The organism is Caballeronia sp. LjRoot34 (assembly GCF_964253815.1).
GTDB lineage: Bacteria > Pseudomonadota > Gammaproteobacteria > Burkholderiales > Burkholderiaceae > Caballeronia.
Map to the genome: position 1 here is coordinate 3916566 of NZ_CAXUSB020000001.1, position 417172 is coordinate 4333737.

The window sequence follows — 417172 nt, forward strand, 5'->3', positions numbered from 1 at the left end:
GTCCTTCCGGCCAACATACGTGAACGTGCCGTCCTTCGCCATGTTCTGCAGGCGCTGGATGTGCGCGATCTGCAGCGGTTTGTTGAATTCGAGCACGGCGTTGGTGCCGTCGAAGCCATTATTCTCCGATGCGAACGGCAGGCCGTGCCACGCGCTGTAGTTCTCCAACTGAATCCAGCTCTGCCAGCCCGACGAATAACCGCACATGCCGGCCGCCTTCAGCTTTTTCGCATCGGCTTCGAGTTCGTCCCAGGTTTTCGGCGGATGGGTCGGATCGATACCGGCTTTCTTGAACATGTCCTTGTTGTAATAGAGGACGGGCGTCGAACTGTTGAACGGCATCGAGATCAGGTGGCCGGTCTTCGAGTCGCTGTAATAGCTTGCAATGGTCGGAACGAATGCCTTTTCGTCGAGCGGAACGCCGGCTTGCTTGAAGACATCGGAAACGGGAATGACCGCTTTCTTGGCCTGAATCATCGTAGCGGTACCGACTTCATACACTTGCAGGATGGCCGGCGCGTTGCCGCTGCGATACGCCGCAATACCCGCAGCCAGCGTCTGGTCGTAGCTGCCCTTGAAGACCGGCACGATCTTGTAATCGCTCTGCGACGCGTTGAAGTCGTTTGCGATGTCGTTCACGCGCTCGCCGAGCGCAGATTCCATGGCGTGCCAGAACTGGATTTCAGTGGCGGCCTGTGCCTGACTGGCGCCAAAGGCGAATATGGCGGCGATGGAAAAGGCGCCGACCAGCAACTTGCGACTACTCATGAGTAACCTCTCCTTGAACCCCGGTGGAGTTTTTTGGTTGGAACAAACGCGAATGCGCCTGGAACGCGGGATTCTAATTGTCGTCGATGACGAACAGACGTCCATATTCTTTTAATGCGTAACGATCCGTCATGCCCGCGATGTAATGCGCGATCAGGCGTGCCTGCGTGCCGCCCGAAGCAGTCTCGCTGCCGCGGGGGTCATTGGCGGACTCTTCCGCGATCGGCCCGCGCGCCTGATAGGCCGGCGGCAGCAGGCGCGGGTCGTCGTTGAACGCCTTGAACAGCCCGCTCACCACGCGCCCCGCTTTGTTAGCCATCCGCATCACCTGGTAATGGCGGTACAGATTCTTGTAAAGAAAGCGCTTGAGCTCGGTAGCCTGGGCGGCAACTGTCTCGCTGTGCGTGACCAGCGCCGGGGCGTCGCGCACGTCATCGACCGATTGCGGATTCAACCGCGCCAGGTTCTCGCTCGTCGACTCGATCAGATCCACGATCAACGCATTGATGATCCGGCGGATGGTCTCGTGAATCAGCCTTCGCCCTTCAATACCCGGATATTCGCCGCGCGCCGCTTCGTAGTGCGTCTGCCACAACGCGACATCGGCCAGTTGATCGAGCGTGATCAGGCCGGAGCGAAGCCCGTCGTCGACGTCATGATTGTTGTAGGCGATTTCGTCGGCTACGTTTGCGATCTGGGCTTCTATCGACGGCTGCTTGCGAGTCAAAAAGCGTTCACCCAACGCGCCGAGCTTCAGCGCATTTTCATGCGAGCAGTGTTTAAGAATGCCCTCGCGGGTTTCGAAGCAGAGATTCAGGCCGTCGAACGCGCCGTAGTGTTCTTCCAGTTCATCGACCACCACAAGGCTCTGGAGGTTGTGCTCGAAGCCGCCGTGGTCGCGCATGCATTCATTCAGTGCATCTTGTCCGGCATGGCCGAACGGCGTATGGCCAAGATCGTGCGCCAGCGAAATGGCTTCAACCAGGTCTTCGTTCACGCGCAGGTTACGCGCCACGGAACGGGCTATTTGCGCGACTTCCAGGCTGTGCGTCAGGCGTGTGCGAAACAGGTCGCCCTCGTGGTTCACGAAAACCTGCGTCTTGTATTCGAGGCGACGGAACGCCGTGGAGTGAACAATGCGATCGCGGTCGCGCTGGAACTCGGTACGTGCGACGGGCGGTTTTTCTTCGAAGCGGCGGCCACGCGACTCGGCCGAATGCGCGGCATACGGCGCGAGATGCGCCTCAAGCGCGAAGGACGTCGGCGTGATGCTGGAAAACTGGAATGTCTTGTCGCTCACCGGCTGCTCCGAATCATCGTTGCCTTGTTGTTTTTGCTTGGATCTTGGCTTGGTCGTATTTTCTGCGGCAACGGTTTTGCCTCAGCACAGCGTCAGGGAAAATCAGCGCGAAGGCCGAAACTTTCATCTCTCGCGGCTTGGCAGTTGCTCGGACTCACCATCATCTTCTTCATGGCGATGGCCGCGCCTCAAAACAGCGTCAACGAAGCCAGCGCGAACGGCCTCAACATCCGGAAGTAGTGCGGCTCACTTGTCGCCATGAGCGATGGTGTTCTTCGCGCCGTGGCCACGAACGACATTCAGCGCATTGGTGAACCCGGACGTCTCGCGACTGAGCTTCGTCGCAACAACCCACTGCTGAACGCAGCCGCTCAGACGCTGGCCGCAAGCGTTGCGCGCACTGCCTCGTCGGGTGCACCCGTGATCTTCGTATTACCGAAACGCTCGAGCAGGATGAATTTGATCTCACCTGCTTCGGCTTTCTTGTCGACCTTCATCAAGTCGATATACCGATCCGCGCCAAGCGCCGGCGCCTTGACCGGGAGCTTCGCCGCAGCGATCAACCGCGTGAGCCGCTCACGTGAAGTTTCGTCGAGCCGGCCAAGTCGCACCGACAGATCCGCTGCCATCACCATGCCGCAACCGACTGCCTCTCCATGCAGCCATTCGCCGTAACCAAGGCCAGCCTCAATTGCATGACCGAATGTGTGGCCGAAATTGAGAATGGCGCGCAAGCCGCCTTCGCGTTCGTCGGCAGCGACAACCGAGGCCTTCACCTCGCACGAGCGCTTCACCGCATGCGTAAGGGCGGCCGGATCGCACGCGTTCAACGCCCCGATGTTCGCCTCGATCCACTCGAAGAACTCGCTGTCCGCAATAGCGCCCGTCTTGATCACTTCCGCGATACCCGCGGCAAGTTCGCGCGCCGGCAGCGTCTGCAGCGCCCCTATGTCCGCGATGACCGCTTGCGGCTGATAAAACGCGCCGATCATGTTCTTGCCGAGCGGATGATTGATGCCGGTCTTCCCGCCTACCGACGAATCGACCTGCGCGAGCAGCGTGGTCGGCACCTGGATAAAAGGCACGCCGCGCATATAACTGGCCGCGGCAAAACCCGTCATGTCGCCGATCACCCCGCCGCCCAACGCAATCAGCGTGGTCTTGCGGTCGGCGCGTTCGGTCAGCAGCGCGCTGAAAATCTGGTTGAGCGTCTCGAGATTCTTGTGCGCCTCGCCATCGGGCAAAACGATGGTCGTGACTTTCTTGCCGAGCGGCGCGAGGGCAGCGCGGAGCGCGTCGCCGTAGAGAGGATCGACGGTCGTGTTGGTGACAATGGCGACCGACGAGCCCGCAATATGCGGTGCGTACAGGTCGGTCCGGCCAATCAGCCCGGCGCCAATATGGATGGGGTAGGCGCGATCGCCCAGTTCGACTTTGACGGTAATCATGGCGGACATTATGACGTAGCCGGCTTAGCGATGCCGGCCATCTCCAGTTGCATCAACACCATGTTGACGAGGTTGTTCACGGTCGGCCGGCCGGTTTCCACGATGAAATGCGCGCACTCCTGATACAGCGGATCACGCGCCTTGTAGAGCGCTTCCAGCTTGCCGCGCGGATCGTCGGTCTGCAGCAGCGGCCGGTTTTTATCGCGCCGCGTGCGCTGCCACAATTCATGCGGCGTGGCGCGCAGGTAGATCACCAGCCCGCGACTCTTCAGATGTTCCCGATTCTCCGCCCGGAGAATCGCGCCGCCGCCGGTTGCCAGCACAATATTCTCGCGCCGCGACAACTCGTCGATCACATCCGCTTCGCGCTGCCGGAAGCCATCCTCGCCCTCGACCTCCCAGATTACCGGGATGCGCGCGCCCGTACGCGCCTCGATTTCGTGGTCGGAATCGATGAATGAACGCTGTAACCGGCGCGCGACCGCCCGCCCCACGGTGGTCTTGCCTGCCCCCATGAGTCCGACAAAAAATACGTTTGCGTTCGCTTGCCCGGCTTCCAACTCGCTTCCTTGTGCATTGATTCCGGTCCCGATTCTGGTCCCGTTCGTGCGGGAGCTTAAGGGCAAAAGGGCCGGTTTGTCGAGTCGGAAAGGCTTGCCGACGGCCCTCACAGACGCGCCGGAACGATATGCGGGGTAATGAAAATGACCAGTTCGCTGCGTGAATTGCGGCGCGCGGTATGACGAAAAAGCCAGCCCAATACCGGGATTTTACCGAGCAGCGGGACCCTCGTGACGTCCTCGCGCTCATCGGAGGAATATATCCCGCCGATTGCCACCGTGCCGCCGTCCTCCACCTCCACGCGCGTCTGGACGTGCTTGGTGTTGATTGCCGGGCCGGCTGCCGTTTGCTCACCGACGCTGTCCTTCGATACATCGAGATCAAGGATCACGTGGCCATGCGGCGTAATTTGGGGCTCGACCTCCAGTTTCAGCGCGGCCCGGCGAAACTGGACGCCCGATACGCCATTGCCCACTTTCGCCTGATACGGCAACTCCGTGCCTTGCTCGACCACCGCCTTCACGCGATCCGCGGTGATCACGCGGGGACTCGACACAATCTCGCCGCGGCCTTCGTTTTCGAGCGCGCTCAACTCGACGTTCAGCAAACGCGTAGCCTGCGCGGCGAATAGCGTCAGGCCGGCGGTCGCGGCGTCAAACCCGCCAATCGGCCGCGCCGATAAATCGAACACTGCGCCGTCCGCACCCGCCACAAGACCGCGCGCGGTGGAGTCGCCAGTGGGTGTCATCGACAGTTTCACCCCGAGATTGCGCGAAAACCCGGTGTCGCCCTCCACAATGCGCGCCTCGATCATCACCTGGGGCGTCGGCTGGTCGATCCGCGCAATCAGCTCGGCGATCTGCGTGACACGGGCCTCAAGGTCAGTGACGAAAAGCAGGTTGGTGCGGGCATCGGCCATGACAGAACCGCGCTTCGATAACACCCGCTGGCTGCCCGAACCCGTCAGGAGCTTGCGAACGTCGTCGGCACGCGGATAGCGCAGAACGAAGGTGCGGCTGGCGAGCGGCTCGAGATCGGCTGCACGGGCGTGAGCTTCGTAGCGAAGGCGCTCGCGCGCCGCCAGTTCGCTAAGCGGCGCAACCCAGATGACCTCGCCGTGGCGCTCCATCGCGAGGCCGTGGACGTCGAGCAGCGTGTCGAACGCGCGCCGCCACGGCACGTCGACGAGATTCAGCGAGACCAGCCCGCGGATCTTCTCGCTCGCGACAATGTTGACGCCTGAAAACTTCGCGAAGGTTTGCAGCACGGCGCTCAAGTCGGCATTTTTCAGGTTCAGCGAGATCGGTTTGCCGTCATCAAGCGACGTGACGGCAGAGTCCACCGGCCCACGGCTCATGCGCTCAACGGGTGGCAATGGGGTCGGCGGCCCTTCTAGCGCGGGCGTGACATCAGGTGCGGCCACTGGAGCCGGAGTAGCGGGCGTTGTGGGTGGCGTCAGCCAGGCTGTGTCGTCATCGGGCGCCTGCGCAACGACTGCCGCAGGAACCTCAACCGCGAACTGGTCCGTGGGCAAGGTCTCGGGAAACGGCTCGGGCAGGGGTGGCAAAGGGGGCAGTGCGGCGTGGGCAGTGACAGTCCCCAGCAGCAAGACGGTCGCGATACCACGCGCGCAAATTCGCCACCGCAACGAGAACGAACCGACCACCGGCACCCCACGAGCAACCCGAAGCGCCACGCTCACCGAACGGCTTGACAACCGCAAAAGCCGCAGCGTCTTCATGGCCGGTCATCCGCGAAACCAATCGTGCGCACGACCCCGTCAGGACGACTGAGCTCGATCGAACGCGAACGGACATTGCCAAGCCGCTCGTCGCCAATCATCTGGCCCGGCAGAAATCCATCGACTCCCGCAGCCGTCTCTACCAATGCCATCCCGCGACGCCGAGCACGCAAAGTGCCGACAAGAAGCATCGCGCCTCCATCGCCCGCGCCTGCGCCGTTCTTCACACCAAACGGATCGATAGCAAACTCGTCCCAGCGTGACGGCTCCGGCCGCGTGATCGCCGGAAGATCCTCGAATACTCTGAGCGTAGCTTCCAGGGAAAGCGCGTTCGGCACTCGTTTCATTTGAACGTCTGCCGGTACGACGAGTCTTGGCAGCCCTTCCAGCGCGTCGAGAAACCGCCGGATCTCGCCGAACGAACCTTCGGCGCGAAGCTTCAGCGGCCGCTCGATCTCGATCCCGTCGCCCTTCTGCGCCGACGGTTCGATCATGCCGATCCGCAAGCCGCTCTGAGCGGCGAGCGCGGTCAGCTCGTGAAGTGCGTCGGCAACAGTCCAACGGACGAGCGGTGCACCATCGCCTGAACGCGCGCGCATCACGGGCAACTGCGCAGTTATTGCTTGTGCCCGGTCTAGGCGTTGCTGCGCTTCGTGCGACGCCAAACGGCTGGCTTCCGTGCCGCTGAGATCGGAGGACCGCCACAACGACACGCCAGCAGCAAATACCAGCAAGCCGATCACGACGCCCGTGAGCGCGATCCGATAACCGCTCCAGGCATCCAGAGGCTGTAGCAATTGAAACCCATGGGAAGATTTAGCGAGGCGGTTCATCGCGTGCTCCGGCTTGCTGCTTTCGGCTTCGACGACGCCTCTCGTCTAGCGGCCTTCAGCACCTTCGGCGCTGCGTCCCCGCTGGTGCTCTGCGTCCATCGCACGACCGCGATGAAATCGTAGGGGCTCGTCTTGCCCTGCGAATTCACCGCAGCGGGTTGCGCGACGGCTATTGCTGGAGGCCGCACAGCAACGACCCGCCGGCGCATTTCCACGATCTCCACGGCCCGTACGCCCGTCACTTTTTCAAGCGCTTTCAGCCACGCGGCGGCCGTGTGTGAATCCGGCGCGCTGGCGGCAAGCTCCACCTCGCTCACGCGCTGCGTCACCCGCTGCAAGCCGATATTCCCCTGCGATGTCCCCCGCGCGAGCGCATCGAGCAAGCCGAGAAACCGGGCGCGCGGTTCAGCTAACGGCACGGCGGCGCTCTGCGCCCTCCGCTCCAGCGCCTGGCGCTCGACCAGCCGCGCATGCTCAGCGATCGGCGCACCCAATTGCCGCAGCGCTACCTCGAGCGAGTCTCGTTTCTCTTCTATATGCACTCGCTCCAACGCATCCCAGCCCGCCACTGCGCCGACCGCGGCACACCCCGCCAGACCCGCGCCCGCGAGCAGCGCCAGCGCCCGGTTGCGGGCTCGACGACGCGCACCCGACCTGTACGGCAGCAGATTGAAGGCATGCAAACTGACGGTGCTCATGGCATTACCTCGCGCAGCGCAAGCCCCATTGCCACTGCAAACAGCGGCGAATGCGCGAGACGTTCATCCACCCTTTGCGCGCCATTGCAAAACGGCGCGCATTCAAACGGCATGACCGGGCAGCCGAACAATGCGGCCAGCATTGGCGTGGAAACGCCAGCGCGATTCAGCAGGTCGATATCTCCGCCGATATAAATCCAGTGCACCGGCAGGTCGTCGCCAACCAGATCGGTCAGCGCTTCAGTCGCGCTCGAATATTCTGGCGACGGGTAACGCACCTCGTTCTCCACGCCCTCCTCGCCGACAAGCCATGCATGCAGTCCCGCACTTTCCACCCAGCACGCGACATAACGTTCCAACGGATCAATCTCCATAGCAGCCGAATAACGCAACGCGCGCAGCGCCGCGCCCGGCTCACCATCGATTGCACTCAGCACGATGTTCGCGGCCGCCGCCGTCTCCACGCGCGACTCCACGTATTGCCGCCCGGTGGCAGCAATTGACACCTCAGCGTCGCCGTTCTCGAGCATCTGGATGGACCAGTCGACCGCGAGAGCGCCGCGCTCGATCCCCGCCACGCGCTCGGCTTCTGCCAGCACAGCCGGTTCAAGCAAGCCGCGTGGATCGCGCCCCGCCGACGCTGAAATTGAAACCTGGCTCGTCTGTGTAAGCCTCGCCAGCGATATGCGCGTAGTCAGTGTTGCCGACGCCGGCAACGCCATTGCACACCGCAGCGAACGTAGTGCGCCTCGCGCGGGCAGCCGCGAAAACGCTTCTCGCAACGCCGCCGTGATAGCTGTCCGGTCAATGAAATCCCCGCCTATCACCACGCCCGGTTCAAGCAGAACCTCCTCCAGCCGCTCGACGCAAACGGGCCGATTCGCATGCAAGCGCTTGCTGACTACAGCGAGTCTTAAAACCCCTTCGGTAATGTCGATACCCGCCGCGAACCGGCGCGTAACGGTCAGGACCGATCCGCGCAATAGTGTTTCCGTACCCATGCTTACCCTCTCTTTTTTCAGGCCGCGCACCGAACCGTTCGGGCGCCGGCAATGAAACGATTGTGGGCAGCGGGAGTGGTTGCCACCATTCGTCCAAGTGGCTAACGTAAAGGGATGAAGAGCTTAAAAAGCGCCGATGCCGGTGGGTACGAAACAAGCGTGAAAAAGTCTCAAAAGAAGCGATGCAAACGTTAGCAGTCTCAGTCCGTCAACGCTTATCGTGACGAAAGAGGGGTCGCCGCACCTTGCGCGCAACACCCCAAGTAAGCCAGACGAAAGCCGTAAAGTTGGGCAGCTATAATCGCGGGACCGTTTTTTGGTGGTGCCATGCAATCTCAGTCTCCGTCGTCCCCTCCGTCCCGTCATCCCGATTCCCCGAAGCGTGTTCGCCCGCTCTGGATCAGGCTTCTGCTCGGATTGTTAATTTGTATTGTCGGGTTGATCATCAGCGCTGGGCTCGTGCTCGGTTACGCGCTGGTGGTGGCCCAGCCCAACCTGCCGTCGCTCGAAGCGCTCACCGACTACCGCCCGAAAGTACCGCTGCGGGTCTACACGGCAGATCACGTGCTGATTGGCGAATTCGGCGAAGAACGGCGCAGCGTCGTGCGAATCCAGGACGTGCCGGATTACCTCAAGAAGGCGGTGCTCGCCATTGAAGACGCTCGTTTCTACGATCACGGCGGTGTCGACCTGACCGGTATCCTTCGCGCCGGCACGGTGGCGTTGACGAACGGCCACGCTTCCCAGGGCGCAAGCACGATCACGATGCAGGTCGCGCGAAATTTCTTCTTGTCGAGCGAAAAGACCTACACCCGCAAGATCTACGAGATGTTGCTCGCGTATAAGATCGAGCGCGCGTTGACGAAAGACCAGATTCTCGAGGTCTATATGAACCAGATTTATCTGGGACAGCGCGCCTATGGATTCGCGAGTGCCGCGCGGGTCTATTTCGGCAAGGACCTGAAGGACATCACGCTTGCCGAAGCCGCCATGCTCGCCGGCTTGCCAAAAGCGCCCTCCGCGTACAACCCGGTCGTCAATCCGAAACGCGCGAAAGTGCGCCAGCAGTACATCCTGGAACGGATGCTCGAACTGCACTACATCACGCAGCAGCAATATGAAGACGCGGCGAAACAACCGCTTGTGGTGAAGGGCGCCGGGCGCGAGTTCAGCGTGCACGCCGAGTATGTGGCGGAAATGGTGCGCCAGATGATGTACACGCAGTATCGCGAAGAGGCTTATACGCTGGGCCTGAACGTGGTGACGACCATCGATTCCGCCGATCAGGACGCAGCATATCGCGCCGTGCGCAAAGGTCTGATGGACTATGAACATCGGCACGGATATCGCGGGCCGGAAGCGTATATCGATCTGCCCACGGACCCCGACGATCGCGAGCAGGCTATCGACGACGCTCTGGTCGACCATCCCGACAACGGCGAGATCGTCGCAGCGGTCGTCACCGAGGCGAGCCCCAAGCAAGTGAAAGCGAGTTTTATCGATGGCAACGTGGCGGTCGTTGAAGGCAACGATCTGCGTTTTGTCGCGAGCGCACTCAGCACGCGGGCGCAGCCGAACCAGCGCATCCGGCCAGGCGCGATCGTGCGCCTGATGAAAAACGACGACGACACCTGGGTCATCACGCAACTGCCGCAAGTGGAAGGCGCGTTCGTTTCCATCGTGCCGCAGGATGGCGCGATCCGCGCGCTGGTGGGCGGTTTCGACTTCAACAAGAACAAGTTCAACCACGTCACTCAGGCGTGGCGCCAGCCAGGTTCGAGTTTCAAGCCGTTCATCTATTCGGCGTCACTGGAAAAGGGCTTGTCGCCGGCGACCATCATCAACGACGCGCCGCTCTACTTCAGCGCTGCTGAAACGGGCGGCCAGGCGTGGGAGCCAAAGAACTACGGCGGCGGTTTCGACGGCCCGATGCCCATGCGCACGGCGTTGATGAAATCGAAGAACCTGGTCTCCATCCGGATCCTGAACAATATCGGTCCGAAGTATGCGCAAGGCTATGTGACGAAGTTCGGTTTCGACGCCTCGCGTCAGCCCGCCTATCTGCCGATGGCGCTCGGTGCAGGCCAGGTCACGCCGCTGCAAATGGCGACGGGGTATTCGGTGTTCGCGAACGGCGGATACCGCGTGAATCCGTATCTGATCGCCGATATCACCGATCCGCGCGGCGCCGTGGTCTCGCATCCGCAGCCGCTGGTCGCCGCCGACACCGCGCCGCTCGCCATTACGCCGCGCAACGCCTACGTGATGAACAGCCTGCTTCAAAGCGTGGCGCAACGTGGTACGGGCGCGAGAACGAACCAGTTGAAGCGCACTGACCTTGCCGGCAAGACCGGCACGACGAACGACTCCCACGATGCGTGGTTCGCCGGTTATCAGCATTCGCTGGTGGCCATTGCGTGGATTGGGTACGACTCGCCGCGCAGTCTCGGCGACAAGGAAACAGGCGGCGGACTCGCACTGCCGGTATGGATGGACTACATGAGCCGGGCGTTGCGCGACGTGCCGGAATACAAATCGACCATGCCGCCCGATGTGGTCTCGCTAGGCGGCGAACTCTATTTCGACGACATGACGCCGGGTCACGGATTCGTGGCAACTATCGGTGTGAGTCAGGCCGTGCCGGAAGACGTCAGTGGCGGGGCCCCCTCTGCGCCTGCGCCGCAGGTCGGCGAGCAGGAAAAGCAGGACATCATGAATCTGTTCAAAGCACAGTAAGCAGCGTGATCGAACTCAAGCCCCGGCTAGTCCAGGGCCTGAGCGGCAAATCAAGCGGTAGATCAAGCTGCGGATCAAGCTGAAAAGCGGATCGGCTCGCCGGCTTGTTCGCTGGCGTACTGGCTGAGCGCTTCAAAAAACTCACTGCCGTCGCGCGTGTTGCGCCATGCGCCGTCCACATACTTATAGTGAAAACCGCCAGCCTTGGCCGCGAGCCAGAGCTCGTGCATCGGCGGCTGCAAATTCACGATCAGTTTCGTGCGGTTCTCGAATTCGAGCGTTAAAACATTACCGCTGCGCTCGAATTCGACATCGGCTTCGAGGCCGTCCACGTCCCGCTCGATGGCCGCCAGCGCAGCCTCGGCGAGGGTCAGGTATTCGTTGTCGGTCATGCTAAACTCCATCGATTAATTAGTCAGGGACAGTAATGCAAGTCGTCTTCCGGATGAGCGCGATTGTAGCGGCTTTGGCCATTTCCGCCGGCACGCTGCTCGCCGCCTGTGGCCAGCGTGGACCGCTCTATATGCCCGTCGCCCCGCCGATGCCAGTTCGTCCCTCAAGCCTTCCGCCGTTGCCGGCGAGCGTGCCGGCAGAAGCATCGTCCGCCTCGTCGGCTATGAGTACCGAGGACGTTCCGGACACATCCGGTACGGCGCTTTCGCTCTCCCCTGACGACAACCTGAAATCGTCCCCGTCGGCGTCGGCACCCAAAGCCGCTTCCTCCGGCGAATAATCGTGGCCATACCACGCTTGGGGCCAACCGGCCCGGCGCGTCAGCAGAACCAGAAAACCCATGACTCAATCCGCATTCTCGCGCGCCGACGGCGTGCTGCAGGTCGAAGGCGTTTCGGCCGCGTCGCTGGCCGATCAGTTCGGCACACCGCTCTACGTGTATTCGCGCAGTGCGTTGACCGATGCGTATAAAGCTTACGCCGATGCCTGCAGCGGCCGCCGCGCCACTATCCACGTGGCCGTGAAAGCCAACAGCAACCTCGCGGTGCTGAACGTTTTCGCGCGGCTCGGTGCGGGCTTCGACATCGTCTCGTCGGGTGAACTGGCGCGCGTGCTGGCTGCGGGCGGCAAGGCCGAAAACACCGTGTTCTCCGGCGTCGGCAAGACGGCGGCGGAAATGCGCGAAGCACTCGATGCCGGCGTGAAGTGCTTCAACGTCGAGTCCATCCCCGAACTGCACGCGCTGAACGCAGTGGCCAAGGCCGCGGGCAAACGAGCGCCGGTGTCGCTGCGCGTGAATCCTGACGTCGATGCCAAGACGCATCCGTACATTTCCACGGGCCTGAAGTCGAACAAGTTTGGCGTGGCTTTCGACGAGGCTCGCGCGACTTACGCGCAAGCCGAGGCCATGTCGAATCTCGACGTAATCGGGATCGATTGCCATATTGGTTCGCAGATCACGGAAGTCAGCCCGTATCTCGACGCCCTCGACAAATTGCTGGACCTCGTCGAGCAGATCGAAGCGGACGGCACGACCATTCATCACGTCGATGTCGGCGGTGGACTCGGCATTACGTACGACCATGAAACGCCGCCGGCTATCGGGGAATTCGTGCGTGCGGTGCTCGCGCGTATCGATGACCGCGGGCACGGTCATCGCGAAGTGTATTTCGAGCCGGGCCGTTCGCTGGTCGGCAATGCGGGCGTGTTGCTCACGCGCGTGGAATACCTGAAGCCGGGCGCGGAGAAAAATTTCGCCATCGTTGACGCCGGCATGAACGATCTCGCGCGTCCCGCGATGTATCAGGCATTTCATCGTATGGAAGCCGTGGAAAAGCGCGCGACGAAAGCGCAACTCTACGACGTGGTCGGTCCTGTTTGCGAAAGCGGCGACTGGCTTGGCAAGGATCGGGAACTCGCCATCGAACAAGGCGATCTGATCGCGATTTTCTCGGCCGGCGCTTACGGTTTCGTGATGAGCTCGAACTACAACACGCGCCCGCGCGCCGCCGAAGTCATGGTCGATCGCGAACGTGCCCGGCGAGTGCGTGAACGCGAAGAAGTGAAGCAGTTGTTCGCGGGCGAATCGATTTTCCCGGACTGACTTCCGTGGTCGGATCAGAGTCAAAAAGGGCGACGCTATTCATGCGTCGCCCTTTTTTCATGCGCGTCCTGATCAAAAAGCGGTTAACCCGCACGCGTCTTCATCATTCGCGACCGCAGCCAGACAAGCACGCGCCACGCCAACAACACCACCACGATCGCGCCGTAGATCTTCGGCAAGATGAGATCGTGCTTGCCCGCTTTCATCCACCAGAAGTGCAGGATCGCGAGCACGGCGATCGGATAGATCAACCTGTGCAGCGTTTGCCAGCGCCGACCGAGTTTTCTGAGCATCGCTTTCGGCGACGTCACGGCGAGCGGGATCAGCAGCACGAACGCCGAGAAACCAACCAGGATGAATGGCCGCTTGACGATGTCCTTGAGAATGGCGAAGACATCGAACCATTTGTCGAACCAGACGTACGTGGTGAAGTGCAGCGCGACATAGAAGAATGCAAATAGCCCGAGCATCCGCCGAAAACGCAGCAGCGCGTTCAGGCCGGTCAGCCGGCGAACCGGCGTGACGGCAAGCGTGATGCACAGGAACACGAGCGTCCACAAACCGGTCGAGCGGGTAATGAATTCGATCGGATTCGCGCCCAATCCGCCCGTGAAGCCCAGCAGCACAATACGCGCGAGCGGATACAAACCGCCAAGAAACACAGCTACTTTCGCCGGCACGATCCAGTTCGTGCCGCCTGCGGCAACGCGCGCTACTGGCTTTATTGCCGGCTTTGTTTTGACATCGGAAGCCACAGCCATCCTCGTCCCCTAAATCCTAAAAATTGGCCTTGAGATCCATGCCTCGATACAACGAGGCAACTTGATCGCCGTATCCATTGAACATCAGCGTCTTACGTTTCGGCGTGAAAAAACCGTCCTCGCCAATGCGCCGTTCCGTTGCCTGGCTCCAGCGCGGATGATCGACGTTCGGGTTCACGTTCGAATAAAACCCGTACTCGGCTGGCGCATATTCACTCCAGCTCGTCTTCGGCTGCTTCTCGATAAACCGGATCTTCACGATCGATTTCGCGCTCTTGAAGCCATATTTCCACGGCACCACCAAACGCACCGGCGCGCCGTTCTGATTCGGCAGCACTTCACCGTACAAACCGACAGTCAGCAGCGCGAGCGGATTCATCGCCTCGTCCATGCGCAAACCTTCGGAATACGGCCAGTCGAGAATGGGGTCGGACAGTCCCGGCATCTGCGACGGATCGGCGAGCGTGATGAATTGCACGTACTTCGCGTTGCCCGTCGGCTGCGCGCGCTTGATGATCTCGGACAGCGGAATACCGATCCACGGAATCACCATCGACCACCCTTCCACGCACCGCATTCTGTAAATGCGCTCCTCGAGCGGCGCGAGTTTCACGATTTCATCGATGTCATACACCTTCGCATTCTTGATCTCGCCTTCCACCGATATCTTCCACGGCCGTGGCCGCAGCGTATGCGCGTTTTGTGCCGGATCGGCCTTGTCCGTGCCGAATTCGTAGAAGTTGTTGTAGCTCGTGATGTCCTTGAACGGCGTCACCTTGTCCAGCGCGACGAACTTCGTGTTCGTGGTCGCGGCGAGCTTTTGCCCCTTTGCATCGGGCGATGTCATCGTGGCAAGCGCTTCGCCGTTCACACCGATGAGCCCCGTCGCGGCCAACGCCCCCGCAGCCCGCAATACGCGGCGGCGATTCTCGAAGAATGCGCGCGGCGTGATCTCGCTCCGGGCGATGTCGTTGCCGAAAAGCTGGCGTGTGTGTTTCATAACCATTCGATGCTCCTGAAATCCTGGTTGCAGCCCGTGTCGGTGTCGCCGCTGCTATACCTATATTCGTGGCAAACACCGAATCGGTTGCAGCTATTCCGCCCAGGCAATAAAAAAACCGCCAGCAAATCTTGCGTGGCGGTTTTTAGACGACGGTGTTTAGCGGCAGATGTTACAGCTTGCCGTAACTATGCAGGCCGGACAGGAACATATTGACGCCGAGGAACGCGAACGTGGTGACCAGCAAACCGGTCAATGCCCACCACGCGGCCACCGAGCCACGCAGCCCTTTCATCAGACGCATATGCAGCCACGCGGCGTAATTCAGCCACACGATCAACGCCCACGTTTCCTTCGGATCCCAGCTCCAGTAGCCACCCCACGCTTCGGCGGCCCACAGCGCACCGAGAATGGTCGCGATGGTGAAGAACGCGAAACCGACCGCGATCGACTTGTACATGACGTCGTCGAGCACTTCGAGCGACGGCAGGCGGTCCGCCAGAATGCCGCGTTCCTTGACCAGATAGGCTACCCCGACCATGGCCGCCAGCGCAAAACTGCCATAACCGATGAAATTCGCCGGTACGTGGATTTTCATCCACCAGCTTTGCAGCGCGGGCACAAGCGGCTGGATTTGCTGGGCGTCACGAGCAATGGAATACCACATCAGAAAGCCAACAGCCGCGCTGATCACCAGCAGCACGAAAGCGCCCATTGCACGCGTGTTGTAATGCTGCTCGTAGTACAAATAAAACAGCGATGTAATCAGGCAGAACAGCACGAAAACTTCATACAGGTTCGAAATGGGGATATGGCCCACGTCCGAACCGATCAGGTAAGACTCATACCAGCGCACCATCAGGCCGGTGAAGCCCATCAGCACTGCCGCCCAGGTCATCTTCGAGCCGATCGCGCCGCCCGTGGGCGATCGCGAGAGCAAGCCGATCCAGTAGAACACCGTGGCCAGCACAAGCAGCGCACTCATCCACAAAATGGCCGACTGACTGGACAAGAAATATTTGAGGAAGAAATTGGTGTCGGCGCGGGCGAGGTCCGCGTGATAAAGCTGCAAAGAAAATAGCGACATCACCGCGATACACGCAATCAGCAGGCGTACCGGCTTCCAGCGCCATCCGAGCACCACGAACACGGGCACGGCGCAACACAGCACCAGCTTGTCGTAGTAATTCATGAACGGGTGATACCGATACAGCGCGAAACCCGCGCCGGCGACCATCGCCAGGGCGAACAACCAGTCGGTCACACCGAGACGCTTGAGAAACGGACGTTCGTCGAAGAGGTCTGGGTCGACGGGCACCTTGCCCGCGCGCTGCTGCGCCAGAGTCGAAGTCGAGGAGGCTTGTGTGAGGTCCATGTTCTTACCGAGTTGAATCCTGCGAGCCGGAGGACTTGGTGTCCTCGAGCGTTTCCGGTGATGGCGCTACCGGCTGTGACTTGACGCCCAGCATGGCGCCGATCGCGTCGCGCGTTCGCGCGAATTCCTTTTCGAAATCGATCGTACGGCGCGCGGTGGACATTGCCATCAACACGCTCGTGCCGCCCGTTGATGTGTCTTTGAGCCAAAACCAGAGACGACGTTCACGCACGTAAAACATCGAGAAAATGCCGAACACGAGCAGAAGGCTGCCAAGATACACCACTTTTTTACCCGGCGCGCGCGTCAACTGGAACACGGAAGCCTGGATCTGCCTGAACGAATCGAGTTGCAGAAAAACCGGCGATCCGTACAGAAAGCTGTCCGAAAGAGCATTGATCGACGATTGCACGAATTGCGTGTTTTTTGCGTCCGGCGGAGCCTCAGGCAGGCCGTTCTGAGCGCGCGAAATCTGCCACAGATCCCAGGTCGCGCCTTCCAGCATGCGCAGCAACAAGCCTGCCGCCTTTTCCTGCTCACCCTTGGGCACCGATTTATCGATAAAACCCGCTATTGCCTGGAAACCGCCCAATGTGGCTCCCGGCTGCCCCGGAACCGCCGCGACGCCAGTTTCGTCCGCGCCGGCGAACAGGTTCAACACCCGCGACGCGCTTTCTTCCAGATGTTTCTGCAAATCCGCGTTTGCTTCCGGCACCGAGCGCTTCGCGAAACGACGCGCCGCTTCGTCGCGCATGGCGGGCGTTTCCAGCGCGGCACGCAGGTTCATCCATTGCTTGATCGAGCTTTGCTCGTCGGCGGGAATGCGCAAATAACGGAACGGATCGTTTGGGCTGAGGCGCATGCCGGCGAGGAACATCGGCTGGCCTTGCACGTCGACGGGCAGCATGTAGTTGTTGAACTCGCGCGCCTGGCCGTCCGTGCCCCGCACCTTGTATTGCACCGATGGCCCGACGTTACGCAGATCCGTCGGCTTCGACGTCTTCGCGCCGGAACCCAGCCGTTCATCGAAAGCCTGCTTCAACGTCTGCGTCTGGCCGACACCGCGGGTATCGATCGAACCGCTGCCGTCGGTGACGTTTTCCACGTTGATCGCGCGGAAATCGGTGAATTCCACGGTTTCACCCTGTCCGCCGATGATCTGCGGGTTCATCGGCGCCGTGCCGCCAATGGCGCCGTCGAACGGCGTGGTTTTCGCGCTGCCGCCGGACATGGGCCAGGCGGTCATGGAGAGTTTCGAACCGCCGTCCTGAAAGCTCGATTGATAGATCGAAATACCGTCGTAGGTGAACGGTTCATTCACTTCCACCCGTGCCGGGATGCGCTTGCCGGTCGCATGATCGATCACGACGATATCGCTCGCAAACAGCTTCGGCATGCCAGTCGAGTAATAATCGACGATAAATTTATTGAGCTGGATGGAGAACGGCAGATCCTGGATCAGCGAGCCGTCCTGCTGATTCAGGATGGCGGTTGCGACATGCTGCCCTTCCGGCACCCAGGCGTAACCGCGGAACGTGGGATTCGACGTCGGCAGCCGGTGATTCGGAGCAATGTCGTTGATGACTTCGTTCGATGCAATCGGCGTCTTGTTGAAGAGCAACATCTGCAGCTTGATCGGCAAATTGCTGTCCAGCAAGCCGCCAATGCAGATGATCACGAACGCCAGATGCGCCGAGATATACCCGAGCTTCGTCAGCGCGCCACGCTTGGCCGCGATCAGCGTCGCGCCGCTCTCTGTCTCGCGCGTGACGAACTTGTAGCCCATCTTGCCCGCGAGACGTTGCAGCTTGGCGGCGGTCTCGGCACGCGACTCGGGCACCAGCGGGAATTCGCCCTTGTGATGGAACGCGCGCAGACTGCCTTCGCGCACCCGATCCTTCCAGCTCTTCATGTCCGCGATCATCTTCGGGCCATTGCGGATCACGCACAGCGACACCGAGATCACCAGGAACGCCAGGATCAGCAAGAACCACCACGCGCTATACACGTTGTAGAGGCTCAGACCGCGGAAGATGTCGGCCCAGAACGGACCGAACTGATTGACGTAGTTCGGGTACGGATCTTCTTGCGTAAGAACCGTACCAATAATGCTTGCTATCGCGAGAATGACGAGCAGCGAAATAGCGAAGCGCATCGAACTAATGACTTCGATGGCCTGACGCACGCTGCTACGGCTCGACTTCGACTGCAATCCCGACGTGGTGACGCTCATTCAAACTCCGGCTGACCAGCAAAAAAGGGTGGAGACGCAAGCGGTCTTTGACCGGCGTCCCACCCTTTTTCTTATTTTGCGCGCCGGCCTCGTCGGACCGGCTTCGTAACACATTCGACTATGACTTCTCGACTATGACTCGCGCATGTGACGTCCGGGCGACGCTGCGCGCATCTTAATGCAGACCCGCGCTTGCTGCAGGCGGATCATTCGGACCATTACGGACCGTCAGTGACGGTCCGTAATGACAGTCAATGAAGGCCCGCAATGTAGTCTGCCACCGCCTTCACTTCCGCCTCATTCAAGCGCAGTGCGATGGTGTGCATTGGCTCACTGTTGTTGCGCGTACCCTGCGCAAACGCTGTGAGTTGCGCGGCCGTGTAGTCGGACCATTGTCCCGACAACCGCGGATACTGCACCGGCACGCCCATGCCGGTTGCACCATGACACGCGGCACACGCCGGGACGCCTCGGTCCGCAATGCCCCCGCGGTAGATCTTCTGCCCAACTGGCACGGTGTTCTTGTCACGCGCGTAACCCGGTTTGGCCTTCTGCGTCTCAAAATAAGCCGCCACGTTGACCATGTCCTGATCGTTCAATGCGCCCGCAATGCCCGCCATGATGGGGTTCTTGCGCGCCGGCTCTTTCGCGCCCGGCTGCGTCTTGTAATCCTTCAACTGCTTGACGATGTACTCGGCATGCTGGCCTGCGAGCTTCGGAAACGCGCCGCCGGCACTGTTGCCGTCTGCTCCGTGACACGCTGCGCAAACCTGGGTGGCAATTGCCTGGCCCCTTGTCACGTCAGGCTTGGCGGGTGTGACCGCGTCTGCCGCTTGCGCTGTGACTGTCCAGCCTACCAACCCCGCTCCTAATGCTGCTGCTAATTCCAGGACCATCAGAGTCTTGTACAGTCGGTTCATTCGAGTACCCTGTTTTTCGTCTTGTGAGAATGTGAGGTTCTGCAAAAAACGACGGTTACCGATGCACTGCAAGACACCCGACAGAGGACTCGATACGGGATAAAAAGTCACCCGGCGCGCGCCCTGAAATCTGTCTTCAAACCTGTCTCACTCCTTATCCCGCTTGGGTCTTGCGTGCCCTGGCTGGTCTTCGTACAACCGTCGTATTGTACAATAACTCGCTAAACGCAAAGACGCCAGTCGGGGCAAGCCCAGTATTCAGTGGCTCCTTACAGCTCGAGTTTCCACAGAATTTCACTTTCGGTCTTCCCATGTCGTCATTCCTGCTCCATCAAGCCCGTTTCTTTACAACGGTCAACCACCTGAAGGACCTGCCGCCGACGCCCCAGCCGGAGATCGCTTTCGCGGGCCGCTCGAATGCGGGCAAGTCGACGGCCATCAACCTGCTGTGCAACCAGAAGCGGCTGGCGTTCGCCAGCAAGACGCCCGGGCGCACACAGCACATCAACTACTTTGCAATCGGCCCGGCGGACCAGCCCAGGGCACATGTGGTCGATTTGCCGGGATATGGATACGCGGAAGTTTCAGGTAACGCCAAGCTGCATTGGCAGCAGTTGCTGTCCACGTATTTGCAGAGCCGCGCGCAGCTGGTTGGCATGATCCTGATGATGGATTCGCGTCGTCCGCTGACCGAACTCGACAAGATCATGCTCGAGTGGTTTGCGCCCACGGGAAAGCCAATTCACGCTTTACTGACCAAATGCGACAAATTGACGCGGCAGGAAAGCATCAATACTTTGCGCGCAACCAAGAAAGCATTCGAGGAGTACACGGCGGCCGGATATCGCGGCGAATTGACGCTGCAGCTTTTCTCGGCGCTCAAGCGCGTTGGGCTCGATGAAGCCCACGAGAAAATCGAAAGCTGGCTGATTCCGAAAGCAACCGAGGAAATCGCGCCGGAAGACGAAGCGCAGTGAAATAAGGTCAAGTGCCGCCTGGGGAGAGGCGTTGAGGCGAATGTGGAGATGATTCGTAGTCGGCCGGCATAAAAAAACCCGCCGCATGACGGCGGGTCAAACAGCCTGATCGAATCCTTTACGATCATCACAGGCACCCGCTCAGGGAGGAGAAGCGGGGAGCTCGGCGCCAGGCGCCTACCTCGATCGGTATGATATACCATTGTCTCGAAATGGTTCTGGAGGCGGTACTGCCCCATGCCTGTGGCGGTTGCGGCAGTTGAGCCTGCGGCCGTTCCCCTGATCGCGTTATCCATCATCCCTCAAGTCAAGTCATGAGCTTCTATCCGCATCATCGTCCGCGCCGCATGCGCCGTGACGACTTTTCGCGCCGCCTGATGCGCGAAAACCTGCTGACCACAAACGATCTGATCTATCCCGTTTTCATTGTCGAGGGATCGAACGTGCGTCAGGCCGTTACGCCCATGCCTGGCGTAGAGCGCACATCAGTTGATTTGCTCATGAAAGTGGCCGAGCAGTGCGTCGAACTGGGCGTGCCGGTCATCTCGCTGTTCCCGGCGATTGAACCCTCGCTGAAAACGCCGGATGGCCGCGAAGCGACAAACCCCGAAGGCCTGATTCCGCGTGCTGTGCGCGAGTTGAAGAAGCACTTTCCCGAACTGGGCGTACTCACTGACGTTGCGCTCGACCCGTACACCAGCCACGGACAGGACGGTGTCCTCGACGAACATGGCTACGTCATCAACGACGAAACCAGCGAAATTCTCGTCGAACAGGCACGTGCACAGGCCGAAGCGGGCGTGGATATCGTTGCGCCATCGGACATGATGGACGGACGGATTGGCGCAATTCGCGAAATGCTCGAGAGCGATGGACACATCCACACGAAGATCATGGCGTACGCTGCGAAGTACGCGTCGGCGTTCTACGGCCCGTTCCGCGATGCGGTCGGCTCGGCTGCGAACCTCGGCAAGAGCAACAAAATGACGTATCAAATGGACCCGTCGAATTCCGATGAAGCCCTGCGCGAAGTGCGGATGGATATCGAGGAAGGCGCGGACATGGTGATGGTCAAGCCGGGTATGCCGTATCTGGATATCGTGTATCGCGTGAAGGAGGAGTTTCGCTTTCCGACTTACGTGTACCAGGTAAGCGGCGAGTACGCGATGATCAAGGCCGCCGCACAAAACGGCTGGCTCGATCACGACAAGGCGGTCATGGAGTCGCTGCTCGCATTCAAGCGCGCGGGGGCCGATGGCGTGCTCACGTATTTCGCGCTGGATGCCGCACGGCTTTTGCGAGCGTCTTCGAAGTAACGGGATCGGCGAGTTGTAGGGTGTTGACGCGGTGGCGCGGTGGCTCGTGGCTTGGAGAGCGTCGTCGGCCGATTGCTTGGCGTCGTGGCGTTGTCAGGACCGCGCGATGGCTCGAATTGCTGATACTGGAGAAACACAACGCACGTCCGGATTCCGAACGCACGTCAATTTACTCGCGTCGAAAATCACGTCGTAGGAACGGAGAGCTTGTCCAGGCTCTTCAAGAACGTATCCGCCGACTCGTATCCAACGACCCGCACCACTTCGTTGCCTTGCGCGTCGAAGAAGATGATGCCCGGCGGCCCGAACAGTTTGAAGCGCTTGAGCAATGCCTGATCGTCGAGATTATTCGCCGTGACGTCTGCGCGCAGCAGGTTAAGTTGCGCCAGGCGCGCGCGTACTCGCGGGTCGCTGAACGTGAGATGTTCCATCTCTTTGCACGATACGCACCAGTCGGCATAGAAATCGAGCATGGCCGGGCGCCCGGCGGCCTTGAGCGCCAGATCCAGTTCCGCCGACGACCTGACCGGCGCGAAAGTCTCCCCTGGCGCTGATTGCTGTGCGGTGGCCTCGGTACCGGAACCTGTCCGCGCCGTAAATACAGCAAGTGGCCGAAGCGGATCCGTAGATCCCGCCGCGAGCCCGACGAGCAACGTAGCCCCCCAGATAGCGAGCGCGGCGCCGAATCCCCGACCTAGCTTGCGCCATATCGACACCACCGCAGCACCCGACGTAAATAGCCCCAGCGCGGCCGCCGCTATAAGCAGCCACAACGCTGCCAAAGCCATCTGCGCGACCGCACTCAGCACTGGCCACACGATCCACAATGCCGCCGCCAGCAACACGACGCCAAAGAACACCTTCACGCCGTCCATCCAGTTCCCTGCGCGCGGCAGCAGCGTGCCTGCGCCAAGCCCGATGATCAGCAGCGGCACGCCGAGCCCAACGCCCATGGAGAACAACGCAGCACCGCCGAGCAGCGCACTGCCCGTATGCGCGATGAATGCGAGCACGGCGAAGAGCGGCGCGGTCATGCACGCTCCGACCACGAGCGCCGACAACGCGCCCATTACGACAACAGCGACAACCTTCCCTCCCGATCGCTTCTGCGACGCCTGATTGACGCTGTTTTGCCAGCGCGCGGGCAATGCAATATCGACACCGGCAATCAGCGTGAGCGCGAATACCGCCAGCAGCACGCCGAACGCGCCGAGCACCCAGGGGTTCTGGAGCCACGCGCCAAGACTCTGCCCGATCATCGCGGCGAGCACGCCTAGCGCCGTGTAGACGAGCGCCATGCCAAGCACATACGCCGCCGATAACCCGAACCCTCGCGACCGAGTCACGCGAGCGCCCTCACCAATAATGATCGCCGAAAGAATGGGAATCATCGGGTAAGAGCAAGGCAGCAAGCTCAACACGACACCCGCCACGAAGTACAAGCCGATGATCGCGAAAAAGCCTCCGCTTTCGAGCAAGGATTGCGCGTAGTCAGCGTTGGTCGCGCGTTCGTACCAAGGCACTTCACTGGTGCTGGCCGATAGTGCCTGACCACTGACATTGGCGGCTTGCAGCGCGGCTCCGCTTACATGGTAAACGCGCTCCATCGGCGGATAACAAATGCCCTGGTCGGCACAACCCTGCGACGTGACGGCAACATCAAAGGGGCCGGAGGCCTGCTTCACCGGAATCCGGATCACAAGTTCGCCGCGATACGTTTCCACGTCCTTGTTGAACGTCTGATCGAAGTGAACCTTGCCTGCGGGTAATTGCGGTTCGCCAAGCGTCGCCGTGCCATTCTTCACCGCAAACGCAAAACGCTCACGGTACATGTAATACCCATCTGCGACCTTATATCGCACGTCGATCTCGCCCGGTTTCTCCGTGGCGCTGAATTTGAACGCGACCGCCGGGTCGAGAAAGTCGTCGGCGGCGTGGCCCGGCGAGATCGAGCAGAGCAACAGCACGAAGCACGACACCAGCATGAGCACTGCGTCGAGCGGCCGGCGCGCGGAGAAGGCAAAGGGCTTAAACATTAAGAGGACGTTGAGTTTCCGCGGTGATCCATTGCCCATAAGCAGCCGATGCATCCGCCTGCCACGAGACAATTTCAGGTGTTTCATAAGGATGATTCGCTTCGATAAAACGCGTCAGTTCGTCGCTGCGTGCGAGGCTCGTCTTGAACAGAAGCTGAAGCTCCTCGGCGGCCTCAACCTTACCGTTCCACCGATACCGCGACTTGACCATGCCGAACTCCGTCACACAGGCGGCAAGCCGTGTGTCTATCACTTGTTGCGCGAGCGCTGACGCCGCCTCGCTGTCGGGCAATGTCGTAAGAACGAGGACAACGGGCGTGTTCACGGAAAGCTCCGATACGATGGACATTCACGCAATCCTAGCACTGCCCGTCGACAACCCGCATTCAGCCAATTGGCCTATGACCCGCGGCGCAAGCGTTGGCTACCAGCAATTCAAACCCCGTGCACAATACAAAAAGGCCAAGCAAAAGCTTGGCCTTTTTCGATCAACAGCGTGCTAGCTTATTCAGCTTCTTGCACGTCGTCGCCGTCGGCGAGTTCCGGACGATCCATCAGCATGACCAGCGCCATCGGCGCGTTGTCACCATTACGGAAGCCGAACTTCAGGATGCTCAGATATCCACCCGGACGCTTTTCAAAGCGCGGGCCGAGCACTTCGAACAGCTTCGCGACGGAGTCACGATCGCGCAGGCGGTTGAACGCCAGACGACGATTTGCCAGCGACGGCTTCTTGCCGAGCGTGATCAGCGGTTCGACAACTTTACGGAGTTCTTTAGCTTTCGGCAGCGTCGTCTTGATGACTTCGTGCGCGATCAGCGAGTTCGACATATTACGGAGCATAGCCAGACGGTGGCTGCTCGTGCGGTTCAGTTTCCGCAAACCATGTTTATGGCGCATTTTGAATTTCCTAATTAAACAAGTTTAGATCCAGCTCTTCTATTGCGTCTCTTTTGAGCGCACGGGCCGGTCGTAGAAAAAGCAAGATGCGGATTTTAAAGGAAAATCCGCATCTTTGCCAGTCAAGCGTACTGCTTGAACCTTACTTGTCGAGACCAGCCGGCGGCCAGTTTTCGAGTTTCATACCCAACGTCAGACCACGCGAAGCCAGGACTTCCTTGATCTCGTTCAGCGATTTGCGACCGAGATTAGGCGTCTTGAGCAATTCGTTTTCCGTGCGTTGAATCAAATCGCCGATGTAATAGATGTTCTCGGCCTTCAGGCAGTTCGCGGAACGAACCGTCAGTTCGAGATCGTCCACCGGACGCAACAGGATCGGATCGATCTGCGGCGCGCGCGACGGTGCTTCTGCCGCTGCTTCCGTGCCTTCCAGTGCGGCAAATACCGACAACTGGTCGACCAGGATACGAGCCGATTGACGAATTGCTTCCTCGGGCGAAATCACGCCGTTGGTTTCAATGTTCATCACGAGCTTGTCGAGGTCGGTACGCTGCTCAACGCGAGCGCTTTCAACGGCGTAGCTCACGCGGAGCACCGGCGAGAACGACGCGTCAAGCACGATACGGCCAATGATCTTCGCCGAATCTTCGCCATAACGGCGCACATTGCCCGGCACATAACCGCGGCCTTTTTCGATCTTGATCTGAACGTCGAGCTTGCCGCCCTTCGACAGATGCGCAATCACGTGATCCGGATTGATAACTTCGCAATCGTGCGCGAGTTCGATATCGCCGGCCGTGACAACGCCTTCGCCTTCCTTGCGCAGCGTAACCGTGACTTCATCGCGGTTATGCAGCTTGAAAACGACGCCCTTCAAATTCAACAGCAGGTTGACCACATCTTCTTGCACGCCGTCGAGCGTAGAATATTCATGCACGACGCCAGCAATCGTCACTTCGGTCGGCGCATAACCAATCATCGACGACAACAGCACACGCCGAAGCGCGTTACCCAAGGTGTGACCATAACCGCGTTCGAACGGCTCCATGACCACTTTCGCGTGACTGTCGCCAAGCGATTCAACTGCAATAATCTTGGGCTTCAACAAACTGGTTTGCATAGGTTTTCCTTTTCAATACCCTCGGCTCGTTACGCCGATAAGGCTGACCGGTGACAACCCGAAAATAGACAGCCGAGGTAGCCCCTTGCCTTCGGCAATCAGGGCTCCCCGGCCGTTAATCCGATTTACCGCGAATACAATTCGACGATCAGGCTTTCGTTGATGTCGCCAGCGATATCGCTGCGTTCCGGCATCGACTTGAACGTGCCTTCGAACTTCTTGGCATCGACCGCAACCCAGCTCGGCATTCCGCCTTGCTCGGCCAGATTCAGCGCTTCCAGAATCCGCACTTGCTTCTTCGACTGTTCGCGAACAGCAACCACGTCACCAGCCTTGACTTGCATCGACGGGATGTTGTTCACAACGCCGTTCACCGTGATCGACTTGTGACCGACCAGTTGACGCGCTTCAGCACGCGTCGAGCCGAAGCCCATGCGATACACGACGTTGTCGAGACGCGACTCAAGCAATTGCAGCAGGTTTTCGCCCGTCGGGCCCTTGCGGCGATCGGCTTCAGCGAAGTAACGGCGGAACTGACGTTCGAGCACGCCGTAAATACGCTTCACTTTTTGCTTTTCGCGCAACTGCGTACCGTAGTCGGACGTACGAGCGCCAGACGTGCGGCCATGCTGACCCGGCTTGCTATCGAGCTTGCACTTGTCGGCGAGGGAGCGGCGTGCGCTCTTCAGGAAAAGATCAGTACCTTCACGGCGGGACAGCTTTGCTTTAGGACCGGTATAACGTGCCACTTTGCATCCTTAATAATTGATCACGCGAAGGTCGTTCGCGCTAGTTCGAACTCGATGGATCGAACGGTGGGCTTAGTCAGTATTCTTAACGCTGATTCCATAACGCAAGCAACCTGTCGACGCGCGAGCGTCAACAGGTCAAGGCGCTACGCGACGTCTTAGATCCGACGACGCTTCGGCGGACGGCAACCGTTATGCGGAACCGGTGTCACGTCGGAGATTGCGGTGATCTTGATGCCAAGACCATGCAGCGCACGCACCGCCGATTCACGGCCAGGACCGGGGCCCTTGATCCGCACTTCGAGGTTCTTCACGCCGTATTCCATCGCCACGCGACCAGCCGATTCAGCTGCAACCTGAGCAGCAAAGGGAGTCGATTTACGCGAACCCTTGAAGCCCTGGCCACCCGACGTTGCCCAGGCGAGTGCATTGCCTTGGCGATCGGTGATCGTGATGATGGTGTTGTTGAACGACGCGTGAACGTGAACTACGCCCTCGGCGACGTTCTTCTTTACCTTCTTGCGAACGCGTTGCGCCGCGGAGTTGTTCGAAGCCTTAGCCATTACGTTTTCCTGTAACTATCAATTCCGCTTACTTCTTCAGCGATTGCGCTGCACGACGCGGACCCTTACGGGTACGGGCATTCGTACGTGTGCGCTGACCACGCATGGGCAAGCCCTTGCGATGGCGCACGCCACGATAGCAGCCCAGGTCCATCAGGCGCTTGATGTTCATCGTCACTTCGCGACGCAGGTCGCCTTCGACGATGAACTTACCTACTTCTTCTCGCAGCTTTTCGAGGTCTGCGTCGTCGAGGTCTTTGACCTTCTTCGAAAATTCCACACCAGACGCTACGCAAATGTTGCGAGCGCGCGTGCGACCGATACCGAAAATTGCCGTGAGGCCGATTTCAGTATGCTGGTGATTCGGGATGTTAACCCCTGCGATACGAGCCATTGTTTTTCCTCAAACAAAAAGCGCAAGCAAAAGCGCGGCGTTCAGCCTTGACGCTGTTTGTGGCGCGGATCAGAGCTGCAAATCACGCGCACAACGCCCTTGCGCTTGATGATCTTGCAATTGCGGCAAATGCGCTTAACCGATGCCATCACTTTCATGATATTACCCTTTTTTCAAATCACTTCGCCCGGAACACGATCCGTGCACGAGACAGATCGTAAGGCGTCAATTCAACCGTTACCTTGTCGCCTGGAAGAATGCGGATGTAATGCATCCGCATCTTCCCGGATATGTGCCCAAGAACCACATGGCCATTTTCCAACCTAACCCGGAAAGTAGCATTGGGAAGGTTTTCAACCACCTCACCCTGCATCTGGATTACATCGTCTTTGGCCATAGTCCTTATTAGCGCATAGGGACGTTACTGCCTTTGAAGTTGGCCTTCTTGAGCAGCGATTCATACTGTTGCGACATAACGTAGGACTGCACCTGCGCCATGAAATCCATCGTGACCACGACAATGATCAGCAGCGACGTTCCACCGAAATAAAACGGTACGTTCCAACGCAGCACCAGAAATTCCGGCAGCAAGCAAACGAACACGATGTAGATCGCACCGGCCAGCGTCAAACGCGTGAGGATCCGATCAATATACCGAGCCGTCTGGTCACCAGGACGAATCCCGGGAACGAAGGCACCGCTTTTCTTCAGGTTGTCGGCCGTCTCTCTGCTGTTGAACACCAACGCGGTGTAGAAGAAGCAGAAGAAAACGATCGCCATTGCGTACAGCAACACATACACCGGTTGACCAGGCTTCAGAGCCTCAGCAACGCTATGCAGCGTGTTCGCAAACCAGCCGGTCCGCGTACCCGAACTAAACCAGTTCAGGATAGTTGCCGGGAACAGGATGATCGACGACGCAAAGATCGGCGGAATCACGCCCGACATATTCAACTTCAGCGGCAAATGCGACGACTGACCGCCATAAATCTTGTTTCCGACCTGACGCTTCGCGTAATTCACGAGGATCTTGCGCTGACCGCGTTCGATGAACACCACCACGAACGTGACCGCCGCAATCAGCACGACGACAATAATCGCCGAGATGATACTCATGGAACCGGTGCGAACCAGTTCGAAGAGACCACCGATCGCGTTCGGGAAACCCGCCGCGATACCGCCGAAAATGATGATCGAGATACCGTTACCCAGTCCGCGTTCCGTGATCTGCTCACCCAGCCACATCAGGAACATCGTGCCGGTCACCAGCGTCACGACTGTCGTCAACCGGAACACCATGCCTGGATCAATAACGAGCCCAGCCTGATTTTCCAGCGCCACCGCAATGCCGAATGCTTGAAACGTAGCCAGAACAACCGTGAAGTAACGCGTGTACTGCGTAATCTTCCGCTGCCCCGCCTGCCCTTCTTTCTTCAGCGCTTCCATTTGCGGCGAAACGATCGACAGCAGCTGCATGATGATCGACGCCGAGATGTACGGCATGATCCCAAGCGCGAAGATCGTGAACCTGGACAGTGCGCCACCCGAGAACATGTTGAACATGCCAAGAATGCCGCCTGACTGGCTCTGGAAAAGCTTCGCCAGCTGATCCGGGTCGATACCCGGTACCGGAATATGCGCACCGATACGGTAGACGATCAGCGCCAGCAGCAAGAACATTGCACGCCGACGCAGATCGCCGAACTTCGCAGCGCTTCGACCGGATTTTGCGAGACTCGGGCTATTAGCCAAGAACCTTCTCCGATGCTTTCGCTAACAACGACAACATGCGCTCGTTACTCAGCGAACGAGCCGCCAGCGGCTTCAATCGCAGCACGGGCACCCTTCGTAGCGATGAGGCCCTTGACCGTGATCTTGCGCGTCAGTTCGCCCGTCTTGATGATCCGTGCGCTCGTAATGAGCACACCAACCAGACCGGCTTGCTTCAAAGCCAGCAAATCGACTTCGTCGACCGGCAGCTTCTCGAGATCCGACAAACGCACTTCGCCCACGAACTCATGCGTCAGCGAGCTGAAACCACGCTTCGGCAGACGACGTTGCAAAGGCATCTGACCGCCTTCGAAGCCGACTTTATGAAAGCCGCCCGAACGCGATTTCTGACCTTTGTGACCGCGACCTGCAGTCTTGCCCAGGCCGGAACCGATACCGCGGCCAACGCGACGCTTTGCGTGCTTCGCGCCTTCTGCCGGCTTAAGGTTATTCAAATCCATATTCAACTCCTTGATCCCTGGTCAGCCGCTTAGCTGAGGACTTTGACAAGGTACGAGACCTTGTTGATCATCCCGCGCACTGCCGGCGTGTCCTGCAGTTCGCTAACCGAGTTGAGTCGGCGCAGGCCCAGACCACGCACCGTTGCACGGTGCGTTTCACGGGTCCCAATCAGGCTCTTCACGAGCTGAACCTTGACAGTTTTATCAGACATGGTGACCACCTGGCTTAGCCCAAAATATCTTCGACGGACTTGCCGCGCTTCGCCGCGATATCACCCGGCGTGGACTGCTTGCGCAGACCGTCGAGCGTTGCACGAACGAGGTTGTACGGATTCGTCGAACCGTGGCTCTTCGCCACAACGTTTTGAACGCCCATCACGTCGAACACTGCGCGCATTGGGCCGCCGGCGATAACACCCGTACCATCCTTGGCCGGAGCCAGAAGAACTGCGGATGCGCCATGCTTACCATGCACTTCGTGTTGCAGCGTACCGTTCTTCAACGGTACCTTGAACATGTTGCGGCGTGCTTGTTCCATTGCCTTTTGAACAGCAACCGGAACTTCCTTCGCTTTGCCCTTGCCCATGCCGATGCGGCCATCGCCATCGCCAACCACGGTCAGTGCGGCAAAACCGAGAATCCGGCCGCCCTTCACCACCTTGGTCACGCGATTGACCGCGATCATCTTTTCACGGAGGCCGTCGTCGCGTTCTTCAGCCTTCACATTCGCTTGCATCTTTGCCATGACGAATTCTTCCCTTAGAACTTGAGTCCGGCTTCGCGTGCCGCATCAGCCAGCGCTTTCACGCGGCCGTGGTAACGGAAACCTGAACGGTCGAAGGCGACGGATTCGACGCCGGCTGCCTTGGCTTTTTCAGCAATACGCTTACCGACAGCGATCGCAGCATTGACGTTGCCGCCCTTACCCGACTTGTCGGCCAGTTCGGCACGCACTTCAGCTTCGAGCGTCGACGCGCTAGCCAGCACCTTGGTGCCGCACGGCGAGAACACTTGCGCATAGATATGCGTGTTCGTGCGATGCACAGCCAGACGTGCGACCTGCAGCTCAGCGATCTTGACGCGCGTCTGTTTAGCGCGGCGCAGGCGAGATTGAGTCTTATCCATGATTGCGCACCCTTACTTCTTCTTCGTTTCTTTGAGGAGTACGACTTCGCCGAAGTAGCGCACGCCCTTGCCCTTGTAGGGCTCCGGCGGACGGTAACCGCGAACTTCCGCAGCGACCTGGCCAACTTTCTGCTTGTCGATCCCCTTGATCACGATTTCGGTTTGCGTCGGGGTTTCAACTTTGACGCCTTCCGGCATCGAGTGCACCACGGGGTGCGAGAAACCCAGCGACAGATTCAGCTTGTCGCCCTGCGCCTGCGCGCGATAACCAACGCCAACCAGCGTCAGCTTGCGCTCGAAACCCTTCGTAACGCCATTCACCATGTTCGCCACGAGGGCGCGCATCGTGCCCGACATCGCATTCGCTTCACGGCTTTCATCAGCCGGTGCGAAGTTGAGCGTGCCGTTGTCGTTTGCTACCGTAACAAGCGGGTTGGCCGCTTGCGTAATCGTACCCAGCGGGCCCTTGACGGTGATTACTTCGCCGCTAAAGGCCACTTCCGCGCCTTGCGGCAGCGTAATCGGGCTTTTACCTACTCGAGACATGTTTCTTCTCCTTTTCGGCTTAAGCGACGTAGCAGAGGACTTCGCCGCCGACGCCGGTCTGGCGCGCCTTGCGGTCGGTCATCACACCCTGGGGCGTCGACACGATTGCAACGCCAAGACCGTTCATGACAACCGGAATGTCGTTACGACCGCGATACACACGCAGACCAGGCTTCGAAACGCGTTCAATGCGCTCAATAACCGGACGGCCAGCGTAGTACTTCAACGCGATATTCAATTCCGACTTCGCACCTTCAGACTTCACTGCGAAATCGTCGATATAACCTTCGTCCTTCAAAACCTGCGCAATCGCAACCTTGACTTTCGACGAGGGCATTGTCACCGATACTTTCTCAACCATCTGCGCATTGCGGATGCGAGTCAGCATATCGGCGATAGGATCACTCATACTCATTTAGATATCTCCTATTACCAGCTCGCCTTGGTCAGGCCAGGGATTTCGCCGCGGAAAGCGATTTCGCGAATCTTGCTGCGTGCCAATCCGAATTTGCGGAACGTGCCACGCGGACGACCCGTGATCGCGCAGCGGTTACGCTTGCGAGTGGGGTTCGAGTTGCGGGGCAGTTGTTGCAGTTCGAGACGAGCGGCATAACGCTCTTCGTCCGACTTGCTCGCGTCATCAATGACCGCCTTCAGCGCCGTACGCTTGGGAGCGTACTTTGCAGCCAGGCGAGCACGCTTCTTTTCACGTTCGATCAGTGCCAGTTTAGCCACGGTAACCTCAGTTTCTGAACGGGAACTTGAAGCTGGCGAGCAGTGCCTTTGCTTCATCGTCAGTCTTCGCGGTCGTCGTGATGCTGATATTCAGCCCACGAAGCGCGTCGATCTTGTCGTAATCGATCTCGGGGAAAATGATCTGCTCTTTCACACCGATGTTGTAGTTGCCGCGACCGTCGAACGCACGACCCGATACACCGCGGAAGTCACGAACCCGGGGGAGCGCAACCGTCACGAAACGATCGAGAAATTCGTACATGGCCTGGCCGCGCAGCGTAACCATCGCGCCGATCGGGTAGCCCTGACGAATCTTGAAGCCAGCGATAGCCTTGCGTGCCTTCGTGATAACCGGCTTTTGGCCAGCAATCTTCGTCAGGTCGCCAACGGCGTTTTCGATGATCTTCTTGTCGGCGACGGCTTCACCAAGACCCATATTCAGGGTGATCTTGGTAATGCGCGGCACTTCCATTACGGACTTGTAGCCGAACTTCTCAACGAGGCCGGGTACAACTTTTTCTTTATAAAACTCATGCAGACGTGCCATTTTTTACTCCGCGTCAGACGCTAAGCGTGGCACCGGTCGACTTCAAGAAGCGTACCTTCTTGTCGTTCTCGACCTTGATGCCCACACGCGACGCCTTGCCATTCGCGTCGACCAATGCGACGTTCGAAATATGCAAGGGCATCGTCTTGGCTTCTACGCCGCCCGTCGTACCCTTCATCGGGTTTGGCTTCACATGCTTCTTGACGAGGTTGATACCCTCGACCGTCACACGTTCGTCCCCAACGGACAGCACGATACCGCGCTTGCCTTTGTCTTTGCCAGTGATGACGAGAACCTCGTCACCTTTGCGAATCTTGTTCATCGCGACTCCTTACAGCACTTCCGGCGCGAGCGAAACGATCTTCATAAATCGTTCACTACGCAATTCACGCGTAACCGGTCCGAAAATACGCGTACCGATAGGCTCGAGCTTGGCATTCAAAAGTACGGCGGCATTACCGTCGAACTTGATCAGCGAGCCGTCCTGGCGGCGCACGCCCTTGGCCGTACGAACGACCACAGCGTTGTAGATTTCGCCCTTCTTCACGCGTCCGCGCGGCGTTGCTTCTTTGACGGTCACCTTGATGATGTCGCCAATGCTAGCGTAACGACGCTTCGAGCCGCCGAGCACCTTGATGCACATCACTTCACGTGCACCTGTGTTGTCGGCAACTTCAAGCCGAGTTTCGGTCTGAATCATGGTTTATCTTTCCCAACTTAATCCAGTTACGCCACCATGGCTTAACCGGTCAGTCTTGGTCCCGTCAGCCTGGTGGCTGCTTGGGTTAGAACAGGCAGCGAGGGCAGACGAAACCCGCCATCGCAATCCGGTGAATCTGTCAGCACAAGCTTGGCGCCTGCACTGGCTTCCCCCACCAACTTCGCCCGCGATGGGGCTCCCACAAAGAGGGAAGACCGAAATTATAACGCATAATTTCGGTCTGGCAAGCGAAAGTTACTGCGATACTTCTTTTACCGCTTTTTGACGCTTAGATTACGCGAGCCGTCTCAAGCAACTTCGACACAACCCAGGCTTTCGTCTTCGAAATCGGACGGGTTTCCTGGATCTCGACGAGATCGCCTTCGTTGTACGTGTTCGCGTCGTCGTGAGCGTGGTACTTCTTCGACCGTACGACGTACTTGCCGTAGATCGGATGCTTTACGCGATGCTCAACCAGCACGGTGACCGTCTTTTCCATCTTGTTGCTGACGACCTTGCCGACCAGCGTCCGCTTGAGCGAGGTTTTTACGCTATCGTTCATTTCTGGTTCGCCTTCTCAGTCAGGACGGTCCGCACACGAGCGATGTCGCGACGAACCTTCTTCAATTGACTGTTGTTGGTCAATTGCTGGGTCGCGAGTTGCATGCGCAGGCCGAATTGCGCCTTCAGCAGGTCCGTCAGCTCTTGATTGAGCCCAGCCTGGTCTTTCTGGTGAAGTTCGGAAGCCTTCATCATTGCTCCTTAGGCGCCGAGCTGGCGTGAAACGAAGTACGTCTTCAGCGGCAGCTTAGCTGCAGCCAGACGGAACGCTTCACGTGCCAACTCTTCAGTAACACCGTCCATTTCATACAACATCTTGCCCGGTTGAATCTCTGCGACGTAGTACTCAGGGTTACCTTTACCGTTACCCATCCGTACTTCAGCCGGCTTTTGCGAGATCGGCTTGTCCGGGAAAATGCGGATCCAGATACGGCCGCCACGTTTAATGTGACGCGTCATTGCACGACGCGCCGCTTCGATTTGGCGCGCGGTCAAACGGCCGCGACCGATAGCTTTCAGACCATATTCACCGAACGACACTGCGTTGCCGCGCGTCGCCTTGCCGGTGTTACGACCCTTTTGCTCTTTGCGATACTTTCTGCGTTTCGGTTGCAGCATCGTTATTCTCCAGTCTTCCCGTCGCCGCCGGCACCGCCAGCACGACGGGGAGCGCCTGCACCACGGCGCGCACCTGCGTTTGCCGGACCACCACCTTCACCATCACGACGCGGACGGCGATCGCCACCCGGACGTGCGTTGCGGCGCGGACGCTTGTCTTCGGCTACTTCTTCGACTACCGGTGCATCATTGCGGCCCAGCGTGTCGCCCTTGTAGACCCACACTTTGACGCCGATGATGCCGTAGGTCGTCTTCGCTTCCGACGTTGCGTAGTCGATATCAGCACGCAGCGTGTGAAGCGGAACGCGACCTTCGCGATACCACTCCGTACGAGCGATTTCGATACCGTTCAACCGGCCAGCGCTCATGATCTTGATGCCTTGAGCACCCAGACGCATGGCGTTTTGCATCGCACGCTTCATCGCGCGGCGGAACATGATCCGGCGCTCGAGTTGCTGCGTGATCGAGTCGGCGATCAGTTGCGCATCGGTTTCCGGCTTACGGATTTCTTCGATGTTGACGTGGACCGGAACGCCCATGCGGCGTTGCAGTTCCGTCTTCAACAGTTCGATATCCTCGCCCTTCTTGCCGATCACTACGCCCGGACGCGAGCTGTAAATCGTGATACGTGCATTCTTCGCCGGACGCTCGATGACAACCCGACCTACCGAAGCGTTTTTCAGCTTCTTCTTCAGGTATTCACGAACGCCGATGTCTTCCTGCAGCATCGATGCGAAATTGGTGTTGTTCGCGTACCAACGCGACGCCCAATTTCGGCTGACAGCCAGACGGAAGCCTGTCGGATGAATTTTTTGTCCCATCGTATGGCTCCTTAATTCCCGACTGTCACAGTGATGTGACAGGATTGCTTCTCGATACGGTTACCACGGCCTTTTGCGCGCGCGGTGAATCGCTTCAGGGAAGCTGCCTTGTCGACCATGATGCTCGTTACTTTGAGCTCGTCGATGTCGGCGCCTTCGTTGTGTTCCGCATTCGCGATCGCTGACAGCACGACCTTCTTGACAATACCCGCCGCCTTCTTCGGCGAGAACGTAAGAACGTTCAACGCCTTGTCGACCGGCAAACCACGGATCTGGTCAGCCACAAGGCGCGTTTTCTGCGCCGAGATGCGGGCACCGCGATGAATAGCTTTTACTTCCATCTTGATAGCCCCTTATTTCTTGGCCTTCTTGTCGGCTGCATGACCCTTGAACGTACGGGTCAATGCGAACTCGCCAAGTTTGTGGCCGACCATGTTTTCCGAAACATAAACCGGGACGTGTTGACGGCCGTTATGTACGGCGATCGTCAGACCGATGAAGTCCGGCAGGATCGTCGAACGACGCGACCAGGTCTTGATCGGCTTCTTGTCACGCGCAGCTGCGGCAGCCTCAACCTTCTTCAGCAAATGAGCGTCGCAGAACGGACCTTTTTTAACAGAACGTGCCATTGCTTACTCCTTAGCGCTTGTGACGGCGCTGAACGATCATCGTCGTCGTGCGCTTGTTGCTGCGTGTACGATAACCCTTAGCCGGGGTTCCCCACGGGCTGACCGGATCGCGACCTGCTGCCGTCTTACCTTCACCACCACCGTGCGGGTGATCAACCGGGTTCATTGCAACGCCACGCACCGTCGGGCGGATGCCGCGCCAGCGGTTAGCACCAGCCTTACCGATTTGACGGAGGCTATGCTCTTCGTTGCCAACTTCACCAATCGTCGCGCGGCACTCAACGTGCACACGGCGAATTTCACCCGAACGCAGGCGAACCTGAGCGTACGTGCCTTCGCGAGCCAGCAGCATCGCGGACGTACCAGCCGAACGCGCCATTTGCGCACCCTTGCCCGGCAACATCTCGACGCAGTGAATCGTCGTACCGACCGGAATGTTGCGGATCGGCAAGGTGTTACCCGAGCGGATCGGCGCTTCCGAACCGGACATCAACGCTTGACCCACCGTCGCACCCTTCGGAGCGATGATGTACGTGCGCTCGCCGTCTGCGTACAGAACCAGCGCGATGTTCGCGCTACGGTTCGGATCGTACTCAAGACGTTCGATCTTTGCCGGAATGCCGTCCTTGATGCGACGGAAGTCGACGATACGATACTGTTGCTTGTGACCACCACCCTTGTGACGGACGGTGATACGACCGGAGTTATTCCGGCCGGCAGTCACGGACTGTGAGTCGAGCAGCGCTGCGTGCGGCTTGCCCTTGTACAGATCCTTGTTGACCACCTTGACCATCGCGCGGCGACCCGGCGAAGTCGGCTTAACTTTTACGATTGCCATGATTACTTGGCCTCCGCTTCAAAGTTGATTTCCTGGCCGGGCTTCAGGCAGACATACGCCTTCTTCACGTCTTTGCGCTTGCCCATGAAGCGGCCAAAGCGCTTGGCTTTACCCTTCGTGACCAGCACATTGACGGAATTGACTTCTACCTTGAACAGCAGCTCGACAGCAGCCTTGACTTCCTGCTTCGTGGCATCGGGCGCGACTTCGAACACAACTTGCTCGTTCTTGTCGGCCACCAGCGTCGCCTTTTCGGAGATCACCGGCGCGAGCAGGACCTGCATCAAACGATGATCGTTCTTGCGAATCTCGCTCATGACAGCAACTCCTCGATCTGGGCGACCGCAGCCTTCGTAATCACGATCTTCTTGAAGTAGATCAACGAGAGCGGGTCGGCGTAACGCGGCTCGACAACGGCCACGTGGGCCAGATTGCGCGACGCGAGGTACAGGTTTTCGTCGACCGTGTCAGTAATGACCAGGACGGACTCGAGACCCATTGCCTTGAATTTTTCGGCCAACAGCTTGGTCTTCGGCGCTTCAAGGGTCATCTCGTCGACGACCACGATGCGACCTTCACGAGCCAGCTGCGAATAGATCGAGCAGAGGCCTGCGCGATGCATCTTCTTGTTGACCTTGTGCGAAAAGTTTTCTTCCGGCGAATTCGGGAAGATACGGCCACCGCCGCGCCACAACGGGCTCGACGACATACCGGCACGAGCGCGGCCCGTACCCTTTTGACGCCACGGCTTCTTGGTCGTGTGCTTGACTTGCTCACGATCCTTCTGCGCGCGATTACCGCTACGTGCGTTGGCTTGATAGGCCGTGACGACCTGATGGATCAGGGCTTCGTTGTAATCGCGACCGAACACGACGTCCGATGCGTTCACACCCGTGCCTTCCTGACCATTGGCGCTCAGGAGCTTAAGTTCCATTATTTCGCTCCTTTCACAGCGCGTGCCTTGACAGCCGGCGTCACGAAGACCTTGCCGCCCTTAGCGCCAGGAACAGCGCCACGGACCAGCAACAGATGACGGTCAGTGTCGATACGAGCGATCACAAGGTTTTGCACCGTAACCGTTTCGTCGCCCATGTGACCCGTCATGCGCTTACCCGGGAAAACACGACCCGGATCCTGCGCCATACCGATCGAACCAGGGACGTTGTGCGAACGCGAGTTACCGTGCGATGCGCGACCCGAAGCGAAGTTGTGACGCTTGATGGTACCGGCGTAGCCCTTACCGATCGACACGCCTTGCACGTCGACTTTCTGGCCTACTTCGAAGATGTCCGTACCGATCACGGTACCGTTCGACAACTCGGCAGCCTTAGCGGAATCGATCTGGAATTCTTTGAGAACTTCACCAGCTTGTACGCCGGCTTTGGCAAGGTGACCTGCCAGCGGCTTCGTCACGCGCGATGCGCGGCGAGTGCCGAATGCAACTTGAACGGCGATGTAACCATCCGTTTCTACAGACTTGATCTGCGTCACTCGGTTGTCCGACACGTCCAATACGGTGACGGGAATCGAATCCCCTTCAGGCGTAAAGATACGGGTCATGCCAACCTTGCGACCTACGAGTCCAAGGCTCATCGTTTTCTCCATTCCCAACTGCGATTGGTCGGGGCTGATTTACAAAATGCCGGTCGCTCAGGTGAACAACTTCACGAGAATCGCACCGACTTTTTTGCGCAAATGCGCGAAAAGCCTTGGAGTATAACAAGGCTTTTCGTTTTCCGCAAGCAATCAAAGACTTAGCGCCACTCCTCGCGAGAGCGGCGCCGGGTGAAACTTATTGCAACTTGATTTCCACATCGACGCCAGCCGGCAAGTCGAGCTTCATCAACGCGTCAACGGTCTTGTCCGTCGGATCGACGATGTCCATCAGGCGCTGGTGGGTGCGGATTTCGAGCTGATCGCGCGACGTCTTGTTGACGTGCGGCGAACGCAGAATGTCAAAACGTTGGATACGGGTCGGCAGCGGCACCGGACCACGTACGATTGCGCCAGTCCGCTTAGCCGTATCGACAATTTCAGCTGCCGATTGATCGATCAGACGATAGTCGAAAGCCTTCAGGCGAATGCGGATTTTCTGGTTTGCCATGACAATTCCTTGAAAGAACGAGACGATGTTGCACCGTCGATTTGGTAAAAGAGCAAGGAGCCGAGCACGCGTAAGGCACGTGCGCCCGGCTCCGGGCACGACTACAAACTACAGCTTTTGAAGCAAGCTCAGGATTTTACGCGAGAACCTTGGCGACGACACCCGCGCCGACGGTACGACCGCCTTCACGGATAGCGAAGCGCAGACCTTCTTCCATCGCGATCGGAGCGATCAGCTTCACCGTGATCGACACGTTGTCGCCCGGCATGACCATTTCCTTGTCCTTCGGCAACTCGATCGAACCCGTTACGTCCGTGGTACGGAAGTAGAACTGCGGACGATAGTTGTTGAAGAACGGCGTGTGACGACCGCCTTCGTCCTTGCTCAACACATACACTTCTGCCGTGAAGTGCGTGTGCGGCGTGATCGAACCCGGCTTAGCCAACACCTGGCCACGTTCCACGTCTTCACGCTTCGTGCCGCGCAACAGAATACCCACGTTGTCGCCCGCTTGACCTTGGTCCAGCAGCTTGCGGAACATTTCCACGCCCGTGCACGTCGTCTTCACCGTCGGCTTGATGCCGATGATTTCGATTTCTTCGCCGACCTTAACCACACCGCGCTCGATACGACCCGTCACCACCGTGCCGCGACCCGAGATCGAGAACACGTCTTCCACCGGCATCAGGAACGAACCGTCGATGGCGCGCTCCGGCGTCGGGATGTACGTGTCCAGTGCATCGGCCAGGTTCATGATCGCCACTTCGCCCAGCTCGCCCGTGTCGCCTTCCAGCGCCAGTTTGGCCGAACCCTTGATGATCGGCGTCTCGTCGCCCGGGAAGTCATACTTCACCAGAAGCTCACGCACTTCCATTTCAACGAGTTCCAGCAACTCGGCGTCGTCCACCATGTCGCACTTGTTCAGGAACACGATGATGTACGGCACGCCAACCTGGCGAGCCAACAGAATGTGCTCACGCGTTTGCGGCATCGGGCCGTCTGCAGCCGAACACACCAGGATTGCGCCGTCCATCTGCGCTGCACCCGTAATCATGTTCTTCACATAGTCGGCGTGTCCCGGGCAGTCAACGTGCGCGTAGTGACGCGCTGCCGTTTCGTACTCGACGTGTGCCGTGTTGATCGTAATACCACGTGCCTTTTCTTCCGGCGCTGCATCGATCTGGTCATACGCCTTCGCTTCGCCGCCAAACTTCTTCGACAACACCGTCGCGATTGCTGCCGTCAGCGTGGTCTTGCCATGGTCGACGTGACCAATCGTGCCTACGTTGACGTGCGGCTTGGTCCGTTCGAATTTACCTTTTGCCATGATTACCTTCTTTCAAATTTGTTGATCGGTTAAAGACTTCTGGCTTACCGAATTACTTGGATTTCGCGTTGATGATCGCTTCTGCCACGTTTCGCGGAGCTTCAGAATAGTGCTTGAATTCCATCGTGTACGTAGCGCGACCTTGCGTCGCCGACCGCAGCGACGTTGAATACCCGAACATTTCCGACAGCGGGACTTCAGCGCGCACGATCTTGCCGCCGCCAACCATGTCTTCCATACCCTGGACGATACCGCGACGGCTCGACAAGTCGCCCATCACGTTGCCCATGTAGTCTTCCGGCGTTTCGACTTCCACAGCCATCATCGGTTCGAGAATAACCGGGCTTGCCTTGCGCATTGCGTCCTTGAACGCCATCGAACCGGCCATGCGGAATGCATTTTCGTTCGAGTCAACGTCGTGGTACGAACCGAACGTCAGGTGAACCTTGACGTCCACCACAGGGAAGCCTGCCAGCACGCCAGCCTTCAGCGTTTCAATAATGCCCTTGTCCACAGCCGGGATGTATTCGCGCGGAATCACGCCGCCCTTGATCTCGTCCAGGAACTCGTAGCCCTTGCCCTGCTCATTCGGCTCAAGCGTAATGACAACGTGGCCATACTGACCGCGTCCGCCCGACTGCTTGACGAACTTGCCGTCAACGTCTTCAGCCTTGCCGCGGATCGTTTCGCGATACGCAACTTGCGGCTTGCCAACGGTTGCTTCAACGCCGAATTCGCGCCGCATGCGGTCAACCAAAATTTCCAGGTGCAGCTCGCCCATTCCCGAAATGATGGTCTGGCCCGACTCTTCGTCGGTTTGAACGCGGAACGACGGATCTTCCTGAGCCAGACGATTGAGCGCAAGGCCCATCTTTTCCTGGTCAGGCTTCGTCTTGGGTTCCACAGCCTGCGAAATCACGGGCTCCGGGAAAATCATGCGTTCCAGGACGATGGGATGCAGCGGATCGCACAGCGTGTCGCCGGTGGTCACGTCTTTCAAACCAACCGCGGCAGCGATGTCACCTGCGTGCACTTCCTTGATTTCTTCGCGCTGGTTTGCGTGCATCAGCAGAATACGGCCAAGACGTTCCTTCTTGTCCTTGGTCGCGTTCAGCAGCGTGTCGCCCGACTTGGTCGTACCCGAATACACGCGGAAGAAGATCAACTGGCCGACAAACGGGTCGGTCATGATCTTGAACGCGAGTGCCGAGAACTTCTCGTCGTCAGCTGCACGACGCTCTTCACGCGCGCCGTCTTCCAGTTCGCCCAGAACCGGCGGAATGTCGATAGGCGAAGGCAAGAAGTCGAGCACGGCGTCCAGCATCCGTTGCACGCCCTTGTTCTTGAACGCGGTGCCGCACAACATTGGCTGGATTTCACAAGCAATCGTACGGTCGCGAAGACCCTTCACGATTTCCTCTTCGGACAACGCGCCCGTTTCGAGGTACTTGTTCATCATTTCTTCGTTGGCTTCGGCAGCAGCTTCGACCATCTTTTCACGCCACTCGTTGCACGTATCCAGCAATGCAGCCGGGATTTCTTCGTACTCGAACTTGATGCCCTGGGACGCTTCATCCCAAATGATCGCCTTCATCTTGATCAGGTCGACCACGCCCGTGAACGTGTCTTCTGCGCCGATTGGCACCACGACGGGTACCGGGTTCGCCTTCAGACGCAGCTTGAGCTGATCATAGACCTTGAAGAAGTTCGCGCCGGTACGGTCCATCTTGTTGATGAACGCGAGACGGGGAACCTTGTACTTGTTGGCCTGACGCCATACGGTTTCCGACTGGGGCTGAACGCCGCCCACAGCGCAATAAACCATGCACGCACCGTCGAGCACACGCATGGAACGTTCAACTTCAATGGTGAAGTCGACGTGTCCCGGGGTGTCGATGATGTTGATGCGGTGCTCGGGGCGGTCGCCAGCCATGCCTTTCCAGAAGGCCGTCGTTGCTGCCGACGTAATGGTGATGCCGCGCTCCTGCTCCTGCTCCATCCAGTCCATCGTTGCTGCGCCGTCGTGAACTTCACCGATTTTGTGGTTCACGCCCGTGTAAAACAGGATGCGCTCGGTCGTCGTCGTTTTGCCGGCGTCGATGTGAGCGCTAATACCGATATTTCGGTAGCGCTCGATAGGTGTCTTGCGAGCCACTTTGAATCCTTAATTGGGTCGACGTGACCGGCACATGCCGGTCGCGCCTTAACACAAACGGGCGAGGCGCTTTGTAAGCGCACCCGCCCGGAGGTTTTTCCGTTCGTCCCAGGTCGGGAGGCCTAAAAAGCAGCCTTAGAAGCGGAAGTGCGAGAACGCCTTATTGGCTTCTGCCATCCGGTGAACTTCGTCGCGCTTCTTCATCGCGCCGCCGCGGCCTTCCGCGGCTTCCGAAAGCTCACCTGCGAGACGCAGGGCCATCGACTTCTCGCTGCGCTTCTTCGCAGCTTCGCGCAACCAACGCATCGCCAATGCCATACGACGCGACGGACGCACTTCCACTGGAACTTGATAGTTCGCACCACCAACGCGACGGCTCTTCACTTCCACCACCGGCTTCACGTTGTTGAGCGCACCCGTGAACACCTCCAGCGGGTCCTTGCCACCCTTGGTCTGGATCTGTTCAAAAGCACCATAAACGATACGCTCGGCAACCGACTTCTTGCCCGACAGCATGATCACGTTCATGAACTTGGCTACATCTACGTTGCCGAATTTCGGATCCGGCAAAATGTCCCGTTTGGGGACTTCGCGACGACGCGGCATGTTTCTTCCTTTGATTTTCAGTTGGAGCCGCGCTTTTTTTCGCACGAACCCCGCGGTCACCAACAAACCCGATCCATCTAAACGCGCTTTTGAGTGCGCACTGTCCTGACTAACCAGCTTGGCCGGGTGACCACTTACTCGACAGCACCGGCACTTCCGGCACCACCGCTTGAACGCCCGTTAAGGGCAACCTGTACAACTTACCAGCCAAATATTTACTTGGCCTTGGCGCGCTTCGCACCGTACTTCGAGCGAGCTTGCTTACGATCCTTGACGCCCTGGGTATCCAGCGAGCCGCGAACCATGTGGTAACGCACACCCGGCAAGTCTTTCACCCGTCCGCCGCGAATCAGCACGACCGAGTGTTCCTGCAGGTTGTGGCCTTCACCACCGATGTACGAAATAACTTCGAAACCGTTCGTCAGACGAACTTTTGCAACTTTACGAAGTGCCGAGTTCGGCTTCTTCGGCGTCGTCGTGTACACGCGAGTGCACACTCCACGACGCTGGGGGCAGTCCTGCAAGGCCGGCGACTTGCTCTTCACTACTTCTGAAGCGCGGCCTTTGCGAACCAATTGATTGATGGTTGGCATTGTCTATTCCTAAATTGATCAAAATCGACGCCCCCGTTTCGGGCAAAGCAAAACGGATTGCGCATCGAGCATTCCGATTCTTGTTCGTGCGTGCGAGGAAAACCCTCTTAGCAGATCCAAGAACGAGAACCTAGCATCATAATCTGAAATTCCTAATACGGTCAACAGCTTGGGTACCGATCCAGGCAGATGAACAGCAAAAACTAGTTGGCGCCGACCACCTCGAGCAATTCGCTGCCGAAACGTTCGAGTTTGCGCGCGCCAATGCCCGGAATCTGGCTGAGATCCTCAATAGAATCCGGCTCATTACGCGCGATCTCTGCGAGCGTGGCGTCGTGGAAAATGACGTACGCCGGCACGCCGTCGCTTTTAGCCATGCTTGCACGCCACGCGCGCAGCCTTTCCCAGCGTGCTTTGATACGCGGCGACATGCCTGCCGTCGGATCGGCGCGTTCGCCTGTTCGGCTGGATGACTGCCGGCTCCGCGTCGGCTTGACGTACTTTCGAAGCGTCACGTTCTGCTCGCCTTTGAGCACCGCCTTGCTTGCCTCGGTGAGAATCAGTGCGCCGAAACCGTCGTGATCGACGGCCAGATAGCCGAACGCAACCAATTGACGAAACACCGCGCGCCATTCCTGCTCTGACAGCGCCGCGCCGAGTCCGAACGTGGATAGTTTTTCATGACCACGTTGAAGCAACTTCTCAGACCGGCTGCCGCGCAAGATATCGATCAGATGGCCAGCGCCGAAATGGAAACCACTGGCCTTATACGCCCGGTACACGCACGAAAGCGCCATCTGCGCCTCACGCGTGGCGTCCCACGATTCAGGCGGCTCGAGGCAGGTATCGCAATTGCCGCAGGGCTGACTCGCCTCGCCAAAGTAGCCAAGTAAACGCACCCGCCTGCATGAAGCCGCTTCGCAAAGCCCAAGCAGCGCGTCGAGCTTGCCACCCTGCACGCGTTTGTGGGTATCGTCCGCGTCCGATTCGTCGATCATCTTGCGCTGCTGCACCACGTCGCCGAGGCCGTACGCCATCCACGCGTTCGCCGGCATGCCGTCACGGCCCGCGCGCCCGGTTTCCTGGTAATAGCCTTCCACGCTCTTGGGTAAATCCAGATGCGCGACAAAGCGCACGTCTGGCTTGTCGATACCCATGCCGAAAGCAATCGTCGCGCACATCACGATGCCCTCTTCGCGTTTGAACATTTCCTGGTGCCGCTGACGCGTTTCGTACTCCATGCCGGCGTGATACGGCAGCGCGCGCACGCCTTGACTCTTGAGCCAGTCGGCGGTTTCCTCCACCTTGCGGCGCGACAGGCAATAGATCACGCCAGCGTCGGTGGTTTTGTCAGGGTTCGTATGCTCGGCGCGAATGAAATCGAGCAATTGAGCCCGCGCGTTATCCTTTTCGACGATCCGATATCGGATGTTCGGCCGGTCAAAGCTGGAGACGAAAATACGCGCGTTATCGAGCGCGAGGCGATGCACGATTTCATCGCGCGTAATGGCGTCGGCGGTTGCGGTAAGCGCGATCCGGGGAACCGACGGAAACCGCTCATGCAGCACCGACAACTGGATGTATTCAGGGCGGAAATCGTGCCCCCATTGCGACACGCAATGCGCTTCGTCGATGGCAAACAGGCCAATGCGTACGCTCTCGATCAACTCGAGGAAACGGGGTGTCATCAGGCGTTCCGGCGCGACATACAGCAGGTCGATTTCCCCGTTACGCAACGCGCGCTCGGTTGCAGCCGCTTCGGCGCCCGTGAGCGTCGAATTCAGGCATGCAGCACGCACGCCGACTTCGCTCAATGCAGCGACCTGATCCTGCATCAAGGCAATCAGCGGCGAGACGACAATGCCCGCACCGAAACCCGCTTCACGCCTCAATAAGGCAGGAATCTGATAACACAACGACTTCCCGCCGCCGGTTGGCATCAGCACAAGCGAGTCTCCGCCGGCAGCCACATGATCAACGATTTCGCCCTGCTGCCCCCGGAAAACGGGGTAGCCAAATACTTCCTTGAGAATTTCGAGCGAACGGGACATGGGGAAGACGGAGTGCGCCAGAGCGTGAGTGCCCCGATTTTACCAACGACACGGCCCCAAGGCGGCGGCATGACTCAACGTTAGCCAATTGATAGAGCAAAAAAAAGCCGCCCGGCATAAACCGGGCGGCTTCTTGTACAGGCAGATCAGTTGCTAAAGCCCGAACCTGTAAAAAGGCCCGAACTTCAGAACTTACTCCGCCGGATGCTGCTGTTCTGCAGGTGCGACAGGTGCGGCTTCGGGCGTGCCGAAATCGAACGATTCTTCCGCTGCAATCTGGTCGAAACGTTGACGATCCGACAACTCGCGGCTCTTGCGTGCCTTGTGGAACGCGAGACCTGTACCAGCCGGAATCAATCGGCCGACGATCACGTTTTCCTTCAGACCGCGCAAATCGTCCCGCTTGCCCATGATGGCCGCTTCGGTCAACACGCGCGTCGTTTCCTGGAACGAAGCTGCCGAGATGAACGAATCGGTCGAGAGCGATGCCTTCGTAATACCCAGCAGCACGTTCTCGTAGGTCGCGGGGATCTTGTCTTCCGCGGCCATCCGGTCGTTCTCGTCCAGCATGTCCGAACGCTCAACCTGTTCGCCCATGATGAAACGCGTATCGCCGTTGTCGACGATCTGCACGCGGCGCAACATCTGACGCACGATCACTTCAATGTGCTTGTCGTTGATCTTCACGCCTTGCAGACGGTACACGTCCTGCACTTCGTCCACGATGTAGCGAGCCAGCGCTTCGATACCCTGCAAACGCAGGATGTCGTGCGGGTCGGCCGGGCCATCGACAATCATTTCGCCCTTGTTGACGACCTGACCATCATGCACCAGCACCTGCTTTTCCTTCGTGATCAGGAACTCATGCTGTTCCCCTTCCACGTCGGTAATAACGAGACGCTGCTTGCCCTTCGTGTCCTTACCAAACGACGTCGTACCCGTGACTTCCGCCAAGATACCGGCGTCCTTCGGCGAGCGCGCTTCGAACAGTTCGGCCACACGCGGCAGACCACCGGTAATGTCACGCGTTTTCTGCGCTTCAACCGGGATACGTGCCAGCACTTCACCCACCTGCACTTGCTGACCGTCCTTCACGGTGATCAGTGCGCCGACCTGGAAGCCGATCTGCACCGAATGCTCAGTGTTCGGGATCTTGACTTCTTCGCCTTGCGGATCGAGCAGCTTCACTTGCGGACGAACGCTCTTCGCCGCTTGCGAACCACGACGCTTCACGTCGATCACGACGAGCGTTGAAAGCCCCGTCACATCGTCGATCTGCTTCGCAACCGTCACGCCTTCTTCGACGTTTTCGAACTTCACCGTACCGCCCCACTCGGTGATGATCGGACGCGTCAACGGATCCCATTGAGCCAGTTGCGCACCGGCCTTGATCTGCGCGCCGTCCAGTTGCAGCAACGTGGCGCCGTACGGGATTTTGTGACGTTCGCGCTCACGACCGAGGTCGTCGGCAATGATCGCCTCGCCCGAACGCGAGATGACGATCTGCTCGCCCTTCGCATTCGTGACGTAACGCATCGTTGCCGTGAAACGCACCGTGCCGTTCGACTTCGCTTCCACCGACGAAGCGATTGCCGCACGCGACGCCGCGCCACCGATGTGGAACGTACGCATGGTCAGCTGCGTGCCCGGCTCACCAATCGACTGAGCAGCGATAACACCCACCGCTTCGCCCACATTCACGCGCGAGCCACGACCCAGGTCGCGGCCATAGCACGAAGCGCACAGGCCGTAACGCGTTTCGCAGGTCAACGGCGTACGCACGCGCACTTCGTCGATACCCAGGCGTTCGATTTCATCGACCATGTCTTCGTCGAGCAACGTACCCGATTCGTACAGCGTTTCCTGCGATTCCGGATTGACGACGTCCGCCACCGTCACGCGGCCGAGAATCCGGTCACGCAAGGCTTCGACAACTTCACCGCCTTCAACCAACGCCTTCATTGCCACGCCGTTCGTCGTGCCGCAATCGTCTTCGACCACGACCAGATCCTGCGTCACGTCAACGAGACGACGCGTCAGGTAACCCGAGTTCGCCGTCTTCAACGCCGTATCGGCCAGGCCTTTACGTGCACCGTGCGTCGAGATGAAGTACTGCAACACGTTCAGGCCTTCACGGAAGTTCGCCGTGATAGGCGTCTCGATGATCGAGCCGTCCGGCTTCGCCATCAGGCCACGCATACCGGCCAGCTGACGAATCTGAACAGCGGATCCACGAGCGCCCGAGTCGGCCATCATGTAGATCGAGTTGAACGATTCCTGCTTCGTCTGATTACCGTCGCGGTCGACCACGGGTTCCGTAGCCAACTGCTCCATCATCGCCTTGCCGACCGCTTCCGACGTTGCCGACCAGATGTCGACCACGTTGTTGTAGCGCTCTTGCGAGGTGACGAGACCCGACATGTACTGGCGGTCGTATTCCTTCACCTTCTTGGCTGCATCGCCGACGATCTGTTCTTTCTGCGGCGGCACGAGCATGTCGTCGACGCAAATCGAAATACCGGCGCGCGTAGCCAGACGGAAACCCATCTGCATCAGCTGGTCGGCGAAGATCACCGTTTCGCGCAGACCGCACTTGCGGAATGCCGTGTTGATCAGGCGCGAAATTTCCTTCTTCTTCAGCGGACGGTTCAGCACCGAGAACGGCAGTCCTGGCGGCAGAATTTCCGACAGAATAGAACGACCAACGGTGGTTGCGTACAGCGTGATCTTCGGCACGAACTTCGGCGCGCCTTCGCTTTGATCCGGGTTGTGAATGTTTTCCGTAATCCGGACATTCACCCGCGACGCCAGCTCGACTTCCTTGTTTTCGTACGCACGAATCGCTTCCGACACGCCCGTGAACGTCATGCCTTCGCCCTTGCCGTTCACCGCTTCACGCGATGCGTAGTAAAGACCCAGCACAATATCCTGCGACGGCACGATCGACGGATCGCCGTTGGCCGGGAACAGGACGTTGTTCGACGCCAGCATCAGCGTGCGCGCTTCCATCTGCGCTTCCAGCGACAGCGGCACGTGAACGGCCATCTGGTCACCGTCGAAGTCGGCGTTGAACGCCGCGCAAACCAGCGGATGCAGCTGAATAGCCTTACCTTCGATCAGCACCGGCTCGAAAGCCTGAATGCCAAGACGGTGAAGCGTAGGCGCGCGGTTCAGCATCACCGGATGTTCGCGGATCACTTCTTCCAGAATGTCCCACACCACGGCTGTCTGGTTCTCGACTTCCTTCTTCGCGGCCTTGATGGTGGTAGCAACACCCATCACTTCCAGCTTGTTGAAGATGAAAGGCTTGAACAGTTCGAGCGCCATCAGCTTCGGCAGACCGCACTGATGCAGCTTGAGCGTCGGACCCACCACGATCACCGAACGACCCGAATAGTCAACGCGCTTACCGAGCAAGTTCTGACGGAAACGGCCGCCCTTACCCTTGATCATGTCAGCGAGCGACTTCAACGGACGCTTGTTCGCGCCGGTCATTGCCTTACCGCGACGACCGTTGTCGAGCAACGAATCGACGGCTTCCTGCAGCATCCGCTTTTCGTTACGGACGATGATTTCAGGCGCCTTCAACTCGAGCAGACGCTTCAACCGGTTGTTACGGTTGATCACGCGGCGATACAAGTCGTTCAGGTCGGACGTAGCGAAACGGCCACCATCCAGCGGCACGAGCGGACGCAGTTCCGGCGGCAGCACCGGCAGCACTTCCAGCACCATCCAGTCCGGCTTGATGCCCGAACGCTGGAATGCCTCGAGCACTTTCAGGCGCTTTGCATACTTCTTGATCTTCGCTTCCGAACCCGTGTTCTTGAGTTCGGTGCGCAGCACTTCGACCTGTTCGTCGATGTTGATCGCGCGCAGCAGTTCACGCACGCCTTCCGCGCCCATCTCGGCACGGAATTCGTCGCCGTATTCTTCGACCTTATTGTAGTAATCCTCTTCCGTCATGATCTGCCGCGCTTTCAGCGGAGTCATGCCCGGTTCGATCACCACGTACGCTTCGAAATACAGCACGCGTTCGATGTCGCGCAACGTCATGTCGAGCACCATGCCCAGACGCGACGGCAGCGACTTCAAAAACCAGATGTGCGCAACCGGCGAGGCCAGTTCAATGTGGCCCATCCGTTCGCGACGCACCTTGGCGAGCGTGACTTCAACTCCGCACTTTTCGCAGATCACGCCGCGGTGCTTCAGGCGCTTGTACTTGCCGCACAGGCACTCGTAGTCCTTGATCGGGCCAAAGATCTTGGCGCAAAACAGGCCATCGCGTTCCGGCTTGAACGTCCGGTAGTTGATGGTTTCAGGCTTCTTCACTTCGCCGAAGGACCACGACCGGATCTTGTCCGGCGAGGCCAGACCGATCTTGATCGCGTCAAAAACTTCAGGTTGTTGGACTTGCTTGAATAGATCGAGCAGAGCTTTCATTGCGTCTCTCCAGTAGTCCGATTAGTTCCGGTCCAGGTCGATGTCGATACCGAGCGACCGGATTTCCTTCACCAACACATTGAACGACTCAGGCATGCCGGCGTCGATCACGTGGTCACCCTTGACCAGGTTTTCATACACCTTGGTACGACCCGCCACGTCATCCGACTTAACAGTCAGCATTTCTTGCAGCACATACGAAGCGCCATATGCTTCGAGCGCCCACACTTCCATCTCACCGAAACGCTGGCCACCGAACTGCGCCTTACCACCCAGCGGCTGCTGCGTGACGAGCGAGTACGGTCCGGTCGAACGGGCGTGCATCTTGTCGTCGACCAAGTGATGCAGTTTCAGGTAATGCATGTAGCCCACCGTGACCGTCCGTTCGAACGGTTCACCCGTGCGGCCGTCGCTCAACTGCACCTGATTCTTCGACTTCGTCATGCCCAACTGCTTCGCGATGTCGTCCGGGAACGCCAGATCCAGCGCACGTTCCATTTCGCCTTCCGTCGCGCCGTCGAACACCGGCGTTGCAAAAGGAACACCTTCGCGCAGGTTCTTCGCCAGTTCGACGATTTCGTCGTCGGTGAAGTTTTCCAGCTCTTCCTTACGGCCCGACTCGTTGTAGATCTTGGTCAGGAAAGCACGCAGCTCTTCAATCTTGGTCTGACGCTGCAGCATTTCGCCGATACGCCATCCCAGACCCTTCGCGGCCCAGCCCAGATGCACTTCGAGAATCTGACCCACGTTCATCCGCGACGGCACGCCGAGCGGGTTCAACACGACGTCGGCCGGACGGCCATCGGCCATGTACGGCATGTCTTCGATCGGTACGATCTTCGACACAACACCCTTGTTACCGTGACGGCCGGCCATCTTGTCGCCCGGTTGCAGACGACGCTTAACAGCCAGGTACACCTTGACCATCTTCAGCACGCCCGGCGGCAGTTCGTCGCCTTGCGTCAACTTCTTGCGCTTTTCTTCGAACGCCAGATCGAACTGATGACGCTTTTGTTCGATCGAGTCCTTGATGGCTTCGAGCTGCGCCGCTGCTTCTTCGTCCGCGAGGCGGATGTCGAACCAGTGGTAGTGATCCAGATCTTCCAGGTACGGCAGGTCGATCTTCGTACCCTTCGCCAGCTTCTTCGGACCGCCGTTCGCGACCTTGCCGTTGAGCATACGGGCGAGACGCGAGAACGCGTCGCCTTCCACAATGCGCAACTGGTCGTTCAAGTCCAGACGATAACGCTTCAGTTCGTCATCAATAATCTGCTGTGCACGCTTGTCCCGCGTAATGCCTTCGCGCGTGAACACTTGCACGTCGATCACCGTACCGCTCATGCCTGACGGCACGCGCAGCGACGTATCCTTCACGTCCGACGCCTTCTCACCGAAAATTGCGCGCAGCAGCTTTTCTTCCGGCGTCAGCTGGGTTTCGCCCTTCGGCGTGACCTTGCCGACCAGCACATCGCCCGCTTCCACTTCCGCGCCGATGTACACAATGCCCGACTCATCGAGACGGCCGAGTTGCACTTCGGCCAGGTTCGAGATGTCGCGCGTGATTTCTTCCGGTCCGAGCTTCGTGTCACGAGCAACCACATTCAGTTCTTCGATGTGGATCGACGTGTAACGGTCTTCAGCAACGACCTTCTCCGAGATCAAGATCGAATCTTCGAAGTTGTAGCCGTTCCACGGCATGAACGCGACCAGCATGTTCTGGCCGAGCGCGAGCTCGCCCAGATCGGTCGATGCGCCGTCAGCCACGACGTCGCCACGGCCAACCTTGTCGCCAACCTTGACGATCGGACGCTGGTTGATGTTCGTGTTCTGGTTCGAACGCGTGTACTTGATCAGGTTGTAGATGTCGACACCGACTTCGCCGGCAACGGCTTCATCGTCGTTCACGCGAATCACGATACGGCCCGCGTCCACGTAATCGACGATACCGCCGCGTTCCGCCTGAACCGTCGTACCCGAGTCGACCGCCACCGTACGTTCAATACCCGTACCGACCACAGCCTTTTCAGGACGCAGGCAAGGAACTGCCTGGCGCTGCATGTTCGAGCCCATCAATGCGCGGTTCGCGTCATCGTGTTCAAGGAACGGAATCAGCGAAGCAGCCACGGACACGATCTGCGACGGCGCCACGTCCATGTACTGAATACGATCTGGCGTGACCATCAGCGTTTCGCCCGCTTCACGCGACGAAACCAGTTCATCGGTCAGCGTGCCGCCTTCGCCCAGCGACGCGTTCGCCTGAGCGATCACGTAGCGGCCTTCTTCAATCGCCGACAGATAGTCGATCTGATCCGTCACCTTGCTATCAACCACTTTCCGATACGGCGTCTCGAGGAAACCGTATTCGTTCAAGTGCGCGTACAGCGCCAGCGAGTTGATCAGCCCGATGTTCGGACCTTCCGGCGTTTCAATCGGGCACACACGGCCGTAGTGAGTCGGATGCACGTCGCGGACTTCAAAGCCTGCGCGTTCACGCGTCAAACCGCCCGGTCCAAGAGCCGATACACGGCGCTTGTGGGTGATTTCCGACAACGGATTCGTCTGGTCCATAAACTGCGACAACTGCGACGAACCGAAGAACTCACGAATAGCGGATGAAATCGGCTTCGAGTTGATCAGGTCGTGCGGCATCAGGTTTTCGCTTTCAGCCTGACCCAGACGTTCCTTCACAGCCCGTTCCACGCGCACGAGGCCCGCGCGGAACTGGTTCTCAGCCAACTCACCTACGCAACGCACACGGCGATTGCCCAGGTGATCGATGTCATCGACTTCGCCCTTGCCGTTACGCAGCTCGACCAAAATCTTGATGGTCGCGAGGATGTCGTCGTCTTCCAACGTCATCTTGCCGACGATCTCGTCGCGGCCCACGCGGCGATTGAACTTCATACGACCTACCTTCGACAGGTCGTATGCGTCTTCGCTGTAGAACAGGCGGTTGAACAGCGCTTCAACGGCTTCTTCCGTCGGCGGTTCGCCCGGACGCATCATGCGATAAATCGCGATACGTGCAGCCATGCGGTCAGCGGTTTCATCGATACGCAGCGTCGACGAAATGTACGGGCCTTGATCCAGATCGTTCGTGTAGAGCGTCTGGATGTCCTTGACCTTCGACTCGCGCAGCTTCTCGAGCACCATTTCGGTGATCTCGTCGTTGGCGTTCGCGATCACTTCGCCCGTTTCGCCATCGACCACATTCTTTGCCAGCACGCGGCCGAGCAAATAGTCTTCCGGTACCGAAATGAACTTCGTCTTCGCAGCTTCGAGGTCACGAATGTGCTTCGCGTTGATCCGCTTGTCCTTCTGAACGATGACGGCGCCTTCGCGATCCTGGATGTCAAAGCGCGCGACTTCACCGCGCAGACGCTCCGGCACGAATTCCATTTGCGCGCCTTCGCCCATCAAGGCGAAGTTATCGAAGACGAAGAAGTTCGCGAGGATCTGTTCCGGCGTCAGACCAATGGCCTTCAGCAGGATAGTCACAGGCATTTTCCGGCGACGGTCGACGCGGAAATACAGCACGTCCTTCGGATCGAATTCGAAGTCGAGCCATGAACCACGGTAAGGGATGATACGAGCCGAGAAAAGCAGCTTGCCCGAGCTGTGCGTCTTGCCCTTGTCGTGCTCGAAGAACACGCCAGGCGAACGGTGCAGCTGGGACACGATCACACGTTCCGTACCGTTGATGACGAACGAACCGGTCGGCGTCATGAGCGGCATTTCGCCCATGTAGACTTCCTGCTCCTTCACTTCCTTGACGACCGGCTTGCTCGGCGATTCCTTGTCGAGCAACACCAGACGCACCTTGGCGCGCAAGGCGGAACAGTACGTCAGGCCACGCTGCTGGCATTCCTTGATGTTGAACGCCGGCGGCGAGAGCATGTAGCTCACGAATTCGAGACGCGCAAAGCCGTTGTGCGAAACGATCGGGAAGACCGATGAAAAAGCTGCTTGCAGTCCTTCTGCCTTGCGCTGAGTCCCGATGGTCTCGGCTTGCAGAAATGTGCTGAATGATTCAAGCTGGGTTGCCAGCAAGAAGGGAACCTGGTGAACGATGGGGCGTTTCGCGAAACTCTTGCGAATACGCTTCTTCTCGGTGAAGGAATATTGCATACGATCTCCGAATCACGGCGGGCGTTGCCGAGGCGGGATACCTCGATGACACGACCCGGTGTTCACCGACTGAGACTCGTCATACGCCCAGGGAGGGGCGAACGAGCCTAGAAGCTTGGTGGTTGGCCGCTACCAACCGCTGGCTGACGGCAGCGGATGCCTATGTTTCCCGCTACCCGACCAAACTTGCCTTCTGCAGTCGCTTCAGAAGACAAAGAAAAGAATCGGCAAAATTGTCCAGCCGATGTTTTTCTTTGGCTTCTATGTGGTTCTTGTTGCCGAAACCGGCGACTCAAAACATTGTTCCCACAAAGCAGAAAAAGGCCGGCGGTCATAGACCGCCAGCCTTAGCAGAGCGCCGCGAAACTTACTTGATTTCAGCCTTCGCGCCTGCTTCTTCCAACTTCTTCTTCGCTTCTTCAGCAGCAGCCTTCGGTACCGATTCCTTAACAGGCTTCGGTGCACCGTCAACCAGGTCCTTCGCTTCCTTCAGGCCGAGACCCGTCAGTTCGCGAACAGCCTTAATCACCGACACCTTGTTTGCGCCGATTTCGACCAGGTTCACCGTGAACTCGGTCTGCTCTTCAACAACAGCAGCGGCACCAGCGGGGCCAGCAACTGCAACTGCTGCAGCCGACACGCCAAACTTCTCTTCGAACGCCTTGACCAGCTCGTTCAATTCCAGAACCGACATCGAGCTTACTGCTTCGAGGATGTCATCTTTTGCGATTGCCATTTGAAATACTCCTAAATTGAATTCGGATACAGCCAGCGATCTTGTAAGCCTAACCAGGCAACCAAGCGCAGTACGTTACGCAGCAACTTCCGGCTCAGCTTCAGCCGGAGCTTCAGCGCCGCCACCCTTTTGCGCGGCGAGCGCGGCCAGAGCGCGCGCGAAGCCGGCAACAGGAGCTTGCATGACGTACAACAACTTGGAGAGCAGTTCTTCGCGGCTCGGGATGTTGGCGAGTGCTTGCACAGCCGCCTTGTCCATCACGTTGCCTTCGTAGGAACCGGCCTTGATGATCAACTTGTCATTGGTTTTGCCGAAGTCGTTAACAACCTTGGCAGCAGCAATTGCATCTTCCGAGATGCCGTAGATCAAAGGACCAGTCATCTGCTCGGCCAGCGCAGCGAACGGCGTACCTTCCACGGCGCGACGCGCCAACGTGTTTTTCAACACGCGGAGATACACTTGTTGCTCGCGAGCCTTTGCGCGCAGCTTGGTCAGATCGCCAACCGCAATTCCACGATACTCAGCGAGCACCATCGTCTGAGCCTTCGCAACTTGCGCGGCGACTTCAGCGACAACTGCCTGCTTGTCTTCTTTGTTCAGTGGCACGGTTAAACCTCCAGATTCGATGCGCCAACTTAGCGCACCGCGTTCAACAACGGCGTCCGACCTGTCAGGAGTATTTCGACCGGCTAGTGCGCATCTCACGACACGCGACAACCGACTTCAACCACACCAAAACTGTTACGGGTTCGCCATCTGCGTTGGCTTGCATTAAGGTCACGCCCAACTGCTGCGCTTCCGCCAACGGTCTTTGACAACCGGTTGCTCGCCAACTTCAGCTTGCAACCGCCCAAAGCCCTTAACGCAGGTTCACGCGAGATCGCGTCAACCTGCGCATGATTCTTTACTGCGAGAGCGTCGAGTGATCTACGCGCACGCCGACACCCATGGTGCTCGACAATGCGATCTTACGCAGATACACGCCCTTGCTGGTCGCCGGCTTAGCCTTTTGAAGGGCTTCCACCAGTGCCGACAGATTCTTACGCAACGACGCCGGCTCAAACGAAGCACGGCCGATGGTTGCGTGGATGATCCCGCCCTTGTCGACGCGGAACTGCACCTGACCAGCCTTTGCGTTGCGAACAGCTTGAGCAACGTCAGCGGTTACCGTGCCAACCTTCGGATTCGGCATCAGGCCGCGCGGGCCGAGGATCTGACCAAGCGTACCGACAACGCGCATTGTGTCCGGCGAAGCGATCACAACGTCGAAGTTCAGGTTACCGGCCTTGACTTGTTCAGCCAGGTCTTCCATACCAACAATTTCTGCGCCGGCTGCACGAGCCTGCTCAGCCTTTTCGCCTTGCGCAAACACAGCAACGCGAACCGACTTGCCGGTACCTGCGGGCAACACGACCGAACCACGAACCACTTGGTCCGACTTCTTCGCGTCGATGCCGAGTTGCACAGCCACGTCGATCGATTCGTCGAACTTCGCGCTTGCGCATTCCTTGACCAGCGAAAGAGCGTCGTCAACGGGATACAACTTCATACGATCGACCTTGGAGGCGAACGCTTTAAGGCGCTTAGAAAGCTTAGCCATTTACAAGCCCTCCACGGTGATGCCCATCGAACGGGCGCTGCCCGCGATCGTACGAACTGCTGCGTCCAGATTCGCTGCCGTCAGGTCAGGCAACTTGGTCTTGGCGATTTCTTCAGCTTGAGCGCGCGTGATATTGCCGACCTTGTCAGCATTCGGCTTCGGCGAACCCTTCTGAATACCTGCTGCCTTCTTGATCAGAACGGTAGCCGGCGGCGTCTTCATGATGAACGTGAAGCTCTTGTCCGCGAATGCCGTAATAACCACCGGCACCGGCAGACCCGGCTCCATCGCTTGAGTCTGCGCGTTAAACGCCTTGCAGAACTCCATGATGTTCAGGCCGCGCTGGCCCAGTGCCGGACCAACCGGCGGTGACGGATTGGCTTTACCTGCAGGAATCTGCAGTTTGATAAAGCCGATGATTTTCTTTGCCATGTTGAAAACCTCTGCAGAACGCGTTAGCGTTCGGTGAGTGATAACGCGCGCTCGCCAAAAACGGCTACTGGCGCTCCTCAACAGCCATAACGCGGACTGTAAGCGCGAACCGCGCTACGAAGTTGACACTTCGAGCGCGGCAAAAAACGAATGCTTTTAAACCTTCTCGACTTGGCCGAATTCCAGTTCAACCGGGGTCGAGCGTCCAAAAATGGTGACCGATACACGAACGCGCGATTTCTCGTAGTTCACTTCCTCAACGTTGCCGTTGAAGTCGGTGAACGGACCGTCCTTGACCCGAACCATTTCGCCCACCTCGAAGAGCGTCTTCGGACGCGGTTTTTCCACGCCTTCTTGCATCTGCGACATGATCTTTTCCACTTCACGCGGAGAGATCGGGCTCGGACGATTACGCGCCCCGCCAACAAAACCCGTCACCTTGGCAGTATTTTTTACCAGGTGCCACGTTTCGTCCGTCATTTCCATTTCGACGAGCACATAGCCCGGAAAGAAACGACGTTCTGTTACAGACTTGTGGCCGCCCTTCACTTCCACGACTTCTTCGGTCGGGACGAGAATTTGACCAAACTGATCCTGCATGCCGGCACGGTCGATGCGCTCCTGAAGCGCACGTTGCACGCTCTTCTCCATACCGGAGTAGGCGTGCACGACATACCAACGTTTTCCGCTCGGTGATGCTGGTGCTTCGCTCATATCATCTCCAACCCAGAATTACCGAGAATATCACCCACTCGATCGACTTATCGCTAAGCCACAAGAAGATCGCCATGATCAGCACAAATGCGAAGACCACCAGCGTGGTTTGCGTGGCTTCCTTACGTGTCGGCCACACCACCTTGCGGACTTCTTTGTACGAATCTTTGGCAAAGGCGATAAAACCCTTTCCCGGTGCGGAGAGAAGACCGACCGCAACACCCGCGATCAAGCCGACAGCCAGCGCGGCGCCGCGAACGTACCACTCCTGGCCACTTAGCCAGAAGAAACCTACGAACCCGGCCAAGACCAACAATACGCCCGCGGTCAACATCAACTTGTCGCCGGAAGTATTTACAGTTTCGACGGAAGGATTCGCCATAACACCTTAAGCAGCGCCCGGAGACGCAAGATTGTGGCAGGGGCAGAGGGAATCGAACCCCCAACCTTCGGTTTTGGAGACCGACGCTCTGCCAGTTGAGCTATACCCCTAAACCATTTTGGGGTCGGCGATTTCGCCAACCCCGAAAACTACAGACTATCGAGCAATTTCTGGCTTTGCTCGATTTACGCGAGAACCTTGGCGACGACACCAGCGCCGACGGTACGACCGCCTTCACGGATAGCGAAGCGCAGACCTTCTTCCATCGCGATCGGAGCGATCAGCTTCACCGTGATCGACACGTTGTCGCCCGGCATGACCATTTCCTTGTCCTTCGGCAACTCGATCGAACCCGTTACGTCCGTGGTACGGAAGTAGAACTGCGGACGATAGTTGTTGAAGAACGGCGTGTGACGACCGCCTTCGTCCTTGCTCAACACATACACTTCAGCCGTGAAGTGCGTGTGCGGCGTGATCGAACCCGGCTTGGCCAACACCTGGCCACGTTCCACGTCTTCACGCTTCGTGCCGCGCAACAGAATACCCACGTTGTCGCCCGCTTGACCTTGGTCCAGGAGCTTGCGGAACATTTCCACGCCCGTGCACGTCGTCTTCACCGTCGGCTTGATGCCGATGATTTCGATTTCTTCGCCAACCTTAACCACACCGCGCTCGATACGGCCCGTCACCACCGTGCCGCGACCCGAGATCGAGAACACGTCTTCCACCGGCATCAGGAACGAACCGTCGATGGCGCGCTCCGGCGTCGGGATGTACGTGTCCAGTGCGTCGGCCAGGTTCATGATCGCCACTTCGCCCAGCTCGCCCGTGTCGCCTTCCAGCGCCAGTTTGGCCGAACCCTTGATGATCGGCGTCTCGTCGCCCGGGAAGTCATACTTCACCAGAAGCTCACGCACTTCCATTTCAACGAGTTCCAGCAACTCGGCGTCGTCCACCATGTCGCACTTGTTCAGGAACACGATGATGTACGGCACGCCAACCTGGCGAGCCAACAGAATGTGCTCACGCGTTTGCGGCATCGGACCGTCTGCAGCCGAACACACCAGGATCGCGCCGTCCATCTGCGCTGCACCCGTAATCATGTTCTTCACATAGTCGGCGTGTCCCGGGCAGTCAACGTGCGCGTAGTGACGCGCTGCCGTTTCGTACTCGACGTGTGCCGTGTTGATCGTAATACCACGTGCCTTTTCTTCCGGCGCTGCATCGATCTGGTCATACGCCTTCGCTTCGCCGCCAAACTTCTTCGACAACACCGTCGCGATTGCTGCCGTCAGCGTGGTCTTGCCATGGTCGACGTGACCAATCGTGCCTACGTTGACGTGCGGCTTGGTCCGTTCGAATTTACCTTTTGCCATTTTCGACTCCTAACAGGAATTTTTCCGTACCTTGCGCCGCGCGCAAACGTGTGGACTAGTGTTGCTGGTGCCCATGAGCAGGATCGAACTGCTGACCTCTCCCTTACCAAGGGAGTGCTCTACCACTGAGCCACATGGGCAGACCTTGATGCTGGAGCGGGTGAAGGGAATCGAACCCTCGTCATAAGCTTGGAAGGCTTCTGCTCTACCATTGAGCTACACCCGCTTGGGTCTAACGATTCCCGACGCTTGCTACATTATTCTGGTGGAGGAGGCTGGATTCGAACCAGCGTAGGCGTAAGCCAACAGATTTACAGTCTGCCCCCTTTAGCCACTCGGGCACCCCTCCGCAGAGAACTGACGATTATGGGGGAACATCGCTGCTGTGTCAAGCTTTCAGCGAGCCCACCGTAATCGATGCCTCTCACTTATAGGCGTTCAGAAACGCAAAAACCCCACCTTTGTGGGGTGGGGTTTTTGTTTAGCTGCACAGGTTACGAGCAACAGATGAGGAGCCTGACGATTACCTACTTTCACACGGGAATCCGCACTATCATTGGCGTGGAGTCGTTTCACGGTCCTGTTCGGGATGGGAAGGGGTGGTACCGACTCGCTATGGTCATCAGGCATAAAGGGGTGTTGTATCGCGGGTTAGGCGCTACAACCAATCTGGGGAAGAAGTAGTCGAGTTCACTCTTGCAGAGCGCCTCGTTGTTACTGGATTGTGTTTGTTACTAGGCACAACACTGATCTCAACCTTTGCGTTCGTCTGGCACTGGGCCATAGGAGACACACTTGTTATAGGATCAAGCCTTACGGGCAATTAGTATCAGTTAGCTTAATGCATTACTGCACTTCCACACCTGACCTATCAACGTCCTGGTCTAGAACGACCCTTCAAGGAGCTTAAAGCTCCAGGGATATCTCATCTCAAGGCGAGTTTCCCGCTTAGATGCTTTCAGCGGTTATCTCTTCCGAACATAGCTACCCGGCGATGCCACTGGCGTGACAACCGGTACACCAGAGGTTCGTCCACTCCGGTCCTCTCGTACTAGGAGCAGCCCCCTTCAAATATCCAACGCCCACGGCAGATAGGGACCAAACTGTCTCACGACGTTTTAAACCCAGCTCACGTACCTCTTTAAATGGCGAACAGCCATACCCTTGGGACCGGCTACAGCCCCAGGATGAGATGAGCCGACATCGAGGTGCCAAACACCGCCGTCGATATGAACTCTTGGGCGGTATCAGCCTGTTATCCCCAGAGTACCTTTTATCCGTTGAGCGATGGCCCTTCCATACAGAACCACCGGATCACTATGACCTGCTTTCGCACCTGCTCGACTTGTCGGTCTCGCAGTTAAGCACGCTTATGCCATTGCACTATCAGCACGATTTCCGACCGTACCTAGCGTACCTTCGTACTCCTCCGTTACACTTTGGGAGGAGACCGCCCCAGTCAAACTGCCTACCATGCACTGTCCCCGATCCGGATCACGGACCAAGGTTAGAACCTCAAACAAACCAGGGTGGTATTTCAAGGACGGCTCCACCGAAACTAGCGTTCCGGTTTCATAGCCTCCCACCTATCCTACACAGATCGGTTCAAAGTCCAATGCAAAGCTACAGTAAAGGTTCATGGGGTCTTTCCGTCTAGCCGCGGGGAGATTGCATCATCACAAACACTTCAACTTCGCTGAGTCTCGGGAGGAGACAGTGTGGCCATCGTTACGCCATTCGTGCAGGTCGGAACTTACCCGACAAGGAATTTCGCTACCTTAGGACCGTTATAGTTACGGCCGCCGTTTACCGGGACTTCAATCAAGAGCTTGCACCCCATCATTTAATCTTCCGGCACCGGGCAGGCGTCACACCCTATACGTCCACTTTCGTGTTTGCAGAGTGCTGTGTTTTTATTAAACAGTCGCAGCCACCAGTTTATTGCAACCCCTTCACCCTCCTGGCGCAGGCCAGTCAAGCTACAGGGGCGTACCTTATCCCGAAGTTACGGTACCAATTTGCCGAGTTCCTTCTCCCGAGTTCTCTCAAGCGCCTTAGAATACTCATCTCGCCCACCTGTGTCGGTTTGCGGTACGGTCTTGTTAAACTGAAGCTTAGAGGCTTTTCTTGGAACCACTTCCGATTGCTTCGCCACCTAAGCGGCTCGCCTCACACCCTTGAATTCCGCGCCCGGATTTGCCTAAGCGCCTTCTCCAATGCAAGGACCGGGACTTCCAACACCCGGACAACCTTCCGCGATCCGTCCCCCCATCGCATTTAACAATGGTGCAGGAATATTAACCTGCTTCCCATCAGCTACGCATTTCTGCCTCGCCTTAGGGGCCGACTCACCCTACGCCGATGAACGTTGCGTAGGAAACCTTGGGCTTACGGCGAGGGGGCTTTTCACCCCCTTTATCGCTACTCATGTCAGCATTCGCACTTCCGATACCTCCAGCACACTTTTCAATGCACCTTCACAGGCTTACGGAACGCTCTCCTACCATGCGGGATAAATCCCGCATCCGCAGCTTCGGTATATTGCTTAGCCCCGTTACATCTTCCGCGCAGGACGACTCGATCAGTGAGCTATTACGCTTTCTTTAAAAGATGGCTGCTTCTAAGCCAACTTCCTGACTGTTTTAGCCTTCCCACTTCGTTTCCCACTTAGCAATATTTGGGGACCTTAGCTGGCGGTCTGGGTTGTTTCCCTCTTGACACCGGACGTTAGCACCCGATGTCTGTCTCCCGTGATTGCACTCTTCGGTATTCGGAGTTTGCTATGGCGTAGTAATCCGCAATGGACCCCACAACCATGACAGTGCTCTACCCCCGAAGGTGATACACGAGGCACTACCTAAATAGTTTTCGGAGAGAACCAGCTATTTCCAAGTTTGTTTAGCCTTTCACCCCTATCCACAGCTCATCCCCTAATTTTTCAACATTAGTGGGTTCGGTCCTCCAGTACGTGTTACCGCACCTTCAACCTGGCCATGGATAGATCACTTGGTTTCGGGTCTACGCCCAGCAACTGAACGCCCTATTCGGACTCGCTTTCGCTACGGCTGCCTTAATCAGTTAACCTTGCTACTGAACGTAAGTCGCTGACCCATTATACAAAAGGTACGCCGTCACCCCTTGCGAGGCTCCGACTGTTTGTATGCATGCGGTTTCAGGATCTATTTCACTCCCCTCCCGGGGTTCTTTTCGCCTTTCCCTCACGGTACTGGTTCACTATCGGTCGATCACGAGTATTTAGCCTTGGAGGATGGTCCCCCCATCTTCAGACAGGATTTCACGTGTCCCGCCCTACTTGTCGTACACCTAGTTCCACACATCCGCTTTCGCCTACAGGACTATCACCTGCTATGGTCACACTTTCCAGAGTGTTCGGCTAACGGTCGTGCTAAAGAGTACAGGCTGATCCCATTTCGCTCGCCACTACTTTGGGAATCTCGGTTGATTTCTTTTCCTGCGGTTACTTAGATGTTTCAGTTCACCGCGTTCGCTTCACTAGACCTATGTATTCAGTCTAGGATGACCCAGAAGGGCCGGGTTTCCCCATTCGGACATCTACGGATCAAAGCTCGTTTGCCAGCTCCCCGTAGCTTTTCGCAGGCTACCGCGTCCTTCATCGCCTGTGATCGCCAAGGCATCCACCACATGCACTTGTTCGCTTGACCCTATAACGAGTGTGTCTCTCCAAACACTACCCAGGTTGCCCCGGACCGTGTTTTTCTTCACCCCGCTATAGGTTGAGTATTCGTGTTGCGCCGTATTCCAAAGCAATCTTTCGATCACCTTTTCATACATTGATACAATCACAACCCTGATTCACCTACTCACACACCCATCTCTAAGTGTACTTTCGTGAATCTCTTTACTACTTCTTCCAGATTGTTAAAGAACGACAGCACAACTTAAAGCGCTATGCTTTAAGTTGCTTACTGACTGGCTCAATCGCCAATGCGTAATCACTCTCTTTATAAAGAATGCTATGCGTTGGTGATTGGTGGAGGATGACGGGATCGAACCGACGACCCCCTGCTTGCAAAGCAGGTGCTCTCCCAGCTGAGCTAATCCCCCAAGTACCTTGATGCTTGAGGGTCTGCATTTACAAACGTAAATGGTGGGTCTGGTTGGATTCGAACCAACGACCCCCGCCTTATCAAGACGGTGCTCTAACCAACTGAGCTACAGACCCTTAGCCTGTCTTCTTACAGCCGATAAGCGTGAGCGCTTTAGCACTTCACTTTGAAACGTTGAGCTCGAGAAAGGAGGTGATCCAGCCGCACCTTCCGATACGGCTACCTTGTTACGACTTCACCCCAGTCATGAATCCTACCGTGGTGACCGTCCTCCTTGCGGTTAGACTAGCCACTTCTGGTAAAACCCACTCCCATGGTGTGACGGGCGGTGTGTACAAGACCCGGGAACGTATTCACCGCGGCATGCTGATCCGCGATTACTAGCGATTCCAGCTTCACGTAGTCGAGTTGCAGACTACGATCCGGACTACGATCGGTTTTCTGGGATTAGCTCCCCCTCACGGGTTGGCAGCCCTCTGTTCCGACCATTGTATGACGTGTGAAGCCCTACCCATAAGGGCCATGAGGACTTGACGTCATCCCCACCTTCCTCCGGTTTGTCACCGGCAGTCTCCTTAGAGTGCTCTTGCGTAGCAACTAAGGACAAGGGTTGCGCTCGTTGCGGGACTTAACCCAACATCTCACGACACGAGCTGACGACAGCCATGCAGCACCTGTGTATCGGTTCTCTTTCGAGCACCCCCACCTTTCAGCAGGGTTCCGACCATGTCAAGGGTAGGTAAGGTTTTTCGCGTTGCATCGAATTAATCCACATCATCCACCGCTTGTGCGGGTCCCCGTCAATTCCTTTGAGTTTTAATCTTGCGACCGTACTCCCCAGGCGGTCAACTTCACGCGTTAGCTACGTTACTAAGTCAATGAAGACCCAACAACTAGTTGACATCGTTTAGGGCGTGGACTACCAGGGTATCTAATCCTGTTTGCTCCCCACGCTTTCGTGCATGAGCGTCAGTATTGGCCCAGGGGGCTGCCTTCGCCATCGGTATTCCTCCACATCTCTACGCATTTCACTGCTACACGTGGAATTCTACCCCCCTCTGCCATACTCTAGCTCGCCAGTCACAAATGCAGTTCCCAGGTTAAGCCCGGGGATTTCACATCTGTCTTAACGAACCGCCTGCGCACGCTTTACGCCCAGTAATTCCGATTAACGCTCGCACCCTACGTATTACCGCGGCTGCTGGCACGTAGTTAGCCGGTGCTTATTCTTCCGGTACCGTCATCCTCCCGCCGTATTAGGGCAGAAGTTTTCTTTCCGGACAAAAGTGCTTTACAACCCGAAGGCCTTCTTCACACACGCGGCATTGCTGGATCAGGGTTTCCCCCATTGTCCAAAATTCCCCACTGCTGCCTCCCGTAGGAGTCTGGGCCGTGTCTCAGTCCCAGTGTGGCTGGTCGTCCTCTCAGACCAGCTACAGATCGTCGCCTTGGTAGGCCTTTACCCCACCAACTAGCTAATCTGCCATCGGCCGCCCCTATAGCGCGAGGTCTTTCGATCCCCCGCTTTCTTCCGTAGATCGTATGCGGTATTAATCCGGCTTTCGCCGGGCTATCCCCCACTACAGGACACGTTCCGATGTATTACTCACCCGTTCGCCACTCGCCACCAGGGTTACCCCCGTGCTGCCGTTCGACTTGCATGTGTAAGGCATGCCGCCAGCGTTCAATCTGAGCCAGGATCAAACTCTTCAGTTCAATGCCTGTTACTGTTTTCTATTCTTGCGAATAGGTCGCTCACTCAACGTACTGACAAGTTCCTCCCATCTTCCCTTTCGGAAAGACGCTCAAAACCTACCTTAATACTAGTGTGAGACTTGATACTTTCGCTTCACGGCAGCGTCTCCCGAGAAACCCCGGAAAACACCACCACGCTTCTCAGCAAAACACCAAGCGCCCACACTTATCGGCTGTTAGTTTTTAAAGAACATTCGCTCAAACCGCAGAATCCCAACCCTCAGAACCCACCGCTTTCGCGTCGCTGCTCGTGCAGCACAGAAACGAGATTATGTAGCATCTTTTTCTCCCTGTCAACAAGCTTGTGAGCGTTTTGCTTTCAAACTTACCGACTTTCGAGCCGCTTGTTTCTTTAGCGGTCCTCGTTGCGAAACGAGGAGGCGAATAATAGGTGATGGCGTCCACTAAGGCAAGAGCATCTTCAAACTATTTTCGGGAAAGCCCTAACAGCCGTTCAACGTCCCTTCGCCAGCCCCATTTCGTCGATGGGAACAGCGTCCGACATGGCCGTATAACCCGCGTCGCTGGGATGGATATGGTCGCCGCTATCGTAGCGCCGCTGAAGGCGCTCCGGATGGGCCGGGTCCCGTAGCGCCTGGTCGAAGTCGATCACACCGTCGAATGCATGGCTTGAGCGGATCGAATCGTTCACTGCCGTCCTGATCGCCTCACGTTCCGGCGGCAGCGAGGCCGGCGTCAGGGTTGCCCCATAGATCCGGACCCCGCGCTGGTGAGCCTGCGCAATCAGCCGCTGATACCCGCGCAACAGCGAATCGACGGTCACAGGCGTATGGGGATCGTCGCAATCCAGGCCGGCGTGCGGGGGCATCGCGGGGAAATTGATGTCGTTGATGCCGATCATCAGGATCACCGCGCGTACTCCGGGCTGGCGCAATGCGTCGCGGTCGAATCGGGTCAAAAGCGCATCGCCGTAACACGGCGATGCGCTCAGCAAGCGATTGCCGCTGATTCCCGCATTCACGACCGCGGTGCCGTCGATGCCCTTTTGTGTCAGCCGGCGCGCCAATGCGTCGGGCCAGCGACGGTTCGCGTTCGGCGTGGAGCGCATGCCGTCGGTGATGGAGTCTCCGATTGCTACCAGCGCCCGCGCCGGCGCTGCGTCGACGGAAACGCTCGTCAGCCATACGAATTGCGTGAAGCGGGTGCGGAACGCGGCGGCGTTTGTATCGGAGGAATGGTTGCCTGGCGTCGATACGTAATTCGTCTGGTTCGCCACCCTATGCCATGCGGCCATTTTTTGGCCCGCTCCCATATAAGTGCTGACGGCGAGCGGCTGGTGGGCGGAGACATCGAAGGCGATCGGGTCGCTGTCCATCTGGCCACCCGGCGCGATGGTCACGCCCTGCTTGCCGGCAAACGTCACAGGACGGCTAGTGCCCGCCCGGATCGCTGCCGCGCCGCCGGACACGGAGCGCGCTACTTGCACGCCTTCGATCACCAGCGGCGCAGTGCCATACACATTGCTAAAGCGCAGCCAAACGTGCCGGCCGTCGATGGCGGGATACACAATCTGCCGCACCGTCCGGCCGCCAATCTCAGGCGCGCGATACAGCGCCGGCAAATCCGCCCGCTGCGGAATTGCCTGTAACGCCGTGCCCCAGGCGCTGACCCAGTGTTCGGCCGGCGCGTCGTCGGCGAGAGCGCTGGTGGATGGCAACAGGGAAGCAAACAGCGTCGCGGCGGCAACGGCGGAAAGGGCGCGAAAGTTCATCGGGGAACGGGTGTTTTTGAGGGAAAAAACGATTGTGCCTGAACAGGCAAACCAGGCGCTTACAGTTCGGCGGATGCTCCATGGCTACTTATTGGCCACTCGACCTGGCTCGCGGCACACCCTTCGGGCACGGGTCGGGACGTTGCCCGCGGAGACGCCGACGTCCGATACCCGGTAATGCCACCGAACACACCCTTCGCCCACCCGCCGTGCCCGGCTTCCGGGCACGGCGCCAGGACGTTGCCCACAGACACGCCGACGTGCAATGCACCGCGATTCCAGCCAACAAACCCTTCATCTACCTGCGAAAGGCCGGTTTGCGGGCAATCGAAATCTCTTTGCCCGACTCCGAAGTCGTACCCATCCGACGTCTTTTGTCGTCGAAAATCGGACCATTTTGTGAAAAGCCCTCAGAATGTCGGCATTCCGCCTCGCGGTTCTCACTTTGTCCGGTACTTATTCAGCATGCATTCCAAAACTTCTCCCAGCACCAGCGCCGCACCCTCCCAGATCCAATGGGAGGAAAAAGGCGAGAACCGTTCGGCGCTCTGGCACTCGGAAAGCGGAATCGCGCCGCCCAAACGCGTGGTGATCGGCGATGACCAGATGACCGCCGATTCCGCCTATCGGCTGGCATGTGAAGGCACGGCCATTCTCTGGCGCGGCGATTTCCAAAACGCTCGCCAGTTGCTGCAGGCGGTTACACGGCGTATCGAAACGCGGCCGAAAAAGTCCGCCAAAGCGAAAGCGAAGGAACGCAGCGCCGCCCCCGATGCACCGCCGGCCGCGCCGCCCGCTCCCGCCGAGGCATTCAATTTGCATCGGCTCGCCCAGTCGCAGCGGGCGCGCACGCTCGGCATGCTGCTGTTGCCGCTGGATGCCGAATACGCCATTCCGCTACGGCGCGCGCCGGTTGTGAAGGAAGCGTGTGAAGAAGCGTATGGCGCGGCGACGGGTGAGTCGGTTGTGTCGCTGCGGGAGGTGCTCGGGCTGGTCGGCGCGCACGAGTGGCGCAAAAAGGGCGTGGACGTCGAGGCGCTCGGTGCGCGGATTCATCCTTACTATGGCGTGTTTTCGCCGGTGCGCGGCGAGTACATCAAGCTGGTGGCGGATCAGCCGCTGCCATCAAAGGAACTGGCTTTCGATATCGGCACCGGCACGGGCGTGCTCGCCGCTTTGCTGGCTCAGCGCGGCGTGAAGCGTGTGATTGCGACGGAGATCGATGCCCGGGCGCTGGCCTGCGCGCGCGAAAACATCGAATTATTGGGGTATGAACAGCAAGTGAAGGTGGTCGAGGCCGATCTGTTTCCGGAAGGCCGTGCGCCATTGATCGTCTGTAATCCGCCGTGGCTACCGGCCCGGCCGAGTTCGGCTATTGAACACGCAATCTACGATCCGGAAAGCCGCATGCTGCGCGGATTTCTCGATGGCCTCGCGGCCCATCTGACGCCGGGCGGCGAAGGCTGGCTGATTCTTTCCGATATAGCGGAACATCTTGGCTTGCGAACACGTGCGGAATTCCAGGAGTGGGTCGACCGCGCCGGGTTGAAGACGGACGGCCGGATGGATATTCGTCCGCAACACCCCCGCGCCGCCGATAAAACCGATCCGCTTTATCACGCGCGTTCGGCCGAGGTCACATCGTTGTGGCGTCTTGTGCCGGCTTGAGTTTCTTCTTCGGCGCCGGCGTTCAGGCGGGCTTGGCGCCCGTCTTCACATAAGCCAGCGCCGCTTCACCCGCTACCAAACCGCTCGCGAAACACGCCGTGAGCAGATAACCGCCCGTCGGCGCTTCCCAATCCAGCATCTCGCCCGCGCAGAAAACGCCGGGCAGCGCGTCGAGCATCAAGTGCGAATCGAGCGACTCGAACCTCACGCCGCCCGCACTGCTGATCGCTTCGGCGATTGGCCTTGGGCGCGTCACGGTCAGCGGCAACGCCTTGATACGTTGAGCGAGGCGCGTGGTATCGGAGAAATCTTCGCGGTTCAGAACCTCTCGCAGCAAACCCGCCTTTGCACCCGTCAGGTTCAGACGGCTCTGCAAATGGCTCGACATGGATCGAGCACCGCGTGGATGCGTCACTTCATCGTGAACACGCTGCGGCGTCAGAGCCGGCAAGAGATCAAGGAAAAACGTGGCATCGCCGGCGGCTAGACGATCGCGAATGCGCGCGGACATCGCGTAGATCAGACTGCCTTCAATACCTGTTGATGTCAGCAAGCACTCGCCCGCACGCCAGTCGATACCGCCCTCTCCCTCTTCCCGCGGCAAACCGATCGCCACGGCTTTCAGCGGCTCGCCTGCAAAACGGCTGCTGAAGTGCTCGCTCCAGTCGATATCGAAACCACAATTTGATGGCTTGAACGGAGACACGCCCACGTTGCGCGCTTCCAGGTTAGGAATCCACGTGGCGTCCGAGCCGAGTCGCGGCCAGCTCGCGCCGCCGAGTGCGAAGACGACAGCATCGGCTTCGACCGAGCGCTCGCCTTCAGGCGTGGCGAACCGCAGAATCCGCAGAGCGTCGTCGCCCCAGTCAAGCCACTTATGCCGCATATGGAACCGTACGCCCGACCCGCGTAGCCGGTGCAACCAGGCACGCAGCATCGGCGCGGCTTTCATGTCGGTAGGAAACACGCGGCCCGAGCTGCCGACGAACGTTTCCACGCCCAATCCGTGAACCCATGCGCGTAACGCGACGGCATCGAAACGGCGCAGCAGCGGTTCAATTTGCGTCCTGCGCTCGGTGTAACGCGAAAGGAATAGCTCGGCGGGTTCCGAATGCGTGAGATTCATACCGCCCTTGCCGGCCATCAGGAACTTGCGGCCGACCGACGGCATGGCGTCATAGAGATCCACTTCGATACCGCCCGCCGCCAGCGCTTCCGCGGCCATCAAGCCAGCAGGGCCGCCACCGATAACGGCAACGCGCGCGTGAGGAATTTCGGAGAAGGATGGTGACGGCATGCGGGTACACGATTGAAAGCGAAACAGCATTGTCGCATTCGGTGTCTGTGAACCGCGAACGGGGCCGGAACCGAACTGCGTTGACCTTGCCGCTCGCTGCATAATTCAGCGAGAACGATCAAAAAAGGAGATGTCGATGCAAATCGATTGGTCGAGGATCCGTTCCGGTGAGGCCGACACGCTGCATGACGTGGCAGTCGAGATATCTGGCTGGATGATTCCGCTCGAATTGTCATCTTGCGTCGATTACTTTCTGCTCGCGGCCGACGCTCCGTGCTGTTCGGGATGCACACCGGCCGATCCGCGATCGAGTATCGAAGTGATTGCCGCTTCGTTGATTCAGGTGCAGGACGGGCCGCTGACGATTCGCGGACGACTTCGCCGTTTGACCGACGATCCGGCGGGTTGGCGCTATCAACTCATCGATGCCTGCGTGACCAGCCAGAACAAGCCATTCAGCCGGCGTGCGTTCCTGGCATCGACGGCCGCGCTGGGTTTGGTGGCCTGCGCGCGTGGCCGCTTCGCCGGATATACCGACAATCCGGACGCGCAGGCTACCGCTCAAAGCTGGCGCTCGACCGGCGCGCTGACGATGGACATGCACAGCCACGCCGGCCGGGTGACTATCTCCCGCGATCCGTCGATTGGTGCCAACCGCCCTTTCGCTCCGCTCGCCGCACCCATGCGCAGCGGCGGCATGAACGTGGTCACGCTGGCGATCGTCACCGATACCGTGGTCACGCGGGTGTCCGCAGATCGCAAGCGCATCGAGGCGTATCGGCCGCCCGCGCCCGGCGAACTCTACGCGCTCAGTCAAACCGAGTTTGCACGGGTGCACGCGTTGATCGAGCGCGAGCAATTGAATGTGATTACCAGTAGCGCGTCACTGAAAGCCAATGCGAACGCCGGGCCGAGCGCGATCATCGCTTCGGAAGGGGGTGATTTCCTGGAGGGACAACTGGATCGCGTCGATGAGGCGTACACGCAGCACCAGTTGCGCCACCTGCAAGTGGTGCACTACCGAGTGAACGAACTCGGCGATATCCAGACTGAGGCGCCCCAGCACGGCGGTTTGACGGATTTCGGCGCGCAAGTGGTCAGGCGATGCAACGACCTTGGGATCGTTGTCGATGTCGCGCACGGCACGTTCGATCTCGTTAAACGGGCAGCGTCGGTGTCGTCGAAACCATTGGTGCTATCGCACACGGCGCTGTCCGCGCATCCCGGCGGCCGAAGCCGGCTCATCAGCCCCGACCACGCCCGCGCCGTCGCTGATACGGGCGGCGTAATCGGCATCTGGCCAAATTCCGGAACATTCCGGGATTTGCAGGCAATGGCGGAAGGCGTCAAGCGGATGGCCGATCTGGTCGGCGTCGACCACGTCGGCATGGGTACGGACATGCGGGGCTTTATTTCCCCGCCGGTTTTCACCCACTACGGCCAGTTGCCCGACTTTGCAAACCAGCTTCTTGCCGCGGGATTCTCGAACGAAGAGACGGGGAAGATTCTTGGGGAGAACTACAGGCGGGTATTTGAAGCGAGTGTGGGGTAGGCGGTCGAGGAATGGGTGAACGGAAAGGTGCCGTTCACCCTACGGGCTCGTCCAGACTCCACCGCCCGGCAATTACGACGCGGTCACGCTAGATGGAGGCTCGTGCTGTTTCTGCTTTGGGCGTGGGCAGTTCGCTCGATGTATCGAGACTGTCCAACCATTGATCCATCGCGTCCGTCGTCACCGTACGGCCCGCATCTCCATCCTCCAGGCCTTCACGTATCGCCTCCCCTTCGAGTTCATTGGCCCGCCTCTTTACCTCGTCGGCCAGATTAATCGCCGCCTGCACATCCACGGACTTCATCGCAATGGTCATAAGCGCCTCGTTGATAAAAATTTACTCAATCTATTAGTCTGAGCATTAAGCCCGTTCCAATACTGCCGCTTCAAAGTCATGCTATCAGGGCAAGAAACACCTTCCGCCCTCGTCTCCCCACGTCTATCTCAAAAAATAACTATTAACCGACCGGACGGTCGGCTTATAATTGCGGCACAGTGACTTCCTAGAGCGAGCGATCGTCATGTACACGCAATCCCTCGATATCCCCGGCAACGTGCAGTCCATCGATCCGGCGTCGACATCGCCGGAACTCAGCCGTTTTGACGCCGTGATGGCCGCCGACGGCAAGATCGAACCGCAGGACTGGATGCCCGATGCCTACCGCAAGACGCTGGTCCGCCAGATCTCTCAGCACGCGCATTCGGAAATTGTCGGCATGTTGCCCGAGGGCAACTGGATTTCCCGCGCGCCGAGCCTGAAGCGCAAGGCGATCCTGCTCGCGAAGGTGCAGGACGAAGGCGGCCACGGCCTCTATCTATATAGCGCAGCGGAAACCATGGGCGTGTCGCGAGACCAACTCGTCGATGCCCTGCACGCCGGCAAAGCCAAGTACTCGAGCATTTTCAATTACCCGACGCCCACGTGGGCGGATGTCGGCGTGATCGGCTGGCTGGTGGACGGCGCGGCGATCATGAACCAGATTCCGCTCTGCCGCTGCACGTATGGCCCCTATGCGCGCGCGATGATCCGCATCTGCAAGGAAGAGTCATTCCATCAACGACAAGGTTTCGACGCGCTGCTTTCCATGATGAAAGGCACCGACGCCCAAAAGGAAATGGTCCAGCAAGCGGTGGACCGCTGGTGGTGGCCAGTGCTGATGATGTTCGGCCCGAGCGACAAGGATTCCATCCATAGCGGCCAGTCGTTTAAATGGGGCATCAAGCGGATATCGAATGATGATTTGCGGCAGAAATTCGTCGACGCCACGGTCGAGCAAGCCAAGATTCTCGGCGTCACGCTGCCCGATCCCGACCTCAAATGGAACGAAGAACGGCAGGCGCACGACTACGGCGAGATCGACTGGGAAGAATTCTGGCGCGTCGTGAACGGTGACGGCCCCTGTAATAAGGAACGCCTCGCCACGCGAGTCAAAGCACACGACGACGGGCTCTGGGTTCGCGAAGCCGCGCTGGCCTACGCCGCGAAACAAGCTGCGAAGCAAGCCGCCCGCGCCCAAAAGCAAGCTGCATAAAGGAGCGACAAATGAATAACGAATGGCCGATCTGGGAAGTGTTCGTGCGCAGCAAGCAGGGTCTCGATCACAAGCATTGCGGCAGCCTGCACGCGCCGGACGCACCGGGCGCGCTGCGCATGGCACGCGATGTCTACACGCGTCGTCAGGAAGGCGTGAGCATTTGGGTGGTGCCATCGGCGGCAATAACGGCCTCCGATCCCGCCGATAAAGCCGAGTTCTTCGATCCCGCCGGCGACAAGATCTACCGTCACCCCACGTTCTTCGTGCTGCCCGACGAAATCAACCACATGTGAGCGAAGGGTCAAGCCCATGACAACGCCCCAACATCTGTCCTATATATTGCGTCTCGCCGATAACGCCCTGATCCTCGGCCAGCGCAACGGCGAATGGTGCGGACACGGCCCGGTGCTCGAGGAAGATATCGCGCTGGCCAATATCAGCCTCGACCTGATCGGCCAGGCGAGATTGCTGTACTCGCACGCGGCCACGCTCGATGCCGAGCTTTACGGCACGAAGAAAACCGAAGACGACTACGCGTATTTCCGCAACGAACGCGATTTCCGCAATTACACGCTGACCGAGTTGCCGCACGCAGGTCCGTTATCGGGCACGGCGCGCTCGGATCGCGACTACGCGGTGACGGTCGTGCGCAACTTTCTTTATTCGACGCTGATGGCGCATCTGTGGACAGCGCTCATGCAATCCACCGACGCGCAACTTGCGGCAATCGCGTCGAAGTCGATCAAGGAAACGCGTTATCACCTGAATCACGCGAGCGACTGGCTACTGCGTTTCGGCGATGGCACCGATGAATCGCATCGTCGGGCTCAAGCAGCGGTGGATTACCTGATGCCGTACACCCGCGAGTTCTTCAGTATCGATGACGTGGAAATAAGCATCGCCGATGCGGGTATCGGTCCGCTGACTACGGATCTGGAAACCGCGTGGCGTGAAGACGTGGATACAACGCTCGCTGAGGCCACGCTACAAAAACCCGCCGATGCCAAACACGTGGGCACCGGCAAGCTCGGCGAGCATTCCGAGCACATGGGTTTCCTGCTCGCAGAATTGCAGAGCCTCGCGCGGCAGCATCCCGGCGCGAGCTGGTGAACGCGATGATGATGACCGCTGCCGAAGCCTCGCTCGATCGCGTATGGGCAGTGCTCGACGCTGTGCCGGACCCGGAAATTCCGGTGGTCTCCATCCGTGAGCTAGGCATTCTCCGCGATATCCGCCGCGCCGCCGACGACACATTGGAAATCGTCATCACGCCCACGTATTCCGGCTGCCCGGCGATGTACCAGATCGCCGAAGACATTGGCGCAGCGTTGAACGAAGCGGGCTTTACGAAGCATCGCATCGACACAGTGCTGGCGCCGGCGTGGACCACCGACTGGATGACCGACGCAGCCCGCGACAAGCTCAGGCAATACGGCATCGCCCCGCCAATGGGCAATTGCGGTTCAAACGAACACGCGCCGCAAGAACGGCCAATCCGCTTCGTGCCGCGTGTCGTGGACCAACCCGCGTGCCCGCGCTGCGGCTCATCGCATACCGAACGCCTGGCCCAATTCGGCTCGACCGCGTGCAAGGCGCTGTATCGCTGCATGGATTGCCGCGAGCCGTTCGACTACTTCAAACCGTACTGAAAACGACCATGGCGACTCCGCAATTCCACTCACTGCGCATCCGCGACGTCCGTCCCGAAACCGCCGACGCCGTCACGGTTTCCTTCGATGTCCCCGAAACCCTGCGCGACGCATTCCGCTTCACGCAAGGCCAGTTCGTCACGTTGAAGACGCATATCGACGGTGAGGAAACGCGGCGCTCGTATTCAATTTGCGTCGGCGTGACGGATTACGACCGCGATGGCGAATTGCGTATCGGCATCAAGCGCGTGCGAGGTGGCCGCTTCTCGAATTTCGCCTTCGATACGCTGAAACCCGGCCATGAAATCGAAGTGATGACGCCCGATGGCCGCTTTTTCACCCACTTGAACGCCGATCACGTGAAGCATTACGTGGCCTTCTCGGGCGGCTCGGGTATCACGCCGGTGCTCGCGATCATCAAGACGACGCTGGAAACGGAGCCGACCAGCCGCTTCACGCTCATCTACGGCAACCGCAGCGTGGACGCGATCATGTTTGCCGAGGAACTGGAAGACCTGAAGAACCGCTTCATGAGCCGGTTTTCGCTGTATCACGTGCTATCGGACGATTTGCAGGACGTCGAATTGTTCAACGGCGTGCTGAACCAGGAAAAATGCGCGGCATTTCTGGAGACGCTCGTTCCAGCCAATGCAATCGACGAAGCCTTCATTTGCGGCCCCGGCCCGATGATGGACGCCGCCGAAGCCGCGCTGAAAAACGCGGGCGTGCCGCCCAGGCAGGTTCACGTCGAGCGATTCGGCACGCCGTTGCCGCAAGCAGGCGTGCCCGCAATCGAAATCACCGACGACACCCCCGCCGCGGATCTGGAACTCATTATCGATGGAAAAAAACGCAAGCTGCGCCTGCCGTATCGAGGCGTGAGCGTGCTCGACGTCGGGTTGAAAGCCGGGCTCGCGCTGCCCTATGCCTGCAAGGGAGGCGTGTGCTGCACGTGCCGCGCGAAGGTGCTGGAAGGCGAAGTGCGCATGGAGAAGAACTACACGCTGGAACAGCATGAGATTGACGCGGGTTTCGTGCTGACTTGCCAGTGCCACCCGGTTTCGGACCGCGTGGTTGTGAGCTATGACGAACGTTGAACGCCGGGTTGGCCGATCGCGCTGATTCGATTCGCTTACACTAGGGGTCGCCCGTTCCGAATGCGGTGTGCCGCGCCTCGTCGCCGCACTCGCCGCGCGCGGGCAGCCTACTTACGTTTGCGGTCACCGTTACTGATGAGCACGATCCACGTTACCAACGGCGATCACGCCGCCGAGATTCTTCGCGAAGCCTTGCAAACAGCGGCCCGCGATGAACGCGTCATCCCGCTGAAGGACGACCTGGCGGTCGGCCAGTTGAGGGGCATCGACGACAACCCGGAAGCCCGGGCTCTGTTCTGGCAGCAGGTGCTGAACGAACAGAAGTTCGACTTCATATCGAAGCTCAAGGAACAGGACGCCCTCCTGCGCGACCTCGCGCAGGACGACGGACAGGTCGTGATCTGGCACGGCCAGAGCGCCAGTGACCAGTTGACGCTGCGACGAGTGGCCTACACGCTGCGCAACGCGCCGCAGCGTTTGAATGAAGCCAAGCTAACCCATGAAGACCTGCCCTTCGTCACCGCTGGCGACGGCACGCAGCGGCGCCGTGGCCGTGAAGACGGCGCGACGGCAGTCGGCATGTTCACGGCGGCCGAGCTGGGCGCCAAGCTGCCGACGGCCGCGCCCATTTCGGTGTTGCGCATCAGCCGTCTTGCGCTGGAATGGCAGGAAGTGAAGCAGATCAATAGCGAGACTCGCCGATGGCGTGACAACACGTTCATTTCCGGCACCTATTCCGATGTCGATGAAACCATCCTCCAGATAGCCAGCGACGGCTGGCAGGAAGCGCGCCGGCTCGCCGGAGAGGTGATGGGCTCGAGCTTCGGCTTTCTGGTCAGCGATTCCATCGCGTTCTGGCGCTGTCGCGAACTCGTCGCGGTGGGCAAACTGGAGATTCGTGGCGATCTCGCCAAGATAGCCGAGGCCAAACTTCGTCGCGCGACGCATTAGAATCCCCGATCGATCCAGCAATTCTCCGAGACTCAATGGCCCGTACAAGAGCGCCCGACCACGACACCCAACGCGAGCAGATCCTCGAACTCGCCGCCGCCAAATTCGCGCAGACCAGCTACCCGAGCACGTCGATGGCCGATCTCGCTGCGGCCAGCGGCACCTCCAAAGCTCGGCTTTATCACTATTACGCGAGCAAGGAAGCCATTCTTTTCGACCTGCTCGACCGCTACACGAAGCGGTTGATGCTGATCATCGCGGAAGTGGAGGGAGCAAGCCAACGCCGCGGATTGACGGAGCGCGAGGCCTTCGCCGAGCTGATTCGCGCGTTTCTCGCCGAGTACGAAACGTCCCATAGCCGGCACGTTGCGTTGCTCAACGACGTCAAATATCTCGAAGACACGCAGCGTGAAGTCGTGCTGGAACGCCAACGCGGCATTGTCGCGGCGTTCGCCCGGCAACTTGCGCGCGCGTATCCGAAGCGCGCGACGAAAGAGAACCAGACCGCGCTCACCATGATGGTGTTCGGTATGATCAACTGGACCTTCACGTGGCTCAAACCCGATGGAAAGCTGGGTTATCGTGAGTTCGCGGAGCAGGTTGTGGGCGTGATCGAGCACGGGATGAACGGCGATAACTGAGTGAAATGGTGCGTTGCGCCATTTCACCGCCATAAGATGTCCGATCCACGCAATACCAGTTAAGTTACTGTTTATAAACGACTTTAATCCAACTTATTTGAAAGTTAGACGGGACGCTCCACAGTCTATTACGGGTTTTCCCTAGTGCTCCCGTCGGGGTTCGGCTAAAATCCGTTTTGCGACGCACCATGTCGCGCGACGAATCAAGGAGCCACCATCGTGAACATGCCTTTCTACCGCCACACTGCATCGATCTTCGCAGCAGCCGATCGTTCGCAAACGGCTGCCGGTCGTTCGCCCGTTCTCGTCCGTGAGTTGTCCTCGAGCGACCGCGAGCGTCTCCTCAAACACTTCCTCGCTCTCGACGAAGACGACCGCCTCCTGCGCTTTGGCCAGATCGTGCCGGATCGTGTGATCGAGAACTACGTCGCAAATATTGATTTTTCGTGCGATACGGTTTTTGGTGTCTTCGACGAACAGTTGAACGTGGTTGGCGTTGGTCATCTGGCCTATTTACCGGCCGAAGGCGACAAGCGCACGGCGGAGTTCGGCGTGTCGGTGCTGGAAAGTGCACGTGGCCGTGGAGTCGGTAGCCGCCTGTTTGAACGCGCCGCCATCCGCAGCCGCAACACGCATGTTTCAATGCTCTACATGCATTGTTTATCACGCAACTCGACCATGATGCACATTGCGAAGAAGTCGGGAATGAAGATCGAGTATGCGTATGGTGAAGCCGACGCTTACCTGTCGCTCACGCCTGCCGACCAAGGCAGCATTCTCACGGAGATGTTGCAGGAGCAGGCAGCGGTCTTCGATTACGCGGTCAAGCGCCAAGCGCGCCGGGCATCGCAAATGTTTCAGGCGTTCATGCCTACTGCCGACGCGGCCTGATATCAGGACCTCGAGTCCCGAGTCCCCAGGCAAATCAGCAAGCATGCGCAAAAGCACGAAAGGCGGCGAAAGCCGCCTTTTTTGCGTCTGGAGTTTTGGGATCGATCGTTTGGCCCGGAAACTTTATCGAAGCCTTTATCGAATCGGCAGCGCCGTCGTCTCCTTGAAGCGCTCCAGCGAGAAGCTGCTTTTAACGTCGATCACTGATGGATGGTGCAGCAACTCGTCCTGCATGAAGCGCGAAAAATGCTCCATGTCTTCCACCTGGACGCGCAGCAGATAGTCCATGTCGCCGGTCATCGCGTCGCAAGCCACGACTTCCGGCCACGCGCGCACGGCTTCGCGAAAGCGGTCGGCGTGCGTCGGCGGGTTTTTCATCCCCGCTGATATCGCCGTCCCGCCGCGCTTCTCCAGACGCACGTTCACGTACGCGAGCAATCCGAGTCCAAGCAGACGGGGCTCCAACAGCGCGACGTAACCGCGAATCACGCCCTCTTCCTCCAGCCGCCGGATTCGCCGCAAGCAGGGACTCGGTGAAAGGTTGACCTGATCGGCGATATCCTGGTTCGACAGCCGCCCATTCACCTGAAGAATGGCGAGAATTTTTCGATCGATGGCATCGAGTTCGACCTGAGCCATTTTCTGCCTCCGATAGCCGCATTGACGGCATAAACATGCGTTATCGTAGTTATATGCGATTTACTTCGCAAGTATCCACCGTGCTTCCGTCGATAAACTTTGTCTCAATAACCACCGGTTAATCATCGAATCACATCGAATCATCGTCACGGTTCAGGAGACAAAGCATGCAGGCAACGACTTGGGACAATCCCGTTGGCACGGATGGTTTTGAATTCATCGAATACACGGCGCCGGATCCCGTGGCGCTCGGGCAATTGTTCGAGCAAATGGGGTTCACCGCGATTGCCCGGCATCGTCACAAGAAGGTGACGTTGTATAGGCAAGGCGAGATCAACTTTCTGGTGAACGCCGAGCCTGATTCCTTCGCGCAGCGGTTCGCGCGCCTTCACGGTCCATCGATTTGCGCGATCGCCTTCCGTGTCGCCGATGCGGGCAAGGCGTACAAACGCGCGCTCGATCTCGGCGCGTGGGGCTTCGATAACAAGACCGGCCCGATGGAACTGAACATTCCGGCGATCAAGGGCATTGGCGATTCGCTGATTTACTTCGTGGACCGCTGGCGCGGCAAGAATGGTGCGCAGCAGGGCAGTATCGGCGACATCAGCATCTACGACGTCGATTTCGAACCCATTCCCGGCGCCGAGCAAAATCCGGTTGGTCACGGGCTGACGTACATCGACCATTTGACGCACAACGTTCATCGCGGACGGATGATCGAATGGGCCGAGTTCTACGAGCGTTTATTCAATTTCCGTGAGGCGCGTTACTTCGACATTGAAGGCAAAGTGACCGCGGTCAAGTCGAAAGCGATGAGTTCGCCGTGCGGCAAGATCCGCATCCCGATCAACGAGGAAGGCTCGGATACGTCGGGGCAGATCCAGGAATATCTCGACGCCTATCACGGCGAAGGCATCCAGCACATTGCGCTGGGCAGCGATGATATCTACAGCACCGTCGACAAGCTGCGCGGCGCGAAAATCTCGTTGCTCGACACCATCGACACGTATTACGAGCTCGTCGACCGGCGCGTGCCGAATCATGGCGAATCGGTAGCGGAATTGCGCAAACGCAAGATCCTGATCGATGGCGTGCGGGACGAAATCCTGCTGCAGATTTTCACGGAAAACCAGATCGGCCCGATCTTCTTCGAGATCATTCAGCGCAAGGGCAATCAGGGGTTCGGCGAAGGCAATTTCAAGGCGCTGTTCGAATCGATCGAACTCGACCAGATACGGCGTGGCGTAGTGAAGGACACAAGCGCCAGCTAAAACGTGCTGTGCAAATAAAAATGCCGGGGACCCAAAGATCCTCGGCATTTTTTCTGTTCATTGGCGATTGGGAACAGCGCGAGTAACCGCATTAGCGACGCGCGCGGGAGTCACGACGCGGGCTGATTCGAGTTCACCGGCCGTTCACGCCATCCAAACTTTCAAGCGTCAGCGTCGTCCTTGTTTTCCGCCGTCTGCTTGCTCGAAACCTGTTCAACCCGAACCTGTGACATTCGCGGAATGCCGGAGATCGTAGCCTCCGATCCAGCCGGGTTGCCAACGCGAACCGGCGCGTTCATCGCAAAAAATGCTGCGGAAACCATCAAAAAGCTCTGGATGTATCGTTGTTTCACTGCTTCCTCCTTCAACTGCGTGCATCGGTGTGTCCAGCAATCGCGCACATTCGTGTTCTTCCTGCCGGCAAAGCCGACACGAATGTGCATCGATCGCGGGTTTGAATGCTCTCGACGCGAGCGGTTCCCCGCCGCTCCCGAAATCCGGCCGTTTTTACACGTCGTAACACCTGTGCAATGTTGAAATTACTTTTCAGCGGGTTTTTACCAGTGCTGAAAAAAAATCAAAACGGGCACACTCAAAATCCCGGCCGACGCATCCACAAGACGCGAAGGCCCTAAAGTGCTTTGGCGATCCCAAACGTTGGCGGAGAGACCCCACAATGAATGCCCCCCTGGACGCGGAACAACAAGCTTCCCTAGAAGCCGCGCTAAATTCCGTCACGCTCGACGACAAATACACCCTGGAACGCGGTCGCGCGTACATGAGCGGCATACAGGCGCTGGTTCGGCTGCCGATGCTGCAACAACAACGCGATCATGCCGCGGGACTCAATACCGCCGGTTTCATTTCCGGCTATCGCGGTTCTCCGCTCGGCGCACTCGATCAACATCTGTGGAAAGCGAAGAAACACCTCGCTTCGCGTCAGGTCGTGTTCCAGCCCGGCGTGAATGAAGACCTCGCGGCGACCGCCGTGTGGGGCTCGCAACAGGTCAATCTTTATCCGAGCGCCAAATACGACGGCGTGTTCTCGATGTGGTACGGCAAAGGGCCGGGCGTCGACAGAACCGGCGATGTGTTCAAGCATGGCAATTCAGCGGGTTCATCGGCGCATGGCGGTGTGCTCGTGCTCGCCGGCGACGATCACGCCGCCAAATCGTCCACGCTTGCGCACCAGTCGGAACACATTTTCAAGGCGTGCGGGCTGCCGGTGCTGTTTCCATCGAATGTGCAGGAATATCTGGACTTCGGCCTGCATGGCTGGGCCATGAGCCGTTACTCCGGCCTCTGGGTCGCGATGAAATGCGTGACCGATGTGGTGGAATCGTCGGCTTCTGTCGATATCGATCCGCATCGTACGCAAATTGTCCTGCCAACCGATTTCGCGATGCCTGATGGCGGCCTCAACATCCGCTGGCCCGACCCGCCCTTGGTTCAGGAAGCACGGCTGCTCGACTACAAGTGGTACGCGGCCCTCGCCTACGTGCGTGCAAACAAGCTGGATCGGATCGAGATTGAATCGCCGCATGCGCGCTTCGGGATCATGACGGCGGGAAAGGCGTATCTCGATGTTCGTCAGGCTTTATCGGACCTCGGTCTCGACGATGAAACCTGCGCGCGCATCGGCATTCGTCTGTACAAGGTCGGTTGCGTGTGGCCGCTCGAAGCGCAGGGCGCGCATGCATTTGCACATGGGTTGCAGGAGATTCTGGTCGTCGAAGAAAAACGCCAGATCCTGGAGTACGCGATCAAGGAAGAGCTTTATAACTGGCCCGATGCACAACGCCCTCGCGTGTTCGGCAAGTTCGACGAGAAGGATGGCGCAGGCGGCGAATGGTCCGTGCCGATGGGCAACTGGCTGCTGCCGGCGCACTACGAGTTGTCGCCGGCGATTATCGCGAAGGCGATTGCCACGCGGCTCGACAAGTTCGATCTTCCCGCCGATGTCCGCGCGCGCATCGCGACGCGTATCGCGGTGATTGAAGCGAAGGAAAGAGCGCTGGCGCGGCCGCGCGTTGAAGCGGAGCGCAAGCCGTGGTTCTGCTCGGGCTGTCCGCACAATACATCGACGAATGTGCCTGAAGGTTCGCGCGCGCTTGCCGGTATCGGTTGCCATTACATGACCGTGTGGATGGACCGCAGCACGAGCACGTTCAGCCAGATGGGCGGTGAAGGCGTGGCGTGGATCGGCCAGGCGCCGTTCACCAACGACAAACACGTGTTCGCCAATCTCGGCGATGGCACGTATTTCCACTCCGGGCTGCTCGCGATCCGCGCAGCGATCGCGTCGAAGACGAACATCACGTACAAGATCCTCTACAACGACGCCGTGGCCATGACCGGTGGTCAGCCTGTAGACGGCGTACTCACCGTGCCGCAAATCACGCATCAGCTCGCGGCCGAAGGCGCGACGAAGATCGTGATCGTCACCGATGAACCCGAAAAATATCAGGCGAATGTGGGGCTGGCGCCGGGTATCGATGTATTTCATCGCGAGAAGCTCGATGAAGTCCAGCGTGCCCTGCGTGAAATTGCCGGCACAACGATCCTGATTTACGACCAGACCTGCGCAACCGAAAAGCGTCGGCGCAGGAAACGCGGCGCGTACCCCGATCCGGCGAAGCGCGTGGTCATCAACGAAGCCGTCTGCGAAGGTTGTGGCGATTGCTCGGTGAAATCGAATTGCCTGTCGGTCGAACCACTCGACACTGAATACGGCACGAAACGCCAGATCAACCAGTCGACCTGCAACAAGGACTACTCGTGCGTAAACGGGTTCTGCCCGAGCTTCGTCACGGTTGAAGGCGGACAACTTCGCAAGCCGAAGGTATCGAGTATTTCCGGCGATGCAATGCCGCCTGTTCCCACGCCCGAGCTACCGCTGATCGACCGGCCATACGGCATTTTGGTCACCGGCGTCGGCGGTACAGGCGTTGTGACGATCGGCGCTTTGCTCGGCATGGCGTCGCATCTGGAACAAAAAGGCGTAACCGTCCTCGATGTCACCGGCCTCGCGCAAAAAGGCGGCGCCGTGATGAGCCACGTGCAGATCGCCACGCATCCCGGCGATATCCACGCCACGCGCATCGCGATGGGCGAAGCAGATCTGGTGATTGGTTGCGATCCTATCGTGACAGCCAGCGACGAATGCGGCTCGCGGATGCAACCCGGCCACACGCGCGTGGTGGTGAACAGCGCTGAAACGCCGACGGCCGAGTTCATCAAGAACCCCAACTGGCGTTTTCCCGGCGCGAGCGCGGAAGCGGATATCCGCACAGCCGCTGGCGAACACGTTGCGCTCGTCGATGCAAATCGCTTCGCCGTCGCTCTACTCGGCGATGCCATCTACACCAATCCGTTCGTGCTGGGTTTTGCGTGGCAACGCGGCTGGGTGCCGTTACGACATGAATCGTTGGTTCGCGCGATTGAATTGAATGCAGTGCAGGTCGAAAAGAATCTCGCGGCGTTCGAATGGGGTCGCCACGCCGCTCACGATCTCGAGGGCGTCACGCGGCTTGTCGGCGCGCAAGGTCGTGGCGGGATATCGTCGGGATCGGAAGGCGGCAGCAAGATCATCTCGCTGCATACGCCGAAGGCGCTGGACACGCTGATTGAAAAGCGCATCACCTATCTCACCGACTACCAGAACGAAGCGTACGCCGCGCGTTACGCTCAGCTCGTGGCCGAAGTGCGTAAGGCGGAAGCCTTAATCGGTCTGGGCGATGGCCAGTACGCATTGACTGAAGCCGTTGCTAAAAATCTGCACAAGCTGATGGCGTACAAGGACGAGTATGAAGTCGCGCGTCTTTATGCCGATCCGGTGTTTGTCGAACGGTTGAAGGGCAGCTTCGAAGGTGACTGGAAAGTGAAATTCCACCTCGCGCCGCCCATGCTCTCAAAGAAGGACGCGCACGGGCATCTGATCAAGAAGCAGTACGGCCCGTGGGTCTTATCCGCCATGAAGGTTTTAGCGAAGATGAAGTTCCTGCGCGGTACATCGTTCGATATCTTCGGCAAGACCGAAGAACGGAAGATGGAACGGGCGCTGATTGCGGATTACGAGGCGCTGGTGAAGGAGTTGATCGGTGGATTGACAGCGGAGAAGTTGCCGCTGGCAATAGAACTCGCAAGCCTGCCGGATTCGATGCGCGGTTACGGTCACGTGAAAGATAACAACGTGAACGCAGCTCGTATCAAATGGAATGCGCTGCTCGCGCGGTGGCGTGCGCCGGCAGGTGGCGAAGCCCGACAAGTAGCATAGGTGTAGTGGTCAAGTTATTTCGGACAGACCGATAGGTTCTTTTACTGTCAGTTTTGCCTCATAGGCAGCGGGCGACAGATAACCCAAAGTCGAGTGCAAGCGCACGGCATTGTAGAAACTGACGATGTACTGGTTGATATCGCGCCGTGCCTCTTCGTGGTTGGCGTATCGGCGCTGCCAAACACGCTCCATCTTCAGGTTCAGGAAGAATCTCTCCATCACTGAATTGTCCCAGCAATTTCCCTTGCGGCTCATACTGCAAATCACATGATGCTGCTTAAGTAAGGCTTGGTATTCATCACTCGCGTATTGGCTACCCCGGTCGGAATGCAGTACCAGTCCCGGTGCTGGGCAGCGCTGCTGCAGCGCCATGTTCAAGGCCGATATCACTAGCCCGGCTGGCATAGTGGGCGCCATGGACCAGCCAACCACCTTGCGTGAGTACAGGTCCAGCACGACCGCCAGATACAGCCAGCCTTGGGCCGTACGGATATATGTGATATCCGAAACCCACGCGCGATTGGGCTCGGCCACGTCAAACTGACGGTCGAGCACATTCGCGGCCACAGGTAACGTATGTCTGCTGTCGGTGGTCGACACGAACTTGCGCTTCCAGCTCGTGCGCAGGCTCGCTTCGCGCATCAGCGTACGCACCCGATGGCGCCCGATACGTAGCCCTTGCTCACGCAGCGCATGCATCACGCGCCGGCTGCCGTAGCTCGCGCCGCTGGCGGCGAATACCGCCTTGACGTGAGTCTGTTCTTGCAGACGCTTTACGCTCGGCCTGGCACGCCGGTGCGCGTAGTAGCCAGAGCGGCTCACCTGCAAAACCCGACAGGCGTCACTGACCGATACGGCCTCCTGTTGCAAGTGGGCTACCACGCGGTAACTCACCTCAGTTCCCGTGCAAAGAAGGCCGATGCTTTTTTTAGCAGCGTATTGTCCTCGCGCAGTTGCCGGTTCTCCATCTCAAGCTGGCGAATACGCTGCTGCTCGGCCGTCAGTGGCTTGCCCACACCGGCCCCTCCGCTGGACTCGGCATCGTACTGCGCCACCCAGCGACGCACAGCTGTCTCACCAAGTTCCATCGACCGGCAAACCTCGCTCAGCGATAGCCCTTGGTCTCGTATCATCCTCACCACTTCCAGCTTGAAGCTGGCGTCAAATTGTCGGCGCCTTCTTGTCATCTAGCTCAATTCCTCATCGATTTCAGGATTGTCCTCCTATCGACTTGTCCGAGGAAATTAGACCACCACATAGGTTCTTAGCGGCCTCTTTCGAATTTCGAGTGGGTGTACTGCCGGGTCAAGCGCGGGCGCAAGCCCGGCGAAGCGAACGCTTGACGCGTGTAGGGGAAGTAAGCTGATGCAGGGCTGGTTGCGGCAGAATGCGGCAACCAGCCCTGCAAGACTAAGCGAACTATGACGAACCAAACTCAGCTGTTTGAAGCCGCCTTGGGAATCAAGGCACCGTGGTATGTGCAAGGTGTCGATTTCGGCACGGAGCTGACGATTGCCGTGGACTTTGTCGCGGGCAGCCGGTTTGCCTATCCCGGGGTACCGGGCGAACACCCGGTGCACGACACGGTCATCAAACGGCTGCGGCACCTTAACTTTTTCCAATTCGACTGTTATCTGGAGGTGCGCGTGCCGCGTGTACGCCTGCCGGACGGCACGGTGCGGCTCGTGGAGCCTGACTGGATGGGCAAGCTGGATGGCTTTACGCTGCTGTTTGAAGCGCTCGTGCTGACGCTGTGCCGGGAGATGACATTTGCGGCGGTGGCTCGTCTGGTGAACCTGTCGTGGCATCGCGTGAAGGCCATCTGTGATCGTTACGTGGATCTGGCCGTGGCCGCGACTGACTTGTCCGAGCTCGCCGCGGTGGCCATTGACGAAACCTCGTGCCGACGGGGCCACGACTATGTCTCGCTCGTCGCTGACATGGACGGCAGGCGCGTGGTCTTCGTCACGCCCGGCAAGGATGCAGGCGTCGTCGAACGCTTTGCCAATCACCTGGAGCAACACAACGCAACGCCTGCGCAGATCAAATCGGTCAGCATCGACATGTCGCCCGCCTTCATCAAGGGCGTGGACGAGCATCTGCCCGATGCGCGTGTGACGTTCGACAAGTTTCATGTGGTGGCGCACGCGTCCAAAGCACTCGATGGTGTGCGCCGCGAGCAGCAGAAGACCGATCCTGCACTGAAGGGCATGCGCTGGTCGCTGCTGAAAGATGCTGACAAGCTGAATCTCGCGCAGCTGACCGATCTCGAGGGGCTGATCAGCCAGTACACCACCAACCGTACCGCCCGTGCCTGGATGTACCGCGAGCAGCTGCGCGAGATTCTCGATCGCAAGCAGATCCATGTGCTCTCCAGGATGTTGCGCCGGTGGTGTACCGGCGTCATGCGTTCCAAGGTTGAACCGATGAAGGACGTCGCGCGATTGATTCGCCGACACTTCGACGGCATCGTCGCGTGGGCCCAGACGCGCCAGACCAACGGCTTCATTGAAGCGATCAACGGCCTGTTTCAAGCGGCCAAGCGCAAGGCGCGCGGATACGCCAGCTTCAAAACCATGCGAACCGTGCTGTTCCTCATCGCCGGCAAGCTCGACTTCTCGGCCTTCAATCCGCATGCCTCGTGAGCCGCATTACCCACTGCATTTTTGAAAGAGCCTCTTAGCGCAACTCACGCAAAAACAAAAACGCCCGATGTTGTCATCGGGCGTTTTGTCTTATCAGGCTGCAAGTCATGCAACCATTCGTCGTGCGCCATAGTATCGCGATGTCCAATAAGCACTTCTCATCGATTCAATACGAATGAACGCTCCCGTCTTCGGTGCGTGAATAAACTGATGCTCACCGACATAAATGCCAACGTGAGTCGCTTCACCTCGAGGCGTATTGAAAAATACGAGATCGCCAGGATGCAAATCCGTCTGCGCAATCGGCTTGCCTTTCCTGCTGATTTGCGCCGATAGCCGCGGCAACAATATACCTGCAGCCTTCTCGTAGACGTAACGCACGAAGCCACTGCAATCGAGCCCTTCCTCGGGCGTATTGCCGCCCCACAGGTAACGAATGCCGATCATCGTTTCCGCCTCTTCCAGAACGCCTGAAACCCTGTCCCTGTCCCCGTTACCAACCGCATTGCTGGCTAGTTCCTGAGTTTTCCGGGCCGCGTCCTGAAGCGAGACTGGATCATAATTCAGCACAGCGCCATCGAGTGAAGCAGGTTCGCCCGCTTCAATGGCGCCCGTCACTGTGTGTTTGCTGGCGTCCATGTCAGGCGTCTCTGCGTGTACCGATGCCGACGCGCTCGCGAACACAAATGCGCTGAACGCCGTTGCCAGCAGATTATTCAGCCGAGTTTGGAACGACAAAGTTCTGGTGCTTTCGCTCGTACCATGTCGCCGGGAATTGTGAGCGATATCCAGATTAAGTTCATCCCACATCATCGTAGCGCCCACATTCTTAAATCCGTCGGGCCAGCCGTCTTTAACGGACCTGCCAAAGGAATAGCCTTGTTTCGCTGAAACAATCTATAACCACCGACTTCTTTTTGACCAACGACATCACGCTTTACAGCGACTTCGCTCAGTATCGATTTATATTGCCTCTTCATAATTGATACGCATTCCTAATATATTGCTTGATTTTTTAAACTACAGCGGATTCAACATATTTTGGAAACCGCACCGAATTGTGGCTAATGCGCCGATCCGCAGAATACGGAGAAATGTGCGTCCAGCAGGGACTGGGCAATCAATATCTGACCGATAGCGGAACTGAAGGCGAGACACGTGGACGCTGGCATGTCTCGCTTTGTCACAATCTCACTTCAGAGGCTATTTTATTGGGACTTCATGGGAATACTGATAGGCGCGCTCCTAAATCAAATAGTGTCGTCGAATACGATCTATTGAACTTCGGCCCTGGGGTGGCGTCCGCGGCCTGGATGAGCACGCACGCCCGCGTCACTATTCGGCGTGACCGATATTGATCGTTTCTGAAATGCTTTATGCAAGTAAAAAAGGCGATCCGAACATCCGGATCGCCTTTCATTGTTGCCCTACAACCAGCTCAAACTCAGAACTCGTAGCCCACCTGAGCCCGCGCGCCTGTATCGCCATGAGGCGTTACCGACAACGCGCCGTTGATCAACCACGCGCCATCACGCGACCGATACGTTGCGCCCGCACCCACTGCGCCATAGCCCTTGTAGTTAGCCACACCCACGGCTACCACGGTCTTGCCCGGCTCGCGCGGCGAAAGGCTAGGCATGGCCATGGCTGAAGCCACGCCGCCGAACGCGCTACGTTGCAACGCCGACAAACTCTGGCCCACGTCGTTACGCAACTCGTTGACCTGATTCATGTTGGCTGCGTCAGTGCCGTTTTGCCCCGGCGCCACGTTCGTGATGCGACGCTCGTTGCCAGCCGAACCCACTGACGCCGTATTGTCTTCATCAGCAACCGAGTTGGCGCCCAAAGCGACGGAATTGTTCCCCGAAGCGTGCGAATTTGCGCCAATCGCGACAGCATCGGTGCCTGTTGCGGTGGGTGCCTGGGACGCCGCGACCGACGAATTGATTGCGATAAACGGGCTTCCCGTACCGGAAATGTTGTTGACTACATTTTCAAACGTGTCAACGCGGGCATTCGTCGCGTTCAGCTGCGCCCCGTTCACGGCGTCCGTGCTGGTGGCCGAGAGCTCGCCAGCCTTCACGTTCGTCAACTGGACAGCGTTCGCATCGGTTCCGTCAGCGGCTGCGGTACCGCCGAGCGTCACCTTGTTATGCGCGTCCGAGTCATAGCTGACCGCGTTTTTAGTTGCGGCTGTAACGTCCGCGATGGCGTTCGAATTTGCGGTCGTGCGCCCATCGAGATTGGCGATTGCAGTGCCAACGTCATGCACGTCCGTTCCACCGACGCTGTAGGTTGGCGCCGTGATACCGCCATTTGCATCGACACCCGCGCCACCACCGAGAGCCGCTGCCGTCGACGCTGCCGTGTTGTACAACTGCGAGCCATTGACCGCATCGGTGCTGGCCGCGGCAACACTTCCGGCAGCTATGCCCGTGATCTTGCGCGCGCCTGAAGTGCCGGCCACGTTGACCTCGTTGCCATTCGTGTTCCCGCCGACCGAGATGACGCCGGTAGTCGCATCCTGGCTTACGTAAGCGTCGCCGCCGTTCGTAATGTTACTGATGGTCTTGTTAATGTTCGTAATGTCAGCGGTATTCTGATTCGTCTTGGCATCGACCGCGAAAAGCTGTGCGCCGTTGACCGCTTCATTGCTGGTCGCAGTCATTGCACCAGCAGCTACGCCAGAGATTGTCACGGCGCCGCCGGCGGTGCTGACCAGTGCGATTTTGTCGTGCGCCGGGCTGTCGTAGTTTACCGAATCAGCGAATGCGGGGATGTTTTGCGTCGCTTCAAATAATTGCGAGCCGTTGACCGCGTCCTTGCTGGTAGCGCTGACTTCGCCGTTAGCTACGTTATGGATCTGCGTGCCGTTCGAGCCTTTCAGCGTGACTGAATTCTGCGTGCTGTCGTCATACGCGACGAACGAGTTGGTCACGTTGCCGCTTGTGTCGACTGTTGCGCCTGCGTCCGTCAATTGCTTGAGGTTGACTGCGTCCATATCGACGGTGCCGGCCGCTACGTTATGAATCTGTGTGCCGTTCGAGCCTTTTAGCGTGACTGAGTCTTTCGCGCTGCCGTCGTAGGCGACGAATGCGTTGGTCACGTTTCCGCTTGTATCGACTGTTGCGCCCGCGTCCGTCAATTGCTTGAGGTTGACTGCGTCCATATCGACAGTGCCGGCCGCTACGTTATGAATCTGCGTGCCGTTCGACCCTTTCAGCGTCACGGAGTCTTTCGCGCTGCCGTCGTAGGCGACGAATGCGTTCGTCACGTTTCCGCTTGTGTCGACTGTTGCGCCCGCGTCCGTCAATTGCTTGAGGTTGACTGCGTCCATATCGACAGTGCCGGCCGCTACGTTATGAATCTGTGTGCCGTTCGAGCCTTTCAGCGTGACTGAGTCTTTCGTCGTGCCGTCGTAGGCGACGAACGCATTTGTCACTGCGCCAGTCGAGTCCACGATCGCACCCGCATCCGTCAACTGCTTGACGTTCACCGCGTCCTGATCAGCCGTGCCGGCCGCGAGGTTGTGGATTTGCGTACCGTCAGTGCCTTTCAGCGTAACCGAATCTTTCGTCGTGCCGTCGTAGGCGACGAACGCATTTGTCACTGCGCCAGTCGAGTCCACAATCGCACCCGCATCCGTCAACTGCTTGACGTTCACTGCGTCTTTGTCGGCCGTGCCGGCAGCGACGTTGTGGATCTGCGTGCCATCGGTGCCTTTCAGGGTGACCGAATCCTTGGTCGTGCCGTCGTACGCCACGAACGCATTTGTCACTGCGCCAGTCGAGTCCACGATCGCGCCGGCATCCGTCAACTGCTTGACGTTCACTGCGTCTTGATCAGCGGTACCCGCCGCGACCTTGTGAATCTGCGTGCCGTTCGAGCCTTTCAGCGTAACCGAATCTTTCGTCGTGCCGTCGTAGGCGACGAACGCGTTAGTCACTGCGCCGGTCGAGTCCACGATCGCGCCGGCATCCGTCAACTGCTTCACGTTCACTGCGTCTTGATCAGCCGTGCCGGCGGCGACCTTATGAATCTGCGTGCCCGCCGTACCCTTCAGCGTTACTGAATCTTTCGCGCTGCCATCGTAGGCCACGAATGCGTTCGTTACGGAACCCGTGGAATCCACCACTGCGCCTGCGTCCGTCAATTGCTTCACATTGACTGCATCTTGCGCGTCTACGCCTGCAGCGACGTTTTTGATTTTCGTACCACCAGAGCCGCCCAGCGAAACGACGCTCTCGGTCTTGTCCGTGTAGGCGACGAACGCGTTTGTCACAACGCCCGTCGTGTCGACGATCAGGCCGGCGTCGGTCAACTGTTGAAAGTTGACGGCGTCTGTGGCCGCCGTCGCGGGAGCGAGATTATGGATCTGCGTGCCATTGCTGCCAGCGAGCGTGATCGAACTGGAAACGCCGTCGTACATGACCGCGTTCTGCAGACGCGTGTCCAGCGCGCTAATCGCCTGGCCAATGCCCTGCTCATCCGACCCATTCACTGAATACGTGGGCGTTGTTATTGATCCGTCCGAGTTGATTTCCGATGTGCCACCCAGTCCGTCCACGATATTCTGGATTTGCGACATGTTCACAGCGTCAGTCGGTTTTGTGCCATTCGATACCTGCGTAATTACACGGGTCGTACCATTGCCGCCGACTGAGAACGAATTGACCCGGTTGGCTACCGAGTTAGCACCAATTGCGACAGAATTTAACGCCTGCACTGACGCATTCGATCCGATCGCGACACCCGCTGTGGCTGCGCCCTGAGTGTTGGTGACGCTGGATTTGCTACCGATAGCCACAGACGATGGCGCCGCGCTCACCGTCCCCGAGATATTCACAGAATCGGGCGATGCCGATGTTTTGATTCCGGCATATGGGTTGAAAGAAAACGAGTTCGCCGAAGTCTGAACCGAGCCGCCAGCAGGGGCGAAAAATACCGACGCAGTCGAACCAGCGTCAATAGAAGCAACCGCCACCTGGCCGGTTGTTCCGGCCGGGACTCCTGCATTCCCCATCAAAATAGAGTTAGTCGCAGCGTTCGAAACACTTCCACCAATGCTGATCGCGCCGTCTGCCGTGCTCGCTGCCGTGTCGCCGATAGCAATCGCGTCCTTGGTCTTGCTCGTCGCCGTCGCGCCTGAACCGATCGCGATGTCAGTTGCATTCGTTGCAGTAGCTGCGCCGTTGCCGGTATAAGACGTTCCGTTTCCACCAGCGATCGCCACACCCGCAGCACTCAACCCCACCGCCAGCAACACCGCCCGCGCCACCTTCCCACCGCCCTTCCCGCGCCCGCGACACAATTCCGACGCCGCGACCCAAGCACCGAGAGCCTCGCTCCAAACTGATTTAAAAACCTTGTTCATACTGAATACCTGCAAAGAGTTGTGCGGAATATGTCTGACGCGAAACAAATCTGCGAAACAATTTGTCTTGGCGAACAGGTAAGTGAAACGATCCGCGACTCTACTCAGCACAACTTGGCATTCGAATCAGATTTGTCTGAATAACAAAGGCATCGTTGTATGCACCACACCCTTTCTATCTCTTTAAAAATTCACCAAGCGCCGTTAGCGCATTTGCGCTAGATGTGGCGGGGACATGCGCAAAAAAAAAGCGGCGACCGATATCCTCGGTCACCGCTTCGTCCACGCCTCAGTCAACCGTCATCCAATAGTCAGGACGACGGATTAATTCATCTGCTTACGCCTCGTTACTTACCGCCTTCACTCGCGCGTTCGCCGATGCCACCGCCGTCATGTTGATGATCCGCCGCACGGTCGCCGCCGGCGTGAGAATGTGCACCGGCTTGTCCGCGCCCAACAGGAACGGCCCAACCGTCACGCCTTCACCGCTCACCATCTTGAGCAGGTTGTACGTGATATTCGCCGCTTCCACGTTCGGCATGATCAGCAGATTGGCCTCGCCCGTCAGCTTCGACGCCGGGAATGCAGCCTTGCGCACGACCTCCGACAAGGCTGCATCGCCGTGCATTTCGCCCTCCACTTCCAGATCCGGCGCACGCTCGGCGATCAGCTTTCGAGCCTCGGCCATGCGCTTCGATGAAGCCGTCGGCACGCTGCCGAAGTTCGAGTTCGACAGCAACGCCACCTTCGGCGCGATCCCGAACTTCTCGATTTCGCGCGCCGCCAGAATGGTCATATCGGCGAGTTGGGTGGGCGTTGGGATCTCGTTGACGTAGGTATCGCTGATAAAGAGATTGCGTCCCTGCAGCATCAGCAGATTCATCGCGGCGAAGTTCTCCACGCCCTCCGCCTTGCCCAACACTTGCTCAATGAATTTGAGATGATCGTGATACGTGTCGATCATGCCGCAGATCATGCCGTCGGCATCGCCGAGACGCACCAGCAGCGCGCCAATCAATGTGTTGAACTTGCGCAGCGCGGCCTTTGCGTTGTCCGGCGTCACGCCCTCGCGTGCAGCGATGGTGTGATATTCCTGCCAACATTTCTGGTAACGCGGATCGTCTTCCGGATTCACGATCTCGAAATCGGTGCCGGGCTTCAGCTTCGAGCCCATCTTCTGCAAGCGCATTTCCACCACCGCCGGCCGCCCGATGATGATCGGCTTCGCGATCTTCTCCAGCAGCACGAATTGCGCAGCGCGCAGCACGCGCTCGTCCTCACCTTCGGCGAACACAATGCGCGCGGGCGCCGACTTGGCCGCCGCGAACACCGGCCGCATCACCATGCCCGTGCGATAAACCGTCGTGCCCAGCTCTTCGCGATACGCGTCCATGTCATGGATCGGACGCGTCGCCACGCCCGAATCCATCGCGGCTTGAGCAACAGCCGGCGCAATCTTGATGATGAGACGCGGATCAAACGGCTTCGGAATCAGGTAGTCCGGACCAAACTCAAGCGAATGGCCTTCGTACGCCTTGGCAACTTCATCGCCTTGATCGGTCTCTTCGGCCAATTCCGCGATCGCGCGCACGCACGCGAGCTTCATCTCTTCGGTGATCGTGGTCGCGCCCACATCCAGCGCGCCGCGGAAGATGAACGGGAAGCACAGCACGTTGTTGACCTGGTTCGGATAGTCCGACCGGCCAGTGGCAATAATCGCGTCCGGGCGCACCTTCTTCGCTTCCTCCGGACGGATTTCCGGCTCGGGATTGGCAAGCGCGAGGATCAGCGGCTGCGTGCCCATGACCTTGACCATTTCCGGCTTGAGCACGCCAGCGCTCGAACAGCCGAGGAATACGTCGGCCTTGTCGATGGCATCGGCGAGCGTGCGGTCCGTCGTATTCGCGGCGTACCGTTCCTTCGATGGATCCAGGTTGCCGCGTCCTTCGTAGATCACGCCTTTCGAATCGCAGACCAGGATGTTCGACTTCTTGAGCCCGAGGTGGACGAGCAAATCGAGACACGCGATCGCAGCCGCGCCCGCGCCGGAACAGACCAGCTTCACTTCGTCCAGCTTCTTGCCGACCACTTTCAAGCCGTTGAGAATCGCCGCCGATGCAATGATCGCCGTGCCGTGCTGGTCATCGTGGAAGACGGGGATCTTCATGCGCTCGCGCAGCTTCTTCTCGATGTAGAAGCACTCTGGCGCCTTGATGTCTTCCAGGTTGATGCCGCCGAGCGTGGGTTCGAGCATGGCGATGGCATCGACCAGCTTGTCCGGATCGGTCTCGGCGAGCTCGATATCGAACACGTCGATACCCGCAAACTTCTTGAAGAGACAGCCCTTGCCTTCCATCACCGGCTTGGCGGCGAGCGGTCCGATGTTGCCGAGACCGAGCACAGCCGTGCCGTTGGTCACCACGCCGACCAGGTTGCCGCGCGAGGTGTATTTCTGGGCATCGAGCGGATCGTCGAAGATTGCCATGCAGGCAGCGGCCACGCCGGGCGAGTAAGCCAGCGACAAATCCAGCTGGTTGGACAAGGGCTTAGTCGGCGTGACCGAGATCTTGCCGGGCTTCGGATACTGGTGATAGGCGAGGGCGCTGAGCTTCAGTTGTTCGTCCATGATTGGCCTGAGACGTTTAGGAAAATGGGCGGAAAATGGGTGAGACGGAGGGCTAGGACACTGCGCTCGCGACGGTCAAATCTCGTTAAGGATCGAAATGGATTTTGGCCATCCGGCCGGTCTTGATGACAAGCGCGCACGCCAACAGTGAACTATCTGGCCTTAGCATTTTTCGGGGATAAATAGTGTACACCGTGCGTTTAAATTGACGCATAGCACCATTTTCGACAGAAAGAACGCTTAAGCACGCCAAAGCGCTCGCACCGATTGCTCGGCAGGTCCCGAATAAGAAGACAATTCCGGCAACGAACGGCGCTTTCACGTTTCGTTCGCGTGTCGTCCACGTTTCGTCCGTGTCTTGTCAGTCGGGTAAAATCCCGGCCTGTGCGCGCATCGAACGCCGTCGACATCTGCTCAACCGGACACCGCCGCTGCGCCAAGTGCCTTTGGTCACCGTCGCTTGATTACGGGCCAAAACGGGCTCCACGCGCCAACTCAAAATGCAAGGATTCGCCCATGACAGGCTTCGACCGCCAGACGATCTCCGACACCACCGCCAAGATGCTGCTCGAAGTCCAGGCCGTGCATTTCAACGCGGACAAACCGTACATTTTCACGTCGGGATGGGCGAGCCCGGTTTATATCGACTGCCGCAAGCTGATCTCGTATCCGCGCGTACGACGCGCCCTGATGGAGATGGCCGAGACCACGATCCTTCGCGATATCGGCTATGAGCAGATCGACGCAGTCGCAGGCGGTGAAACGGCCGGCATCCCGTTTGCCGCCTGGCTGTCCGACCGGCTGATGGTGCCCATGCAATATGTGCGCAAGAAGCCGAAGGGTTTCGGCCGGAACGCGCAAATTGAAGGGTTGTTGACCGAAGGCCAGCGCGTACTGCTAGTGGAAGACCTGACCACCGACAGCCGTAGCAAGATCAATTTCATCAACGCGCTGCGCACGGCCGGCGCGACGGTAAATCACTGCTTCGTGCTGTTTCACTACAACATCTTCAAGGAAAGCGTCTCGGTGCTGAAAGATATCGACGTGGAATTGCACGCGCTCGCCACATGGTGGGATGTGCTGCGCGTCGCGAAGGAAGCGGGCTATTTCGAGACAAAGACGCTGGATGAAGTCGAGAAATTCCTGCATGCGCCGGCACAATGGTCGGCGGCGCACGGCGGCGTAACAGCATCACCGCAATAATCGCCTGATAGGGAATTTTCATGTAATTAAAAAAGCCGCCCGTTTTTATGAACGAGCGGCTTTTTTATGCAACAACACAAATTACAATTACGTATTCAGGGGAATAGTGTCGTCGAGATTCCCATCGCCCACATAAGCCGAAAGATTCAATAATCCATTACTCTGGGCATATTGAAACAATTCAGAATCCCGCTCAATTCCAAGCTTGCGCATGGCGGTATTCTTTTGCGTACTGATCGTTTTAATACTGCGTTTCAACTGCGCGGCAATTTCAGTAATTGTCATGCCGGACACGAATAAACGCACCACTTCCAGCTCCCGCTTCGACAACACCACGTCGCGCTGCTGGCCGCTCGCCGACAAGCCCATGCTGTCGAGCGCCAGACGCACCGACGGCCCAATATATTCCTGTCCGCGCATCACGTGGACGATGGCCAGTCCGATGTGGCTCAAATCGTCAGACTTATTGATCACGGCCGTCACACCGACCTCACGCAAGCGTTTCAGGAGCGCGGGATTTTCGAGCATGGTCAGCACGACGATACGCACCGTCGGAAACTGACGCCCGATATAACCCAGCAATGGCATGCCGTCGCCATATTGGCCACCCGGCATGGCAAGGTCCGACACGACCACGTCGCAGGGCGATTTCTGCAAAAGCTGAATCAATTCCGTCGATTGACGCGCTTGCCCAACCACCTCGATCTCGGGAAACTTCAATAGCGCCTGCGCGGCGCCAAACAGAATGACAGGATGGTCATCGGCGATAATGACTTTTATCCGTTGACCCATTATTTACCCCTCGCTCGTAAATGAACAAATCCCTCGCGCATTATAGGCAATGTGCTCTTACTCATTACATTGGCCCTTCAGCCGGGAGAGCGAAATTGCGGCTAAACCCGAAGTCACGGTGTTGACCCTTGCTGAGTCTTCTTTTGAACATTTGAAAAATTTTGTCCTTTCCCGCGATGTTAAACTTGAATCCAGCTCTAAGCCAATTTCTGAGACAAAATACATCGTTACAGTGGGTGAAACGCCAGATTTTGGCCGCGCCCGTGACCGGAGAACTTGCACCATGCGCTTGGGGATCGGGCTTGTGGTTTGTGCTGTGTACCGCGCTGTTGATTGGCGTCCCGTCAGGTTCCGAATTTTCCGCCGCGCGGCGCTGCTACCAGTTTTCTGCGTCGCGATAGTATCAAATGCATCGCGTGCGGTCGCTGAAGTTATCGCCACAGCCCCTTTCACGTTGACAAGTACGGATCTCCGCCCGAACCAGCCCGTGCAGCTCGCGCTCGTGTTCGACCAGAACGACTGCAAAGGCGGCAACCGTTCGCCGCAACTGTCATGGCGCGGCGCGCCGGCCAGCACACAAAGTTTCGCCGTCACCATCTTCGACCCGGACGCGCCTGGCCGCGGCTGGTGGCACTGGGCCGTCGCGGGCATTCCCGCGAACGTCTCACAATTACCGTCCAACGCAAGCGCCTCAGGTGTCTTACGAAAAATGGGAGCGGTGGAATCGCGCAATGACTTCGATATTGACGGTTATGCGGGCCCCTGTCCGCCGCCGGGTAAACCGCACCACTACGTCATCACGGTCTACGCGCTCAACAGCAGCGACTTGCGCCTGCGCCAAAGCAGCCCTTCGCTCATGTTCGAGCACGAAATCCGAACTACAACCATCGCCAGCGCGCAACTCGTTGTTACGTACGGGCGCTGAACGGCCTTTATGGCACGTCAGCAGGTCGAATTTGGCTTTGCTAGACTCGCCGGTGAACTATCACCGGCGTCTTTTTTTGCAGCCGGCCAAGTTATCGCGAAGATGCGTGGTTCCGGTTGTTCTTGCGCAACCCGCGGCGTTGTGTCGCATACGGGGAATGAAATGCCGAAAATCGTTATCGTTTATCACAGCGGCTACGGCCATACGAAAAAACTCGCGGAAGCCGTGCTCACCGGCACGATCGACGCCGGCGCGGACGCGAAGCTGCTTGCCGTCGGCGAGCTGGATGATGCTGGCTGGGCCGAGCTCGATGCCGCGGACGCCATCATCTTCGGTGCGCCCACGTACATGGGCGGCCCGTCAGCCGATTTCAAGAAATTCGCCGATGCCAGCTCCAAACCGTGGTTCGCGCAATCGTGGAAGGACAAGATCGCGGCCGGGTTCACGAACTCGGCGACCATGAACGGCGACAAACATTCGACCATTGCGTACTTCGTCACGCTCGCGATGCAGCACGGCATGATCTGGACCGGCACGGGCATGATGCCGTCGAACACGAAGGCGGCCACGCGCAACGACCTGAACTTCGTCGGGGGCTTTTCGGGCTTGCTGGCGCAATCGCCGGCGGATGCATCGCCTGACGAAGCCCCGCCGCCCGGCGATCTGGAGACGGCCAAAGTGTTCGGTGCAAGGATCGCGGCCGTGGCGGCGCGGTGGAACGCAAAGTAGTTTTTTCAGCGGCGGTGCAACGTTTTTTTAGGCCGATCGGCTGATGTGCCCGGCAATGCCATCGCGTTGTCGCGGAAGCGCATTAAAATGGCGTTTTGACCGCGCTCGGGCACCATGCCCTCCGTGCGCGACCGACCCAGCGAGATCGAGATGACCACGAAAGTATTTGTCGACGGACAGGAAGGCACCACCGGCCTGAAGATTTTCGAATATCTGTCCGAGCGGCGTGACGTCGAGGTGTTGCGTATCGAGGAAGCGCGGCGCAAGGACGTGGAGGAACGCCGGCGGCTGATCAATGCGTCGGACGTTACGTTCCTTTGCCTGCCGGACGTCGCTTCGCGCGAATCGGTTTCGCTGGTGAACGCGGACAATCACCGTACGGTGGTGATCGACGCCAGCACGGCGTTCCGCACGCATGACGACTGGGCATATGGCCTTCCCGAACTCATGCCGGCGCAGCGCGAGCGTTTGCGCACGGCGAAGCGCATCGCGGTGCCGGGTTGTCACGCGTCGGCGTTCCTGCTGGCAATGAAGCCCTTGGTGGCAGGCGGTCTTGTTTCCGCCGATTTCCCCGCGCACGCGTATTCCATCACCGGGTACAGCGGTGGTGGCAAGAAAATGATCGCGGACTACGAAGCGGGCGGGAATCCTCGGCTCGACAGCCCGCGGCCTTACGCACTGGGGCTTGCCCACAAGCATCTGCCGGAAATGGCGGTGCGCTCGGGACTGAAGCACCCGCCGGTGTTCACGCCTATTGTCGGCAACTTCCTGAAGGGCCTCGCCGTCACCACGTACTTCTCGCCGAATCAACTGTCGCGCACCGCCAAGCCGCAAGACGTGCAGGCGTTGTTTGCCGAGTACTACGCGAACGAACCGTTCGTGCGCGTGTTGCCGTTCAATGCGGACAGCAATCTCGACGACGGCTTCTTCGACGTCCAGGCTTGCAACGACACCAACCGGGTCGAGCTGTTCGTGTTCGGCAGCGACGAGCGGTTTGTCGCCGTTGCCCGGCTGGACAACCTGGGCAAAGGTGCGTCCGGCGCGGCGATCCAGTGCATGAACCTGGCAATCGGCGCCGATGAAGAATCGGGGCTGTCGCGCTAAGCCAGCCAATCGACTCCGGGAAAATCTGAGCGCGCCAGGCGCTCGACCTGGCTAAAAGCCGGTTTCCGCCATTGTGCGAAACCGGCTTTTTCACACCTGCATTTTTATTCACTCGATCAGCGTCCCGGCCTGGTCTTCAAATCTCCACCTCGTAAATTCCACGCGGGTCAAACAGAACTTCCGTCGCGGTTTCATAGGGATTCTCCCAATTTATTTACGAACGTTCGTTCGTGGATGATTACGCGTTTTCGCGCTCAAACTTTCTTCGTTTCGCACTGCAACTAAATATATTTTCTCCAATTTACCTTGTGGAAAAAATTTTGTTTCAATGCGCCGTCTGCGCCTTATCAGTCAAGGCATCGCCGGAACCCTGCTGTTTGAATCGGCGTTTTAGATGTTTCAGTCGGTTGACATACGAAAAAGTGATAGCGAAATTACACGTGCAAAACTAGATAAGGGAGACCGCGTTATGCCGTATGCCATTTCGAAAGGACTCGCGCTCGCACTTGCGACCGCGCCGTTGTTTGTTGCCTGCGGCGGCAACGCCGACAACCCGGGTCCGATCAACACGCCGCAATGTTCCGGCGCGAGTTGTGGCACGCAAGGCGCGCCGGCTGTGGGCGCAGGTGCCGCGCCGTTGTGTCCGGCTAACGCGGATATTGTCTCGAGCACGTATCTGGGCGGCGCGGGCAGTGGCGAGATCGTGAGCCTGAACATCGACGCCGTGAACATGACATACACGCTGAAGTGGCTCGAATCGCCCATTCCGCTTGTCACCGGGACCGTCAACCCGACCCGCAAGGGCACGACGATCGTCGGCGCAGTCGTGCACCCGCCGGCAGGCACTTTGCCCACGGCGGAGCAAACCCGTTGCGCGTTCGTGCTGACGCCAGGCGGTGGCCAGGCATCGGATGGATCGATCTACACCACCGCCGCCGCGTTCAACCAAGCGAACCCGCCGACCATCTTTATCGGCCAGGGCGTGGCCGGCGGCGGCATTCCGGGTGCGACCGTGCAGTACAGCGGGGCAACGCTGACCGCTGACGGCGTCAACCCGATCCCCGGTTTCCCGCCACTGTTCCCGGTGCCGAACCGGCACTTCGACTTCTATCCGTTCATCGGTTTCTCAACGGTGAGCACGAACGTCGCGGATCTCAAGGGCACGTATAACGCGCTGCTTTACCACCTGGTTCCATCGAATAACTACTCGACCACGACCACGCAGGCACAGGAATCCTTCGATACCGCCGGCAACTGCACGGTGCCCGTGCCGGCATCGAATACGTCTTGCCAGACGACCGGTGGCGCGTGGACGGCGAACGCGGGCGGCGCGTATTTCACCAGCGCCGTTGCACCGCAAGTGCAGGGTCAACGTTCCTCGCCAGCGTTGACGGGCCTCGGCTTCCCTGCGTTCCCGGCTGTCGCGAACGCGAACATGGTGATCGGCAAGGTCAACGGCGCCATCGTGCCAATTGTCGTGCGCACCGGTCAGGTCTTCGTGCCGTCGCCGCTCACGCCGTTGAACGCGACCGCATCACAAGTCGACGATGAATCCGGCATCGCCATGCTCGCTCCGAACACGGCGCTCGCATCGGGCGCGTTCGATGGCGGTTATGTCGGCGCGGATTCGAACTTCAAGTACACGGCGACGTTGCTGCAAGGTCCGGTCGGCTCGTTCATCAATCCATCGACGCAGGCTTCCGAGACCGGTTTCGGCATGAGCTACGCGCAGCAGTTGCCCGGCTTGATCGGCGTGCAGGACCAGAACGGCGGCCAGGGTGCGCTGATCTCGGCGGGCGGCCTGTACGGGATTTTCATTGCCGGCAGCACGGTGAACGGCGGTCTGACCTCCACGTCCGCTAACGCCGATACGCCTGCAAGTCCGTACTTCGGTATCGGCGCGCTGCTTAGCAAATAAGCGCCGCCGGGCACACGGGCACACGGACGCCCGACAAGCACTCAAGACCAGGGCAACCGGCAAGCGCCGGTTGCCGACGAAAGACGAACGAACAAATGTGGATGGAGACAGCAGTATGAAATGGAGAACTTTTGCGTTGGGTGCGATGGGTGCGTCGATCGCCAGCGTCACGCCGTTCCTTGGCGGCTGCGGCGGCGGCAGCGATGCGCCTCAGCCGCCGGTCGTCCGGCTGTGCCCGGCGTCGCTTGACTACACGACCACCTTCACCGGTGGCGGCGGCAGCGGCGAACTCGTCCAGCTGCAACTCGACACGACGAAACTCACGTGGCAGGTGACCTACGTGGAATCTCCCATTCCGGCCGTGACCGGCACAGTCTCCCCCACCCGCGCCGGCACGTCCCAGAACGGCACGCTGACGATGGAAACCGGCCTGCCCACGCAAAAGCTCAATCAGTGCGCGTACCAGTTGAACGGCGCGACGCTCGACCCAACGCGTCCCGCGCGCATTTTCGTGGGCGAAGGGGTCGCGGGCGGCACGATTCCGGGCAAGGAACTGCAGTTCGGCGGGATTCTTGGCCAGGGTGTTGTACCTGACCGGACCTTCCCGTATTACCCGTTCATCGGTTTCTCGACGCTTGAGACCAATCTCGCCAATGTCGCCGGGACATATAGCCAACTGGGCTATCACGAGATTCCGTCGCAAAACTACGCGCGCATCTCTGTCGATTCGAAGATCACCATCAATGCCGACGGCACCTGGCAAGAGTGCGACAACACCGGCGTGAACGCCGGCAAATGCCAGCAAGCCGGATCGAACTTCGCACCATCGCCGGATGGCAGCGGTGCGTTCGTCACCAACAACTTCCTTGGGCAAGGCAACCCGACACTCGCAACCGGTCCGTTGGGCAAGGGCTACATGATCGTGGGCAAGCTGCGCGGCCAGAACGTGCCGATCCTCGTGCGTACCGGCACGGCGAACGCCACGATCACCACAGGCATTCCGCCGTTCGCCGACGACGAATCCGGCATTTCGATGATGTCGCCGCAAATCAGCGTGGCATCGGGATCGGTGAACGGGGAATACGTCGGCGTGGATAACGCCTTCGATTACCGCACGACCGCGCTCAGTGGCACGCAGGCCACCTTGATCGATCCGTTCCAGCCGTCGCAGGTTGCGTTGTCGCGTGCGTTGAACCTGGATTACACGGAAACGATTCCGGGTCTGGTGACATCGACGGTGGTGGGTGCGTCGACCGGCACTACACCGACCGGCAAGTTCATCTTCTCCGGCGGCGTGTTCGGCTATCTCGACGAGAGCGACCCGACGACACCGTATTTCACCATCGGCTCATTTGTTCAGTGACCCAGTGACCCAGTAACCGTCCGGCAGCCCATCAAGAACGGCTGCATGCGAACAACGCCCGGGTTTTCTCGCGCTGCGTTCGCATGACGGCCTGTAACCGAAGAGAGACGAAATGAAAAAGCTTTTGGCTGCGGGAAAACCGTTGGCGGTAGCGGTCGCTGCATGTGCGTCGCTGTCGGCCCATGCACAGAGTGCCGGCGATAACGTCGTGGGACTCGGCTGGTTTCACGTCATGCCGCAGGATTCGAGCGATGCACTGACCACGCATGTGGCGCCTACGCCGATCAATACGCCGCTGCGGTTGCCGTCCCAATTCACGTCACCGGGAACGAGTTTGTCGACGAAGAGTGCCGATACCCTGGGCCTTGTCTTCACGCACTTTTTCACCGATCACATTGCGACCACGTTTGTAGGCGGCGTGCCGCCCGCGTTTGAACTCGATGGTCACGGCACGATCCAGCCGCCGGGACCGGCGGGCGCGCTTGGCAACCAGAATCTCGATCAGACCAACCCGATCGTGAAAAGCGTGCGGCAGTGGAGCCCGGCGCTGATATTCCAGTATTACTTCAATGCGCCGACTGCTGCGTTCCGACCGTTTGCGGGCCTTGGCGTGTCGTATAACTTCTTTACGAACATCAAGCTCACCGATGGTTTCATAAACTCGACACAGAGTAATCTTGGCGCGGTGCTGGCGGCGGGCGCGGGCAAGCCGGGGCCGACGTCGGTGGAGGCGAAGGCTTCGTCGTCGTGGCAGCCGGTGTTCAATCTCGGCGCGACTTATAACTTCGACAAACACTGGGGTTTGATTGCTTCGCTAACCTACATTCCGTTGAGAACGACATCGTCGTTGATCATCAAGGCGGCTGATGGGACCGAACTTGCTACGACGAAATCAAGGCTCAGTGCCAATCCGCTGATTACGTTTTTGGCGGTGTCGTACCGGTTCTGAGGGAATCGTGCGGTAAAAACGCGGATAAAAAAAAGCCCGCCTAAGATGGGCGGGCTGAATCCATATCAGTAGAGACATGGAGGAGACAACCCCACTGTACCAAAATCATTGGTGCAGCGCAACATCCTCCCGTCGATTCACGTCAATTTGTTGCGAGCGTACAACATCAAGGTTGGGTCATCGACAGAATAAAGCCCAATTGGTCGATAGAAACCGGTTTCACCAGATGAATATCGAAGCCCGCTTCCTGCGTCATAGCATGATGCTGCGGCTGTCCCCAGCCAGTCAGCGCAACCAGCAGCATTGCCTGACCCTCGGGCAATGCACGCAAGGCACGCGCGGCAGAAAGACCATCCATCGGCGACATGCCCAGATCCAGAATCACCACGTCCGGTGCGAATTGCCGCGCCACGTCGAGCGCCTGAGCGCCGCACGACGCCTGCGCCACTTGATGTCCCAGCCCCGTCAGCAAGTTCGCGAGGCAACTCAGGGCATCGTCGTCATCATCGGCTATGAGAACACGCTTGGTCACGACTGTCCCCTCATTTGCCCGACACCGCGAGCGTCAACTTTCCAGCACCAGCAGTCGTTGCAGTGATCTGCGTGCGCTGCCCCCGCGCCCCAATATAAAAATGCTGCCGGCCCGGCGAGTTTTGATCGTGGGTAGCGTCCGGCAAGCACGCGGCAATGTCCGCCGCCACGCCCTGCAAAGCGTCCGCCGCCGATCCGGCGTTTGCCCCCTTCGTCCACGAACAGCTATAAGTGCCGGCTTTCGCCGCGCACTGCGCATCGCGGCCATAAGGCTGCGCGACGGCTTTGCCATCGTCGGGTCGCAGGGAGGCGAAACCATGAGGTGCGGCCGCCACGATGTGCTTGAGTGCATCGCAGGGATTGGGGGTGTCGTCGGCGAGAGCGATCGCGGGCGTACTCATGCAAGCCCATGCAAGGCCCGCCGATGCCGCCACGAACATGAGACCCCGAAGAGTGCTTTTCATAGTGGGCGCTGTCCTGTCTCCGCTTCGTCTTTTTATACGCTGGCCCGGGAGTCGACCCGAAAACCCGCTTCCAGGTCACGTCCAAACCACCTTTCAAGCCGGTTTCGTCGCCGACGAGACCTTTTGAAAAGCCTGCACCAGCGGCGTGTGTCCGTATGTGCGCCACCGAATGCTGTCCAGAATGCTGTCAAATTCGAAACGATCCCGAACCTGAGGCAAACGGCGCGACAAGTATAGGGAACGTTCCTGTCCGTTGCCGCTATTTATCGTCGATACAACGCCGTCGCGTCCGGGCTTTACTCGGGCTTTACTTTTACTGCCGCGCAAGAATCAAACCGTATTGATCACACCTTCTTCCCCGCCCGGCGTGCGGCGACCTTTCCCAGCACGGCCAGGTCCTTGTCGCCGTCGCCCTGGGCGAGGACATCGATCAGGTTGTCGCGCACCAGGCTTGCCACGGGCAGCGCCACGTTCACGGCATCGCCCGCAGCGAGCGCGAGCCGTACGTCTTTCAGGCCAAGCCGCGCCTTGAACAACGCCGGTTCATAGCGGTTGTCGGCGATCATCCGGCCATAACCCTGGTACACCGGGCCCGGAAACAGCGTGTTCGAGATCACGTCGAGGAACGCGTGCGGATCGATGCCATGCCCCGTCATCAGCGACGCGGCCTCGGCCGTTGTTTCGATCGCCGATGCCAGCATGAAGTTCGCCGCCAGTTTGAACACGTTCGCGTGTTGCGGTGCAGTACCGACGCGCCACGTCTTCTGGCCGATGACATCGAAGACCGGTTGCACACGAGCGATGGCTTCATCGGCGCCCGCCGCCACGATATTCAGTTTGCCCGCCGCCGCGACATCCGGCCGCCCGAGCACGGGTGCCGCGACGTACGCCACGCCGTGCCGCTCGTGCAGGCTCGCCAGTTCCTCGCAGAACGCCACGGAAATGGTGGCCATGTTCACGTGGACCAGTCCTTTGGGCGCGCGCTCGAGCAAGCCGCTGTCGATGAGAACGGCGCGCAACGCGGCGTCGTCGGCGAGCATGGAGAACACCGCGTCGCCCGAAAACGCTTCATCCGCCGATGCAACCACGCGCGCGCCTTGTTCGGCGAGCGCTTTCGCGGCGTCGGGTGAGCGGTTCCAGACGCGTACCGTGTGGCCGGCCTTCAGCGCATTTAGCGCCATCGCGCCGCCCATGTTGCCGAGTCCAATAAATCCAATATCCATGTCGTTCTCCTGTGTCGACCGGAGTTCCCGCTTTAGCGGGTTACTCTGGTCCCATGCAACTTCATTGCGGTTGACCAGAGTTCCGGCTTTAACGCCTTACTCCGGTCCCATGCAACTTCATTGCGGTTGACCAGAGTTCCGGCTTTAACGCCTTACTCCGGTTCCATGCAACTTTCGTTGCGGTTGACGAATACGATGCCCCCGCCACGCCCCTCGCTCCGACGCGACTCAAAGCAGCTCCGTCGAAGCGATGCGATACTCGAATCCATGACGACTGCCACGTTCCGTTTTCATCGGGAGTTGAATGAGTTCCTGGCGCGGCCGCAGCGCGAACAGGCGTTTGCGTACGTGTGTCCGGTGGCGTCGACGACCAAGCATATGATCGAAGCACTCGGCGTGCCGCACACCGAGGTAGCGCTAATTCTACGCAACGGCCTGCCCGCCGGCTTCGATACCCTCATGGAAGACGCCGATTTTATCGATGTCTATCCGCCCGGCATGATGCCTCGCGCGCTTGAAATCGTGCATCCGTTGCGCGCGCCATTGCGGCTGGAGACGCTGCGTTTTATCGCCGATGCCCATCTTGGCGGCCTGGCTCAACTGCTTCGGCTAGCCGGTTTCGATACCCGCTACGACAACCATTTCCCCGACGATGAAATCGAGCAGCTTGCGCTCGCCGAACATCGCGTGGTGCTCACGCGCGATCGTGAATTACTGAAGCGCCGCTCGCTGGTCCACGGCTGCTACGTGCGCACGCTACAACCCGATGCGCAATGGCGCGAAGTCGCGACACGGCTCGGACTTGCGCAGCATGTCCGCCCCTTCCGCCTGTGCCTGATGTGCAACGCGCCGCTGCGCCGCGCGAGCGCGGACGAGGTGAGCGACCGCGTGCCGGAAGGTGTGCTTGAACGGCACGCGCGGTTTGTCACGTGCGATGTCTGCAGACGGGTATTTTGGGAAGGGTCGCACTGGAAGCGGATGCGCGCGCGGATCGAAGAATTGATGGACGCCACGACCGGCATTCCGCCTGTTCCGGCGTCCGGCTAATGGCTCATTAGCCGCTCATTAGTCCCTCGGTAATCGCGCTCAGAAATGGCTCAAGCCCGGAGGTGCGTACAATACGCGCCTCGGCCCTGTGCCTCTATAGCTTTTGGAGCTTCGCGTGAAAAAATTCGAAATGGAAAAAAACAAGGCGCTCAAGCTCGCCAACGGCCTGAAGCAAAACAGCGCGTCGAGCTTCGGCCCGCAAGCTGGACAGCCGAAGCTGGACAAGCGCGAACAGCGCCGGCTGGATCAGGAAAAAGGACTCGTGCCGTTCGCCTGCAAGCTGGACAGCGATCTCGTCAGGCAACTGCAGGAACAAGCCGCCAAGCACGAAGGCGGAATGTCGGAAGCGCTGGCGGAGTTGTTGGTGAAAGCGGGTCTGGAACGCAAGGCGACGGTTTAAGCGCATCCGCTGAGTTTGCCCTCGTAGTTCGGCTCAAGACGGCGTTATAACCGTCGATTGTCATGGAGCCAAAGTGCGGCGCAGGTATATCGTCTGCTGAATAAGAAGCCGTTCCGGGGTATTGCGGGACGGCTTTTTTACGCACGTTCTCAGTCGCAGCCGCGCTCGCCAGCCTGGAAACCGGTGCAAGTCACGCATGCGTACACGCGAAGCTCGCACTCTGGCCGAAAAGCCTCTGCACTGACGCGTGAACTTATTTCAAACGCTTCCTTCTTTCTCAATCACCAGGATTCGCGCGATACCCACCGGCTCGGCGACATGTTCATCGCCGGGATGGGCGTGGAAGATATCGCCGGCGTCGAGCAGCCATTCTTCCTCTACGCCCTCTCGCCGCACGCGCATCCGCACCTGGCCTTGCATGACCGCGAAGACTTCCTCGCCGTCGTTCACGTGCCATTTATACGGCGCATCAGTCCAGTGCAGACGGCATGAGACGCCGTTCATCGTGGCGATATCAAGTGCGCCCCACGCGCGCTCGGCAGTAAATTCGCGGCTTTTGACAACTTTCATGGGTCATCCGGCAAGAGATCAATACATCAAGACCGCGCATTTCGATGATCACGGGCTACCGGCCGCTCAGGCTTTCTTGTTATAAGCGTTGCACCAGCCCTTCGATGCAACCTGCTTGCCGGCGAACATCGGGCAGCCTGCAAACGCATCGGTGGCTTTGCCTTGATAGAACGAGCAATTGCCGCAATCCTGGCCGGTGGCGTAGCGCGGGAATTTGGCTTTATCGACGGTTGTAGCGTCCAGCTTGTAGCCGAGGCTTTGCGCCATTGAATCTGACTCGGCCAGTTTGACGGGGTCGGCGAATGCGGTACGCGAAACCGCCAGCGCCGATGCCACGCCAATGCTCGAAATCAGGAACGTGCGTCGTGAGGACTTCATGAGAATGTGCTCCGTGGTATTGGGGGTGTGCGCCGTTCTTGTCGACGACGATCTCCAAAGCATATCAATGCGAAGCACAACAAACTCAGCCAAATCTTATAGATAACCGATGGCGAAAGGTCGCAGCGGGCGTCGCCCTCACTTCGCCTTCACCCCAACATCTTCGCGACCTTCTCCGCAATCGCCAGCGACGCCGTCAACCCGGGCGATTCAATCCCGAACAAGTTCACCAACCCGGCCATGCCGTGTGCCGCCCGTCCCTGAATCAGGAAGTCGGCCGCCGGCTGCCCCGGCCCGGAAAGTTTTGGCCGAATCCCTGCGTAAGCGGGTTGTAGCGCGTCGTCGGGAAGATTCGGCCAATACGCGCGAATGGCGGCGTAAAAGCTGGCCGCGCGCTGCGGATCGACGGTGTAATCGATCTTCTGGATCCATTCCACGTCAGGACCGAACTTGGCCTGCCCACCCATATCGATAGTGAGATGCACGCCGAGTCCGGCTTCATTCGGCATCGGATAAATCAGGCGGTCAAACGGCGTCCGGCCGCTCACGGCGAAGTAATTGCCCTTAGCGAAATACAGCGGCGGCACATGGCGCGCGTCGAGCCCGCGGATAGTGCGCGCAATCTGGTTCGCCGACAGCCCCGCGCTGTTGATCACGCAATCGGCCTGAAAGCGCATCGGCGCTTCGCCCCCCGTTTCCACGATAAACGCACCGTCGCGGGCATCGATATCCGTCACCGGCGTATGAAACGCCACCGTCGCGCCGTCGCGTTCTGCGTCGCCTTGCAACGCGAGCATGAATTGATGGCTATCGATAATGCCGGTCTGAGGCGAGAAAAACGCTTCCACGCACTGAAGCTGCGGCTCCATCTCCATGGCTTCGGCGCCGCTTACGCGCACCAGGTCCGTGACGCCGTTTTCGACAGCCTTGTTCTGGATCGCCGTCAGTTGCGGCAACTGGTTGCGCGCCGTGGCAACGAGTAATTTGCCGCAGCGGTTGTACGGGACGCCGTGGGCGTCGCAATACTCGTAGAGCATCGCCCGGCCACGCACGCACAAATCGGCCTTCAGCGAGCCGCGCGGGTAATACAGCCCCGCGTGGATCACCTCGCTATTGCGCGAACTCGTGCTCGTGCCGACCGCTTCGCCCGCCTCGAGCACGATCACCTCGCGGCCACGCGCGGCCATCGCCCGCGCGACAGCGAGTCCGACCACGCCAGCGCCAATCACCACACATTCGATTCTGTCCATCTCACTATTCTAGGCCAGCCAGCACGAGCGCTTCGCGTGGTTTATCGCGCGTTATTGCGCTTTTCGTGCGATTAGCCATACCGACTCCCATAAGGCATCATTTTCCGAAATAATCCGGGCCAAATCAGGAAATATGGCCTTTTTGCCCGAAAAAAGTCAGTTTCAGGCCATATTTCGAGGGGTTTTTGCAGATTTTGCCAAAACGCCCGATCAGAACCCGATCGATTTCTTTCGGCCACCATTGCCTAATTCGATGTCCCGCGCCTGCACTTCATGCCGGTTATCGATACGTGCGTTGCCAAAAGCATTGAGCATCGCGCGCCGCATGGCTCGCGGGGAAGCCTGCGTCAATGCGTCGAGCGGCGCGTCGCCGAGTGTTTCCGGAAAGCGTGCGCCCCACGCATGCGCGCTGCGGATCTCGTGATAAATCGACTGGGCAATACGGCGCGCGCCATCGCGATCCGGCGGCGCGATCTCGTACACGTTCATCCGGTTCAGCAACGGCTCGGGAATCGTGTTTGCCTGATTCGCCGTCGCGATCCAGACCACATTGCCGGCGTTGATCGGAATTTCAGCGAATTCATCGATGAAACTCTGCGCCGTATCGTGTTCCAGCAATGCGTACAGCGCGCCGAGCGGATCGTATTGGGCGTCGCCGGTGGCTTTGTCGATTTCATCGACCGTCATCACCGGATTGGCGTAACTGCCGTTCACGAGCGCATCGAACACTTTGCCCGGCTTCGCGTTGCGCCATTGCGATGACGCGCCCGACAAGATCCAGCCCGCCGTCAGCGAACTCATGGCGAGGTAATGGCAGGAAGTACCGAGCAAACGCGCAAGCTGTTTCGCGAAATGCGTCTTGCCAATGCCGGGATCGCCGAGCAGCAACATGGGCATCAATTCGAGCCTGTCCTCGGTTTCAAGGCACAGCGCGATCTGCTTGCGGACGTCGTTGAGCGGCTCCTGGAAATTGGGCAAGTCCGCCACCAGATCGTCTATGGACGGCATCCGGTTCGGCTTGACGCAAAAGCGCAGATTGCCCGCTTTCAGCATCTTTTCGTACGTCGCGCGCAGCGCCTCGCTGCCCCCTTCGCTCAGGTCGTTCAATGCAGTTTCAACCTCGTCCAGGTCGTAGACCTTGCTGAACGACGCCACGGCGAGTTCTTGTTTGACTACGGCGGTGCTCATGGCTTTCCCCGGTTTTGTTGATCGGCAAATCCAGTTTATCGGCCATAAAGATGCACGCAAGCGAGCAGTCCCGGGCGTCTGCTGCTAAACGGTTAAAAATGCGATGGCTTCGGCAGGCGAGCCCAAGCGCTTGTATGATCGACAAGCTGCGCTGCGGAAAAAATGGGTGCGTGCCGGGTGCGGAAAGTGCGTCGCCTATTGGATCCTATTGGATGGAACGCACGACATTGCCGCCGTTTTCGCCTACGCGCCGGTAGCTTTTGGAAACATTTCGGGGCCGAACGCCAGCAGCGGATCAGAGTCAGAGTCACCAGGCAAGCTACCCGGATCGAACGGGCCATGGCCCAGACGCAATAAGGGATCAGGAGAAAAGCACACATGTTGAAATACCAGACGGCAGCGTTGCTGTTCTGCGCCGCGCTCACCGCGCCTTTCAGCGCCCTTGCGCAAGGCACGCCGCCGCAGCCGGTCAAATGGGAACTGCAGGTTGTGCAGGATGGTCAGCAGACCGACAGCTTCACTGGCACGACCAGCGTCGGCCAGGCCCACACCGATACCCATCATCACGTGGTAAAAAACAACGTCGGTTGCGCGGACAAACCCGCCGGCGACATCGACCTGCAGCGCACCCTCACCATTTCCCCCATACACGCCAACAGCGACGACATCACGTTGCAGATCGACGCGCAGGAAACCTTGCAGGACAGCACCGCGGCCGTTACGGATCAGGGTTGCAAGCTGCCGCCCCAACCGCGTCAGGTCAGTGCCACGCATCCCGGGCTGGTCTTGAAGCCGGGCGAATGGTCGACGTGGCAGATCATCGATAAAAATCCGTCGCTCACCTACAAGGTTCGTGCGACGCTGGCAACGGCTGCGCAGTAGCGCGCCGCGCGTCGATCACGCTCGGCGCCGCCGCGTCCCACACCGCGCCGTTCAACTTCGCGGTCAACACACTCATCGCATGCGAAATCCAGAACATTTCACCTCCGGAATTCCCTCCGCTCACGACACCCCCGACTTCGTGGCCGTGAGCTGGAACCTGCACAAGGGCCGCTCACCGCTCGGCCTCCAGGCGTGGAGCGCAATGCAGCGCTGGGTTCAGTCGACCAAAGCCGATGCCTATTTCCTGCAGGAAGCCATGGCGCGCCGGATGCCGCAGCCGGTGCTGGCGGCGAGTTTCGGCAATCCGCTCGATGCCCCGGTCGATGACATCTGGCATTGTCAGGCGACGGAAATAGCAACATCGCTCGATTTGCAGATCGCGCTCGGGCAGAACGTGTTCAAGCCATCGTGGCGGCATGGCAACGCGATTCTTTCCCCGCATCCGCTGGATCTGGGTGGACGTTGGGACATCTCGGCGCATCGATTCGAGCGGCGCGGCTTGCTGGTCGCGCGCGCCACGTTTGCCGGTCGCTCGGTCACGCTGCTGTGCGCGCATCTTGCGTTGACGCGAGCGGCGCGGCTGCGGCAAATGAACTGGATTGCGTTGTGGATTTCGAAGGAAGCGCCTGAAGGGCCGCTCGTTCTGGCGGGCGACTTCAACGACTGGCGTAATGATTCGGTGGGGGTCTTCGGTGAACTTGGGATGAGCGAAGTGGCGACCATGCTCGGCGAATCCGGTCGGACCTATCCAGCGTTTTCACCCGCGCTCGCGCTCGACAAGATGTTCGTGCGCGGTATGAAACCGGTTGAATGGATCACACCGACGCAGGACACCGCATGGCTGTCCGATCATCTGCCGTATATGGCGAAGTTAAGGGTGGAGTGAGCGGGGGTTTTACTTCGCGTTTTACTTCCAGCTTTACTTCGAGCTTTACTTCGCGCGGTCTGCAAATGACGCCGCGATCACGGTTTCTATCGCGGTGAAAGACACGGGTTTGACCAGATGATGGTCGAAGCCGGCATCGCGGGCTGCTTTCTTGTCGCTGTCCGCGCCATAACCCGTCAACGCGATCAGCAACGCGGTCTTAGTCACCGCGCGCGTGCGCAACTCCCGCGCGACCTCAAAACCGTCCATGCCCGGCAAGCCGATATCCAAGACCACGACATCGGGCGCGAAGTCATCGACCATGGCAAGCGCGCTCGGGCCGTCATGCATCACACGAACTTCGTGGCCTAGCGTTTCGAGTAGCATCGACATGGCTTCGGCTGCATCGACGCTGTCATCGACGAGCAAGACCCGGCGCGGTTGGGTGGATTCGCCGGGCGCGCTGTCGATCGTCGTCATGGTACTTTCCTGGATTTTTGAGAATGCTGAAGGTGCTCGCGCGCTCAGTGGATCAAGCTCGCGGATAATTTCAGGATGATACCGGGAAAGTGGATTTGTTCCGTTCGACGTCGGATTGGGCAAGATCGCCCGGCATCCAGCCGAAGCGTGCTTGCACTGTTTCTCCGGGCATCAGGACGCCCCCGCCCACGTCCTCTCGCGGCGCATCGAGATTCAGGAAATCCACCGTGTTCGTTACAGGCTCCACGCACAGCAGGTCAGGATGCGCCGAGGGTGCGTATAAAACCATGTGATCGAACGGCGCATCGGCGCAAAGCGTCACGCTGCGGAGTTCATCCGGCCAGTCGATGGTCGCCGACCTCGACCAGCCAGCGAAGTTGTTGTCGAGATCGAAGGCATTCGCGGACAAGCCTTCAGGCGACGCCAACGCATCAACGCACGGATGCGCGCCGAGAAACGTTGGCAGGAGATCCTGCGTGGCGTGCCACATCGCGCGGACGTGGGTGTGGATGCGCGTCGCCGGCGTGCGAGGGTAATAAGGATGATGACCCATGCCGAACGGCATAGGCTGACCGGCGAGATTGCGTATCGACATGGTGACGAACAAGCCTGAGTCATCGAGTTCGAAACGCTGCGTCGCTTCATATCGATACGGCCAGTGGTGCGCCGGTTCGCTGCCAGGTTCGTGGTTCAGATGCAATTCCACCATGGTCGACGACACCAGACCCACGCGCCACGGCCGCCGCCACGCGTGCCCATGCAGCGCGTGATCGAACGCGTTGCCATCGGCGGATAGATCGACCTCGCGGCCGTCGAAAGTAAAACGCGCGTCGCGTAGCCGGTTGCAGTACGGCAACAGCGGAAAGCTCGCCATGCCGAGTGGGTTGCAAGCAGCGAGCGCGTCGGCCGACGCGGGGCGCAGCCAATGCAGCGCGCCGCGACCATCGTTGCCGTTGCCGTCCGGCAGATCGTAGAACGCCGCGATCGCCCCACCGACGTGCGGCGCCAGTAACACGCGCCGATCCTCGAACCGCAGTTCGATCAGCGCAGCATCCTTCAACGCGATGCGAAACGCGTCGTCATCAAGGTTGTTGGCGGCGCTTTGATTCACGCCTTCCTGACGATCGGCGTTCAATATGCAAACCGCTGATAACTTTCATCGAAGGTCCGCGGGGTCTTGTCGACTTGCGGGCTATAACGCAGCAACCGTTTCGCGCGGGCAGGCAACGCGGCGAACACATCGCGCGGGACTTGCACCTGTACTTCCGGCCTGAAATACCACGAACGGCTATAACCGATCACGACCATCGGACGCGGGGTATCGGTGAAATTCGGCGTGCCCCGATGCAACCCGCGCACATCGCGGATCATCACGTCGCCGAGTTGCATGGGAACGCGTTCCGCCGGAAACCGGCCAGTCGCCAAACCGGCAAGCGCATCCTCACGCGATATCCGATGCGTCCCGCGCGTAATCTCCAGCGACCCGTTCTCATCATTCACATCGATAAGCGGAAAATTCACCGCCAACTGGAACGACGGTGTTTCCGGCACGCCATCGAACAAAGGCGGCGTGTCGCGATGCCAGTCCTGAAAATCAGAACCGCGCACGGGGGTATCGGTGGCGAGCTGGCACATCACGGGATCCGGCCCGGCAATTCGCTCGACGATTCCCAGTACATCGTCATCGCAAAAAATGGCGGGATCGGCAAACTCGCCTTCGAACGGCAACGTGACGTAATAGCGCCCCGGCCCACGATTGCCGCTGCCACCCTGCTCGCGCGCCGCCTCCGCATGCGGTGTGAAAAGCGGCGCGAAAGCCGCGCCCCACGCTTCGAGCGTCGCGCGCGGGAAATGGTCGGGCAGCAGCACAAAACCGTCACGTTCAAAATCCTCCGCAAGCGCATCGCGAGCGCGCTCGTCGTAGCGGGCCATCGTCGTCTCCTTGGTTGCGCCACGCGAGTCGGGCGCGGTCGGCACGCGTGGCTTTCATTGATTCGACAGCCCAGCGTGCGCCCCGAGAATCGCACGACCGCCACGAAATAGTCAATATTATTAGTAATAACACTTAGATTTGTCTTAACCCCGGCAAAGCCAATCCTGGCGATGGTTTTCGAGCGTTGTCGATAGAAAATATTAGTGGTACCGTCGGCGGCATCCGCAGACTGTTTCAGCGCAACGCAACGCCGCCTTTTCGCGGTCACTGACAATGAAAAAATCCACGCAACGCCGTCCGACGATGACCGACATCGCGAAGCTGACCGGCGTTTCGCAATCCACCGTCTCGCTCGTACTGAACAACGCGACCAGCGCAAAATTCTCCGACGCCACACGCAACAAAGTACTGAAGGCCGCGCAGGATCTCGGCTATCGGATGACATCCCGCGAGCCGCTGGACGCCGCAATCACGGCGAACGAAAAGAACCTGATCGTGTATCTCGCCGATGAAATTTCGACGAGTCCGCATCCGGTGGTGAACATCGACGGCGCGCGCGATACAGCGTTCGCAAACGGCCGGATGCTTGCCGTTTACTCGACGCACGGCAACGCGGAAATCGAACAGCAAGTGCTCGATGCCACGCTGACGAACCCCAACGTGCTCGGCGTGATTTACGCGACGGTGTACACGCGCAAGGTGACGTTGCCCGCAGCGCTTTCCAAGGTCCCAACGGTCCTGCTGAACTGCTACACAGGCGATTCCGAGCTTTCGTCGGTGGTGCCGGCTGAAGTCACGGGGGGCCATACCGCGACGGAATATTTGCTGAACTCGGGGCATCGAAGGATTGGGTATGTGAACGGCGAACCCTGGCAAGACGCGTCGCGCGACCGGCTGAAGGGATATCGGATGGCGCTCGCAACTGCAGACCTGCCGTTCGCCGCCGAGCTGGTGCGTGAAGGCGACTGGAGTTCGGGTTCTGGCTTCGAACAGACCCTGTCGTTAATGCGCCAGCCCAACCCGCCAACAGCCATTTTCTGCGCGAACGACTTGATGGCGCTCGGCGCAATCGAAGCGCTGAAGCAGCTCGGATTGAGGGTGCCAGAAGACGTTTCCGTACTCGGCTACGACGATCAGGAGATCGCCCGGCATACCCATCCGCCGTTGTCCACGGTCGTCCTGCCCAACTATGAACTGGGCCGATGGGCCGTTGAAACACTGCTCCAGGAGGAGCACAACCGCGCCGCCGGCGCACCCGTGCGCCGACGTACGGTGAAGCTCGACGGGCCGCTGGTGGAACGCGCATCGGTAAGGGTAATTACCGTGGCAAAACAGCCCGCAATTAATAATATTAGCGATTGACCAATAATAAAATACGGTGGAATAATCATCGCACCTCGACTTATTGAGATGGAGCACCAAGAACGAAAAACACGGCAGGACCGAAGCACTTAAAAAAGCAGGACCATCCATACCGGAGGAAGACATGCTGTCGCTTGAAAATTTCAACAAACGCAAATTCCCGTTGCGCGTGCTGGCCACGTCGGCGCTCGCGCTGTCGATGATCGCGGGCTTCAGCATCGCCCACGCCGATGACTCTCCCCTGCCCAAGCTCGCGACCAAGAAACCCTTGCGCGTCGGCTTCGCCCAGACCGAAAGCAACAACCCGTGGCGTCTCGCCGAAACCAAGAGCTTCAAGGACGTCGCGGCGAAGTGCGGCTGGCAGATGGTGATGACCGATGCGAACAGCTCGGCATCGAAACAAGTCGCCGATATCCAGAGCATGATCGCGCAGCACGTCGATTTGATCGTGTTCCCGCCGCGTGAAGAAAAGCCGCTCGCGCCAATTGTGTTGCAGGCGAAGAAAGCGGGCATTCCGGTGATCCTGGTCGACCGTGACGTGGATCAGTCGGTGGCGAAAGCGGGGCGCGACTACATTACGTTCATTGGCTCGGACTTCATCAACCAGGGGCAGCGTGCGGCCGACTGGCTGGTCAAGTCGACTGGCGGCAAGGCGAAGATCATCGAACTGGAAGGATCGACGGGTGCGTCCGCTGCGAACGATCGCAAGAAGGGTTTTGACGACGTGATCGCGAAGAATCCGGGCATGCAGATCATCGCGTCGCAAAGTGGTGACTTTGCGCGTGACACGGGTCGTAAAGTCATGGAAACGCTGCTTCAGGCGCATCCCGACGTGACCGCCGTGTACGCGCACAACGACGAAATGGCGCTCGGCGCGATTGCCGCTATCAAGGCGGCCGGCAAGCAGCCGGGCAAGGACATCACCATTGTGACCATCGACGGGACGAAGGGCGGTTTGGACGCCATCGCTGCCGGCGAACTCGGTGCAAGCGTGCAGTCGAGCCCGTTCTTCGGCCCGCTCGCGTGCGATGTGGCGCAGAAATTCGCGAAGGGCGAAACGGTCCCGCCGTGGGTGAAAGTCTCCGACCGCTTCTACGATAAAAGCAACGTTAAAGAGAGCATGCAGTACGGCTATTGAACGAACACGTTCAGTGAACGTATGACGCTTGGGTAAGAGCAACGAAGGTGTTCGAAGCGGCGCGCCCCGTCTTTCGCGGGCCGTCGCTTCTTTTGTATCCGGCGGATGGAAACGCAGTCACTGCGTGAAACCAGTCGCCAGGGAGACGCACTAGATGAACACGCCGAATTCCGGATCACCCCTGCTCGAGATGCAGGACATCGACATCAGCTTTGGCGGCGTGGCCGCGTTGCGGCACGCCCGGCTGTCGGTGACAGCAGGAGAAGTGCATGCGCTGATCGGGCAGAACGGCGCGGGTAAGTCGACGCTGATCAAGATCCTGACGGGCGCGTACCGGCGCACGTCAGGCACGATTCGCTTCGATGGCCGCGAAGCCGATTTCCGCAGCCCGAAAGAAGCGCGCGAAGCCGGTATCAGCACGATCTACCAGGAGATCAATCTCGTCCCGTTCCGCTCGATTGCCGAGAACATTTTTCTCGGCCGCGAGCCGCGTCGATTCGGGTTGATCGACTGGAAGACGGTTCACCGGCGCGCGCAGGAATTGCTCGATTCGTTCGGATTACAGATCGATGTCAGCAAAGCCGTGCGTGAGTTTTCAACCGCTATCCAGCAGATGGTGGCGCTGGCGCGGGCGGTATCGTCGGAAGCGAAGATGGTCATCATGGATGAATCCACGTCCTCGCTCGATGAACGCGAAGTCGAATTGCTCTTCAGCGTAGTGAGGCGTTTAAGGGACGACGGCCGCGCGGTGATTTTCGTCTCGCATCGGCTGGATGAGTTGTATGCGCTGTGCGATCGCGTTACGGTCATGCGCGACGGACAAACCGTTGCGGAAAGCCCGATGGCCGCGCTCGACAAGCTGCAACTCGTCACCACCATGCTTGGTCGGACACTCGCCGCCGTCGTGCACGAGGACAGCGCGGTCAAGGAAGCGAACCTCGCCAAACGCGGTTCGACGGCGATCAGCGCGATGAACCTCGGCGCGGGCGCGAAGGTGTCGGATGTATCGCTCGATGTCCACTCAGGCGAGGCCGTTGGTCTCGCCGGGCTGCTTGGTTCGGGCCGAACGGAAACCATGCGGTTGATGTTCGGCGCGGATCCGGCCGAGCGCGGGTCGCTTTCCATCGGTGGCAAACCAGTTACGCTCAAGTCGCCGCAGGACGCAATAGCGCGCGGGATTGCGTATCTCACCGAGGACCGCAAGGGCGAAGGCATCGTGCCGGAGCTGTCGGTGCGCGATAACCTCACGCTCGTATGCCTGCGCACGCTGACCAAACGCGGTGTGGTCGATGTCGCGAAGCAGCGCGAGATAGTGGACCAGTTTATCGAATCGCTGGGCATCAAAATGCGTTCGCCCGATCAACCGATCCGCGAATTATCGGGCGGTAATCAGCAGAAGGTTTTGCTCGCGCGCTGGCTCGCGACGAATCCAACCTTGCTGCTGCTCGATGAACCCACAAGAGGGATTGATGTCGGCGCCAAGGCCGACGTCGCCAAGATCATCCGTGAACTGCGCGACTCGGGGCTGGCGGTGTTGCTGTCGGCGTCGGAGCTGGAAGAGCTCACTGCGGTAGCCGATCGCGCGGTCGTGATCCGCGATGGCAAGACCGTCGCCGAACTCGACGGTGCGCGCATGAGCGAAGCATCGATCATGGATGCGATCGCGTATGGATCGGGGGAAGAATCCACGCTGGCGGAAGCGGTCGATGCCAAAGAAGGTCAGCCATGAATCAGAAAACGCAACCGGCAACAGCCGCGCCGATCGTGCAGGCCGCGCAGAAGAAAAAACATCGGATAACGATTCAGCGCGAGATCGCCGTGCTGCTCGCGATGATCGTTTTCAACCTGCTCTTCACGCAGCACTTCTGGTCGCTGCAAACCTTCAACGTTAACCTGACGCAAGTGGTGACGATCGTGATCGTCGGCATTGGGATGACGCTGGTCGTGGCGACGGGTGGTATCGATTTATCGGTGGGCGCATCAATGGCGATTGCCGGTTCGCTCGCGCCGATGATCTTCATGAACGTAGCCGGGCCGTTCGGCATCGCGTTGGCCTTTGTCTTGCCTGTTTTGGCCGCCGCTGTCTGCGGTGTGTTCAACGGCTTCCTCGTCACGAGGCTCTCCGTGCAGCCGATTGTCGCGACGCTGGTGCTGTTCATCGCTGGGCGCGGCATTGCACAAGTGTTTACCGACGGCAGCCTGCAAGCGTTCGACAACCCCGCCTTCCAGTGGATCGCGCTGGGCCGCGTGGCGGGCGTGCCGGCGCAAGTATTCCTGATGCTCGCGCTCGTGGCCGTGTTCGCGTGGATCGTGCGCAAGACCTTGTTCGGCCAGTACCTGCTCGTGACGGGCGGCAATGAGCGCGCAGCGTACCTGAGCGGGATTCCAACGGCACGCGTGAAGATGATCGCTTACACCTTGTGCGCGGCGTTGGCAGGGCTGGCGGGGTTGATATCGATCTCCGTGAATTCATCGTCGGACGCTAACGTGATCGGCCTCGGCTCCGAGCTCGATGCCATTGCCGCAGTGGCCGTGGGCGGCACGGCGTTGACGGGTGGCAGGGCGTACATAGTGGGCACGCTGATTGGCGCGCTGATCATCCAGTTGCTGCGATACACGCTGCTTGCCCACGGCATTCCCGATGCCGCCGCGTTGGTGGTGAAAGCCGGCATCATCATCGCCGCAGTGTATGTCCAGCGGCGTCAGCGATAGGGATACATCGACATGAAAAAGAACCTTCCCATTCTGTTGGCGTTAGCGGCGTTACTCGTACTCGGCGTGCTTCGATACGACCACTTTGCATCCGCCTACAACATCAATTCTTTCTGGCGATATAACTCGATGTTCGCGTTGATATCGGTGGGCATGGCGTTTGTGATCATCACGGGCGGCATCGATCTGTCGGTCGGAACGGTGGCGGCGCTGGCGAGCGTGGTGGCTGCGTTGGCGAGCCCGTATGGCGGTCTGGTCGCGGTGCTCGCGGGCGCGGCAGCGGGGCTCGCGATAGGCGTGTTGAATGGCCTCGTCATCACGCACATGCGGATCTTGCCGTTTATCGTTACGTTGGCGACCAGCCTGGGGGCGCATGGGTTGGCGTTGCTGCTGGGACATAACGATGCCGTATCGATTGCGGCCACCTCCAGTTTCGCCAACTTTGGACAGGGGGATTTATGGGGTTTGCCGATTCCGGGAATCGTGGCGGCATTGGCGGCTGTGTTGGGCTGGCTGGCGTTGCGAAGCACACGCTTCGGCCGACACGCGCTGGCCATAGGCGGTAGCGAAGAAGCATCGCGTTTGATGGGCTTGAATGTAGACAGGACGCTGGTCGCGGTCTATGCGCTGAGCGGCTTGCTGGCCGGCATAGCGGGCGCGATACTGGCTGCCCAATTCGGCGCAGGGCAGCCGAATGAAGGCGTGGGCTGGGAGTTGTTCGCGATATCGGCGGTGGTGCTGGGCGGGACGTTGCTAACCGGCGGACAAGGATCGATCGCAATGACGATAGCCGGCGTCGCGCTGCTGGGTTTGGTGTTCAACCTGCTGAACTTCGAGAATGGACTGGGCTTTATCAGCCTGTCGGCGTATTGGCAATCGGTGATACGCGGCGTGTTCTTGTTGCTGGTGATCGTGCTGCAAGCGCGTGTGCTGAAGAAACGGGTGACGGTGACGAAGCTCGCTCGTTGAATTGATGAGCCGCCGCGCAACGTGGCGGCTTTGGAAACATGTGAGCAAGTTTCAGGAAAGAGAATCTGCTAAGTTACTGACATCGACTTAGCAGATAGCCTGAAGGCGAAAATCACCGCCATGTTCGACCTCTTCGACGACATTCCCAAGCCTGACATCGTATGGCTGCCTGACTGGCTGGACGCGCCGACGGCGTCGGACACGTTAGCCGCTTTGCTCGATGAAATCACCTGGCAGCAGGACTCAATGAACACGCCTGCCGGCAAGATCCCCTTCCCGCGCCTGACCGCGTGGCAGGGCGATCCTGGCGCGGTGTACGTGTACTCAGGCATTCGCAACATTCCGAAGCCGTGGACGCCAGCCGTATTAACGCTCAAAACACAGGCCGAAGCCGAAGCGAAAACGACGTTCAACAGCGTCCTGATCAACCGCTACCGCACGGGCATGGACAGCATGGGCTGGCATGCCGACAAGGAGCGTGAACTCGGGCCAGAACCGGTGATCGCCTCGGTAAGTCTGGGCACGACGCGGACCTTCGACTTCCGGCATACGAAGACCCGGCAAACGCATACGCTTCAACTCACGCACGGCAGCTTGCTCATCATGCAGGGGCGCACTCAACTCGACTGGGCGCATAGGGTGCCGAAAGAACCGGAAGCCCGCGGAGAACGGATCAACCTCACCTTCCGGCACGTGGACTCATCGGCGAGTAAATAAACTCATCGTTTGGCGACGAAATCAATCTCCACCAGCGCATCGCGAGCCAACCCTGTCACGCCGATACACGTCCTAGCCGGCAACGGCTTAGGCAGAAAGTAGCCTTTATAAACCTCGTTCATCGCGGCGTAATCGCGTTTGAATTCGGTCAGGAAAATCCGCACGCTGACCACGTTATCCAGCGATAACCCGATCCCTTCCAGCACAAGAATCAGGTTATCCATCACGCGTCGCGTCTGTGCTTCCACGCCTTCGGGCAAGGGCTTGGTGTCGTCGGCGGGATCGGTCGGCATTTGACCGGTGAGGAACACCCAGCCATCCGCTTCGGCCGCGTGAGAAAAAGGACCGACCGGCGTGGGCGCGGTATCGACCATGGAAAAGGTGGGTAGCGTCATCGTGTCTCCTTGGAAAGCGCAGGCCGATACCGTAACGGATCAAAAATCCAGCCGCCGGGCCAAACGATCACAACGCTCGACGGCTTTGCTGCACGATCAAAACCAGCGACAAGCATCCGCCCGCAAACACCCTTCATTTTCATTACACGGCGACGGCATACGCCTTGCTCCAAGTGAGCACTACAGGACGATCCCATGCCCAAGAAAAAATTCAAGCTTCCCAGTCCCAACGATCGTCAGGCGCTCCTCTATGAGCGTCGCAACATGAAGATGGCCGAATCGGCGCATGCCTACGTGCGCGGCAGCACGACCAAGTTTTATGAATGGCTCGACGGCATTGAAGGACATTCGCTCCCCGAAGGCCCCGCCATCTGGATTTGCGGCGATTGCCACACGGGCAATCTCGGGCCCGTTGCCAACGCCGACGGCCGCGTGGAGATCCAGATCCGCGATCTCGACCAGACCGTGATCGGCAATCCGGCGCACGACATCATCCGGCTTGGGCTATCGCTGGCAACGGCCGCGCGCGGCTCTGACCTGCCCGGCGTCACGACAGCACGCATGATGGAAGCGCTCGCGCAAGGCTATGAACATGCCTTCGATCGTTCCAGCCATCGCTCTGGCAAGGACACGAAACCCGAAGAGGTACGGGTGATGATGAAGGAAGCGGTGCGCCGCACGTGGCAGCAACTGGCGATCGAACGCATTGAAGACATTGAACCGAGCATTCCCCTCGGCAAGCGTTTCTGGCCGCTCGACAAGAGTGAGCGAGCCGAAATAGAGGCGCTGTTCCAGCAGCGCGAGATTGCCGATATAGCAACCGCCCTGCGCAAGAACGCTGACGAAGAAAACGTCACCGTAATCGATGCCGCGTATTGGGTGAAGGGCTGCAGCTCGCTCGGCCGGTTGCGATATGCGGTGTTGCTGGACATCGACGGCGGTGCGATAGACGGCGACGATCTTTGCCTTATCGATATCAAGGAAGGTGCAAAGGCCGCAGCACCGCGTTATACGGATCAGGCGTCGCGCAAGCGCATGCCGCGCGATAACGCGGAACGGATCGTGGAAGGGGCGCGGCATCTGACGCCGTGGCTTGGAGAGCGGATGCGCCCGGCGCGTTTGAACGACCGGTCGGTGGTGATTCGCGAACTGTTGCCGCAGGACATGAAGCTGACGGTCGAACAATTGACGCAGGATGAAGCGATGAAGGCAGCGCGCTTCCTGGCGATGGTCGTTGGTAAAGCGCACGCCCGGCAGATGGATACGGCACAGCGGCGCGCGTGGTTATCCGAGTTGCACCGCGCGAAGTCGAAGTCGCTGGATGCGCCTTCGTGGCTATGGAAAAGTATCGTGGAACTGGTGAGCAGCCACGAAGGCGGTTATCTCGAACATTGTCGCCGATACGCGCTGGCATCGGCTTCGTAACGCGCACACTTTCACGTGCCAATGAAAAGGGCCGCCCACCCACGATGGTTGGATGAACGGCCCTTCTTCGTACAGACTGCCTTGATGCTTGCCGACCGAGTGAACCTAGAACCCCGCCGCCAGCCCATCGCGGCGGCTATCGCTCGCCGCTACATATCCACGCTCAGGATCGTTACGGTCCAGCTTCCAGATGTACTGACCCGAGCCGAAATCCATATAAGGATCATCGACGGATTTGATCGTGTGTCCCATCGCTTGCAGCGCCTTCACCGTTTCGCGATCAAGCGTTGATTCCACATCGACGGTGAAATCGCGATTCACCTTCCAGCGCGGTGCATCGCAAGCAGCTTGCGGTTGCTGGCCGTAATCAAGCAGACGCACGATGGATTGCAGATGACCTTGCGGCTGCATGTCGCCGCCCATCACGCCAAAGCTCATCACCGCTTCCTGCACGCCGTCCACGTCCTGCGTGAGGAACGCCGGGATGATGGTATGGAATGGCCGCTTGCTGCCCTCCACCACGTTCGCGGATTTCGGGTCCATCGAGAAACCAAAACCGCGGTTCTGCATCGCGATACCCGTATCCGGCACAACCACGCCTGAGCCAAAGCCCATGTAGTTCGACTGGATGAAACTCACCATCATGCCGCGCTCGTCTGCCACTGACATATAAATGGTCCCGCCCGCCGGCGGCATGCCGAAGTCGAAGTGCTTCGCCTTGTTCGGATCGATGAGCTTGGCGCGCTCGGTGAGATACGCGTCGTCGAGCATCTGCTCGGGCGTGACGTCCATGGAACGCGGATCGGCGACGTACTGATAGACATCGGCGAAAGCGAGCTTCATGGCTTCAATCTGCAAATGCTGCGACTCGATCTTGTCGACGGTGAGCGACTTCACATCGAATTTATCGAGGATACCAAGCGCGATCAGCGCAGCAATGCCCTGCCCGTTCGGCGGAATCTCATGGACCGTATGACCGCGATAATCCTTCGAGATCGGCTCGACCCAGTCGGCCTTGTAATTGCGTAGATCGGCTGCGGTCATCGCGCCGCCGCCCTGCTTCGCGAACGCCGCGATCTTCTCGGCAATCTCGCCTTCGTAATACGCGCGAGGTCCGTGTTCAGCGAGCGTACGCAAGGTCTTTGCATGACCGGGATAACGCATCAACTCGCTGATCTCCGGTGCGCGGCCGCGTGGCATGAAGGTATCGGCGAAACCGGGCTGGTCTTTCAACTCGGGAATAGCCGCCGCCCATTTGTACGCGACAATGCTCGCCACCGCGTGCCCACGCTCGGCAATTTCAATGGCCGGTTCCATCAGGTCGCCGAACGGCAGCGAGCCGAACTTCGCGTGCAGCGCTTCCCATCCAGCGATCACGCCAGGCACGGTGACCGCGTCCCAACCGCGCTTCGGCTGGTTCGCCAGGCCGTTTTGCTCGCCGTACTTGTTCTTGAAGTAATCGACGTTCCACGCGGCGGGAGACACGCCCGATGCGTTCAATCCATGCAGCTTGGCGCCGTCCCAGACGAGCGCGAACGCGTCGCCGCCGAGGCCGCACGACACGGGCTCGACCAGCGTAATGGCTGCCGCTGCCGCGATAGCCGCATCGACGGCGTTACCGCCCTTCCACAACATGCGCAAGCCGGCTTGCGCAGCGAGGGGATGGGACGTCGAAACAATATTGCGCGCGAACACGGGCAAGCGCGGCGTGGGATAGGGGTTCTGCCAGTTGAAGCGGGTCATGGGAAACTCGTCTCTTTTGTGATGAAAGTTGTTGGGATCAAAGCTCGCGCGGATCGAGCGCGTCGCGCAGTCCATCGCCGAGCAGGTTGAAGCCGAGCACGGCCAGGAAGATCGCAATGCCCGGGAAGATCGACATCCATGGCGCCTGGCTGACGAAATCCTTCGCGGTGTTCAGCATCGATCCCCACGATGGCGCGGGCGGCAATTGCCCGAGCCCGAGGAACGACAAGCTGGCTTCCGCGATGATCGCCATGGCGACCGTGAGACTGGCCTGCACGATGATGGGCGGCAGCACGTTCGGGAAAATATAGCGGACGATGATGCGAAAGTGCCCCAGTCCGATCGCACGCGCACCTTCCACATAATCCTCCGCTTTGACGCTGATTGCCTGGCCGCGCGTGAGGCGTACGAAACGCGGCATGGCCGAGACGCCGATTGCAATCATCGCGTTGGTGAGGCTCGGTCCGAGGAACGCGGCCAATGCGATGGCGAGGATCAGGAACGGGATGGACAGCAAGGCATCGGTGAAGCGCGAGATCACGCCATCGACCAGTTTGCCGAAGTAGCCTGCGAGCAAACCGAGCGGCACGCCAATCACCACTGCGATACCCACCGACACCACGCCCGCCAGCAACGAAGCGCGTGCGCCCCACAGCAAGCGCGTGAAGACGTCGCGACCGAGTTCATCGGTTCCGAACCAATGACTCGCCGATGGCGCTTGCCGCACCGTCATGAAGCTCGCCTGAATGGGATCGTAGGGCGAAAGCCACGGTGCGAAGATGGCCACAAGAATTATTAGAAGCACGATTACCGCGCCCGCTACGGCGGCACGATTGCGCATGAAGCGGCCCAACGCGCGATTGCGTTTGCGCGGCAAAGCGGCTGTTTCCACTTCCACAATAGTCGCCATCAGCTTTTCCTCAGCCGCGGGTTGAGCAGAACATACAAGACATCGGCGAACAGATTCACCACGATAAACCCTACCGCCGTGACGAGCACCACGCCTTGAACGACGGCGTAATCGCGATTGAAAACGGCATCGACGACCAGCTTGCCGAAGCCCGGAATAGTGAACACTTGTTCCGTCAGCACCGCGCCGGCAAGCAGTTCGCCGAACAGCAAGGCAAGCACCGTGACAATCGGAATCAACGCGTTGCGAAAGCCGTGTTTCACCACCACCGTACCTCGCAGAAGCCCTTTGGCACGCGCCGTACGAATGTAGTCGCTGCGCAAAACACTCAGCATCGCGCTACGCGTATGTCGCATCAACTGCGCGCCGAGCGCCGCGCCCAACACGAACGCGGGCATCAGCATGGTCTTGATGCTCAACCAGAAATCCTCGGTCGGCGACACGTATCCGGATGAAGGCAACAACTGCCATTTCACCGACACCAAAAAGATCAGGATTATCCCGAGCCAGAAGTTCGGTATCGACATACCAGTGAGCGCGAGAACATTAGCGCCGTAATCAAGCGCTTTTCCCTTGTTCGCCGCCGATAAAACCCCTAGCGGCACGCCAATGCCGATCGCGAAGATCATCGCCATGACGGCCAGTTGCAACGTCACCGGCAACTTCTGCGCGATGAGTTTGGTCACCGGCACATCGGTCCTGAGCGACGCACCCAGATCACCATGAAGAATGTCCCGCACCCAGAGCGCGTATTGCACGGGCACGGGTTCATCGAGGTGATACTTCAGCCTCAACGTAGCGATAACCTGCGGGTTCTGGTCTTCGCCAGCCATCGCCATGACCGGATCGCCGGGGAGCATTTTTTGCAGGCCGAAGATCATCATCGACACCAGGATCAGTGTCGGGATCGCGACAAGCGCGCGGTTGGCGATGATTCGAATCATTAGCGGACTACCCCTTGATGCTCACGCCACGCAGACGAATCAACCCGTCCGGATAAGGCGTGAAGCCCTGCACTTTCTTCGACAACGCATACGGCCACGGCTGTGCGTAGAGATACACGATCGGGTCTTCATCGGCGAGGAGCTTTTGCGCGGCGTCGTAGATCGGCTTGCGCTCGGCCACCGTCGCTTTCACGCGCGCGTCGTCGAGTAGTTTGTCCACGTCAGGATTGCAATAACGCCCGTAGTTCAGGTTGCCCTTGCAGGTCACGAACTGATGCAGGTTGCCATCCGGGTCCGTGCGTCCCGACCAGCCGAGATAGAGCAATTCGAAGTCGCCTTTCGTCGATGCATTCAGCGCCGCGGCGTAATCGGTCGGACGCAACTTGAGGTTGATGCCGGCCTCCGACAGCATGGCTTGCAGCATCTGCGCCATCTGGTTCGATACGGTGTTGTTACCGAAGGTCAGCTCCACATTAATCTGCGTGAAACCCGCCGCCTTGAGCAACGCTTTCGCCTTCGGGATATCGCGTTTGGTCGTCTTGATCGATGCATCGAAGTACGGGCTATTCGACGGTATCGCCTGGTTGATCGGCGAGAAAATTCCGCCGCCGATCACCTGATTGATCGCATCGCGGTCAATGGCAAGTTCGAACGCCTGGCGCACACGTTTGTCCTTGAACGCCTTGGGCGCACGCGGTCCGTTCGAGACGTTGAAGGTGAGGTCGTAGAAGCCCAGGCCGCTCATCGAAATGAAGTTGAGGTTCTTGTCGCTTTTCACCGATGCCACATCGGACGGCGCGAGACGTTCCAGCATGTCGAGTGAACCCGAGCGCAGGTTCGCGAGGCGCACGGTGCTGTCGGGAATCGGCTGAAAGATAATCTTCTGAATCGGGTATTTATCGGCGTCCCAGTAGCCCGCGAATTTCTGCAGCACGACACGGTCGTTCTGTACACGCTCGACGAATTTGTACGGACCCGAGCACACCGGATGCGTGGAAACGCTGGTGTCGTCGGTGAGGGTTTTCGGCGCGAGCATCATGCCGGCACGATCGGTCAGCGTGGCGAGCAGCGCGGCATCGGGCGTTTTCAACACGATCGCGACGGTGAATTCATCGACTACATCCACGTGATCGATGGACGCCAGTTCGCTCTTGCGATTGCTCGCGGGCATGGAGCGCGCGCGGTCGAGATTCGCTTTCACGGCGGCGGCGTTGAACGGCTCGTCGTCGTGGAATTTCACGCCGTGGCGCAGCTTGAACGTGAGCGTCTTGTTGTCGGCGCTCATGCTCCAGGAGGTCGCGAGCATGGGCACGATCTTCAGGTCCGGGCCAATATCCACCAGCGAATTGCATAGAGAACTGAACACGATCCGATCGACCACCTGACTGCTGCGCGCTGGATCGAGCGTGCCGATATCGTCCTGCAAACCAATCCGGATAGTCGAGTTCGACTGAGCCATCACGGCGCTGGTGCTAACACTCGCGGCGAGTACCGCGGCCAATACAATCTTTCGCATCTGGACTTCCCCGTTTATCGTTTGTTCGGTTGTTCTTTTACAGCGCTGTCGACCAACGCCTGACGCTGCCGATACACTGCGAGACGCTCAACGAGCTTCGGGCTGACGATGGAAACGAGAGGTGCGCCGCCGCCCGCGTTCTGTATTTCGCGCCAGAAATGGCACGCGATCCGGTGGCCGTTCTCCAGCGTTTCGTTGACGGGTTGCTCGTCGGCACAACGTGAGCGTGCATGCGGACAACGCGGATGAAAACGGCAGCCAGAAGGCGGCGCGGTCGGACTCGGCAAGTCGCCGGTCAAGGAGGGTTTGGTTCTGCGCTGACGCGGGCTGCTCGCAGGAATTGCCTGCAATAAAGCTTGCGTATAAGGATGAAGCGGCTGGTCAAACAGATCGTCCACATCCGCCATTTCGACGATTTCGCCGAGATACATCACCGCCACGCGATCGCTCATATGACGAATCACCGCGAGATCATGCGCGATCATGATCAGCGTCAGACCAAGCTCCTGCTTCAGCGATTCAAGCAGGTTGATCACCTGAGCCTGTACGGAAACATCGAGCGCGGAGACGGGTTCATCGCCGACTATCAGCTTGGGCTCGCCCGCCAGCGCCCGCGCAATGCCAATACGCTGGCGTTGCCCGCCCGAAAACTCGTGCGGATAACGTTCGGCGTAACCGGGTTGCAGTCCGACCGTGCGCAACAAGTCGGCTACACGGTCGTTAAGCGCAGCGCCTTTCGCCAGCCCATGCAGCGCGATTGGTTCACCGATGATCTGTCCCACCGTCATGCCCGGATTCAGCGATGCAAACGGGTCCTGAAAAATGATCTGCATCTCGCGGCGCAGACGGCGCATAGGCTCGGTGCCGAGATGCGTTATATCCTTGCCTTCATAGATCACGCGTCCTTCGGTGCTATCGATAAGACGCAGCAACAGGCGTCCGAGCGTCGACTTGCCGCAACCCGATTCCCCGACGATGGCAAACGTCTCGCCCTTTTGCACAGAGAACGAGACGCCGTTCACCGCGTAGACCGTCGGCGTGCGCGTGAACAGGCTGCGCGTCCCGCCAAAGTGCCTGGTCAGTTCCCGCGCTTCAATGATAGGAGCGTTGATGTTCATACCGCCGCCCCGCCAAGAGCGAGTTCAACCGGCGCAACCCAGCACGCCACCCGATGCGTTCCATCCAACTGTTTATCCTTTGGCGCCGCGTCGATACACCGCTGCTCCACGAACGGACAGCGCGGCGCGAACCGGCACCCTTTCGGCATTTGCTCAGGCGACGGCACGGAACCGCGAATGGTGGCGAGCGCGCCTTCGCGTTTTCCCACCGATGGAATCGCACCCATCAAACCGATGGTGTACGGATGCTGCGGGTCATCGAAGATTTCATCCACCGAGCCATATTCCACGATCCGTCCCGCATACATCACCGCGACGTAATCGGCCACTTCCGCCACGACGCCGAGGTCGTGCGTGATCAACACCATCGCCGTGCCGGTTTCGGCTTGCAGGCTGCGCACCAGCAATAAAACCTGCGCCTGGATGGTGACATCAAGTGCGGTCGTGGGTTCATCGGCGATCACCAACTGCGGGCGATTCGCCAGCGCCATCGCGATCATCACGCGCTGGCGCATGCCGCCCGAAAGTTCGTGCGGGTAAGCGTCGAGCCGCGTTTCCGGCGCGGGAATGCGCACGAGGCGCAGCATATCCAGCGCCTCCTTGCGCGCCGCCGCGCTGCTCAACCCACGATGCCGCTGCACGCATTCCGCTATCTGATGCCCGACGGTGAACGCGGGATTGAGCGAGGTCATCGGCTCCTGGAAAATCATCGACATCCGGTTGCCGCGGATATCGGCGAGTTCGCGTTCGGTGAGCGTGAAGAGATCGCGGCCGTCAAAGATCGCCTTCCCCGCGACAATATTGGCCGGCGGGCTGGGCAGCAAACCCATCAACGCCAGCGATGTCACGCTTTTGCCGCACCCCGATTCCCCGACGATGCACAGCGTTTCGCCCGCATTCACGGAGAACGAGACGTCCTCGACGAGATTCGGAACATGCGTGGCGCGCGAGAATTTCAGCGAGAAACCACTGACTTCGAGTACGGGATGCCTGGCAGGTGGATTGGCCTGATCCTGGCGATCAGGCTGATTCAGGGGCAGCTTGCTTAACGTCGACAAATTCAATACTCCGCTGCGGGGCAATACGAGCGGCGAGCCCGGAATCTCTGTTCTCTCTCGGCGATAGAGCGATCACCCATCGCCAACACTTTCATTGAAGTAATTATGTCGGCCCAAATGCATCAGGAAATATTAAACTTTCTTTTTGATGCTTAACTTTTCCTTGAATAAGCCATGCCGACTATTCGAATGCTGAAGACCTTCCGGGCGGTTGCGCGGACGGGATCGTTCGCGGCCGCGGCCGATAAGGTCGCGCTCACCCAGGCAGCGGTCAGCTTGCAGATGCGCGGGCTGGAGCAAGCATTGGGGCGGCAGCTTTTTGACCGCAGCGCGCGCCAGATCGTGCTGAGCCGGCAGGGTCATGAGATTCGGCCGAAGGTCGAGCAGATACTGGATCTACTCGATGAACTGGAGGCCAAGACCACCGACTCCATGCAGGGGCCGGTGACAATTGGCGCTGTTGTATCGGTGATTCAGGCGCTCTCGCTCGGGGTTGCGCGGTTAAAAACAGCTCACCCTGGGCTGGATGTGCGGTTGTTGTCGGCCCGTTCGGACGAGTTGACGGTCATGGTGGAGCAAGGCGAGGTGGACATTGCAGCGGTCGTGGCGCGTCCCGACCAGACCCTGCCCGATACGCTCAAATGGACGCCGCTCTACACGGAGCCGCTGATGCTGATCGTGAGCCGCGAGATCACCGATACCGACCCGCGCCGGATTTTGGCGTCGCATGGGTTCTTGCGTTTTGACCGGCGCGTGCGGACCGGCGTGGTCGTCGATCAGGCGCTGACGGCGCTGGGATTGGAGGTGACGGAATATCTGGAACTGAATTCCATCGAGACGATCGTGGCGCTGGTGAGGAAGAACGTAGGCGTCACGGTGTTGCCCCATCTGCATAGGGCGGGATGGCAGACGGACCCGTTGTTGCGGCTGATTTCGATTGCACTGCCTCCCATTCTTCGGACAGTCGGGATGGTTGAGAGGGCTTCGTACGGCCGTACAGGGATCACGGCGGCGATTATCGAGACCTTGCACGACTAGGTTCTGCGTGCTCGACGGCAGGCGCACCGTCATCTCATTATTAGCGGATTCCGAAAAGTCAATTGCATGCTATCGATACAATAAATCGATAGTAAGGGTATACACTGCATTTCATCGACGCAGTGAGCAGAAAAAACCAAGCCACTGCGCCCCTTAAAACTCATGCAAATCGGAGCAAATCATGAACAAGAATCTTATCGCCGCATTGTTGGTCGCCGCTTCCGCAGCTTTGGCTGCCCCCGCATTCGCGAGCAGCGGCTACGGCCCGGCACCGTCGTATAACCCGAGCGTCGGCGCACCGGCATCGCAGCGCGGCCAAAGCGTACAAACCGTTGCAGCGGAACGCGCGCAAGCCAATGCAAACACAACGTCCTACGGTGGCGTGCAAGACACGCAATCGCAATCGGGCAGCCGCGTTAGCCTGAGCAACGAACGCTCGCTCTACTCGCATAACTAATTCGAAGGCCGGACAACCGAAGCGATGTTTGCTCGGTTGTAATGCGGGAAAGTGCAAAAGCGGACGCCTGGGATAACACAAGTTCTCCCAGGCGTCCGCTTTTTGTCTGTGACGACGAGATTTGTATTTTGAATATCGTAACGATCGTCCAGCAGCTTGTGGGATTCGCTGGATGCTGTCGTCACTACCGTGTCACTTCGCTACCTGAAGCGAAACGCTGTAGGAACGACTTTGAGGTTGACGGCATTCGCCTGCCTCGTGAATTGTTCGTCGTCGGGCTAAGGACGTTTCGATTCCCCCGGCCAAACCCATCGCGTTCTAAACAGCAATGATGTGAGGATACATGACAGTTCTGGATAGGACGGGCGATAGATTTCGCATTGATGGCTCGTCGCTGAACGCCAATGCATTAAAAATCTGTCGAAACTTGCGCGCCAGACTTCTCTCTACACTGTTCGCGGTTTTCCTCAGTGCGTTTTTCGTTAATCCCGCTTCTGCCGCGATCACATGCAATCCGGGTAACGTGAACAAAGTGCTCGCAGCAGGAACGATCACCATTCCGATGAACGCGCCATCCGGCACAGTAGTCAGCACTGTCGCGCCGGACAGTTTCTTGATGAATTGCTCTTTTCTAAATACCAGCCCGTTCAATACGTCGGCAACTGTCTACATTCAACTTACGGTGACCGCCGCGCTTGCGCCTGGCTTCGCAGACGTGTACAAGACCGCCATCGACGGGCTTGGTGTTCGATTCGTCTTCAACGCCCCGACTTGCAATGCCAGCAATTTATCTCTCAGCAATAGCCTGCTGCGAATACCGTGTGCTCTCTCGGGTCCGCTGGCTGGGCCGAATATAGTCACGAATGTTACGGTCACAACTATTTTCGTCGCCTATGGCGCGGTTAAAGGCGGCGCGTCGAGTCTCTCTTCTATTCCCGTGCTGAGCGAAGCCTACGAGACATCGGATAATGTAGGCAAAATATGGAACCAGTCGCCCATTTATACGGGCAGCGCCACTGGCACGCTGAACACGGCAACGTGTTCCGTACAGACCCAGGACATCGCTGTTTACCTTCCCACGCCCGCCGTAAGAGCCTTTGCCGCCGGCGTGGGAGCAGTCGCGGGGCGGACAGCGTTCCACCTGGATTTCACTTGCACGACCGGCGCCCAGGTATCCATCGTCATAACAGATGTTGTCACTCCGTCGAATCGATCGAACCTGCTGACGTTGTCGCCCGAGTCGAGCGTAAAGGGGATTGGCGTGCAGGTATTAAAAGGCGACGGCACCCCGGTCGTCTTCGGACCCGACGCGGTAGGCGTTGGCGTCGTGAACCAGTGGCTGATCGGAAGTTCGCCCAACGGCGTACTTACGTTGCCTTTGTCGGCGCAGTACATTCGCACGGGAACCGTCACCCCTGGTTCTGTCAAAGCGATGGCGACTTTCACCATGTCGTACAACTAGGCGGGCGATCGAGCCGCGATTTCGACGCGCGCTGCAAAGGTGCGGGCAGATTGCTGATACGGCCAAGGACAATCACGACGCGCTCAACGCGGCTTAATGTTCTCTTAAGTCTTGCGTTTTACGATGCGTCTTATTGATCCCCCTGTAGTACCCCTCTTCAGGCCGCTTTGCGGCCTTCTTTTTTAGGTACGACGGATGAAGACCTTTTGGCGTTTGTGCGCAGTCGCCGTATGCCTGGTCGGCGGCGTCGGTATCGCGGTCTGGGTGTTTTCCGTGATCGTGCGTATTGTCTGATCGAGCGGGATCAGGCGCTCAGCTTTCATAGCCCTTCATTTGCGCCTGCATATTGAACGCGAGTTTCATCGGTTGCCATTCGGCGCTTGTCGCACCCGGCAACGGACATTGAAAGCTTGCCATCAACGCATTCCACTCAGTCACACGCGGATGAACATCCGGGCCAGCAACGAGTTTGTCGAAGCTGAAGTCCGGCTCCGTTTCAATCAACATGACCAGCCGCGTGTCGCGCCGCCAGATCGTCATATCGATGATGCCAGACGCTCGCAGCGCATCCAGCACTTCGGGCCAGACGGCCTCGTGATACCGGTCGTATTGCGCGATGACCTCAGGGTCATTGCGCAGATCGAGTGATAGACAATGGCGCATGATGGTCGTGCTCATGGCTTAAGCGGTCGCGCGGGCATCGACGCAAACATGCGTGCGCTGCGTCGCCTGAATTGCATCCCAATCCCAGTCGATACCAATCCCCGGCTCCATCGGCGCGACCGCATAACCTTGCTCGATTTGAACCTGCTTGCCGGTCAACGCGTCGAGTTGCGGGATGTATTCGAGCCACGTCGCGTTCGGCACGGCCGCGCACAGACTCACGTGCAACTCCATCAGAAAGTGCGGGCAGATGGACACGTTCATCGTCTCGGCCAGATGCGCCACTTTCAGCCATGGCGTGATTCCGCCCACACGCGCGACATCGGCCTGAACGATCGAGCACGCATCCGCCTTCAGATACTCGGCGAATTGCGCGGGGTGATACATCGACTCACCCACTGCGATTGGCACCGAACTCGCTGCGCAAAGCCGCTGATGCGCCGCGATATTTTCAGCGGGCATCGGCTCTTCGAGCCATGCGAGACGCAACGGTTCAAACGCATGTGCGCGGCGGATGGCTTCGGATAGCGTGAAGCCTTGATTCGCGTCGACCATGATCTCGAAGTCGTCGCCCATTGCGTCGCGCACGGCGGTGAGCCGCCGGGTGTCTTCGGCCAGATGCGGCCGGCCGACCTTGATCTTCGCGCCATGAAAGCCGGCATCGCGCGCTTGCACGGTTTGATCGACGAGTTCCGTCTCCGATAAATGCAACCACCCGCCTTCGGTGGAATATGTGCGCGTGCGCGGCTTCGATCCGCCCGCCGCGATCCACAACGGCAAGTTCGCCACGCGCGTGTTGCGGTCCCAGAGTGCGGTATCGATTGCCGCTAGCGCGAGGCTCGTGATTGCACCGACCGCTGTCGCGTGCGTATGGAAAAAGAGGTCGCGCCAGATGGCTTCATACTCGGCGGGGTTGCGTCCAATCAGTAACGGCGCCAGATGATCGTGCAGCAACGCGACGATAGACGAACCGCCCGTGCCGATGGTGTAGGTGTAACCCGTGCCTATGCTGCCGTCGCTGCAATGGAGCGTGACCAGCACGGTCTCCTGTACTACGAACGACTGGATCGCATCGGTGCGTTTGACTTTGGGTTGAAGGTCGACCTGGTGGATGTCGACGGTGTCGATGGTTGTTGTCATTGATGGATTCCCTTTGGGTTGGTTTTCGTTCGCACTCGGGGCGGGGTTTAGGCCGGGGTGTATGGGGCTGGGGGTATTCGGGGTCTATGGGTCGGGGTCTATGCCGGGTTGCTGCTTTCAGCGTTAGTGGTCTGCAGGAGTCGGATTTTCTCTTTATCACTATTAGCCACTGTGCGTGGCGGCACGTCATTTCTTTGTCCAAAGCGACAAAGAAACGAAGCAAAGAAAGCGCTTTCAAACCCGCTACCCTAAGTGTCCACAGCGTGCAGTTTCTATTCATAGGTGCCCCAAAAGCACGGTGCTCGCCAGAGCGAAGGATGTTTGAACCCCTCCTTCTCCGAACACCGATACCCACACGCTTCGCCACCAGTGATTGAACCTGCCCAAGGAGCACCCCGCGCTATCCGCGGACGCCAACCACCAACTATGTGCGCACCTCGAACCACGTCGCTAACCCGCGGAGAAACCAGGTCACAAAAATGCGTGCGGCCGTAACCGACGAAAATAACTGTACAGAACGCGGAGCCAATTCACAAAAACTGAAGGAGTAAACACAAACATGCATGAAGCTGTGGCGTATGAATACGGTCGCACAGACCAGGTAGCGAACCTGTAAAAAAACCGCAGCCGTAAATACCTGTAAGACCGTACGGGTTCCTTATCAATTGTGCTTGCCCGAGAGCGTACGGGGCGAAGCGTGTTCGTGTCAGGATTCGCGAGAAGGAGGGTTTCACACATCCGTGGCTCTGGCGAGCACCGTGCTTTTGGGGCACCTATGAATCAAAACTGCACGCTGTGGACACTTAGGGTAGAGCGGTTAAAGCGTTTTCTTTGCTTCGTTTCTTTGTCGCTTTGGACAAAGAAATGACGTGCCGCCACGCACAGTGGCTAATAGTGATAAAGAGAAAATCCGACTCTCGCAGACCACTGACATTGAAAGCACCAACCCGGCATAGACTCCGACCACTAACCCCAGAACCGCCCACCCCGGCATTGACTCCGCCCATCGCTGCCGCCCCATTCCCCTTCAACCTTTCACCCCACCCAGCGTCAACCCTGCGATCAGATGTTTTTGCACGATGAACGTCAACACGATCGCCGGAATAATAATAATCACGGCCATCGCGCACATGCCGGCCCAGTCGACCGAAAACTGCGCGGTAAAGTCCATCAGCCCGACGGGCAGCGTCTTCGTATCGGGGCTTCGGCACAATTGCGTGGCCAGTGCAAATTCATTCCAGCTAGTGAGAAACGCGAAGATCCCTGCCGATGCAATCCCGCTTTTTGCCAACGGCAACTCAATGCGCCAAAACGCCTGCCAGCGGTTGCATCCATCGATCTGCGCCGCCTGCGACAACTCGATCGGCACCTCGCGAAAGAAGCCATCGATGAGCCATACAGTAAACGGTACGTTCATCGCGAGATAAACGAGGATCACGCCAATACGTGTATCGAGCAGACCGGTCCAAGCCCAGAGCATAAAAATAGGCAACGACAACGCAATGCCCGGAATTGCGCGCGTAAGCATCAGCGCCACGAACATGACCTTCTTGTACCTGAACTCGAAACGCGCGAACGCATAACCGCCAAGCACGCCGACGGCAAGCGCAGCGATCGTACTCACGCAAGAGATGATCAGCGAATTTACGAAGTACTGACTGATGGGCAGCGACGCCATTTGCCCGTACCCAAACATGCTCTTGAAGTTATCAAGCGTGTAGCTCGCGCCGACCAGCGGCGATTGATTCGACAAAATCGCCACGTTCGAACGGAACGCGTTGAGCACGACCCAAAGCCCCGGCAAGCAGATGATCGCCATCACGACAAACACGCCGAACCACAGCGCAGACTTGCGCACGAACGCGCCCTTGATTGCCATATCGCTCATGATGTCAGGCAGGCCCCATGTGTTTGCGCGCGCCGCTCAACTTGCGGAAGAAGTACAGCGTGAAGAGAATGGACACCAGCACCGAGACGTACGCAATCGCATTGGCATAACCCATGCGCGAGTCATCGTAGGCAATGCGTCCGACCATCGTCCAGAGCAATTCCGTGCGTCCGCCCGGACCGCCGTTCGTCATGATCCGCACGATGTCGTAGGCCCGGCCGACATCGAGCGAACGGATCGTCATGGAGATATAGATAAACGGCATCAGGTACGGCAGCGTGACGTAGCGGAAGGTCTGCCATGAGGTGCAGCCATCCACCTTCGATGCCTCTATCGGATCTTTCGGCAGCGCCATCAAACCGGCTAGCAGGATCACCGCGAAGATCGGCGTCGAGTTCCATACCTCAGCCGCAATCAGCGACGCAAGCGCGGAGTTGGCATTGACGAGAAACGGGAACGCCGACTTCGCGCCGAATAGCGTCTGCATCAGGTTGTTCACAATACCCGTGCTGTCGTTGAGCATGAACTTGAACTGGAAGCCGACGAGCACGGGCGAGAACATCATCGGGAACATCATCACCGTGCGCAACGCGCGCTGACCTTTCGTCACCTGATTGAGCAGCAATGCCACGCCAAGACCGAGCAACAGTTCAAGATTCAGCGCAATGGTGAGGAACAGGATCGTGCGGCCGAACGCGGCCCAGAAGTCGCCATTCGCAAACGCACGTTCGTAGTTACGCCAGCCGATCCAGTGCGAAAGCGTGTCAGGGTCGGTCAACCGATACGCCGTGAAGCTCGTATAGAACGAGAACAACAGCGGCAGGATCACCACGATCCCGACCGCCAGGAACGCGGGCATCAAGAGCTTGATCGGCAGTGGTATGCGTCTGCGCGGTGTGGCGAGAGCTGGCTCGCTGCCGATCGAGTAAGGCGTGTTGGATTGCATTGTTGATCGCTGGTTACTGGTTGTCGGCCGCGTCCTGCATGATGTCCGCGACCTTCTTCGCCGCGTTGTCGAGCGCCTGCTGCGAGGTTTCGTCGCCAATGATCGCCTTCTGCAATTCCGGCCACAACGCGTTGGAAATCTCATTCCATTGGGCGACGCGCGGCGGGGTGAACGAGTCTTCCTTCGCGGCCTGACTGAAGGTCGCTACCGCGTCCGCCATGAAATGGTCATTCTTCACCTTGAACTCCTGCACGATGGCCTGCTGCGCATCGATACGCGAAGGAATCGAGCCGAGGCGCGCTTCGACCATCTGCGAATCCTTGCTCGTCAGGAACTGAATGAAGCTCGCCGCCACTTCCGGCCGTGCGCACACTTTCGTGATCGAGAAGCTATGCGAACCCGACCAGCCCGGCCGCTTGTTGGCCGCGCCCAGCGGTGCACGAACCACACCCACGTTGCCGGCGAGCTTCGACGTTTTCGGATCGTTATAGAACGATGCGAAACCCGGCCAGTCGAGATCGAGCGCCACCTTGCCCGAGGCGAAGTTATTACCGAGATCGTCCCAGACGTAGCTCGGCACGCCCTTTGGCACCACGCCCGCTTTGTACAGATTCACGAACCAGTCGAGCGTCTTCACGCCTACCGCTGAATTGAACGTGGGTTGCATCTTGGCATCGAGTAACTGGCCGCCGTTCGCTACCAGCAACGAGTAGAACGTGCCCGTCAGTGCTTCATCCTTGCCCGGGAATTGCGTGCCGTAGAAGTTCGGCGCCTTCGTGAAGAATGTTGCCTGCTGCGTGAACTCGGCGAAGGTCTTCGGAGGCGCAAGGTCCTCGCCGAATTTCTTCTTGTACGCGTCACGATTCGCCGGATCGGCGTAAGTGGTCTTGTTGTAATAGAGCGCTTCGATATCCGTTGATCGCGGAATCTGGACAAGCTGCCCCTTCACCTCGGACTGCTTCAGCAAAGCAGGCGCGAACGCGGCGAGATAGCTTGGCGGGAACAAACCCTTGAGGTCGCGGAAGATGGGATATTGCGCGGAAAAATTCGTATGATTCGACGACACGCAATAGTCGATATGTTGCGAGGCAATGTCCTGCTTCAACTCGCGATCCAGTTCGAAATGACTCTTGCGCGAGACGATCTCGACCTTCGCGCCGGTCTCTTTTTCCCATAGCGGAATGCGCGTATACAACGCTTCATATTGCACGCCGCCGATCAATTTGACGCGCAGCGTATAGCCTTTGTATTCGTTGTCGGCGCGTGCCGCGGTCGTGGCGACCAGACCCGCCAAGGCCAGTACCGACACGGCGATCTTGAGGCCGGTTTTCATCGAATCCCTAACCATGATTCATCTCCTTTGTTATGTGCCGTGACGTCGGGCGGTACGGCTTGTGTTTGGTTTGTTCTAGCGCAGCCTGCGGCTGGTGTTTGTATCGAAGACGAGTGTGTTCGCAAGCTCGGCCTCAAGGCGGACGCCCTGTTCCGGACGCAGCAACAAACGGCCATTGACGATGACGCAACAGCGCTGTCCCGCGACCGTGCCGAATAACTCGGTGGACGCGCCGGTCGGTTCGACTACATCGACATTGAATGGAATGCCACCCGTCTGCGCCACCACAAGATGCTCGGGCCGCACGCCGACCGTTACCTCTTGGCCGACTTTGGCGTTCACCACGGGCACTTGTATCGAGAAGTCGCCAATGCGAACCCGCGCGCCATCGTTTTGCAACTCGTAGCGGCCGCTAAAGAGATTCATGGAAGGCGAGCCGATAAAACTCGCGACAAACAGGTTGTCGGGGTCATCGTAGAGTTCGAGCGGCGCACCAATCTGCTCGATCACGCCGCCGTTCAACACGACGATGCGGTCCGCCATCGTCATTGCTTCAATCTGATCGTGCGTCACGTAGACCGTCGTTGCGCGCAAGCGCTGGTGCAGCGCCTTGATCTCCGCGCGCATTTGCACGCGTAGCTTCGCGTCGAGGTTCGACAACGGCTCGTCGAAGAGAAACACCTTCGGGTCACGCACGATCGCGCGTCCCATTGCCACGCGTTGACGCTGGCCGCCGGACAGGTGGCGCGGATATCGGCCGAGCAAGTCCTGGAGTCCAAGAATGGTCGCCGCCTGATTCGCCCGTGCCGCGATTTCATCGGGCTTCAGGTCGCGCAATTTCAGCGCGAACGTAAGGTTCTCCAGCACGCTCATGTGCGGATACAGCGCGTAGTTCTGGAACACCATCGCGATGTCCCGGTCCTTCGGCGGCAAGTCGTTGACCACGCGGCCGTCGATCAGAATCCGTCCATGCGTCACGCCTTCCAGTCCCGCCAGCGCACGCAGCAATGTCGACTTGCCGCACCCGCTCGGTCCCACGAGCACGAGGAACTCGCCGTCGGCCACGGTCAGGTCGATCTGCTTCAACACCTGTACGGCGCCGAACGATTTCTGCACCTGTTTGAATGCCACTTCAGCCATCAGCGTCCCCTTTGTCGAGTCGGCCAGAGTAAGCGCTTCAGCGCTTACTCTGGTCCCATACGCCTTACTCTGGTCCCATGCGAATCACTTCGCGTTGCGGATCTCGTGTCTCGCACGTCTTGCGAACCACTTTTCCAGCGATGCAAATCATTTTAAAGATAAAACGTTATTTCATACATGAATTTTTATCAGTGTTTTCCCGATGACCACATGCCCTCGTTTTCCATCGACGATGGCGTCAAACGCAAGGGTTCGACGATCTACAATCACGCCATGCGGTTGCCGGGTCTCGTCACGTTGAGACCGGTGAAGACGGACATCTGGCTTGAGAGCAAGGAGAGATTTTGGACAACACGCGATATTCGGCGCCAGCGCTCGAAAAGGGGCTGGACATCATCGAGCTGCTGGCGGGTCATCCGGAGGGCTTATCACTGGCTGACTTGGGGAAGACGCTCGGGCGCACGACCGCAGAGATTTTTCGCATGGTCGTCACGTTGGAGACGCGCGGATATCTGCTGGCTATAGGTGACCGATATGTGTTGTCGCTGCTGCTATTCCAGCTTGCGCATCGGCATCAGCCGGTGCGATCGCTGGTGACCACCGCGCTGCCGTTAATGACGCAACTGGCCAACGATGTCCGTCAGTCGTTCCACCTGTGCGTGTACCAGGACGGGCGCGTGTTGATTGTCGCGGGAGTGGAGAGTCCGGAACGCTGGGGCTTTTCGTTGAAGGTGGGCACGCTGATCGGTATGACCGATACCGCTTCGGGACAAGTGCTGATGGCGTTCCAGGAAGAACTGGAACGCAAGCGGATGCTTAAGCTGCACGTCCCGGTCGATGGCGAACTTCCGGTCGATGCGAAACAGCTTGCTGCGGATCTGACGCGGATTAAGGAACGTGGACATGCGCGCATGCCTAGCCGTCAGGTCAGGGGCGTCAAGAATCTCGCCTACCCGGTGTTTGGACGAAACGGACATGCGATTGCTTCACTGACCACGCCGTTCATAGAACGCATTGATCAAGCGCCGGTACCTGCCATGAACGAGGTGGGGGAACGGATGAAAGCGGCGGCGCAAACGCTGACCGAGTTAATGGGGCTAAATGTGTATTGGGAGCCGGGAGTAGCGGGGAGTTGAATCGCGGCCTTGGGTTTCGTTCGCACTCGGTGGGGGCTGGGGTGGTGGTTTTGGTGTTAGTGGGCGGGGTCGGTGCCGGGTTGGTCGGTTTTGGGTTAGCGGTCGGGGTCAGTGCCGGGGTGGTCGGTTTTGGGTTAGCGGTCGGGGTCAGTGCCGGGTTGGTGCTTTCGGCCTTAGTGGTCTGCCTGAGTCGGATTTTCTCTTTATCACTATTAGCCACTGTGCGTGGCGGCACGTCATTTCTTTGTCCAAAGCGACAAAGAAACGAAGCAAAGAAAGCGCTTTCAACCACGCTACCCTAAGAGACTGTTGCAGAATTACAAAAAGGGGCTGTTAACTTTTTGGCTCTGGTGTTAACTTCTGTCTTGTTTTCCCTGACAGGAAGCCATGGCTAAGGAACTTATAGACGACCAATTATGGGCACTCATCGAACCGCTGCTGCCCAAAGCTGCGCCGCGCAATCGCCGGTATGCAGGACGCAAGCCAATACCTGATCGCGCCGTGCTCACAGGCATCGTGTTCGTGCTGCGCGCAGGCCTCGCGTGGAATTTGCTGCCGCAGGAAATGGGCTGCGGGTCGGGCTCCACTTGCTGGAGGCGCCTGGACCAGTGGCATAAAGCGGGCGTATGGCAACGCATGCACGAAACGATGCTGGCCGAACTGCGCCGTCGAGGCCAACTCGATATGGCCAGAGTACTGGTCGACAGCTCCTCCATTCGCGCGTTGTACGCGGGAAAAAAACAGGCCCAAACCCCACGGACCGGCGCAAACTCGGCAGCAAACACCATATCATCGTCGATGCGCAAGGCATCCCGCTCGGCGTCATCCTGACGGGCGCAAACCGCCATGACGTCACTCAGCTTGACCCACTGGTCGAAGCCATTCCGCCAATTCGAGGCAAGCCAGGACGGCCCTTGCGTAAGCCCAAAATTGTTCAGGGCGACCGAGGCTATAGCTCTGAGCCACATCGGCGACGCTTTCGCAAACGCGGCATCACTCCTGAACTCGCGAAACTGCGCTCACCCCATGGCAGTGGTCTAGGCAAAACACGTTGGCCTGTCGAGCGTACGATCGCTTGGCTGCACTCCTATCGCCGCCTGAAGATGCGCTACGAGAAATATGCGCACATACACGAAGCCTTCCTCACGCTCGCGTGTGCTTTAACTTGCTGGACCCGGCTAAAAAATATGCAAACTTAATTCTGCAACAGTCTCTAAGTGTCCACAGCGTGCAGTTTTGATTCATAGGTGCCCCAAAAGCACGGTGCTCGCCAGAGCGAAGGATGTTTGAACCCCTCCTTCTCCGAACACCGATACCCACACGCTTCGCCACCAGTGATTGAACCTGCCCAAGGAGCACCCCGCGCTATCCGCGGACGACCACCACCAAATGTGTACGCGCCTCGAACCACGTCGCCAACCCACCAAGAAACGAGGTCACGAAGATGCGTAAGGCCCTAACGAACAAAAATAATATGCAGGCCACGCAATCAACCTACAAAAAGATGAAGCCTCAAATATGCCCCGGTAATGTAGCCCACCACGATAACGGCGCAGAACAAGCAACCGACTCACGAATAAACTCAATAGCCAGAACGCATAGGGCCGCTCGAATCCGTAGACAAATCATGCTTGCCCGAGAGCACTGGTGGCGAAGCGTGTTCATGTCAGAATTCGCGAGAAGGAGGGGTTCACACATCCTTCGCTCTGGCGAGCACCGTGCTTTTGGGGCACCTATGAATAGAAACTGCACGCTGTGGACACTTAGGGTAGAGCGGTTAAAGCGCTTTCTTTGCTTCGTTTCTTTGTCGCTTTGGACAAAGAAATGACGTGCCGCCACGCACAGTGGCTAATAGTGATAAAGAGAAAATCCGACTCTCGCAGACCACCACGGCCGAAAGCACCAACCCGGCATTGACTCCGACCACTAACCCCAGAACCGCCCACCCCGGCCCCCCCGAGTGCGAACGAACCCCAATCCCGCAAAAACCTTTAAACAAAAAATCGCAGCGCATCCGACGACCAGGCGTCTCGCCACGCCTAGCCGCCGGCACGCCACCTCTCCCCTCGTTAACTATTTAATTCGCTTCTTTTCACTTGCCGCTTCTTTTAACTTACCGGTTGAACGCCCCCGTTATTCCATCCCGTCGCATTTTCACCGGCTACCTCCGCTGAACTTCAGTGTCAGCTTGTCCCCGTCTGATCCTTTGGAATTCCGATAGCGGCCGCGCAAACGTTTGTATGCGACACGGCCACTTTTTTTTATTTGCTTCGGTTAGCTTAGGACTTTTTTGTTCGAATCGTTAGGCTCATTTAGCCACGAGATTTCGCGACGCGCATCCCTACTAAAGCAGGCATACAAATGTGCGTACATGCGCTAGAGGAAGCCGCGCACGAGCCGATCCAAACGAGCGACGCACTAAAACCGCGCCATCGATGCAGTGAACAGGTTCAACGCCGGCGGCAACGGCTCCACCGCATATCCGCGGCGCACCCACTCGTCCAGGCCGCCGTATAAAACGCGAACGTTTACCACGTTCTTCCCGAGCAACTGCTTGCGAACCTTCCTGGCCGTCGCATCGTTCGGATGCATTCCATACACAACAATGTTGCTCGCCGAAAGATTCGCATCCATGGTCTCCAGCGATTCAACATCAAGCAGCAACGCCCCCGGGATTCGATACGACTCGTCGCGCCGGACCGAAACGGGACGCGCATCGAGAACCAAAGGCGGCGTGCTTGAGTGCATCATCCGGTTGAGCCGCTCGGGCGAGACGATCCTGCGGCTCAGCCACTTCCTGAAACGCCAGCGCAACAAGTACCGATACGTCAGATAAAGAACGGCGGCTGTGAACAGCACATCGAGTATCGATCCCCCGTGAGGCCTGAGCACACTCAGCAACAACCCAAGCTGCCGCTCGAACAACGCGCCGCCGAGCAACCAGAACGAAGCCCAGGCCACTGTACCCAACGCATCCCACACGACAAAAACGGCTGGCGCGATCAGGGTGGTGCCCATCAGCGGCGGCGTAATGAGCGCAAGGCCGGGAACGAACTTCGACACCGCCACGATCGCCACGCCAAAACGTTCGAACAAGGCACGCGTGGTACGCACGCTTGCGTCGAGCGATAACGACATACGTCCGAGAAAATCGGTCAGGCGCCGGCCATAGATGCGCCCCGCGAAAAACCAAACACCATCGCCAAGCAATGCAGCGACTACCGCCGCGCACAGCACGTGAGAAAAAACCAGGCTCCCGCCGGCAATCGCGGAGCCGGCGAAGACGAGCACAGGGATAGCCGGCAGCGGCACACCCAGCCGCGTGACCAGCACATTGACAAAGACTGCCGCACTTCCCCAGTTCTCAATTGCCGAGGGTGGAATTTGTATCAAGTACTCGCCTCCTGAAGCGTTCGGTATCGTCCGGCCGCCGCTTGTGTTTCAGTGCGTTTAAAGCTCATCGCCAGATGAGTGCAGGATCGACATCTCATTTCATCGCTTAATGACTCATTGCCCCTCGGATGCCACCAGCGTCACCGGGATACCGCCGCAGCCTGCGCTGCTCGCCACTTCCAGGCCTCGCCACGGCGACTCTTCCCCGTGGCCTGCGATCATCGGCTCGATCCGCTTGTCCGGACGCAACACATTGAACGGCCATGACGGTCGCAGCAACCGCTCGTGGACGAGCGAGCCGAGCCAGATAGGCGTGGGTGGCAATCCGCCCCGATGCGTCACCGCATACTGCGTCGGCCAGAATCGCAAGACGTCGCGCTCGTCCGCGCTCATGTGAGCCCGCGTGAAAACCAGCACCGATGGTTCGCCATTGTTTAACCTCGGCAACACGGGAAGCGCCGTAGCCGCCACGTCTGGAGAAACAAGAGACAAGATGCTATGCGCCGATAAATGCGTACCTTCCGCCCACCCACGGCGCTCCAATTGAGCCCTGATCTCCCCCGACGTTGCGGTCCATTGAATGGTGATAGGTTCAAGCCGGTCACCGTCCATGCTTGAGCGATAGCAAGAAAAGGTCCGCCACACGGTATCCATCCATTGCAACGGCGTCACCACGATAACCGGCGGCGTCGCTTCGACCGCCATCGCGTCAAGGCTCGTCCTGAGCTGCAACGTGACGCTCGCGCATACAACCGCGAGGACAGTGAGCGGCATCATGGCGCGGGGCGCCGGTTTCGCGGGGTATCGCCACACGGCGGTAAGCGCGACGAGAAAGACCCAGGTGGCGGCAAGTGCGGCGCCGCCGACCGCATCGGAGAAAGTGAAGTGGCCGAAATAAAGGCCCGAGAACGCAACCGAAACCAGCACGGCGATGGTCGCCATCGCGACGAATACCCTCGCCACTGCCCCCACCCGGCGCGCCAGCAAGAACGAGAGAAAGCCGTAGATCACGACACTGGCAGCAACGTGATTGCTCGGGAACCCACGCAAGCTGGACGCTACCGCGCCCGGAAGCGGGCGCTGGATCGTGATCTGGATTGCCAGGATCAATAGCTGCGAAAACACGACGGCGGTCAGCCAGTAAGCAACCGTGCGCCAGCGGCGTTCAAACGTCATCCATACGACGACCAACGCCGTTAGCGCGGCGAGTGTCGGCACGCTGCCCAGCGTGGCGAGCACCGCCAGGACGGCGTCGCCCCATGACGATCGGAACGATTGCAGGAAGCGATAAACGGACACATCGACTTGAACCAGCGGGTCGCCGCGCGAGACGCCGTGGAGCGTGGAAAAGAACACAGTGGCTGAAGCAAGCAGCAGCACCGAGATCACCGCGATAAGCGCGGCGGCCTGATGCTTGGGGTCAAGGATACCGAGCACTACCCGGCCAATTGCGCCAGGGTGATGACGCGCCCAAAGCAGCAGACTTCTGCGCGAGGAGTCCGTCCACGCCCGTGCGTGCGACACCACGAGGCTCGTCAGCCTGAAGGTCAGCCAGGTCGCGGCAACCAGGATGGCAAGCACCGCGACGAGCCGGAAGGACACGGCGCCCGCCAGTTCGATCGATGCCCCGAAGACAACGCCCGGAAGGATATGCACGGGCGCCCAGACAAGCGCCGAGATGATGTTGATCACCAGGAACCGCAGGGGCCGCATCCCCATCATGCCCGCCACGACGGGAACGATCGCGCGCAGCGGCGCAATGAAGCGCGCGAAGATCACGCTTTTTGCCCCGTGCGCCTCGAAGTAGCGCTGCCCCGCCGTCAACATGCCGGGGTGCGCACGGAACGGCCACAGCTTCGCGATGGTTTCCTTGTGGCTGCAGCCGAACCAGTAGCTTGCGGCATCGCCTGCCACGGCCCCCACGAGGGCGCAGGCGAATACCCAGCCGAGGTTGAGCGAACCGGTACCGACCAGCGCGCCTGCCACGAACATGGCGGTGCTGCCCGGAACAAACGTGCCGATAAATGCAATGGATTCGAAAAACGCTGCAAGCAATACGACCGTGAGCGCCCATTCAGGATGGCCCGAAAGCAGATGCAGCAATTTGAAGTAGGCATGCTCCATCGACGTCTCCGGGCCGTACTTTCCTTTCAGCAGATTTTAAGACTGTTCCCGCGAGGCTAGAAGCGGTGTTGAATCTCGCCGTATTGCCCGCATGATTCTGGTTTGAATGGCGAGTATGTTCCTGCGACACCGTTATTGCGCCGATACCGTTCGCCTGTCTCGTTTGGCGTGGAGCGCGCGACATGGAAGGTCCTGCCCCGAGTCAGGGCGGCACAGCGTCGCTTAAGCTTAAGGTGAATTTTGAGGGGCTCCGACAGATCCGATTCAGAGGCGGTAGCAAGACTACGACCTGCCGGGCGCGAGCGGTCATGATCGCAGCACGTTCCAGAAGGGCAGCCAGATATCGGAAAACGAACGCACGCGATCCGCAGGCGCCGGGTCCTCTTCTTGCTGCACGTTGTGTGTGCTGTGCACGCCGTGTGTATCAGGAGCTACCTCTTCTGGCTCCGCCGATTCAGCCTCGGACTGCCTGGATGCGTGCAGCGCAAGGGCGCTATCGGCAATACGGCATGCAAGGTCGTCGCTGCAATCATGGGCTAGCAACACGCCGCGGACGACGTCGCGGTTATAGCCCTGCGTCGCGAAGCGCATCGCGAGCGCGACGCGGCTGGCATACTCCGCTTCCTGCGCGGCGCGCACCGCGGCGTCGCGTTCAGCCTGCTCCTGTTCCTCACGCAGTCGCTGCGCTTCCTGCCGCTTCATTTCCTCAGCAAAAACGGAGTCGTAGACCTGCCTTTGCGCAGGGTCGGACAGAATTGCGTAAGCATTTCGAATGTCGAGAAATGCGGCTCGCGCAGCCTGCTCCTGACCGGCATTCCGATCCGGATGCCAACGCATCACCGCCTTCCGGTAAGCCCGTTTTATCTCTTCAGCCGTCGCATTTTCCGGGACGGACAAGGTGTCATATAAGGTTGTCATCGCGATACCTCAAACTTATCCGCGAGACATCCTAGCACGGGAAAAAAGACATTTTTATAGCGTGGCAAGATCTGACCGCGCGTCGTGCCCAGATGAACTCCACGCTCAGCAGCGCGCTCAATGCGCCCTCCGCCCGTTCACCAAGCGGAGCGACGCTCCTGTAACATGAACGCTCGAATACGCGAAATGGTTAATGGAATGCACAACAAATCTTTGGAAGAAAAGCTTCGTTTGCAGGCATACCATCTATGGGAAGCGGACGGTCGTCCAGAAGGACGGTCTACGGAGTATTGGGAGAAAGCACGCGTCTTGCTAGAACAAGCGCTTGTCCCCGTCATACCGCCCCATGAAGCAAACGAAGCGGACACGGTTGCCGCGCAACCCGCAAAGAAGCCGGTCAAGACGAAGTCGAAAGCAACGCTTGCCGGCGAGGATAGCGTCAAAACGCCAAAGGCCAAGTCCAAAGCTGACGCAAAAACCAGCGCTAAGGTTGCACGCAAGACGGCGACCAGGACGGCAGCCAAACCCGAGACTGCCAACACCGACATAGCGCCGAAAAAGCCAAAGTCCGTGAAGTCCGCGGCCAAGCCGAAAGCAATCGCCGAGACTGGAGAGAAACCCGCCAAGAAGCCAGCAGTCAAAGCCGCGGCAAAGGTTTCGAAGACCACGAAGAAGTAGCAGGGTGCCGTGTTTTACCTGGGACGCCAGTCTCGGGGTGAAATCACACGCGCGTTTTTATTGCCGGACAGTGCATCGGCGAGTCAATGATTCTGTTCCTATTTTTGTGGAGCACGTATGCGAAGATTTCTCGCGGTCGTCTTGTTGACCGCTGCAGCGAGCGCCGCCGTACCCACGGTGGCTGACGCCCGGCCCCGGCAGGAATGCCGGCGCGTCTGGGTCCATGGTCACTATGTGCGGCGCTGCCGTCCGCTGCCGCCGCCGAGACACCATCATCATCGCCCGCCGCCGCGCCATCGACCGCCGCCTCATCGGTATTAGAGATCGCCAGCGAGCGTTCGCAGGATCCTCCTGCGCGGCACAGCATTGGCAGCTTGCCGGTCGAACAGATCAAGGCCGTCAAGCAGCACCTCTCTGATCAAGGCACCGCTATTACTTCTCCACGCGTTCGGCTCGTTCTTAGGGCAATCATGGCAGCCGGACGTCCTCACCCTTCACTACCCGCGCGATCAATAGGTCGTTGTCCCCGCGTTTCACAAACCTTCATCGATATCCTGCGCATTTACATCCGCGCCTGACCAATGCCGGAATCGTGCGGCTGCATAACGCAGCGCAGAGTGTTAAAGACCCGCGCTTCTCCCATTTTTAATGCGCTGCAAGCCGAGCGAATCTAGCCCTAAGCATTCAACGCATTCAACGCACGAGGCCTAAAAGCTTGGTCTTTTTGTCACGGATTGAAACAAACTGTATTAAGAGACGCGTGCCTTTAATGCCAAGCTCTATTACCCGCTTCCGAAATCAGAGAACGCATGGCATAGTGCGGGCAATCACTCTTAAGGAAACCATAATGCCGACTCTGGAACAGATTCAAGCCAAGCTGAAAAAGCTGCAGGCGCAAGCGGAAGTAATGATCGCCAAGCGCGCGCAATCCGTGCTCGACGACATCCGCAAGCTCATGGAACAGCATGGACTGACCACCGCTGATATTGACGCGCATTCATCCACGAAGAAGCCGCGCGGGCGACCTGCGGGCAAAACGTCCAAGCGTGGCGCCAAGGTCAAAGCAGCGGCAAAGCCAAAGCTGCCCGCCAAGTATCGCAATCCCAAGACCGGTGAAACGTGGAGTGGCTGGGCGCGCCCGCCGCTTTGGATCAAGGACGTCAGGGACCGTACGAAATTCCTGATCGATGGCCACAGCGACAGTCATGCCCTTGTAGCAAGCGCGACAAAACCTGCCAGCAAGAAGGCGTCAAAGAAAGTGACGGTCAAAAAAGCGGTGGCTAAGACGCTAAGCGCAAAGGCACCGGCAAAGAAAATTGCTGCCAAGAAAGCGTCGGCCAAGAGTGCGACTGTAGCGAATGTCCCCGCGAAAAAAGCGGCCGCCAAGAAAACACCCGTGAAACGCGTGTTGGCGAAGAAGTCAGCAACCGCCGCTAGCAAGACGCCGGCGGCTGGCCAGGATTCTGCATCGGCGGTAGCGGTTACGCCTGCGGTTTAACGAAAAATCAAAATGCCCTTCGTTGCTAACCGGAGGGCTCGCCAGGCTTGAATATTTTGATTTCCGTTTGGCGTCGTTCAACTAACACCCGGTCTGGAAATTTGACCGGGCCTCTGAGAACAGCAGAGAAGCTTTACCGGAATGCGCAGCACGCGGTGCGACGTTGACGCTCGCTCCGCTTGCCGTGTTTTTGCATGAACGCCTGACGCAGCCAAGCCAGGCAGGTTCGCTGGATGTTTGATTACCGGCAAACCACCCGGCAAGCAGGATGCATCAGAAGCTGTCACATCAGGCTAACGGCCACGTGATTGGCCCCATTTTTAGCCGCGGCCACCGCCGTGCCCGCCGCCGCCGGCGTGCCCGCCACCGCCCTGCCACTGTCCACCACCACCGCCATGCCCGTAGCCGCCACCGTGGCCATAGCCGCCGCCGTGATAGCCGCCATACCCGTGGTTCCAACCATGCCAGTTCGCACCATGGTTGTAGTAGTGGCCGCCGTACCAGCCGCCGCCACCGCCGACATAGACACCACCGCCGTAAACAGCCGGATAACCGGAGTAGTACGGCCCCGAATAATCCGTTGCGTAAGGGTCACCGTATCCATAGCCGTCATACCCGTAGCCGTAACCCGGCGCAACGGCACAGCCGCCTAGAGACCCAACAAGTACAAATAATGCGAATAATGCAATTGGCTTAAGCATGTGATTCTCCGCGCTTCTTAATTCTTAAGTAAGAGCCGAAGAACCTTGCTTAGTTCAAGCGCAATTGTGTCTCTGAATTACATAGCGGAAGGCGTGGCGGACGAACATATTCGTCGGCTAAATCCGCGCGCGGCTAATGCTGTCATGCTTCGCGTCCTTCTGTCACGCACCAGATCCAAGCTTCATTTTCAGCCGGAAACTTCCGTGGCGTCATGCACCAAGTCGATGCCATCGATGCTAATAAAGGCGGTCCTAAAATGGTGATGCCGCTGCTGCATGGCTAACAGCGGCGACACCACGTCAGAGGACCATTCCCGGCGCTTCGCACCCGCTAGCATGACATTGCCCTACTGCGCGTTCTTTGCAACGCCCTTGGCGCCATTCGACGGCATCGCGCCCATGCTGGCGCTGTTGTCCATGCGGGGGCTTTGCATATTGCCGGGCATGGAACTTGTGGGCATGGCAACCGGATCGCCCCAGTGCGTCATTCCAGCCGTCGCTGCGCTGTGCGCATTACCGCCGCCCGAGCCGCCGTTCCCGTTGCCGCCACCCTGCGCGAATGCTGCCGTCGAACCGCACAAGAACGCTACCGATACACCCGCCAACATCGCTTTGCGTATTGCCCTGTTCATGGTTTTTCTCCATTAGCCGCGAGTGCTGGATTGCGTCGCGTCAAGCTTATATACGGGCCTGGCGGGACGCTGGATGCAATGCATGTCTAATTGAAGAAATCCGCCGCTCAATGAATGTGACGATGATGAATATCCGGGAAATGTCCATGGGCGTGCGTCATCGGCACGTGTCGATGCGGGTGTGTGTGCGGCTCCTCTCCATCCCACTTGAAATCGTGCGTATGCTGATGATGCTCGTCGTGGCGATGCCGGTGATTGTGGTCCATCAACACGTGCGTATGCGCGTGCTCGTGGCGCTCACGAATATGCAGCCACACGCCAAGCGCCATCAACGCGGCGGCCACCCAAAACAGCGGGCCCGGCAGATCCGGCCAAAGGATCAACGAAAGCGTCACGCCGAATATCGGCGCAACTGAAAAGTATGCGCCGGTGCGTGCGGTGCCGAGGTTGCGCAACGCGACAACAAACAAGACCAGGCTGACACCGTATCCAGCGAGGCCGATGAACATGGCCGCCGCCGTCGTGACCCAACCGGGAAGATGCGCGCCGAGCACAAGGGCAATGCAAAGATTCACCCATCCCGCGATCAGCCCCTTCAGGCAGGCAATGACCATGGCGTCATTCGTCGATACCTTGCGCGTCAGGTTGTTATCGATCGCCCAGCACACACACGCGGCGGCGACCAGCAGCGCGCCGGCGGATACACCGGCCGCGCCCGGCTGCCACGAGAGCGCCACGCCGCCGGCGACTATTGCCACCATGCCGAGAAAAATCTGCGCATCCACATTCTCACGAAACACGACCCACGCGATCACCGCCGTGAATACGCCTTCAAGATTCAGCAGTAACGAACTCGTCGCGGCTGAAGTGGTGCTCAGGCCGAACATCAGGAGCACCGGACCGGCGATACCACCGGCGGCAATTGCTCCGAGCAACCAGGGAACTTCACTTAACTGAATCCGGCTTTCGTTAGCGCGGTCCTTTTGGGACCGCCTGACACGCTGAAAAGTGATAGCGACAGCCAGACCGACACCGCTGCCTAAATAGAACAAGCCCGCGACCATGAACGGCGACATAGTGCCAAGAAGGGTCTTGGCAAGCGGGGTCGTCGCGCCGAAGAGCGCCGCCGCGAGAAGCGCCGTGAATGCAGCGTTGTAGCGTACAGACATGGGTGTTCCTGACTCTGGATTTAATTGCGATTCTAACGTTTCAGGTACAACAACATCACCACGCCGAACTCCGCCCCCTCACCGGCAAGCCATCGCGATAGCGGCGTCGATCATCGCGCCGGTCGCGACCGCAATGCCGCCGAGCGACATCGGGTTTGCGTTGACGCCCTGATTGCACATTACAATAAAATGCTGTGAGCACACCCAGCGGCAACGACAGGATGGCGACAAAAGCGCTTCGCAGATGGAACAAAAACAGCGCACAGACCAGGCTGACGATGACAAATTCCTCGATCAGCTTGTCTCGCAGATTACTGGATCTATCGTAGGTGGTGGCGACTTCAACCCCAGGCGGCAGCGACTTCTTCAGCGTATCGAGTTTCGCTTTCACGGCCGCGATGGTCGTGAGCGCATTCTTGCCGGAGCGCATCACGATCACGCCACCAGCGACCTCCCCTTCGCTGTTCATTTCGGCAATGCCACACCGCATCCCGGGTCCAATCTGGATACGCGCAACATCGCCCAGCAACATGAGCGTCCCGGCGTCACTGGTGCGCAAGACAACGCCGCGGAATCGCGGTCATGCGCACTCCCGGTCACGCTCCTGATGACGCGCACGCAACGCATGCAAATGGACTTTCGCGCGCTCTGCCGCAACCAGTTCGCGCTTGCCTTTCAACGTGGCGCTTTTGAACCGCGGGTCGCCCATCGCAGCGACGTAATTGTCCCACCGATACTTCTGATAGCGGCGGAAGAAATCCGGCCCGGGCAGGCCGTTGTCGCATGCAAGCAGCACTCCGTAGTCAATATCGGAACCATCATTGAGTTCCCGCAGAGCAGCATCGAGCACTTCGTATCGCCGGGTCAGTGGAACCATGCGCTCAAACAGGACATGGAAACGTTTGTACGGTAATACCGTACTTTGCAGTGCGGCCCGTTCAAGCGCTCGGATGACAAGGGGCAGCGGATTCGGGTCCATACGAGTCTCCGGTTGAACAACATTCATCGCCACGCACTGCCGGCCTGAACGTAAATTTGCGTTCTGCTCCGGCATGCGATTGAGGTAAAAGATTTAAGCGTGTCTCCGGTCCACGCTCGCGCCGTCTCGTTTCAATTCGATTTTTTCGGTGGTGAAATTCAACGGTGTGTCAGGGGCGATCCGGCCGAACCGCGTGTTTGAGAACGAGGCAAGCCCAACCGGCGCCGGATACTGAACGAACCGGCCGGGCCATCAACGCACGTCATCTGGGCGCCGTAACAACGATGTACTGCACCTGAGCGCCAACGTATTGCGGCTGATACCAGTTCGGCCCGCAATGTTCGTAAGCGATGCCGTTCACCACGATGCTCGAGCAGCTCGGCGGCAACGCGGCAACCGTCGCGCCGACCACCACTGCCGTGGTTACGCCAACGGCTACGCCCACTGCCACCGGGTTCCCATACCAACCGTCATCGTGATAGTGATCATCGTGGTGGTGGTCATCATCGTGATGGCCGTCGTCGTGATGATGGTCATCGTCATGGTGACCATCATCGTGGTGGTCGTCGCCACCGCCGCTGTGGTGGTCGTCGCCGTGGTGGTCGCTGCTACCACCGCCGCTACTACCGCCGTTGTGACCTCCTCCGTTGCTGCCGCCTCCATTGTGATCGCCGCCGTTGCTGCCGCCGCTGTGACCGCCGCCATTGCTGCCGCCGCCACTGTGACTGCCGCCACCGCCTCCATTACTGCTATGGCCCACGCCGCCGCCCGCATGCGCGCCTGCCTGTGGGCCACCGCCCGGACCACCGGGGTGGAAACCACCACCGCCTCCGCCGCCGTGAAAACCGCCTCCCGGCGGCGCGTGAATACTCGTGCGCGCGCCGCCACGAAAACCAAACGCGTGAACGCTCAATGACGTCGCAAGAAAGACACCGGCAATACCGGCAACCGCAAGTTGTTTAGTGCGTGACATCATTCGCTCTCCTCATACGGCGTACGCGTAGCAGGCTTCAACTCGATAGCTTTCGCATTCGCCGCAGGCCGGAAAGTAAAGGTCGACGCAGGAAACTCGGGATTGAGTTTCCAGTGATAGGTCACGACGTGTCGTGGACGTGCGTCCTGGGTTGTATCGACAATGTCCATGCGGCACGGCAACTGACGTGTTCCGCTCTGGATCCAGAGCTCCCAGTCGGCGCCGTCCTGTTGATACGCGTAGTGATTGCACCAGCGCGTATCCACGCGCTCCAGCCCGATGAAAAGCGCCGACGTCAATGTGACGTCATCGACCTTGCCGTTGCCCCAGTAAAACAAATCCGCAAGCGGGGTATCAATGTTGTAAGTCGTCGATAACTCGCGCACCAGCAGGTCGATCGTGGCCGGCGCGGGGTTCTTTGAGTAGTAGCCCTCCACCGTATTGAAGATGGTGAATGTCCTGCCGTCGTAGATCAGCCCCTTGGGACTGCGACTTCCGGTGATATCCACCCTGAGACGATTCGGCCGCTCGACCTTCAGATCCGTTTCATGAAGAAACGCAACGGTCTGTCCGCTGTCGAGAACGGCATCGGTAGCAGATGTCGCGGTCACATCGAAGCGGCTCAGTGAACGCAGATAGTGTCCCATGGACGACAACGCATCGATAGCTTGTTTCTGGCGCTCGGGTTGCGCAGCAGCCGCGGTTGTGGCCGCTGCGGCGCTCGCCGGGTCGGGGCTTGTTTGCGCGAATGCGTTGACCGCGCTGATGCCTAACGCGATAAGCACGCCGCGTATTGGTCGGTGATAGTGTCGTGGCACGTCGTCCCCTTATTGAAAAGTGGCGCTGATTGAAAGTTCGACCGCATTTCCCTTCGGGCGGTTACGCACTGCAAATTCATTGACCCATCGCAACGATGCCGACACAGGTGTGCTGCTCAGCTTCCCCGACCAGGTTGCCATCGGGCCGATCCCGACGGAATGGCCGCTGGTGCCGCCCGTCAGGTTGGCAAGACCGCCGGTGTCATCGCCAAGTTGTTGAATCCAGCCGCCGACCACGCCAACACCCCATCCGCCCGTGAAGCGCTTGAGCGCAAGCAGGTCGAGCACGCTGATCGGAGCGTTGTGATAGTGCGTCTCGTTGTTCGCTGTATAGAACTCAACGCCATAGTTCGCTGACAGCTCGACGTTGTGCTCGGGCAGGAGCTTCGTGTACGCGACAGTCGGAATGAACGTCCACGTGTTCAGCCCGGGATTCGCCAGGCGGTTCACGTTATAAGCACCCGTGGGCGCATACATCTGAACGCTCAAGGCAATATGGTCGGTCTGCGTCAGGTGATAACCGGCAACCACAGGCGTGAAGAAGATGTCGGTGAACTGCGTGCCGCTGTCGTTAGGCAGCCGGCCGTTGAACGAGGAGATCGACGTGTATTGAAACGGCACGCCGAACGACGACGCGAAGTTCCACCCCCCTGCGGTGATGCCCCACGTCTTCACTGCATTGATGATGGTGTAAGAGATGTGATAGTTGAGGCCGGCGGACACTGTGTTGCCGACCGGAATTGTTTTGGATTTTCCGAACGAACCCTCGTAATAGATGGTCGAGACGGAAAATATCCAGTCCGACGTGGGCGGCACGATGCCCATGTACGGCGCTATCTGCATACCGGTTAATGGCCGTCCCAGACCACTTTCAGTCGCGCGGGCGGCAGTCGCAATGCCGAGCACAGCAATGGCGAACGCGACCGCCTTCAGCTTCCGGTGCACGCTTTTACGCACAGCGGCCCACTTGTTGTACGTGTCCATACTGATTCCTTCGCTAAGTGGTTTTCGCAGGCAATTACTGGACGGTATAACCGCGCCCCTGCATGCATGCGCCGTAGGCACGCCAGTACGTGTTCATCTCAGCTTGCTGGTTGGCTTGTGCGCTCTGGGCCTGAGCGGCATGCTGCCGGCGGCTGCGTACTCCGCCGACTACTGCCCCAGCTGTCGCACCGACGGCCGCGCCGTGTCCCGGGTCGTTGTGGTTCACGTCGCCGATGAGCGCGCCCGCCGCCGCACCGCGAGCCGCGCCGCCCACTCGCGCACCGGTGGGTCCCGGGGGCGGCGGCGGAGTGCCGGCAACGACCGCAGGATCGATGCCTGTGTTTTGCTTGGCCCAGGAGTAGCACGCGCCGTCATCCTGCGACTGCTTGCTGGCGCTTTGCCCATGCGCCGGATACACAGCAGGCTTTGCTGCAAACGCGGCGCTGCTCGTCATGGCAAGCACCGCGGTTAAGAAAATGCCTTTCATACCAACCTCAATATCGATTAGTAAAACTTACCTTCTAACAAATATGGAATTCTAACAAATCCGGATGGATTGGATATCAGCCCTCCCCAGCCTTCTTCGGCTTCACGAGCTGCCACGTTCCATTCAGCACCTCGGCATTCGGTCCGTAGATGCGCATGATCAGGGTGTAGGCACCCGTCGGCGCCGGCAACCAGTTCGCCTCTTTCCCCTTGCCCGGCGACTGATGCTGGACATAAAGATCGAGCGAGCCATCCGCGCCATATTTCAGGTGTTTCGTGCGGTCGCCGATCGAATAGCGATTGATTGGATTCGCGACAAGATGGCGTCCCGGAAGGTCATACAGCGTCATCGACCAGAAGAATTTGGCGGGCGGCAGGTCTTTCTTGTCGAAGTGCAGGACATACGGCTGAGCGCCCACGAGTTGCTTGTTGTCCGCATCCACGCGATACCCGACATACACCGCTTCTTCCTTCGTATTGCCGTAGATCCCCATTGCCGCCGCGACTGCGCGTGTCGTGTAGTCGTCCTTCAGGTCGTCGCGTGAACCGAAGAGACCGAAGGAACCCGTCGTCGATTTTTCCGCGGCCGCCAATGCCTGCTTGCCATCGGTCACACCGCGTTCCAATGCTTCACGGGTTGCGGGATCAAGCTTGCTGATATCGAACGGCTTGCCTGGCGCAATCCCTATCTTCGCGAAGCGCTGCATCAGTTCTGTCTCGGACGGATTGGGCGGCTGCGCGAATTGCAATAGAAAATTCAAATAGCCGATAAAGTCGACCGATGTCGCCCTGGCCTCGTCCCACTTGGGGAAGGTCACGCTCGCGACGTCGGGTGGCGGCGTGGTGTGTTCGAAGCTGGAGAGCGGCGTCAGCTCGTACTGCTCCTGTATGCGAACGACGTGTCCGACATCCGAGGGTCCATTCAGCGCCGTACGGCCGAGCGTCAGAACGAGATCGGTCTCCGACTTGAAGACCTTGTCGATACCCGGTGGCGTCGATCCGTTCCAACGAGGGCCTGCCAACAAGTAATGGCCAGCGCCGTTACCGGTCGCGCGCGAGCCGACGTAAGCAAAGTTGTAGGTGTACAGGTCGATCCACTGAAACACGTAGTAGCGGTCTTCGGGAACCTTCGGGACCGACAACACCCAGGGTTCGCGGCGCAGATCCAGCCAGGCCCACGAATACGGTGTGTCGTTGTTCGGCGTGACTATTTCCTTGTTCTGCGGCCCATACAGTTGCGAATAGTGGCGAAAGCTCCCGAATCCACCGATATACGCCTTCGAGTTCCTGTCCTGCGTCTGCTGGTAGAGGGTCTTGTAGTTGAACAGCATGGGGTACGCATAGATGAATGCGTCCTTGGCGATAGCCTCCGTTTCCTGGGGCGTCGCGCCGGTGGGCTCCTGCTGCGCGCTCGCGGATGAAACACCTGCCAGCGTCAACGAAGTCATTAGTATTCCGAATCTCACGAGATATCCACGTTTCATGGAAGTCCTCCGTTATTTGCCGAAAGTCATGTTCAACCCGGCGAAAATAGTGAATTGCGGAACACCTTGCCCTGAATGAGCGACCGAATATTGCGGCTCTATATATGCGTTGTAGATGGTCGAGCCGCTTTTCCACGCTTTGCCGCCGCCCAGGCCAACCGGGATGTAATAGCTTCCGTGCTGCAGGTCGAACGTCCAGGTGCCGGTCGAGCGCACATACCATCCACCGGGTAAGTTAAAAATGCCGAAAGGCTGGGCCGTCAGCGACTGCACGGCCGGGCGGCTATCCTGCCCGGCAAACGAGTGTTGCCACTGGACCAGCGCGCCCAGCAACCGTTCCTTGGTCGCACTGACCGCGACTGCCGCAAGACCGCCTTGCCACTTGCCCGTTCCCAGGCTTGGGTCGGTAGCGCTCGGCATGGTGATCAGTGGTCCGACGCCTATCTGGACGCCCTCCTGAGAGAGCAGGAAGATATCGAAAAGATTGATATCGCCCAATCCGGTGTTGTATCCGCCATTGGGATCGGGACGGGTACTGACAGGCACGGTTGCGCGGAATATCTGCGGCACGCCTATCAGCCCGTTGGGCCCGATTGGAATGGTCGGGCGCAGCAACAGATCATTAGTATGGGAACTCGCACCAAATACGCTGGGTGTATAGTAATTTTGAATATTGAATGAAGCAGCCAGATTCAGTGGATTATTGCTTTTATTAGCTTCATCCGCGGCGCTTTGCCCAAACGCCAGATTTGCCCAGACTGCCATAATGAAGCCCGGCAACGATCTACGGATGAATAGTTGCCTATGGCTGCTCATGAATTTTCCCAACGTTAATTTCACAAGATGCAGATAGCCCTTCAGCGTTAATTGAATAACGTTTTTCGGGGCACGCGAGCAGAACCGTTCCCGGCGCACCGGGAAGAGGTTTTCCATGTTTCTATCAATCTGTTTTCCGCGATATACCCACACGGAAGGACGACATGATTTAAGCGAACTGCGTGGAACGAGAAATAGCCATACGTTAGTCCTCTCAAAGACATAACAGGGCACGTTTGTCCTGTGCGGTCTGCTTTACGCAGTGCATTAGCGGAATTACATTTGTTACGGATGCTAGCAAACGTTTTAGCGTTTGCCAATATTATTTTGTAACTGACAAAGTCCCAATCCAATCAGCCAGTATGTTTCAAAAAAACGTTAGCAAACGTTCGTGAATACCAGGTCGACTGCTCCGCGTCTTAGACAATAATCAAGTAAATTTCAAGTAATAAATTTTGCACAAAATCGGCCCCAAATCTAAAAAAAGCAGATATTGGTAATGAACTTAACCTCCGGGGCTTCCATTCCGACGGCTTGCGCAACAGTGCAATTAACTGAATTAAGCGTTATTCGCCTGACGGATCTTTCGCGGATATTCATATTCTTTTGGAAATCGAAACGGAACGTCAGAGCGTTTCAAAATGGAGATCGGGCCGCCCTGGCGAGCCGGAGTTAAAAACGAGCGGCGACGGACTGCCGTGCATTCCTGATGACACAAGGACGAGTGCACAGATGCTTTCTCAGCCCGAGAACCTTCCCAGCGTCGTACGCCGAATGACGGCGGGACAGATGCTGCTCGACGGAGCGTCGCTGGATGACGTTGCCGAGCAGCTTCATCTGTCCATGGCGACGGTGAAACGCTACAAGGCGCTGATTGACGCCGGTGGCCTGGACGCGTTGAAACAGTTGGGCGTGGGCGGACGTTCTTCCGTGCTGGATCAGCGAGCCCTTGAGTGGATATCCGCGGCGCTTCAGGGCTCGGCCAGGGATCATGGCTTCGACAGTGAGGCGTGGACCAATGCGCGGCTACGGGCACTGATTGAGTCGAGATACGGCGTCCGTTACTCCCGCGTGTACATCTGGCAGATAGCGACCAACCTTGGACTCGGGCACTTGCTGTCCAAGTCGCGTAGGTAACCCCAGGCTTCATCACCCGGCGTTTCGCCGGTCATCCGCATCCATCAACATCGCAACGAACGAGAGGATTCCCTAATGACTCACAAGACTCGCCAATACCCGTCGCATATTTTCAGCATCAACATCCTCAAGGCAGCAATGGTTGTTTCCGCCCTGCTTGCCGCGCCGGCGTTTTCGCAGAATGCAGCCTCGGCCGCTGGTCCGGGCGGAGTGGGCGCCGCCGCCACCGCGGAAGTTCAGGCGCGTGTAGTGGGCATCGATACCGCGTCGAATAGCGTCTCGTTGCAGGGGTCAGGCGGGAGAGTCGTCGATATTGCCGTGAATCCGGAAGTGGGCGATGTCAGCAAGTTGCAGATCGGCGATATCGTCCATATCAAGTATGAAAACGCCGTGCTGATCCGTGCCACCAAGGTCGCGTCGAACGGTATTCGCGAGCGGGTCGACGAAACCGCGACCATCCCCGCGTCCGGCGGATCGACTGCGACCGCACGTCGGGTGCAAGTGCTGGCAACAGTTCAGAAGGTCGATCATGCAAAACGAACCATTACGATTCGCGGCCCGAATAAAACAGAAACGCTGCAGGCGGGCCCCGACGTTTCGCTAAAGGGAATAAAGGCCGGTGACAGCGTCCACGCCGAATTTATTGAAGCGACTGCCGTGCTGGTGACACGCAACGGCGCTCCAATAAAGTAAGCGGTTGGCCGGAACCGGCCGCTCGTGCAGGGCCGTGTGTGTCCAATGCGTGACGTAAGCGACATAGGGGAGAGGAGATGGCGGCTGAAAACAAGACAGCGTCGCGTATGGCCGCGGGCAAAGCGTACCGCGAGCACATGGCCCGTTCCGCGCACGCCCGGATTGGAACGATCGACCGCGACCCGATCGAGCTGCTCGAGCAAAACAGCAAGGGACGCGTAGAACGGCTGGTCCCGCTCAGATACGGCCGGATGATGGCGTCGCCTTTTACGTTCTTCAGGGGCAGCGCGATCCTGCAGGCTAACGACCTTGGCAAGATATCGAATACGGGCCTGGTGATGCCCATCTGCGGCGATGCGCATCTGATGAACTTTGGCGGATTCGCGACACCGGAACGCCAGCTCGTGTTCGACCTGAACGATTTCGATGAAGTCGCGCTTGGGCCCTGGGAATGGGATATCAAACGGCTGGCCGCAAGCTTCATGGTGGCCGCGCGGCACATGCGCTTAAGCCGCCTGACAGGCGAGAGTCTGATCGAATCCCTGGTGACGCAGTATCAGACGCGCATGCAGGAATACGCACGATACAGCGCTCTGGAGCTTTGGTACGAGCGCATTACTTTCGACCGGATGCTCGAAACCGCCGTGACGCCGGAGCGCAGGCGCGCGTTGCGTAAAGGCATGGAAAAGGCCGCTAGCCGAACGCACGACAGCATGCTTGAGAAGGTGGCGGAATTTAATGACGAGACCGACGCCTGGACTCTTCGCGACATGCCGCCGGGCATGTTCCACGTACACGGCGCCAACACGCTGTTCGAAGCCGATGATGACTGGATCAAGCTGGGGAACTGGCAGGCGTTGATCAAGGGCATGTTTGCGCAGTATGTGAAAACGCTTAGCCACGACCGCCGCGCGCTTCTTAAACATTTCACTGCGCAGGACCTGGCGTTCAAGGTAGTGGGCGTTGGCAGCGTCGGGACTCGCTGCCTGGTTCTGTTGATGATGGATGAACTCGGAAAGCCGATGTTCCTGCAGATCAAGGAGGCACGGCCCTCCGTGATCGAACAGCATTTCGATGCCGAACGGCTCGACCATGCTGGCGAGCGTGTGGTGCGCGGCCAGCGGGTAATGCAGGCCGCCAGCGACATCTTCCTTGGCTGGGCGACCGGACCATCGGGACGCCATTTCTATTTCCGGCAACTGCGGGACATGAAGCTGTCGGCGAACATCGAATTATTCGATATCGACGTGCTGGAAGGTTACGCCCGGTTGTGCGGCTGGATACTCGCGCGAGCTCATGCAAAAGCGAGCGGCAAGGCTATCGAGATCAGCGCTTATCTGGGCCAGGGCACTCAATTCACCGAAGCGCTGGTCGCCTATTCAAAGAACTATGCGGATCAGGTTGAACGCGATTTCGATCTGTTCACACACGCCGTCCGAACCGGCCGGATAGTCGCCCGGACAGACGATGATATGGCCGCGGACTTCCATGTTTGAACGCCCCGGGAAGCTCGGCGGCAGCCCGTACTTTAAGGAAGCTTTATGCACATCCGATCATCGTCTTACGGCCGTATCGGCTGGCGTCAGTTAGCGGTTTGCAGCGTATTCCTGGGCTATGCCGCGGGCTCCTACGCGGCCAACCTCGGCTTCCTGATGGACTCGCCGATCAGTTATATGAAACAGCGCGATCTGCAGCAACTCAACCGCGCCGCGCGAACGGCCCTGGACTCGAAGCAGGACGGTGAAGCGCTTGACTGGAACAACAACGGCACCGGAAATCCGGTTCACGTGGAGGGCACCATCACGCCGCTCAATACGCGAAAGGACGGCGACCGGAGTTGCCGGACGGTTGCCATCGTCGCGAAGGCGAAAGGCCAGACGCAAAGCTGGGCGCCGACTGCCTGCAAGGACGCCGGCCCGGATAGCAAATGGCAACTGCTTAAACAATAGGAAGCGTGATGCGCCAAGATCCCTGGGCGCTTGGGCCGGCTGAAAATTCACGCGTGGCGGGACGCTGATACTCAAACCCATTCCGCAACTGTGATGACATCGATTTTTAAAAACTTTGTCCTACACTGAATTCGTGTCCGAACGACCTCACCCGCGCGATTGAAGTGCGATTGAATCACGCAAAAAGCGATGTTGTAGATGCACTGCACCACGTATTTCCACAGGCAAGCCGTCTGCATCTACCGCTGCACATGCGTGCCCAGCGCGCGGGAAAGTCTTGCGGCAAGGGCCGGCCAGACACATAACTCGAAGCAGAAACGCAAACAGGATCGACTATAAAAAAGCGGAGCTTTTCGTAAAGCGCAATTATCAGTTAGCGCGGTCTGACCACTTCGTATTGAAACCGTTACCAATCTTGGATGGCACATCATGCGATTACAACAACGTCTTGCTGCGGAAATGTTTGGCACGTTTTGGCTAGTACTTGGCGGTTGTGGCAGCGCAGTTCTCGCGGCCAAATTTCCCGGTACCGGAATTGGATTTGCAGGCGTCGCGCTCGCGTTCGGATTGACCGTCCTGACCATGGCCTACGCACTTGGACATATATCGGGTTGCCATTTGAATCCGGCCGTCAGCGTGGGCCTCACCGTTGCAGGCCGCTTTCCTGCCCGCGACCTGGCGCCTTATATTGTTGCGCAAGTTGTTGGCGCGACCATCGGGGCATTCGTGCTGTATCTGATTGCGTCCGGCGTGCCCGGATTCGACGCGGCTGCCAGCGGATTTGCATCGAATGGATACGGCGCGCGTTCACCCGGCGGTTATTCGATGACAGCCGCCCTGATCTGCGAAATCGTGATGACGTTTTTCTTCCTGATGGTCATTCTCGGTACCACCGACGGACGCGCCATCTCCGGTTTCGCGCCGCTGGCCATCGGGCTTTGCCTGACACTGATTCACCTGATATCCATTCCCGTAACGAATACCTCGGTCAATCCCGCACGCTCGACCGGACCCGCGCTGTTCGCCGGTGGCGCTGCGCTGGGACAACTCTGGCTTTTCTGGGTCGCGCCCATCATTGGCGCATGCATTGCGGGCGCCCTATATCCGCGGCTCTTTCCCGAGAAGGTCACGGCGGTTGCCCCGGCACCCCTGGCTATCGACGCACCCTGATACGGGGCTGATGGGGTGGGATGGGACCTGCTGCGACGCGATCCCCGGACAACGGGCGCTCATGGCGTCTGCGGCTTGTCCTCGTACCGTGCAAAAACGAATGGCCCGCCTAAGCGGGCCATTCGGTTCATGCAATCAAGCCGGGCTGTAACGAATTACAGCGGCTGGATGTTCGACGCTTGCAGACCCTTCGGGCCTTGCTTCGCTTCGTAGCTTACTTTCTGGTTTTCCTGCAGTGTCTTGAAGCCTTCCGAGCGGATCTCAGAGAAATGCGCAAAGAGGTCATCGCCACCGCCGTCCGGCGTGATGAAGCCAAAACCCTTCGCATCATTAAACCACTTCACAATACCTGTTGCCATTTGCTGATTTTCCTAGAAGAGACGTAATTCCGTTTGGTAGCGCCACCGGCCGTCAATCGGCCAAGCGTTGCAGACTCCTTTTACCACGCGAAAATGTCAGTCTGCAATTGGATTCTGCCCGATGTTTCCAAAACAAAGCTCCAAAAACCGTCACGTGCGCAGTCCGGAGATGCTTGGCGCCCACAATCCGGAAGGTCAGATAATAAATAAAACATTTGATAAGACAAAGGAAAAAATCTATTTTTAGCGGTCATCGAAGGTCCTGAGAGCGCCAGTCAACGAAAAAAATGCCGGGTATCGGCGTTTGCAGAGGCGGTTTTGTGTCGGAGGCGCTGTCAGGAACCGCTAATGCAGCATGCAGTTCGACTGGACCGCGGATTGGAACGGGTGTCGTTTGTACCGGCGCCGGCGTTCTTCCGGTTGCCCCCTTGGCCCTGAAAGATGGCGCGGGCGCGTTCGCCCGGGGCCGTCAGCGGTAGTAATTACTTCGACGGAGTGAAGATTGGCGCCGGGACACTCGCGGTCGGTGATATATCGCATTCAAGCGCGGCGCTCGGTTGTGACCCGTTTCGGTAGCCATCGGGGTAAACCTTGGTGGGGAAGCGTAGTCGCAATGCCAGCGGCTCCAGAACGCTGCTGATCACGAGCATTGGCGGTACGGGTGCTGCGACCGGTCGCCGACGGCATACAGGTGGTTCAAGCCGCCAATGGCGCCATTTCTGCCGTCGGCGCGATTTCGCTCCCCGCATCCGTCAAGGCGGGCGCGTATTCGTACTACCGGGCGAAGGGCGGCGTGACGGCCCGGACCAGCGAGCGCGGTATTTGCGCAATTTCGTAGCCTGGCACCCTGGGTTGCGCCGACGCAACCCAGCGCTCCGTCACGTCGATCCCACGGACGCCCGGTACACCTGCTGGAACGTCGCCCGGGCCCCCAAGGTCGCTTCATCCGGCTCGCCGCCCGACAATACTGTCGACCAGCGACCCGATTGCTGCCGCGGGCACTCCGCCCTTGTCTACCCCGCCCCCACCCGGTTCCGCGCCCGATCCCTTGTATCGCCCGGAAGTGGCGCTGTACGCCGCCATTCCGATGGTCGCCAGGCAAATCAGCATTCAGCAAATCGATAACCTCCGCGACCGGCAAGGTGACCAGTCATAGCTCACCGAAACCGGCACGCTGCCGGCCGCGTCGGGACGCGTCTGGGACGGACATTCGGAAAGCAGCCTGGACGGCGCGGCGAACCCGGAGTTCGACGGCTCGATTTTCGGCGCGCAAGTCGGCCATGACCTCTACTCGGACGTGACGGCGTCAGGTCATCGGAACCACTACGGTTTGTTCGTCGGTTTCGCCCGGGCAGCCGGCGATGTCGACGGCTTTGCGCCAGGTTTTCCCAATGTCGGTGTCGGCCACCTGGCGGTGAACGCCTATAGCCTCGGCGGATGCTGGGCGCATGTCGGTCGGGCCGGTATGTGGATGCGGTGCTTGATGGGATCGTCGGTCACGGTGGAGCCGTTATCGAGTCAGGCAACCGACGCGGGAACACACGGCACGGCGGTGACGGGCTCCGTCGAAGGCGGCTTCCCCATCACGCTGGGCGGGGCCTTTGTCATTGAACCGGAAGCGCAAGTCATCGGGCAACACTTGTCCCTCAATGACTTCAACCACGGCGTGTCACGCTTTTCTGCTCGGCGTCCGCGCTTGGCGACTTGCCTCGCTCGGGCTCATTTGCCATTTTCCATTTCCCGGCCGCGCGGTCGATCAAGACCTCGCAACGCTGCGCGTTGGCTATTGCTGCCCGAGTTTCGGCGCGTTGCAGTCGGGCGTGCCGTTACTCTTCAGAAGCGGCGTGATGCCCTGGCCTTCTGCAATCAGATAACGGCAGCCTGTTTCATGATCCGTTTCCATTTGGACGTTGATGTCCTCGGTGGTATCGCGAGTGAACCGCGGTGACGAGTAGGCACTCGAGGCCTGCTTCGGTTCAGCGTTCTGAGCATGTGCGCTGTATCCAACCAACGCTGCAAGCGATACAAGTAGCCACTTCATATTTTGCACTCCGTGATTTGCACGTCCGTGAGTCTTAGCGATATAGCACCTTAGTGTACGAGTGAATCGGCAAACGTAAAGCGCCAGTGCTCGTCGGCACCGGCCCCGGAAGGGGAGAAGTCGACAAACCTGAGTCGGTCAGCTCTTTCCCGGCGGTCCTACTTCGTACCGCGCTCACGCAAATAGTTCTCGAATATTTTCAGGACCTCCGGCAAGTTTCTCCGTCCGAGGCCAATACGGAAATGCTCGTCGCCATGATCGAGCAGCGTGCTGGGAAGCAGAAGTACGCCTGTATATTCCAGGACTTCAGCACAGAAGCGCTCGGCTCCCCCGCGCCTCAGTCTAGGGAACGCGACCGTCCCTGCTGACGGCCGACGCCACTCCAGGATCTCTTGATGACGTTCGAAGAACGGATCGAGGATGGCCAGGTTATTCCTGACAATCGACGTATTGCGTTCGATCAACGCGCCCGTGTTACGCACCGCAATGGCCGCGAGATACTCGCTGGGCGCGCTATTGCAGATGGTCAGGTAGTCCTTGAACGCGCTCATGGCCGCGAGCACATCGCGATCCCGGGTGGCGACCCAGCCAACGCGCAGCCCCGCCAAACCATGCGACTTCGATAAAGCCCCAAGCGATATCGCTTTCTCATAGAGATCGCAGGCCGCCGGCAAACGAGCTGCGGGATCATGCTCCAGCCCTCGATAAACCTCGTCGCTGAATAGCCAGAGACCACGTCGCCGGCAGAACTCGACAATAGCTTCAAACCGCTCGCGCTCAGGCAGATAACCGGTCGGATTATGCGGAGCGCAGATCAGCAACGCTTTCGTTTCCGGCCTGACGAGCTTCTCCAACTCATCGGGATCCAGGGCCCAATTCTCCGATTCGCATGCAAGCCACGGCGACACTGAAACACCCGCCGCTTCAGCAATCGAGTAGTGCGACTGATAACCAGGCATGTGGACGATCATATGGTCGCCCGCCTTGAGCATCGAATGGACGAACGAGAAAATCGCTTCCTGAGCGCCCGTGTGCACGATCAGGTTATCGATATCGATTGATTCGTACAACGTTGCAAGTTCTCGCCGAAGTTCAGGCGCACCCGGATATTCGGTGTAGCCCAGACGCAGGCTGCCAAGGCCTTCCATGGAACCGGGTTCGAACGCAAGCAGGTCAGCGATCGACATGGATTCCGGATCGGAGCTGCACAGCAGATAGCGGGCGGTGAATTCGTGAACGGCGAAATAACGCTCGAGTTGAAACGGCAATGGAGTCATGGTTTTTCCGGGAGAAGGGTGCTGTTTTGCAGCGGGTAGCGAGGCGCGGAGGCGCGGCAGCCGGAGCCTTGGCCCGGTTCAAGAGGCCGGTGGACGGGCACTACCAACAGGCGTAGTCTGCCTTTCGTCGATGCTTAAAAGAAGCTAACTTTCCTAATGCGAGTTAAATTTTACTAATGTTGGATTACGCCTTGCTCGATGCACTCGGAGCGGTCGTGCGCCTCGGCTCGTTCGATCGCGCCGCGCGGGAACTGAACGTAACGCCATCGGCCGTCTCACAGCGAGTGAAACTGCTGGAGGAAAGAGTCGGAAGCGTGCTGGTGAAGCGCGGCCAGCCGTGTATTGCTACGCCTCCGGGCGCGCTGCTTTGTCGTCATATAGAACGCGTGCAGCGACTCGAAACAGAACTCGGCGGGCAGATGCCAACCTTGCCGGGCATGATCGCTGGAAAGTGGCCAACGTTTCGCATGGCGGTCAACGACGACAGCGTGGGCACCTGGTTCATCGATGCCATCTCCGGCTTCTGCGCCGAACGGGAAATGCTGCTGGATCTGGTTATCGAAGATCAGGAATACACGGCGCAACAACTCCGCGACGGCAGCGTGCAAGGCGCGGTCACCACGCAAGCCGAGCCGGTGCAGGGATGCCGCTCGACCAAGCTCGGGCGCATGCGCTACCTGCCCGTTTGCTCACCGGCGTACTTTGACCGGCACTTCAGCGCAGGGGTCACGCGGGATGCGCTGCGTCACGCGCCGCGCGTCGACTTCAGTCCGAAGGATCAGATGCAAAAGCGCTTCATGCGGCGGATCACGCGGGCGGATCTCGATCCGCCGCGCCATCTGATTCCACACGTTGCGGGCTATCTGCGGGCGTGCCTGTCCGGCATGGCGTGGGGCATGTGTCCCACGCAGATGATCGGGCCGGCACTCGCGTCGGGCGAGCTGGTTGAAATGGTGCCGGGCGCGCATATCGATGTCGATCTGTATTGGCAGAGCTGGCGGCTGTCCATCGGCTGGCTTGATGACTTCAGGGCCATGCTTCAGCAACGCGCGGCCGAGTTTCTCGACTGACATGCGTGACTGACAAGCGCGATGTAAGAGCGATTGAAGAACGCAAAAGCGCGATGCAGTCGGGCCATCTATCATGTCTCCCAACCGCACAGGGCTCGTACCGAAGAGCCAGCGGCTTCAAAGAAGGATGGCTGACATGAAAAAGCTCATCAACGACGTCTCCGAAGTCGTGCCCGACATGCTCGACGGACTCGCTGCGCTCAACCCGGGCTTGTCGTTGCTGCAGGGCAGCACGATCATCGTGCGCGCCGATGCCGAGGCGGCAGCAGCACGCGGCGAAGTGGCCCTGATCTCCGGCGGCGGCTCGGGGCACGAACCTGCTCACGGCGGTTACGTGGGTCCTGGAATGCTCAGCGCGGCGGTCGCCGGCGAGGTCTTCACGTCGCCCTCGACCGATGCCGTCCTCGATGCCATCCGGGCTGTAGCCGGTCCCGCAGGCGTGCTTCTCATCGTCAAGAACTACACGGGCGACCGGTTCAATTTCGGCCTTGCCGCGGAGATCGCGCGGGCTGAGGGCATTGCGGTGGACATGGTGATCGTCGCCGACGATGTCGCTCTTTCCGCACACGGCGAGCACGCCGGCCGGCGCGGTCTCGCCGGGACCGTGTTCGTGCACAAGATTGCGGGCGCCGCTGCCACCGAGGGCCGGCCGCTCAGCGAAGTAGCGCAGATTGCGCGCGACACGGCGGCATCGCTTGGCACCATGGGCGTGGCTCTTACGCCGTGCACGGTGCCAGCCGCTGGCAAGCCGGGTTTCCAGCTCGCCGACGATGAAATCGAATGGGGTCTCGGCATTCACGGCGAGCCCGGCATGGAGCGCGGCGCGCTCGAACCGGCCGCGCAGATTGTCGGGCGCCTGCTCGCGAAGATCATCGGCGATCTTGCATTGAAGCCCGGTGACCGCGTCGCGTTGCTCGTGAACAATCTGGGCGGCACGCCGTCGAGCGAACTGAGCATTGTTGCGGGATCGGCGCTGCGCACCCTTCGCGAACATCGGGTTCAGGTCGAGCGGGCATGGTCCGGCACGTTCCTGAGCGCGCTCGATATGGCCGGCATTTCCCTCACGTTATTGCGCGTGGACGATCAACGGCTCGCATGGCTCGACGCGGCTGCGCAGACCACAGCATGGCCCGCGTTGAGCGGCCGCGTCGCGCAGGCATCGAGTAAGCCGGCACCTGTCGCGCCAGTCATCGCTAGCGGCGCCCGACTCTCGCGTGACTCGTCGTTGCGACGGGTTATCGAAGCGGTATGCGCGTGCGTTCTCGAAGCCGAACCGGTCCTGACCGAGATGGATCAGCGCGTGGGCGACGGCGATCTCGGCATCAGCCTGTCACGGGCGGCCCGGAGCATCCTTCACGAGATCGATACCTATCCATCAGAGCACACACCGGGGGCCGTGCTGCGGACCATGTCCGCCACAATCCGGCGCGTGGTGGGCGGCACATCGGGGCCGCTCTACGCGGTTATGCTGTTGCGCGCGGCAGCGGCTATCGAACAGTCTGGCGAGTCTGCTGCCAAGGATTGGTCAGCGGCGTTCACTGCGGCCGTCGATGGCGTGACGGCGCTGGGTGGCGCGCATCCCGGCGATCGAACCATGGTCGATGCGCTGCATCCGGCGGCCGTCGCACTGCAAAGCGCCCTCGCGACATCGGGCGGTATCGATACGGACGAAGCATTGAAAGCAGTCGTCGATGCAGCGACATCAGGCGCTGCGCAAACGGCGTCAATGACCCCGCGGCTCGGACGTTCCAGTTACGTGGGCGATCGTGCGCTGGGTTTTGCCGATCCCGGCGCACACGCGGTCGGATTGTGGCTTGCCGCGATCCGCGGCGCACTGAACACTTAAGCTTAAGCACCTAAAAGGAGACGATAAAAATGGATCTGAATCTGCGCGGCAAGGTTGTCGTATTGACGGGCGCGAGCGTAGGCATCGGGCTCGCTGTCGCGGAGGCCTTCGCGGCGGAAGGCGCGAATTTGCTGCTCGCGGCGCGGCAGGAAGAACGGCTAACGGAGGCTGCTGCGCGCATCGCGCGGGAGTTTGGCGTATCGGCGGTGCCGGTCGCTTGCGACGTCGCCACCACCGCAGGCGTCGACAAGATCGTTGCTGCTGCGAGCACGAATTTCGGCGGCGCCGATATCCTCTTCAACAACGCCGGCACGGGTAGCAACGAGACCATCATGGATGCGCCCGACGAGAAATGGCAGTCCTATTGGGACCTTCATGTCATGGCGGCCGTGCGCCTCGCGCGCGGTCTCGTGCCGTTGATGAAAGCGCGTGGCGGTGGCGCGATCCTGAACAACGCGTCGATCTGCGCGACGCAGCCGCTCGGCTACGAGCCTATCTATAACGTGACGAAAGCCGCGTTGATGATGCTGTCGAAGAATCTGGCGAACGAGCTGATCAAGGACAATATTCGCGTCAACACGATCAATCCGGGGCTTGTGCTGACACCCGACTGGATCAAGACGGCCAAGGAACTGACGCGCGATTCGGGCGGCGACTGGGAAGCGCATTTGCAACACGTCGCCGACGAACACGCGCCCATTCGCCGTTTCGCTACACCCGACGAGCTGGCGAGCTTTATCGTTTTCCTATGCTCGGAGCGTGCGAGCTATAGCGTGGGATCGACTTATTTCGTCGATGGCGGGATGCTGAAGACGGTCTGAAACTCGCCCATGCGCTCAACTGTCTTTACGACTTACCGGCAAGTTGTTCTCCCGCCGGATCTCGCGAATGAGCGCGCTATGGTCGAGGTCGCCGTCGCCGTGATCGACCATTGAAGCGAACAGCGCATCCACAACATGCGCCACCGGCAACTCCAGCCCGAGGGACCGCGCCCGCGCCAACGCGGTACGCGTGTCCTTCAACTGATACTTCGCGGCGCCACCGGGCGCGAACGTTTCGTCGATCATGCGTTGGCCGTGCTTGCGCAGGATCGGCGAATCGGCAAAGCCACCGGCAAGCGCCTCGATAACCTTTGCCGGGTCCGCGCCGCCACGCTCCGCGAACAACAACGCTTCGGCCACGGCAGCAATCGTGTTTGCCACGATCAACTGATTCGCAAGCTTCGTCTGCTGCCCTGTTCCGGCGGGGCCAACGCGCACCGGGCGACCCATCGCACCCATCAATTCGCGCGCCGCCTCGAAGGTATCCAGCTCGCCGCCGGCCATGATCGCAAGCGTTGCATCGATCGCTCCTTGCTGGCCGCCTGACACCGGCGCGTCGAGATAACGAAAACCCCGCTCGGCGCTCGTTCGCGACTGTTCGACGGCGGTCTCCACGGGAATCGAACTCATCACGATCACCGTCGCGCCGGCGCTGAGCGCAGCCAGGACAGTCTTGTCGTGGAATACCACGGCGTCGCAGGTCGGACCATCGCTCAGCATGCAGATCAGCACGTTCGCGCCTTGAGCGGCGTCTGCTGGCGTGTCGCAAACCACGGCTCCTTTTTCAGCGAGCGCGGAAGCCTTCTCCTTCGAGCGATTCCAGGCTCGCACGCCATACCCGGCCGCCAGCAGGTTGCGCGCCATCGGCTCGCCCATCAGGCCGGTCCCCAGAAATGCAATCACCTCGTCCTTCATGCGTCACCTCGCTGTTCGGTAGTCACTATCGGCATGGTCGCCGATCCGGGACGGCGCGGCAACAACAGCGCGCCCACCCCGCCCGCGCCGACCAACGCGGCGATCAGCAGGAAGCCCGGCGTATAGCTGCCGGTCGCCGTCTTGATCAGTCCAATGAGGTACGGACCCGCAAAACCGCTCAGGTTGCCGACTGAATTGATCAGTCCAATACCCGCTGCCGCGCCCACGCCCGTGAGTACCTGACCCGGGATAGCCCAGAACGTGATCACCGCGCTATAGACCCCGATTGCGAGCAGAATGAATCCCACGATAGTCGCCAGCGGATGGTCCACAACGAGCGCAATCGCGATGGATACCGCGGCCAGAAGTGCAGCGCTGGCCACGTGAACATAGCGCTCCTGCTTGCGGTCCGAGCGCCTGCTCCGATAGAACATGGCAACGCCGGCAAGCGCGTACGGGATCGCTGTAATCAGGCCGTTTTGCAGCAGTCCGAGCTTGATCCCAAACGATTCCTGAAACGACTGGAGCACGCTGGGGAAGAAGAAGTTCATCGCGTTCGAGCCGGACGTGATGCCGAAGTAAGTCAATGCCATCGCCCAGACAACGCGGTTCTTCAGCACCGTCCGGATCTGCGCGCCGTGGCTCATGCCTTTGCCCACGGCAAGCGGTTTCGCGGCTTCCTCGGCCGCGAGCGTACGCATGAGCCAATTGCGTTGTTCGTCGGTGAGCCAGCGCGCTTCCGACGGCCTATCGCTCAGATAAAACCAGCAGACCACCCCCAGCAAGATTGCCGGCAGACCTTCGAGCACATACATCAACCGCCAACCCGTCACGCCGATATGTTCGCCAAGCTCGATCAGGCTGACGCTCAGCGGCGCGCCGATCACCTGGGAGATCGGCACGCCGAGATAGAAACCCGCGATCACCTGCGCGCGGTACCGCGCGGGAAACCACAACGAGAGCAGATAGATGACGCCCGGAAAGAACCCCGCTTCAGCGACCCCGAGGAGCGCCCGCAGCACGACGAAATGCACGGGCGTTTGCAGCATTCCCATCACGCTCGCCACGATGCCCCACGTCACCATGATCCGCGCGATCCAGAGGCGTGCGCCGTATCGATGCATGAAAATGTTGCTCGGCACTTCGAAAATAAAATAGCCGAGAAAGAAGATGCCCGCGCCGAAACCATACAAAGTCTGACTGATGCCAATGTCCTGGTTCATTCGCAACGCGGCGAAACCTACGTTGGTTCGATCGAGAAAAGCGATGATAAAAAGCAGCGCCAGAAACGGGATCAACCTGCGCGTCACGCGGCTGATCGTCTGCTTTTCCAGATCCGAAACTGGCGTGGATAGTGTGCTCATGCGCTTACTCCTCGCGGGTCAACCGTACGCGCGACGGGGACAGCTTCGTCCTCGATATGCGCTTTTACGATGGCATCGAAGTCCGGATCGGCATGAAAACCCAGCGCGCTCGCACGCGCAGCTTCGACATGTGTCGGCCAGCTTTCCACAATGCGCTGCACCTGAGCATCCGGCACCCAATCGATCAACCCGGTCGCCGCCACACCGCCCGCGCGGGCAAGCGATTCCACCATCCCGGCAACGCTGACCGCCAGCCCCGGTAATGGCAGCGTGCGCTCGGCGCCGATGGTGGCATCGGCGAGATGCATCGCGCGCAGCATGGCGTCGAGTGCGCGACGCGGCGACGAGATATACACAACCGTGTCGGGCTTCACCGGACACACCGCCCGCTGACCGTTGAGCGGCTCGCGGATGATCGAACTGACGAAGGTCGACGCGGCCTTGTTGGGTTTGCCCGGACGAACCGTGATGGTTGGCAGGCGCAGCGTGCGGCCATCGATAAAACCCCGGCGGCTGTAGTCAGCCACCAGCAATTCGCCGACCGCCTTCTGCATGCCATACGACGATTTAGGCGTGGGCGCGGTTGCATCGGTGACGACGGGCGGCAGTTCTCCGCCGAACACCGCGAAGCCGCTTGCATAGACCAGACGCGTGCGCGTGTTGCGCTCGCGCAATGCTTCGAGCAGGTTCAGCAGGCCGTACAAATTCACCTGCATGCCGAGATCGAAATCGGCCTCGGCCGCCGAACTGACGACCGCGGCGAGATGCCAGACGAGATCGACATCGCGCGTGATCTCCGCGACGGTCTCGCGGTCGTCGATATCGCCAATGCGGACTTCAATGCGGGCATCGCTGGGTACGTCTTCGCCGGGGAAGGCGTCGAAGAGAATGATCTTGCCGATCTCGCGGGGCGCTTCGCCCTCCAACTGGAACGTGCCTGCATCGAGCAAGTGACGCGCAATCCGCTTGCCGATAAAACCAGTTCCGCCGGTGATCAGGATACGCAGGGGTAAATGTGATGGCACAGGAACGTCCTCCATTGGATGAGCCGCCCGGCGTACACCCGGCCCGCTCTGTCTCTTCTAAACTTTTTTGGGCTGCCGAGCCGGTTTCTCCCGGTGCCGTTAAGCTGTCGTCAGACGCGAAGCATCGCGTCGTGTGAACATGTTTATAACCGCACTTCGTCGAATAAAGTGTCGCCTACATGACAGTCTCCCAATTCCCTGAGAACGGCGGCGAGCGTCCGTGGACCAACGCGGATACGCTTGCCCGACTGCGCTCATGCGTCCGCAAGGACCCGGTGCTCGCGGCGTTGCCTCTGGAGGAGATCGACTGGATAGTCGAGCGCGGGTCGGTTCGCCAACTCGACGCCGGCGACGCGATTCACAGCAAACACGCGCCGTCCGATTCGCTCTATCGCGTGCTGTCTGGGGCGGTGCGGATCAGCTCGGTGTCGGCGGAAGGTCGCGAGGCAATCTTCAATTACTACGGGCGGGATGAATGGTTCGGGCAGATTGGATTGATCGATGGCGGTCCGCGCACGCATGACATTCGCGCTTGCGGACCGTGCGTGTTGCTGACGCTCGCAAGACGCGATGTGGAGGCGCTGCTGGGGCGGCGTCCGGCTTTATATCGAGAATTTGCGCTGCTGTTGTGCGCGGTGATTCGATATTCGTTCGCGCTGGTCGAGGATCACGCGTTGCTGAGTTTGTCGGCGCGGCTCGCGAAGCATCTTGTGACGCTGGTCGATGCGTATGGGGCAGATCATCCGGCGGGACGGATGATCGACCTGCATTTGCCGCAGGAAGACTTGAGCATGCTGCTGGGCAGTAGCCGGCAGACGATGAATCGCAAGCTCGCCGAGTGGTCTCGGCTGGGGTGGATCAAGGTGCAGTACAGCCAGATCGTGGTGGTGAACCGCGAAGCCCTCGTGCAGCTTTATGAGTGAGCCGATGTTGGTGGCGCACCGTTGCTTGCTGCACGCAAAGCTCTGGATAACTCCGGCATAACTCAGTGAAGAGCTGTGGGTGGAATCTTGATAACTCGAGTACCGAGCATCAAACGCCAGAAGTTATCCTTCGGCCACCGTCGCACTCCCCACTTGGTACGCGAGTTACCTTTTCGCTAGAGCGTTGATCCGAAGGGAGATTGATCGCTTATCCACAGAAACGGTCGATGCTTGTTAACTATTACTATGTATACATATCAATCCATTAAAAACCATAAGGCATGGACGCGCATCGCGGGTTGATGCTGCCTTTTTTGTGAGCGCTGGGTCCGAATGTGACGACTCGTAGCACGTAAAAAAAGCCACCTTCGAAGTAAGGTGGCTTTTTAATCAGGGTTCGTTATTCCGGGAACGGTAGTGTAGTCTGCCCTTCGGCGCGCATGCCGAACGTGTTCAGGGTCATCGCGACCAACACGTAGTAACCGAGCAATCCGACCAGATTGATGACGACCACATGCTCGAAGCGTGCGACGGCTGCGGCGAACGTTTTATCGGATACTCGACGGGTCTCGTATAGCTCCGTGGCAAATTCATAGATGAGCGCGTCGTCGGCGTCATCGAACGATGGCCGCTCGCCTCCGTGGATAGCGTCGGCTACCGCCTTCGGAACGCCTGCATCTAACGCGATGGGATAGTGAATGAACCACTCCCCTTGCGATTGCCATCGCGCGGCGGTGACGAGAATTGCCAGCTCAGACAAGCGCAGTGACAAGCCCGTCTTGTATCGACAAAACGCGCCAAGCCGCTGAGCGTGGTCAGCCAGTTCCGGGCTGTGAATCCATCCGAGGAACGGGCCGTTCAAGTTGCCGCGTGGACCGTTCAGGATGCTTTGAAGAACTGTTTTTTGTTCGTCGGTGGCGTTGGCGATATCGAAATTCGGAAGGCGATGGGTCATGGGTTGTCCAAGAGTTTGATTGTGACTTAGCGAGCGCCCGGTGCGCCGATTGCGGTTGATGCGCTGTCTATGGCGTCGGGTGTCGATTTGTCCGGCCGTCGCGATGAACGGTGGCGTCAGAAGAACGTGGTCTTCTGACGCGCCGTCACTGTACCGTGCATCGGATAGACCATCAGGCCGCGCTTTATCGCTTCGCTTTTTACCACTGCGCGTAACTTCTCGTCCGCGACGACCCGCTGGACCTAGAGCGCCGCCGCGCAAGCTATAGAGTGGCGAATGTAAGTATGCCCATGCTGGAAGAAACCAGAGCCGTTGACAATGGCGTGTAGATCTCGTCGCTGACCGGCGCTGAGCACGTCCGCCAACGGAGCCACCGGCCAAGTCCCGCACCAAATCATTCAAGCGAATGCACATCGCCGCACCTTCGCCGCAACGAAGGCGAATCCGCCAGCATGCCGATGCACACATCCGCCAGATATTCAGCATCGCGCGGCAATACGATCGAATCCTGCTCCAGCAGCCAGTCTCGCAAGACCCCGCCGAGAAACGCATGCACGACGCTTGACGCGCGGGCCGTATCCAGGTCGAACGGCAACTGCCCTCGTGTGATGGCGTTACGCAAAGCAAGCTCAAGCTGCTTTCTTCCATCTCGGGCGGCGTTGCGCTGTCGATCAAACACAAGATCCATGTCGCGTGTGTGCTCACACTTCGTGAACAGCACTTCGAACACACGGCGGCTGTGTGGCTCAACTACGGCCTTGCCGAGGCAGAACACCAGCAGTTGCCGTATCCTGCCTAGCGGATCGGGTTCGCCGGCATCAACCGATGCTGCGACCAGCATTTCCATTGGCAGCATGACCCGGTTCGTCATGGCGACGAATAACGCGCCCTTGTTGCGAAAGTGTCCGTAAATCGCGCCGCGCGTGAACCCAGCCCGCACCGCGACCTCCTCCAGCGTCGTATGGGCGACGCCATGCTCGGCGAAGACCCTCTCGGCGGCGTCGAGAATCTGGTTGCGCGTCTCCAGCGCCTGTTGCCGTGTGTTTTTCATCGGTTGCTGCGCCGGTGCATGGCTGACCGAAGCGCGTCGCATCTGGCGCGCGTCGGCTCGCTAGGCTGGCGCGCCCTCCCCGGCAGGGCTTTGGCCGCTCCCGCTCCCGCTACCGCCGCCATGACCGTCACCACCCGGTGTCCCACCGTCGTGCTTGCCGTCCTCGTCGCCGCCGTCGTGATGAGGCATCTTGTGCGATACCTCGTCGAGCTTGTCGCCAAGCATTCGCCGTACTGCTACATAGAACACCGGAATCAGCAGCAGACCGAGGAACGTCGCAAACAGCATGCCGCCGATTACGCCGGTGCCAATCTCGTGACGCGAAGCGGCGCCTGCACCTGACGAGATAACGAGCGGGAACACGCCGAGAATGAAGGCCATCGATGTCATCAAAATCGGACGCAGTCTCAGCCGGGCTGCGGTCAGGACGGCATCGCGCAGCGTCATGCCACGTTGCTGACCCTCCACCGCGAACTCGACGATCAGGATCGCGTTTTTCGCCGCGAGACCGATCACGGTCACGAGGCCGATCTTGAAGTAGATATCGTTTGGTACTCCGAACGAGAGACAGAATGCCAGCATGCCGAGCATGCCGAGCGGCACGACCAGCAGCACTGCAGCCGGAATCGACCAGCTTTCATACAGCGCGGCGAGACACAGGAACACCACCACGATCGACAGCAATAGCAGCGTCACCGCCGACGAGCCTGACAGCAATTCCTGGAACGACTGCCCGGTCCAGTCCGCCGCGAAACCCGTCGGTAACTGGCGGTCCACGATATTCTGCAGCACATCGATCGCCTGCCCGGTTGAATAGCTCGGAGCAGAGTTGCCGACGATCTCGATCGCGGAATAGCCGTTGTAGCGCGGCAGCACCGTCGGTCCGAAGCTCCATTTGGCATTCACCACGCTTGCGAGCGGCACCATGTTGTAGGGGCTGATCGACGTATTCGCGGGCGAGGGATCGGCGGGCGTCGTAAATCCGTTCGACGACGTGCTCGCGACGGTCGATGACGACTGGCTCGCGGTCGTGCTGGTGCCGGCGCTGTTTGTGAAAACGCTCGGCGTATACAGGTGCTGGAGCGCATCGAGCCCCATCCGGTACGGCGCATCCGCCTGGATATAGACGCGCTTCACGCGCCCGCCGTAAGTGAACTGGTCGATGTAAAACGGCGCGAGCTCCATCTGGAGCGTGTTGTAGACATCGGTCAGCGTGAGGCCCATTGCCTGGGCCTGGGTCCGGTCCACCGCGATGTCCAGTTGCGGTGCGCTCGGCAGCGAGTTGGGGCGGATCCCGAACAGCACCGGGCTCTTCGCCGCACCGGCGAGCAGCGTGCCCGTGGCCTGACCAAGCTCCGCGCGCGACTGGCCTTCACGTGCCTGCAAATACATGTCGATGCCGCCGAACTGGCTGAGACCGCGGATGGTCGGCAGATTCACCGCGAAGATCTGCGCATCGGAAATGCCATGAAGGGTCTGGTTGATCTTTGGAATCAGCGTCATCGCGGTGTCATCGCGCTTGTCCCAGTCTGCCAGCTTGATGAACGACATGCCGACGTTTTCGCTCGTGCCGACAAAGCTGAAACCTTCTGGCTGGAAAATCCCCACGATTTCCTTGCTGAACGGACTGTGCGTGAGCTTGTCGCGCACCTCGGTCATCACGTGATCGGTGCTCTCCAGCGTCGAGCCGGGCGGCAGGTTGATAAGTGCGAGCGCGAAGCCCTGATCCTCGTCAGGCACGAAGCTGGTCGGCAGCTTCGTGTACAGAAAGCCAGTCAGCACCACGACGAGCACGAATGCGATCATCCAGCGCGGCGCATGCTGCACGGCACGGCCGGCATGTCCGAGATACTTTTTTGTTGTCCAGTCGAAACTACGGTCGAACCAGCGGTAGAACCAGTTCTTCTTCTCCGCGTGTTCGGGCTTCAGGATCGCCGCGCACAGCGAAGGGGTGAACGACATCGCGAGGAACGCGGAGAATCCCATCGACACCGCGATCGTCAGCGCGAACTGCGCGTAGATGATGCCGGTCGCGCCCGGCTGCAGCGCGGATGGGATGAACACGGCGGAGAGCACCACCGTGATCGCAATGATGGCGCCGGTGATCTGGCCCATCGCCTTGCGTGTCGCCGCCCTTGGCTCTAAATGCTCCTCGGTCATGATGCGCTCGACGTTTTCGATCACGACGATCGCATCGTCGACCACGATGCCGATCGCGAGCACCATGCCGAACAGCGTCAACTGGTTGAGCGTGTAGTGCAGCGCCGACAGGCCAATGAAAGTGCCGAGCAGCGCGACCGGAATCACGAGCGTCGGAATGATCGTGGCCCGCAGATTCTGCAGGAAGATCAGCATCACGAAAAACACCAGCACGATCGCCTCGACGAGCGTGCGGATCACGTCCACGATCGACGCGGTAATGAACGGCGTGGTGTCGTAGGGCACGCTCCATGTGACGCCTTCCGGCAGATCCTTCGCCAGCGCCGCCATCTCGGCTTTGACCGCCTTCGCGACCGCGAGCGCGTTGGCGCCCGGCAACAGGAACACGGCCATGCCCCCCGCCGCCTTGCCGTTATAGACCGGCGCAAAGCCGTATGTCTGCGAGCCGAACGAAATGCGTGCCACGTCGGAGAGCTTGACCGTAGTGCCGTTGCTGTTCGCGACGACAATGATGTCCTGGAACTGCTTGAGCGACGAAAAGAGGCTGTCGCCCGTCACGTTCGCCGTAAACACCTGCCCTTTCACGGCCGGATCAGCCCCTAGCGAGCCGGCTGCGAACTGCGCATTCTGCGAGGACACGGCATTGAGCACCTGGGTCGTCGATAGCCCGTAACTCTGCAGCTTGTCGGGGTCGAGCCAGATGCGCACCGCGTACTCCGAGCCGAGTAGCGTCGTATTGCCGACCCCGTTCACACGGCCGATGTTGGGCTGGATCTGCGACGCGAGGATATCGGAGAGACGACCTGCATCGATCGCCGGATTGTCCGACTGCAGCGCGACGAACATCAGGATGTCCGGGCTCGCCTTCGCCACCACAACCCCTTGCTGCGTGACCTGCGAAGGCAGCAGCGGCTGGGCGAGCGTGACCTTGTTCTGCACCTGCACCTGCGCGATGTCCGGGTTGGTGCCGGTCGCGAACGTGAGGGTGATCTGGGTCTGGCCGTTCGAGCTCGATGTCGAACTGAAATACAGCAGGTTGTCGATGCCCGTGAGTTGCTGCTCGATCACCTGGGTCACCGTTGATTCCATCGTCTGCGCGCTTGCGCCCGGGTACTGCGCCGTAACGGTCACTTCCGGCGGCGCGATGTCGGGGTACGAATCGATCCCCATGCCGTGTACCGAGATGATGCCGAAGAGGCAGATCAGGATCGCAATGACCCAGGCGAAGACGGGGCGGTTAATGAAAAAACTCGGCATGAGCGCTCTCCTATTTCGCCATGCCGGCCGACGCCGGTGACGCCGCGGGACTCGACGCCACCCCTATGGACGCGGCCGAGGCCGACGCACCTGCCGCCGCCTCAGGCGGCTGCCACGCGACGGTCTTCACCGGTGCCCCTTCCCGCGCCATCTGCACACCCGTCACGATGATCTGGTCGCCGTCTGCCAGCCCGTGCGTGACAACCCAGTTGTTGCCAAGGCTGTTGGTCGCCTCGACGTCCTTGCGCGCCACCTTGCCGTCCGCGCCGACCACGAACACATATGCGCCGACCGTGTCGCGCTGCACGGCCTGCTGCGGGATCAGGAACACATTGTTCTGCTGGCCGAAATTGACGCTTAGCGACACATACATGCCGGGCAGCAGACGCCGCTGCGGGTTCGCGACGAGCGCACGCATATTGATCGAGCCGGTCGCCGCATTCACCGTCACGTCTGAGAAATCAAGCGTGCCCGCAGTGCCGTACGACGCGCGATTGGGCAGCGCGATCCGCACCGTGGTGTGATTCTGCTGCGACAGATCGATCGAGCCGCTGCTCTGGGACTGCTGCAGCGTCGCCAGATCGGCGGAACTGAGCGTGAAGTTCACGTACATCGGGTCGATCTGCTGGACGGTCGTCAGCAGCGTGCCGCTGCCACCCGTATCAGACGTGCTGGTGCCGACCACCGCGCCCGCCGTCACCTGTTGCTGTCCGGCGATACCGCTGATCGGCGCCGTCACCTGCGTGTAGTTGAGCGAGACCCGTGCGCTCTGGACGGTTGCCTCGTCGGCCTTGAGCTTGGCCGCCGCGCTGCGTTCGGCGGCATCGGAATTGTCGACGGTCTGCTGCGAGACCGAACCGACCGGCAGCAGCTTGCGATTGCGCAGAGCCGTGATGTGGTCGTTGACGTAGGTGGCCTGATCTTCGGCCAGCAGCGCGAGGTCATTATTGAGCTGCGCACGGTAAAAGACCGGATCGATCTCGAACAGGAGCTGCCCCGCGCGAACCGGCGAGCCCTCCGTGTAGGTGCGCCGCAGCAGCACGCCGGACACGCGGGCCGTTACGTTCGCGCTGTAGTAAGGTGAAAGCCGGCCGACGAACTGACGCTCGAGCGGCACCGACTGCATGTGCACCGTCACCACCGCAACCTGCGGAGGAGGCGGAGGCGGCGCGCTTTTCGAGCAGGCGGCGAGTACGATCAGACACAGATACGACAGCGGCGCGCGCTGAGCACGTGACTTCATGAGAACTCCGTTCTTGCTTGAGGCCGGCACACGCGTTACGCCGCGCAATGCCACATCGTAGGGAACAGCATGTAAGTCAGTCGGCTGACCCCGCCGCGGTAGGTCGTACTGCAGTTTCCGAAGCGGGCGATGAAGCGGCGGCCGGCACCGACGCGACCTCCGCGTCGTCGCGCTGCCAGCCGCCGCCAAGGTTCTTGACGAGCAGCACGTTGCTTTCGGCGAGCAGCGCCTGCGTGTCGCGCAGACTCTGCTCCGCCTGGATCAATGTCAGCCGTTGCGTCAGAACGTTCTGCTGGCTGACGGCGCCGGCATCGAATTGCGCCTGTTGGCTTGCGAACAGCCGGCTGTTGCTGTCGTACACCTTCGCGAACGCATTTGCCTGCGCCCGCAGGTGATTCATCGACGACAGGCTGTCCTCCACGCTCTGGAACGCCGTCAGGACCGTATTCCGGTAGTTCGCGACATCTTCGTCGTAGGTCGCGCGCGCACCGTGCACGGCGGCCGTCCGTGCGCCGGCGTCGAAAATCGTTTCCGCGAGATCGGGGCCGAGCGTCCAGAAGCGGCTCGGCACGGTGAACAGATGCGCCAGCGTGTTGTGCGCGAAACCGCCCTGGGCCGTAAGCGTCAGCGACGGATAGAACGCCGCTTCGGCCACGCCAATGCCCGCGTTGGCCGCCGCCGCCGTGCGCTCGGCGCTCACCACGTCGTAGCGCCGTTCGAGCAATTGGGAAGGCAGGGCCGGCGGCAACGCAGGTGAAATGAAAGGATAGTCCGGATCGGAGTCGATGCTGAATGACTCCGGCGGTGTGCCGGTCAGCACGGCAATCGCGTGCTCGTCCTGCTCGCGTGTCGTTTCGGTCGCCTGCAGGTCGGCGATCACGATTTCGAGCGTCTGCTGCGCGTCGAGCACGTCGTCGTTCGACGCTTCGCCTTCAGCGAACCCGGTTTGCGTCATCGAGAGAATCCGGCTGTCGATGTCCTGCTGCTCCTTCAACGCGTGAATGTCGAAGTCTGCCTGGCGCAGCTGGAAGTAGTCGGTCGCGACACTGGCCGCGATCGAGATGCGTTCGCCGGCAAGCTGCGCATCCGATGACTGGGCGTTCGCTTTCACTTGCTCGATCTGGCGCCGTATCTGTCCCCACAGGTCCAGTTCCCAACTGACGGTCCCGGAGGCAATGACGCTGTTACCCGCCCCGACCGACGACGAACCGGTACTCGCCGCAAGCCCTCCGATATTGCCGCCGGAACGCGAGCCGGACAGGCCGGCCTTGACGACCGGAAACAGGCCCGCCCGGTCTTCCTCTACGGTTGCAAGCGCGACGCGGTAGGCGGCTTCGGCCGCCGCGATCGACTGGTTCGCCTGCAATGCCTGCTCGACGAGACCATTGAGCTTGTCGTCGCCATACATGCGCCACCACGTGCTCGAAATCGCAGCCTGCGGATTCGCTTCGGCGCGCTGCCAGTCGACGCCTTCCTTGAACCCTTCGGGTACCTGGACCTCGGGCTTGCGATAATCCGGGCCGACCATGCACGCCGCAAGGGACGTCGCAACGACGAGCGCGATGCAGCCCTTCACCGCGCGCCGTGATCGGGGATGCGTATGTTTTTTGTAAGCAGGCCCCGAGGTCCACGAATCACTTTTCAAGTGCATTCCCTCTGTGTCGACCGGAGTGAGCGCTTACTCTGATCCCATAGCGCCTACTCCGGTCCCATGCAGACTCATTCTTCATACCGGATTGGCAGTCCGACAACGAGACGACACAAGCTTTGTATATTTAACTACCTTAAAAGAAAATTTCAATCTCGATCGCTGCTACGAACGCAATCTAATTGCATCGGCGGCGGCGCGCCGTCCACTACCGCCGCTCATTGCGCCACAAATGCACCCTGCGCCGCAACATCACTTTGTTACCTGACATGACGCCGGTCAGACGTTGTAAGGTTGGTGGGATTAACGGGTGAATGCGTTGTCCCATTGTAAGGAACGCAGGACGAGGCTTACCGCATGCCAGCGCTGGACAATCAGCGGATCTCATTGCCGTTTATTGATAAGGAAACCTTATTTTTTGGCATAACCCGGATCATCTTCTAAAGTTGCCCAAACCCTTTGGAGCCGCATCAGATGACGCACGCGCTCTCCGGCAGCCACTCCGGCCGACACCCATCCGGCTGGATGCTAGACTCGCAAATTGCAATCAAGTTGCATTATTTGTGACGCACCACCCTAGCAACAGGACGAGCCAAGCTCTTACTCCATCGTGACCCTGGTTCGCGATTAGCGGTCGTCGGAGACGTAATCAGCAAACAGTGCGTTCATGTCGTCGCTGACCCCGTAACCGAAGTTGCCACAAACGCGGCGTACTGCATCGAGCCGAGCGATAAACGCATCGCGTTCGACATCCGGCAGGGAGGCCACCGACTTCAGCGCCTGTTCGTACATACGCACCAGCGCTCCGAAAAAGGCGTCGTCTTCCATCCCGATGTCATCGCAGAATCCAGCGGCCCGCTCGCAATAGAACACCATAAGTTCCGTCAGGCCCTCTGGCCGACCAATTGCTTTCTTGTAGTCGGAGATCGCTTTCTTCGCTTTCGAGACCGATACGTCTTGATTCTTGAAAGCGTCTGGCCATACGCATGTGTCTATGACCTTTTTGTATACCTTCAGGACATCGTTTCCCAAGCCGAATCTGGCATGTAGAAACGCCTGATTGTCCTTGCTTGCGGCGTACAGGTCCTGGACGAGGCCTAGCAGACCAGCGCGATCGAACGCGGTAAGTTGAGCCTTGATGTCGACCCACGAGGGTTTGGCAGGGTTTTTCACGGATAGTAAGATGACGAATTGAGATATGCGCCCACGGCGCGATTGCAGTGGCAATGCTACCGCAATATTTGTTGCGTGATCGTCCGCGAAGGGGCTGCTGTGCGGATGATTGGAGTTCGCGTTGAGCTGGCATGGTCGTGACGCGTGGCGAGCGTAACAACCGACGATTGCCCAGATGTGTTCGGTTGTTTTTCAAGCAGTATCAGCTTCGGCTTCCGGCCATAGACGCGGAAACAGATATCGGAACAAGGTAATTGGCAATGCGAGTTCAACGGGACCTTTGGGCGTTCTCGAACGAACGATGCCCAGCTTGAAAAGATCCGCCAGCACACGATCCGCTGTTCGGCTCGCTAGCCCCATCATGCCCTTGAACCGGGCTCTGTCCATCGACTCGATGGTTGCCAGATAGGCGAGCGGCGGTGCCGCCTCAGTTCTCAAGAACCGGGTGTCGCTCTTGGTCGCCTCCGCCGCCAGCATCTGGGCTAGCCTCGCCTCAAATGCGGGCATTTGGAGCATACCGTCCATGAAGCCGATCTGATCGAGGCAGAGGTTCATGCAGAAAGCGATAAATTCCACCAGACCGCTTTCGCTCAAAACCCCTCGCCCGTCGTAGTCGCCTTTGCGGCGTTGGTCGGCGGCTATCAGATGATCATAGTAAGCACGCTGGTCACGAGCGAAGCCACGCATTGGGGACCATAGTCCTTGCGTCAGTCCTAACGCCGAAAGTCCGGCATGAGTATGCAGTCGCGCGGTGCGTCCATTGCCGTCGAGAAACGGGTGAATCCACGCGAGCCGGTGGTGGGCCGCCATCAAAGCGATAACCGCGGTTTCACCGGCTCGCGCATAACGGTAGCCTCGATACCACTCGTCCATGAAGTCCGGTACCGTTGCCGGGTCGGGGGGAATATGCGAGCCGACCTTGACACCTCTATCCCGCCATACACCCGGTGTGATTTTTTCCTCTTTGCCATCGTCGTCAATCTGAAGAAGATCCTCGGGCGACAACTGGTCGTGCAGATGCCTATGAATGGCTTGAGGTACGGACGCTTCAAAGAACACATTGGAGTCGAATGTGGGGAAAGTCTTTTCGCCCCAGCGCTCGGTGACAATATGAGCGACCGCGATGCGTTGCTTGCGCGCTTCATCAGGCCTGCTGGAGAAATCTTTTTGCAACGCGCGCTCGATCAGCAGCGGCTCGGTATGTTGTCCCTCTATCTTGTTCGTATAGTAGGAGTTCATCGGCCGCAGCGCCTCGCGCAGCAGATTGCGCAGATGCGGCATGCCGTGGGCTGCCAGATCCTTTGCCCGCCCGATCACATCGGCGGCTAATGGGCGCAGGGCGTCCAGCTTCGGCTCGGAAGGCAGCAGCGGATGCATCCGGTGAACCGCGTAATACGGATATTTGGGCTTGGAGGCGATCATGGCGGCTATTCTGGCGGATCTTTGCGCGGAAAATTATCGCAAATAATCAATGTAATACAGATAGATAGCCGGTTCATGGCGAATCTTGTGGCGTCAAGACCGATCGCCTTGGCGTACCGTAAAGCATATCGAAGGCGCGCTTAACCAGAGCCCGCAATGTTTGCTTCTCAAGCGGTACTTGGCCTCGATGAGGCGGGCCCAGTTATCCGTCGCGAGCAAACCTCAGCGAGCTCTTATGCTTCACGGCGAGAACACGGGTGCCGGCACGATCACCGTTGATTATGATGGTCCGATCGACCCAAACCGTGTGCGGCAACGATATGGACACCTACGCAGCCAAACTCGCCAAGGCGCTCGATCTCAAGAATGCGGTGCACATCGGTCATTCCACGGGCGGAGGCGAGATGACACGGTATGTCGCCCGACACGGCACCCGAAACGAAGGCGGCGCTCATCAGCGAAATTCCGCCGCTCTTTATCCAATCGGAAAAGAACCCTGACGGCGTTCCAGGGAAATCAGATCGCCTGAGCGGCCGCCGGTTACGCGCTACGCCGCCTTGCCATTGCGGCACACGGCTGCGTCGGGCTGCAGTTGCGCCAGATGTCGCAGCAGCTTCGTCACCATCCAGACCACCCCGAACGCGAGGATCACGAAGAACACCGCGAGCGGCGTCAGGACCTGCACCGACAAGAAGCCGGCGAGCCCCATCATTGCCGACGACACGAGCAGCAGTGCACATCCGAGGATCGCGCTTGTCAGGCCCGCGATGTGCGGGAACAGAGAGTTGCCCTTGGCCATCAACGTCGGATACATCGCGCCTGCGCAGAACCCCATCACGAGCACGGGTGTAGCGAGCGTCCATACGCGCAGGCCGACCGTCAGCGCAAGCAACAGCATCGCAATCGACGTGGCCGCCATCAAGCGCGCACCAATGTACAGCCGCTGTTCCGGGGTCGGCAGACGCGGGCCGTGCATACGGTTCGACAGGCCGCCCAGGAAATACATCATCCCGATGCCGAGCGCGAGGTAGCCGAAATAGGTCGGGGGCTTGTGCAGCGTGTTCTGCACCATGAACGGTCCGATGATGTTGAAGACGAGCAAGATGCTGTAGCACAGGCCCTGGGCGAGGAAGCAACTCTGGAACACCGGACTCGAGAGCACCTTGCCCGCGTTTGTCATCAGCGCGCGCGGCTCCAGGCGCACCGGGCGCAGCAACGTTTCTCGGTATCGCCAGATCACCGCCCACATTACAAGCGAATAGACGAGCAGGAAGACGAGGCACGCCTTCCAGCCAAACAACGTCTGCAGGTGGGCGCCAATCACGGGCGCCACGATCGGCGCAAGCCCCCACGCGATTGCCATGTAGGTGAACGCATGCATCAGCGCCTGCCCAGAAAACGAGTCGGTGATGATTGCCTTCGCGAGCAGGTTCGTGGCGGCGATGCCGAAGCCCTGCAGGCAGCGGGCGAGGAGAAACGTCTCCAGATTCGGCGCGGCGAGCGACAGCAGGCAGCCGATCGTGAAAATGACGAGGCCGAAAGCCAGTACGGGTTTGCGTCCGTATGCATCGGCTACGGGCCCGAAGACGAGTTGGCCGAGCGCGTAAGCCGCCATGTAGCCGGAAACGCTCGACTGGATTGCCTGAGGCGAAGTAGCGAAGAAACGCGCCATCGCGGGTAGCGCCGGCACGTAGATATCGATCGCAAGCTGCCCGGCGGAGGCGAACAGGCAGATCAGGAACAGCAGGAAGCGCGGCGAATTCGGCACGGGCGCGGGAGGGACAGGACGGTCGAGGATAGTGTGGTTCATGAAAGCATCGAAGAGGCGAATTCGGTGATGCGGTATCGGCGCATTCGAATATCGAGCACGACGCGTTTCGGCGGCATCGCTGCGTATTGTGCCTGTCATCTTGCAATTCGACACGATGCCCATTGCGGGTGCATGTGTTTGATAGTTGCGTCGCGTCCTTCTGTGGGCGGCTACCGCCCGCGCAGTCGGCCGTAGCGGTCGATGCAAAGCACCACTTGATCGTTGGAACCTGAGTCTCAGCGTGTCTATCACCTCACGTGCCCACGTGCCATGACGATGCATGAAATTGCAGACGAACTTTCACGACTGCTAGGCCGCAAAGTCATTTATGGGGAGCGAACCCTCGAACAGAAGCGGGATATTCTGCTGGCAGAAGGGCTTCCGGCGTTCGTCGTTGACCTGCTTGTCGGTCTCGACCAGGCATTCCGCGACTCGGCAATGAGCGAAACGACCACGACTGTCCAGGAGGTGACGGGAGAAGCTCCTTTGCCTCTGACCCGCTGGCTTGTAGAAAACATCGCCATTTTTCAGAAGTAGAGCTACCGCTTGAGCGCCCAGTCTGATACGTCAGCCGTTACCCGGGCGCAAGCCTTGGCACCTCCACGAAAAACGACCGTGTGGCCCGCTTTCACTGTGACGGCATGCTGCTAACATTCGCTCTCCCGTAGCTATCAAAGGGATAAGTGATGACAAAAAGAATCATCCGTATGGCAGGGGAAGGGGACGTACCGGCCCTCACACAAATCCGTAATGATGCACACGCAAAGAAGGTGGCGCACTGCGACTATGCGTGGGGCAAGGAAGGAGACGGATTTTCCGAGAGATGGGTATTAAACAATGTTTCCCAAAAAGAAGTGTATGTCGTCGAGCAAGATGGAACGTCCGTCGGAACGTTTTCGCTCGATTTCGACGATGACAGCCACTGGGGGCCGCAAGAACCGATCGCCGGTTATGTGCATGGGCCTTGCGTGAGAAAAGGTTTTAACGGACGTGGACTTGGCAGCTTCATGCTTGATTGGTGCGCTAACAAGGTGAGCGGCATGAACCGGCGTTTTGTTCGGCTCGACTGCGACGTCCAAAACGCGAAGCTATGCGCCTACTACGAGTCGCTTGGCTTTATCCGCGTGGGACTGAAACCAGACGGCTATGTCTGGTCACTGTACGAAAAACGGGCCTACCAGCTTTCGACCGGACGACCGTGAAAGTCGAAGTCACTGACGCGCAGAATGAGTCGGATGGGCGAGGCAGGTCGGCACGCGTCATTCGAATCGGGCCGATGGGATAAGCTTGAAGGACTGCGAGAATCGGTCCCCATCGACGCCTTACGCCGGAGTGAGCGATCCAGCCTCTGGCCTCGCACACCAGGCGACTCCGTGCAATTGCAAGCGCTCCTTTTGCAGGACGCTCAGCCGAGCAATACCGAGCCGCCCTTCTCGACGTACGCCTGCACCAAATGATGAGCGATGGCAAACGGCTTGGGCGCCGACAGCCCATCCGCATGCGTTCCCGCGAGCATCGCCGCAACCTCCTGGCGCGAGAACCAGCGGGCGTCCTCGAGTTCGTTCGTATCGACGACGATGTCGGTATCGCTCGCCTGCGCAAAGCAGCCGATCATCAGCGATGAAGGAAACGGCCACGGCTGCGACGCGAAGTAGACAACCTCTGCACACTTCACGCGTGCCTCCTCCATCACTTCGCGGCGCACGGCGTCTTCCGCGGTCTCGCCGGGTTCAACGAAACCAGCAAGCGCCGAGTACATGCCAGGGGCGAATTGACGCTGGCGTCCGAGCAGACACCGTTCGCCGTCTATTACCAGCATGATCACGACTGGATCCACCCGCGGGAAATGGCGCGTGCCGCAAACATCGCAGATGCGTTGCCAGCCGGCCGCCGTGACGCGGCTTGGAGAGCCGCAGTTTGCGCAGAAGGAGTGGCGGCGATGCCAGTCGAGCATCGATTTCGCCTCGGCCAGTATTCCGAGCGCTCCCGCAGCGACGAGGTCTTGCAGCGCGAGCGAGCGAAGGTCGATGCGGTCATAGCCGGTGTCTGGCGATGGGTCCTCTGGGGCAGGGTTGAATGCGAAGCCGAGCGCAAAGCGTCCGCTGCCGTCGGTGTCTTCGCCGAGGAAGATGCTATGAAGCGGCTGGCCGAAGGCAGCGGTCTCGCTGGCGACGAACCAAGGGTCATGCTCGCTGCCTCGCTTGAGCAAGGGGACGTCGCCGTCGAAGACAAGAAAGCGCGCGGCCGGGTCGCCGCGTAGGTGCTCGAAGAAGGCGTGGTCGTCCCGCTTGTCGGAGCGGCGGTCGAGGGGGTTGAAGTTAAAGCCGATGGACGCGGAAGAGGCAATCATCACGGTCGTTGACATAGGGGCGAGAGGAGCCGCAAGTATGGCACGGGGTTCAGTCCGGTCGCTCGCCGGGGTTGCAATTGAAGAAACCGATGGTCTTCGGTCCGCATGCCTCGTTTGCGACTTCAAGCCCTATCGTTCGTTGTCCGGTCATTGCCGTAGCAGCGACTAAACCTTCGCACAAACGAACGGGTGACGATGGAATGTTGGTGGATGCAGCGCTGATGTCACTCGCAGTGCTCGGTTATCTGGAATGCTGCGCGATGATTACAGTTGGCAACGACGTATCCGAGCTTGGTCTGCGAAACATCCCCCCTCACTCCACCGTCACGCTCTTCGCCAAATTCCTGGGCTTATCCACATCCGTCCCTCTGGCACAAGCCGTGTGATAAGCCAGCAACTGCAGCGGCACGACATGAAGAATGGGTGAAAGCAACCCATAATGCTCAGGCATCCTTATAACGTGAATCCCATCCTCGCTAACGATCCGCGTATCGGAATCGGCGAAAACATACAACTCGCCGCCTCGCGCCCTGACCTCTTGCATATTCGACTTCAGCTTCTCCAGAAGCGTGTCATTAGGCGCCACCGTCACCACCGGCATAGCCTCAGTCACCAGCGCCAAAGGCCCATGCTTCAACTCCCCGGCCGGATAAGCTTCCGCATGAATATACGAAATCTCCTTAAGCTTCAACGCGCCTTCAAGCGCGATCGGATAATGCAACCCGCGCCCGAGGAACAGCGCATTCTCCTTGCGTGAAAACTCCTCCGACCACGCAATAATCTGCGGCTCCAGCGCCAATACGCTATTCAGCGCCGCCGGCAAATGCCGCAACTGCGTCAGATAATCGGTTTCCTGTTTCTCACTCACATGCCCACGCAACGTCCCGAGCGTGACAGCCAGCACAAACATCCCGACCAACTGTGTAGTAAACGCTTTAGTCGAAGCCACCCCGATCTCGGTCCCCGCATGCGTGAGAAACGCGAGCTTCGTCAGCCGGACCATCGCGCTGGAAGCCACATTGCAAACTGCCAGCGTATGTTTATGCCCCAACGCCTGCGCATGCTTCAACGCGGCCAGCGTATCGGCGGTCTCGCCCGACTGCGAAATCACCACCACCAAAGCCCGCGGGTTCGGCACCGATTCGCGATACCGATACTCACTCGCAATCTCCACTTGCGTCGGAATCTTCGCAACCGATTCAAGCCAGTACTTCGCCGTCATGCCCGCATACGAACTCGTGCCGCACGCAAGAATAAGCACGCTGTCGATATCGGCGAAAACCTCTGCCGCGTCCGCCCCGAACAACTCTGCTGCGAACCGATCGGTTTGAGGAATGGTGTCGGTGATCGCGCGCGGCTGCTCGAAGATTTCCTTCTGCATGAAATGTCGATACGGCCCAAGCTCAACCGCGCCGCCATACGCCGCGACCACGCGCACTTCGCGCTCGGCCGGCATTCCATCACGATCGACAATCTTTACGCCATCCAGCGTGATCTCGACCACATCGCCTTCATCGAGGAACGCAAAACGATCCGTGCTGCCGGCGAGCGCGAGCGCATCGGAGGCGAGGAAATTCTCGCCGTCGCCCACGCCTACAACCAGCGGCGACCCCTGCCGTGCGCCGACAACTGTATGCGGCTGATCCTTGTGGATCACGGCAATGGCGTACGCGCCATGCAACTCCCTCACGGCGTCGCGCACGGTCTGAAACAGATCGCCGCGATACATGCTGTGGATCAAATGCGCGATGACTTCGGTATCTGTCTGCGAGACGAACTCGTAGCCCTTCCCGCGCAGCATGGTCCGCAAGGTCTCGTAATTCTCGATGATCCCGTTATGCACCAGCGCCAGTTCGTTACGCGAAAAGATGGGATGCGCGTTGTCGGTGACGGGTGCGCCGTGGGTCGCCCAACGCGTGTGCGCAATGCCAGTTACGCCTTCCAGATGCGTATCCCGGACCTGATCGGCGAGATCGGCCACGCGTGCAACGCTGCGCGCGCGCTTCGGTTCGCCATCGGCAATCACGGCTACGCCGCAAGAATCATAGCCGCGATATTCAAGCCGCCGCAGACCTTCGACCAGCACCGATACGATGTTACGTTGCGCAACCGCGCCGACAATTCCGCACATGGCGTTGTCCTTTTCAGATTGTTTTTGAATCGCTCGAAAACGCCCGGCGCTCGCCGCCAGGGCGCGCGCTCAAGCACATGACAGAGCCGTCTTTATTGTTCAAGCTTTCTTTTTTGTCGGCCGTACGTAACCGCTCTTACTGACCTGTGTTTTTTCGTTCAGCACGAGCTGATCTTCCGCGACATCCTTCCAGACGGTCGTCCCAGCCGCGATGGAAGCACCACGCCCCACTCGCACCGGCGCAACGAATTGTGTGTCCGAGCCCACAAACACGTCGTCCTCGATCACCGTACGGAATTTGTTCGCGCCGTCGTAGTTGCACGTGATCGTGCCCGCACCGATATTCACTCGCGCCCCAATATCCGAGTCGCCGATATAGCTCAAATGGTTCGCCTTCGACCCACGCCCGAACACCGCGTTTTTCACTTCGACGAAGTTACCCACGTGCGCTTCGTCACCGAGCACCGCGCCCGGCCGCAAGCGCGCATACGGCCCCAGCACGACATTCGCGCCGGTCGTGCCGCCCTCAATGTGCGTGAATGCATCAATCCGCGTCCCCGTGCCAATTGACGCGTTGCGAATCACGCAATTCGGGCCGACGGTCACGTTATCCGCCAGCGTCACGTCGCCCTCGAAGACGCAATTCACGTCGATGGAAACATCGCGTCCGCAGGTCAGCGTGCCGCGCACATCAATGCGCGCGGGGTCCAGCAGCGTGACGCCGGCGGTCAGCAGCGCCTCGGCGACATTGCCTTGATGAATCCGTTCGAGTTCGGCGAGTTGCTGCTTGCTGTTCACGCCGAGCGTTTCCCACTCTTCGTCCGGTTGCGATGTAACCACTTCAATGCCGGCTTCGAGCGCGCGCTCGACGACATCGGTGAGATAAAACTCGCCCTGCACGTTGTCGTTTTTAAGCGATGCCAGCCATTCGCCCAACTGCGCGGTCGGCGTAATGACAATGCCCGTGTTGATCTCGGCAATCGTCAACTGCCCGGCATTGGCGTCTTTCTGCTCGACAATGCACTGCACGGCGCCCGTCGGATCACGCACGATGCGGCCGTACCCGGTCGGATCGTCCAGCGTGACGGTCAGGACGCCGTAGCGGCCGTTGGCGGCGGTATCGGCCAGGCGTTGCAGCGTGCTGACGCGGGTGAGCGGCACATCGCCGTAAAGAATGAGCGTTGGCACGGAAAGGTCGAGCAGCGGCAGCGCTTGCTGAACCGCGTGGCCGGTGCCCAGTTGCTGGTCCTGCACGGCGAACTGGACATCGGGTGCGCCGACTGCCTTTTGAACCTGTTCCGCCCCGTGTCCGATCACGACGACAAGCCGCGTGGGCTTGAGCGCACGCGCAACGTCGAGCACATGGGAAAGGAGCGGCCGGCCAGCCAGGGGATGAAGGACTTTCGGCAAGGCGGAACGCATGCGCTTGCCCGTGCCTGCCGCCAAAATAACAATGTTCATGGCGTCAGCTTCGTGGAAGTGTTTGGAGCCGCCAATATAGCACGCGCACGTGGGCGGCAAAACCCGCGCCGGCCTTGCTGAGTAACGTTTCTGCGGGCTTGCAACACACTGTTTCAATCTCGCGATTGGCGACGCAAGAAGCGCAAACGCCTACGACTGCGGAGCGTTCAATGCAACCGGGCGCCCGGCCCCGTTGTCGCGAGGCACATAAAAAGAGTGTTTGAACGATGCATTGGCGCCGCCTGGCGCACCCGGCACGGCGCTCTTGTCACCGGCGATCTGCATGAACACCCAGCCGGCCGAATACGACAGCCATACCCTCCGGTTCCTCATAAAGTCCATGCCAAGCAGCATGCCTGCATCCCGGAAGCTTGTGTTCACCACGGTCAGCGGCGCATTCGGATAGTTCACCGTGCCGATGCTCATCGAAAATTTGTGGTGGTAAGTACCGATCCGCATGCCGCCAAAACCTGTACCCGACGATTGAGGATCGTGTGCCAGCGCGACGGAATCTACGCCGGCCAAGTCCGCCGCCGCTGTTGTCACGAGCGAAACACCCGTGCCGGTATCCACATAGGCTCGTAGCGGACGTCCATTTAGCGCGACATGCAAGATGAATCGATTGCCGCGCGTTTTATCGGCGGAGTACGCCTGATAGTCACCCTGCCACGGCGCGAAACGGCCCAGGCAGCCGGTTGCGGTGTATAGCGACATTGTGAGGGCGGGAAAGTCTAACTCCACGTCATAGCGGCTCATGACATCCGCGCCAAGAACCCCGGCCAGAGCAGATGCTTGCGCCCCTGGCGCCACCGTCCCGCTCGGGGCAACGAGCACGCGCAGGTCGATCCATTCCGACGATCCGAGCTTCAGCGAAGGAAGAATCCGGGGATATTGATACCCGACACTGCCAGCAACCCCCTTCGTCTCGGAGGCGTGGTCCGAGTCCTCGGCAAGATGCAAGGTGTCGACAACGCCCTGTTCAAGTGTCGTACGCTCGGCACCCGAATCGACCATCATCGGATACACGTTTCCGTCGATATCGACGGGCACGGTGTAATGAGTCAATACCTTCGTCATCGGAAGCGTTGCCTCACGCTTGAGTTGGCATGTGCTCGCCTGCGCAGATTGTGCGGCTTGGGCGTCCAAGGGTGAGGCTTGATCGGAGAGCGCTTGCGTGGATTGCCGATGCCATTGTGTCGGTTGACCAGGATAAAGCGTCGGCGAAGATGCCGGATCCCCAGGAAACGTCGGCAAAGGCAGTTCGTCTGAAGGCGGCTTCCGAAACCGGGACGGAAGCGGCGCATATATACGTACTGCCGAATTGCCCGGCAAATACATTGGAACAGGCGCCAACTGAGCCACGCTATTAGTTGAGAACAATACTGCGCTGATGAAAAACGCACCGAGCGCGGTAAATACGCGCTTTCTGCGCTCGTTGATGACATCAGCTTTGGGCATACATCGCTCTTTTTATCGGCGAAATGCCGTGAAGCCGGTCAACTTAACACCGCGATTATCTCGTTAATATGGATTGCAAACTAATTTCACAAAACCTTGGTAATTATTTTATGCGACTCAAGTAACGCCGAAAGTAACTTGTTGGCGTAATGCAAGACATCCAAAAAAAACAAGCGCGCTCAACGGGCGCGCTTGTTTCCGACCGACGTTTCCTGCTCAACCCTCAAATATCGTCGAACTGAACAATCGAAATAGTCTGCGAGGTTGATTCCGTCGAACACGGGTCTTCATCGAACGCGATATCCCCGGCCGGGTCCGCCACGCCCGTCGCGCGCAATCCGCCGAACGCAAACAGCTTGTGATCCATCAAATGCGAAGGCACGACATTCGACAGCGCGTTGAACATATTTTCCACGCGGCCCGGGAAACGCTTTTCCCAATCGCGGATCAGTGCCTTCATTTCGGCGCGCTTCAGGTTCGGCTGGCTACCGCATAGATTGCACGGAATGATCGGGAATTCGCGCAGCTCGGCGAACTTCTCCAGATCTTTTTCCTTCGCGTAAGCAAGCGGCCGGATCACGATGTTCTTGCCATCGTCGGATTGCAGTTTCGGCGGCATGCCTTTTAGCTTGCCACCATAGAACATATTCAAAAACAGAGTTTGCAGAATGTCGTCGCGATGATGCCCAAGCGCAATTTTCGTCGCCCCAAGCTCACCGGCCACGCGATACAAAATCCCGCGCCGCAATCTCGAACACAGCGAACACGTCGTCTTGCCTTCCGGCACCAACCGCTTGACGATGCTGTACGTATCCTGATTCTCGATATGAAACGGGATATCCAGCTTGCTCAAATACTCAGGCAGCACATGCTCCGGAAACCCCGGCTGCTTCTGGTCGAGATTCACGGCCACGATGTCGAAGTTGATCGGCGCGCGTTCGCGCAGCCGCATCAGGAGTTCGAGCATCGCGTACGAATCCTTGCCGCCGGACAGGCAGACCATGACCTTGTCGCCGTCTTCGATCATCTTGTAGTCGGTGACGGCCTCACCCACCTGACGCGCCAGCCGCTTGAACAACTTGTTGTTCTCGTAGGCCTGCTTCTGCTCGCGGCGGGTCATTGGCTCGCGCATTGTCGGGACAGATGCCAACTCCTGAACCACCGGCGCTTCCGTTTCCGTTTCCGTTAGCGAACTCATGCCGTCACCTCTTTGATGCGAAAGACTTCGACGCCCACGGCATCGCAATCGGGATAAACGTCCGGTTTTTCTGTCGATACCACCACGGCACGCACATTCGGATGCGCCAATAAAGCGGCAGCGACGTCATCGCAGAGTGTTTCCTGCAGGTGGATATGCCCTTTGCCCACGCGCTTGGCGATGGTCGAGCGCATGAAGTCGTAATCGACGACTTCGCGCAGCTTGTCCTCAGTCGGCGTCGATAACGCCAGCGGCACGAACAATTCCACGTTGATCACCACGCGCTGCTCGCCCTGCTTTTCGAAATCGTGCACGCCAATGTTGATGCGCACTTCGTAATTGCGCAGAAAAAGCCGCCGGCAATCGGCGAGCCGGGGATGCGAAAGTGCGGCAAGCATGGTGATGTCCTGGTGATTCAGATTGACTGACTGAGATTAACTTACTAAGCGCCGCCGCCCGGATTGCGGCTTGCGGTCAAAAACATGATGTCGCGTGGCGACGGCACGAGATGCTGCCCGCCGTCCACCACCAGCGTCGTACCCGTCACGCCTGAAGCGTCGGCGAGATAACAGGCCGCCGAGACAACATCCTCCACCCGCGAAGCCCGCCCCAACGGGGTTACCCGATGCGCGGCCTCGAACTCGGCCTGCGTCATGTCGGCGGACGGCAGCGTGAGACCCGGCGCAAGCCCGACCACGCGCAACTTCGGCGCAAGCGCCTGAGCCAGCGCGACGGTTGCGTTTTCCAGCGCCGCCTTGGTCAGCGTGTACGACAGGTAATCGGGATTCATGTTGTACAGCTTCTGGTCGAGCACGTTGATGACGCAGCCGCGCCGGGTTTCATCGTCGGCGGCGGCATCGGGCGTAGCGTCGTACAGCGCGCGCGCCAATGCCAACGGCGCACCAACATTGACAGCCATCATCTCGAGCAGGCGCGGGTAGCTGAAATCGCGCGCGGTATCTTCGACAAAACTCGACGCGTTGTTCACCACGCAATGCAGACCACCCAACGCGTCGATACACGCCGGCACCAGCCGCGCCACATCGCTTTCCACGCCAAGATCCGCATGCAGAGCGACCGCGCGGCGGCCGAGGGCGCGTATGGACTGGACGACTTCCTGCGCCTGGCCCTCAGAACCGCCAAAATGCACGGCGACGTCCCACCCGCGCGCAGCGAAACCGAGCGCGAGGCCGCGGCCGATGCGCTTCGCCGCGCCGGTGATCAGCACCACGCGGGCTTTCGGCGCGGAAGAATCTGGAGAAGTGGACGAAGAAACGCTCATTTACAATGCCGGAATGAATCCAAAAGCTCACGAATCCGACAGTTTACCTGTTCCCGGCTCCGACGCGCTCGCGCAGTCCGAGGCGCTGACAGCACGCATCCGGGCGGAAATCGCGTCGGCGGGCGGCTGGCTGCCGTTTAGCCGGTATATGCAACTTGCCCTTTACGCGCCCGGCCTCGGCTATTACAGCGGCGGCTCGATGAAATTCGGCAAACGCGGCGACGATGGCAGCGACTTTGTCACCGCACCGGAAATGTCGCCGCTGTTCTCGGCGACGCTCGCGCGGCCGGTCGCGCAGGCGTTGCGCGACAGCGGTACGCGCAATTTGATGGAATTCGGCGCCGGCACGGGCAAGCTCGCCGCCGGGCTGCTGAACGCTTTGAAAGCGCTGGATATCCCCTTCGACAACTACGCGATCGTGGATTTATCCGGCGAATTGCAGGAACGCCAGCGGGCGACGATTGAAGCGGATGCGCCCGAACTGGCATCGAAGGTGCAATGGCTCAGCGTATTGCCGGAGCGTTTTGAAGGCGTGGTGATCGGCAACGAAGTGCTCGACGCCATGCCCGTGCGCCTGGTCGTGCGCAAACTGGGCGTGTGGCATGAGCGCGGCGTATCGTGGACGGACAACCGTTTCACATTCGACGACAAACCGCTGCTAGCCGCGCTGGACGATCCGCTGCTGGCCGAAATAGATGCCACCATCGATGAAGTCAACGACGAGCCGTTCGTCGAATACCTGAGCGAAACGCACGAAGCGGCGCTGGCTTTCACGCGCACCATCTGCACGATGCTCACGCGCGGTGCGGCGTTTTTCATCGATTACGGTTTTCCGCGGCGCGAGTTTTATCACGCTCAGCGCGCGCAGGGCACGCTGATGTGCCATTACCGGCATCGGTCGCACGGCGATCCGTTCTTGTATCCCGGGCTGCAGGACATCACGGCGCACGTGGAGTTTTCGGGAATCGCGGAAGCCGGCACGGACGCGGGCGCCGATCTGCTCGGCTTTACGTCGCAGGCGCGTTTCCTGATGAACGCCGGTATTACCGACGCGCTTTCCGACCTCGATCCCACCGACGCCCGGCGCTTTCTGCCCGCTGCGAACGCGGTTCAGAAGTTGTTATCGGAGGCGGAAATGGGCGAATTGTTCAAGGTGATCGCGTTTTCGCGGGGTATCGACGACACGCTGGCCGCGTTCTCGTCCGGCGACCGCTCGCATACTTTATGAAATCATGATCCGCTGGGTACTCACCACGTTCATTGCATTGTCGATTCTCTCGGCGTGTTTGCCGTGGATGAAGAAACTCGGCATAGGCAAGTTACCCGGCGATTTCACGCTGCGGCTTTTCGGACGGGAATATCCGTTCCCGTTCATGTCGACTATTTTGCTTTCGCTCGTGCTGTCGTTGCTGGCGCGGGCGCTTTAACTCACAACACCGCTTTTAAAGCACCTCCTCCACCGCCGCCACGCGCGCGGCGTGAACCGCGTCCTTGATCTTCCCCGGCTCGTTCGCGTACTGCTGCGCGACGGCGCCGGCATCGACCGCACGCGCCGCCACCAACGCGTCGCGCAAACGCTCGGCCTGCGGATATGGTTGCTGACTCAAACCAAGCCGGCCGCGGGCATCGGAGACACAGGCTTGTAGTGCTTCAGCAAACCGCGCAGGCTTGCGCAGCGCGTCGCAACGCTCGAACAACCGCACCAGCGCCGCCGCCCCAAACTCCATCACCCGATGAATATTGCCGTGCTCACGCGCCACCAGCAACGCGAGATCGCGACATTCGTTCGGCACGCGCAAACGCTCGCACAACGGCTTCAGCAGATCGACGCTACGCCCTTCATGGCCGATATGACGCGGCAGGATATCGTCGGGCGTGGTCGCCTTGCCGAGATCATGGGTCAGCGCGGCGAAGCGCACCGGCAATGTATAACCGTGCGCCGCCGCGTAATCCAGGACCATCATCACGTGCACGCCGGTATCGACTTCCGGGTGATAGTCGGCACGTTGCGGCACGCCCCACAGCGAATCCACCTCGGGCAGGATCCGCGCGAGCGCGCCGCATTCGCGCAGCACCTCGAACATCCGCGACGGCGTTTTCTCCATCAAGCCGCGCGACACTTCCTGCCACACGCGCTCGGGCACGAGCGCATCGACTTCGCCGTCGGCGACCATGCGTTTCATCAGCGCGAGCGTTTCGTCAGCGATAGTGAAATCCGCGAAACGCGCCGCAAACCGCGCGATGCGCAGAATCCGCACCGGATCTTCAATAAACGCTTCACCCACATGCCGGAACACACGCGCTTCCAGATCAGCGCGGCCATTGAACGGATCGATCACCGGTCCGGTCAGCTCGCCATCCGGGCGCACTTCGCGCGCCATTGCGTTGACGGTCAGATCGCGGCGCGCGAGATCTTCTTCTAGCGTAACGTCGGGCGCGTAGAAAAACTGAAAGCCGTGATATCCCGCCGATGTCTTGCGCTCGGTCCGCGCGAGCGCATATTCCTCATGCGTTTGCGGATGTAAAAACACGGGGAAATCCTTGCCGACCGGCTTGAAACCTTGCGCCGTCATCTGCTCGGGCGTGGCTCCGACCACGACGTAATCGCGGTCCTGAACCGGCAGGCCGAGCATGTCATCGCGGATCGCGCCGCCCACGGCGTAAATGTTCATCGCTCGTTCCGTGCGCCTTCAATCCACTCTGCAACCTCCGGTAGCGCCGTGATGCGGGCGGCGTAAGCGAGCGCCGTTTCGCTCAGCTTGGGCGCGTAGGAATTGAAGCGCATGACGACCGGCGCGAACATCGCGTCGGCAATACCGAATTCGTGGCCGAACAGGAACGGCCCGCCGTGCGCGTCGAGGCAATTGCGCCAGATCAGGTCGATCCGTTTCACGTTCGCCAACGCACCGGCAGTGAGTTGCTGGCCGAAGGCCTGGTGCCGGATATTCATCGACATCTGTTCGCGCAGATCAGCGAAACCCGCGTGCATTTCCGCGCTGATGCTGCGAGCGTGCGCCCGCGCGGCGGCATCGCGCGGCCACAACGCGTACTGCGGGAACAACTCGGCCAGGGTTTCCATGATCGCGACCGATTCCCATACGGCGTCGCCGGCATCGGTCACGAGGCAAGGCACTTTCCCCGACGGCGAATGCGCGAGGATATTCGCGGAGGAATCCGGCCGCGCGAGGCGGATCATCGTCTCCTCGAAAGGAATGCCGAAGTGCTTGAGCACGAGCCACGGCCGCATGGACCATGACGACACATTCTTGTCACCAATAACGAGTTTCATCGCAGATATCTAAGTTGAATAACTAGCAAAAATCAACGCCCGGCCGACGCCCGGAATGTATTGAAGCGCGAACGCGACGACGATCCCGTAAGGTACATGGGCGCGATTGCTTCAATGCTCGCCGGCTCTTCAATGCCGAGTTCCGGCGCCATCGGACCGCTTGCCACCGCAGGCGTTTTCATGGAATCGAGATTATCGCGCGACATCATGGGTTCGCCGGGTGCGAGTTCAAGCGACATCGCCTGGAGACGGCCGAGGATATCCGGCAAGCGGATGATCTTCGCGTTTTTGCCAATTGCCGCGCCGCTGAACCTGACCAGTTCTTCCAGCGTGTACACCGTCGGTCCGGCGAGTTCATAAACGCGGCCACTGGCGGCATCGAGATCGAGCACGTTGGCGAAGGCTTTGGCAACGTCACCGACAAAAACCGGCTGGATCTTGGCCTGCGAACACGCCAGCGGAATCACCGGAAAAATCCGTTCGAGAAACGCGAACTGATTCAGGAAGTTGTCTTCAGGCCCGAACACCACGGATGGACGAAAGATCGTGGTCGCCAGATTCGATTCGCGCACGGCCTTTTCGCCGTCACCCTTAGAGCGCAGATACATGCTCGGCCCTTTCGGATCCGCGCCAAGCGCACTCATGTGGATCAAGCGCCGCACGCCTTTTGCCTGACACGCTGCCACGATCTTGCTGGGCAACTCGACATGCGCCTTGGCGAATTGCGGACCATAAGGATCGCCGCGCTTGCCTTGCAGAATGCCGACCAGGTTGATCACTGCATCGGCCTGGGAGACGAAGGCGGCGAGCTGGACGGAATCGAAGACATTGGTTTCGATCACATCCACGGGCAGCAACGTCAGATGCGCCGCGTTCTCGCGACGCCGCGTGGCAATGCGCACGTTCTTGCCAAGCTCGACAAGCGCGTTCACCAGATGACTGCCGATAAACCCCGATCCGCCGATCAACGCAATGGTTTGATGCCGCATGTTCGCCTCTGTAAGTGGCGGTCCGCGAAAGCGTCAGGGCGGCGGCGCCGCGCGTGACTTTCGACTAACCGTATCGACCGGAAAAGCGAAACGCGCGGCGAGTCTTGTTGCAGGCCGCTTACGGCGCGATATAACCGAGCCGCGCTTTCAGCGATTGCGGACGGCCTTCGAACAGCGCCGCGTAATACACGGTGTTCGACAGCACGTTCTTGACGTAGTCGCGGGTTTCGGTGAACGGAATAGTTTCAGCAAAAATCGCGCCCTCTACCGGTGCGCTGAGCGTGGAACGCCACTGCGTCGGGCGTCCCGGGCCCGCGTTGTAACCGGCCGTGGCGAGGACGGCGGAATCGTCGAACTGGTTGTAGACCATGGCCAGATAATTCGTGCCGAGCAGGATGTTGGTGTCGAGATCATTCATCTGTTCACGCGATACCGGTCCCATGCCGATTTTCTTCGCCACGAGTTGCGCGGTGCCGGGCATCAACTGCATCAGGCCGCCCGCGCCCACTTCCGACTTCGCGTTGATGATGAACCGCGATTCCTGGCGAATCAGCCCGTACGCCCATTCGACATCGAGCCCGGTGTTCTTCGACTCACGCTCGACCACATCACGATACGGCGAGAGATACCGCAATGAGAAATCGTGCTCGGTCTTGGTTTTGTCGGCCGTGTTCACCGCGCGGTCGAACAATTCGATCCGCTTGGCGTACAGAGCCGTGGCGATCAATTGCCGGTCCGTCATGGTACGCAGCGGCCAGTTCCATTCGCGGTTGCCTTCGAGCCGCAGGTTCATGGCGTAAAACTTCTGCGACAGCGCAAAACCCGGCACCGATGCAGCTTGGGCGATTTCGGCGTCGCTCACTTCCGTGCGCGGCGGCACGGTGATCTTCTGGCCGAGTTCTTCAGACGCCAACTGGCCGTAGAAGTTGAACTGATCCGCGATGCTCGTGAATTCCTGGTTGGCCGTGGCGGTGTCGCCGGCTTGCTTCAGTGAGCGTGCGTGCCAGTAGATCCACGCGGGCTGATTGCGCAGCGTGGGCGGCATTTGTTCGATCGACCAGCGCACCATGGTCCAGTCGCCGGCGAGCAATGCGCTGCGCGTGCGCCATTCATAGGCGGGATTCGACAACGGCGCATTCACCGAGAGCCGATACCAGTCCACCGCGCTCGGCATCCGTTTCAATGCAGCCTGATATGCAATCGTGCCCCAGCCGACAGCGCGTTCCGACGGCGTCAACGCCGGCGCGACCGAACTGAACGATGCAGCGGCCATGGCCGGATCGTTGCGCGCCATGCGCGTAATGGCGACGAGCGCCAGTTGATGCGACGATGTGTCTCGACCTACGCCGCGTGCGAGATACAGCGGCGGGGTGCTGGCGGCGGTGTCGAAGACGCTTTGATCCGGGCGTACCTGGCCCAGCGCGTCCGCGATACGGCTGCCGGTGTTCGTGTAGTTCTGTTCGTAGGCGAGGCGGATTTGCTGCCAGACGTCGTCCGCGGTGAATTGCTGCGAGACGGCCAGTGCGTTGATCAGGTCGACGCAACCGTCGCCATACCATTTAGGATCGACGAGCAGAGCGCGCGCGGCGTCCGACACATTTTCTCCGCGCGACGCGCGTGCTTCGAGCGCGTAGCATTTCACTTGCGTGTCGTCGTTCAGGACGAAGCGCGAGTATTGATCGAGGAAATTGCGCCAGTCGTGGCGCGCGCCGAGCACGTTCAGATAGTCGTTACGCATGCGGTCGGCGATAGCCTGGCCGTCGTAGCGCTGCAGGAACGCGAGGACCGGTTCGTCCGGTGCGTCGACGCGCGCGTGTCCTTGCGAGTCGAAGAGTTGCGGCTTGATGGTGAAGTAATCGACATAACCCGGCGCCGGATAATTCGGAATTTGCGCGGCGAGTTGCATGGCACGGCCAGCGTCATTCGAGCGCGCGGCTTCGCGCAACTGGATGAAGGTGCGGTCGTCGGGCGAGAGCGAATAGTCGGCTGTCGGGCGCACGGCGGAGGCGGTACCGCATCCGATCAGCGTGATGGCGGCGAGCGCGGTTGCGGCAGCGAGATATACTCGTTTGAGACGTTTTGACATCGTTATTTCTGGAGCGCGAAGTGATGCAAAGCATAGCACGCAACCCTCTGCTGGAAACCAAAAGCGCGCTGCGTTCGAACCTGCTTGCAACCCGCGAGGCGCAAGGCGTTCGGGCCGATCAGGGTGCACGTGGTGAAGCGTTGGCTCGGCGTTTGATGGAAGCGGTCGCACGCTTTTCCGATGCATCGTGCATTGGCTTTTATTGGCCGGTTGCGGGGGAGTTCGATGCGCGTGATGTGCTGACTGTCTGGCTGGCGCTGAATGCATCGCGGGGGGCGGCATTGCCGGTGGTGGTTGCGCCGAGGGCGCCGCTGGTTTTTCATGCGTGGCAGCCGAACGCGGCGATGAAGAAAGGGCGGTATGGCATTCCCGTGCCGGCCGAGGAGCGGGTGGTGGTGCCGGACTTGCTCGTTATTCCTTGTGTGGGTTTCGATGCCGATCGATATCGGTTGGGATATGGGGGTGGGTATTACGATCGGACGTTGGCGGATTGGCCGGGGCGCCTGGCGCCGGCTACGATTGGGGTGGCTTTTGAATCCGCGAAGTGTGATGCCCTGCCGAGGGGGGAGTTTGATTTGCCACTCGGGGCGATTGTGACCGAATCAACGGTTTATTGAGCGTTCGCACCGGTGGACGGTTTTTTGGGGGTTTGGTGGGCGGGGGATGTTGCGGGGTTGTTAGGTTCCGGGGTTAGCGGTCGGAGTCTATGCCGGGTTGCTGCTTTCGGCGTTAGTGGTCTGCGAGAGTCGGATTTTCTCTTTATCACTATTAGCCACTGTGCGTGGCGGCACGTCATTTCTTTGTCCAAAGCGACAAAGAAACGAAGCAAAGAAAGCGCTTTTAAACCACGCTACCCTAAGTGTCCACAGCGTGCAGTTTTCATTCATAGGTGCCCCAAAAGCACGGTGCTCGCCAGAGCGGAGGATGTGTGAACCCCTCCTTCTCGCGAATCCTGACACGAACACGCTTCGCCCCGTACGCTCTCGGGCAAGCACAATTGCTAAGGAACCCGCACGGCCTTACGTATTTACGGCTACGGTTTTTTGACGGCTTAGCTCCTGGTCTGTGCGACCGTATTCATAGGCCACAGCTTCTTGCGTGTTTGTGTTTACTGCTTCAGTTTTTGTGAATTGGCTGCGCATTCTGTACAGCTATTTTCGCCGGTTACGGCCCCCCGTATCTTCGCGACCTCGTTTCCAGCAGGGTTGGCGACGTGGTTCGAGGCGCGCACATATTTGGTGGATGGTCGTCCGCGGATAGCGCGGGGTGCTCCTTGGGCAGGTTCAATCACTGGTGGCGAAGCGTGTGGGTATCGGTGTTCGGAGAAGGAGGGGTTCACACATCCTTCGCTCTGGCGAGCACCGTGCTTTTGGGGCACCTATGAATAGAAACTGCACGCTGTGGACACTTAGGGTAGCGTGGTTGAAAGCGCTTTCTTTGCTTCGTTTCTTTGTCGCTTTGGACAAAGAAATGACGTGCCGCCACGCACAGTGGCTAATAGTGATAAAGAGAAAATCCGACTCTTGCAGACCACCACGGCCGAAAGCACCAACCCGGCATAGACCCCGACCGCTAACTCCAGAACCGACCACCCCAGCACTAACCCCGACCACTAACCCCAGAACCTAACAACCCCGGAATAGCCCCCCGACCACCCCCCAAAAACCCCAAACAGTGCGAACGAAAACCCTATAACGATGCTGCAGCCCTCGCCGCTGTATCATAAAGACCGGAAGCATTTCGCAGCAATTGCGCCGCCTCGCCTATCTGCTCGTTGGTCAGCCCGCTCTCCTTCAACGTGCTGATCAAACAACTCTCCCGCACCTCCCGATACTTCCCGCACAACTCCCGCCCCGCCGGCGTTGCGGAAAAGAACACCTCCTTGCCCACTTTTTCGCTCTTCACATAGCCCCGTGCCATCAACTTCTTAATGGCATAGCTGGCAACGTGCGTGTCCTCTATATTGAGAACAAAGCAAATATCGGCAATCTTTTTCTTCCGGTCACGATGACTCACATGATGCAGCAGCGATACTTCCACCGCCGTCATGTCCTTCGCACCCGCCGCCGACATGCATCGAACCATCCAGCGGTTGAACGCATTGCCGGCCATGATCAGGCCATATTCGAACTCGGACAACTCGGCGCTCGTTTCAGAGACGAGATGCTCGGACGAAACGATCTTGGTCGGATGACGGGGCATGGATATCTATACGGAACAATATGTCGGCGAGTGTAGCGTATCGAACGAAATTCATCGCAACGTCTAAATTCTTATTGATAATTTGTCGATAAATTATTGACAATGTACATTCCCGAGCTAGCGTCGAGACGGCTTGCTTTTGCCTTTCGCTCAAAGTGCGCGCTCGATTACCGGCAAAACCCAGCATGACACCACCCAAAATTCACCCACTCGGCGACACCGCGCTGGTTTGCGTTGCACCGCCGCCCGCCACGCTCGAATGCCAGCGCCGAATGTGGGCGCTGGCCGACGCGGCGCGCCTGTGGCCGCACGTCGTGGAAGTCGTGCCGGGCATGAACAACCTCACGCTCGTCTTCGATCCCCTCCAGGCCGACTCCGCCGAGCTCGCCAGCCAAATGAAAACCGCGTGGGAGCAAGCAGCCGAAGTCGAGGTGGGCACAGCAGAAATCGATATTCCCGTGCGCTACGGCGGCGCTGACGGACCCGATCTTGCATCGCTGGCAAAACAGTTGGACCTGAGCGTCGATGAACTCGTGAAGCGTCACACGCAAGCCGATTACATCGTGTTTTTCCTCGGCTTTCAGCCCGGCTTCGCCTACCTCGGCGGCCTCGATCCCACGCTGCACGCGCCCCGTCACTCCAAACCGCGGCTGGAAGTGCCGGCGGGGTCGGTGGGTATCGGCGGGGAGCAGACGGGCATCTATCCGGCGGCGTCGCCCGGTGGCTGGCAACTATTGGGACGCACTGATCTGAAGCTCTTCGATCCCGCCCGCAACCCGCCCACGCTCATGCAACCCGGCGATCACGTACGTTTTACCGCGCTGGAGGTGCTCGCATGATCGACGTCATTCGCGCCGGCATGCTCTCCTCCGTGCAGGATCTCGGCCGCGCGGGATATCGGCACCTGGGTGTCAGTTCGGGCGGCGCACTTGACGCGCTGTCGCTGGAAATCGGCAACCGGATCGTAGGCAACAGGCCAGATGCGGCCGGCATCGAACTGACGTTCGGACCCATCACCCTGCGCTTCACGCGCGCTACACGCGTGGCGATCACCGGCACGGATTTCGCTGCCACGCTGGACGACAAACCCGTCTACTCGTGGTGGAGCCTGCCGGTTCAAGCCGGCCAGGAACTGACCCTGCGCGGCGCCCGGCACGGCATGCGCGGTTACGTGTGCGTGGCGGGCGGTATCGACGTCCTGCCCATGCTCGGCTCCCGCAGCACCGATCTCGGCGCCTGTTTTGGCGGCCTCGGCGGCCGGGCGTTGCGCGACGGCGATCGTTTGGCCACGGGCGTACCGCTGCCGAACAAGAGCGCGGCGTTTTCATCGGCGGGAACGGCTTTTGGCGTGAAAGCGCCCGCGTGGTGCAAGTTCGTGTACGTGGAAGAACCGCTGCGGCGCGGCAAACACACGCCGGGCAATTCATGGTCGCTGCCGATCCGCGTGTTGCGCGGTCCCGAATACGAAACCTTCACGAAGACGGCCCAGCGCGACTTCTGGAACGAGGAGTGGACCATCACGCCGAACAGTAACCGCATGGGTTTCCGGCTCGCCGGCACGGTCCTGGAACGCGGCGATAAAGCCGACCTGCTGTCCCACGCCGTGTTGCCCGGCACGATTCAAGTCCCGCCGAATGGTCAGCCGATCGTGCTGATGGGCGATGCCCAGACCACCGGCGGATATCCAAAAATAGGCTCGGTGATCAAGGCCGACCTGTGGAAGCTCGCGCAAGCGAGGCTCAACAGCGGTGTGCGCTTTATCGAAACAACGGTTGAAGCCGCGCGTCACGCGCTGGCCGAAGAGCGCATGTATGTGAAACAGGTTGAATCGGCTATCGCGATGCACGCGGAACGCCTCGACCGGTAAGTGAACAGGGAACGAAGATGGAAATCGATCTGAACGCCGATCTCGGCGAAGGCATGGGAACCGACGAAGCGCTGCTCGATCTCGTGAGCTCCGCGAATATTGCTTGCGGCTGGCACGCGGGCGGAGCCACTGCCATGCGCGATTGCGTGCGCTGGGCTGTCGCGAAAGGTGTCGCCATTGGCGCGCACCCGAGTTTCAACGATCCCGAGAATTTCGGCCGCAAGGAAATGGATCTTCCCGCGTCGGAGATTTACGCGGGCGTGTTGTATCAGCTGGGCGCGCTGGCGGCGATCGTGAAGGCCGAAGGCGGCCGCATGTCGCACGTGAAACCGCACGGCGCGCTTTATAACCAGGCCGCGAGGAACCCGGAAATCGCCGAAGCCATTGTCGCGGCAATTCGCGATTTCGATCCTTCGTTGCTCGTGTTCGGGCTGGCGAACAGCAATCTCGTCGATGCCGCGCGCAAGGCGAACATGGTCGCGATCGAGGAAGTTTTTGCGGACCGCGGATATCGGGCGGATGGGTCGCTCGTGCCGCGCAAGGACCCCGGCGCATTGCTGGAGGACGAGGAAGCCGTGCTCACCCGCACGCTGTCAATGGCAACGGAGCGCCGCGTCCAGGCGGTCAGCGGGGAATGGGTGCCGATCAATGCGCAGACGGTTTGTCTTCACGGCGACGGTGCGCACGCGCTCGCTTTCGCCCGGCGGATTCGCGGAGCACTCGAAAAGGCGGGTATCGAAGTTCGTGCTGCGCACGCGGTCGAGGTTTGATGCGCGGTCTTTAGCGATTTTGACGTTGATCGAATGGCTGCCTCGCTGCTTGCGCTTGTCTCCTGCAGCGGGTCGGATTGAAGCCTCAATGAACCTGAATGCCTCGCGTATTGGCGGGGCGTTTTCGTAAGCGGCCAGTAGAGCCGTTTTATCAAGCCAATGGAACGGCCCCGCTCGAAGCAAGCGGTTCGTCCAACGGCGGAAGAGCCCTTACCGGGGCATTAGCCCGATCACTTGGAGATCTTATGGGAACCGCTGTCAACCTATGGCCACTGATAGGTGTGGCCGTCATCATCGTGGGGTTTATCCTGCGCTTCAATCCGATGCTGATCGTGGCCGCCGCCGCCATCATCACCGGCCTTGCGGCGCACTTCCCCATCGATCGCATCCTCACCGCGATCGGTACGGGCTTTCTCAAGACGCGCAACATCCCGCTCATCATTTTGCTGCCGCTGGCCGTGATCGGTTTGCTGGAACGGCACGGTCTGCGTGAACGTGCGCAAATCTGGATTGCCGGCATCAAGGCGGCAACCGTTGGACGTCTGCTGATCGTCTATTTGCTGATTCGCGAATTGACGGCGGCGGTCGGCTTGACCGGTCTCGGCGGACATCCGCAGATGGTCCGGCCGCTGCTCGCGCCCATGGCCGAAGGCGCAGCGGAAGCACGCTTCGGCAAGCTCTCCGATGAAACCCGCTTCAAGCTGCGCGCGTACTCCGCCGCGACCGATAACGTCGGCCTGTTCTTCGGCGAGGACATCTTCGTCGCGTTCGGCGCAATCGTCTTGATGACAACCTTCCTGAAGGAAGCGGGGATCGTGGTCGAACCGCTGCACGTCGCCGTATGGGGCATCCCCACCGCGATCTGCGCATTCCTGATTCACGGCTTCCGGCTGTGGCTGCTCGATCGACGGCTGAATCGCGAACTCGGCGCGTTGACCAAAAACGTTCGCGGAGAAACCGCATGACACTCACGCTCAACTATCTGTTCTATCTGCTGGGCATCGTGCTGGTCGTTGTTGCCGGCATGATCTACGTCGACAAGTCGCACCCGCGCCGCCTCACCACCGGCACGTTCTGGCTCGTGTACGCGCTGATATTTTTGATCGGCGACTGGCTGCCGGCCAATGTGGTCGGCGTGCTGGTTGTTGCCATGACGTTAATTGCCGGCTTTGGCGGCGTCACGGCCGGCAAGCCCAAAATGCTCTCCGACGAAGCGCGCCGCCAAAGCGCCATGCGTCTCGGCAACAAGCTGTTCGTGCCGGCGTTGACCATTCCCGTGGTAACGGTGGTTCTCACGCTGGCAGCGAGTTACCTCGTGTTCGGCGGCAAGCCGCTGCTCGATCCGAAGAACGTCACGCTGATGGGTTTTGGCATTGGCTGTATCGTCGCGCTGGGCGTGGCCTGCGTGATGACGCGCGATACCGTCGGCCAATCGATGAAAGAAACGCGCCGGCTGGTCGACGCGCTTTCATGGGCCGCGGTCCTTCCGCAAATGCTGGGCATGCTCGGTCTGGTGTTCTCGGATGCAGGCGTGGGTAAGGCGGTCGCGCACGTGACCACGGCGTATGTGAACCTCGATTACCGTCTGGTCGCGGTCGCCGTGTATTGCATCGGCATGGCGCTTTTCACGATGGTCATGGGCAACGGCTTCGCCGCGTTCCCGGTGATGACGGGCGGCGTAGGCGTGCCGATCCTGGTCGGCGTATTCCACGGCAATCCAGCCACGATGGTCGCGATCGGCATGTTCTCCGGCTACTGCGGCACGCTGATGACGCCGATGGCCGCGAACTTCAACATCGTGCCGGCAGCGCTGCTGGAATTACCTGACAAAAACGCGGTGATCAAAGTGCAGATTCCGACGGCGCTGTCGATGCTGGTGGTGAATATCTTCTTGCTGAACTGGCTGATGTTCCTGTGATCTGATTGCGACGCGGCCGGCTTGGAGAATACGAAACTCAAGCCGGCTGCGCTCAGTGGAATCGGGCGGCGCCCTCCCACAGGGCCGCACATAAAATCACCCAGACAGCGAGCAAGCGCAGACGCTGTTGACTGAGCCTGAACAGGTTGGTGGTCACCAGATCGATCGAAACAGGAACCCAAATGCCCACTGCCACCCAGGGCGCGACCCTGATTGCGATTGCTGCCGCCGGAAGCGCAAACGCCAGCACTCCTACCGTTTTTCGCAACAGATAATCAAAGCGTGTAACGCGCATCAGATAAGGGTACGCAAGCGAATACCCGGAGCGCACCAGTCGCTCGACTACGGCAAGCGCCGGCGACGCCGCCGCAATGTTCGCGACGATCGATGCCTGCATGAAAAAGAGTCCCGCACTAGCCACGGGCAAGAACAGAAAAACATCGAGCGCCGAACCGCCCGTACTGACGCCGCGCGTTTGACGGCCATCGGATGGTTGCCTCGCCCAGTCGCCGAAGTGAAACAGATAGAGCGAAAGCGCGTAGGCGATTCCCGGGGCGAAGTACACCGCGAACGCCATTGACGACGACAGTGCGAAGCCGACACATGCCGCGCAAGCAAGCAGCCGAGCGCCAACGAGCAGCACGACCGCCCTCTTCTTTGCGCCGAAAACGACCGGGAAATGCGCCGGCGTCAACAACGACGGCGCGACGCCGATCACCCATTTCCATTCGATCCCGCCAAAGAACGCGGCCAGCGCCATTGCGAAAAGCACGGCGAAGCGTGCAGCCACGAGCACGCGCGTTTTCATCGCCGACTCGAAGCCGATCCTGAACGCGATGGTCGCGAACGTCGTGCCGAAGAACGCGGATGCCGTTTCGACGAACGCGATATGGGCCAGCGCTCCGTGCACCGCGAAAGCGCTGAACACGGCGAAGAGTATCTGACCCGACAGCCAGTTTCCGGCCTGGAACAGCAATAGGTCGCTATGAGACCGCAGCGCTTTCAGCGATGCCACGCGCAACAGCCCGCTCACTTTGCCGAGCCGATGCGACGCACGCAGTACAGCATGAAGCCGCAGATGATCGTAAGAACGGCAATCCGGTCGATGAGATAGGTAAAGCTGGTTCGCGGCAAAAACACAATCTTGCTGACAATATCGAATAGCGCCAGCGAGACCAGCACCGGCAATTTATATAAGCTGCGTGCGCACGCCAGCAACCCGCCAATCACGATCGAGCCGGCGATCAGTGCCGTCATGCCACCGAGCACCAGCAAGTCCGCAACATAGACTGACCCTGGGCCCGTAAGCGAATAGAAGCCGATGCCCTCCATCTCTGCGAAGGCCCGGTCGAGCGTGAGGGGAGCGCCTTCCTGCCCCCAGATATCGATGCGCTCTTCCGCGGACAGCAGGTTCGGCGCAAACGGTCCAACCAGACCGGTCATCAGAAAATTGACGTTGGGATAGGCTTGCTCAACGTCTTCGACCTGCCCCACAAGGTGCACCGGACCGCCTCCCGCGATAAAGAGCAAGACGCTCTCCGTGCCCTGACCTCCGACGTCGTCGCCACGAAGCATGGGTAGAACGAAATAGATGCAACCTGCGCCGAGGACGATGATCAGCACATGCCGCAGCCGCACCATGACATGGCCGCCTACGAGCAGCGCGAAGACGAACGGCAACATCGCCTGGCCGACGAAAAAACGGCCCCAGTGCGTCGAGATCAACAAACGCGGCAGCAATACTGCCAGCGACAACAGTATGAAACGCCGGGACTTCACCTCGTTTTCGTCGACGAATCGAAGATAAAAGAAGAACGTATAAAGATGCGCGTACAGGAATATCTGGAAGACGTACGGCATGCTGTCGCCTTCGCCATATTCCGTGCCCCAGCGCATGCCGACGAAAGCCGCCGCGAGCAACATGCAAACAGGCGCGAGATAGCTGATCACTCGCGCTGACAAGCGCAGTGCCGCATCGCGATCAGCGGGGGGGCGCGTGTCGGCGGCCTTCCTGCCCAACCAGGCAGCAACGAGCACATAGCTCACGGCAACCACGCAAGCCGACAGCGCCAGGTAGCCGTATACGGAGTCATCCTGGTACGTGTTGAAGTACACGATCCGGATACCTTCTGGAACGACCCAGAAGGCTGCGACGCCAACCAGGAAGATGAAAAGAGGATCAACGATCCGTGAACCCTTGATCACAGCACCACCTCTTCATTTGCGCGGGCACGCACCAGGACGTAGAGACGGCGGCGCACGCCTGCGGGCACGGATCGGAACAGCAAATAGAGCGTCGCGACAAAATAGAAACGCGGTCCACCGGACAAAAGCCCGCGCTTCACGGCGTTCATGCGAAAGGCAAATTCACGCCGTGCATAAGCCAGCCCGCCGCGCCTTTGATAAAGCGCGGAAGAAACGCTGACTCGCACGAGCGGCTCCTGAATACAGCGATAACGGACGCCTTGAGATGTCCATCGAAGGTGCAGCTCGTAGTCTTCGAGCAACGGCACCGTTTCATCGTATGTGCCGTGCAGGCGAAAGACCTTGGCGCGAATCATCATGCTTGGCTGGCAAACAGGGTTGCGCAACTGCAGCAGTGCATTGATTTGTTCGGAATATTCGGGGCATTGATTGACCGCCACGATTTTTTTCTCATCGAGGCTGAAGTCGTGCTGCCACGCAGTGACGACGTCCACATCCGGATGCTCGGCCAACACCGCCTTTTGCAGGCGAAAACGGTCGGGATAGGAAATGTCGTCCGCGTCGGCGCGTGCGATCAGCTCGCATCGGCAAGACGGAATGCCCCGATTCATCGCGGCCGCCACACCGCGGTTTTCCGGCAACCGGAGGACCGTCATGAAATCAGGTCCGCGGCATGCATCGAACGCAATGCGCGCGTCTTCGAGCACGTTGTTTATTGCGTCACCGACTGGCCCGTCAACCACGACCACGAGCTGGTCCGGCATATCGGTTTGATCAAGCACGTTGGAACGCAGCGAGTCGCGAAACAGCTCGGGATCGTCTTTGGCGTAGACGGCGATCAGTACAGATACCGTGCTCATGATCGGCCGCCGTTTGCCTGCTGCGCAACAGCAAGATACTGACGCGCGATGGACTCCGGCATGAACGCCGTGTCGGATAGACGCACGCCCTGCGCAGCGAGCGCAGACGCAAGCGCTACGCGACAGGACTCGCGTGTGAAATTGGGAGACAGCAGAAAGGTCGTCTTGTTGATTGCATCGAGGACAACTTCCACGAAGCCGCTGGAACCGGTCGTCACCAGATTGCAACCCGAGACCGCCGCTTCAAGCAGCGAAATGCCGAACGCTTCGGTGTCGCATCCGGAGAAGAACACCTTTGTCTTCCCCAGAATTTCCATGACTTCATCGGACGACAGCGACGCGACGAAGTGCACGCGCGGATGCCCATTCGCTATTTGCTTCAGTTCGGTTTCGCATTCGCCCGATCCAACGATCATCGCTTCTAGCGTGGCGTCGGCGTCAAGCACGTCGATCACCGCGGGCAAGAACTCGCTGACCCGTTTTACCGGATGAAGGCGGCCGACGTACGTGATCAAGTTTCGCGTCGCGAGGTCATCGCTCCGATGAGACGCCCAGCATGGCGGCAACGGATTGTGCACGGCGGCGGCGCACTGGATATCGAATAGGCCGGCGAGATGCCGCTGCACATACGCCGACACAGCGACCAGTCGTGCATACCGCTGCGCCATCCGGAAGCTCGCGAGGATGGCGAAAAACTTGAACGTACCTTGTGCATCGATGCGAGGAAAGCCATGCGCGACGCCGATCGCGTTACGTGCGAACGGACACAGGAATATGGCCCAGGTGCTGAAAATCTTCAGCACCGTCGGATCGCGCAGGTCTTTCCAGCGGCGCAGCATGTCGAGCGGCCGGCCGACGACTTCGCCGGGAATGCCCAGCGCGTCGAATCCGGCTGCGACATTGGTCGCGAACGACTGTAGCCCGCCAACCTCGCGGCCGCCGCTCAGGCACACTCGCCGTACGCTTTGCGCGGAACGAGCAGTTACTTGCTGAGCATAAGTCATCTGCTCTCTCCCGAAGTCGCTTGAGCGCGTGCTTGACGTGTAACGAACCATGCGAGCAGCGTCAATCCGACACCAAAGGCGAGACCCGTACCAAGAACGAACACAGCGCTAGGCTTGCTCCTCTTTTGCGGTACGACCGGGTAATCGACGATTTGCAGCGAGCTACCATCGCGTGCTTCATCAATACGCGCCGACGCCAGTTGCGTGGCGAGCAGTTCGAGCAATGCACTGTTGTACTTGTAGTCGCGATAAAGCCCGGTGTATTGGTCGTCGACCGTGTTCTTTGCCCCGGCCTGCATTTCGTCCAGACGACGCTTGAGCGCGGCAAGCTCACTCTTCGCGGCAAGCGTCGCCGGATTCGCCTCGCCTGCCACGGAGCGCAGCGTCGTCAGCTTGATATCCTGCGCGACGATGTTCGCGTTCATCTGCGCGACCATGCCGACGGCAGCGCCCGGTTCGAGCTGCGCAGCCGATGGCGACACGCCAGCGCCGCGCAACGACTTCTCGGCTTTATCGAGTGCGGCTCGCGTTTCGTCGACCTGCTTTTCGAGGAACATGCGGCGCTGCCTTGCATCGGTCACGGCAACACGGCCGAGCAGATCCGTCAGCGACTCGACGTAATAGCTTGCCATTTGCGCCGCGCGCTGCGGATCGAGGTCATCGACGCTGACTTCGATCAAATCGCTTCGCGACGACAGGTACACGTTTGTCTGTTGCGCGAGCTTGCGCCGCACGTCTTCGGGCAGCTTCAACCCGTAGACGTGCGTGAGATTGAATCGTGTTATCTGGGCGTCGGCGACCGAGCGGCTCTTCAGCATGGCGACGTACTGCTCAGCCTGCGTCTTGGCGGCACCCGCACCGCTGACGCCGAGTGCATTCAACTGATTGAAGAGACCGGACGCCGCACTGGGCGATTGAGCGGGCGGGAAAAAAGAGGTTTTGGCAGTAAACGTAGGCGGGATAGCAAAAAACACGGCCACGGCGGCGATGAACGCCACGCATGGCAGCACGAGGATACGCCAGCCGCGCGCGAACCACGCGCAAGCCGACACGACGGATGATGGAAGGAAAGTTGAGTTCACGGTATCGACTTCAGTTGATCAGGAATTTGAGTGCGGCAGCGCCCAGACCGAACTGGTAAAGGATCGTCGTCAGTTCCTTCGTGCCTTGCCACCAGGTGACGCGCTCGAGATCTTCAGGGACGAAAACGGTGTCGCCAGGCATAGCGTCCAGCGACGAGATCGAGTTGAACCATCCTTGCTGGTTCGAGCGCGTTGTGCCATTCGCACGCAACACGAACTCGCCGCCGGTATAGGCAGTACGCTGCTCGCCGCCAGCGAGACTCACATAGTCGCCGAGCTGTGCTGTCGGCTTGAAAAGATAGGAACCCTGATTGAACACACTGCCGTATACGCCCACGGTGGTGGGACGCGGCGGGATCACCAGACGATCACCATCTTCCAGGGTAAGCGGCGGCAAGCTCAGGTCGTCGGGTTTGGTCTCCAGAACGATGCGCCCACTCGGATGAAGCTCGCGCATCTTCGCGATAAGGCGCTGGCCCGCTTCGAGTTGCTGCCGTTGGTCGGCGGTCTCTTCTTTCGCGTTCGCTTGTTGCGACGCCCGCGCCGTGATGTCCCGATCCATGTCCTGCAGCGCGCGTTCATAGTTCGCCTGCTGCGTGCGGCGTACCGATTCGCGTACAAGCTCGCTGCCATACAGGAAAGCCTCGGCGGTCATTCCGCCCGCCCTCTCGATCAATTCGGGCAAGGTCTCGGTACCCGCAACGAGATAGTCGCCCGGACGCGCCACTTCACCCTCGATCCGTACCCGCCGCATCTGCCGGGCGATCGGAACCATGTAGTCCGCCGTGGAGTAGATGCGATAGATATCGCCTCCGTCCAGCAATGCGTCGCTCCGGCTGCTGAGCGGGGCTTCTTCAACACCGGTCGTCGCTCGCTGACGCAGCGTTGCGACCGTGATGCGCTCACTATCCGCCACGGTATTGAGACCGCCGGCAAAACGGATCACGTCGCGCACGTGCTCGCCGGGCTTCAGTTCAAAGATGCCTGGGGCGTTCACGCTTCCATAGATAGCCGCCTGCGGGCCGAGCGGTCCAATGTTGACGATGTCGCCCGGACGCAACGAGACGTCATTCGAACGATCACCGCCCAGGAGCAACTGATAGCCGTCGAAAGTCGCGACGAGCGCGCCGCCGCGACGCAGTTCGATATCGCGCATGCTGCCGCCCGAGTCGGGTCCCCCTGCTTCGACGAGCAGATTCAACAGCGTCGCAAGGCTGTTGACCACGTAGGCGCCGGGACGCACGGCGAACCCCGTGACGTACACGGTCACGCCACGCAGATTACCCAGCGAGATCGATAGGTCGAAATTTGCGTAATAGCGGCCGATTTCTGACCGAAAGCGGCTCGGCAGGTCAGCGTAGTGCGCACCCGACACGGCGATACGGCCGACCCGCGGTACGTTCACATACCCTTCGCGATCGACCACGAGGCGCAAATCTGAATCGACACTGCCCCAGGTTCGCAGCAGGATTTCATCGCCGACATTGATTGCGTAGTCGGGCGGCACTGAATTCACCGAGGCTCCGGACAGCCTCGAGCTTCCTGCGAAAAAGGTCGCACCGAAGCGAGGCAGCTTCTTGCCCGTTGCTTCCTCAACGAACTTCTCGTACTCGTTGCGCTCCGGCACCACGATCTTTGCATCGAGGGCCTCGCGATCGACCTTGTCCGGAAAGACGGCCTGCTGGGCGGGAGGTGACGTGACGGCTGCGGGAGCATTGACGCGCGGCGTCAGGCTCGAACTCCAGCTTTCGGACTGAAGGCCAGGCACGCTCGGAATCGGCGGCACGACGGTGGAGTCGCTCAAGAGTGAATCCACTGTCTGGGGCGCCGCGTAAGCGCCATGCGACTGGGCCAGGACAAGCCCGACCGCAACGGCCAAGCGCGAGACAATGAACCGCGTTGGGCGCTTGCACGCCGTCACGGGCGCGAAAGGAACAAGAGTTTTACGGGTAGACACAGTGGATAACTCAATGGAAAAAGTAAGGGTGGAGCTGACGCAACAAACCAGAACGCGAGCTGTTGGCAGCGCGGCAATAGGGGTTCAGTGCGTCAAATGAGGGCCGGCATTCAGCAGGACTTAGTAAGCGCCGTCGCGCTTGAACACCGTGCGCACCGTCATGAAGAGAATGGCTATGTCGTACCAGAGCGACCAGTTGCGCACGTACCACGCATCGAGATACACGCGGGTGGTGTAGTCGGCGTCGTTGCGGCCGCTCACCTGCCACAGCCCTGTCATGCCGGGACGGGCCATCAGGTAATAGGGAACATCAGCGGCGTAACGCTCGAGTTCTGCTTGCACGATCGGTCGTGGGCCGACCAGGCTCATGTCGCCACGAATAACGTTCCAGAGCTGCGGCAGTTCGTCGAGACTCGTGCGCCTCAGAAAGTTGCCGACGCGTGTCACGCGCGGGTCGTTCTTCAGCTTGAAGTCGCGCTCCCAGTCGCGTTTCGCCTCAGGGTCGCGCTCAAGCAATTCGGCCAGTTTCGCGTTCGCGTCCACCACCATCGAGCGAAACTTGTAGCAGTTGAAAGCGCGGGCATTGCGTCCGATACGCGGATGACCGTAGATCGCCCTCCCGCCGTCCTTGCGCACCTGCCACGCGATATAAAGAAGGAACGGCGCGAGCATCATAGAAATGGAAATTGCTCCGGCCAGATCCAGGCAGCGTTTGAAGAAGCGCACATGCCAGCGGCTCAGATTGTCGCGAACCTGCATCAACAGGAGTTCGTGCGACTTCACATAAGTCGTTCTCATGCCATGAAGCGGCACGCCGGGAACATCAGCCACGATGACTACGCTCGCCGGCACCGAACCGAGTGCGCGCAGCCAGGCTTGTTGCAAGACGGCGTCCTCCCGATCGAGGGCGACCATGACGACGGACCCGGCAAGCGACGGTGCATCGAGCGGACTCAGCGAGGCAACCTGCGCGTTGCTGGGCAGAAGGCTCTTTCCTGCGGGCACGAACGCCTTCAGTGCCAGCCCCATGAGCAGTTCGGTCTCCACTGCAGTCGCGGCATCAAGCGCCAGCTGACCACTTCCGATTACATACAGATCGCGTTGCCAGAGACGCATCTTCATTAACGCGAGTTTGACCGCGAGCCGCCCGGGCGGCACTAGGGCGGCGGCATAGAGCCACATCAGCACTGCGGGTACTATCTCCGTCGGATAGCCGCGAAGAAGCAGCAAACCAACATGACAGGCGCAGCCGAAGATGAGCGTGCCAAAGAGTTCGCGCAACTCGCGCAGCATGGGCAGACGGTTCGCGTAATGGCGCAGCGCCGCGAATCGCAGGATGGCAAGAGCGCCGGCGATAAACGCCGCCACTGGCGCGTGATCGAAGCGCTCGAAAAAGTGAGATCCGGGCCACGCGCCCGGGCCGTTGAATACATGTCCGGCGACGGCGATGGCCAGTACATCCGATGCAGCCAGCGCCACCCCGCAAATTACTGCGTGCACGTGGGCCAGATAAAACCCGGTGCGGTCCGTGGCTGCGGAATTGGTCTTGTCGCGATTCATGACAGATAACTTATGTGGTTCAAATGGGCTGAATGTACTTACTACTGGATACGAGTCGGGTTTCTAACGAAAACGCGTCTGTTCAATAAATCACACGTTCGGCGAAGCATACAAATTCAATCCGGGAACGGAGATAGGGAAACTCTTAAAAAGTTTTTTAAACAATTCCGGATTATTCTTAATACTATTAATGAACAATTGCGACTCGGCGCAATTTGAATTGCAGTCATCCTTGTCCGTACGTGAGGGATTTTTATTTTTCGAACAGATAGGGATGCGCTTGCCTTGCGCCTACGGGGGCGGCGCGAGAGGGTTCTACAGGTTTTGTGCCTTGTGGTCGGAGATACGCTTTCCGGCCGGGTAATTGACGTTCTTCAAGCTGCAATATCTTGAAAAATGATCCCGAAGCAAGCAGTGGGATATCGGCGAATTAATCACTGGAAATGAGCCGAATTTTTTAACATTTCAAGTCATGTCACCCACCCATGCACGCCGCGAAGCATACAAACACAATTCAATAATGGAAAATAGGTCAATTCCGAAAATTCATTTAATATAAATTTAAATAATCATAATTATATAAATAATCGATTTTAAATTCGGCATTGTTTACTATTTCGATATTCTCACGCGCACGTGAAGAATTTGACCGGCGAACGCCTGGAACTTCAAGCCGGGTCCACCATGAACCCACGCTTTCTAAGCAACGCCAGCACGCCCCGATTACCCCCAAGATGCAACGCGCCGATAGCCACGAACACCGGCTTGTTCGGCGCGGCCATCGCCACCATTCGCGCCGCGAACCGATAGTTCCGGTCGACCACCACGCGATTATCGATCTGCGTGGCCAGCCGCCTCGATCTCGCCAGTTTCTCCGTCTTGGCGTCGTCCCATGCCTTGAGCGCATCGGCGTCGCCAATCCGCCATAACCGATGCAGCTCCTTCACATCGGCAACATTCTCGGCCGGCGTCTGCACCAGATCCTGCGCGAGCATTTCCCGCTGCTGTGCCTGCGTGAGCCGCGTGAACGCGGAGATCTGTTCGTTGAGCGTCTCCAGCCCGATCACCCGCCCGCGCGGCCGCAAATACACGTTCTGCAATTGCGTTTCCGTACCGAACTCGGTCTGGAATCCGGCCTTCAAGGTATCGACGGTTTCAACCAGCATCGACGCGAGCCATGGCCTCGACCGGCTGATATCGTCGAGCATGGCGGGGTTGCCGTGCATGCGTGTTTCCAGCTTCTTCCAGAGCGCATCGGGCAGATACCGCGACAGGCACGGCCCCCGGCACGCGCCGTATTTGCTGACTTCATCCGCCGACACGAGCAGGTCGTCAGGGGAGATTTCCAGCGCGAGAGTGGGCGATGCATCGAGCGCGCCGAGAATCAGCTTGCGAAACGGCTGGCTGGCGGGATAGTCGTCGGCATAACCCACGTGCAGCGTGCCGAGCACGTAGATAGTGACCTGGCCTTTGGTCGCGACGTAGAACGGCATATGCGCCGGTTGCGCTTGCACCGGACCACTGGCGGTGGTCCCGTCGGAACGGTCTACGTCAGGGAAAGCCGGACGCGCGGGCGGGAGACTTAAACCCGGCAACGAAGTAGCAGACGTGGGCGGGACCGCCGCGCCCGGCGGCGAACGCGCGCCGGTCACAGCGAACGCTGAACGCGGCGCAACGCAAACAACGGCCAGGATCGCCGCCACCGAAACAGCAAAACTCGCAGCAAGACCCGCAGCAAAACGGCGCGCAACCTGCCGCGCCGTTTGCGGTTCAGGCCTCGATCTCCCCGACTTCCTCGGCGCGATGACACGAGACGTGCCGTCCATCGACGAAACGCAGCGCCGGTTCTTCCACGCGGCATTTATCGATTGCATACGGGCAGCGCTGATGAAATGTGCAACCTGATGGAGGGTTAAGCGGCGAAGGCATTTCGCCTTGCAGCCGGATCTTGATGCGCCGGTCTTCTTCGAACAAGGCGGGTGTTGCCGACATCAGCGCGCGCGTGTACGGATGACGCGGCCGTGCGTAGATGGTTGCCTTGTCGCCAAGTTCGGCCACACCGCCAAAATACATCACCATGACGTCGTCGGCGATATGTTCCACCACCGACAAGTTGTGCGAGATGAACACATAGCTTGTACCGAACTGCTGCTGCAGATCCATGAACAGATTCAGAATCTGCGCCTGAATGGAAACATCGAGCGCGGACACGGGTTCATCGGCCACCAGGATTTGCGGGTCAAGAATCATCGCACGCGCGATAGCCACCCGCTGGCGCTGGCCGCCCGAGAACATGTGCGGGTACCGCGCCGCGTGTTCGGGCCTGAGGCCAACGGTCCGCATCATGTGCGCGATACGTTCGGCGCGCTCGGAGGACGACAGTTTCGTGTTGATCGCGAGCGGTTCGCCCAGCGTTTGCTCGACGGTTTTCCGTGGATTCAGCGAAGCAAACGGATTCTGGAACACCATCTGCACGCGTTGCCGCAAGTCCGCCACCTTCGCGCGGTTCGCATTGGCCACGTCTTCGCCGTCGATCAGCAAACGCCCGGACGTGGGCGCTTCGATCATCGTCAACTGACGCGCTAGCGTCGATTTGCCGCAGCCGGATTCACCCACCACGGCAAGCGTCTTGCCGCGTTCAAGCGAGAACGACACGCCGTTCAACGCCTTCACGGTGCCCTGCTGGAACATGCTGCGCTTGACGCTGTAGTGCCTGGCGAGTTTATCGGCGACGAGGACGATGTCTTTAGCGTCTTTAGCGAAAGTCTCAGGAACGGCATTCATCGCGCGCCTCCGTGTTCTGCCACGAGTTCCATGTTCAGCGGCTTGATACAGCGTGTGCGCACTGCCGGATCGTTCGGGGCGAGTTGAAAGAGCGCCGGCCGCGCCTTGCGGCAATCGTCGACGGCGTACTTGCAGCGGGGGGCGAATAAACAGCCGGTGGGACGATCATCGCGGCCCGGCACCATGCCCGGCAAGGCCGCGAGACGCGCGGCGCCGCGGCTATGTTCGGGAATGGCCGCCAGCAACGCTTCCGTGTACGGATGATGCGGTTCGCTGAAAATAGTCGGCACGTAATTCGTTTCGATAATCTCGCCCGCGTACATAACGGCCACGCGCTGCGCAACCTCGGACACAACCGCGAGATCGTGCGAAATCAGCACGAGCGCCATGCCGCGCTCCTTCTGCAGCTTGACCAGCAACTCCATGATCTGCGCCTGGATGGTGACGTCGAGCGCGGTAGTGGGTTCATCGGCAATCAGCAGCTTCGGATTGCACGCGACGGCCATCGCGATCATCACGCGCTGGTTCATGCCGCCGGACATCTGGTGCGGGAAGGCATCGATACGGCTCTTCGCGTCGGGAATCCCCACTTGATCGAGCAATTCCAGCGCGCGTTGTTGCAGCTTCGCGCCTCTGAGGCCTTCGTGGAGCTTGAGAACTTCCTTGATCTGATACCCGACCGTGTAGCTCGGATTCAGGCTGGACAGTGCGTCCTGAAAGACCATGGCGATGTCCTTGCCGATAATCTTCCGGCGTTGCCGCGCCGACGCCTTCAGCAAGTCGACGCCGTTGAACGTGACCTGATCGGCGGTGACAATGCCGGGTGCATCGATCAAGCCCATGAGCGCCATCATCGTGACGCTTTTGCCGGAACCCGATTCGCCGACAACGCCGACCACTTCGCCGGGCTTGACGGACATATCGATTCGATCAACCGCCGGGAGTCCGTTGAAGCTCACAGCGAGATTGCGGATGGTGAGTAGATCGCTCATGTTCAGGCCATCCGTTTGAGTTTGGGATCGAGTGCATCGCGCAGCCCGTCGCCGAGCAGGTTGATCACCAGAACCGAAATGAGGATGGAAAGCCCGGGCATGGTCACGATCCACCACGCACTTTCGATGTAATCACGCGCCGAGGCCAGCATAGCGCCCCACTCCGCCGCCGGCGGTTGTACGCCGAGGCCGAGAAAGCCGAGCGCGGCGGCATCCAGAATGGCGGACGAAAAGCCTAACGTTGCCTGCACGATCAGCGGCGCGGCGCAGTTCGGCAACACTTGCGAGAACATCAGCCGCACGGTGCCGGCTCCGGCCACGCGCGATGCCGTCACGTATTCGCGCTGCAATTCACCCAGCGCGGCGGCACGCGTCAGACGCACATAACCCGGCAGCGCGACAATCGCGATGGCGAGCATGGTGTTCATCAGCCCCGGCCCGATAATCGCAACCACCGCGACCGCCAGCAGCAGCGAAGGCAACGCGAGCAGCACGTCCATGATGCGCATGATCGGGGTATCGGCCCATTTCTGGAAAAACGCCGCGATCAAGCCAAGCACAATGCCCGGAATCAACGCGAGCACCACCGACACAAAGCCGATCCAGAACGACAGCCGCGCGCCGTACATCAGGCGGGAGAGGATGTCGCGGCCGGCTTCGTCGGTGCCAAGGACGAAGCGCCAGTTACCGCCATCGAGCCACGCGGGCGGAATCTTGACGTTGTCCCGATACTGCTCAATAGGCGAATGCGGCGCGATCAACGGCGCAAAAATAGCGATGAACACGAGGATCAGCACGATCGCGCCGGCCACTACGGCGCCGCGATTGCGCGAGAAATTGGCCCAGAATTCCCGGCCGGCGAGGAATCGGCCGCTCGGGACGGGGATCAGCGCCCCAGGATTATTTTGGATATCGGCCATTGGCTTACCTCGTGTGGCGAATGCGCGGATTCAGCACGCCGTACATCAAGTCGACGACCAGATTCACAAGAATGACGAGCGTCGCGATCATCAGGATACCGCCCTGCACGACGGGATAATCGCGCCGGCTGATAGCGTCGATGAGCCATTTGCCCACGCCCGGCCACGAGAACAACGTCTCGGTCAGCACGGCGCCGGCGAGCAGCGTACCGACCTGCAGGCCGATCACGGTCACCACGGGAATCAGCGCATTGCGCAGCGCATGCACGATCACCACGCGTCCCGGCGCGAGCCCTTTGGCGCGCGCGGTGCGGATGTAATCCTCGCGCAGCACTTCGAGCATCGATGAGCGCGTCATCCGTGCGATCACGGCGAGCGGAATAGTGCCCAGCACGATGGTCGGCAGGATCAGGTGGCTGACGGCGGACTTGAACGCGCCTTCATCGTCGGAAAAGAGCGCGTCCCACAGCATGAAGCCGGTGCGATGCGGAATGTCGTATTCCACCGCGATACGCCCGGAAACCGGCGTCCATCCCAGCTTCGCCGAGAAGAACATGATGAGGATCAAGCCCCACCAGAAGATCGGCATGGAGTAACCGGTGAGGGCGGTGCCCATCACGCCATGATCGACGACCGTGCCGCGCTTCAACGCAGCGGCAACGCCGGCCGGCAATCCGATCACCAAAGCGAAAATCATCGCGCAGATCGCGAGTTCGAGCGTCGCCGGAAAGCGCGCCATGAATTCGCCCATCACGCTGGTATTGGTGATGATCGACATGCCGAGGTCGCCTTTCAGCGCGTGCCCGACATAGTGGAAATATTGAACGGGAAGCGGCAGGTCGAGCCCGAGCCGCTTCATTGCTTCGGCATGCATGGCCGGGTCCACGCCGCGCTCGCCCATCATGACTTCAATGGGATCGCCCGGGATCAGGTGGATTAACGCGAACGCCAGGATCGTGATGCCGATGAACGTCGGGATCACCATGCCTATGCGCCGCAGAACGAATCGGAACATGGTTCGTCTCTTTGGGGAGGAAAAACGCGACCGGCGACGCGGGCTTGTGACCCTTGTCGCCGGACCTTTTCGACTAGTTTTAGTTTTGGTGCATCAAGCGAAGCGTACTGCTACCAGCTTACTGCACGCCGACACCGTCGAAACGCAGGTAACCCAGCGGCTCGATCTTCATGCCGATTACCTTCTTGCTTGTCGGCTGGTACACCGTGGAGTGAGCGATCGGCGAGAACGGCAGTTGGTCAGCGAAAATTTGCTGCGCCTGCATATAAGCCTCGGTGCGCTGCGCCTGGTCGGACGTATTGCGGCCCTTGATCACCAGGTCGTTGAACGGCTTGTAGCACCAGTGCGAGAAGTTGCTGCCGTTCACCGCTTCGCAGCCGAGCAGCGTGCCGAGCCAGTTATCCGGATCGCCGTTGTCGCCCGTCCAGCCGATCAGCATGGCGTCGTGTTCGCCTGCGTGGCCGCGCTTGATGTACTCGCCCCATTCATACGACACAATATTCGCCTTCACGCCAATCTTCGCCCAGTCGGCCTGGATCATTTCGGCCATCAGACGTGCGTTCGGGTTGTACGGGCGCTGGACCGGCATGGCCCACAGGTTGATTTCGAAACCGTTCGGGTAACCGGCTTTCGCGAGCAGCGCCTTGGCCTTCGCGGTGTCGTACGCCTGAACCTTCAGGTTCTTGTCGTAGGACCATTCGGTCGGCGGAATTGGAGCAATCGCGGCCTGACCTGCGCCTTGATATACCGACTCAATGATCGCCTTCTTGTTGATCGCCATGTCCAGCGCGCGACGTACATCGACGTTATCGACGTTCTTCTTCGTCGTGTTGTACGCCACGTAACCTTCGTTGAAGCCCGGTTGCGACGGCGTGTCGAGGTTCGTGTCGGCCTTCAGCGGTGCAATGTCAGCCGGGCGCGGATAGGCCATCACCTGGCATTCGTTGTTCTTCAGCTTTTGCACGCGCACGGCGGCATCCGGCGTGATCGAGAAAATCAGCTTCGAGATTTTAACTGCGCCCGGCTTCCAGTAATCAGGATTGCCGTCGAAACGGATGGTCGCGTCTTTCGTATAGCTGCGGAAAATAAACGGACCCGTGCCAACCGGCTGCTGATTGATGTCCGACGCCTTGCCCGCTTTCAGCAGTTGCTGAGCGTATTCATCCGACTGGATCGATGCGTATTCCATCGCCATGTTCTGGATAAACGGCGCGTTGACTTCTTTCAGCGTGAACTTGACCGTGTACGGATCGACTGCTTCGATCTTCGTGATCAGCTTGTCCAGGCCCATGTCCGTGAAGTACGGGAACGATGCAGGGTAAGCCTTGCGGAACGGCTGGTTCGGATCGAGCATGCGGTTGAACGTGAAGAGCACGTCATCCGCGTTGAATTCGCGTGTGGGCTTGAAGAACGACGTCGTCTGGAACTTCACGCCATGACGGAGATGGAACGTGTAGGTGAGGCCATCGGGCGACACGTCCCACTTTTCCGCGAGGCCCGGTTCTACTTTCGTGCCGCCGCGCTCGAATTCGACGAGGCGGTTATAGACCGTGAACGTATTCGCGGTGAAATCGGTGCCCGTGGTGTATTGCGCGGGGTCGAAACCGGCCGGACTGCCTTCTGAGCAGTAGACGAGCGTTTTGTTGGGAATGGGTGCTGCATGAGCGACGCTCGCGGTTACGAGCGACGCCGCGATGGCGGCGCTTAAAGCCATCGACAGACGAGCGCCTCGTAACAGGCCAATTTTCTTCATGTTTCCTCCAGGATCGATGCCGGCTAAAACCAGCGTAGCGCGATATTACTGAGCTTTGCCGGGTGGAACAAGGCGACGAAATTCCCCATGGGAATTAGCTTCCGCGCGTGTGTCCGGCAACCCAGGCAACAGGGTTGAAAAGGCCGTGTTTTCGCTTAACTTCTACGAGTCGGGAGATTTTGGGGCGATTCAGCGCGGTTTTCATCGATTCACGCTTTGTCGGCAAACTCACGCGCGACGGCAAATTCGGGCGCTACCGTAGCACGAAAGAAATGTAAATTTAAGCTAAAGATCAGGATTGTTGCGCGCCGAAAACATGAGTCCATCATGTTTCGTTATGCACCTTGTTTCAAGGTGATTGAGCGAGGGACGGGGAAATACGAAAAGCACAGAAGAACCGCGCGGCGAATGCCGCGCGGGTTATTCGATCTTTAGCGCGTTTTGCAGTTGCACTATGGCGATAGTTAAGACGCTCACGACTCCACGTCGACCCGTACTTCGTAATCGAGTACTGGATATGGGGCTCCATCGATCAGCGCTATTTCCAAGGCGGGCGAGCGCGACGCCCATTCCAATCGGCGAGTCACCGGCTTGAGATCGGGCGCGCCAAACACATAGCGCTCCTCATACCGTAAATAGAGCGCCTGAAAAAATTGCTCGATCCGAAGCGGACTATCTTGAGGCGGGAAATCGCCCAGAATGTAGCCGGCGCGGCCTTCCGCCATATCGACCATTGCTAATGTGACTGCTTCATAACCGCTCACATCATCTCGAATGCCACGACGGCCCGTTAGTTCTCGCAGTGCCGAATGAAAGCGGAAGATTGATTCCACAGGTTCGCCACCCTCGCGAACCGCGATGTCATTGGCAAGAAGTTGACGCGCTGGGGTCTCTTCCGACTCGAGACCTTCCGCTAAAGCAACCATCGTACGATTTGCACGTATCACGAACATGTAACCGAACACCATGGCGGGATACGTGATGTGAAGGTTCGTGCATTCCCCGATAGTCTCTTCCATGCGATTGGTCAGGTTGCGAAACGCACCCATCATCCCTTTGCAAGAAATCGCCAGGACCGGACCAATCCCGTCCTTAGTCACGACCACATCGACATTTTTGGTCTTCAAGCCCCCGAGAATCGTTCTTTCAGAACCCGTCGCCAAGGTCGGATCAAAATGCAAATAAGACCTGCCGCTCCGCGTGACAACGGAAAATGGCGGGCGAGGCGTGATGTCGTCTGGATGGAAGCCCCCTTCAAGGACCAACCGACATGCGACATACCAATGCAAAGGTTTTATATGCTGCTGACTTTGCGTCTTGCCGTCATAAGTCGCAAAGTGATGAAGCGCTTCCCGCTGGTTTATCCATTGGCAAATGCGTGAGTCACCATCGATCGCATCTCTACGCAGTGGCATAGTGCCTCCACTCGCGCAGCGTCGTCAGCGCCTCTTCCACGATGGCAACATCTACATGCTCAAGGGTCGTTTTCTCTGGAAAAGCAATTTGGCTGGCTTCGCGCGGTTCAAGTTTCAGCATGCCGCCACCGAGCGGATGCCCCTCGATCTCGGAACTCAATTTGATAAACGGCGACTCCCAGATATCGAGAAGGTGCGACGAATCCACCCCCTGCCGCAATCGAACGCTATGAACGGAGTTCGTGCAGGTGCACCCTGCTTCATTTCGGACCAGATTGGCTTCCAGCCCGGACATGTACGAAAGGAAGAAATCGGGAACTTGCACATCGGGCACGGAATACCAAGGATCACGAACTCTGCATTTGTAGGCCTCGCGCGCTTCGACGCCGGCATCGGAGTCAAGGTATCGCGCTACCGAGGCCGGAACCGGTCCCGACTTCGGCATACGCAGCAGAAGAATTGGCTCGTCGTTTTCCTTCCACATCCCCACTGTGGAGGCGGTGAGCCGCTGCTTCGGAAGTGCACGACCATTGCGAACAGTTGGATGCAACAATTGCTTCGGAATGCGAAGACGACTTGCCTCCGACGGACGTAGGTGAAAAAAACTGTTGGCTCCTGTTACGTAGCCGATTCCGATGTTCGCCAACTCACCAAAGCGCTTCGTTTGGTCGTCCTCCACCACACCGCGGTATAGCTTGCGAGCGTTGGCCTGCATCAAGAAGGGACGAAGCCGACAGCCCCAGGCACGCCAGTCGATCATTGGCACGCGAATAAACGTCTTTGGGGGTACTCCCATCCGCTTGAAACGCGGCATGGATGAGAATCGAATTTCCGCCGTGCTCTGACCGAAGCCTTCGGCGAAAATCAGCCAGCAGTCTTCCGAAAGCTCAGGGAAAAGCTTGTCCCTTACGGCGACGATATGCAGCACCGCAAAGTGCGATGCAAAATACTCGATCAATGGCGCCGAGTATGGCGCGTGCCCGATTTCCGCAGGTACGACAAACGCCATCCGGCCACCGGGTTTCAGTAAGGTTGCCGTTGCGACGAGAAAAGGCGCCCACGACGAGCTCAGGCCGCTAAAGCGGGCTCCGGCCCGTGCACAAAGTGCTGTCGCCCGGTTTCGAACTTCACCTTTGAAAGTTTGATACCGAATGAACGGCGGATTACCCGCCGCGCAGTCGAAGCGCTCTTTCGCGGTCGACGCCCAGTCGAAAAAATCACCCTCGTGAATCGATGCCCACGGAGCACGCTGAGAGGCTAGTTTTCCCGCAGCCGAGTCCTGCTCAATGCCAACACTATTACGATGTCCGGCAATGAATTGTCCGTCGCCGCAGGATGGATCAAGCAGCCGATCACTTTCGCTGCGTATCGCCCAATGAAGTAGAGTCTCGGCGACTCCGTCGGGGGTGTAATACGCACCCGAATCCTTTTGGGACAGGGGCTTTGCGGATGGTTGTTCTTCCACGTCATTGAGAGGGACGCGGGTTGAGTGGGCAGCGTCGCGCTTGCGCCCGCCTGCTGCTGATTTTTGGTTGGTAATGGTAAGTTGCAAGGTGCAATACGCCTCGGTTAATAAATCGGCAAGCTAGTTCAGCAAGCATTGCCCCTTCAGCGTTTGTCCAGCCGAAAAATCGGCTGGACGGCCTGACTTGACCGGTACTTTACAACACAAAAATGGGTCTGGTCGTCGCCTTGAGTAGTCAAAGTTTCTGATACCCCGTAATGACAATTGCTCGTCAATTGGCGCCTCACGAGCGCATCTACCCGCACGTGAAGATCGTTAGTTGCCAACGGCTTTCGTTTCAACAAAAAAGCGATCGCGATTTGCAAGTCGCGATCGCCCCACTTTCAAATTGCGCTCCACCTGCAGCGGCACCCGAGAAGCCCAGGCGTCGTTATTGCCCCTGCAACGCCAACCGCTCGCAAATCGTCTTGCTCGCGGCCGCGCCGTTCAGCGTATAAAAATGCAGCCCCGGCGCGCCTTCCTTCACCAGCCGCTCGCACAAACCGGTCACTACATCCAGTCCGAACGCGCGGATCGCTTCTTTATCGTCGCCATAGCTTTCCAGCCGGCGCGCAATCCACTTCGGCACTTCCGCGCCGCACATCTCGGAGAAACGCATCAGCTGCGAAAAATTCGTGATCGGCATGATGCCCGGCACGATAGGAACCTCGACACCCAGCTTGCGGGCGTCATCGACGAAACGGAAATACGCATCCGCGTTGAAGAAGTACTGCGTGATCGCCGAATTCGCGCCGGCCTGCACCTTGCGCACGAAGTTTTCCATATCGGATTTGGGCGAGCGCGCCTGCGGGTGGTATTCCGGATACGCCGCGACTTCAATGTTGAACCAGTCGCCATGCTCGGCGCGAATGAAGCCGACCAGTTCCGACGCGTACCGCAACTCGCCGACTTCACCCATGCCCGAAGGCAAGTCGCCGCGCAACGCGACAATATGACGAATGCCATGCTCGCGATACGCGCCGAGAATGGCCCGCAGACTCTCCTTCGACGACCCGATGCACGACAAATGCGGCGCCGCTTCGAGTCCCTGCTTCATCATCTCGACGACGGTATCGAGCGTGCCTTGCTGCGTGGAACCGCCCGCGCCGAACGTCACGGAGACGAACTTCGGGTTGAGCGCCTTGAGCTGCGCGCCAGTCGCGCGCAATTTCTCGATTCCTTCCTGCGTTTTCGGCGGGAAAAACTCGAATGAGAGTTCGATCGGTTTCATGGGAAGAGTGGAACGCGCGCGCGAAGGCACTCGCGTTCTTAGAAGTTGCGCTGACCGAGGATCAGCGCCGACAGCAGCCAGGACACGATGCTGTACAGAATCGAGCCGAAGAAAGCCGACCAGAAACCCGACACCTCGAAGCCCTTCAGCAGCGAAGCGCACAACCAGAAACACAGCGCATTCACGACGAGGATGAACAACCCGAGCGTGAGAATGGTCACCGGCAGCGTGAGCAGCACCAGCAACGGACGCAGGAACGTATTGATCAGCCCGAGCACGATCGCGACGATCAGCGCGGTGCCGAAACTGCGGATGTGAATCGATGGCACGAGGTAAGTGATGATCAACAGCGCGAGCGCGTTGATCAGCCAGGTCAGCAGCACGGACATCGATGGTCTCCTGGTACTTGAAGTTTCATGCGCATGGGCTTGTTAATTGAACCCATGCGCACGCGCTGAGTACTACGACACTACCGCCGCAATTAATAACGGTAGTGATTCGGCTTGAACGGACCCATCTTGTCCACGCTGATATAGCTGGCCTGATAGTCGGAAAGCACGGTCAGTTCAGCGCCGATACGGCCCAGATGCAGACGCGCAACCTTTTCATCAAGGTGTTTCGGCAAAACGTAGACCTTGTTTTCGTACTTGTCGCCGTGCACGAACAATTCGATCTGCGCGATCGTCTGGTTGGTGAACGATGCCGACATCACGAACGACGGGTGGCCCGTCGCGCAACCCAGGTTCACCAGGCGGCCTTCAGCCAGCAGGATGATGCGCTTGCCGTCAGGGAAAATGATGTGATCGACTTGCGGCTTGATGTTGTCCCACGTGTACTGGCGCGTCGATGCAACGTCGATTTCCGAGTCGAAGTGACCGATATTGCAGACGATTGCGTTGTTGCGCATCGCCTTCATGTGGTCATGGCCGATCACGTGGAAATTGCCCGTAGCGGTCACGAAAATGTCGGCCTTGTCGGCGGCATATTCCATGGTGACCACGCGATAACCTTCCATGGCTGCCTGCAGCGCGCAGATCGGATCGATTTCCGTGACCCACACCGTCGCGCCCAGACCGCGCAGCGATTGCGCGCAGCCCTTGCCCACATCGCCGTAACCTGCGACGACCGCGATCTTGCCGGCGATCATCACGTCGGTGGCGCGCTTGATACCGTCGACCAGCGACTCACGGCAACCATACAGGTTGTCGAACTTCGATTTCGTGACCGAATCGTTCACGTTGATGGCCGGGAACGGCAGGCGCCCTTCCTTTTCCATCTGATACAGACGATGCACGCCCGTCGTCGTTTCCTCCGTCACGCCTTGAATATGCACGAGGCGCTTGGAGTACCACGTGGGGTCGATGTCGAGATGAGCGGCAATCGACTTGTACAGCGCGATTTCTTCTTCGTTTTCCGGCTTGGCAATGACCGAGCGGTCCTTTTCCGCCTTCGAGCCGAGGATCAGCAGCAACGTGGCGTCGCCGCCGTCGTCGAGGATCATGTTGGCGAATTCGCCATTCGGCCATTCGAAGATGCGGTGGGAGAATTCCCAGTATTCGTCGAGCGATTCGCCCTTGAATGCGAACACCGGCACGCCGCCTTGCGCAATGGCCGAGGCTGCGTGATCCTGCGTCGAGAAAATGTTGCACGATGCCCAGCGAACGTCCGCGCCGAGTGCGGTCAGCGTTTCGATCAGCACGCCGGTCTGGATGGTCATGTGCAGCGAACCGGCAATACGCGCGCCCTTCAGCGGCTGCGATACCTTGTATTCCTCACGCGTTTGCATGAGGCCGGGCATTTCCGTTTCAGCGATGTTCAGTTCCTTGCGGCCCCAGGCGGCAAGCGACATATCGGCGACGACGAAATCTTTGTTGGTGTTTGAATCGAGAACTGCGGCGTTCATCACGCCCTCCTTTCTAAATGGAAATATAGAAATTTGACGTGAGCGCCGTTCGATGCGGTGGTTCAACAAGCGCTTACTTCTCTGAAAGCGCCGGTCACTCCGTCCGATTGAATGCTTCGAGCCTGGCGGCCTTCCTTGTTGAAAGCCGTCGCAACGCTCCTCGAAGCGAGTTGGGATTGTAGCAAATTGGGATGGAGGAAGCGCGTTTGAGCGCGGGCTTTGTTTTGCCCGCGTCCGTAGCAGCTCGCCGCGCGCGGACTACAATCCCGGCGCGCCTTAGAACGGTAAAAACGCTAATGCCGGCGCCAGTAACACCATGACGACGCCGGCGATCATCATCGTCAGGCTGGCGACTACGCCCTCTTCGCTGCCGAGTTCGCGCGCTTTCGCCGTGCCCACGGCATGCGCGGCCGCGCCAAAAAGCGCACCGCGCGCCAAGCGTGATCTTAAAGGTACAAGCGCCAGCACGATTTCCCCAAACAGCATGCCAACCACGCCCGTCGCGATCACGAACAACGCGGTGAGATCCTTCGGCGCATGAAGCTTGTCGGAGACAGCGAGCGCAAAGGGCGTCGATACCGATCGAGTAGCGAGGCTACGCTGCAATTCCGGCGACAAATGCAGCAATTTCGCCAGCATCAACGAGCCGCCGACCGCCACCAGAATCCCAACCGTCACCCCCACCGATAACGACAGCCAATGCTTTCTCAGCAATTGGCGGTATTCAAAAATCGGCACGGCGAACGCAACGGTAGCGGGCCCGAGCAGCCACATGAGCCAGCGGGTATCGGCGAAATAAACAGGGTATGGAATGCGTGCGCACAACACCACGGCGACCAGCGCCGCCGGAACTGTCAGCAACGGCGAAAGCCACGGGCGCGGGAAACGGGCGTAAAGCCGCTTCGACGCGAAATACAGCAACACCGTCAGCACGAAACATCCCGCCGCGATTGGGCGCGCGGCGGCATCGGCGAACAGGAAGTCGTAGAGAGGGGTCATCGCGATGGCAGTAAACAGTAAACGTCAGGCGCGGGCGGCGTGGCGCGCAGTCCGCGCACCCCGCACGTCCATCAGGCGGCGCAATTCCAGCCAGCGTTCAAGCCTGGAAGCCCGTTCCACGGCAAACGCGACGGCGACCATCACCATCAGCGTGCCGAACACCACGACTAGCGCCAGGCGCCAGCCGTCTTCCCGGAACAAGCCACCGTATTGAACGGCGGCAACTGCGGCCGGAATGAAGAACAGCAACATGTCGGTGAGCAGCCAGTCCGCGCCGGCCTTGACCCAGCGCGGCGCAACGCCGCCGCAGAACAGCAGCGCGAGCAAGATCAGCAATCCGACGACACCGCCCGGCACCGGCAAGTGGAAGGTGCGCGCAACGAAATCCGCGACCAGCCAGATTGCCGCAAGTCCGGCGCTCTGCAACGCGATGCGCGCAAAGCGGCTGAACGCGCCGCGCGACTGGGCGGCAACGCCAGCATTAGCGGATTGTCTCGATGAAGGCAAAACATCGGCAGGAAGGGGCATGACAGATCTTTCAGCTCATTGATAGGGTTAACCTTTAGCCAAATATAGCGTGCGCCACACCATAATCAAAGTGACTTAAACTTATCAAATGCATTCCAATTTGGAATTCGAGGGGTCTGTATGGAATTGCGATCGTTGCGGTATTTCGTCGAAGTCGTGAAGCAGAAAAGCTTCACCGCTGCGGCGGAGAAAATGTTCGTCACGCAGCCGACCATCAGCAAGATGGTGAAGTCGCTCGAGGACGAAATAGGTTCGCCACTGCTGCTGCGCGAGAGCCGCCAGATGGTGCTCACCGACGCCGGCCAGATCGTCTATCAGCGCGGACTCGACGTACTGGCGGCGCACGCGCAACTCGAAGCTGAACTCAACGATCTCGGCAAACTCGGGCGCGGCACCCTCACTATCGGGATTCCGCCCATGGGCGGAACGCTGTTCACCCCGGCCATCGCCACATTCAAGAAGCGCTATCCGAAGGTGGAATTGAAGCTGTTCGAGCGTGGCTCGAAGGCGATCGAGGCGGCGCTGATCGACGGTGAACTGGAGCTTGGCGGCGTGCTGCAACCGGTCGATCTCGCCACGTTCGACGTACTGCCGATCAGCCGCCAATTACTCTGGCTCGTTGCGCAGAAAGGCTCGCGCTGGGATGCGCTGGTGGACGTGCCGCTCGCCGATCTCGCGCGGGAACCGTTCGTGTTCTACGGCGAAAGTCTCGCGTTGTCAGATCTCGTGCTCAACGCCTGCCGCGAAGCGGGGTTCGCGCCGGCTATCGTGGGGCGCAGCGGCCACTGGGATTTCATGGCGGCGCTGGTGCAGGCGGGCGTCGGTATTGCGTTGCTGCCCGCGCCGTATTGCCGGCGGCTCGATGTCAACGCATTCACCTGCCGGCCGGTGATCGCGCCGGAAATTCATTGGGACATGGCCGTGGGCTGGCGGCGCAACGGCTATTTGTCGAACGCGGCACGCGCGTGGCTGGAGGTCGTGCGGGAAACACTGCCGGCCAATCTCGGCGATGACTTCCTTCAAGGCCCGGCTGAACGATTTCCTGCTCGCGTGCGCAACCCTGCACCGAGATAACGCGTCGGGTCGCGACTCAAGGTCGTGACTCACCAAGCGCCAAAAGAAAACCCCCTGTCCCGCTCGCGCGGGACAGGGGGTTTTCGTTGCTACGTCGATACCGGACCTTCGTAGCGTCCGGTCAATCGATTATTGCTGCACAGCGAAGTCGATCCGGCGGTTTGCGAAACGTCCGCTGGCCGTTGCGTTGTCAGCGATCGGATTAGCATCGCCGAAACCTTGCGCCGTCAGCGAATCAGCAGAAACGCCATGCTTCACGAGGAACGCGCGCACTGCTTCCGCCCGCTTCTTCGACAACGCCAGATTCGTGCTTGCCTGGCCGACATTGTCCGAGTAACCACCCACGGTCAACTTCACGGCCTTGCCCTTTCCTTCGCACGTCTTCAGCACTTGTGCCGATTTTGCCAACGCCAGTTGCGCGTCTTGCGGCGGCACGTCAGAGCCCGTGCGGAAGTTGATGACTTGCAGGTTCAGCACTTTGGCGATATCTGCCGCAGAGCAATCATCGCTCAACGACGAGAACGCGCTCATGAACGAGTCTTTCGCGCTTTGGACTGCTTGCGTGACATTGAAGGTGCCGATGGTAAAGCCCGCGCCGAACAACGTCTTCAGCTTGTCCATCCAGCCATTGCGCACATCTGCAGCGGTACCGCTCAACTCGATCTTCTCACCCGACAACTTGGCTTCCGCGCCCGGCAATTGCATCAGCGGCAACAGGCCGTCGAGCTTGTCGAGCCAGCTAGCCGGCTTGGTGTCCGGGTCAACGGTAATGGTCGCGTTCAGATGGTCCGCGCCGAACTTCGCCGTCAGGGCGGCGAGCAGCTTGGCCTTCTCTTCTTCGCTGCCGACCGTTGCGTGAATGGTCGGTGCGCCCAGCTTGTCGACGGTGAACGTCAGCAGTGCGTCCTTCGTGGGTGCCGGAGCAGCAGCAGGCGCCGAGGCCGGAGCGGCTTCCGAAGCCACTGCCGAAGCCGCTTCAGCAGCAACCACCGGAGTCGATGTAACCACGGGCGCTGCGGCGGACGCTGCAACAGGAGCCGCAGCGGGTGCCGGTGCCTGTGCCTGCTGGTTGACGCAGCTACGGCCGAACAGCAATGCGAGCAGCGCGAGAGCAGCGGCGACAGCAAGCCACCACCATTTCTTCGATCGAGCCTTCTCTTCCACCACGATCCGGTCGAGCGAAGGGTTGATGGCCGCCGATGCGCCGCCGACCATTGACGGGTGTTCAAGATGCGACGACACCGCTTTCATCTGCGCGGCCACGCCGGACAGGAAACTGGCGGCGCCGCCCAGACCCAGCGCGCTGGCGACTTCTTCTGTCATGCTTGCCTTCACCATCGGCAATTGATGGCCGAGGAGCGTGGGCAACTGGCCGACATTGCCGCCGGACTTCGTGAAGTAATGCTTTAGCACGCCGAACAATGTGGTCGTAACGATGCCGCCCAATGCATGCGTGGCGCCAACCGATACGCCGGTCTTCGATGCCACCGCGTTGCTCAGCGCGTTCACGCGTTCTTCTGACGCCACGCCGCTCGCGAGCCGCGTACCCGACGCGAGCAACGATTGCAGGCCGTCGCCGTGGACGAGTTGCGGCAGCATATCGACGATATTGGCGTTCGCATCCGGTGACATGATCGACGCGAACAAGCTGCGCGCGCCTTCAGGCGATGCGGCTTTGTTCATCAGCGACCCGACGAGTGCGGGCGCGATCATGCCGACCACGCGCTTCGCCGCTTCGGGAGCAACGCCCAATTTTGTTGCGAGTTGTTGCAACACGCTTTCGGTCAAAGCGCCCTGTACTAGCTGAATAACATTGATGCTCATTTAAATTGCCTTTTCCTTACTTGCGTGATTGCGCTAATCGCCCAAAGTGAGCGATGCAGATTATAGATTCGGCATTGGAGAAGCAAGGACTGCGGATTAAAAATCGGAAATACCTCAAAGCGGAAAATTTGAGACGATTCTTGAAATATCTCGAATTACTAATTAATTTGATTGCATCGATGCAGTAACCGAAGCGCAAATTTTGAATGAACGTTAAATCGCACTATTCATTTCATTTAACGAAGCCGAGGAACATGACGATGATCAAGGTTTTTGCAAAAATTGAGATGAGCGGGCAAACTGAATCAACGCATGACGGAGACAAACGATGCGCTCATCCACTTACGGCCAAACACACGAAGTTACAAATCAGGCTCCGCCGCTCGAGCGCTACAACGCGCTCTCGAGCGACCCGGCGCTAGTCAGCGCCATCCAGCGCGAAGGCGCGGCGTGGCACCTCGATGCCCTCACCCGCGACGGTCTGGCGCTCACCCATCCCGATATTCTTGCGCTCGCCGATCTGGCCAACCGGCATACGCCCGAACACCACCCGTTCAGCGCGCGCGGGGAGAGAATTGATGCAATCGAATTCCATCCTGCCTGGCACACCCTGCTTTCGATGCTGCGCGAGCAGGGCCTTCATTCGCTGCCGTTCGAAACGGCTTCGCCGAAAACCGGTTCGATGGCTGCGCGCGCCGCCGGATATTTTCTCCACGCGCAACTGGAAAGCGGTTCGTTGTGCCCGCTGACCATGACCTTCGCCAGCATTCCCGTGCTGCAGCAGGAACCCGCGCTGTACGCGAAGTTGAAAGCGCAATTGCTCTCGCGCCAGCACGATCCACGCGATATTCCGCTTGGCGCCGGCAAGCAGTCGATGATGATCGGCATGGGCATGACCGAGAAACAGGGCGGCTCGGACGTGCGCAGCAACCGGACCCGCGCGGTCGCGACGGGCACGGGCGGACGGGGCGGCGAGTATCGGCTGATCGGCCATAAGTGGTTCTTCTCGGCACCCCAATGCGACGCCCATCTCGTGCTCGCTCGCACCGGTGACAACACCGAGGGAAACGGCCCGGTTTCCTGCTTTTATATCCCGCGTTTCGCGCCGGATGGATCGAAGAACGCCGTGCAGGTCCAGCAACTCAAGGACAAGCTCGGCAACCGCTCGAACGTCAGCAGCGAAGTCGAATTCCTCGACGCCTACGGCATCATGATTGGCAACGAAGGGCGCGGCGTACCGACGATCATCGAAATGGCGAACTTCACGCGGCTCGATTGCGTGATCGGCAGCGCCGCGTTGATGCGCGGCGCGCTGATCCAGGCGGTTCATCACGCGCGGCATCGGCGGGTTTTCGGCGCAAAGCTCATCGACCAGCCGCTGATGCGCAACGTTCTCGCCGATCTCGCGCTGGAATCCGAAGCGGCCACCGTGCTGTTCATGCGGCTTGCGGGCGCCTTCGAGAATTCAGCGAAACCGGAAGAACGCGCGTGGCGCCGTATCGTGACACCGGCGGCGAAGTTCTGGGTCTGCAAGCGCGCGCTGGAATTCACCGGCGAGGCAATGGAGGTTTGGGGCGGAAACGGTTACGTCGAAACGGGACCGATGGCGCGGTTTTATCGGGAGGCGCCGGTGAATTCGATCTGGGAAGGATCGGGGAATGTGATGTGCCTGGACGTGCTGCGGGCATTCGAGCGCGAACCCGATGCGGCCCATGCGCTGTTCGATTCGTGGCAGGCCGTGGCGGGTGAACATCGCGTTCTCGGCGATGCGTTGAAAACGCTGCACGTCATGCTGCAAGGTGACCCGGCTACGCGGGAAGCATCGGCGCGGGGGATCGCGCAGCAACTGGTGCTCGTCGCGCAAGGGGTTCTGCTCGCGCAGCACGCGCCGCCGGACGTGGCGGCGGCGTTCATGGAAACCCGTCTCGGCGATGCCCGTGGTTCTGTCAATCGCGTGTATGGAACGCTGCCGGCCACGTTCGATTTCAACGCAGTGATCGAGCGCGCGTTCGCGGGGTAGGGATGGTGCTCGCGGATCAGGTCCGTGGCGTGCACGCCGCCGCCATGGAATTTGCGGCTCCGGCCAGCAGCGGTTGATGAGCAAAAGGCTTGGGGATAACGCCGAAAACGTCGCGATCAATGAGTCAAGCCGGGCGGCTGCGGCCCTTGGGCACTGGAATTGCAGGGTCCACTTCGGGCGGCGGACCCGCCTCCACCCCGTTCTCCAGCCGATACAACCACGCGAGCAGTTCCGCCACCGCCTGATAAAGCGCCGGCGGAATGCGCGAGTCCAGGTCGACCTGCATCAGCAGCGACACCATCTCCGGCGATTCATGCACATACAGCCCCGCGTCCTTCGCGCGCTGCACGATCATTTCCGCGACCAGCCCGTAGCCCTTCGCGACCACACGCGGCGCGGCGTCGGCGTTTTTGGTGTCGTAGGCGAGCGCGGTTGCCTGCTTGCGCGAATCGTTGCGCGGACTCACGTGTCGCTCCCAGCCGATGGCAATACCGTCGGGCTGGCGGCATCGGCGACATTGGCGGCATCGATGAAATGGGGGAACGCCGGGTCACCGGCCAGGTCAGCCAGCGCGTCGCGGGCGTGCACGGTCAATCCTGCGAGCTGCAATCCCGCCGCGTCGAGTTGTTGCTGGAAATGATGACCATCGGCGGCAAGACGGGCGGCGCCGCCCTCGCTCGCATTCAGCCGCACCACCAGTTGCTGGCCGGTGAGCACGAGATCGGCATCCACATTGCCGAGCGTGGGCAAGCTCAGCGTGACACGCGTGTGCCAGGCGCGATCCGTATCGGCGGAACCGGCGCCCGTGCCGCTCTCCTGGAACGCATCGCGCCCATAGGGAGCGCGGTTCTGCGGCTGGATTTCCCACTCGAACTTCGCGCCCGGCCACGCTTCGCCGGACCAGCGAAACTGATCGGAAGCGAGCACGTCGAGCTGTTGGCGGACCAGCGGAATAGTCGATGGATGAATGCCGGAGGCAATCGCCGCCTGCACGGCCGAATCCTGCAGATGCGCGGCCGAAGGCGGCGCGCTTATTCCGCTTCCCTGCGCCGTCGATGAAAACAAGCTCGTGGGCATCGCGCGCACCGATGCCGCCAGCGCCGCCGCCTGCTGCGGCGTTTGAGGCGTAGGCACGGGACGCATGGGATTGGGCGCGTCGGGGGTATTGGCGGCGGCGAAGGTGGGCGGCAGCAGCGTTTCATCGATCCAGGCGTCAGCCGCACCGTCAGCCGCAGCCAGGAAAGAATCCGACGGCAATTCGCTTGCCAATTTGTCCACCCGCCCTTGGGGCTCATTTCGCAGCGACGCGAGCGAACGTTGTCCGCCCAGCCAGAGGGCGATATGGTTTTCGTAGAAAAGGCCGCTGTCCGCGACGGTCCGGGCCAGCATTGCCGCCAGCACGGGCGCGGGCAAAGGCGGCGCGGGCGGGTTGACCGCGCTCGCGGCATTCGCCGAGCTGGAGGAAAACAACGACCCGGACAGGCTCTCGAAGGCGCTCGCGGCCACGACCAGGCGCGGCGCGGTTGGCCACAACGGCGCGCTGCCGGGCAAAGCGGGCGTCGCGCTGCCGCCGAACCGCGAAATGATGTCGAGCGTGCGCGCGATCTCGCTCAACGCGGTCTGCGTCGACGGGCCGGACACGGCATACGCGCTGATAACGGCCGCGGGCGTGGCGACCTTGGGGGTATCGACTAAAAGTTGCGAGGTATTGGCTTGAGGCGCGGTCGAACTGGTCTGCGTATTGAGCGCGGACAACAGCATGTCAGTGCGGCTGGCAAGCAGCGCAGCGACGGCGGAGTCCAGTCCAGTCATGCCAGTATCCTCGGGTCAGCAGTCCAGCCGAACGGCCGGCCACCGGTTTCAACGAGCCGCGAACGCGTCAAACACGCCCTAGCGGAACCCGATCATCTTCTTCAAAACTCGCACTGGCCTGTTCACGGTGAATAACGCTGCGGACAAACGCGCAAGGCTGGGGGTGCTGAGATCGCGAATGGCGGCGTCGTCGGCAAGAATCCGGCGCACCAGTTCGAGCTTGCGGGCACGCGCGGTGTCGTCCAGTTCGGAACGGGGATCAACCTCTCTCAAGCCGTCGACCAGATCCCGGTACGCGCCCTGCATCGTCTTCAGTTCACCCCATTCTCCACTGCGTGCTGCGGCCAGCATGCACGTAGAAAGTGCGGCAATCGCTTCATAATGAGCGAAATATTCTTGTGTGGTTTTCATTATGGGCAAGCATGTTTCGCGGCTTCACGCCGCAGCCATTTTTGCTGCATCGGGTGCAATCGCCATCCAGGCTTCCTCCAGGGTCGCCAGCAGGCCATCGATCTCCACCAGCACCTCTTCGCTCTGACGCACATTCGCTTCCAGCAAACGATGCGACATGTACGTGTACAACGCATCCAGGCGGGCCGCGATGTCGCCGCCCACGTCCATGTTGAGCGACTGCTGCAAACCGCTTTCAATAATGCTGATCGCTTTCGTGATCGCTTCGCCGCGTGCCGGGATATTGCCTTGCTGCAGGTGCATCCGCGCTTGGGCAATGGCCTGTCGCGCACCCTGATACAACATGGCGACCAGCCTGTGCGGGCTCGCGCCCATTACCCCTGTCTGAACGCCGACGCGCGCATAAGCGTTAGCCCCACCGTGTGCCTGGGAAAACATCCGACCCTCTCCTTACTCTGGTCCCATGCAAGTTGGTTGCCGTGGGCGTTTCGCGCACAAGGCGCGGCCCGCCGGCTCACTTATTGACGGTAACCGTGATGAACCGATGCCGATGAACTGATCGAGACCCTTCTATTTGTCTGACCGTTTATCGTGCTGCTATCCGGGTTATCGGAGAAAGCGGCAAAAGCTTTAGGCGTGCTTTGCGTCACAGCGAATTCCAGGAGGGGAAATAGTCGGCGGATCGACGATGCGGAAAAACCGGCGCAGCGCTCAGACCGCGATGTTCATGATGTCGCTATAAGCCGACACGAGCTTGTTGCGGACCTGCAAACCGAACTGGAATCCCACGTTCGCCTTCTGCATGTCGATCATCACGTCGTTCAGCGAAACGTTTGGCGCGCCCACTTCGAACGCCTGCGCCTGGTTGATCGCGTTGTTCTGGCTGCTGCTGATGCTGTCGAGAGACGACTTCAGCGCGTCGGCGAAACTGCCGGCGCTCGCTGCACCCGATTCGGGCGCGACGCTACCGCTCGCGACTTGGCCGGCACCGCCTGCAGCCTGCGTCGCCATGACCTGCATTTGCTGGAGCGCCGAACTCAACGGGCTGATAGGAGCATTCATAGGGTCTCCAGAAGGAACGGAAAGGAACTGAAAATCGGTGAAACATAGGGATTGCAGCACTTCTGGGACAATTCGAACCGGAGCCTGTCCCGGGCCTCAGGCCGGCGTCTGCGCCGGAGCCTGAGCGGTTCGCCATATGGCCTGACCGACTAGGAAAAAGTCTAGCAGCAGCGCCATTTCGCAAAGCGGTGAAAGGAAACCAAAACTCGCTTCTGTTCGCTGAATCGACTTACCTCTCCTTACGGATAATTCCTCTCATGAAAGTGCCTGCAGTGCGCACGGCCATCGCCGGTGCGCGCTGCAGAAAACGCAAGACTCGGAGAGTTTCGAAGCATGGATTCCACAACCAACCTGATCAACCCGGACGCCCGCATGGGTCTGACTGGCGCGCAGCCAGGCACCGCCGGGTCGATCGCCGCAGGTGCGGGCGGAGCCGGCTACGCGGGCGGCGCCGACTTCGGCGGCAGCGGCGGCTTCAGTCCGCGCATACCGACGCTCAACCAGTTCCGCAACAACCCGCGCATGCCGCTGATCATCGCCGTGGCTATTCTGGCCGTGGTGGTAGCGGGCCTCGTGATGTGGTCGCGCCAGCCGGATTACCGGGTGTTGTTCAGCAATCTCTCCGACCGCGACGGCGGCGCAATTGTCGCGGCGCTCCAGCAAGGCAACATTCCCTACAAGATCGCCGAATCGGGCGGCGCGATCCTGGTTCCCAGCGACGCGGTGCACGAAACCCGCCTGCGCCTCGCGTCGCAAGGTCTGCCGAAAAACGGCTCGGTCGGCTTCGAATTGATGGATAACCAGAAGTTCGGTATCAGCCAGTTCGCCGAGCAGGTCAACTATCAACGCGCGCTGGAAGGTGAGCTGGAAAAAACCATCGGCTCGATTTCCTCGGTGCGCGAAGCCCGCGTCCATCTCGCCATTCCGAAGCCCACCGTGTTCGTGCGGGAAAAGGAACTGCCGACCGCGTCGGTCATGCTGAATCTCTACCCCGGCCGCGCGCTCGATGAGGGCCAGATCATCGCGATTCAGCACATGGTGTCGTCCAGCGTGCCGGATCTGCCGGTGAAGGGCGTGACCATCGTCGATCAGGACGGCAACCTCCTCACGCAGCAAAGCTCGGCGAACGGCCTGGACGCGTCGCAACTCAAATATGTGCAGCAGATCGAGCGCAACACGCAGGGGCGCATCGACGCCATCCTCGCGCCGCTGTTCGGCGCCGGCAACGCGCACTCGCAGGTGAGCGCGGATATCGACTTCTCGAAGCTCGAGCAAACCGCCGAAAGCTACGGCCCGAACGCCAACCCGCAAAACACGGCGATCCGCAGCCAGCAGTCGAGCGTTTCGAATGACACCGCGGGCGCGAACGTGGGCGGCGTGCCGGGCGCGCTGTCAAACCAGCCGCCGGCTGCGGCGTCTGCACCTATCGACGCAGCCGCCAGCGGCGCGGACGCCGGGAAAGCCGCGCCGATCAGCATGCGCAAGGACACCACGACCAATTACGAAGTCGACCGTACCGTGCGCCACTACGAGCAGCCGATGGGCGGCATCAAGCGCTTGTCGGTTGCGGTGGTGGTGAACTACCAGAAACAAGTCGATGCCAAGGGCGCCGTGACCATGCAGCCGCTGCCTGCCGACAAGCTCGAGCAGGTGCAGCAACTGGTGAAAGACGCAATGGGCTACGACGAAAAGCGGGGCGATTCGGTGAACGTGGTCAACAGCACCTTCTTGGTGGATTCGACCGTGATTCCCGACGTGCCGTGGTGGCGCACGCCAGACATGATCGCGCGCGCCATCCAGCTCGCGAAGTACGCCGGGATCGGTGCGGTGGCGTTGTTCCTGTATTTCAGCATGGTGAAGCCGGCGCTGCGCCGCGCGTTCCCGCCGCCGCCTCCGCCGCCAGCACTCGCCTCACCGGATGACCTGTCGCTGCTCGACGGGCCGTCCATGCCGAAGTCGCAGCTAGAAGACGAAAAGGATGCCGAGGTCAGTTTGCTCGGTCACGAAAGCAACAAGGCCAAGTTCGAACGCAATCTCGACTACGCGCGCATGGTTGCGCGCCAGGACCCGAGAATCGTCGCGACGGTCGTCAAGAACTGGGTGTCCGATGAACGCTGAAGGCCTGAATAAAGCCGCTCTCCTGCTGATGTCGATTGGTGAATCGGAAGCGGCGGAAGTGTTCAAGTACCTCGGACCGCGCGAGGTGCAGAAGATCGGCGCGACCATGGCGACGTTGAAAAACGTGACGCGCGAACAGCTCGATAACGTGATGACCGAGTTCGTCCAGGAAGCCGAGCAGCACACCGCGCTGTCGCTCGATTCGAGCGAATATATCCGGGCGGTGCTGACCAAGGCGCTTGGCGAAAGCAAGGCGGGCGCGCTGATCGACCGGATCCTGCAGGGCAGCGATACCAGCGGCATCGAAGGCCTGAAGTGGATGGATTCAGCCGCTGTGTCCGAGCTGATCAAGAACGAACATCCACAGATTATCGCGACCATTCTGGTTCACCTGGACCGCGACCAGGCGTCCGAGATCGTGGCGCTGATGAGCGAGCGGTTGCGCAACGACGTGTTGCTGCGCATTGCCACGCTCGACGGCATCCAGCCGGCCGCGCTGCGCGAACTCGACGACGTGCTGACCACACTGCTCTCCGGCAGCGACAACCTGAAGCGCGCGCCGATGGGCGGCATCCGCACGGCGGCGGAAATCCTCAACTTCATGTCGACGGCGCACGAAGAATCCGTGATCGAAAACGTGAAGGAATTCGATGCGGAACTCGCGCAGAAGATCATCGATCAAATGTTTGTGTTCGAGAATTTGCTCGAACTTGAAGACCGCGCAATCCAGTTGCTGCTGAAAGAAGTGGAATCCGAAACGCTGATTGTCTCGCTGAAAGGCGCCCAACCGCCGCTGCGGCAGAAGTTCCTCGCGAACATGTCGCAGCGCGCCGCCGAACTGCTGGCCGAGGATCTCGACTCGCGCGGCCCGGTGCGGCTCTCGGAAGTCGAAGCACAGCAGCGCAAGATCTTGCAGATCGTGCGCAATCTGGCGGAATCGGGTCAGATCCAGTTAGGCGGCAAGGCCGAGGACGCATATGTCTGACGCCGCCGACGCCGCCAAGAAGGCTCACGCTGCCGATGCGGCCAAGAAGGCTCGCATGTCCGCTTACCAGCGCTGGGAGATGGCGTCGTTCGATCCGGTTCCGGTCGATCGCAGCGCCGCCGATCAGGCCGCGCTGGCACAGCACTTGCGCCGTGTTCGCGATGAAGCGCACGCGCAAGGGTTGGCATCGGGCCATGTGGCGGGTCAGGCAATGGGCTACAAGGCCGGTTACGACCAGGGTTACGAACAAGGCGTGGAAGAAGGCCGCCGCGACTCGCGTGCGGAAGCCACGCGGCTGGCGCAGATGGCCGATACCTTCAAGATCGCGCTGCAAGCCGCAGACGCGGTAGTCGCCGAGGCGCTGATGGCGCTGGCGCTGGACATCGCGCAACAAGTCGTTTCGCAACATCTGACACTCGATCCGACCGCGGTGCTGGCCGTCGCGCGCTCGGTGATCGCGGCAGAACCGGCATTGGCTGGAGCGCCGTATCTGACAGTGAATCCGGCGGATCTGCCGATTATCGAAGCGTATTTGCTGGAAGAACTCCAGGCGGCGGGATGGTCGGTCAGGACCGATCCGGATATTGAGCGTGGCGGTTGCCGGGCGCACGCGGCAAGCGGTGAAATCGATGCAACCAATGTCACGCGCTGGGAGCGCGTAGCGGCGGCGCTCGGGAGGTCACAACCATGGTGAACTCAACCCATGTCAATGCAAGCGCTACGCGCCGCGTCACGCAGGAAGGGTTGAGCGAGCTCGAACAGGAACTGGCGCGCGCGTCGTTCGGTCCGCTCGCCGCGGACGACGACGCCGAACCGACGATCGAAGAAATCGCGGCCCGGACCATCGTCGATCTCGCCGATATGGCGAACAACCCGCATCTGGATGGCTGGCGCGCGCAGCTCGAAGCCAGCAAGGCACGCAGCCAGATATCGAAACCGTTGCGTGCGTGCGGGCGTCTGACGCGTGCAGCCGGCCTGGTTCTGGAAGCCGTGGGACTAAAGCTGGGCGTGGGCTCGGAATGCATGATCGAGTTGCCTGCCGGCAGTTCGATCCCGATGGCCGAGGCCGAAGTCGTTGGTTTCTCCGGCGACAAGCTGTTCCTCATGCCGACCACCGAAGTCTCGGGCCTATTGCCTGGAGCCCGGGTGTATCCGCTGGAAAGCGCACCGATCAACGACCCGATGGCCGGCGCCAAGCGTCTGCCGGTCGGCTGGGAAATGCTCGGCCGTGTGGTCGATGCATCGGGCAGGCCACTCGACGGGCTTGGGCCCCTTGGCTCGAAGATCGATGCGCCGCTGACCGCGCCGACCATCAACCCGCTCAATCGCGAGCCTATTCACAAGGTGCTGGACGTCGGCGTGCGCGCGATCAATGCGTTGCTGACCGTGGGACGCGGCCAGCGCATGGGCCTGTTCGCGGGCTCGGGCGTGGGCAAGTCCGTGCTGCTCGGCACCATGGCGCGTTATACGAGCGCTGAAGTGATCGTGATTGGGCTGATTGGTGAACGGGGCCGCGAGGTGAAGGAATTCATCGAGCAGATTCTTGGCGAGGACGGGCTGGCGCGCTCGGTCGTGGTGGCGGCGCCCGCCGATGTGTCGCCGATTTTGCGGATGCAGGGCGCGACCTACGCGACCTCTCTGGCCGAATATTTCCGGGATCAGGGCAAACACGTACTGCTGCTGATGGATTCGCTCACACGCTATGCCATGGCGCAGCGCGAGATTGCGCTCGCGATCGGTGAACCGCCCGCCACCAAAGGATATCCGCCCTCCGTGTTCGCCAAACTGCCGGCGCTGGTTGAACGGACCGGGAACGGCCGGGAAGGTGCGGGATCGATCACCGCTTTTTATACGGTCTTGACGGAAGGGGACGATCAGCAAGATCCTATCGCCGATTCAGCGCGCGCCATTCTCGACGGCCATATTGTGTTGTCGCGTTCGTTGGCCGAAGCGGGGCATTACCCGGCCATCGACATTGAAGCGTCCATCAGCCGGGCGATGACGGCGCTGATCGACGACAAGCATCTCGACCGGGTGCGTTTATTCAAGCAGATGTTGTCGCGCTACCAGCGCAATCGCGATTTGATCAATGTAGGCGCGTATTCCACGGGGCGGGATGCGTTACTCGATCGGGCGATTGCGCTGTACCCGCGCATCGAAGCATTTTTGCAGCAGGGATTTCGTGAGCAGGCCATGTTTGAACCGAGCCTGGCCCAACTCGATGCATTGTTCGAATAAAGACAATTTAGGAATCTGACGTCCATGTCCAAGCATCTGCCGATCAAGACCTTGATCAACCTCGCGGAAGAAGAACTGGAGGCCGCCACGAAAAAGCTTGGCAAGCTCCAGCAAGAGCGTGACGAGGTGGAGACGCAGTTGAACTCGCTGATCACGTATCGCGACGAGTATCACGCGCGTTTTACGGCATCGGCGCAGGAAGGCACGACCGCGCAGACGCTGCGCAATTTCCAGGCATTCGTCGATACCCTTGATTCCGCGATCGGCCAGCAGCGCATATTGCTCGTGGGCGCGAACCAGCGGCTGGAAGCGGCCAAGCCGGAATGGCAGCAGCGCAAGCAGAAGCTGGGTTCATACGAAGTGCTGGCTGCGCGCGGCGAAGCCGTGAAGGTCAAGCAGGAAGCACGGATTGAACAACGTGATTCCGATGAGCACGCCTCCAAGATGTTGCGGATGCGCGCCGAAAAGGCATGACGTTTTTAGCGATTTTTATCGTGTACAAGATACAAGAGGCCATGTATGTCGACCGTTAATTCTGCCAGCACGATGCTTAGCTTGAGCGCTGCCCAATCGCGGAATGCGGCGGCAACGTCGGCAAGCGATAGTGCGGCGGCATCGTTTGTTTCGACGCTGCACAACATAACCACCAAGGCAAACGAGGAAGCGGTGGCCCAGGCGCGAGTGCAAGCACAGGCGCAGGCGGCGAAAGCTGCGGCGGCGGCATCGGCTGCGCGTGGCAGTGTTCACGACGCACCCAAGCCCGACGATGCTTCAACTACGCAGGCTAAATCGGCGGCGGACCAGGCCGACAGCGCGGACCAGGCGGCGGGGGCGAGTTCTACGGCTTCATCGGCGTCATCAGCTTCGTCCGCGGCTGATCAAGCGCAGGCTGCGACTGCATCTACGACGGCGGCTGACGCGACCGCTGCGGACGAGGCGACTCAGACGGATGCGGCGAAGGCGCGGCCCGAAGCCACAGCGGCGGCGGCGGCCGCGACTGCGGCGGCGACCGCAGCGGCCATGTTGAGGGCACGGGGTGGTGCGGCCGCCGATCCTGCGACGGCTGCGACTGATCCGGCGACTGCCGCGACGGATGCGGACGCAACGGACGCGACCTCTTCCACGCAGTCGAAGGACAAGTTGAGCGACGCGCAGGCTGCAGATGCGCTTCACGCCGGGCTCTTGCAGATGGCGAATACGCAGGGTGCTGCGACGCCATCGCCCGATGCGGCAGCAGCGGCAGCCGCAACAGCGGCGAATGGAGCGAATGTGGCCAACGGTGCGAATGTGGCCGTGGGTGGCAAGGGTGGTGGTTCGAGGCAATCGAACCGGGCGATATCGATGACGGCGTCGGCGGGTGATGGAGGGAGCCGTTCATCGACGACGCAGCAAGCTGGCGCGACCTCGGCGGCGCAACAAGCCGATGCGCCGGCTCAGGCTTCCGCGACACCGGCTGATGACGGCAGTGCTGCTTACAAAGCTACTGCTGAGGCTGCTGCGCATTCGGCTTCGATGCAGGCGTCCGCGACGACGGGAAGCGCGCCGGCCCAGAGTGCGGCGACGGCTGCGGGCAGTGCGGCGATTGCGCCGCATGTTGGGTCGAGTGGATGGGATGAGGCGTTTAGCCAGAAGGTGGTGTTTTTGTCGAACGGTCATCAGCAGAGTGCTGAATTGACGTTGAACCCGAAGGACCTGGGGCCGTTGCAGGTGGTCTTGCAGGTCACGGACAACCATGCGCACGCGTTGTTTGTGTCGACACATGCGCAGGTTCGGGCGGCCGTTGAGGCGGCGTTACCGACTTTGCGTGAAGCGATGCAGGCGAGTGGAATTGGTTTGGGCAGTGCGAGTGTGAGCGATGGTTTTGCGGGTCAGCAATCGGGTCAGCAGGGAGATGGAGCGTCATCGAATGGGGGGCGAGGCGGCCGCGGCTCGGGCGAAATTGGCGGTGTTGATAGCGGGGGGAGCGTGGATGTGCTGAGCACGATCAGCATGCCGGTGCGCAGGCAAGTTGGGTTGGTGGATACGTTTGCTTGACGCGGGGGCGAGCGCAATGCTTGCCGCGCGAGCTATAAGCGGGGCGTTTTCCGGTCAAACCGAGACTTGCCGACTTTAGCGCGGCGATGGTCTGAAGAACCGTAAAGGTCATTGAGCGCTGGTGCTTGCCCGAGAGCGTTGGGGGCGAAGCGTGTTCGTGTCAGGATTCGCGAGAAGGAGGGTTTCAACCATCCGTCGCTCTGGCGAGCACCGTGCTTTTGGGGCACCCATGAATGAAAACTGCACGCTGTGGACACTTAGGGTAGCGTGGTTGAAAGCGTTTTCTTTGCTTCGTTTCTTTGTCGCTTTGGACAAAGAAATGACGTGCCGCCACGCACAGTGGCTAATAGTGATAAAGAGAAAATCCAACTCTCGCAGACCGCTAAGGCCGAAAGCAGCAACCCAGCATAGACCCCGACCGCTAACCCCAAAACCTGGCAACCCGGTATACCCCCCGCCTCCACCCCCAAGCAACACCCAAAAACCGCCCCCCAGTGCCAACACCCCCCAAACTCTCGAGTTAGCCCTAATAACCCCTTCTGTTCGACCCATCGCAAAACCTCACTTTCGCCAACAATTCAGGCTACAGAAAGAGGTTCGCAACCATGGCAAGCACCACCGCAACTCAACAACCCATAGTCACCGTGAAGAGCGGCAAGATGAAGCGCATCTTGCTGATCGCGGCGGGTCTTATCGTTTTGCTGGGCGCCGGCGGTGCCGGTGTGTATTACTACCTCCTGCACAAGCCCGATTTGGGCGCCTTGACGAAGGCGTCGCTCTCCGCGCCCCCGGTGTTTTTCCCGCTGGAATCGATGACCGTCAACCTCCAGTCCGACGACACCATGCATTACTTGCGCATCGGCTTGACGTTGAAACTGCCGGACCAGAAGGCGCAAGCAGCACTGGGCGAACGCATGCCGGAAGTACGCAGCCACATTCTGATGTTGTTATCGGCGAAACGGCCGGAGGATCTGGCGGGCATCGACGGCAAGCGTGAGCTCGCGAAAGAGTTGCTGGAGACGGTCCAGAAGACCGGCGGCACGCCTGACAGTCCGGCGCGTGTCCAGGAAGTGTTGTTCACGGAATTCGTCGTTCAATAATCCGCGCGGCAACCCTCGCCTTCAGCCGCTTTCGCAAAAGCCAACGCAGAAGCAAACGCAGAAGCAAACGCAGAAGCAAACGCAGAAGCAAACGCAGAAGCAAACGTTCAAGCCAACTGCAAGAAGCGCGACCGCCAAACATCAAGCAACCGCGCACAGGAACCAAGGAACACTCATGGGCCACGAAGAGTTCATGTCGCAGGAAGAGGTGGACGCCCTGCTCAAGGGCGTCACCGGGGAAGTCGACGCAGTCGCCGACGAAACACGCTTCCACGGCGTGCGCCCCTACAACCTCGCGACGCAGGAGCGCATCGTCCGGGGCCGGATGCCGGGCCTGGAAATCATCAACGACCGCTTCGCGCGCCTCTTGCGCGTGGGCATCTTCAACTTCATGCGGCGCTCGGCGGAAATCTCGGTCGGTCCGGTGAAGGTGCAAAAGTACAGCGAATTCACCCGCAACCTGCCGATCCCGACGAACCTGAACCTCGTCCACATCAAGCCGTTGCGCGGCACGTCGCTGTTCGTGTTCGATCCGAACCTGGTGTTCTTCGTCGTCGATAACCTCTTCGGCGGCGACGGCCGCTTCCACACACGTGTGGAAGGCCGCGAGTTCACACAGACCGAGCAACGCATCATCAGCAAGCTGCTGAACCTCGTGTTCGAACACTACGCGGCATCGTGGAAAAGCGTGCGTTCGCTTAACCTCGAATACGTTCGCTCGGAAATGCACACGCAATTCGCGAACGTGGCCACGCCGAACGAGATCGTGATCGTCACGCAGTTCTCCATCGAATTTGGTACGACCGGCGGCACGCTGCACATCTGCATGCCGTATTCGATGATCGAACCCATTCGCGACATCCTCTCCTCGCCCATTCAAGGCGAAGCGCTCGAAGTCGATCGCCGCTGGATCCGCGTGCTGTCGCAACAAGTGCAGGCGGCCGAAGTGGAACTCACGGTGGATCTGGCGGAGATCGGCACGACCTTCGAAAAGATTCTCAACATGCGGGCAGGCGATGTCCTGCCGATCAACGTGCCCGAAGTCGTCACGGCAAAAGTGGACGGCGTGCCGGTGATGGAATGCGGCTACGGAATTTTCAATGGTCAATACGCGTTGCGCGTCCAGAAGATGATCAGCGCAAGCGACACGATGAAGGAAGGTGGATATGAGTGACGTAACTGAACCAGGCACGCTGCCGTCCGATCCGCTCAAGGGCGAGGACTTTGGCATGGACGACTGGGCGAGCGCGCTGGCTGAGCAGAACGGCAATGAAACGCCGGCGGCGGCTTCATCGGCGGGATTGTTCCAGCCTTTGTCGAAAGTCGAAGCGCCCTCGACGCGCAATGACATCGACATGATTCTCGACATCCCCGTGCAGATGACGGTGGAACTCGGGCGTACCAAGATCGCGATCCGCAACCTGCTGCAACTGGCGCAGGGTTCGGTGGTGGAACTCGACGGCCTGGCGGGCGAACCGATGGACGTGCTGGTCAACGGCTGCCTGATCGCGCAGGGCGAAGTCGTGGTGGTCAACGACAAGTTCGGTATCCGTCTCACCGACATCATCACGCCGTCCGAACGCATCAGGAAGTTGAATCGATGAAACGCTTCGCCGTCGCTTTCACGACGCTCGCCACGGCATTCGCAGCTAACGCCGCCGACATGAACGCCGTCAATCACGCGGCGCAGATTGCATCGGGTGTCGGCGCGGGCACGGCCGTGCCGTCGCTCGGCGTGGGCGCGGTGCTGCAGACGCTGCTCGGACTGGCGATCGTGATTGCGTTCGTGTTCGGCTGCGCGTGGCTTGCGCGCAAGTTCGGCGTGGCAGGCACCAAGCGCACGGGGCTGGTGAAGGTGATTGGCGGGGCGTCGCTGGGCAACAAGGAGCGTGTCTCGGTAGTGGAGATTGGCGACACATGGCTCGTGCTCGGCGCGGCGCCCGGCAATGTGCGGCTGCTGCACACCATGCCGGCGGGATCGGTGGAACTCAAACCCGACGGCCTCCCCACCGAGGGCCAGGCGCTGCAAGGTAGTTTCGGTCAACGTTTTCGCGATGCCCTTGCCGGCGAAGCGAACAAACGTCTGCAAAAATTCGCAGGCGGGAGCAAGTAATGCAGGCTCGTTTTTTTGCACGCTGCGTGAGACTGGCGAAACTGTTGCTACCCGTCGTCATGCTGGCCCTCCCCTACACCGCTTTCGCCCAAAGCACGGCAGGACTTCCCGCGTTCAACACCAGCCCTGGCCCGAACGGCGGCACGACGTATTCGCTCAGCGTCCAGACGATGCTGCTGCTCACGATGCTGTCGTTCCTGCCGGCCATGCTGCTGATGATGACGGGCTTCACGCGCATCATCATTGTGTTGTCGCTGTTGCGGCAAGCGCTGGGCACGACCAGCACGCCGCCTAATCAGGTGCTCGTCGGACTCGCGCTTTTTCTCACGCTGTTCGTGATGTCGCCGGTCCTCGACAAGGCTTATGTCGACGCGTACAAGCCGTTCTCCGACGGCACGATCACGATGGACCAGGCCATGACGCGCGGCGTTGCGCCGTTCAAGCAATTCATGCTGCGCCAGACCCGCGAGGCCGATCTTGCGCTGTTCGCCCGGATCGCCAAGGCGCCGCCGATGAACGGTCCCGAAGACGTGCCGCTCTCGCTGCTGGTGCCGTCGTTTGTGACGAGTGAGCTTAAAACCGGCTTCCAGATCGGCTTCACCATCTTCATTCCGTTCCTGATCATCGACATGGTGGTGGCGAGCGTGCTGATGTCGATGGGGATGATGATGGTGTCGCCCACCACTATCTCGTTGCCGTTCAAGCTGATGTTGTTCGTGCTGGTGGACGGCTGGCAGTTGCTGATCGGCTCGCTCGCGCAGAGCTTCGTATCCTAAAGTCAGAGAAGAGAACGAGACTCACACGATGACCCCAGAATCCGTCATGTCGATCGCGCACCAGGCCATGTACGTGGCGCTGCTGCTCTCGGCTCCGCTGTTGCTGGTCGCACTGGTGGTCGGCCTGGTCGTGAGCCTGTTCCAGGCCGCCACGCAGATCAACGAAAGCACGCTCTCGTTCATTCCGAAATTGCTCGCCGTGGCGCTTACGCTCGTGATCGCCGGACCGTGGATGATGGAAATGCTGCTCGACTACATGCGCCACGTTTTCACCATCACGCCCGCCATCACCGGCTAGCCATGTTCTCCGTCACTTACGCGCAGCTCAATGTCTGGCTGACGTCGTTCCTCTGGCCGTTCACGCGGATTCTCGCGTTGATCGCGACCGCGCCGATGCTCAGCCACCAGGCCATTCCGATTCGCGTCAAGGTGGCGCTCGCGGGATTCCTGGCGCTGATCGTGGCGCCGACTATTGGCGAAGTGCCGCAAGTGACGGTGTTTTCCGCCGATGGCGTGCTCATCCTCATCAATCAGTTCCTGATCGGCGCGGCGCTCGGCATGACGATGCAGATTGCGTTCGCTACCATCGATGCCGCCGGCGAGTTCATCGGCATGCAAATGGGCCTGAGTTTTGCGATGCTTTACGACCCGCGTGCCGGCGGGAATTCGGTGGTGATATCGAGTTATCTGAACACCATCGCCATGCTGGCGTTCCTTGTCTTCGACGGCCATCTGCAAATGATCAGCGCCCTTGTGCAGACATTCCAGAGCGTGCCGGTGAGCGCGAATGTGCTGGGTTCAGCCGTACACGCACGCGGCTGGCAGACGCTTGCGACGTATGGCGTGAGCGTGTTTTCGACGGGCTTGCTGCTCTCATTGCCAGTGGTCGCTGCGTTACTGATTACCAACCTGGCGCTGGGCATCCTGAATCGCGCGGCGCCGCAGATCGGGATTTTCCAGGTGGGTTTTCCGGTCACCATGCTGGTCGGATTCCTGCTGCTCCAGTTGATGATCCCCAACATGATTCCGTTCTTTCAACGCATCTTCGATAGCGGTATCGACCAGATGGGGCGCGTGGCGGCTGCGCTTTAGATTCTCGTCGGCACGTAACAAATCAACCTCACGCGCTTGGCGGTTCCGCCGCGCGGCTATCATTCAGTTATTTCCCCTCCCATTTCCCTTGGCCGGCGGTCACGCGCTTCGCCCATGAACCTCGACTATTTCACCCTCGACCAGTTGCGCCAGAATCATCCGGCGTGGCGCCTCCTGCGATCCGATCACGCCCCCCTCGTAGCAAGCTTCCTGCAACGGACCTTCATCGCGCCCAACGTGCGGGTCATGTCGCAAGCCGATCTTGCCGAGGCGCTGGAGGACGAACTGTTCGGCCTGCGCGAACAATTGGGATCTGCGGCCTTCCCGAAAACGGCGCAGAGTTATCTGGACGACTGGGCCGCCAACGACAAAGGCTGGCTGCGCAAGTTCTATCCTCAAGGTTCGGACGAACCTCACTTCGATCTCACCCCCGCCACCGAGAAAGCCATCGCGTGGCTGGGAACGCTGGTGGAACGCAGCTTTGTCGGCACCGAGTCCCGGCTGCTCACCCTGTTCGAATTGCTCAAGCAAATGAGCCAAGGAAGTGAAAGTGACCCGCAGGCCCGGATCACGGAGTTGCAGAAACGGCGCGATGACATCGACGCGGAAATCGCCCGAGCGTTGACAGGCGATATAGCACTCCTCGATGCCACCGAGCTGAAAGACCGGTTCCAGCAGTTCATCGCGTTAGCGCGGGAACTCCTGACCGATTTTCGCGAGGTAGAACAGAATTTCCGTGGCCTGGACCGGCGCGTGCGCGAGCGCATTGCGTTATGGGACGGCGCCAAAGGTGCGCTGCTGGAGGAGATCCTGGGCGAGCGCGACGCTATTTCTGACTCCGATCAGGGGCGAAGTTTTCGCGCCTTTTGGGATTTCCTGATGTCGAGCAGCAGGCAGGAAGAGTTGTCGATGCTGCTCGAACGCGTGCTGGCGCTGCCGCCCGTCGCAGAACTCAAACCCGATGGCCGCACGCGCCGGGTGCATTACGACTGGCTGGAAGCCGGTGAGCATACGCAGCGAACCGTGGCGACGCTTTCGCAGCAGTTGCGACGGTTTCTCGACGATCAGGCGTGGCTGGAAAATCGCCGCATCATGGACATCCTGCGCGGCGTGGAGATGCATGCGCTGGCTGTGCGAGAGCAACCGCCACCCGGTCAGATAATGACTATCGCCGACACCGCTGCGGACATTGAGCTCCCTATGGAAAGGCCGCTGCACGTCCCGTCTTTCAAACCGCGCCTGGCCGATATCGCACTGGAAGCCGGTGACGCCAACGTGGACGCTGGCGCGCTCTATTCGCAGGTCGTGATCGACCGCGAAAAGCTTGCGCGGCACATCCGTCATGTCCTGCAGGATCGCGCTCAAGTGACGCTGCGTGAGCTATGCGACACGCAACCGCTTGAACACGGTTTGGCGGAACTGGTGGCCTACCTGCAACTCGGCAGCGACTCTTTCACGACGGTGGTGGATGAAAAAGCGGTCGATATCGTGACTTGGCAAGGCAAGGCGCCAAGCGGCGAGCAACACACGCGGCAGGCCAGCTTTCCGCGCGTCATTTTTGTGAGGTAAGCATGCCGGATCAAGATTCAGACGTAGCTACAACCTCCACAGCCGGTCTCTCCAGCGTGGTTATTCCGCTGCTCAAAGGCGTCTGCTACCGGGACAGCGACCCCGCTCTCTGGCAAGCGTTGCTCGAACTGCAAGCCCGCGTACGCGATTATGTTTCGGTACTTGGCCTCACGCTGGTGCTGGACGAAGCGGAGGGGTACGCCTTTTTGCGCGCGCGTCCGGAGGAAGACGGGGCAGATGACGAACCCAAACTGCCGCGTCTCGTCGCACGGCGGCCGTTGTCGTTCCCGGTCAGCCTGCTGCTTGCGTTGCTCAGAAAGAAGCTCGCTGAATCTGACGCGGGCGGTGCGGATACTCGCCTCATCCTCACGCGCGAACAGATCACCGAACTGATGCGGGTATTTCTGCCCGCCGGCAGCAACGATGCAAAAGTGGTCGATCAGATCGAGACGCATGTCAACAGAATCGTCGAACTGGGATTCTTGCGACGACTCAAACCTGGGGCAGGTAAACAGGAAGGTCCGGCCGCGTTCGAGGTGCAGCGCATCCTGAAAGCGTTCGTGGACGCTCAATGGCTCGCTGATTTCGATACAAGGCTCGCGGCCTACCGCGCTCAACTCGATGGTTCAGCGGAGGCGGACGCCCATGACTGACATGCAACTGCCAGGTCTCGACTTCGTGGCCGACGACGCGCTGTCGGGTTTCCGCCTTCAGCGCCTGGAGGTCTACAACTGGGGCACCTTCGACGCTCGCGTATGGGTGCTGAATCCGCACGGCGAGAACGCGCTGCTGACGGGCGATATCGGCTCGGGCAAATCGACGCTGGTCGACGCGGTCACCACGCTGCTCGTTCCGGCGCATCGCATTGCCTACAACAAGGCAGCCGGCGCGGACAACAAGGAAAGATCGCTTCGTTCGTACGTGCTCGGCCACTACAAGTCAGAACGCAACGAGGTCAGCGGTAACGCCAAGCCTGTCGCGCTGCGGGATCACAACAACTACTCCGTCATCCTGGGCACTTTTCATAACGCCGGTTATGACCAGACCATCACGCTCGCCCAGGTCTTCTGGATGAAGGAGCCGCACGGCCAGCCCGCACGGCTTTTCGTCGGCGCCGAGCGCGCATTGTCGATAGCCGCGGACTTCGCGAACTTCGGCACGGATATCCCGGCATTGCGCAAGAAGCTGCGCGGCCTCGGAACAGAAGTATTCGATAGTTTTCCCCCGTACGGCGCGTGGTTTCGCCGTCGCTTCGGGATTGAAAACGAACAGGCGCTGGAACTGTTCCATCAGACCGTATCGATGAAGTCCGTGGGCAATCTCACCGACTTCGTGCGCAGCCATATGCTCGAGCCCTTCGAGGTCGCGCCGCGCATTGCCGCCTTGATTGCCCATTTCGACGACCTGAATCGCGCGCACGAAGCGGTGCTCAAAGCCAAGCGGCAAATGGACCGTCTCACGCCACTCACCGACGACTGCGACCGATACGCCAAGCTATTGCTCCAGGTGGAAGGACTGCGCGCATGCCGTGAAGCGCTTCGCTACTACGCCGCAGGCCTGAAACTTGGCTTGCTTGACAAACGCATCGCGGGATTGACGGCGGACTGGGAAAGGCAAGATGGCCAGATCAGGCGGCTCGAAGCCTTACGTGACAATCAGCGCGTGGAAGAAAGCGAACTCAAGCGCAACATCGCCGAGAACGGCGGTGACCGCCTGGAGCGACTCGACGCCGAAATACGCAAGAAGGACCTGGATTGCGAAAACCGCAAACGCAAGGCGGAGCATCATGCCGAACTGGTGCGTGCCGTCGGCGAGCATCCGGCGGAAGACGAAGCCGCGTTCCAGGCGTTGCGCCAACGCCTGTCCGCCCTGTCCGAGTCCGCTCAGGAAGCAGACGTTCGCTATCAGAACGACCTGACCGAGCACGGCGTCAGCCTGCGTCAGGGGAAACAGGAGCACGACGCGTTGTCGGCGGAAATCGACAGCCTGAAAAGCCGTCGAAGCAACATTCCCGCGGAACAAGTCGCCATGCGCGTGGCATTGTGCGAAGCGCTCGATCTGCCTGAGGCGGCACTCTCGTTCGCCGGCGAACTGCTCCAGGTCCGCGAAGACGAGCGCGATTGGGAAGGCGCGGCCGAACGGCTGTTGCGCAGCTTCGGCCTGTCATTGCTGGTCCCTGACACCCATTACGCGGCGGTCGTGGAATGGGTCGACAAAACCCACCTCCGGGGACGGCTCGTGTTCTTCCGGATCCGGTCGGGCGTTCGTGGCGAACTGCCTGCGTTGCAGGCCGATTCCCTCGCCCGGAAGCTTGCGATCAAGCCGGATTCGCCCTTCTACGACTGGCTCGAGCGTGAGGTCGCGCACCGCTTCAACGTGGTTTGCTGCAGCACCCAGGAACAGTTCCGCCGTGAAACGCGGGCAATCACGCGTGCGGGCCAGATCAAGGCGCCGGGTGAACGCCATGAAAAGGACGACCGTCATCGCCTGGATGATCGCAGCCGATATGTACTGGGATGGACCAACGAAGCCAAGATCGCGGCCCTTGAAGCCAAAGCCCGGCAGTTGGCCGCTCAACTGAGCGAACTGGGCAGTCTTGTCGCCAAAATCCTGGCCGATCAGAAAGCGTGCAAGCTTCGGTTGACGGTACTTTCGAAGCTGGAGGAGCATGCCGAGTTCCGTGAACTCGACTGGAATTCACTCGCGGTTGAAGTAGCTCAATTACGCGATGAAAAGCGACTGCTCGAGTCGGCCTCCGACATGCTCGCGCAACTGACCGCGCGGTTGAGTGAAGTCAGCGCGGCGCTGAAGAGCACGGAAAGCCAGCTCGACGAGCACAAGGACGCGCGTTCCCGAACCGGCGAAAAGCAAAGCATCGCGGAAGAATTGCGCACGCAGACCCGCGCCATTCTCGACGACCCCGGCTACGAAAGCTACACGGCTTATTTCGGGCAACTTGAATCGACCTGGCACGAAGTGCTGGGCAAACATCAGCTCACGGTGGAATCCTGCGACAACCGCGAAAGCGATCTGCGCGGATTTCTTCAGACCACTATCGACGCCGAAGACAAGAAAGTCTCACGCCAGCGCGACAAGATCGTCCAGGCAATGAGCGCCTATAACCTCGCTTTCCCGCTGGAAACGCAGGAAGTGGACGTTGCCATTGAATCGGCGGACGAATACCGGATGATGCTGGACAAGCTGAAGGGCGATGATTTGCCCCGGTTTGAAAATCGCTTCAAGGACCTGCTGAACGAAAACACGATTCGGGAAGTGGCTAACTTCCAGTCGCAACTGGCGCGAGAGCGGGAGACGATCAAGGAGCGCATCACGCGCATCAACGAGTCGCTCACGCAGATTGACTACAACACGGGGCGCTACATCGTGCTCGAAGCGTTGTCGACGCCCGACGCGGATATTCGCGACTTCCAAACCGAGTTGCGTTCTTGCACCGAAGGCACGCTGACGGGTTCCGACGACGCCCAATATTCCGAGGCCAAGTTTCTACAGGTCAAACAGATCATTGAACGCTTTCGGGGACGCGAGGGTTTGGGTGAACCGGATCGCCGCTGGACCACCAAGGTCACCGACGTACGGAACTGGTTCGTATTCGCCGCCAGTGAGCGTTGGCGTGAGGACGATACGGAACACGAGCATTACTCGGATTCCGGCGGCAAGTCGGGCGGTCAGAAGGAGAAGCTCGCCTATACCATTCTCGCAGCCAGCCTCGCTTACCAGTTTGGCCTTGAATGGGGCGCGGTGCGTTCCCGCTCGTTTCGCTTCGTGGTGATCGACGAAGCGTTCGGCCGTGGTTCCGACGAGTCCGCGCAATACGGCCTGCGCCTTTTTGCGCAGCTCAATCTGCAACTGCTGATCGTCACGCCCTTGCAGAAAATCCACATCATCGAGCCCTTCGTGGCGAGCGTGGGTTTCGTCGATAACAAGGAAGGGCGGGAGTCGAGATTGCGCAATCTGTCGATCGAAGAGTATCGCGAGGAAAAAGCAAGGAAGGGCCAATGAGCTGGACCACGCCAGCCGATCTGCGCAAACAGGTCATGCGGCTTTGGGAGCGGGGAGAATTGCTCGGCAGCCTGGCCACGGGCGAGTCGCTTTTTCCCAGGCGTCTCACGCTCAAAGGTCCGTCATCCGCCGAGATCGCCGATCGATTCGAGGAGATCCGGCGATGGATCATCGAGCTTCGGGCGATGACCCACTGCCGCGTCGAGATGAGGGAGTTCAGGCATCGGGTATTCGGCGCCAATGCTTTGCCGGACGCTGTATGGCTCGATTCGCTCGAGCACGCGGTGGCCTTTATCGGCAAGCAACGGGAAACGGCCCGCTTCGCAGCGTTGCTGGAAACGACGCGCACGCGGGAAGCGCGTTTGCTGCCGTGGCTTGCCGAGCGGCCGCTGCGCGCGCTCGAGCTTGCCGATGTGTGGAGCAAACTGCTGGATATCTGTGAGTGGTTCCAGGCTCATCCGCGTCCCGATGTCTATCTCCGGCAGGTAGATATCCCCGATATCCACACCAAGTTCATCGAGGGTCATCGCGGCGTGCTGGCGGAGTTGCTCGATCGTGTCTTGCGCCCGGAGGCGGTCGACCCGTCGCGCTCCGGCGTGAATCAGTTCGCCAGCCGTTTTGGCTTGCGCGAAAAGCCGTTGCGCATCCGCTTTCGCGTGCTCGACGCGGACAAGGCCCTGTTCCGGACCACGCACGCCACGCAAGACATTACGCTCGATGCCGCGAGCTTTATCGAACTCAACCCTGATGTTGGCCGGATTTTTATCACCGAAAACGAAATCAACTTCCTGGCCTTTCCGCCAGTCAAGGACGGCATGGTCATCTTCGGTGCGGGATATGGCTTCGAGATGCTGGCCAACGCGCAATGGCTTACACGTCGCCAGATTTATTATTGGGGCGATATCGACACCCACGGCTTCGCGATCCTCGATCAACTGCGCAGCCGGTTCGATCATGCGGAGTCGTTTCTGATGGACCGCAAAACGTTGCTGGCATTTGCGTCGCAATGGGATCGGGAGGAACAGCAAACGCTGCGCGATCTGCCGAGACTCAACGAGCAAGAGCAGGCCCTGTTCAACGATTTGCGCGATAACCGGCTGCGTAAGAACCTGCGTCTTGAGCAGGAGAGAATTGGCTTCGGGTGGGTCGAGGCAGCATTGGCTGCGCTGGCGTAGCCCGAGATGCCCGCGCGGCGTTGCTGCGTTGCTGCGGAATTGTCGCGGCATGGATTTGGATTCGGCCTGCGATCGAGGACGGACGGGACAACGGGAACGCGCAGGACTTCACTCAGCCAGTTCGTACGCCGTGCTGCGCCCGCCCGACACCGATCTGCGCAGCGCCCCCAACGCCACCAGTTCGCCGATGTCCCGTAACGCGGTATCCGGCGAACACTTCGCGATCACCGCCCACTTGCTGCTGGTCAGCTTGCCATCGAAACCATCCAGCAGCCGGTTCAGCAGCTTGATCTGCCGCTCGTTGAACGGCGCGTCAGCCCAGCGCTGCCAGAAACGCGTCTTGACCAGCACCGCGTCTACCGTGTGCTGGGCGTTGTCCACTGCGCGATGCAGCGCGTCCAGGAACCACGCAAGCCACGCGGTGACATCGAGCGATCCGCGCTGCGTCTGCTCAAGGATGTCGTAATAAGCGCCGCGCTCCGACTGGATCTGCGCCGACAGGCTGTAGAAGCGCTGCGGACTGCCGTCGGCGCGAGCGAGCAGCAAGTCGCCTATTGCCCGAGCGATACGGCCGTTGCCGTCGTCGAAAGGATGCCGCGTGACGAACCATAGGTGCGCCAACCCGGCCTTGATCACCGGCGCCACGGCCGAGTCCTGATTAAGCCAGTCGAGAAAACGCGTTATCTCGGCGTTGAGGCGATCGGCTGGTGGTGCCTCGAAATGAACCCGCTGACGGTCGATAGGACCGGAGACCACCTGCATGGCGCCGTTTTCGTCGTTACGCCATGCGCCGATCTGGATCCGTGACATACCGCTGAAGCCGGTCGGGAACAACGCCGCGTGCCACGCAAACAAGCGCTCGCGGGTCAGCGGGGCGTCGCAACGGGTGGTGGCGTCGAGGACCATTTCAACCACGCCCTCCACGTGCCGGTTGACCGGTGCAAGCGCGCCGATATCCACCCCAAGCCGGCGCGCGATAGACGATCGGACCGAATCCGCATTCAGCCTTTCCCCTTCGATCTCGCTGGTCTTGAGCACGTCCTCGGTGAGCGCGGCCAGACTCGCCTGATTGCGCAGGGTCAAACCGACATCGGCTAGCCTGCCGTGCAGCAATCCCTGGGCGCGACTGACCGCGGCCAGCGGCGCGGCGATCATCGACAGATCGTAGCGCCAGACCGGCCAGTCAGGATCCTCCCAGATAAAAGTCCATTCTCCGCGTTTCATGCGGTGATTATGAGGCGTAATCACCGCAAAGGGCAATTTATTCACCGCATTAAATGCGGAGAATAAGGCGGCTATTCACCGCATCGGTTCCCACACTGCGTTCAATGGGCATCGACATGCTCCCCATGACCCAATAAAAAGGGCCGCCCTTCAAACCGGCGGCCCAAAACACATCCTACAACCCACATCAATTCCTTCCCCGCTCGCCCCCCGGCGCTTAGCTGCTCAAATAGTTGAACAACGACATCTTCTGGATCTGCGCAAACGCCTGTTGTGCGGCCTGCAGCGAGTTCTGCGTCAGTTCGTACTGGCTGATCGCACTGACCAGATTGACGCTCACCAGGTCCGACAGGTTGCTGGCGGTCTGGGTCGAGGTCGTTTGCGTCGAGAGCTGCGTCGCCGAGACTTCCTGTTCGCGGCCACCCACGGCCGTCTGCGTCGTCAGCACGTTGTTGTACGTGTTGCTGATTTTCGAGCCCGCAGTGGTCAGCGCGTTTTGCAGCGTCGCCTGCCCGGCCGCCGTATCTGCCGGCTGTTTCAGTGCATTCACCAACGAATCGAGCGTCGTGAAAATGTCCGTATCGCTGATATTGCCGGTGTTCGCCGGCGCCACGGTGAACGTATCGCCCGATGCCGGCGTGCCAGAAATGGCAACGGTCTGCGAACCCAGCGTGATGTTGTCGCCGGCCGTATAAGGCGTCGGCGGGGTCACGGTCGTGGTTATGCCCGTCGCCGGATCTTGAGCCGTGACCGAATACGAACTGACTGTCGTGGGCGGCGTGCCGGTGGTCGTGGTCCCGAAGGTGATGGCGTAAGTCGACGAGTTGGCCGGGTCGCTGCTGTCGGTCACGCTGACCGGACCGATCGTGCCCGAACCCGTATTGGCGGCCGATCCCGCCGAAACCGGCGTGCTTTCGTTCGACGAAACGCTTTGGAATATTGCTGAACCCGGATCGGCTACGTTGATCGTGCGGGTATCGGAAATCTGCACCTGCCGCTGCCCGGGGCCGCCCGCGTAGGTCGCGCCAACGCCCGAGGCGTTGTCGACGAAAGGCTGCGAGCCGCCCTGGAAGCCGGCAAAGATGTAGTTGCCGTTGCTGTCGGTGGTGTTGGCAAGCGTCATCAGCGTACTGCGATAACCCTGGAGCTGGGTCGCAAGCGAGGTCCGGTCGGTGTCGTTGAGCGTGCCATTGCCGGCGTTCACCACCAGCGACTGGATGCTCTGCATCACGGTCGTCACGCTGGTGAGCGTGGCGTCTTCCTGCTGCAGTGAGGTCAGCGCGGACGACTGGTTGGTCGTGTATTGCGCGAGGTTGGACGCCTGCGCGGTCAGCGCCACGGCCTGCGCGGCGCCGAGCGGATTGTCTGCAGCGGTCTGCAAGGCCTTGCCCGATGAGATCTGCGCGTACATGTTGGCGAGCGATGCCTGCTGATTGCTCATCGTCTCGACGTTCATCGTGAAGTACTGGGAGCTGGAGATGCGCATCGTGAAAGCCTCAGTTGAAAATGCCGAGCAGCGTCGTGAACAGCGTGGAGGCGGTCTGGATGACCTTGCTGTTGGCCTGGTACAACTGCTGGTACTGAATCAGGTTGGCGGCCTCTTCATTCAGGTTCACGCCTGACACCGACTGCTGCGCCGACGTCGCCTGCGTGAGCACGGCGGTCGCCGACGTACTCGAACTCTCCAGATTGTTGGTCTGGTTGCCGATCTGGTTGACGTAGTTCGCATACGCGCTCGTCAACGAATCCGTGCCGCCGTTCAGCGACTTCGCCGACCCCAGATTCGCCATCGCGAGTGCATTGCTGCCGTCGCTGCTGCCGCCCTTGTTCGCGCCGATGGTGAAGGTATCGCCATTTGCCGGCGTGCCGGTGATCGTCGCGCTGACATTCGTGCCGTTGGATATGGTGAGGCCCTGGGCAGGGTCGTAGGCGAACGGCACGCCCGCCCCGACGGTCGTGCCGTCCGGCAACGTGACCTGCAGGTTCGACGTCATCTGCTGGGTGGTCGCGTTGTACGTCAGCGTCATGGCGCTCGGGATCGAATAACCCGCGGTCACCGTCGCCGCCGAGATGTTCGCGGTGCCAGCGTTGCTCGCTCCCGCCGATGCCACCGCCGGGGACGCCGCCGCGATTGCGGTCGGGTTCGTGGTCACCAGCGAGAAGGCGGCGAGCGCGCCGCTCGTCGGCTGGATGTTGAACGAATCGCCGGCCTTCATGGTGCCGCTCGCCACCGAGATATTCAGGCCCGCAATCGTGCCGCTGACCGCGCCGGTCGTCGGATCGGGCGTGATGGTGCCGAGTGACGCGCCGCTTGCGCTGTCGGTAAGCGTGTAGTTCGTGCCGTTGTAGGAGAGCGTGTAGTTGCTGCTCGGCGGCTGGGTCGGATTCGCAATCGATACGCTTAACTGAGCACTGCCCGTATTGCGCGCATTCGCATAAATGACCGGGCTGCCGGTCGAGAACAGCGCAGTGCCGGGATTGCCGTTCAGGTCCACGCCCAGCGCGTTTTGCTGGTTCAGTTGGGCGGCGAAACTGGTCGCGAGCGAACCAAGCTGGGCTTGCGCGGGATCGAGCGACTGACTGCGGAACGCGAGCAATCCGCCTACCGTACCGCCGCCGAAGGTAGAGTCCGGCAGATATTGCGTTTGCGCGGGCGTCTGCGGCGAACCGTTCGGCGATGCATACGCGATCGACAACTCGCTCGGGTCGGACGCCGACGTCACCGCCTGCAGTTGATACGCCGTGGTACCCGAGACCAGCGGCTGACCTGTGCCGATCGACACGTTGTACGCGCCGTTGACGGTGGTGACTTGCACGTTCGTCAACTGGCTCAGGTTCGATACCGCCTGATCCCGTGCATCGAGCAACTGGTTCGGCGGCTGCCCCTGTGCGCTCGCGGATGCAATCTGGCCGTTCAGCGTGGCGATCTGGTTGGTGTAGCTGTTGATCTGCGTGACCGCGCTGGTGAGCGACTGGTTGACGCCGGAGCGGAGCTGGTTGTAGTTCGCGGCGGCAGCGGTCATCTGGTTGACGAGCGATTGCCCGGCGCTCATCAGCGACTGGCGCGTCGACGTCGTGGCGGAGCTGTTCGCCACCGACTGCAAGCCGGTGAAATAACTCGTCATGCCGGCGCCAATACCCGTGGTCGGATCGCCCACGAGATTGTTCAACTGCGACAACATCGAGTAGTAGGTGTTCAGCGAACTGCTGTTGGACTGGGCGTTATTGAGCTGCGTGGTCAGGAACGAGCTGTATGAGCGCGCGACGGTCGCCGTATTGACGCCGGACCCCAGATAACCCGAGGTCGTGTATTGCCCCGACGCTTCCTGGTACACCGGCTTCTCCAGGGTGTAGCCGGGAGTTGCGGCGTTGCTGATGTTCTGTCCGGTGGTCGTCAAACCCCATTGGGCTGCATTAAGACCACTGACGCCGATATCGAATAGGGACATGCAAGGAATCCTGGTAAAGGCACGAAGCCCGGGCCGCCGCTGTTTGACGACAACTGGTGTATATCGGCCGATTGCAGAAAAAGTTGAATCCCGGCGCGGTGAATCGGAGCGCGGGTGAATTTCATCGCAAAGTGAGCGCCGTCCGGCTCAAGCCCCGATGAAATCCGTGCGCGCACTGCGCCATGACGGATTATTCAACGGCGTGGATCGGGGCAATTGGTGAAGCAGCGAGGAGATTGGGCGTCAGTTCGCCGGATGGACGGAGTACTGAAGAAGCGTTGAAGCGCGGGCGCAGCGAGCACGGGGCTCGCCGCCGTATCAAAGTTACCGCGCGAGCGACCGGCGTTTCATCTCGAGTTGGGTAATCAGGCGCTGCAGCGTGTTTTCGGCTGACCCAGGCAAGCTCATGAACTTGAAACCGAGCGTATAACGCAGATCGCCCCGTGTATTCACGGTCTGCCGGTTCGACATCAGTTGCAGGTCGAGCACGACCTTGCCCGGGTTGCTGAAGTGCAGTTCCACGGAATGCAGGATCAAGCCGACTTCCATCGATGCAACCCGCTCGTCCATGGTCCGCAGCGCAACGCCGCCCAGCGAGAGGTCGTTCACCTCAAAGCGAAAACGCTCGCCACTCGGCAGTTCGCCGCTGCAGATGTACGGATCGAGCACGGGCGCTTCCACGCGGAAATACTCGCGCCGCTGCATGTAGAACAACACCGGCGGAAAATCCGCTTCGAACGCCGGGCGCCCTTCGAAGGCGATTTCACGCGGCGTGCCGGTGGCGAATTCAACACGGATGCCGTCGGGACTCGCGTGGAACATCAGGTTTTCCGTGCGCAGCATGGCCTGGTTCTGCTCGGGGATGCCACCCCAATCGAAGACAAAGGTGCGCGCCGCCGGATTCACGTCGAGCAGGCGGGTAACGATCTGCCCCGTGCCGTGACCGACGGTCAGAAAATCGGCTCGATTAACGAGGTTGCGCAGGGAGACGCCGATTTCCAGCGGATTGCGCCGGCCGAAATCGGGAAGGTCGGACTCGTCGTCTGCGATGTCGGAACCGTTTGGCGGATTCATGTTCATGGTGCTTGCCGTGTTCGTTTGCTCGCTCACGTCACGATCCCCGAGACAGTTCGAGCGTCCAACCGGACCCGGTGGGTCCGGCACTTCGATGTTTCATTTAGCGGCAACCGGGATCGAATATTTAGGGTTGGCTGTAAAAAAACTTTCCTAATCCCGTATCCGGCGGCCGAAAACGTTCGCAAAGCGCGCAAATCGAAACGAACCAGCACGTTCTCTCTCCATTTCGATGCGTCCCGGCCGACTGCCGTCCGGGCGCACCATGCACCCGCTCCTCGCCGTCAGCCTGCATCGTCTTTTATTGCGACATTGGCCCCGTCGCTTTTCACACCTTACTCGTAATACGTTTCGTCCACTTATATTAGATGCGGCAAAAGGTGCGCCAGTTCGCACTTGGTCCGCATTCCATCAAGCAATGTGCCGCATGATCGAAATCAACTTTTTAGCGTATTGCGGGTCGGTTGCGTAGCCCGCTTTCTGCATTCCGTGCGCGAAACCGGCGGCATCGCGCGACGCTTCCACGACCGGCGCGTAGCGTGGATTGCTCTTGAGCACGCTGGCGTAGTCGGTGAGTGCGTCCTCGTACGAGTCGTAGGAGCGGAATTTTTCCACCACTTTCTGCGGCTTGCCGTTCACGTATTCCGTGGTCACCGCGCTCGTGGTCTTGCCGCTCCAGTCGCTGGTCGCCTTGATGCCGAACACGTTGTGGCTCGAGCTGCCGTCAGTGTTCTTGATCTGGCGCTTGCCCCAGCCGGACTCGAGCGCCGCCTGACCGATGATAAACCGCGCCGGAATCCCGGTCGCCGAGCTGGCGGCCTGCGCCGGCGCGGCGAGACGGTCGACGAACGCGGCGACCTTGTCCGAGCCCACACCGCGCGCGGGCGGCGTCAGCGCGCTGTCGGCGCTGTAACCGTTGCCGGCAAGCGATGCTTTCGACGAAGCCGTCGACGACCCCGCCGCATTCGCATACGCCTTCGCCATCGCGTTCATCGCGGCCATGTTGCCGGCGTTCGCGCTGGTGTCGCCGCTCGCGCCCGCGCCGTCCGCCGGCGTTCCCGCGCTGGCCCCGGCGTTGCGCATCAGTTGCTTGAGCATCATGTCGGCTACGCCAATGCCCTTCGCGCCCATGTTTTGCGCAAGCTGCTGGTCGAGCATCGACGTGAAAGTCGCGCTGTCGTGCGAATCGAAGGGACCGTCCGACGGCGTGGCGTCCCGCATGCTCTTGAGCATCATCTGCGTGAAAACGGCGTCGAACTGCTTGGCTGCGGCCTTCAACCCCTGTTGCGGCGCGGCGTTGGCCTGGGCGCGCATGGCGTCGAAGCCCTGCACGTCGAGCGCAAACCGGTTCGACAACGAACCCAGGCCGCTCCCCGTGTCGGTTGTATTCATTGCTGCGAGCGCGTTGCTTGTCGTACCGGTCCCGTTCGCGTTCATGACCTGTCGCCTTTAAATAATTTCAAGATCGGCGCGCAACGCACCCGCCGCTTTCATCGATTGCAAAATCGAGATCAAATCCGCCGGCGTCGCCCCGAGGGCATTCAACGCCTTGACCACGTCCGCGAGCGTCGCGCTTGCCGCTACCGACTTGAGCGCGCCCGTGTCCTGCTTCAACTGGATACTTGACTGCCGCGCCGCCACGGTTTGACCGTTGGAGAACGCGCCCGGCTGGCTCACGGCGGTCTGCGTGTTGATCACCACGGACAAGTTGCCATGCGCGACCGCGCAGTTCTGCAGCGTGACCATCTGGTTCATCACGATAGAACCCGTGCGCGCATTGACGATCACCTTCGCCGCGGCCTGCGACGGCCTGACATCGATATTCTCCAGCTGCGCCATGAACGACACCACTTGCGACGGGTCGCTCGGCGCGCGCAACTGGATCGTGCGGCCGTCGAGCGCGATCGCCGTGCCCATGCCGAAATCGTTGTTCACCGCCGCCACGATCTTCTGCGTGGTGTCGAAGTCGAGCGTGTTCAGTTCCATCGTCATGACGCCGCCGGCTTGCGTCACGGCCGCGGGCACGGCCCGTTCGACCAACGCGCCGCCCGGAATGCGGCCAACCGCAAGCTGGTTGACCTGGACCCGGCTGCCGTTGGCGCTGGCGCCCGCGCCGCCGACCGCGAGATTGCCCTGCGCCATGGCGTAAACCTGGCCGTCGGCGCCTTTGAGCGGCGCCATCAGCAGCGTGCCGCCGCGCAGGCTCTTGGCATTGCCGAGCGACGACACCGTCACGTCAATCGCTTCGCCCGGCCGCGAGAACGGCGGCAGCACAGCTGTCACCATCACGGCGGCGACGTTCTTCAACTGCATGTTCTGGGTGGTCGACGAATTCAGCGTAATGCCGAGGTTGCCGAGCATGTTTACCAAGCTTTGCGTGGTAAACGGCGTCTGGGTGGTCTGGTCGCCGGTGCCGTCGAGCCCGACCACGAGGCCATAGCCAATCAGCGGATTGTCACGCACGCCCTGGAACGAAACCAGGTCCTTGAGGCGCTCCGCTTGAGCTGCCTGCGGAAGTGCGGCAACGAGTGCGGCAACAAACGCCAGCGCAATGAAAGCGAAGCGAGGAATAAGTTTCATGATCAGAAGGGCGCCACGTTGAGAAAGAAGCGCTGCAGCCAGCCCATCTGCTGCGATTCATCGATATAACCCTTCGCCGAATATTCGATCTTCGCGTCCGCCACCTGGGTGGAAAAGACCGTATTGGTGCCGGAGATGGTCGTCGGATTGACGACGCCCGAAAAGCGCACGAATTCGTTGCCCTGGTTGATGAGCATCTGCTTCTCGCCGCTCACTTCCAGGTTGCCGTTGGGCAGAACACCCGTGACGGTAACCGTCAGCGTGCCGTTGAAGGTATTGGCCGCGCTTGCGCCGCCCGCGCCGTTGAAACCGTTGGAACCGCTGGCGCTCAAATTGGTGTTGTGGAACAGCCCGCCGAAGATGCCCGGCGTGACCGGTACGGCGAACGCCTCGCTGGCGTTACGCGCCGCATTCGCTGCCGATGACTTCGTCGCGTTGACGTTTTCGGCGATCACGATGGTGATGATGTCCCCGGTATTGCGCGGCCGCTGGTCCTCAAACAGCGGCCGTCCCGCGTAGCCCGCGTTGTAGATTGCGCCCGGCGATGCCGAATTGAGCGGCGGCGCCGGCGGGCGCGCGGTCATCGGCTGCTGGGTGATCGGCTCTTTGGGCACGAGGGCGCAGGCCGCCAAGGCGACCAGCGCCACCATCGATACGCTGAGAGTACGTGAAAATTGTGATGACATCTTCGTGATCCTTCGGAATTACGCTGCTGCGGGTGATGCGGTTGGTGCAACTTAAACCTGCATCTGGCTCAGCGTCTGCAGCATCTGGTCCGACGTGGTCACGGCCTTGCTGTTGATTTCATAGGCGCGCTGGGTCTGGATCATGTTCACCAGTTCCTGGACCACGTTCACATTCGACGCTTCCACGTACCCCTGCTGCAACTGTCCCGCGCCGTTCAAACCCGGCGTGACGACGTTCGCATTACCGGACGAAGCCGTTTCCGCGAACAGATTTTCACCGCGCGCGTCGAGGCCGGCCGGGTTGACGAAGGTCGCGAGCTGCAACTGGCCGACGGTTGTGTTGGCCGCATTGCCCTGCTGCGTCACCGTGACCGTGCCGTCCGAGCCGATGGTGATGCCAGTCGCGGTCGTGGGGATCGTGATGGCCGGGGTCACCTGATACCCGCTCGACGTCACGAGCTGGCCTTGCGCATTGGTCTGGAACGAGCCGTCGCGGGTGTAGGCGGTCGTGCCGTCGGGCATCGTCACCTGGAAAAAGCCGTTGCCGTTGATGGCGACGTCCTTCGAATTGCCGGTCTGCGACAGGTTGCCCTGCGTGTAGAGACGTTCGGTTGCGACCTGCTGCACACCGGTGCCGATCTGGCTGCCCGACGCCAGTTCGGTCTGTTGCGTGGAATTCGCGCCCGGCTGGCGGACGGTCTGGTACAGCAAGTCCTCGAACACCGCGCGCGAGCCCTTGAAGCCGTTCGTGCTGACGTTGGCGAGATTGTTCGAAATCACGTCCATCTGCGACTGCTGCGCGTTCATGCCGGTTGCGGCGATGTAAAGAGAGCGGTTCATGTCTTTTATCCTGGTACTGCGGATTAACTGAAGTCGAGCAGCTTGTCAGCCGCCTGGTCGTTCGTGCTGGCCGATTCGAGCAACTTGGTCTGCATCTGGAACTGGCGGGCGTTGGTGATCATGTCGACCATCGCGGCCACCGCATTCACGTTGCTGCCCTCAAGCGACGCGGGCGCCACCGTCACCGTCGGATCGGCGTCGGCGGGCTGGTTGTCGGCGGTGCGAAACAGGCCGTCGTCGCCGCGCGTCAGAGTCGCCGAATCGGGATTGACGAGCTTCAATTGGTCGACTATTGCGATCGATGTCGGCGGATCTCCCGGCATCAGCGCAGTCACCGTCCCGTCCTTGCCGATGGTGACCTCCGCGCCCGGCGGAATCGACATCGGACCGCTGTTGCCGATCACCGGCAGGTTGGTCGCCGTGACCAACTGGCCGTTGGCATCGACATGGAGATTGCCGGCGCGCGTGTACGCCTCGCTGCCGTCGTCGGTTTGCACCGACAGCCAGCCCGGACCCTGGACAGCGACATCGAGAGGATTGCCGGTCTGCTGGATCGGACCGGGCGTGTAATCGGCGGTCGGCGTGGACGACAGCACGAAAGTGCGCGTGGTCGGGTCGCCCGACGCGCTGTTCTCGAAGTTCATCGGCACCTGTCGAAACGCGGAAAGCTGCGCACGAAATCCCGTCGTCGATGCATTCGCGAGGTTGTTCGCCGTGACGCTCTGCTGCTCGAGCGCCTGCGCGGCGCCGCTCATCGCGGTGTAGATCAGACGGTCCATTTATGACTCTCTCGTGCGCGGCGTGGGCGGCTCTTACAGGTTGATGAGCGTCTGGTCGACGGTTTGCTGGGTCTTGATCGTCTGCGCGTTCGCCTGGTAATTGCGCTGCGCCGTGATCAGGTCCACGAGCGAGCTGGTCAGGTCGACGTTCGAGTTTTCCACCGCGCCGCCTTGCAGCGAGCCGTGGTTGGTCGAACCCGGCACCGACACCTGCGCGAGGCCCGAAGCCGCGGTCTGCTGGAAGTTGTTGCCGCCAAGGTCCTGCAAGCCATTCTGGTTGGCGAACGTTGCCAGTGCGATCTGACCGAGCGCCTGCGTCTTGCCGTTCGTGTATGTGCCCGTCAGCGTGCCGTCCGGGCCGACCGAAAAGCCCGCCAGTTCGCTCGACGAATAGCCGTCCTGGCTACTGCTCACGAGGCCGGTTGTGGCGCCGTACTGGGTCGTGCCCGCGAATGACATCGACATGGTCTGCACGCCGCCGGTGTTGGACGCGCCATCGGGAATCGCAAAGGAGAACGGCGTAATGCTGGTGGCGGGCGGCGTCGGGATCAGGTTGCCCGACTGGTCGAACGAGACCTGGCCCAGATCGCCGGCCACGCCGGTCGACGTGCCCGTGACGGGGGTGTTGTCTGCGCCGGTGGTCGCATATGCTTCCCATGAACCCGTCGCCTGCTTGACGAAGAACACGTTGACCGGATGCGTGCCGCCGAGCGTGTCGTTGACGTTGATCTGGCTGGTGGCGCTATAGGTATTCGCGTTGGTGGGATCGAACGGCGTCTGGGTCGGGAGGGCCTGCTGCGAATTCAGGTTGAACTGAAAACTCACGTTCTGGGTGGCCGACGGCGGCAGGTTCGAATTCGGCACGACCAGCGGCACGGTGCCCGAGCTGTTGATCACGCCCTGCGCATTGGCGGCATAGCCCATCAGCGTCTGGCCGGCGGCGTTGACGATCGTGCCGTTGGACGCGAGGTTGAACACGCCGTTGCGCGAGTACACGTTCGCGCCGTTACTCGACATCTGGAAGAAGCCATTGCCGTTGATCGCGACATCCAGCGCCTGGCTGGTCGTGGTGATCGTGCCCTGGCCGAACTGCTGCTGCACTTGCGACATCTGCGTGCCGATGCCGATCTGGTTGTTCACCGAGGTGGCCACGGAGTTCGCGTACATATCGGCGAATTGCGCCTGGCCTTGCTTGAAGCCGACGGTGTTCGCGTTGGCAATGTTGTTGCCGATCACGTCGAGATCGTTCGACGCGCCGGACAAACCCGATAAACCTTGTTGGTAACCCATGACGGTCTCCGCTTCTAGAAGAATGCGCTAATGAATAAAGGCTTAGAGAATCGATGCAATGCTGGTCAACGCGACCGTCTTGCCGCTCGTCAACAAGACGCCCGTGGTGCCGTCGGCCTGCTGCACCACGCTTTGCACCTGCGAGGAGGACAGCGCGGTCGCCGTGGCCGCGGCGCCGTTGATCGTGCCCGCCGCCGTGATGGTGTACGTGCCGTCGGGCAGCGTCGCGCCGGTCTTGTCGGTTGGCGTCCAGCCCGAGATCGGCACCGTGCCTGCCGCCTGCGCCCCGAGGTCGATGGTCTGCACCACCTGGCCGGCGCTGTTCGTGATGCTCACCGTCATGTCGCTGAGCGCGTTGGCCGTCTGCGCGCCGAAAGCGCTGGCCTTGCCGCCGCTCACGGTCATGGTGTTGCCCGGCGCAAGCACGGTCGCACCGATCAGCGATGCAGCCTGTGCCGACTGTCCCGCCGACAATTGCGTCGCAAGCGAGCTCAGCGACGTGTTCAACTGGCCGATGCCCGACACCGTGCTGATCTGCGCGAGTTGCGAGGTCATCTGCGAGCTGTCGGTCGGGTTCGTCGGATCCTGGTTCTGGAGCTGCGTGACGAGCAGCGTCAGGAAGGTGTTCTGCAGGTCCGCCGGCGACTGCGCGCCGGTCGCGCTGGAGCTCGAGCTGGCCGACGATGAACTCGATGAACTCGACGTGCCGTTCATGGTGTTCAGCAGCGTCTGCGACATCGGCGTGCCGTTGTTGCCGATCGAAGTATTGGTTGTCACGGGGTTGTCCTCAGGTTCCGATCGTCAGGGTCTTAAGCATCAGCTGCTTGGCGGTATTGAGCGTTTCCACATTCGCCTGATACGAACGAGACGCTGAAATCATGTTGACCATTTCCTGCACGGGATCGACGTTCGGCAAGGTCACGTAGCCGTCCGGGTTGGCTGCAGGATTGGTCGGGTCGTAGCTGGTTTTCATCGGCGTCGGGTCGTCGATCACGCCCGTCACCTGCACGCCGCCCACTTGCTGGCCGGACGCCGTGCGCGCGCCGCCGAGCGGATCGACGGCGAATACCACCTGCTTCGCCTTGTACGGCTGGCCGTCCGGGCCTGTCGTGCTGTCCGCGTTCGCCAGGTTCGAGGCGGTCACGTTCAGGCGCTGCGCCTGCGCGGACATCGCCGAACCGGCAACGCTGAAGATGTTCATCAAAGAGGGCATTGCTTCTCCTCGTTAGCTTGGCTGCCGCGCGCTGTGCGCGTTCAGTGTTCAGTTCAGTTCGACGTGATCGCGGAAAGCATCGTCTTGATCTGCGACGACACCACCGTCATGCCGGATTCGAAATGCAGCGCGTTGTCCGCGAACTGGACCCGCTCCGAATCCATGTCGACGGTATTGCCGTCAAGCGCCGGCTGGCTCGGAATCCGGTATGCGAGACGGCCGTAGTCGTCGGTGCTGCCACCGCTGGCGGTAAGCGTGGTGTTGCCGGACATATGTCCCGCCGATGTCGTCGCGAGCGCTGCGCCGGTCGACACGCTCACCGGTTGCGCCATCTGCAGCGGCGCGGTGCCGGAAGCCGTGGTGTTCGCGGCCGCGCCGGTCTTTTTCAGCGCGCCTGCGAGGGCGCTGGAGAAATCGACGTCGCGTGCCTTGTAGCCCGGGGTATCGGCGTTCGCAATATTCGACGACAACAATTCCTGCCGGTACGCGCGCACATCCAGCGCTTCACGGCCAAACGCAAATTCCTGGTCGAGCTTGTCCAGCATGGCGGTCCTCCTTCAGCTTCGGATCTTGTCTGCGGTGCTTCGCATGTCTTCACGCGTTTCGCGGCCAATGGCGCCGGGCAATCGAGCAAGCGCCGGGTTGTCATCGGTCATCGGCCATTGGCTATCGAAGACTTTTGCATGAGACGAATATTAGGAGGGAGACGCAAGATGCAATCAGACGAATAACAGGGAAAGCCGGCCTCTATTCGACGCTTGCCTTTAGCCGCCGAAATCTAGAATTCGTCTCGTGAGTTGATCTTTTGAGGAATTCACCGACTTTGGATGAGGGGTTGCCCGTTTTTGGTTGGCCGGATTTGCTGGATTTGTTTGGGAGAAACACAATGCACAGCTTCACTGCGCCTGCTCGCAAGCCGGCGGTTCATCGCCTGGCCGCGAACGGCCTGGTGAAAGCCCGCGCTCACCTGGCTCGCCGTGTTGTGCCGAGCGCTCCAGTTGCGCTCTGCGTGCTTGCATTGGCTCTCATGACGGCAGGCGTGACAACGGCGCGCGCGCAGGATAACGGCGGCACGATCATGATTGCCGGTCCCGCCGAAACCAATCCGGCGGCCGTCGTGACGATGGCGAAAGACGCCGGCATGACAGTGGACGCAAGTGCGAGCCCGCCCACGAGCCCCGCTCAGCCGGTGCGCACCTCGCGTCCCGCGGGTTACGCCGCGGCGGCCCATGCAGCCGATGCCGCCATGCGTGCCGCCGCGCAGGCACTCGATGCCCACGCCGACGCCGCCGATGCGTCCTCCTCTTCCGCCGACACCAGCGGTTTCATCGTGATTCCCGGGCCGGGCGAAGCAAAGACAGCAAAGCCCACGGCGACGGCTACGGCGCCCAGGCTGGCGATGACGCCGAGCCGGAGCGCAGCGGCATCGATCAATGCCCCCGATGCCGGCGCAATGATCGAGATCCCCGGTAATGGCGAGCCGAAAGCGCCTGCCAGTATCAGTAACGTTGGAAACATCGCCGCCGATACCCTTCCCCGCGTCACCACATCCTCGCGCGACGTAATGCCCGTGGTTGTCGCGACGGACGGCAGCGCATCGGCCCAGGGCACCTCGCGAGGCTTCCAGGTGCGGCCGATCGCGGCTGCGCCTGCCACGCCGGTCGCCGGCATGATGCCCGTTTCGATGCGCACCGCCGCGCCCATCCGCGCCCCGCTCCAGCCTGCACCCGCGATGGCCGGCGCGCCCAACCAGCAGACGCAGGACGGTGACTCGGTGCGCGCCGCTGCGCTCATCTTCCTGACCCAGCAGGCGGCGGGGTTACCCGGCAAGGCCGACATCACCGTTACGCCCGTCTTCCCGCGCGGCCTCGCGGCCTGTTCGACGCTCGAGCCGTTCCTGCCGGCGGGTTCGCGTCTCTGGGGCCGCACCACCGTCGGCGTGCGTTGCTCCGGCGACCGGCCGTGGACGCTCTACCTGCAAGCACGCGTCTCGGTAATGGCCACGTATTACCTTGCCGCCCGCGCGGTTGCGCCCGGCGAAGTGCTCACCGCTGCCGACCTGATTCCCCGCGACGGTGATCTCACCAGCATGCCGCAAGCCATTGTCACGGACCCGTCACAAGCCGTCGGCGCGGTGACGTTGTCGCGGCTCGCGGCGGGCCTGCCGCTGCGCACCGACATGCTGCGCGGCGCCGGCGCCGTGGTGATCGGACAGAGCGTGCGCGTGGTGACCGCCGGAACGGGCTTTTCGATATCGGCGGAAGGCAGCGTCATGAATAACGCCGCGCCGGGTCAGCAGGTCCGCGTCAAAACGGCCGGGGGACAGATCATTTCCGGCATTGTGAAGGACGGCTCGACCGTGGAGATCCAGCTTTGAAAAATGGTCCGGAGGCGCCCTATGTGGGTTACCCCTCACCTGTTTCAAATTGTTGCAATTCCTTATCGGGCTTATCCGGTAAGGCTGAGCGGAAGATAGAGCTGACTGGCGCGTGGTCTGGGCGGCGGGAGGGTTAAAGTTTTTACGTAGGTCCGCCGATAAAGGGATCACATCGTCAGGGAAGACCATCGTGAAAATCGATACCAGCAACACCAGCCAGATCGCAGCTTTGCAGGAAGCTGCACAACAACGTACGGCGCAAGCCGACGCGCAAGCCACCAGCACGACCGGCGGCACGGCCAGCAGCACCGGCGGCTCGAATTCGACGGTGAGCTTGTCGGCGTTATCGACGGATTTGCGCACGTCGGGCACGTCCGACATCGATACGGCGAAAGTCGCGTCGATCAAGGCCTCGTTGAACGACGGCAGCTACAAGGTCGATTCGGGCAAGGTCGCCGACGGCATGCTCAGCAGCGCACGTGAACTGATCCAAACGAACACCCCGCCGGCCGGCGGCTGAGCATAACGGCTACGTGTTGCAGGCGACGCCCAGAGCGAGCCCGCAGCACATGGACGATAGGTTTCAGATAGACGCATCGTTTCCACGATGCAGCGCCGGGCGGCTTTTTTTGACCTTGGCACCGCTATGAATGCGGGCCGGAGTTTTTAGCGAGTCGCCCATGAAAGACGCCCTGCTTGCCACTGTTATCGACGAAACCGCTGCCGTCCAGGCGTTCGAGTCGCTCCTTGCCCACGAAGAAAAAGCGCTCATTGCGGCCGCGCCGCTCGATACGCTGCCTTCGATCATCGAACAAAAAACCGCGTTGACCGAGCAGCTTGCCGCACTGGAACGCCAGCGCGACGAGCAACTTGACGCGCTCGGATTGCCGAAGGGTTTTGCCGGCATGGAACAAGCCGTTACCGGCGACGAAGCGCTGGCCTCGCATTGGCAGGAATTGCTCGCAGCGGCGGGACGCGCGCGGCAAGGCAATAACACCATCGGCGTGCTGATCCGCTCGCGCATGGAATACAACCGCAATGCGCTTGCCGCGTTGACCATGGCGCCGCCCAAGTCGTCGTTCTATGGTCCCGATGGCCGCGTGCCCGGGATCTACGGGGTGTAAAAGCGGTTCTGCCCGACCGATTCAAAACACTGTACTGCGCGCCGCTTCCCACCCTGGGACCGGCGCATTTTTCATTTTGTTCGGCCGCGCGTGGTTTGCGCCGATTCCATCGCCCGAATTACCCCGGTTTCTCCACCCTGATCAAGCAATGGCCGCTTGCTGCTTTTCGCAATAATCGCTGCAGTGGATCGATGCGTCAGGGTTTCGTTGAAGCCCCGCAGGACTGGAGCACAGCGAAGTGGCAGAAGAGAGCGACGTCGAAAAGACCGAATCAGCCACTCCCAAGCGCCTTGAAAAGGCGCGGGAGGAAGGTCAGGTCGCGCGCTCGCGGGAACTCACGTCGTTCGCCCTGCTGGCGGCGGGATTCTTCGGCGTCTGGGGAATGTCCGGTCCCATCAGCCAGCATATGCAGGCCCTCTTGCGCGGCGCGTTCACGTTCAATCACAACACCGTTCTCGATACCAACCAGATGCTGATTGGCGCCTCCGCGGCAAGCAAGGAAGGGTTCATGGCCCTGCTGCCCGTGCTCGCGCTGACGGCCCTGGCCGCCGTCGCCGCACCCATGGCGCTCGGTGGCTGGCTGCTCAGTCTCAAGCCCATCGCGCCTAATTTCGGCCGCCTGAACCCTATCAGCGGGCTTGGCAAGATCTTCTCGGTGCAAGGACCGATTGCGCTCGGCATGTCGATCCTGAAGACCCTGGTGGTCGGTGGACTCGCCGGCTGGGCGATGTGGAGCCGCAAGGAGGAAGTGCTGGGCCTCGTGGCGAAACCGCTGAACCTCGCGCTCGCCGACACCATGCATCTGCTCGTGGTGTGCTGCGGCATGGCGATCGCCGGACTGTTCCTCGTCGCCGCAATCGATGTCCCCTACCAGCTCTGGACGCACGCGAAGAAGCTGCGCATGAGCAAGGAGGAAGTGAAGCGTGAGCATCGTGAAAGCGATGGCGACCCGGCGGTCAAGGCCCGCATTCGTGCGCAGCAACGCGCCGCTGCCCGCCGCCGGATGATGACCGCGGTGCCCACCGCCGACGTGATCGTCACCAACCCAACCCACTTCGCCGTCGCACTGAAATATGCCGATGGCGAAATGCGCGCGCCAAAGGTCGTCGCGAAAGGCGTGAACCTCGTGGCCACGCGCATCCGCGAAATGGCGCTCGAACACAACATACCGCTGCTCGAAGCGCCGCCGCTTGCCCGGGCGCTCTATCACAACGTCGAGATCGATCGTGAGATTCCGGGCGCGCTGTACGGCGCCGTGGCGCAAGTGCTGGCGTGGGTGTACCAGTTGCGCAAGTTCAAGAAAGAAGGCGGCACGAAGCCGGACGAACCCGAGAACCTCGAGGTTCCTCCCGAACTCGATAAAGGCGGCGTCCCCGAATCAGAAGCCGATCAGGAAGCCGCCGAGGCGTTCGCGGCTGAACAAGCCAGCAACGGCCCCAATGGCACTAATGGCCCAAATGACCCGATGAAAGGAAGCACAGCATGAACGCGCGCGCCGGATTTTTCTCGAAGCGCCCCGACGCATTGGGATCGCAGAACTTGCGGGCCCTCGCCGGGCCGGTGCTGATCTGCATGATCCTCGGCATGATGATCTTGCCGTTGCCGGCCTTTTTGCTCGACTTGCTGTTCACGTTCAACATCGCGCTGTCGGTGATGGTCCTGCTGGTCAGCATGTACACGCAGAAGCCGCTCGACTTCGCCGCGTTCCCCAGCGTGCTGCTGTTCTCCACGCTGCTGCGTTTGTCGCTGAACGTGGCGTCCACGCGGATCGTCCTGCTCGAAGGCCATACCGGTCCCGACGCCGCCGGCCAGGTGATCGAATCGTTCGGCCACTTCCTGGTGGGCGGGAATTTCGCGGTCGGTATCGTGGTGTTCGTGATCCTGATGATCATCAACTTCATGGTGATTACCAAGGGCGCGGGCCGGATTGCCGAAGTGGGCGCGCGCTTCACCCTCGATGCCATGCCGGGCAAGCAGATGGCTATCGATGCCGACTTGAACGCCGGCCTCATCAACGAAGACCAGGCGCGCAAGCGCCGCTTGCAGGTCGCGCAGGAAGCCGAGTTCTACGGCTCCATGGACGGTGCGAGCAAGTTCGTGCGCGGCGACGCGATAGCGGGCTTGATGATCATGATTATCAACATCGTGGGCGGCTTGATTGTCGGGATGCTCCAGCACGACATGGACTTCGCGCACGCGGCCACGAACTACACGCTGCTGACTATCGGCGATGGCCTCGTCGCGCAGATTCCCTCGCTGATCATTTCGACGGCAGCGGGTGTGATCGTGTCGCGGGTGGCGACTGAAGAGGATATCGGCACGCAGCTGACGGGACAGCTATTTAATAACCCGCGCGTGTTGATGATTACTGGCGTGATCATCGGAATCATGGGTCTGATTCCCGGCATGCCGCATTTCGCCTTCTTGCTGCTGGGCGGCGGTCTGATATACGCGGCACGTTCGATGAACCAGCGCATCCAGGCGAAGAAAAAAGCGTCCCTGGTCACCGACGTCGTACCCACCGCCGCCGCACCGATCGAAAATACCGAAGCGAGCTGGGACGACGTCGCGATGATCGATCCGCTCGGGCTCGAGGTGGGGTATCGGCTGATACCGCTGGTCGACCGGAACGCGGATGGCGAGTTGTTGAAGCGGATCAAGGGTATCCGCAAGAAGTTCGCTCAGGAAATCGGTTTTCTGCCGCCGGTGATCCATATTCGCGACAACCTGGAGTTGCGTCCGAATGGTTATCGGATTGCGTTGAAGGGCGTGGAAGTGGGCGTAGGGGAAGCATTCCCGGGCCAATGGCTTGCGATCAACCCGGGGCAGGTTTCGGCAACGCTGCCGGGGAATCCGACACACGATCCGGCGTTTGGTTTGCCGGCGGTGTGGATCGATACGAGCCTGCGTGAACAGGCGCAGGTGTACGGCTACACCGTAGTCGATGCCAGCACGGTCGTGGCGACTCACCTCAACCATCTGGTGGTCACGCACGCGGCCGAATTGCTGGGTCGTCAGGAAGTGCAGGCGTTACTGGAGCGCATTGGCAAGGACACGCCTTCGTTGGCCGATGATCTGGTGCCGAAGACGATGGCGCTGACTACTTTGCAGAAGGTGCTGCAGAATTTGCTGGAAGAAGGTGTTCCTATCCGCGATATGCGCACGATCCTGGATGCATTGCAGGAACATGCACCGAAGATATCCGATGCATACGACCTGACGGCGGCGGTACGACTTGCGCTGGGCCGTGCGATCACGCAGCAATGGTATCCGGGGAGTGGCGAGTTGCAGGTGATGGGACTGGACCCGGCGTTGGAGCGCGTGTTGTCGCAGGCGCTGGCGACGGGGGCGAATCCGGGGCTGGAGCCGGGCTTGGCGCAGACGCTGTTGAACTCGACGCAAAATGCGATTCTGCGTCAGCAGAACATGGGATTACCGCCGGTGCTTTTGGTGCAGCATGCGTTGCGCGCCATGCTTGCTCGTTTTCTGAGGAGGAGCTTGCCGCAATTGAAGGTCCTGTCGTATGCGGAGGTGCCGGATACGCGGAACATCAAGGTGATGAATTTGATCGGGGCGCAAGGGTAAGGAGGGGGTTTGCTGGCGCGCGGTCTGGGGGCGGGTCTTATGGGTGGTGATTTTGGTGTTAGTGGGTGGGGCCAGTGCTGGGTTGCTAGGTTCTGGGGTCAGCGGTCGGGGTCAGTGCCAAGGTGGTGCTTTTGGCGTTAGCGGTCGGAGTCAATGCCGGGTTGCTACTTTCGGCGTTAGTGGTCTGCGAGAGTCGGATTTTCTCTTTATCACTATTAGCCACTGTGCGTGGCGGCACGTCATTTCTTTGTCCAAAGCGACAAAGAAACGAAGCAAAGAAAGCGCTTTAACCGCTCTACCCTAAGTGTCCACAGCGTGCAGTTTTCATTCATAGGTGCCCCAAAAGCACGGTGCTCGCCAGAGCCACGGATGTGTGAAACCCTCCTTCTCGCGAATCCTGACACGAACACGCTTCGCCCCGTACGCTCTCGGGCAAGCACCATTGCTAAGGAACCCGCACGGCCCTACGGGTATTTATGGCCGCGGTTTTTTGACGGGTTAGCTACCTGGTCCGTGCGACCGTATTCATAGGCCACAGCTTCATGCGTGTTTGTGTTTACTGCCTCAGTTTTTGTGAATTGGCTGCGCGTTCTGTACAGCTATTTTCGTCGGTTACAGCCGCCCGCATCTTTGCGGCTTCGTTTCTTGGCGGGTTGGCGACAAGGTTCGAGGCGCATACATATTTGGAGGGAGGTTATCCGCGGATAGCGCGGGGTGAACCTTGGGCAGGTTCAATCACTGGTGGCGAAGCGTGTGGGTATCGGTGTTCGGAGAAGGAGGGGTTCACACATCCGTGGCTCTGGCGAGCACCGTGCTTTTGGGGCACCTATGAATGAAAACTGCACGCTGTGGACACTTAGGGTAGCGTGGTTTAAAAGCGCTTTCTTTGCTTCGTTTCTTTGTCGCTTTGGACAAAGAAATGACGTGCCGCCACGCACAGTGGCTAATAGTGATAAAGAGAAAATCCGACTCTCGCAGACCACTACCGCCGAAAGCAGCAACCCGGCATTGACCCTGACCGCTAACCCCAGAACCGACCACCCCAGCGATGACCCCGCCCACTAACCCCAGAACCTGACACCCTGGCATCGACCCCGGCCCACCAACCCGAAAACCCACCCCCAGCCCACCAAGCGCCAGCGCCCCCACCCGAGTGCGAACGAAAACCAATTCCACTTAAAGCCGCGAAGCGACCCCCCGCAACCGCGTAACCCGGCTAAAAATCGCATAACAAGCACACGCGACAATAATCGAATCAAGCGACGGGATGCTCGTGAAGGAAAAAACGCCCTTCACCGTCATGAACCCGACCAGCGACCCGATGATCCACGCAACGAACGTAAGCACCTTCACTTGAGGATCAGTAGTGAGCAAGCGCGCGTCATACCCGCCTCGCCGATAAAGCAAAAAGTCAGCGATATAAATCCCAGCCACCGGCGGCGTCGCGATCCCCAAAAAAAGCAGGAACGGGATAAACCACGCCATGATGTCCATGCTCCCGACAATGACCGCCAGCACGCCCAGCGCGACAGTAATCTGCCATTTCGGAAACCGCGTGAACAAGGTCGAAACGACCAGCGTGCCTTGAAACATATTCCCGGCATTCCCCGTTACGGTCGCAAAAATGAGCAGCAACGCAGCCGGCAGCACGGCCCCAAACACGGCCATCGCGCCGAGCAAGGAAGCTTTCCCTGATATGCCGCTCGGCGTGGCGCCCGCCCAATACAACAACGGATAAGCGATCAGGAACGTCAGCACCGCGCCAATCAACGCATGCTTGCGGTCGTGAACGAAACTGCCGAAATCCGGCAGCGTGGCCACCAGCACAATAATCGTCCCGACAACAGTGGAAACGGCCACGCCGGTATTCATATCGGTGAATCCGGCTGGCACCGGGACCATCCCGTGCGCCGCGACATAAACGCAATAACAAAGCATCAACGCAATGACAGGTATGGCGAACTGAGCCACCTTCCCAAGCAGTTCGAAACCAAACGCTGTAGCGGCCACAAAAATCACGCAACCCACCGCAACCAGCAATGGCACGGGTATTTCAAAGCCCTGCTGCGCCAGCAGATCGTGAACCGAATGCCCAAACATATTCGCGGTCACGGCGATCCACCCGAACAAACTGATCGCGAGCAGGATGTTGATGGCGATCGCCCCTTTTTCGCCGAACGGATATTTGACGATACCGTAGGTTGGCAGCCGCGCCTTCTCGCCGACGCAAATCGTGATCGCGGAAAGGATGGTCAGGATGATGCCGCCGATGACCACCACTTTGATCAACGCCAGACTTGATAACTGGCTCCCCAGACTGGAGGAGGAGAGTAAAACCGGCGTAATGGCAATGCCCAATAAAATCATGGCAATGCGGTACCCGGGCGCCGTATTCGGGCCTTCGTCAGTGTCGCGCATACAAATGTTCCCCGGAGGTTTCGAACGGTCAGGCGGAATGGAAATGGCCGGTATAGGCACGCCAGCTTCCGTGCGCGGTGATGTCCTTCTGGTTTTCAACCAGCCAGGGTTCGGCCAGCACGCCCAACACCTGATTGCCGTCGCGAAGCGTCACCTTGCCGATCGCCAGACCCGCCGGTTCGCTCAACAACAAAGCGGCAAACGACGCGAGCGGCAATTCCCAGACCTCGAGCGCGACAGAGGTTCCGCCGGCTGCCACGCGGATCATTCCCGGATGACGATCGCCAATGCTCCAGAGCCGGTAATGCGGATCGGTGTGATCTTCACGCAAGAACACGCCGCCCGCCGCGGTCATGTTGCCGTTCAGTTCGAGCCCGCGCATGAGCGTGCCGTTGACGGCCAGCAAAGTAGTTTTGTTCATCTGTCTGCCTTCGTTCTTCAATGAAATTCGTATTGCTAAGTTAAATTCACACGACACGAACCGCTATTGCGTGATCCACGTCCCGGTCTTGCGATCGAGCGCACGCTTGATCGCTTCCGGACTGGTAATCAAGCCTTTGCCGTGTCCGCCATGCGACCGGCTATGGGTAACGAATCGCATGATTGCTTCCACTTTGGGCAGCATGCTTCCCGCGCCGAACTGATCTTGCGAGATCAATTCCTGCGCTTCGGCCAGGCTCAGCGTGTCGAGCCAGCGCTGTTCCGGCTTGCCGAAATTGATCGCCACCTGTTCAACGCCTGTGGGAATCAGGAGGAGATCGGCACCCAATTGTTCGGCGAGAAGCGCCGAAGCCAGGTCCTTGTCGATGACCGCTTCCACACCCGAGATCTGATGGTGTTCATCGACCAGAACCGGAATGCCGCCGCCGCCGCACGCAATCACCACGCACCCCTGCGCAAGCAACGTCGCGATCACCTCCCGCTCCATGATCTCCAGTGGCTGAGGTGACGCCACGGTCCGGCGCCAGCCTCGTCCGGCATCCTCCATCAGCGTCCATCCGAGTGACTTTTGGCGCTGCAGCGCAGTGGCTTCATCGAGGAAGGCGCCTATTGGCTTGCCCGGTTTGAGAAACGCCGGATCGTCGCGGCTGACACGCGTCTGGGTCACAACCGTGACCACTTGCCGATGAATCCCGCGACGCCGCAACGCGTTGCTCAACGCCTTTTGAAACATGTAGCCAATAGCGCCCTGCGTATCGCCGACGGCGTAGTCCAGGGGCACTGGCCGGACTTCATCGGCGGCGAGTTCGGAGCGGCGCAGGATGAAACCGACTTGAGGTCCGTTGCCGTGCGTCAGCACCAGATCCCATCCGGCCTCGATCATGTCGGCAATGTGCCCCGCACTTTCGACGACCGCGTCATATTGATCAGGAATACTATCGTGTTGATCGTCGCGGATCAGCGCGTTGCCGCCGACCGCGACAATTGCCAGAGGCTTGGTCATGATGCGTGTCCCGTATGGTTTAAACGTATTCGGCGAGCGCGCGAATCGCTTCGATGAAACCCGGCATCGGCGCCGTGGTAATGCCCGCGCCAATCTGCCCGACGCCAGCCTCCTTGTGCGCAATCCCGGTATTGATGATCGGCAGAATGCCGCGATCAACCACCTTGCGGGCATCGATACCCGCGGCGGTCGGCGCGAAATTCAGCGCGGGAAGCGTGAACGCGGGATTGCCGCCCAGCGTGATGGCCTGCATGCGACGGCTGTTGCTGGTGGCGTCCGCCGGCGTGCCGCCCACGAACTTGACAATCGCCGGCGACGACGCCATGGCGAAGCCGCCCACGCCCGCCGTCTCGGTGATCGCGCTGTCGCCGAGATCGGCTGCGGCGTCTTCCACGCCATAGCCCGGGAAGAACAAACCTTCCACGGGATTGGCGGGCGCCTGGAACCACCGGTCGCCCGTGCCGGACATGCGGATACCGAAATTCACGCCGTTGCGCGCCATGACCGTGATCATTGAACTGAAGGGCACGTTGTGGGCTGCATCGGTCATGGCCTTGCACGCGGCCATCGAGAGATTCAGGAAGAAGTGATCGTTGCCGACAATGAACTCCGTCACGCGCTGAATCCGCTCGATCGGCAATCCAGTCGATAGCAACGCGGGAATCAGGCGCTTGATCAGGAGGCCGGTGGCGGCCGCATTGCGGTTATGGACTTCGTCGCCCATATGCAGCGCCTGCGCCATCATCGGCTTCAACTCCACTTCGCCCAGCACCTTTAATGCGGCCTTCAAAGCCGGCGCGAGTTCTTGCGTCATCCAGTGCAGGCGGTCCAGGACTTCGTGGTTATTGGCGCCGAAACGCAGCACCTTGCCGAGTCCTTCGTTGAAGTTGCTGAAAGCCCGCCGGCCATTTGTTTTGTTCTCGATCACCCACAGCGGCATGGACGGGCTGATGATGCCCGCCATGGGGCCGACCGCCCCGTAGTGGTGGCACGGCTCGAAGTCGATCGCGCCATCCGCCGCCAGGCGCTCGGCGGCTTCGTGGGTCGTCGCCCATCCCTCAAACAGGATCGCGCCGACAATCGCACCCTTCACCGGTCCGCACATATCGGCCCAGTCGATCGGCGGCCCCGCGTGGAGGATCAGCTTGCGATGCGCCATCGCGCTGATCGCTTGCGCTGCGCTCATGACATCGACGAGCACGGGCTGAGCCGCGAGATACTGCTGGAACGCCTGGACGTTGGCCTGCTCGACCAGCGGATGGCGAATCAGCGATGCCAGCGCCAGTCCCGCGTCGACATCGCCGAGAGCGGGCGGCTGCCAGCGCAAATCGGTGACGTCGCCGCCGGCTAGCGCCAGGTTATCGGCGAAACTGCTCAAGCCTGCATTCACCACGGTCAGTGGCTGGTTAAATAGCGTGTTCATCATGGTCCCGTTATTTTTGCGCCTGAAGGTGGGCGACGTGGCTCGCCCAGAGCGCCGCCTGCGCGTTGCAACCGGCGACGAGAACGCCGGCTTCGCGCAAGGTATCGACCTGACGGCTTCTGACTTGTGGATCGGCTTCCGTGCCGCAGACATGCGAGATCAGGACCGGCAGGTCGCGGCCAGCCGCCTGAAGGCGCGCGTGTTCGATCAGCTCCAACAACTCGCGGGCAGGTTCTGTCGATGCGCCATAACCCAGCACGAGGTCGAACAACACGACAGCGGTTTGCGGGTCGTTCAGCTCCGCAAGGATCCGCTGGTTGCGCAGCGTGGGATCGATCATGGGATGCGGACGGCCGCGCGTGAAATCGTCATCGCCCATGTCGACGAGTGTGTGGCCCGTGCTGTGCCAGATATCCTCAAGCTTGCTGTTGGACGCAACCGGGGTATTCGACGACGCCGCGAAGCCACGTTGCCGGCATAACAACTGGCTCTCGTAGCAAAATGTGCCACCCGCGAACACACCGCGGATGAAGCGCCGGATGGGCCGCAAGGTACGGCTGTAATCGTGGAGACGACCGGCGTCGGGCGTGCTGACCTCGGCCACCGTAGGCGGCAGTTGGGCGCCCGAGAGCAACGCGACGGCGAAGCCGGCGGCATCGGCGAGGGTGTATGCGGGGGTGATTCCCGGCACGTTCATATCTTCCGGCCGCGCGCCCAGGAAGTTGACGACGACCGGCTTGCCCGCCGCGCGCGCCCGCGCCAGGATCTTTTCCGCGACTGCCGGAGCAGGCGGTTTGGAGATCAGCACGATCACATGGGTGTCGGGATCTGCGCTCAGCGCATCGAGACCGTACAACATGGAGATCCCGCCGATCGATTCGTGCAGGTCATGCCCGCCCGTGCCGAGCGCCTGCGAAATCCCGGCGCCCAACTGGTCGATGCGGCACGTCACCTCCTGCAATCCCGTGCCCGACGCCGCCACTACGCCAATCGACCCGCGCCTCACCACATTGGCGAAGCCCAACGGCAGCCCATTGATAATGGCCGTCCCGCAATCGGGTCCCATCACCAGCAGGTTTTTCTCAGCCGCGAGGGTCTTGATGTCGCGCTCGTGAGCGAGGCTGACGTTATCGCTGAAAAGCATGACCGACATGCCCAGACGCAGCGCCTTGATCGCCTCGGCGGCGGCGTAATCGCCGGGAACGGAGATCAGGGCGAGATTCGATGCCGCCTCCTGTTCCACCGCCATTTCGAGGCTGGCAAGCGGTGGCGGACGCACGCCGTCGCCGCTTGACTCCTCCGGCTTGCTGTTCAAACGCTCTTCCGCGATAACGAGCGCACCGTCGCACGCCGCGATTTCCCCGCGCACCGCGATGACGAGATCGTTCGGGCCGGCTGTGCAGCCGTCGTCCAGAGCCGCGTCCCGCAATTGCGCGAGATTCGTGCTCGTTCCCATCACCACCGAAGCCTGCTCGATGCCGGCGAGTTTGGAGATGTGCGCGGATATCTGCATCAGGGAGACGGAGTCCTGATACATGTTCTTGAAGACCTTGGTTCTTATGCTCATTTCAGCTTCCGGTAATCGTTACACTTGCCTGGTCCAGATTCGGCCGAGTGTCCGCCTGGCGAACCCGGCGTTGCACGCGCCGGATGCCATCAATCTGATTAACTCGATAATGGTTTTCAACTAATCCGTATAAAGGATCAAATCATTTCTTTCTGCTCAACCTTTCCAAGCGCTTTTATTCCGTGCAGGAACCCTCCGAGACAATCCGCGCCAGATGACGAACCGAATTTCATGACATTGATTGCCGAAAGTTTCACATCCGCCGGGGGGCTTCCGTGAATCAGGACCGTCGTCAAATGGTCGATCGACTGTGAATAGTGCCCCTGCAACGCAAGCGCCAGATAATGCCGGCTGATACTGGTCGTCCGGTGAAGCTGGTTCTTTATTGCCGGACGCAATAGTTTCAAATGGGCGGATATGGCTTCCAGATGTTGCCACGGCCATAACGACGCCAGATAACCCAGCAGATAGTCGTCGCCGTCCGGCGTCAGCCCCGCTCCGTACCCAATCAGTTCCGAGACGCCGCTTTCCAATTCCGCCTTGGTGTCGCCGAGGTTCAGGCGCGGTATGCGCCCCCCTGGCGGCCAGCCCGGCAGCAATTGCAGGCTGCTGCGCACCTCGCGTTCCAGGCAGTACTCCAACAACTGGTTCGCCAGCAACGGATAAGCCGCCAGCAACGCGTTCGGCGAATGGCCGCCGGACCCCCGATCCGTTTCGGGCCGCCAGCACGGCGCCCGGCTCAGGTTCGCGCGCCAGAGTGTGCCGCGCAACTCGTTGTTCTCGAGTGTGATGGGCTGCCGGGAGTGCGCCTGATGGCGCCAATCCCAGCCTGGCGGTGTCGACAGCCTGATCGCCGTGGGCAGGTTCTGATAGCGCGGACTCAGCAAGGTCAGCAACTCGCCGCTCGCGGACGACATGTTCATTGCGTGCTGAAAGCAGCTGTGAACCCAGAACCGCAGCGTCTCGCGCGGCCCGTGCTCCGCCATATAGCCAACCGAGCACACGGTGAACGTCAGGAGTGCCATGGCTGCCCGGCCGGCTTCAGCCGCGCAAGCCGTCGACAACGGCCGCGGCGTCGCTGACCCAGCCGAAGATTGCGCCCTGCGCCTGGATCATCTCCAGCGCTGATTTCTGGAATGCCGGGAAATACGATCCGACGCAATCCGCCGGAATAATGCATTCGTAGCCGCGGTCATTCGCTTCGCGAACGGTCGTGGTCACGCAGACCTCAGTTGTCACCCCGCACACAATAAGCGTCTTGATTCCGTGGTTTTGCAGGACCAGTTGCAGGTCGGTTTCATAGAACGCGCCCTTGCCGGGTTTGTCGATGATAGGTTCGCCAAACGTTGGATACAGCTCGGGAATGATGTCGTGCCCTGCCTCGCCGCGAACCAGGATGCGGCCCATGGGGCCGTCTGTGCCAATGAAGGTCTTGCCGCCGCGCGTCAGTTTCGCCGGCGGGCAATCAGCCAGATCGGCACGATGGCCTTCGCGCGTATGAATGACCAGCAGCTTCGAATCACGCGCGGCCTTCAACACTTTCCCGCACGGGACAATCGCGGTGCGCACCAGGGAAACGTCATTTCCCAAGGCTTCGCCAAACCCTCCCGGTTCAACAAAATCCCGCTGCATGTCGATCATGACCAATGCAGTTGTTTGTGGATCGAACGGAAGCGGGAATGGTTGTGCGTGAAATAGTTTTTGAGCCATTTGAATATTCCTTGATTAATGTCAGGACGTGAAATGCTTGCTCTGCTATTGCAATTTATTTGAATTGTCCTTCGATTTATTATAGGTAGGTTCGCCCTGACGCACGATAGATATTTCACCGACTTAACTATTGTTCATCGATTTTCAGGCTTGATTAAAGTCGTTTCAAAAACTTAATAAAATCATTATCACGAACTGCCCGGCGCGGTGTTGCGCAATAATAAGGCGAAAGATGAAATAATCGTCTCGACCCCGCTGTGGAATAACATGGCGGGTAATAAAAAAATTAATGAAGTTTTTCGTCGCCATTTTTGCAAATATCAGGGCAATTGTCTGATGTTTGATCCGGCACGCATTTCCCCGATGCGGCCCGTGCGCTGCCCCCGTCATCGATCTCCCGAATTACCCCGCTTTCCCGGCTCTTATCAGCCGATGGCCCGCCAGCCGCCCTTGCAATAATTCATTCATGGCAGCCACCGTGCATGGGACCAGAGTAAGGCGCTCAAAACGTGACGCAACCGGTCAATCGCAACAGATCAACGTGAGCGCGAGCTCATCGGGGGGTAAATGAACATCCGCAAATTCATCGGTGCCACGAGTCGCGACGCGTTCCGGGTCGTCCGTGAGGCACTGGGCCCCGATGCGATCGTGTTGTCGAACCGGGTGACCGAAGACGGCAGCGTTGAGATCGTTGCGGTTGCGGACGGCGACCTCGCGCAGATCTCCCCGAAAGCTGCCGCCGAGCATCGCGAAATGAAGCTGAAGACGTTGGCCGGAAACCAATCACACGCGCAGTCACATTCGCAGTCCCACTCGAATTCGAACGGGGGTTCGAACCCGTACGCCAGCGGCGATGTCTTTTCGTCGGTGTTCGGCGCCAATCCCGAACCGCTGGATGACATGGAGCCTGAAGCGCAAGCAGATGACACGTCGTTCACGATGGCCGAATCGAATCCCTGGTTGATCGAGCATGCGCGCCGGGTGGCGCAGTCGGCCGCTGAAAGTGCGCCGCAACGCGCGCTGAGCGCATCGGCGGCAATTGCGAAGGGATTAGGCAGTCCTGTTTCCGTCACGTCGCAGGAATCCGCGCAAGCCCCTGGATGGACACGCGAAGCGGCGTACCTCGCCGCTCGCCGCGCGGAACAAAAAACCGCGCAAATACACGCCCAGATCCAGCCGCAAGTGCACACGTCCTCGGCCCAGGCCGCCAGTTCGATGCAGGAAGGCGCATTTGCGGGCTTGCCGGCATCGGCGGCGGCCGCTGTTACCGAAGCCATCCGCACCCGCATGGAGCAAGTCGTGAACGACACCGTCATGCATGAACTTTCGTCAATGCGCGGCATGATGGAAGAGCACTTCGCCGGCTTGCTGTGGGGCGATCGCCAGCGCCGCAGCCCGAATCACGCCGAGCTGACCAAGCGCCTGTTCGCCGCCGGTTTCTCCGCGCAACTGGTGCGCTTGATGATCGACAACATGCCGGAGATCGAACAAGCCGAAGCGTCGATGCAATGGGTTCAGCAAGTGCTCGAAAACAACCTGCCCGTCATGGACAGCGAAGAATCGATGATGAACCGCGGCGGCGTCTTCGCGCTGATGGGCCCGACGGGCGTGGGCAAGACCACCACCACCGCGAAGCTCGCCGCGCGCTGCGTGATGCGCTTCGGCGCCAGCAAGGTCGCGCTGCTCACCACCGACAGCTACCGGATCGGCGCACACGAACAACTGCGTATTTTCGGCAAGATCCTCGGGGTATCGGTGCATGCGGTGAAAGACGCAAGCGACCTGCAACTCGCGCTCTCCGAACTGCGCAACAAGCACATCGTACTGATAGATACGATCGGCATGAGCCAGCGTGACCGCACTGTCGCCGATCACATCTCGATGTTGTGCGGTGCCGGCCATCCGGTGCAGCGCCTGCTGCTGCTAAACGCAACCAGCCACGGCGATACGTTGAACGAAGTCGTGCAAGCCTACCAGAGCACGCCGGACCAGCCGCCGCTCGCGGGCTGCATCCTGACCAAGCTCGATGAAGCCACGAACCTGGGCGGCGTGCTGGACACCGTGATCCGCTACAAGCTGCCGGTGCATTACGTATCGACGGGTCAGAAGGTGCCGGAAAACCTGTACGTCGCGACCAAGCGCTTCCTGATCAAGAGCGCCTTCTGCATCCCGCGCGACGGCTCACCGTTCGTGCCGCAAGACGACGACGTGCCGCCGCTCCTGTCCGCGCTCTCCGCGCGCGCTTCCACTGAACTGCATGAGGTTCACTTTGGATAAGTTCGCGTCCGATCAGGCCGAAGGCTTGCGCCGTCTGCTGACACGCAACGGCTCCCGGGTCGTGGCAGTGTGCGGCGCCCCGGCGGGTGGATTGGGGGGGACCGGCAATACCTCGACGGTCGTCAACCTGGCTTCCGCCCTCGCCGCGCAAGGCAAGGATGTGCTGGTGATCGATGAGCGCCAGAACGCGTTGTCGGTGAGCCAGTTGGCGAAGGTGCCGCCCAACGGCGCGCTGGGCGCGGTCTTGTCCGGCAAGCGTTTTTTGCAGGACGCCGTCACGCGCACGCCGTTTGGCTTTTCGGTCATCGCCGCGCCTCGCGACGAACGCATCAGCCAGGACGCCGCGCATTGCCGGGTGTTGCTCGACGGACCCGCCGATATCGTCCTGATCGATACCCAGCTCGATCGCAGCGGCGCGCTGTCGAGCCTGGCCGTGCAAGCGCACGACTTCGTGATCGTGACCCGCGTGGCGCCGGTCGCGATCACCGAGGCGTACGCCTGCATCAAGCGTCTGCACTACGCGCATGCCATCGGACGGTTCCGGGTCATTGTGAATCACGTGAAGAACGGCGCCGATGCACAAATCGCCTTCGATAACCTCGCGGACGTCGCCAGCCGCTATCTCTCGGTGCAACTCATGCCGGCGGGTTGCGTGGCCGAAGATCCGCGCGTGACGCGAGCGCACGAGCTGTCGCGCTGCGCGGTGGAAGCTTTTCCGGCGACGGCCGCCGCCCGGGATTATCGGCAGATTGCCGCCGAATTGCAGTACTGGCCGATGCCACAAGCGTCGCAGTTTGAATGGCCCGTGCAGACCTTGTTTGCGGAAACGCAGCCTGGGTTGGAGTGCTCGATCAACTCCGGCGCGGCACGCCGCACCGAAACGCCATTGATGCAGCTTGCGATGAGCAGCCCCGCGTCCGTGTGATGCCGCAAGAGAAGGAACAAGGTGAACGCGATGTATAACGCCCAGGGAAAACTGTCACAGGCCGAGGTCCTGACCCGCTACGCACCGCTGGTGCGCCGGCTCGGCCTGCAGCTCGTGGCGAAAATGCCGGCCAGCGTCGATCTGGACGACCTGATCCAGGCCGGCATGATCGGCTTGCTGGATGCCGCGAGCCGCTATAAAGAAGATCAGGGCGCGCAGTTCGAGACCTACGCCAGCCAGCGCATTCGCGGCGCAATGCTCGACGAACTGCGTGCCAACGACTGGCTGCCGCGCAGCATGCGCAAGACCTCGCGCGAGGTGGAATCTGCGGTGCACAAGGTCGAGCAGCATCTCGGCCGGTCGGCGAGCGAACAGGAAGTGGCTGAGCACCTGAACATGCCGCTCGTCGAATACCAGTCCATGCTGCAGGATCTGCATGGCAGCCAGTTGATCTATTACGAAGACTTCGATCGTTCTTCCGATGACGAGCCGTTTCTCGACCGTTATTGCGTCGATAAAGCCGACCCGCTCTCCGCGCTGCTCGACGGCAGCTTGCGCTCGGCGCTCGTTGAGGCCATCGATAAATTGCCTGAACGCGAAAAGCTGCTGATGAGCCTGTATTACGAGAAGGGGCTGAATCTGCGCGAGATCGGCGCCGTGATGGAAGTCAGCGAATCGCGTGTGTGCCAGTTGCACAGTCAGGCCGTCGCGCGGCTGCGGGCGAAGTTGCGGGAACAGGCATGGTCGGGCGTGGAGGCTTGACGTCCAGCCGCTGAAGGCCGGTGAACGCAGATCAGGTTTCGAAATCCGCGCTTTCGGCGAACACCGTCTGACCTTTGCCGAGCGCCTTGGCGCGATACATCGCGCGATCGGCGGCGCGCATCAGCACGGCAATATCCCTGTAGCCGGGGCTCAGGTCCGGCGAAATCAGGCAAGCACCAATACTCGCCGATAGATTCACCACCCGGTCCTGCACTGACGTCATTTCCGCCAGCACCGCGTGTACGCCGTTTGCCACCGTTTGCACGGCATGGTTACCGGTCACATGCCTCGCCAGTACGACGAATTCATCGCCGCCGAGCCGCGCGACTGTATCGGTGGCTCTTACCCTTCTTGCCAGCAGCGCCGCGAAAGTTTGCAGCACGACGTCGCCGACTTCGTGGCCGTAGGTATCGTTGACTTCCTTGAAGCCGTCGAGATCGATCAGCAGCAGCCCGGTTGCGCCTTCCTGTCCCGTCGATATCGCCATCACCGCCCGGCCGATGGTCTGTTCCAGCATGTAGCGGTTGCTCAACCCCGTGAGCGGGTCGGTGCCGGCCTTGAGCGCGAGGTCACGGTTCGCGCTGCCAAGGCGGCCGATCAGCACCGCAAGATAGACCGACGCCCCGAGCGCGCTCAAGCCGATCCCCAGCGCCGCGGACCGGTTGATCATCCACCAGGGCTGCAAGACGGACAACGCGACGATTCCCACCAGCGCCGTTCCACACGACAACGCCAGCGCGCGCTTGCCGTAGCGCCCGCCCGCACCGATCAGGAAGAGAAAGACGGCCCACAGCATGGGCAATGTGAGCGCCCCGCCCGCGCCGAGAACCACGGCGAGCAGTGCCTGGTCAGCGACGGTCGTGAATGCGAGCCGCAGAGTCGACTGCCGCTGCATTTGGCTGATGATTAGGCGGGTCGCGACGCCGTAGATCAGATAAAGCGCGAGTGCATGGAAACTGGCGATAGCGGCGGGCGTTGGAACGGACCACGCCAGCGCGCCGTACACGGCCGTTGCGAGGCCGCCCAGTATGACTCGTAGCGTCGCCTGCTCTTTTTCCGGATCGAGATAGGGCAACCACACGTAACCACGTTGCCGATGGAACGGGTCATTCACCTGCCCCATTCTGAGTCTCCCTGATGACAATTCCCGAAGTGCTGATCGATGCCGCGTTTTCTGCAGTGACTGCGTAGTGCAGAATTGCAATCGTACTGCGTCGTTGAAAAGTGGCTGAAAAGAGCGCGATTCGGCGAAATTCGTGGCGGATTAATGCTGAGTTCGCGTGATCGATATCGAACGAAATAGTACGCATTCGGCGCGCCAGGGCGTTTTGGCGGCTTGCGTTTCCCCGTGGGTTGTTTTCGAATTGTTGTTTGAATCGATGTTTGAATCGATGTTTACTACGTAGGTTTTTTGATGCCCGATGCAACCCTTTGAATCTGCTTGTTCCACTGGCGGCATGAATGCTGCCGATGACGCCCTCGCCGCGCCCAATGCCGCGTTGCTCGGCGAATGGCTGCCTGTGTGTAATAGCGCCGATGTGCCCGCCGGGGAATCGCGAGGGTTTGTGGTGGCGGGCGAACGGCTGGTGGTCTGGCGCAACGCGTCGGAGGCTGACGTTCCGGCAACGCAGCCCGATATGTTTACCGATGCCCACGTCTGGCGCGATCTCTGTCCGCATCGCGGGGCGCAGTTGTCGTTGGGCTCGGTGACGGGCGGGGTGCTTGCATGCCCTTATCACGGCTGGCGCTACGACGCCGACGGCCAGTGCATCCACATCCCCGCCAATCCTTCAATACGCCCCGCGAAGCGCGCTTGCGCGCGGACGTATCGCGTGGAGGAGAAATACGGTGTGGTGTGGACGTGTCTCGGCGAGCCTTCGCAGCCGCTGGATTTCTTTCCGGAGTACGCAGAGTACGACATGCCCGGTGCGCGCCGGATCAATCTCGCGGCGCAGACGGTGCGTTCATCGGCGCCGCGCGTGGTCGAGAATTTCCTCGATATGGCGCACTTCCCGTTCGTGCATACCGGCATTCTCGGCGATGCATCGCACGCGGAAGTGCAGGATTACGAAGTGATTGAAACGGCGGGCGGGCTTGAGGCGCGGCAGTGTCGCTTCTGGCAACCTGCGGGGTTGCCGGGACAGGAGGGCGTGGATATTGAATATGTGTATCGCGTGAAACGGCCGCTGGTGGCGAGTTTGTCGAAGGTGGCGCAGCACGGTGCGGGCGCGTTGCATTTGTTGCTGGTGGCGTCGCCGGTGAGTGAAACGGAGACGCGGGCGTGGCTGGTATCGGTGTTCGAGGACGAATCCATGCACTCCGATCAGGCGTTGTATGACTTCAATATGCAGATATTGATGCAGGACACGCCGATTGTGGAATCGCAATGGCCAAAGCGGTTGCCGCTCGATCCGCAGGCTGAGCTGCATCAGGTGTGTGACAGGTTGTCGGTGGGGTATAGGAAGTATTTGAGGGAGTGGGGGTGGGGGTATGGGACGGAGTTGAATGGGGGCTAATACCGTCCCCACTTTGCTCATGGACTACAGCGGAATTTGTTCGAATTTTCCACCGCTGTGCCTCCATGGCACTCGAAACGCCGCACCACCTTTTATTCTTCGGATTTGATCGAGTATTGCCGGCCACCACTTGACCAGATTTTGTGCCTTGTCCCAGTGCTGGCGCTCTGTCCACTGCCGATGAAACACGAACGTTATCAGGCCGGAATCACGCAGGGCTTTGCGCTCGATGTCGTTTTTACGAAAGGCATCCTGCGATAGAACAACCCAGCGCCCTTCCTCGCCTAGTTCCTTTATCCAATCGTGGTCCTTCGCGTCCGGTGGAAACCTGTCACGCAGATGTATGACCCGCGCAACGGTCTCTTCGACTCGGCAGAGCTCCTGGATAGCATGAGCCAGATGCGGGGAAAGGTTGTTGTCGAAGAAATACTTCATGCTGCCATCCGCTCGTAGCGGATGGCAGCCTCGACTGCGGCGACCGGGATATCGAACAGGGACGCAACCATTTTCTTATTTTTCTCGGCCTTGAAGGCCTCAGCGATGATTTCCGTTCTCACGCCATAGTCGGTAAGCACAGGCTTCCCAAAAGCGATTTCCGGATCGAGCACGATCGCCTTGCTGCGTTTGAGTGGAAACCAACGCGTTGCCTGGCCGTCACCTGAAAATTCGATCCCCGTGTACAACGCCGGCCTGACGATGTGTTCAAACACCAATTGGCGCTTGGCAAGATCGGTCATTTCAGCATCGCCGTGTTCTTGCAACGCTTCGGAAAAAATCGATTTGCCATCAGTCAGGAACCGATGGGCAGTGAAAGGATATCCAGTCCCAAACATTGCCTTCGCGCCTTCGATCGCAGCACGAATTACCTGAAGCGGAACGTCGTGATTGCGGAATGCCTTGACGATACGTAGTTCCATCAGGTCGCGAAAACCGATCACCTTTTCGTCGAGATCTGCAAGTTGAGATTTCCACAGCGGCGCGCCGACACCACCCTTGAACGTATAGCCGAACAGCCAGCGGCTCACTTCGCGCGCTTGAGCGCCGGTGAGCCGTTCTGCTTCCTGAAGGGTGTATAGGCCAATGCCAGTGAGTTCCATGCGGACATTCTACCGGTAAGCGCGACGTCGACTTGACGAAGCTTTGTGGCATTTTTTGTCGATTGGTCGCGTGTTGCCGATACGTGTCGCTTGGCGGCAAGCACGTCTGTTCGTCCAAACCCACCGCACGTTGCATGGCTCTTTCTGCCAAATAGGCGACGCGAAAATCGGTGGTCGATGCTTGCTGATGGACACGACTGCGCCTTACTAAGCGTCAGAAATATCGGGTAATAAGCGCCCGATCGAATTTTCGAAAGATCTCAAAAGATTTCGAAAGATCTCTAATCCAAGGCCGTTAACAACGGTAGCGGCTACTAAACTTTCTGGCCCTCCTCGGCAAGATTTGACGCTAACCACTCGGAGCAATGCATGTCCATTTCAGCACTGACAGGATCGGCTGCTAGCGCCGAGCCGTGGGCGGTTAACCGCACGCGCGCAAACCAACAGACCGGAACCAGCGCGGATTCTTCGTCGGCCACATCGACAAGCAATTCCGATAGCACAAACCCCTTGGCGCAAGCGCTTTCCGCAGCGTTGTCCACGCTTGGATTCACGTCATCGAGCGATACCTCTTCAACCAGTTCGACGGCCGCAACTGATCCAACGTCCAGCGCTTCGGCGCCGTCGGCAACTTCGGTAGCCGCAGCTCTACAGCAATTTCTTGGCGCGCTGTTCCAGGCCGCTGGGCAACAGGGAAGCACAAGCCCGACATCGACGAGCACCAGCGACAATGACACTGCCACCAGTGCGATTTCGGCAACTGCCGCAACCACTGCCGGTTCAGCCGCAAACGCGGCGACCAGCACGGCTGCGACAACCGCGCCGGCTACGCCTTCTGGCGCAGCGCCGGCTCATCACGGGCATCGGCATGGGGGTGGCGGAGGTGGCGATCTTGCGTCCCAAATCGCCGATCTGGCTGATTCGTTGACCTCCAGCTCAAGTAGCACTACTTCGGCTTCCACCTCGACCGGTTCATCGTCGGATCCAAGCAGCGCCAGCGGTCTGACGTCGGATTTTCAGAATCTGCTTTCAGCGTTGGGTTCGACGTCCGGCTCGTCGACGAGCAGCACGAATACTCAGTTGCAGACGTTCCTGCAGAGTCTTGCGAGCAACCTTCAGCAACAAGGTGCATCGAACGCCACCGGGATGTTCGTTAATACAGCGGTTTGAGGAGAAGTCCGGGCGAGGCGCGGGTATCGTCCGGTCGCGACTTTGGCTGTGTTCGGAGATGACGACGCTGCGGACTACACTTGGTTCACGCGCATTAGATGCAGTTCAGATGCAATGGGCGGGTGGCGGGACCGCGTGCTTATCGTCGCCCTGCTGATGCCGTTGATGGGTGAACGTCCATGGTTACGTCCTGCAATCTGCTGGCAGACGTAGTCAGAGTGCATCGTGACAAAGCGCCATCATCCTCTGCACCATTGTGCTCGAACCGTTGAGTTCCATTTCATCGGTGAAGAGTGCCTGCACGCTTGACAGCCGAACCGCGACTCCTGCCTCCAGCAAGTCTTTACTGGCGATCTTCAGCGCAAGTTGGCCCATTCGGACCCGATCGAGCCAGTGCATCGTCAGCCGGTTCTTCTTTAGCCACCGACGGCAACATTCAACAACATGGTCCACACGCCATTCTTGATTCAGCGCGTACGATGCCGCCGCAATCGCGACGAGGAAACATAGCAACTCGGCACGCGTGCTGTCGTGCTCGGTGAATTCAGTTTTGTTCATGCTTATTGGCCTGTCTACGATCGTCTATCAACCTCACCACATGCGGGCATGGGCGCGAGAATCAACATGGTTGCGGATTCGCACTGTCCAGGTTATCGCCCCGTTGCCCAGCGCGTTGATTATTACTGGTTTGAACCTCTACTAAGGTGCACGCAGTACGAGCGGCCTCCGGATCTTCTGTTCCATGGCCGGCTCCGTCTACGGAGAGCAATCTGGTGCATAGCACGTGCAAGTCTACATTTCCGCCGCGTCAGCGGTTCGAACCAGCATAGTTGACATTGGGCATGCGACAAAGATCGACACGATCGCATCGGCTCTGGCCGCGCTCGGCACGCGCTTAGAGTTGAACGTGATTCCCGCGTAAGGGCGAATCTGGAGATTGGCCCCCATATCCGAATCAGAGGACCATGCAGCGACCTAACCCGCCGTTCTGGCCATCTTGGCATGCCATGGAAAACAGATGTATTCTTACCAAATCCATATCGATTAATAGAAGGCAAGGCAATGCCCGCCACTGCTACGCTATCCAGCAAATTTCAGATCTCCATTCCCAAAGCGGTTCGTGAAGAACAGCATTGGGAGGCCGGACAAGAGTTCGTGTTCATTCCGAAGGGCAAAGGCGTGCTAGTAATGCCCGTGCCCGAATTGGAGCAACTGGTCGGCATCGCGAAAGGTGCCAGGAAAGACGACTATCGTGACCGCGAGGACCGGTATTAATGGCGACATCAATGCGCGTGATTGATACGTCGGCCTGGATCGAGTGGTTGGTCGGGAGTGCGCTAGGCAAGAAGCTGAGCGGGGAATTTCCGGACAAGTCGCGCTGTATCGTTCCGACGATCGTACAGCTCGAATTGTCGAAATGGCTGGTGCGCGAGGTCGGTGAAGGACAGGCCGACCAAGTCATTGCCTACACGCAGAAATGTACGGTCGTACCGTTAGACACGGCCATCGCGTTGCTGGCGGCCGAATTGCATCGGGAACACAAACTGGCGACCGCGGATGCGATCGTCTATGCGACAGCAAGACAGCAGGGTGCGGATTTGCTTACGTGTGACGCACATTTCAACGGTCTGCCGGACACCGTGTTTTTCCCAAAGCCGGCCCGCTCGTGAGCGTCTACGCGGGCGCCGATGTCTCGGATCCCGTTTTTTGCAACGTGTTTAGCTGGAGTCGCCACGCGCTCGTTCCATGAAAATCCGAGGAGCGGAGCAAACGTTGGGAACCTGGATTGTTACGAAGATTGGTGCGCCCGGCTGGGATCGAACCAGCAACCCCTGCCTTCGGAGGGCAGTACTCTATCCATTGAGCTACGGGCGCGTATGACCGAGGGCACCGCGTTCCATATACAAAACAATGGAGGCAGGGCCGCTGCGAGTCCGAAACAATACCTGTTTTCCGCCGATCCGTCCACCGCAAGGACCAGGCCAACCGATAACCGAACCCGCGAGCACCCTCGTCCCGACAACCGGAATCCGGGTTAACACGCGCTGCGACAGGCCTTTGCGGGCACGCCGCCACGTAAACGTTCCGTCTATAATCGATCGTGCTGGTGAAAACGATCACGAACACCCCGGAAAGTCGTTGTTGGCGTCACGCTGTTGCTGAACCGACTCACAAATAAAAGGGAGACGAGACGAGCATGAGTGAATCACCCCACGGAGTCCCGATCAAAACGCCTGGCCAACTCATCGCGGCAATAGTCGCCGGGTTCGCCGTCCCGATCGTCGTGATCGTCCTGCTGGCCGTCTACGTCAACAACACGACGCGCACCGGCGCCGGCACCGATTCCCTCTCCGACGCCGAAGTGGCCGCGCGCATCGCCCCGGTTGCACAGGTCGACATACGCGACGCCAACGCCCCCCGCGTGTACAAAACCGGCGAAGAAGTCTTCAAGGCGGTCTGCACAACCTGCCACACGGCCGGCGTAGCCGGTGCACCCAAGTTCGGCAATGCCGGCGACTGGGCGCCCCGCATCGCGGAAGGCTACGACACCCTGCTCCACAACGCGCTCAACGGCAAAGGCGGCATGCCCGCACGCGGCGGCACCAGCCCCGACGACTATAGCGACTTCGAAATCTCCCGCGCAGTCGTCTATATGGCCAACGACGCCGGCGCAAAATTCGCCGAACCCGCGCAACCGGCGCCAGGCGCGGCAGCGGGCGCATCGGCGGCAGCACCGGCGAGCGGAGCAGCGGCGGGAGCGGCATCGACCGACAATGCCCAGACCGCCGCCGCAGTCGCTGCCCTAGCGAACGTGCCGCAAGCAAGTTCAGGCGCGGCAGGCGGCACACAAAGCGCGGATGCATCGCAGGCTGGCAAGACGCTCTACACGCAGGTCTGCCAGGCCTGTCACGCGGCCGGTGTACTCAATGCGCCGAAATATGGCGATAAGGACGCCTGGGCCCCGCGCCTGAAAGAGCCGATGGACACCGTCTACAACTACGCATTGCACGGCAAGGGCGCGATGCCGCCCAAGGGTGGATCGAATGCATCCGATGCCGACGTGAAAGCCGCCGTCGATTACATGGTCGCAGCGGCCAAATAATTAGGCGCGTCCCTCACGCACCGCAAACAAAAAACCCTGCGCAAACGCAGGGTTTTTTAATGCAGCCAAGGCCGACCGAGACAATCAAGCCGGCTTCTGCAGCAACTCTTTGAGCCGGGCCATCCGGTCCTTCGGCGACATCGGCGCTTCCTCCTCCGTCGGCGGGGGGGCATCGTCGAGAAGCATTTCGGGGATAAACCGCGACGCCTCGCACACCACCGTCTCCCGCGCCCGCTTGCGTTTCTTGCACCAGTTCACATGAAGGCTGCGCTGCGCCCGCGTGATCGCGACGTACATCAGCCGCCGCTCTTCCTCGATCCGGCCGGTGTCGACCGGCGCGTCCGCGTCCGCATCGGGATTGCCCCGGTGCGGCATGATCCCTTCCTCCACGCCAACCAGAAACACGTGCGGATATTCAAGCCCCTTCGATGCATGCACCGTCGTCAGCCGCACGGCATCGGGGTTTTCGTCCTTGCCTTCCAGCATGGACATTAGCGCGACGGTCTGGATCAGGCCGAGCAGGTTCTTGCCTTCATCGCCGAAACCATCGGCGTTGTCATAACCCGTAGCCTCGGAATCTTCGGATGGCTCCGCCTCCGGCTTCGTGCCCTTTTTCTTCAGCCACTCGCAGAATTCAAGCACGTTTTGCCACTTCGATTGCGCCTGACGCTCGTCGTGGGCATCGTAGAGGTAGGCTTCGTAATGGATCGCCTCCATCATGTCGTCGAGCACCTGGGTGGCCGGATCGCGCCCTGCCCGATCGGACAGGCGCTGCATCCATTCGCAAAATGCGCGCAACGGCTCGACCTGCCGCGCCGACAACCGCGCTTCAATGCCGCCCATGAACACGGCTTCGAACAGCGACACTTTCGCCTGCCCCGCGAACGAGCCCAGCGCCTCCAGCGTGGTATTGCCGACACCCCGCCGCGGCGTGGTGATCGCGCGGATAAACGCGGGGTCGTCGTCGGGATTCGCGATCAGCCGCAAATACGCGACGATGTCCTTGATCTCGGCTTTGTCGAAAAATGACTGGCCGCCCGACAACACGTACGGAATCCGCTCCCGCCGCAAAACCTGTTCGAAGATCCGCGCCTGAAAATTCCCACGATACAAAATGGCGTAGTCGCGAAACGCCGCGCGCCGCTCGAACTTATGCGCCGACAGCCGGAACACGACGGATTCCGCTTCGTGCTCTTCGTCGTTGCAAGCGGTCACGGTAATGGAATCACCCATGCCGTGTTCGGACCACAGCTTCTTCTCGAACAACTTCGGATTGTTCGCAATCACATTGTTGGCGGCCGTCAGGATGCGCACGGTCGACCGGTAGTTCTGTTCGAGCTTCACCACGTGCAGCTTCGGAAAGTCCTTGCCCAACTGCGCAAGGTTCTCCAGCGTCGCGCCGCGCCAACCGTAGATGGCCTGGTCGTCATCGCCCACGGCCGTAAACGCCGCACGCGGACCGGCCAGCAACTTCAGCAGCTCGTATTGACAGGTATTCGTGTCCTGATATTCATCGATCAGCAGATAACGCAGCCGGTTCTGCCACTTTTCGCGAACCTGCTCGTTCTCCGCGAAAAGCTGCGCGGGCTTCAGGATCAGGTCATCGAAATCGAGCGCCTGGTACGCGTGCAGCGTTGCCACGTAGCTGCGAAACACAATGGCGGCCTGCATCTCGTCCTCATTGGACGCGCTTGCCGCCGCCTGATCCGGCGACATCATGCCGTTTTTCCACAGCGAAATAATCGACTGGACCTTGCGGATCAGGCCCTTGTCGGTAGTTCCGAGCTGTTCCTGGACGAGGCCGAAGCAATCGCTGGAATCCATGATCGAGAACTGCGGTTTCAGGCCGACGTGCTCGGCCTCCTGCCGCATGATCTGCACGCCAAGCGAGTGAAACGTGGAGATGGTCAACTGGTTCACCGGCACCCGGCGGCCTTCCTTGCCGGGCGTGGTGAGCGTCTTCCCTTCGAGCAGCTTGGCCGTGCGCTCGCGCATTTCGAGCGCGGCCTTGTTCGTGAAGGTCAGCGCGGCAATGTGCTTCGGCTCGAAACCCTTGCCTTCGATCAGATGGGCAATCTTCTGGGTGATCACGCGTGTCTTGCCGCTGCCGGCGCCGGCAAGGACAAGACATGGGCCATCGAGATAGCGCACCGCTTCGGATTGCGCGGCGTTCATACCTGCTGCGGACATCGTTCGGACACTTTGAGATGCGTAAATCGGGCGGACGTTTCGGCTGCCGGAAATACGCTGTGGTGAGCAAAATTGCGCCGCTGGCGAGCGGGAGCGATTTCGAGAGCGCGATGTTAACACGGGTTTGTTTGTTTCAATCCACGCGCCTGTGAGGCGCGACGCAGACGTAACCGCCGGCCCAACATCGCCAGCGGCCCATGCCACAATACCGGCATCGCCAAGACAACAGGATGCCCGCATGACAGCACTTCTAAAAGTAGGCCTGATGGGCTATGGCTTTGCCGGCGAAACGTTTCACGCGCCGGTAATCGAGCATTGTGGCCGCGCGACGGTGTCCGCTATTGCCACTGGCAAGCCGGAGCGGGCGCAGGCTGATTATCCGAACGCGACGATCGTCGAGGATTTCGATGCACTGCTCGCCCTCGATGAACTCGATTGCATCGTCATAGCAACGCCCAACGACACCCATTTCGATCTCGCCAGGAAAGCCCTGGAAGCGGGCAGGAACGTCGTGGTCGACAAGCCGGTCACCTTGTCCGGCGCTGACGCAAAAACGCTCACTGAGTTGGCCAAAACGCGCGGACTGCTGTTCGCGCCGTTCCATAACCGTCGCTGGGATGGCGATTTCATGACGGTGCGCGCGTTGATCGAAAGCGGCCGGCTTGGACGCGTGACGCACTACGAATCGCATTTCGACCGGTTTCGGCCGAAAGTGCCACAACGCTGGCGCGAGGAAGCGTCGCGTGGTGGCGGTTTGTTGTTCGATCTCGGCCCGCATCTCATCGATCAGGCGCTGGCGCTGTTCGGCCGGCCACAAACCATATTCGCCAGCGTCAAAGCCCACCGCGATCACGCGAGCGCACCGGATTACGTTCATCTGCTGCTCGGCTATGCGGACAAGGAGATCGTGCTGCACGCGACAGCGCTGGCCGCGCTGGAACCGCCGCGCTTCGCCATCCACGGCACGCGCGGCAGTTATGTGAAAACGGGTCTCGATGTGCAGGAAGACCAGCTCAAAGCCGGTTTGCGCCCGGGAAACCCCGGCTTCGGCCACAATCCGCCCGGCCTGCTTCGCGAAGTCGATGGCGACCACGACTTGCGCCAGGAATTCGCGACCCGCGATGGCGCTTATGCGGAGTTTTATCGAGCGCTGGCGGCATCGGTGCTCGAGGGCAAGCCGTTCCCGGTCACGTCGCAAGATGCCGTCGATGTCGTGACCATCATCGATATCGCCATTCGCAGCAATGCCGAAGGACGCCGGCTGGATTTCACGCCGCTGTGATATCGCAGCGATAACGAGCGATAACAATCGGCCCACGCAAGACTTTCAAACACACAGCGTTACATTTGCGCATCGTCCCGGCGTCAGCCGGCGCGGTGTGCGGACCGTTCTTCTCCAATCGTCTTATCTTAAAAACCAAAAGAAGGAGAACTTCAATGCTGACGCTTAAAGCAGGTTTTACCCGTGCGCTGATTGGCGTGGCGCTCGCGGGATCGCTGGCGGCGTGTGTCGTCGAACCGGCGCGGCAAGTCAATGTCGTTCAGGAAACGCCTGTACGCCCCGATCCGCACATGGAAGCGGTTCATCGGATGGATCAGGTCAACGGTCGCATCAACGCGCTTTGGCATCACGTCGATCAGCGCGTAAGCCAGGGCTTTTATCCGCCGCCACAAGGCGATGCGTTCCATCATCGGCTGGATGCAGTGCGTCAGGAAGCGCGTGACATGGCTTCCCAGCACGGCGGGGGTTTGTCGGGTGAAGAACAGCACACGCTGAACGGGGAGCTGGACGGTTTGCAGCACGCGATTCGGTAAGCACCGCGGTTTTATGCGCCGAACGACAGGCCCTTGTGCGGGTATCCGTCGTTCGGCTTGGCTTTCTTATTCTCATTGATGCCCCGCATTGAGCTGAATCCCCAGCAACATCTCCGCTACCTCCAGAAAAGCGCGTCGATCCAGGGCTCGGAAAGGATCAAGAGCCGCCGCGTCGGCCTCTCCCGTTTGACAAGCTGAATTCGGTCGCGTAAATTCGCCGCACGCGTCGGGAGAGCGCGCTGGCTTCGGTTGTTCGCATCGAGAACGACTTAAAACGAAGCAAGCGCCGCCGAAGGGGCACACCCACAAACTCTCAGGCAAAAGGACCGGCCGCGTCGAAGTTCCGTATATGAACTGCGCCTTGAATTGGGCGCCAAAAACGGAAAGTCGAACTCTGGAGAGCGGCATCGGCTAACAAAGAAGTACCAGCCAGATGCCCACCGAAGGGGCGCGCGTTGAACGTCGGATCATTGGCGGACGGCGTGCAATCTCTCAGGTACCGAGGACAGAGGGGTCATGTACCGGATCGCTACGCGGTTTGGGCTTTGCATGTTGCATTGGCGTTATTCAATGCAGCAGCGAAGGCCGAAACCCCGAGCGGGTTCAACGCATGGCCTTTTTTTGTTTTCGCGCACGCCCGAGGCCCGCTCCATGTCTGATCTTCAACACACGCCTTTGCACGCCACGCACCTTGTGCTCAACGCACGCATGGTCGATTTCGGCGGCTGGGACATGCCCGTCAATTACGGTTCGCAGATCGACGAACACCACGCGGTGCGCACCGACGCCGGCATGTTCGACGTGTCGCACATGCGCGTCGTCGATTTCACCGGCGACAAAGCCCGCGAGTTCTTCAAGTACGCCATCGCCAACAACGTCGACAAACTGACCGTTCCCGGCAAGGCGCTGTATTCGTGCCTGCTGAACCCGGAAGGCGGCGTGATCGATGACCTGATCGTCTATTACTTCGCCGATGACAACTATCGCGTCGTCGTGAACGCCGGCACGGCTGAGAAAGACATCGCATGGTTTGGCCATCTGAATGCCGAAGGCGGTTTTGGACTGACCATCACGCCGCGCCGCGATTTCGCGATCGTCGCCGTGCAAGGACCGAACGCACGCGAAAAAGTCTGGCAAGTTCTGCCGGAAACGCGCGACGCCACCGCAGAACTCAAACCCTTCAACGCCGTGCAATTCCCGGTCAGCTCGTTCGGCGACATCATGCTCGCGCGCACCGGCTACACCGGCGAGGACGGTTTCGAAATCGTGGTCCCCGCTACGCAAGTGGTCGCGTTCTGGAACGCATTGATTGCGCAGGGCGTTAAACCTGCCGGCCTCGGTGCACGCGACACGCTGCGTCTCGAAGCCGGCATGAACCTCTACGGCCAGGACATGGACGACACGGTTTCGCCACTCGACGCCGGCCTCGCCTGGACCGTCGACTTGAACGATGCAAATCGCGCATTCGTCGGCCGTGCGGCGCTGGAAAAAAATGGATCGAAGGCACGCTTTGTCGGCTTGATTCTGCAGAAGGAAAACGGCCGCGCCGGCGGCGTGCTTCGTGCCCACCAAAAAGTCGTCACGGCCGACGGCGAAGGCGAGATCACGAGCGGCACTTTCTCGCCGTCGATGCAGGAATCCATCGCGTTCGCCCGGGTGCCGGCGAGCGTGAAACCGGGCGACAAAGTGCATGTCGTCATCCGCGACAAACAACTGCCGGCAAGCGTGGTAAAACTGCCTTTCGTGCGCAACGGCAAGGTTTTGGCGTCGCTTTAAACAGCCCGCAAGCGCCTGCTGAAAACGCGGCGCACGTCCCACTCTCAAGACAACTGGAGCATCCGCATGAGCATCCCGGCCGACCTCAAATACACCGAATCGCACGAATGGGTGCGCACCGAATCCGACGGCACGCTGACCATCGGTATTACGGATCACGCACAGGAAGCACTGGGCGACGTCGTGTTCATCGAATTGCCGCCGGTGGGTAAAACCGTTGCCGCCGGCGACGCCATCGCGGTGATCGAATCGGTGAAAGCAGCATCCGATATCTACGCGCCCGTGGCCGGCGAAATCGTCGGCGCGAATGATGCGCTGACCAGCACGCCGGACCAGATCAACGGCACGCCGTACGAAAGCTGGCTCTTCAAGATCAAGCCCGCCGCCGACGCCAAGACAGATCGGTTGATCGATGCCGGTGCATACGGCGCCTCGATCGGCGAGTAAAACTTTTCAACGATCGTGCGGCGTGCTTTTTATAAAAAGCCGCCGCACCAGCAGGAATTCTCATGAAGCTCGAACACCCGGACCGTCTGATGAATCGCTCATCCTTGTCCCTCGCCGCGCTCGAATGCCACGATGCGTTCGCCCAGCGGCACATTGGCCCGGATGCGGCCGACCAGCACGCCATGCTCGAAGCGCTTGGTTTCGCGTCGCGCGCGGCGTTCATCGACGCGGTGATTCCTACGGCCATTCGACGTCACGAAACGCTGCCGCTCGGCGCGTTCACGCAGCCGAAAAGCGAAGCGGAAGCGCTGGCGTCGTTGAGGAAACTCGCGGATCAGAACCTGGTGTTCAGGAACTATATTGGCCAGGGTTATTACGGCACGCACACGCCGGCGGTGATCCTGCGCAACGTACTTGAAAACCCGGCGTGGTACACGGCTTACACGCCGTATCAGCCGGAGATTTCGCAAGGGCGCCTGGAAGCGTTGCTCAATTTCCAGCAGATGATTGTCGACCTGACGGGTCTCGCGATTTCGAACGCATCATTGCTTGATGAAGCCACCGCCGCCGCCGAAGCCATGACGCTGCTGCAACGTGCGGGCAAGCCGAAATCGAACCTGTTTTATGTCGCCGACGACGTGCTGCCGCAGACTATCGAAGTCGTGCGCACGCGCGCAAAACCGGCTGGCATTGAAGTGAAAGTCGGTCCTGCCGCCGATGCCGCCACGGCCAACGCATTCGGCGTGCTGTTGCAATACCCGGGCGCGAATGGCGATGTGCATGACTATCGCGCGTTGACTGAAGCGGTGCACGCCGCCGGTGGTTTTGTAATCGCCGCCGCCGACTTGCTCGCGCTCACGCTGCTTACGCCGCCGGGCGAATGGGGCGCGGACGTGGCTATCGGTAATACGCAGCGCTTTGGCGTGCCGGTCGGTTTCGGCGGTCCGCACGCGGCGTACATGGCCGTACGCGATGACTTCAAGCGGCAAATGCCGGGCCGTCTGGTCGGCGTGACCGTCGATGCCCAAGGCAAGCACGCGCTGCGTCTCGCGCTGCAAACCCGTGAGCAACATATCCGCCGCGAAAAGGCGACATCGAATGTATGTACGGCGCAGGCGTTGCTCGCGATCATGGCCAGCATGTACGCCGTGTATCACGGGCCGCAGGGCCTGAAAACCATCGCGTTGCGCGTGAATCGCGTGGCGTCGATCTTCGCGGCCGGCGTGCAAAAACTCGGCTACACGCTCGCCAACGAGACCTTCTTCGATACCGTCACCATCGTCAGCGGCACGAATACCACGGCGCTGCATCAGGCGGCGTCGGCGGTGCATGTGAACCTGCGCCATATCGATACAACGCACGTAGGCGTTTCCGTCGATGAAACCACCACGCGCGACGACCTCCTGAAGCTCTTCGCGTTGTTCGCCGAAGTGGCAGGCAAGACGGAAACGTTCGATATCGACGCACTCGATGCAGACGCAAAAGTCTCGCTGCCGAAAGCACTCGAACGCACGAGCGAATACCTCACGCATCCGGTGTTCAACCGTCACCACTCCGAGCATGAAATGCTGCGCTACCTGCGCAGTCTGGCGGATAAGGATCTCGCGCTCGACCGCACGATGATCCCGCTCGGTTCGTGCACGATGAAGCTGAACGCGACGTCTGAAATGCTGCCCGTGACGTGGCCCGAATTCGCACAGATCCATCCGTTCGCGCCGGCTGAACAAACGGTGGGTTATCGCACGATGATCGATCAGCTCGAGCAAATGCTGGTTGCGTGTACCGGTTACGCGGCTGTATCGCTGCAACCTAACGCTGGCTCGCAAGGCGAGTACGCCGGCTTGCTGATCATCCACGCGTATCACGAATCGCGTGGCGAAGGACATCGGAACATTTGTCTGATTCCGTCGTCGGCGCACGGTACGAACCCGGCATCGGCGCAAATGGCCGGCATGCAGGTTGTGGTCGTTGCGTGCGATGAACAAGGCAATGTCGATATCGCCGACTTGAAGGCGAAAGCCGAAAAGCACGCTGCGAATTTGGCGGCGATCATGATCACGTATCCGTCCACGCACGGCGTGTTCGAAGCGAACGTGCGCGAAATCTGCGAGATCGTGCACGCGCATGGCGGTCAGGTTTACGTCGATGGCGCGAACATGAACGCAATGGTCGGCCTCACCGCGCCGGGCCAGTTCGGCGGCGATGTCTCGCACCTGAACCTGCACAAGACCTTCTGCATTCCGCATGGCGGCGGCGGACCGGGCGTGGGTCCGGTCGCGGTCGGCGCGCATTTGGCCAAGTTCTTGCCGAATCAGCATTCGACTGGCTACCAACGTGATGCAGCCGGGATTGGGGCGGTATCGTCGGCGCCTTATGGCTCAGCCGCCATCCTGCCGATCTCGTGGATGTACATCGCGATGATGGGTGCACAAGGCCTCACGAACGCCACCGAAAGCGCGATTCTCGCGGCGAACTATGTGGCGAAGCGGCTCGCGCCCCATTACCCCGTGCTGTACAGCGGCGCGGGTGGTCTGGTCGCGCACGAATGCATTCTCGATCTGCGTCCACTGAAAGAAACCAGCGGCATTTCCGTCGATGACGTCGCGAAACGCCTGATCGATTACGGTTTCCACGCACCGACCATGAGCTTCCCGGTACCGGGCACGCTGATGGTCGAGCCGACGGAATCGGAATCCAAGGAGGAACTGGATCGGTTTATCGATGCAATGATCGCCATTCGCGATGAAATTCGCGCGGTGGAGGAAGGCAAATCGGATCGCGAAGATAATCCGCTGAAGCACGCACCGCATACGGCAGCGGTTGTTGTCGCCGATGACTGGAGCCACGCCTACTCGCGTGAAACGGCGGCGTATCCGCTGACGTCTTTGATCGCGCGCAAGTACTGGCCGCCGGTTGGCCGCGCCGACAACGCCTACGGCGACCGCAATCTGTTCTGTTCGTGCATTCCGTTGTCCGAATACGGCGAATGAATGGACGCTAAATAAGCGCGCGTTTCAACTGTCCGGCTTTCCTGATAGCCGGACAGTTTTGCCGGAGTCACGCAACACCAGATACCATCTCACCCGAACCAAGCCAATCAGGGAGTTTTGCATGGCGCGACAGGTGCGAGTGGTGAGTAAAACGTGGCGTATTCCGGCGATGATCGCGGCCCTTGCAGCAACGGCATTGACCGCACAGAGCGCGTTCGCCGCAATGAATTTTTGCGCTGCGCCCGCGATGCAGAACAGTGAGCGCACGAACGCCGATCCGGGTGTGAAAGCACTGGTAAAAATGGTGCAGTCGCGGCTGAACGACCAGCCAAAAGCGCGGGCGACGCTTCATACAGAAGGCACGTTGCCGCATCAGGGCATTCGCGACGAAAGCGAAGAAGCGGAGAAGGATCTCGACTTGATGCGCGATGCCGCGCTTGCGTGGCGCGCGACCGGCAACGAAGCGTATTTGCGTCTTGTCGACCGGTTTTTATTCGCGTGGGTCACGACGTATCAGCCGAGTTTTAATCCTATCGATGAAACGAATTTCGAGTCGCTGATCCTCGCCTACGACCTGACCGCGAGCGCATTGCCGGTAAAAACGCGGAATGCGTCGAATGCGTTCATCGCGAAGATGGTGACGGGATATGTAGCGGATATCGATAAACAAAAGCGTCCATTGACCGGCACGTATCGAAACAACTGGCAGAGTCACCGGATCAAGTTGATCGCGATGGGCGCGTTCACTATCGATGACCGCAAGTTGATTAACGCGGCGCAGCGTCTGTATGTGGAGCATATTGGGGACAACATTGCGCCGGACGGTTCGACCGTCGATTTCGCCGAACGCGACGCGCTGCATTACGTCACTTACGACCTGCAGCCGCTGGTCACGGCCGCGCTCGCCGCGCGTCGTCATAACCGCAACTGGCTGAGCGAGCGCGCGCAGTCGGGTGCGACCCTCGCCGCCGCGCTGAACTGGCTCACGCCCTATGCGCTCGGCACGCGCACCCACGAGGAATTTGTTCGTTCGAGCGTGCCCTTCGATGCCACCCGCCGCGAGGCCGGCCTGCCCGGTTATTCGGGTACGTGGGATCCGAAACACGCGGCCGAATTGTTTCATCTATCGGCGCGGCTCGACGGGCGTTACACGCCCATTTCGCTGCGCCTGGCGCCTACGCCGCCGGCCTGGCTCGCGGTTTGTTTGCCGTTGCCGGCACGATGATTTTTTAGCACGACCTTTGCAGGAGCAGTCATGGCAGTCAGCGTTTTCGATCTTTTCAAAATCGGCATCGGTCCGTCGAGTTCGCATACGGTCGGGCCGATGCGCGCCGCCCTGATGTTCGTGCAAGGGCTCGAACGCGATGGGCTGCTGGACGCCACGGCGACCGTGAAATGCGAGTTGTACGGCTCGCTCGGCGCAACCGGCAAGGGTCACGGTACGGATCGCGGCGTGATGCTCGGCTTGATGGGCGATGCGCCGGATACGGTGGATGCCGGCACGATCAGCACGCGTCTTGAGACCGTCCGCGCGACGAAAAAGCTCCTGCTGCTGGGTCGTCATGAGATTCCGTTTGTGTTGAAGGAACACATTGTTTTTCTGCGGCAGGCGCTGGCTGAGCATCCGAACGGCATGAAACTCCACGCCTTCGATGCCAACGGCGTGTCATTGCGCGACTCGACCTATCTCTCGGTCGGCGGCGGTTTTGTGGTGACGGCGGGGGCATCGAATGTGAAGGTGCTGACCGCTATTGAACAGTTGCCGTACGCGTTCCAGTCCGGCGATGAATTGCTTGCGCTGTGCCGTGAAACGGGGAAATCCGTGGCGCAATTGATGTGGGAAAACGAGCGCGTGTGGCGTAGCGAAGACGAGATTCGTTCGGGATTGCTGCGCATTTGGGACGTGATGCAATCGTGCGTGAAGCGCGGTTGCGGAATCGATAACCCCGACGCCGATGGTTGCCTGCCCGGTCCTTTCCAGGTGAAGCGGCGCGCGCCGGTGTTGTATCGGGCGCTGGTTGATAAGCCAGAGCAGGCGTTGCGCGATCCGCTTTCCATGATCGACTGGATCAATCTTTACGCCATTGCGGTGAATGAGGAAAACGCAGTGGGCGGGCGCGTGGTGACGGCGCCGACCAATGGCGCGGCCGGGATTATTCCGGCGGTGCTGCATTACTACGATAGGTTCATGCCTGGGTCGAATGCGCAGGGCGTGATTGATTTCTTGCTGACAGCGGCGGCTATCGGGATTCTGTACAAGATGAACGCTTCCATTTCGGGTGCCGAGGTCGGGTGTCAGGGCGAAGTAGGGGTTGCGTGTTCGATGGCGGCGGCCGGGTTGGCGGCGGTCATGGGCGGAACGGCGACGCAGGTCGAGAACGCTGCCGAGATTGGGATGGAGCATAACCTCGGGCTGACCTGCGATCCGGTTGGCGGGATGGTGCAGATTCCGTGCATCGAACGTAATGCAATGGGGTCGATGAAAGCGGTGAACGCTGCGCGCATGGCAATGCGCGGGGATGGCAGTCATTACGTGTCGCTCGATTCCGTTATCAAAACGATGATGCAAACCGGGGCCGATATGAAAACCAAATATAAGGAGACGTCGCGGGGTGGGTTGGCGGTGAATATCGTCGAGTGTTAGTTTGTTCGCACCGGTGGACGGGGTTTTGGGCCGAGCGGGGTTTTGGGGCGGTGGTTGGGGTCTATGCCGGGGTGGTGCTTTTGGCGTTAGTGGTCGGGGTCGGTGCCGGGTTGGTGCTTTCGGTGTTAGCGGTCGGGGTCAATGCCCGGTTGCTGCTTTCAGTGTTAGCGGTCTGCGAGAGTCGGATTTTCTCTTTATCACTATTAGCCACTGTGCGTGGCGGCACGTCATTTCTTTGTCCAAAGCGACAAAGAAACGAAGCAAAGAAAACGCTTTCAAACCGCGCTACCCTAAGTGTCCACAGCGTGCAGTTTTCATTCATAGGTGCCCCAAAAGCACGGTGCTCGCCAGAGCCACCGATGTGTGAAACCCTCCTTCTCCGAACACCGATACCCACACGCTTCGCCACCAGTGATTGAACCTGCCCAAGGTTCACCCCGCGCTATCCGCGGAGAACCGACCATCAATATGCGCCCGCTCCGTCCATATCCCTCGAAAAATCGTAGCCAGAACAGAACCAGCGAAACCCCTCCCTAGCGCCGGCGCCCCGCTCAAGCGTAAGCTATGAAATCCAATGCCCATCGCCGTCCGCGCGAAACCTTCCGGGAGATTTCATCGCATGACATCTGCTGTCTCGTCCCCCAATACCCCTCCGACCACCGGCGCTCGCCTGGTCGTCGATGCACTCCTGACCCACGGCGTTGAACGCGTCTTCTGCGTTCCCGGTGAAAGCTTCCTCGCCATCCTCGATTCCCTCCACGACGAAACCAGCCGCATCCAGACCATCGTCTGCCGCCACGAAGCCGCAGCGGCAAACATGGCGGAAGCGATCGGCAAACTGACCGGGCGCCCCGGCGTGGCACTAGTCACCCGCGGCCCAGGCGCCACGCATGCCTCCATCGGCGTCCACACGGCATTCCAGGATTCCACGCCCATGATCCTGCTGATCGGCCAATGCGCACGCGAACACATGGACCGCGAGGCCTTCCAGGAAATCGACTACCGCCGCATGTTCGGGCAAATGGCGAAGTGGGTCGCCCAAATCGACGATCCACGCCGTATCCCCGAATATCTGAGCCATGCATTCCACATCGCAACCTCCGGCCGGCCAGGCCCCGTCGTGCTGGCGTTGCCGGAAGACGTGCTGAGCGACGCGTGCGAGGCCGTGCCCGGTGCGCCGCGTTATCAACGTGTGGCAGCCTCGCCGGCACCCTCGCAGATCGCGCGTTTGAACGAGATGCTCGCGGCATCGGAGAGACCCTTTGTCATTGCTGGCGGCAGCGGCTGGACGCCCGAAGCCACGGCGGATTTCGCGCGTTTCGTGGAGGCGTGGCAATTGCCCGTCGGCTGCGCCTTCCGGTTCCAGGACACGCTGAACAATAACCATCCGAACTATGCCGGCGATGTCGGCCTCGGGATCAATCCCGCCCTCGCCGCACGCATCCGCGATGCCGATTTGCTCCTGGTCCTCGGTCCCCGAATGGGCGAGTCGACAACCGGCGGTTACACGCTGCTCGATATCCCCAAGACGAAACAAACGCTGATCCACGTGCACCAAGGCGCGGAAGAACTCGGGCGCGTGTATTCGGCGGATCTGCCGATCGTTTCAGGCATGCCGGAGATGGTGTCAGCGCTCGTGGCACTCAAACCGCCCGCGGTCATCCCGTGGAGCGGCGCTATTGAAGCAGCGCATGACGCGTATCTCGCGTGGCGCAAGCCCCGGCCCATGCTCGGCGATGTCCAGCTCGGCGAGATCATGGAACAACTCAGCGAACACCTTCCCGCCGACGCCATCGTGACGAACGGTGCCGGAAATTATGCGACGTGGCTGCATCGGCACTATGCGTATCGGCATTTCCGCTCGCAGGTCGCGCCGACAAGCGGCGCGATGGGTTATGGCGTGCCCGCAGCGATCGCGGCGAAGTCGCTGTATCCGGACCGGGTCGTGGTCGCATTTGCGGGCGACGGATGTTTCATGATGTCGAGCCAGGAGTTGGCCACGGCCATGCAGTACAAGCTCGCAGTGATATTCGTAGTGGTGAACAACCAGCAATACGGCACGATCCGCATGCATCAGGAACGCCACTATCCGAACCGCGTGCACGGCACGGCGCTCACGAACCCCGACTTCGTGGCCTACGCGCGCGCATTCGGAGCGCATGGAGAACGGGTGGAATCGACGGCGCAATTCATGCCCGCATTCGAGCGCGCGATGAAAACAAATTTGCCGTCAGTGATAGAAATAAGGATTCCGAAAGATGCGAGTACCCCGGCGGCAACCTTGGATCAGGTAAGGCAACAAGGGGAAAAGTTGCGGCAGAAGTGACCGCCCGCCACGCACCGTGACGGCCACGGACACTCACAAAAGAGCCAGATCAAGGCTCACGCGAAAGCGAACAAAATCAAGGAGACGCAAGACCATGGCATCGCAAGCATTTCTGCAGGCAAGAGACTTTCTGCTGCGTCATCGCGACGACTACGCCACCGCGTACAAAGACTTCGCGTGGCCCGAACTGACGGAGTTCAACTGGGCACTCGACTGGTTCGATGAATACGCACGCAACAATCTCGATCCGGCGCTGTGGGTGGTCGAGGAGAACGGAGACGAGACGAAGCTCTCGTTTGCGGAGTTATCGGCGAGATCGAATCAGTTGGCCAACTGGTTGAGGCAGCAAGGCGTCGAGCGAGGCGACCGGATCTTGCTGATGCTGCCAAATCAGCCGGCGCTTTGGGAAACCATGCTCGCCGCGATGAAGCTCGGCGCCGTCACCATTCCCGCGACCATGTTGCTAACGCCGGCGGACATCGCCGACCGCATGACGCGCGGCGAAGTGAAGCATATGATCGTGGCATCGAGTGAAACCGCGAAGTTCGATTCCATCGATAAAACCAAAACCCGCATAGCGGTCGCCATTCCGCAGAGCGCTACGTTGCCCGAAGGCTGGCTGAATTTCGCCGATGCCTTCAACGAAAGCCCCTCGTTCGAGCCTGAAGGCAGGACGCTCGCGACCGATCCGCTGCTGCTGTATTTCACGAGCGGTACCACGAGCCGCCCGAAGCTCGTGCTGCACAGCCATCAGAGCTATCCGGTTGGGCACTTGTCGACCATGTACTGGATCGGCCTGAAACCCGGCGATGTCCATCTCAACATCAGTTCGCCCGGCTGGGCAAAACATGCGTGGAGTTGTGTCTTCGCCCCGTGGAATGCGGGCGCGACGGTCTTCATCCACAACACGTCGCGCTTCAGCGCGAAGGCCACGCTGGAGGCGCTCGTCAAGCACCAGATCACCACGCTGTGCGCGCCGCCGACCGTCTGGCGCATGATGATCCAGGAGGATTTATCGGCGTATAAGGTGCACTTGCGCGAGGTTGTCGGCGCGGGTGAGCCGTTGAATCCCGAGATTATCGAGCGCGTGAAAAAAGCCTGGAACCTCACGTTACGCGATGGTTTCGGCCAGACCGAAACCACGGCGCTGATAGCGAATTCGCCGAGTCAACCGATGAAGCCGGGATCGATGGGCAGGCCGTTGCCCGGTTATCGCACCACGCTCCTCGATCACGACGACAACCCCGCCAAGGAAGGCGAACTCGCGTTGATCCTCGACCCCAAGCCGCTGGGTTTGATGGACGGTTACGTGGATGATCCATCGAAGTCGCAGCAAGCGATGCGCGGCGGTCATTATCGTACGGGCGATGTGGCGTCCATCGACGACGACGGTTACTTTACCTACGTAGGCCGCGCCGACGATGTCTTCAAGGCATCGGATTACCGCATCAGTCCGTTCGAGCTGGAGAGCGTGCTGATCGAACATCCGGCGGTGGGCGAAGCGGCGGTGGTTCCGAGTCCGGATCCGCTGCGTTTATCGGTACCGAAAGCGTTCGTCGCGTTGCGCAACGGATATGAACCGACGAAGGAAACCGCCGGTGAAATCCTGAAGTTCGCCGCGCAGAAACTGGCGGCGTACAAGCGCATTCGACGTATCGAGTTCTATGAATTGCCGAAGACCATCTCGGGCAAGATTCGTCGCGTAGAACTAAGGAAAACCGAAGAAGCGCGAGGCAGCGATGCACGCCGGGAGAATGAATACTGGGAAGAGGATTTCGCGGGATGAATGCGACTGGCCGGAGGTTGTGTCTGGCAACTTCCGGCTGGAGCGATAGCACCGTTCCCGTGTGAAGCATTCCTTTGCTCCGTCGCGACAATACCAATGCGTGTGACGGCGCTACACCGCTTTACCAGGTTGCCGCCCAACCTGTGCAACGCAAGCACTCCAGTCCTCGCAAAGTTTTCTGAAGGAGCGGCTTCGCGTGTGAGCAAACTCCATGTCGAAAGCACTTGTGAACTTAGGTTGGTCCAGGGTTTCGTGATAACCCTGGCCGCCCATCCGATCGGCGAGCCAGCCTTTGGCGTTTCTCAAGGTTTCGCTGTTGGCCGGTGCTGCGTCCGGCGAATCCCAACTGAAATTCCGACATCCGACTAACGAGCGTGCGGCCGCCATGAACCACGCTTCGAACTCCCGATTCGCAAGGACGACGCTAACGCATCGGTGAGGTATGACCTCGCGCGCCCTCCGTCGAATCTCCTCCGCCATCTCAACGGGGCAATCGTCGTCGGCATCGAGCAGAATCAAGATCCAGCCGTTGTCGGTGCACTTTTTTGCCGCAAGCAAGAGGATTCGATTGAACTCATCGACGCGTCGAATGAACTTATCCCGATGAACCCGGATGGGCGGTTCAACGGTGGTGAACGCTTCCGGCGTGAGCCAACTACCTAGTCGCCGCAGAAGGATCGGTAATGCCTGTACTTCCCCGTCCCCTTCGACGATCGAGACCACGCGCGTCATGTCAATTGCCCTCGCCAAAAAGATCAGGCTGTCCTTGCCTGGATGCCTGATTTTCGACGATGGTGGGATCGGGGCCCAATTGATTCAGGCGCAACAACTCGCCGGCTGAAAAAAGATGCTCCCTCATTGTCTCTCTCGATGCTACGTCAAGAGGAGCGATGTACGTCTGTCCTGCCGTGGACGCGACAGCAAGAATGGCGTCCTCGGAAATTTCGAAATCATCGAGGAGATCCGGGCTATGGCTGGTGACGATAATCTGACTCTGTCCAGAAGCGCGTTTTAATGCTTCGCGAAGAGCCGCCGCGGCAGCTGGATGTAACGCGGTCTCCGGCTCTTCAATGCCGATCAGGGACGGTGCGTAGTCCACGTTCCTCTGGAATAACGCGGTTAGTACGCCGAGCGCTCGCAGGGTGCCGTCCGACATGTTGTGTGCTAGAAAGCGCCACGGATGCTTGACGCCTGCCATATCTTGTCGAAATTCCAACGATTCCGCCGGACCAACCGAAACACGCGCCACGCCATGGACCATTGGAACGACGGCACGCAGATACTCTTGAATGAGCTGCATTGAAGCCGGCGATGCGCGTTCCAGATGTCCAATGACGCTTGCGATATTCTCTCCCGATGGCTTGAGCAAACGTCCATCTTGAGGCTTTTGCAGCTCACGAATGACCTTCGGGTTCAAGTTATAAAACCCCATGGACGTGAGCCCTTCATAAACTGGGCGGAATGCCTCAAGTCCGGATGCACCGACCAACGCTAATCTATCGCTGCTCACGACCGGGAAAGTTGCTTCGCTTGTGTGAGTCAGTTTGCCGTGTTCTAACCGGAAGAAAGGTCCCTTGGCGATTTCACCCAAAACGCACTCTTCTTTTCGTATCTCGAACGCCCCATTCGCCAACGCCCCCACTTCAAACGCGTATCTGCCTTTCTGTCCCGCCCGCAAAGTGAACTCGAGTCGAATTCCAAAATGCGTCGGATGACCGGCGGAACGCCTTCTTACTTCATTCAGTCCACCACGTTCGCTGATTGCGTTGTCCAGGGAACCGGTCAACGCATCGCGTACTAAATGCAACGCGTCCAGAAAGTTGCTTTTGCCAGAACCATTCGCGCCCACCAAGAAAGTCAACGGACCCAAAGCCACATCGCAAGCAGCAATGCTCTTGTAGTTCCGCAGCACAACGCGACTCAGGAAAATTGTGGATGACATCTGGTGGTTGATCCGGTTCGCACGACGATGGCGACAGTGTATTCGCTTGTGATCTTGAAAGACCTGCACACATTCTAGCGTTCGAACGCTCCTCTACTGTGAAAAAGCCCCGCAGCGCGAAGCGCGTACGGGGCTTTTCATAACTTCGCATCCTCACAACATCAAACTGAACCTTACTTGCCGCCCACGCTTTGCAGCGTCGTCCACTTGCCGTCGACGACCTTGTACAACGTGATCCCGCCGTTCTTCAAATCGCCCTTCGAGTCATACGCGAGCGCCTTCGACGTCACGCCCGGCATGTCGGTTTTAGCGAGCACCGGCAGGTACTTTGCCGGGTCCGTCGAGTTGGCGGTCTTCATCGCCGTGAACATGGCCATTGCGCCGTCGTACGCGTACGGCGAGTACGTTTGCACGTCTTCGTTAAACCGCGCCTTGTACTTCGTAACGTAAGCCGCGCCACCCGGCATTTCATCGAGAGGCAAACCAGCCAGCGATGCCACCGTGCCGTCAGCCGCATTGCCGGCGATCTTCAGGAACGTATCGGTCTTGACCATTTCGCCCGCCATCAACGGCGCGCGCAGGCCCAGCGTCTTCATCTGCTTGACCATCGGGCCAGCTTGAGAATCGGCGCCGCCGTAGTACACGAGGTCCGGATTCAACGACTTGATCTTCGTCAGAATGGCCTTGAAGTCGACAGCCTTGTCGTTCGCGTATTCGCGATCCACGATCGTTGCGCCCGATGCCTTCGCAGCCTTCTCGAACTGGTCGGCGAGACCCTGACCATAAGCCGTGCGGTCATCGACGATCGCAATCTTCTTCATCTTCAGCGTCTTCACCGCGAACTCACCGGCTACCGATCCTTGCTGCGTATCGGAAGTCATCATGCGGAACGCGGTCTTGTAACCTTGCGTCGTGTATTCCGGCGCGGTCGCCATCGCGATTTCGGGAATGCCGGCGTTCGCGTAAATGCGCGAAGCGGGGATCGTCGTGCCCGAGTTGAAGTGACCGAGCATGCCCTTGACGTTGTCGTCGACAAGTTTTTGAGCCACCGTCGTGCCGGTGCGCGGGTCAGCCTGGTCATCAGCGGAATCGAGCACGATGCGAATAGGCTTGCCGCCGATCACAGGCTTGGTCGCGTTGAAATCTTCAACCGCGAGCACCACGCCATTCTGGAAATCCTTGCCGTAGTGCGCTTGCGCGCCGGTCATCGGGCCGGCGAATCCTACCTTCACGTCCTCAGCCGTTTGCGCCTGAGCCGTTGCCGCGAGCGACAGTCCAGCAACACACATCGCTGCTGCCAGCTTCTTCATCGTGTAATCCATAACTCTCCTGATTCTCTGGTAGATGGCAGCGTGTGCCGGGATCGCCGTGCCTGCTGCCGTTTGTTTGAGCCAACCCGCCGTGCTGAATACAGCTCAGCCGATCGTCATCAAATTCGCATTGCCGCCCGCGGCCGCCGTGTTCACGCTCACCGAGCGTTCCGTCAGCAACCGTTCGAGCGCATATTCCTGCTCGCCGTCGTGCGCGTCGTCGGCGAATGCTCCCGCCGGCACGCCCTGCACCGAGACGATCGGTCCCGGGCGTTTCGCGACGTCCTTCACCAAGGCCATCAATTCGTCGCTGTCGCCTTCGAACAAAACCGCATCGAAGGCCGCGTCCTGGCTCTTGCTCGTCGATGCATACGCCTTGATCGACGCCGGCAACGCCGCTACGAGTTGTTCACCCGCCGCACCGGAAAACAGCGCTTTGTTGCCCGTGGCGAGCACGGCGGCGAGTTGCGCGCGCGCGCCGCTTGCCGTCGATGCCACGCACAACACCGTGCCGCGTGCGCCGAGCGTGTAGGTGTTGCGCTCGCCGGTCGGACCGGCCAAAACCGCGGTCGCGCCGGCCATCACGTGTTGCAGATGGCCTTCGCAACGTGCCGCCGTTTGCGGATCGCGCTCGGCGATCGCCCAGTCGCGCAACGCGGTCAGCGCAGCCGGCGTTTCGTTCGCAGCCGTCTGATCCACGATCAACGCGCTTTCCAGCGATTTCGGCAAGCCCGTCGGACGCTTGGCGAGGAGCCGCTGCAAATACAGCGCGCCGCCTGCTTTCGGTCCCGTGCCCGACAAGCCTTCGCCGCCGAACGGCTGCACACCGACAACCGCGCCAATCACGTTCCGGTTCACGTAGATGTTGCCCACGTGCGCCCGGCTGACGACGTGCGCGATGGTTTCATCGATACGCGTATGGATGCCCAGCGTCAGCCCGTAACCCGTCGCCTTGATTTGGTCGAGCAGTTTATCAAGATGCGCCCGGCGATACCGCACTACGTGAAGTACCGGACCGAAGACCTCGCGCTTCAACTCGTCGATGGAATCAAGTTCGATCAGCGTCGGCGGGACGAATGTGCCTTGTGCGCAGCCATCGGGCATGGGCAACTGCACGACGTTGCGGCCCTTCTCGCGCATCGCGGCAATGTGGGCGTCGATGCTCTGCTTCGCTTCGGCATCGATCACCGGGCCGACATCGGTGGAAAGGCGGTCGGGATTGCCCATCGCGAGTTGCCGCATCGCGCCGGTGAGCATTTCGAGCGTGCGATCCGCGATGTCGTCCTGCAGGCACAACACGCGCAGCGCCGAACAGCGTTGACCGGCGGAATCGAAGGACGATTGCAGCACGTCCGCGACCACTTGCTCGGCCAGCGCCGACGAATCGACGATCATCGGGTTCTGTCCGCCCGTCTCCGCAATCAGCGGAATCGGCCGGCCGTCCGGGTCGAGCCGTTCGGACAGGGTCTTGTTGATCAGGCGCGCGACTTCCGTCGAACCGGTGAACATCACGGCACGCGTGCGCGGATCGGCGACCAGCGCCGCACCCACGGTTTCACCGTTGCCCGGCAGCAATTGCACCGCGCCCGGCGGCACGCCGGCTTCGCGCAGGATGCGCACGGCTTGCGCTGCGATCAGCGGCGTCTGTTCGGCCGGTTTCGCGAGCACCGGATTACCGGCAGCGAGTGCTGCGGCCACTTGTCCCATGAAGATCGCGAGCGGGAAGTTCCACGGGCTGATGCAAACCACGGGGCCGAGCGGACGGTGGGTATCGTTGGAAAACTCGCTGCGGATCTGCGCCGAGTAATACCGCAGGAAATCGATAGCCTCACGAATCTCCGACACCGCATTCGCCAGCGATTTACCCGCTTCGCGCACGACGAGACCCATCAGCGTATGCATCTGTGCTTCGAGCAGATCGGCTGCGCGAGCAAGGCAATCGGCACGTTCATCAACGGGCGTCGATTGCCAGATCGGCGCTGCGGCAACGGCGTTACTCAGAGCGAGAGCAACTTGTTCGGATGTAGCCTCAACTACGGTTCCAACCAGGTCACGCAAGTCGGCGGGGTTACGAACGTCCCGTGCGACGCCTTCCACCACATCAGCGGCTTCGAGCATTGGAGCCGCGCGCCACGGATGATTCGCGCTCGCCAGCAACGCCGATGACAACGACGCCAGCCGATGCTCATTCGACAAATCGAAGCCCATCGAATTGAGGCGCTCGTTGCCGTACAACTGACGCGGCAACGCGATTTTTGCGTGCGGCAGACCGAGCGGCGTGAGCTTGGACGCTTCATCGATAGGGTCCTGCACGAGCTCGCTGACCGGAATCGCTTTATCAGCGATACGGTTCACAAACGACGTATTCGCGCCGTTCTCAAGCAAGCGGCGCACGAGATACGCGAGCAGCGTTTCGTGCGTGCCAACGGGCGCATAGACGCGACACGGCCGGTTGAGCTTGTCGCGTCCGGTGACTTCTTCGTACAGCGGTTCGCCCATGCCGTGCAGGCACTGGAACTCGTACTGCCCGGGGTAATAGTTCCCCCCGGCGAGGTGATAAATAGCCGACAGCGTGAACGCGTTGTGCGTGGCGAATTGCGGATAAACGGCATCGGGCGCGCTGAGCAGTTTTTTCGCGCAGGCCACGTACGAGATGTCCGTATAGATCTTGCGCGTATAGACCGGATAGCCTTCGAGGCCATCCACTTGCGCGCGCTTGATTTCCGAATCCCAGTAAGCGCCTTTAACCAGCCGAACCATGATCCGATGACGGCTGCGACGCGCCAGATCGATCAAATAATCGATAACAAACGGGCAGCGCTTTTGATAAGCCTGCACCACGAAACCGATGCCGTTCCAGCCGGCCAGTTCCGGATCGAAGCACAGCGCTTCGAGCAGATCGAGCGAAATTTCAAGCCGGTCGGCTTCTTCCGCATCGATGTTCAAGCCGATGTCGTAACGGCGCGCGAGCAGCGCCAGCGCTTTCACGCGCGGCAACAACTCGGTCATCGTGCGTTCCTGTTGCGAGCGCGAGTAACGCGGATGCAGCGCGGACAGCTTGATGGAAATCCCCGGGCCTTCGTAAATGCCCCGCGATCCGGCCGCCTTGCCAATCGCGTGAATCGCCTGCTCGTACGACGCGTAATAGCGAACCGCGTCTTCTTCGGTCGTGGCTGCTTCGCCGAGCATGTCGTAGGAATAGCGGAAACCGCGCGCCTCGAACTTACGGCTGTTAGCCAGCGCTTCCGAAATCGTCTCGCCCGTGACGAATTGCTCGCCCATCAGACGCATGGCCATATCGACGCCCTTGCGGATCAGCGGTTCACCGCCGCGCCCGATCAAACGCGTCAACGCCGACGACAACCCCGCTTCGCTATTCGTCGTCACCAGCTTGCCGGTGATCATCAGGCCCCACGTCGCCGCGTTCACGAACAGCGACGGCGCCTGGCCCATGTGCGAGCGCCAGTCGCCCTTGCTGACCTTGTCGCGGATCAGCGCGTCGCGGGTGGCGCGATCGGGAATGCGCAGCAAGGCTTCCGCGAGACACATCAGCGCGACGCCTTCCTGGCTGGACAGCGAAAACTCATGGATCAGCCCTTCGACGCCGCCGCCCGTCTGTTTCTTGCGCAGCGCTTCGACGAGCTTCGTCGCCATGGCATTCGTTTCGGCGGCGACGTTGGCCGACAACCGCGCCTGTCCGATCAGAAACGGCACGCACTCCGGTTCCGGCCGCCGGTACGCGGCCGTGATCGCGGCGCGCAGCACCGATTGCGGTTGCACGTTCTGAGCGAAATCGAGAAAGGGATGCGGCGCGCCGTCCTCTTCCGAGTCGGCGTGCGCAGACGGTTCCAGCGTATCGGCCGAACCGATTGCACCGGACAGTTCAGGTGGCAACTGTCCATGTTCGATGCGTTCGAGATACGCGAAGATGGCTTGCTTGATGAGCCAGTGCGGCGTGCGTTCGAGCCGCGTGGCAGCGTCTCTAAGACGGGTACGCAGCAGATCGTCGACTTTAACGCCCAGGGTGGTGCTCGCCATATATCCTTCCTTGCCGGAATCGGACCGGCGATAGCTTGAAAAGTGGCCGAATCGTAACCCGCTCATAAAAAAGGTGCAACCAACTTTTCGAGACGGGTTGCACCTTTATTAAATCGGTAGAAATTCCTTTGGGAACAAGGGATTACGGGTAATTGAGGATGGCCGTGTGGGCTGGACGTGCTCTAGGATTTCGCGTTTGATAATTTTTCTTGAGCCACCCCTAAGTAATCGCTGCCTGGTGCCGATAAGAACTGGTACGGCCATATCAGCGATGAAACTTTGCGGCCGTCTTACCATGCAGCCGCGCGGTTTCGGGGGAGAAGAGGATATGAGCACCTGGACGATTTTTTTCAGCATTTGGGCGATGTGCGCGCTGTGCGTGGTGTTGTTCATCCGCGGCGCGCATCCGCACGTCGAGCGTCCTGAGAGCGACCGCGACAGCGGGAATGACATGACGGTCGGCGGCCTGACGGTTGCGCGCGTGCAAGGCGCGGACCGCGGCAATAGCTGAAGAACGAGCAGAGGCGCCGGGCAACGCGAGGCTAAAACCCACTTACCGACGCAAGCGAAACTAGATATCGAGTGGATCGACCTCGACATTCCATCGGATCACGCCTTTTACCTTGAGGCTGCGTAACGCCGGCTGCCAGGCCCGCAACGCATTCTGCAACACGGCCCGCGACGCGCATTCCAACAACAATTGCGCGCGGTGCACGTTAAACACCTTCACGATGGTCAGCGGCACCGCGTCGTACACGGTCACGCGTTCGGCGCCGGCCAGCGCCGCGAACTCCGCCGCCGCAGCCCCCAGAAAGTCCAGCGCGGCCTCGAGCGTGCGTCCTTCGGCGCGAAGCATCGCCTGATAGACGAACGGCGGCAAATGCGCGTCACGGCGCTCGGCTAGCGTGGAATTGGCAAACCCAACGTAGTCGTGCCGCGCCAGCGCGTGATAAAGCGCATGCCGCGCATAGCGCGTCTGGATCATCACTTCGCCCGGCAAACCGGCGCGCCCGGCCCGACCGCTAACCTGCATCAGTTGAGCGAAAAGCCGCTCGCTGGCCCGGAAATCGTGGGAAAAAAGCGCGGTATCGGCATTGAGCACGCCGACCAGCGTCACGCGCTGAAAGTCGTGCCCCTTTGCGATCATCTGCGTGCCGACGAGGATATCGACCTCGCCCGCGTGGACATCGGAGAAAAGGGCTTGCGCGCTGCCCTTGCGCCGCGTGCTGTCGGCATCGATACGTAGAACCCTCGCTCCCGGCACAGCCGTCGCAAGCGTTTCTTCGACGCGCTGCGTGCCGCGACCCATCGGCGCGATATCCACATTGCCGCAGTCCGGGCACGACTTAGGAATGCGCGATTCCCAGCCGCAATGGTGGCAACGCAACGCGCGCTCCGGCTTGTGAAGCACGACGTAGGCACTGCATCGCGGACAGCCGGCGACCCAGCCGCACGCGTCGCACGAAAGGATGGGCGCGTAACCGCGCCGGTTGAGGAACACGAGGCTTTGCTCGCCGCGTTCCAGGCGCGTTTTCATCGCGGCGATCAGCGGCCCCGACAAGCCCTCCACGGACGCCCGACCGCGCTGCCGTTCCTCTTCCAGGTCAATCAGCCGGACGCTTGGCAGAACCGCCGTCGCCACGGCTCGGCGCGTGAGCGTGAGCTTGGTGTATCGGCCCTGCTCGGCTTGCCACCAGCTTTCGAGCGATGGCGTCGCCGACCCCAGCACCACCGGAATTTCCAACTTGTTCGCCCGATAAACCGCGAGATCCCGCGCCGAATAGCGCAAGCCTTCCTGCTGCTTGTAAGCGGGATCGTGTTCCTCATCGACCACAATCAGCGCCAGCTTCGGTAACGACGCCAGCACCGCCAGCCGCGTCCCGAGCACGAGCCGCGCGCGGCCCGTGTGCGCCGCGAGCCAGTTGCGTGCGCGCTCGCCTTCGGCCAGCCCGCTATGCATCGTCACGATGGCGCCCTCCGGCAGCGCGGCGAAACGCGTGCGGAAAGCGGCTTCGAATTGCGGCGTGAGATTGATTTCCGGGACGAGCACGAGCGCTTGCGCGTCAGGGCGCGAACCAAGTAAATGGGCCAGTGCGTGGAGATAGACCTCGGTTTTGCCGCTGCCGGTTACGCCGTGGAGCAAGAACGCGGCGAAACCTTTCGCGCCGGTTATTGCATCGACGGCATCGGATTGCTCTGCGGTCAATTGCGGCAAAAGCGCGTCGGCGGCGTGCAGCGCGGCCTTTTCAACCGCGGGCGCCAGCCCAATGTCCTGCTCCGGCACATCACCGGTTTCCAGCGCGACCCATCCGCGCATCTGCCATTCATCGAGCGTGGCGCGCGCTTTCGGATGCAGCGCGCGGGCCTCGGCAGCGGGTAACGTGGGATTGGCAGCGAGGGCATCGGCGAGACGGCGCAGCGCGGTGGCGCGCGCCGGCAACGCATCGGGCAAACTCGCGCGCCCTTCCGGCATCAACCGATACCGCTCCTCCGGCGCGAGCAATTTCGCCCAGCGCGAGGCGTCGCGCAGAACCTGCGGCAGCGCGGGCAACGCCACTTCGCCCAGACCGCGCTGGTAATACTCGGCCGCGAACAGCGTCAGCGCACGCCATTCGTCGGCAAGCGGCGCGAGCGTGCTGCAAATAGCGGCCACATCACGCAGCTTGTCCACCGGCACGTCGGTGTGATCCGTGACCTCGCAAATCAGGCCGACCGCATCGCGACGTCCGAACGGAATCCGTACCAGCATGCCGGGCAGCGGCATGGGGGCCAGATCGTATCGATAGTCGAAAAGCGTCGGTAGAGGATGGTCCAGCGCGACGCGGACAAAGACGCTCAATTGTTCCACCGGCCGCAAGCCACGCCTGAGCAACCGTTCCACCTGAACATTTGACTGTGCGGGGCGTAGTTAAAGTGAAACATCACAATCGACGCTAAGCTGTGGATTATTTTTGAGATTTCGAAGCTTTCCACAGGCCTGTGGATAACTTTGTTGAGAACTTTGATTGACACGGACAAAAAGTGGCGATCTCGCTCGTTGTGTGCGGTAGCCCACATTCCGGGTTGATCTCGAATTTCTCTTATTAATCATGTATTTGAAGACACAAAACATGCCCTCATCATGGCGTTTGGGTCTGAATTGAAGATGGCGCGCCGCAACGTACAAAATGTGCATAAGTCAACTCTTGACATTGGCGGAACGGCCAATCTACGGGCATTTGGCGGCACTTTTGTCTTGCCGCCCAAACGTTTGACGTAAGCTTTTCGTGACGCAGGGCAGCAATCTTTTTTGACCAAACGTCAGTTCTTTGCCCGGATGGCGCGACTGTGGCGATGTACTTCGTCAACGAGTTCCGCCACGTTCTCCGGACGCGTGAATTGCGAGATACCGTGGCCGAGATTGAAGACATGGCCGGGGAAATTACCGAAGCTGTCGAGCACGGCGCGCGCTTCGGTGCGAATCACGGCCGGCGATGCGAATAGCACCGCTGGATCGATGTTGCCCTGGAGCGCGACCCGATCGCCCACCTTTTCACGCGCCTGGCGCAGGTTTACGGTCCAGTCGAGACCCACCGCGTCCACGCCGATTGCGGCGATTTGTTCCAGCCACAAACCGCCGCCCTTCGTGAACGTGATAACCGGCACCTTGACGCCGTCGTGTTCGCGCTTCAATCCTGCGACCACTTTCGCGATGTAGTCGAGCGAGAAGCGTTGATACGCGCCGTCGGCGAGTGCACCGCCCCAGGTATCGAAGATCATCACGGCTTGCGCGCCCGCTTCGATCTGCGCGTTCAGATAAGCGACGACCGCCTGCGCGTTGATATCGAGAATGCGATGCATCAGGTCTGGCCGCGTGTAAGCCATGGCCTTGACCGTGTGGTGATCGGGCGATCCGCCGCCTTCGACCATGTAGCAGGCGAGTGTCCAGGGGCTGCCTGAAAAACCGATCAGCGGCACTTTCTGGCGGCCCTGGGCGTCGGTGAGTGCGCGGCGGATTTGCGATACCGCGTCGGTCACGTAGCGCAGCGTCGCGTCGATATCCGGCACGTGCAGTTTGGCCACGTCCTCTTCGGTGCGGACTGTGCGCTCGAATCGGGGGCCTTCGCCCTGGACGAAATTCAGGCCGAGGCCCATTGCATCGGGGATGGTCAGGATGTCCGAGAACAGGATGGCGGCGTCGAGCGGGAAGCGTTCCAGCGGCTGAAGCGTGACTTCCGTTGCGTAATCGGGATTGGTTGCGAGGCCCAGGAAGCTACCGGCGCGAGAACGCGTGGCGTTGTACTCGGGCAGATAGCGGCCCGCCTGACGCATCAGCCAGATCGGCGTGTAGTCGGTGGGTTGGCGCTGCAGCGCGCGCAGGAAAGTGTCGTTCAGGAGTGTGGAAGGCACGTGGCTTGGAGCGTAGGGCAAAGGGACATTCTACCGGACGGGGGTCGTCGCTCGCACTCGGGCCGGGGTGGTCGTTCGCACGCGATTTAGGGTTGGTGGGCGGGGTTGGTGCGGGGTGCCTGGTTCCGGGGTTAGCGGTCGGGGTCAGTGCTGGGTTGGTGCTTTCGGCGTTAGTGGTCTGCGAGAGTCGGATTTTCTCTTTATCACTATTAGCCACTGTGCGTGGCGGCACGTCATTTCTTTGTCCAAAGCGACAAAGAAACGAAGCAAAGAAAACGCTTTAACCGCTCTACCCTAAGTGTCCACAGCGTGCAGTTTCTATTCATAGGTGCCCCAAAAGCACGGTGCTCGCCAGAGCCACGGATGTGTGAACCCCTCCTTCTCCGAACACCGATACCCACACGCTTCGCCACCAGTGATTGAACCTGCCCAAGGAGCACCCCGCGCTATCCGCGGACACCAACCACCAACTATGTGCGCACCTCGAACCACCTCGCTAACCCACGGAGAAACCAGGTCACGAAAATGCGTGCGGCCGTAACCGACGAAAATAGCTGTACAGAACGCGCCGCCAATTCACAAAAACTGAAGCAGTAACCACAAACACGCATCAAGCTGTGGCCTACGAATACGGTCGCACAGACCCAGTAGCTAACCTGTCAAAAAACCGCAGCCGTAAATACCTGTGAGGCCGTGCGGGTTCATTGGCAATGGTGCTTGCCCGAGAGCGTACGGGGCGAAGCGTGTTCGTGTCAGGATTCGCGAGAAGGAGGGTTTCACACATCCGTGGCTCTGGCGAGCACCGTGCTTTTGGGGCACCTATGAATGAAAACTGCACGCTGTGGACACTTAGGGTAGCGTGTTTGAAAGCGTTTTCTTTGCTTCGTTTCTTTGTCGCTTTGGACAAAGAAATGACGTGCCGCCACGCACAGTGGCTAATAGTGATAAAGAGAAAATCCGAGTCAGGCAGACCGCTAACACTGAAAGCACCAACCCGGCATCAACCCCGACCGCTGACCCATGAACCAGGCAAACCGGCACTGACCCCAACCCCAACCCCAGAACCACCCCAAACCCCGGACCGAGTGCCAACGACGCCCTATCGGCGACTGAAATAATCTTTCCAGGAGTATCGATGAAAGTTCTTGCCCTTGGATGCGCGTCACTTCGCAGTGTCTTTCGCACAGGTGTTTGCGCCCTGCTGCTCGACTTCACCATCGGCGCGCAGGCGCAAACCGTGCAAGGCGGCAGCATCACCGTCGCCCCCGTCGCGACATCACCGGCCAGCACTCAGGCAACTCCGCCCACCCCATCGAGACTCGACGAAATCCTCGCCCGCGGCACACTGCGCATCTGCACGACCGGCGATTACAAGCCGTACTCGTTCCTGAGGCCCGACGGCCAGTTCGAAGGCATCGACATTGATGCCGCACAAAACCTCGCCCAGTCGATGAACGTCAAAGCCGAGTTCATCAAGACATCATGGTCGAACTTGATGAACGATTTCGTCGCAAGGTGCGACATCGCAGTCGGCGGGGTTTCAACCTCGCTCGAACGCCAGAAACGCGCGTTCTTCACGCAACCCTATATGGTCGACGGCAAGACGCCCATCGTCCGCTGCGCCGACGTCGATAAATACCAGACCGTCGCGCAAATCGATCAACCCGGCGTACGCACCATCGTCAATCCGGGCGGCACAAACGAGAAGTTCGCGAAGCAGTTCTTCACGCACTCGCAACTGATCGAGTACCCCGACAACGTGACCATCTTCAAACAAATCCTCGACGACCAAGCCGACGTGATGGTCACCGACGCCTCCGAAACCTTGCTCCAGCAAAAGCTGAATCCAGGCCTGTGCTCGGTCCATCCGGACAAGCCGTTCCAGTTCGGAGAAAAAGCGTACCTGCTGCCACGGGGCGATGTGGTGTTCCAGCAGTACGTCGATCAATGGCTGCACCTGTCACGCTCGACAGGCGAGTTTCAGGCAATGCTCGATAAATGGCTGAAATGAGGACTGCAGGCGGCCGGTCGCGGCCTAGCCTGGGGGCGACTCTTTCCCATCATTTGTTCAGATTGCCGACGGCTTGGAGCGTTTCAGCCCATCGGCCCGACGCGGCGGTCGCCTCGGCGAGTAGTTGGTCCCAGTCATCAGGCGGTTGACCCTTACCCAGCATTTTTGAGAAGACCTTGTAGGCGTCGCTTCCCGAGCCGTAGGCGCGCTTGCTTTCCTCATCATTTACCCAGCCGAGGAGGATGATCTTCGAAGCCTTGTGGTAACGGAAGAACAGACGGTACTGCTGGAAAAACTTCGCGCGAAACCAATGCTTACGATCATCGCCGAGCGTGGTGCCCTGTCGATATTCAGCCTTCTCCGGATCCTGTGGGATCGCGTCCAGCATCAGATGCGCGATTACGGCGAGCCGCTTGGCAGCATTCTTCTTGTGGAAATTGTCGGGATCCTTTTGACTGAGCGCGAAGACTTCCGAGTAGAGCGGTTCAAGCTGATCGATGAAAAGCGGGTGGCCGAAAATCGTCCACCCGTTGACGACAAGAGGAACTGGTCGTGCGGTCATTCATCGTCCGGTGAAAGCGGCGCATCAATATCGAAGACAACGTCCTTCGTCAGCGCCCGAAGGCTCTGGACAAACTCGGGTGCGAATGACTTCAGGCGCTCCGGATGGCGTTCGATATCGTGCGCCAGAAAGTCCAGAAACGGACCAAAGGCAGGATCTTCTTCGTCGGCTGCGACCCGGGTCATGGTGACCTCGCCAGTCGGCTTGACGCGATAGTGGATCTTGTCTCGCTTGCCGAGCTTGAGCGCACGCCGGATCGTCTCCGGCACCGTGGTTTGATATCGGTCGGTCAGCGATGATTCAGCTTCCATCGCGAAATCGTTCTCGATTGCGTATGACATGTCGGACCCCATTCCGTAACAACGGCACACATGGTAATGCAAACGAATTGCCACGTCAATGCAAATGCATTACCTTCAATCTGAGGGTCCGAATCATGAGCCGCCATGGCTTAATCGATGGTGCCATCGTGGGCGCGGGCGAAAGATTCGGCGCGCTGCCGTGCGGTCGCGACCGCCCTTTTTGCACAACCGCTCACGCCCACGTCAGCTTCAGCAGGTTGATAACTCTACGTAAGCATCACGTAAGTTAATGTCGCTCGGCATCGAAAAGTCAACGCTCTGCATGTAACAATTCACCGAAGCGTTCCGACGTTTTTTTCATCCAGAGCGCCGCCGCTTTCGAATGCGCCTGGATCCGGCCGAAGCCATGCGTCATGTCGTGCGCGTCGATTACCTCGCTACGCCCGCCATTCGCCTCCAGAAAACGTGCGAATTCGTGTGCGTCGTCGTAGAGCGGATCGTAGGCTGCAGCCACGATCAACGCCCGAGCCGGCGTCCGATCGTAGGATTGCGCGAGCGGGAAAGCACGCACGTCGTCATCGGCCGGCGGTTCAGCCGTCAGGAATTGGGCCCAGTAAAAGCGCATTTCTTCCGTGGTCAAACCCGGCCCTTCGGCGTTGGCTGTAAAGCTGCCGCCCTCGAAACGGCAGCGCGCCACCGGATAGATCAACAACTGCGCGGTGACCAGACCGGCTACACGATCGTTCGCAGCACGCGCAGCGACGGCCGCGAGATGGCCGCCCGCGCTGTCGCCGGCCACGCCCAGCCGGTTGGTCGCGAAGCCCAGACGCGACCGATGCTCGGCAAGCCACAGCAGAGAGTCGACCGTATCGTCAACGGGCGCGGGGAACGGATGCTCCGGCGCCATCCGGTAATCCACGCTCACGACCGCGCAATGCGAGTCCAGGGCGAATCGCGCGATCATCAGGTCGTGCGTGTCCAGATCCCCGACCACCCAGCCGCCGCCATGAAAATAGACCACCAGCGGCAATGGCCTTCTGGCCCCCGCCGGCCGATAAATCCGCGCCCGCAGCGTACGCCCGTCAAGCGGCAAGACCGTATCCTCAACGTCCAACCCCGCCGGACGGGGCGCGGCGAACTCGCGCGCCACATTCTGAAACTGTCGGCGTATGGCGATCGGATCGGCATCGGCCGGCAGTTCGGGGAACGCCGTGGCCACCCTGGCATAGTAGGCGAGAAGGTCTGCGTCGATGGTCATGCGCTTGTCTCCAGTACAGTTCGCCGCCCGGTCGGGTCGACGTTTTTTAATTGTCCTTAAAATCTACATATCGTGCTCGGCAGCGCGAGCATTTCTAAGAGGCGCCGAAATATTGGCTCGTAAATCACAATAATCGACAAAATATGGACGAAATAATCGCCGAACCCCGTGCGTCAAGGGTTACAACCTGAAACACTTTGTTACGGTGATGCCCGGATTATTCGCCCACAATCTCTTCAACGGTCTCAACACGGATGTGACCGAGTGCAGCGTTGGTGAACTACAACGTTTTGAGTTGCATTCGGCGGTCGGCCTGGTGCCGAATCCCAGTTTCAGGGACATGTTTGTTGGGGTCGTTGGTCGATGAATTATCGGCCGGTCCCACCCTTGGTCTCCTCGCGCTAACCCCGTAGCGTGTGGTTTTTAGCGGGCTCCAGGCCCGCTTTTTTTTCGTCTATACAAACGTTTGCGTAAGAACTTAAATGGTCGCCGTGATTACTCCGGCGGCCATTTTCGGTTGTAGATCTCAGTAATTACCCATAGTTAAGCCGTTTTAGCCTCCGATAGCTTCAGTTCGTCGATCATCTTCGCTCGCATGATGAACTTCTGGACCTTACCGGTGACTGTCATCGGCAGCTCGTCGACAAAGCGGATATGCCGCGGAATCTTGTAGTGCGCGATCTGCCCTTGGCAGAACTCGCGAATATCTTCTGCCGTCGCGTGCTCGCCTTGGCGGAGAACAATCCACGCGCATACTTCCTCGCCGTATTTACTATCGGGAACACCGAATACCTGCGCCGATTGAATCTTCGGGTGCCGGAACAGGAATTCCTCGATCTCGCGCGGATAAATGTTCTCGCCGCCGCGAATCAGCATGTCCTTTAAACGTCCGACGATATTGCAATATCCCTCGGCATCGAGCGTCGCCAGATCGCCGGTATGCATCCAGCCATCGATAATCGCTTCGCGCGTTTTTTCTTCGTCGCCCCAATATCCTTTCATTACCGAATATCCGCGCGTGCAGAGTTCGCCGGTCTCGCCAACCGGGACGATTTCGCCGAGCGGATCAACCAGCTTCACCTCCAGATGCGGCTGGATTTGACCCACGGTTGTGGTGCGTTTATCGAGGGGATCGGTGGTCGAACTCTGAAACGACACCGGGCTCGTCTCGGTCATCCCGTATGCGATCGTGATTTCACGCAGATTCATCTTCGCGACCAAGCGCTTCATGGTCTCGATCGGGCAGGGCGAACCCGCCATGATCCCGGTACGCAAGCGGCTGAGGTCGTACGTATCGAAGTTCGGGAGATCGAGTTCCGCGATGAACATCGTCGGCACACCGTGCAATGCGGTGCAGCGCTCTTCATCGACAGCGGCGAGTGTGGCGGCGGGATCGAAAGCTTCGCCGGGGAACACCATCGCCGCACCCACCGATACGCACGCAAGCACCGCCAACACCATGCCGAAGCAGTGATACAGCGGCACGGGAATGCACAGCGAATCCTGTTCGGTGAACAACATCGAGCGCGCGATGTAACGGCCGTTGTTCACCACGTTGTGATGCGTAAGCGTGGCGCCCTTCGGATTGCCGGTGGTGCCGCTCGTGAACTGGATGTTGATGGGATCGTGGGCCGTCAGTGCCGATTCCAGCGCGTCGAGCTGTGCCGTGTTGAGCCGATCCCGGCCGCGCGACATGACATCGGGAAAACGCAGCATGCCGGGCGTCGCGCTCTCGCCCATTCGGATCACGGCTTTTAAATCGGGGAAACGGGTTGCGTTTAGTGCGCCAGGTTCTGCGGTCGCGAGTTCCGGCGCGAGCGTTTGCAGCATCTCCAGATACTTCGACGTCTTGAACTGTTCCGCTGCGATCAACGCCTTGCAGCCGACCTTGTTCAATGCGTACTCAAGCTCCGCCAATCGATACGCCGGGTTGATGTTCACCAGGATCGCGCCGATCCGCGCCGTGGCGAATTGCGTGAGCAACCATTCGGAGCGGTTCGGCGACCAGATGCCTACACGATCTCCCGTTCCCACGCCGAGCTTGAGCAAACCCGACGCGAGGACATCGACTTCATCGGCGAATTCACGCCAGGTCCAACGGATGTTCTGCTCGCGGAAAATCACGGCAGGACGGTCGGGGTATTTCTCGGCCGTACCGCGCAGGAAGCGGGAAACGGTGGCGTCGCTCAGTGGGATGTCCGTCGAGCCGCGAACGTACGACAGGCCGTCGCGTGGTTCGATCTGCGGCCCGGCGTTCGTCGGTTGGATAGGCATATCGAAGGTCTCCTCCGTGGGATGGCGCTAAAGGCGAAGAGGATTCGCCATGAAAGCGATTCGGGAGGCTAATTGTGCATCGCGAGGGAAAGCCAGGGCATTGAGTGTTACCCGCAAGTTACCCGCAAAAACGTCCGGATCAACGCATGTTGGTTGTGCAGATTTGCGCGGAAGCGTGCGGCCTTGAGCGTATGTGTTAGCCCGTGCATCGCCGTTTCTTCGAAGGCCAATAAAAAAAGCAGCCCGAAGGCTGCTTTTTTATCTCGCCAAACTCGCGAAAAACTCAGTGATTACCGCGCAATTTCCGCAGCCGCTGAATCGCCGCGATCTGAGCCGTCGCGTACGCCAACTCCGCTTGCGCGGTTGCGTACTCGAGGTTCGAACCCGTGTTCTGCAACGCTTCTTCAGCGCGCTTCTTCGCTTCCAGCGCCTTCGCTTCATCGAGATCCTGGCCACGGATCGCGGTATCGGCCAGAACCGTCACCACGCCCGGCTGAATCTCGAGAATCCCGCCAGCGACAAACACGAACTCTTCGTCACCGTTCTCCGCTTCGATACGCACCGCACCCGGACGAATCCGCGTGATGAGCGGCGTGTGGCCCGGCAGAATGCCGAGTTCACCCGCTTCGCCCGGCAGTGCGACGAACTTCGCCCGGCCCGAGAAGATCTGCTCTTCCGCGCTGACGACGTCTACTTGAATAGTTGCCATATCGACTCCCAGTTGAGTGTATTACGAGGCGCTCGCTTTGGATAAAGCCAGCGCCCGTTGCGTTACACCCGACCCTTACTGGATCTTCTTAGCCTTTTCGAAGGCTTCGTCGATCGTGCCGACCATGTAGAACGCCTGCTCCGGCAGATGATCACATTCACCTTCCACGATCATCTTGAAGCCGCGGATGGTTTCCTTCAGCGGCACGTACTTGCCCGGCGAGCCCGTGAAGACTTCCGCGACGTGGAACGGCTGCGACAGGAAACGCTGAATCTTACGAGCGCGCGCAACCGCGAGCTTGTCTTCCGGCGCGAGTTCGTCCATGCCCAGAATCGCGATAATGTCGCGCAATTCCTTGTAGCGCTGCAGCGTTTGCTGCACGCCACGCGTGATGTTGTAGTGCTCTTCGCCAATCACGTTCGGGTCGATCTGACGCGAGGTCGAATCGAGCGGATCCACAGCCGGATAAATACCCAGCGAAGCAATATCACGCGACAACACGACGGTTGCATCCAAGTGACCAAACGTGGTCGCCGGCGACGGGTCGGTCAAGTCATCGGCGGGAACGTACACGGCTTGCACCGAGGTGATCGAGCCGGTTTTCGTCGACGTGATCCGTTCTTGCAGACGGCCCATTTCTTCAGCCAGCGTAGGCTGATAACCCACTGCCGACGGCATACGTCCCAGCAAAGCTGACACTTCCGTACCAGCCAGCGTGAAACGGTAGATGTTGTCCACGAAGAACAGCACGTCCAGACCTTCGTCGCGGAAATGCTCGGCCATTGTCAGGCCGGTCAGCGCCACGCGCAGACGGTTGCCCGGCGGCTCGTTCATCTGGCCGTACACCAGCGCGACCTTGTCCAGAACGTTCGAATCCTTCATTTCATGATAGAAGTCGTTCCCTTCGCGGGTACGCTCGCCAACACCGGCGAACACGGAATAACCACCGTGCTCCTTAGCGATGTTGTTGATCAGTTCCATCATGTTCACGGTCTTGCCCACACCGGCGCCACCGAACAAACCAACCTTACCGCCCTTCGCAAACGGGCAGATCAAGTCAATAACCTTGATGCCGGTTTCCAGCAGTTCAGTAGACGGCGACAGATCTTCGAACTTCGGCGCCTTCTGGTGAATCCCGCGCGTAACGTCCGAGTTGATCGGGCCGGCTTCGTCGATAGGACGACCCAGCACGTCCATGATCCGGCCGAGCGTCGGCTTGCCGACCGGCACGCTGATCGGCTTGCCGGTGTTCTTCACGACCGTACCGCGGCGCAATCCATCCGATGCACCCAGGCAAATGGTACGAACCACGCCGTCGCCCAGCTGTTGCTGGACTTCAAGCGTCAGTTCCGAGCCTTCCAAAACGAGCGCGTCGTAAATTCTCGGCATGTCGGAACGCGGGAATTCCACGTCGATAACCGCGCCGATGCACTGTACGATCTTGCCTTCTACCAAAGCAGTAGTACTCATCGCATTTCCTTTAGATACTTGATTCTTCACTCGCGCGACAGGCGCAGTTCGATTCGACGCTCACGATCAACCGACCGCTGCAGCGCCACCGACGATTTCTGACAATTCCTTCGTAATCGATGCTTGCCGGCTCTTGTTGTACACGAGCTGCAATTCACCAATCACGGTCTTCGCGTTATCGGACGCGGCCTTCATGGCGACCATGCGAGCCGATTGCTCCGATGCCATGTTTTCCGCCACCGCCTGATACACGAGCGCTTCGACATAACGCACGAGCAGTTCGTCGACGACCGTCTGCGCATCCGGCTCGTAGATGTAATCCCACGATGTCTTCGGCGTGACCAGTTCGCTGTTTTTATCCAGGCCGTCCTTGCGCGCGAAATCGCTTGCCGACAGCGGCAGCAACTGTTCGATCACGGCTTCTTGCTTCATCGTGTTGACGAAGCGCGTGAAAGCCAGATAAACCGCGCTGATCTTGCCTTCCGAATACAGGTCGAGCTGAACCTTGATCGCGCCGATCAGCTTTTCCAGATGCGGCGTGTCGCCCAGATGCGTGACTTGCGACACGGTCTTGGCCCTCAACCGATTCAGGAAGCCCAGACCCTTGCTGCCGATCGCCGATGCTTCGATCGTCTGCCCCTTCTGCTCCAGCTCCTTGAACTTCAGGAGCGCCGCGCGAAGGATGTTCGTGTTCATGCCGCCGCACAGACCTTTATCGGTCGTGACGAGGATCATACCGGCCGCTTTCGCGCCCTTGTTCTCAACCATGAACGGATGGCGATACTCAGGCGTGGCAGCGCTCATGTGAGCCGCGACGTCGCGGATCTTGTCGGCATACGGGCGAGCAGCGCGCATGCGCTCCTGCGCGCGGCGCATTTTCGACGCAGCCACCATTTCCATCGCCTTGGTGATCTTGCGCGTGTTTTGCACGCTCTTGATCTTGCCGCGGATTTCCTTCATTCCAGCCATTGCTTACTCCTTGATCGAAGTGGCGCGGGATGCTTCATTTGTTCTGAAAGCGGCCCGCGCCGCTTCAAAGTTCGACCAATACGAGGATCAGTAAGCGCCCGACTTCTTGAAGTCCTTCAGCGCGGCATGCAGTGCGCCTTCGTCGTCCTTCGACAAGTCTTTGTTCTGTTCGATGCGATTGATCAAGTCCGTGTGCTTCGTCTTCAAGTAGTCGCGAAGACCCTTTTCAAACGGCAGCACCTGAGCAACTTCGAGATCGTCGAGGTAACCGTTGTTCGCGGCAAACAGCGCGATCGCCAGTTCCCAAACTTGCAGCGGCTGATATTGCGGCTGCTTCAGCAATTCCGTCACGCGACGGCCGCGTTCCAGTTGCTTACGCGTAGCTTCATCCAGGTCCGATGCGAACTGCGAGAACGCAGCCAACTCACGATACTGCGCCAAGTCGGTACGAATACCGCCGGACAGCTTCTTGATGACCTTGGTCTGCGCTGCACCGCCGACTCGAGACACGGACACGCCTGCGTTAATAGCAGGACGAATACCGGCGTTGAACAAGTCGGTTTCCAGGAAGATCTGGCCGTCGGTAATCGAGATCACGTTCGTCGGAACGAATGCGGTCACGTCGCCGGCTTGCGTCTCAATGACCGGCAGCGCCGTCAGCGAACCGCTCTTGCCCTTCACTTCGCCCTTCGTGAACTTCTCAACGTAGTCTTCCGACACGCGAGCAGCACGCTCCAGCAAACGCGAGTGCAGATAGAACACGTCGCCCGGATACGCTTCACGACCCGGCGGACGGCGCAACAACAGCGAAATCTGACGATACGCCCACGCTTGCTTGGTCAAATCGTCATACACGATCAGCGCGTCTTGACCGCGATCGCGGAAGTACTCGCCCATTGTGCAGCCGGCGTACGGTGCGAGGTATTGCATCGCAGCCGATTCCGAAGCCGAAGCCGCGACCACGATGGTGTATTCCATCGCGCCGCTTTCTTCCAGCTTGCGCACCACGTTCATGATCGACGAAGCTTTCTGGCCGATCGCAACGTAGATACAGAAGAGGTTCTTGCCCTTCTGGTTGATGATCGCGTCAATGGCCACAGCCGTCTTGCCGCACTGGCGGTCGCCAATGATCAGCTCGCGCTGGCCACGGCCAACCGGCACCATTGCGTCGATGGACTTCAGACCCGTTTGAACCGGCTCCGACACGCCCTTGCGCCAGATCACGCCCGGTGCAATCTTTTCGACGGCGTCGGTCATCTTTGCGTTGACCGGACCCTTGCCGTCGATAGGCACGCCCAGAGCGTCGACCACACGGCCGAGCAGTTCCGGACCTACCGGCACTTCGAGAATACGGCCCGTCGTCTTGACGATGTCGCCTTCCGAAATGTGTTCGTATTCGCCCAAAATCACGGCGCCAACCGAATCGCGCTCGAGGTTCAGCGCGAGGCCGAAGGTATTGCCCGGGAATTCGAGCATTTCGCCCTGCATCACGTCCGACAAACCGTGAATACGCACGATACCGTCGGTCACGGAAATCACAGTGCCTTGGTTGCGAACATCGGCGCTCGCTTCCAGACCCTGGATCCGGCTCTTGATCAGCTCGCTGATCTCAGAGGGATTGAGTTGCATTAGTCACTCCTGATAGTCAATTCTTTACGTGCGCCGGCGCAAAAGCGCGTCAGGCGGACAGAGCCGTCTGCATGCTGGCGAGGCGCGCGCGGACCGAGGTATCGAGTACTTCGTCGCCTACCGTCACGCGGACACCGCCAATCAGCGACTTATCGACTTCAACGGCAGGTTTCAGCTTGCAGTGGAACTTGCGTTCGAGATTCGCGACAAGGTCGGTCAACTGTGCGCCTTCCAGCGGAAATGCGCTGACAATCAGCGCATCGGCCGCACCTTCGCGGGAATTCTTCAGCTCGTCGAACTGCACGGCAATTTCCGGCATCAGCGTCAACCGGTGGTTGTCCACCAGCATCCGCACTAAGTTCTTTGCCTCCGGCTGTTGCGCGAGCGGCGATTTCACCGCCGACAACAACAGCTCGCTGACCTGATCGCGGCTCACTTTCGGGCTCGTCGCGATGGACAGCACTTCAGGCAGACGCGCAACCTGAGCCAGCTCCTCGACGAAGTCAGACCAGGCGGCGAGCTCACCCGCTTCGGCCACGCGGAATATGGCTTCTGCGTACGGTCGGGCGATGGTTGCAAGTTCGGCCATGATCAGAGCTCGGTTTTGAGTTGATTCAGCATATCGGCGTGAACCGATTGATCGACTTCGCGCTTCAGGATCTGCTCGGCGCCCTTCACGGCCAGCGCCGCGACTTCGCCGCGCAATGCTTCGCGCGCTTTGACGACTTGCTGTTCTGCGTCGGCCTTCGCTTGCGCAATGATGCGCGCGGCTTCAGCCTGGGCGTTAGCCTTGATTTCGTCGGCGACGGCGACTGCGCGCTTTTCAGCATCCGCAATACGCTGTTGGCCGTCGGTACGGGCTTGCGCGAGTTCCTGGTCGACGCGCTTATGTGCGGCTTCGAGTTCGGCCTTGCCCTTTTCGGCGGCTGACAAGCCGTCGGCGATCTTCTTCGAGCGCTCATCCAGGGCGTTGATCAACGGCGGCCACACGAACTTCATCGTGAACCACGCGAGGATCAGAAACACGACCATTTGCGCAAACAGGGTTGCGTTGAGATTCACGGTGTTTCCTTAAACGTTGCTAATCCGGAGAGTGAAACGGCAAGGCGCTTGATCGAGGGTTGCATCGATTAAGCGCCGTTGCACGTTCCGTCCTGCGCTTAGTGCCTAAAGCCTAAGCGCACACTTCCGAGGAACCTCAGCCTGCGGCGAGCTTCGACAGCAGCGGGTTCGCGAACGCAAACAGCATTGCCACACCAACGCCAATCAGGAACGCCGCGTCGATCAGACCAGCCAAGAGGAACATCTTGGTTTGCAGCGGGTTCATCAGTTCCGGCTGGCGAGCACACGCTTCAATGTACTTGCCGCCCATCAAACCGATACCGATACAGGCGCCGATTGCACCCAGGCCGATGATGATGCCGATACCGATGGCGGTCAGACCCTGGATGTTGGCGATGAAAGCGTTCATGACTACTCCTATGTGAAAAAGACTTTGGAACTAGATTTATAAAATTGAAACTCGATGCGATTCTGCTGATTTTTGGTTCGCCGCTGCGTTGTTCCGCAGCGTTTTACCGAACTACCGTGAGCCTTCCCTGCTGCCTGATTGCGTTACTGAGTGCTTAGTGCGTGTCATGCGCCTGGCCGAGATACACCAGCGTCAGCATCATGAAAATGAACGCCTGCAGCAGCACGATCAGAATGTGGAAGATCGCCCAAACCGTCCCTGCAACTACGTGGCCCAAAAAGCCGAGCACAGAGGCGTCCGCGCCGAAATGCCACATGCTGCCGAGCAGCGCGATCAGCAGGAACAACAGTTCGCCTGCGTACATGTTGCCGAACAGCCGCATGCCGAGGGAAACCGTCTTGGCGACGAACTCGATGATGTTGAGTGCAAGGTTCGGGATCCACAGCAGCGGATGCGCGCCGAACGGAGCGGACAGCAGTTCGTGCACGAAGCCGCCAGCGCCCTTGATCTTGAAGTTGTAGTAAATCATCAGCACGAACACGCCGATAGCAATGCCCAGCGTGCCGTTCAGATCAGCCGTCGGGACGATGCGCATATGCGGGAACGTCTCCGACAGACCCAGCCAGCCGATCACGCGCGTGGGCAGGTCAACCGGGATGAAGTCGAGCGAATTCATGAGCGCGACCCACACGAACACCGTGAGGGCGAGCGGGGCGATGAAACGGCGGCTGCCGTGGACCATCGACTTCGACTGGTCTTCCACCATCTCGACCAGCATCTCGATTGCGCACTGAAAGCGGCCCGGCACGCCGGACGTCGCCTTGCGAGCCGCCAGACCAAGAATCGCGATGGTGACGATGCCGCAAAGAATCGACCAGAAAAGCGTGTCGAGATTCCAGACGTGGATGTCGAAAATCGACGTCTGCTGCGACGTGGAAAGATTCTGCAAATGGTGCGCGATGTACTCCGACGGATCCATCGCGTGCGTTCCTTCGCTAGCTGCCATAACTTTAAAGCCACCCAAATTGTCGAAAATCTTCCGCCGCCTGCGTGATCCTCGAGCCGCCACATGGTTGGCGGTTCGCAGGGCGCAGGCCCGCGTGCAGGACACGAAATCCGCACGTATTATTTTGCTCTGATACCGTTGGCACTTCACTTACCTGGCGCGTCAAGTCTGCGAGGTACGTTATGTCGCGCACCTTCGCGCACCCTCTATGTCGCGCGCCTTATTTCCAGGCCATCGCGATCCAGTACGTCTTCAACGCGATGAGGTACGTCACCAGCAACGGCACCCACAGCACGCCTTTGAAACCGTACGCGATCGCCACGAACATGGCGATAGTCGCGCCCATCTTGATTGCTTCGCCGATCACCCAGCTTGCGACGGTTTCAGCGCCGCTCTTCGCTTTCAGACGCGCGGCGAACAATCCGCTAGGCACCCAGCAAATCGCTCCCCCGAGGAACGCGGACAGCGCAGCGGCACCCGGTGGACTGTAGAACAGCCACCATGCCAACGTCGCACACAGGGACAAAACCATTTGCGCCGCCACGACCTTGAACGGCGTGACACGCGATGGACGACTCACTCCGGGACCAAACAGCGTCTCCGCCTCTGTCCGCGTAAGCGGAACAGTCTTGTTATCTTGTGCTTCGGCGTCCCACGAATCGTCGAATGGATGATCCGATGCGTGGCGCGACTGACCAGAAGAAGTGGTGGTGGACGTTGAACTGGACATCTTGTGTCCGGTCAAATCAGCGGCAGGGCGTGAATCGCGCCCATCTTGCCCGCCTTCCGGCGCTCGATCCTGCTCTCGCACCGCCATCACACATCTCACTAAAGTCAGTTACAGCCTACGCATTTACCGCTCGTTCATGGCTGGATTCAACCACATACTTACGTTGCGCTTTCGGAGTCGCCAAGCTGATAAATCCGGGGGATTGTAAGCGATTGTTGTCACAGATTCAATAGCTTAGGGCCATCAAAAAACAAGCGGACGAGCCTTAAAAACACGTCTCTGAAAGGAGATTTCGCTTGTACCGACAAAGAGTTTGATTAACGCCGGATGCGCACCGGTTTCACGTCGTTTTTCAGCAGGACGCGGATTCGCATTGCCAGCGCCGCATCATTTTTATCTGATTAAACGAGCCATGCTCCGACGGCCGCCGCGACGATCCAGAATGGAATGGAGATGAGGTGAAACGGACCCCACATGCCGCGTTCTCCTGACAAGCGAACGGCAATCAGATTGGCAAGCGAACCAATCGCAATGCCAAATCCACCTACGCTTACACCGAATGCCAACGCTCGCCAGTCTTTCGAAAACTCCGCGAGCATGATCGCGGCCGGCACGTTGCTGATTCCCTGGGACAACACGGCACCCGCCGCGTACGCCTTGAGTGGCGAATCGAGGCCCAGGCTTGCTATTGCGTGATGCACCCACGGCAATGCGGCCACGCTGCGCAGCACGATGAACATCAGCACGAAGATCAGCAGCAGCAACCAGTCGATCTTCAGCACGACGTGACGTCGCCACAAGAGGAAGCCCACCGCGACAGCGGTCAGGCCGATGCCGGCGTAATGAGCATCGGCGAGAACGACGAACGCGATGAACGCAATGCCCGCTACCGTGCAGAGAGGGATATCGACGGAATGCGCTTCAGTATCGCCGGAAAGATCGAGCGGCTTGTTGTGGAACATCACCGCGGCCAACGCGTAGAGCATCACCATGAGCACCGCGCACAACGGCAGCAACGCCCACACGAACCCGCCGAAGGACACGCCGCTCGTCTGCCAGAGGAACAGGTTCTGAGGGTTGCCGAGCGGTGTCAGGATCGACCCGGCATTGACGGCGATCGCGATGAAGATCACCAGCCGCTTGATGGGAAGCGGCGCGAGTTTATGCAGCGATAAAGTCAAAGGCACGACGGCAAACAACGCGACGTCGTTGGTGAGCAAAGTCGAGAGCACTGCAGCGAGGCTGATCAGCAGAAACGCGAGCCCGCGTTCACCATGAATTCGATGTACAACGCGGTGGGCCATCCACATCAGGAAACCCGACAATTCCACCGCCTTGGTCAACATCAGCAAGCCGGCAAGCGTCAGCACGGTCTGCCAGTCGATCAACGCGGGTAACGACGCCCACGGCTTGGGATGCAGCACCTGCAACGCGATGAGCGCGACCAACAGGATCGCCAGCACGGGCTCTTTGGTGACAAGCGCCCAGGCTTTCGCCCAAGGATTGGTTCGTAAGCGTTTGGAGCCCGCTGGCGACTGCATCGCGGCTTATGCCTGCGCTGCGGATGCGTTGTCCGTGGTTGTCGGTTTGCCATTGACGGCGCCGGTGCGCAGACGTCCCAAAATGCCTTCGAGCGCATCGAGATCGCCGAAATCAATCTGCAGCTTGCCGCGCCCTCGCCCGCCCATCTTGATTTTCACGTTCGCCGACAACAGGTCGGACAATTCCTCTTCGAGCCGGCGCGTGTCACGGCCACCATCGTTCGCGACGCGCGCTTTCGTAGCGGGCGCTTCTTTGGTCGTCGATGAAACCAGCTTCTCGGTCTCGCGCACCGACATGCGCTTGTTGACCACCTGGTTGGCCAACTGGATCTGCGTGGCGGCGTCCACGGCAAGTAGCGCGCGGGCGTGACCCATGTCGAGATCGCCTGCGAGCAGCATGGTTTGAACCGGCGTAGCCAGGTTCAGCAGGCGCAGCAAATTCGATACGGCACTACGCGAACGCCCGACCGATTCGGCCGCTTGCTCGTGCGTGAAATCGAATTCATCGAGCAAACGCTGGATGCCCTGCGCCTCTTCCAGCGGATTCAAATCCTCGCGCTGAATGTTTTCGATCAGCGCCATGGCCGCTGCGGCCTGATCCGGCACGTTCTTCACAAGCACCGGCACTTCTTCAAGGCCAGCCAATTTCGCCGCACGGAAGCGCCGCTCGCCGGCAATGATTTCGTACCGGTCGTTGCCGATCGAACGCACGAGGATCGGCTGCATCACGCCCTGCGCGCGAATGCTGGCCGCGAGTTCCTGCAGCGCGCCTTCGTCCATTCGCGTACGCGGCTGATACTTGCCGGCTTGCATCGAGTCGAGGCGTAGAACGTTCGGCAGGCCTTCGCTGCGCACGGCTTCGGTGATATCCGAGCTTCCGCCCAGCAGGGCCTCCAGACCGCGCCCAAGGCCCTTCTTCTTCATCGTTGCGTTCATCTTGCTTCCTCGTTCTGCCATCTTGACGCTGTGTCCGTTAAAGCGCGCGTACGCGCTCGATCATTTCCGTACCGAACTGGATATACGCCTGCGCGCCACGCGATGCCCGGTCAAACACGACACCCGGCAAACCGTAACTGGGCGCTTCGGCCAGACGGACGTTGCGGGGAATGACGACGTCGAAGAGCTTGTCACCGAAATGCTGTTTCAGTTGATCCGATACCTGTTGCTGCAACGTAATGCGCGGATCGAACATCACGCGCAACAATCCGATCACCTTCAGGTCACGGTTGAGATTCGCGTGGACCTGCTTGATCGTGTTGACGAGGTCGGACAGACCTTCCAGCGCGAAATACTCGCACTGCATCGGGATGACCACGCCGTGGGCGGCGCACAAACCGTTCAGCGTGAGCAAGGACAAAGCAGGCGGGCAATCGATGAGGATGAAATCGTAATCGGCTTGGACTTCCGTCAAAGCCTTGCGCAGCACGCGTTCGCGGTTTTCCACGCCGACCAGTTCCACCTCGGCGCCCGCCAGTTCGCGGTTAGCCGGCAAGACGTCGTAGCCGACCGCGTCCGTACGAGTACGCGCTTCAAGCACCGTCACCCCGTTGACCAGTACGTCGTACACGGTGTTCTCGACGGCGGCTTTGTCGACGCCACTGCCCATGGTGGCGTTGCCCTGCGGATCCAGGTCGACTAGCAAGACCCTCTGATCGAGCGCCGCCAGACTCGCCGCGAGGTTGACTGCTGTCGTCGTCTTTCCGACGCCGCCCTTCTGGTTCGCGACGCAGAAGATTTTTGCCATCGTGATGTGTCCCTTCTTTCCTGACTGGATTTCAGGCGCGCGTGAGATGTCGACTGCAGTGTTCAATGTGGGGCCGCTCCGATTTCAATTTCGATCAGGTGGCGCTCGGCGTCGAGCATGGGCACGCGGAGGCGTTCGATACAGCAGACTTTCGTGTCGGCGGGAAGGCGAGCAATCTCGGCATCCGGCCTGATTCCTTTCATCGCCCAGATGCGGCCGTTGCCGGCAACCAGATGACGCGCAAGTGTAACGAAGTCAGAGAGCTCTGCGAACGCGCGCGAGACGATTACATCGAAAAGACCTGGGACTTCTATACCGGGGTGCAGATTCTCGACACGCCCTGTCACGACCGACAAGTTGATCAGTCCGAGTTGCAACTTAGCCTGGGATTGGAAGGCCGTTTTCTTGTGAACGATGTCGTTCAGCGTGACTTGCCAGTCGGGCAGGACGATCGCCATGACGATCCCCGGCAGGCCGCCACCCGAGCCAACATCGAGCGCAGACTGAGGCCCGGTGCGGCGTGTGATAAACGGGATGATCGCGAGAGAATCAAGAATGTGCTGGATCAGCATCTGGCGCGGATCACGAATCGCGGTCAGGTTGTAGACCGCGTTCCACTTACCCAGCAAAGCCACGTAGTCGAGCAACTTCTGGCGCTGCGCGTCCGTGACGGCAATGCCGAGTTGCTCGATTCCTTCGTTTAGAAGCTTTTGTAGCCCGGCGTCCCCGGTATCACGCTGCATCACGAGACGGAGCGAGCGCTGCCACGCCCGGCCCTGTTATGTGACGCCGCTGCCTGACCTGTAGCGCCATCGTGCCGGCCCAACGCCCGCTTGAGGTGAACCATAAGCAAGGAAATGGTAGCCGGCGTAATGCCCGAAATACGCGATGCCTGGCCAATCGTCTCCGGGCGGTGCTGGATCAGTTTCTGGCGAGCCTCAAAGGACAATCCGCGCACTTCTGCGTAATCGAATCCTTCCGGCAGGCGCGTATTTTCGTGCGTGCCGTTGCGCTCGATTTCGCCAGCTTGGCGGTCAATGTAGCCTTGGTACTTCACTGCAATCTCGATCTGTTCTTCGATTTGTCCGAGCAAGACTGGATCTTGGGCCAGCGGTGTTTCCGGACCAGAGGTGTGATTTCGCAACGCGCAAACGTCCGCATAGGTGACACCCGGTCGCCGCAATAAATCCGCCAAGCTGTATTCGTGGTCAATCGGCTTACCGAGTAGTGCGATAGCTTCTTCTACGGGCAGCGTTTTAGGGTTAACCCAAGTCGATTTCAGGCGCTGTGTTTCACGTGAAACAGCATCGCGCTTTTCGTTGAAAACGCTCCAGCGGGTGTCATCCACCAGGCCCAGCGCCCTGCCAGCTTCGGTCAAACGCATATCGGCATTGTCTTCACGCAGCGACAGGCGGTATTCCGCGCGGCTAGTGAACATGCGGTATGGCTCCGACACCCCTTGGGTGACCAGATCGTCGACCAAAACACCCAAATAGGCTTCATCACGACGGGGACACCACGCATCCTTGCCGCTGACTTGTAATGCTGCGTTGAGACCCGCGAGCAAGCCCTGTGCAGCCGCTTCCTCGTAGCCGGTTGTGCCGTTGATCTGTCCTGCGAAGAACAGCCCACCAATCGCTTTGGTTTCCAACGACGCCTTCAGCGCTCGCGGATCGAAGTAATCGTATTCAATCGCGTAGCCCGGTCGCAGAATGTGCGCGTGCTCCAATCCCTTCATGGAACGAACCAATTCGAGCTGAACATCGAAGGGCAAGCTCGTAGAAATGCCGTTCGGATAGAACTCGTTCGTCGTCAGGCCTTCCGGTTCCAAAAAGATTTGATGCGAATCCTTAGACGCAAAGCGGTGAATCTTGTCTTCTATCGACGGACAATAGCGCGGCCCGACGCCTTCGATAACGCCTGTGTACATCGGCGAACGGTCGAGCCCGGCCCGAATGATGTCATGCGTACGCTCGTTGGTATGCGTCACCCAGCACGGCACTTGCCGCGGATGCTGTTCAACGCGACCGAGGAACGAGAACACGGGGACCGGATCGAGATCGCCGGGTTGCTCTTCGAGCTTCGAATAATCGATGGTCCTGCCATCAATCCGCGGCGGGGTGCCCGTTTTTAACCGACCTTGCGGAAGTTGAAGCTCCTTAAGCCGCGCCGACAAAGACACGGCCGCCGGGTCACCTGCCCTGCCGCCCGTGTAGTTGTTCAAACCCACGTGAATCTTTCCGTCGAGGAAGGTACCGGCCGTCAACACGACCGCCTTGGCGCGGAATTTCACGCCAACCTGCGTCACAGCGCCGACAACGCGGTCGCCTTCGACGATCAAATCGTCCACTGCTTGCTGGAACAACCAAAGATTGGGCTGATTTTCAAGTCGATGCCGAATCGCTTGTTTGTACAAAACGCGATCCGCTTGCGCCCGCGTAGCACGGACTGCCGGCCCTTTCGATGAGTTCAGAATCCGAAACTGGATGCCCGCTTCATCGGTTGCCGCGGCCATTGCGCCGCCTAGCGCATCGATTTCCTTGACCAAATGGCCCTTTCCAATCCCGCCAATCGAGGGATTGCAGCTCATTTGACCGAGTGTTTCGATGTTATGGGTCAACAAAAGCGTCGCCGCACCCGTTCGAGCTGAGGCTAAAGCGGCTTCAGTTCCAGCGTGACCGCCACCTACGACGATCACATCGAATTCAGTTGGATAAAGCATGGGTTCCCGCGCGAGGTGGCGGACCTTCGAAAGAGATATCGAAGAATTATAGCCGGTTAGCTTTTGCCAAGATTCAGGCCAAACGGCTAACGCGAAAAAAATGGCATGTTTCACGTGAAACATGCCATCAAAATTCGTTGGAATTCAAAGTCGTACCGAGAATCTCTAGATCGTGCGGAAATCCATTGACAACTCTTTAACGCAAAAAATCGTGTTTCACGTGAAACACGTTGAGCTGCAAATGCGCTATGCAACCTTCTTCGCCAACCCCAAGTACGTTTCAATAACCTTCGGATTGTGGGCCAATTCGCTGGCAACCCCTTCCATTGCGAACTCGCCCGTTTCGAGTACGTAGCCGTAATCCGATATCTGCAACGCCGCGCGTGCATTTTGCTCGATCAGCAACGTAGCGACGCCCGTTTGACGCAACGCACTGATGATGTGGAAAATCTCCTTCACGATTAACGGTGCCAACCCGAGGCTGGGCTCATCCAGCATCAGCAAATCGGGCTTGCCCATGAGCGCACGGCCCACTGCAAGCATTTGCCGCTCCCCGCCCGACAGGGTTCCCGCCGTCTGCTTCCGTCGCTCCTTCAGACGCGGGAACAAGTCGAACACATGATCGAGTTGATCGAGAAAATTGCGTTCGCCTGCCCGCTTTCGCCGATACGCACCCAAAACCAGGTTGTCTTCCACGGTCATACTCGCAAACAGCTCACGCTTTTCCGGCACAAGACACATACCACGTGAAACACGCTTCTCGATTGCCAGCGCAGAGACATCTTCGCCCCGATAGAGAACGGTCCCTTTCGCATAGCCCGTGGACGGAAGTGCGCCCATGATGGCGTTGAGCAAAGTGGATTTGCCCGCGCCGTTAGGTCCAATAACCGAAACGATCTGCCCTGCGCCTACGTTGAGTTTTCCGTTGTGAAGCGCCTCGACCTTGCCATAACGGACCGACAGACCGGCGACTTGAAGAATTGCATCAGCCATCAGTCCACCCCACCCAGATAGGCTTCCAAAACCGCAGGGTCCTTCTGGACATCCTCAGGCAATCCTTCTGCAATTCGGGTTCCAAATTCCATCACCACCAACCGGTCGGTCAGATTCATCACGAAATCCATGTCATGTTCTACCAGCAAGATGCTCATGCCCTCGCCCTTCAGGCGTCGCAGCAACCCCGCCAGTTGCTGTTTCTCCTGATAGCGCAAACCAGCAGCGGGTTCATCCAGCAATAGCAAAGTCGGATCGCAGCATAGAGCGCGTGCAATTTCCAGAATTCGTTGTTGCCCCAGCGCCAAGCTGCCGGCTTCATCGTAGAGATGTTTTTCCAGGCCCACGCGTTTGATCTGCTTCGCGGCTTCCGCCATCAAACGTCCTTCTTCCGCTGTGTTCAGGCGCGCGACGCTGCGCCAGACGCCCGTCTTTCCCCGCAAGTGCGCGCCTATGGCGACGTTCTCCAGAACCGTCATGCCCGATAGCAGTCGCACGTGCTGGAACGTCCGTCCAATACCGCGTTTGACGATTTCACGTGAAGTCAGCGCATCGATACGTTCGCCCTGGAAGGTGATCGAGCCGCTTGTGGCTTGCAGCACACCGGTGACCAGGTTGAATGTCGTCGATTTCCCCGCGCCATTCGGTCCGATCAAACCGATGATCTCGCCCGCTTTCACCTGAAAACTGACATCGTTGACGGCGACGAGACCGCCGAACTCCTTGCGCGCTTTATCGACGACCAGCAAAGGCTCGCCGATGATTGGCTTCGGGCGTTGCGGCAGCGCTTCCGCGTGCTCGGGGGCACGGGCACGCGGGCCGCTGGGGAAGAGACGCGCGACGAACGGCCAGACCCCTTGCCGCGCGTATTGGAGCAACAGCACCATCAACACGCCGAACACGATGATCTCAAAATTGCCATTCGAGCCAAGCAGTTTAGGCAGCAAGGTCTGCAGATAGTCCTGCAGGACGGTGAGGATCGTCGCGCCCAACACCGCACCCCATACATGCGACACGCCTCCCACCACCGCCATGAACAGGAACTCGATGCCATGATTGAGACCAAACGGCGTCGGATTCACCGCACGCTGCAAATGCGCGTACAGGAAGCCTGAAATCGCGGCCAGCACGGCGGCGTAGACGAAGATCACCACACGCATCCACGCGGTATTCACGCCCATGGCTTCGGCCATCGTACCGCCGCCCCGCAGGGCGCGAATAGCCCGGCCAGGACGGCTATTAAGCAGATTCTGAACAGATACGACCGCGAGCAACACGACAACCCAGATCAGGTAGTAGATCGACCGCCCGGATTCGAGATGCCAGCCGAAAAGGTTGAGCACTGGAATGCCATTGATGCCGTCGTATTTGCCGAGAAATTCGAGATTCCCAAACAGGAAGAACAGCGATAGCCCCCACGCGATGGTCCCGAGCGGCAAGAAGTGGCCCGACAGTCGCATGGTGACCATCCCAAGCAACAGCGCGATCAGCGCCGTCAGCACCATGCCCACTATTAACGCGAGCCACGGCGACACACCGAACTGCGTCGTCAGGTAGGCCGTTGAATAAGCACCCACGCCCACGAACGCCGCTTGCCCGAAGCTCGTCATCCCGCCGATGCCCGTCAACAGCACGAGCCCGATAGCGACAATGGAATACAAACCGATGTAGTTCAGCAGCGTGATCCAGTACTCCGGCGTGCGGATCGGATGCGGCAGCACCGGCAGCGCGAATACGACCAACAGAAATACCCAGAAAAACTTGTTTCGCATGACGAATTTCATCGCGTCACTCCTCGTCTTCGTCCGAATGCGGACTTGCCAGACTCCGCCACAGCAGCACCGGAATGATCAGCGTGAAGACGATCACCTCTTTGTATGCGCTCGCCCAGAACGAGGAATACGATTCAAGCAGCCCGACCAGCAGCGAACCCGCAGCGGCCAGCGGATAACTCACCAAGCCGCCCACGATTGCGCCAACGAAGCCCTTCAGGCCGATCAGAAAGCCCGAGTCGTAGTAGATAGTCGTGATTGGCGCCACCAGGACGCCGCAGAGCGCGCCCAGGCCGGCCGCGAGCGTGAAAGAAAGCCTTCCTGCTTGGGTTGTGCCGATGCCCACCAGGCGCGCGCCAAGCCGGTTTACCGAGGTCGCGCGCAGCGCCTTCCCGGAGATCGTGCGGTCGAAGCACAAATAGAGCGCAACGATCAGCACCGCGGCCGTCCCGACCACCCAGAGACTCTGCCCGGAGATGGACACGCTGCCGAGATTGAACGTGGCATCGGAGAACGCATTCGTTCGCGAGCCTTCCGCGCCGAACATCACGAGGCCGAGGCCGACCATCGCGAAATGCACAGCGACCGCCACGATCAGCAGCAGCAGCGTGCTGGCTTCGGCAATCGGCTCGTAGGCCAACCGGTAGACGAATGGACCCATCGGAATCACGATCAGCAGCGCGAGCGCGACCTGCAGGATCATGGGCAACGGCTGCATCAGCACGCTCTGCGTCAGCCCATAGACTGCCACCGGGAACAGCAGGTATTTGCCCGCCAGCACGGCGAGCGTGCGCCCTATCTGCCGGTATCGCGACGGATGCCGCACGATGCCCGCGATCTCCGCGACGAAGCACCCCACGCCCATGGCGATCAGCAGCCAGCACGTTGCCGGTAGCTTCTGCGTTTGCAGCGCGGCCAGCGTCAGCGCGCCGTATGCCACGAACTCGCCCTGCGGGATGAAGATGACACGCGTCACCGAAAACACGAGGACCAGCGCGAGCGCGAGCAATGCGTAGATTGCGCCCGTGGTGATGCCGTCTTGCGCGAGAATCGCCGCAATCGATAAGTCCATACTGCCTCTTTAGGAGCATCCTGCTACTGGGGCTGCCGGGTCAACCCATCGAAAACATAGCCTGGTACTACGAGAAAAACGCAGCCTCAAAGCCATGGTTGATATCCCGGAACGCTGAGCGCTAGAACGCTAACGCGCCGAATTTGCCGGCGCGCAAGCGGTCCATGTCACAACTAATCGTTCTGCAGTTTCCACTTGCCGTCGACAATCTGCACCATCACGCGGGCGCGCTTGTCGAGGCCGTTGTGATCGGTGGGCGTGGTGTTCATCACGCCATGCGCAAGCGGCAAGTCCTTCACGTTTTCCAGCGCATTGCGCAGCGCCACGCGAAATGCTTCGGTGCCCGGCTGAGCCGTCTTGAGCGCTTCGGGAATAGCTCGCTCCAGCATGTGCCCGGCGTCCCATGCGTGACCGCCAAACGTGGATACCGACCCCACTCCATACGCCTTCTCATAGGCCGCCTTATAAGCCAGCGATGACTTCTTCACCGGGTTGCTGTCCGGCAATTGATCCGCCACCAGGATCGGCCCCGCGGGCAGCAATTCGCCATCACAATCCTTGCCGCACACACGTAGGAAGTCATTGTTCGCCACGCCGTGCGTCTGATAGACCTTGCCCTTGTAACCGCGCTCCTTCAGCGCCTTGGCGGGCAACGCCGCTGGCGTGCCTGCACCCGCGATCAGCACCGCATCCGGATTCGCGCTCATGGTCTTCAGCACCTGGCCGGTAACCGAGGTATCGGTGCGGGCAAAACGTTCGTTCGCGACAATCTTCAGGTTGTGCGCGGCCGCAGCGGTGTTGAACACGCTATACCAGCCGTCGCCATAAGCATCTGCAAAGCCGATGAAGCCCACCGTCTTCACGCCATGCTTCTCCATGTACTCGGCAATCGCATCAGCCATCAGGCCGTCGTTTTGCGGCGTCTTGAACGCCCACGAGCGCTTGGCGTCCATCGGCGAGATGATTGCAGCGGAGGCGGCCATCGAAATCATTGGCGTCTTGCTCTGGCTCGCGGGGTCAAGCATAGCCAGCGAGTTCGGCGTGACGGTCGAGCCCACGATAGCGTCAACGTGATCTTCATCGATCAACTTGCGCGTGTTCTGCACTGCGCGGCTGGTGTCGGACCCATCGTCAAGCACGATGTACTCCACCGTCTTCCCGCCGATTTCCTTCGGCAACAACGCGATGGTATTTTTCTCGGGAATCCCAAGCGATGCCGCCGGCCCTGTCGCCGATAACGTCACGCCGATCTTCACCTGCGCGAACGCGGCGCCGCCACCCAAGGCGAGCGTCACCGCGAGCGCTGCACTCGTCAGCCGTCCCTGCCACTTCCACGGGTTATTCTTGTTCATTGCATCGTCTCCAGACGCTATGCCGTCGCGCATGCCTTGTACGCTACTGCGAGTTGTTTTGTCGTGCGGTCATGGCTTGACTGCTGCTCATTAACTGCCGCTCAATCTATTTTCGGTCATTGCCTGTGCCTAGGCTCGTTTTCCCGCAGCGTTAGCCATCAGGCCAGCGCTGCCGAGCCCATCAAAAACATCCACTCGATAACACCCCGAAAAAAAAGCGCGTTCGAAGCAACGCGCCTTGGGTCGGTTCATATCGTCGTGTGGGTCGCGGTCAGTCTTTGGCGAGCTTCCACTGCCCGCCGACGATCTCCACCATCACGCGCGCCCGCTGATCGAGTCCTGAGTGATCGTTTGCGCTCATGTTGAAGATCCCGTGCGAACCGGGCAAATCCTTCGTGCTTTCGATAGCCGCGCGCAACGCTTCACGAAATGCCTGCGAGCCCGGCTGTCCCTTCTTCAACGCGATCGGAATTGCCCGTTGCAGCAACAGGCCGGCGTCCCACGCGTGACCACCGAACGTGGATATGGAACCCGCACCGTACGCACTTTCATAAGCCTGCTTATAAGTCAGCGCGGCCTTCTTCACGGGGTTCGAATCGGGCAACTGCGCGGCAACCAGCAACGGCCCGGCCGGCAGGAACGTGCCTTCACAATCCTTGCCGCACACACGCAGGAAGTCGTTGTTCGCCACGCCATGCGTCTGATAGATCTTGCCCTTGTAGCCCCGCTCTTTCAGCGTCTTTTGCGGCAACGCGGCCGGCGTGCCCGCACCCGCGATCAGCACGGCATCGGGATTCTGCGACATGGCTTTGAGAACCTGTCCTGTCACCGATGTATCGTTGCGCGCGAACCGTTCGTTAGCGACCACCTTGATTTTCGCAAGATCCGCTGCCTTGGTGAATTCCTTGAACCAGCTTTCGCCATAAGCGTCGCTGAAACCAATAAACGCCACCGACTTCACGCCGTGATTCGACATATGCTGCGCGATAGCGGTCGCCATCAGGATGTCGTTCTGCGGCGTCTTGAATACCCACGCGCGTTTTGCATCCATCGGTTCGACGATCGTGGCCGCTGCGGCCATGGAGATCATTGGGGTGGAGGTCTCAGACGCCACATCGATCATCGCGAGCGAATTCGGGACCACCGTGGAACCAATCAGGGCGTCGACGTGATCTTCACTCGTCAGCTTGCGGGCATTCTTGACGGCTTGGGTGGAGTCAGTCGCGTCGTCAAGAACGATGTATTCCATCTTCTGCCCGGCGATCTCCTTCGGCAGCAGCGCAATGGTTTTTTTTTCCGGAATTCCCAGCGATGCAGCCGGGCCAGTGGCGGATAACGTCACGCCAATCTTTACGTCTGCGAAAGCCTGCGTACATGCTGCTGCGGACACGCTCGCGACGAGTGCCGCCGTCGAGATCCAGCGTAAAGCCGACTTCATTGATATGCCCCGTAAATGTGTTTTGTTCACTGGCGCGATTTTACGATTTTTATATCCCGACCATGCGGTCGGTGAATCGGAAGTGTAGCGGACGAGAACCACGCGGGGCAAGCGTTTTGAAGGAGTTTGAACGCGCGAATGCGTGCCAAAGCACGCATTGAAAAATGCCAGGGGAAAACCCGTACGGAAATGACTAAATTAATGTAAATCGCAGCCGTTTGAAGACCGTGTCTGGCCCCTTGATCCCGGCAGAATAAATCGATTTGGAAGTGAAAACCCGTGAAGGCGGAGTACAAATAAAAAGCGCTGTTGGAGTCATCCAACAGCGCTTTCGGTCGGGCACTTGATGCCTCGTTGTCTCCTCGTTCTCCACCTCAAAATTCGGTGCAACAGAACTGAAACGGATATTAGATTGCGCAACCAATACCGACAACCTAGCATTTACCCTAGTGGTGCACGTTAGCACCTTTATTGGGCGCCAGTTTATCCAGGTCCTGTTAAATACTGCAGTTAACTGCGGGAAAACCATGGCTCGCAAACGTTATAGTTCGGATCACCAACTAAATTACGAGGCTTGTACTTGCGTCGCTTCAGCCGCGCAACGGTTTGACCCGTGCAACGATTTCTCCCACAATGCCGCGCCGGAACAGCAACACGCATGCAATAAAGATCAGGCCCGTCACGATCGTCACCGACTCTCCGAGCGAGTTGAACCAATCTATACCCGTGAGCGAAGACAGCGCAGTGCCTATATCGCCGAGACGATTTTCCAGCGCCACGATAATGAATGCGCCGAGCAGAGGCCCGAACATGGTGCTCATGCCACCCACCAGGGTCATTAGCACGACCAGGCCGGACATGGTCCAGTAGGCGTCGCCGAGTGTCTCGAAGCCGAGCACCAGCGTTTGAAGCGCGCCGGCCAGCCCCGCCAATCCCGCCGACAACACAAACGCCAGCAGCTTGAAACGTGACGTGTCGTACCCCAGCGAGATCGCGCGCGGCTCATTCTCCTTGATCGCGATCAGCACTTGCCCGAACGGCGAATGCACCACGCGCACGATAAAACCAAACGCCAGCACCATCACCACGAGCACGACGTAATAGAGCGTCAAGTCGGAACTGAGGCTGATTGCGCCGAACAGTTTGCCGCGCGGCACGCCTTGCATACCGTCTTCGCCGTGTGTGAACGGCGCCTGAAGGAACACGAAATAGACCATCTGCGCGAGCGCCAGCGTGACCATTGCGAAGTAGATGCCTTGGCGCCGGATCGCGAACAAGCCGACCACGAGGCCCAATAACGTCGCTATCGCCGTGCCCGCAATCACGCCGAGTTCCGGCGTAAAACCGAGCGTCTGGATCGCATAACCAGCAGAATAACCGGCGCTGGCGAGGAACATTGCGTGGCCGAACGAAAGCAGGCCCGTATAGCCGATCAACAAATTGAAGGCGGCCGCCAACAGCGCGAAACACAGCACTTTCATCATGAAGACCGGGTACACGCCGAGGAACGGCGCCGCGATCAGGCCGGCAAGCAACACGCCGTAGAGCACTTTCCTAACCATCATTTTTCCTTGCCGAAAAGTCCCGCCGGGCGCACGAGCAGCACCAGCGCCATGATCACGAAAACGACGGTCGCAGAGGCTTCCGGATAGAACACGCGCGTCAGGCCTTCAATCACGCCGAGCCCGAGGCCGGTCAGGATCGATCCCATGATCGACCCCATTCCGCCGATAACAACCACCGCGAAAACGGTGATGATCATCGATTGCCCCATCAGCGGCGACACCTGGATCACCGGCGCGGCAAGCACGCCCGCGAATGCCGCGAGCGCCACGCCGAACCCGTAGGTGAGCGTGACCATCAACGGCACGTTGATACCGAATGCCTCGACCATCTTCGGGTTCTCGGTGCCCGCGCGAAGATACGCCCCCAGCCGCGTTTTCTCGATCACGAACCACGTCGCAAAACACACGACCAGCGACGCCAGCACCACCCAGGCACGATAATTCGGCAGGTACATGAAGCCGAGATTCGTCGCGCCGGACAGCAGTTCGGGGACGTCGTAGGGCTGGCCGGATGAACCATAGATAGAGCGGAACACGCCTTCAATCACCAGCGTCAAGCCGAACGTCAGCAGCAAGCCATACAGATGATCGAGCTTGTAGAGCCAGCGCAACATCGTCCGTTCAATCACGATGCCGAACACCCCCACGATCAGCGGCGCGAGCACGAGCATGGCCCAGTACGGCACGTTGAAATACGAAAAACCCATCCATGTGATCATCGCGCCCAGCATGAACAACGCGCCGTGGGCGAAGTTGATCACGTTGAGCAGGCCGAAAATCACCGCGAGGCCGAGGCTCAGGATGGCGTAGAACGATCCGTTCACCAGCCCGAGCAGCAACTGGCTCATCATCGCCGCGAGCGGAATGCCGAAAATTTCCATTGAATCTGCCGTCAGAGTAGTTTCGACGCATGCCGCCTGGCTCAAGATGAGCAAGCCGTCATGCGTCGATCGATCATGCGGATCGTTTAGCGACGGGAAGCCTCAAACGCTCGGCGTCACGCGCACATCCGCTGTGCCGCCGTCAACCCGCCGCTTACTTCCACAACGCGCAGCGCGATTCAGCCTTGGTGGCGAAAGCCTGATCACCCGGGATGGTCGCCGTGATCTTGTAGTAGTCCCAAGGTTCCTTCGATTCCGCCGGCGTCTTCACCTGCATCAGGTACATGTCGTGGATCATGCTTCCGTCCGCACGAATGTAGCCATTTTGCGTGTAGAAGTCGTTGATCTTGATCTTGTGCAACTGGTCCATCACCTTGTCGCTATCCGTCGTGCCAGCCGCCTGTACCGCCTTCAGGTACGTGGTGACCGCCGAGTAATCAGCCGCGTGAAGACTCGTCGGCATCTTCTTCGTCTTGGCGAAGAAGCGCTGTGCCCAGGCGCGCGTTGTAGCGTCCTTGTTCCAGTACCAGCTATCGGTTGCGACCAGGCCTTGCGCGGTTTCGAGGCCCAGGCTGTGGATGTCCGACAGGAAGATCAGGAGCGCCGCGACCTTCATCGTCTTGGTGATGCCGAATTCCTTCGCCGCCTTGATCGAGTTGATCGTGTCGCCGCCGGCGTTCGCCAGACCGAGCACCTGCGCTTTCGACGATTGCGCCTGCAACAGGAAGGACGAGAAGTCAGAGGCCGACAACGGATGACGGACCGCGCCGAGCACCTGGCCGCCGTTAGCCTTCACCACGTCCGACGTATTCTTTTCCAGCGCCTTGCCGAACGCATAGTCGGCCGTCAGGAAGAACCACGTCTTGCCGCCCTGCTTCGTCACGGCCGATCCCGTGCCCTTGGCGAGCGCCATGGTGTCGTACGCGTAGTGAACCGTGTAGGGCGTGCACTGCTCGTTGGTCAGGTTGTCCGCGCCCGCACCAATGTTGATGTACGGGATATGCTTTTCGCCGGCGACCTGATTCGTCGACAGCGCGGTTGCCGAATTCGTGCCGCCGATGATCACGTTCACGCCATCGCGGTCAATCCATTCACGCGCTCGCGATGCTGCAATATCCGCCTTGTTCTGGTGATCCGCGTAGACGAGTTCGATCGGCTTGCCGTTCACCTTGCCGCCGAAATCCGCAATTGCCATGCGGATGGCTTCGAGGCCACCCTGCCCGTCGATGTCCGCATACAGGCCGGACAAGTCCGTGATATAGCCGATCTTCACCGTGTCGCCCGGGGCCGCCTGGACGTTGCCCGCCATCAGCGAAGCTGTGGCCGTGGCAACCGCAAGGCAGAGTCCCGACAGGCGCGCGAGGGTCTTCTTCTTCATTACAGTCTCCGTTGAGTTGTTGTTCTTGCGGTTGGCCGCATGCTGATGCGTTGAACTTGCGTTGAACGTATGTTGAGCGTTTTTCAAACCCCGAGCAGCTCATGCAGCACTGGCATTTTCGTGTCGAGTTCGCCTGAGTCGAAATGCTCGACGATCTTCCCGTGCTCCATGACATAAAAGCGATCGGCGAGTGGTGCGGCAAAACGAAAATTCTGTTCGACCATCACGATGGTGTAGCCGCGTGCCTTCAGCATCATGATCATCCGCGCGAGCGTCTGAACGATGACAGGCGCAAGCCCTTCCGAAATTTCATCGAGCAGCAGCAGGTTCGCGCCGGTACGCAGGATGCGCGCGACCGCCAGCATCTGCTGTTCGCCGCCCGACAAACGCGTGCCCTGGCTGTTGCGACGTTCCTTGAGATTGGGGAACATCGAATAGATTTCATCGATCGACATGGCGTCTTTCGCCGGGCCTACAAGCGGCGGCAGAAGCAGGTTTTCTTCGCACGAGAGGCTTGAAAAGATGCCGCGTTCTTCCGGGCAATAACCCACGCCGTAGTGCGCGATCTTATGAGTCGACATGCCGACGGTTTCATGCCCGCCGATACGAATCGACCCCGTGCGACGACCGGTCAGGCCCATGATGGCGCGCAGCGTTGTCGTGCGGCCTGCGCCGTTGCGTCCGAGCAGCGTGACAACTTCGCCTCGATGCACGGTCAGGTCCACGCCGTGCAGGATGTGCGATTCACCGTACCAGGCTTGCGTGCCGACGAGCTCTAGCGCCGGCTCCTGAGTCGATGCTTCGCGCGATTGTTCTGCGCGGCGTTCTTCCACGATCGTGCTCATGCGTGCGCTCCGGCGAGCGCTGCGTCGGCGCTGCCCATGTAGGCTTCCATCACCAGCGCGTTCTTCGATACCTCTGCATAGCTGCCCTCGGCCAGCACTTCGCCGCGTTGAAGGACGGTGATGGTGTCCGAGATGCCCGCGATCACGTTCATGTTGTGTTCGACCATGAGGATCGTGCGTCCCGCTGATACTTTCTTGATCAGCGCCGTCACGCGGTCGACGTCTTCGTGACCCATGCCTTGCGTGGGTTCATCGAGGAGCATGAGTTCGGGTTCCATCGAAAGCGTGGTGGCGATTTCGAGTGCGCGCTTGCGGCCATAGGAAAGTTCGACCGTAGTGGTATCGGCGAAATCGGTCAGGCCGACCTGGGTGAGGAGGTCCATGGCGCGGTCGTTGAGTGCGTCGAGGACGCGTTCGCTTTTCCAGAATTTAAACGATGTACCGAGTGAGCGTTGCAAACCGATGCGTACGTTCTGCATCACTGTCAGATGCGGGAATACAGCGGAAATCTGGAATGAGCGGATGACGCCGCGGCGGGCGATTTGCGCGGGGCGTTCGCCGGTGATGTCGATGCCGTTGAAGACGATTTGTCCTGCGGTGGGTTCAAGGAATTTGGTGAGCAGGTTGAAGCAGGTTGTTTTGCCCGCGCCGTTGGGGCCGATCAATGCGTGGATGGAGCCGCGCCGCACGCGCAGGTTCACGCCGTTGACGGCGGTGAAGCCTTTGAACTCTTTTGTCAGGCCGCGGGTTTCCAGAATCGTATCGCCGAGAATCATGTCCCCTTCCGTGCTTTGTTTGAGCCTTTGTTTCAGCTTCAGCTCGGCGCGCTTTTGGCGCATGCCCCGTGATTTTGCTGGCGGTGTTGGTCTGGGTTATTGCGCTGCTGCTGTTGCACTTCTTGCGTGCTGCACAATGGTGATGCAGACCTGCGGTGCATCAAGCGCGCACGCCTTATTGTCGCGCCAATGATGCAGCGCAATCATCGGGATTTGCACTTAGTTTTAAGGAGGTTTTTTCGTTCGCACGGGGATTTCGTTCGCACCGGTGGACGGTTTTGGCGGTGTTTCGGGGTTAGGGGGCGGGGTTGCCGGGGTTGCTGAGTTAGCGGTTGGGGTTGGTCGGGGTCGCTGGGTTAGCGGTTGGAGTTGGTGCTGGGGTGCCAGGTTCCGGGGTTAGCGGTCAGGGTCTATGCTGGGTTGGTGCTTTCGGCCTTAGCGGTCTGCGAGAGTCGGATTTTCTCTTTATCACTATTAGCCACTGTGCGTGGCGGCACGTCATTTCTTTGTCCAAAGCGACAAAGAAACGAAGCAAAGAAAGCGCTTTAACCGCTCTACCCTAAGTGTCCACAGCGTGCAGTTTTCATTCATGGGTGCCCCAAAAGCACGGTGCTCGCCAGCACCACGGATGTGTGAAACCCTCCTTCTCGCGAATCCTGACACGAACACGCTTCGCCCCGTACGCTCTCGGGCAAGCACCATTGCTAAGGAACCTGCACGGCCTTACAGGTATTTACGGCTGCGGTTTTGACGGATTAGCTATCTGGTCCGTGCGACCGTATTCATAGGCCACAGCTTCATGCGTGTTTGTGTTTACTGCTTCAGTTTCTGTGAATTGGCTGCGCATTCTGTACAGCTATTTTCGTCGGTTGCGGCCACCCGCATCTTCGCGACCTCGTTTTCAGCAGGGTTGGCGACGTGGTTCGAGGCGCGTACAAATTTGGAGGGAGGTCGTCCGCGGATAGCGCGGGGTGCTCCTTGGGCAGGTTCAATCACTGGTGGCGAAGCGTGTGGGTATCGGTGTTCGGAGAAGGAGGGGTTCACACATCCGAGGCTCTGGCGAGCACCGTGCTTTTGGGGCACCCATGAATGAAAACTGCACGCTGTGGACACTTAGGGTAGCGTGGTTGAAAGCGTTTTCTTTGCTTCGTTTCTTTGTCGCTTTGGACAAAGAAATGACGTGCCGCCACGCACAGTGGCTAATAGTGATAAAGAGAAAATCCGACTCTCGCAGACCACCACGGCTGAAAACACCAACCGGCATAGACTCCGGCCGCTAACCCCGGAACCTGGCACTCCAGCACCAACCCCGACCGCTAACCCAGCAACCCCGCCCCCTAACCCAAAACCACCAAACCCCGTCCACCGGCGCGAGCGAAATCAACTAGACATTCCGTCCACCGGCGCGAGCGAAAACAAAAACCGTCGATCGGCGCGAATCATCTCGCTAGCCCGCTCAGCGATCATCAACGTCGGGGAATTCGTGTTGCCAGAGGTAATCGTCGGCATCACCGATGCATCAACCACCCGCAACCCGCTCACCCCAATCACGCGCAACCGCCCATCAACAACGGCCGCCGGATCGTTATCCGCCCCCATCCGACATGTACCCACCGGATGAAAAATAGTCGTCCCGACTTTCCCCGCCGCAACAGCAAGCTCCGCGTCCGTCTGAAACGCCGTTCCCGGCAAAATCTCCTCCGGCGAATACTTCGCCAACGCCGGCGCGCTCACAATCCGCCGAGTCAAACGCAACGCATTGACCGCAACCTCACGATCACGATCAGTCGACAAATAATTAGGCGCAATCAAAGGCGCATCCCGCGCATCCGGCGTCGCAATATGAACACTCCCCCGCGACGTCGGCCGCAACGGACACACCGAAGCCGTGAACGCATTGAACGAATGCAACGGCTCCCCAAACCGGTCAAGCGACAACGGCTGCACGTGATACTCCACATCCGGCCGCGTAATGGTCAAATCATCCGGATTGGACTTCGCGAACGCCCCCAGTTGCGACGGCGCCATCGACATCGGCCCGCTTCGCGTCAACACGTACTGCAAGCCAATCCACGCCTTACCCCACCAATGCGCCGACAACGTGTTCAACGTCCGCACGCCATGCACTTTGTAAGCCATCCTAAGCTGTAGATGATCCTGCAAATTCTCCCCAACACCCCGCAGGTCCTGCACGACGTCGATACCCAGTTGCCGCAGCCGCGCCCCATTCCCAATACCGGACAACTCCAGCAATTGCGGCGAATTCACCGCGCCCGCACTCAGAATCACTTCGCATCGCGACTTGGCCAGATAGTCCGTGTCGCCACCACGATATTCCACGCCCACGCAACGCTTGCCCTCCATCACCAGCCGCTGCGTATGAGCACCCGTGATGATGGTGAGATTGGGCCGCTTCATCGCCGGCCGCAAAAATGCCTTCGATGCATTCCACCGGATCCCGCTGCGCTGGTTCACATCGAAGTAACCAACACCCGTGTTGTCGCCACGATTGAAATCGTCAGTAGCAGGAAGACCGCTCTCCTGAGCCGCCTGCGCGAATGTTTCCAGCACCTTCCACTTCAACCGCTGTTTCTCGACACGCCATTCGCCCCCGGCGCCATGCCATTGATTCCCACCGCCGTGGTGATCTTCACTGCGCTTGAACACCGGCAACACCGAATCCCAGGACCAGTCGCGGTCCCCGGTAACGCGGGCCCAGTCGTCGTAATCCTCGCGCTGCCCACGCATGTAGATCATGCCGTTGATCGACGAACAACCGCCCAGCACGCGGCCTCGCGGATACGAAAGCGATCGCCCGTCGAGTCCGGCTTCAGCCTGCGTCTTGTAAAGCCAGTCCGTGCGCGGATTGCCAATGCAATACAGATATCCGACCGGCACGTGAATCCAGTGGTAGTTATCCCTGCCGCCGGCTTCCAGCAGCAGCACACTCACATCGGCATCTTCGGTCAGCCGGTTGGCAAGCACGCACCCCGCCGTTCCCGCACCCACGATGATGTAATCAAATTCGCCTTCAAGCTTGCGCGCATCCTGTTTCATCCGTGTCTCCTGCCCAAGCCGCTTCAAACGGCTTCGCTCTATCCCAAACGCACAAAGTACTGCGGACGCAGTGCAGCAATCCAATCAGATATCTTCAACAGCTTTATAAGCTGGGCTAATATCAGGCATGGACCTGACTCTTCTCCGCGCATTTGTCACCGTCGCCCGCGAAGGCAATCTCACGCGCGCGGCCGTGTTGTTGCACGTGTCGCAGCCCGCCGTCAGCTTGCAGATCAAGAACCTGCAGGAGACGCTGGGCGTCACGTTGTTTTCGCGGACGTCGCATGGCCTGATCCTCACGCGCGACGGTGAAGCCCTCCTGCCCCACGCCGAGCGAGCCTTGACGGCCGCGAGCGAGGTCCGGCGCGTGGCCGCCGCGCTTCGACATGAGGTCAGCGGCCGCCTGACCATCGGGACGATCCTCGATCCCGAATTCCTGCGTCTGGGCGGCTTCTTGCGGGCGCTCGTGGAAACGTATCCGCGCATCGAAACCGCTTTGCGGCATGGCATGTCAGGCTGGGTGCTCGAGCGCATCAAGGCGCGCGATCTCGATGTGGGGTTTTATATCGGCGATCCGGCAATCGATGAACCCCGCGATCCGGAGCGCTTTCATGTCGTACAGTTGAAGCCGTATCTGTATCGCGTGCTGGCGCCGGCGGGCTGGAAGGAGCGCGTGAACCGGCCCGATCGCGCAGAAGGTGGGGCAATTGGCTGGGTGGCGCTGGCCCGGCTGCCCTGGATCTGGACGCCGGCGGAATCGGCTCATAACCGCTTGCTCACGCGGATCTTCGACGCCCACGGGGTCCAGCCGGTCAAAGTCGCGGAAGTGGACCAGGAGCCATCAATGCTCGATCTGGTCAAGTCGGGCGTGGGCCTGACACTCGTGCGCGATTCCATCGCGCTGGCTGAAGCGCATGCGCACGCGCTGACTATCGTGGAGGGCGTCACGGTGCCTACCCAGCTTTCGTTCATCGTGCTGGCGGAGCGCCGCGAGGAGCCGAGTATCGCGGCGGCGTTACGTCTGATTGAAGATCAATGGGCGACCTAGTCGCCTGAACAACCGTTATGAACGTCATGACCGGAAGCCGATGAATCTTCCGGTCATCAAATTTTGTTAGTCTGAGGGACGCGCATCTGGCGCCCACGTGAACAGGAAATCCAACATGGCACGCAATATCGAAATCAAGGCTCGCGCGCATCAGTTCGACCAGCTTCTGGCGCGCGCAGCAGCGCTGGCCAGCGAACCGCCGATGATCTATCGCCAGCAGGATTTTTTCTACGATGTGCCAAACGGCCGCCTTAAACTGCGTCAATTCGACGACAACACGCCGGCCGAACTGATTTTCTATCAACGCGACGACCGCGACGGCCCGAAAGTGTCGTATTACTCGCGCAGCCCGGTCACCAACCCCGAAGCCACCCACGCCCTGCTCGCACAGGCGCTGAACACGCGCGGCATCGTGAATAAGGAGCGGCACGTTTATATCGTCGGGCGCACGCGGATTCATCTGGACCGCGTGGACGGACTGGGCGATTTCATCGAACTGGAAGTACTGCTCGCCCAGGATGACGACGAAGCCGGCGGCGAAAAGGAAGCAGAGGAATTGTTTGCGAAGCTTGGCGTGTCGGTGAGCGACCTCGTGCCGGTCGCGTATGTCGATCTGCTGAGCGAGCCGGCTTAATCGGCGGAATCGGGCGGAGTGGCTGCGAGATGTCCCAGCGGCAGCGGCCCGTTGCGCTTGAATGTGGTCAGCACGATATTGGAGCGCACGCTGTCCACGCCGGGAACTCGCATCAGTTTTTTCATGACGAACGTTGACAGCGCGTTCAAATCCGGCGCGACGATTCGCAACAGGTAATCTGCGTCGCCAACCGTCGCATGGCATTCGAGCACTTCGGGCAACGCCTCGATCTGCTGCTGGAACTGGTCGATAGCGGTATCGCCGTGATGCTTCAGCTTAAGGCTCGTGAAAGCGGTCACGCCGAGGCCGAGTTTTTCGGGACGCAGCACAACCCGGTAACCATCGATCACGCCGGTCGCCTCCAGGCGTTGCAAGCGGCGACCGATCTGCGATGGCGACAGCGGCACTTCCTCGCCGAGTTGTTGATGCGTCGCGCGGCCGAAGCGCTGAAGAACGTCGAGCAGCGCGAGATCAAAGTGATCGAGGTCGACCATGTGGATATCCTGCGTGAAAAGCCGAAAGACGCAAGCTTACCGCGTGTTCTCCTGGCCGCAGGCGTGGTCCTTGCGCCCAGAATAGCCATCGCTAATGCAAAGGCAAAGAGGTCCCGACATGATCAAGAAGCTTACAACCGACGAACTGCCCGAACTTCTTGCAGAGTTAAAGCACTGGCAACTCAGCCCGGACAACGACTCGATTCTCCGAAGTTTCAAGTTCGCTGATTTCAACGAGGCATTCGGTTTCATGACCCGCGTGGCAATAAAAGCGCAGGAAATGGATCACCATCCAGAATGGTCGAATGTGTACAACAAAGTGGAAATCACGCTCTCGACGCATACGGCAAAAGGTCTGACAGAACGCGATATAACCCTCGCGCGATTCATCGATTCCATAACCTGAAGCGCCTGAAATCCGCTTACCAACCTGACTACCGCGACAAATGCGTAACAGCCGTATTACAGACGATGACATTCAAAATCCGCAATAAGCGAGCTGGGAAAAGCCTGTACGGGACCAAAACTCGCTTATTCGAAAGCAGAAACAAAGGTGTTTGCAAGTCTGCGGCAATGAAATCTTTCAACGAGAAAGAAAACCGCTCGTACAGGCGTAAGCTTTCACAAGGCCTTATGCGTTCTGACGACTCCAGTCCATCGGCGGCACAGACCGACACTGTACAATCAGCAGCGCATACGGTTTGGACAGTCCGTTTATCTCTTTCAACGACCGAATTCGTCGCCATAGGGACCAAGCGGACGTGCTGGAAACCGGCCGCGGGGTGGCGTCCGCGAAGCGGGGAATTCCGGCGTGTCCGGCCGCAGGAGAATCGCTGCACAGTGAGGCGCGTGCAGCGTTTGGCGTAAAAGATTGCTGATATAACTCGGACGGCGCCGCGGTAAAGAAAGGTAGGCAATTCCGGCTGGCGGCCGCGACGCACAATCGAGCCCAACCCATCGTATAAGAGCGACTTCCATGCGAATCCTTCTGATCGAAGACGACCGCCCCATCGCGCGCGGCATTCAAAGTAGCCTTGAACAAGCCGGCTTTACCGTCGATATGGTCCACGACGGCATTTTCGCGGAGCAGGCGCTCACGCAAAATCGCCATGAATTGGTGATTCTCGATCTCGGCTTGCCGGGTATCGACGGCATGACGCTGTTGTCACGTTTCCGCCAGGGCAATCGTCATACGCCAGTGATTATCCTGACCGCGCGTGACGAACTGCATGACCGCGTCCAGGGCCTGAACAGCGGCGCCGACGACTACATGCTCAAACCGTTTGAACCCGCCGAACTCGAAGCGCGCATTCGTGCCGTGATGCGCCGCAGCGGCCCGCATGGCGATGTACCGCGTCCGGAAGTATCGCTGGGCGGCTTGCGCTTGTCGGGTGTGGATCGCCGCATTTTCAACGACGAAAAACCGCTGGAATTGTCGCCGCGTGAATTCGCCGTGCTCGAAATGCTGTTGCTACGCCACGGCCGTGTGGTCAGCAAAGCGCAGTTGCAGGATCACCTGACGCACTTTGGCGGCGATCTCGGCGACACCGCCATTGAAGTTTACGTGCACCGGGTTCGCAAGAAACTCGAAAACTGCCGCGTGGAAATCGTGACGGTGCGAGGTTTCGGCTACTTGCTGCAGGAAATCCGGCAGGCCGCGTAAGCGGTTTGTCGATGGCATAACCAGCCTGACGAGCGGTAACCAGCACCTTGCGATTCCCTCCCCGGCGCACGCCCGACGAACGTTTCGACCGCGCCGACTGGCTGCACCTGGCGCGCTCGGCAACCCCGTCTGCGAGCGTGCCGCCCAGCCTGCGCCGCTCGCTGTTGCGCCGCCTTGCCGCGCCGCTGTCGCTGCTCGCGTTAATGAGCGGATTGATGGCGTACTGGCTTGCGTGGCAATACACGCAGCACGTGGTCGACCGCTCACTGGCCGATCTCGCCACGGCTATCTCCAAGCAGATCCAGCTAGCGGGCGTCGACGCACCGCTCACGGTGCCGCCGCTCGCCCGCGCGATGTTCTCCGATCCCGTCGAACAACTGATCTACCGGATCAGCGACGGCGATAGCGAGATCGCCGGCGAACCCGATCTGCCGCTGACCGGCACGAACGTGCGCCGGATTCACTACGCTTACGTCTTCGAGACGAACTTTCAGGGCACGAGCGTGCGTGCGGCGCAGGTGCGTGTGGACCAGACGCACGGCAATCCGATCGTTGTGGAAGTGGCGCAGCGCGTGGGCTCGCGGTATCGGATAGCGGTCGAGTTCATGGTCGCGATCATGATGCCGCTGCTGCTCCTGCTGCTGGCCGGCTGGGTGATCGTATGGCGCGTGGTGAACCAGCAGCTCAACCCGCTGACCGATCTCGCCGATACCCTCAACCGGCAGACCCATATGTCACTGGAACCGGTCGACGAATCCTTTGTTCCTATCGAAATTCGTCCTTTGACGAGCGCGATGAACGCCCTGCTCGACCGCCTGAAAACGGCGCTGGACGGGCAGCGCAAATTTATCGCCGATGCCGCCCATCAGTTGCGTACGCCACTCACCGCCGTGAAGCTGCACGCCGAGCAGGCCGCGAGCGCTAAGGACCCGGCGAAGGTGCTGGAGGCGGTCAAGGAACTGCGGGCATCGGCGGATCGGGCTGTGCGCTTATCGAATCAGCTGCTCTCGCTCGCCCGCGCCGAGCCGGGTGAACAAGCGGCGCGTTTCACCGACTTCGATTACGCCACGCTCGCGTTCGAAACCGGCGCCGAATGGGTGCCGCGCGCGCTGGCTGTGCGTGTCGACATGGGCTTTCAGCGTCTCGACGATCCCGATAACGAACATCCCCTGATCGTGCGCGGCAATCTCGTGCTGGTGCGCGAGGTGATCGGCAATCTCATCGATAACGCGCTGAAATACGTGCCCACCTCGCGGGCCGAAGGCGCGCGCGTGACCGTTACGGTGACGCAAACTGTAGAAGAAACCGGCCGGAGGATGGGCGAAATCGTGGTGGAAGATAACGGCCCGGGCGTGCCTCTGGAACAGCAGCCGGATCTGTTCAAGCGCTTTTTTCGCGGCGATGGCCACGGCGTGGAAGGCGGCGCCGGACTGGGTCTCGCGATCGTCCACGACATCATGGTCCTGCACAACGGCAGCGTGCATTACGAAGATGCTCCAGCGCCCGAAGGCGGCGCGCGCTTCATCGTGCGGATGCCTTTGAAAACGGCATAGAAAAACGCCACGGAGGAAACCCTGCCGCGGCGTTTTTTTGCTGCCACGCTCTACGAAAGCCCTACTTTTTCTTCTTCAACGCCAGCATGGTGCCGCGGCACTTTTTGGCGCCGCAGCGGCATTCGTATTCCTGCTTGAGCTTCTTCGTGATGCGACCGTCGATGACGAGACCGTAGTCGTAGTACAGCTCTTCATCTTCCTTGATCGCACGCAGCGCGTGGATGAACACGCGCCCTTCCTTCTCTTCGGCTTCGCAATTCGGCGCGCACGAATGGTTGATGTAGCGTGCGCTGTTGCCGTCGACCTTGCCGTCAATCACTTTGCCGTTTTCGAGCGCGAAATAGAACGTATGGTTCGGCTCGTCCGGGTTGTGCGGATGACGGCGCAACGCCTCTTTCCACGAAATGCGTTCGCCTTTGTACTCGATTATCCGTTCGCCTTTGGCGAGCGGCATCGCGGCGAACACGCCCTTGCCGTGTATGCCCGAACGGCGGACGGCGACCCTCCGTGAACTCATCGAATGAATCCTTTAAAACGAATCGGTTTGGCTTAGCAGACGCTTGAACTTCGCCTCGTCCCGGTTTCACGCGAACGGTGACGAACCGGAACGTGGATTAAAAAAACGCGGCGGCCTGAATGCGAGGCGCCGCCGCGTTGCTGTCCTTCTCATTGCGCTGGTTGCTTCGGTTGCTTCATGTGCTGCAATTCACTGTCCTTCGCCGCCCGCGTGAGGGTGAAACCATGCGGGCGAACAACGGCATCGTACACGTTAGGCGCGCACGAGTTCAACCGCTCCATAAATTCAAGCCGCGAGTTTCAGCGCTGACCGAACGAGATATCGCCGAACAACGCTTTTTGTTCGCGCGGCTGCGAGCGCCAGTATTGCGGCGGCGCTTCGACGGTCGCACCCAGTTGCGCGGCCGCGTGCCACGGCCAGCGCGGATTGTAGAGCAGCGCACGCGCCAACGCGACGAGATCCGCCTCGCCCGACTCAATAATTTCTTCGGCATGCTGCGGGTCGGTGATAAGACCCACGCCCATGGTATTCACGCCCGTCGCTTCCTTGATGGCTTTTGCGAACGGCAGTTGATAACCCGGCGATAGCGGAATTTTTTGCAGCGGTGAAACGCCGCCCGACGATACATCGATCCAGTCCACCTTGTGTTTCTGCAACTCCTTCACGAACACGATCGTCTGCTCGAGATCCCAGCCACCTTCCACCCAATCCGATGCCGACACACGCAGGCCGACGGGTTTATCGGCGGGAAAAGCGGCGCGCACGGCGTCGAAGACTTCGAGCGGAAAACGCATGCGGTTTTCGAGCGAGCCGCCGTATTCATCGGTGCGCTGGTTGGCGAGCGGTGAGAGAAACTGATGCAGCAGATAACCGTGGGCCGCGTGCACTTCGAGTGCATCCAGGCCCAGGCGTGCGGCCCGCTTCGCTGTCGCCACGAAGGCTTCGCGTATGCGGATCAGGCCGGCTGCGTCGAGGGCTAGCGGCGGTGTTTCGCTTTCCTTATGCGGAATCGCCGATGGCGCCGAGGGCATCCAGCCGCCTTCTGATACGGGGATCAGTTGACCGCCTTCCCAAGGCACCGCGCTCGACGCTTTGCGGCCCGCGTGGCCGAGCTGCATCGTGATGGCGATGTGCGAATATTTTCGAATGGCGTCGATGACGGGTTTGAGCGCGGCTTCGGTCACGTCGTCCCAGAGGCCGAGGTCGCCGGGGGTGATGCGGCCATCGGGTTCGACTGCGGTTGCTTCGAGGCAGAGCATGCCGGCGCCCGAGAGCGCGAGGTGTCCGAGGTGGATCATGTGCCATGCGGTGGCTTCGCCGCGTTCGGCAGAGTATTGGCACATCGGTGAGACCACGATGCGGTTCGGAAGCGTCACGCTTCGCAGCGTGAAGGGCGAAAACAGAGCGCTCATGGGAGGGTTTCCGGAGGAAAAGGGCGTTTCAGAATAGCACTTTGAGGGCGGGCCGTTCGCACTCGGGGTTTTGGTTTTGGGGCGTTCTGTTCTGGGGGTTGGTGGTCGCGGGGTCAGGGTGCTTGGTTCTGGGGGTAGTGGTCGGGGTCAATGCTGGGTTGGTCGGTTCTGGGGTTAGCGGTCGGGGTCTATGCCGGGTTGGTGCTTTCGGCCGTGGTGGTCTGCGAGAGTCGGATTTTCTCTTTATCACTGTTAGCCACTGTGCGTGGCGGCACGTCATTTCTTTGTCCAAAGCGACAAAGAAACGAAGCAAAGAAAACGCTTTCAAACACGCTACCCTAAGTGTCCACAGCGTGCAGTTTCTATTCATAGGTGCCCCAAAAGCACGGTGCTCGCCAGAGCCACGGATGTGTGAACCCCTCCTTCTCGCGAATCCTGACACGAACACGCTTCGCCCCGTACGCTCTCGGGCAAGCACGAAGTGCCCAGGAACCGGTACGGCCTCGCGCGTTCTGCATGCTTCGTTTTTTTGGTGGGTTGGCTGCTTGGTCGGCTCGCTTATTTCGTGGGTCACAGCTTGATCCGTAACAGCTCGACGTCACGCGTATTTACTGCCTCGGTCTTTGGTGAGTTGGCTACGCGGCCTACACCGTTATTTTCGTCGGTTACGGCCTTACGCATTGTTGGGGCCTCGTTTCTTGGCGGGTTGGCGACGAGGTTCGCGGCGCGTACTGATTTGGCGGGAGGTTGTCCGCGGATAGCGCGGGGTGCCCCTTGGGCAGGTTCAATCACTGGTGGCGAAGCGTGTGGGTATCCGTGTTCGGAGAAGGAGGGTTTCAAACATCCGTCGCTCTGGCGAGCACCGTGCTTTTGGGGCACCTATGAATCAAAACTGCACGCTGTGGACACTTAGGGTAGAGCGGTTAAAGCGTTTTCTTTGCTTCGTTTCTTTGTCGCTTTGGACAAAGAAATGACGTGCCGCCACGCACAGTGGCTAACAGTGATAAAGAGAAAATCCAACTCTCGCAGACCACTAACCCCGAAAGCAGCAACCCAGCATTGACTCCGACCACTAACGCCAGAACCGACCACCCCAGCACCAACCCCGACCACTACCCCCAAAACCTAACACCCGTCCACCAGCGCGAGCGAAAACCTTTATTTCGCTGGCTCAAAGCGGTCCAGCCATTCGCCAAACATCTTCCGCGCGGCGCGCTCCAACGCCGGTCCATGCCGAACCGTATCGGCGCGTAAGGCGGTCACCGTCGTCCCGCATTCCGCCACTTCGCCCGGATACGCAACAAGCCAACTTTCAAACCGGTCGACCAGGATTTCCGGATGGCATTGCAAGCCCAGAACGTGATCGCCCCAACTGAAAGCCTGATTCTCGCAAACATCGGTAGATGCAAGCCGCATGGCGCCATCGGGAAGATCGAAGGTATCGCCATGCCAATGGAGAACCGGTGTCGGCTGACCGTCCACATCGAAATGCCGCAAAGCAGAAGCCCGTCCCGCTTCGGTCAGGGTCAGCGCCTTCCAGCCGAGTTCCTTTTGCGCCGCCGGATAAACCTTCGCCCCGAGCGCCCGGGCAATCAACTGCGCACCCAGGCAGATGCCGATAGTCGGCAACCCCGCCGCAATGCGCTTTTCCAGCATGGCGAGCAACGGATTCAAATGGGGAAACAGCGCGTCATCGTAAGCGCCGATCGGGCCGCCAAGGACGACCATTAACGATGTATCGAGCGGATTAGGAGCGTCGATGCGAGCGCGCCCCACGTCGAGATAACGTACCAGTTGGCCACGATCGCCCAGCACCAGTTCCAGGCTGCCGAGATCTTCGAAATAGACGTGGCGTATCGCCAGGACTTCACGTTTCATCGGCGGTCATCCAGGAGAGCGGGCAAGCTGGGATCAGTACGCGCAGCATCAGGCGGCGCACAAGGGAGAGGCGCGGTCGAGCAGCCAGCGCACCGCCAACGGGCGCGCGGCTCGAATAGTCTAACCGAGACCGGCGTGCTTCGCGCTCAGGGCGCGAAGCACGGACGGCGAACGTGAAGCTTCAGGCAGCGACGCTTACGCGACCTGCGCGAAGATCTTCCAGTTCTTCTTCTGCTTGGCGAGATCGCCTTCTTCGTATACCGAACAATCGAGACGCAGGTCGGTATCGGCCATGTCGATGTTCAGCAACGCGCAGTGATGCGGCGTCTTCTTCGGGTTCTTGCTCGCTTCAAGGTGCGTGCAGCTCAGGCACATGCGATGCGGCGGAATCTGCTGCACCACTTCGAGCTGTCGAATGGTCTTGAGCAAGCTGCGGTACAACTGCGACTGCTCATCGACTTTCAACGTGCCGACTGCCTTCGACAAGAACTCCGGCCATACCAGCGCCTTCTTGGCTGCCGTCTTTCCGCGTGCGGTCAGGCGTACTGCCAGCGCGCGCCCGTCGTCCAGCGCGCGGCGCTTTTCGACCAGACCCTTGCCTTCCAGCGTGCTGACGGCATCGCTCGTGGTCGCGGCGGTCAACGCCGTTTCCCGTGCGATCTCGCCAAGCCGCATTGGACCGCGCCGCTGCATCAGCAGCACGAGAATTTCGCCCTGGGTCGGCGTCAAGCCCGCACCCTCAGCCCATTCCCACGCCTGGCTACGCATCGCCGTGCTCAACCGCAGCAAACCATGGGTCACCCGCCCTGTGGCCTGCTCTCCATATACGCCTTCGCTCATAGTCGTTCGCTTCGTCTTTCTTGATGCTTATCTGATGGTTCGGCAACGGCTCGAAACCGGTAAAACGTCAGACCCCGCTCGTTTTACCCAAGCCGCTGCAGGCTCAATCGCCGGCATATCCGACCGGCGAATCCTTTCGTATCAACTACCGTCTCAAAATTCGGGCGATCAAACCGATACAGCTAGTTCGTCGTCCGGATAAGGACATCTATGTTTCTTCGCGGCGCCTGTTCTAGACCGTCCAGCGCTTCATTTGTTTCACCGGCCGTGCTTCCCCCTACCGGTAAAACCGACATTCTAAGCGACTGGAACCAAACGTACACCTTAGTTATTCACAAAACACTGTGGATAACACCGTGGATAACCACATTATTCGATGTGCGCCGATTCTTGATAACCCCCCGGCGTGCAAATCCGCCAAATTGTTATCCCTCGAAACCCCGCTCGATGCAAGGCTCCACACCGTAGTTATGCGCACTCCAAACTGTTGAGTTTGCGGAGATTTTATCGGTTGTCCACAGAATTGCACGATGCTTGTTAACTACTATTACGTATGTATACGAACTCATGACAGTAAACCTTGGAGGTAGGTTATCGGCATCGGTCCGAAAGAAAATGACGAAAAAAAACCTGCCGGGGAGCAGGTTTTTTTCGGGAGGCGATCAAAGCCGGTGGAACCAAGGGCGATCGATCACTCGCGCCACTGCAGACATTGCTGGCGCACAGCTTCGTGCAGCGAACGCTCGCGATCGAAAACACCGCGTAACCAAGTTGCGTCGTTCATGTTGCTGCGGGCGATATCGCCGACCTGACGCAGCGCTTCGTTTGAACCAAGCGCGTCAGCGTGAGGCGTGATCACGTCAAGCGTAGCCAGGATGTCTTCGGCAATCGTGCGGCGCTCGCCCGTTTGCGGATCGATGCAACTGCCTTCCAGACCGAAGCGGCACGCCTCGAACCGGTTGAACGTGTAGACGAGATAGTCGTCCTCTTTCAGCGTCAGGGGTTTATCGAGCAGCAGGTAGCGCGCGAGCGTCTGGATGTAGCAGGCAATGGCCGCTGCGCGATCAACCGACAACGGCGTGTCCATCACCCGGACTTCGATCGTGCCGAAACCCGGCTTCGGCCGGATGTCCCAGTAGAAATCTTTCATGCTGTTGACCACGCCGGTGCTCACCATCTTTGAGAAATATTCCTCGAAGCTGTCCCACGTGAGCGTGAACGGCGCGCGCCCGGACAGCGGAAATGCAAAGACAGAATTGAGGCGAGCGGAATGAAAGCCGGTATCGACGCCCTGCACGTACGGCGACGAAGCCGACAACGCAATGAAGTGCGGAATAAAGCGCGACATGGAATGCAGCAGGAACAACGCACTGTCCGGGTCCGGGCAGCCAATGTGCACATGCTGGCCGAATACCGTGAACTGCTTCGCGAGGTAACCGTAGAGCTCGGAAAGGTACTGAAAGCGCGGGGTATCGAAGATCTGGCGGTCGCTCCACTGCTGGAAGGCGTGCGTGCCACCGCCACACAGCCCGACGTTCAGATGGTCAGCAGCGGCCACCAGGGTGTCACGGATGGCACGGAGGTCCGTTACGGCCTGTTCATGCGTCGTACAGATGCCCGTGGACAACTCGATCATGCTTTCCGTGATCTCCGGCGTGATGCTGCCAGGGATCTTTTCGTCCTTGACGAGCCGCATGAGATCGGAGGCGGCCTTGGTCAGGTCGTAGTCGTGCGTGTTGACGACCTGGATCTCGAGTTCGACGCCGAAGGTGAACGGCTCCGAGTTGATGAAAGGTTCGAGTGACATGGTGCCTCTTGATTGACAAAGCCTGGGGCGCCGGCCGACACCTTATCGGCACGACGCGCCGGATAAGCCGGGTAACGTGCTCAAGCGCTCAAAGACCCGTTCAATGACACGCCGGCGACCCGATAAAAATGAGAAAAAGACAGGATAAAACGCTGCTTAGCCCTTGCTTGAACGCTACTCGCGCCGTTCGCCGATCGCCGACAAACTGCGATACACGAGGAACGGCGTAACAATTTGCAGCACGACGATCGAGCACATGACGATTGCCCGCAGCGTCGGGTCGTAGTCCGGATACAGCACGTACATATCGTCGACGAGCAGGTAAGCGAGCGCCGACATCGGCGTCAATGCGACGCCGAGCGCCGCGCCCTGTTTCCAGTTGAGGCCGCTTGGTTTGGCGAAGATCAATACGCCGACCAGCTTGCCAACGAAACGCGCCACGATCAGCGCCAACGCAGCCAGACCGCCCAGCGCGATATCGCGCCATTCGAACGATGTCAACGTCAACGCGAACAAAATTACCGTCAGCAACCAGCCCGCCGTGCCGAAATGTGTTGGCCAGAGTTGCGGCCGCTCGTTCGAATTCTTCACGATGATCCCTGCCGCCAGCAGCGCAAGAATGGTCGACAGCTTGAACACATGCGCGATCGCGATCGCGAGCAACACGAGACCGAATAGCGCGACGAACGAGTGTTCGTCGTTGGTATTCAGCCGCCGGTACAGCAGATTGCAGGCCAGCGCGAGCAGCAGCGCGAGCAAAAGCGAACCGAGTAACAGATAAAGCGGCTGGACGATAGTCGCGAGCGTGTTGCCGTAGATCTCTTGGTGCAGCACGCCGGCCGCGAGTTTTTCGACGATCACCGCGTACATGCTGTTGAGCGCGGTCAGCGTGAGCAATCGTTGTGTGACCTGGCCTTCCGCGCGTAGTTCGGTACGCAGTTGAATGACCATGGCCGGTGACGTCGCCATGGCGATTGCGGCAATTACAACTGACGGCATGATCGGCACTTTGCACAGCGTCAGCGCGATCAATACGAAACCGAACGTGAGCGTGCTTTCCGCAATGCTCGACAAGATCAGATAAGGATTGCGGCGAATCCAGCGCAAGTCGAGCCGGCTGCCGAGTTCGAACAGAAGCAGGCCAAGCGCGACGTCGAGCAACGGTCGCGAGATTCCTGCCGAACTGACATCGATCACACCAAAACCTGCGTTGCCCGCGATCAGGCCAATGACGGCGTAGCCCGTGATGCGCGGCAAACGCCAGGCGCGCCAGAGCAATTCACCACAGAGGCCCGCGGCAACCAGTGCAAGACCGGCCCAAAAAATGGCGTCGGGTGTGAGTGGCCAAACCGGTAAGAATGAAAAGGCCGACTTCATCGTGAGGATTTCTCCTTCGCAGCTAGTGCGGATAGACAGTGAATGGGCAAGTGATGCGCGGCAACAGTGCGCGTTGCCGGAAAGGTTCGTTGCCCGGTGATTCTTCAGGCTCCGTCAAGCCCCGTCGGGACTCGTTGGCCGATTGACAGCCGATTCGCTGGTTGGCCAGTCGGTCCGTTGCTGTCATGGCAACGGTTGCAGCGTTTTTTTCAATCCACGTTGCTCGCGAAGAGCCCGGTTTGAAGCGATAAGCCGGCAAGGCGGCCGAGCGAAAGAACGGGGATTGTGCCATAGCTCCCGGCAGCACCTGTTCAACCCCTGCGCTAGTTGGAACCGAGCGGTAACAATGGGTTTCAGTGTCTCGGCATAAGGAAAAATCTACCTTTAAGAGGGGTCGGATCTTGTTGTTGTTTCATCTGAGATAAGGCGGTTTTTCCACTTTGAGTACTGCCGATGACGCTTGTTTTAAGGTTTACAAGTTTTGTTTATATATACGTAGTAGTAGTTAACAAGGCCGCACGATTTCTGTGGATAACTCCATTTTCATCAGCGTTTACAAGCGCTTGAAGGACGCATAAGCAGATAGCGAAGGTGTGGGCGTCCGAGGGTGAACTCCGAACAACTTCGGGCGAATTCGCGGCGTGACGAAGTTGTCCCGTTTACGCCCACAGCGAGTACACAGGTCATTCGCGCGAAATTCGCCGGGTTATCCACAGGCTGCGGTGGATAGTTTGCCGACCGATGTTTTTAGCCGAGTTCGCCTTGTCGCAATGCCCGCAGAAGGTAGCGCGCGGGGTCGATGGCGTCAGCCAGTTCACGTTCGATCGGCCACGGCTCGGCTTCGATTTGCGTCGCGATCAGCTCGGCGGCCAGTGTCGACCACACCAGTCCGCGCGAACCGAAAGCAAACGCGCCGTATAAGCCGGGCATGCGCGGCAAATCGAGCGGCCATGCGCCGGAAAGACGGGGGGCATCGGCACGGGCGGCGGTTTCATCTGCGAGGGCGCCGATCATCGGCATGCGGTCGCTCGTCACCGATCGGAACGCCACGCGGCCTTCCATCGTTTCTCTCGTTGGTTTGAACCCGGCGAGCGCCGGCAACATCATTGCGACGCGTTCCAGATTTTCGATATGACCGGCGGGCTGGATTTGCGTATCGATGTCGTCGATATCGTAGGTCGCGCCGGTTAGCGTTCGATGCGCGCCGAGCGGCACGGCGTAGCCATCGCCGACGATGGCTACGCGCAGGCCGTCGAGCGGACTCGAGTCCAATAGCGTTAGCTGGCCGCGTACGCCGCGCGTCGGAAGGCCGTGGAGCCCGGCGAGGCGTTGCGCATCGCCGGCGTTGGCAAGGATCAAGACGGGCGCTTGGGCGAGCGCGTGGCCGGTGGTGTCGAAGGCAGTCCATGTGCCGTTTTCCCGATTGATGCGCGCGACTTCCGTGCCGAAGCGAGTCGTCAGTAAATCGCCCGCAACCGCACATTGCGCGGCGCATATTGCAGATGGGGAAATCCAGCCGCCGTGAGGGAAAAACCATCCGGGGCGCGCGACGGGCTGGCCGGCCAGGCGGGTGGCTTCGTGTTCATCGACGGGTATTACATAGGACGGCGGCAAGCCGAAGCGCTTGATTGCGGATGCAATTGCGCACGCATCGTCGATGGAATCTGCGATTTGCAGCAATCCTTGATGGCTGCGGTTCAGGATGTGGCCGGCGCGTTCGAGCTCGGACCAGCGGTGCAGCGCGTAGAGAAATCCAGCGCGTGTCAGGCGGGCCGCGATGCTGTCGTCACGCCAGACGATCGGGTGGAAGACGCCAGCGGGGTTGCCCGAGGCATCGCGAGCAAGATCGTCGTGACGCTCGATCAGGCTGACTCGCCATCCCCGCGAAGCAAGGCGCTCGGTGATCGCACAGCCGGCAAGGCCAGCCCCGATGACGATTGCATGGCGCGGTCCTTGGCGCGAGGAAGCTGATACGGCGTCCGTCGAAAGCGCTGCTGATGGAGTGGCGTCCTCAATTGATAACGCACGCGGCGGTTCGTGACGTCGTACACGCCAGCGTGGGGCGAAGCGCGCTTTCACAAAAGCGCCGTGCGGGGTTTCATCGCAGATAAAACCTGCGTCTTTGAGCGCTTGCGGAAGGAGGGGATGCGCTTGAGCACATAACGTAGCCTGATCCCCGGCGACGCGGGCCAGCGCTTTGGCGATGTAGGCCAGCTTCGCATCGACCTGCGATAGCCACAGATAAAAGGCATCGGCACGCAGCCAGATTTTTGGCAGCATGCTTTCCAGCTCGCCGATGGCCAGTGTCAGCACCACGTGCCCGTTTTCGAACTCGAGCCGATGCAGCCCGGCCACCTGCATGGGCCAGGCATCGATCAGTAATTGGGAGAGGGCGGGCTCCTTGGTGATTACGTCGGGGAGATCCATCGACGTTAGCGGCCCGACGGCCACGAAATGCAGGCGCTCGCAGCGCTGCGGATCTGCGCGCCAAGCGGCCCATGCTTCGATAAAGAGCTGCCCGGCGTCGAATTCCGCCTGTAGGACCGTGAAGTTTCGCTTCCGGGCCCAGCGCGCGCGATCGCCAAGCACGTTTGCACAAAAAAAGGAATGGGTCATCGGAAAGGTTTGAAAGCAGACTGATGATATGGCCTTCGCCGTGCATTTCCGGGATTGCACTGCGTTCCCTTAAAGCTAATAGGGGTAAGGCTTAGCGCTTGATACACCGGATCGTGCGCCAACCGTTGGCAAAAACCAACGGAGGGTGAAATGAACAGTACGAAAGGATTGCTTGCAGGAAAAGGGCGGTGGAAAGGGTTTTCACTTGCGTCCGATCATGCGTAAATCTTCGAAACCCTTGTCCTGCTTGGGTTTGCGCTGCGTTATGATAACAACCGCCGAGTAAGGAGGAGGCCCGGCGACCGGGGTGTGAGGGTTTGCCGGAATAGTGGGCCAGGGGGCTGGACCCGCGCCAGTACTCGACTGCAAGGCCCGCGCACGTATAATCGGCGCGTTCGCGCTGTTCGTGTCAACCTAAACTGATAAAGGAACCTTAATGAATAAACAGGAACTGATCGACGCCGTGGCCGCTCAGACCGGCGCCAGCAAGGCTCAAACCGGCGAAACGCTGGACACGTTGCTCGAAGTGGTCAAGAAGGCCGTCTCGAAGGGTGACGCCGTGCAGTTGATTGGCTTCGGAAGCTTTGGTTCGGGCAAGCGCGCAGCGCGCACCGGCCGTAACCCGAAGACCGGCGAATCCATTAAGATTCCGGCCGCCAAGACCGTCAAGTTCACGGCTGGCAAGGCATTCAAGGACGCAGTGAACAAGCGGTAAGTTGTAGCCGGTTGTCAGTATGGAACCCGCCATCGGCGGGTTTTTTTTGCTCGCGCCGGTGGACGGGGTTGGGGGTTGGCGGTTTCTGCGTTAGTGGTCGGGGTCAATGTCGGGGTGGTGGGTTCTAGCGTTAGCGGTCGGGGTCAATGCTGGGTTGATGCTTTCGGCCTTAGCGGTCTGCGAGAGTCGGATTTTCTCTTTATCACTATTAGCCACTGTGCGTGGCGGCACGTCATTTCTTTGTCCAAAGCGACAAAGAAACGAAGCAAAGAAAGCGCTTTCAAACACGCTACCCTAAGTGTCCACAGCGTGCAGTTTTCATTCATAGGTGCCCCAAAAGCACGGTGCTCGCCAGAGCGCCGGATGTGTGAACCCCTCCTTCTCCGAACACCGATACCCACACGCTTCGCCACCAGTGATTGAACCTGCCCAAGGAGCACCCCGCGCTATCCGCGGACGACCGACCACCAAATTTGTACGCGCCTCGAACCTCGTCGCCAACCCTGCTGGAAACGAGGTCGCGAAGATGCGGGCGGCCGTAACCGACGAAGATAGCTGTACAGAACGCGCAGCCAATTCACAAAAACTGAAGCAGTAAACACAAACACGCATGAAGCTCTAGCCAAATGAATACGGTCGCACAGACTAGGTAGCTAACCTGTCAAAAAGCCGCAGCCGTAAATATCTGTAAGGCCGTGCGGGTTCATTGGCAATTGTGCTTGCCCGAGAGCGTACGGGGCGAAGCGTGTTCGTGTCAGGATTCGCGAGAAGGAGGGGTTCACACATCCGTGGCTCTGGCGAGCACCGTGCTTTTGGGGCACCTATGAATAGAAACTGCACGCTGTGGACACTTAGGGTAGAGCGGTTAAAGCGTTTTCTTTGCTTCGTTTCTTTGTCGCTTTGGACAAAGAAATGACGTGCCGCCACGCACAGTGGCTAATAGTGATAAAGAGAAAATCCGACTCTCGCAGACCGCTAACACTGAAAGCAGCAACCCGGCATTGACCCTCGACCACTAACGCAGAAACCACCACCGACCACCCCAACACCGACCCCCAACCCCGTCCACCGGCGCGAGCGAAAACCTAATGGGCTCCACAATCGCAATCATCATCATGATGATCGTGGTCATGCTCATCTTCATCCATCTCCCACGACGGGAACGGATCGGCCAATAATCCCTCCGACGCTTGCGACCATTCCTCATCGGTGACAAGACACGCGTCAAAAGCCCCACGCCAATGCGACTCGTCCAGGTCAGTTCCGATCATCGCCAGTTCCTGTCGCCGGTCGCCGATAGTCATATCGTCCGCATCGCCGTACCAGTCTGCGGCAATTTCAGCCTCCAGCTCAGCATCGCCCGTCGGCCATTCGCTGCGCTCCTGCGCCGCCCACCACATCCCCGCAGGACCATGCCGCAGCGCCCCCCCCGCTTGCGACAACAAACCGCCAATATCGCTGCGTGTCGACAACCAGAAAAAACCCTTGCAACGCAATACACCCGGCCATTCCTGATGCACCAGCGCCCACAGCCGCCCGGGATGAAACGGCCGGCGCGCCCGATAAACAAATCCACCAACGCCCAGGTCGTCGGCCGCTAACTCCGATGCTGACTCCGGATCGGCATTCAGCATCGCCAGCCAACCGGGCGCGCTTGAGGTCGCGTCAAAGTCGAAGCGGTCTGTGTTCACCAACTCGCTCGCCGCGACCGCGCCTTGCCGCGCATCGATCAGCTCGGCGCGCGGATTCAGCGCATGCAGCACGCGCCGGAGTTTGGCGAGCGCGTCGGTACTGACGAGATCCGTCTTGTTGATCACGATCACATCGCAGAACTCGATCTGCGCGATCAGCGCTTCCACGACCGTGCGGTCGTCGTGGCCATCGTGGTCCTGGCTTGCCATCCCGCGCTCGCTGAGCGAATCCGTCGACGCGTATTCGCGCGAAAAACTTTCCGCATCGACGACGGTCACGATCGTATCGAGGTGCGCGATGTCGTTATCGAAGACCAGGCTCTCGGCAATCACCTGCGGGTCGTCGGTGCCGGACGCTTCCACCACGATCGCGTCGAAGCGGCCTTCCGCGGCAGCGCTGTTGATTTCACTCGATAGATCGTCGATCCGGCCGCGAACAACCGCGATGGACGTGCCGGCATGATGCGCGAGCAAATGGTCGAGCAGCGTGGTCTTGCCTACGCCTGGCAAACCGGCAAGCACGGTAACGGGCAGGGGCTGATTCATCGCGTTTGGCATCGAAAGAGGGCGCGAAACTCGCGCGCGCAGCCGCTGAAAACGGTGGCGCTTTCAAGAAAACCCGCCTCGAATAGCGGCGAGCTGGAACGCGGAATTGTGCATCAAACGCGGCTGGAACGCCGCGCCATGCGATGAAAAACAGAAGAAGCTGAACGAAACAAACGAAGCGAAGCGAACCTGAATCAGCGCGATGCCGTCAGCAGCTTCCACTTACCCAGGATATTGATGATCTGCTTCGAGTACTGATCTCGCAGCGACGGCGTTTCCGAATGGTAAGCGCCGACCGCTTGCCACGTGTTGCCATACTTGTTCATCTTCTGGCGTAAATGCCACGCGGCGATATAGACCGACTTGCACGGCTGCATCAGCGTGGTGGTCGAAATTCCGTACTGCGCGAGCTGCGTCAGATGCACCGAATTGATCTGCATCAGACCGTAGTCGATGGAACCGTTCGCGTTCTTGTTCATAGCGTCTGGCTGGTTGTGCGACTCTTGCCACGCGATCGCCCGCAGGATCAGCGGGTTGACCTTCTGATACTTGGCGGCTTCATCGAAACAGTCGGCGTGCGCGGGCGCGGCTGCCAATAAGGCGCCGAAACCGATCGCAAAGAGTCGCAAAAATATTTTCATCATGTTGGGTACCACCTGATCGACTGTGTGCCTTGCACTCGCGAACTGCTGCAGTGAAGGCGCCGCTTTATCGGCAAAAACCGGGTAACACCCGGTAAAACAAGGTAAGACGCGGTAAACACGGGAAAACCCGCCCGCACATTGCGCATCCAGCGCGCCGAAGCGCTCGTATCATACCGGCAGACTATGGCGTTTTAAATTTGACCATCCGACATAGCCAAGGCATGTGGCGCCAACTGTTATGAAAGCTATTCGAAAGTTTAGTTAATCGACCGCGTTTGTCTTTATAGGCGCATGAAATCCGAACTGCTCTACTGCACGGGCGAAAGCGAACAAATATGACAATTTCAACCTCTTTCCTATGTGCAAAGGGCTAGTAAGGGTCAAGACGAACAGAGTTTGATCAGAAGGTTTTTTTGAGATTTGTGACGCTTTACTATTTGACGATCGTCGGCCAAGGATTAGTACTTTTGTGACAAACCTGACATGAAAAGCTGCTATGGTTCACGTTTTTGGGATATGGCATTGCCCGGGCATCGGCCCTGGAAACGTCTGTTTTAAGCCTTCGTGGTGTTAAAAGCGTCGAAAGACGCGTAACACGACTGGTTTTCAGCGACGGGATCAGCAGGTCTAGACATCACACTCCATGAGAAGAAAACGTATGGCATTGCGTCGCGCCGCGACGGCTTTGCTGGTGGCCGGTCTCGTCACCACGCAAATTGCGCACGCACAGGTGACACTGAATTTCGTCAATGCGGATATCGATCAGGTGGCGAAAGCGATCGGTGCCGCGACTGGGAAGACGATCATCGTCGACCCGCGGGTCAAAGGGCAATTGAATCTCGTATCGGAAAATCCGGTGCCAGAGGATCAGGCTTTGAAAACGCTGCAGTCGGCATTGAGAATGCAGGGCTTCGCACTCGTGCAAGATCACGGTGTGCTCAAAGTCGTGCCGGAAGCCGACGCCAAGCTGCAGGGCGTGCCGACCTACGTCGGCAACACGCCCACCGCGCGGGGCGACCAGGTCATCACCCAGGTGTTCGAGCTGCACAACGAATCGGCCAACAACGTGTTGCCGGTCCTGCGTCCGCTGATCTCGCCGAACAACACGATCGCCGCCTACCCGGCCAACAACACGCTGGTCGTCACCGACTATGCCGACAACGTGCGGCGCATCGCGAGCATCATCGCGGGCATCGACACAGCGGCGGGCCGGCAGGTCGAGGTGGTGCCGCTGAAGAACGCGAATGCGCTCGACGTTGCCGAACAGCTCAACAAGCTGCTCGATCCAGGCTCGATAGGCAGCACCGACGCCACGCTGAAAGTTACCGTCACCGCCGACCCGCGCACGAACTCGCTGCTGCTGCGCGCGTCCAGCAGCGCACGGCTTGCGGCGGCCAAGCAGCTTGCGCGCAGTCTCGACGCGGCCACCACGCAGCCGGGCAATATGCACGTAGTCGCACTGCGTAACGCCGATGCCTCGCGTCTTGCCAAAACCCTGAGCGCGATGATGGGCAAGGGCAACGGGAATTCGTCTTCGTCGTCATCGTCGGGATCGGGTTCGTCGAGCGGTTCGGGCGCGTTTGGCGCAGGCGGTTCCGGTTCGTCGACCGGCACGAGCGGCTTGCCGCCGCTGCCGGGCGGACTCGGCAGCAGCAGTTCGTCGTCGGGCAGCAATCCGATGGGCGGCGGCGGCCAGAGCAAGGACTCGGGCTTCGGCAACAACAACGACAACAGCAGTTCGAGCGATCAACCCGGCAACGGCATGATCCAGGCCGACACGGCCACCAACTCGCTGATCATTACCGCGTCCGATCCGGTGTATCGCAACTTGCGTGCGGTGATCGACCAGCTCGATGCACGCCGTGCGCAGGTCTACATTGAAGCGCTGATAGTTGAACTGTCAGCGACAACGGGCGCGAATCTCGGCATTCAGTGGCAGGGCGCGCTGCTTTCAAATAGCGGCAACAACGGCATTTACGGCAGCACGAACCTGGGCTCGGGCACGTCGAGCATTGTCGATTTGACGGCGGCCGGAGCCGCGGTCGCGAGCAATCCGTCGTCGCTGGCAGGTCAGACGAACATCCTCTCGCAGGGCCTGAACATCGGCCTGCTGCACAAGTTCGGCAACTTCTTCGGCCTGGGCGGTTTGCTCCAGGCGCTGTCGACGTCGTCGGATGCGAACATCTTGTCGACGCCTAACCTCATCACGCTGGATAACGAGGAAGCGAAGATCGTGGTCGGCCAGAACGTGCCGGTGGTAACCGGTTCGTACGCCACGCCGACCGCCAATACGGGCACGTCGGTCTCCGCGTTCAATACGTTCGACCGGCGCGACGTGGGCGTGACGCTGCATGTGAAACCGCAGATCACGACGGGCGGCATCCTGAAGCTCCAGCTCTATCAGGAAGATTCCAGCGTCGATACCACCACGACCAACAATCCGGGTGGCGTGACGATCAACACGCGCTCGATCCAGTCGACCATCCTGGCGGACGATGGTGAAATCGTCGTGCTCGGCGGCTTGATGCAGGACCAGTATTCGACGAGCAACAGCAAAGTGCCGCTGCTCGGCGATATCCCCTGGATCGGCCAGTTGTTCCGCAGCGAAGCGAAGACGCGGACGAAGACCAACCTGATGGTGTTCCTGCGCCCGGTGATCGTGCGCGACCAGGCGACCAGCTCGCAGATTTCGAACGATCGCTACGAATATCTGCGTCAGCAACAGTACAACTCCACCTCCGATAACCGCATCGAAAAGGACAAGGACGTACCGGTTTTGCCACCGGCGCCGATTGGCCCGAGCCAGGGCGGTATCCCGTCGCAGAATCTGTTCGACTTGAACAACATGTCACGTTCGCCGGCGGAGGGCGGCAGCACGACGTTGCCGCAGGCGCCGCCGCCGAAGATGCAGGATCAACAAGGGCAGTATCAAGGCCAGCAGCAGTACAAGACCGCGCAGCCGCCGGGCCAGTATCAGGGGCAAGGGCAAGCGCAGGGGCAGCCGCTGAACGTGAACAGTTACGCTGTGCCGAATAACCCGGCGCCGGGTGTGCCGCTCAACGGCGACGCTGGAGCGAAGCCGTGAGCACGCTGAGCGCGTCCGTCGCGAACGTTGCCACGAGCACGCCGTCGCCGCTCGCGGCACGGCTGATCCCGTACGCGTTCGCGCGGACCGGACAGATCCTGGTGGCGCACCAGCACGCGGACAGCATCGAAGTGTGGATCAGCGATAAAACCAGCGACGCCGCACTCGCCGAAGTCGCTCGCAACTTTGGCGCGCTTTCCATCGTGCGTTTGCCGGTGGCCGAGCTTTCGGCTGCAATCAATTCGGCGTACTCGCGCAATGACGGCAGCGCGGCGCAGGTCGTGGGCGAAGTGGAAGGCGAAGTCGATCTGTCGCGGTTGATGCAGGACATTCCCGAAATAGAGGATTTGCTCGAATCGGAAGACGACGCGCCGATCATCCGCATGATCAACGCGCTGCTGACGCAGGCGGCGCGCGAACAGGCATCGGATATTCATATCGAACCGTTCGAGACGTCTTCGGTGGTGCGCTTTCGTGTCGATGGCACCTTGCGCGACGTCGTGCGCCCGAAGAAGGCGCTGCATGGCGCGCTGATCTCGCGGATCAAGATCATGGCGCAACTCGATATCGCGGAAAAACGGCTGCCGCAGGATGGCCGTATTACGTTGCGCGTAGGCGGCCGGCCGGTGGACGTGCGCGTTTCAACGCTGCCGACCGGTCATGGCGAACGCGCGGTGCTGCGTCTGCTGGAAAAAGATGCACAACGGCTGAACCTCGAAACGCTGGGCATGGCGCGCGACACGCTGGTTCATTTCGACAAGCTGATCGGCCGTCCGCACGGCATCGTGCTGGTCACCGGTCCGACGGGTTCCGGCAAGACCACCACGCTTTATGCCGCGATGTCGCGGCTCGAAACCGCCACCACCAACATCATGACGGTGGAAGATCCTATCGAATATGACCTCGGCGGGATCGGTCAGACGCAAGTGAACGAGCGCATTGGCATGACCTTCGCGCGCGCGTTGCGATCGATTCTGCGGCAGGACCCGGACATCATCATGATCGGGGAAATTCGCGATCTGGAAACGGCGCAGATTGCGGTGCAGGCATCGTTGACCGGTCACCTCGTGCTGGCCACGCTGCACACGAATGACGCAGCGTCCGCTGTCACGCGTCTTACCGATATGGGCGTCGAGCCGTATCTGCTGGCGTCGTCGTTGCTCGGCGTGCTGGCGCAGCGGCTGGTGCGGCAGTTGTGTCCGGTGTGCAAGGCAGAGACCTCGGAAGACGGCCACATTCATTGGCATGCAGTCGGCTGCGATAAATGCGGCAACTCGGGTTATGCGGGACGTCGCGGCGTGTACGAACTGCTGCTGCTTGACGATCCTCTTCGCGCGCTGATTCACCGGAATGCATCGGACGCAGAAATTTTGGCGGCCGGCCGCGCGCAAGGAATGCGCACGCTGCGCGAGGATGCGAACCGGTGGCTCGCGACCGGCGCAACGTCGCTGGAAGAAGTGCTGCGTGTGACGGGCGGAGATTAAACATCCATGCCGGCGTTTCGTTTCGAGGCAATCGATCAGGCGGGCAAGTCGCAGACAGGCGTACTCGATGCTGACAGCGCCCGTGCCGCGCGTAGCCAACTCAGGACGCAGGGGCTGACGCCTCTCGTGGTCGAGGCTGCGGGTACTCGCACGCGGGGGGAGCGCAAACAGCGGTTATCGATGGGAAAGCGCTTGTCGCAACGCGAGCAGGCCATTCTCACGCGACAAATCGCCAGCCTGTTGACAGCGGGTCTGCCGCTCGGCGAAACGCTGTCGGTGCTGACCGAGCAATCGGAGCGCGATTACGTTCGCGAGTTGATGGCCGCCATCCGCGGCGAAGTGCTTGGCGGCCATTCGTTCGCGAATGCGTTGGCGGAACATCCGCGTGATTTCCCCGAGATTTATCGCGCGCTGGTGGCCGCCGGTGAACATACCGGCAAGCTTGGACTGGTGCTGTCGCGGCTCGCGGATTACATCGAGCAACGCAATGCGCTCAAGCAGAAGATCGTGCTCGCGTTCACCTATCCCGCGATCGTCACGCTGATCGCGTTCGGGATCGTCACGTTCCTGCTGAGTTACGTGGTGCCGCAAGTGGTGAACGTGTTCGCGAGCACGAAGCAAGCGCTGCCGTTCCTCACCATTGCGATGATGGCGCTCTCCGGCTTCGTGCGGAACTGGTGGTGGGCCGGGCTGATCGGCGTGGCGTTGCTGAGCTGGTTCATCAAGAACCTGCTCGCGCGGCCGGGGCCGCGCATGGCGTTCGACCGCTGGCTGCTCACCGCGCCGCTGCTCGGCAAACTCGTGCGCGGTTATAACACCGTGCGCTTTGCCAGCACGCTCGCGATCCTGACCGCGGCCGGCGTGCCGATCCTGCGGGCGTTGCAAGCCGCGGGCGAAACCCTGAGCAACCGCGCGATGAGCGCGAACGTTGAAGACGCGATCATTCGCGTGCGTGAAGGTACGTCGTTGTCGCGCGCGCTTGGCAACACCCGGACGTTTCCGCCCGTGCTGGTGCATTTGATCCGCTCGGGCGAAGCCACCGGCGACGTCACCACCATGCTCGACCGGGCATCCGAAGGCGAATCGCGCGAACTCGAACGCCGCACGATGTTTCTCACGAGCCTGCTGGAACCGCTGCTGATCCTCGCGATGGGCGGCGTCGTGCTGGTGATCGTGCTGGCGGTGATGTTGCCGATCATCGAATTGAATAATCTGGTGCAGTGAAGAAGCCCATCCCATGAATGCATTTCAGACCCGCCTGCTATCGCTCATCGCGCTCGCCATTTTTTGCGCGACGCTGACGTGGTGGGTCATCACGCTGACCACGCACCAGAGCGCGCCGTTGCCTGCAGCGGCCGCGGGGCGCGCGCCCTCGGTGGAGCAGGCCGCTACGTTGTTCGGCGGGAAACTGCAGCATCAGGAAAACCAGGACGTTCACCTGTTCGGGATTCTCTCGCTGCAACACGGGGCGGCGGCGATCGTAAGCTACGGCGGCGAACCGGCACGCGCGATCTCGCTGGGCGGGCCGCTGACGCCGGGCGTGACGATCAAGGAAGTGCGGGCGCGCTCGATCATCATCGATAGAAAGGGCACACGCTCCGAAGTGTTCCTGCCGCCGAACGCGCCCGGCCCGACCATTTATGTGCGCTGAAGCCGCCCAGGATCAAACGGATCGGACGGCCGCTGCTTACGAAGTGAAATCCGCGCAAGCGGGACCTATAGAATGCAAGCCTGCCCGCGACGATCGTTGATTATTCAGATGAATGATCCAGGTCCGGTCAAGGGCGGCGGACGGGCGTCGAACATCATGTCGGGCCTGAGCGCTGTAACGACACCAATTGGAAAGGAAGATGAAGTCATGCAAATGTGGATGAAGCGCCGCTACGAACTCCAGACAGCGCAAGGTACTCAGCAATCGCGTCGCCAGCGCGGTTTTACGCTGATCGAAATCATGGTAGTGATCGCCATTCTCGGCATTCTCGCCGCGTTGATCGTGCCCAAGATCATGAGCCGCCCGGACGAGGCGCGTCGCGTCGCGGCGAAAGCGGATATTGGCTCGATCATGCAGTCGCTGAACCTTTATCGACTCGATAACGGCCGCTATCCGACCCAGGAGCAGGGTTTGCGCGCGCTGGTAGAGAAGCCGACCACCGAGCCGATCCCGAACAACTGGAAAGGCGGTGGTTATATGGATCGCGTTCCAGTCGACCCGTGGGGCAAGGAATATCAATACCTGAACCCGGGCGTGCACGGTGAAGTGGACATATTCAGCTATGGCGCCGACAGCAAACCTGGCGGCGATGGCAACGACGCCGACATCGGCTCCTGGCAATAGCTTTTTAGCCTCTCCTTGCCCCTTAACAGCAGCCAATCGACGTGAACATGCAGCACAAGCCGGACTGTTCAGCACCCGAGGCGCCGCGCCGCGCGAAGGTGCGGCCGCAGGCCGGCTTTACGCTGCTGGAAATGCTGGTGGTGCTGGTGATCGCGGGATTGCTGGTGTCGCTGGCGTCGGTGAAGCTCACGCGCAATCCGCGCACGGATCTGAACGAGGAAGCGCAGCGTCTCGCGCTCCTGTTCGAATCCGCCGGCGACGAAGCGCAGGTGCGGGCAAGGCCTATCGCGTGGCTGCCGCTCGACGGCGGTTTTCGCTTCGATATCCGCACGGAAGACGGCTGGCGTCCGTTACGCGACGACCTGCTGCGCCAGCGCCGCTGGGAAGGCGGCGTGACCGGCGTGACGATCCAGTACGCCGGTACCGATCAGTCCGCGGAGCGAGTGGTGTTCGGCACTGAAGCTATCGATACCCCGATTGAAGTGACGCTCGTCTCGGCGTCGGGCAGCGTGACGATCGTCGGCACCGGCAACGGCCGTTATCAGGTGCGCTGATGCCAACGCTCGCGCCCGGCCCTCGTCATGGCCTTAAACATAAGCTCCAACACAAACGCACGCGCGGTTTCACCATGATCGAAGTGCTCGTCGCGCTGGCGATCATCGCGGTGGCGCTGGCGGCGTCGCTGCGGGCCGTGGGCGCGATGGCGACCGGCGAGGCGGACTTGCATCGGCGGCTCTTGGCCGGTTGGAGCGCTGATAACGAACTCGCGCAACTGCGGCTCACGCATACGTGGCCGGATATTGGTACACGTACGTTCGATTGCTCGCAGGGCAATCTCAAGCTGATTTGCACGGACCGCGTGTCGACGACGCCGAATCCGATTTTCCGGCGGGTGGAAGTTATCGTGGAGTCGCCTGGCATCTCCGGCAATCTCGCGCAAATGGTCATGGTGGTGGCGAATGAAACCAACCGTTCGCTCTAGGCGGGACGTTCGCGGCGTTCGTGGCGTCCGCGGCGATAGTGGCTTTACGCTGATCGAGATGCTGGTCGCCATTGCGATCCTCGCGGTGATCGCGGTGCTGTCGTGGCGTGGCCTCGACCAGATCATGCGCGGCCGGACGACCATTACGAACGCGATGGAAGATGAACGCGTGGTGGCGCAATTGTTCGACCAGATGCGTATCGATGCCCGCCAGGCCGCCACCGACGACGAAGCTGGCCAGGCCGCGGTAGCTATCGGCGGGAACGCGCTGCAGATTGTTCGCGGTCTCTATGCGGCCGGCGTGGCGCCGCGTTTGCAGGTCGTGCGTTACCGGCTGGTCGACGGCGGCCGGGTGGTGCGCTTTGCGTCGCCGCCGCTCGGTAATGTGGGGGACGTGCGGCGGGCGTTATCGGCTTCGGACAACTCCGACGGCTGGACGGCGATACCGCTAATGGGCGGCGTCTCGACCTTCGCCACGCGCGCCTACGTGCCCAAGACCGGCTGGACGATGCGCATGGGCGACGTGGCGGCGCAAATCACGCAGAACGATAACAACCTGAAAGTGCCGCAGCTCGGCAACGCGCCGTTGCCGCGCGCGGTGACGGGCATTCAGATCGCGGTCGGCGCGCACAATCTGGCGCTGCCGATCACGCGCGTGTTTCTGATTGGAGAATGACCATGCGTTCTTCATCGGTTCAGGCGAAACGGCTCAGGTCATCGAGGCCTTCCAGGCATTTGCAACAGCGCGGCGTTGCGATCATCAGCGCGCTGCTGGTCGTCGCGTTGTCGGCGATTATCGTGTCGGGATTGTTGTGGCGCCAGCAAGTGCAGGTCCGCCGGATCGAGAACCAGCGGCTGCTCGCGCAGGCGCAATGGATCTCGCGCAGCGCGCTCGACTGGACGCGGCTAATCCTGCGTTCCGAAGCCGATTCCGCGCCGGACGTCACGTATCTCGGCGGCGTGTGGGGTGTGCCGATCGCGAAAACGCGGCTGTCGGACTTTCTCGGACAAATTGGCGACGTGCGGGCGCAGCAGGGCGCATCGACGTATTTGTCGGGATCGATTGAAGACGCGCAGGCCAAGTTCAACCTGCGCAACCTGGTTTCCACGCCCACGCCCGGCTTGCTGATCATCAACGTGCAGGAGATCGCGTCGTTCCAGCGGCTGCTGACGTTGCTCGGGCTCGATGCGTCGCTGGCGAAGAACGTCGCGTTGCAGATTCGCGCGGGGCTGGCGCAATCGGCGACGCGGTTCCAGACGCAATCGACCACTGCCGCCGCGACCAGTACGCCGGCCTCCACACTGGCCGCGATTGCGCAGGGCGGGGGAACGGGCGGCAGCAATTTTACCGACGACCCCGGTCTCGCCGATGCCGACAGCAACGCGCCCGTCGCGCCGCTGCAGATGATCAATGTGGAATCGTTGCTCGATGTCCCCGGTTTTTCGCCGGAAGCCGTGGAGAAATTGCGGCCGTTCGTGACGGTGCTGCCGACCACGACGTCGGTGAACATGAATACCGCGACGGCTGAAGTGATTGCGGCGACGGTGCCCGGCATGACGCTTTCGCAGGCGCAGGCGTTTGTCGCGCGCCGCGAGACCGTGTTTTTCCACGATGTCGGCAACGTGACGCTCGCGCTGACCGGCGCGGGCGTGGACATCGCCACCATTGATTCCAGCCAGATGGACGTGACCACGAAGTATTTCCTGATCCACGGCCGCGTGCAGCACGAGCGGGCGGAAGTGGACCGGACGACCTTGCTGTATCGCGATCCGGCGACGCATACCACGCGTATTGTCTATGTTCGCGACCAGCCTTGATGCGTTTGGACGGGTTTCATCGGAACGATGTCGATGTCGTAATACACGCAGTACAGTAAATAACTTTCGATTCAGAAAACAAGAGAGCGGCCTTTGAGCACATTGATCGTCCTACTGCCGCCGCGCGATCCGGCGGTGCGCTCCGAAGAGTGGAATTTGCCGGAGCTGCCGTTTCTGCTGCTCGACAAGCGCAATGTCACGCAGCGGGCCGGCCGCGCCGCGCTTTCGTTGCTGCCGCGTGCGAGCGCGACAGTGCTGATTGTCGCCGCGCGCGACCTGTTGCTGACCGCCGCGCAAATGCCGCCGCTGAAAGGGCCGCGCTTGCGCCAGGCCTTGCCCAACGTCGTCGAGGATCAACTGATCCAGGACCCGCAGACCTGCCATATCGCCGTCGATCCGGTCGCGCTCGCGAGCGGCCGGCGGGTGCTGGCGGTGATCGATCGCGGCTGGTTCCGCTTCGTGCTCGAGGCGTTTGCGAACGCGGGGCATCGGAATGTGAAGGCCGTGCCCGCCATGCGCTGCCTGCCGCTGCATGAAACCACCGCCGATACCCCCAATCCGTTCGTCGCGGGCATCCTGGGTGACGTGCTGGCGACCGCCCCGCTTTTGCTCGGCGGCGATACGCTCCGGCCGCCCGAGAGCGCGACGACGCGCGTAGAGATTGCGATTGCGCGCGGCGAGCACGCGGCGCTGGGCGAAGGCCTGGCCATTCCCGCCGATGCCGTGACTTCCACGCTCAGCGCGCTCGCGGGCGCCCAACCGGCCACGCTGTACATCCTGCGCGACGTTCCCGGCGCCGAGCCGCGTCTGGCGTCGGCGCGGCCCGCGATTCCCGGCGCCGAGCCGCTGACGTTCGAAACCCTCGCGCGCAACGCACTCGCGAACCACTTCGACCTGTGCCAGTTCGAATTCGCCGCGCAGCCGTGGCGGCTCGACCGCGCAACCATGCGGCGGCTGAAGCTGCCGGTGGCGCTGCTGGCCGGCGCGCTGGTGGTATCGATGATCGGTATCAATATTCAATGGCTGCAGCTTGCCCGGCAACGCGACGCGATCACCGCGCAGATGACCGAAACGCTCCTCAACACGTTCCCGAAAACCACGGTCGTACTCGATGCCCCCGACCAGATGTCGCGTCAACTCGACCGTTTGCGGCTGGTTTCCGGGCAACTGTCGCCATCTGATTTCCTCTCTCTCTCCGATGCCCTTGCTCGCGCGCTTGGGCCCATTCCGGTGAATGGCATTGCGGGGCTGGATTACCACGACCGAAGCCTCGAGGTGACTTTCAAACCGGAAACCAAGGTCGATCCGGGTTTGCAGAGACGATTGGCGGCGAACGGGCTGGCCGGTGGTATCGATAGTAATACCGGCAAGTGGACCATCAGGAGCGCCCAATGAAACAAGTCATCATCGACACCTGGGGCGAATTCTGGAACGCGCGCACCCAGCGCGAAAAAACCATCCTGATGTGGGGTGGTCTCGTGGCGGCTATTGCTCTGGTTTATCTCGTGTTGTGGGCGCCCGCGTATGAAGGGCGCGCGCGGTTGCGCGACACGCTGCCCGCCATGCAGCGCCAGCTCGCGCAGATGACCGCGCAAGCCAACGAGGCGCGCTCGCTGGCAGGCGGCGGGCAGGGCGTCACGCCGACCGGCGGCGCGTTGCGTGACGCATTGGCGAAGTCTCTCGCCGATAACAACATGCCCCCCGCGCAGGTCCAGGTAGTCGGCGCGGGCGTGCAGATCCAGTTGAAGAACGCGTCGTTCCCGGAATGGACGGTGTGGCTCGACAGCGTCAGGAAGCAATTCAAGGTGCAGGTCAGCGAGGCGCATATCACGGCGCTGAAACCCGACGGTCAGGTGGATCTGACGGCATCGGTGCAACCGGCCCAGGTGCAATGAACTACGGCATGCGGCGGCTTCTCGCGGCTTGGCCGTGGTTCGTGGTGGCGGGGGTATCGGTGGTCGTGACGCTGGCCGTCATGCTGCCGGCGGCCTGGATCGTGCCGCAATTCGCAAAGGCGACGGACGGCCATGTGAATCTCGTCGATCCGGCCGGTTCGCTCTGGAAGGGCTCGGCCACGTTGATGCTGGCGACCGGCGGCGGTACGGGCAGCGCGGATGGTGCGACGCTGCTGCCGGGACGCATCGAATGGCATACGGCCTTCTGGCCCTTGTTCACCGGCCGCGTGCGCATGGAGATGCGCCAGACGGAGGCCATGCCGGATTCGGTTTTCGTCGATGCGGGTTTTTCCGGTTCGACAATTTCGCCGGGCGCGATTGCCGTGCCGGCGAGCCTGCTCTCGGGCCTGGGCGCACCGTTCAACACGCTCAACATGGAAGGCAATGTGCGGCTGACCTGGACCGAATGGCGGATGCTTGGGCACAACACGTACGGGCAGGCGATCGTGACGCTCGACGACATGGCGTCCAGCGTGTCGCGCGTGAAGCCGCTGGGGTCGTATCGCGTAGTGTTTCAGGCGGAAGGCCAGGCGGACACGATCAACCTGACGACGACATCGAATGGGCCGTTGCTGCTGAGCGGACAAGGGACGGTGTCGAAGACATCGAGCGCGTTCAACGGTGTGGCGACGGCCACGCCGGAGGCACGGGAAAACCTGGCGGGATTGTTGAACCTGCTCGGACGGCACACGGGACCGGATACCGTCGAGCTAACCTTCGTTCGATAAAGCTCGGCGCTTCGTTACCGCTTTCAGGGCCGTGCTAGTCGGCATCGGGATGGCGAGGGGCAGCGGTTGCGAACGTGTGATTTCATTCAGTGCGAACGTGCCGAGCATCCTTTCGCCCTCGCGTGAAATTACGACGAGCGTGGACACAAAGACCGCGGGGTATCCTCGCCCCGGCGCGTCTTATTCTTTAACCGTACCGCCGTTGGTGACCGCAACGGTCGACGAACCCGGCGCCGAGTTCACCGCAGCATTCGTCCTCTTCACCGCAACGCCGCTCGCCGGCGTCGCTACGTCAGGCGCCGCTGCGCTGCCGGTTTCCTGATCCATTTGCGCCGTGTCCCAGCCGCCGCCGAGCGCCTTGATCAACCCCACCGACGACACCATCCGTTCCCCGGCGATACTCGCCAGCTTCTGCTCGGCCGTGAACGCCGTGGTCTGCGCGGTGAGCACGTTGATGAACCCGACCGTACCCGACTTGTACTGATTGGTCACAATAGCCAGCGCCTGCTGCGCCGACGCTACCGCTTGCTGCTGGATCCCGATCTCGGTCGCGAGAATTCTCTGCGACGCCAGGTTGTCCTCGACGTCCTGGAACGCGGTCAGCACCGCTTGCCGATACGTCGCCACGGCCGAGTCATACGACGCGCGCGCCGCTTCGGTCTGCGCGGCTCGCAAGCCGCCATCGAAAATGGTCGCTGCGAGATCCGGCCCGAGTGTCCAGAAGCGCGATGGCGCGCTCAACAATTGCGAGAATATTGAGCTTTGAAAACCGCCGCTTGCCGACAACGTCAGCGTGGGGAAAAACGCCGCGATTGCCACGCCGATCTGTTCGTTCGCCTGCGCCGCCTTGCGCTCGGCCGACGCGATATCGGGCCGCCGTTCGAGGATGGCAGACGGCAGTTGCAGCGGCACGTCGGGCGGCGTGGCGTCGAGCGGCGATGAGGCGATGGAGAACGTCGACGCCGGCTCGCCGACCAGCACGGCGATCGCGTGTTCGTATTGCGCGCGGGCGACGCCGTTATCGATAGCCGACGCTTGCGCCGATTGCAATTGCGTCTGCGCCTGGATCACATCCGAGCGAGCGGCTGTGCCTTGCGCGTACTGGTTCTGCGTGAGTTGCAGCGTGCGCTGATAAGCGGCGACGGTGTCGTCGAGGAGCTTTTGCTGTGCGTCCAGCGAACGCAACTGGAAGTAGGTTTGCGCCAGCGAGCCCTGTGCCGAGAGCCGTGCGTTGGCGAGATCGGCCGCGGCGCTTTGCTCACCGGCGCGCTGCGCGCCGACCGTCCGGCTGACGGTGCCCCACAGGTCCGGTTCCCACGATGCATCGAGGGAAAGATCGTAGTTATTGTTGATCGAGCTGCCGCTGGAAATCGAACCGCTTGAGCGGCTGGAGGAACCTGCCCGCGAACCCGTCGCCGATAACCCCAGCGTAGGGAAATACGCCGCGCGCGCTTCTGAAACCAGCGCCCGGGCCTGCCGATAAGCCGCCGCGTATTGCGCGATAGTCTGATTCGACGCGTTCAACCGCGTTTCAAGGTCATTCAACTGCGGGTCGTTATAAATCGCCCACCAGTTTCCACGATCCGCCCGGTCCGAAGGCTGCGCGACTTTCCAGCCCTCCGGCGCTTCTTTGTACGACGCGGGAATGGCGGTGTCGGGGCGTTGATAGTTCGGACCGACGGCACAGCCGGCCATTGTCAGGGCCAGTGCGAGGACGATAGCGGACTTGCGAGGAAAGACGGGTATTCGGGTGAACGGCATCTGCTCTGGATTCCTGTCGGAGGTTGCGCGCGCTTCAACGCAATGCGGCGCGAAGCATTTCGCGCAACCGGTCCGAAATGGTAACTGAACGCGCGCGAAGGGCGGGCGTCGGGCAGGCGTTAGGGTAACAACTTGAAAGGAAGCTGGGTGTTACCCGCCGCGCGGGTTCGGTTACGGGTCGTTACGCAACACGCAGGCATTCACGCAGCATTGCGTGAGTTTGCATAACGACGCGCCAAGAACGGCGGCGAGGGTATCAGGCGTCGCAGTGTTTCGGACCACAGAGGCGCGGAGTCTTGACGGGCGCCGGGTCCGCGGCTTTGCGCGCGCGGCGGTTTTCGAGCCACACGGCACCCAGTACGACAAACGAGCCGCCCGGCAGCAAAAACACGATCACATACAGCGCCAGCTTCCATGAGCTCATATTAGGCGGCAGGACGTGCAGCAAGGCGGCGGTTATCGATTGGCCGAAGCGTCGGCCGAGGAGGCGGGTGGTTTGGGCAGCGCGGTTCATCGGGTAAATCCATTTGCGCATCGAATGGTTCGATGCTTTCAGTCGGTCAGAACATGGTCTCGGGTGGCGCCGCAGCGCGTAACTCGTTGCTTAGAATAATATTGACTGTGCAATCGATTTTCAAGATGGGAACCTTAGCAAATTTTTGCGGTGTTGTTTTTAAGTCGGAATCTTGGGCCTGAGGGACGCGGGCGGGCATCGTCTGGAAGGACGGGGCGCTTGGTTCCTGGCTTGAGCCCTTCGCCGATGACGCGGAGTGAATGTTCAAGGCCGCTTCGGCTTGCATTCAACCGGGTGGTTTGCGCGGGTATCTCGGGGCGATGGTGTTCCGGCGATTGCCCGAACAGGCGAAGGTACAGGCCATTCCCTCGTCGGATTAAAACAATGCCTATGCAAGGGTTTTAGCTATCGAACCGATAGTAACCAGCCTGTCGATGCATTAAATAGTATGTAGCCGCCACATTTTCGTCGATTGCCGCCGTTTCCCCGATTGGATATGCAAAGGCCGCGCCTCCTGACGAGAACGCGGCCTTCTGTAATTAACAACGGACAACGGTGGAAACCTACTGCGGCGTCAGGTCCTGGCCCGATTGTCCCGGCTGATTCTCGAGCGTTGATGGCATCGGATGAACGGGAAGGTTTTGCTGCATCGGCTGCAATGGCGGCGCGGGAGAAACCGGCGGCAACGCATTGCCGGACGCCGTTGCGCCGCCCGGCGTGCCCATCTGCGATGGCCCGCCGCGCACGAACTGCTTGAAGTCCGCGCCGGCCTTCCACGGGTTCGGGTCGCAGCCGAGCATATTGTCGCAATGGGCGGCGAAACCAATTGTTGCCGTCCCTTCATTGCTCGGAGTCTTGGTGATCTGGTATGCCAGTGCGCGTTTGCCGCCTGACGGCCCATCGGTCTGGATGATCGAATTCGTAACGGTCTGCAGCTTGTATTCGGAGTGGTTGCTCACCCAAACCTGCGCACGCGCCCACCACGCGTCACATTCGGCCTTGTTCGTACACGTGAGCGGCGCCGTGGCCTGCTCCATGGTTTCACCGGCAATCTGGCCGGTCGTCGAGCAGCCGGCCAGCAGAGCGATTGCCCCCACCACCGTACTCAATACTGCCGCCTTAGCCAGGTTCGCGCTTCCCAACAGGTTTTTTCTCATTTTTCTTCCTCTCCTTGATGTGTGTCCAGGCCGGCCGATCGTGTCCGGCCCGCCGTCAATCAGTCCGGTTTAGCTGATACGTCGCTATTTTCAGACCTGACCTGCGGACTAGCGTTTCCACGCGTTGCGCACTGTTGCAAAACAAGTAAGGGTTGCCGCTGCTGAGGCAGTGCGGCGAGGGAAAAGCTGCTGGATTGCCGGGCGTCGACTTGAGCGTCGGCTTTGAAGCCGGCGCCCAGCCGTTTCAAACGCTAATGCGGTTCAACGTGTAAGCACGATAAGCGCCGACGAAGGCATCGAACGAACCGACTTCTTCACGCTCGATTCTTGCCTGATCGTCCAGCGACTTTGCAGCAAGCGCCGCCATTTCACGCTCGGCCTTCGCGCTGAGCGGACGGCCACGGAAATAATCGGCATGCTTTGCGCTCAGTTCCAGCGCAAATTCGTTGAAGCTCTGATGCCGCTCGCGCATGGTTTCGAGCACGCGGGCGGACGGTGTCAGCGAGACATCGGCCAATCGTGCGCGCTGGGCCTTCAAGGCGGTCATGTGTTCATCAATGCCATGCAGCGCGTCGAGCGCCTGCGCGACCGGTTCAATGGCGTCGAGCAACGAATCCGCCCAGCCTTGCATGGGGACTTCACGGCCATCGCGCGCCAGTGTCAGGCCGGGCTTACGCCCTTCCTTCGTGATGCGCGCGAAGTTCTCGTTGGCTTCCTCGTTGGCGGCGCGCGGCAAAAGCGGGCTGTCTTCGATCGCGCAATACAGCAGATACGCGTCCATGAAACGCGTAGTCTCAAGCGAAATTCCGGTCGGCTCGAACGGGTCGATATCGAGGCAACGCACTTCAATGTATTGCACGCCACGCGACGACAAAGCATGCAACGGCCGCTCGCCAGGTTGCGTAATGCGCTTCGGCCGGATGGTCGAGTAGAACTCGTTCTCGATCTGCAGCACGTTCGTGTTGATCTGCACCCATTCGCCGTCACGCTGCGTGCCCATGGCTTCATACGCCGGATACGGCTCGCTGACCGCTTTCGCGAGCACGCTGAGGTAACCGTCGAGCGTGTCGTAGCTCGGCAGCAGCGCGGATTGCGCCGGGTTGTTCGTATAGCCGAGATCGCTCATCCGCAGGCTGGTGGCGTACGGCAGATAACGCGTGGTGGCGTCGAAGGTCTCGAGCGTATTCGGGCGGCCGCGCAGGAACTGCTGGTTGAGCGCCGGTGATGCGCCGAACAAATACATCAGCAGCCAGCTTGTCCGGCGAAAATTCCGGATCAGCGCGAAATATCGTTCTGACTGGAAATCGACGACTGGCACGGCGCTGCGGTTATCGAGCGCGGCCCATGTGCGCCACACGTCTTCGTGCAGCGAATAGTTATAGTGAATCCCGGCGATGCATTGCATGGTGCGGCCGTATCGCAGCGACAAACCGCGCCGGTACACGTGCTTCAACATGCCTATATTCGATGTCCCATACCAGCCGATCGGGATGTCCTGATCGGCGGGAAGCACGCCCGGCATGGAGTCGTTCCAGAGCAATTCGCTGCCGAGATGCGCATAGGCGAAGCGATGCAAGTCGTCCAGTTGCTCAAGCGTGCGCGTGACGTCGTGCTCGGCTGGCGTAATCAGTTCAATCAGCGCTTCGGAGTAGTCGGTGGTGATCAGCGGATGCGTGAGCGCCGAGCCGAATGTGCGCGGATGCGGCGTGGTGGCAAGCGTTCCCTCGCGCGTTACCCGCAGGCTTTCCTTCTCGATGCCGCGCAGCCCCTGGCGCAACACAGCGCCGTGCGGGCCGCTGGTCAGCGCGGATAAGCGGCGCAGGAAAGCGCTGTTGGACGGAGATGAGAAATTCGTATTTGCCATTGCTGCGACGGTTGCGTGTCTGACGCCGAACGGAATGCGCCGAACCAGATTTTTGGGTAGCGGGCACTTTAACATCTCAGTGTAAGACGTGCTTGAACCCTTGTCGGATAAGGGTTTGCGCGAATTCAAGCGGTTTGCGGCGCGAGTGGCAGCGGCAGGTTTTTCCGATGAGCGATGCGGGCTGCCGATTCGGCCGTGAAATCGATAGTGGGCGGGGGCCGCGTTTCAGGATCCGCTTCGAACCCACGTAGCGACGCTGCGCGTCACCCGCCTTTCGCCGATCCCGCCCGGTCCGCGATTTCATTCCACACATGCAGGGCAGCATACGCACGATACGGCCGCCAGGCCTCAGCGCGGGCGCGCAGCGCCGCCGCTTTCGCCATCGACGGATCGCGTGCCACTAACGCCTGCATCAGGATCAGGTCGGTGCCGGGCCACGCGTCGGCGTCGCGTAGCGCGCGCATCGCGACGTATTCCACTGTCCACGGTCCGATACCCGGCATAGCCAGCAACGCCGCCCGCAGTCCGGCGCGGTCCGCATGGGGATCGTCGAGAGGCAGCGCGCCCGCCGCGACCTCGCGTGCGAACCCCTGCAATGCGGCCACGCGTTTGCCCGGCATGCCGATCTTTTCCAGATCGACCTCGGCCAGCGCGGCGGGCGTCGGGAAACGCCAGGCGGTGCCGGCATGCGGATGATCGGTCAGCGGCGTACCGGCGCGTTCGACGAGCCTTCCCACAATAGTCGATGCCGCTTTCACGCTGACCTGCTGGCCGACAATCGCGCGCACGACCAGCTCGAAGCCCGACCACGCGCCGGGTACGCGCAACCCGGGCACGGCTTGGGTCAGCGGCGCGAACCACGGGTCGCGGGCGAGATGAGCAGCGATAGCCGGCGCGTCGGCCTGAAGATCGAACATGCGCGTCAGATGCTCGCCGATCGCTTTCGCATGGCGGCCCGCCGCGCCTTCCAGCGTCGCAACGAGACAAGGTTTGCTGGCGTGCTTTGTCACGCTGAGCGTGCCCGAATCGCCAAGCCACTCAATTGCACGGCGATACGAACCGTCCTCCACCGCTTCGACGCCAAGCGTCGCGCGCCCCGCGAAAAATCGCAGGACGCGGGGCCAATCGTAGGGTTCGACGTAGGGTAGCTGGATGCGGGTGGGTTTATTTTGTGGCAATTTAAGCGCGTTCGAAAGCAGGGAGGATCGGGATGCTAATGGGCATCGTATTGTTCAACGTGATTCAGGAGATGTTGAAAGCCCGCGAGCCAGCCATGCTCCATCAATCCAGATCCTCCGCGCCAACTGTCTCGAGCGGCACGGCGACCCGATGCTCCTTTTCCGCCGATAACAACGCGACCTTGCGCGCCGTGCCCCATCGATACCCCGCCAGCGCGCCATCCTTATGCACTACGCGATGACACGGAATGGCAAGCGCCACCGGGTTCGACGCGCACGCATTCGCGACCGCCCGCACGGCCCGTGGCGACCCAAGCGTTTCGGCGATATCGGTATAACTGCGCGTCTGGCCGTATGGAATCCTCTGCAACGCATCCCATACGCGCTGCTGAAAAGCTGTTGCGCTGATGTCCAGCGGCAGGTCGAAATGCTCTCGCGTGCCGCGCAAATAAGCATCGATCTGCACGATAAACGGTGCGAGCCGTGCCTTGTCTTCGATCCGTTCGGCGTCCGACAACTCTTGCGCCAATTCGGCTTCGAGCGCGGCCGGGTTATCGCCGAAAGCGATCTTGCAGATACCCTTGGGCGTCGCGGCGACCAGCACGATCCCGAGTGCCGTTTGCGCGGTAGCGAAATGCACGACCAGACCTGCTCCCTTGCGTCGATAAGTCGACGGCGTCATCCCCAGTTCGGCGGGCGCCGCGTCATACATCCGCGATGTCGAACCGAAGCCGGCGTCATGCATGGCGCGGGTCACGTCATCGCCGCGTTGAAGCGCACCGCGCAATGCATCCGCGCGGCGGGCGGCCTGGTATTGCCTCGGCGACACGCCGACCACGCGTGAAAACAGCCGCTGCAAATGAAACGCGCTGACATGCACGGCGCGGCTCAATTCCGCGAGCGTCACGCGTTCCTGCGGGTCGGCGTCGAGCACCTTGCACGCGCGCTCCACGATAGCGAGTTCCCGCGACAAACTGCCCGGCTGACACCGTTTGCATGCCCGATAACCGGCGGCTTCGGCTTGCTGCGGGGTATCGAAGAATTCGACGTTTTCACGCCGCGGCTGCCGCGACGCACACGATGGGCGGCAGAACACGCCGGTCGTACGAACGGCGTAGAAGAACTCGCCGTCGGCGCTTGAGTCGCGGCTCGACAGGGCGTTCCAACGGGTTTCATCGTTGGAAAAAGCAGGGGTGCTTGATTCGGTTTTCATCACAATCCTCGGTTTGCGAAGGGTACGTGACTACTTTAGAGGCGCGCGTCTATAGGTACTCGCCGGATCTTGCTCTGTCATTTCTTCCTTGGATGACGGGACTGTGAACGCATGGACAAATGACGCACAGATGCGACACATCCCCACCATAGGGGTTTTTACTACGATAAGTGTTGCATCGACCCTATCGGCTGTGTAATATTGGAACTGTCTCCTCCATGTCTCCTCCTGATATGGATTCAGCCCGCTCCGCAACGAGCGGGCTTTTTTTCGTCCATACGCTTTGTAGCCTTTATAGCCGTGCTGTTTCGCAACACTTGCTAAACTTAAAGCTGGCTCTTTTCGCCAGTTTACTGGCTATAACAACGCTAGAACGGAGACACACGATGCACATACCTATCCGCGAGATTGATCACGTCGTGATTCGCTGTGCGAACCTTGATGCCATGGTCGATTTTTACAGGACGGTGCTGGGTTGTCCGGTAGAGAAGGAGCAACGCGAGCTTGGGTTGGTTCAGATGCGCGCGGGGCGCTCGCTGATCGATCTGCTGGCGGTGGGCTCGAAGATTGACCGGCCGGAAAGCGGCACGCCCGGCGCGGGCAACAACATGGATCACTTGTGCTTGCGCGTGGAACCCTTCGATTCCGCCGCGTTGCGTGCGCATCTGCTTGAGAACGGCGTGCGCCTGGGGGACGAAGCCCGTCGATACGGTGCTGAAGGCTTCGGCCCGTCGCTCTATTTCTTCGATCTGGAAGGCAACCTGGTCGAGCTGAAAGGGCCACCGGAGGCGTGACCGGCGGCGCGTCCGATCATCCGGTCAGCGCGGCTTTCCCTTGAACACGGTCCAGTCGATAGCAACCGGATCGACCGTGGCGCTGCCCAGCGATGCTTCGCCATCCTGCACCGTGCATTGAAGCCGCATGGTCCGTTCGGCCAACGCGCCGAGCGCTGCGGCCACGCCATCGGTGAGCGACCATACGGTCACGTTTTGCATCCGTTCGACCTTCGCTTTGACGCCCTGCCACCAGATCTCGGAGGTGCGGCCGCCGTATGCGATCACGATCACCCGATCCGCGCGTCCGCTCGCCTTCGCGATACGCCGTTCCTCCGGCTGACCCACTTCAATCCACGTTTCGATTTGCCCGGTCAGGTCCTTTTGCCACAGATCGGGTTCGTCGGTGTCGGACAGTCCTTTGGTGAATTCGAGGCGTTCGCTCGCGAATAACGCGAACGCGGCGACGCGCACCATCATCCGGTCGTCTGTTTCGGACGGATGCCGGGCAATGGTCAGCGCGTGGTCGCCGTAGTAGTGCCGATCCATGTCGGCGATTTGCAGCTCAGCTTTGTAGATTGTGGATTTAAGGGCCATGCAACACCGGAAAGCCTGTTTGAGAGGCCGGAAAAGGGGGGAATTCGGAACGGATGTTTCGGGCGGAACCGCTGCGTGCCGACGCGTTCCGAATCACATTCGACGACGTTCGACGCGTGATGATACCGAACGCGTTCGCTCGTTGCGGGGAATCGCTCAAGGAGGGAGGGTGTTGCTGGAAAAAGGAAGTTGACGTATGCCGTTGCCGATGCGGTGTGAGAGTGTCCTGCGAGGACGCGTAGCCAACCCGGCGGGGGTGAATAAATTCACTCCGCGAGTAATTACACAATTAGATAACGGCGGCCTTTACGTCGCCGTTATTCTTTTAACCGTGATCTGTATGTGATTAATTCACTGCTTGATAAATCGGTCTGCGGTCCACAAGCCTTGTGTATCGCTGTTTGCCGCATTCACAAATTCGACATCATGGCCGACAACCTGCACTACCCGGAAATGAGCGCCTTCGGGTGTGGGTACGCATTGAAATCCCGCGAAGAATTCCTGCATTTTCTGTTGCTCGCCGGCCTGGGCGTGTTGATCGGCGGAATCGAATTTGTCCTTCGATAAACAGCCGTACGCGTTAGGCATGAAACTGAACGTTTGTCGCGGCTGGATCACCTTGTCCTGGGCTTGAATCGAGGTGATCGCGCCCAATAAGCCGATCATCGCAAAACCAGCAATGGCGCGCTTTTTCATCAATAGCCTCCATGCAACTCTTTAGCGGGGATTTAGCTATGTATTCAGTGACTAGTTATTAATCTGCAGCGTTTATCCTAGATGAGAATTTGCAAGAGGCAAGCACAACTTGTGTGCGTTCGCAACAAGACGGATTGTCGCAGAAGGGCGCGGTGGATTAAGCGGCTTTAAGCGCGCGGCGCTGTAATCAAAAATCGCGATTGATGCGGCGCAAATAGAAAAGGCAATAAAAGATGCCCGGTTCGCAGGAACCGGGCATTAACCTCAACGAAATGAGGAGGAGACACTACAGATTACCGGGCCTGATCGCTGGTCAAAGCCCGTTCAATACCAAGCAGAATTTGTGCCGAACGGGGAAATTGAACACAGAAAAGCGATTCCGCAGATGAAGCTGTTTCAAGTCAGATACTTGGGTGTGACAGGCTGCCCTCGGCGGGGGCGACGTGCTCCGGGTCGTGTCGTGGTTCCTGCCGTCTTTTACACGGTGTCTTGTCAGATGCGAATCTTCGTGGATTAATCGACGCTTCCGTCCTACAGGAGCTTCCATGACCCTTGCCCAATGGCTACCGTTCGCAATCGCCTCCGCCATCCTTGTTGCCATTCCCGGACCGACCGTGCTGCTGGTGGTCTCCTATGCGCTCGGCCACGGCCGCAAATACGCGCTTGCTACGACGGCCGGTGTTGCGTTGGGTGACCTTACGTCGATGACCGCTTCCATGCTCGGGCTTGGCGTGTTGCTCGCGGCATCGGCGGAACTGTTCATGGTCCTGAAATGGGTGGGCGCGGCTTATCTCGTTTATCTGGGCATCAAGTTGTGGCGCGCGCCGGTGATGGACGCCGATGCGGTCAGCGCGCCTGGCAAGTTGCGCACACGGCGGATCGTCGCTCACGCATACGCGGTGACCACGCTCAATCCGAAAAGCATCATTTTCTTTATCGCGTTCTTGCCGCAATTCATCGATCCACACGTGGCGAGCATTTCGCAGATTGCGATCATGGAGGCGACGTTTGTCGGGTTGGCTGCGGCGAATGCGTTTGCTTATGCGATGCTCGCTTCGGTCGCGCGACGGGCAATTCGGCGGCCTGGCGTGCAGCGGACGGTGAATCGAACCGGCGGCGCGCTGTTGATGGGGGCGGGGGTGTTTGCTGCGGTTTGGAAGAAGGCGGTTTGAGGTTTGGGTGAGCGGCGCTGGGGAGAACCGTGTAGTCGGTTATCGCGCGCTTCGCTCCTGACCCGAATAGGACCATTTTGGTGGCTTCGCCGAAATGGTCCTCACCTGACGGGCTGGGCGCTGGCAAGCAACCCTCGCGTTTTCAACTGGTTGTCTCAATCTACCCCTCTAAGAAGTCAGAGCACAGATTCCAAAAATCTCGATGCGCTCAACCGCGTATGCCGCCCTGCGGTAGATGATTTTGCCGCAGATCGTATGGGCGAACGCTCGCTCGCGTTGGAAAGAGCGCGGGTCGTTCGCCCTTGATCGATGCACAGGCCCTCTGGTGCTATGGTCGCGCGCGAAACACTCGATGGATCGCGACCTTTTGTTAGCCTTAGGACGCGTCACTCCCGCTGTTCTTCATAGTCAACCTGCGCTCTACCTCTTCCAACTCCTCGAGATCCTGCGCGTCGGCCTGCAATACCTCGACCCCTCGTCGCTGCTCATCGAATTGCTCGTAGCGGTCGTGCGCAATCTCTACCATTTTGTCGTGACTCATTCGTCCGTTTCCCTTTAGTAACGGGCTTTCATTGAATTCGATAAACGTATCGACGTAATTACGCCAATCGGCCATGCGCAAATCCTTGCGCTTTGCCGCGCGCAATTCGGCAAAGTCCAGAAACAGCATAACAATCCGGTTGAGGAGGTTAATTTCATCCGCGTTCAGATAGTTCTTGGCGACGATTACGTCTGACTTGCGCTCGTCCGGTTTTCCACGCGGTGAGTGCCATATTTGGTTGACTCGGATCAGCACGTTTTACTACGATTTCTGCGGCCGTTTGCTGTGTGACCGCGTAGAACATCTTGTTTTGAACTTCGGCAAAGAATTGTCCGGCCGCTGCGGAATCGTCGCGATAGTCGACCGACAGGGCAAACAAATCTCGCACCTTCTGATAAAAACGCTTCTCGGACGCCCGTATGTCGCGAATGCGCTGTAGCAGTTCGTCGAAATAGTCCCATCCGGTCGGATCCTTGAGTCGGGCGTCGTCCATGACGAAACCCTTGACGAGGTATTCCTTCAAATGCGCGGTCGCCCATTGGCGGAATTGCGTGCCGCGAGCAGAGTTGACGCGATAGCCGACAGCCAAAATCATCTGCAAGTCGTAGAACTTGACAGGCCGTTTTACTCGCCGATTCCCCTCGGTTCGAACTATTAAGTCTTCTTTAATAGTTGCCTCAGAGCTTAATTCGCCTTCGGCCAAGATATTCTTGATATGGATGTTGACGTTCGGGATCGAGGTCTGAAATAACGCGGCCAGCTCGAGTTGACTCAGCCAAACGGTGCCGCCTTCCGCACGCAAGAAAAATTGCGCGGTTCCGTCGTCCGTCGCATAGAGCACGACCTCGCCCTTATCCGACGATTTGTCAGTCATGTTCATACTGCAGTTCCCTCAGATAGCCGGCCCTTTGCTTTTCGAATTGCACCAACAGTGGCTCTCGCTCGTCCCCTTGGAACATTAGAGGCACTTCGTACATCGATCTCACGTCTACTTCCCAATACAAAACCGGCTGAAAATCACGCCCAGCAGATCATCGGAACTGAACTCGCCGGTGATCGAATTGAGCTGATCCTGTGCGAGCCGCAGCTCTTCGGCAAACAAATCGAGCGCTTGCGAATTCTGGTTCGCATGGTCCGCGGCAATCGCCAGATGTTCGCGCGCAGCGCGCAGCGCAATCAGATGCCGTTCGCGCGCCAGATAGATACTCTCCGCGCCCGCCTGCCACCCTGCAATCTTGAGCAATTCGCTACGCAATATCGCGATCCCCTCACCCGTTTTCGCCGATAAACGCACGTCGCGCACGCCATCACCGGCCGTTTCCGCCGATGCCTCAACACCCGCCAGATCCGCCTTGTTCAGCACGCGCACGACCGGCACGCCCACCGGAAAACGCGCCGAGATTGCTGCATCCTCGGTACTCAGCGCCTCGCGTGCGTCCAGCAGATGCAGCACGACATCCGCGCGGCCGATTTCCCCCCAAGTCCGTTCGATACCAATCCGCTCCACCTCGTCCTGGGTTTCGCGCAGGCCGGCGGTATCGATGACATGCAGTGGAATGCCTTCGATCTGAATAGTCTGCGTGACCTTGTCGCGCGTGGTGCCGGCAATCGGCGTGACGATGGCGAGTTCAGCGCCGGCCAGCGCATTCAGCAACGACGATTTGCCCACGTTCGGCTGCCCCGCGAGCACAACCGATAGCCCCTCGCGCAGTAGCGCGCCCTGTCGAGCATCGGCGAGCACTTTGTCGAGCAGGGCACGGATGCGCGCGAGCTTGCCGCGGGCATCGGCGGCTTCCAGGAAATCGATCTCCTCCTCGGGGAAATCGAGCGTCGCTTCGACCAGCATCCGCAACGTGATCACGTCTTCCACGAGCGCATGGATTTCGCGCGAGAACGCGCCATCGAGCGAGCGGCCCGCCGAGCGCGCCGCGGCTTCCGTGCTCGCCTCGATCAAATCCGCGACAGCTTCGGCCTGCGCCAGGTCGAGCTTGTCGTTGAGGAACGCGCGACGCGTGAACTCACCGGGTTCGGCCAGCCGCACGCCGAATTCGCGACCGGTATCGACAGCTCGCTGCAACAGCAGTTGCAGCACGATCGGACCACCGTGTCCCTGCAATTCGAGCACGTGTTCGCCGGTATAGGAATGCGGTGCGGGGAAATACAGTGCAATGCCGCGATCGATCGCTTCGCCGCGCGCATCAATGAACGGCACATAGCTCGCGTGCCGCGCGTCGAGCAACTGGCCGCACAGCGCAAGCATCGCGTGCCTCGCCGCTGCTTCGCCCGCCCGCCCGAACGACAGCCGGATTACGCCGATACCCCCGCGCCCCGGCGCGGTGGCGATCGCGACAATCGGATCGGTGTCGTTATTGGACATGGTTTTTTCCAGCGGAACGCGCGTGAACGAGTGGCGGCATTGTAGCGCGGTGCTCTCGTTTCGCTGCGTGGCACGAGCCGTTAGGACGATTCTCAATTTATCTTACGTGGGATATGATGAAGCGTCGGACTGGCTGTTGGCGCGCATCGTTTCGTTGGCTGCAAATGTGGTCGTTATTGGGTCATGCCTATCAATCAACCATTGCGGCATTCTGATGTTGTTTTTCCTGAGCGCGCTAAAAATTAGAAAGATGCGCCATATCTAGCGTAGGCGGTTGACTCCCCCACTGCGTTTGCCTCGCACAATCGCGACCATGCCAACACCCAAAGAGAAAACCGATTTTTCGGATCGGCTCAAATTTTCAATGACACGCGCGCCCGAGAAAATGCGCGGTGCGACCGATCTCGCTTTGCATTTCAATTTGCGATATCACGGCGAACCCGTTTCGCCGCAAACCACGCACAAGTGGCTGACCGCGCGTTCAATTCCCACGACCGACAAACTGGCGACGCTCGCCGAGTGGTTCAAGGTCGAACAGCACTGGCTTCACTACGGACCGCCGCCAAGCGGGAATCCGCAAGGCGCACCGAAGCCGATCACACATGATGAGAAATACCCGGCTTCGGAGGAGACCCTTGAACTGGCTTCGAAGATCGAGGCGCTTTCGTCGCACCACCGGTATTTGCTGGAAGAACTGGTCGATCAGTTTTATGGGACGGGTGGGAAACGCTAAAACGCATACGCAAACAGTTCACAGAAACGAAAACGCCCGGCATAAACCGGGCGTTTTCAATCCAACCAAAGACCAAACTTTAAGCCTTCGCTACCTTCTTCTGCCCCATCATGCGCGTGATGTAATACTGCTGCGCGATGGAAAGCACGTTATTCACAACGTAATACAGCACCAGTCCTGACGGGAAGAAGAAGAACATGACCGAGAAAGCCAGCGGCATGAACATCATCATTTTTGCCTGAACCGGATCCGGCGGCGTGGGATTCAACCGCGTTTGCAGGAACATGGAAACGGCCATCATCACCGGCAGGATGTAGAACGGATCGGCCTGTGACAAGTCGTGAATCCACAAGACCCACGGCGCACCGCGCATTTCCACCGACGACAGCAACACCCAGTACAGCGAGATAAACACCGGAATCTGTACAACGACCGGCAGACAACCGCCGAACGGATTCACCTTCTCGGTTTTATAGAGCGCCATCAGCTCCGAATTCATCTTCTGCGGATCGCCCTTATACCGTTCACGCAATTGCGTCATGCGTGGCGTGATGGTCTTCATGCGTGCCATCGACTTGTAGCTTGCCGCCGACAACGGGAAGAACACCGCCTTGATCAACAGCGTGAGCAGGATGATCGACCAGCCCCAGTTGCCCACATAGCTATGGATCTTCTCGAGCAGCCAGAACAGCGGCTTCGCGATGATCGTCACCATGCCGTAGTCTTTCACCAGCTCAAGACCCGGTGCGATGCCTTCAAGCATCCGCTCTTCTTCAGGACCGGCAAAAAGCCGCGCCTGCACGTCGACGGTCTGCCCTGGCGCAATGGTCTGCAACGGCTGCTGCACGCCGACGCGATACAACGCAGGATCGATCTTCTGCACGTAGATATCGCGCTTCACGCCCTGCTGCGGAATCCACGCCGACGCAAAGTAATGCTGCACCATCGCGACCCAGCCGTTATCGGCGGAGGGCGCAAAATCTTCCTTGCCCTTGTCGATATCGCTGAACGTCATCTTCTGGAAGTGATGCTGCTCGGTATAAACAGCCGGCCCGATGAACGTATGCGAGAAGCGCGGCGTTTCCACCGGCGAATCGTCGCGCACGAGTTCCATGTACAGGCGCGGCGTGACCGGCGCAGTGCCGACGTTCTGCACCTTCGTGTCGACACCGATCACATAGCTGCCGCGCGTGAACGTGTAGGTCTTGATGACCTTCACGCCACCCTTGACCGGCGACTCGAACGCGATTGACAACGTGTTGCCGCCGTCCATCGACGTCTGGCTGCCCGGCACGAGCGTGAAGACGTCGTTGTGGTTCGGGAAGTCGCCGCCGAGCAGGCCCGTGCGCGCAAGATACGTGTGCGTCGCGGTGTGATCGAAGAGCGTGATATACAGATCCGGCTGCTTGCCGTCACCTTCCTTCACGAGCGACAGCTTCGAAAGCGTGCCGCCGCGCGTATCGATCTGACCGGAATAGACGTCCGTGGAGAAATTCACGAGCTGGTCTGCGGCGCTCGAAGCGGGTGCATTCGAACCCGGCGCGACCGGTGCGCCGGGTACGCCAGGGGTAGACGGCAAATCGGCGGCTTGCGTGCCCGGCGTCGTGGTTCCCGGTGCAGCGCTGCCGACCGTCTTGGTCGGGACGGCGCTCGGGAAGAACATCGACGGGCGCCCATGGTCACGTTGCCAGTTGTCGTACAGCATGACAGCCGACATGAAAAAGATGACCCATAGGACGGTACGTTTGATATCCATGCGTTGTCTCAGTGTCGATCGAAGAGCGCGTTATTGGCGCCGTGGTGGTTTGAACTCACTGAATTTGCCGGATCTGGCGAATTCGATGAGCTCGGGGCAGAGTCGTCGACTGGGTCGGCCGCTGACGCGCCATCCTGCTGAACGCAGCCGGCGGCGGACGGAGGCACGGGGACCAGATCGATGCCGCCAGCCGAAAACGGATGGCAGCGGCACAGACGTTTTGCTGCGAGGAATGAGCCACGCGCGGCGCCATGATACTGGATTGCTTCGCGCGCGTAGTCAGAACACGATGGGTAAAAGCGGCACCGGTTGCCGAGCATGGGGCTCACCGCAACCTTGTAGAAGCGTAATAAGGCGATCAACGCCCTTTCTGCCATTCGTGCCGTCTGCATAAAATTCGCGCTCGGGTCGACGCCGGACCAAGCCGGCGTGCGCCTGAAGCGGCTCATGAGCCCGCAGGCGCGGGTGGGTCACTGACGATAGTCGATGCACCCGGCTCTCCCATACGCCGCGCGGCTTCGCGCACTGCACGGTCAAGCAGGCCGTCGATCTCCTCGCGAAACAACGTACGCAGCGGCGGCGATTTCGCGCTCGGCATGGCCTTGCGGTCAATCTTCGCATGCAGCCGCAGCAGGATGTCCCATCCGCCAAGCTCCGCGCGCCGAAGCCGGAATGCCTCGCGCGCCAACCGCTTGATCAGATTGCGCGTCACCGCGCGCGGCGCAAACTTCTTGCCGATAACCAAACCCAGTCGCGCCTCGTTGCCTGTCGGCTTGCCATACAGGACAAAGTGCGGGGACCGGCGCCAGGGGCGCAAACGAAAAACGGATGAGTATTCATCCGTTTTCAGCAGCCTTGCGGCCTTGGGGAACGCGGCACGCGCTCGCAACTGACTGGTTTCCTGTCCGGAGCTTGTCGTGCTGCGCACCTGGCCGTCGCACGCGTCTGGGCGAGTGCCGGGGCGCGCCGTCAAAAGCGACCTTATACAGCCAGGCGCTTGCGGCCCTTCGCGCGACGTGCGTTGATCACCTTGCGGCCGCCGGCCGTCTTCATACGGACGCGAAAGCCGTGGGTACGCTTGCGGCGGGTAACGGAAGGTTGGTAAGTGCGTTTCATGTTGGTCTCACTTGGGTAAAAACGGACCGCGCGGCTAGAGGTAAGCGACGTAAAAAGCGACGCACCGGCCGGTGGTACAGGAATTCGGGTTTTGCGGAACCCGCTATTTAAACCGTTTTCCTATTGACCGTCAATAGGTTACGAGGCATGGCGAGCGGTTTTCGAAGAAGTCCACAGGCCTGACGATTCGATACGCCGCATGGTCCGTCCCTGTGGATAACTCGCGCCGCGGTTGCATTTGGCGTTAGAATCTCCGCTCAATCCGACGTAACCGCACGTTGTCCCGGTCCGCTGTACCGCCTGCAAAAGCATGGTGGACAAGGCTCTGGGGCACGCTTGCCCGCGCGCACCGGGCCTTGTCGCCGAGTGGCGGCGAGGGCGGCGGCAGGACTCGCGGTAAACCCTAACGACTGCATTCG

Annotated in this window: 371 protein-coding genes, 7 tRNA genes, 3 rRNA genes, 6 pseudogenes and 3 riboswitches (1 of these 390 running past the window's edge); of the genes and pseudogenes, 131 read left to right on the forward strand and 256 right to left on the reverse strand. The window is 59.8% G+C overall.

The window, feature by feature from the left end; translation table 11 throughout:
- Positions 1-768, reverse strand: partial view of a sn-glycerol-3-phosphate ABC transporter substrate-binding protein UgpB gene (gene ugpB / locus ACSQ36_RS17580; RefSeq protein WP_436182848.1) — the 5' portion only. Its footprint begins 555 nt before the window's first position; the window shows 768 of its 1323 coding nt (coding positions 1-768); its start codon is at positions 766-768; the stop codon falls past the left edge of the window.
- 73 nt (positions 769-841) lie between these two features.
- Entirely contained in the window at positions 842-2068 is a 1227-nt protein-coding gene (locus tag ACSQ36_RS17585; RefSeq protein WP_213767130.1) for a deoxyguanosinetriphosphate triphosphohydrolase, read from the reverse strand.
- 24 nt (positions 2069-2092) lie between these two features.
- Here ACSQ36_RS17585 and ACSQ36_RS17590 point away from each other — a divergent pair, with 24 nt between their 5' ends.
- Positions 2093-2308 carry a hypothetical protein gene (locus ACSQ36_RS17590; RefSeq protein WP_436182849.1) on the forward strand — a complete coding sequence of 72 codons (216 nt, stop codon included), beginning with the start codon at positions 2093-2095 and terminating at the stop codon, positions 2306-2308.
- Between the two features lie 131 nt (positions 2309-2439).
- On the opposite strand, the gene aroB is transcribed toward ACSQ36_RS17590, so the two are convergent.
- The 6 genes from aroB to pilM form a co-directional block, all read right to left on the reverse strand.
- Complete coding sequence (aroB, locus tag ACSQ36_RS17595; RefSeq protein ID WP_213767172.1) at positions 2440-3516, reverse strand: 3-dehydroquinate synthase; 1077 nt, start codon at positions 3514-3516, stop codon at positions 2440-2442.
- An 8-nt stretch (positions 3517-3524) separates the two neighbouring features.
- A complete protein-coding gene (gene aroK / locus ACSQ36_RS17600) occupies positions 3525-4076 on the reverse strand; it encodes a shikimate kinase AroK (RefSeq protein WP_213767129.1) in 552 nt (183 codons plus the stop codon).
- A 107-nt stretch (positions 4077-4183) separates the two neighbouring features.
- Positions 4184-5818 (reverse strand): type IV pilus secretin PilQ, encoded by a 1635-nt coding sequence (locus ACSQ36_RS17605; RefSeq protein ID WP_436182850.1) that lies wholly within the window; start codon positions 5816-5818, stop codon positions 4184-4186.
- Positions 5815-6651 (reverse strand): type 4a pilus biogenesis protein PilO, encoded by an 837-nt coding sequence (pilO, locus tag ACSQ36_RS17610; protein ID WP_436182851.1) that lies wholly within the window; start codon positions 6649-6651, stop codon positions 5815-5817. Before pilO ends, ACSQ36_RS17605 begins: the two co-directional genes overlap by 4 nt.
- Complete coding sequence (locus ACSQ36_RS17615; protein WP_436182852.1) at positions 6648-7349, reverse strand: fimbrial assembly family protein; 702 nt, start codon at positions 7347-7349, stop codon at positions 6648-6650. Before ACSQ36_RS17615 ends, pilO begins: the two co-directional genes overlap by 4 nt.
- Positions 7346-8350, reverse strand: coding sequence for a type IV pilus biogenesis protein PilM (gene pilM / locus ACSQ36_RS17620; protein ID WP_213767125.1), 1005 nt, complete (start codon positions 8348-8350; stop codon positions 7346-7348). The genes ACSQ36_RS17615 and pilM overlap by 4 nt, the downstream gene beginning before the upstream one ends.
- A 327-nt stretch (positions 8351-8677) precedes the next feature.
- Here pilM and ACSQ36_RS17625 point away from each other — a divergent pair, with 327 nt between their 5' ends.
- A complete protein-coding gene (locus ACSQ36_RS17625; RefSeq protein WP_213767124.1) occupies positions 8678-11086 on the forward strand; it encodes a penicillin-binding protein 1A in 2409 nt (802 codons plus the stop codon).
- A 74-nt stretch (positions 11087-11160) separates the two neighbouring features.
- Here the strand turns inward: ACSQ36_RS17625 and cyaY are convergent, their stop codons facing one another.
- Positions 11161-11478, reverse strand: a complete 318-nt coding sequence (gene cyaY / locus ACSQ36_RS17630; protein ID WP_213767123.1) for an iron donor protein CyaY — start codon at positions 11476-11478, stop codon at positions 11161-11163.
- A gap of 53 nt (positions 11479-11531) precedes the next feature.
- Between cyaY and ACSQ36_RS17635 the strand changes: the two are divergent.
- A pseudogene (locus tag ACSQ36_RS17635) lies at positions 11532-11585 on the forward strand (hypothetical protein); the annotation flags it as partial.
- A gap of 20 nt (positions 11586-11605) precedes the next feature.
- On the opposite strand, the gene ACSQ36_RS17640 reads toward ACSQ36_RS17635, so the two are convergent.
- Positions 11606-11881 carry a hypothetical protein gene (locus ACSQ36_RS17640; protein WP_436183228.1) on the reverse strand — a complete coding sequence of 92 codons (276 nt, stop codon included), beginning with the start codon at positions 11879-11881 and terminating at the stop codon, positions 11606-11608.
- Here ACSQ36_RS17640 and lysA point away from each other — a divergent pair.
- Positions 11880-13142, forward strand: coding sequence for a diaminopimelate decarboxylase (lysA, locus tag ACSQ36_RS17645; protein ID WP_436182853.1), 1263 nt, complete (start codon positions 11880-11882; stop codon positions 13140-13142). The genes ACSQ36_RS17640 and lysA overlap by 2 nt on opposite strands.
- A gap of 83 nt (positions 13143-13225) precedes the next feature.
- Here the strand turns inward: lysA and msrQ are convergent, their stop codons facing one another.
- The 5 genes from msrQ to ACSQ36_RS17670 form a co-directional block, all read right to left on the reverse strand.
- Positions 13226-13903 carry a protein-methionine-sulfoxide reductase heme-binding subunit MsrQ gene (msrQ, locus tag ACSQ36_RS17650; RefSeq protein WP_436182854.1) on the reverse strand — a complete coding sequence of 226 codons (678 nt, stop codon included), beginning with the start codon at positions 13901-13903 and terminating at the stop codon, positions 13226-13228.
- 16 nt (positions 13904-13919) lie between these two features.
- The gene (gene msrP, locus ACSQ36_RS17655) at positions 13920-14909 is read right to left on the reverse strand and encodes a protein-methionine-sulfoxide reductase catalytic subunit MsrP (RefSeq protein ID WP_436182855.1); all 990 of its coding nucleotides are present in this window, start codon (positions 14907-14909) and stop codon (positions 13920-13922) included.
- A gap of 166 nt (positions 14910-15075) precedes the next feature.
- Positions 15076-16278: a c-type cytochrome biogenesis protein CcsB gene (gene ccsB / locus ACSQ36_RS17660; RefSeq protein WP_436182856.1), complete on the reverse strand. Its 1203-nt coding sequence runs from the start codon at positions 16276-16278 to the stop codon at positions 15076-15078.
- Positions 16279-16282: 4 nt separating this feature from the next.
- Complete coding sequence (locus tag ACSQ36_RS17665) at positions 16283-18511, reverse strand: cytochrome c biogenesis protein ResB (RefSeq protein WP_436182857.1); 2229 nt, start codon at positions 18509-18511, stop codon at positions 16283-16285.
- 251 nt (positions 18512-18762) lie between these two features.
- Positions 18763-19431, reverse strand: coding sequence for a c-type cytochrome (locus tag ACSQ36_RS17670; protein WP_299699862.1), 669 nt, complete (start codon positions 19429-19431; stop codon positions 18763-18765).
- Positions 19432-19742: 311 nt separating this feature from the next.
- Here ACSQ36_RS17670 and yihA point away from each other — a divergent pair, with 311 nt between their 5' ends.
- Both yihA and hemB read left to right on the forward strand, forming a co-directional pair.
- Positions 19743-20408 (forward strand): ribosome biogenesis GTP-binding protein YihA/YsxC, encoded by a 666-nt coding sequence (gene yihA, locus ACSQ36_RS17675; protein ID WP_213767115.1) that lies wholly within the window; start codon positions 19743-19745, stop codon positions 20406-20408.
- 314 nt (positions 20409-20722) lie between these two features.
- Positions 20723-21724 (forward strand): porphobilinogen synthase, encoded by a 1002-nt coding sequence (gene hemB / locus ACSQ36_RS17680; protein WP_213767114.1) that lies wholly within the window; start codon positions 20723-20725, stop codon positions 21722-21724.
- Between the two features lie 185 nt (positions 21725-21909).
- Here the strand turns inward: hemB and dsbD are convergent, their stop codons facing one another.
- The 55 genes from dsbD to ACSQ36_RS17955 form a co-directional block, all read right to left on the reverse strand.
- Complete coding sequence (gene dsbD, locus ACSQ36_RS17685; protein ID WP_436183209.1) at positions 21910-23709, reverse strand: protein-disulfide reductase DsbD; 1800 nt, start codon at positions 23707-23709, stop codon at positions 21910-21912.
- Positions 23710-23752: 43 nt separating this feature from the next.
- Positions 23753-24109 (reverse strand): divalent-cation tolerance protein CutA, encoded by a 357-nt coding sequence (gene cutA / locus ACSQ36_RS17690; RefSeq protein ID WP_213767112.1) that lies wholly within the window; start codon positions 24107-24109, stop codon positions 23753-23755.
- Positions 24110-24264: 155 nt separating this feature from the next.
- Positions 24265-24660: a 50S ribosomal protein L17 gene (gene rplQ, locus ACSQ36_RS17695; RefSeq protein ID WP_213767111.1), complete on the reverse strand. Its 396-nt coding sequence runs from the start codon at positions 24658-24660 to the stop codon at positions 24265-24267.
- 142 nt (positions 24661-24802) lie between these two features.
- Entirely contained in the window at positions 24803-25780 is a 978-nt protein-coding gene (locus ACSQ36_RS17700; RefSeq protein ID WP_031361560.1) for a DNA-directed RNA polymerase subunit alpha, read from the reverse strand.
- A gap of 125 nt (positions 25781-25905) precedes the next feature.
- Positions 25906-26529, reverse strand: a complete 624-nt coding sequence (gene rpsD, locus ACSQ36_RS17705) for a 30S ribosomal protein S4 (RefSeq protein WP_031361561.1) — start codon at positions 26527-26529, stop codon at positions 25906-25908.
- Between the two features lie 158 nt (positions 26530-26687).
- On the reverse strand, positions 26688-27092 hold the full coding sequence (gene rpsK / locus ACSQ36_RS17710; protein ID WP_006052224.1) for a 30S ribosomal protein S11: 405 nt from the start codon (positions 27090-27092) through the stop codon (positions 26688-26690).
- A 28-nt stretch (positions 27093-27120) separates the two neighbouring features.
- Positions 27121-27486 (reverse strand): 30S ribosomal protein S13, encoded by a 366-nt coding sequence (gene rpsM, locus ACSQ36_RS17715; protein ID WP_213767110.1) that lies wholly within the window; start codon positions 27484-27486, stop codon positions 27121-27123.
- A gap of 41 nt (positions 27487-27527) precedes the next feature.
- Positions 27528-27644 carry a 50S ribosomal protein L36 gene (gene rpmJ / locus ACSQ36_RS17720; RefSeq protein WP_004199844.1) on the reverse strand — a complete coding sequence of 39 codons (117 nt, stop codon included), beginning with the start codon at positions 27642-27644 and terminating at the stop codon, positions 27528-27530.
- A gap of 20 nt (positions 27645-27664) precedes the next feature.
- Entirely contained in the window at positions 27665-27883 is a 219-nt protein-coding gene (gene infA / locus ACSQ36_RS17725; RefSeq protein WP_047845346.1) for a translation initiation factor IF-1, read from the reverse strand.
- 8 nt (positions 27884-27891) lie between these two features.
- Positions 27892-29238: a preprotein translocase subunit SecY gene (gene secY / locus ACSQ36_RS17730; RefSeq protein ID WP_213767109.1), complete on the reverse strand. Its 1347-nt coding sequence runs from the start codon at positions 29236-29238 to the stop codon at positions 27892-27894.
- A gap of 44 nt (positions 29239-29282) precedes the next feature.
- Positions 29283-29717: a 50S ribosomal protein L15 gene (gene rplO, locus ACSQ36_RS17735; protein WP_213767108.1), complete on the reverse strand. Its 435-nt coding sequence runs from the start codon at positions 29715-29717 to the stop codon at positions 29283-29285.
- Between the two features lie 29 nt (positions 29718-29746).
- Positions 29747-29929: a 50S ribosomal protein L30 gene (gene rpmD, locus ACSQ36_RS17740; RefSeq protein ID WP_047845343.1), complete on the reverse strand. Its 183-nt coding sequence runs from the start codon at positions 29927-29929 to the stop codon at positions 29747-29749.
- Positions 29930-29943: 14 nt separating this feature from the next.
- Positions 29944-30462, reverse strand: coding sequence for a 30S ribosomal protein S5 (gene rpsE / locus ACSQ36_RS17745; protein ID WP_031361566.1), 519 nt, complete (start codon positions 30460-30462; stop codon positions 29944-29946).
- 14 nt (positions 30463-30476) lie between these two features.
- Complete coding sequence (gene rplR / locus ACSQ36_RS17750; RefSeq protein WP_089162634.1) at positions 30477-30842, reverse strand: 50S ribosomal protein L18; 366 nt, start codon at positions 30840-30842, stop codon at positions 30477-30479.
- Between the two features lie 12 nt (positions 30843-30854).
- A complete protein-coding gene (gene rplF / locus ACSQ36_RS17755) occupies positions 30855-31388 on the reverse strand; it encodes a 50S ribosomal protein L6 (protein WP_213767107.1) in 534 nt (177 codons plus the stop codon).
- Between the two features lie 19 nt (positions 31389-31407).
- Positions 31408-31803, reverse strand: coding sequence for a 30S ribosomal protein S8 (gene rpsH, locus ACSQ36_RS17760; RefSeq protein WP_031361569.1), 396 nt, complete (start codon positions 31801-31803; stop codon positions 31408-31410).
- 14 nt (positions 31804-31817) lie between these two features.
- Positions 31818-32123, reverse strand: coding sequence for a 30S ribosomal protein S14 (rpsN, locus tag ACSQ36_RS17765; protein ID WP_031361570.1), 306 nt, complete (start codon positions 32121-32123; stop codon positions 31818-31820).
- 7 nt (positions 32124-32130) lie between these two features.
- On the reverse strand, positions 32131-32670 hold the full coding sequence (gene rplE, locus ACSQ36_RS17770) for a 50S ribosomal protein L5 (protein ID WP_031361571.1): 540 nt from the start codon (positions 32668-32670) through the stop codon (positions 32131-32133).
- A gap of 13 nt (positions 32671-32683) precedes the next feature.
- A complete protein-coding gene (gene rplX, locus ACSQ36_RS17775) occupies positions 32684-32992 on the reverse strand; it encodes a 50S ribosomal protein L24 (RefSeq protein WP_436182858.1) in 309 nt (102 codons plus the stop codon).
- Between the two features lie 9 nt (positions 32993-33001).
- Entirely contained in the window at positions 33002-33370 is a 369-nt protein-coding gene (gene rplN, locus ACSQ36_RS17780; protein ID WP_006052212.1) for a 50S ribosomal protein L14, read from the reverse strand.
- 289 nt (positions 33371-33659) lie between these two features.
- Positions 33660-33932 (reverse strand): 30S ribosomal protein S17, encoded by a 273-nt coding sequence (gene rpsQ, locus ACSQ36_RS17785; protein ID WP_213767105.1) that lies wholly within the window; start codon positions 33930-33932, stop codon positions 33660-33662.
- Positions 33929-34123, reverse strand: a complete 195-nt coding sequence (gene rpmC / locus ACSQ36_RS17790; RefSeq protein ID WP_031361575.1) for a 50S ribosomal protein L29 — start codon at positions 34121-34123, stop codon at positions 33929-33931. Before rpmC ends, rpsQ begins: the two co-directional genes overlap by 4 nt.
- 9 nt (positions 34124-34132) lie before the next feature.
- Complete coding sequence (gene rplP, locus ACSQ36_RS17795) at positions 34133-34549, reverse strand: 50S ribosomal protein L16 (RefSeq protein ID WP_031361576.1); 417 nt, start codon at positions 34547-34549, stop codon at positions 34133-34135.
- Between the two features lie 2 nt (positions 34550-34551).
- Complete coding sequence (gene rpsC / locus ACSQ36_RS17800; RefSeq protein WP_031361577.1) at positions 34552-35370, reverse strand: 30S ribosomal protein S3; 819 nt, start codon at positions 35368-35370, stop codon at positions 34552-34554.
- Positions 35371-35381: 11 nt separating this feature from the next.
- Positions 35382-35711, reverse strand: coding sequence for a 50S ribosomal protein L22 (gene rplV / locus ACSQ36_RS17805; protein ID WP_031361578.1), 330 nt, complete (start codon positions 35709-35711; stop codon positions 35382-35384).
- A 12-nt stretch (positions 35712-35723) separates the two neighbouring features.
- Entirely contained in the window at positions 35724-35999 is a 276-nt protein-coding gene (rpsS, locus tag ACSQ36_RS17810) for a 30S ribosomal protein S19 (protein WP_031361579.1), read from the reverse strand.
- Between the two features lie 10 nt (positions 36000-36009).
- Positions 36010-36837 (reverse strand): 50S ribosomal protein L2, encoded by an 828-nt coding sequence (gene rplB, locus ACSQ36_RS17815; RefSeq protein WP_158934179.1) that lies wholly within the window; start codon positions 36835-36837, stop codon positions 36010-36012.
- A gap of 2 nt (positions 36838-36839) precedes the next feature.
- Complete coding sequence (gene rplW, locus ACSQ36_RS17820; RefSeq protein WP_031361581.1) at positions 36840-37154, reverse strand: 50S ribosomal protein L23; 315 nt, start codon at positions 37152-37154, stop codon at positions 36840-36842.
- Complete coding sequence (gene rplD / locus ACSQ36_RS17825) at positions 37151-37771, reverse strand: 50S ribosomal protein L4 (RefSeq protein WP_031361582.1); 621 nt, start codon at positions 37769-37771, stop codon at positions 37151-37153. The genes rplW and rplD overlap by 4 nt, the downstream gene beginning before the upstream one ends.
- Positions 37771-38430, reverse strand: coding sequence for a 50S ribosomal protein L3 (rplC, locus tag ACSQ36_RS17830; RefSeq protein WP_062091252.1), 660 nt, complete (start codon positions 38428-38430; stop codon positions 37771-37773). The genes rplD and rplC overlap by 1 nt, the downstream gene beginning before the upstream one ends.
- 199 nt (positions 38431-38629) lie before the next feature.
- A complete protein-coding gene (gene rpsJ / locus ACSQ36_RS17835) occupies positions 38630-38941 on the reverse strand; it encodes a 30S ribosomal protein S10 (RefSeq protein WP_031361584.1) in 312 nt (103 codons plus the stop codon).
- 136 nt (positions 38942-39077) lie between these two features.
- Positions 39078-40268, reverse strand: a complete 1191-nt coding sequence (gene tuf, locus ACSQ36_RS17840; protein ID WP_031361585.1) for an elongation factor Tu — start codon at positions 40266-40268, stop codon at positions 39078-39080.
- Positions 40269-40320: 52 nt separating this feature from the next.
- Positions 40321-42423: an elongation factor G gene (gene fusA, locus ACSQ36_RS17845; RefSeq protein ID WP_213767103.1), complete on the reverse strand. Its 2103-nt coding sequence runs from the start codon at positions 42421-42423 to the stop codon at positions 40321-40323.
- A gap of 135 nt (positions 42424-42558) precedes the next feature.
- Positions 42559-43029 (reverse strand): 30S ribosomal protein S7, encoded by a 471-nt coding sequence (rpsG, locus tag ACSQ36_RS17850; RefSeq protein ID WP_031361587.1) that lies wholly within the window; start codon positions 43027-43029, stop codon positions 42559-42561.
- 215 nt (positions 43030-43244) lie between these two features.
- Positions 43245-43622 carry a 30S ribosomal protein S12 gene (rpsL, locus tag ACSQ36_RS17855; protein WP_158934176.1) on the reverse strand — a complete coding sequence of 126 codons (378 nt, stop codon included), beginning with the start codon at positions 43620-43622 and terminating at the stop codon, positions 43245-43247.
- 203 nt (positions 43623-43825) lie between these two features.
- Entirely contained in the window at positions 43826-45673 is a 1848-nt protein-coding gene (gene recQ, locus ACSQ36_RS17860; RefSeq protein ID WP_436182859.1) for a DNA helicase RecQ, read from the reverse strand.
- A gap of 192 nt (positions 45674-45865) precedes the next feature.
- The gene (gene rpoC, locus ACSQ36_RS17865) at positions 45866-50113 is read right to left on the reverse strand and encodes a DNA-directed RNA polymerase subunit beta' (protein WP_213767101.1); all 4248 of its coding nucleotides are present in this window, start codon (positions 50111-50113) and stop codon (positions 45866-45868) included.
- Between the two features lie 21 nt (positions 50114-50134).
- A complete protein-coding gene (gene rpoB, locus ACSQ36_RS17870; RefSeq protein ID WP_165092722.1) occupies positions 50135-54241 on the reverse strand; it encodes a DNA-directed RNA polymerase subunit beta in 4107 nt (1368 codons plus the stop codon).
- A gap of 367 nt (positions 54242-54608) precedes the next feature.
- Positions 54609-54977 carry a 50S ribosomal protein L7/L12 gene (gene rplL, locus ACSQ36_RS17875; protein ID WP_062092985.1) on the reverse strand — a complete coding sequence of 123 codons (369 nt, stop codon included), beginning with the start codon at positions 54975-54977 and terminating at the stop codon, positions 54609-54611.
- 75 nt (positions 54978-55052) lie between these two features.
- On the reverse strand, positions 55053-55583 hold the full coding sequence (gene rplJ / locus ACSQ36_RS17880; RefSeq protein ID WP_213767100.1) for a 50S ribosomal protein L10: 531 nt from the start codon (positions 55581-55583) through the stop codon (positions 55053-55055).
- A gap of 298 nt (positions 55584-55881) precedes the next feature.
- A complete protein-coding gene (gene rplA, locus ACSQ36_RS17885; RefSeq protein ID WP_031361594.1) occupies positions 55882-56577 on the reverse strand; it encodes a 50S ribosomal protein L1 in 696 nt (231 codons plus the stop codon).
- On the reverse strand, positions 56578-57009 hold the full coding sequence (rplK, locus tag ACSQ36_RS17890) for a 50S ribosomal protein L11 (RefSeq protein ID WP_213767099.1): 432 nt from the start codon (positions 57007-57009) through the stop codon (positions 56578-56580).
- Between the two features lie 156 nt (positions 57010-57165).
- Positions 57166-57723 (reverse strand): transcription termination/antitermination protein NusG, encoded by a 558-nt coding sequence (nusG, locus tag ACSQ36_RS17895; protein ID WP_031361596.1) that lies wholly within the window; start codon positions 57721-57723, stop codon positions 57166-57168.
- Position 57724: 1 nt separating this feature from the next.
- Positions 57725-58105 (reverse strand): preprotein translocase subunit SecE, encoded by a 381-nt coding sequence (gene secE, locus ACSQ36_RS17900; RefSeq protein ID WP_047845327.1) that lies wholly within the window; start codon positions 58103-58105, stop codon positions 57725-57727.
- A gap of 34 nt (positions 58106-58139) precedes the next feature.
- Positions 58140-58215: transfer RNA gene (locus tag ACSQ36_RS17905), tRNA-Trp, on the reverse strand.
- 75 nt (positions 58216-58290) lie between these two features.
- The gene (gene tuf, locus ACSQ36_RS17910; RefSeq protein ID WP_031361585.1) at positions 58291-59481 is read right to left on the reverse strand and encodes an elongation factor Tu; all 1191 of its coding nucleotides are present in this window, start codon (positions 59479-59481) and stop codon (positions 58291-58293) included.
- Positions 59482-59546: 65 nt separating this feature from the next.
- Positions 59547-59621, reverse strand: a tRNA-Thr gene (locus ACSQ36_RS17915).
- Positions 59622-59633: 12 nt separating this feature from the next.
- Positions 59634-59707, reverse strand: a tRNA-Gly gene (locus tag ACSQ36_RS17920).
- A 37-nt stretch (positions 59708-59744) separates the two neighbouring features.
- Positions 59745-59830, reverse strand: a tRNA-Tyr gene (locus ACSQ36_RS17925).
- Between the two features lie 165 nt (positions 59831-59995).
- Positions 59996-60108: ribosomal RNA gene (gene rrf, locus ACSQ36_RS17930) — 5S ribosomal RNA — on the reverse strand.
- A gap of 175 nt (positions 60109-60283) precedes the next feature.
- Positions 60284-63164, reverse strand: a 23S ribosomal RNA gene (locus tag ACSQ36_RS17935).
- 327 nt (positions 63165-63491) lie between these two features.
- Positions 63492-63567, reverse strand: a tRNA-Ala gene (locus tag ACSQ36_RS17940).
- Between the two features lie 41 nt (positions 63568-63608).
- Positions 63609-63685 (reverse strand) — tRNA-Ile (locus ACSQ36_RS17945).
- A 69-nt stretch (positions 63686-63754) separates the two neighbouring features.
- Positions 63755-65285: ribosomal RNA gene (locus tag ACSQ36_RS17950) — 16S ribosomal RNA — on the reverse strand.
- The 16S, 23S and 5S rRNA genes sit together here with 5 tRNA genes alongside, the layout of an rRNA operon.
- Before the next feature lie 493 nt (positions 65286-65778).
- Positions 65779-67056 carry an SGNH/GDSL hydrolase family protein gene (locus ACSQ36_RS17955; RefSeq protein ID WP_436182860.1) on the reverse strand — a complete coding sequence of 426 codons (1278 nt, stop codon included), beginning with the start codon at positions 67054-67056 and terminating at the stop codon, positions 65779-65781.
- 465 nt (positions 67057-67521) lie between these two features.
- Here ACSQ36_RS17955 and ACSQ36_RS17960 point away from each other — a divergent pair, with 465 nt between their 5' ends.
- Entirely contained in the window at positions 67522-68724 is a 1203-nt protein-coding gene (locus ACSQ36_RS17960; protein WP_436182861.1) for a methyltransferase, read from the forward strand.
- 22 nt (positions 68725-68746) lie between these two features.
- Here ACSQ36_RS17960 and ACSQ36_RS17965 read toward each other — a convergent pair whose 3' ends face one another.
- Entirely contained in the window at positions 68747-70021 is a 1275-nt protein-coding gene (locus tag ACSQ36_RS17965; RefSeq protein WP_436182862.1) for a TIGR03862 family flavoprotein, read from the reverse strand.
- A gap of 136 nt (positions 70022-70157) precedes the next feature.
- Here ACSQ36_RS17965 and ACSQ36_RS17970 point away from each other — a divergent pair, with 136 nt between their 5' ends.
- Positions 70158-71573 carry a dipeptidase gene (locus tag ACSQ36_RS17970; RefSeq protein ID WP_436182863.1) on the forward strand — a complete coding sequence of 472 codons (1416 nt, stop codon included), beginning with the start codon at positions 70158-70160 and terminating at the stop codon, positions 71571-71573.
- An 88-nt stretch (positions 71574-71661) separates the two neighbouring features.
- On the opposite strand, the gene ACSQ36_RS17975 is transcribed toward ACSQ36_RS17970, so the two are convergent.
- Positions 71662-71889 carry a hypothetical protein gene (locus ACSQ36_RS17975; protein ID WP_436182864.1) on the reverse strand — a complete coding sequence of 76 codons (228 nt, stop codon included), beginning with the start codon at positions 71887-71889 and terminating at the stop codon, positions 71662-71664.
- A gap of 205 nt (positions 71890-72094) precedes the next feature.
- Between ACSQ36_RS17975 and paaA the strand changes: the two genes are divergently transcribed.
- From paaA to ACSQ36_RS18015, 8 genes are all read left to right on the forward strand, one after another.
- Complete coding sequence (gene paaA / locus ACSQ36_RS17980; RefSeq protein ID WP_436182865.1) at positions 72095-73105, forward strand: 1,2-phenylacetyl-CoA epoxidase subunit PaaA; 1011 nt, start codon at positions 72095-72097, stop codon at positions 73103-73105.
- 11 nt (positions 73106-73116) lie between these two features.
- On the forward strand, positions 73117-73401 hold the full coding sequence (gene paaB / locus ACSQ36_RS17985; protein WP_031360504.1) for a 1,2-phenylacetyl-CoA epoxidase subunit PaaB: 285 nt from the start codon (positions 73117-73119) through the stop codon (positions 73399-73401).
- Between the two features lie 16 nt (positions 73402-73417).
- Positions 73418-74218, forward strand: a complete 801-nt coding sequence (gene paaC, locus ACSQ36_RS17990) for a 1,2-phenylacetyl-CoA epoxidase subunit PaaC (protein ID WP_436182866.1) — start codon at positions 73418-73420, stop codon at positions 74216-74218.
- A 5-nt stretch (positions 74219-74223) separates the two neighbouring features.
- Positions 74224-74757 (forward strand): 1,2-phenylacetyl-CoA epoxidase subunit PaaD, encoded by a 534-nt coding sequence (gene paaD, locus ACSQ36_RS17995; protein ID WP_436182867.1) that lies wholly within the window; start codon positions 74224-74226, stop codon positions 74755-74757.
- Between the two features lie 8 nt (positions 74758-74765).
- The gene (paaE, locus tag ACSQ36_RS18000) at positions 74766-75854 is read left to right on the forward strand and encodes a 1,2-phenylacetyl-CoA epoxidase subunit PaaE (RefSeq protein WP_436182868.1); all 1089 of its coding nucleotides are present in this window, start codon (positions 74766-74768) and stop codon (positions 75852-75854) included.
- A 135-nt stretch (positions 75855-75989) separates the two neighbouring features.
- Positions 75990-76805: a DUF1835 domain-containing protein gene (locus ACSQ36_RS18005; protein WP_436182869.1), complete on the forward strand. Its 816-nt coding sequence runs from the start codon at positions 75990-75992 to the stop codon at positions 76803-76805.
- Positions 76806-76840: 35 nt separating this feature from the next.
- Positions 76841-77446, forward strand: a complete 606-nt coding sequence (locus ACSQ36_RS18010; RefSeq protein ID WP_213768760.1) for a TetR/AcrR family transcriptional regulator — start codon at positions 76841-76843, stop codon at positions 77444-77446.
- A 225-nt stretch (positions 77447-77671) separates the two neighbouring features.
- On the forward strand, positions 77672-78337 hold the full coding sequence (locus ACSQ36_RS18015; RefSeq protein ID WP_213768775.1) for a GNAT family N-acetyltransferase: 666 nt from the start codon (positions 77672-77674) through the stop codon (positions 78335-78337).
- Between the two features lie 135 nt (positions 78338-78472).
- On the opposite strand, the gene ACSQ36_RS18020 is transcribed toward ACSQ36_RS18015, so the two are convergent.
- A complete protein-coding gene (locus tag ACSQ36_RS18020) occupies positions 78473-78976 on the reverse strand; it encodes an Lrp/AsnC family transcriptional regulator (RefSeq protein WP_213768759.1) in 504 nt (167 codons plus the stop codon).
- Between the two features lie 167 nt (positions 78977-79143).
- On the opposite strand from ACSQ36_RS18020, the gene hppD reads away from it, so the two are divergent.
- Positions 79144-80247 (forward strand): 4-hydroxyphenylpyruvate dioxygenase, encoded by a 1104-nt coding sequence (gene hppD, locus ACSQ36_RS18025; protein WP_213768758.1) that lies wholly within the window; start codon positions 79144-79146, stop codon positions 80245-80247.
- A 161-nt stretch (positions 80248-80408) separates the two neighbouring features.
- Here the strand turns inward: hppD and ACSQ36_RS18030 are convergent, their stop codons facing one another.
- The gene (locus ACSQ36_RS18030) at positions 80409-80600 is read right to left on the reverse strand and encodes a hypothetical protein (protein WP_213768757.1); all 192 of its coding nucleotides are present in this window, start codon (positions 80598-80600) and stop codon (positions 80409-80411) included.
- Between the two features lie 323 nt (positions 80601-80923).
- Here ACSQ36_RS18030 and ACSQ36_RS18035 point away from each other — a divergent pair, with 323 nt between their 5' ends.
- Positions 80924-84523, forward strand: a complete 3600-nt coding sequence (locus ACSQ36_RS18035) for an indolepyruvate ferredoxin oxidoreductase family protein (protein WP_436182870.1) — start codon at positions 80924-80926, stop codon at positions 84521-84523.
- Between the two features lie 9 nt (positions 84524-84532).
- Here ACSQ36_RS18035 and ACSQ36_RS18040 read toward each other — a convergent pair.
- Positions 84533-85710, reverse strand: a protein-coding gene (locus ACSQ36_RS18040) for an IS3 family transposase (RefSeq protein ID WP_436182871.1) whose coding sequence is annotated in 2 segments (ribosomal slippage) — positions 84533-85443 and positions 85443-85710 — 1179 coding nt in all. Because the reading frame shifts where the segments join, the coding sequence is not laid out codon by codon here.
- A gap of 234 nt (positions 85711-85944) precedes the next feature.
- Here ACSQ36_RS18040 and ACSQ36_RS18045 point away from each other — a divergent pair.
- On the forward strand, positions 85945-87168 hold the full coding sequence (locus ACSQ36_RS18045; RefSeq protein ID WP_436182872.1) for an ISL3 family transposase: 1224 nt from the start codon (positions 85945-85947) through the stop codon (positions 87166-87168).
- Between the two features lie 105 nt (positions 87169-87273).
- On the opposite strand, the gene ACSQ36_RS18050 is transcribed toward ACSQ36_RS18045, so the two are convergent.
- The 3 genes from ACSQ36_RS18050 to ACSQ36_RS18060 all read right to left on the reverse strand — a co-directional run bounded on the left by ACSQ36_RS18050 (position 87274) and on the right by ACSQ36_RS18060 (position 95168).
- Positions 87274-87906 (reverse strand): C40 family peptidase, encoded by a 633-nt coding sequence (locus ACSQ36_RS18050; protein ID WP_436182873.1) that lies wholly within the window; start codon positions 87904-87906, stop codon positions 87274-87276.
- A gap of 706 nt (positions 87907-88612) precedes the next feature.
- Complete coding sequence (locus tag ACSQ36_RS18055; RefSeq protein ID WP_436182874.1) at positions 88613-92542, reverse strand: ESPR-type extended signal peptide-containing protein; 3930 nt, start codon at positions 92540-92542, stop codon at positions 88613-88615.
- Positions 92543-92879: 337 nt separating this feature from the next.
- Complete coding sequence (locus ACSQ36_RS18060; RefSeq protein ID WP_436182875.1) at positions 92880-95168, reverse strand: NADP-dependent malic enzyme; 2289 nt, start codon at positions 95166-95168, stop codon at positions 92880-92882.
- A gap of 516 nt (positions 95169-95684) precedes the next feature.
- On the opposite strand from ACSQ36_RS18060, the gene ACSQ36_RS18065 reads away from it, so the two are divergent.
- Entirely contained in the window at positions 95685-96371 is a 687-nt protein-coding gene (locus ACSQ36_RS18065) for an orotate phosphoribosyltransferase (RefSeq protein WP_213768753.1), read from the forward strand.
- 87 nt (positions 96372-96458) lie between these two features.
- Here the strand turns inward: ACSQ36_RS18065 and ACSQ36_RS18070 are convergent, their stop codons facing one another.
- A complete protein-coding gene (locus tag ACSQ36_RS18070) occupies positions 96459-97163 on the reverse strand; it encodes a response regulator (RefSeq protein ID WP_213768752.1) in 705 nt (234 codons plus the stop codon).
- 283 nt (positions 97164-97446) lie between these two features.
- Between ACSQ36_RS18070 and ACSQ36_RS18075 the strand changes: the two genes are divergently transcribed.
- The 6 genes from ACSQ36_RS18075 to ACSQ36_RS18100 all read left to right on the forward strand — a co-directional run bounded on the left by ACSQ36_RS18075 (position 97447) and on the right by ACSQ36_RS18100 (position 104151).
- Positions 97447-98088, forward strand: coding sequence for a YbhB/YbcL family Raf kinase inhibitor-like protein (locus tag ACSQ36_RS18075; RefSeq protein WP_436183210.1), 642 nt, complete (start codon positions 97447-97449; stop codon positions 98086-98088).
- A 162-nt stretch (positions 98089-98250) separates the two neighbouring features.
- Complete coding sequence (locus tag ACSQ36_RS18080; RefSeq protein ID WP_213768751.1) at positions 98251-98817, forward strand: flavodoxin family protein; 567 nt, start codon at positions 98251-98253, stop codon at positions 98815-98817.
- Between the two features lie 150 nt (positions 98818-98967).
- On the forward strand, positions 98968-99921 hold the full coding sequence (gene argC, locus ACSQ36_RS18085) for an N-acetyl-gamma-glutamyl-phosphate reductase (protein ID WP_436182876.1): 954 nt from the start codon (positions 98968-98970) through the stop codon (positions 99919-99921).
- A gap of 469 nt (positions 99922-100390) precedes the next feature.
- Positions 100391-101839 carry a DUF2957 domain-containing protein gene (locus tag ACSQ36_RS18090; protein WP_436182877.1) on the forward strand — a complete coding sequence of 483 codons (1449 nt, stop codon included), beginning with the start codon at positions 100391-100393 and terminating at the stop codon, positions 101837-101839.
- A gap of 115 nt (positions 101840-101954) precedes the next feature.
- Positions 101955-103202: a DUF2957 domain-containing protein gene (locus tag ACSQ36_RS18095; RefSeq protein WP_436182878.1), complete on the forward strand. Its 1248-nt coding sequence runs from the start codon at positions 101955-101957 to the stop codon at positions 103200-103202.
- A gap of 112 nt (positions 103203-103314) precedes the next feature.
- Positions 103315-104151 (forward strand): OmpW/AlkL family protein, encoded by an 837-nt coding sequence (locus tag ACSQ36_RS18100; protein WP_436182879.1) that lies wholly within the window; start codon positions 103315-103317, stop codon positions 104149-104151.
- Between the two features lie 166 nt (positions 104152-104317).
- On the opposite strand, the gene ACSQ36_RS18105 is transcribed toward ACSQ36_RS18100, so the two are convergent.
- From ACSQ36_RS18105 to ACSQ36_RS18115, 3 genes are all read right to left on the reverse strand, one after another.
- Positions 104318-104683, reverse strand: a complete 366-nt coding sequence (locus tag ACSQ36_RS18105; RefSeq protein WP_213768746.1) for a response regulator — start codon at positions 104681-104683, stop codon at positions 104318-104320.
- A gap of 10 nt (positions 104684-104693) precedes the next feature.
- On the reverse strand, positions 104694-105122 hold the full coding sequence (locus ACSQ36_RS18110) for a hypothetical protein (protein WP_436183211.1): 429 nt from the start codon (positions 105120-105122) through the stop codon (positions 104694-104696).
- 368 nt (positions 105123-105490) lie between these two features.
- Positions 105491-106447, reverse strand: a complete 957-nt coding sequence (locus tag ACSQ36_RS18115; RefSeq protein WP_436183212.1) for an NAD(P)-dependent oxidoreductase — start codon at positions 106445-106447, stop codon at positions 105491-105493.
- 189 nt (positions 106448-106636) lie between these two features.
- On the opposite strand from ACSQ36_RS18115, the gene ACSQ36_RS18120 reads away from it, so the two are divergent.
- Together ACSQ36_RS18120 and ACSQ36_RS18125 are read left to right on the forward strand one after the other, a co-directional pair.
- The gene (locus ACSQ36_RS18120; RefSeq protein WP_436182880.1) at positions 106637-107416 is read left to right on the forward strand and encodes a Mut7-C RNAse domain-containing protein; all 780 of its coding nucleotides are present in this window, start codon (positions 106637-106639) and stop codon (positions 107414-107416) included.
- Positions 107417-107546: 130 nt separating this feature from the next.
- Complete coding sequence (locus ACSQ36_RS18125; protein WP_213768887.1) at positions 107547-107816, forward strand: hypothetical protein; 270 nt, start codon at positions 107547-107549, stop codon at positions 107814-107816.
- A 258-nt stretch (positions 107817-108074) separates the two neighbouring features.
- On the opposite strand, the gene ACSQ36_RS18130 is transcribed toward ACSQ36_RS18125, so the two are convergent.
- The 4 genes from ACSQ36_RS18130 to ACSQ36_RS18145 form a co-directional block, all read right to left on the reverse strand.
- The gene (locus tag ACSQ36_RS18130; protein WP_436182881.1) at positions 108075-108386 is read right to left on the reverse strand and encodes a cupin domain-containing protein; all 312 of its coding nucleotides are present in this window, start codon (positions 108384-108386) and stop codon (positions 108075-108077) included.
- Between the two features lie 66 nt (positions 108387-108452).
- Positions 108453-108764, reverse strand: a complete 312-nt coding sequence (locus ACSQ36_RS18135; protein WP_436182882.1) for a high-potential iron-sulfur protein — start codon at positions 108762-108764, stop codon at positions 108453-108455.
- A 149-nt stretch (positions 108765-108913) separates the two neighbouring features.
- Entirely contained in the window at positions 108914-110014 is a 1101-nt protein-coding gene (locus ACSQ36_RS18140; RefSeq protein ID WP_436182883.1) for an NAD(P)/FAD-dependent oxidoreductase, read from the reverse strand.
- A gap of 210 nt (positions 110015-110224) precedes the next feature.
- A complete protein-coding gene (locus ACSQ36_RS18145; protein ID WP_089166049.1) occupies positions 110225-111202 on the reverse strand; it encodes an AAA family ATPase in 978 nt (325 codons plus the stop codon).
- 378 nt (positions 111203-111580) lie between these two features.
- Here ACSQ36_RS18145 and ACSQ36_RS18150 point away from each other — a divergent pair, with 378 nt between their 5' ends.
- Positions 111581-112084 carry a hypothetical protein gene (locus tag ACSQ36_RS18150; protein WP_436182884.1) on the forward strand — a complete coding sequence of 168 codons (504 nt, stop codon included), beginning with the start codon at positions 111581-111583 and terminating at the stop codon, positions 112082-112084.
- 79 nt (positions 112085-112163) lie between these two features.
- Positions 112164-112970 (forward strand): endonuclease/exonuclease/phosphatase family protein, encoded by an 807-nt coding sequence (locus tag ACSQ36_RS18155; protein WP_089166047.1) that lies wholly within the window; start codon positions 112164-112166, stop codon positions 112968-112970.
- 45 nt (positions 112971-113015) lie between these two features.
- Here the strand turns inward: ACSQ36_RS18155 and ACSQ36_RS18160 are convergent, their stop codons facing one another.
- The 3 genes from ACSQ36_RS18160 to ACSQ36_RS18170 all read right to left on the reverse strand — a co-directional run bounded on the left by ACSQ36_RS18160 (position 113016) and on the right by ACSQ36_RS18170 (position 115361).
- Positions 113016-113429 carry a response regulator gene (locus ACSQ36_RS18160; protein ID WP_436182885.1) on the reverse strand — a complete coding sequence of 138 codons (414 nt, stop codon included), beginning with the start codon at positions 113427-113429 and terminating at the stop codon, positions 113016-113018.
- 70 nt (positions 113430-113499) lie between these two features.
- The gene (locus ACSQ36_RS18165; protein ID WP_436183213.1) at positions 113500-114495 is read right to left on the reverse strand and encodes an aldose 1-epimerase; all 996 of its coding nucleotides are present in this window, start codon (positions 114493-114495) and stop codon (positions 113500-113502) included.
- 65 nt (positions 114496-114560) lie between these two features.
- Complete coding sequence (locus ACSQ36_RS18170; protein ID WP_213768870.1) at positions 114561-115361, reverse strand: phytanoyl-CoA dioxygenase family protein; 801 nt, start codon at positions 115359-115361, stop codon at positions 114561-114563.
- A 304-nt stretch (positions 115362-115665) separates the two neighbouring features.
- On the opposite strand from ACSQ36_RS18170, the gene ACSQ36_RS18175 reads away from it, so the two are divergent.
- The 6 genes from ACSQ36_RS18175 to ACSQ36_RS18200 all read left to right on the forward strand — a co-directional run bounded on the left by ACSQ36_RS18175 (position 115666) and on the right by ACSQ36_RS18200 (position 122260).
- A complete protein-coding gene (locus ACSQ36_RS18175; RefSeq protein ID WP_436183214.1) occupies positions 115666-116724 on the forward strand; it encodes a LacI family DNA-binding transcriptional regulator in 1059 nt (352 codons plus the stop codon).
- A gap of 124 nt (positions 116725-116848) precedes the next feature.
- Positions 116849-117862: an ABC transporter substrate-binding protein gene (locus ACSQ36_RS18180; RefSeq protein ID WP_213768871.1), complete on the forward strand. Its 1014-nt coding sequence runs from the start codon at positions 116849-116851 to the stop codon at positions 117860-117862.
- Between the two features lie 154 nt (positions 117863-118016).
- The gene (locus ACSQ36_RS18185; protein WP_436182886.1) at positions 118017-119591 is read left to right on the forward strand and encodes a sugar ABC transporter ATP-binding protein; all 1575 of its coding nucleotides are present in this window, start codon (positions 118017-118019) and stop codon (positions 119589-119591) included.
- Entirely contained in the window at positions 119588-120574 is a 987-nt protein-coding gene (locus ACSQ36_RS18190; protein WP_436182887.1) for an ABC transporter permease, read from the forward strand. Before ACSQ36_RS18185 ends, ACSQ36_RS18190 begins: the two co-directional genes overlap by 4 nt.
- Before the next feature lie 12 nt (positions 120575-120586).
- Positions 120587-121543 carry an ABC transporter permease gene (locus tag ACSQ36_RS18195; RefSeq protein ID WP_436182888.1) on the forward strand — a complete coding sequence of 319 codons (957 nt, stop codon included), beginning with the start codon at positions 120587-120589 and terminating at the stop codon, positions 121541-121543.
- A gap of 120 nt (positions 121544-121663) precedes the next feature.
- Positions 121664-122260, forward strand: a complete 597-nt coding sequence (locus tag ACSQ36_RS18200) for an alpha-ketoglutarate-dependent dioxygenase AlkB family protein (RefSeq protein ID WP_436182889.1) — start codon at positions 121664-121666, stop codon at positions 122258-122260.
- A 2-nt stretch (positions 122261-122262) separates the two neighbouring features.
- Here the strand turns inward: ACSQ36_RS18200 and ACSQ36_RS18205 are convergent, their stop codons facing one another.
- Positions 122263-122655, reverse strand: coding sequence for a RidA family protein (locus ACSQ36_RS18205; RefSeq protein WP_213768876.1), 393 nt, complete (start codon positions 122653-122655; stop codon positions 122263-122265).
- Positions 122656-122850: 195 nt separating this feature from the next.
- Between ACSQ36_RS18205 and ACSQ36_RS18210 the strand changes: the two genes are divergently transcribed.
- Positions 122851-124080, forward strand: a complete 1230-nt coding sequence (locus ACSQ36_RS18210) for a DUF2252 domain-containing protein (protein WP_436182890.1) — start codon at positions 122851-122853, stop codon at positions 124078-124080.
- Between the two features lie 105 nt (positions 124081-124185).
- Here the strand turns inward: ACSQ36_RS18210 and ggt are convergent, their stop codons facing one another.
- The 6 genes from ggt to ACSQ36_RS18240 are packed head-to-tail and all read right to left on the reverse strand — an operon-like array spanning position 124186 to position 131345.
- On the reverse strand, positions 124186-125823 hold the full coding sequence (ggt, locus tag ACSQ36_RS18215; protein ID WP_436182891.1) for a gamma-glutamyltransferase: 1638 nt from the start codon (positions 125821-125823) through the stop codon (positions 124186-124188).
- 37 nt (positions 125824-125860) lie between these two features.
- Positions 125861-126733: an ABC transporter permease gene (locus tag ACSQ36_RS18220; RefSeq protein ID WP_213768879.1), complete on the reverse strand. Its 873-nt coding sequence runs from the start codon at positions 126731-126733 to the stop codon at positions 125861-125863.
- Entirely contained in the window at positions 126733-127677 is a 945-nt protein-coding gene (locus ACSQ36_RS18225) for an ABC transporter permease (RefSeq protein WP_436182892.1), read from the reverse strand. The genes ACSQ36_RS18220 and ACSQ36_RS18225 overlap by 1 nt, the downstream gene beginning before the upstream one ends.
- Before the next feature lie 7 nt (positions 127678-127684).
- Positions 127685-129193 (reverse strand): ABC transporter substrate-binding protein, encoded by a 1509-nt coding sequence (locus tag ACSQ36_RS18230; RefSeq protein WP_436182893.1) that lies wholly within the window; start codon positions 129191-129193, stop codon positions 127685-127687.
- 14 nt (positions 129194-129207) lie between these two features.
- The gene (locus ACSQ36_RS18235) at positions 129208-130311 is read right to left on the reverse strand and encodes an ABC transporter ATP-binding protein (RefSeq protein WP_436182894.1); all 1104 of its coding nucleotides are present in this window, start codon (positions 130309-130311) and stop codon (positions 129208-129210) included.
- Complete coding sequence (locus ACSQ36_RS18240; RefSeq protein ID WP_436183215.1) at positions 130308-131345, reverse strand: ABC transporter ATP-binding protein; 1038 nt, start codon at positions 131343-131345, stop codon at positions 130308-130310. The genes ACSQ36_RS18235 and ACSQ36_RS18240 overlap by 4 nt, the downstream gene beginning before the upstream one ends.
- A 198-nt stretch (positions 131346-131543) precedes the next feature.
- Here ACSQ36_RS18240 and ACSQ36_RS18245 point away from each other — a divergent pair, with 198 nt between their 5' ends.
- From ACSQ36_RS18245 to ACSQ36_RS18255, 3 genes are all read left to right on the forward strand, one after another.
- Entirely contained in the window at positions 131544-132407 is an 864-nt protein-coding gene (locus tag ACSQ36_RS18245; RefSeq protein ID WP_436182895.1) for a LysR substrate-binding domain-containing protein, read from the forward strand.
- A 181-nt stretch (positions 132408-132588) separates the two neighbouring features.
- Entirely contained in the window at positions 132589-132864 is a 276-nt protein-coding gene (locus ACSQ36_RS18250) for a hypothetical protein (protein WP_436182896.1), read from the forward strand.
- 523 nt (positions 132865-133387) lie between these two features.
- Positions 133388-134326, forward strand: coding sequence for a fimbrial protein (locus tag ACSQ36_RS18255; protein WP_436182897.1), 939 nt, complete (start codon positions 133388-133390; stop codon positions 134324-134326).
- A 312-nt stretch (positions 134327-134638) separates the two neighbouring features.
- Here ACSQ36_RS18255 and ACSQ36_RS18260 read toward each other — a convergent pair whose 3' ends face one another.
- The 6 genes from ACSQ36_RS18260 to ACSQ36_RS18285 form a co-directional block, all read right to left on the reverse strand.
- Positions 134639-135004 carry an L-rhamnose mutarotase gene (locus ACSQ36_RS18260; protein WP_436182898.1) on the reverse strand — a complete coding sequence of 122 codons (366 nt, stop codon included), beginning with the start codon at positions 135002-135004 and terminating at the stop codon, positions 134639-134641.
- A gap of 3 nt (positions 135005-135007) precedes the next feature.
- Positions 135008-136129, reverse strand: a complete 1122-nt coding sequence (locus ACSQ36_RS18265) for a mandelate racemase/muconate lactonizing enzyme family protein (RefSeq protein ID WP_436182899.1) — start codon at positions 136127-136129, stop codon at positions 135008-135010.
- A 1027-nt stretch (positions 136130-137156) separates the two neighbouring features.
- Entirely contained in the window at positions 137157-138017 is an 861-nt protein-coding gene (locus tag ACSQ36_RS18270; RefSeq protein ID WP_436182900.1) for a carbohydrate ABC transporter permease, read from the reverse strand.
- 4 nt (positions 138018-138021) lie between these two features.
- Complete coding sequence (locus ACSQ36_RS18275) at positions 138022-138876, reverse strand: carbohydrate ABC transporter permease (RefSeq protein ID WP_436183216.1); 855 nt, start codon at positions 138874-138876, stop codon at positions 138022-138024.
- Between the two features lie 100 nt (positions 138877-138976).
- A complete protein-coding gene (locus ACSQ36_RS18280) occupies positions 138977-140311 on the reverse strand; it encodes an ABC transporter substrate-binding protein (protein ID WP_436182901.1) in 1335 nt (444 codons plus the stop codon).
- 60 nt (positions 140312-140371) lie between these two features.
- The gene (locus tag ACSQ36_RS18285; protein ID WP_436182902.1) at positions 140372-141436 is read right to left on the reverse strand and encodes an ABC transporter ATP-binding protein; all 1065 of its coding nucleotides are present in this window, start codon (positions 141434-141436) and stop codon (positions 140372-140374) included.
- Positions 141437-141780: 344 nt separating this feature from the next.
- On the opposite strand from ACSQ36_RS18285, the gene ACSQ36_RS18290 reads away from it, so the two are divergent.
- Both ACSQ36_RS18290 and ACSQ36_RS18295 read left to right on the forward strand, forming a co-directional pair.
- Positions 141781-142572, forward strand: coding sequence for an IclR family transcriptional regulator (locus tag ACSQ36_RS18290; RefSeq protein ID WP_436182903.1), 792 nt, complete (start codon positions 141781-141783; stop codon positions 142570-142572).
- Positions 142573-142959: 387 nt separating this feature from the next.
- A protein-coding gene (locus ACSQ36_RS18295; protein ID WP_436180705.1) for an IS5 family transposase occupies positions 142960-143771 on the forward strand; the annotation gives its coding sequence in 2 pieces (ribosomal slippage) (positions 142960-143308 and positions 143308-143771; 813 coding nt in all).
- Positions 143772-144990: 1219 nt separating this feature from the next.
- Here ACSQ36_RS18295 and ACSQ36_RS18300 read toward each other — a convergent pair.
- The 3 genes from ACSQ36_RS18300 to ACSQ36_RS18310 all read right to left on the reverse strand — a co-directional run bounded on the left by ACSQ36_RS18300 (position 144991) and on the right by ACSQ36_RS18310 (position 149007).
- A complete protein-coding gene (locus tag ACSQ36_RS18300; protein ID WP_436182904.1) occupies positions 144991-145965 on the reverse strand; it encodes a VTT domain-containing protein in 975 nt (324 codons plus the stop codon).
- Positions 145966-146079: 114 nt separating this feature from the next.
- The gene (locus ACSQ36_RS18305; protein WP_436182905.1) at positions 146080-148089 is read right to left on the reverse strand and encodes a VTT domain-containing protein; all 2010 of its coding nucleotides are present in this window, start codon (positions 148087-148089) and stop codon (positions 146080-146082) included.
- A 306-nt stretch (positions 148090-148395) separates the two neighbouring features.
- Entirely contained in the window at positions 148396-149007 is a 612-nt protein-coding gene (locus tag ACSQ36_RS18310) for a J domain-containing protein (RefSeq protein ID WP_436182906.1), read from the reverse strand.
- 120 nt (positions 149008-149127) lie between these two features.
- Here ACSQ36_RS18310 and ACSQ36_RS18315 point away from each other — a divergent pair, with 120 nt between their 5' ends.
- Both ACSQ36_RS18315 and ACSQ36_RS18320 read left to right on the forward strand, forming a co-directional pair.
- Positions 149128-149685 carry a DUF2934 domain-containing protein gene (locus tag ACSQ36_RS18315; RefSeq protein WP_436182907.1) on the forward strand — a complete coding sequence of 186 codons (558 nt, stop codon included), beginning with the start codon at positions 149128-149130 and terminating at the stop codon, positions 149683-149685.
- 715 nt (positions 149686-150400) lie between these two features.
- A complete protein-coding gene (locus tag ACSQ36_RS18320) occupies positions 150401-151183 on the forward strand; it encodes an H-NS histone family protein (RefSeq protein ID WP_436182908.1) in 783 nt (260 codons plus the stop codon).
- A 320-nt stretch (positions 151184-151503) separates the two neighbouring features.
- On the opposite strand, the gene ACSQ36_RS18325 is transcribed toward ACSQ36_RS18320, so the two are convergent.
- The 6 genes and pseudogenes from ACSQ36_RS18325 to ACSQ36_RS18350 all read right to left on the reverse strand — a co-directional run bounded on the left by ACSQ36_RS18325 (position 151504) and on the right by ACSQ36_RS18350 (position 155115).
- Positions 151504-151884, reverse strand: a complete 381-nt coding sequence (locus ACSQ36_RS18325; protein WP_436182909.1) for a hypothetical protein — start codon at positions 151882-151884, stop codon at positions 151504-151506.
- A 347-nt stretch (positions 151885-152231) separates the two neighbouring features.
- Positions 152232-152516, reverse strand: a complete 285-nt coding sequence (locus ACSQ36_RS18330; protein WP_436182910.1) for a hypothetical protein — start codon at positions 152514-152516, stop codon at positions 152232-152234.
- 107 nt (positions 152517-152623) lie between these two features.
- Positions 152624-153685: an EamA family transporter gene (locus tag ACSQ36_RS18335; protein WP_436182911.1), complete on the reverse strand. Its 1062-nt coding sequence runs from the start codon at positions 153683-153685 to the stop codon at positions 152624-152626.
- Between the two features lie 90 nt (positions 153686-153775).
- Positions 153776-154259 (reverse strand): annotated as a pseudogene (locus ACSQ36_RS18340) (efflux RND transporter permease subunit); the annotation flags it as partial.
- Between the two features lie 6 nt (positions 154260-154265).
- A complete protein-coding gene (locus ACSQ36_RS18345; protein ID WP_436182912.1) occupies positions 154266-154664 on the reverse strand; it encodes a hypothetical protein in 399 nt (132 codons plus the stop codon).
- Between the two features lie 262 nt (positions 154665-154926).
- Positions 154927-155115, reverse strand: coding sequence for a hypothetical protein (locus tag ACSQ36_RS18350; RefSeq protein WP_213768236.1), 189 nt, complete (start codon positions 155113-155115; stop codon positions 154927-154929).
- Positions 155116-155139: 24 nt separating this feature from the next.
- On the opposite strand from ACSQ36_RS18350, the gene ACSQ36_RS18355 reads away from it, so the two are divergent.
- Complete coding sequence (locus ACSQ36_RS18355; RefSeq protein WP_436182913.1) at positions 155140-155580, forward strand: hypothetical protein; 441 nt, start codon at positions 155140-155142, stop codon at positions 155578-155580.
- Positions 155581-155636: 56 nt separating this feature from the next.
- Here the strand turns inward: ACSQ36_RS18355 and ACSQ36_RS18360 are convergent, their stop codons facing one another.
- The 5 genes from ACSQ36_RS18360 to ACSQ36_RS18380 form a co-directional block, all read right to left on the reverse strand.
- A complete protein-coding gene (locus ACSQ36_RS18360) occupies positions 155637-156455 on the reverse strand; it encodes a DUF2092 domain-containing protein (RefSeq protein WP_436182914.1) in 819 nt (272 codons plus the stop codon).
- 9 nt (positions 156456-156464) lie between these two features.
- The gene (locus ACSQ36_RS18365; RefSeq protein WP_436182915.1) at positions 156465-157439 is read right to left on the reverse strand and encodes a SphA family protein; all 975 of its coding nucleotides are present in this window, start codon (positions 157437-157439) and stop codon (positions 156465-156467) included.
- Between the two features lie 34 nt (positions 157440-157473).
- Positions 157474-157926 (reverse strand): glycine zipper domain-containing protein, encoded by a 453-nt coding sequence (locus tag ACSQ36_RS18370; protein ID WP_436182916.1) that lies wholly within the window; start codon positions 157924-157926, stop codon positions 157474-157476.
- A 76-nt stretch (positions 157927-158002) separates the two neighbouring features.
- Positions 158003-159373 (reverse strand): DUF1254 domain-containing protein, encoded by a 1371-nt coding sequence (locus tag ACSQ36_RS18375; RefSeq protein ID WP_436182917.1) that lies wholly within the window; start codon positions 159371-159373, stop codon positions 158003-158005.
- 48 nt (positions 159374-159421) lie between these two features.
- Positions 159422-160342 (reverse strand): hypothetical protein, encoded by a 921-nt coding sequence (locus tag ACSQ36_RS18380; protein ID WP_436182918.1) that lies wholly within the window; start codon positions 160340-160342, stop codon positions 159422-159424.
- Positions 160343-160957: 615 nt separating this feature from the next.
- Here ACSQ36_RS18380 and ACSQ36_RS18385 point away from each other — a divergent pair.
- The 5 genes from ACSQ36_RS18385 to aqpZ all read left to right on the forward strand — a co-directional run bounded on the left by ACSQ36_RS18385 (position 160958) and on the right by aqpZ (position 165174).
- Complete coding sequence (locus ACSQ36_RS18385; RefSeq protein ID WP_213768231.1) at positions 160958-161362, forward strand: helix-turn-helix domain-containing protein; 405 nt, start codon at positions 160958-160960, stop codon at positions 161360-161362.
- A gap of 75 nt (positions 161363-161437) precedes the next feature.
- Positions 161438-162055: a copper-binding protein gene (locus ACSQ36_RS18390; protein WP_436182919.1), complete on the forward strand. Its 618-nt coding sequence runs from the start codon at positions 161438-161440 to the stop codon at positions 162053-162055.
- 77 nt (positions 162056-162132) lie between these two features.
- Positions 162133-163551, forward strand: a complete 1419-nt coding sequence (locus tag ACSQ36_RS18395) for a DUF2252 domain-containing protein (protein WP_436182920.1) — start codon at positions 162133-162135, stop codon at positions 163549-163551.
- A 45-nt stretch (positions 163552-163596) separates the two neighbouring features.
- The gene (locus ACSQ36_RS18400) at positions 163597-164004 is read left to right on the forward strand and encodes an RT0821/Lpp0805 family surface protein (protein WP_436182921.1); all 408 of its coding nucleotides are present in this window, start codon (positions 163597-163599) and stop codon (positions 164002-164004) included.
- 429 nt (positions 164005-164433) lie between these two features.
- Positions 164434-165174 carry an aquaporin Z gene (gene aqpZ, locus ACSQ36_RS18405; protein ID WP_436182922.1) on the forward strand — a complete coding sequence of 247 codons (741 nt, stop codon included), beginning with the start codon at positions 164434-164436 and terminating at the stop codon, positions 165172-165174.
- Between the two features lie 155 nt (positions 165175-165329).
- On the opposite strand, the gene ACSQ36_RS18410 is transcribed toward aqpZ, so the two are convergent.
- Positions 165330-165533: a cold-shock protein gene (locus ACSQ36_RS18410; RefSeq protein WP_031362205.1), complete on the reverse strand. Its 204-nt coding sequence runs from the start codon at positions 165531-165533 to the stop codon at positions 165330-165332.
- A 661-nt stretch (positions 165534-166194) separates the two neighbouring features.
- Between ACSQ36_RS18410 and ACSQ36_RS18415 the strand changes: the two genes are divergently transcribed.
- Positions 166195-166371, forward strand: a complete 177-nt coding sequence (locus tag ACSQ36_RS18415) for a hypothetical protein (RefSeq protein WP_436182923.1) — start codon at positions 166195-166197, stop codon at positions 166369-166371.
- A 104-nt stretch (positions 166372-166475) separates the two neighbouring features.
- Here ACSQ36_RS18415 and ACSQ36_RS18420 read toward each other — a convergent pair whose 3' ends face one another.
- Positions 166476-166643 (reverse strand): hypothetical protein, encoded by a 168-nt coding sequence (locus ACSQ36_RS18420; RefSeq protein ID WP_436182924.1) that lies wholly within the window; start codon positions 166641-166643, stop codon positions 166476-166478.
- 112 nt (positions 166644-166755) lie between these two features.
- Here ACSQ36_RS18420 and ACSQ36_RS18425 point away from each other — a divergent pair.
- Positions 166756-167133: pseudogene (locus ACSQ36_RS18425) on the forward strand (autotransporter domain-containing protein); the annotation flags it as partial.
- Positions 167134-167316: 183 nt separating this feature from the next.
- Here the strand turns inward: ACSQ36_RS18425 and ACSQ36_RS18430 are convergent.
- Together ACSQ36_RS18430 and ACSQ36_RS18435 are read right to left on the reverse strand one after the other, a co-directional pair.
- Complete coding sequence (locus ACSQ36_RS18430) at positions 167317-167574, reverse strand: DUF6440 family protein (RefSeq protein ID WP_213768225.1); 258 nt, start codon at positions 167572-167574, stop codon at positions 167317-167319.
- A 158-nt stretch (positions 167575-167732) separates the two neighbouring features.
- Positions 167733-168851 carry an aminotransferase class I/II-fold pyridoxal phosphate-dependent enzyme gene (locus tag ACSQ36_RS18435; protein ID WP_436182925.1) on the reverse strand — a complete coding sequence of 373 codons (1119 nt, stop codon included), beginning with the start codon at positions 168849-168851 and terminating at the stop codon, positions 167733-167735.
- A gap of 176 nt (positions 168852-169027) precedes the next feature.
- On the opposite strand from ACSQ36_RS18435, the gene ACSQ36_RS18440 reads away from it, so the two are divergent.
- From ACSQ36_RS18440 to ACSQ36_RS18450, 3 genes are all read left to right on the forward strand, one after another.
- Entirely contained in the window at positions 169028-169921 is an 894-nt protein-coding gene (locus ACSQ36_RS18440; protein WP_213768223.1) for a LysR family transcriptional regulator ArgP, read from the forward strand.
- Between the two features lie 136 nt (positions 169922-170057).
- On the forward strand, positions 170058-171767 hold the full coding sequence (dhaK, locus tag ACSQ36_RS18445) for a dihydroxyacetone kinase subunit DhaK (RefSeq protein ID WP_436182926.1): 1710 nt from the start codon (positions 170058-170060) through the stop codon (positions 171765-171767).
- 29 nt (positions 171768-171796) lie between these two features.
- The gene (locus ACSQ36_RS18450; RefSeq protein WP_436182927.1) at positions 171797-172588 is read left to right on the forward strand and encodes an SDR family NAD(P)-dependent oxidoreductase; all 792 of its coding nucleotides are present in this window, start codon (positions 171797-171799) and stop codon (positions 172586-172588) included.
- A 15-nt stretch (positions 172589-172603) separates the two neighbouring features.
- On the opposite strand, the gene ACSQ36_RS18455 is transcribed toward ACSQ36_RS18450, so the two are convergent.
- Genes ACSQ36_RS18455 through denD form a run of 3 tightly spaced genes read right to left on the reverse strand, consistent with a single transcriptional unit; the run spans position 172604 to position 175874 of the window.
- Positions 172604-173503 (reverse strand): NAD(P)-dependent oxidoreductase, encoded by a 900-nt coding sequence (locus tag ACSQ36_RS18455; protein ID WP_436182928.1) that lies wholly within the window; start codon positions 173501-173503, stop codon positions 172604-172606.
- The gene (locus ACSQ36_RS18460; RefSeq protein WP_436182929.1) at positions 173500-174867 is read right to left on the reverse strand and encodes an MFS transporter; all 1368 of its coding nucleotides are present in this window, start codon (positions 174865-174867) and stop codon (positions 173500-173502) included. The genes ACSQ36_RS18455 and ACSQ36_RS18460 overlap by 4 nt, the downstream gene beginning before the upstream one ends.
- Entirely contained in the window at positions 174864-175874 is a 1011-nt protein-coding gene (gene denD / locus ACSQ36_RS18465; RefSeq protein WP_436183217.1) for a D-erythronate dehydrogenase, read from the reverse strand. The genes ACSQ36_RS18460 and denD overlap by 4 nt, the downstream gene beginning before the upstream one ends.
- 197 nt (positions 175875-176071) lie before the next feature.
- On the opposite strand from denD, the gene ACSQ36_RS18470 reads away from it, so the two are divergent.
- On the forward strand, positions 176072-176815 hold the full coding sequence (locus ACSQ36_RS18470) for a Crp/Fnr family transcriptional regulator (protein WP_436182930.1): 744 nt from the start codon (positions 176072-176074) through the stop codon (positions 176813-176815).
- Between the two features lie 400 nt (positions 176816-177215).
- Here ACSQ36_RS18470 and ACSQ36_RS18475 read toward each other — a convergent pair whose 3' ends face one another.
- From ACSQ36_RS18475 to ACSQ36_RS18510, 8 genes and pseudogenes are all read right to left on the reverse strand, one after another.
- A complete protein-coding gene (locus ACSQ36_RS18475) occupies positions 177216-177770 on the reverse strand; it encodes a carboxymuconolactone decarboxylase family protein (RefSeq protein ID WP_436183218.1) in 555 nt (184 codons plus the stop codon).
- Positions 177771-177851: 81 nt separating this feature from the next.
- Positions 177852-178108 (reverse strand): annotated as a pseudogene (locus tag ACSQ36_RS18480) (aspartate aminotransferase family protein); the annotation flags it as partial.
- A 56-nt stretch (positions 178109-178164) separates the two neighbouring features.
- Positions 178165-178821, reverse strand: coding sequence for a TetR family transcriptional regulator (locus ACSQ36_RS18485; protein ID WP_436182931.1), 657 nt, complete (start codon positions 178819-178821; stop codon positions 178165-178167).
- Positions 178822-178881: 60 nt separating this feature from the next.
- On the reverse strand, positions 178882-182238 hold the full coding sequence (locus ACSQ36_RS18490) for an efflux RND transporter permease subunit (RefSeq protein WP_436182932.1): 3357 nt from the start codon (positions 182236-182238) through the stop codon (positions 178882-178884).
- 10 nt (positions 182239-182248) lie between these two features.
- Positions 182249-183481, reverse strand: coding sequence for an efflux RND transporter periplasmic adaptor subunit (locus ACSQ36_RS18495; RefSeq protein WP_436182933.1), 1233 nt, complete (start codon positions 183479-183481; stop codon positions 182249-182251).
- 76 nt (positions 183482-183557) lie between these two features.
- Positions 183558-185126 carry an efflux transporter outer membrane subunit gene (locus tag ACSQ36_RS18500; RefSeq protein WP_436182934.1) on the reverse strand — a complete coding sequence of 523 codons (1569 nt, stop codon included), beginning with the start codon at positions 185124-185126 and terminating at the stop codon, positions 183558-183560.
- A 630-nt stretch (positions 185127-185756) separates the two neighbouring features.
- Entirely contained in the window at positions 185757-186356 is a 600-nt protein-coding gene (locus ACSQ36_RS18505) for a hypothetical protein (protein WP_436182935.1), read from the reverse strand.
- A 138-nt stretch (positions 186357-186494) separates the two neighbouring features.
- Positions 186495-187724 carry a Fic family protein gene (locus tag ACSQ36_RS18510; RefSeq protein WP_436182936.1) on the reverse strand — a complete coding sequence of 410 codons (1230 nt, stop codon included), beginning with the start codon at positions 187722-187724 and terminating at the stop codon, positions 186495-186497.
- 290 nt (positions 187725-188014) lie between these two features.
- On the opposite strand from ACSQ36_RS18510, the pseudogene ACSQ36_RS18515 reads away from it, so the two are divergent.
- Positions 188015-188234, forward strand: a pseudogene (locus ACSQ36_RS18515) (alpha/beta fold hydrolase); the annotation flags it as partial.
- Positions 188235-188271: 37 nt separating this feature from the next.
- Here ACSQ36_RS18515 and ACSQ36_RS18520 read toward each other — a convergent pair.
- Positions 188272-189534 carry a multidrug effflux MFS transporter gene (locus tag ACSQ36_RS18520; RefSeq protein ID WP_436182937.1) on the reverse strand — a complete coding sequence of 421 codons (1263 nt, stop codon included), beginning with the start codon at positions 189532-189534 and terminating at the stop codon, positions 188272-188274.
- A 270-nt stretch (positions 189535-189804) separates the two neighbouring features.
- Between ACSQ36_RS18520 and ACSQ36_RS18525 the strand changes: the two genes are divergently transcribed.
- Together ACSQ36_RS18525 and ACSQ36_RS18530 are read left to right on the forward strand one after the other, a co-directional pair.
- Positions 189805-190071: a hypothetical protein gene (locus tag ACSQ36_RS18525; RefSeq protein WP_436182938.1), complete on the forward strand. Its 267-nt coding sequence runs from the start codon at positions 189805-189807 to the stop codon at positions 190069-190071.
- 149 nt (positions 190072-190220) lie between these two features.
- Entirely contained in the window at positions 190221-190736 is a 516-nt protein-coding gene (locus ACSQ36_RS18530; RefSeq protein ID WP_436182939.1) for an N-acetyltransferase family protein, read from the forward strand.
- Positions 190737-190939: 203 nt separating this feature from the next.
- Here the strand turns inward: ACSQ36_RS18530 and nudC are convergent, their stop codons facing one another.
- The 7 genes from nudC to ACSQ36_RS18565 form a co-directional block, all read right to left on the reverse strand.
- Entirely contained in the window at positions 190940-191884 is a 945-nt protein-coding gene (gene nudC, locus ACSQ36_RS18535; RefSeq protein ID WP_436182940.1) for an NAD(+) diphosphatase, read from the reverse strand.
- Between the two features lie 313 nt (positions 191885-192197).
- Positions 192198-194015: a glutamine--fructose-6-phosphate transaminase (isomerizing) gene (glmS, locus tag ACSQ36_RS18540; protein ID WP_436182941.1), complete on the reverse strand. Its 1818-nt coding sequence runs from the start codon at positions 194013-194015 to the stop codon at positions 192198-192200.
- 99 nt (positions 194016-194114) lie between these two features.
- A complete protein-coding gene (gene glmU, locus ACSQ36_RS18545; RefSeq protein WP_213768204.1) occupies positions 194115-195476 on the reverse strand; it encodes a bifunctional UDP-N-acetylglucosamine diphosphorylase/glucosamine-1-phosphate N-acetyltransferase GlmU in 1362 nt (453 codons plus the stop codon).
- Between the two features lie 150 nt (positions 195477-195626).
- Positions 195627-196934, reverse strand: a complete 1308-nt coding sequence (locus tag ACSQ36_RS18550; protein WP_436182942.1) for a retroviral-like aspartic protease family protein — start codon at positions 196932-196934, stop codon at positions 195627-195629.
- A gap of 223 nt (positions 196935-197157) precedes the next feature.
- Positions 197158-198066: a tRNA 2-thiocytidine(32) synthetase TtcA gene (gene ttcA / locus ACSQ36_RS18555; RefSeq protein WP_436183219.1), complete on the reverse strand. Its 909-nt coding sequence runs from the start codon at positions 198064-198066 to the stop codon at positions 197158-197160.
- Between the two features lie 62 nt (positions 198067-198128).
- Complete coding sequence (locus tag ACSQ36_RS18560; RefSeq protein WP_031362233.1) at positions 198129-198530, reverse strand: dihydroneopterin aldolase; 402 nt, start codon at positions 198528-198530, stop codon at positions 198129-198131.
- 44 nt (positions 198531-198574) lie between these two features.
- Positions 198575-199414 carry an SDR family oxidoreductase gene (locus tag ACSQ36_RS18565; protein WP_436182943.1) on the reverse strand — a complete coding sequence of 280 codons (840 nt, stop codon included), beginning with the start codon at positions 199412-199414 and terminating at the stop codon, positions 198575-198577.
- Positions 199415-199427: 13 nt separating this feature from the next.
- Here ACSQ36_RS18565 and ACSQ36_RS18570 point away from each other — a divergent pair, with 13 nt between their 5' ends.
- Complete coding sequence (locus ACSQ36_RS18570; protein WP_436182944.1) at positions 199428-200642, forward strand: class I SAM-dependent methyltransferase; 1215 nt, start codon at positions 199428-199430, stop codon at positions 200640-200642.
- A gap of 4 nt (positions 200643-200646) precedes the next feature.
- Positions 200647-200841 carry a DUF2905 domain-containing protein gene (locus ACSQ36_RS18575; RefSeq protein WP_213768198.1) on the forward strand — a complete coding sequence of 65 codons (195 nt, stop codon included), beginning with the start codon at positions 200647-200649 and terminating at the stop codon, positions 200839-200841.
- A 15-nt stretch (positions 200842-200856) separates the two neighbouring features.
- On the opposite strand, the gene ACSQ36_RS18580 is transcribed toward ACSQ36_RS18575, so the two are convergent.
- From ACSQ36_RS18580 to ACSQ36_RS18595, 4 genes are all read right to left on the reverse strand, one after another.
- A complete protein-coding gene (locus tag ACSQ36_RS18580) occupies positions 200857-202086 on the reverse strand; it encodes a multifunctional CCA addition/repair protein (protein ID WP_436182945.1) in 1230 nt (409 codons plus the stop codon).
- On the reverse strand, positions 202083-202703 hold the full coding sequence (locus ACSQ36_RS18585) for a glutathione S-transferase family protein (RefSeq protein WP_436182946.1): 621 nt from the start codon (positions 202701-202703) through the stop codon (positions 202083-202085). Before ACSQ36_RS18585 ends, ACSQ36_RS18580 begins: the two co-directional genes overlap by 4 nt.
- A gap of 32 nt (positions 202704-202735) precedes the next feature.
- Complete coding sequence (locus tag ACSQ36_RS18590; protein ID WP_436182947.1) at positions 202736-203692, reverse strand: complex I NDUFA9 subunit family protein; 957 nt, start codon at positions 203690-203692, stop codon at positions 202736-202738.
- 118 nt (positions 203693-203810) lie between these two features.
- The gene (locus ACSQ36_RS18595; protein ID WP_436182948.1) at positions 203811-205778 is read right to left on the reverse strand and encodes a transglycosylase SLT domain-containing protein; all 1968 of its coding nucleotides are present in this window, start codon (positions 205776-205778) and stop codon (positions 203811-203813) included.
- A 23-nt stretch (positions 205779-205801) separates the two neighbouring features.
- On the opposite strand from ACSQ36_RS18595, the gene ACSQ36_RS18600 reads away from it, so the two are divergent.
- Entirely contained in the window at positions 205802-206395 is a 594-nt protein-coding gene (locus ACSQ36_RS18600; protein WP_436182949.1) for a 5-formyltetrahydrofolate cyclo-ligase, read from the forward strand.
- A gap of 1072 nt (positions 206396-207467) precedes the next feature.
- On the opposite strand, the gene ACSQ36_RS18605 is transcribed toward ACSQ36_RS18600, so the two are convergent.
- Positions 207468-207980, reverse strand: coding sequence for a winged helix DNA-binding protein (locus ACSQ36_RS18605; RefSeq protein ID WP_213767948.1), 513 nt, complete (start codon positions 207978-207980; stop codon positions 207468-207470).
- A gap of 185 nt (positions 207981-208165) precedes the next feature.
- Here ACSQ36_RS18605 and pxpB point away from each other — a divergent pair, with 185 nt between their 5' ends.
- From pxpB to ACSQ36_RS18630, 5 genes are all read left to right on the forward strand, one after another.
- On the forward strand, positions 208166-208819 hold the full coding sequence (gene pxpB, locus ACSQ36_RS18610) for a 5-oxoprolinase subunit PxpB (RefSeq protein ID WP_436182950.1): 654 nt from the start codon (positions 208166-208168) through the stop codon (positions 208817-208819).
- A complete protein-coding gene (locus ACSQ36_RS18615) occupies positions 208816-209847 on the forward strand; it encodes a biotin-dependent carboxyltransferase family protein (RefSeq protein ID WP_436182951.1) in 1032 nt (343 codons plus the stop codon). The genes pxpB and ACSQ36_RS18615 overlap by 4 nt, the downstream gene beginning before the upstream one ends.
- 17 nt (positions 209848-209864) lie before the next feature.
- A complete protein-coding gene (gene pxpA / locus ACSQ36_RS18620; RefSeq protein ID WP_436182952.1) occupies positions 209865-210617 on the forward strand; it encodes a 5-oxoprolinase subunit PxpA in 753 nt (250 codons plus the stop codon).
- A 245-nt stretch (positions 210618-210862) separates the two neighbouring features.
- On the forward strand, positions 210863-211582 hold the full coding sequence (locus ACSQ36_RS18625) for a DUF969 domain-containing protein (RefSeq protein ID WP_213767944.1): 720 nt from the start codon (positions 210863-210865) through the stop codon (positions 211580-211582).
- Positions 211579-212535 (forward strand): DUF979 domain-containing protein, encoded by a 957-nt coding sequence (locus tag ACSQ36_RS18630; RefSeq protein ID WP_436182953.1) that lies wholly within the window; start codon positions 211579-211581, stop codon positions 212533-212535. The genes ACSQ36_RS18625 and ACSQ36_RS18630 overlap by 4 nt, the downstream gene beginning before the upstream one ends.
- A gap of 52 nt (positions 212536-212587) precedes the next feature.
- On the opposite strand, the gene ACSQ36_RS18635 is transcribed toward ACSQ36_RS18630, so the two are convergent.
- The 20 genes from ACSQ36_RS18635 to ACSQ36_RS18730 all read right to left on the reverse strand — a co-directional run bounded on the left by ACSQ36_RS18635 (position 212588) and on the right by ACSQ36_RS18730 (position 236247).
- Positions 212588-213568 carry a hypothetical protein gene (locus ACSQ36_RS18635; protein WP_436182954.1) on the reverse strand — a complete coding sequence of 327 codons (981 nt, stop codon included), beginning with the start codon at positions 213566-213568 and terminating at the stop codon, positions 212588-212590.
- Positions 213565-214740, reverse strand: a complete 1176-nt coding sequence (locus tag ACSQ36_RS18640) for a hypothetical protein (protein WP_436182955.1) — start codon at positions 214738-214740, stop codon at positions 213565-213567. Before ACSQ36_RS18640 ends, ACSQ36_RS18635 begins: the two co-directional genes overlap by 4 nt.
- Positions 214737-215600, reverse strand: coding sequence for a glycosyltransferase (locus tag ACSQ36_RS18645; RefSeq protein ID WP_436182956.1), 864 nt, complete (start codon positions 215598-215600; stop codon positions 214737-214739). Before ACSQ36_RS18645 ends, ACSQ36_RS18640 begins: the two co-directional genes overlap by 4 nt.
- On the reverse strand, positions 215597-216604 hold the full coding sequence (locus ACSQ36_RS18650) for a glycosyltransferase family 4 protein (protein WP_436182957.1): 1008 nt from the start codon (positions 216602-216604) through the stop codon (positions 215597-215599). The genes ACSQ36_RS18645 and ACSQ36_RS18650 overlap by 4 nt, the downstream gene beginning before the upstream one ends.
- Positions 216601-217686: a lipopolysaccharide biosynthesis protein gene (locus ACSQ36_RS18655; protein WP_436182958.1), complete on the reverse strand. Its 1086-nt coding sequence runs from the start codon at positions 217684-217686 to the stop codon at positions 216601-216603. Before ACSQ36_RS18655 ends, ACSQ36_RS18650 begins: the two co-directional genes overlap by 4 nt.
- Before the next feature lie 10 nt (positions 217687-217696).
- Positions 217697-219490, reverse strand: a complete 1794-nt coding sequence (locus tag ACSQ36_RS18660) for an SLBB domain-containing protein (protein ID WP_436182959.1) — start codon at positions 219488-219490, stop codon at positions 217697-217699.
- 273 nt (positions 219491-219763) lie between these two features.
- The gene (gene wbaP, locus ACSQ36_RS18665; RefSeq protein WP_436182960.1) at positions 219764-221203 is read right to left on the reverse strand and encodes an undecaprenyl-phosphate galactose phosphotransferase WbaP; all 1440 of its coding nucleotides are present in this window, start codon (positions 221201-221203) and stop codon (positions 219764-219766) included.
- Between the two features lie 668 nt (positions 221204-221871).
- Positions 221872-223029 (reverse strand): TraB/GumN family protein, encoded by a 1158-nt coding sequence (locus ACSQ36_RS18670; protein ID WP_436182961.1) that lies wholly within the window; start codon positions 223027-223029, stop codon positions 221872-221874.
- Positions 222974-223987: a peptide ABC transporter ATP-binding protein gene (locus ACSQ36_RS18675; protein ID WP_436182962.1), complete on the reverse strand. Its 1014-nt coding sequence runs from the start codon at positions 223985-223987 to the stop codon at positions 222974-222976. Before ACSQ36_RS18675 ends, ACSQ36_RS18670 begins: the two co-directional genes overlap by 56 nt.
- Positions 223984-224979: an ABC transporter ATP-binding protein gene (locus ACSQ36_RS18680; RefSeq protein ID WP_436182963.1), complete on the reverse strand. Its 996-nt coding sequence runs from the start codon at positions 224977-224979 to the stop codon at positions 223984-223986. Before ACSQ36_RS18680 ends, ACSQ36_RS18675 begins: the two co-directional genes overlap by 4 nt.
- Before the next feature lie 2 nt (positions 224980-224981).
- Positions 224982-225899, reverse strand: a complete 918-nt coding sequence (locus tag ACSQ36_RS18685) for an ABC transporter permease subunit (RefSeq protein WP_089162568.1) — start codon at positions 225897-225899, stop codon at positions 224982-224984.
- A gap of 4 nt (positions 225900-225903) precedes the next feature.
- Entirely contained in the window at positions 225904-226914 is a 1011-nt protein-coding gene (locus tag ACSQ36_RS18690) for an ABC transporter permease subunit (RefSeq protein WP_436182964.1), read from the reverse strand.
- Between the two features lie 118 nt (positions 226915-227032).
- On the reverse strand, positions 227033-228667 hold the full coding sequence (locus tag ACSQ36_RS18695) for an ABC transporter substrate-binding protein (protein ID WP_436182965.1): 1635 nt from the start codon (positions 228665-228667) through the stop codon (positions 227033-227035).
- Between the two features lie 473 nt (positions 228668-229140).
- Positions 229141-230082, reverse strand: a complete 942-nt coding sequence (locus ACSQ36_RS18700; protein WP_213767930.1) for a hypothetical protein — start codon at positions 230080-230082, stop codon at positions 229141-229143.
- Positions 230069-231634: an Eco57I restriction-modification methylase domain-containing protein gene (locus ACSQ36_RS18705; protein ID WP_436182966.1), complete on the reverse strand. Its 1566-nt coding sequence runs from the start codon at positions 231632-231634 to the stop codon at positions 230069-230071. Before ACSQ36_RS18705 ends, ACSQ36_RS18700 begins: the two co-directional genes overlap by 14 nt.
- Positions 231635-231977: 343 nt before the next feature.
- Positions 231978-232817: a methylenetetrahydrofolate reductase [NAD(P)H] gene (gene metF, locus ACSQ36_RS18710; protein ID WP_213767928.1), complete on the reverse strand. Its 840-nt coding sequence runs from the start codon at positions 232815-232817 to the stop codon at positions 231978-231980.
- Between the two features lie 38 nt (positions 232818-232855).
- The gene (locus ACSQ36_RS18715; RefSeq protein WP_031364155.1) at positions 232856-233206 is read right to left on the reverse strand and encodes a phage holin family protein; all 351 of its coding nucleotides are present in this window, start codon (positions 233204-233206) and stop codon (positions 232856-232858) included.
- A gap of 92 nt (positions 233207-233298) precedes the next feature.
- Positions 233299-234720, reverse strand: a complete 1422-nt coding sequence (gene ahcY, locus ACSQ36_RS18720) for an adenosylhomocysteinase (RefSeq protein ID WP_213767927.1) — start codon at positions 234718-234720, stop codon at positions 233299-233301.
- Positions 234721-234753: 33 nt separating this feature from the next.
- A riboswitch (S-adenosyl-L-homocysteine riboswitch) is annotated at positions 234754-234888 on the reverse strand.
- A 108-nt stretch (positions 234889-234996) separates the two neighbouring features.
- On the reverse strand, positions 234997-235719 hold the full coding sequence (locus ACSQ36_RS18725; RefSeq protein WP_436182967.1) for an LrgB family protein: 723 nt from the start codon (positions 235717-235719) through the stop codon (positions 234997-234999).
- A 24-nt stretch (positions 235720-235743) separates the two neighbouring features.
- Complete coding sequence (locus ACSQ36_RS18730; RefSeq protein WP_436182968.1) at positions 235744-236247, reverse strand: CidA/LrgA family protein; 504 nt, start codon at positions 236245-236247, stop codon at positions 235744-235746.
- Between the two features lie 120 nt (positions 236248-236367).
- Here ACSQ36_RS18730 and ACSQ36_RS18735 point away from each other — a divergent pair, with 120 nt between their 5' ends.
- The gene (locus ACSQ36_RS18735) at positions 236368-237321 is read left to right on the forward strand and encodes a LysR family transcriptional regulator (RefSeq protein WP_213767925.1); all 954 of its coding nucleotides are present in this window, start codon (positions 236368-236370) and stop codon (positions 237319-237321) included.
- 129 nt (positions 237322-237450) lie between these two features.
- Here ACSQ36_RS18735 and ACSQ36_RS18740 read toward each other — a convergent pair whose 3' ends face one another.
- A complete protein-coding gene (locus ACSQ36_RS18740; RefSeq protein ID WP_213767924.1) occupies positions 237451-239145 on the reverse strand; it encodes an OmpA family protein in 1695 nt (564 codons plus the stop codon).
- Positions 239146-239473: 328 nt separating this feature from the next.
- On the opposite strand from ACSQ36_RS18740, the gene ACSQ36_RS18745 reads away from it, so the two are divergent.
- Positions 239474-241165 (forward strand): isovaleryl-CoA dehydrogenase, encoded by a 1692-nt coding sequence (locus ACSQ36_RS18745; RefSeq protein WP_436182969.1) that lies wholly within the window; start codon positions 239474-239476, stop codon positions 241163-241165.
- A gap of 124 nt (positions 241166-241289) precedes the next feature.
- On the opposite strand, the gene ACSQ36_RS18750 is transcribed toward ACSQ36_RS18745, so the two are convergent.
- The 5 genes from ACSQ36_RS18750 to fliE form a co-directional block, all read right to left on the reverse strand.
- Positions 241290-241631 (reverse strand): EscU/YscU/HrcU family type III secretion system export apparatus switch protein, encoded by a 342-nt coding sequence (locus ACSQ36_RS18750; protein ID WP_436182970.1) that lies wholly within the window; start codon positions 241629-241631, stop codon positions 241290-241292.
- Positions 241628-242977 (reverse strand): flagellar hook-length control protein FliK, encoded by a 1350-nt coding sequence (gene fliK, locus ACSQ36_RS18755; RefSeq protein WP_436182971.1) that lies wholly within the window; start codon positions 242975-242977, stop codon positions 241628-241630. The genes ACSQ36_RS18750 and fliK overlap by 4 nt, the downstream gene beginning before the upstream one ends.
- Positions 242978-243055: 78 nt before the next feature.
- Complete coding sequence (locus tag ACSQ36_RS18760) at positions 243056-243388, reverse strand: flagellar protein FliT (protein WP_213767920.1); 333 nt, start codon at positions 243386-243388, stop codon at positions 243056-243058.
- A gap of 24 nt (positions 243389-243412) precedes the next feature.
- Positions 243413-243826, reverse strand: a complete 414-nt coding sequence (gene fliS, locus ACSQ36_RS18765) for a flagellar export chaperone FliS (RefSeq protein WP_436182972.1) — start codon at positions 243824-243826, stop codon at positions 243413-243415.
- A gap of 273 nt (positions 243827-244099) precedes the next feature.
- On the reverse strand, positions 244100-244450 hold the full coding sequence (gene fliE, locus ACSQ36_RS18770; protein WP_436182973.1) for a flagellar hook-basal body complex protein FliE: 351 nt from the start codon (positions 244448-244450) through the stop codon (positions 244100-244102).
- Between the two features lie 333 nt (positions 244451-244783).
- Between fliE and fliF the strand changes: the two genes are divergently transcribed.
- From fliF to ACSQ36_RS18855, 17 genes are all read left to right on the forward strand, one after another.
- Positions 244784-246568 carry a flagellar basal-body MS-ring/collar protein FliF gene (fliF, locus tag ACSQ36_RS18775; protein ID WP_213767917.1) on the forward strand — a complete coding sequence of 595 codons (1785 nt, stop codon included), beginning with the start codon at positions 244784-244786 and terminating at the stop codon, positions 246566-246568.
- Positions 246558-247553, forward strand: a complete 996-nt coding sequence (gene fliG, locus ACSQ36_RS18780) for a flagellar motor switch protein FliG (protein WP_213767916.1) — start codon at positions 246558-246560, stop codon at positions 247551-247553. Before fliF ends, fliG begins: the two co-directional genes overlap by 11 nt.
- Positions 247546-248247: a flagellar assembly protein FliH gene (gene fliH, locus ACSQ36_RS18785; RefSeq protein WP_436182974.1), complete on the forward strand. Its 702-nt coding sequence runs from the start codon at positions 247546-247548 to the stop codon at positions 248245-248247. The genes fliG and fliH overlap by 8 nt, the downstream gene beginning before the upstream one ends.
- Positions 248241-249791, forward strand: coding sequence for a flagellar protein export ATPase FliI (gene fliI / locus ACSQ36_RS18790; RefSeq protein ID WP_255631702.1), 1551 nt, complete (start codon positions 248241-248243; stop codon positions 249789-249791). Before fliH ends, fliI begins: the two co-directional genes overlap by 7 nt.
- Positions 249792-249815: 24 nt before the next feature.
- Entirely contained in the window at positions 249816-250265 is a 450-nt protein-coding gene (fliJ, locus tag ACSQ36_RS18795; RefSeq protein ID WP_213767914.1) for a flagellar export protein FliJ, read from the forward strand.
- A gap of 45 nt (positions 250266-250310) precedes the next feature.
- Positions 250311-251825 carry a flagellar hook-length control protein FliK gene (locus tag ACSQ36_RS18800; RefSeq protein WP_436182975.1) on the forward strand — a complete coding sequence of 505 codons (1515 nt, stop codon included), beginning with the start codon at positions 250311-250313 and terminating at the stop codon, positions 251823-251825.
- Positions 251826-252430: 605 nt separating this feature from the next.
- On the forward strand, positions 252431-252925 hold the full coding sequence (fliL, locus tag ACSQ36_RS18805) for a flagellar basal body-associated protein FliL (protein WP_213767912.1): 495 nt from the start codon (positions 252431-252433) through the stop codon (positions 252923-252925).
- A 175-nt stretch (positions 252926-253100) separates the two neighbouring features.
- Positions 253101-254099, forward strand: a complete 999-nt coding sequence (gene fliM, locus ACSQ36_RS18810) for a flagellar motor switch protein FliM (RefSeq protein ID WP_213767911.1) — start codon at positions 253101-253103, stop codon at positions 254097-254099.
- Entirely contained in the window at positions 254092-254529 is a 438-nt protein-coding gene (fliN, locus tag ACSQ36_RS18815) for a flagellar motor switch protein FliN (RefSeq protein ID WP_213767910.1), read from the forward strand. Before fliM ends, fliN begins: the two co-directional genes overlap by 8 nt.
- The gene (fliO, locus tag ACSQ36_RS18820; RefSeq protein WP_436182976.1) at positions 254526-255038 is read left to right on the forward strand and encodes a flagellar biosynthetic protein FliO; all 513 of its coding nucleotides are present in this window, start codon (positions 254526-254528) and stop codon (positions 255036-255038) included. The genes fliN and fliO overlap by 4 nt, the downstream gene beginning before the upstream one ends.
- Positions 255038-255814, forward strand: coding sequence for a flagellar type III secretion system pore protein FliP (gene fliP, locus ACSQ36_RS18825; RefSeq protein WP_436182977.1), 777 nt, complete (start codon positions 255038-255040; stop codon positions 255812-255814). The genes fliO and fliP overlap by 1 nt, the downstream gene beginning before the upstream one ends.
- 28 nt (positions 255815-255842) lie before the next feature.
- Positions 255843-256112 carry a flagellar biosynthesis protein FliQ gene (gene fliQ / locus ACSQ36_RS18830; RefSeq protein ID WP_213767908.1) on the forward strand — a complete coding sequence of 90 codons (270 nt, stop codon included), beginning with the start codon at positions 255843-255845 and terminating at the stop codon, positions 256110-256112.
- Between the two features lie 2 nt (positions 256113-256114).
- Complete coding sequence (fliR, locus tag ACSQ36_RS18835) at positions 256115-256906, forward strand: flagellar biosynthetic protein FliR (protein ID WP_436182978.1); 792 nt, start codon at positions 256115-256117, stop codon at positions 256904-256906.
- 114 nt (positions 256907-257020) lie between these two features.
- Positions 257021-258475 (forward strand): DUF3375 domain-containing protein, encoded by a 1455-nt coding sequence (locus ACSQ36_RS18840; RefSeq protein WP_436182979.1) that lies wholly within the window; start codon positions 257021-257023, stop codon positions 258473-258475.
- 2 nt (positions 258476-258477) lie between these two features.
- The gene (locus ACSQ36_RS18845; RefSeq protein ID WP_436182980.1) at positions 258478-259128 is read left to right on the forward strand and encodes a DUF4194 domain-containing protein; all 651 of its coding nucleotides are present in this window, start codon (positions 258478-258480) and stop codon (positions 259126-259128) included.
- On the forward strand, positions 259121-262495 hold the full coding sequence (locus ACSQ36_RS18850; protein ID WP_436182981.1) for an ATP-binding protein: 3375 nt from the start codon (positions 259121-259123) through the stop codon (positions 262493-262495). The genes ACSQ36_RS18845 and ACSQ36_RS18850 overlap by 8 nt, the downstream gene beginning before the upstream one ends.
- Complete coding sequence (locus ACSQ36_RS18855) at positions 262492-263670, forward strand: DUF3322 domain-containing protein (RefSeq protein WP_436182982.1); 1179 nt, start codon at positions 262492-262494, stop codon at positions 263668-263670. Before ACSQ36_RS18850 ends, ACSQ36_RS18855 begins: the two co-directional genes overlap by 4 nt.
- 108 nt (positions 263671-263778) lie before the next feature.
- Here the strand turns inward: ACSQ36_RS18855 and ACSQ36_RS18860 are convergent, their stop codons facing one another.
- The 13 genes from ACSQ36_RS18860 to flgB all read right to left on the reverse strand — a co-directional run bounded on the left by ACSQ36_RS18860 (position 263779) and on the right by flgB (position 277350).
- Positions 263779-264894 carry a Fic family protein gene (locus ACSQ36_RS18860; protein ID WP_436182983.1) on the reverse strand — a complete coding sequence of 372 codons (1116 nt, stop codon included), beginning with the start codon at positions 264892-264894 and terminating at the stop codon, positions 263779-263781.
- A 217-nt stretch (positions 264895-265111) separates the two neighbouring features.
- The gene (gene flgL, locus ACSQ36_RS18865; RefSeq protein ID WP_213767901.1) at positions 265112-266380 is read right to left on the reverse strand and encodes a flagellar hook-associated protein FlgL; all 1269 of its coding nucleotides are present in this window, start codon (positions 266378-266380) and stop codon (positions 265112-265114) included.
- Between the two features lie 10 nt (positions 266381-266390).
- Positions 266391-268343 (reverse strand): flagellar hook-associated protein FlgK, encoded by a 1953-nt coding sequence (flgK, locus tag ACSQ36_RS18870; protein ID WP_436182984.1) that lies wholly within the window; start codon positions 268341-268343, stop codon positions 266391-266393.
- Between the two features lie 324 nt (positions 268344-268667).
- Positions 268668-269417, reverse strand: a complete 750-nt coding sequence (locus ACSQ36_RS18875) for a flagellar brake protein (RefSeq protein ID WP_436183220.1) — start codon at positions 269415-269417, stop codon at positions 268668-268670.
- Between the two features lie 411 nt (positions 269418-269828).
- Positions 269829-270809, reverse strand: coding sequence for a flagellar assembly peptidoglycan hydrolase FlgJ (gene flgJ, locus ACSQ36_RS18880; protein WP_436183221.1), 981 nt, complete (start codon positions 270807-270809; stop codon positions 269829-269831).
- A 57-nt stretch (positions 270810-270866) separates the two neighbouring features.
- Positions 270867-271997: a flagellar basal body P-ring protein FlgI gene (locus tag ACSQ36_RS18885; protein WP_436182985.1), complete on the reverse strand. Its 1131-nt coding sequence runs from the start codon at positions 271995-271997 to the stop codon at positions 270867-270869.
- A 2-nt stretch (positions 271998-271999) separates the two neighbouring features.
- Complete coding sequence (locus ACSQ36_RS18890; protein WP_436183222.1) at positions 272000-272647, reverse strand: flagellar basal body L-ring protein FlgH; 648 nt, start codon at positions 272645-272647, stop codon at positions 272000-272002.
- Positions 272648-272734: 87 nt separating this feature from the next.
- Positions 272735-273523, reverse strand: coding sequence for a flagellar basal-body rod protein FlgG (gene flgG, locus ACSQ36_RS18895; RefSeq protein WP_213767897.1), 789 nt, complete (start codon positions 273521-273523; stop codon positions 272735-272737).
- A gap of 23 nt (positions 273524-273546) precedes the next feature.
- Entirely contained in the window at positions 273547-274302 is a 756-nt protein-coding gene (flgF, locus tag ACSQ36_RS18900) for a flagellar basal-body rod protein FlgF (protein ID WP_213767896.1), read from the reverse strand.
- A gap of 33 nt (positions 274303-274335) precedes the next feature.
- Positions 274336-275592: a flagellar hook protein FlgE gene (flgE, locus tag ACSQ36_RS18905; protein ID WP_213767895.1), complete on the reverse strand. Its 1257-nt coding sequence runs from the start codon at positions 275590-275592 to the stop codon at positions 274336-274338.
- A gap of 42 nt (positions 275593-275634) precedes the next feature.
- Positions 275635-276369 (reverse strand): flagellar hook assembly protein FlgD, encoded by a 735-nt coding sequence (locus tag ACSQ36_RS18910; RefSeq protein ID WP_213767894.1) that lies wholly within the window; start codon positions 276367-276369, stop codon positions 275635-275637.
- A 10-nt stretch (positions 276370-276379) separates the two neighbouring features.
- Positions 276380-276805: a flagellar basal body rod protein FlgC gene (gene flgC / locus ACSQ36_RS18915; RefSeq protein ID WP_213767893.1), complete on the reverse strand. Its 426-nt coding sequence runs from the start codon at positions 276803-276805 to the stop codon at positions 276380-276382.
- A gap of 53 nt (positions 276806-276858) precedes the next feature.
- Positions 276859-277350 (reverse strand): flagellar basal body rod protein FlgB, encoded by a 492-nt coding sequence (gene flgB, locus ACSQ36_RS18920; RefSeq protein WP_213767892.1) that lies wholly within the window; start codon positions 277348-277350, stop codon positions 276859-276861.
- 341 nt (positions 277351-277691) lie between these two features.
- Between flgB and flgA the strand changes: the two genes are divergently transcribed.
- The 5 genes from flgA to flhA all read left to right on the forward strand — a co-directional run bounded on the left by flgA (position 277692) and on the right by flhA (position 283891).
- Positions 277692-279182, forward strand: a complete 1491-nt coding sequence (flgA, locus tag ACSQ36_RS18925) for a flagellar basal body P-ring formation chaperone FlgA (RefSeq protein ID WP_436182986.1) — start codon at positions 277692-277694, stop codon at positions 279180-279182.
- 190 nt (positions 279183-279372) lie between these two features.
- Positions 279373-279702, forward strand: coding sequence for a flagellar biosynthesis anti-sigma factor FlgM (gene flgM, locus ACSQ36_RS18930; protein WP_436182987.1), 330 nt, complete (start codon positions 279373-279375; stop codon positions 279700-279702).
- A gap of 160 nt (positions 279703-279862) precedes the next feature.
- A complete protein-coding gene (locus ACSQ36_RS18935) occupies positions 279863-280306 on the forward strand; it encodes a flagella synthesis protein FlgN (RefSeq protein ID WP_436182988.1) in 444 nt (147 codons plus the stop codon).
- A 238-nt stretch (positions 280307-280544) separates the two neighbouring features.
- Complete coding sequence (gene flhB, locus ACSQ36_RS18940) at positions 280545-281792, forward strand: flagellar biosynthesis protein FlhB (RefSeq protein WP_436182989.1); 1248 nt, start codon at positions 280545-280547, stop codon at positions 281790-281792.
- Entirely contained in the window at positions 281789-283891 is a 2103-nt protein-coding gene (gene flhA, locus ACSQ36_RS18945) for a flagellar biosynthesis protein FlhA (RefSeq protein ID WP_436182990.1), read from the forward strand. The genes flhB and flhA overlap by 4 nt, the downstream gene beginning before the upstream one ends.
- 1176 nt (positions 283892-285067) lie before the next feature.
- Here the strand turns inward: flhA and ACSQ36_RS18950 are convergent.
- From ACSQ36_RS18950 to ACSQ36_RS18980, 7 genes are all read right to left on the reverse strand, one after another.
- A complete protein-coding gene (locus ACSQ36_RS18950) occupies positions 285068-286309 on the reverse strand; it encodes a cytosine permease (RefSeq protein WP_436182991.1) in 1242 nt (413 codons plus the stop codon).
- Between the two features lie 28 nt (positions 286310-286337).
- Positions 286338-286730, reverse strand: a complete 393-nt coding sequence (locus ACSQ36_RS18955) for an allophanate hydrolase-related protein (protein WP_436182992.1) — start codon at positions 286728-286730, stop codon at positions 286338-286340.
- A gap of 63 nt (positions 286731-286793) precedes the next feature.
- Positions 286794-287753, reverse strand: a complete 960-nt coding sequence (gene arcC / locus ACSQ36_RS18960) for a carbamate kinase (protein WP_436182993.1) — start codon at positions 287751-287753, stop codon at positions 286794-286796.
- Positions 287754-287772: 19 nt separating this feature from the next.
- Positions 287773-289176 (reverse strand): oxamate carbamoyltransferase subunit AllG family protein, encoded by a 1404-nt coding sequence (locus tag ACSQ36_RS18965; RefSeq protein ID WP_436182994.1) that lies wholly within the window; start codon positions 289174-289176, stop codon positions 287773-287775.
- Between the two features lie 10 nt (positions 289177-289186).
- Positions 289187-290743 carry an acyl-CoA synthetase FdrA gene (gene fdrA, locus ACSQ36_RS18970; RefSeq protein WP_213769202.1) on the reverse strand — a complete coding sequence of 519 codons (1557 nt, stop codon included), beginning with the start codon at positions 290741-290743 and terminating at the stop codon, positions 289187-289189.
- Positions 290744-290880: 137 nt separating this feature from the next.
- The gene (locus tag ACSQ36_RS18975; protein WP_436182995.1) at positions 290881-291768 is read right to left on the reverse strand and encodes a DUF2877 domain-containing protein; all 888 of its coding nucleotides are present in this window, start codon (positions 291766-291768) and stop codon (positions 290881-290883) included.
- A gap of 16 nt (positions 291769-291784) precedes the next feature.
- On the reverse strand, positions 291785-292453 hold the full coding sequence (locus ACSQ36_RS18980; RefSeq protein WP_213769200.1) for a cysteine hydrolase family protein: 669 nt from the start codon (positions 292451-292453) through the stop codon (positions 291785-291787).
- A 210-nt stretch (positions 292454-292663) separates the two neighbouring features.
- On the opposite strand from ACSQ36_RS18980, the gene ACSQ36_RS18985 reads away from it, so the two are divergent.
- The 4 genes from ACSQ36_RS18985 (at position 292664) to ACSQ36_RS19000 (ending at position 296417) form a co-directional block, all read left to right on the forward strand.
- A complete protein-coding gene (locus tag ACSQ36_RS18985) occupies positions 292664-292912 on the forward strand; it encodes a hypothetical protein (RefSeq protein WP_436182996.1) in 249 nt (82 codons plus the stop codon).
- A 108-nt stretch (positions 292913-293020) separates the two neighbouring features.
- Positions 293021-294730, forward strand: a complete 1710-nt coding sequence (flhF, locus tag ACSQ36_RS18990; protein WP_436182997.1) for a flagellar biosynthesis protein FlhF — start codon at positions 293021-293023, stop codon at positions 294728-294730.
- Complete coding sequence (locus ACSQ36_RS18995; RefSeq protein ID WP_436182998.1) at positions 294723-295655, forward strand: MinD/ParA family protein; 933 nt, start codon at positions 294723-294725, stop codon at positions 295653-295655. Before flhF ends, ACSQ36_RS18995 begins: the two co-directional genes overlap by 8 nt.
- A 30-nt stretch (positions 295656-295685) precedes the next feature.
- Positions 295686-296417 (forward strand): RNA polymerase sigma factor FliA, encoded by a 732-nt coding sequence (locus ACSQ36_RS19000; protein WP_213769208.1) that lies wholly within the window; start codon positions 295686-295688, stop codon positions 296415-296417.
- 31 nt (positions 296418-296448) lie between these two features.
- On the opposite strand, the gene ACSQ36_RS19005 is transcribed toward ACSQ36_RS19000, so the two are convergent.
- Positions 296449-297540: a diguanylate cyclase gene (locus ACSQ36_RS19005; protein ID WP_436182999.1), complete on the reverse strand. Its 1092-nt coding sequence runs from the start codon at positions 297538-297540 to the stop codon at positions 296449-296451.
- A gap of 334 nt (positions 297541-297874) precedes the next feature.
- Here ACSQ36_RS19005 and ACSQ36_RS19010 point away from each other — a divergent pair, with 334 nt between their 5' ends.
- Positions 297875-298933: a Rieske 2Fe-2S domain-containing protein gene (locus ACSQ36_RS19010; RefSeq protein ID WP_436183000.1), complete on the forward strand. Its 1059-nt coding sequence runs from the start codon at positions 297875-297877 to the stop codon at positions 298931-298933.
- A 24-nt stretch (positions 298934-298957) separates the two neighbouring features.
- On the opposite strand, the gene ACSQ36_RS19015 is transcribed toward ACSQ36_RS19010, so the two are convergent.
- The 4 genes from ACSQ36_RS19015 to ACSQ36_RS19030 all read right to left on the reverse strand — a co-directional run bounded on the left by ACSQ36_RS19015 (position 298958) and on the right by ACSQ36_RS19030 (position 301758).
- A complete protein-coding gene (locus tag ACSQ36_RS19015) occupies positions 298958-299368 on the reverse strand; it encodes a hypothetical protein (protein ID WP_436183001.1) in 411 nt (136 codons plus the stop codon).
- Positions 299365-300030: a DUF433 domain-containing protein gene (locus ACSQ36_RS19020; protein WP_436183002.1), complete on the reverse strand. Its 666-nt coding sequence runs from the start codon at positions 300028-300030 to the stop codon at positions 299365-299367. The genes ACSQ36_RS19015 and ACSQ36_RS19020 overlap by 4 nt, the downstream gene beginning before the upstream one ends.
- A gap of 314 nt (positions 300031-300344) precedes the next feature.
- A complete protein-coding gene (locus tag ACSQ36_RS19025; protein WP_436183003.1) occupies positions 300345-300836 on the reverse strand; it encodes a hypothetical protein in 492 nt (163 codons plus the stop codon).
- Between the two features lie 577 nt (positions 300837-301413).
- A complete protein-coding gene (locus ACSQ36_RS19030; protein ID WP_213764994.1) occupies positions 301414-301758 on the reverse strand; it encodes a hypothetical protein in 345 nt (114 codons plus the stop codon).
- A 504-nt stretch (positions 301759-302262) separates the two neighbouring features.
- On the opposite strand from ACSQ36_RS19030, the gene ACSQ36_RS19035 reads away from it, so the two are divergent.
- Positions 302263-302475 carry an AbrB/MazE/SpoVT family DNA-binding domain-containing protein gene (locus ACSQ36_RS19035; protein ID WP_436183004.1) on the forward strand — a complete coding sequence of 71 codons (213 nt, stop codon included), beginning with the start codon at positions 302263-302265 and terminating at the stop codon, positions 302473-302475.
- The gene (locus ACSQ36_RS19040; RefSeq protein WP_436183005.1) at positions 302475-302870 is read left to right on the forward strand and encodes a type II toxin-antitoxin system VapC family toxin; all 396 of its coding nucleotides are present in this window, start codon (positions 302475-302477) and stop codon (positions 302868-302870) included. Before ACSQ36_RS19035 ends, ACSQ36_RS19040 begins: the two co-directional genes overlap by 1 nt.
- 129 nt (positions 302871-302999) lie before the next feature.
- Here the strand turns inward: ACSQ36_RS19040 and ACSQ36_RS19045 are convergent.
- Positions 303000-303075 (reverse strand) — tRNA-Arg (locus ACSQ36_RS19045).
- Positions 303076-303397: 322 nt separating this feature from the next.
- Between ACSQ36_RS19045 and ACSQ36_RS19050 the strand changes: the two genes are divergently transcribed.
- On the forward strand, positions 303398-304303 hold the full coding sequence (locus ACSQ36_RS19050; RefSeq protein WP_436183006.1) for a c-type cytochrome: 906 nt from the start codon (positions 303398-303400) through the stop codon (positions 304301-304303).
- A gap of 84 nt (positions 304304-304387) precedes the next feature.
- Here the strand turns inward: ACSQ36_RS19050 and ACSQ36_RS19055 are convergent, their stop codons facing one another.
- Positions 304388-306493 carry a UvrD-helicase domain-containing protein gene (locus ACSQ36_RS19055; protein WP_436183007.1) on the reverse strand — a complete coding sequence of 702 codons (2106 nt, stop codon included), beginning with the start codon at positions 306491-306493 and terminating at the stop codon, positions 304388-304390.
- 238 nt (positions 306494-306731) lie between these two features.
- Between ACSQ36_RS19055 and ACSQ36_RS19060 the strand changes: the two genes are divergently transcribed.
- The 9 genes from ACSQ36_RS19060 (at position 306732) to ACSQ36_RS19100 (ending at position 320277) form a co-directional block, all read left to right on the forward strand.
- Complete coding sequence (locus tag ACSQ36_RS19060; protein WP_436183008.1) at positions 306732-307775, forward strand: oxidoreductase; 1044 nt, start codon at positions 306732-306734, stop codon at positions 307773-307775.
- A 155-nt stretch (positions 307776-307930) separates the two neighbouring features.
- Positions 307931-308308 (forward strand): hypothetical protein, encoded by a 378-nt coding sequence (locus ACSQ36_RS19065; RefSeq protein WP_213764998.1) that lies wholly within the window; start codon positions 307931-307933, stop codon positions 308306-308308.
- 217 nt (positions 308309-308525) lie between these two features.
- Positions 308526-308647, forward strand: a riboswitch (glycine riboswitch).
- Positions 308648-308692: 45 nt separating this feature from the next.
- Positions 308693-308827, forward strand: a riboswitch (glycine riboswitch).
- A 132-nt stretch (positions 308828-308959) separates the two neighbouring features.
- Positions 308960-310084 carry a glycine cleavage system aminomethyltransferase GcvT gene (gene gcvT / locus ACSQ36_RS19070; RefSeq protein ID WP_436183009.1) on the forward strand — a complete coding sequence of 375 codons (1125 nt, stop codon included), beginning with the start codon at positions 308960-308962 and terminating at the stop codon, positions 310082-310084.
- Positions 310085-310150: 66 nt separating this feature from the next.
- On the forward strand, positions 310151-310531 hold the full coding sequence (gcvH, locus tag ACSQ36_RS19075) for a glycine cleavage system protein GcvH (protein WP_213765000.1): 381 nt from the start codon (positions 310151-310153) through the stop codon (positions 310529-310531).
- Between the two features lie 62 nt (positions 310532-310593).
- Entirely contained in the window at positions 310594-313521 is a 2928-nt protein-coding gene (gene gcvP / locus ACSQ36_RS19080; RefSeq protein ID WP_436183010.1) for an aminomethyl-transferring glycine dehydrogenase, read from the forward strand.
- Between the two features lie 121 nt (positions 313522-313642).
- Positions 313643-314746, forward strand: a complete 1104-nt coding sequence (locus tag ACSQ36_RS19085; RefSeq protein ID WP_213765002.1) for an alginate lyase family protein — start codon at positions 313643-313645, stop codon at positions 314744-314746.
- A 30-nt stretch (positions 314747-314776) separates the two neighbouring features.
- Positions 314777-316165: an L-serine ammonia-lyase gene (locus tag ACSQ36_RS19090; RefSeq protein ID WP_436183011.1), complete on the forward strand. Its 1389-nt coding sequence runs from the start codon at positions 314777-314779 to the stop codon at positions 316163-316165.
- 619 nt (positions 316166-316784) lie between these two features.
- Positions 316785-318491 (forward strand): thiamine pyrophosphate-binding protein, encoded by a 1707-nt coding sequence (locus ACSQ36_RS19095; RefSeq protein ID WP_436183012.1) that lies wholly within the window; start codon positions 316785-316787, stop codon positions 318489-318491.
- A gap of 94 nt (positions 318492-318585) precedes the next feature.
- Entirely contained in the window at positions 318586-320277 is a 1692-nt protein-coding gene (locus ACSQ36_RS19100; RefSeq protein WP_436183013.1) for an AMP-binding protein, read from the forward strand.
- Positions 320278-320388: 111 nt separating this feature from the next.
- Here ACSQ36_RS19100 and ACSQ36_RS19105 read toward each other — a convergent pair whose 3' ends face one another.
- The 4 genes from ACSQ36_RS19105 to putA form a co-directional block, all read right to left on the reverse strand.
- Positions 320389-321009: a DUF4276 family protein gene (locus ACSQ36_RS19105; RefSeq protein WP_436183014.1), complete on the reverse strand. Its 621-nt coding sequence runs from the start codon at positions 321007-321009 to the stop codon at positions 320389-320391.
- A gap of 1 nt (position 321010) precedes the next feature.
- Positions 321011-322219 (reverse strand): AAA family ATPase, encoded by a 1209-nt coding sequence (locus ACSQ36_RS19110; RefSeq protein ID WP_436183015.1) that lies wholly within the window; start codon positions 322217-322219, stop codon positions 321011-321013.
- A gap of 173 nt (positions 322220-322392) precedes the next feature.
- A complete protein-coding gene (locus tag ACSQ36_RS19115) occupies positions 322393-323541 on the reverse strand; it encodes a branched-chain amino acid ABC transporter substrate-binding protein (protein WP_213765008.1) in 1149 nt (382 codons plus the stop codon).
- A 93-nt stretch (positions 323542-323634) separates the two neighbouring features.
- Positions 323635-327567 carry a trifunctional transcriptional regulator/proline dehydrogenase/L-glutamate gamma-semialdehyde dehydrogenase gene (gene putA, locus ACSQ36_RS19120; protein ID WP_436183016.1) on the reverse strand — a complete coding sequence of 1311 codons (3933 nt, stop codon included), beginning with the start codon at positions 327565-327567 and terminating at the stop codon, positions 323635-323637.
- Positions 327568-327895: 328 nt separating this feature from the next.
- On the opposite strand from putA, the gene ACSQ36_RS19125 reads away from it, so the two are divergent.
- Entirely contained in the window at positions 327896-328078 is a 183-nt protein-coding gene (locus tag ACSQ36_RS19125) for a hypothetical protein (protein WP_213765142.1), read from the forward strand.
- A 60-nt stretch (positions 328079-328138) separates the two neighbouring features.
- Here the strand turns inward: ACSQ36_RS19125 and ACSQ36_RS19130 are convergent, their stop codons facing one another.
- Together ACSQ36_RS19130 and hemE are read right to left on the reverse strand one after the other, a co-directional pair.
- Positions 328139-330406 carry a primosomal protein N' gene (locus ACSQ36_RS19130; protein WP_436183017.1) on the reverse strand — a complete coding sequence of 756 codons (2268 nt, stop codon included), beginning with the start codon at positions 330404-330406 and terminating at the stop codon, positions 328139-328141.
- Positions 330407-330867: 461 nt separating this feature from the next.
- The gene (hemE, locus tag ACSQ36_RS19135) at positions 330868-331956 is read right to left on the reverse strand and encodes a uroporphyrinogen decarboxylase (RefSeq protein ID WP_031364245.1); all 1089 of its coding nucleotides are present in this window, start codon (positions 331954-331956) and stop codon (positions 330868-330870) included.
- Positions 331957-333091: 1135 nt separating this feature from the next.
- Here hemE and ACSQ36_RS19140 point away from each other — a divergent pair.
- The gene (locus ACSQ36_RS19140; RefSeq protein ID WP_436183018.1) at positions 333092-333967 is read left to right on the forward strand and encodes a transporter substrate-binding domain-containing protein; all 876 of its coding nucleotides are present in this window, start codon (positions 333092-333094) and stop codon (positions 333965-333967) included.
- Positions 333968-334016: 49 nt separating this feature from the next.
- Here ACSQ36_RS19140 and ACSQ36_RS19145 read toward each other — a convergent pair whose 3' ends face one another.
- The 29 genes from ACSQ36_RS19145 to ACSQ36_RS19285 form a co-directional block, all read right to left on the reverse strand.
- Positions 334017-334529, reverse strand: coding sequence for a type II toxin-antitoxin system YhaV family toxin (locus ACSQ36_RS19145; RefSeq protein WP_436183019.1), 513 nt, complete (start codon positions 334527-334529; stop codon positions 334017-334019).
- Positions 334526-334870: a type II toxin-antitoxin system PrlF family antitoxin gene (locus ACSQ36_RS19150; protein ID WP_255631413.1), complete on the reverse strand. Its 345-nt coding sequence runs from the start codon at positions 334868-334870 to the stop codon at positions 334526-334528. The genes ACSQ36_RS19145 and ACSQ36_RS19150 overlap by 4 nt, the downstream gene beginning before the upstream one ends.
- 271 nt (positions 334871-335141) lie before the next feature.
- Entirely contained in the window at positions 335142-336089 is a 948-nt protein-coding gene (locus ACSQ36_RS19155; protein WP_436183020.1) for an alpha/beta hydrolase fold domain-containing protein, read from the reverse strand.
- A 543-nt stretch (positions 336090-336632) separates the two neighbouring features.
- Positions 336633-338363 carry an AMP-binding protein gene (locus ACSQ36_RS19160; protein WP_436183021.1) on the reverse strand — a complete coding sequence of 577 codons (1731 nt, stop codon included), beginning with the start codon at positions 338361-338363 and terminating at the stop codon, positions 336633-336635.
- Between the two features lie 283 nt (positions 338364-338646).
- Positions 338647-339072 carry a F0F1 ATP synthase subunit epsilon gene (locus ACSQ36_RS19165; protein WP_031364241.1) on the reverse strand — a complete coding sequence of 142 codons (426 nt, stop codon included), beginning with the start codon at positions 339070-339072 and terminating at the stop codon, positions 338647-338649.
- A gap of 75 nt (positions 339073-339147) precedes the next feature.
- Positions 339148-340542, reverse strand: coding sequence for a F0F1 ATP synthase subunit beta (atpD, locus tag ACSQ36_RS19170; RefSeq protein ID WP_213765017.1), 1395 nt, complete (start codon positions 340540-340542; stop codon positions 339148-339150).
- 66 nt (positions 340543-340608) lie between these two features.
- Positions 340609-341511, reverse strand: a complete 903-nt coding sequence (gene atpG / locus ACSQ36_RS19175) for a F0F1 ATP synthase subunit gamma (protein WP_213765018.1) — start codon at positions 341509-341511, stop codon at positions 340609-340611.
- Between the two features lie 87 nt (positions 341512-341598).
- Positions 341599-343140 carry a F0F1 ATP synthase subunit alpha gene (gene atpA / locus ACSQ36_RS19180; RefSeq protein ID WP_436183022.1) on the reverse strand — a complete coding sequence of 514 codons (1542 nt, stop codon included), beginning with the start codon at positions 343138-343140 and terminating at the stop codon, positions 341599-341601.
- A gap of 49 nt (positions 343141-343189) precedes the next feature.
- Entirely contained in the window at positions 343190-343729 is a 540-nt protein-coding gene (locus ACSQ36_RS19185) for a F0F1 ATP synthase subunit delta (protein WP_213765020.1), read from the reverse strand.
- A gap of 2 nt (positions 343730-343731) precedes the next feature.
- Entirely contained in the window at positions 343732-344202 is a 471-nt protein-coding gene (locus tag ACSQ36_RS19190) for a F0F1 ATP synthase subunit B (RefSeq protein WP_213765021.1), read from the reverse strand.
- 136 nt (positions 344203-344338) lie between these two features.
- Complete coding sequence (gene atpE / locus ACSQ36_RS19195) at positions 344339-344611, reverse strand: F0F1 ATP synthase subunit C (protein ID WP_047895197.1); 273 nt, start codon at positions 344609-344611, stop codon at positions 344339-344341.
- A 154-nt stretch (positions 344612-344765) separates the two neighbouring features.
- Complete coding sequence (gene atpB / locus ACSQ36_RS19200) at positions 344766-345617, reverse strand: F0F1 ATP synthase subunit A (protein ID WP_213765022.1); 852 nt, start codon at positions 345615-345617, stop codon at positions 344766-344768.
- Positions 345618-345837: 220 nt separating this feature from the next.
- Complete coding sequence (locus ACSQ36_RS19205; RefSeq protein WP_213765023.1) at positions 345838-346434, reverse strand: ATP synthase subunit I; 597 nt, start codon at positions 346432-346434, stop codon at positions 345838-345840.
- Between the two features lie 314 nt (positions 346435-346748).
- Positions 346749-347888: an SLC13 family permease gene (locus ACSQ36_RS19210; protein ID WP_436183023.1), complete on the reverse strand. Its 1140-nt coding sequence runs from the start codon at positions 347886-347888 to the stop codon at positions 346749-346751.
- A gap of 6 nt (positions 347889-347894) precedes the next feature.
- Entirely contained in the window at positions 347895-348824 is a 930-nt protein-coding gene (locus ACSQ36_RS19215) for a ParB/RepB/Spo0J family partition protein (RefSeq protein ID WP_213765025.1), read from the reverse strand.
- Between the two features lie 37 nt (positions 348825-348861).
- Positions 348862-349632, reverse strand: coding sequence for a ParA family protein (locus tag ACSQ36_RS19220; protein WP_213765126.1), 771 nt, complete (start codon positions 349630-349632; stop codon positions 348862-348864).
- A gap of 62 nt (positions 349633-349694) precedes the next feature.
- Positions 349695-350375: a 16S rRNA (guanine(527)-N(7))-methyltransferase RsmG gene (gene rsmG / locus ACSQ36_RS19225; protein WP_436183223.1), complete on the reverse strand. Its 681-nt coding sequence runs from the start codon at positions 350373-350375 to the stop codon at positions 349695-349697.
- Entirely contained in the window at positions 350375-352354 is a 1980-nt protein-coding gene (gene mnmG, locus ACSQ36_RS19230) for a tRNA uridine-5-carboxymethylaminomethyl(34) synthesis enzyme MnmG (protein ID WP_436183024.1), read from the reverse strand. Before mnmG ends, rsmG begins: the two co-directional genes overlap by 1 nt.
- Before the next feature lie 246 nt (positions 352355-352600).
- Positions 352601-353347, reverse strand: coding sequence for an ABC transporter ATP-binding protein (locus tag ACSQ36_RS19235; RefSeq protein ID WP_436183025.1), 747 nt, complete (start codon positions 353345-353347; stop codon positions 352601-352603).
- Positions 353347-355131, reverse strand: a complete 1785-nt coding sequence (locus ACSQ36_RS19240; RefSeq protein ID WP_436183026.1) for a branched-chain amino acid ABC transporter ATP-binding protein/permease — start codon at positions 355129-355131, stop codon at positions 353347-353349. Before ACSQ36_RS19240 ends, ACSQ36_RS19235 begins: the two co-directional genes overlap by 1 nt.
- A gap of 4 nt (positions 355132-355135) precedes the next feature.
- The gene (locus ACSQ36_RS19245) at positions 355136-356191 is read right to left on the reverse strand and encodes a branched-chain amino acid ABC transporter permease (protein ID WP_436183027.1); all 1056 of its coding nucleotides are present in this window, start codon (positions 356189-356191) and stop codon (positions 355136-355138) included.
- Between the two features lie 173 nt (positions 356192-356364).
- Positions 356365-357543 carry an ABC transporter substrate-binding protein gene (locus tag ACSQ36_RS19250; protein ID WP_436183028.1) on the reverse strand — a complete coding sequence of 393 codons (1179 nt, stop codon included), beginning with the start codon at positions 357541-357543 and terminating at the stop codon, positions 356365-356367.
- 271 nt (positions 357544-357814) lie between these two features.
- Complete coding sequence (locus ACSQ36_RS19255; RefSeq protein ID WP_436183029.1) at positions 357815-358981, reverse strand: ABC transporter substrate-binding protein; 1167 nt, start codon at positions 358979-358981, stop codon at positions 357815-357817.
- Positions 358982-359571: 590 nt separating this feature from the next.
- Positions 359572-360543 carry a branched-chain amino acid ABC transporter permease gene (locus ACSQ36_RS19260; RefSeq protein WP_213765032.1) on the reverse strand — a complete coding sequence of 324 codons (972 nt, stop codon included), beginning with the start codon at positions 360541-360543 and terminating at the stop codon, positions 359572-359574.
- Positions 360543-361427, reverse strand: a complete 885-nt coding sequence (locus ACSQ36_RS19265) for a branched-chain amino acid ABC transporter permease (protein WP_436183030.1) — start codon at positions 361425-361427, stop codon at positions 360543-360545. The genes ACSQ36_RS19260 and ACSQ36_RS19265 overlap by 1 nt, the downstream gene beginning before the upstream one ends.
- A 154-nt stretch (positions 361428-361581) precedes the next feature.
- Complete coding sequence (locus ACSQ36_RS19270) at positions 361582-362805, reverse strand: ABC transporter substrate-binding protein (protein WP_213765034.1); 1224 nt, start codon at positions 362803-362805, stop codon at positions 361582-361584.
- Positions 362806-362888: 83 nt separating this feature from the next.
- Complete coding sequence (locus ACSQ36_RS19275; RefSeq protein ID WP_213765035.1) at positions 362889-363650, reverse strand: ABC transporter ATP-binding protein; 762 nt, start codon at positions 363648-363650, stop codon at positions 362889-362891.
- Positions 363647-364426, reverse strand: a complete 780-nt coding sequence (locus tag ACSQ36_RS19280; protein WP_213765128.1) for an ABC transporter ATP-binding protein — start codon at positions 364424-364426, stop codon at positions 363647-363649. The genes ACSQ36_RS19275 and ACSQ36_RS19280 overlap by 4 nt, the downstream gene beginning before the upstream one ends.
- A gap of 1380 nt (positions 364427-365806) precedes the next feature.
- Positions 365807-367483: a GMC family oxidoreductase gene (locus ACSQ36_RS19285; protein WP_436183031.1), complete on the reverse strand. Its 1677-nt coding sequence runs from the start codon at positions 367481-367483 to the stop codon at positions 365807-365809.
- A gap of 127 nt (positions 367484-367610) precedes the next feature.
- On the opposite strand from ACSQ36_RS19285, the gene ACSQ36_RS19290 reads away from it, so the two are divergent.
- Both ACSQ36_RS19290 and ACSQ36_RS19295 read left to right on the forward strand, forming a co-directional pair.
- Entirely contained in the window at positions 367611-368531 is a 921-nt protein-coding gene (locus ACSQ36_RS19290) for a LysR family transcriptional regulator (RefSeq protein ID WP_213765037.1), read from the forward strand.
- Between the two features lie 115 nt (positions 368532-368646).
- Positions 368647-369165: a class IV adenylate cyclase gene (locus ACSQ36_RS19295; RefSeq protein WP_436183032.1), complete on the forward strand. Its 519-nt coding sequence runs from the start codon at positions 368647-368649 to the stop codon at positions 369163-369165.
- Here the strand turns inward: ACSQ36_RS19295 and ACSQ36_RS19300 are convergent.
- Positions 369162-369659 carry an Lrp/AsnC family transcriptional regulator gene (locus tag ACSQ36_RS19300; protein WP_213765039.1) on the reverse strand — a complete coding sequence of 166 codons (498 nt, stop codon included), beginning with the start codon at positions 369657-369659 and terminating at the stop codon, positions 369162-369164. The two genes, ACSQ36_RS19295 and ACSQ36_RS19300, sit on opposite strands and share 4 nt — an antisense overlap.
- Before the next feature lie 94 nt (positions 369660-369753).
- Between ACSQ36_RS19300 and ACSQ36_RS19305 the strand changes: the two genes are divergently transcribed.
- The 3 genes from ACSQ36_RS19305 to ACSQ36_RS19315 all read left to right on the forward strand — a co-directional run bounded on the left by ACSQ36_RS19305 (position 369754) and on the right by ACSQ36_RS19315 (position 372875).
- Positions 369754-370065 (forward strand): 4a-hydroxytetrahydrobiopterin dehydratase, encoded by a 312-nt coding sequence (locus ACSQ36_RS19305; RefSeq protein WP_213765040.1) that lies wholly within the window; start codon positions 369754-369756, stop codon positions 370063-370065.
- A 570-nt stretch (positions 370066-370635) separates the two neighbouring features.
- A complete protein-coding gene (locus tag ACSQ36_RS19310; RefSeq protein ID WP_047895218.1) occupies positions 370636-371322 on the forward strand; it encodes a response regulator transcription factor in 687 nt (228 codons plus the stop codon).
- A gap of 107 nt (positions 371323-371429) precedes the next feature.
- Positions 371430-372875, forward strand: coding sequence for a sensor histidine kinase (locus ACSQ36_RS19315; protein ID WP_255631422.1), 1446 nt, complete (start codon positions 371430-371432; stop codon positions 372873-372875).
- A gap of 61 nt (positions 372876-372936) precedes the next feature.
- Here ACSQ36_RS19315 and ACSQ36_RS19320 read toward each other — a convergent pair whose 3' ends face one another.
- The 7 genes from ACSQ36_RS19320 to mnmC all read right to left on the reverse strand — a co-directional run bounded on the left by ACSQ36_RS19320 (position 372937) and on the right by mnmC (position 383322).
- Entirely contained in the window at positions 372937-373392 is a 456-nt protein-coding gene (locus ACSQ36_RS19320; RefSeq protein ID WP_213765042.1) for an SET domain-containing protein, read from the reverse strand.
- A 299-nt stretch (positions 373393-373691) separates the two neighbouring features.
- Positions 373692-374804, reverse strand: a complete 1113-nt coding sequence (locus ACSQ36_RS19325) for an NADH:flavin oxidoreductase/NADH oxidase (protein WP_436183033.1) — start codon at positions 374802-374804, stop codon at positions 373692-373694.
- Between the two features lie 1158 nt (positions 374805-375962).
- Positions 375963-376682 (reverse strand): glutamine amidotransferase, encoded by a 720-nt coding sequence (locus ACSQ36_RS19330; protein ID WP_436183034.1) that lies wholly within the window; start codon positions 376680-376682, stop codon positions 375963-375965.
- A 195-nt stretch (positions 376683-376877) separates the two neighbouring features.
- Entirely contained in the window at positions 376878-377522 is a 645-nt protein-coding gene (locus ACSQ36_RS19335; protein WP_213765045.1) for a MarR family winged helix-turn-helix transcriptional regulator, read from the reverse strand.
- Positions 377523-378213: 691 nt separating this feature from the next.
- Positions 378214-379329: a YbdK family carboxylate-amine ligase gene (locus ACSQ36_RS19340; RefSeq protein ID WP_436183035.1), complete on the reverse strand. Its 1116-nt coding sequence runs from the start codon at positions 379327-379329 to the stop codon at positions 378214-378216.
- Positions 379330-379503: 174 nt separating this feature from the next.
- Positions 379504-380706: a cation:proton antiporter gene (locus ACSQ36_RS19345; protein ID WP_436183036.1), complete on the reverse strand. Its 1203-nt coding sequence runs from the start codon at positions 380704-380706 to the stop codon at positions 379504-379506.
- Positions 380707-381453: 747 nt separating this feature from the next.
- The gene (gene mnmC, locus ACSQ36_RS19350; protein WP_436183037.1) at positions 381454-383322 is read right to left on the reverse strand and encodes a bifunctional tRNA (5-methylaminomethyl-2-thiouridine)(34)-methyltransferase MnmD/FAD-dependent 5-carboxymethylaminomethyl-2-thiouridine(34) oxidoreductase MnmC; all 1869 of its coding nucleotides are present in this window, start codon (positions 383320-383322) and stop codon (positions 381454-381456) included.
- Between the two features lie 436 nt (positions 383323-383758).
- On the opposite strand from mnmC, the gene ACSQ36_RS19355 reads away from it, so the two are divergent.
- Complete coding sequence (locus ACSQ36_RS19355) at positions 383759-384037, forward strand: HU family DNA-binding protein (protein WP_031364544.1); 279 nt, start codon at positions 383759-383761, stop codon at positions 384035-384037.
- 1085 nt (positions 384038-385122) lie between these two features.
- On the opposite strand, the gene ACSQ36_RS19360 is transcribed toward ACSQ36_RS19355, so the two are convergent.
- Together ACSQ36_RS19360 and ACSQ36_RS19365 are read right to left on the reverse strand one after the other, a co-directional pair.
- A complete protein-coding gene (locus ACSQ36_RS19360; protein WP_436183038.1) occupies positions 385123-386274 on the reverse strand; it encodes a GTP-binding protein in 1152 nt (383 codons plus the stop codon).
- Between the two features lie 194 nt (positions 386275-386468).
- Positions 386469-386915 carry a lytic transglycosylase domain-containing protein gene (locus ACSQ36_RS19365; protein ID WP_213765129.1) on the reverse strand — a complete coding sequence of 149 codons (447 nt, stop codon included), beginning with the start codon at positions 386913-386915 and terminating at the stop codon, positions 386469-386471.
- Positions 386916-387576: 661 nt separating this feature from the next.
- Between ACSQ36_RS19365 and gspD the strand changes: the two genes are divergently transcribed.
- The 12 genes from gspD (at position 387577) to ACSQ36_RS19425 (ending at position 399305) form a co-directional block, all read left to right on the forward strand.
- Positions 387577-390003, forward strand: a complete 2427-nt coding sequence (gene gspD, locus ACSQ36_RS19370; protein ID WP_436183039.1) for a type II secretion system secretin GspD — start codon at positions 387577-387579, stop codon at positions 390001-390003.
- Entirely contained in the window at positions 390000-391487 is a 1488-nt protein-coding gene (gene gspE / locus ACSQ36_RS19375; RefSeq protein ID WP_346730521.1) for a type II secretion system ATPase GspE, read from the forward strand. The genes gspD and gspE overlap by 4 nt, the downstream gene beginning before the upstream one ends.
- Positions 391488-391493: 6 nt before the next feature.
- Positions 391494-392711 (forward strand): type II secretion system inner membrane protein GspF, encoded by a 1218-nt coding sequence (gene gspF, locus ACSQ36_RS19380; protein WP_213765051.1) that lies wholly within the window; start codon positions 391494-391496, stop codon positions 392709-392711.
- 13 nt (positions 392712-392724) lie between these two features.
- The gene (locus ACSQ36_RS19385; RefSeq protein ID WP_213765052.1) at positions 392725-393138 is read left to right on the forward strand and encodes a type II secretion system protein N; all 414 of its coding nucleotides are present in this window, start codon (positions 392725-392727) and stop codon (positions 393136-393138) included.
- 207 nt (positions 393139-393345) lie between these two features.
- Positions 393346-393822, forward strand: coding sequence for a type II secretion system major pseudopilin GspG (gspG, locus tag ACSQ36_RS19390; RefSeq protein WP_213765131.1), 477 nt, complete (start codon positions 393346-393348; stop codon positions 393820-393822).
- Positions 393823-393869: 47 nt separating this feature from the next.
- Positions 393870-394376 (forward strand): GspH/FimT family pseudopilin, encoded by a 507-nt coding sequence (locus tag ACSQ36_RS19395; RefSeq protein WP_436183224.1) that lies wholly within the window; start codon positions 393870-393872, stop codon positions 394374-394376.
- Positions 394376-394804, forward strand: coding sequence for a type II secretion system minor pseudopilin GspI (gene gspI, locus ACSQ36_RS19400; protein WP_213765054.1), 429 nt, complete (start codon positions 394376-394378; stop codon positions 394802-394804). The genes ACSQ36_RS19395 and gspI overlap by 1 nt, the downstream gene beginning before the upstream one ends.
- Positions 394782-395480, forward strand: a complete 699-nt coding sequence (locus ACSQ36_RS19405) for a PulJ/GspJ family protein (RefSeq protein ID WP_436183040.1) — start codon at positions 394782-394784, stop codon at positions 395478-395480. The genes gspI and ACSQ36_RS19405 overlap by 23 nt, the downstream gene beginning before the upstream one ends.
- A gap of 2 nt (positions 395481-395482) precedes the next feature.
- Complete coding sequence (gspK, locus tag ACSQ36_RS19410; protein ID WP_436183041.1) at positions 395483-396622, forward strand: type II secretion system minor pseudopilin GspK; 1140 nt, start codon at positions 395483-395485, stop codon at positions 396620-396622.
- 93 nt (positions 396623-396715) lie between these two features.
- Positions 396716-398017: a type II secretion system protein GspL gene (gene gspL, locus ACSQ36_RS19415; RefSeq protein WP_436183042.1), complete on the forward strand. Its 1302-nt coding sequence runs from the start codon at positions 396716-396718 to the stop codon at positions 398015-398017.
- The gene (gene gspM / locus ACSQ36_RS19420) at positions 398014-398517 is read left to right on the forward strand and encodes a type II secretion system protein GspM (protein ID WP_213765058.1); all 504 of its coding nucleotides are present in this window, start codon (positions 398014-398016) and stop codon (positions 398515-398517) included. Before gspL ends, gspM begins: the two co-directional genes overlap by 4 nt.
- The gene (locus ACSQ36_RS19425) at positions 398514-399305 is read left to right on the forward strand and encodes a type II secretion system protein N (RefSeq protein WP_213765059.1); all 792 of its coding nucleotides are present in this window, start codon (positions 398514-398516) and stop codon (positions 399303-399305) included. The genes gspM and ACSQ36_RS19425 overlap by 4 nt, the downstream gene beginning before the upstream one ends.
- 180 nt (positions 399306-399485) lie before the next feature.
- Here ACSQ36_RS19425 and ACSQ36_RS19430 read toward each other — a convergent pair whose 3' ends face one another.
- The 6 genes from ACSQ36_RS19430 to ada all read right to left on the reverse strand — a co-directional run bounded on the left by ACSQ36_RS19430 (position 399486) and on the right by ada (position 406992).
- A complete protein-coding gene (locus ACSQ36_RS19430; protein WP_436183043.1) occupies positions 399486-401066 on the reverse strand; it encodes an efflux transporter outer membrane subunit in 1581 nt (526 codons plus the stop codon).
- A gap of 256 nt (positions 401067-401322) precedes the next feature.
- Positions 401323-401580 (reverse strand): hypothetical protein, encoded by a 258-nt coding sequence (locus ACSQ36_RS19435; protein WP_436183044.1) that lies wholly within the window; start codon positions 401578-401580, stop codon positions 401323-401325.
- Positions 401581-402143: 563 nt separating this feature from the next.
- Positions 402144-402737 (reverse strand): hypothetical protein, encoded by a 594-nt coding sequence (locus ACSQ36_RS19440; protein ID WP_213765063.1) that lies wholly within the window; start codon positions 402735-402737, stop codon positions 402144-402146.
- A gap of 244 nt (positions 402738-402981) precedes the next feature.
- Positions 402982-404601, reverse strand: a complete 1620-nt coding sequence (gshA, locus tag ACSQ36_RS19445) for a glutamate--cysteine ligase (RefSeq protein WP_436183045.1) — start codon at positions 404599-404601, stop codon at positions 402982-402984.
- Between the two features lie 263 nt (positions 404602-404864).
- Positions 404865-405779, reverse strand: a complete 915-nt coding sequence (locus ACSQ36_RS19450) for a DNA-3-methyladenine glycosylase family protein (RefSeq protein WP_436183046.1) — start codon at positions 405777-405779, stop codon at positions 404865-404867.
- Between the two features lie 103 nt (positions 405780-405882).
- Positions 405883-406992, reverse strand: a complete 1110-nt coding sequence (ada, locus tag ACSQ36_RS19455) for a bifunctional DNA-binding transcriptional regulator/O6-methylguanine-DNA methyltransferase Ada (RefSeq protein WP_436183047.1) — start codon at positions 406990-406992, stop codon at positions 405883-405885.
- Positions 406993-407378: 386 nt separating this feature from the next.
- Between ada and ACSQ36_RS19460 the strand changes: the two genes are divergently transcribed.
- Entirely contained in the window at positions 407379-407786 is a 408-nt protein-coding gene (locus ACSQ36_RS19460; RefSeq protein ID WP_436183048.1) for a VOC family protein, read from the forward strand.
- Positions 407787-407810: 24 nt separating this feature from the next.
- Here ACSQ36_RS19460 and ACSQ36_RS19465 read toward each other — a convergent pair whose 3' ends face one another.
- Entirely contained in the window at positions 407811-408362 is a 552-nt protein-coding gene (locus ACSQ36_RS19465) for a YaeQ family protein (RefSeq protein ID WP_031360972.1), read from the reverse strand.
- A gap of 351 nt (positions 408363-408713) precedes the next feature.
- Complete coding sequence (gene sap1, locus ACSQ36_RS19470; protein WP_436183049.1) at positions 408714-409058, reverse strand: surface attachment protein Sap1; 345 nt, start codon at positions 409056-409058, stop codon at positions 408714-408716.
- Positions 409059-409603: 545 nt separating this feature from the next.
- Between sap1 and ACSQ36_RS19475 the strand changes: the two genes are divergently transcribed.
- The gene (locus ACSQ36_RS19475; RefSeq protein ID WP_436183050.1) at positions 409604-410230 is read left to right on the forward strand and encodes a LysE family translocator; all 627 of its coding nucleotides are present in this window, start codon (positions 409604-409606) and stop codon (positions 410228-410230) included.
- A 376-nt stretch (positions 410231-410606) separates the two neighbouring features.
- Here ACSQ36_RS19475 and ACSQ36_RS19480 read toward each other — a convergent pair.
- Together ACSQ36_RS19480 and mnmE are read right to left on the reverse strand one after the other, a co-directional pair.
- Positions 410607-411651, reverse strand: a pseudogene (locus tag ACSQ36_RS19480) (virulence RhuM family protein).
- A gap of 108 nt (positions 411652-411759) precedes the next feature.
- A complete protein-coding gene (mnmE, locus tag ACSQ36_RS19485) occupies positions 411760-413148 on the reverse strand; it encodes a tRNA uridine-5-carboxymethylaminomethyl(34) synthesis GTPase MnmE (protein WP_436183051.1) in 1389 nt (462 codons plus the stop codon).
- A gap of 313 nt (positions 413149-413461) precedes the next feature.
- Here mnmE and ACSQ36_RS19490 point away from each other — a divergent pair, with 313 nt between their 5' ends.
- Positions 413462-413881 carry a transcriptional regulator gene (locus tag ACSQ36_RS19490; RefSeq protein WP_213765071.1) on the forward strand — a complete coding sequence of 140 codons (420 nt, stop codon included), beginning with the start codon at positions 413462-413464 and terminating at the stop codon, positions 413879-413881.
- A gap of 79 nt (positions 413882-413960) precedes the next feature.
- Here the strand turns inward: ACSQ36_RS19490 and yidC are convergent, their stop codons facing one another.
- From yidC to rpmH, 4 genes are all read right to left on the reverse strand, one after another.
- On the reverse strand, positions 413961-415637 hold the full coding sequence (yidC, locus tag ACSQ36_RS19495) for a membrane protein insertase YidC (RefSeq protein ID WP_213765072.1): 1677 nt from the start codon (positions 415635-415637) through the stop codon (positions 413961-413963).
- Between the two features lie 8 nt (positions 415638-415645).
- Positions 415646-416014 carry a membrane protein insertion efficiency factor YidD gene (gene yidD, locus ACSQ36_RS19500; protein ID WP_255631416.1) on the reverse strand — a complete coding sequence of 123 codons (369 nt, stop codon included), beginning with the start codon at positions 416012-416014 and terminating at the stop codon, positions 415646-415648.
- A gap of 68 nt (positions 416015-416082) precedes the next feature.
- Positions 416083-416565, reverse strand: a complete 483-nt coding sequence (gene rnpA, locus ACSQ36_RS19505) for a ribonuclease P protein component (RefSeq protein WP_213765073.1) — start codon at positions 416563-416565, stop codon at positions 416083-416085.
- Between the two features lie 53 nt (positions 416566-416618).
- A complete protein-coding gene (gene rpmH, locus ACSQ36_RS19510; protein ID WP_006998755.1) occupies positions 416619-416753 on the reverse strand; it encodes a 50S ribosomal protein L34 in 135 nt (44 codons plus the stop codon).
- Positions 416754-417172 lie beyond the last annotated feature (419 nt).

Coding starts and splice junctions, on each gene's coding strand:
- ACSQ36_RS18975 (WP_436182995.1), bottom strand. CDS start 291,768: ATGGCACTCCTGACGTTCACCGTGTGCTCGGTTGGCTATATGGCGGAG.
- rplB (WP_158934179.1), bottom strand. CDS start 36,837: ATGGCAATCGTAAAAGTTAAGCCGACTTCGCCGGGTCGCCGCGCGATG.
- flgB (WP_213767892.1), bottom strand. CDS start 277,350: ATGCTGGACAAGCTCGACCAGGAATTTGCGTTTGGCCGTGAAGCGCTG.
- ACSQ36_RS19425 (WP_213765059.1), top strand. CDS start 398,514: ATGAACTACGGCATGCGGCGGCTTCTCGCGGCTTGGCCGTGGTTCGTG.
- ACSQ36_RS19220 (WP_213765126.1), bottom strand. CDS start 349,632: ATGGCAAAAATCTTCTGCGTCGCGAACCAGAAGGGCGGCGTCGGAAAG.
- dsbD (WP_436183209.1), bottom strand. CDS start 23,709: ATGCTGGTGTCGTGCTTCGTGCTGTTGCTCTGCTCGATCTCGCCGGGC.
- nusG (WP_031361596.1), bottom strand. CDS start 57,723: ATGAGCGAAGCACCAGCATCACCGAGCGGAAAACGTTGGTATGTCGTG.
- ACSQ36_RS18195 (WP_436182888.1), top strand. CDS start 120,587: ATGAAAAAGAACCTTCCCATTCTGTTGGCGTTAGCGGCGTTACTCGTA.
- ACSQ36_RS18335 (WP_436182911.1), bottom strand. CDS start 153,685: ATGTCTGTACGCTACAACGCTGCATTCACGGCGCTTCTCGCGGCGGCG.
- ACSQ36_RS19310 (WP_047895218.1), top strand. CDS start 370,636: ATGCGAATCCTTCTGATCGAAGACGACCGCCCCATCGCGCGCGGCATT.
- ACSQ36_RS18585 (WP_436182946.1), bottom strand. CDS start 202,703: ATGAAACTCGTTATTGGTGACAAGAATGTGTCGTCATGGTCCATGCGG.
- gshA (WP_436183045.1), bottom strand. CDS start 404,601: ATGGCAAATACGAATTTCTCATCTCCGTCCAACAGCGCTTTCCTGCGC.
- ACSQ36_RS18275 (WP_436183216.1), bottom strand. CDS start 138,876: ATGCCCGCGTTCCTGGCGGTCGGGATCGTGGTGATCCTGCCGCTGTTG.
- ACSQ36_RS19000 (WP_213769208.1), top strand. CDS start 295,686: ATGTATAACGCCCAGGGAAAACTGTCACAGGCCGAGGTCCTGACCCGC.
- ggt (WP_436182891.1), bottom strand. CDS start 125,823: ATGACCCGCTTCAACTGGCAGAACCCCTATCCCACGCCGCGCTTGCCC.
- rplL (WP_062092985.1), bottom strand. CDS start 54,977: ATGGCAATCGCAAAAGATGACATCCTCGAAGCAGTAAGCTCGATGTCG.
- ACSQ36_RS19085 (WP_213765002.1), top strand. CDS start 313,643: ATGGCGCGACAGGTGCGAGTGGTGAGTAAAACGTGGCGTATTCCGGCG.
- flhA (WP_436182990.1), top strand. CDS start 281,789: ATGAACGCGCGCGCCGGATTTTTCTCGAAGCGCCCCGACGCATTGGGA.
- fliI (WP_255631702.1), top strand. CDS start 248,241: ATGGTGAACTCAACCCATGTCAATGCAAGCGCTACGCGCCGCGTCACG.
- ACSQ36_RS18160 (WP_436182885.1), bottom strand. CDS start 113,429: ATGACGACGATCGACAGCGCGCCCGGCGAATCCACCCAACCGCGCCGG.
- rpsM (WP_213767110.1), bottom strand. CDS start 27,486: ATGGCTCGTATCGCAGGGGTTAACATCCCGAATCACCAGCATACTGAA.
- ACSQ36_RS19285 (WP_436183031.1), bottom strand. CDS start 367,483: ATGAAACAGGATGCGCGCAAGCTTGAAGGCGAATTTGATTACATCATC.
- ACSQ36_RS18455 (WP_436182928.1), bottom strand. CDS start 173,503: ATGAAGGACGAGGTGATTGCATTTCTGGGGACCGGCCTGATGGGCGAG.
- ACSQ36_RS18230 (WP_436182893.1), bottom strand. CDS start 129,193: ATGCGAAAGATTGTATTGGCCGCGGTACTCGCCGCGAGTGTTAGCACC.
- ACSQ36_RS19405 (WP_436183040.1), top strand. CDS start 394,782: ATGAAACCAACCGTTCGCTCTAGGCGGGACGTTCGCGGCGTTCGTGGC.
- fliG (WP_213767916.1), top strand. CDS start 246,558: ATGAACGCTGAAGGCCTGAATAAAGCCGCTCTCCTGCTGATGTCGATT.
- ACSQ36_RS18075 (WP_436183210.1), top strand. CDS start 97,447: ATGCGCTTGGGGATCGGGCTTGTGGTTTGTGCTGTGTACCGCGCTGTT.
- ACSQ36_RS18860 (WP_436182983.1), bottom strand. CDS start 264,894: ATGAAACGCGGAGAATGGACTTTTATCTGGGAGGATCCTGACTGGCCG.
- tuf (WP_031361585.1), bottom strand. CDS start 59,481: ATGGCAAAAGGTAAATTCGAACGGACCAAGCCGCACGTCAACGTAGGC.
- atpD (WP_213765017.1), bottom strand. CDS start 340,542: ATGAGTACTACTGCTTTGGTAGAAGGCAAGATCGTACAGTGCATCGGC.
- ACSQ36_RS18155 (WP_089166047.1), top strand. CDS start 112,164: ATGCGAAATCCAGAACATTTCACCTCCGGAATTCCCTCCGCTCACGAC.
- ACSQ36_RS19100 (WP_436183013.1), top strand. CDS start 318,586: ATGGCATCGCAAGCATTTCTGCAGGCAAGAGACTTTCTGCTGCGTCAT.
- rpsC (WP_031361577.1), bottom strand. CDS start 35,370: ATGGGACAAAAAATTCATCCGACAGGCTTCCGTCTGGCTGTCAGCCGA.
- ACSQ36_RS18180 (WP_213768871.1), top strand. CDS start 116,849: ATGCTGTCGCTTGAAAATTTCAACAAACGCAAATTCCCGTTGCGCGTG.
- cyaY (WP_213767123.1), bottom strand. CDS start 11,478: ATGACCGACAACGAATACCTGACCCTCGCCGAGGCTGCGCTGGCGGCC.
- ACSQ36_RS18395 (WP_436182920.1), top strand. CDS start 162,133: ATGGCGGCTGAAAACAAGACAGCGTCGCGTATGGCCGCGGGCAAAGCG.
- ACSQ36_RS18175 (WP_436183214.1), top strand. CDS start 115,666: ATGACCGACATCGCGAAGCTGACCGGCGTTTCGCAATCCACCGTCTCG.
- fliE (WP_436182973.1), bottom strand. CDS start 244,450: ATGAATGCTCCTATCAGCCCGTTGAGTTCGGCGCTCCAGCAAATGCAG.
- ACSQ36_RS19320 (WP_213765042.1), bottom strand. CDS start 373,392: ATGAGTTCACGGAGGGTCGCCGTCCGCCGTTCGGGCATACACGGCAAG.
- ACSQ36_RS18530 (WP_436182939.1), top strand. CDS start 190,221: ATGACAAAAAGAATCATCCGTATGGCAGGGGAAGGGGACGTACCGGCC.
- ACSQ36_RS18010 (WP_213768760.1), top strand. CDS start 76,841: ATGGCCCGTACAAGAGCGCCCGACCACGACACCCAACGCGAGCAGATC.
- wbaP (WP_436182960.1), bottom strand. CDS start 221,203: ATGAATCGCGACAAGACCAATTCCGCAGCCACGGACCGCACCGGGTTT.
- ACSQ36_RS18875 (WP_436183220.1), bottom strand. CDS start 269,417: ATGAATCCGCCAAACGGTTCCGACATCGCAGACGACGAGTCCGACCTT.
- ACSQ36_RS18580 (WP_436182945.1), bottom strand. CDS start 202,086: ATGAACATTTACGCCGTGGGCGGCGCGATCCGCGATGACATGCTCGGC.
- ACSQ36_RS18185 (WP_436182886.1), top strand. CDS start 118,017: ATGAACACGCCGAATTCCGGATCACCCCTGCTCGAGATGCAGGACATC.
- ACSQ36_RS19165 (WP_031364241.1), bottom strand. CDS start 339,072: ATGGCAACTATTCAAGTAGACGTCGTCAGCGCGGAAGAGCAGATCTTC.
- ACSQ36_RS17605 (WP_436182850.1), bottom strand. CDS start 5,818: ATGAAGACGCTGCGGCTTTTGCGGTTGTCAAGCCGTTCGGTGAGCGTG.
- ACSQ36_RS19215 (WP_213765025.1), bottom strand. CDS start 348,824: ATGAACGCAACGATGAAGAAGAAGGGCCTTGGGCGCGGTCTGGAGGCC.
- ACSQ36_RS19055 (WP_436183007.1), bottom strand. CDS start 306,493: ATGTCCGCAGCAGGTATGAACGCCGCGCAATCCGAAGCGGTGCGCTAT.
- ACSQ36_RS19205 (WP_213765023.1), bottom strand. CDS start 346,434: ATGGCGGTGCGAGAGCAGGATCGAGCGCCGGAAGGCGGGCAAGATGGG.
- gcvP (WP_436183010.1), top strand. CDS start 310,594: ATGAAGCTCGAACACCCGGACCGTCTGATGAATCGCTCATCCTTGTCC.
- glmS (WP_436182941.1), bottom strand. CDS start 194,015: ATGTGCGGAATTGTCGGCGCGGTTGCGCAACGTAACATCGTATCGGTG.
- ACSQ36_RS18235 (WP_436182894.1), bottom strand. CDS start 130,311: ATGAACATCAACGCTCCTATCATTGAAGCGCGGGAACTGACCAGGCAC.
- ACSQ36_RS19020 (WP_436183002.1), bottom strand. CDS start 300,030: ATGGAACTCACTGGCATTGGCCTATACACCCTTCAGGAAGCAGAACGG.
- ACSQ36_RS18950 (WP_436182991.1), bottom strand. CDS start 286,309: ATGCGCGACACTGACGAAGGCCCGAATACGGCGCCCGGGTACCGCATT.
- ACSQ36_RS18840 (WP_436182979.1), top strand. CDS start 257,021: ATGAACCTCGACTATTTCACCCTCGACCAGTTGCGCCAGAATCATCCG.
- ACSQ36_RS19005 (WP_436182999.1), bottom strand. CDS start 297,540: ATGGGGCAGGTGAATGACCCGTTCCATCGGCAACGTGGTTACGTGTGG.
- ACSQ36_RS18070 (WP_213768752.1), bottom strand. CDS start 97,163: ATGGGTCAACGGATAAAAGTCATTATCGCCGATGACCATCCTGTCATT.
- ACSQ36_RS18570 (WP_436182944.1), top strand. CDS start 199,428: ATGAATCCAAAAGCTCACGAATCCGACAGTTTACCTGTTCCCGGCTCC.
- ACSQ36_RS18800 (WP_436182975.1), top strand. CDS start 250,311: ATGTCGACCGTTAATTCTGCCAGCACGATGCTTAGCTTGAGCGCTGCC.
- ACSQ36_RS19095 (WP_436183012.1), top strand. CDS start 316,785: ATGACATCTGCTGTCTCGTCCCCCAATACCCCTCCGACCACCGGCGCT.
- ACSQ36_RS18725 (WP_436182967.1), bottom strand. CDS start 235,719: ATGACCCCTCTCTACGACTTCCTGTTCGCCGATGCCGCCGCGCGCCCA.
- ACSQ36_RS17625 (WP_213767124.1), top strand. CDS start 8,678: ATGCAATCTCAGTCTCCGTCGTCCCCTCCGTCCCGTCATCCCGATTCC.
- ACSQ36_RS18735 (WP_213767925.1), top strand. CDS start 236,368: ATGGAATTGCGATCGTTGCGGTATTTCGTCGAAGTCGTGAAGCAGAAA.
- ACSQ36_RS18675 (WP_436182962.1), bottom strand. CDS start 223,987: ATGAATGCCGTTCCTGAGACTTTCGCTAAAGACGCTAAAGACATCGTC.
- ACSQ36_RS18855 (WP_436182982.1), top strand. CDS start 262,492: ATGAGCTGGACCACGCCAGCCGATCTGCGCAAACAGGTCATGCGGCTT.
- hppD (WP_213768758.1), top strand. CDS start 79,144: ATGCAGGCAACGACTTGGGACAATCCCGTTGGCACGGATGGTTTTGAA.
- ACSQ36_RS18645 (WP_436182956.1), bottom strand. CDS start 215,600: ATGAGCACGGTATCTGTACTGATCGCCGTCTACGCCAAAGACGATCCC.
- ACSQ36_RS19150 (WP_255631413.1), bottom strand. CDS start 334,870: ATGTCATACGCAATCGAGAACGATTTCGCGATGGAAGCTGAATCATCG.
- ACSQ36_RS18615 (WP_436182951.1), top strand. CDS start 208,816: ATGATCGACGTCATTCGCGCCGGCATGCTCTCCTCCGTGCAGGATCTC.
- paaE (WP_436182868.1), top strand. CDS start 74,766: ATGGCGACTCCGCAATTCCACTCACTGCGCATCCGCGACGTCCGTCCC.
- rplQ (WP_213767111.1), bottom strand. CDS start 24,660: ATGCGCCATAAACATGGTTTGCGGAAACTGAACCGCACGAGCAGCCAC.
- fdrA (WP_213769202.1), bottom strand. CDS start 290,743: ATGAGCATAAGAACCAAGGTCTTCAAGAACATGTATCAGGACTCCGTC.
- ACSQ36_RS17975 (WP_436182864.1), bottom strand. CDS start 71,889: ATGACCATTGCGATGAAGTCCGTGGATGTGCAGGCGGCGATTAATCTG.
- ACSQ36_RS19365 (WP_213765129.1), bottom strand. CDS start 386,915: ATGAAAATATTTTTGCGACTCTTTGCGATCGGTTTCGGCGCCTTATTG.
- ACSQ36_RS18685 (WP_089162568.1), bottom strand. CDS start 225,899: ATGGCCGATATCCAAAATAATCCTGGGGCGCTGATCCCCGTCCCGAGC.
- ACSQ36_RS18330 (WP_436182910.1), bottom strand. CDS start 152,516: ATGAACAGGGCAATACGCAAAGCGATGTTGGCGGGTGTATCGGTAGCG.
- ACSQ36_RS17955 (WP_436182860.1), bottom strand. CDS start 67,056: ATGAACTTTCGCGCCCTTTCCGCCGTTGCCGCCGCGACGCTGTTTGCT.
- cutA (WP_213767112.1), bottom strand. CDS start 24,109: ATGTCCATCGTATCGGAGCTTTCCGTGAACACGCCCGTTGTCCTCGTT.
- secE (WP_047845327.1), bottom strand. CDS start 58,105: ATGGCGAATCCTTCCGTCGAAACTGTAAATACTTCCGGCGACAAGTTG.
- ACSQ36_RS19275 (WP_213765035.1), bottom strand. CDS start 363,650: ATGAGCACGATCGTGGAAGAACGCCGCGCAGAACAATCGCGCGAAGCA.
- ttcA (WP_436183219.1), bottom strand. CDS start 198,066: ATGCGCGAGCCAATGACCCGCCGCGAGCAGAAGCAGGCCTACGAGAAC.
- fliH (WP_436182974.1), top strand. CDS start 247,546: ATGTCTGACGCCGCCGACGCCGCCAAGAAGGCTCACGCTGCCGATGCG.
- nudC (WP_436182940.1), bottom strand. CDS start 191,884: ATGATTGCCTCTTCCGCGTCCATCGGCTTTAACTTCAACCCCCTCGAC.
- ACSQ36_RS18760 (WP_213767920.1), bottom strand. CDS start 243,388: ATGAAAACCACACAAGAATATTTCGCTCATTATGAAGCGATTGCCGCA.
- ACSQ36_RS18845 (WP_436182980.1), top strand. CDS start 258,478: ATGCCGGATCAAGATTCAGACGTAGCTACAACCTCCACAGCCGGTCTC.
- rplD (WP_031361582.1), bottom strand. CDS start 37,771: ATGGAACTTAAGCTCCTGAGCGCCAATGGTCAGGAAGGCACGGGTGTG.
- rplE (WP_031361571.1), bottom strand. CDS start 32,670: ATGGCACGTCTGCATGAGTTTTATAAAGAAAAAGTTGTACCCGGCCTC.
- ACSQ36_RS19260 (WP_213765032.1), bottom strand. CDS start 360,543: ATGGTTAGGAAAGTGCTCTACGGCGTGTTGCTTGCCGGCCTGATCGCG.
- paaC (WP_436182866.1), top strand. CDS start 73,418: ATGACAACGCCCCAACATCTGTCCTATATATTGCGTCTCGCCGATAAC.
- ACSQ36_RS18325 (WP_436182909.1), bottom strand. CDS start 151,884: ATGCTTAAGCCAATTGCATTATTCGCATTATTTGTACTTGTTGGGTCT.
- ACSQ36_RS19145 (WP_436183019.1), bottom strand. CDS start 334,529: ATGACCGCACGACCAGTTCCTCTTGTCGTCAACGGGTGGACGATTTTC.
- ACSQ36_RS18005 (WP_436182869.1), top strand. CDS start 75,990: ATGAGCACGATCCACGTTACCAACGGCGATCACGCCGCCGAGATTCTT.
- ACSQ36_RS18390 (WP_436182919.1), top strand. CDS start 161,438: ATGACTCACAAGACTCGCCAATACCCGTCGCATATTTTCAGCATCAAC.
- pilO (WP_436182851.1), bottom strand. CDS start 6,651: ATGAACCGCCTCGCTAAATCTTCCCATGGGTTTCAATTGCTACAGCCT.
- ACSQ36_RS19270 (WP_213765034.1), bottom strand. CDS start 362,805: ATGAAGAAGAAGACCCTCGCGCGCCTGTCGGGACTCTGCCTTGCGGTT.
- glmU (WP_213768204.1), bottom strand. CDS start 195,476: ATGAACATTGTTATTTTGGCGGCAGGCACGGGCAAGCGCATGCGTTCC.
- ACSQ36_RS19210 (WP_436183023.1), bottom strand. CDS start 347,888: ATGCAGTCGCCAGCGGGCTCCAAACGCTTACGAACCAATCCTTGGGCG.
- ada (WP_436183047.1), bottom strand. CDS start 406,992: ATGAAAACCGAATCAAGCACCCCTGCTTTTTCCAACGATGAAACCCGT.
- gcvH (WP_213765000.1), top strand. CDS start 310,151: ATGAGCATCCCGGCCGACCTCAAATACACCGAATCGCACGAATGGGTG.
- rpsQ (WP_213767105.1), bottom strand. CDS start 33,932: ATGAACGATAGCGTAAAAACCTCGCTCAAGCGGACGCTGGTCGGCAAG.
- ACSQ36_RS17970 (WP_436182863.1), top strand. CDS start 70,158: ATGCAAATCGATTGGTCGAGGATCCGTTCCGGTGAGGCCGACACGCTG.
- ACSQ36_RS19460 (WP_436183048.1), top strand. CDS start 407,379: ATGCACATACCTATCCGCGAGATTGATCACGTCGTGATTCGCTGTGCG.
- ACSQ36_RS18890 (WP_436183222.1), bottom strand. CDS start 272,647: ATGGTGGCGCTGGTCGCCTTGGCGGCCTGCGCCCTCGTGCCCAAAGAG.
- ACSQ36_RS18035 (WP_436182870.1), top strand. CDS start 80,924: ATGAATGCCCCCCTGGACGCGGAACAACAAGCTTCCCTAGAAGCCGCG.
- rplF (WP_213767107.1), bottom strand. CDS start 31,388: ATGTCTCGAGTAGGTAAAAGCCCGATTACGCTGCCGCAAGGCGCGGAA.
- fliJ (WP_213767914.1), top strand. CDS start 249,816: ATGTCCAAGCATCTGCCGATCAAGACCTTGATCAACCTCGCGGAAGAA.
- ACSQ36_RS19340 (WP_436183035.1), bottom strand. CDS start 379,329: ATGTCACTCGAACCTTTCATCAACTCGGAGCCGTTCACCTTCGGCGTC.
- ACSQ36_RS18695 (WP_436182965.1), bottom strand. CDS start 228,667: ATGAAGAAAATTGGCCTGTTACGAGGCGCTCGTCTGTCGATGGCTTTA.
- ACSQ36_RS19385 (WP_213765052.1), top strand. CDS start 392,725: ATGAATGCATTTCAGACCCGCCTGCTATCGCTCATCGCGCTCGCCATT.
- mnmC (WP_436183037.1), bottom strand. CDS start 383,322: ATGACCCATTCCTTTTTTTGTGCAAACGTGCTTGGCGATCGCGCGCGC.
- ACSQ36_RS18690 (WP_436182964.1), bottom strand. CDS start 226,914: ATGTTCCGATTCGTTCTGCGGCGCATAGGCATGGTGATCCCGACGTTC.
- ACSQ36_RS19475 (WP_436183050.1), top strand. CDS start 409,604: ATGACCCTTGCCCAATGGCTACCGTTCGCAATCGCCTCCGCCATCCTT.
- ACSQ36_RS18625 (WP_213767944.1), top strand. CDS start 210,863: ATGGGAACCGCTGTCAACCTATGGCCACTGATAGGTGTGGCCGTCATC.
- ACSQ36_RS19110 (WP_436183015.1), bottom strand. CDS start 322,219: ATGTCATCCACAATTTTCCTGAGTCGCGTTGTGCTGCGGAACTACAAG.
- flgC (WP_213767893.1), bottom strand. CDS start 276,805: ATGCCCTCTTTGATGAACATCTTCAGCGTTGCCGGTTCGGCGATGTCC.
- rpsG (WP_031361587.1), bottom strand. CDS start 43,029: ATGCCGCGTCGTCGCGAAGTCCCCAAACGGGACATTTTGCCGGATCCG.
- rpsH (WP_031361569.1), bottom strand. CDS start 31,803: ATGAGTATGAGTGATCCTATCGCCGATATGCTGACTCGCATCCGCAAT.
- gcvT (WP_436183009.1), top strand. CDS start 308,960: ATGTCTGATCTTCAACACACGCCTTTGCACGCCACGCACCTTGTGCTC.
- rpsL (WP_158934176.1), bottom strand. CDS start 43,622: ATGCCAACCATCAATCAATTGGTTCGCAAAGGCCGCGCTTCAGAAGTA.
- ACSQ36_RS18055 (WP_436182874.1), bottom strand. CDS start 92,542: ATGAACAAGGTTTTTAAATCAGTTTGGAGCGAGGCTCTCGGTGCTTGG.
- ACSQ36_RS19430 (WP_436183043.1), bottom strand. CDS start 401,066: ATGCCGTTCACCCGAATACCCGTCTTTCCTCGCAAGTCCGCTATCGTC.
- ACSQ36_RS18485 (WP_436182931.1), bottom strand. CDS start 178,821: ATGAAAAACACACGGCAACAGGCGCTGGAGACGCGCAACCAGATTCTC.
- ACSQ36_RS18475 (WP_436183218.1), bottom strand. CDS start 177,770: ATGACCCATCGCCTTCCGAATTTCGATATCGCCAACGCCACCGACGAA.
- ACSQ36_RS19395 (WP_436183224.1), top strand. CDS start 393,870: ATGCAGCACAAGCCGGACTGTTCAGCACCCGAGGCGCCGCGCCGCGCG.
- aqpZ (WP_436182922.1), top strand. CDS start 164,434: ATGCGATTACAACAACGTCTTGCTGCGGAAATGTTTGGCACGTTTTGG.
- ACSQ36_RS18745 (WP_436182969.1), top strand. CDS start 239,474: ATGCGCTCATCCACTTACGGCCAAACACACGAAGTTACAAATCAGGCT.
- ACSQ36_RS18090 (WP_436182877.1), top strand. CDS start 100,391: ATGCCGTATGCCATTTCGAAAGGACTCGCGCTCGCACTTGCGACCGCG.
- ACSQ36_RS19160 (WP_436183021.1), bottom strand. CDS start 338,363: ATGCCTATCCAACCGACGAACGCCGGGCCGCAGATCGAACCACGCGAC.
- ACSQ36_RS18130 (WP_436182881.1), bottom strand. CDS start 108,386: ATGAAAGTTGTCAAAAGCCGCGAATTTACTGCCGAGCGCGCGTGGGGC.
- ACSQ36_RS17700 (WP_031361560.1), bottom strand. CDS start 25,780: ATGCAAACCAGTTTGTTGAAGCCCAAGATTATTGCAGTTGAATCGCTT.
- fliS (WP_436182972.1), bottom strand. CDS start 243,826: ATGTTTTCCCAGGCACACGGTGGGGCTAACGCTTATGCGCGCGTCGGC.
- ACSQ36_RS19250 (WP_436183028.1), bottom strand. CDS start 357,543: ATGAACAAGAATAACCCGTGGAAGTGGCAGGGACGGCTGACGAGTGCA.
- rplX (WP_436182858.1), bottom strand. CDS start 32,992: ATGAACAAGATTCGCAAAGGTGACGAGGTTCTCGTCATCACTGGCAAA.
- ACSQ36_RS18270 (WP_436182900.1), bottom strand. CDS start 138,017: ATGAGCGATATGGCAATCAAGGGCGCGTTCGTGCGCAAGTCTGCGCTG.
- ACSQ36_RS18200 (WP_436182889.1), top strand. CDS start 121,664: ATGTTCGACCTCTTCGACGACATTCCCAAGCCTGACATCGTATGGCTG.
- ACSQ36_RS18315 (WP_436182907.1), top strand. CDS start 149,128: ATGCGCCCTCCGCCCGTTCACCAAGCGGAGCGACGCTCCTGTAACATG.
- fliP (WP_436182977.1), top strand. CDS start 255,038: ATGCAGGCTCGTTTTTTTGCACGCTGCGTGAGACTGGCGAAACTGTTG.
- fliF (WP_213767917.1), top strand. CDS start 244,784: ATGGATTCCACAACCAACCTGATCAACCCGGACGCCCGCATGGGTCTG.
- pilM (WP_213767125.1), bottom strand. CDS start 8,350: ATGGGTACGGAAACACTATTGCGCGGATCGGTCCTGACCGTTACGCGC.
- ACSQ36_RS18015 (WP_213768775.1), top strand. CDS start 77,672: ATGCCTTTCTACCGCCACACTGCATCGATCTTCGCAGCAGCCGATCGT.
- rpmC (WP_031361575.1), bottom strand. CDS start 34,123: ATGAAGGCTTCCGAACTTCACCAGAAAGACCAGGCTGGGCTCAATCAA.
- ACSQ36_RS18450 (WP_436182927.1), top strand. CDS start 171,797: ATGGATCTGAATCTGCGCGGCAAGGTTGTCGTATTGACGGGCGCGAGC.
- ACSQ36_RS18065 (WP_213768753.1), top strand. CDS start 95,685: ATGACAGGCTTCGACCGCCAGACGATCTCCGACACCACCGCCAAGATG.
- mnmG (WP_436183024.1), bottom strand. CDS start 352,354: ATGCTTTATCCAACTGAATTCGATGTGATCGTCGTAGGTGGCGGTCAC.
- ACSQ36_RS18205 (WP_213768876.1), bottom strand. CDS start 122,655: ATGACGCTACCCACCTTTTCCATGGTCGATACCGCGCCCACGCCGGTC.
- flgG (WP_213767897.1), bottom strand. CDS start 273,523: ATGAACCGCTCTCTTTACATCGCCGCAACCGGCATGAACGCGCAGCAG.
- ACSQ36_RS18120 (WP_436182880.1), top strand. CDS start 106,637: ATGACGACTGCCACGTTCCGTTTTCATCGGGAGTTGAATGAGTTCCTG.
- flgK (WP_436182984.1), bottom strand. CDS start 268,343: ATGTCCCTATTCGATATCGGCGTCAGTGGTCTTAATGCAGCCCAATGG.
- fliQ (WP_213767908.1), top strand. CDS start 255,843: ATGACCCCAGAATCCGTCATGTCGATCGCGCACCAGGCCATGTACGTG.
- ACSQ36_RS18375 (WP_436182917.1), bottom strand. CDS start 159,373: ATGACTTCGTTGACGCTGGCAGGTGTTTCATCCGCGAGCGCGCAGCAG.
- ACSQ36_RS18520 (WP_436182937.1), bottom strand. CDS start 189,534: ATGAACCACACTATCCTCGACCGTCCTGTCCCTCCCGCGCCCGTGCCG.
- paaB (WP_031360504.1), top strand. CDS start 73,117: ATGAATAACGAATGGCCGATCTGGGAAGTGTTCGTGCGCAGCAAGCAG.
- dhaK (WP_436182926.1), top strand. CDS start 170,058: ATGAAAAAGCTCATCAACGACGTCTCCGAAGTCGTGCCCGACATGCTC.
- hemB (WP_213767114.1), top strand. CDS start 20,723: ATGAGCTTCTATCCGCATCATCGTCCGCGCCGCATGCGCCGTGACGAC.
- ACSQ36_RS19010 (WP_436183000.1), top strand. CDS start 297,875: ATGAATGCTGCCGATGACGCCCTCGCCGCGCCCAATGCCGCGTTGCTC.
- ACSQ36_RS18080 (WP_213768751.1), top strand. CDS start 98,251: ATGCCGAAAATCGTTATCGTTTATCACAGCGGCTACGGCCATACGAAA.
- atpB (WP_213765022.1), bottom strand. CDS start 345,617: ATGGCAGCTAGCGAAGGAACGCACGCGATGGATCCGTCGGAGTACATC.
- ACSQ36_RS18590 (WP_436182947.1), bottom strand. CDS start 203,692: ATGCGGCATCAAACCATTGCGTTGATCGGCGGATCGGGGTTTATCGGC.
- ACSQ36_RS19050 (WP_436183006.1), top strand. CDS start 303,398: ATGAGTGAATCACCCCACGGAGTCCCGATCAAAACGCCTGGCCAACTC.
- metF (WP_213767928.1), bottom strand. CDS start 232,817: ATGAAACCGATCGAACTCTCATTCGAGTTTTTCCCGCCGAAAACGCAG.
- ACSQ36_RS19240 (WP_436183026.1), bottom strand. CDS start 355,131: ATGAAATTCGTCATGCGAAACAAGTTTTTCTGGGTATTTCTGTTGGTC.
- ACSQ36_RS19465 (WP_031360972.1), bottom strand. CDS start 408,362: ATGGCCCTTAAATCCACAATCTACAAAGCTGAGCTGCAAATCGCCGAC.
- yidC (WP_213765072.1), bottom strand. CDS start 415,637: ATGGATATCAAACGTACCGTCCTATGGGTCATCTTTTTCATGTCGGCT.
- flgL (WP_213767901.1), bottom strand. CDS start 266,380: ATGCGCATCTCCAGCTCCCAGTACTTCACGATGAACGTCGAGACGATG.
- ACSQ36_RS18550 (WP_436182942.1), bottom strand. CDS start 196,934: ATGCCCAAAGCTGATGTCATCAACGAGCGCAGAAAGCGCGTATTTACC.
- atpG (WP_213765018.1), bottom strand. CDS start 341,511: ATGGCTGGAATGAAGGAAATCCGCGGCAAGATCAAGAGCGTGCAAAAC.
- rplW (WP_031361581.1), bottom strand. CDS start 37,154: ATGAGCGAGATTCGCAAGAACGATCATCGTTTGATGCAGGTCCTGCTC.
- ACSQ36_RS18460 (WP_436182929.1), bottom strand. CDS start 174,867: ATGAGCACACTATCCACGCCAGTTTCGGATCTGGAAAAGCAGACGATC.
- ACSQ36_RS18965 (WP_436182994.1), bottom strand. CDS start 289,176: ATGAACACGCTATTTAACCAGCCACTGACCGTGGTGAATGCAGGCTTG.
- ACSQ36_RS19295 (WP_436183032.1), top strand. CDS start 368,647: ATGGCACGCAATATCGAAATCAAGGCTCGCGCGCATCAGTTCGACCAG.
- lysA (WP_436182853.1), top strand. CDS start 11,880: ATGACTCAATCCGCATTCTCGCGCGCCGACGGCGTGCTGCAGGTCGAA.
- ACSQ36_RS18410 (WP_031362205.1), bottom strand. CDS start 165,533: ATGGCAACAGGTATTGTGAAGTGGTTTAATGATGCGAAGGGTTTTGGC.
- yidD (WP_255631416.1), bottom strand. CDS start 416,014: ATGGCAGAAAGGGCGTTGATCGCCTTATTACGCTTCTACAAGGTTGCG.
- rpoC (WP_213767101.1), bottom strand. CDS start 50,113: ATGAAAGCTCTGCTCGATCTATTCAAGCAAGTCCAACAACCTGAAGTT.
- ACSQ36_RS19280 (WP_213765128.1), bottom strand. CDS start 364,426: ATGATTCTCGGCGATACGATTCTGGAAACCCGCGGCCTGACAAAAGAG.
- ACSQ36_RS19235 (WP_436183025.1), bottom strand. CDS start 353,347: ATGGCTGATGCAATTCTTCAAGTCGCCGGTCTGTCGGTCCGTTATGGC.
- ACSQ36_RS19140 (WP_436183018.1), top strand. CDS start 333,092: ATGAAAGTTCTTGCCCTTGGATGCGCGTCACTTCGCAGTGTCTTTCGC.
- ACSQ36_RS18700 (WP_213767930.1), bottom strand. CDS start 230,082: ATGCCACTGCGTAGAGATGCGATCGATGGTGACTCACGCATTTGCCAA.
- rsmG (WP_436183223.1), bottom strand. CDS start 350,375: ATGCAGCGTGATACCGGGGACGCCGGGCTACAAAAGCTTCTAAACGAA.
- ACSQ36_RS18265 (WP_436182899.1), bottom strand. CDS start 136,129: ATGACAACAACCATCGACACCGTCGACATCCACCAGGTCGACCTTCAA.
- ACSQ36_RS19065 (WP_213764998.1), top strand. CDS start 307,931: ATGCTGACGCTTAAAGCAGGTTTTACCCGTGCGCTGATTGGCGTGGCG.
- ACSQ36_RS18380 (WP_436182918.1), bottom strand. CDS start 160,342: ATGGAAAACCTCTTCCCGGTGCGCCGGGAACGGTTCTGCTCGCGTGCC.
- fliO (WP_436182976.1), top strand. CDS start 254,526: ATGAAACGCTTCGCCGTCGCTTTCACGACGCTCGCCACGGCATTCGCA.
- ACSQ36_RS18365 (WP_436182915.1), bottom strand. CDS start 157,439: ATGGACACGTACAACAAGTGGGCCGCTGTGCGTAAAAGCGTGCACCGG.
- ACSQ36_RS18730 (WP_436182968.1), bottom strand. CDS start 236,247: ATGCCCCTTCCTGCCGATGTTTTGCCTTCATCGAGACAATCCGCTAAT.
- ACSQ36_RS19060 (WP_436183008.1), top strand. CDS start 306,732: ATGACAGCACTTCTAAAAGTAGGCCTGATGGGCTATGGCTTTGCCGGC.
- ACSQ36_RS18935 (WP_436182988.1), top strand. CDS start 279,863: ATGAAAGACGCCCTGCTTGCCACTGTTATCGACGAAACCGCTGCCGTC.
- ACSQ36_RS18250 (WP_436182896.1), top strand. CDS start 132,589: ATGAACAAGAATCTTATCGCCGCATTGTTGGTCGCCGCTTCCGCAGCT.
- ACSQ36_RS17965 (WP_436182862.1), bottom strand. CDS start 70,021: ATGCCGTCACCATCCTTCTCCGAAATTCCTCACGCGCGCGTTGCCGTT.
- pxpB (WP_436182950.1), top strand. CDS start 208,166: ATGACACCACCCAAAATTCACCCACTCGGCGACACCGCGCTGGTTTGC.
- fliR (WP_436182978.1), top strand. CDS start 256,115: ATGTTCTCCGTCACTTACGCGCAGCTCAATGTCTGGCTGACGTCGTTC.
- ACSQ36_RS17665 (WP_436182857.1), bottom strand. CDS start 18,511: ATGAGCGTCACCACGTCGGGATTGCAGTCGAAGTCGAGCCGTAGCAGC.
- ACSQ36_RS18285 (WP_436182902.1), bottom strand. CDS start 141,436: ATGGCTGAAGTGGCATTCAAACAGGTGCAGAAATCGTTCGGCGCCGTA.
- ACSQ36_RS18885 (WP_436182985.1), bottom strand. CDS start 271,997: ATGAAACTTATTCCTCGCTTCGCTTTCATTGCGCTGGCGTTTGTTGCC.
- msrQ (WP_436182854.1), bottom strand. CDS start 13,903: ATGGCTGTGGCTTCCGATGTCAAAACAAAGCCGGCAATAAAGCCAGTA.
- ACSQ36_RS17670 (WP_299699862.1), bottom strand. CDS start 19,431: ATGAACCGACTGTACAAGACTCTGATGGTCCTGGAATTAGCAGCAGCA.
- ACSQ36_RS19335 (WP_213765045.1), bottom strand. CDS start 377,522: ATGAGCGAAGGCGTATATGGAGAGCAGGCCACAGGGCGGGTGACCCAT.
- ACSQ36_RS18400 (WP_436182921.1), top strand. CDS start 163,597: ATGCACATCCGATCATCGTCTTACGGCCGTATCGGCTGGCGTCAGTTA.
- ACSQ36_RS18170 (WP_213768870.1), bottom strand. CDS start 115,361: ATGGCCCGCTACGACGAGCGCGCTCGCGATGCGCTTGCGGAGGATTTT.
- flhF (WP_436182997.1), top strand. CDS start 293,021: ATGAACATCCGCAAATTCATCGGTGCCACGAGTCGCGACGCGTTCCGG.
- recQ (WP_436182859.1), bottom strand. CDS start 45,673: ATGTCCCGTTCGCTCGAAATTCTCAAGGAAGTATTTGGCTACCCCGTT.
- ACSQ36_RS19360 (WP_436183038.1), bottom strand. CDS start 386,274: ATGAATCAGCCCCTGCCCGTTACCGTGCTTGCCGGTTTGCCAGGCGTA.
- ACSQ36_RS18260 (WP_436182898.1), bottom strand. CDS start 135,004: ATGAGCACGACCATCATGCGCCATTGTCTATCACTCGATCTGCGCAAT.
- flgJ (WP_436183221.1), bottom strand. CDS start 270,809: ATGAATACAACCGACACGGGGAGCGGCCTGGGTTCGTTGTCGAACCGG.
- ACSQ36_RS18430 (WP_213768225.1), bottom strand. CDS start 167,574: ATGAAGTGGCTACTTGTATCGCTTGCAGCGTTGGTTGGATACAGCGCA.
- ACSQ36_RS19440 (WP_213765063.1), bottom strand. CDS start 402,737: ATGAGAAAAAACCTGTTGGGAAGCGCGAACCTGGCTAAGGCGGCAGTA.
- ACSQ36_RS19090 (WP_436183011.1), top strand. CDS start 314,777: ATGGCAGTCAGCGTTTTCGATCTTTTCAAAATCGGCATCGGTCCGTCG.
- atpA (WP_436183022.1), bottom strand. CDS start 343,140: ATGCAACTCAATCCCTCTGAGATCAGCGAGCTGATCAAGAGCCGGATC.
- tuf (WP_031361585.1), bottom strand. CDS start 40,268: ATGGCAAAAGGTAAATTCGAACGGACCAAGCCGCACGTCAACGTAGGC.
- rplK (WP_213767099.1), bottom strand. CDS start 57,009: ATGGCAAAGAAAATCATCGGCTTTATCAAACTGCAGATTCCTGCAGGT.
- ACSQ36_RS19115 (WP_213765008.1), bottom strand. CDS start 323,541: ATGGATTACACGATGAAGAAGCTGGCAGCAGCGATGTGTGTTGCTGGA.
- ACSQ36_RS18495 (WP_436182933.1), bottom strand. CDS start 183,481: ATGAAGTCACGTGCTCAGCGCGCGCCGCTGTCGTATCTGTGTCTGATC.
- arcC (WP_436182993.1), bottom strand. CDS start 287,753: ATGACCAAGCCTCTGGCAATTGTCGCGGTCGGCGGCAACGCGCTGATC.
- ACSQ36_RS18670 (WP_436182961.1), bottom strand. CDS start 223,029: ATGGACGGCACGTCTCGTGTCATCGCGCCGAGGAAGTCGGGGAGATCG.
- ACSQ36_RS18420 (WP_436182924.1), bottom strand. CDS start 166,643: ATGCTGATTTGCCTGGCGACCATCGGAATGGCGGCGTACAGCGCCACT.
- ACSQ36_RS19305 (WP_213765040.1), top strand. CDS start 369,754: ATGCAAAGGCAAAGAGGTCCCGACATGATCAAGAAGCTTACAACCGAC.
- ACSQ36_RS18210 (WP_436182890.1), top strand. CDS start 122,851: ATGCCCAAGAAAAAATTCAAGCTTCCCAGTCCCAACGATCGTCAGGCG.
- ACSQ36_RS19265 (WP_436183030.1), bottom strand. CDS start 361,427: ATGGAAATTTTCGGCATTCCGCTCGCGGCGATGATGAGCCAGTTGCTG.
- ACSQ36_RS19185 (WP_213765020.1), bottom strand. CDS start 343,729: ATGGCCGAACTTGCAACCATCGCCCGACCGTACGCAGAAGCCATATTC.
- ACSQ36_RS18145 (WP_089166049.1), bottom strand. CDS start 111,202: ATGAGCACCGCCGTAGTCAAACAAGAACTCGCCGTGGCGTCGTTCAGC.
- ACSQ36_RS18385 (WP_213768231.1), top strand. CDS start 160,958: ATGCTTTCTCAGCCCGAGAACCTTCCCAGCGTCGTACGCCGAATGACG.
- ACSQ36_RS18740 (WP_213767924.1), bottom strand. CDS start 239,145: ATGAGCATCAATGTTATTCAGCTAGTACAGGGCGCTTTGACCGAAAGC.
- flgE (WP_213767895.1), bottom strand. CDS start 275,592: ATGGGTTACCAACAAGGTTTATCGGGTTTGTCCGGCGCGTCGAACGAT.
- ACSQ36_RS19325 (WP_436183033.1), bottom strand. CDS start 374,804: ATGAGCGCTCTGTTTTCGCCCTTCACGCTGCGAAGCGTGACGCTTCCG.
- rpsJ (WP_031361584.1), bottom strand. CDS start 38,941: ATGGCAAACCAGAAAATCCGCATTCGCCTGAAGGCTTTCGACTATCGT.
- ACSQ36_RS18850 (WP_436182981.1), top strand. CDS start 259,121: ATGACTGACATGCAACTGCCAGGTCTCGACTTCGTGGCCGACGACGCG.
- msrP (WP_436182855.1), bottom strand. CDS start 14,909: ATGGTTATGAAACACACACGCCAGCTTTTCGGCAACGACATCGCCCGG.
- fliN (WP_213767910.1), top strand. CDS start 254,092: ATGAGTGACGTAACTGAACCAGGCACGCTGCCGTCCGATCCGCTCAAG.
- ACSQ36_RS18135 (WP_436182882.1), bottom strand. CDS start 108,764: ATGAAGTCCTCACGACGCACGTTCCTGATTTCGAGCATTGGCGTGGCA.
- ACSQ36_RS18045 (WP_436182872.1), top strand. CDS start 85,945: ATGACGAACCAAACTCAGCTGTTTGAAGCCGCCTTGGGAATCAAGGCA.
- ACSQ36_RS18525 (WP_436182938.1), top strand. CDS start 189,805: ATGACGATGCATGAAATTGCAGACGAACTTTCACGACTGCTAGGCCGC.
- rpmJ (WP_004199844.1), bottom strand. CDS start 27,644: ATGAAAGTGATGGCATCGGTTAAGCGCATTTGCCGCAATTGCAAGATC.
- ACSQ36_RS18100 (WP_436182879.1), top strand. CDS start 103,315: ATGAAAAAGCTTTTGGCTGCGGGAAAACCGTTGGCGGTAGCGGTCGCT.
- gspG (WP_213765131.1), top strand. CDS start 393,346: ATGCAAATGTGGATGAAGCGCCGCTACGAACTCCAGACAGCGCAAGGT.
- gspI (WP_213765054.1), top strand. CDS start 394,376: ATGCCAACGCTCGCGCCCGGCCCTCGTCATGGCCTTAAACATAAGCTC.
- rpsS (WP_031361579.1), bottom strand. CDS start 35,999: ATGGCACGTTCTGTTAAAAAAGGTCCGTTCTGCGACGCTCATTTGCTG.
- ACSQ36_RS18095 (WP_436182878.1), top strand. CDS start 101,955: ATGAAATGGAGAACTTTTGCGTTGGGTGCGATGGGTGCGTCGATCGCC.
- putA (WP_436183016.1), bottom strand. CDS start 327,567: ATGGCGAGCACCACCCTGGGCGTTAAAGTCGACGATCTGCTGCGTACC.
- paaD (WP_436182867.1), top strand. CDS start 74,224: ATGATGATGACCGCTGCCGAAGCCTCGCTCGATCGCGTATGGGCAGTG.
- aroB (WP_213767172.1), bottom strand. CDS start 3,516: ATGATTACCGTCAAAGTCGAACTGGGCGATCGCGCCTACCCCATCCAT.
- ACSQ36_RS18575 (WP_213768198.1), top strand. CDS start 200,647: ATGATCCGCTGGGTACTCACCACGTTCATTGCATTGTCGATTCTCTCG.
- ACSQ36_RS18225 (WP_436182892.1), bottom strand. CDS start 127,677: ATGATTCGAATCATCGCCAACCGCGCGCTTGTCGCGATCCCGACACTG.
- ACSQ36_RS19330 (WP_436183034.1), bottom strand. CDS start 376,682: ATGAAACGTGAAGTCCTGGCGATACGCCACGTCTATTTCGAAGATCTC.
- ACSQ36_RS19030 (WP_213764994.1), bottom strand. CDS start 301,758: ATGAACAAAACTGAATTCACCGAGCACGACAGCACGCGTGCCGAGTTG.
- ACSQ36_RS18150 (WP_436182884.1), top strand. CDS start 111,581: ATGTTGAAATACCAGACGGCAGCGTTGCTGTTCTGCGCCGCGCTCACC.
- ACSQ36_RS18955 (WP_436182992.1), bottom strand. CDS start 286,730: ATGAACAAAACTACTTTGCTGGCCGTCAACGGCACGCTCATGCGCGGG.
- infA (WP_047845346.1), bottom strand. CDS start 27,883: ATGGCCAAAGACGATGTAATCCAGATGCAGGGTGAGGTGGTTGAAAAC.
- atpE (WP_047895197.1), bottom strand. CDS start 344,611: ATGAACGCTTTCATCGCCAACATCCAGGGTCTGACCGCCATCGGTATC.
- ACSQ36_RS18370 (WP_436182916.1), bottom strand. CDS start 157,926: ATGAAAGGCATTTTCTTAACCGCGGTGCTTGCCATGACGAGCAGCGCC.
- ACSQ36_RS19255 (WP_436183029.1), bottom strand. CDS start 358,981: ATGAAGTCGGCTTTACGCTGGATCTCGACGGCGGCACTCGTCGCGAGC.
- ACSQ36_RS18560 (WP_031362233.1), bottom strand. CDS start 198,530: ATGCTTGCCGCACTTTCGCATCCCCGGCTCGCCGATTGCCGGCGGCTT.
- ACSQ36_RS18140 (WP_436182883.1), bottom strand. CDS start 110,014: ATGGACAGAATCGAATGTGTGGTGATTGGCGCTGGCGTGGTCGGACTC.
- ACSQ36_RS19105 (WP_436183014.1), bottom strand. CDS start 321,009: ATGACGCGCGTGGTCTCGATCGTCGAAGGGGACGGGGAAGTACAGGCA.
- ACSQ36_RS18680 (WP_436182963.1), bottom strand. CDS start 224,979: ATGAGCGATCTACTCACCATCCGCAATCTCGCTGTGAGCTTCAACGGA.
- rpmH (WP_006998755.1), bottom strand. CDS start 416,753: ATGAAACGCACTTACCAACCTTCCGTTACCCGCCGCAAGCGTACCCAC.
- ACSQ36_RS18020 (WP_213768759.1), bottom strand. CDS start 78,976: ATGGCTCAGGTCGAACTCGATGCCATCGATCGAAAAATTCTCGCCATT.
- ACSQ36_RS18630 (WP_436182953.1), top strand. CDS start 211,579: ATGACACTCACGCTCAACTATCTGTTCTATCTGCTGGGCATCGTGCTG.
- ACSQ36_RS18565 (WP_436182943.1), bottom strand. CDS start 199,414: ATGAGCGTTTCTTCGTCCACTTCTCCAGATTCTTCCGCGCCGAAAGCC.
- ACSQ36_RS19435 (WP_436183044.1), bottom strand. CDS start 401,580: ATGAACCGCGCTGCCCAAACCACCCGCCTCCTCGGCCGACGCTTCGGC.
- ACSQ36_RS18650 (WP_436182957.1), bottom strand. CDS start 216,604: ATGACTTATGCTCAGCAAGTAACTGCTCGTTCCGCGCAAAGCGTACGG.
- fliL (WP_213767912.1), top strand. CDS start 252,431: ATGGCAAGCACCACCGCAACTCAACAACCCATAGTCACCGTGAAGAGC.
- gspM (WP_213765058.1), top strand. CDS start 398,014: ATGAAACAAGTCATCATCGACACCTGGGGCGAATTCTGGAACGCGCGC.
- mnmE (WP_436183051.1), bottom strand. CDS start 413,148: ATGTCCAATAACGACACCGATCCGATTGTCGCGATCGCCACCGCGCCG.
- ACSQ36_RS18220 (WP_213768879.1), bottom strand. CDS start 126,733: ATGGCGACTATTGTGGAAGTGGAAACAGCCGCTTTGCCGCGCAAACGC.
- rplA (WP_031361594.1), bottom strand. CDS start 56,577: ATGGCTAAGCTTTCTAAGCGCCTTAAAGCGTTCGCCTCCAAGGTCGAT.
- paaA (WP_436182865.1), top strand. CDS start 72,095: ATGTACACGCAATCCCTCGATATCCCCGGCAACGTGCAGTCCATCGAT.
- ACSQ36_RS18125 (WP_213768887.1), top strand. CDS start 107,547: ATGGAAAAAAACAAGGCGCTCAAGCTCGCCAACGGCCTGAAGCAAAAC.
- rplO (WP_213767108.1), bottom strand. CDS start 29,717: ATGGATTTGAATAACCTTAAGCCGGCAGAAGGCGCGAAGCACGCAAAG.
- ACSQ36_RS18980 (WP_213769200.1), bottom strand. CDS start 292,453: ATGGCTCAAAAACTATTTCACGCACAACCATTCCCGCTTCCGTTCGAT.
- ACSQ36_RS18305 (WP_436182905.1), bottom strand. CDS start 148,089: ATGGAGCATGCCTACTTCAAATTGCTGCATCTGCTTTCGGGCCATCCT.
- pxpA (WP_436182952.1), top strand. CDS start 209,865: ATGGAAATCGATCTGAACGCCGATCTCGGCGAAGGCATGGGAACCGAC.
- ACSQ36_RS19015 (WP_436183001.1), bottom strand. CDS start 299,368: ATGAAGTATTTCTTCGACAACAACCTTTCCCCGCATCTGGCTCATGCT.
- ACSQ36_RS18510 (WP_436182936.1), bottom strand. CDS start 187,724: ATGATCGCCTCCAAGCCCAAATATCCGTATTACGCGGTTCACCGGATG.
- ACSQ36_RS19490 (WP_213765071.1), top strand. CDS start 413,462: ATGCCAACACCCAAAGAGAAAACCGATTTTTCGGATCGGCTCAAATTT.
- ACSQ36_RS18470 (WP_436182930.1), top strand. CDS start 176,072: ATGACAGTCTCCCAATTCCCTGAGAACGGCGGCGAGCGTCCGTGGACC.
- ACSQ36_RS19155 (WP_436183020.1), bottom strand. CDS start 336,089: ATGACCATCGACGCAGACCTTCTCGCCTACTATGCCAGGGTGGCCACG.
- rpmD (WP_047845343.1), bottom strand. CDS start 29,929: ATGTCTGATAAAACTGTCAAGGTTCAGCTCGTGAAGAGCCTGATTGGG.
- ACSQ36_RS18245 (WP_436182895.1), top strand. CDS start 131,544: ATGCCGACTATTCGAATGCTGAAGACCTTCCGGGCGGTTGCGCGGACG.
- gspD (WP_436183039.1), top strand. CDS start 387,577: ATGGCATTGCGTCGCGCCGCGACGGCTTTGCTGGTGGCCGGTCTCGTC.
- ACSQ36_RS17615 (WP_436182852.1), bottom strand. CDS start 7,349: ATGAGCACCGTCAGTTTGCATGCCTTCAATCTGCTGCCGTACAGGTCG.
- gspF (WP_213765051.1), top strand. CDS start 391,494: ATGCCGGCGTTTCGTTTCGAGGCAATCGATCAGGCGGGCAAGTCGCAG.
- rplR (WP_089162634.1), bottom strand. CDS start 30,842: ATGGATAAGACTCAATCTCGCCTGCGCCGCGCTAAACAGACGCGCGTC.
- ACSQ36_RS19035 (WP_436183004.1), top strand. CDS start 302,263: ATGCCCGCCACTGCTACGCTATCCAGCAAATTTCAGATCTCCATTCCC.
- ACSQ36_RS19345 (WP_436183036.1), bottom strand. CDS start 380,706: ATGAAGTCGGCCTTTTCATTCTTACCGGTTTGGCCACTCACACCCGAC.
- rplC (WP_062091252.1), bottom strand. CDS start 38,430: ATGAGCCTTGGACTCGTAGGTCGCAAGGTTGGCATGACCCGTATCTTT.
- flgA (WP_436182986.1), top strand. CDS start 277,692: ATGCACAGCTTCACTGCGCCTGCTCGCAAGCCGGCGGTTCATCGCCTG.
- ACSQ36_RS19355 (WP_031364544.1), top strand. CDS start 383,759: ATGAATAAACAGGAACTGATCGACGCCGTGGCCGCTCAGACCGGCGCC.
- ACSQ36_RS17640 (WP_436183228.1), bottom strand. CDS start 11,881: ATGGGTTTTCTGGTTCTGCTGACGCGCCGGGCCGGTTGGCCCCAAGCG.
- ACSQ36_RS18715 (WP_031364155.1), bottom strand. CDS start 233,206: ATGTCCGTGCTGCTGACCTGGCTGATCAACGCGCTCGCGCTGTTGATC.
- ACSQ36_RS19040 (WP_436183005.1), top strand. CDS start 302,475: ATGGCGACATCAATGCGCGTGATTGATACGTCGGCCTGGATCGAGTGG.
- ACSQ36_RS18595 (WP_436182948.1), bottom strand. CDS start 205,778: ATGTCAAAACGTCTCAAACGAGTATATCTCGCTGCCGCAACCGCGCTC.
- ACSQ36_RS19300 (WP_213765039.1), bottom strand. CDS start 369,659: ATGGTCGACCTCGATCACTTTGATCTCGCGCTGCTCGACGTTCTTCAG.
- ACSQ36_RS18605 (WP_213767948.1), bottom strand. CDS start 207,980: ATGCCCCGTCATCCGACCAAGATCGTTTCGTCCGAGCATCTCGTCTCT.
- ACSQ36_RS18490 (WP_436182932.1), bottom strand. CDS start 182,238: ATGCCGAGTTTTTTCATTAACCGCCCCGTCTTCGCCTGGGTCATTGCG.
- ACSQ36_RS18600 (WP_436182949.1), top strand. CDS start 205,802: ATGCAAAGCATAGCACGCAACCCTCTGCTGGAAACCAAAAGCGCGCTG.
- ACSQ36_RS18345 (WP_436182912.1), bottom strand. CDS start 154,664: ATGGACCCGAATCCGCTGCCCCTTGTCATCCGAGCGCTTGAACGGGCC.
- rplV (WP_031361578.1), bottom strand. CDS start 35,711: ATGGAAGTAAAAGCTATTCATCGCGGTGCCCGCATCTCGGCGCAGAAA.
- yihA (WP_213767115.1), top strand. CDS start 19,743: ATGTCGTCATTCCTGCTCCATCAAGCCCGTTTCTTTACAACGGTCAAC.
- fliK (WP_436182971.1), bottom strand. CDS start 242,977: ATGACTGGACTGGACTCCGCCGTCGCTGCGCTGCTTGCCAGCCGCACT.
- ACSQ36_RS19290 (WP_213765037.1), top strand. CDS start 367,611: ATGGACCTGACTCTTCTCCGCGCATTTGTCACCGTCGCCCGCGAAGGC.
- ccsB (WP_436182856.1), bottom strand. CDS start 16,278: ATGGACCTCACACAAGCCTCCTCGACTTCGACTCTGGCGCAGCAGCGC.
- fliM (WP_213767911.1), top strand. CDS start 253,101: ATGGGCCACGAAGAGTTCATGTCGCAGGAAGAGGTGGACGCCCTGCTC.
- ACSQ36_RS18310 (WP_436182906.1), bottom strand. CDS start 149,007: ATGACAACCTTATATGACACCTTGTCCGTCCCGGAAAATGCGACGGCT.
- sap1 (WP_436183049.1), bottom strand. CDS start 409,058: ATGAAAAAGCGCGCCATTGCTGGTTTTGCGATGATCGGCTTATTGGGC.
- rpoB (WP_165092722.1), bottom strand. CDS start 54,241: ATGCAATATTCCTTCACCGAGAAGAAGCGTATTCGCAAGAGTTTCGCG.
- ACSQ36_RS18280 (WP_436182901.1), bottom strand. CDS start 140,311: ATGGTTAGGGATTCGATGAAAACCGGCCTCAAGATCGCCGTGTCGGTA.
- argC (WP_436182876.1), top strand. CDS start 98,968: ATGACCACGAAAGTATTTGTCGACGGACAGGAAGGCACCACCGGCCTG.
- ACSQ36_RS18060 (WP_436182875.1), bottom strand. CDS start 95,168: ATGGACGAACAACTGAAGCTCAGCGCCCTCGCCTATCACCAGTATCCG.
- ACSQ36_RS18440 (WP_213768223.1), top strand. CDS start 169,028: ATGTTGGATTACGCCTTGCTCGATGCACTCGGAGCGGTCGTGCGCCTC.
- gspK (WP_436183041.1), top strand. CDS start 395,483: ATGCGTTCTTCATCGGTTCAGGCGAAACGGCTCAGGTCATCGAGGCCT.
- rplP (WP_031361576.1), bottom strand. CDS start 34,549: ATGCTGCAACCGAAACGCAGAAAGTATCGCAAAGAGCAAAAGGGTCGT.
- ACSQ36_RS19245 (WP_436183027.1), bottom strand. CDS start 356,191: ATGGACTTATCGATTGCGGCGATTCTCGCGCAAGACGGCATCACCACG.
- rpsK (WP_006052224.1), bottom strand. CDS start 27,092: ATGGCTAAGGCTTCGAACAACTCCGCGGCGCAACGCGTTCGCAAGAAG.
- ahcY (WP_213767927.1), bottom strand. CDS start 234,720: ATGAACGCCGCAGTTCTCGATTCAAACACCAACAAAGATTTCGTCGTC.
- ACSQ36_RS18190 (WP_436182887.1), top strand. CDS start 119,588: ATGAATCAGAAAACGCAACCGGCAACAGCCGCGCCGATCGTGCAGGCC.
- ACSQ36_RS19125 (WP_213765142.1), top strand. CDS start 327,896: ATGAGCACCTGGACGATTTTTTTCAGCATTTGGGCGATGTGCGCGCTG.
- ACSQ36_RS17960 (WP_436182861.1), top strand. CDS start 67,522: ATGCATTCCAAAACTTCTCCCAGCACCAGCGCCGCACCCTCCCAGATC.
- rpsE (WP_031361566.1), bottom strand. CDS start 30,462: ATGGCAAAGATGCAAGCGAATGTGAAGGCTGAAGAACGCGACGACGGC.
- flgF (WP_213767896.1), bottom strand. CDS start 274,302: ATGGACCGTCTGATCTACACCGCGATGAGCGGCGCCGCGCAGGCGCTC.
- rplN (WP_006052212.1), bottom strand. CDS start 33,370: ATGATTCAGACCGAAACTCGGCTTGAAGTTGCCGACAACACAGGTGCA.
- ACSQ36_RS18435 (WP_436182925.1), bottom strand. CDS start 168,851: ATGACTCCATTGCCGTTTCAACTCGAGCGTTATTTCGCCGTTCACGAA.
- ACSQ36_RS18110 (WP_436183211.1), bottom strand. CDS start 105,122: ATGTTCGTGGCGGCATCGGCGGGCCTTGCATGGGCTTGCATGAGTACG.